Origin of the sequence: Streptomyces sp. NPDC088157 (assembly GCF_044741545.1) — a bacterium.
Lineage (GTDB): Bacteria > Actinomycetota > Actinomycetes > Streptomycetales > Streptomycetaceae > Streptomyces.
The window spans coordinates 894,494-1,355,866 of the sequence record NZ_JBIUSU010000001.1 but is presented as its reverse complement, the minus strand read 5'-3'; the positions used below and the strand labels follow the sequence as shown (position 1 = coordinate 1,355,866).

Annotated in this window: 363 protein-coding genes, 1 tRNA gene, 1 other RNA gene, 13 pseudogenes and 2 riboswitches (1 of these 380 running past the window's edge); of the genes and pseudogenes, 189 read left to right on the top strand and 189 right to left on the bottom strand. The window is 71.3% G+C overall.

The genetic code is table 11. The features are described 5' to 3' along the window. Window positions 1-246: 246 nt before the first annotated feature. A pseudogene (locus ACIPFH_RS05630) lies at window positions 247-462 on the bottom strand (ATP-binding protein); the annotation flags it as partial. Between the two features lie 125 nt (window positions 463-587). Next, a pseudogene (gene istA, locus ACIPFH_RS05625) lies at window positions 588-2,204 on the bottom strand (IS21 family transposase); the annotation flags it as partial. 232 nt (window positions 2,205-2,436) lie between these two features. Between istA and ACIPFH_RS05620 the strand changes: the two are divergent. Continuing rightward, complete coding sequence (locus tag ACIPFH_RS05620) at window positions 2,437-3,192, top strand: class I SAM-dependent methyltransferase (RefSeq protein WP_067023809.1); 756 nt, start codon at window positions 2,437-2,439, stop codon at window positions 3,190-3,192. 73 nt (window positions 3,193-3,265) lie between these two features. Here the strand turns inward: ACIPFH_RS05620 and ACIPFH_RS05615 are convergent, their stop codons facing one another. The 4 genes from ACIPFH_RS05615 to ACIPFH_RS05600 form a co-directional block, all read right to left on the bottom strand. Beyond that, window positions 3,266-3,589, bottom strand: coding sequence for a hypothetical protein (locus ACIPFH_RS05615; protein ID WP_401823348.1), 324 nt, complete (start codon window positions 3,587-3,589; stop codon window positions 3,266-3,268). Window positions 3,590-3,855: 266 nt separating this feature from the next. Continuing rightward, window positions 3,856-4,044, bottom strand: a complete 189-nt coding sequence (locus ACIPFH_RS05610) for a hypothetical protein (RefSeq protein WP_359129857.1) — start codon at window positions 4,042-4,044, stop codon at window positions 3,856-3,858. 265 nt (window positions 4,045-4,309) lie between these two features. Then, window positions 4,310-4,609, bottom strand: coding sequence for a hypothetical protein (locus ACIPFH_RS05605; protein WP_401823345.1), 300 nt, complete (start codon window positions 4,607-4,609; stop codon window positions 4,310-4,312). Window positions 4,610-4,765: 156 nt separating this feature from the next. Continuing rightward, window positions 4,766-4,990 (bottom strand): cold shock domain-containing protein, encoded by a 225-nt coding sequence (locus ACIPFH_RS05600; RefSeq protein ID WP_401823343.1) that lies wholly within the window; start codon window positions 4,988-4,990, stop codon window positions 4,766-4,768. A 531-nt stretch (window positions 4,991-5,521) separates the two neighbouring features. Here ACIPFH_RS05600 and ACIPFH_RS05595 point away from each other — a divergent pair. After that, entirely contained in the window at window positions 5,522-6,010 is a 489-nt protein-coding gene (locus tag ACIPFH_RS05595; RefSeq protein ID WP_401823341.1) for a hypothetical protein, read from the top strand. A gap of 268 nt (window positions 6,011-6,278) precedes the next feature. Here the strand turns inward: ACIPFH_RS05595 and ACIPFH_RS05590 are convergent, their stop codons facing one another. Both ACIPFH_RS05590 and ACIPFH_RS05585 read right to left on the bottom strand, forming a co-directional pair. Then, window positions 6,279-7,256: a hypothetical protein gene (locus tag ACIPFH_RS05590; RefSeq protein WP_401823339.1), complete on the bottom strand. Its 978-nt coding sequence runs from the start codon at window positions 7,254-7,256 to the stop codon at window positions 6,279-6,281. Between the two features lie 527 nt (window positions 7,257-7,783). Beyond that, a complete protein-coding gene (locus tag ACIPFH_RS05585; protein WP_401823338.1) occupies window positions 7,784-8,008 on the bottom strand; it encodes a hypothetical protein in 225 nt (74 codons plus the stop codon). Between the two features lie 734 nt (window positions 8,009-8,742). On the opposite strand from ACIPFH_RS05585, the gene ACIPFH_RS05580 reads away from it, so the two are divergent. Then, on the top strand, window positions 8,743-20,706 hold the full coding sequence (locus ACIPFH_RS05580; protein ID WP_401823336.1) for an amino acid adenylation domain-containing protein: 11,964 nt from the start codon (window positions 8,743-8,745) through the stop codon (window positions 20,704-20,706). Window positions 20,707-20,938: 232 nt separating this feature from the next. On the opposite strand, the gene ACIPFH_RS05575 is transcribed toward ACIPFH_RS05580, so the two are convergent. Then, window positions 20,939-21,826: a hypothetical protein gene (locus tag ACIPFH_RS05575; protein ID WP_401823335.1), complete on the bottom strand. Its 888-nt coding sequence runs from the start codon at window positions 21,824-21,826 to the stop codon at window positions 20,939-20,941. Window positions 21,827-22,294: 468 nt separating this feature from the next. On the opposite strand from ACIPFH_RS05575, the gene ACIPFH_RS05570 reads away from it, so the two are divergent. Beyond that, window positions 22,295-22,633 carry a thioredoxin family protein gene (locus tag ACIPFH_RS05570; protein WP_401823333.1) on the top strand — a complete coding sequence of 113 codons (339 nt, stop codon included), beginning with the start codon at window positions 22,295-22,297 and terminating at the stop codon, window positions 22,631-22,633. 192 nt (window positions 22,634-22,825) lie between these two features. Here the strand turns inward: ACIPFH_RS05570 and ACIPFH_RS05565 are convergent, their stop codons facing one another. Both ACIPFH_RS05565 and ACIPFH_RS05560 read right to left on the bottom strand, forming a co-directional pair. Further along, complete coding sequence (locus ACIPFH_RS05565; RefSeq protein WP_401823330.1) at window positions 22,826-23,350, bottom strand: cupin domain-containing protein; 525 nt, start codon at window positions 23,348-23,350, stop codon at window positions 22,826-22,828. A 382-nt stretch (window positions 23,351-23,732) separates the two neighbouring features. Beyond that, entirely contained in the window at window positions 23,733-24,470 is a 738-nt protein-coding gene (locus ACIPFH_RS05560; RefSeq protein ID WP_359129841.1) for a flavodoxin family protein, read from the bottom strand. 679 nt (window positions 24,471-25,149) lie between these two features. Here ACIPFH_RS05560 and ACIPFH_RS05555 point away from each other — a divergent pair. Beyond that, window positions 25,150-27,243 (top strand): trypsin-like serine peptidase, encoded by a 2,094-nt coding sequence (locus ACIPFH_RS05555; RefSeq protein ID WP_401823328.1) that lies wholly within the window; start codon window positions 25,150-25,152, stop codon window positions 27,241-27,243. After that, window positions 27,240-27,431: a hypothetical protein gene (locus ACIPFH_RS05550; RefSeq protein WP_401823790.1), complete on the top strand. Its 192-nt coding sequence runs from the start codon at window positions 27,240-27,242 to the stop codon at window positions 27,429-27,431. Before ACIPFH_RS05555 ends, ACIPFH_RS05550 begins: the two co-directional genes overlap by 4 nt. Before the next feature lie 91 nt (window positions 27,432-27,522). Here the strand turns inward: ACIPFH_RS05550 and ACIPFH_RS05545 are convergent. After that, a pseudogene (locus tag ACIPFH_RS05545) lies at window positions 27,523-27,703 on the bottom strand (PEP/pyruvate-binding domain-containing protein); the annotation flags it as partial. A 732-nt stretch (window positions 27,704-28,435) separates the two neighbouring features. On the opposite strand from ACIPFH_RS05545, the gene ACIPFH_RS05540 reads away from it, so the two are divergent. Both ACIPFH_RS05540 and infA read left to right on the top strand, forming a co-directional pair. Then, window positions 28,436-29,227, top strand: a complete 792-nt coding sequence (locus ACIPFH_RS05540; RefSeq protein WP_401823326.1) for a GNAT family N-acetyltransferase — start codon at window positions 28,436-28,438, stop codon at window positions 29,225-29,227. Further along, entirely contained in the window at window positions 29,224-29,448 is a 225-nt protein-coding gene (gene infA, locus ACIPFH_RS05535; protein ID WP_319771188.1) for a translation initiation factor IF-1, read from the top strand. The genes ACIPFH_RS05540 and infA overlap by 4 nt, the downstream gene beginning before the upstream one ends. A 101-nt stretch (window positions 29,449-29,549) precedes the next feature. Here infA and ACIPFH_RS05530 read toward each other — a convergent pair whose 3' ends face one another. After that, window positions 29,550-29,729, bottom strand: a complete 180-nt coding sequence (locus ACIPFH_RS05530; protein WP_401823324.1) for a hypothetical protein — start codon at window positions 29,727-29,729, stop codon at window positions 29,550-29,552. 101 nt (window positions 29,730-29,830) lie between these two features. Between ACIPFH_RS05530 and ACIPFH_RS05525 the strand changes: the two genes are divergently transcribed. After that, window positions 29,831-30,322, top strand: coding sequence for a DUF2975 domain-containing protein (locus ACIPFH_RS05525; protein ID WP_401823322.1), 492 nt, complete (start codon window positions 29,831-29,833; stop codon window positions 30,320-30,322). Next, a complete protein-coding gene (locus ACIPFH_RS05520) occupies window positions 30,322-30,543 on the top strand; it encodes a helix-turn-helix domain-containing protein (protein ID WP_401823321.1) in 222 nt (73 codons plus the stop codon). Before ACIPFH_RS05525 ends, ACIPFH_RS05520 begins: the two co-directional genes overlap by 1 nt. A gap of 30 nt (window positions 30,544-30,573) precedes the next feature. On the opposite strand, the gene ACIPFH_RS05515 is transcribed toward ACIPFH_RS05520, so the two are convergent. Beyond that, window positions 30,574-31,101 carry a hypothetical protein gene (locus ACIPFH_RS05515; protein WP_401823319.1) on the bottom strand — a complete coding sequence of 176 codons (528 nt, stop codon included), beginning with the start codon at window positions 31,099-31,101 and terminating at the stop codon, window positions 30,574-30,576. A 351-nt stretch (window positions 31,102-31,452) separates the two neighbouring features. Between ACIPFH_RS05515 and ACIPFH_RS05510 the strand changes: the two genes are divergently transcribed. Next, window positions 31,453-31,575, top strand: a complete 123-nt coding sequence (locus tag ACIPFH_RS05510; RefSeq protein WP_401823317.1) for a hypothetical protein — start codon at window positions 31,453-31,455, stop codon at window positions 31,573-31,575. Between the two features lie 153 nt (window positions 31,576-31,728). Here the strand turns inward: ACIPFH_RS05510 and ACIPFH_RS05505 are convergent, their stop codons facing one another. After that, window positions 31,729-31,875 (bottom strand): hypothetical protein, encoded by a 147-nt coding sequence (locus ACIPFH_RS05505; RefSeq protein WP_401823316.1) that lies wholly within the window; start codon window positions 31,873-31,875, stop codon window positions 31,729-31,731. A 52-nt stretch (window positions 31,876-31,927) separates the two neighbouring features. After that, the gene (locus ACIPFH_RS05500) at window positions 31,928-32,707 is read right to left on the bottom strand and encodes an inositol monophosphatase family protein (RefSeq protein WP_401823314.1); all 780 of its coding nucleotides are present in this window, start codon (window positions 32,705-32,707) and stop codon (window positions 31,928-31,930) included. Window positions 32,708-32,762: 55 nt separating this feature from the next. On the opposite strand from ACIPFH_RS05500, the gene ACIPFH_RS05495 reads away from it, so the two are divergent. Further along, the gene (locus tag ACIPFH_RS05495; RefSeq protein ID WP_401823312.1) at window positions 32,763-33,662 is read left to right on the top strand and encodes a LysR family transcriptional regulator; all 900 of its coding nucleotides are present in this window, start codon (window positions 32,763-32,765) and stop codon (window positions 33,660-33,662) included. Window positions 33,663-33,670: 8 nt separating this feature from the next. Here the strand turns inward: ACIPFH_RS05495 and ACIPFH_RS05490 are convergent, their stop codons facing one another. From ACIPFH_RS05490 to ACIPFH_RS05480, 3 genes are all read right to left on the bottom strand, one after another. Further along, on the bottom strand, window positions 33,671-34,279 hold the full coding sequence (locus ACIPFH_RS05490) for an NAD(P)-dependent oxidoreductase (RefSeq protein WP_401823311.1): 609 nt from the start codon (window positions 34,277-34,279) through the stop codon (window positions 33,671-33,673). A gap of 55 nt (window positions 34,280-34,334) precedes the next feature. Further along, window positions 34,335-34,646 carry a hypothetical protein gene (locus ACIPFH_RS05485; protein WP_401823308.1) on the bottom strand — a complete coding sequence of 104 codons (312 nt, stop codon included), beginning with the start codon at window positions 34,644-34,646 and terminating at the stop codon, window positions 34,335-34,337. 289 nt (window positions 34,647-34,935) lie between these two features. After that, a complete protein-coding gene (locus ACIPFH_RS05480; RefSeq protein WP_401823306.1) occupies window positions 34,936-35,310 on the bottom strand; it encodes a hypothetical protein in 375 nt (124 codons plus the stop codon). A 363-nt stretch (window positions 35,311-35,673) separates the two neighbouring features. Here ACIPFH_RS05480 and ACIPFH_RS05475 point away from each other — a divergent pair, with 363 nt between their 5' ends. The 6 genes and pseudogenes from ACIPFH_RS05475 to ACIPFH_RS05450 all read left to right on the top strand — a co-directional run bounded on the left by ACIPFH_RS05475 (window position 35,674) and on the right by ACIPFH_RS05450 (window position 40,307). Then, entirely contained in the window at window positions 35,674-36,291 is a 618-nt protein-coding gene (locus tag ACIPFH_RS05475; protein WP_401823303.1) for an RNA polymerase sigma factor, read from the top strand. Further along, complete coding sequence (locus tag ACIPFH_RS05470) at window positions 36,288-37,157, top strand: hypothetical protein (protein ID WP_401823300.1); 870 nt, start codon at window positions 36,288-36,290, stop codon at window positions 37,155-37,157. Before ACIPFH_RS05475 ends, ACIPFH_RS05470 begins: the two co-directional genes overlap by 4 nt. Before the next feature lie 99 nt (window positions 37,158-37,256). Beyond that, on the top strand, window positions 37,257-38,003 hold the full coding sequence (locus ACIPFH_RS05465; RefSeq protein WP_401823299.1) for a hypothetical protein: 747 nt from the start codon (window positions 37,257-37,259) through the stop codon (window positions 38,001-38,003). 144 nt (window positions 38,004-38,147) lie between these two features. Next, window positions 38,148-38,231: pseudogene (locus tag ACIPFH_RS05460) on the top strand (IS5/IS1182 family transposase); the annotation flags it as partial. Between the two features lie 737 nt (window positions 38,232-38,968). Next, window positions 38,969-39,415 (top strand): hypothetical protein, encoded by a 447-nt coding sequence (locus tag ACIPFH_RS05455; protein WP_327188072.1) that lies wholly within the window; start codon window positions 38,969-38,971, stop codon window positions 39,413-39,415. A 53-nt stretch (window positions 39,416-39,468) separates the two neighbouring features. Beyond that, window positions 39,469-40,307: pseudogene (locus tag ACIPFH_RS05450) on the top strand (transposase family protein). Between the two features lie 228 nt (window positions 40,308-40,535). On the opposite strand, the gene ACIPFH_RS05445 reads toward ACIPFH_RS05450, so the two are convergent. Next, entirely contained in the window at window positions 40,536-42,062 is a 1,527-nt protein-coding gene (locus ACIPFH_RS05445) for a hypothetical protein (RefSeq protein WP_401823297.1), read from the bottom strand. Window positions 42,063-42,190: 128 nt separating this feature from the next. Between ACIPFH_RS05445 and ACIPFH_RS05440 the strand changes: the two genes are divergently transcribed. Further along, the gene (locus ACIPFH_RS05440) at window positions 42,191-42,871 is read left to right on the top strand and encodes a response regulator transcription factor (RefSeq protein WP_327187359.1); all 681 of its coding nucleotides are present in this window, start codon (window positions 42,191-42,193) and stop codon (window positions 42,869-42,871) included. Then, window positions 42,858-44,327: a sensor histidine kinase gene (locus ACIPFH_RS05435; protein ID WP_401823295.1), complete on the top strand. Its 1,470-nt coding sequence runs from the start codon at window positions 42,858-42,860 to the stop codon at window positions 44,325-44,327. The genes ACIPFH_RS05440 and ACIPFH_RS05435 overlap by 14 nt, the downstream gene beginning before the upstream one ends. Before the next feature lie 845 nt (window positions 44,328-45,172). Here the strand turns inward: ACIPFH_RS05435 and ACIPFH_RS05430 are convergent. Then, entirely contained in the window at window positions 45,173-45,679 is a 507-nt protein-coding gene (locus ACIPFH_RS05430; RefSeq protein ID WP_401823293.1) for a phosphatase PAP2 family protein, read from the bottom strand. 795 nt (window positions 45,680-46,474) lie between these two features. Here ACIPFH_RS05430 and ACIPFH_RS05425 point away from each other — a divergent pair. The 5 genes from ACIPFH_RS05425 (at window position 46,475) to ACIPFH_RS05405 (ending at window position 50,089) form a co-directional block, all read left to right on the top strand. Next, a complete protein-coding gene (locus ACIPFH_RS05425) occupies window positions 46,475-46,933 on the top strand; it encodes a hypothetical protein (RefSeq protein ID WP_401823292.1) in 459 nt (152 codons plus the stop codon). Further along, on the top strand, window positions 46,930-48,159 hold the full coding sequence (locus tag ACIPFH_RS05420) for an NRAMP family divalent metal transporter (RefSeq protein WP_401823291.1): 1,230 nt from the start codon (window positions 46,930-46,932) through the stop codon (window positions 48,157-48,159). The genes ACIPFH_RS05425 and ACIPFH_RS05420 overlap by 4 nt, the downstream gene beginning before the upstream one ends. Beyond that, complete coding sequence (locus ACIPFH_RS05415) at window positions 48,159-48,584, top strand: hypothetical protein (RefSeq protein ID WP_401823289.1); 426 nt, start codon at window positions 48,159-48,161, stop codon at window positions 48,582-48,584. The genes ACIPFH_RS05420 and ACIPFH_RS05415 overlap by 1 nt, the downstream gene beginning before the upstream one ends. Then, window positions 48,571-48,948: a hypothetical protein gene (locus ACIPFH_RS05410; protein WP_401823288.1), complete on the top strand. Its 378-nt coding sequence runs from the start codon at window positions 48,571-48,573 to the stop codon at window positions 48,946-48,948. The genes ACIPFH_RS05415 and ACIPFH_RS05410 overlap by 14 nt, the downstream gene beginning before the upstream one ends. Before the next feature lie 403 nt (window positions 48,949-49,351). Beyond that, entirely contained in the window at window positions 49,352-50,089 is a 738-nt protein-coding gene (locus ACIPFH_RS05405; protein WP_401823286.1) for a PH domain-containing protein, read from the top strand. A 208-nt stretch (window positions 50,090-50,297) separates the two neighbouring features. Here the strand turns inward: ACIPFH_RS05405 and ACIPFH_RS05400 are convergent, their stop codons facing one another. The 4 genes from ACIPFH_RS05400 to ACIPFH_RS05385 all read right to left on the bottom strand — a co-directional run bounded on the left by ACIPFH_RS05400 (window position 50,298) and on the right by ACIPFH_RS05385 (window position 54,703). After that, the gene (locus tag ACIPFH_RS05400) at window positions 50,298-51,461 is read right to left on the bottom strand and encodes an oxygenase MpaB family protein (protein WP_401823285.1); all 1,164 of its coding nucleotides are present in this window, start codon (window positions 51,459-51,461) and stop codon (window positions 50,298-50,300) included. 29 nt (window positions 51,462-51,490) lie between these two features. Continuing rightward, window positions 51,491-52,543 (bottom strand): polyprenyl synthetase family protein, encoded by a 1,053-nt coding sequence (locus ACIPFH_RS05395; protein WP_401823283.1) that lies wholly within the window; start codon window positions 52,541-52,543, stop codon window positions 51,491-51,493. Beyond that, on the bottom strand, window positions 52,536-52,820 hold the full coding sequence (locus tag ACIPFH_RS05390; RefSeq protein WP_401823281.1) for a polyprenyl synthetase: 285 nt from the start codon (window positions 52,818-52,820) through the stop codon (window positions 52,536-52,538). The genes ACIPFH_RS05395 and ACIPFH_RS05390 overlap by 8 nt, the downstream gene beginning before the upstream one ends. Before the next feature lie 449 nt (window positions 52,821-53,269). Then, complete coding sequence (locus ACIPFH_RS05385) at window positions 53,270-54,703, bottom strand: glycoside hydrolase family 43 protein (RefSeq protein ID WP_401823279.1); 1,434 nt, start codon at window positions 54,701-54,703, stop codon at window positions 53,270-53,272. A 799-nt stretch (window positions 54,704-55,502) separates the two neighbouring features. Here ACIPFH_RS05385 and ACIPFH_RS05380 point away from each other — a divergent pair. Next, window positions 55,503-58,865 (top strand): discoidin domain-containing protein, encoded by a 3,363-nt coding sequence (locus ACIPFH_RS05380; RefSeq protein WP_401823276.1) that lies wholly within the window; start codon window positions 55,503-55,505, stop codon window positions 58,863-58,865. Window positions 58,866-59,260: 395 nt separating this feature from the next. On the opposite strand, the gene ACIPFH_RS05375 is transcribed toward ACIPFH_RS05380, so the two are convergent. Then, window positions 59,261-59,503: a DUF5302 domain-containing protein gene (locus ACIPFH_RS05375; protein WP_359129706.1), complete on the bottom strand. Its 243-nt coding sequence runs from the start codon at window positions 59,501-59,503 to the stop codon at window positions 59,261-59,263. A 1,207-nt stretch (window positions 59,504-60,710) separates the two neighbouring features. Between ACIPFH_RS05375 and ACIPFH_RS05370 the strand changes: the two genes are divergently transcribed. The 6 genes from ACIPFH_RS05370 to pqqE all read left to right on the top strand — a co-directional run bounded on the left by ACIPFH_RS05370 (window position 60,711) and on the right by pqqE (window position 64,956). Beyond that, window positions 60,711-61,682, top strand: coding sequence for a PQQ-dependent sugar dehydrogenase (locus ACIPFH_RS05370; protein WP_401823273.1), 972 nt, complete (start codon window positions 60,711-60,713; stop codon window positions 61,680-61,682). Window positions 61,683-61,746: 64 nt separating this feature from the next. Continuing rightward, window positions 61,747-61,887 carry a pyrroloquinoline quinone precursor peptide PqqA gene (gene pqqA / locus ACIPFH_RS05365; protein ID WP_401823271.1) on the top strand — a complete coding sequence of 47 codons (141 nt, stop codon included), beginning with the start codon at window positions 61,747-61,749 and terminating at the stop codon, window positions 61,885-61,887. 9 nt (window positions 61,888-61,896) lie between these two features. Next, window positions 61,897-62,811, top strand: a complete 915-nt coding sequence (gene pqqB / locus ACIPFH_RS05360) for a pyrroloquinoline quinone biosynthesis protein PqqB (RefSeq protein WP_401823268.1) — start codon at window positions 61,897-61,899, stop codon at window positions 62,809-62,811. Then, window positions 62,808-63,560, top strand: coding sequence for a pyrroloquinoline-quinone synthase PqqC (gene pqqC / locus ACIPFH_RS05355; protein ID WP_401823265.1), 753 nt, complete (start codon window positions 62,808-62,810; stop codon window positions 63,558-63,560). Before pqqB ends, pqqC begins: the two co-directional genes overlap by 4 nt. Beyond that, window positions 63,560-63,829, top strand: a complete 270-nt coding sequence (gene pqqD / locus ACIPFH_RS05350) for a pyrroloquinoline quinone biosynthesis peptide chaperone PqqD (protein WP_401823262.1) — start codon at window positions 63,560-63,562, stop codon at window positions 63,827-63,829. Before pqqC ends, pqqD begins: the two co-directional genes overlap by 1 nt. Beyond that, window positions 63,826-64,956, top strand: coding sequence for a pyrroloquinoline quinone biosynthesis protein PqqE (pqqE, locus tag ACIPFH_RS05345; protein ID WP_401823259.1), 1,131 nt, complete (start codon window positions 63,826-63,828; stop codon window positions 64,954-64,956). Before pqqD ends, pqqE begins: the two co-directional genes overlap by 4 nt. A gap of 235 nt (window positions 64,957-65,191) precedes the next feature. Here pqqE and ACIPFH_RS05340 read toward each other — a convergent pair whose 3' ends face one another. Both ACIPFH_RS05340 and rox read right to left on the bottom strand, forming a co-directional pair. Next, window positions 65,192-66,715: a flavin-containing monooxygenase gene (locus ACIPFH_RS05340; protein ID WP_401823257.1), complete on the bottom strand. Its 1,524-nt coding sequence runs from the start codon at window positions 66,713-66,715 to the stop codon at window positions 65,192-65,194. A gap of 545 nt (window positions 66,716-67,260) precedes the next feature. Further along, the gene (gene rox / locus ACIPFH_RS05335; protein WP_401823255.1) at window positions 67,261-68,808 is read right to left on the bottom strand and encodes a rifampin monooxygenase; all 1,548 of its coding nucleotides are present in this window, start codon (window positions 68,806-68,808) and stop codon (window positions 67,261-67,263) included. A 549-nt stretch (window positions 68,809-69,357) separates the two neighbouring features. Between rox and ACIPFH_RS05330 the strand changes: the two genes are divergently transcribed. From ACIPFH_RS05330 to ACIPFH_RS05320, 3 genes and pseudogenes are all read left to right on the top strand, one after another. Beyond that, a complete protein-coding gene (locus ACIPFH_RS05330; protein WP_401823253.1) occupies window positions 69,358-70,077 on the top strand; it encodes a DUF6333 family protein in 720 nt (239 codons plus the stop codon). A gap of 755 nt (window positions 70,078-70,832) precedes the next feature. Then, a complete protein-coding gene (locus ACIPFH_RS05325; RefSeq protein ID WP_401823251.1) occupies window positions 70,833-73,265 on the top strand; it encodes a hypothetical protein in 2,433 nt (810 codons plus the stop codon). Between the two features lie 137 nt (window positions 73,266-73,402). Next, window positions 73,403-73,507 (top strand): annotated as a pseudogene (locus tag ACIPFH_RS05320) (contact-dependent growth inhibition system immunity protein); the annotation flags it as partial. 411 nt (window positions 73,508-73,918) lie between these two features. Here the strand turns inward: ACIPFH_RS05320 and ACIPFH_RS05315 are convergent. From ACIPFH_RS05315 to ACIPFH_RS05300, 4 genes are all read right to left on the bottom strand, one after another. Continuing rightward, entirely contained in the window at window positions 73,919-74,779 is an 861-nt protein-coding gene (locus ACIPFH_RS05315; RefSeq protein WP_401823248.1) for a carbohydrate ABC transporter permease, read from the bottom strand. Between the two features lies 1 nt (window position 74,780). Continuing rightward, a complete protein-coding gene (locus ACIPFH_RS05310; RefSeq protein ID WP_401823246.1) occupies window positions 74,781-75,650 on the bottom strand; it encodes a carbohydrate ABC transporter permease in 870 nt (289 codons plus the stop codon). Window positions 75,651-75,876: 226 nt separating this feature from the next. Then, on the bottom strand, window positions 75,877-77,217 hold the full coding sequence (locus ACIPFH_RS05305) for an ABC transporter substrate-binding protein (protein WP_401823243.1): 1,341 nt from the start codon (window positions 77,215-77,217) through the stop codon (window positions 75,877-75,879). 85 nt (window positions 77,218-77,302) lie between these two features. Next, complete coding sequence (locus ACIPFH_RS05300) at window positions 77,303-78,325, bottom strand: LacI family DNA-binding transcriptional regulator (protein ID WP_401823240.1); 1,023 nt, start codon at window positions 78,323-78,325, stop codon at window positions 77,303-77,305. 180 nt (window positions 78,326-78,505) lie between these two features. On the opposite strand from ACIPFH_RS05300, the gene ACIPFH_RS05295 reads away from it, so the two are divergent. Continuing rightward, complete coding sequence (locus tag ACIPFH_RS05295; protein ID WP_401823237.1) at window positions 78,506-79,843, top strand: mucin-1; 1,338 nt, start codon at window positions 78,506-78,508, stop codon at window positions 79,841-79,843. Between the two features lie 124 nt (window positions 79,844-79,967). Here ACIPFH_RS05295 and ACIPFH_RS05290 read toward each other — a convergent pair whose 3' ends face one another. The 4 genes from ACIPFH_RS05290 to ACIPFH_RS05275 form a co-directional block, all read right to left on the bottom strand. After that, entirely contained in the window at window positions 79,968-80,714 is a 747-nt protein-coding gene (locus ACIPFH_RS05290) for an MBL fold metallo-hydrolase (RefSeq protein WP_401823235.1), read from the bottom strand. A 516-nt stretch (window positions 80,715-81,230) separates the two neighbouring features. Continuing rightward, window positions 81,231-81,974, bottom strand: coding sequence for an SOS response-associated peptidase (locus ACIPFH_RS05285; protein WP_401823232.1), 744 nt, complete (start codon window positions 81,972-81,974; stop codon window positions 81,231-81,233). Window positions 81,975-82,532: 558 nt separating this feature from the next. Further along, complete coding sequence (locus ACIPFH_RS05280) at window positions 82,533-83,390, bottom strand: hypothetical protein (protein ID WP_356256380.1); 858 nt, start codon at window positions 83,388-83,390, stop codon at window positions 82,533-82,535. A 458-nt stretch (window positions 83,391-83,848) separates the two neighbouring features. Next, window positions 83,849-85,528: a hypothetical protein gene (locus ACIPFH_RS05275; protein ID WP_401823230.1), complete on the bottom strand. Its 1,680-nt coding sequence runs from the start codon at window positions 85,526-85,528 to the stop codon at window positions 83,849-83,851. Between the two features lie 768 nt (window positions 85,529-86,296). On the opposite strand from ACIPFH_RS05275, the pseudogene ACIPFH_RS05270 reads away from it, so the two are divergent. Then, window positions 86,297-86,440: pseudogene (locus tag ACIPFH_RS05270) on the top strand (TetR family transcriptional regulator); the annotation flags it as partial. Between the two features lie 233 nt (window positions 86,441-86,673). On the opposite strand, the gene ACIPFH_RS05265 reads toward ACIPFH_RS05270, so the two are convergent. Beyond that, window positions 86,674-87,267 carry an MBL fold metallo-hydrolase gene (locus tag ACIPFH_RS05265; RefSeq protein WP_401823227.1) on the bottom strand — a complete coding sequence of 198 codons (594 nt, stop codon included), beginning with the start codon at window positions 87,265-87,267 and terminating at the stop codon, window positions 86,674-86,676. A 130-nt stretch (window positions 87,268-87,397) separates the two neighbouring features. Here ACIPFH_RS05265 and ACIPFH_RS05260 point away from each other — a divergent pair, with 130 nt between their 5' ends. Next, window positions 87,398-88,306 (top strand): GlxA family transcriptional regulator, encoded by a 909-nt coding sequence (locus ACIPFH_RS05260; RefSeq protein ID WP_401823773.1) that lies wholly within the window; start codon window positions 87,398-87,400, stop codon window positions 88,304-88,306. A 111-nt stretch (window positions 88,307-88,417) separates the two neighbouring features. On the opposite strand, the gene ACIPFH_RS05255 is transcribed toward ACIPFH_RS05260, so the two are convergent. The 12 genes and pseudogenes from ACIPFH_RS05255 to ACIPFH_RS05200 all read right to left on the bottom strand — a co-directional run bounded on the left by ACIPFH_RS05255 (window position 88,418) and on the right by ACIPFH_RS05200 (window position 137,827). Beyond that, window positions 88,418-90,346: a flavin-containing monooxygenase gene (locus ACIPFH_RS05255; RefSeq protein ID WP_401823224.1), complete on the bottom strand. Its 1,929-nt coding sequence runs from the start codon at window positions 90,344-90,346 to the stop codon at window positions 88,418-88,420. A 200-nt stretch (window positions 90,347-90,546) separates the two neighbouring features. Beyond that, the gene (locus ACIPFH_RS05250) at window positions 90,547-91,326 is read right to left on the bottom strand and encodes a thioesterase II family protein (RefSeq protein WP_401823221.1); all 780 of its coding nucleotides are present in this window, start codon (window positions 91,324-91,326) and stop codon (window positions 90,547-90,549) included. Between the two features lie 82 nt (window positions 91,327-91,408). Continuing rightward, window positions 91,409-91,864 carry a nuclear transport factor 2 family protein gene (locus ACIPFH_RS05245; RefSeq protein WP_401823218.1) on the bottom strand — a complete coding sequence of 152 codons (456 nt, stop codon included), beginning with the start codon at window positions 91,862-91,864 and terminating at the stop codon, window positions 91,409-91,411. A gap of 5 nt (window positions 91,865-91,869) precedes the next feature. After that, on the bottom strand, window positions 91,870-103,413 hold the full coding sequence (locus tag ACIPFH_RS05240) for a type I polyketide synthase (RefSeq protein WP_401823215.1): 11,544 nt from the start codon (window positions 103,411-103,413) through the stop codon (window positions 91,870-91,872). Continuing rightward, window positions 103,413-114,209 (bottom strand): SDR family NAD(P)-dependent oxidoreductase, encoded by a 10,797-nt coding sequence (locus tag ACIPFH_RS05235; RefSeq protein ID WP_401823770.1) that lies wholly within the window; start codon window positions 114,207-114,209, stop codon window positions 103,413-103,415. The genes ACIPFH_RS05240 and ACIPFH_RS05235 overlap by 1 nt, the downstream gene beginning before the upstream one ends. A gap of 105 nt (window positions 114,210-114,314) precedes the next feature. Then, the gene (locus ACIPFH_RS05230; protein ID WP_401823212.1) at window positions 114,315-131,276 is read right to left on the bottom strand and encodes an SDR family NAD(P)-dependent oxidoreductase; all 16,962 of its coding nucleotides are present in this window, start codon (window positions 131,274-131,276) and stop codon (window positions 114,315-114,317) included. A 448-nt stretch (window positions 131,277-131,724) separates the two neighbouring features. Continuing rightward, the gene (locus ACIPFH_RS05225) at window positions 131,725-132,207 is read right to left on the bottom strand and encodes a shikimate kinase (protein ID WP_401823768.1); all 483 of its coding nucleotides are present in this window, start codon (window positions 132,205-132,207) and stop codon (window positions 131,725-131,727) included. 32 nt (window positions 132,208-132,239) lie between these two features. Then, the gene (gene aroC, locus ACIPFH_RS05220) at window positions 132,240-133,433 is read right to left on the bottom strand and encodes a chorismate synthase (protein ID WP_401823209.1); all 1,194 of its coding nucleotides are present in this window, start codon (window positions 133,431-133,433) and stop codon (window positions 132,240-132,242) included. Continuing rightward, window positions 133,430-134,737, bottom strand: a complete 1,308-nt coding sequence (gene aroA, locus ACIPFH_RS05215; RefSeq protein ID WP_401823207.1) for a 3-phosphoshikimate 1-carboxyvinyltransferase — start codon at window positions 134,735-134,737, stop codon at window positions 133,430-133,432. The genes aroC and aroA overlap by 4 nt, the downstream gene beginning before the upstream one ends. Before the next feature lie 65 nt (window positions 134,738-134,802). Beyond that, complete coding sequence (locus ACIPFH_RS05210; protein WP_401823204.1) at window positions 134,803-136,005, bottom strand: prephenate dehydrogenase; 1,203 nt, start codon at window positions 136,003-136,005, stop codon at window positions 134,803-134,805. A 71-nt stretch (window positions 136,006-136,076) separates the two neighbouring features. Continuing rightward, window positions 136,077-136,436: pseudogene (gene aroH / locus ACIPFH_RS05205) on the bottom strand (chorismate mutase); the annotation flags it as partial. After that, the gene (locus tag ACIPFH_RS05200; protein ID WP_401823201.1) at window positions 136,433-137,827 is read right to left on the bottom strand and encodes a class II 3-deoxy-7-phosphoheptulonate synthase; all 1,395 of its coding nucleotides are present in this window, start codon (window positions 137,825-137,827) and stop codon (window positions 136,433-136,435) included. The pseudogene aroH and the gene ACIPFH_RS05200, both read right to left, overlap by 4 nt. Before the next feature lie 96 nt (window positions 137,828-137,923). On the opposite strand from ACIPFH_RS05200, the gene ACIPFH_RS05195 reads away from it, so the two are divergent. Beyond that, complete coding sequence (locus ACIPFH_RS05195) at window positions 137,924-137,980, top strand: trp operon leader peptide (protein WP_189312748.1); 57 nt, start codon at window positions 137,924-137,926, stop codon at window positions 137,978-137,980. Between the two features lie 122 nt (window positions 137,981-138,102). Next, window positions 138,103-139,995 carry an anthranilate synthase family protein gene (locus ACIPFH_RS05190; RefSeq protein WP_401823198.1) on the top strand — a complete coding sequence of 631 codons (1,893 nt, stop codon included), beginning with the start codon at window positions 138,103-138,105 and terminating at the stop codon, window positions 139,993-139,995. Between the two features lie 7 nt (window positions 139,996-140,002). On the opposite strand, the gene ACIPFH_RS05185 is transcribed toward ACIPFH_RS05190, so the two are convergent. The 4 genes from ACIPFH_RS05185 to ACIPFH_RS05170 form a co-directional block, all read right to left on the bottom strand. Continuing rightward, a complete protein-coding gene (locus tag ACIPFH_RS05185) occupies window positions 140,003-141,031 on the bottom strand; it encodes a 6-phosphofructokinase (protein WP_401823196.1) in 1,029 nt (342 codons plus the stop codon). 140 nt (window positions 141,032-141,171) lie between these two features. After that, a complete protein-coding gene (locus ACIPFH_RS05180; RefSeq protein WP_401823194.1) occupies window positions 141,172-141,855 on the bottom strand; it encodes a response regulator in 684 nt (227 codons plus the stop codon). Then, the gene (macS, locus tag ACIPFH_RS05175; protein ID WP_401823191.1) at window positions 141,852-143,078 is read right to left on the bottom strand and encodes a MacS family sensor histidine kinase; all 1,227 of its coding nucleotides are present in this window, start codon (window positions 143,076-143,078) and stop codon (window positions 141,852-141,854) included. The genes ACIPFH_RS05180 and macS overlap by 4 nt, the downstream gene beginning before the upstream one ends. A 39-nt stretch (window positions 143,079-143,117) precedes the next feature. After that, entirely contained in the window at window positions 143,118-143,876 is a 759-nt protein-coding gene (locus tag ACIPFH_RS05170; RefSeq protein WP_356256798.1) for a lysophospholipid acyltransferase family protein, read from the bottom strand. A gap of 159 nt (window positions 143,877-144,035) precedes the next feature. Here ACIPFH_RS05170 and ACIPFH_RS05165 point away from each other — a divergent pair, with 159 nt between their 5' ends. Both ACIPFH_RS05165 and ACIPFH_RS05160 read left to right on the top strand, forming a co-directional pair. Next, on the top strand, window positions 144,036-144,815 hold the full coding sequence (locus tag ACIPFH_RS05165) for an alpha/beta fold hydrolase (RefSeq protein WP_356256795.1): 780 nt from the start codon (window positions 144,036-144,038) through the stop codon (window positions 144,813-144,815). Further along, on the top strand, window positions 144,808-145,446 hold the full coding sequence (locus ACIPFH_RS05160) for a hypothetical protein (protein ID WP_401823188.1): 639 nt from the start codon (window positions 144,808-144,810) through the stop codon (window positions 145,444-145,446). Before ACIPFH_RS05165 ends, ACIPFH_RS05160 begins: the two co-directional genes overlap by 8 nt. Before the next feature lie 18 nt (window positions 145,447-145,464). On the opposite strand, the gene ACIPFH_RS05155 is transcribed toward ACIPFH_RS05160, so the two are convergent. The 6 genes from ACIPFH_RS05155 to ACIPFH_RS05130 form a co-directional block, all read right to left on the bottom strand. Continuing rightward, complete coding sequence (locus ACIPFH_RS05155; protein ID WP_401823185.1) at window positions 145,465-146,232, bottom strand: endonuclease/exonuclease/phosphatase family protein; 768 nt, start codon at window positions 146,230-146,232, stop codon at window positions 145,465-145,467. A gap of 103 nt (window positions 146,233-146,335) precedes the next feature. Then, window positions 146,336-147,289 carry an ROK family glucokinase gene (locus ACIPFH_RS05150; protein ID WP_356256786.1) on the bottom strand — a complete coding sequence of 318 codons (954 nt, stop codon included), beginning with the start codon at window positions 147,287-147,289 and terminating at the stop codon, window positions 146,336-146,338. Between the two features lie 67 nt (window positions 147,290-147,356). After that, a complete protein-coding gene (locus ACIPFH_RS05145; protein WP_401823182.1) occupies window positions 147,357-147,869 on the bottom strand; it encodes a DUF5304 domain-containing protein in 513 nt (170 codons plus the stop codon). A gap of 80 nt (window positions 147,870-147,949) precedes the next feature. Further along, the gene (locus ACIPFH_RS05140) at window positions 147,950-149,125 is read right to left on the bottom strand and encodes an ArsA family ATPase (protein WP_401823180.1); all 1,176 of its coding nucleotides are present in this window, start codon (window positions 149,123-149,125) and stop codon (window positions 147,950-147,952) included. A 301-nt stretch (window positions 149,126-149,426) separates the two neighbouring features. After that, on the bottom strand, window positions 149,427-149,891 hold the full coding sequence (locus ACIPFH_RS05135; protein ID WP_401823177.1) for an SRPBCC family protein: 465 nt from the start codon (window positions 149,889-149,891) through the stop codon (window positions 149,427-149,429). Window positions 149,892-150,043: 152 nt separating this feature from the next. Next, on the bottom strand, window positions 150,044-150,799 hold the full coding sequence (locus ACIPFH_RS05130; RefSeq protein ID WP_356256818.1) for a metallophosphoesterase: 756 nt from the start codon (window positions 150,797-150,799) through the stop codon (window positions 150,044-150,046). A 386-nt stretch (window positions 150,800-151,185) separates the two neighbouring features. On the opposite strand from ACIPFH_RS05130, the gene ACIPFH_RS05125 reads away from it, so the two are divergent. Next, window positions 151,186-152,982, top strand: coding sequence for an AMP-dependent synthetase/ligase (locus ACIPFH_RS05125; protein WP_401823176.1), 1,797 nt, complete (start codon window positions 151,186-151,188; stop codon window positions 152,980-152,982). A 64-nt stretch (window positions 152,983-153,046) separates the two neighbouring features. Here the strand turns inward: ACIPFH_RS05125 and ACIPFH_RS05120 are convergent, their stop codons facing one another. Together ACIPFH_RS05120 and ACIPFH_RS05115 are read right to left on the bottom strand one after the other, a co-directional pair. After that, entirely contained in the window at window positions 153,047-154,633 is a 1,587-nt protein-coding gene (locus ACIPFH_RS05120; RefSeq protein WP_401823173.1) for a GMC oxidoreductase, read from the bottom strand. Between the two features lie 118 nt (window positions 154,634-154,751). Continuing rightward, window positions 154,752-155,894: a glycosyltransferase family 4 protein gene (locus ACIPFH_RS05115; protein WP_401823170.1), complete on the bottom strand. Its 1,143-nt coding sequence runs from the start codon at window positions 155,892-155,894 to the stop codon at window positions 154,752-154,754. A 78-nt stretch (window positions 155,895-155,972) separates the two neighbouring features. On the opposite strand from ACIPFH_RS05115, the gene ACIPFH_RS05110 reads away from it, so the two are divergent. Then, window positions 155,973-157,208, top strand: a complete 1,236-nt coding sequence (locus tag ACIPFH_RS05110; protein WP_401823167.1) for a glycosyltransferase 87 family protein — start codon at window positions 155,973-155,975, stop codon at window positions 157,206-157,208. Here the strand turns inward: ACIPFH_RS05110 and ACIPFH_RS05105 are convergent. Continuing rightward, window positions 157,169-158,497 (bottom strand): MATE family efflux transporter, encoded by a 1,329-nt coding sequence (locus ACIPFH_RS05105; RefSeq protein WP_401823164.1) that lies wholly within the window; start codon window positions 158,495-158,497, stop codon window positions 157,169-157,171. The two genes, ACIPFH_RS05110 and ACIPFH_RS05105, sit on opposite strands and share 40 nt — an antisense overlap. A 101-nt stretch (window positions 158,498-158,598) precedes the next feature. Between ACIPFH_RS05105 and ACIPFH_RS05100 the strand changes: the two genes are divergently transcribed. Then, the gene (locus ACIPFH_RS05100; protein WP_401823162.1) at window positions 158,599-159,129 is read left to right on the top strand and encodes a PadR family transcriptional regulator; all 531 of its coding nucleotides are present in this window, start codon (window positions 158,599-158,601) and stop codon (window positions 159,127-159,129) included. On the opposite strand, the gene ACIPFH_RS05095 is transcribed toward ACIPFH_RS05100, so the two are convergent. The 5 genes from ACIPFH_RS05095 to ACIPFH_RS05075 form a co-directional block, all read right to left on the bottom strand. Then, window positions 159,117-160,331, bottom strand: coding sequence for a hypothetical protein (locus tag ACIPFH_RS05095; RefSeq protein WP_401823160.1), 1,215 nt, complete (start codon window positions 160,329-160,331; stop codon window positions 159,117-159,119). The two genes, ACIPFH_RS05100 and ACIPFH_RS05095, sit on opposite strands and share 13 nt — an antisense overlap. A gap of 39 nt (window positions 160,332-160,370) precedes the next feature. Beyond that, window positions 160,371-161,393: an NlpC/P60 family protein gene (locus ACIPFH_RS05090; RefSeq protein WP_401823157.1), complete on the bottom strand. Its 1,023-nt coding sequence runs from the start codon at window positions 161,391-161,393 to the stop codon at window positions 160,371-160,373. Window positions 161,394-161,592: 199 nt separating this feature from the next. Further along, window positions 161,593-162,633, bottom strand: a complete 1,041-nt coding sequence (locus tag ACIPFH_RS05085) for an NlpC/P60 family protein (RefSeq protein ID WP_359128470.1) — start codon at window positions 162,631-162,633, stop codon at window positions 161,593-161,595. A gap of 211 nt (window positions 162,634-162,844) precedes the next feature. Beyond that, complete coding sequence (locus ACIPFH_RS05080) at window positions 162,845-164,188, bottom strand: NYN domain-containing protein (protein ID WP_356262137.1); 1,344 nt, start codon at window positions 164,186-164,188, stop codon at window positions 162,845-162,847. Between the two features lie 69 nt (window positions 164,189-164,257). Continuing rightward, window positions 164,258-164,497, bottom strand: coding sequence for a hypothetical protein (locus tag ACIPFH_RS05075; RefSeq protein WP_359128436.1), 240 nt, complete (start codon window positions 164,495-164,497; stop codon window positions 164,258-164,260). A gap of 173 nt (window positions 164,498-164,670) precedes the next feature. On the opposite strand from ACIPFH_RS05075, the gene ACIPFH_RS05070 reads away from it, so the two are divergent. Together ACIPFH_RS05070 and ACIPFH_RS05065 are read left to right on the top strand one after the other, a co-directional pair. Beyond that, a complete protein-coding gene (locus ACIPFH_RS05070) occupies window positions 164,671-165,459 on the top strand; it encodes a rhomboid family intramembrane serine protease (protein WP_401823155.1) in 789 nt (262 codons plus the stop codon). Beyond that, complete coding sequence (locus tag ACIPFH_RS05065) at window positions 165,456-165,737, top strand: Lrp/AsnC family transcriptional regulator (RefSeq protein ID WP_020129992.1); 282 nt, start codon at window positions 165,456-165,458, stop codon at window positions 165,735-165,737. Before ACIPFH_RS05070 ends, ACIPFH_RS05065 begins: the two co-directional genes overlap by 4 nt. Before the next feature lie 32 nt (window positions 165,738-165,769). Here the strand turns inward: ACIPFH_RS05065 and ACIPFH_RS05060 are convergent, their stop codons facing one another. From ACIPFH_RS05060 to ACIPFH_RS05035, 6 genes are all read right to left on the bottom strand, one after another. Further along, window positions 165,770-167,131, bottom strand: coding sequence for an aminotransferase class V-fold PLP-dependent enzyme (locus ACIPFH_RS05060; protein ID WP_401823153.1), 1,362 nt, complete (start codon window positions 167,129-167,131; stop codon window positions 165,770-165,772). Between the two features lie 180 nt (window positions 167,132-167,311). Continuing rightward, a riboswitch (SAM riboswitch) is annotated at window positions 167,312-167,428 on the bottom strand. A 75-nt stretch (window positions 167,429-167,503) separates the two neighbouring features. After that, window positions 167,504-168,568, bottom strand: coding sequence for an anthranilate phosphoribosyltransferase (gene trpD / locus ACIPFH_RS05055; RefSeq protein ID WP_401823151.1), 1,065 nt, complete (start codon window positions 168,566-168,568; stop codon window positions 167,504-167,506). A gap of 149 nt (window positions 168,569-168,717) precedes the next feature. Next, window positions 168,718-170,364: a cytochrome bc complex cytochrome b subunit gene (locus tag ACIPFH_RS05050; RefSeq protein ID WP_401823148.1), complete on the bottom strand. Its 1,647-nt coding sequence runs from the start codon at window positions 170,362-170,364 to the stop codon at window positions 168,718-168,720. Next, window positions 170,361-171,434, bottom strand: coding sequence for a Rieske 2Fe-2S domain-containing protein (locus ACIPFH_RS05045; RefSeq protein WP_356262122.1), 1,074 nt, complete (start codon window positions 171,432-171,434; stop codon window positions 170,361-170,363). The genes ACIPFH_RS05050 and ACIPFH_RS05045 overlap by 4 nt, the downstream gene beginning before the upstream one ends. Then, a complete protein-coding gene (locus tag ACIPFH_RS05040; RefSeq protein WP_401823146.1) occupies window positions 171,431-172,243 on the bottom strand; it encodes a c-type cytochrome in 813 nt (270 codons plus the stop codon). Before ACIPFH_RS05040 ends, ACIPFH_RS05045 begins: the two co-directional genes overlap by 4 nt. Window positions 172,244-172,308: 65 nt before the next feature. Next, a complete protein-coding gene (locus ACIPFH_RS05035) occupies window positions 172,309-172,929 on the bottom strand; it encodes a heme-copper oxidase subunit III (protein WP_307162882.1) in 621 nt (206 codons plus the stop codon). A gap of 178 nt (window positions 172,930-173,107) precedes the next feature. Here ACIPFH_RS05035 and ACIPFH_RS05030 point away from each other — a divergent pair, with 178 nt between their 5' ends. Next, complete coding sequence (locus ACIPFH_RS05030; protein ID WP_401823143.1) at window positions 173,108-173,512, top strand: hypothetical protein; 405 nt, start codon at window positions 173,108-173,110, stop codon at window positions 173,510-173,512. Between the two features lie 42 nt (window positions 173,513-173,554). Here ACIPFH_RS05030 and ACIPFH_RS05025 read toward each other — a convergent pair whose 3' ends face one another. The 4 genes from ACIPFH_RS05025 to coxB all read right to left on the bottom strand — a co-directional run bounded on the left by ACIPFH_RS05025 (window position 173,555) and on the right by coxB (window position 178,027). Next, window positions 173,555-174,808: an Ig-like domain-containing protein gene (locus ACIPFH_RS05025; RefSeq protein WP_401823141.1), complete on the bottom strand. Its 1,254-nt coding sequence runs from the start codon at window positions 174,806-174,808 to the stop codon at window positions 173,555-173,557. A 131-nt stretch (window positions 174,809-174,939) separates the two neighbouring features. After that, complete coding sequence (locus tag ACIPFH_RS05020; RefSeq protein ID WP_356262110.1) at window positions 174,940-175,338, bottom strand: cytochrome c oxidase subunit 4; 399 nt, start codon at window positions 175,336-175,338, stop codon at window positions 174,940-174,942. Further along, a complete protein-coding gene (gene ctaD / locus ACIPFH_RS05015) occupies window positions 175,335-177,071 on the bottom strand; it encodes a cytochrome c oxidase subunit I (RefSeq protein ID WP_401823138.1) in 1,737 nt (578 codons plus the stop codon). The genes ACIPFH_RS05020 and ctaD overlap by 4 nt, the downstream gene beginning before the upstream one ends. Continuing rightward, window positions 177,068-178,027: a cytochrome c oxidase subunit II gene (coxB, locus tag ACIPFH_RS05010; protein WP_356250207.1), complete on the bottom strand. Its 960-nt coding sequence runs from the start codon at window positions 178,025-178,027 to the stop codon at window positions 177,068-177,070. Before coxB ends, ctaD begins: the two co-directional genes overlap by 4 nt. A gap of 331 nt (window positions 178,028-178,358) precedes the next feature. Between coxB and ACIPFH_RS05005 the strand changes: the two genes are divergently transcribed. Next, window positions 178,359-179,735 carry a cysteine desulfurase/sulfurtransferase TusA family protein gene (locus ACIPFH_RS05005; protein ID WP_401823136.1) on the top strand — a complete coding sequence of 459 codons (1,377 nt, stop codon included), beginning with the start codon at window positions 178,359-178,361 and terminating at the stop codon, window positions 179,733-179,735. A gap of 1 nt (window position 179,736) precedes the next feature. Here the strand turns inward: ACIPFH_RS05005 and ACIPFH_RS05000 are convergent, their stop codons facing one another. Further along, the gene (locus tag ACIPFH_RS05000) at window positions 179,737-180,711 is read right to left on the bottom strand and encodes a carbohydrate kinase family protein (protein WP_401823134.1); all 975 of its coding nucleotides are present in this window, start codon (window positions 180,709-180,711) and stop codon (window positions 179,737-179,739) included. A gap of 129 nt (window positions 180,712-180,840) precedes the next feature. On the opposite strand from ACIPFH_RS05000, the gene ACIPFH_RS04995 reads away from it, so the two are divergent. Together ACIPFH_RS04995 and ACIPFH_RS04990 are read left to right on the top strand one after the other, a co-directional pair. After that, window positions 180,841-181,050, top strand: a complete 210-nt coding sequence (locus ACIPFH_RS04995; RefSeq protein ID WP_401823131.1) for a hypothetical protein — start codon at window positions 180,841-180,843, stop codon at window positions 181,048-181,050. Window positions 181,051-181,213: 163 nt separating this feature from the next. Then, a complete protein-coding gene (locus ACIPFH_RS04990; RefSeq protein WP_401823129.1) occupies window positions 181,214-183,103 on the top strand; it encodes a hypothetical protein in 1,890 nt (629 codons plus the stop codon). Between the two features lie 113 nt (window positions 183,104-183,216). On the opposite strand, the gene ACIPFH_RS04985 is transcribed toward ACIPFH_RS04990, so the two are convergent. Further along, the gene (locus ACIPFH_RS04985) at window positions 183,217-183,573 is read right to left on the bottom strand and encodes an iron-sulfur cluster assembly accessory protein (protein WP_329874308.1); all 357 of its coding nucleotides are present in this window, start codon (window positions 183,571-183,573) and stop codon (window positions 183,217-183,219) included. A 278-nt stretch (window positions 183,574-183,851) separates the two neighbouring features. Here ACIPFH_RS04985 and nadA point away from each other — a divergent pair, with 278 nt between their 5' ends. Further along, complete coding sequence (gene nadA, locus ACIPFH_RS04980; protein ID WP_356250197.1) at window positions 183,852-185,036, top strand: quinolinate synthase NadA; 1,185 nt, start codon at window positions 183,852-183,854, stop codon at window positions 185,034-185,036. A gap of 21 nt (window positions 185,037-185,057) precedes the next feature. Here nadA and ACIPFH_RS04975 read toward each other — a convergent pair whose 3' ends face one another. The 5 genes from ACIPFH_RS04975 to ACIPFH_RS04955 form a co-directional block, all read right to left on the bottom strand. Then, window positions 185,058-187,286 (bottom strand): PQQ-binding-like beta-propeller repeat protein, encoded by a 2,229-nt coding sequence (locus tag ACIPFH_RS04975; protein ID WP_401823126.1) that lies wholly within the window; start codon window positions 187,284-187,286, stop codon window positions 185,058-185,060. 194 nt (window positions 187,287-187,480) lie between these two features. Next, window positions 187,481-188,164 carry a response regulator gene (locus ACIPFH_RS04970; RefSeq protein WP_401823123.1) on the bottom strand — a complete coding sequence of 228 codons (684 nt, stop codon included), beginning with the start codon at window positions 188,162-188,164 and terminating at the stop codon, window positions 187,481-187,483. Beyond that, window positions 188,161-189,384: a sensor histidine kinase gene (locus ACIPFH_RS04965; RefSeq protein ID WP_401823120.1), complete on the bottom strand. Its 1,224-nt coding sequence runs from the start codon at window positions 189,382-189,384 to the stop codon at window positions 188,161-188,163. The genes ACIPFH_RS04970 and ACIPFH_RS04965 overlap by 4 nt, the downstream gene beginning before the upstream one ends. A 147-nt stretch (window positions 189,385-189,531) precedes the next feature. Next, window positions 189,532-189,810, bottom strand: a complete 279-nt coding sequence (locus ACIPFH_RS04960; RefSeq protein WP_401823118.1) for a hypothetical protein — start codon at window positions 189,808-189,810, stop codon at window positions 189,532-189,534. Between the two features lie 34 nt (window positions 189,811-189,844). Further along, on the bottom strand, window positions 189,845-190,636 hold the full coding sequence (locus ACIPFH_RS04955; RefSeq protein WP_401823116.1) for a PspA/IM30 family protein: 792 nt from the start codon (window positions 190,634-190,636) through the stop codon (window positions 189,845-189,847). A gap of 297 nt (window positions 190,637-190,933) precedes the next feature. On the opposite strand from ACIPFH_RS04955, the gene ACIPFH_RS04950 reads away from it, so the two are divergent. Both ACIPFH_RS04950 and ACIPFH_RS04945 read left to right on the top strand, forming a co-directional pair. Then, complete coding sequence (locus tag ACIPFH_RS04950) at window positions 190,934-191,530, top strand: DUF3043 domain-containing protein (RefSeq protein ID WP_401823113.1); 597 nt, start codon at window positions 190,934-190,936, stop codon at window positions 191,528-191,530. Between the two features lie 83 nt (window positions 191,531-191,613). Next, the gene (locus tag ACIPFH_RS04945; protein ID WP_356250183.1) at window positions 191,614-192,324 is read left to right on the top strand and encodes a methyltransferase domain-containing protein; all 711 of its coding nucleotides are present in this window, start codon (window positions 191,614-191,616) and stop codon (window positions 192,322-192,324) included. A 91-nt stretch (window positions 192,325-192,415) separates the two neighbouring features. Here ACIPFH_RS04945 and ACIPFH_RS04940 read toward each other — a convergent pair whose 3' ends face one another. Then, window positions 192,416-192,628 carry a hypothetical protein gene (locus ACIPFH_RS04940; RefSeq protein ID WP_328482381.1) on the bottom strand — a complete coding sequence of 71 codons (213 nt, stop codon included), beginning with the start codon at window positions 192,626-192,628 and terminating at the stop codon, window positions 192,416-192,418. A gap of 114 nt (window positions 192,629-192,742) precedes the next feature. Here ACIPFH_RS04940 and ACIPFH_RS04935 point away from each other — a divergent pair, with 114 nt between their 5' ends. Continuing rightward, window positions 192,743-193,966: a bifunctional adenosylcobinamide kinase/adenosylcobinamide-phosphate guanylyltransferase gene (locus ACIPFH_RS04935; protein WP_401823110.1), complete on the top strand. Its 1,224-nt coding sequence runs from the start codon at window positions 192,743-192,745 to the stop codon at window positions 193,964-193,966. Window positions 193,967-194,376: 410 nt separating this feature from the next. Here ACIPFH_RS04935 and ACIPFH_RS04930 read toward each other — a convergent pair whose 3' ends face one another. Then, a complete protein-coding gene (locus ACIPFH_RS04930) occupies window positions 194,377-195,309 on the bottom strand; it encodes a class I SAM-dependent methyltransferase (protein ID WP_401823108.1) in 933 nt (310 codons plus the stop codon). Window positions 195,310-195,458: 149 nt separating this feature from the next. Here ACIPFH_RS04930 and cobT point away from each other — a divergent pair, with 149 nt between their 5' ends. The 3 genes from cobT (at window position 195,459) to ACIPFH_RS04915 (ending at window position 199,195) form a co-directional block, all read left to right on the top strand. Continuing rightward, window positions 195,459-196,649, top strand: a complete 1,191-nt coding sequence (gene cobT / locus ACIPFH_RS04925; protein ID WP_401823105.1) for a nicotinate-nucleotide--dimethylbenzimidazole phosphoribosyltransferase — start codon at window positions 195,459-195,461, stop codon at window positions 196,647-196,649. Window positions 196,650-196,721: 72 nt separating this feature from the next. After that, a complete protein-coding gene (locus ACIPFH_RS04920) occupies window positions 196,722-198,449 on the top strand; it encodes a phosphatidylglycerol lysyltransferase domain-containing protein (protein ID WP_401823104.1) in 1,728 nt (575 codons plus the stop codon). Then, window positions 198,446-199,195 (top strand): hypothetical protein, encoded by a 750-nt coding sequence (locus ACIPFH_RS04915; protein WP_401823102.1) that lies wholly within the window; start codon window positions 198,446-198,448, stop codon window positions 199,193-199,195. The genes ACIPFH_RS04920 and ACIPFH_RS04915 overlap by 4 nt, the downstream gene beginning before the upstream one ends. Window positions 199,196-199,522: 327 nt before the next feature. On the opposite strand, the gene ACIPFH_RS04910 is transcribed toward ACIPFH_RS04915, so the two are convergent. Then, a complete protein-coding gene (locus tag ACIPFH_RS04910) occupies window positions 199,523-200,287 on the bottom strand; it encodes a hypothetical protein (RefSeq protein WP_401823100.1) in 765 nt (254 codons plus the stop codon). Window positions 200,288-200,360: 73 nt separating this feature from the next. Between ACIPFH_RS04910 and ACIPFH_RS04905 the strand changes: the two genes are divergently transcribed. Further along, window positions 200,361-201,200: an adenosylcobinamide-GDP ribazoletransferase gene (locus ACIPFH_RS04905; RefSeq protein WP_359127065.1), complete on the top strand. Its 840-nt coding sequence runs from the start codon at window positions 200,361-200,363 to the stop codon at window positions 201,198-201,200. Here ACIPFH_RS04905 and ACIPFH_RS04900 read toward each other — a convergent pair. Beyond that, the gene (locus ACIPFH_RS04900) at window positions 201,175-202,062 is read right to left on the bottom strand and encodes an endo alpha-1,4 polygalactosaminidase (protein WP_401823098.1); all 888 of its coding nucleotides are present in this window, start codon (window positions 202,060-202,062) and stop codon (window positions 201,175-201,177) included. The genes ACIPFH_RS04905 and ACIPFH_RS04900 overlap by 26 nt on opposite strands. A gap of 355 nt (window positions 202,063-202,417) precedes the next feature. Between ACIPFH_RS04900 and ACIPFH_RS04895 the strand changes: the two genes are divergently transcribed. The 7 genes from ACIPFH_RS04895 (at window position 202,418) to ACIPFH_RS04865 (ending at window position 213,157) form a co-directional block, all read left to right on the top strand. Continuing rightward, entirely contained in the window at window positions 202,418-203,944 is a 1,527-nt protein-coding gene (locus ACIPFH_RS04895) for a leucyl aminopeptidase (protein WP_401823095.1), read from the top strand. 311 nt (window positions 203,945-204,255) lie between these two features. After that, window positions 204,256-205,644 carry a dihydrolipoyl dehydrogenase gene (lpdA, locus tag ACIPFH_RS04890; RefSeq protein WP_401823094.1) on the top strand — a complete coding sequence of 463 codons (1,389 nt, stop codon included), beginning with the start codon at window positions 204,256-204,258 and terminating at the stop codon, window positions 205,642-205,644. A gap of 68 nt (window positions 205,645-205,712) precedes the next feature. Continuing rightward, window positions 205,713-207,506 (top strand): 2-oxoglutarate dehydrogenase, E2 component, dihydrolipoamide succinyltransferase, encoded by a 1,794-nt coding sequence (sucB, locus tag ACIPFH_RS04885; RefSeq protein ID WP_401823093.1) that lies wholly within the window; start codon window positions 205,713-205,715, stop codon window positions 207,504-207,506. 256 nt (window positions 207,507-207,762) lie between these two features. Further along, a complete protein-coding gene (locus ACIPFH_RS04880; RefSeq protein WP_356250161.1) occupies window positions 207,763-208,386 on the top strand; it encodes a GntR family transcriptional regulator in 624 nt (207 codons plus the stop codon). Window positions 208,387-208,720: 334 nt separating this feature from the next. Then, window positions 208,721-211,426, top strand: a complete 2,706-nt coding sequence (gene aceE / locus ACIPFH_RS04875) for a pyruvate dehydrogenase (acetyl-transferring), homodimeric type (RefSeq protein WP_401823090.1) — start codon at window positions 208,721-208,723, stop codon at window positions 211,424-211,426. 77 nt (window positions 211,427-211,503) lie between these two features. Continuing rightward, window positions 211,504-212,568, top strand: coding sequence for a helix-turn-helix transcriptional regulator (locus ACIPFH_RS04870; protein ID WP_401823087.1), 1,065 nt, complete (start codon window positions 211,504-211,506; stop codon window positions 212,566-212,568). A 67-nt stretch (window positions 212,569-212,635) separates the two neighbouring features. Further along, window positions 212,636-213,157 (top strand): DUF4240 domain-containing protein, encoded by a 522-nt coding sequence (locus tag ACIPFH_RS04865; RefSeq protein ID WP_401823764.1) that lies wholly within the window; start codon window positions 212,636-212,638, stop codon window positions 213,155-213,157. A gap of 28 nt (window positions 213,158-213,185) precedes the next feature. Here ACIPFH_RS04865 and ACIPFH_RS04860 read toward each other — a convergent pair whose 3' ends face one another. Both ACIPFH_RS04860 and ACIPFH_RS04855 read right to left on the bottom strand, forming a co-directional pair. Then, window positions 213,186-213,488, bottom strand: coding sequence for a hypothetical protein (locus tag ACIPFH_RS04860; protein WP_401823789.1), 303 nt, complete (start codon window positions 213,486-213,488; stop codon window positions 213,186-213,188). 72 nt (window positions 213,489-213,560) lie between these two features. Further along, a complete protein-coding gene (locus tag ACIPFH_RS04855; RefSeq protein WP_401823761.1) occupies window positions 213,561-214,415 on the bottom strand; it encodes a peptidoglycan recognition protein in 855 nt (284 codons plus the stop codon). A 287-nt stretch (window positions 214,416-214,702) separates the two neighbouring features. Here ACIPFH_RS04855 and ACIPFH_RS04850 point away from each other — a divergent pair, with 287 nt between their 5' ends. After that, on the top strand, window positions 214,703-215,887 hold the full coding sequence (locus ACIPFH_RS04850) for a MarP family serine protease (RefSeq protein WP_401823086.1): 1,185 nt from the start codon (window positions 214,703-214,705) through the stop codon (window positions 215,885-215,887). A 12-nt stretch (window positions 215,888-215,899) separates the two neighbouring features. On the opposite strand, the gene ACIPFH_RS04845 is transcribed toward ACIPFH_RS04850, so the two are convergent. After that, window positions 215,900-216,397, bottom strand: a complete 498-nt coding sequence (locus tag ACIPFH_RS04845; RefSeq protein ID WP_401823083.1) for a GNAT family N-acetyltransferase — start codon at window positions 216,395-216,397, stop codon at window positions 215,900-215,902. 71 nt (window positions 216,398-216,468) lie between these two features. Here ACIPFH_RS04845 and ACIPFH_RS04840 point away from each other — a divergent pair, with 71 nt between their 5' ends. Beyond that, entirely contained in the window at window positions 216,469-217,362 is an 894-nt protein-coding gene (locus ACIPFH_RS04840) for a TIGR01777 family oxidoreductase (RefSeq protein ID WP_401823081.1), read from the top strand. 161 nt (window positions 217,363-217,523) lie between these two features. Continuing rightward, window positions 217,524-218,942, top strand: a complete 1,419-nt coding sequence (locus ACIPFH_RS04835) for an NAD(P)/FAD-dependent oxidoreductase (RefSeq protein ID WP_401823079.1) — start codon at window positions 217,524-217,526, stop codon at window positions 218,940-218,942. A 216-nt stretch (window positions 218,943-219,158) separates the two neighbouring features. Here the strand turns inward: ACIPFH_RS04835 and ACIPFH_RS04830 are convergent, their stop codons facing one another. After that, window positions 219,159-220,679: a regulator gene (locus tag ACIPFH_RS04830; RefSeq protein ID WP_401823077.1), complete on the bottom strand. Its 1,521-nt coding sequence runs from the start codon at window positions 220,677-220,679 to the stop codon at window positions 219,159-219,161. A 245-nt stretch (window positions 220,680-220,924) separates the two neighbouring features. Between ACIPFH_RS04830 and lipB the strand changes: the two genes are divergently transcribed. From lipB to ACIPFH_RS04810, 4 genes are all read left to right on the top strand, one after another. Beyond that, complete coding sequence (gene lipB / locus ACIPFH_RS04825; protein ID WP_401823075.1) at window positions 220,925-221,722, top strand: lipoyl(octanoyl) transferase LipB; 798 nt, start codon at window positions 220,925-220,927, stop codon at window positions 221,720-221,722. Between the two features lie 116 nt (window positions 221,723-221,838). After that, window positions 221,839-222,804, top strand: coding sequence for a lipoyl synthase (gene lipA, locus ACIPFH_RS04820; RefSeq protein WP_401823073.1), 966 nt, complete (start codon window positions 221,839-221,841; stop codon window positions 222,802-222,804). Window positions 222,805-223,083: 279 nt separating this feature from the next. After that, window positions 223,084-223,284: a hypothetical protein gene (locus tag ACIPFH_RS04815; protein WP_109006070.1), complete on the top strand. Its 201-nt coding sequence runs from the start codon at window positions 223,084-223,086 to the stop codon at window positions 223,282-223,284. Window positions 223,285-223,353: 69 nt separating this feature from the next. After that, on the top strand, window positions 223,354-224,055 hold the full coding sequence (locus tag ACIPFH_RS04810; protein WP_401823072.1) for a DUF4191 domain-containing protein: 702 nt from the start codon (window positions 223,354-223,356) through the stop codon (window positions 224,053-224,055). A 226-nt stretch (window positions 224,056-224,281) separates the two neighbouring features. Here the strand turns inward: ACIPFH_RS04810 and ACIPFH_RS04805 are convergent, their stop codons facing one another. Beyond that, window positions 224,282-224,749: an RDD family protein gene (locus tag ACIPFH_RS04805; protein ID WP_401823070.1), complete on the bottom strand. Its 468-nt coding sequence runs from the start codon at window positions 224,747-224,749 to the stop codon at window positions 224,282-224,284. A gap of 197 nt (window positions 224,750-224,946) precedes the next feature. On the opposite strand from ACIPFH_RS04805, the gene glnA reads away from it, so the two are divergent. Beyond that, entirely contained in the window at window positions 224,947-226,356 is a 1,410-nt protein-coding gene (gene glnA, locus ACIPFH_RS04800) for a type I glutamate--ammonia ligase (RefSeq protein ID WP_307162921.1), read from the top strand. 104 nt (window positions 226,357-226,460) lie between these two features. Here glnA and ACIPFH_RS04795 read toward each other — a convergent pair. Then, a pseudogene (locus ACIPFH_RS04795) lies at window positions 226,461-226,637 on the bottom strand (site-specific integrase); the annotation flags it as partial. A gap of 34 nt (window positions 226,638-226,671) precedes the next feature. On the opposite strand from ACIPFH_RS04795, the gene ACIPFH_RS04790 reads away from it, so the two are divergent. The 5 genes from ACIPFH_RS04790 (at window position 226,672) to ACIPFH_RS04770 (ending at window position 230,765) form a co-directional block, all read left to right on the top strand. Beyond that, complete coding sequence (locus tag ACIPFH_RS04790) at window positions 226,672-227,322, top strand: hypothetical protein (protein ID WP_401823067.1); 651 nt, start codon at window positions 226,672-226,674, stop codon at window positions 227,320-227,322. A gap of 801 nt (window positions 227,323-228,123) precedes the next feature. Next, complete coding sequence (locus ACIPFH_RS04785) at window positions 228,124-228,486, top strand: hypothetical protein (protein ID WP_401823064.1); 363 nt, start codon at window positions 228,124-228,126, stop codon at window positions 228,484-228,486. 325 nt (window positions 228,487-228,811) lie between these two features. After that, window positions 228,812-229,069, top strand: a complete 258-nt coding sequence (locus ACIPFH_RS04780) for a hypothetical protein (RefSeq protein WP_356260423.1) — start codon at window positions 228,812-228,814, stop codon at window positions 229,067-229,069. Window positions 229,070-229,236: 167 nt separating this feature from the next. Next, window positions 229,237-230,157, top strand: a complete 921-nt coding sequence (gene htpX / locus ACIPFH_RS04775) for a zinc metalloprotease HtpX (RefSeq protein ID WP_401823062.1) — start codon at window positions 229,237-229,239, stop codon at window positions 230,155-230,157. A gap of 2 nt (window positions 230,158-230,159) precedes the next feature. Continuing rightward, window positions 230,160-230,765 (top strand): hypothetical protein, encoded by a 606-nt coding sequence (locus ACIPFH_RS04770; protein WP_356260432.1) that lies wholly within the window; start codon window positions 230,160-230,162, stop codon window positions 230,763-230,765. Between the two features lie 18 nt (window positions 230,766-230,783). On the opposite strand, the gene ACIPFH_RS04765 is transcribed toward ACIPFH_RS04770, so the two are convergent. Then, window positions 230,784-231,074, bottom strand: a complete 291-nt coding sequence (locus ACIPFH_RS04765; protein ID WP_401823061.1) for a hypothetical protein — start codon at window positions 231,072-231,074, stop codon at window positions 230,784-230,786. A gap of 153 nt (window positions 231,075-231,227) precedes the next feature. Between ACIPFH_RS04765 and ACIPFH_RS04760 the strand changes: the two genes are divergently transcribed. Continuing rightward, a complete protein-coding gene (locus ACIPFH_RS04760) occupies window positions 231,228-231,974 on the top strand; it encodes an alpha/beta hydrolase (RefSeq protein ID WP_401823058.1) in 747 nt (248 codons plus the stop codon). Window positions 231,975-232,080: 106 nt separating this feature from the next. On the opposite strand, the gene ACIPFH_RS04755 is transcribed toward ACIPFH_RS04760, so the two are convergent. Beyond that, window positions 232,081-233,421 (bottom strand): DUF2252 domain-containing protein, encoded by a 1,341-nt coding sequence (locus tag ACIPFH_RS04755; protein ID WP_401823056.1) that lies wholly within the window; start codon window positions 233,419-233,421, stop codon window positions 232,081-232,083. A 266-nt stretch (window positions 233,422-233,687) separates the two neighbouring features. On the opposite strand from ACIPFH_RS04755, the gene ACIPFH_RS04750 reads away from it, so the two are divergent. Continuing rightward, window positions 233,688-234,872, top strand: a complete 1,185-nt coding sequence (locus ACIPFH_RS04750) for a winged helix DNA-binding domain-containing protein (RefSeq protein ID WP_401823054.1) — start codon at window positions 233,688-233,690, stop codon at window positions 234,870-234,872. Window positions 234,873-235,160: 288 nt separating this feature from the next. Here ACIPFH_RS04750 and ACIPFH_RS04745 read toward each other — a convergent pair whose 3' ends face one another. Beyond that, the gene (locus tag ACIPFH_RS04745) at window positions 235,161-235,475 is read right to left on the bottom strand and encodes a hypothetical protein (RefSeq protein WP_356260447.1); all 315 of its coding nucleotides are present in this window, start codon (window positions 235,473-235,475) and stop codon (window positions 235,161-235,163) included. Window positions 235,476-235,616: 141 nt separating this feature from the next. Here ACIPFH_RS04745 and ACIPFH_RS04740 point away from each other — a divergent pair, with 141 nt between their 5' ends. The 9 genes from ACIPFH_RS04740 (at window position 235,617) to ACIPFH_RS04700 (ending at window position 244,950) form a co-directional block, all read left to right on the top strand. After that, window positions 235,617-235,976 carry an arsenate reductase family protein gene (locus ACIPFH_RS04740; protein WP_356260450.1) on the top strand — a complete coding sequence of 120 codons (360 nt, stop codon included), beginning with the start codon at window positions 235,617-235,619 and terminating at the stop codon, window positions 235,974-235,976. A gap of 66 nt (window positions 235,977-236,042) precedes the next feature. Further along, window positions 236,043-236,831, top strand: a complete 789-nt coding sequence (locus ACIPFH_RS04735) for a hypothetical protein (protein WP_401823052.1) — start codon at window positions 236,043-236,045, stop codon at window positions 236,829-236,831. Between the two features lie 130 nt (window positions 236,832-236,961). Beyond that, entirely contained in the window at window positions 236,962-237,669 is a 708-nt protein-coding gene (locus ACIPFH_RS04730) for a hypothetical protein (RefSeq protein WP_401823051.1), read from the top strand. 372 nt (window positions 237,670-238,041) lie between these two features. Further along, on the top strand, window positions 238,042-239,073 hold the full coding sequence (gene glnII, locus ACIPFH_RS04725) for a glutamine synthetase (RefSeq protein ID WP_401823049.1): 1,032 nt from the start codon (window positions 238,042-238,044) through the stop codon (window positions 239,071-239,073). 415 nt (window positions 239,074-239,488) lie between these two features. After that, window positions 239,489-240,076 carry a winged helix-turn-helix domain-containing protein gene (locus ACIPFH_RS04720; RefSeq protein ID WP_356264922.1) on the top strand — a complete coding sequence of 196 codons (588 nt, stop codon included), beginning with the start codon at window positions 239,489-239,491 and terminating at the stop codon, window positions 240,074-240,076. A 92-nt stretch (window positions 240,077-240,168) separates the two neighbouring features. Beyond that, entirely contained in the window at window positions 240,169-241,206 is a 1,038-nt protein-coding gene (locus ACIPFH_RS04715; protein ID WP_401823047.1) for an NAD-dependent epimerase/dehydratase family protein, read from the top strand. Window positions 241,207-241,259: 53 nt separating this feature from the next. Further along, window positions 241,260-242,549, top strand: a complete 1,290-nt coding sequence (locus ACIPFH_RS04710; RefSeq protein WP_401823045.1) for a sensor histidine kinase — start codon at window positions 241,260-241,262, stop codon at window positions 242,547-242,549. Further along, the gene (locus ACIPFH_RS04705) at window positions 242,534-243,190 is read left to right on the top strand and encodes a LuxR C-terminal-related transcriptional regulator (protein ID WP_401823043.1); all 657 of its coding nucleotides are present in this window, start codon (window positions 242,534-242,536) and stop codon (window positions 243,188-243,190) included. Before ACIPFH_RS04710 ends, ACIPFH_RS04705 begins: the two co-directional genes overlap by 16 nt. A gap of 176 nt (window positions 243,191-243,366) precedes the next feature. After that, window positions 243,367-244,950, top strand: coding sequence for a DUF1996 domain-containing protein (locus ACIPFH_RS04700; RefSeq protein ID WP_401823041.1), 1,584 nt, complete (start codon window positions 243,367-243,369; stop codon window positions 244,948-244,950). A gap of 128 nt (window positions 244,951-245,078) precedes the next feature. Here ACIPFH_RS04700 and ACIPFH_RS04695 read toward each other — a convergent pair whose 3' ends face one another. Further along, a complete protein-coding gene (locus tag ACIPFH_RS04695; protein ID WP_401823040.1) occupies window positions 245,079-245,528 on the bottom strand; it encodes a hypothetical protein in 450 nt (149 codons plus the stop codon). Between the two features lie 189 nt (window positions 245,529-245,717). Here ACIPFH_RS04695 and ACIPFH_RS04690 point away from each other — a divergent pair, with 189 nt between their 5' ends. Beyond that, window positions 245,718-247,688, top strand: coding sequence for a hypothetical protein (locus ACIPFH_RS04690; RefSeq protein WP_401823038.1), 1,971 nt, complete (start codon window positions 245,718-245,720; stop codon window positions 247,686-247,688). A gap of 147 nt (window positions 247,689-247,835) precedes the next feature. Next, window positions 247,836-248,525, top strand: a complete 690-nt coding sequence (locus ACIPFH_RS04685; RefSeq protein WP_401823036.1) for a TetR/AcrR family transcriptional regulator — start codon at window positions 247,836-247,838, stop codon at window positions 248,523-248,525. A gap of 25 nt (window positions 248,526-248,550) precedes the next feature. Here the strand turns inward: ACIPFH_RS04685 and ACIPFH_RS04680 are convergent, their stop codons facing one another. From ACIPFH_RS04680 to ACIPFH_RS04645, 8 genes are all read right to left on the bottom strand, one after another. Continuing rightward, window positions 248,551-248,922 carry an isomerase gene (locus tag ACIPFH_RS04680; protein ID WP_356256224.1) on the bottom strand — a complete coding sequence of 124 codons (372 nt, stop codon included), beginning with the start codon at window positions 248,920-248,922 and terminating at the stop codon, window positions 248,551-248,553. 34 nt (window positions 248,923-248,956) lie between these two features. Further along, entirely contained in the window at window positions 248,957-250,579 is a 1,623-nt protein-coding gene (locus ACIPFH_RS04675) for a SpoIIE family protein phosphatase (protein WP_401823034.1), read from the bottom strand. Between the two features lie 105 nt (window positions 250,580-250,684). Then, window positions 250,685-256,132 (bottom strand): pullulanase-type alpha-1,6-glucosidase, encoded by a 5,448-nt coding sequence (gene pulA / locus ACIPFH_RS04670; protein WP_401823033.1) that lies wholly within the window; start codon window positions 256,130-256,132, stop codon window positions 250,685-250,687. 162 nt (window positions 256,133-256,294) lie between these two features. After that, entirely contained in the window at window positions 256,295-257,671 is a 1,377-nt protein-coding gene (locus tag ACIPFH_RS04665; protein ID WP_401823030.1) for an alpha-amylase family protein, read from the bottom strand. A 144-nt stretch (window positions 257,672-257,815) separates the two neighbouring features. Continuing rightward, window positions 257,816-259,555 (bottom strand): glycoside hydrolase family 13 protein, encoded by a 1,740-nt coding sequence (locus ACIPFH_RS04660; protein WP_401823029.1) that lies wholly within the window; start codon window positions 259,553-259,555, stop codon window positions 257,816-257,818. A 275-nt stretch (window positions 259,556-259,830) separates the two neighbouring features. Then, on the bottom strand, window positions 259,831-260,739 hold the full coding sequence (locus ACIPFH_RS04655; protein ID WP_401823026.1) for a sugar ABC transporter permease: 909 nt from the start codon (window positions 260,737-260,739) through the stop codon (window positions 259,831-259,833). 13 nt (window positions 260,740-260,752) lie between these two features. Then, complete coding sequence (locus tag ACIPFH_RS04650; RefSeq protein ID WP_401823023.1) at window positions 260,753-261,757, bottom strand: carbohydrate ABC transporter permease; 1,005 nt, start codon at window positions 261,755-261,757, stop codon at window positions 260,753-260,755. Window positions 261,758-261,878: 121 nt separating this feature from the next. Then, complete coding sequence (locus ACIPFH_RS04645) at window positions 261,879-263,153, bottom strand: extracellular solute-binding protein (RefSeq protein ID WP_401823020.1); 1,275 nt, start codon at window positions 263,151-263,153, stop codon at window positions 261,879-261,881. Between the two features lie 398 nt (window positions 263,154-263,551). Here ACIPFH_RS04645 and ACIPFH_RS04640 point away from each other — a divergent pair, with 398 nt between their 5' ends. Both ACIPFH_RS04640 and ACIPFH_RS04635 read left to right on the top strand, forming a co-directional pair. Further along, entirely contained in the window at window positions 263,552-264,586 is a 1,035-nt protein-coding gene (locus ACIPFH_RS04640) for a LacI family DNA-binding transcriptional regulator (RefSeq protein ID WP_356256247.1), read from the top strand. Window positions 264,587-264,716: 130 nt separating this feature from the next. Next, window positions 264,717-265,616, top strand: coding sequence for a phosphatase PAP2 family protein (locus ACIPFH_RS04635; protein WP_401823019.1), 900 nt, complete (start codon window positions 264,717-264,719; stop codon window positions 265,614-265,616). Window positions 265,617-265,782: 166 nt separating this feature from the next. On the opposite strand, the gene ACIPFH_RS04630 is transcribed toward ACIPFH_RS04635, so the two are convergent. Then, window positions 265,783-266,682 carry a LysR family transcriptional regulator gene (locus tag ACIPFH_RS04630; RefSeq protein WP_401823017.1) on the bottom strand — a complete coding sequence of 300 codons (900 nt, stop codon included), beginning with the start codon at window positions 266,680-266,682 and terminating at the stop codon, window positions 265,783-265,785. Between the two features lie 72 nt (window positions 266,683-266,754). Between ACIPFH_RS04630 and ACIPFH_RS04625 the strand changes: the two genes are divergently transcribed. After that, window positions 266,755-267,681 (top strand): DMT family transporter, encoded by a 927-nt coding sequence (locus ACIPFH_RS04625; protein WP_401823016.1) that lies wholly within the window; start codon window positions 266,755-266,757, stop codon window positions 267,679-267,681. Window positions 267,682-268,041: 360 nt separating this feature from the next. On the opposite strand, the gene ACIPFH_RS04620 is transcribed toward ACIPFH_RS04625, so the two are convergent. Beyond that, complete coding sequence (locus ACIPFH_RS04620; RefSeq protein WP_401823013.1) at window positions 268,042-271,038, bottom strand: bifunctional [glutamine synthetase] adenylyltransferase/[glutamine synthetase]-adenylyl-L-tyrosine phosphorylase; 2,997 nt, start codon at window positions 271,036-271,038, stop codon at window positions 268,042-268,044. 171 nt (window positions 271,039-271,209) lie between these two features. Between ACIPFH_RS04620 and ACIPFH_RS04615 the strand changes: the two genes are divergently transcribed. After that, the gene (locus ACIPFH_RS04615; RefSeq protein WP_356256262.1) at window positions 271,210-271,644 is read left to right on the top strand and encodes a VOC family protein; all 435 of its coding nucleotides are present in this window, start codon (window positions 271,210-271,212) and stop codon (window positions 271,642-271,644) included. A 104-nt stretch (window positions 271,645-271,748) separates the two neighbouring features. Here the strand turns inward: ACIPFH_RS04615 and ACIPFH_RS04610 are convergent, their stop codons facing one another. Beyond that, window positions 271,749-273,110: a glutamine synthetase family protein gene (locus tag ACIPFH_RS04610; protein WP_314224050.1), complete on the bottom strand. Its 1,362-nt coding sequence runs from the start codon at window positions 273,108-273,110 to the stop codon at window positions 271,749-271,751. Between the two features lie 332 nt (window positions 273,111-273,442). On the opposite strand from ACIPFH_RS04610, the gene ACIPFH_RS04605 reads away from it, so the two are divergent. Beyond that, window positions 273,443-274,672, top strand: a complete 1,230-nt coding sequence (locus ACIPFH_RS04605; RefSeq protein ID WP_401823010.1) for a globin domain-containing protein — start codon at window positions 273,443-273,445, stop codon at window positions 274,670-274,672. Window positions 274,673-274,819: 147 nt separating this feature from the next. Here ACIPFH_RS04605 and ACIPFH_RS04600 read toward each other — a convergent pair whose 3' ends face one another. From ACIPFH_RS04600 to ACIPFH_RS04590, 3 genes are all read right to left on the bottom strand, one after another. Beyond that, window positions 274,820-275,452, bottom strand: a complete 633-nt coding sequence (locus ACIPFH_RS04600; RefSeq protein WP_401823008.1) for a DUF4157 domain-containing protein — start codon at window positions 275,450-275,452, stop codon at window positions 274,820-274,822. 245 nt (window positions 275,453-275,697) lie between these two features. Beyond that, a complete protein-coding gene (locus ACIPFH_RS04595; RefSeq protein WP_401823007.1) occupies window positions 275,698-275,964 on the bottom strand; it encodes a DUF6959 family protein in 267 nt (88 codons plus the stop codon). A 163-nt stretch (window positions 275,965-276,127) separates the two neighbouring features. Further along, window positions 276,128-276,595, bottom strand: coding sequence for an RrF2 family transcriptional regulator (locus tag ACIPFH_RS04590; RefSeq protein WP_401823006.1), 468 nt, complete (start codon window positions 276,593-276,595; stop codon window positions 276,128-276,130). Window positions 276,596-276,841: 246 nt separating this feature from the next. On the opposite strand from ACIPFH_RS04590, the gene ACIPFH_RS04585 reads away from it, so the two are divergent. The 4 genes from ACIPFH_RS04585 (at window position 276,842) to ACIPFH_RS04570 (ending at window position 282,157) form a co-directional block, all read left to right on the top strand. Beyond that, window positions 276,842-277,510, top strand: coding sequence for a DUF3105 domain-containing protein (locus ACIPFH_RS04585; RefSeq protein ID WP_356260229.1), 669 nt, complete (start codon window positions 276,842-276,844; stop codon window positions 277,508-277,510). Between the two features lie 11 nt (window positions 277,511-277,521). Then, window positions 277,522-278,121, top strand: a complete 600-nt coding sequence (locus tag ACIPFH_RS04580; RefSeq protein ID WP_401823003.1) for a DUF305 domain-containing protein — start codon at window positions 277,522-277,524, stop codon at window positions 278,119-278,121. Window positions 278,122-278,329: 208 nt separating this feature from the next. Then, window positions 278,330-280,270, top strand: a complete 1,941-nt coding sequence (locus ACIPFH_RS04575) for a protease pro-enzyme activation domain-containing protein (protein WP_401823001.1) — start codon at window positions 278,330-278,332, stop codon at window positions 280,268-280,270. A gap of 132 nt (window positions 280,271-280,402) precedes the next feature. Next, window positions 280,403-282,157 carry an NAD+ synthase gene (locus ACIPFH_RS04570; RefSeq protein ID WP_356260238.1) on the top strand — a complete coding sequence of 585 codons (1,755 nt, stop codon included), beginning with the start codon at window positions 280,403-280,405 and terminating at the stop codon, window positions 282,155-282,157. A gap of 79 nt (window positions 282,158-282,236) precedes the next feature. On the opposite strand, the gene ACIPFH_RS04565 is transcribed toward ACIPFH_RS04570, so the two are convergent. The 6 genes from ACIPFH_RS04565 to ACIPFH_RS04540 form a co-directional block, all read right to left on the bottom strand. Further along, window positions 282,237-283,310: a chitinase gene (locus ACIPFH_RS04565; protein ID WP_401822999.1), complete on the bottom strand. Its 1,074-nt coding sequence runs from the start codon at window positions 283,308-283,310 to the stop codon at window positions 282,237-282,239. A gap of 198 nt (window positions 283,311-283,508) precedes the next feature. Further along, complete coding sequence (locus ACIPFH_RS04560) at window positions 283,509-284,117, bottom strand: DJ-1/PfpI family protein (protein WP_401822997.1); 609 nt, start codon at window positions 284,115-284,117, stop codon at window positions 283,509-283,511. Between the two features lie 182 nt (window positions 284,118-284,299). Next, entirely contained in the window at window positions 284,300-285,526 is a 1,227-nt protein-coding gene (locus ACIPFH_RS04555) for an MFS transporter (RefSeq protein ID WP_401822995.1), read from the bottom strand. 108 nt (window positions 285,527-285,634) lie between these two features. Next, window positions 285,635-286,696 carry an endonuclease/exonuclease/phosphatase family protein gene (locus ACIPFH_RS04550; protein ID WP_401822994.1) on the bottom strand — a complete coding sequence of 354 codons (1,062 nt, stop codon included), beginning with the start codon at window positions 286,694-286,696 and terminating at the stop codon, window positions 285,635-285,637. Between the two features lie 181 nt (window positions 286,697-286,877). Continuing rightward, entirely contained in the window at window positions 286,878-287,552 is a 675-nt protein-coding gene (locus tag ACIPFH_RS04545; RefSeq protein ID WP_401822993.1) for a TetR/AcrR family transcriptional regulator, read from the bottom strand. 142 nt (window positions 287,553-287,694) lie between these two features. After that, window positions 287,695-289,287, bottom strand: a complete 1,593-nt coding sequence (locus tag ACIPFH_RS04540) for an MFS transporter (RefSeq protein ID WP_401822990.1) — start codon at window positions 289,285-289,287, stop codon at window positions 287,695-287,697. Window positions 289,288-289,601: 314 nt separating this feature from the next. Here ACIPFH_RS04540 and panB point away from each other — a divergent pair, with 314 nt between their 5' ends. The 3 genes from panB to ACIPFH_RS04525 all read left to right on the top strand — a co-directional run bounded on the left by panB (window position 289,602) and on the right by ACIPFH_RS04525 (window position 292,534). After that, entirely contained in the window at window positions 289,602-290,468 is an 867-nt protein-coding gene (gene panB / locus ACIPFH_RS04535) for a 3-methyl-2-oxobutanoate hydroxymethyltransferase (RefSeq protein ID WP_401822988.1), read from the top strand. A gap of 225 nt (window positions 290,469-290,693) precedes the next feature. Then, on the top strand, window positions 290,694-291,719 hold the full coding sequence (locus ACIPFH_RS04530; protein WP_401822986.1) for an ATP-binding cassette domain-containing protein: 1,026 nt from the start codon (window positions 290,694-290,696) through the stop codon (window positions 291,717-291,719). Beyond that, window positions 291,716-292,534, top strand: a complete 819-nt coding sequence (locus tag ACIPFH_RS04525; protein ID WP_401822984.1) for an ABC transporter permease — start codon at window positions 291,716-291,718, stop codon at window positions 292,532-292,534. Before ACIPFH_RS04530 ends, ACIPFH_RS04525 begins: the two co-directional genes overlap by 4 nt. Window positions 292,535-292,567: 33 nt before the next feature. Here the strand turns inward: ACIPFH_RS04525 and ACIPFH_RS04520 are convergent, their stop codons facing one another. Further along, complete coding sequence (locus tag ACIPFH_RS04520; protein WP_401822982.1) at window positions 292,568-296,146, bottom strand: BTAD domain-containing putative transcriptional regulator; 3,579 nt, start codon at window positions 296,144-296,146, stop codon at window positions 292,568-292,570. Window positions 296,147-296,392: 246 nt separating this feature from the next. Here ACIPFH_RS04520 and ACIPFH_RS04515 point away from each other — a divergent pair, with 246 nt between their 5' ends. Next, window positions 296,393-297,193 carry a site-2 protease family protein gene (locus tag ACIPFH_RS04515; protein ID WP_401822981.1) on the top strand — a complete coding sequence of 267 codons (801 nt, stop codon included), beginning with the start codon at window positions 296,393-296,395 and terminating at the stop codon, window positions 297,191-297,193. Here the strand turns inward: ACIPFH_RS04515 and ACIPFH_RS04510 are convergent. Together ACIPFH_RS04510 and npdG are read right to left on the bottom strand one after the other, a co-directional pair. Continuing rightward, complete coding sequence (locus ACIPFH_RS04510; RefSeq protein WP_401822979.1) at window positions 297,183-297,401, bottom strand: hypothetical protein; 219 nt, start codon at window positions 297,399-297,401, stop codon at window positions 297,183-297,185. The two genes, ACIPFH_RS04515 and ACIPFH_RS04510, sit on opposite strands and share 11 nt — an antisense overlap. A 63-nt stretch (window positions 297,402-297,464) precedes the next feature. Beyond that, the gene (gene npdG / locus ACIPFH_RS04505) at window positions 297,465-298,193 is read right to left on the bottom strand and encodes an NADPH-dependent F420 reductase (protein ID WP_356262801.1); all 729 of its coding nucleotides are present in this window, start codon (window positions 298,191-298,193) and stop codon (window positions 297,465-297,467) included. A gap of 103 nt (window positions 298,194-298,296) precedes the next feature. Here npdG and ACIPFH_RS04500 point away from each other — a divergent pair, with 103 nt between their 5' ends. Both ACIPFH_RS04500 and ACIPFH_RS04495 read left to right on the top strand, forming a co-directional pair. Continuing rightward, window positions 298,297-298,893 carry a hypothetical protein gene (locus ACIPFH_RS04500; protein ID WP_356262798.1) on the top strand — a complete coding sequence of 199 codons (597 nt, stop codon included), beginning with the start codon at window positions 298,297-298,299 and terminating at the stop codon, window positions 298,891-298,893. Between the two features lie 53 nt (window positions 298,894-298,946). Next, window positions 298,947-300,272, top strand: coding sequence for an MFS transporter (locus ACIPFH_RS04495; protein ID WP_401822976.1), 1,326 nt, complete (start codon window positions 298,947-298,949; stop codon window positions 300,270-300,272). A gap of 80 nt (window positions 300,273-300,352) precedes the next feature. Here the strand turns inward: ACIPFH_RS04495 and ACIPFH_RS04490 are convergent, their stop codons facing one another. Further along, window positions 300,353-300,586, bottom strand: coding sequence for a hypothetical protein (locus tag ACIPFH_RS04490; protein ID WP_356253095.1), 234 nt, complete (start codon window positions 300,584-300,586; stop codon window positions 300,353-300,355). A gap of 57 nt (window positions 300,587-300,643) precedes the next feature. Here ACIPFH_RS04490 and map point away from each other — a divergent pair, with 57 nt between their 5' ends. Next, entirely contained in the window at window positions 300,644-301,501 is an 858-nt protein-coding gene (map, locus tag ACIPFH_RS04485; RefSeq protein WP_356253098.1) for a type I methionyl aminopeptidase, read from the top strand. 113 nt (window positions 301,502-301,614) lie between these two features. Beyond that, window positions 301,615-302,262, top strand: coding sequence for a heme oxygenase (biliverdin-producing) (locus ACIPFH_RS04480; RefSeq protein WP_401822973.1), 648 nt, complete (start codon window positions 301,615-301,617; stop codon window positions 302,260-302,262). Between the two features lie 63 nt (window positions 302,263-302,325). Here ACIPFH_RS04480 and ACIPFH_RS04475 read toward each other — a convergent pair whose 3' ends face one another. Continuing rightward, window positions 302,326-302,547 carry a hypothetical protein gene (locus tag ACIPFH_RS04475; RefSeq protein ID WP_356253101.1) on the bottom strand — a complete coding sequence of 74 codons (222 nt, stop codon included), beginning with the start codon at window positions 302,545-302,547 and terminating at the stop codon, window positions 302,326-302,328. Window positions 302,548-302,670: 123 nt separating this feature from the next. Further along, a complete protein-coding gene (locus tag ACIPFH_RS04470; protein ID WP_401822971.1) occupies window positions 302,671-303,354 on the bottom strand; it encodes a PhzF family phenazine biosynthesis protein in 684 nt (227 codons plus the stop codon). Between the two features lie 560 nt (window positions 303,355-303,914). Here ACIPFH_RS04470 and efeO point away from each other — a divergent pair. Genes efeO through ACIPFH_RS04450 form a run of 4 tightly spaced genes read left to right on the top strand, consistent with a single transcriptional unit; the run spans window position 303,915 to window position 308,193 of the window. After that, complete coding sequence (gene efeO / locus ACIPFH_RS04465) at window positions 303,915-305,054, top strand: iron uptake system protein EfeO (protein WP_401822970.1); 1,140 nt, start codon at window positions 303,915-303,917, stop codon at window positions 305,052-305,054. 15 nt (window positions 305,055-305,069) lie between these two features. After that, a complete protein-coding gene (efeB, locus tag ACIPFH_RS04460; protein WP_401822967.1) occupies window positions 305,070-306,326 on the top strand; it encodes an iron uptake transporter deferrochelatase/peroxidase subunit in 1,257 nt (418 codons plus the stop codon). A gap of 3 nt (window positions 306,327-306,329) precedes the next feature. Continuing rightward, complete coding sequence (efeU, locus tag ACIPFH_RS04455; RefSeq protein ID WP_401822965.1) at window positions 306,330-307,229, top strand: iron uptake transporter permease EfeU; 900 nt, start codon at window positions 306,330-306,332, stop codon at window positions 307,227-307,229. Next, complete coding sequence (locus ACIPFH_RS04450; protein WP_401822964.1) at window positions 307,162-308,193, top strand: hypothetical protein; 1,032 nt, start codon at window positions 307,162-307,164, stop codon at window positions 308,191-308,193. Before efeU ends, ACIPFH_RS04450 begins: the two co-directional genes overlap by 68 nt. A 143-nt stretch (window positions 308,194-308,336) precedes the next feature. On the opposite strand, the gene ACIPFH_RS04445 is transcribed toward ACIPFH_RS04450, so the two are convergent. The 3 genes from ACIPFH_RS04445 to ACIPFH_RS04435 form a co-directional block, all read right to left on the bottom strand. Continuing rightward, on the bottom strand, window positions 308,337-309,074 hold the full coding sequence (locus ACIPFH_RS04445) for a bifunctional DNA primase/polymerase (RefSeq protein ID WP_401822961.1): 738 nt from the start codon (window positions 309,072-309,074) through the stop codon (window positions 308,337-308,339). Window positions 309,075-309,213: 139 nt separating this feature from the next. Continuing rightward, the gene (locus ACIPFH_RS04440) at window positions 309,214-309,846 is read right to left on the bottom strand and encodes a TetR/AcrR family transcriptional regulator (RefSeq protein ID WP_401822960.1); all 633 of its coding nucleotides are present in this window, start codon (window positions 309,844-309,846) and stop codon (window positions 309,214-309,216) included. Between the two features lie 45 nt (window positions 309,847-309,891). Then, entirely contained in the window at window positions 309,892-310,893 is a 1,002-nt protein-coding gene (locus ACIPFH_RS04435) for a Gfo/Idh/MocA family protein (RefSeq protein ID WP_401822957.1), read from the bottom strand. Window positions 310,894-310,980: 87 nt separating this feature from the next. On the opposite strand from ACIPFH_RS04435, the gene ACIPFH_RS04430 reads away from it, so the two are divergent. From ACIPFH_RS04430 to ACIPFH_RS04420, 3 genes are read left to right on the top strand one after another with little or no spacing between them, the layout of a single operon-like run. Then, window positions 310,981-312,330, top strand: a complete 1,350-nt coding sequence (locus tag ACIPFH_RS04430) for a multidrug effflux MFS transporter (protein ID WP_401822955.1) — start codon at window positions 310,981-310,983, stop codon at window positions 312,328-312,330. Then, window positions 312,249-313,451: a serine hydrolase domain-containing protein gene (locus ACIPFH_RS04425; RefSeq protein WP_401822954.1), complete on the top strand. Its 1,203-nt coding sequence runs from the start codon at window positions 312,249-312,251 to the stop codon at window positions 313,449-313,451. Before ACIPFH_RS04430 ends, ACIPFH_RS04425 begins: the two co-directional genes overlap by 82 nt. A gap of 49 nt (window positions 313,452-313,500) precedes the next feature. Further along, window positions 313,501-314,487 carry a small ribosomal subunit Rsm22 family protein gene (locus tag ACIPFH_RS04420; RefSeq protein WP_401822951.1) on the top strand — a complete coding sequence of 329 codons (987 nt, stop codon included), beginning with the start codon at window positions 313,501-313,503 and terminating at the stop codon, window positions 314,485-314,487. Window positions 314,488-314,509: 22 nt separating this feature from the next. Here ACIPFH_RS04420 and ACIPFH_RS04415 read toward each other — a convergent pair whose 3' ends face one another. Beyond that, window positions 314,510-316,150: an alkaline phosphatase D family protein gene (locus ACIPFH_RS04415; RefSeq protein ID WP_401822949.1), complete on the bottom strand. Its 1,641-nt coding sequence runs from the start codon at window positions 316,148-316,150 to the stop codon at window positions 314,510-314,512. 159 nt (window positions 316,151-316,309) lie between these two features. Between ACIPFH_RS04415 and ACIPFH_RS04410 the strand changes: the two genes are divergently transcribed. Further along, window positions 316,310-317,116 carry an SDR family oxidoreductase gene (locus ACIPFH_RS04410; RefSeq protein ID WP_401822947.1) on the top strand — a complete coding sequence of 269 codons (807 nt, stop codon included), beginning with the start codon at window positions 316,310-316,312 and terminating at the stop codon, window positions 317,114-317,116. A gap of 277 nt (window positions 317,117-317,393) precedes the next feature. Here ACIPFH_RS04410 and ACIPFH_RS04405 read toward each other — a convergent pair whose 3' ends face one another. Further along, window positions 317,394-318,644: a D-alanyl-D-alanine carboxypeptidase family protein gene (locus ACIPFH_RS04405; RefSeq protein WP_401822945.1), complete on the bottom strand. Its 1,251-nt coding sequence runs from the start codon at window positions 318,642-318,644 to the stop codon at window positions 317,394-317,396. A gap of 224 nt (window positions 318,645-318,868) precedes the next feature. Between ACIPFH_RS04405 and ACIPFH_RS04400 the strand changes: the two genes are divergently transcribed. Further along, window positions 318,869-320,344: an ABC transporter permease gene (locus tag ACIPFH_RS04400; RefSeq protein ID WP_401822943.1), complete on the top strand. Its 1,476-nt coding sequence runs from the start codon at window positions 318,869-318,871 to the stop codon at window positions 320,342-320,344. A gap of 79 nt (window positions 320,345-320,423) precedes the next feature. Next, complete coding sequence (locus tag ACIPFH_RS04395) at window positions 320,424-321,116, top strand: ABC transporter ATP-binding protein (RefSeq protein WP_401822942.1); 693 nt, start codon at window positions 320,424-320,426, stop codon at window positions 321,114-321,116. Window positions 321,117-321,486: 370 nt separating this feature from the next. Here the strand turns inward: ACIPFH_RS04395 and ACIPFH_RS04390 are convergent, their stop codons facing one another. Then, window positions 321,487-321,813 (bottom strand): nuclear transport factor 2 family protein, encoded by a 327-nt coding sequence (locus tag ACIPFH_RS04390; protein ID WP_401822941.1) that lies wholly within the window; start codon window positions 321,811-321,813, stop codon window positions 321,487-321,489. A 169-nt stretch (window positions 321,814-321,982) separates the two neighbouring features. Here ACIPFH_RS04390 and ACIPFH_RS04385 point away from each other — a divergent pair, with 169 nt between their 5' ends. The 5 genes from ACIPFH_RS04385 (at window position 321,983) to ACIPFH_RS04365 (ending at window position 329,080) form a co-directional block, all read left to right on the top strand. Beyond that, window positions 321,983-322,528 (top strand): DoxX family membrane protein, encoded by a 546-nt coding sequence (locus ACIPFH_RS04385; protein ID WP_401822939.1) that lies wholly within the window; start codon window positions 321,983-321,985, stop codon window positions 322,526-322,528. A gap of 413 nt (window positions 322,529-322,941) precedes the next feature. Next, a complete protein-coding gene (locus ACIPFH_RS04380) occupies window positions 322,942-323,349 on the top strand; it encodes a MazG-like family protein (protein WP_401822937.1) in 408 nt (135 codons plus the stop codon). 294 nt (window positions 323,350-323,643) lie between these two features. Next, a complete protein-coding gene (locus ACIPFH_RS04375) occupies window positions 323,644-324,456 on the top strand; it encodes a hypothetical protein (protein ID WP_401822936.1) in 813 nt (270 codons plus the stop codon). Further along, complete coding sequence (locus ACIPFH_RS04370) at window positions 324,456-326,870, top strand: ABC transporter substrate-binding protein (RefSeq protein ID WP_401822934.1); 2,415 nt, start codon at window positions 324,456-324,458, stop codon at window positions 326,868-326,870. Before ACIPFH_RS04375 ends, ACIPFH_RS04370 begins: the two co-directional genes overlap by 1 nt. After that, window positions 326,870-329,080: a bifunctional serine/threonine-protein kinase/ABC transporter substrate-binding protein gene (locus tag ACIPFH_RS04365; protein WP_401822932.1), complete on the top strand. Its 2,211-nt coding sequence runs from the start codon at window positions 326,870-326,872 to the stop codon at window positions 329,078-329,080. Before ACIPFH_RS04370 ends, ACIPFH_RS04365 begins: the two co-directional genes overlap by 1 nt. Before the next feature lie 56 nt (window positions 329,081-329,136). Here the strand turns inward: ACIPFH_RS04365 and ACIPFH_RS04360 are convergent, their stop codons facing one another. Continuing rightward, a complete protein-coding gene (locus ACIPFH_RS04360; RefSeq protein WP_401822929.1) occupies window positions 329,137-330,606 on the bottom strand; it encodes an APC family permease in 1,470 nt (489 codons plus the stop codon). A gap of 23 nt (window positions 330,607-330,629) precedes the next feature. Beyond that, complete coding sequence (locus tag ACIPFH_RS04355) at window positions 330,630-331,328, bottom strand: FadR/GntR family transcriptional regulator (RefSeq protein WP_401822926.1); 699 nt, start codon at window positions 331,326-331,328, stop codon at window positions 330,630-330,632. Window positions 331,329-331,526: 198 nt separating this feature from the next. Between ACIPFH_RS04355 and ACIPFH_RS04350 the strand changes: the two genes are divergently transcribed. The 9 genes and pseudogenes from ACIPFH_RS04350 to ACIPFH_RS04310 all read left to right on the top strand — a co-directional run bounded on the left by ACIPFH_RS04350 (window position 331,527) and on the right by ACIPFH_RS04310 (window position 344,211). Continuing rightward, the gene (locus ACIPFH_RS04350; protein ID WP_401822925.1) at window positions 331,527-332,960 is read left to right on the top strand and encodes an amino acid permease; all 1,434 of its coding nucleotides are present in this window, start codon (window positions 331,527-331,529) and stop codon (window positions 332,958-332,960) included. Window positions 332,961-333,113: 153 nt separating this feature from the next. Further along, a complete protein-coding gene (locus ACIPFH_RS04345) occupies window positions 333,114-334,061 on the top strand; it encodes a hypothetical protein (protein WP_401822924.1) in 948 nt (315 codons plus the stop codon). A 465-nt stretch (window positions 334,062-334,526) separates the two neighbouring features. Then, window positions 334,527-334,877, top strand: a complete 351-nt coding sequence (locus ACIPFH_RS04340) for a type II toxin-antitoxin system Phd/YefM family antitoxin (RefSeq protein ID WP_401822923.1) — start codon at window positions 334,527-334,529, stop codon at window positions 334,875-334,877. A gap of 14 nt (window positions 334,878-334,891) precedes the next feature. Continuing rightward, window positions 334,892-335,212: pseudogene (locus ACIPFH_RS04335) on the top strand (Fic/DOC family protein); the annotation flags it as partial. A 52-nt stretch (window positions 335,213-335,264) separates the two neighbouring features. Then, window positions 335,265-335,447 carry a hypothetical protein gene (locus ACIPFH_RS04330; protein ID WP_401823788.1) on the top strand — a complete coding sequence of 61 codons (183 nt, stop codon included), beginning with the start codon at window positions 335,265-335,267 and terminating at the stop codon, window positions 335,445-335,447. Window positions 335,448-335,799: 352 nt separating this feature from the next. Next, window positions 335,800-339,480 (top strand): DEAD/DEAH box helicase family protein, encoded by a 3,681-nt coding sequence (locus ACIPFH_RS04325; protein ID WP_401822920.1) that lies wholly within the window; start codon window positions 335,800-335,802, stop codon window positions 339,478-339,480. Continuing rightward, entirely contained in the window at window positions 339,477-340,904 is a 1,428-nt protein-coding gene (locus ACIPFH_RS04320) for a restriction endonuclease subunit S (RefSeq protein ID WP_401822918.1), read from the top strand. The genes ACIPFH_RS04325 and ACIPFH_RS04320 overlap by 4 nt, the downstream gene beginning before the upstream one ends. Beyond that, window positions 340,901-342,514, top strand: coding sequence for an N-6 DNA methylase (locus ACIPFH_RS04315; RefSeq protein ID WP_401822916.1), 1,614 nt, complete (start codon window positions 340,901-340,903; stop codon window positions 342,512-342,514). Before ACIPFH_RS04320 ends, ACIPFH_RS04315 begins: the two co-directional genes overlap by 4 nt. Window positions 342,515-342,684: 170 nt before the next feature. Next, window positions 342,685-344,211, top strand: coding sequence for a class I SAM-dependent DNA methyltransferase (locus ACIPFH_RS04310; RefSeq protein ID WP_401822915.1), 1,527 nt, complete (start codon window positions 342,685-342,687; stop codon window positions 344,209-344,211). Window positions 344,212-344,275: 64 nt separating this feature from the next. Here ACIPFH_RS04310 and ACIPFH_RS04305 read toward each other — a convergent pair whose 3' ends face one another. Beyond that, window positions 344,276-344,869, bottom strand: coding sequence for a Uma2 family endonuclease (locus ACIPFH_RS04305; protein WP_401822914.1), 594 nt, complete (start codon window positions 344,867-344,869; stop codon window positions 344,276-344,278). A gap of 156 nt (window positions 344,870-345,025) precedes the next feature. Next, a complete protein-coding gene (locus ACIPFH_RS04300; RefSeq protein ID WP_401822911.1) occupies window positions 345,026-345,691 on the bottom strand; it encodes an ATP-binding protein in 666 nt (221 codons plus the stop codon). Between the two features lie 189 nt (window positions 345,692-345,880). Between ACIPFH_RS04300 and ACIPFH_RS04295 the strand changes: the two genes are divergently transcribed. After that, window positions 345,881-346,765 carry a helix-turn-helix domain-containing protein gene (locus ACIPFH_RS04295; protein WP_401822908.1) on the top strand — a complete coding sequence of 295 codons (885 nt, stop codon included), beginning with the start codon at window positions 345,881-345,883 and terminating at the stop codon, window positions 346,763-346,765. Beyond that, on the top strand, window positions 346,762-346,965 hold the full coding sequence (locus ACIPFH_RS04290) for a DUF397 domain-containing protein (RefSeq protein ID WP_401822906.1): 204 nt from the start codon (window positions 346,762-346,764) through the stop codon (window positions 346,963-346,965). Before ACIPFH_RS04295 ends, ACIPFH_RS04290 begins: the two co-directional genes overlap by 4 nt. Window positions 346,966-347,062: 97 nt before the next feature. On the opposite strand, the gene ACIPFH_RS04285 is transcribed toward ACIPFH_RS04290, so the two are convergent. Both ACIPFH_RS04285 and ACIPFH_RS04280 read right to left on the bottom strand, forming a co-directional pair. After that, window positions 347,063-349,201 (bottom strand): tetratricopeptide repeat protein, encoded by a 2,139-nt coding sequence (locus ACIPFH_RS04285; protein WP_401822903.1) that lies wholly within the window; start codon window positions 349,199-349,201, stop codon window positions 347,063-347,065. A gap of 8 nt (window positions 349,202-349,209) precedes the next feature. Then, entirely contained in the window at window positions 349,210-349,620 is a 411-nt protein-coding gene (locus ACIPFH_RS04280; RefSeq protein WP_401822901.1) for a hypothetical protein, read from the bottom strand. 240 nt (window positions 349,621-349,860) lie between these two features. On the opposite strand from ACIPFH_RS04280, the gene ACIPFH_RS04275 reads away from it, so the two are divergent. Further along, window positions 349,861-350,130 (top strand): hypothetical protein, encoded by a 270-nt coding sequence (locus ACIPFH_RS04275; RefSeq protein WP_401823758.1) that lies wholly within the window; start codon window positions 349,861-349,863, stop codon window positions 350,128-350,130. Then, window positions 350,123-350,734 (top strand): DUF6879 family protein, encoded by a 612-nt coding sequence (locus ACIPFH_RS04270; protein WP_401822898.1) that lies wholly within the window; start codon window positions 350,123-350,125, stop codon window positions 350,732-350,734. The genes ACIPFH_RS04275 and ACIPFH_RS04270 overlap by 8 nt, the downstream gene beginning before the upstream one ends. 147 nt (window positions 350,735-350,881) lie before the next feature. On the opposite strand, the gene ACIPFH_RS04265 is transcribed toward ACIPFH_RS04270, so the two are convergent. The 4 genes and pseudogenes from ACIPFH_RS04265 to ACIPFH_RS04250 all read right to left on the bottom strand — a co-directional run bounded on the left by ACIPFH_RS04265 (window position 350,882) and on the right by ACIPFH_RS04250 (window position 355,894). Beyond that, the gene (locus tag ACIPFH_RS04265; RefSeq protein WP_401822896.1) at window positions 350,882-353,044 is read right to left on the bottom strand and encodes an AIPR family protein; all 2,163 of its coding nucleotides are present in this window, start codon (window positions 353,042-353,044) and stop codon (window positions 350,882-350,884) included. A gap of 520 nt (window positions 353,045-353,564) precedes the next feature. Continuing rightward, window positions 353,565-353,968: RNase P RNA component class A (rnpB, locus tag ACIPFH_RS04260), an RNA gene on the bottom strand. Window positions 353,969-354,140: 172 nt separating this feature from the next. Further along, window positions 354,141-355,005 (bottom strand): annotated as a pseudogene (locus ACIPFH_RS04255) (DMT family transporter); the annotation flags it as partial. A 25-nt stretch (window positions 355,006-355,030) separates the two neighbouring features. Continuing rightward, window positions 355,031-355,894, bottom strand: coding sequence for a helix-turn-helix domain-containing protein (locus ACIPFH_RS04250; RefSeq protein ID WP_401823757.1), 864 nt, complete (start codon window positions 355,892-355,894; stop codon window positions 355,031-355,033). A 121-nt stretch (window positions 355,895-356,015) separates the two neighbouring features. Here ACIPFH_RS04250 and yaaA point away from each other — a divergent pair, with 121 nt between their 5' ends. Next, a complete protein-coding gene (gene yaaA / locus ACIPFH_RS04245) occupies window positions 356,016-356,807 on the top strand; it encodes a peroxide stress protein YaaA (protein ID WP_401822894.1) in 792 nt (263 codons plus the stop codon). Window positions 356,808-357,067: 260 nt separating this feature from the next. Further along, a complete protein-coding gene (eda, locus tag ACIPFH_RS04240; RefSeq protein ID WP_401822891.1) occupies window positions 357,068-357,730 on the top strand; it encodes a bifunctional 4-hydroxy-2-oxoglutarate aldolase/2-dehydro-3-deoxy-phosphogluconate aldolase in 663 nt (220 codons plus the stop codon). On the opposite strand, the gene ACIPFH_RS04235 is transcribed toward eda, so the two are convergent. The 3 genes from ACIPFH_RS04235 to ACIPFH_RS04225 all read right to left on the bottom strand — a co-directional run bounded on the left by ACIPFH_RS04235 (window position 357,702) and on the right by ACIPFH_RS04225 (window position 360,872). Next, window positions 357,702-359,141: a bifunctional RNase H/acid phosphatase gene (locus ACIPFH_RS04235; protein ID WP_401822889.1), complete on the bottom strand. Its 1,440-nt coding sequence runs from the start codon at window positions 359,139-359,141 to the stop codon at window positions 357,702-357,704. The two genes, eda and ACIPFH_RS04235, sit on opposite strands and share 29 nt — an antisense overlap. A 115-nt stretch (window positions 359,142-359,256) precedes the next feature. Further along, window positions 359,257-360,000: a C4-type zinc ribbon domain-containing protein gene (locus ACIPFH_RS04230; protein WP_356249792.1), complete on the bottom strand. Its 744-nt coding sequence runs from the start codon at window positions 359,998-360,000 to the stop codon at window positions 359,257-359,259. Next, on the bottom strand, window positions 359,997-360,872 hold the full coding sequence (locus ACIPFH_RS04225) for a Nif3-like dinuclear metal center hexameric protein (RefSeq protein WP_401822886.1): 876 nt from the start codon (window positions 360,870-360,872) through the stop codon (window positions 359,997-359,999). Before ACIPFH_RS04225 ends, ACIPFH_RS04230 begins: the two co-directional genes overlap by 4 nt. Before the next feature lie 228 nt (window positions 360,873-361,100). Here ACIPFH_RS04225 and ACIPFH_RS04220 point away from each other — a divergent pair, with 228 nt between their 5' ends. Both ACIPFH_RS04220 and ACIPFH_RS04215 read left to right on the top strand, forming a co-directional pair. After that, complete coding sequence (locus tag ACIPFH_RS04220) at window positions 361,101-362,516, top strand: hypothetical protein (protein WP_401823754.1); 1,416 nt, start codon at window positions 361,101-361,103, stop codon at window positions 362,514-362,516. Between the two features lie 97 nt (window positions 362,517-362,613). Next, a complete protein-coding gene (locus ACIPFH_RS04215; protein ID WP_401822884.1) occupies window positions 362,614-362,820 on the top strand; it encodes a hypothetical protein in 207 nt (68 codons plus the stop codon). A gap of 276 nt (window positions 362,821-363,096) precedes the next feature. Here ACIPFH_RS04215 and ACIPFH_RS04210 read toward each other — a convergent pair whose 3' ends face one another. The 3 genes from ACIPFH_RS04210 to ACIPFH_RS04200 all read right to left on the bottom strand — a co-directional run bounded on the left by ACIPFH_RS04210 (window position 363,097) and on the right by ACIPFH_RS04200 (window position 366,177). After that, window positions 363,097-364,044, bottom strand: coding sequence for a 3-oxoacyl-ACP reductase (locus tag ACIPFH_RS04210; protein WP_401822882.1), 948 nt, complete (start codon window positions 364,042-364,044; stop codon window positions 363,097-363,099). A gap of 13 nt (window positions 364,045-364,057) precedes the next feature. After that, window positions 364,058-365,134, bottom strand: coding sequence for a Zn-dependent alcohol dehydrogenase (locus tag ACIPFH_RS04205; RefSeq protein WP_401822880.1), 1,077 nt, complete (start codon window positions 365,132-365,134; stop codon window positions 364,058-364,060). A gap of 185 nt (window positions 365,135-365,319) precedes the next feature. Then, window positions 365,320-366,177 carry a MaoC/PaaZ C-terminal domain-containing protein gene (locus tag ACIPFH_RS04200; RefSeq protein WP_359124632.1) on the bottom strand — a complete coding sequence of 286 codons (858 nt, stop codon included), beginning with the start codon at window positions 366,175-366,177 and terminating at the stop codon, window positions 365,320-365,322. Window positions 366,178-366,497: 320 nt separating this feature from the next. On the opposite strand from ACIPFH_RS04200, the pseudogene ACIPFH_RS04195 reads away from it, so the two are divergent. The 3 genes and pseudogenes from ACIPFH_RS04195 to ACIPFH_RS04185 all read left to right on the top strand — a co-directional run. Next, window positions 366,498-367,790, top strand: a pseudogene (locus ACIPFH_RS04195) (sensor histidine kinase); the annotation flags it as partial. Between the two features lie 365 nt (window positions 367,791-368,155). After that, entirely contained in the window at window positions 368,156-368,788 is a 633-nt protein-coding gene (locus ACIPFH_RS04190; RefSeq protein ID WP_401823752.1) for a response regulator, read from the top strand. Between the two features lie 31 nt (window positions 368,789-368,819). Further along, complete coding sequence (locus tag ACIPFH_RS04185) at window positions 368,820-370,292, top strand: hypothetical protein (RefSeq protein ID WP_401822878.1); 1,473 nt, start codon at window positions 368,820-368,822, stop codon at window positions 370,290-370,292. Between the two features lie 103 nt (window positions 370,293-370,395). On the opposite strand, the gene ACIPFH_RS04180 is transcribed toward ACIPFH_RS04185, so the two are convergent. From ACIPFH_RS04180 to ACIPFH_RS04170, 3 genes are all read right to left on the bottom strand, one after another. Continuing rightward, window positions 370,396-371,046, bottom strand: coding sequence for a class I SAM-dependent methyltransferase (locus ACIPFH_RS04180; protein WP_401823749.1), 651 nt, complete (start codon window positions 371,044-371,046; stop codon window positions 370,396-370,398). Between the two features lie 153 nt (window positions 371,047-371,199). Next, window positions 371,200-372,942: an MFS transporter gene (locus ACIPFH_RS04175; protein ID WP_401822875.1), complete on the bottom strand. Its 1,743-nt coding sequence runs from the start codon at window positions 372,940-372,942 to the stop codon at window positions 371,200-371,202. A 196-nt stretch (window positions 372,943-373,138) separates the two neighbouring features. Continuing rightward, on the bottom strand, window positions 373,139-373,822 hold the full coding sequence (locus ACIPFH_RS04170; protein WP_401822872.1) for a TetR/AcrR family transcriptional regulator C-terminal domain-containing protein: 684 nt from the start codon (window positions 373,820-373,822) through the stop codon (window positions 373,139-373,141). A gap of 244 nt (window positions 373,823-374,066) precedes the next feature. Here ACIPFH_RS04170 and ACIPFH_RS04165 point away from each other — a divergent pair, with 244 nt between their 5' ends. From ACIPFH_RS04165 to ACIPFH_RS04140, 6 genes are all read left to right on the top strand, one after another. After that, entirely contained in the window at window positions 374,067-374,915 is an 849-nt protein-coding gene (locus ACIPFH_RS04165; RefSeq protein WP_356249728.1) for an NAD(P)H-binding protein, read from the top strand. A gap of 234 nt (window positions 374,916-375,149) precedes the next feature. Then, window positions 375,150-376,580 (top strand): MFS transporter, encoded by a 1,431-nt coding sequence (locus tag ACIPFH_RS04160; protein ID WP_401822869.1) that lies wholly within the window; start codon window positions 375,150-375,152, stop codon window positions 376,578-376,580. A 370-nt stretch (window positions 376,581-376,950) separates the two neighbouring features. After that, complete coding sequence (locus ACIPFH_RS04155) at window positions 376,951-377,931, top strand: N-acetylmuramoyl-L-alanine amidase (protein WP_401822866.1); 981 nt, start codon at window positions 376,951-376,953, stop codon at window positions 377,929-377,931. A 179-nt stretch (window positions 377,932-378,110) separates the two neighbouring features. Beyond that, window positions 378,111-378,911: a hypothetical protein gene (locus ACIPFH_RS04150; RefSeq protein WP_401822865.1), complete on the top strand. Its 801-nt coding sequence runs from the start codon at window positions 378,111-378,113 to the stop codon at window positions 378,909-378,911. Window positions 378,912-379,018: 107 nt separating this feature from the next. Continuing rightward, window positions 379,019-380,029: an LLM class F420-dependent oxidoreductase gene (locus tag ACIPFH_RS04145; protein ID WP_356249722.1), complete on the top strand. Its 1,011-nt coding sequence runs from the start codon at window positions 379,019-379,021 to the stop codon at window positions 380,027-380,029. A gap of 275 nt (window positions 380,030-380,304) precedes the next feature. Next, window positions 380,305-380,595, top strand: a complete 291-nt coding sequence (locus ACIPFH_RS04140) for a hypothetical protein (RefSeq protein ID WP_054238057.1) — start codon at window positions 380,305-380,307, stop codon at window positions 380,593-380,595. Between the two features lie 73 nt (window positions 380,596-380,668). Here the strand turns inward: ACIPFH_RS04140 and ACIPFH_RS04135 are convergent, their stop codons facing one another. The 3 genes from ACIPFH_RS04135 to ACIPFH_RS04125 are packed head-to-tail and all read right to left on the bottom strand — an operon-like array spanning window position 380,669 to window position 383,915. Next, the gene (locus ACIPFH_RS04135) at window positions 380,669-381,739 is read right to left on the bottom strand and encodes a prenyltransferase/squalene oxidase repeat-containing protein (protein WP_401822863.1); all 1,071 of its coding nucleotides are present in this window, start codon (window positions 381,737-381,739) and stop codon (window positions 380,669-380,671) included. Then, window positions 381,736-382,479, bottom strand: a complete 744-nt coding sequence (locus ACIPFH_RS04130) for a class I SAM-dependent methyltransferase (RefSeq protein WP_401822860.1) — start codon at window positions 382,477-382,479, stop codon at window positions 381,736-381,738. The genes ACIPFH_RS04135 and ACIPFH_RS04130 overlap by 4 nt, the downstream gene beginning before the upstream one ends. Beyond that, entirely contained in the window at window positions 382,473-383,915 is a 1,443-nt protein-coding gene (locus tag ACIPFH_RS04125; protein WP_401822859.1) for a glycosyltransferase family 4 protein, read from the bottom strand. The genes ACIPFH_RS04130 and ACIPFH_RS04125 overlap by 7 nt, the downstream gene beginning before the upstream one ends. Before the next feature lie 209 nt (window positions 383,916-384,124). Between ACIPFH_RS04125 and ACIPFH_RS04120 the strand changes: the two genes are divergently transcribed. Continuing rightward, window positions 384,125-384,808 carry a TetR family transcriptional regulator gene (locus ACIPFH_RS04120; RefSeq protein ID WP_401822857.1) on the top strand — a complete coding sequence of 228 codons (684 nt, stop codon included), beginning with the start codon at window positions 384,125-384,127 and terminating at the stop codon, window positions 384,806-384,808. A 283-nt stretch (window positions 384,809-385,091) separates the two neighbouring features. On the opposite strand, the gene ACIPFH_RS04115 is transcribed toward ACIPFH_RS04120, so the two are convergent. The 3 genes from ACIPFH_RS04115 to ACIPFH_RS04105 all read right to left on the bottom strand — a co-directional run bounded on the left by ACIPFH_RS04115 (window position 385,092) and on the right by ACIPFH_RS04105 (window position 387,938). Next, window positions 385,092-385,349: a ferredoxin gene (locus ACIPFH_RS04115; RefSeq protein WP_356249784.1), complete on the bottom strand. Its 258-nt coding sequence runs from the start codon at window positions 385,347-385,349 to the stop codon at window positions 385,092-385,094. A 50-nt stretch (window positions 385,350-385,399) separates the two neighbouring features. Then, the gene (locus ACIPFH_RS04110) at window positions 385,400-386,857 is read right to left on the bottom strand and encodes an aldehyde dehydrogenase (protein WP_401822855.1); all 1,458 of its coding nucleotides are present in this window, start codon (window positions 386,855-386,857) and stop codon (window positions 385,400-385,402) included. Window positions 386,858-387,209: 352 nt separating this feature from the next. Further along, window positions 387,210-387,938, bottom strand: a complete 729-nt coding sequence (locus ACIPFH_RS04105) for an SDR family oxidoreductase (protein WP_401822854.1) — start codon at window positions 387,936-387,938, stop codon at window positions 387,210-387,212. A gap of 74 nt (window positions 387,939-388,012) precedes the next feature. On the opposite strand from ACIPFH_RS04105, the gene ACIPFH_RS04100 reads away from it, so the two are divergent. Further along, window positions 388,013-388,390, top strand: coding sequence for a MerR family DNA-binding transcriptional regulator (locus tag ACIPFH_RS04100; protein WP_401822853.1), 378 nt, complete (start codon window positions 388,013-388,015; stop codon window positions 388,388-388,390). 113 nt (window positions 388,391-388,503) lie between these two features. On the opposite strand, the gene ACIPFH_RS04095 is transcribed toward ACIPFH_RS04100, so the two are convergent. Continuing rightward, on the bottom strand, window positions 388,504-389,247 hold the full coding sequence (locus ACIPFH_RS04095; protein WP_401822851.1) for an SDR family oxidoreductase: 744 nt from the start codon (window positions 389,245-389,247) through the stop codon (window positions 388,504-388,506). Window positions 389,248-389,351: 104 nt separating this feature from the next. Here ACIPFH_RS04095 and ACIPFH_RS04090 point away from each other — a divergent pair, with 104 nt between their 5' ends. Beyond that, on the top strand, window positions 389,352-390,200 hold the full coding sequence (locus tag ACIPFH_RS04090; protein WP_401822849.1) for a LysR family transcriptional regulator: 849 nt from the start codon (window positions 389,352-389,354) through the stop codon (window positions 390,198-390,200). A gap of 168 nt (window positions 390,201-390,368) precedes the next feature. On the opposite strand, the gene ACIPFH_RS04085 is transcribed toward ACIPFH_RS04090, so the two are convergent. Further along, complete coding sequence (locus tag ACIPFH_RS04085; RefSeq protein ID WP_401822847.1) at window positions 390,369-391,343, bottom strand: zinc ribbon domain-containing protein; 975 nt, start codon at window positions 391,341-391,343, stop codon at window positions 390,369-390,371. Between the two features lie 267 nt (window positions 391,344-391,610). Here ACIPFH_RS04085 and ACIPFH_RS04080 point away from each other — a divergent pair, with 267 nt between their 5' ends. The 3 genes from ACIPFH_RS04080 to ACIPFH_RS04070 all read left to right on the top strand — a co-directional run bounded on the left by ACIPFH_RS04080 (window position 391,611) and on the right by ACIPFH_RS04070 (window position 394,992). Further along, the gene (locus tag ACIPFH_RS04080; RefSeq protein WP_401822846.1) at window positions 391,611-392,660 is read left to right on the top strand and encodes an MBL fold metallo-hydrolase; all 1,050 of its coding nucleotides are present in this window, start codon (window positions 391,611-391,613) and stop codon (window positions 392,658-392,660) included. Between the two features lie 42 nt (window positions 392,661-392,702). Next, window positions 392,703-393,149 (top strand): nuclear transport factor 2 family protein, encoded by a 447-nt coding sequence (locus ACIPFH_RS04075; protein ID WP_401822843.1) that lies wholly within the window; start codon window positions 392,703-392,705, stop codon window positions 393,147-393,149. Between the two features lie 100 nt (window positions 393,150-393,249). Beyond that, a complete protein-coding gene (locus tag ACIPFH_RS04070; protein ID WP_401822842.1) occupies window positions 393,250-394,992 on the top strand; it encodes a serine/threonine-protein kinase in 1,743 nt (580 codons plus the stop codon). A gap of 12 nt (window positions 394,993-395,004) precedes the next feature. Here the strand turns inward: ACIPFH_RS04070 and ACIPFH_RS04065 are convergent, their stop codons facing one another. Beyond that, window positions 395,005-395,709, bottom strand: a complete 705-nt coding sequence (locus ACIPFH_RS04065; protein WP_401823747.1) for a phosphotransferase — start codon at window positions 395,707-395,709, stop codon at window positions 395,005-395,007. A 75-nt stretch (window positions 395,710-395,784) separates the two neighbouring features. After that, window positions 395,785-395,945: riboswitch (cobalamin riboswitch) on the top strand. Between the two features lie 81 nt (window positions 395,946-396,026). Between ACIPFH_RS04065 and ACIPFH_RS04060 the strand changes: the two genes are divergently transcribed. The 7 genes from ACIPFH_RS04060 to ACIPFH_RS04030 all read left to right on the top strand — a co-directional run bounded on the left by ACIPFH_RS04060 (window position 396,027) and on the right by ACIPFH_RS04030 (window position 403,328). Then, window positions 396,027-397,262 (top strand): prenyltransferase/squalene oxidase repeat-containing protein, encoded by a 1,236-nt coding sequence (locus tag ACIPFH_RS04060; protein ID WP_401823744.1) that lies wholly within the window; start codon window positions 396,027-396,029, stop codon window positions 397,260-397,262. Further along, window positions 397,259-397,948 carry an SCO2322 family protein gene (locus ACIPFH_RS04055; protein ID WP_401822839.1) on the top strand — a complete coding sequence of 230 codons (690 nt, stop codon included), beginning with the start codon at window positions 397,259-397,261 and terminating at the stop codon, window positions 397,946-397,948. Before ACIPFH_RS04060 ends, ACIPFH_RS04055 begins: the two co-directional genes overlap by 4 nt. After that, on the top strand, window positions 397,941-399,044 hold the full coding sequence (locus ACIPFH_RS04050; protein ID WP_401822838.1) for an energy-coupling factor transporter transmembrane component T: 1,104 nt from the start codon (window positions 397,941-397,943) through the stop codon (window positions 399,042-399,044). The genes ACIPFH_RS04055 and ACIPFH_RS04050 overlap by 8 nt, the downstream gene beginning before the upstream one ends. Then, entirely contained in the window at window positions 399,041-400,903 is a 1,863-nt protein-coding gene (locus ACIPFH_RS04045; protein ID WP_401822836.1) for an ABC transporter ATP-binding protein, read from the top strand. Before ACIPFH_RS04050 ends, ACIPFH_RS04045 begins: the two co-directional genes overlap by 4 nt. Then, window positions 400,900-401,736, top strand: coding sequence for an ECF transporter S component (locus ACIPFH_RS04040; protein ID WP_401822834.1), 837 nt, complete (start codon window positions 400,900-400,902; stop codon window positions 401,734-401,736). Before ACIPFH_RS04045 ends, ACIPFH_RS04040 begins: the two co-directional genes overlap by 4 nt. A 335-nt stretch (window positions 401,737-402,071) precedes the next feature. Then, window positions 402,072-402,485 (top strand): transglycosylase SLT domain-containing protein, encoded by a 414-nt coding sequence (locus tag ACIPFH_RS04035; protein ID WP_401822831.1) that lies wholly within the window; start codon window positions 402,072-402,074, stop codon window positions 402,483-402,485. 159 nt (window positions 402,486-402,644) lie between these two features. Beyond that, window positions 402,645-403,328 (top strand): YoaK family protein, encoded by a 684-nt coding sequence (locus ACIPFH_RS04030; RefSeq protein ID WP_401822829.1) that lies wholly within the window; start codon window positions 402,645-402,647, stop codon window positions 403,326-403,328. A 19-nt stretch (window positions 403,329-403,347) separates the two neighbouring features. Here ACIPFH_RS04030 and ACIPFH_RS04025 read toward each other — a convergent pair whose 3' ends face one another. Then, window positions 403,348-404,583, bottom strand: a complete 1,236-nt coding sequence (locus ACIPFH_RS04025; RefSeq protein WP_401822827.1) for a cytochrome P450 — start codon at window positions 404,581-404,583, stop codon at window positions 403,348-403,350. A 172-nt stretch (window positions 404,584-404,755) separates the two neighbouring features. Here ACIPFH_RS04025 and ACIPFH_RS04020 point away from each other — a divergent pair, with 172 nt between their 5' ends. Next, window positions 404,756-405,925 carry a steroid 3-ketoacyl-CoA thiolase gene (locus tag ACIPFH_RS04020; protein WP_401822824.1) on the top strand — a complete coding sequence of 390 codons (1,170 nt, stop codon included), beginning with the start codon at window positions 404,756-404,758 and terminating at the stop codon, window positions 405,923-405,925. Here ACIPFH_RS04020 and ACIPFH_RS04015 read toward each other — a convergent pair. Both ACIPFH_RS04015 and ACIPFH_RS04010 read right to left on the bottom strand, forming a co-directional pair. Further along, window positions 405,909-406,103, bottom strand: a complete 195-nt coding sequence (locus ACIPFH_RS04015) for a DUF397 domain-containing protein (protein WP_401822822.1) — start codon at window positions 406,101-406,103, stop codon at window positions 405,909-405,911. The two genes, ACIPFH_RS04020 and ACIPFH_RS04015, sit on opposite strands and share 17 nt — an antisense overlap. Then, a complete protein-coding gene (locus ACIPFH_RS04010) occupies window positions 406,084-406,911 on the bottom strand; it encodes a helix-turn-helix domain-containing protein (RefSeq protein WP_401822819.1) in 828 nt (275 codons plus the stop codon). Before ACIPFH_RS04010 ends, ACIPFH_RS04015 begins: the two co-directional genes overlap by 20 nt. Window positions 406,912-406,986: 75 nt before the next feature. Between ACIPFH_RS04010 and ACIPFH_RS04005 the strand changes: the two genes are divergently transcribed. After that, a complete protein-coding gene (locus ACIPFH_RS04005; protein ID WP_401822816.1) occupies window positions 406,987-407,436 on the top strand; it encodes an ATP-binding protein in 450 nt (149 codons plus the stop codon). On the opposite strand, the gene ACIPFH_RS04000 is transcribed toward ACIPFH_RS04005, so the two are convergent. After that, window positions 407,409-407,948: a hypothetical protein gene (locus ACIPFH_RS04000; RefSeq protein WP_401822813.1), complete on the bottom strand. Its 540-nt coding sequence runs from the start codon at window positions 407,946-407,948 to the stop codon at window positions 407,409-407,411. The two genes, ACIPFH_RS04005 and ACIPFH_RS04000, sit on opposite strands and share 28 nt — an antisense overlap. Before the next feature lie 111 nt (window positions 407,949-408,059). Here ACIPFH_RS04000 and ACIPFH_RS03995 point away from each other — a divergent pair, with 111 nt between their 5' ends. Further along, window positions 408,060-408,527, top strand: a complete 468-nt coding sequence (locus ACIPFH_RS03995) for a hypothetical protein (RefSeq protein WP_401822810.1) — start codon at window positions 408,060-408,062, stop codon at window positions 408,525-408,527. Beyond that, the gene (locus tag ACIPFH_RS03990; protein WP_401822808.1) at window positions 408,524-410,692 is read left to right on the top strand and encodes a hypothetical protein; all 2,169 of its coding nucleotides are present in this window, start codon (window positions 408,524-408,526) and stop codon (window positions 410,690-410,692) included. The genes ACIPFH_RS03995 and ACIPFH_RS03990 overlap by 4 nt, the downstream gene beginning before the upstream one ends. A gap of 34 nt (window positions 410,693-410,726) precedes the next feature. Here ACIPFH_RS03990 and ACIPFH_RS03985 read toward each other — a convergent pair whose 3' ends face one another. Then, window positions 410,727-412,853, bottom strand: a complete 2,127-nt coding sequence (locus ACIPFH_RS03985) for a bifunctional glycosyltransferase 87/phosphatase PAP2 family protein (RefSeq protein WP_401822805.1) — start codon at window positions 412,851-412,853, stop codon at window positions 410,727-410,729. 340 nt (window positions 412,854-413,193) lie between these two features. Here ACIPFH_RS03985 and ACIPFH_RS03980 point away from each other — a divergent pair, with 340 nt between their 5' ends. Beyond that, complete coding sequence (locus ACIPFH_RS03980) at window positions 413,194-414,849, top strand: DUF2330 domain-containing protein (RefSeq protein WP_401822802.1); 1,656 nt, start codon at window positions 413,194-413,196, stop codon at window positions 414,847-414,849. An 89-nt stretch (window positions 414,850-414,938) separates the two neighbouring features. Further along, window positions 414,939-415,610 carry an O-methyltransferase gene (locus ACIPFH_RS03975; RefSeq protein WP_401822799.1) on the top strand — a complete coding sequence of 224 codons (672 nt, stop codon included), beginning with the start codon at window positions 414,939-414,941 and terminating at the stop codon, window positions 415,608-415,610. Between the two features lie 63 nt (window positions 415,611-415,673). Here ACIPFH_RS03975 and ACIPFH_RS03970 read toward each other — a convergent pair whose 3' ends face one another. After that, window positions 415,674-416,066: a hypothetical protein gene (locus ACIPFH_RS03970; protein ID WP_356261415.1), complete on the bottom strand. Its 393-nt coding sequence runs from the start codon at window positions 416,064-416,066 to the stop codon at window positions 415,674-415,676. Between the two features lie 117 nt (window positions 416,067-416,183). On the opposite strand from ACIPFH_RS03970, the gene ACIPFH_RS03965 reads away from it, so the two are divergent. Beyond that, window positions 416,184-416,648 (top strand): DUF1992 domain-containing protein, encoded by a 465-nt coding sequence (locus tag ACIPFH_RS03965; protein ID WP_401822796.1) that lies wholly within the window; start codon window positions 416,184-416,186, stop codon window positions 416,646-416,648. 208 nt (window positions 416,649-416,856) lie between these two features. Here the strand turns inward: ACIPFH_RS03965 and ACIPFH_RS03960 are convergent, their stop codons facing one another. Continuing rightward, window positions 416,857-417,774: a hypothetical protein gene (locus tag ACIPFH_RS03960; RefSeq protein ID WP_401822794.1), complete on the bottom strand. Its 918-nt coding sequence runs from the start codon at window positions 417,772-417,774 to the stop codon at window positions 416,857-416,859. 5 nt (window positions 417,775-417,779) lie between these two features. Further along, complete coding sequence (locus ACIPFH_RS03955) at window positions 417,780-418,496, bottom strand: hypothetical protein (RefSeq protein ID WP_401822791.1); 717 nt, start codon at window positions 418,494-418,496, stop codon at window positions 417,780-417,782. A 139-nt stretch (window positions 418,497-418,635) separates the two neighbouring features. Between ACIPFH_RS03955 and ACIPFH_RS03950 the strand changes: the two genes are divergently transcribed. Further along, window positions 418,636-419,154 carry a GNAT family N-acetyltransferase gene (locus tag ACIPFH_RS03950; RefSeq protein ID WP_401822789.1) on the top strand — a complete coding sequence of 173 codons (519 nt, stop codon included), beginning with the start codon at window positions 418,636-418,638 and terminating at the stop codon, window positions 419,152-419,154. On the opposite strand, the gene ACIPFH_RS03945 is transcribed toward ACIPFH_RS03950, so the two are convergent. Then, a complete protein-coding gene (locus tag ACIPFH_RS03945) occupies window positions 419,147-421,192 on the bottom strand; it encodes an MFS transporter (RefSeq protein ID WP_356247575.1) in 2,046 nt (681 codons plus the stop codon). The genes ACIPFH_RS03950 and ACIPFH_RS03945 overlap by 8 nt on opposite strands. 171 nt (window positions 421,193-421,363) lie before the next feature. On the opposite strand from ACIPFH_RS03945, the gene ACIPFH_RS03940 reads away from it, so the two are divergent. Then, window positions 421,364-422,662, top strand: a complete 1,299-nt coding sequence (locus tag ACIPFH_RS03940) for a peptidoglycan-binding protein (protein ID WP_401822786.1) — start codon at window positions 421,364-421,366, stop codon at window positions 422,660-422,662. 206 nt (window positions 422,663-422,868) lie between these two features. On the opposite strand, the gene ACIPFH_RS03935 is transcribed toward ACIPFH_RS03940, so the two are convergent. Continuing rightward, complete coding sequence (locus ACIPFH_RS03935; RefSeq protein WP_401822784.1) at window positions 422,869-423,516, bottom strand: HAD-IA family hydrolase; 648 nt, start codon at window positions 423,514-423,516, stop codon at window positions 422,869-422,871. 152 nt (window positions 423,517-423,668) lie between these two features. After that, window positions 423,669-424,250, bottom strand: coding sequence for a TMEM165/GDT1 family protein (locus ACIPFH_RS03930; protein WP_401822782.1), 582 nt, complete (start codon window positions 424,248-424,250; stop codon window positions 423,669-423,671). Between the two features lie 390 nt (window positions 424,251-424,640). Here ACIPFH_RS03930 and ACIPFH_RS03925 point away from each other — a divergent pair, with 390 nt between their 5' ends. The 5 genes and pseudogenes from ACIPFH_RS03925 to ACIPFH_RS03905 all read left to right on the top strand — a co-directional run bounded on the left by ACIPFH_RS03925 (window position 424,641) and on the right by ACIPFH_RS03905 (window position 429,119). After that, on the top strand, window positions 424,641-425,285 hold the full coding sequence (locus tag ACIPFH_RS03925; RefSeq protein ID WP_401822779.1) for an HNH endonuclease family protein: 645 nt from the start codon (window positions 424,641-424,643) through the stop codon (window positions 425,283-425,285). A 78-nt stretch (window positions 425,286-425,363) separates the two neighbouring features. After that, window positions 425,364-427,013 carry an alkaline phosphatase D family protein gene (locus ACIPFH_RS03920; RefSeq protein WP_401822777.1) on the top strand — a complete coding sequence of 550 codons (1,650 nt, stop codon included), beginning with the start codon at window positions 425,364-425,366 and terminating at the stop codon, window positions 427,011-427,013. A gap of 107 nt (window positions 427,014-427,120) precedes the next feature. Beyond that, window positions 427,121-427,700, top strand: a pseudogene (locus ACIPFH_RS03915) (FAD-binding protein); the annotation flags it as partial. Window positions 427,701-427,806: 106 nt separating this feature from the next. Next, window positions 427,807-428,262, top strand: a complete 456-nt coding sequence (locus ACIPFH_RS03910; RefSeq protein WP_401822774.1) for a DoxX family protein — start codon at window positions 427,807-427,809, stop codon at window positions 428,260-428,262. A 242-nt stretch (window positions 428,263-428,504) separates the two neighbouring features. Next, the gene (locus ACIPFH_RS03905) at window positions 428,505-429,119 is read left to right on the top strand and encodes a VTT domain-containing protein (protein ID WP_356247589.1); all 615 of its coding nucleotides are present in this window, start codon (window positions 428,505-428,507) and stop codon (window positions 429,117-429,119) included. 210 nt (window positions 429,120-429,329) lie between these two features. On the opposite strand, the gene ACIPFH_RS03900 is transcribed toward ACIPFH_RS03905, so the two are convergent. Both ACIPFH_RS03900 and ACIPFH_RS03895 read right to left on the bottom strand, forming a co-directional pair. After that, window positions 429,330-429,560 carry a DUF2277 domain-containing protein gene (locus ACIPFH_RS03900; RefSeq protein ID WP_356247591.1) on the bottom strand — a complete coding sequence of 77 codons (231 nt, stop codon included), beginning with the start codon at window positions 429,558-429,560 and terminating at the stop codon, window positions 429,330-429,332. A 202-nt stretch (window positions 429,561-429,762) separates the two neighbouring features. Continuing rightward, a complete protein-coding gene (locus ACIPFH_RS03895; RefSeq protein ID WP_401823741.1) occupies window positions 429,763-430,302 on the bottom strand; it encodes a GNAT family N-acetyltransferase in 540 nt (179 codons plus the stop codon). Between the two features lie 304 nt (window positions 430,303-430,606). Here ACIPFH_RS03895 and ACIPFH_RS03890 point away from each other — a divergent pair, with 304 nt between their 5' ends. After that, the gene (locus ACIPFH_RS03890; protein ID WP_401822770.1) at window positions 430,607-431,017 is read left to right on the top strand and encodes a thiol-disulfide oxidoreductase DCC family protein; all 411 of its coding nucleotides are present in this window, start codon (window positions 430,607-430,609) and stop codon (window positions 431,015-431,017) included. 71 nt (window positions 431,018-431,088) lie between these two features. On the opposite strand, the gene ACIPFH_RS03885 is transcribed toward ACIPFH_RS03890, so the two are convergent. Then, a complete protein-coding gene (locus ACIPFH_RS03885; RefSeq protein WP_401822767.1) occupies window positions 431,089-431,703 on the bottom strand; it encodes a dihydrofolate reductase family protein in 615 nt (204 codons plus the stop codon). A gap of 162 nt (window positions 431,704-431,865) precedes the next feature. Here ACIPFH_RS03885 and ACIPFH_RS03880 point away from each other — a divergent pair, with 162 nt between their 5' ends. Then, window positions 431,866-432,213: a hypothetical protein gene (locus ACIPFH_RS03880; RefSeq protein ID WP_401822764.1), complete on the top strand. Its 348-nt coding sequence runs from the start codon at window positions 431,866-431,868 to the stop codon at window positions 432,211-432,213. 108 nt (window positions 432,214-432,321) lie between these two features. On the opposite strand, the gene ACIPFH_RS03875 is transcribed toward ACIPFH_RS03880, so the two are convergent. Then, window positions 432,322-432,396 (bottom strand) — tRNA-Val (locus ACIPFH_RS03875). Between the two features lie 157 nt (window positions 432,397-432,553). On the opposite strand from ACIPFH_RS03875, the gene ACIPFH_RS03870 reads away from it, so the two are divergent. The 3 genes from ACIPFH_RS03870 to ACIPFH_RS03860 all read left to right on the top strand — a co-directional run bounded on the left by ACIPFH_RS03870 (window position 432,554) and on the right by ACIPFH_RS03860 (window position 435,505). Then, complete coding sequence (locus ACIPFH_RS03870; RefSeq protein WP_401822762.1) at window positions 432,554-433,327, top strand: DUF4097 family beta strand repeat-containing protein; 774 nt, start codon at window positions 432,554-432,556, stop codon at window positions 433,325-433,327. A 74-nt stretch (window positions 433,328-433,401) separates the two neighbouring features. Continuing rightward, a complete protein-coding gene (locus ACIPFH_RS03865) occupies window positions 433,402-434,859 on the top strand; it encodes a hypothetical protein (RefSeq protein WP_401822759.1) in 1,458 nt (485 codons plus the stop codon). Between the two features lie 91 nt (window positions 434,860-434,950). Continuing rightward, window positions 434,951-435,505, top strand: coding sequence for a DUF4383 domain-containing protein (locus ACIPFH_RS03860; RefSeq protein WP_401822756.1), 555 nt, complete (start codon window positions 434,951-434,953; stop codon window positions 435,503-435,505). A 13-nt stretch (window positions 435,506-435,518) separates the two neighbouring features. Here the strand turns inward: ACIPFH_RS03860 and ACIPFH_RS03855 are convergent, their stop codons facing one another. The 3 genes from ACIPFH_RS03855 to ACIPFH_RS03845 form a co-directional block, all read right to left on the bottom strand. Beyond that, the gene (locus ACIPFH_RS03855; RefSeq protein WP_401822754.1) at window positions 435,519-436,691 is read right to left on the bottom strand and encodes an amidase domain-containing protein; all 1,173 of its coding nucleotides are present in this window, start codon (window positions 436,689-436,691) and stop codon (window positions 435,519-435,521) included. A gap of 100 nt (window positions 436,692-436,791) precedes the next feature. Continuing rightward, window positions 436,792-438,072: a hypothetical protein gene (locus tag ACIPFH_RS03850; protein ID WP_401822753.1), complete on the bottom strand. Its 1,281-nt coding sequence runs from the start codon at window positions 438,070-438,072 to the stop codon at window positions 436,792-436,794. Between the two features lie 50 nt (window positions 438,073-438,122). Next, a complete protein-coding gene (locus ACIPFH_RS03845) occupies window positions 438,123-440,381 on the bottom strand; it encodes a transglycosylase domain-containing protein (RefSeq protein ID WP_401822750.1) in 2,259 nt (752 codons plus the stop codon). A gap of 237 nt (window positions 440,382-440,618) precedes the next feature. On the opposite strand from ACIPFH_RS03845, the gene ACIPFH_RS03840 reads away from it, so the two are divergent. Then, window positions 440,619-440,834, top strand: coding sequence for a zinc ribbon domain-containing protein (locus ACIPFH_RS03840; RefSeq protein WP_328482177.1), 216 nt, complete (start codon window positions 440,619-440,621; stop codon window positions 440,832-440,834). Between the two features lie 19 nt (window positions 440,835-440,853). On the opposite strand, the gene ACIPFH_RS03835 is transcribed toward ACIPFH_RS03840, so the two are convergent. From ACIPFH_RS03835 to ACIPFH_RS03825, 3 genes are read right to left on the bottom strand one after another with little or no spacing between them, the layout of a single operon-like run. Next, entirely contained in the window at window positions 440,854-441,654 is an 801-nt protein-coding gene (locus tag ACIPFH_RS03835; RefSeq protein WP_359122559.1) for an HAD family hydrolase, read from the bottom strand. After that, window positions 441,654-444,290 carry a phosphoribosyltransferase domain-containing protein gene (locus ACIPFH_RS03830; RefSeq protein ID WP_401822747.1) on the bottom strand — a complete coding sequence of 879 codons (2,637 nt, stop codon included), beginning with the start codon at window positions 444,288-444,290 and terminating at the stop codon, window positions 441,654-441,656. The genes ACIPFH_RS03835 and ACIPFH_RS03830 overlap by 1 nt, the downstream gene beginning before the upstream one ends. Window positions 444,291-444,316: 26 nt before the next feature. Continuing rightward, window positions 444,317-445,492 carry an HpcH/HpaI aldolase/citrate lyase family protein gene (locus ACIPFH_RS03825; protein ID WP_401822746.1) on the bottom strand — a complete coding sequence of 392 codons (1,176 nt, stop codon included), beginning with the start codon at window positions 445,490-445,492 and terminating at the stop codon, window positions 444,317-444,319. Window positions 445,493-445,668: 176 nt separating this feature from the next. Here ACIPFH_RS03825 and ACIPFH_RS03820 point away from each other — a divergent pair, with 176 nt between their 5' ends. Next, window positions 445,669-446,415 (top strand): TerD family protein, encoded by a 747-nt coding sequence (locus ACIPFH_RS03820; protein ID WP_401822743.1) that lies wholly within the window; start codon window positions 445,669-445,671, stop codon window positions 446,413-446,415. Window positions 446,416-446,434: 19 nt separating this feature from the next. On the opposite strand, the gene ACIPFH_RS03815 is transcribed toward ACIPFH_RS03820, so the two are convergent. The 6 genes from ACIPFH_RS03815 to ACIPFH_RS03790 all read right to left on the bottom strand — a co-directional run bounded on the left by ACIPFH_RS03815 (window position 446,435) and on the right by ACIPFH_RS03790 (window position 450,931). Continuing rightward, window positions 446,435-447,172: a Tellurium resistance gene (locus ACIPFH_RS03815; protein ID WP_401822740.1), complete on the bottom strand. Its 738-nt coding sequence runs from the start codon at window positions 447,170-447,172 to the stop codon at window positions 446,435-446,437. Window positions 447,173-447,272: 100 nt separating this feature from the next. Then, a complete protein-coding gene (locus tag ACIPFH_RS03810) occupies window positions 447,273-448,421 on the bottom strand; it encodes a DUF475 domain-containing protein (protein WP_401822737.1) in 1,149 nt (382 codons plus the stop codon). 75 nt (window positions 448,422-448,496) lie between these two features. Then, window positions 448,497-449,072 carry a TerD family protein gene (locus tag ACIPFH_RS03805; protein ID WP_328482170.1) on the bottom strand — a complete coding sequence of 192 codons (576 nt, stop codon included), beginning with the start codon at window positions 449,070-449,072 and terminating at the stop codon, window positions 448,497-448,499. Between the two features lie 129 nt (window positions 449,073-449,201). Further along, window positions 449,202-449,777: a calcium homeostasis/redox stress adaptation protein gene (locus ACIPFH_RS03800; RefSeq protein ID WP_189917323.1), complete on the bottom strand. Its 576-nt coding sequence runs from the start codon at window positions 449,775-449,777 to the stop codon at window positions 449,202-449,204. Window positions 449,778-449,889: 112 nt separating this feature from the next. After that, the gene (locus ACIPFH_RS03795) at window positions 449,890-450,348 is read right to left on the bottom strand and encodes a peroxiredoxin (RefSeq protein WP_020126914.1); all 459 of its coding nucleotides are present in this window, start codon (window positions 450,346-450,348) and stop codon (window positions 449,890-449,892) included. Between the two features lie 145 nt (window positions 450,349-450,493). Further along, window positions 450,494-450,931, bottom strand: coding sequence for a DUF3052 domain-containing protein (locus ACIPFH_RS03790; RefSeq protein ID WP_020126915.1), 438 nt, complete (start codon window positions 450,929-450,931; stop codon window positions 450,494-450,496). A gap of 404 nt (window positions 450,932-451,335) precedes the next feature. Here ACIPFH_RS03790 and aceE (ACIPFH_RS03785) point away from each other — a divergent pair, with 404 nt between their 5' ends. Beyond that, a complete protein-coding gene (aceE, locus tag ACIPFH_RS03785) occupies window positions 451,336-454,083 on the top strand; it encodes a pyruvate dehydrogenase (acetyl-transferring), homodimeric type (RefSeq protein WP_401822735.1) in 2,748 nt (915 codons plus the stop codon). A gap of 70 nt (window positions 454,084-454,153) precedes the next feature. After that, window positions 454,154-454,960: a potassium channel family protein gene (locus ACIPFH_RS03780; RefSeq protein ID WP_401822734.1), complete on the top strand. Its 807-nt coding sequence runs from the start codon at window positions 454,154-454,156 to the stop codon at window positions 454,958-454,960. Between the two features lie 21 nt (window positions 454,961-454,981). Here the strand turns inward: ACIPFH_RS03780 and ACIPFH_RS03775 are convergent, their stop codons facing one another. Then, complete coding sequence (locus ACIPFH_RS03775) at window positions 454,982-455,287, bottom strand: small hydrophobic protein (RefSeq protein WP_307163084.1); 306 nt, start codon at window positions 455,285-455,287, stop codon at window positions 454,982-454,984. Window positions 455,288-455,633: 346 nt separating this feature from the next. Further along, complete coding sequence (locus ACIPFH_RS03770; RefSeq protein ID WP_401822731.1) at window positions 455,634-457,253, bottom strand: MFS transporter; 1,620 nt, start codon at window positions 457,251-457,253, stop codon at window positions 455,634-455,636. A gap of 67 nt (window positions 457,254-457,320) precedes the next feature. Here ACIPFH_RS03770 and ACIPFH_RS03765 point away from each other — a divergent pair, with 67 nt between their 5' ends. The 3 genes from ACIPFH_RS03765 to ACIPFH_RS03755 all read left to right on the top strand — a co-directional run bounded on the left by ACIPFH_RS03765 (window position 457,321) and on the right by ACIPFH_RS03755 (window position 460,197). Beyond that, a complete protein-coding gene (locus ACIPFH_RS03765; protein ID WP_401822729.1) occupies window positions 457,321-457,947 on the top strand; it encodes a TetR family transcriptional regulator in 627 nt (208 codons plus the stop codon). A 119-nt stretch (window positions 457,948-458,066) separates the two neighbouring features. Continuing rightward, the gene (locus ACIPFH_RS03760) at window positions 458,067-459,284 is read left to right on the top strand and encodes an alpha/beta hydrolase (RefSeq protein ID WP_401822727.1); all 1,218 of its coding nucleotides are present in this window, start codon (window positions 458,067-458,069) and stop codon (window positions 459,282-459,284) included. 58 nt (window positions 459,285-459,342) lie between these two features. Further along, window positions 459,343-460,197 (top strand): DUF4429 domain-containing protein, encoded by an 855-nt coding sequence (locus tag ACIPFH_RS03755; protein WP_401823739.1) that lies wholly within the window; start codon window positions 459,343-459,345, stop codon window positions 460,195-460,197. An 18-nt stretch (window positions 460,198-460,215) separates the two neighbouring features. Here the strand turns inward: ACIPFH_RS03755 and ACIPFH_RS03750 are convergent, their stop codons facing one another. Both ACIPFH_RS03750 and ACIPFH_RS03745 read right to left on the bottom strand, forming a co-directional pair. Then, window positions 460,216-461,232 (bottom strand): aldo/keto reductase, encoded by a 1,017-nt coding sequence (locus ACIPFH_RS03750; protein ID WP_401822725.1) that lies wholly within the window; start codon window positions 461,230-461,232, stop codon window positions 460,216-460,218. Next, on the bottom strand, window positions 461,229-461,373 hold the 3' portion of the coding sequence (locus tag ACIPFH_RS03745) for a MerR family transcriptional regulator (protein ID WP_356247637.1). It continues 350 nt past the right edge of the window; the window shows 145 of its 495 coding nt (coding positions 351-495); its start codon lies beyond the right edge, outside the window — the gene reads right to left on this strand; it ends in the stop codon at window positions 461,229-461,231. Before ACIPFH_RS03745 ends, ACIPFH_RS03750 begins: the two co-directional genes overlap by 4 nt.

Below are 461,373 nucleotides of genomic sequence, written 5' to 3'. Positions count from 1 at the left end.
ACCGCTTCAGGAGTTCGATCCGCGACCGTCCGTACTGCGGCCAGCACCAAGTAGGCCGAAGTCCGCTGTTGTTGATGTCAGGTGTGGATGTCAGCCGTCCATCAGATCCGGGTAGGGACAGAGTTCCAACGGGGCGGTCGGACGATCGGCCCACTTCCACCAGAGGGGTCGGTTGGAGCAGCCCCAGACCACACGGCAGGTTCGGCGGTCGTCCTCCTCGCGGTGACAAAGCGCCATCGCACCGGCCTTCCGGGGGCACTGGGCGGCCTTGATCCGGCGTTCGGAGCGGCGCCTGGCGCGGTCGTCGCACTCGGCCAGCAGCAGTTCGGCCAGGAACACCAGGTAGGACATCTGGTCGTTGCCGGCCTTGGCCGCCAGGTCGGGAAACTGGTTGCGGATTGTGGGCAGTCGCAGGACCCGGCATGCCTGGTCGACGGCGGCTTGGGCGGCTTGTTCACTCATCCGGCGGCTTGGGCGGCTTGTTCACTCATCCGGCGGCGAGGGCTCATGGCGGCGGCTTCTTCCTGCTCGGCTTCTGAGTAGGTCTCGGGGGCCGGCGCGCGCCCAGCGGCGGCCACGGCGGCTCGCCGGCTGGGAAGCAGCTGGTCGTAGATCGACACGTCAGGCATGGGGCGGGTGTCTTTGGGCAGTTGCGCCAGGGGCCGCTGGGTCAGCGAGGTGACGGTCGCTGCGACGGCCCGGTCTGCCTCGGTAGTGGCTCGGCGTCGTGGCTTGGCCGAGGTCGGTTCGTCGTTGTCGGCGATGCGGCGGGCTTCCAGCGCGGCCGCGTCCGCGGTGAGCGCTCCGACCTGCAGCGCGGCGGCCAGGCCGGCGACGACGTGGTCGTGCTGCATGTGCCGGTGCAGCAGCAGAACCTCGATCAGAGCGCGGGTGCCGACGGTGTCGCTGTGGGCGTTGCAGGCGGCTGTCCACCAGGCTTCGTGGATCGGGTGAACTGGCCTGCGGCCCGGGCCTGTTCGAGGACGGTGGCGCCGGGCAGCGCGCCCGGTTTGCGCAGCAGCGCTTCGAGATAGTGATCGAGCTCGAGCCGTGATCCGCTCTTGGTCAGCAGCCGTTCGTGCTGGGCGATCTCGGTGCGGCCGTCGAACACCACGAGCTCGGAGGCGTGCAGCAAGACCCGGACCTGGCGGCCGATGAACCGGGTCGGGACCGAGTAACGGTGGGTGCGGACGGTGATCTGGGAGAACCGGTCGACCCGTGGGGTGAACCAGCGGCCGGTCTCGAACGTCTCGACGGGCAACGGCTTCAACAACGGCCGTTCGACGGCGAACAGCTCGCCGATCGTGCGGGGACGGGTCCCGATCCGCCGGGCCTCGTCGGCCAGATCCCACTCGTCGATCAGCATGTTCAAGTGCGCCAGCGAGTCGATCTCGGGGACGGGAACGAAGTGGTTGCGGCGAAACCAGCCGATCTGGCCCTCGACGCCGCCTTTCTCGTGGGCGCCCCCGATTCCCGGCGTGCAGTAGAACGGCTCGATGCCGTAGTGGGACCGAAATGCGGTCCACCGGTCGGTCTCGAGCCGGCGCCGCGTGAAGCCGAGCACCGACGCGACCGCGGCCTTCAGGTTGTCATACCGGATCTTGCCGAACGGCACGCCGCCCAGCACTCTGAATGCGTGCTCGTGGCCCTCGAAGAACGCCTCCTGACCGCCGGAGGCGAACACCCGGTGCACCGCCTTCCCGGAGAACGACAACCGCAGGCAGAACAAATGGCACTTCACCAGCTCGCCCCGCAAACGGACCGCGACCTCGCCGAAGTCGACCTCGGCTTCGGCGCCGGCCAGGTGCGACTGCTCGATGAACACCTGCGCCGGGCCACGGCCGGCCTCGACCCGAATCTCCGGCTTCCGCTTGGCGACGTGTGCGCACGACCTGGTAGGACACGTCGTCCATCGCGTGCTCGTTGATCAACCGGCGATAGATCCGGACCACCGTGTGACGCTGCTTCCTCGGCGCATCCAGATCAGCCAGCAGCATCTGGTCGATCACCGGCTTGAACGGATCCAGCTTGGAACGGCGAGGCGCGTACGGTTCCCGAGGTTGCGGCCACGCCGAACTCAGCGCCTTCTGAACAGTCCGCCAGCCCACCCGGTACTTGCGCTCCAGTGCCCGGTTCGACATGCCCTCGCGAGCGTCACGCCGCAGCGCGGCATACAACTCGACCTTCGACTGACCAGGCGGCATCGGCGGTGCTCCTTCACTGAGCACATTCACCTTGCCACCGCAACGCCGCGAGTGCCACTACTTCTCACGAACAACTTCCCAGCTAACCAGCCGGTGAAATCCACTCAGACGGACAACTGACAACCCACAAACACCGTCAGAGCCATCCTTGCGAAAACCATTGGTGCCCGGCTTGCTCCGCTGATGGACTGGCGTCCTACCGTGAGTCTGCCGCGTGACGGAGGTAGTGGTTGTGACAGGCTATGACGTGCTTGCCGAGGTGTACGAATGGCTCATCTCGGATGCAAAGTTGCCTCCAGCCGAGTTCGCTGCGTCGTTCGACGACGTCCTCAATCTCCTGCCGTCGAACGCTCACGTCCTCGACTGTTCGTGCGGAACCGGACAGTTGGCGGTTGGCCTCGCCGGTCGTGGCATGCAGGTTGTCGCAACTGACGCCAGCGAGGCGATGGTTCGTCGGACTGCAGAGTTGTCCGAGGAGTTCGGGGCATCCGTCCGGGCCGTACGGGCGAACTGGGAAGAGTTGCCCGACCATTTCCAGGACAACACGTTCGACATGGTGTTCTGCGTTGGCAACTCGCTTCACCATGCCGCGGGCGCGACAGGCAGGGGTGCTGCTCTGGAGTCGATGTCACGGCTTCTGCGCCCCGGCGGGCGCTTGGTACTCACATCCCGCACTTGGGAACTCGTGAGGGCCAGAGGTTCCCGGCTGGAGATCAGTGACCGACTCGTCCGCCGGAACGGTCGCGATGCCGTCGTGGTCTACCGCTGGGAGATTGCGCCGCATTGGGAGGAGGAGCACCACATCGAGATTGCGATCGCGCAAGTTGATGCGACCGGGTTGGTTCTTGTCCGCTCGGAACTGCTGTCCTGCTGGCCCTACCGGTACGAGGAACTCGAAGTCGAGCTGCACCGGGTCGGACTCCAAACGGAACTGAGCACGTTCGATCTTGAGGCCGAGAACTACATGGTGGTCGCGAGCAAGGTATAAACACCGACTCTCAGTCCCTGGCCGGACCGCGCGGTTGCTCGCAGGACGCTTGCGCCCTCTCATCGGTGCGGGTTCAAGTGGTCAACGCAACGCCTCGGACGAGGAGTGCTCGTCGATCAGACAGCGGTAGATCCGGGGTGACGGTGTGGCGCTGTTTCCTGGTCGCGTCCAGATCAATGAGCAGGATCTCGTCGATCAGCAGCGTGAACGGATCCAGCTTCGACGGCCGCGCCGAAGCGGTTGTCGTGCGTGGCTGCGGCCAAGCCGAGGTCAGGGCCTTGTTGACCGTGCTCCAGGTGACGCCGTACTTGCACTGCAACGCCCGGTTCGACATGCCATCACGGGAGTCGCGCGGCAGCGCGGCGTACAACTCGACCTTCGACTGGCCAGGCAGCATCGGGGGTGCTCCTTTACTGAGCACATCCAGCTTGACACCGCAACCCCGATGGTGACGTCAGAATTCGCGAACATCTTTCTGGGACATCACCTGGTGCCGTCAGCTTTCACGAACAACTGACGTCACCAACTACCGACAGAACCACGGGTGAATGCCTGCGGTGCGGCCTCGTCGGACCCGACTGCTTTCTCCGTGGTTCCCCGCTCTTCCCGCCCGATCTGGTGCGGCTGTGGTGCGCGTCCTGGTCGTCGAGCCCTCACGGGCGCCTACCGCTTCTGCGCTCGGTACCGCTTCATCAGCGCAGTGATCCGCGCTTGGTCCGCCTGACCATTGAGCTCGGCCAGGAGATCGTCAGGGCACAACTCGTAGAGGTCGCCCCACCATCGGCGTCCTCGGTTGTCCCAGACTCGGTAGCCACCCGGCACGCCCCTGGCGACGTAGCGTCTCCTGCTCACCGTCCCCCTGCTCCCGGCACCGCTGGGCCGTCACCCAGCCTCATCCCCGCCTGACCATACGCAGGGTGCGGCTGGCCTGCGAGGCGTTATGCAACAGCGCCGGCCCGCACGCCTTCCCACCGTGGCGGGCGTTGCGCAGGGGCGCTCCCGGGTTCATGGGCGGCTGGACTTCGGCGCTGAGACGGCTTCGGTTCTCGTCTGCACGGCCATGAGCAGCACTGAGCGAGACGGACGTTGGCGTCCAGCCGGTGCGGGTGTCGTCGGACTAGAGGCCGCGAAGTGCCTCGTACAGGTCGCCGTAGGCGCTCCAGCACGTGACGCTTCCGTCGTCATTCAGACTGCCCATGTACCAGTCCTCATCGTTGACGGCTTTCACCAGACAGAGCCCGTGGAATCCCAAGACGATCTCGGAGTGGAGCCGCTCGCCTTGTGCCGGCCAGCCTGTCACGACTCGATCGGTGTCGAGAGATGCGGCCTCCCAGTCGCCGGAGACCTTACGAATCTTCTCCAGGGTCCAACCTGCCGGGAACTGCCTGCCATCCCATGATGATGCCAGCCACCGCACGCTCCGAGTGCGGCAAGGCTTCTCAGAACACCGCTTCAGGAGTTCGTTCAACGGGGCTTCAGGAGCTTCGAATGCCTGGTGCATGACCGTCAGGGCCGCTCGTAGCTGCGGCTGTCTGCCGTTGTTGATGTCGGATGTGGATGTCGGATGTGGATGTCAGGCCGGCCGAGGCACTATCTTCACTGCCCGGTAGTCGTAGCCGTCTTGCTTGAAGCCAGGGGCTTCCCATTGGAGATCTACACGTTGCCCCGGCGACAGCGTATGGAAGCCCTTCGTCTGGATTTCGGCGTAGTGGCCCCAACAACCGCCGGGTGTCTCGGGAGAGTCGAGTACCCCCCACCCTTCCTCGTCGTGCCACTCACGGACAGTCGCAGTCACCATGCAGCGACTATACGAGTGCCGGCCGCGCCGACGTATCGAGGGGCCTCAGCTTGGGAAGCCGCGATCCTTCGCGGCCGGTTTGGGCGCTGACCTGGTCGGACGACGCGGTCGCGGTCTCGTTCGGCTCGGCTCGCGCTCGGCCAGGGTGATGAAGCCGCAGCAGGGACAGCGGTACGGTCCATCCGCGTCAGCGCCCTGAACATTGAACAAGGTCACGGCTGAGACAATGCCTGGTGCGCCGGGAACCAAGCACCAGAGTTTTCGGGCCGGCCGATCGTTTCGTTTCCGCTCCCTCGTACTCGAATTGAGCCGGCGGGTTGCTCGTCCAGGGCTCTTTCATCCGTCCCTGGACGGCAGGAACTCACGAGTGGGACGGCCCGGGCGAAGGGACGATTTCACATCGCCGAGGTGTGGGTGACAGCAACAGCGCGACCACCAGCAGGCGATCGTGCCGACCTGGCGAGCCGTGCTGAGGACGCTCGGGAATTATCCAGGTGTGGGCCGGCACGAGTAGATGCCAGAGTCACCGTCGTGACCTTGATGAACGTGCTCGTCGACTTCGCCCGGACCGGCCGTATCGGCCCGCTTCACTGCGGCATGCCGCTGACCGAGGCCGAGGATCTCCTGGGTCCAGGACGCCCACACCCCGCTATTCGGATGATACCGGACATTGACGGCTACCCCCACGCTTGGGACAGCCTGGAGCTGGTCATCACCCAACGCCTTGTCAGCGGAATCGGGATCAGCCTCCGGCCAGGCCCGACGACCAGGTTGCCGCCGCTGGTCCTGCCCGACGCGGAGTCCTATCCGTCCACAGTGCTCCGAGAAGACCTGATCGCCCGCCTTGATGCAGTCGACTGCCGCCACGACGTCAACGACCGCCTCACGTTCGGACAGCAATCCAGCATCCTCACCCAACCCGCCAACGTCTGCGCGGTGTTCTTCACCCCTGGCCGTGACGACCGCATGTCCCTTCGTGAACGCCACTATCTCGGCGTGATCCACAAGCGCACCGATTGACTTCTTTGCCCGCAATGAACCCGGCCAGTGAGCATCCGCAGGGCCGCCGGCATCCGGTGGCGCCGCCCGCTTTCTGGCCGGCAACATGCCCCAGAGGTTCCTGCGCCCTCGGGGTCGTTTGCGCGGGTCGGCGTCCGGTAGCCGCAGCGTCGTGCCCGACTCGCCCCAGCTGAGCGGCTGGACCTGCTCCCCTGCACGTCGCGCATGCCGAGGAGATGGCCGCGGTGCTTCCCCATCCACCCCTCACGGGCATCCCGTGAGGTGGTCGTCAGTCAACCTCCGCCCCTGCGACCAGCGCATCGAGCGCCGTACGCAGCGCGGCCAGTTCGGCCGGGGTGGGATCGGCCGTTTCGTGCGGCACCAGCGCAGCGGGGGTCACCACGGGGGTGGTGCCCCCAGGACCGGGCACAGCCGTGGCGCGGGCAAGGAACGCGCCGTTGTCGGGCGGCGGGGCGCTGAGACCGTCGCCGAGCCTGCGCAGCGCTGCCACGAGCGGGGGCTGGGGGAACGGGAAGTCCGCGGAGAGCAGCCCGGCCTGTTGGGTGTGGTCGTCGCCGCGGAAGTCCAGGACCCAGTTCTCCCAGCCCGACAACGGCCAGTTGTGGATGCCGGCCACGGTCTGCACCGCCCAGAGCGAGACGGCGCGGGCCTGCGGCTCGAAATGGACGCCTCCGTACGGCATGTCTGTGAGCGGAGGGGTGGCAGACGACGCAACGAGCAGGTCGATCAGGCCGGGGCCGTCGGCGACGTGCTCGATGGGCTCCCGACCGCTGCCCCACGCGCGAACGCTTCCGTCGGGCAGGCGCAGGGAGACGACGGACCAGGGCTCGCTGTTCTCGGTGTCCGCGAACCAGGAAGGTTCGAAGGTCTCGAACCAGCCCGGCGGTCGGGTCAGGTCCCTGCCGAGGCCCAGGTGGTGGGTCAGATCGCCCATGCCGTCGTGCGCGAAGCGGACATCCCAGCCGGGCCATGTCCGGGCCAGTACGGCGCGAGCGGCGAGGTGGTCGGACCAGCTGTCCGCGAAGGCAAACCAGAGCAGGATCCGGCGGTCGTGATCGACGAGTGCGGCGCCCTCGCACCACACGTCGTCGAGCCATTCGTCGAGCTCCCGGTTGGCGCGAAAGCAGCGTGTCGCCGCGGCCGGGCCCGGCAGCAGATCGTCAACTACCCGGTTGGCGGCCCAGTGCGAGTAGTACCGCTGCCAGGCGCCGTTCTCGACCACCACGTACTGCGCTCGTGCTCCCATGACCGGCGAGGCTAGCGCCGCGGGACGACGGGCGACGAACGCTTTTCAGGCGACCAGGTCGGGCGGGTCACCGGCGCCCAGGGTGAGCGCCTTGCGGGTCAGGCCGGAAACCGCCGTGGGCCCGCGCCGGGTGAGGACGCGCTGGAGTGGACGCGCATGACGCGGGCGAGTTTCGGCCGGCTCCATCCCCGTGACCCCCGGCCATGTGCGGGGCGGGCTGGGACTCCGGCTGCGCACGCACCGGCGGGCAGTCCGTGAGCAGAGCCGCAACGACATGGCAGCACTACGACCTGGGGCACGGCTACTCCTCCCAGGCGGCCCGCGGCATCCCGACCGCCAGCCGGCCTCGCTTCGCGGCCGTGTCGTTCACGTCGTTGTGGGACGTCGCTCTCGTCGGCTACGAAGGCGTCGGCGTCCCATGCCTTGTAGAGGCTCTCGAGGACGGCAGGGTATTGCGTCACCACAACACCAACTCGCGCGGCGTTCTCCACGTCCCCGACCCCTGGAACCGGCGTTGCCGGTGCCCGTCAGCCTTGCCGCCGACGCCGCCGCAGAACACCAACGGTGCCGCTAAGGGCCACAAACAGAGAGCCTCCCACCAGCCAGGACAGGTTCGAGGTGACGGATTCCGCGGGGTGACGCTCGAAGACCGTCCGTGACATTGCTTCCCCGAGCAGCCCGCCGGTCAACGTGATACCCCAGAACATCAGAAGGATCGTCCAGCCGTTCCGGGCACGCATCCAGTCATTCACGCGGTCATCATGCGCCCGGCGTCCCATCGGTCACAAGCCAGCCGCTGTAAGGCTATGCCCGCCGGTACCAAGATCACGACGCCCCACCCGCAATCGAGCACAACCTGCTGAGCACTCACGGCGCCTGGAAGTGCTTCGACTGCTCTGATCAGGCCATGCCCGCCGCGCCGTGTGCCGCCTCCGGTCGGCTTCCGTCCGACAGGAGACCGGTTTCCCGGCGCCGCTGCCCACAAAGGCCTCCGCGGCGGCCTCCGCCACAGGTGGACAGACGTCACCCGGCGGCGTCCGCACCGGTCAGCGGCGAACGAATCACAGCGACGTACGAAGTGCCGCATGCCCAGCTCGCGTTCGAGGCGCTGGACACGCCGGATACGTGGGGCCCGAGGCGGCTGCGCCATGCCCGGCCTGGACTCGGCCCGGCCGAGGTACGACATCTCGGCCACCGCCAGGAAGCACCCCCATGCGCCGTATCAGAGATGCGAGCGGCGATGATATACGTGTGCAAGGGATCTTGATTCTTTGCCGCTCCATGACATGAGCGGTCGGGAGCGGGTCCGCTCCAGGGACAAGCGATCGGCAGGCTGAGGACAAGATCGCTGAATCATCGTAAGACGGCTCACGGTCCGAGCCCCTTCCATCCGGCCCTGCCGCACGGCTCGGCTCCTCCGCGTGGACCCGCGGGCGGAGCGCGGCCCCGTGGCACGGTCTCCTTCGACTTGGTGCGAGCAGACGACTTGAGCGACGAGACCCTGTGGAACGTTTTGCTGGACGCCGCTCGGGAGGCCCCCGAGCAGGTGACGGTGCATGTGCGCGGCGATGGCACCGAGCTGGCCGTGACCTACCGTCAGCTGCAGGCAGGCGCCGTGCGGGTCGCCGGAGGGCTGCTGGCGGCCGGGATGGCGCCCGGCACCTGTGTTCCGCTGGTCGCCGACCGCAGCGAGGACTTCCAGGTGATGTTCTGGGGGCTGATAGGTGCCGGTCTGGTCCCGGTGCCGCTCGCTGCGGACGCCCGCCGAGTGGTGCCCGTCTGGGAGCACCTGGGCCGGCCACCCCTGTTCGTGGACGCGGCCGGCGCAGAGGTGGTACGGGACCTGCCGGGCGAGGCGACCGTTCTGCGGGTGGACGGGCTGCCGGACGGTGACGCGCTGGACGTGGCCGTGCCGTGCGCGCCGGGCGGTCTGGCGTTCGTGCAGTTCTCCTCGGGCAGCACCGGGCAGCCCAAGGGCGTCGAACTCACCCACGCGGCGGTGACGGCCAACCTGCGTCAGATCGTGGCCGTGTCCGATCTGGGCGAGGCCGACGTGATGGTCAGCTGGATGCCGTACTTCCACGACATGGGTCTGATCGGCACGCACCTCGCGCCGCTCGCCGCCCGTGCCAAGCAGGTCAAGATCGGGCCTCTGGCGTTCGCCCGGCGGCCGGGGGTCTGGTTCGAGACGGCCACTGCGCACCGCGCCACCCATCTGTCGGCCGCCAACTTCGCGCTCGCGCTGGCCGTCCGACGGATACCGGACGCGGACATGGCCCGCTTCGACCTCCGAAGCGTCCGGCGGGTGGTCGTCGGGGCCGAACCGATCTCCGCGTCCGTCTGGCGGGACTTCATCCGCCGTACGCGGCTCACGGGACTGGCGGCACACGCCCTCCAGCCGGTGTACGGGCTGGCCGAGGCGACCCTCGCAGTGACGTTCCCGCCGCCTGGTGAGGTCGCGGTGCCGCTGGTGGTCGAGCGGGGTGCGCTCGGCCGCGGACGGGTGGTCGATGCCCTCGGTGCGGACGGTGACGCTGTCGAACTCATGGACCTCGGCCACCCGGTGCCCGGCTGCTCCGTGCGGATCGTCGGCGACGGTGGCGAGGTGCTCGGCGAGCGGCTCGTGGGACACATCGAGGTGCGCGGGCCCCAACTCGCCCGCGGCTACCGGGGACTGCCCGACGACACCGCCGCCGCCTTTACCACCGAGGGCTGGCTGCGCACCGGCGACCTGGGCTTCCTTCGGGCGGGGCGGTTGTGCGTCAGCGGCCGGCACAAGGACGTGCTCTTCCTGAACGGGCTGAAGTACCACGCCTGCGACCTGGAGGAGGTCGCCGCCGGCACGCCTGGGCTGCCGCCCGGACCGGCCGCGGTGGTCGGCTCCACCGACCCCGCCACCGGCCGCGAGCGCGTGGTGGTGTGCGTCGCCTGGGCCCGTCCGCCGCGCTCGGCCGACGAGGTGCTGCGACGCGTCGCGGACAGGGTGGGTGAGGCCCTCTTCCATGACGACGTACGGGTCGTCGCCCTGCCGCCCGGTCAGTTCCCCCGCACCACCAGCGGCAAGATACGCCGCCATGTGCTGCGGGACCGGTTCGAGGCGGGCCGCTACGTCCGCGTCGTCACGCGCGCCCTCGGTGACGCAGCGGCCGCCCCCGCCGGGCTCGGGTCGGGCGGGGACGGTGTGCCCCGGTCACGCGCGGCGGCCGAGCGGGCGGTGCGCGAGGTGTGGGCCGGGGTGCTGGGGCGGCCTGTGGAGCGAATAGGCGCCCATACGTCGTTCCGGGCGCTCGGCGGGACCTCGCTGAAGGCGATGGAGGTGCTGGCCGCGCTGGAGGACGTCTTCGGCCGGCGGCTGGAGGTGTCGTCGCTGCGCGCCGGGGCGGATTCGGTGGCCGGGATCGTCGATCACCTGCTCGACGGAACACGGGCGCAGCTCGAGTCGGAGTCGACGGAGAGCGGCAAGGGGGCGGGACGCTCCGACGGGTCCGGCCCGCAGGCGGACGGCACGCTCACCGTCGTCGGCCTCGCCTGCCGATTTCCCGGCGCCGACAGCCCCGAGGAGTACTGGCGGCTGCTCGCCGAAGGGCGGGACCTCGTCACGCCGGTGTTGCCGCACCGGTGGGACGGCGAGGAGATACCCGAGGCCCGGTGGGGAGCGTTCCTGAAGGACCCGGCGGGCTTCGACGCCGCTCGGTTCGGGATCGGCGACGCCGAGGCCCGCGCCCTCGACCCGCAGGCCCGGCTGCTGCTGGAGCTGGCGCACGAGGCCCTGGAGCGGGCCGGATACGCCGGTCCGCGCCGCCGTGCCCACCGCATCGGCGTCTTCACGACGGCCGGGGACAGCGGCTACCGGGAACTGCTGGAGCGGGCGGCACGTGCGGACGGCACGGAACTGCCGCCCGCCGCGCTGACCGGGAACCTGCCCAACCTCCTCGCCGCGCGGATCGCGCACAGCTTCGACCTGGACGGTCCGGCCCTGGCCGTGGACACCGCCTGCTCCTCCGCCCTGGTCGCCCTGCACCTGGCCCGCCGCAGCCTCGCGGACGGCGAGTGCGACATCGCCCTGGTCGGCGGCGTCAACCTGCATCTCACCCCGACCGCGCATCGGATGCTGCACGCCGCGCAGGCCCTGTCGCCGACCGGCCGCAGCCGCGCGTTCGGGGCCGGCGCGGACGGCTTCGTGCCCGGTGAGGGCGGTGCGGTGCTCGTCCTGCGGCGGACGGCGGACGCCCGGCGAGCCGGTGACGACCTGCTCGCCGTGGTACGCGGCACCGCGGTCAACAACGACGGCACCTCGCTGAGCCTGATGGCGCCCAACCCCGCCCGCCAGCGCGAGGTCATCACCGCCGCCCACGCCGCCGCGGCCGTCGACCCGGCCGAGGTGACATACATCGAGGCGCACGGCACCGGCACGGCCCTCGGCGACCCGGTCGAGCTGGCGTCGCTCGCCAGCGCCTTCCCGCCGCTGCCCGGCGGACGTCCCCGGTTGCTGGGCTCGGCCAAGACCAACATCGGCCACCTGCTGAACGCCGCCGCTCTGCCCGGTCTGGTGAAGGTGGTGCTGGCACTGCGGCACGGTCAGGTGCCGCCCTCGCTGCACGCCGATCCGCCCGCCACGCCGGTCGCCGGGTCGGGGTTCCAGGTACCCGGCCGGCTCGTCCCGTGGCCCGCCCCGCCCTCGGGCGGACCGCTCGTCGCGGGCATCAACGCCTTCGGCTTCGGCGGCACCAACGCGCACGCCGTACTGGAACGGGCTCCCGTACCCGCCGGTCGTACGACCCGCGCGGAGCGGCAGGCGGGCGGGCCCCACCTCCTCGCGCTCTCCGCCGCCACAGCGCCCGCACTGCGCGCCCTGGTCCGTGAGCTGTCCGGCCACCTGGCAGCCCACCCGGAGATCACCGAGGCCGACCTGTGCCTGACCGTGGGGACGGCCCGTGACGCCGACCGCCACCGCCTCGCCCTGGTCTGCGACGGCGACGTACGCGCACAGCTGGCCGCCCTCGCCGCGGCGGGCGACACCGCGGACCACCCGCCCGCGGCGGCACCGAACGAGGTCACAGGCCATACGCCCGCGGCGTCGGACGTGTCCTCCGACACCGTCCGGGCGCGCCCCCGTCTCGTCTTCCTCTTCCCCGGCCAGGGCACCCAGCGCCCGGGCATGGCGGCGGGTCTCCATGCCACCGCGCCCATGTTCCGGGAGACCCTCGACGAGGCGTCCGCGCACCTCGGCCCGCTGTTCGGCCGCACCCTGACCGACTGGTGCACCGACCCCGGCGTCGATCCGGCCGAACTGGCACGCACCGAGATCACCCAGCCCGTCCTGGTCGCCTTCGCCGTCGCGCTCACCCGGCAGTTGAGCGCCTGGGGCGTCGTACCGGACGCCGTCACCGGCCACAGCGTCGGGGAACTGGCCGCCGCCTGCGCAGCCGGCCTGCTGCCGCTGTCCGACACCGTCCGCTTCGCCGCCGAACGCGGTCGGCTCATCGCCGAGCTGACCGAGCGGGGCGCGATGGCCGCCGTACGTGGGGCGCAGGACGCCGTGGATGCCCTGGTCGACGCGTCGGACGGCGCGCTCGCCGTCGCGGTACGCAACGCCCCCGGTCGGCTGGTGCTGTCCGGGACCGAGCGCGCGGTCGACGACGCGGTGGCCGAACTCACCGGGCGGGGCGTGGCCGCGCGCCGGCTCCAGGTCACGCGTGCCTTCCACTCACCGCTGATGGAACCGGCCGCGCGGGCGCTGTACGACGCCGCCCGCGCCATGTCGCCGGGGACTGCCCGGGTACCGCTGCTGAGCACCCTCACGGGCGACTGGGCGCCGGCCCCCGACGCCTCCCACTGGCGGGAACACGCGCTGCGGCCGGTGGAGTTCGGGGCCGCGGCTCGGCGGCTGGTCGAGGACGGTTTCGACACGTTCGTCGAGATCGGTCCCGCCACCGATCTGCCGGGGGCCGTGCGCCTGGCCGCCGCCGACTTCTCCGGCCCGGCACCGGTCACACTCTCCGCCTTGCCGGCCACGCGGTGGGAGGACGGCCGGGGCCGGGACGCGCTGCTGCGTACCGTCGCCCGGCTGTGGACCCGCGGTACTGCCGTCGACCACGCCGCGCTCGCACCGACGGGACGCCGCGTGCCACTGCCCACCTACCCCTTCCAGCGGCGGCCCTACTGGCCGGGCCCCGACGCCGCCCGGCTGCTGCACCGCGTCACCTGGACGCCCGCTCCCCTGCCGGACCTCCTGGGTCCGGTTCCGGTGACGCTGGTCGCCGGGCCCGAGGGCGAGGCGGTGCGGGAGCTGTCCGCGCGGCTGGCCGAGCGCGGGGTGCCGGTGGCCGAGGCGGGCGCGGAGTCCGCGCACATCGTCGTCCACCTCTCGGGGCGGGCGGCCGACTCGGCCGGCCCGGCCGCCGCGGCCGCTTTCCGGGACACGCTGCGGCAGTTCGACCGGGCCGGGGCGAAGCGTCTGCTGCTGCTCACCGAGGACGCCCACCGCACCGGCGCGGAGGGCGAGGCGGTGCCGTGTCCCGGGCAGGCCCTGCTCACCGCTCTCGCGCTCGCGTTCCCGGAGGAGACCGAGGGCGCGACGCTGGTCTGTGCCGACCTGTCCTCCGAGGACACTGCCGAGCAGCGACTCGCCAGTGTGGTATCCGAGTTGTCCGCGTCGGGTGACGAGGTGTCCGTGGCCGCCTGGCGCGGCGGTGAGCGGCTGCGCCGGGGGGTCGAGCCCTTGCCCCGTGACGCCGCGGCGGACCTGGCGGACCCGCTGCCCGCGGACGGCGTCTACCTGATCACCGGCGGCGCGGGCGGCCTCGGCGCCGCGCTCGCCCGGGACCTCGCCGGACGCGGCCGCCCCACCCTCCTGCTCACCGGCCGTTCCCCGCGGCCCCCGGCCGCGCTGCTCGCGGAACTCGGCGAACTCGGCGCCGACGCCCGCTACCAACGGGCCGACGTCACCGACGAACGGCAGCTCGACGCCCTGCTCGCCGAGGCTCCGGCGCCTGACGTCGTGTTCCATCTGGCCGGGGTGGCCGTTCCCGGCTCGTTGCGCGGCACCGGAAGGGAGGACACCAGCCGTTCACTGGCCGCCAAGACCCTCGGCACCCGGTTGCTGGCCCGCGCCCTGCACCGCCACGGGCACCGCCCCGCGCTGTGCGTGGCCTTCTCCTCGGTGACCTCCGTGCTCCCCGGTGCCGCGGGCGCACTCGGCGACTACGCCGCCGCCAACGCGTACCTCGACGCCTTCGCGGCGGCCGAGCGAGCCGCCGGCCGCCGCTGGCTGGCACTGAATCTCGGCGCCGTCGCCCGCACAGGGCTCGCCGCCACGGCGGCGGAGCATACGCCTCTGCGCGCCGGAGGCACGCCCCTCGCTCCGGCCGAAGCGCTGCGTGCCCTGCGCGCGGCCTGCGCCGTCGACACCGCGCAGTTGGTGCTCGCCGATCTCGGCGTCACCGCCGCACCCGTACTCCTTGCTCCAGACCCGGCCCCCGCTCCCGCTCCGGCTGCCGCGTCCGACGGCACGTCCGACACCCGCACCCTGGTGCGCGCCCTGCTGGCCGAGGCGCTCCACCTGCCCGCCGAGGCGGTCGACGAGGACGCCGCCTTCCTCTCGCTCGGCCTGGACTCGCTCTCCGCGGTCGACCTGGTCCGGCGGCTGGAACACGCCCTGGGCCGGGAACTGGCGACCACACTGTTCTTCGAGTACCGGACGGTGCGCGAGCTCGCCGAACACCTCGACACCGCCACGTCCACCGAGGCCGGGAACACCGGCCCGGAGGAGGCCGTCGCGGAGAGCCCCGTCGCCGAGGGCACACCGTTCGCCCTCACCCCCGTCCAACTGGCCCTGCACACCAGCAGCGTGCTGTATCCCCGCACTCCCGCACGCGGCTGGGTGCGCCAGACCGTTCGCGGGCCCCTCGACCCCGGTCTGCTGCGGCGCTCCCTCACCGCGCTCGCCGAGCGGCACGGCATGCTGCGCGTGCGGATCGGGCCGGACGACGCCCGCGGCCTGACACCGCACCAGACGGTGACGGCGGGCGACGACGTCACCGTGTGGTTCGAGACCCGGCCGTGCCCCGAGGGCCAGGAGGCCCTCGAAGCACTGGAGACGGAGCTTGCCAACCGGCCGCTGGACCTCACCGCCGAGCCTCCCCTGCGGGCGCTGCTGCTGACCGGGGACGCCGGAGTGGCCCACCTGGTTCTGTCCGTGCACCACGTCGCCGCCGACGGCTACAGCCTCAACGTCCTCTGCACGGAACTGTGGACGCTCTACACCGACCTCGCCCTGGGCCGCGTCCCGGCCCCGCTGCCACCCGCTGCGGACTTCGCCGCTCACGCCACCGGCGGGCGGCCCACCGTCCGCGCCGAGGACACCGCGTACTGGACGGCCCGCCTGGCGAACCGCTCCCCCATGCCCCTGCCCTACGACGGCCGTCCCGACCCCGACGAGGGCCCCGGACCACTCGTCGCCGAGCACTGCATGCTGGACGAGGACCTCGTCGCCGTACTGCGCGAACGGGCCGCCCGATGGAACGTCTCCCTCTTCCACCTCCTGCTCGCCGCCTACGTCCGCTGCCTGGCCCGGTGGAGCGGACAGCGCGACATCGTGGTCAACGTCGCCCGCGCGGGCCGCGACGCCCGGCTGCCCGGGCTCGACCGGCTGGTCGGGCCCCTCGCCGACACCCTGCCGCTGCTGCTGGAGGCGGACCCGGACGAGCCGCTCCACCGGCTCGCCGAACGCGTGCGGCTTTCCTGGCTTGACAGCGAACGACATGCCACGGTCAGCAGCCTCGACCTCGCCCGGCTGCTGCCCAGCGACGTCCCGGGGCCGCGGACGACGAGCCCCGCGAGCTTCAGCTTCGCCCGCTTCCCCGCGCCCCTGGACCCGGACTGCCCGGTCGGAGTACGGCCCACCGCGGCGGGCACCGGCTCAGCCGCCACCCGGCTGAACCTGCTGTGCTGGGAGGACGGGACCGCGCTGCGACTGTCGTGGAACTTCCCCGAGCGTCTCTTCACCCCGGCGACGGTCGCCCGTCTGGCCACCGCCTTCGAGCGGGAGTTGCGCTCCCCTGACACCGGTCCCTCGCCAGAAGGGGCGGGCGGGAGCCGGTCGACCGTCGCCGGCCGGCTGCGGGACGGGTTCCGCAAGGCTCCCGACGCGGTCGCCGTCGACGACGGCCGGGTCGCCCTCACGTACCGGGAGCTGGACGCGGCCACCGGTGCCCTGGCCCGGCGGCTGCGGGAGAACGGCGTACGGCGGGGCGATCTGGTGGGCATGCTCACCACGCCTGGCCCCGGCACCGTGATCGCCGTCGCCGGCATCCTGCGGGCGGGCGCCGGATGGGTGCCGCTGGACGCCGAACACCCGACGGCCCGGCTGGCAGAGCAGACCGGACGGTGCGGAGTGCGCGTGGTCGTGCACGACGACCGCACCCGGGCCACCGCGCGGGAGCTCACCGCGCTGACTGCCGTGCCCGTCACCCGCCCGGACGACGGGACGGGCACCGGGCCGGCCGAGGACGGCCCCGGTGAGACGGCCGACGCGGACGCGACGGCGTACGTCATCTTCACTTCCGGCTCCACGGGCCGTCCCAAGGCCGTGCCCATCACCTTCCGCTCCATGGAGAACTACCTCGACTGGGCAGAGGAAGCCTTCGCCTACGGCCCCGGCGACCGGCTCGCCAACACCTCCTCGCCCTGCTTCGACGCCTCCGTACGGCAGTTGCTGGCGCCGCTGCTGACCGGTTCCACCGTGGTGACCGCCGACCGCGACCTGGTACGCGACCCGGAACTGCTGCTGCACCACATGGCGCGGACGCGGATCACCGTGTGGAGTTCGGTGCCGTCGCTGTGGGAACGGCTGCTGACTGCCGCCGAAAACCTCGTCCGGCGCGGCGAACCGCTGCCGGACCTGTCCGCGCTGCGCCTCGTCCAGGTCGGCGGGGAGGTGCTGTGGGCGGACTGGGTACGCCGCTGGTACGACCTGTTCGGGCCGGGACAGACGATCGTCAACCTGTACGGGCCGACCGAGACCACCATCAACGCGACCTTCCACGCCGTCACCGAGCGCCCGGGTGATGAGATCGCGGCCCTGCCCATCGGCCGTGCCGTCACCGGGACCGAGCTGCTCGTGGTCGGATCCGACGGCGCCTCGCCGGGTCCGGGCGGCACCGGCGAACTGCTGATCGGGGGCGTCGGGCTGTCCGCCGGTTACCTCGGCGAACCGCAGTTGACCCGGGCCGCGTTCACCGAGCGGGACGGGCGTCGCTGGTACCGCAGCGGCGACCGGGTGGAGGTGCTGGCCGACGGCGTGCTGCGGTTTGTCGGCCGCCTCGACGAGCAGGTGAAGATACGGGGCCACCGGGTCGAGCCGGGTGAGGTGGAGGCCGTGCTGCGCGCCCGTGCGGACGTCGCCCAGGCGGTCGTACTGGCCGGCGAGGGGCGGCTGTCCGCGTTCGTCGTGCTCAGGGACGCTGAGGCCGGCGCGGGCGTGGACGCGGTCGCCCTGCGGCGGCATCTGGCGGCGTCGCTGCCGCCGTACATGGTGCCCGCCCGCATCACCCTCCTGGACGCCCTGCCGCTGACCGGGACCGGCAAGGTCGACCGGCGGGCACTGCCGGCGGCCCGGGCCGAGGCCCTGACGGCGGACGTACCGCCGTCCACCACCGGTGACACCGAGGAGCGGCTGGGACGCGTTTGGTGCGAGCTGCTCGGCGTCGACCGGGTCGCGCCGGACGACGACTTCTTCGAGCTGGGCGGCGACTCGCTGCTGGCGCTCCAGGTGTTCGACCGGCTCGCCCGGCACGGCGGCGGCCCGCTGCCCAGGCCCACCGTCGTGTACCGGCACCGCACGCTGGCTGCGCTGGCCGCGGCCCTGGACCGGGCGGCACAGGAAGAACCGGATGCCACCGGGCAGCCCGCCTCGGACGACGGTCCGGCGGGCCCGGGGGGACCGGCCAGGCCTGCGGACCCGGCCGTCCCGGCGGCCTTTCCCGTCACCCCCAGCCAGCGCGGATTCCTTCTCTCCGAGGCCCTCGCACCCGGCACCGGGGTCACCTGGCTGGCCCGGCTGCGGCTGGCCGGCCCGCTCGACCGAGAACTGTTCCAGCGGGCCGTGGACATCCTGGTGGCCCGGCATCCGATGCTGCGCACGGTCTTCCCGGCGGGGGCACGGCCACCGGTGCAACAGGAGCTGCCCGCGTCGCTACGACTGCCGGTCGGCTTCGCGGCCGTGTCCGGGCCGGAAGAACTCGCTGAACAGGTCGAGAACGAGCGACGCCGCCGCTTCGAACCGTGGGCCTGGCCGCTGCTGCGGTTGCGGGTGCTCACCCTGGCCCCGCATGAGCATGTACTCGTCGTGCACGCCCACCACCTGATCGGCGACGGCTACAGCGCCGCCCTGCTGCTCGGTGAACTCACCGCCGTGCACGACGCCCTGAGCAACGGTGCGGCACCCGCCCTGCCCGAACTGCGCGGCACCTTCCGTGAATTCGCGCAGCGCTTCGAAGAGCGGGCCGCGCCTCCGCGGGCAGAGGACGAGGGCGCCCGAGCGCGGCGGGCGGCGCTGTCCGCGCCCTACGCCAAGCCGGCGCTGCGCGTCGCCGACCGGGAAGGGACGGTGCCGTCGTCACCGGAGTTCCATTCCCACGGCTTCGTGCTGGACGCCACCGCCACAGGGGCGCTCCGCAAGATCGCCGCCGACGCGGGCGCCACCCTGTACGCCCCGCTCCTCGCCGCCTACCACGGAGCGCTCGCCGCCCGCACCGGCCAGGAAGACCTGATCATCGGCGTGGCCGTGTCCGGACGTGACCACCCCCTGCCCGACATCCACCGCGTCTTCGGGCCGTTCGCCACCGCCGTCGCCGTCCGCCCCTTCGGGCCCGGCGCCGAGGCCACATCCGGGAACTTCACGCGTCGGGTGCGCCGGGTGGTCGAGGAGACGGTCGCCGCCCGCGTCCACGAGGACGTCGTACCGCGTGACGCCGGCGGGCTGCCGCTGACGTCGCAGTTCTTCTTCACCTTCCTCGACTTCGGCGCGCTCGGCCCGCAGGGAGGGGACGTCCTGGCCGTGCGCTGGGACGAGGAGGAGGACAGCGACTTCAGGCCGCCCTCGGCCGGGACGGACGTGTTCCTCGCGGTGCGGCCCGACGGCGACCTGCTGCGGGTCACCGTGCGCGGCGCGGCGGCGGCGTTCGACACGGCCGCGCTGGCCGCGTTCGCCGACGGGCTGCGCGACCGCCTCGTCCGTACGGTGCCGGCCACCGGCCGCCGGCCCCTGGTCCCACGGCCCGTACGACACATCCCGCGCTCCGCAGGGCAGGACTTGGACGCCGCGCTCGTCGGCTATCTGCCCGCTCCCGCCCAACTGGCCCGGCTCGCGAGGTTGCCGGACACCCCCTCGGCCCGTGAGGACATCCGCCGCCTGCTGTTCCCGGGCGGCGAGCCCCGGCTGCTGGAGACGACCTCCACGCCGCTGGGCCGCTCTGGCTTCGTCGCACTGCCGCTGTTCGCCGACGAACTCGCCGACGACCGGGCCCTGGCCGGTCACACGGCGCGAGCCGTGCGAACGGCCGCTGCACTCGGCGCACGCTGTGTCTCACTGGCCGGCATGATCCCCTCACTGACCGGCTACGGCTTCGACGTACTGCGCGCCGACCGGGCCGCGGAGGGGTCCGTCACCACCGGACACGCGGCCACCGTCGTCTCCGTGGTGCGCACGGTGCGAGCCGCACTGCCCGCGACCGGCCGCGACCTGGCCGACCTGGAGGTGGCCGTCATCGGGCTCGGCTCGATCGGCGCGTCGTCGCTGGAGCTGCTGCTCACTCTGGCCGAACGGCCGCCCGCCCGGCTCGTGCTGTGCGACGTGCCCGGCAGTGGTCCGCGCCTCAGGGAGCTGGCCCGGACGCTGCGGGAACGAGGGCTGGCCACAGAGGTCGCTGTCAGCGCCTCCGACCCGGATCTGCCCGACGCCGTGTACGGGGCCGGGCTGGTCGTCGCGGCGGTCAGTGGGTCCCGCACCCTCATCGACGTGGAACGACTGCGGCCCGGTACCGTCGTCGTGGACGACAGTTTCCCGCACTGCTTCGACACCGGCCGCGCGCTCGCCCGGATGCGGGAGCGCGGGGACGTCCTCGTCGTCGGTGGAGGACTGCTGACGGTGGGCGACACCCGGCGCACCCTGGCGGACGGGCTGGCCGACGCCGCCGCCGAGGCCGCCGCCTCGTACGGGATCGCCGGCACGCTGGCGTCCTGCCGCGCCGAATCCCTGCTGTACGCCTCCGGCGCGAACGTGCCCCTGGTACGGGGCCTCGTCGACGCTCCCACGGCCCTGGCCTACTGGCGGGCCGTGGAAGGGGCCGGGGTCACCGCTGGGCCGCTTCATCTGCTCGGCCACGTCCTGGAGCCCCCTGCGGTGATCCCACCCGGTCTGGTGACCCCCGACACGGAGGGAGCGACGTGACCGGGCGCATGCCGGGCCTACGGTCGACCTCGACCTACGCCACTCTGTTGGCGCTGCGGCCGGAAAGCGGCGTCAGCTGTGTGACAGCACCGCGGCAATGTCCTCACGCACGGCCGGCAGGCCGCAGGTCGCCGTTGATAGGCACCCGCCACCGCTACGAGAACATCCACCGTCGGCACCGATCGATCGAGACGGACCCGCCGTCGAGGATTGCCGACCTCGCGCGCTTCTCTCATGCGCTCTCTTCGCTGAGGCGGTCGACTGCCCACGGCAGGAGCTCCTTGGCCACCGCAAGGCTGAACGGCCTCGTCAGCGAACGGAGTTCGGCGCAGGCGGCAGGACCGAGCGTGAGGTAGGGGAGGGCGGCCAGCCTGTCGGTGGTGTGCTCGATCTCCGCCCTGCGCCGCGCACCGTCCTCGGTCAGAGCCAGGTGGGGTCCGTCGTCGAGCCATCCACGCTCACGCAGGTTCTGCACGGCCTGTTCCCACTGCTCCGGCGTCCACGCACGCGAGTCGCGCAGCACCCCTGCGTCGATGTCGCCTGTGGCGGCGTGCGTGACGAGAGCCTCGATCCCGCTCAGTCCGGCAGTCAGCAGTGCCGCCACGTGACCGTCACCACGGAACTCCCGCAGCAGAGTCTGCGCGTGCCAGAGGACGAGATGCGGTGCGCTCGGCCACGGCAGTGCGGCGTGCGCGGCGAAGAGGGGGCGGCCTTGTGGATGGCGCACGGTCACTTCAGCCGCGGTACGGGCCAGTTCCGCCGCGCGGACCAGCTCCGGTGAGGAGACGTCGGCGCCGAGGATGCGGCGGAGCGTGGTATCGATCCCGGTGAGCCGGGCGGCGGCGAACCGCTGCGGCGTGGCGGCTTCCCATGCCGCGGGTATGGCCCGGCGCACCAGTTGGGGATTGAAGTTGTAGAACGTGGCGATGACCAGATCCGCCGGAGCGGCGCCGAGCGCGGCGGAGCGGGACGCGAAGTACCCCGTCCTGACGTCCACGCCCAACTCGGCGTACTGGCCTGCGGCTTCGGGCGAGAAGTAGACAGCCCCGTGGTAAGGCTCGAGAGTTCTCCACGTCTTGCGCGCGAAGGCCAGGCTGTCGCGGTCCATGTGGTGCGTCATGAGCGGCTCTCCGTCCTGTGGCGGATGAAAGATTGCTGTTCATCGAGCACGCGACGGCGCGCGGAGCCACCCAGCCGTACCATCTGGTCGGTACGCTATCGGAGAGCAGCTCCGTCGACCACTGCCTTGCAACCAGTTCTCGGTACCAGTTCTCGGTACCAGTTCGCGATGACTACGCACCCAACTCTCCTACGAGAAGGCCCGAGCAGTCTCGCACCCCCGATGTCGATGCCAACTGTCCAGCAGCCCTCGGGCACCCGGCCGAACAGCTCCTATCCGTAGCGCACGGCTGTCTCATGGCTGAGAAGAGTCGGAGACCACGCAGCCAGGAACCACGCGTGGGCCCCGGCCCTCCCTTCCGACAGGTCAGCCGGACGACCGACGGGCCTGCCGCACCGCACCGCACCGCACCGCACCGCACGGGGGATGATGGGGATGGAATGACGGAACGCGAGGTCAGGAGCTTCCATGGCGAAGCGGGTTCACCAACCCCGTGAGGACGCGGAGTTCGATTTCATCCTCGGGATGAGCCGAGTCCCGGTCCTCGCATACTTCACCGGGACATGGCCCAAGGCAATCGAGCCCTGCCGGGCGATGGACCTCGTCGTGGGTGGCATCGCCGACGAGTACACGGGCCGCCTGACGGCCGTCCGCACCGACATCACGCGCTGTCCGTCCGCAACCGAGCGATACGGGATCACCGGAGCCCCGTCGTACGTCCTGCTGAAGGAGGGAGAGGCGGTCGCGCACGGCACGGGGCCCATGACCGTCGCCGAGGTACGGAAGTTCCTGGACGGCCACCTCTGAGCGGCCGCCGCCCGGGCTGGGCGGAGGGCCGGTCGGCACCGGCGTGGCTGAGACCGACGCCGAGGCGCAGCGCCCATAGCTGCCCCCGACCTGTCGGATCGGGCGAACCCTGCACATCGCACGGGCTGGGAGCGCTCCTGCACACCGGTGCCCGGGACCGCCGGTCAGGGTCAGCGACTCAGGGTCAGCGGCTCAGGGTTGTCCCGTTCCAGGCGGCGGATTGAGCCCGAAACGCTCGATGATGCCCGGTAGCCATGCCGGCCGGCCGAACTCCAGGCCGTAGTTCCCGGCAAGCTCGGCGACCGCGTCGGGCTCCGGTGGCCCGGCGGACACCAGTTCGGCCAGTTCACGGAAGAAGTGCTCGAAGCCTGCGGGAGTGATGATCTCGATCATGCGGGCCGGGACCGGTCCGGCGTTCCACATCGTGTGCAGCTCGCCGCGCGGCTTCGTGATGTACCCGCCGGGGCCGAGGACCGCCTCGCGGTCGCCGGAGCGGAAGCCGATCTCACCCTCAGTGACGATCGAGTACTCGTCTTCCCGCGTGTGCATGTGTGGCGGCACGAGCGCCCCCACAGGAAACGGGTGTTCCACGACCGACAGCGCGCCATCGGTGTCGGCGCCCCAGAGTTTGAAGACCACACCGATGGGTCCGACGTCGACCTCGGCACCCTCCCCAGGCCGTACGACGGTAAGCGGCGGAGCTTGCGGCTCTGCCATGGCGATCACTCCTCGACGCGAACGTTTCGCATTTTGAGTCACACCAATGCACCTCGAATGAGTGTCCAACGCCCAACGTGGAGCCGCAACAATTGAGCGGACGCCACGCCGCAGGTAGGGCGCGCAGGGCCCGGGGCTGCGCGGGGTGGCCTGGTCGGGACCTCGCGCAGCACCTCGCATGCGGCGTCCGGCGGGATCCGGTGGACCGTGAGGCGGGAGGCGGCGCTCCAGGATCTCCACCCAGTGGTGCAGGACGACAGATCCCGTGATGTCTGCCTGCGCCCGTGGCGCTCTACACGACACAAGGCCGTCGACACGCTCGCCGCGCGAACCGATGGGGGCTGGGGTCGATCCGGCAGGTTCTCCACGTTCCCGGTCTGGCTCAGCGGTGCTCTGGATTGTCCGCCCCCGGCCGGCAGCCGGCGTCCCACTCCGCACGCTGGTTGCCGACGGCGGGGATGCCTCCGGCACGTTTGAGCAGGGCCGCCAGGTGCATCAGGTTCCAGGTCATGAAGCTGGTGTTGCGGTTGGTGAAGTCGTTCTCCGGACCTCCGGAGCCGGGGTCCAGGTATGAGGGACCGGGCCCGGCGGCACCGATCCACCCCGCGTCGGCCTGCGGCGGGATCGTGTAGCCGAGGTGCTGCAGGCTGTAGAGGACGTTCATGGCGCAGTGCTTCACGCCGTCCTCGTTGCCGGTGATCAGACACCCGCCGACTCGTCCGTAATAGGCGTACTGTCCCTGGGAGTTGAGCAGGCTGGAGCAGCTGTAGAGGCGTTCGATGATCTGCTTGGTGACGGAGCTGTTGTCGCCCAGCCAGATGGGTCCGGCCAGTACCAGGATGTCTGCGGCCATCACCTGCTCGAAGAGCGAGGGCCAGGCGTCCGTGGCGAACCCGTGTTCGGTCATGTCCGGGTAGACGCCGGGCGCGATGTCCTGGTCGACCGCGCGGACGAGATCCGTGGCCACCCCCTGTGCGTTCATGATCGCCCGGCTCTTGTCGATGAGTCCCTGGGTGTGGCTGAGCTGAGGGGACGGCTTGAGCGTGCAGTTGATGAACAGCGCGCGCAGGTCGTCGAAGCGGTAACCGTCCTCGGCGGACGGGGCGGGGGATGCTGCCATGGCGGACTCCGGGGAGGGAAGCGGACAGGGTCGAGGGCGGTGCCAGCGGCAGCGTCTCGTGGAAGACTCCCGCTGCCCTGCTGCGACGCACCGCCACACGGGGGGTTCCAGGAGCGAGCGCCCAGACAACCGGTTGTGCGCCTGCCTCCCGTCTCGAGTCCTGGCGCATCAGCCGGGCCCCGGATCCCTGCCGTCGAGGACAGGGCAGCAACGCCATGCCGATCGACGTGTCCGCGGACGGCCCGATCCCGCTCTCGCGCGAGCAGATCGGCAGACGTCCGTGGCCAGGCAACGCCATCGGTCGTCTGCGGGTTACGACGGGGCACGTCTGCCGCCCCGGCCGGCCGGTGCCGCAGACGAAGAGGCGGGTGGTGAAGGGCGGTCGCCTCCGCGCCGAAACGGTCTGCAGGGCTTCTGACGAACGATCGTCCACCGAGACCCGCCGGGCCGGCACGGGCAGACGCGCCCGTGCCCGCGCCCGCCGGGGGCCCCACCCGCTCGGCCCAGAGTCCCGGAACCTTCTGCCGTGGGACATCGGCCCAGGGAGCGGCGGTGGCGTATGCCACCCCGCCCTTGCCTCGGGCGTCGTGGCCGCGCTGTCTGTTGTTGCGACATCGACCTACATGTCGGCCTCCTGGAAAGAGGTCCGCACCCCCGCCAGTACAGAACGGTGACCGACATGCCAGCGACGGATGAAACCCGGGACTTGCAGGAACAGCAGGCCGCGGCGGCGGCGAAGAGGTATCGCGACGCGACCGCGGCGAGGGAAGTGATCGAGGACAAGCTGGCGGCAGGGGTGAAGTACCCCGATAGCCCGCAGGCGATCGCCAACCGGGCCAAACGGCTTCTCGACCAGGGTGGGGTCCCGCCCGCGGCAGTGGTGGAGAGCATCCGCGCGGAGGCGCTGGACGGGCCCGAGACCCTGGAGCGGGTCATCGGACTCACCATGGACCTCCAGCCGTGGAGCTTCCTGCCGCGGGGCGTACGCGCGGGCGCCACCGTCGCCCGGATCTCGATCCTGCGTAACGGCCTGGAGCGACCGCACGCCACCGGCTTCCTGGTCTCGCCCCGGCTGCTGCTCACCAACCACCACGTGTTTCCGAACGCGGAGACCGCGCGGCTCTGCTTCCTGGAGTTCAACGCACAGGTCACCATCGACAATGCGCGCGACGCCCCGATCCGGTACGAACTCGACCCCGACACGTTCTTCACGGCGGACGAGCGCCTCGACTACGCGCTGGTCGCGGTCAAGCCCGCCGTCGACGGCCGCCTCCCGGGTGAGATCTTCGGGTGGAACCGGCTCATCATCGATCAGGGCAAGATCGTCGTGAACGACCCGGTGAACGTGATCGGCCACCCGATGGGCCGCCTCAAGGAGATCGCCGTCCGGGACAACGCCCTGGTGCAGAGGCTGGACGACTTCCTCCATTACCGGACCGACACCGAGCCCGGCAATTCCGGATCTCCGGTCTACAACGACCAGTGGGAGGTCGTGGCACTACACCACCAGGGCGTGCCGAACACGGACAGCCAGGGCCGCATCCTGCGCAAGGACGGTCAGCCCTGGCGGAAGGGCATCGACAGTGACGACACCGTCGACTACGTCTCGAACGAGGGCACCCGCACCAGCTCGATCCTCAAACACCTCGCCGCACTGCGACTGGACCCCGCGCGGCGTGCGCTGCTGACCGAGATGGGACCCGAATCCGGCCTCCGGCAGGACATCGCGGCGGGCCCGGTGGAGACCCCGGTCGCGCCGGCCGGTGCGCCGCGGGAGGCCACCGCGGTCGTCGCCCCTCCGCGCCCGGCGGCCGTCGGCGCCGTCCGCGAGTCCACCGCGCCCCACATCGGTCTGAGAGCCCCGAAGGACGCCTTCGGCGGTCGGCGGCACCTGGTCTTCCTGCACGGCCGGAAGCAACAGGGGAAGGACCCCGTGGACCTCCGCCGCGGCTGGACCGGCGGACTCAACCACGGACTCACCCGCGCCGGACTCCCCACCATCGACCCCGAGAACGTCTGGTTCCCGTTCTACGGCGACCGGATCCTCGCAGCCATCGGGCAGCACGAGGCCATTCCCTCCTCCTACACCGACGCGCCGGCCGTGACGGCGGCGGAGGCGTACGCCGTGGAGTCCGCGAACGGTACCTATGAGCGGCTCGTCGTGGAAGCGGCGGTGCTGGACGGCATGCCGCAGAACGGCTGGGCGGCCAGTGAGAACCTCGGAAGCACGCTGGTCGGATCCCTCCAGGGTGCCCTGACCTGGCTGGCGGCCAGAACCGACGTGGACGCCTTGACCATCGCAACCATCTTCCGTGACGTGGACGCGTACCTCCGCGACGACGACATCCGTAAGGCCGTCCTGGACTGCGTGGCCGAGACGCTTCAGACGCTCCCGCCCGACGGCGAGCTCGTCCTGGTCACCCACAGCCTCGGCACGGTGGTCGGCATGGATCTCATCGCCAACCGACTCCCCAAGGAGATGAGGGTCACCCTGCTCGTCACCGCCGGCAGCCCCCTGGGGATGGACTCGGTCTACAACCGGTTGATCCCGCCGGGCACCCAGCGCCCCGACACCGTCAAGCACTGGGTCAACGCCTGGTGTCCGACCGACGCGGTGGCCATCGGCTGTCCGCTGGAGCGCCGCTGGGGCAAGCTGACGGAGGAACACAACGTGGTGAACGCGAGCGACCGAGCCCACAACATCGAGGAATACCTCGCCCACCCGGAAGTCGCGACTGCGATCGACAAATACCTGAGGCAATCGGCTCCGTGACCGTGCGTCGGCCGGGGCGGGTGCGACGCGCCCGCCCCGGCGTATGGGTGGCGAAGGCCACGTGGGCGGCGACGGTGCGGTGGCCGGTGCTCGCCGAACACGAGAAGACGCGGACGTACCCCGGGGCGGTCACCCAGGCCCACCTCGACTTCGCCGCCGTGCAACAGCGCGACCACAGCCGCGAGTAGTCACACGGTGCTGCACACCACCGTCGGAAGCTACGGAAGGGGCTTCTCGGTGTGGTGGGTCAAGGCAGGATCTCGACGTACCCGTCGGTTTCGTCGCGCTGGATCGGACGGCGTAGGCGGCTTGGCTCGCCGAGCCCGGCGAGCGCGTGGGTGATCGCCGCCGCGAGATAGCCCGGAATGGCAACCCCTTCGATGGTCCGGCGAATCTGCGCGCTGAGCGTGCGGATCGCCTCCCGGTCGTCCGGGTTGAGGCGCGACAATGGCCCGCAGCGCCTGACGCGGCCCGCCACCGCCAATGACCACGGACAGGTCAGGGTCCGCCGATCAGGCCGGCGGACCTTGGCTTGGCTCCGTCGGGGATCTTGGATGGTCGGCTGGCCTTCCGCCACACCTAACTCGTCCAGCCGCTGGTCCAGTTCGGCGAACAAGGAGGCGAACTCGCGCATGAGCGCCGTCGCCTCGCGAGGCCAAGGCCGCTCCCGGCGAGTGAAGTGCGCCCATCCCGGGTCGCGGCCGCCCCGATGCCCAGGTTGCGCCGAGGCGGGCGGTGGGCGGCCGGTCGAAGCCACTCTCCACGGTCCGGGTGCGCCCTGCGGCTGGGGCCGGGGCGTCCGTCCGATCGTGACCACTGAGTCGCCGGGTCGGTCGAGTCTGAAGCACGACGGGGCTCCGAGCCCTGCTCAACCGGCTCGAACGACTCGCGGTCCGCTGGGAACGACGTATCGAACTCCACGACTCCTTCCTCTCGTTGGCCTGCCGCCTCATCTGCTGGAGGCGCCTCGAGAAGACCGGATCATGATCGCGTCGCGCGCTCGCAGGAAAGAGTTTGAGCAAAGCGGCGCCCCGCTGCTACTTTCGTCGTGGACCGTGAAATCGTCGTATGGAGGTGAGCCCCGTGAACACAGTTACCCATGGGTGCTCCCTCAACCCGTCACGGTCCGGCGGCTGACGTTCGGTGTCGCCAGGAGCGCCTGAGATCGAGGCACTCCTGGAGGGAGACTCCGATGGACAAGAAGCCTTTCACATCCGGCCTGAGCGAAAACGCGGTGACGGTCACGCGCGTCGCGGACCGGCAATGGCATGCACTGGATGACGACCTGGTGGTCGGCCGCGGGCATGCGGAACACCGGTCCGACGGACGCTTGTTCGTCAGCATCGACGCCTGGCACGACGCCGGCTTCGACCGGCTCGCCGAGGCGATGCTGGCGGAACTGCCGGCGCCGCTGTACACGGTGGTCGACGAAGCCGACGCCGAGCTGACGGCCGGCTGGCGGCGGGCCGGTTTCACGATCCGGCGCCGCGAGTGGGAGTACGTCGTGCCGACCGACCCACGGGCCACGGGGCTCCAAGCAGTTCTGCCGCCTTCGGGCGTGACGATCGTGCCCGCCGGCCAGGCGGACGAGAGTCTGCTGCGGGCGGTGGACCGCGCGATGCGTGACGAAGTCGAGGCGACCGTCGGGTGGCAGTCGATGCCCGCGGAGGTGATTGCCCGCCCCGAAGGCGACACCATCGTCGACCCGTCGAAGTACGCGGTGGCCGCGACACCGGGCCGCTACCTGGGTCTGATCCGGGTGGTGACGGTGAACCGGCCGCGCATCGGACTGGTCGCGGTCCGGGCCGGCGAGCAGCGCCGAGGCATCGCGCGGGCGCTGCTGGCCCACGCACTGGGGACGCTGCACCGCTCCGGGTTCGCCGCGGCCTGGAGCGAAGTCCAGGAGTCCAACCAAGCAGCCTCGGCGCTGTTCGAGGGCATCGGCGCCCGTCCGATGAGCAGCAACCTGGAGCTGGTGCGATGACGAAGAACAAGAACGTCATCGAAGTCGAGGGCAAGGTCGTCGAGTGCCTGCGCAGCGCCATGTTCACCGTGGAGCTCGAGAACGGCCACCAGGTGCTCGCGCACATCAGCGGGAAGATCCGCAAGAACTACATCAAGATCCTGCTGGAGGACCGGGTGCTGGTGGAACTCCCGCCGTACGACCTGACGCGCGGCCGGATCGTGTTCCGGTACCGGAACTAGCGGCGGTCGGCACCTTCCGCGACAGCTGATCCTGGGGCCCCGGTCACGGTTCCGTGACCGGGGCCCCGATGATGGCTCGCAGGACCGCGGCGGCCACCGCTTCAGCCGCCGCCAGCAGGTCCGGCCCGAGCCGAACCACAGCACCGGGGCAGCAGCTGCCAGACGATGTCGTCGCGCAGCACGTACAGGATGCCCTGCGGGCACAGCCGGTCCGGCACCGGCCGCAGGCGCCAGGAGCCCTCTCGGACCAGGGCGGCAGCAGCGAAGCGATCAGCACCCACAGGTCATCATCCACCGTCCACGGCCGCCACCCTTCCCACAGCGTTGCTCTACCTATCGAAGTTCGATAGATTCCCATCGTAACTCGATGGAAGGGTGGGAGATGGGAAAGCTGACAGTGCGTGCGCTACGCGCCGTGCTCGCGCTGGTGCTCGCCGGCACCGTGTTCGTACAGGCATTGATGGTGTGGACGTTGGTCAGCGGGAATGACCCGGAGGACGGGGCGCTCCCGCTGACCCCGCTGCGCGTGATCACGATCCTGGGCATGGTGTCGGCCCAGGTCGCCATGATCTGCGTATGGCGGCTGGTGACCATGGTGCGACGCGGAACCGTGTTCTCCCACGCCGCCTTCCGGTACGTGGACGGCATGATCGGCGCGATCGTCGCGGCTTCCCTCGTGTGGTTCGCGGTCACGGCCGTCAATGCGCCGGGCCAGCGGGACGACCCGGGCGTCACCGTCATCATGGGCGGGGTTGGCGTGGCCATCCTGGGAGTCGCGCTCATCGTTCTCGTGCTGCGGATGCTGCTCACCCAGGCCGTCACGCGCGACATCGAAGCGGCGCGGATGCAGGCCGAGTTGGACAAGGTGATCTGATGCCGATCGCCGTCGACATCGACGTGATGCTGGCCAGGCGGAAGATGTCCGTGGGCGAGCTCGCGGACCGCGTCGGGATCACGCCCGCCAACCTGGCGGTACTCAAGAACGGCCGCGCCAAGGCGGTGCGCTTCGCGACGCTCGCCGCGCTCTGCGAGGTCCTCAAGTGCCAGCCGGGCGACCTGCTGCGCTGGGAGGCCGAGGACACCGCGAGCGGATGACGCACCCCCTCGGTGCTGAGCGGGCGAGAGCTACTCCCTGACTCGGCCCCACGGCTTGAAGACCGAGAGCACCATCGCGAAACAGAGCAACACCATGGCGGTGGTGGCAAGGAACGCGACGAACCAGATGTCCCGCAACGGTTGTTCGCCCGAGGCGAGTTCGGTGATCGGGCCCAGGAACACCAGCAGCATCACGCAGGCGATGACGTTGAGGACCAGCTTCACCGCGACCCACCGGTAGCGAACGAGTCCCCACTTGGTCGCCAGCCCCAGCAGGACACCGGTGACAAGGCAAACCAGTCCCGCTACCAGAGCCGACAGCAGTAAGGGAACGACGAAGAAGTCCGCCAGTGCCCGGTATACGGCGGTGCGGTCGTCGCCCGCGCGTACCCAGCCGATCACCACCAGAACGGTGGAGATGACATCTATGCCGATCCAGGCTCCCGCCGACACGACATGCGTGACCAGGATGCTCTTGCGCAGCCGAGCCGGAATGCGCCAGCGGACTCGGTTCCCCCGCGCCGGCGGGGTGGTTCGGGGTGTGGTGAGGGTACTCATGGTCGTCCTTGTCTGCGGAGTGCGTGGGGTACGCGTGAGGTGCTGGTCGATCAATCGCGGGAGACCTCTGGAAGTGGCCTAGGACGGTCCGGTGGCCACCACGCCGTGCTGGGCGCGGCGACCCGCCGCGCGGCCCGGGGCCGGCCGGGCGCCCGGTCCCGCACAGCCGCCCCTCGCTGGGTCAGTACGCCAAGCGTTCGGGGGCGATCGGCTCACTGGAAGCCGCGGCAGACACGTGCGGTGCATTTCAGCGGGAGCTGCGACGAGGAATGGGTGCCGTCTGAGTCGACGGTCAGCGCCGCTTGGGCGAACAGTTGGAGGGTGCTGTTTCGGCGGAGGAGCGATGGCTGGTTGATCAGCGGTTCGTTGCCACGGACCCAGCTCTCGGCGACCCCGGCCGGCGACCAGCACTGGTGGCTCCAGCAGCACGCGGCCGGACCGGCATCCAACGCCGCCTTCAACGCACGCGGCTGACCGGCATCAAGTTTGCAGCGGGCGCCGGACGGGGTCCGGCAGCAAGGGCGTCACCGTCCCGATGCCGTAGTCCCGGAGCACCGGAGGCTGACCGCAGGCCCGCGAAGGCCGGGGCCTGTGAACAGCCCGAAGTCAGGGCCCGACGCCGACGGTTCACGGACACCGAGCCCGCTTCGAGCCGACGTGCAACGAGCCGAGGCCCAACGCCTCCCGCACGGACGTCGACGCGCCGGTCGCGAAGTCGGCATAAGCCATGATCTCGGTCAGCTCCGCCAGGCCGGGCGGCACGGTGGCCGTCATTGGTGATTCTCCCGTTCGTGGCGGTGATGAGGAGGACGGATCCGGACTCCCCTCAGTCGCTGAGGACTTCCAGCGCGGCGGCGTGCACACCCGGCGCGGCGGCGAGGTAGCTCTCGCTGGCCAGTTCCCACGGCTTGCCCTCCAAGTCGGTCACGACGCCTCCGGCCTCCTGGACCAGCAGCACACCTGCGGCGTGGGAGCGGACGTTGTCGAACTGCCAGTGCAAGTCCATGCGCCCTGCGGCGACCTGGGCGAGCTGGTGGGTCACCGGTACGGAGACCCGCACATAGAGGGCGGAGTTCGACATCGCGGCGAAGGCGGAGCCCATGCGCTTCGCGAGCTCGGGGTCATGCCCCGGCTTGGCCTGACCGGTCCCGGCCAGTGCGCCGTCCAACGACGTCTTGGCCGAAACCCGCAGCCGTACCTCGTTGAGGAGCGCCCCGCCGCCCTCGGTCGCGGTGAACATCTCGTCGAGGACCGGGAAGTAGACCACTGCCAGCACCGGACGGCCGTCGCGGACGAGGCTCACGCCGATGTTCCAGTCGGGCATGCCGTGCACGGCGTTGACGTTGCCACCGACCGGGTCGATGAGCCACCACTCGCCCGTGGCCAGCGGTCCCGAACCGTGTTCGTCATTGAGCCAGCCCGCGCTCGGCAGCGTCTCGGTCAACGCTGGGCGCAGCGTGTCGACAACGGCCGCGTCATTGGCCTGGAGGTTCGCGAGCAGTTCGGGGAGCCCGGCCTGACGGGACTCGGTGGAGTAGCGCGTCATCATCCGGGCGCCGGCGTGGCGGACGGCGGCGACGGTGGCGGCCAGCAGTTCCTGGTTCATGGGATGCTCCTGAAGTTGACTGAAGTGGAACTATGCCTTGCTAAGATTTACTCTTATGCAACTGGACTTGAATCTGCTGACCGTGCTGGACGCGCTGCTCGAGGAGGGCAGCGTGATGGGCGCAGCCGAGCGGCTGCACCTGTCCTCGCCCGCGGTCAGCCGCACCCTCGGCCGACTTCGCGCCGTCACCGGGGACGACATCCTGGTGCGCACCGGCCACTCGATGACTCCCACCCCGTACGCGCTGTCGGTGCGGGAGGACGTGCACCGGCTGGTCAGGCAAGCGCACGAAGTGCTCTCACCGATCCGTGAGCTGGACCTGGCCGAGCTGGATCGCACCTTCACGATCCAGTGTCACGACGCGGTGGCCGCGTCACTGGTACCGGTACTGGTCGGAAGAATCCAGCAGCGGGCTTCCGGGGTGCAGTTGCGGGTGCTGGCGGAGAACTCCGTCGACACCGACGACCTGCGACACGGCCGCGTGGATCTGGAACTCGGTGGCGGCAGGCCCGGTCTGCCCGAGTTCCGGTCCGAGCCACTCGGCGACGACCGGCTCGTCGTGGCGATGCGCGCGGACCACCCGTGTGCCGGCGGACTCGACCTGGCTTCCTACGCGGCGCAGCCGCATGTGGTGATCTCCCGGCGTGGCCGCCTCACCGCGCCGATCGACGACGTGCTGGCCGCGGAGGGCCTGCGGCGCCGGGTGGTCGCGGCGGTGGCGACGGTGTCCACCGCCCTGCAGATCGCCGCCCGTGGCGACGCGCTGGTCACCTGCACGGCGATTCACGGCCGCCCTCTCATCGAGGCGTTCGGGCTCCTCGCCCAGCCGCTGCCGATCGAGTCCCCGGCGGCGACGATCAACTGCAACTGGCACCAGCGCTACGATTCCGACCCCGCCCACGCCTGGCTCCGCGAGCAGGTCCGGGCGTCGATCGAGGAGATCACCGCCTGCTGACCACTCCCCTACTCCGCCAATGGCAGCGCCACGGCCCCGGGAAAACCAGGCGCCTCGGCTTCGTCGAGCATCGCCGCGGCGACCGTCTCCCGGCTGACCTGCGCACCGAGGTCGAAGGGAGGCGCGGCCTCCAGGCCGACCGTGCGCCGACGGGGGCTTTCCGGCCCGTCAGCGAGCATCCCAGCGTGGAAGACGGTGCCCCCGGCCGCGAGAACGGCGTTGTCTGCTTCGACCTTGTCCGCGAGCCGGTCGCCCAGAACCTTGGCGAGCACGCCCGCGCCCTCCCCCGCCACTTCGGCCGACTTCCCCGTGCCGTAGGCACCGAGCCAGATGACGCGCCGTGGACCGGCGGCGACGACGGCCCGAGCGCCGGTCAGGAGAATCCCGGCCCGGTCGGTGCCGAGCGCGGAAAGGACCACGGAATCCCCGTCCACAACGGCGGCGATACTGGCCGCGTCATTCACGTCGCCCGCCACTTTCCGCAGGTTCGGGGATTCGGGCAGGGCGATGCGCTCGGGATCACGCGCGATGGCGGTCACGGTGTGACCGCGTCGCAGCGCCTGTCGGGTGAGGGCGATTCCGGTCTGGCCGGAGGCCGCGAGGACGGTGAGGTTCATGCCGGGAACGTTATGGACCTTGGCACTTAACATCAAGTGCAAGTAACTGACTTGATCAGTTACTCAAACGCAATCGCCGCGCGGGAAGGGCGGGGCGCGGTGCGTGGGAGCCTGTGTGGCGTTCGGGATGAACACCGATACCTGCCACCGATACCAGCCAGTTCACGCCGCCCAGCGGCATGTCGTGATGACGGCAGACATCGAACAGCAGCCGCACCACCGACGCCTGAACAAGCCCAAGGCCGACAACAACCGCCTGCGAGGCGCCGACCGAGAGCTGGCCGAGCAACTCGACTTCGCCATCCCGCGATTCAGCGGCCCTGTCCGCCGCCCGCGGGGTGACGGTCGAGCGAGTCCTGACCGACAACGGCTCGGCCTACCACTCCCGGCGCTGGAACCGGGCCTGCGACGAGCTCGCCGTCACCCCGGACAACACCGGCCCTACCGTGCCCCAGACGAACGGCACGGCCGAAGGTTTCCACCGCACCCTGGCCGACGGCTGGGCCCCGGGACGCTTCTACGCCGGCGGCGAATCAGCCCGCCGCACAGCCTGCCGACCTGGACCCTCCACTACCCTCACCACCGCCCCCACACCGCGACCGGCGGTGAACCGCGCGTCACCAGGTTGACCAACGTCCCCGAGCGGTACATCCAGCTCAGTGGGCGGCGATCCAGCGCCGGACGGCGTCGTTGACGGTGTCGTCGAGGGCGCTCAGCGCTTCCACGGCGTGCAGGTCTCCTGGCTCGGGCGCGACTCCCGCCCGGATGAGTGCCGCGTGCAGCTCCAGACGGCGCCGGTCTGCCGGAGCCATCACCGCGGGGAGCCGCCGGCCCGAGTCGGGAGCAGGCCACGGCGCCCCCTCCTCGACCGCCCGCGCCTGCGGCGGCACCCGCCAGTCCTCGTCCCCCCACTGCTCTGCGGACTCCGCCCCGCCCAGAGCCGTCTGCGCGTCGAAACCGCAGCGGTAGGGGTCCAGGATCAGCTCAGGCGTCGTCGTCACAGCGGTCGGTGAGCACTGCCAGTCCCGCATACAACCTCCAGCATCCGGCGTTCACTTGGTAACCAGGAGGCCACCTGCCCGGTCGGCAGTTGCAGCACCGGCAACCAACCACCCGAATGCCCCCAAACCCATCTCGTCACACCACTGCGCCATCCGCCACAACCCCCAGGTCTCACGCCGTCACCTGCGCGAGGGCACCGGCCGGCGAATCCTCAATGACCTGTCAGTTGCACGACCGACGAGGTCACGGCTACTCGCCTCGCGCGAGGTTCGGCATCCGGCCCCGCTGGGTTCTCCGAGTTCGCTCACCAGCGGCGCAGCAGAACGTCCCCCGTCGGGAAACAGATGTGACATGAGCGGGAACCGATCCGGCTCTGGCGGTGTACCCATTTCGTGAGAACGCGGGAGGGGGGCAGCATCGTCGATGAGGCCGCGGTGATCGCACGCGTACGCGCCGGAGAGCCGGAGGCGTATGCGGAGCTGGTGCGTGCCCACACGGGCATCGCACTGCGGGCGGCCCGGGCACTCGGCGCCGGTGCGGACGCGGAGGATGTCGTGCAGCAGGCCTTCTTCAAGGCGTACTGCTCACTGAGCCGCTTCCGGGACGGCGCCGCGTTCCGGCCGTGGTTGCTGTCGATTGTGGCCAACGAGACGAGGAACACGGTGCGGACAGCAGGGCGCCAGCGGTCCCTGGCCGACCGCGAGGCGGCCTTCGTCGAGGCCGAGCCGCTGATACCGCCCTCGGCCGACCCGGCGATAGCCGCGCTGGCATTGGAGCGTCGCGTCGCGCTCCAGGGCGCCCTGGAGAAGCTGAGCAAGGAACACCGACTTGTCGTCACCTACCGCTACCTGCTGGAGATGAACGAGCCGGAGACAGCGGCGGCCCTGGGCTGGCCAAGAGGCACGGTGAAGTCCCGCCTGAGCCGAGCGCTGCGCAAGCTGGGCCGTCTGCTGCCGGAGTTCGAGCCGTGCCAGGCCCTTGGGAAGGCGAACGGAGGTGAGGGGGGATGAGTGAGCCGGACGGACGGGACGGGAACGACGAGCGGGATCGGAGCGGCAAGATCACGGAGGGTGAGGGGCGTGACGTCCGGTTGCGAGAGGAGTTGCGAGCGCTCGGGCGGGCGCTGGACCGGCCAGGGGCGGACGGGGACGAGACCATGGTCGAGCGGGTCCTGCAGCAGATACTCGCCGAGCGGGTGCCGACCCCGGTGACCGAACGGTCGGGTGCCGGCGAGCGGCTGCGGGTGGTGCGCCGATGGGCCGTGCTCCGTCGGCGCGCGTTGACGGCCGCGCTGTGCGGGCTGCTCACCGCGCTCGTCCTGACCCCTCCGGTGCGGGCGGCGGTGGCCGACTGGTTCAACTTCGGCGGGGTCGAGGTGCGGTACGACCCGTCGGCGACGCCTTCGCCCAGCGCGGGAGTGCCCGGCTGCCCGGACCCGGTCCCGCTCGCCGAGGCCGGGCGGCGGGCCGGGTTCGCTCCGCTCGTGCCGGGTGCGCTGGGCACCCCGGACGCGGTGTCCGTGACGCGCGCGCCGAAGGACCGCTTCGTGATCACCCTCTGCTGGGACGAACGGGGTCACACCGTCCGGCTCGACGAGTACGCGGCCCGGCTGGCACCCGAGTACGGCAAGACCGTGGCGAGTGAGCAGGCCGTCGAGTGGGTCGAGCTGGGCGGGGGGACGCACAACGCGTTGTGGTTCCCGGAGCCGCACCTCCTGCGCTTCTGGATGACCTCCGAGGACGGCTCCCGCTTCACCCGCTCCGAGCGCACGGCGGGGCCCACCCTGCTCTGGGTCCACGACGACGGGTTCACGCTGCGGCTGGAGGGTGTGGCGTCGAAGGCAAGGGCGCGGGAGATCGCCGAGTCAACGGACTGATCGGCCCCGTCAAGGTGGGAACCCCGGCGGTTCGAGCGGTGTACCAGGAGTGACACCGCGTGTGCGGACGGGCCGCAGCGGGACGATCGGGGGTGTCGGATGCGTGGTCTGCGGCAACTGGCGGCGACGGTGGGCGCGTTGATGACCGCTTTGGCCCTGCTCCTCCTGGGGGCACCGCCCTCGGCGGCGGGCGGGCCGACCAGCGTGCTACTGGTCTCACCAACCAGCCAGCGGACAGGGTCGCTGTACGGCACAGAGAAGGAGTACGAGCTCCTGCAGAGGCTCCTCGCACGGGCGGGCTCCGAGTTCGACGGGAGTCGGGAGGAGGCTCCGGACTGGGGAGCGGAGGACACCTGGGGAGAGCAAGTCAGGGACATGGTCACGGTGACGTGGATGCTTCCTGACGCGAAACCCTGGCGGACGGACCAGCTGTATACGGCCGCGCCCGACACCAAGGACATCTGGGTCCACACGACGCTGAACCTCGAGGAGGACACCGCCGCTTCGAGCGCCGGGGCCTGGCACAAGGCGAAGCAATCTGAGGAGCTACGCACACTGCTGCACGGACTCGGAGTCCTGGGCCCGGCCTCCGCCAGACCGCAGGAGGCCACACCCTCGGTCGACGCGCTCTCGGAGGCCGGGGTCGGGCCCGGCGAGACGGCCACCGACGCTCGGGCCACGGCAGACACACCCGATCTGACCGACCGGGCCCGCTGGGCGATACCCGCCTTGGCCCTGGGCCTGTTCCTCGGCTCCGGTGGCGCCACGCTGCTGCTGCGCCGTGCGGCGGCGCAGCACGGGTCCGGTCCGCCGCCGGAGCGCCGTCAAGAGCTGCTGGATGCCTGACCGGCTGCGCTGGGGGATCAGCCGAGGTCGTCACCGCCGCAACCCGCAACCCCCTCCCCGCAGCCCGCCATGCGGAACATGACACCGGACAGAGCGCCGAAACTCCCCCGCGCAGTCGCCCGGCCTGATATCGCCCACGGTTAGGGCCTGGGCAATGCACGCTGGGTGGTCGAGCGCGCCTTCGCCTGGCTCCACCAGTTCAAACGCCCGCGTATTCGCCACGAGCGGTGAGCCGTCCGGTGTTGGGCAGGTCCAGCAACCGTTGCACGCCGGTGAAGATGCCCGTGAGTTGGGCTCACAAGCGGTTGACGGTGCGACAGCCGGTCGCCCTCCAGAGGCGGCCGCAAGACGAGCGCCGGGCGGGTCTCAGGAGAGTGGCCAATTGCGTCACGGAGGCGGCGCTTCCGCTGCTGCGCAAGTCCGCGAACCCAACCGTGGTCAGCGTTTCCAGCAGTGCGCGGGGTGGTGGGATCGGCGGCGCGTTCGATGACGGCGCCGGAACCGTTGATGGTGACGGGCTCGGTGATCACCGGCAGACCGTTCGGTCCGCTGCCGCCGATGGCAGCGGCGACCGTGTCGAGGGTGTACACGCAGTTCGGGCCAGGCCGATGGCACCGCCGCCCGCCTGATTGGCGGCGTCGACGGCGGCCACGAGGGCCGCTTCGTCGCAGGCGATCGGTGCGGCGTGGGCCGGGGCGGGAAAGGGTGGCGAGTCCGAGGGCCAGTGTCATCGCGGAGAGTGCGCCACCCCCTCTGAGCGGTGTGCATCGTGAAGTCGCAGGTCACGGGTCTGGTGTGAATGGCGAGTTGGGTACTCGTGCCGGTCGGCGGCCGATGACCATGGCGTAGATCATCGGGCGGGTCCGGCTCCGGCAGGATGCCGGGTTCGGCTGCGCCCACGACCGGCCCCCGCCTACGATCCGTCAGCAGGTCGACACGCTGTGAGAGCGCGGGAGGGAGCGGGGATGCAGGAGCGGCAGTGGATCACGGCCCGCCGGAGCGAACTGGACGCTCTCGCCGAGGAGTTGGCCAAGCAGCTTCAGGAGGTCCAGGTCGAGCGGGATGAACTGGCGATCGCGGAGCGGGTGTTGAACCGCCTGGCCGAGCAGGCCCAGGCCGATGCCGGGGCTGTCGCTCCGGTGTCGGTGAAGGTGGCCGGGCGGGCGGTCCTGCTCATCCCGCACCGCAGCGACGCGGCCGACGAGAGCGCGCTGCCCGGCGACTACCGCAAGATCCTGGCGATCGTGCGGGAGGCCGACGGCCCGGTGCAGGTCAGGGCGGTCGGCGAGCGGCTGGGCCTGGACGCCTCGGTGCGCGGCAAGCTGGAGCCTCTGCGGGCAAAGATGACCAAGCTCGCCGACCGCGGCTGGCTGCACAAACGCCCTGACGGGCAGTTCACCGCACGCCCATAACTGTGCGGGGCGGGGGCGTAACTGACGGCTCTTCGACGGCAGTTGAGTTTGGTGTGAAGAAAAACAACAGTTCCGTCGAGGGCCCTGACGGCCTCGTCTACACTGCCCGCCTGCCGCTGTCGAGTGCCACTCTGAACTGGCTCGCCGACCTGATACGCGGCCACCTCAAGAAGATCGGCTCCAGGTGGCGCGCCCTGCCCGCAGGGAAGATCGCCACCATCGTGCTGGCAGTGCTGCGCTGTGACCAGCGGCCCGGCGACCTGGCCGGCGGCAACGGAGTACACCGCACCACCGTTACCCGGTGGGTCCGCGAGGTCATCGGCTTGCTCGCCGCCCGCGCCCCACGCCTGGACCGGCCCTGAAGAAGATCGCCCGAATGGGTGGCGGCATGGTACTGCTGGACGGATCGGTGGTCCGCACCCGGCGCAGAACCGGGAAGGAGAACCGGAAGAACTACTCCGGCAAGAACAAGTGCCACGGCCTGCTCGTGATCGCCCTCACCGACGACCGGGGCCGGCTGCTGTGGATCTCGGCGGCCCGCCCAGGGCGCACCTCGGAGATCACCGCCTGCCGGCACGACCAGCTCACCCGGAAACTGCGGGAAGTCGGGCTCGGCGCCATCGCCGACCCGGGATTCGTCGGCCTCGACGACGGCGGCCCCGACGCCGAACCGGCGGTGATCACCGGCTACAAGGCCGCCCGGAACCGGCCCCTGACGCGAGGCCAGAAGCTGTCCAACACGGCACTGGCGGCCGTCCGGGCACCCGTCGAGCACGGCTTTGCCCACCTCAAGAACTGGCGCGTCCTCGGCAAGGTGCGCACCGACCCCTCCTGGGCGACCTCCCTGGTCAGGGCCTTGCTGGTCCTCACGAACCGCGAAGTCGCCCGATGACCGACGATCTTCACCAAAGTCACCTGCCAGCGACCAGCACGAGCATCCCGATGCCCACGCACACCAGCCCTGTGACCAGCAACTTCAGCTTGCGCACCTCCCAGTTGGGCAGCGGCGGAGAACAGCCGCAGCCTCCCACGGCAGCAGCGATCGGCAAGCCGAGGTCTATGGCTTCCGGGTCGGGACAGCGTGACGGCGGTGGTGCTGGCCGGCCGGCACCAGTCGCGGTCACCTCATCACCCCACCGCTCCCTCTCGGGCTGTTGGACCCAGGACCGGCCTTCCGAGACGGGTCGTGGTCTCGGACATAGACGGTGACTCGCGCCCCGTTGACGTGGGTTGTTCCGTACGCGCGGAAGTGGCGCCGCAGGGTGCTTGTTTTCGCTTCCTCCTGCGGGTTGGTCGAGTGCGTACCCGCCGCGCGGACCACGACGATCCGGTCGAATTCCAGCATGCGTGCCGCAATTTCCTGGGCGGGAAACTCGACACCTGCAAGTGTGTTCGACGAAACGGGGTCCTGTGCCAGGGCGAGATCTGTCAGGAAACGGGTGTCCTCGGGGTTGGCCGCAGTCAAGATCCGGTGCTGGCCGGAGAGATAGAGCAGCCCGTCGCCGGGACAGCCTTCCTTGCGTACGGTGGCGCCGATGGCGGTGACGTCATTGCTCCGGCTCTGGGGCGTCCTCAGCGAAAGGCTCGGCTGGACGAGCGCGGCCAGTACGGCAACCGCCGCGATCCACACGTAGCGGGAAGACCGCTGCCGCCGGAGGAAGTAATCCATCCAGGCACCCAGCAGCAAGGCGACTCCGATATTGCTGTAGAGCACATACCGGTCGACGAAAAGGGGCTTGACCAGTGAGGCGATCAGCAGCAGAAGGCCCGGAAGCGCAAGAATCGGCACAGCCAGCGCGGAAAGCCGCACAGGCCCCCTCACCCTCAGGGGCGCCAGGGCACACGCCACGCCCACGACCGCCACCACCAGGAAATAACCGGGCCGCACCGGTCCGCCGATCCAGGACACCTGCTCCGACTGCCCCGCACTGCAGATTGCCAGCGGCAACAGCCCGGCCACAACGCCCGCGGCAGCCACACTCCACGCCCTCAGCACCGGTCGTGGAACACGGGACACGACCAGTGTGACGCCGTGTGCAACCAGGGCGAGGACCGCGAACTCATGGAGCAGACAGGCCAGCAGCATGGTGGAGCCATAGACCGCCCACCGCCACCGGGCGCGATGCGGGACGCTGACCACGAGCGCATAGGTGGCCCAAGTGAGCAGGGCACAGACCATGGCATACGAGCGGCCTTCCTGCGCGTACTTCTGTACCTGGGGAAGGAGCGGGAACACCAGCCCGGCCACCAGCCCGGCACGGGGTCCCGCCAGGCGTAGCGCCAGAAGCCCGACTCCGCTCGCCGCCACGGACATCGCCAGCACGGACGGCAGCCGCAACGTCAGCAGCCCTCCGCCGAAGAGACCGAAGATCTCGTGCATCACGGCGTAGTAGAGGGCATGAACCAGATCAACATGCTGGGCGGTGAGCCATATCTGCGAAAGATCGCGGTGCGCGAGCTGATAGGTGACGGACTCGTCCCCCCACATGGTGTTCTTCCTGCGGATACCCCAGAGCCCCAGAGCGATGGTCAGTGCCAAGGGCGCGAGGACGACAACGGCCTTGGCCGGGCCCGGTGTTTGTCGACGGGCGGGCACAGGAGGGGAAACCGTCTGGGCCGCGACGGGGACACGTTCATCAACGGACATCGGCGACAGGGCCTTTCAGCAGTGGCGAAGAAACTCCGCCAGCGTGCCCGGACCTCGTTGACCGGAGGCTGACCCAACCTGACCAGCCGATCAGGAAGGCGGGCCGGCGCTGTGCGAGGCTGCACCGCATGCGCATCCTGGTGGTCGAAGACGAGGTGGACCTTGCCCACACCCTGCACACCGGTCTGACCGCCGAGGGCTACAGCGTCGACCTCGCCCATGACGGCCGGCAGGGACTGTGGATGGCCCGGACCGGCGAATACGCCCTTGTCGTACTGGACTTGATGCTGCCCGGACTCAACGGCTACAAGGTCTGCGCCCAGTTACGCCGGGAGGGCAACGCGACCCCCATCCTGGTACTCACCGCCAAGGACGGGGAGTGGGATCAGGCAGAGGCCCTGGACACGGGGGCCGACGACTACCTGGCCAAACCCTTCTCCTACGTGGTGCTCGTCGCACGGCTGCGAGCGCTGGTCAGACGGGCCGCCACGGTCGCCCCGCCCGTCCTTGCTGTGGGCGACCTCTCGTTGGATGTCGCCGGCCGGGTCTGCCGCCGGGCCGGGGCCCGGGTGGAACTCACGCCCAGGGAGTTCGCCGTGCTGGAGCTGCTGGCCCGCCGGGCGGGTCAGGCGGTCTCCAAATCGGATCTGCTCTATCACGCGTGGCCCGAGGAAGCCCTGGATCCCAACCTGGTGGAGGCACGCGTCAGCGCACTGCGCAAGAAGGTGGACTCCGCGTTCGGCCGACGGTCCCTGCAGACCGTACGGGGTACCGGTTACCGGCTGGTGGACGACCGTGAACGCGACTGAGCCGCGGCGCCGTTGGTGGCCGCGTTCGGTACGGGCCCGCGCGGCCCTGGCCGCTGCCTCGGCCGCCGCCGTCATCCTGGTCGGCATCGGCTGGTGGCTGCACCACGACGTCTACCGCCAGAGCACGCAGATCGCCGAAGACCAAGCCAAGGAACAACTCTGGTCTCTCTGCGACAAGTTGCAACAGGGTGTCATTCCTGACTCCATAAGCACTGTGCCGTACGAGGTCGTCGCGACCGGTCGGCGCACCGCTGTCGCCTACGGCGGAGGCATGGACGACTTCGCTCCCGGCACCCACCACGTGATGCCCGCCCCGCCGAAAGCCTTGAGGGCCGAGCTCATTACTACCGTTCGCCTGCCTGCGAACCCCGACTACGACCCCCATGACAAATCCTCTGTGGCCGGCGGGACCAATCAGGTCATCACGGCCAATATCCCGGCCGATGTTCTGGGCGATGACAAAGCCGCTGCTCTGGGCGTCACCGCCGACGCCAACCTGCGGGTATATGTGGTGGTGCTCCCGCACACAGCCGAGGCAATCACCGAGACCACCGACCTCCTGCTGCTGCGGGCCGGGCTCGTGAGCCTCGTACTGATCGCCGCCGCCGCCTACTTCGCCGTCCGAATCGCGCTGCGGCCGGTCGAAGCCATCCGCGTCCTCACCGCCTCTGTCACCGCGAGCGACCCCCGCGAACGCGTCACCGTCCCCGCCACGGGACACGAGATCACCGCCCTGGCCACCACCATCAACAGCACCCTCCAGCGCCTCGACGACGCCGCCGCCCAGCAACGCCGCTTCGTCGCGGACGCCGCCCACGAACTACGCAGCCCCCTCACCACACTGCTGGCCAGCCTGGAAGTCGCGCTCGCCTACCCGGAACGCACCGACTGGCCCGCCGCGGCCACCACCGCCGCACGACAGACCCGCCGCCTCCAGGCCCTCGCCGAAGACCTGCTGCTCCTGGCCCGCCTCGACACCCGCACCCTCATAGCCGGCCCCGAAACCGTCGACCTGACAGCCCTCGCCTCCCGGCTGACCGAGCAATACCCCCTCACCGAACGGCCGTTGACCCTCACCTGCGACAGCACCGCCCCCGCACACGCACGCGGAAACCCAGACGAATACGAACGACTGCTGCGCAACCTCATCGACAACGCCGCCCGCCACGCCGCACACCGCATCCGGATCACCATCCGAAACCAGGACGCCTGGGTCGTCCTCACGGTGCACGACGACGGACCGGGCGTGCCCACCGAGGACGCCGAGCGCATCTTCGAACGCTTCGTCCGGCTCGACGACGCCCGCTCCCGCGACCACGGCGGCACCGGCCTGGGCCTCGCCATCGCCCGCGACCTGGCCCACCGTCACCGAGGCACCCTCACCCTCACCCCCCGGCCCCTCGGAGCATGCTTCCAGCTACGCCTTCCCCGAGCCTCCACCCCGGCCGAGGAATGACGCGCTTCACCGCGGCAGCCCTTCGGAACCGGAAGACCACCAGATGACCACGCCCAAGAAGCTCCCGCCCGCGAAGAAGCAGGTCAACCAGCTGATCGCCGCAGAACGAGCCGTCTGCGAACACGCCTTCGCACACCTGAAGAACCAATCCCTTTTCAAGGGCAACCCGGCTCGTCCGCGCGCTGATGGTCGTCAACTGGCACGAGATCGCCCGCTGACCGACGATCTTCACCGCAGACAACCGCCGCCGACCAGCACGAGCATGACCTCACCCACCCATGCCACCCCCGTGACCTGCACGTTCAAGATGAACACAACTCTCTGGGTGCGAAAGGCAAGGACGACTCCTTACGGCGGTGAGAGCGCCCGGCGAAATACCCGGACGGACCGGGCGAATGATCCCCCGGCTCCTGAACGGCAGGGGAACCGTCCGCCAGGAGCCCGCCGCACTGGTCCGAGCGGTGAACGGCTGCCTCCGTCCCCGGCACCAGGGCAGGGCGGCCCGGCAAGTGGCGGCGCTCGACCGCGAGACCTGCAAGCAGCGCATCACCATCGAGCAGCGCATCACCGTCGAGCAGCGCATCACCGTCGAGCGGTGCAGCAACCGACTGAAGCAGTGGCGCAGGGCATGGAGCCCTTCAAGGCTGAGGGCCGGCCGGGCAGCGGGACGGGGCGTGGCCGGGACTGCGCGGGGGATCGTGGGGATCGTCGTAGAGGCCACCGGTTCTCCGCGCGCCGAGCACGTAGGGAAGCCGCAACCCGACAACCGCGACCGCGAAGCCGACCGCCACCGGCCACGCAGGTCGTTCTCGGGCATCTGGCTGTGGTGGGTCTGGGGGTGCTTGTCACCGCAGCAGTCGCCCGACCAGGCGAGGACCGCGACGTACCAGGGCGGCGGCGACCAGGCCGATCGCGGCGCCGACAGCGACGTCGGAGGGGTAGTGGGCACCCGTGTGCACGCGTTCGAGGGCGACCAGGACAGCCGGCACGGCACACACCGCGCCCGCCCAGGGCCACACCGACGCTACCGCGGCACTGAACCCCACCCCTGCGGCGGTGTGCCCGGAAGGGAAGGACGAGGAGGCAGGGCGGTCATGAACCTCCTCATGAGAGATCCATTCCTTCGGCGGCCGAGGTCGATGCCACACCTGCTTGAGGACACAGCTCGAGGCCAGCTCCGCCACGGCCATGCCCGCCAGTCCGGCGATCGCGGCCCTGCGGCCCCGCCATCCTGCGGCGGACAGCGCCACTGCGGCGCCCCACCACAGCTTGGTGTGCTCGGCGGTCTCCTCCACCGCCGGCAGGAGCCGCCTGACGCAGTTCGACCGCCATGACGCCATCCACCGCGTCATGCGGTGATCACCCTCACGAAGATCGGACACCACTCCCATGACCTGCGACTTCCCGATCTGGACAGCGTCTAACGCCGTGCCCCTGACGGTCTCCGGCCCTGCACCGCCCGCCCAGCCAACGCCGCCCTCGAGAGCCACAGCTATGGCGACGCGTGCCGGCAGCGGGCAATGCAGCACCGGACGTGGGCCATTCGCACTACGAGAGGTTCGAGTCGCCGCACCGCCGGGCCGCCCGCGGCCCACATGAGGAGCAACTGCCCATCGGTGTCACCGTGTCCGCTCCGAAGGGCCGCCGATGTCGAGGCCACCAGCCTGTCCGCGGCCTGGTACGTCGCCCCGCACAGGGCGCTGATCAGCAACGGCTAGGTCGCAGGGTCCGTCGCCGAGGCGGGTGGCCGGCGTCGATCCGACCGTGCCGCTGAGATTGGTGTACTCCCCTCATGAGCGGCCGGTGACCGTTTCACCCAGGCCGAGCCGGCCGCGCTCCGGCAGGCGGGCAGTGCGTGGCCGGTGGCCGGCCTGACACCGGAACACCGTAGTGCTGGACGCTCCGGAACGTCTCCACGCCACGGCCAGGAAGCGCGAGCACGGCTGACGTCGTCGGCCTGCGCGTGAGCGAGGGTGTGCCGGGAGCGCCCGGCGCAGGTGTGGCGGACGCCGGCGAGGGAACCAGTTGTCCATCGGTTCGCCGGGTGGAGCGGGGTGACGCATGGATCAAGGTCTGGTACTCCTGGCCGCGTGGGGCCAGCTGGTCGTACTGCTGGCCGTCGGCGTCTACTTCGTGACGAGGGGCCGATGATCCGCCGCCGGAAAGCGGTCTGCTGGCTGAGCGCTCTGATCGCCGCCACGTTGACGGCCGGGTGCGCCGGATCGTCGCGTACGGACGAGGACTACCGGAGCAAGGCCGCCAACACCGCGGAGGCTGCCGCGTCCGCCGTGAACACGGCTCTGATCGGCGTGCACGCCGCGGGTCGGGGCCGGGTCACCGGCCCCTACGTGTCCACTCTGCTGGGCGAGGCGGAGTCCGACCTCCTCGCGGCCCAGGACACCTTCGAGTCCCGGCAGCCGCCGAGCGAGCGGGCGGACGCCGTCAGGGAGCGGCTGGGCACGGTTCTGCAGGACGCGGCCGATGCGCTGGCGGACCTGCGGATCGCGGCCCGCCGGGGCGGGGTACGGGATCTGCCCCAGAAGGCAGGGACGCTGCCCGGTGTGGCCGAGCGACTGGACCGGCTGGAGACGGAGCTGTCCTCGTGAAGCGCCTCTTCGCCGTGACCCTCGGCATCCTCACCGCCATCGGGGGCTTCGTCGACATCGGGGACCTGGTGGCCTCCTCGCTCGTGGGGGCCCGTTTCGGGTTCTCCCTCGTCTGGGTGCTGGTGCTGGGTGTGGTCGGCATCTGCGTGTACGCGGAGATGGCCGGGCGTGTGGCCGCGGTGGCGGGTCGCCCCACCTTCGACCTGGTGCGGGAGCGGCTCGGTCCCCGGGTGGCGCTGGCCAATCTGGCCGGCTCGCTGCTGGTGACCGTGCTGACACTGGCGGCGGAGCTGGCCGGCGTGGCGCTGGCCATGGAACTGATCAGCTCCGTCGCCCATCTGCTGTGGGTGCCGGTCGTCGGGCTGGCGGTGTGGCTGGTCATCTGGCGCACCAAGTTCGAGACGATGGAGCGGGTGTTCGGCTTCGCCGGGCTGGCTCTGATCGTCTTCGTGGTCGCCGTCCTGCGGCTCGATCCGTCCTGGGGAAGCGTGCTGCGCCGTGTCACTCACCCGGACGTTCCCGGGGGCGAGGGGCTGCCCACGTATTGCTATTACGGCATCGCCCTGTTCGCCAGTGCGATGACCCCGTACGAGGTGTTCTTCTTCTCGTCCGGGGGTATCGAGGAGCGCTGGCGTCGCAAGGACCTGATCACCGCGCGGCTGAACGTGTTCATCGGCTTCCCACTGGGCGGGCTGCTGGCGCTGTCCATCATGGCCGCCGCCGCGCTGTTGCTGCATCCGGCCGGGATCGCGGTCGAGCACTTGTCGCAGGTGGTCCTGCCGGTGGCGTACTCGCTGGGAAAGGTCGGCCTCGGGCTTGCCCTGCTCGGCGTGTTCGCGGCGACGTTCGGCGCAGCACTGGAGACGGCCCTCTCCTCGGGCTACACGGTGGCTCAGTACTTCGGCTGGACCTGGGGCAAGACGGCCGCCCCGCGTACCGCGTCCCGGTTCCACGCGGTGGTGATCGTGGCGCTGGTCGCCGGGATGATGCTGATCCTCACGGGGGTGGACCCGATCAAGGTGACGGAGTACTCGCTGGTTTTCGCCGCCGTCGCGCTGCCGCTGACGTATCTGCCCATTCTCGTGGTGGCCAACGACCCTGAGTACATGGGCGAGTCGGTCAACGGCCGGTTCGCCAACATCATGGGCGGAATCTATCTGGTCGTCGTGCTGGTCGCCTCGGCGGCCGCCATTCCCTTGATGATCGCCACGAAAGCAGGTCTGTGATGACTGGCCAAGAGGATGCGAAGGGGAACGCGCGTCGTGTGGGCCGCGCCTACAGCGCCCACTTCCACCTGCTCGACCGGCAGGTCGTGGACCCGGACGGCCGACCGGTGTGCAAGGTCGACGACCTGGAGCTCGCCATCGACGAACACGGGCGACCCTATGTGACCGCCATTCTGGTCGGCCCGGCGGCCCTCGCCCCCCGGCTGGACGGCAAGCTCGCCCGGTGGCTCACCGCCGTCCAGCAACGGCTGAAGCTCCGCAGGCAGGAAGGGCCCGCCCGGCTCGACTTCACGTGTGTCACCGGCATCGGCGCGGCCGTCACCATCACCGCGCCGACCGGCGGTGCCCCGGTCCACGCGCTGGAGGACTGGATGCGTGACAACGTCATCGGACGGCTTCCAGGAGCCGGTCATGCGGCTGGTTGACCTCATCGGGGCCCGCGTCACCGACCCGGCAGGCAAGGAGATCGGTCACGTCAGCGACGTACGCCTGGTCGAGGAGTCGTATGCCGGCGGTACACCGGGCACGCGTCTGCGCGTCGACGGCGTCGTCGTGGCTGTGCGGCGGCGCGGTCGCCTGCTGGCCTACGACCACCGGCCCGTCGAGGGCCCTTGGCCGCTGGCGTGGCTGACCCGCCGAGCCGTCCGCCTGGCGCACTGGGCGCCTTGGGACTGTGTCGCCGCCCATCAGCCGCCGTCCGCCACAGGGGAAAGCGGCACAGTGCGTCTGACCAGGACGGTCGATCAGCTGACACCTCTCGCCCAGGCCCATGCCGACTGGATGCGGTGAGGCAAGCCCCCACAGCAGGCGCACCGGTCGCGTACCCGCTCATCTCGTCCGGACCCGTACCGGACTTTCCCGAGCAGAAGCAGGATCCCCCGGGCTGGAGGCGGACCTGCGAGACCGGCTTCCGGGCGGCGGTGGACAGCCCACACCACGGCACCATGAGCATTCGAGCCACGCGTTCTCCAGAGCCTTGATCACGTGATCCAGTTCCTCTGGCATGACCGCGATCAGGACCTTCCCGTCGGACGACTCGCACGATGAAAGCGGCGGGGTGTTCGGACAGGTGAAACGTACTTCCCCTCAGCACGCGATGCGGCACCGCAGGCTCGCGTTCACAGAGACCGGCTATAAGATCCCTTCGCTCTCATGCCTGTGCCGTGCGGGCCTTGTGAACGGGGGAGTTCCGATGCGCGACGGGATCGAGCGGGAGTACCGCAGAGTGCGAGGAGTACCGCCCGCGCTCCTCATCATGTTGATCGCGGCGGTACTGGTCACCGCCAACGCGCTGCACGCGATGGCGACGCTCGGGCCGTCGGGCTGGGATGTGCTGGCTGTGGCTGCCTGGCTGACGGCCGCCGGCCGGGTGGCGCTGGAGCAGTGGCGGGCGCGTACGTTCGTCACAGCCGACGGGGTCACCGTTCGAGGGCCGATACGCACGCGCAGCTGGGCCTGGTCCGACATCTACGGCATACGGGTCGAGGAGAACAGGGGGAGCACCCCTCGCTTGTTGGGGTATCTCTACTCCACCGACGGGCACCGCGTCCGCCTCCCCCATTTCGACGAGTATCAGCTCACCGACCCGATCGCCGAGGTCGCCGACCTGTGCGCCACCGCCCTGCGGCTCGGACTCACGTCCCTGGAGACGCGGCCGGAGGCGGAGGAGCGCATCGCCCGAGGGACGCGACGGCGCAAGGCGTGGCAGCGGGCGGCCATCGCAAGTCTGGTCGTCGCGGCCGTCATGTTCGTCTACGACCTCTGGTCGGTCTTCGACGACCGACCGACGCACACGCTCGGGCTGATCGGGGGCGTCCCGCTGCTCTGTCTTCCCGTCTTCTTCCTCGTCCTGGACCGCGTCGGCGAAAGTCAGAACCGCCGCCTCACCGACCCAGCGACTCGAACCTCTCCCGATGCACCGCCTGACTGACCAACTACCTTTCAGTTCGCGGCAGTCGGGCGACCACTTCTCGTCGCGGCCCGCGCCCCCACCGCGTGATGGCCAGCACCTGGTCCTGCGACGTCACCGCCGCCGGTGCTCCTCGCCCGTTCCAGGCCCGTCTCCGCGGGCCGACGGCGTGGCAGCACAGCCCGCACGGAAACCGTCCGCCCCGCGCTGCCCTTGAAGGTTGTTGTCGCTACGGGCTGACGGTTGCCGGCGGCGGGGTCCAGCGGCTTTTGGGCGGGACGGTGCTGCTGACCCCGAAGTCGTTCTTGAGCTGTTCGGGGATGGCGTAGTGCATGATGCGGCCACGGGTGAGGGAGGACAGTTCGAAGGCGCTGGTCAGGTGGCCGAGTCGGTCCAGAGCCCAGCCCGCCAGGGGTGAGCTGTCCTCAACGGCTTCCAGCAGCCCCAGCAGGGCTGGAGCACTCTTGACGACGGTGTCCCAGGAGGTGCGGGGAACTTGCAGCCAGTCGGCGCAGGTGTCACCGATCAGATAGCGGATGAGGGCGGAGACGATCGGGTCGAAGAAGGTGCCGGGCACGACTTCTTCGTAGAGGTCGATGAGCTGGCGGGTGAGCTGGGCGCCTTCCTCGGATGGTCCCATGTGGCGGATCATGTACAGGTCGGAGAACTCGCGGGCTGCCTGCAGGTCGTTGGGGACATGATTCTGGTCGATGCCGAGGATGGCGCCGACGACCCGCCAGGCATAGTGATAGGCCTCGGCGCCTTCACTGCTCATGTGAATGCCCAGGCGGTGCAGGGCGTCGAGGACCTGGATGGAGAACATCATCTGCCCGCCGATCATGTCCTCCTGACAGATCGGCGTGCCCAGGGTGGCGGTGTCCCAGCGGTCCTCCCGCTTGAGGTGATGGCGGATGGAGGCATGCAGCAGTCGTACCTTCTGGGCTGCGGGGATGAATCGGCTGCCGGCTTCGAACGCGCCGGGCTGCATGAGGTAGACGGTGAACTGGCCCGTCTCGGCCATCCGCTTGGAGGGGTACTTCAGCGAATGGGTGGACGACAGCAGCTTGGCCACGTGGGGCAGGACATAGCAGGCGGGCATCGATGCGAACGAGAGAGCGGTGGCGATGTGCACGTTGTTGTCGATGAAGAACAGCCGTGCCTTCTCCATCTCATCCCAGTCGACCCAGGCGGGGGGAGTGCTGGTGGCGTGCAGGTACTCGCGGGCGACGTCGGGCAGTCCCTCGGGAAGGTCTTGCCCGACGGTGGAGACGTAGCGCATGAGTGTGTTGAACTTGGCGACCTCTCCGCGCTCGAACAGTGTCGCCACGGTCGTGTCAGCGAGTTCGTCCCCTTGCGCGCGCAGGGCGTCCATGGACGCTTGGGTGTAGGTCATGGTGCTCCTCCGGTGAGTTGGCAGGGAGGTCAGTGAGTGCGGGCGGCTGAGACGGTCGCCAGGGCCGAAAGTGCGCGGCGGGCCTCGGTGGTCAGATCGGCGTCGGCCAGGGCGTCCTGTGCTTCCCGCAGCCGGACGGTGATCATGTCTTCGACGCGGGCGACCGCGCCGGTGCGGTGAGCGATCTCCCGGGCCCGATTCACCTGCCGCTCGCTGAGGTTCGCCTGCCCGAGCAGGTGGTGCAGCTCGCCGTGTTCCGCCTTGGTGGCGGACGTGAGCGCGTGGGCCATCAGAGCGGTGGGTCGGTTCCCGGCCAGGTCATCCGTCGGGTCTTTGCCGGTCCGCTCAGGATCGCCGAACAGGCCCAGCAGGTCATCGCGCAGCTGGAATGCCTCGCCCAGTGGCAAGCCGTAGTCGCTGTACGCCTGCAGCAGCCCCGGTGGGGCGCCGGCCAGGAGGCCGCCGAGCTGCAAGGGGTGTTCGACGGTGTATTTGGCGGTCTTGTAGCGGATCACCTTCACCGATGCGTCTGGGTCAGGCTGGGCTCCGGTCCGCAAGACCTCCAGGCACTCGCCGGCCACCAGTTCGCGCGCCAGGACCGCCCACAGAGGCCGGGCCCTGCTCAAGAAGGCGCCGGGCAGGCCAGAGGTGGTGAACAACTGCCCCGCCATCGACATCAGCAGATCACCCACCAGCATCGCCAGAGCCCGGGCGCCGGCCTTCGGCCGCTCATGATCGGTCAGGGCCTCGCGCAGGGCGATGTGTCCGGTGGGCCGGCCGTGCCGGGTGCGGCTGTGGTCGATCAGGTCGTCGTGGACGACGGCGGCCGCGTGGACCAGTTCGATCGCGCCGGCGGCGCGGACCAGCGCCTCGCTGTCGGGCTGGCCTGCCCCGCGCCAGCCCCAGTAGCAGAACGCCGCCCTGATCCGCTTGCCGTGCCCGGTCGCGGCATGAAGCTGCTCTGCGACCGGCGCCAGACAGGCATCGATGTCGGCCAGGGCCTGTGCTTCGGCGGTGACGAATTCGCTGAGGACTTGGTCGATGCGCTTCTTGAGCAGGACGTGCTCTTCCCGTTCACTCACAGCCGCTCTCCGCCCGGGTGCGGGCGATGACGGTGCGGGCGAGGACCTCCAGGTGAGCCGGCGCCGCGGCCCCATGCCGGTCCAGGAGCAGGCGGCCACGCGCCTTGGTCTCCTCCTTGCCGTCAGTCACGAGGTCCCCGAGATCGGCGCGGCGCAGTAGGCTGCTGACGCCGCCCACTGCGCTGCTCAACCCGCAGACAGCCAGATCGGCGAGGCCGGCCACCAGGGCCACCGTGTCTTCGGTCAGGCCCGGCTTGCGGCCGTCATGATGTGTCACATGTCCCCCTGTGGCAAGGCCCGCCCATCCCCCGGCCGGTCGGCACAGAGCAGCGAGTAGCGGTGTTCGGCACCACACGATTCGATTCTGGCCACCGAACACACCCCAGGCAGCGCTTATGCACCATCGAGTGATCTTCTTCAAAGATCCCCGCATGCAGGAAGCGGCACCTGTTACGGGACAAGGACCCGATCGCTGCCGGTGTTCCGTTCGCAGGGCTCACACTGTGGTGGGCCCGCCGGTTGCGGCTCGGCATCGCGGGCTGTCCTCTCGCCGCGAAGCCGCCGACTGGCGCGCCGCCACGACGGCCGGTGGATCTGCCGCCGAGTCGGACACACCTCGGGCCCCGGGGTCGGACATGACCCACGGCACCGGATGCCGCCCGCCTTCGCGCTGGAGGGCGGGCGGCAGGCGCGAGCTCTCCTGAGGCGGGCGGCATCCCTGTGCGGTCAGCTCGTCACGCGGAAGGTGGCGTCGCTGCGTCCCGTGGCGGTGGTGATCGGGTCGAGTTTCAGTTGGAAGGCGTAGTGCCGGATGTAGCGGTCGGGATGGTTGTAGGACTGGAACGACGACCAGGACGAGTCGGCGAGCCCGGCGAGCTGTCGGAAGGTGGCGTCCTGAGCGAACGCGCTGGTGCCATCGTTGTAGACAAGCTGGAAGTCCGAGCCGTCCTGCCGCAGGAAGTAGCCGGGGAAGTTCACCGACTCGAAGGACACGGTGCCGGAGCCCGCCAGGCCGGTCCTCAGTCGGAACTGGGCGTCCTGACCAGGGCTGACGTTCGGGTCGATGCGCACGTCGAAGTTGGTGTGCCGGACGTACCGGTCCTGGAAGTTGAACGACTGAAGCCGGCTGATCGCGGTGTTGGCGTAGCGTGCCTGCACACGGCTCTCCTCGGCGGCCGTCAGGGTCAGGATCTCACCGTGCCGCTTCTTGGTCCCGCCCATGGCATAGCTTCCCGACGCCGGAAGTCGGTAGCTGCCGGCCGTGGTCGGGTCGGTGGACAGGACCGGCATGTACCCCTTTCCGGAGGCGTACTGGTCGAGGTAGAGCGCCCACTCGTTGCGATCACGGAACTTCATCCACATCGGGCCCTCGACCTGGGAGCCGGTGAGGCCGATGCCGGAGAGGTTGCCGATGGTGGTCCACGTACCCAGGATCGAGTTGCTGCCTTCGAGGGTGATCTGGCCGTCGCCGGAGGCCCGCACGTAGCGGTAGTGGCCTACGCCGGACGGCATCTCGACGATCTGGGTGTCGATGATGCCTTGTGTGCCGGGGCGGTCGATGTAGAGCTGCGGGGCGGTGACGGCGTGGAAGTCGGTGGTGCGGGCGTAGTAGATGCGGTGCTTCAGTACGCCGTTGAGGGTGGCGTTGGTCGCCCAGTACAGGACGTAGTCGTTGGTCTCGGCGTCCCAGATCGCTTCCGGCGCCCAGGCGTTGCGCCCGTCGGGAATCGCGCCGGCCACGTTGAGCAGCCACGGTCGCGACCAGGTGACCAGGTCGGACGACTCCCACACCACGAGGTTGCGGCTGCCGTTGTTCGTGGAGTCGCTCCACGACTGCCCGCAGTCGATGCACAGGTCGGTCGCGATGATCCAGTACCGGCTCCCGTCGGGAGAACGGACCAGGGCGGGGTCGCGCACTCCACGCGTGCCGACCGTGGAGCGCAGGACCATCCCCCCGCCGTTGAGGTCGTTCCATTGCAGGCCGTCGGTGCTGTGCGAGAAGTAGATCTGCTGGCCGGTCGAGCCCTCCCCGATGAAGTGCGCCAACAGGTAGCCCGGCTCGGCGGCGGCGGCCCGCTGGGGTGTGGTCATCACTTGGGCCGTGAGGAGCAGGCAGGCGGCGACCACCATCGCCGCCAGCCGGGAGAGAACCAAGCGCATGTACGTCTCCTGTCGTTCTGCGAGTGCCAAGATCGGGTGAAGTGAGCGTGCGGCCCGGCATCCGTGACGTTGTGGCAGGGCCCACTACCCCGCGACGTGGGACGTCGCGCCATGCCGGTCAGCGGCCGAGGGGCGGCGGTTTTCGCCGGAGCGTTGCAGCGACCGGAGACCCCGCAGTGGCGGGCCGGGTGACGAAGGCTGCGGAGGGGGCCGGCAGGGTTGTTTCAGGAGCCAGCCCGTGGCGCGTGCGGAACACGGGCTGTCCCCTTTGACGGCCATGGTTCGAAAAATCGAACACTGTTCGCAAGTTCGAGCAGAAGATAGGCGTCCGCCGAGAACACGTCAATGGAACTGGCCGGTTCGATCGTAATTCCGGCACAGCTCTCGGCTTCGAGGGCGAGTCGGCCTTGACGGTCGACCCGCCTGAAGACCGGCCGAGTCCTGGCGCACCGGCCGGCAAGCGACCCGGGCTTTCCAGTGCGCTTGGGGTTCGTTGCGGTGCGCCGCCGGCGGAGGTGAGCAGAATCCCGGCCGCGAGGTAACCGCCCTCCGCGCCCAGCGGCGGAATCGGAGCGCACGGTTCCGTGATCGGCCCGGCGCCCGGACGGGCCTCCCCGCACAGCTGGTGCTTATGAAGGCAGCTGTTGCAGGAGCATTGACACGGCGTTGCGGCCAGACGAAGATCTCGCCTGCAAACATGTGGTTGAAACGTTTCAAACCCTCCCGGCCTCCCCGTGCCCTCTCCTCAGACATCCCGGCCCGTTTGCCGCCCAGCCACACGTCAACCGTAGGAGCCCCGATGCACCATGTATCGCGCCGAAATGTTCTGCGCTCGGCCATAGCCGTGGCCCTGGCCCCCACCCTGGGTTCCGTCATGCTCCCCGGGCTGGCGCCCACGGCGTCCGCGGCGGTCTCGTGGACTGCCAAGTGGATCTGGGCGCCGTCCAGCGCCACGAATCAGTGGGTGGCCTTCCGTAGATCGTTCACCCTGGGGTCCGCGCCGTCGACGGCGGTGACGCAGATCGCGGCCGACTCCAAGTACTGGCTGTGGGTGAACGGCACGCTCGTGATCTTCGAGGGCGGGCTCAAGCGGGGCCCGAACCGTACGGACACCTACTACGACGAGATCGACCTCGCCCCGTATCTCACGAGCGGCACCAACACGGTCGCGCTGCTGGTGCGGTACTTCGGCAAGGAGGGCTTCTCGCACAGCAGCAGCGGCAAGGGGGGCCTGCTGTTCCAGTCCGACATCACGACCGGTTCCACCACCACCCGGCTGATCAGCAACACCGGCTGGAAGCACACCGTCCACCCGGGCTACTCGAACAACACCAGCGGCACCCAGGTCAACTTCCGGCTGCCCGAGTCCAATGTCTACTACGACGCCCGCAACGCCACCGCCATGGCCGACTGGCAGTCCTCCGGCTTCGACGACAGCGCATGGAGCGCGCCCACCGACTTCGGCGCCGCGGGCACCGCCCCCTGGAACGGCCTCGTCGAGCGGCCGATCCCGCAGTTCCGCTACTCCGGCCTGAAGTCCTACACCAACGCCGCCTCGCTCCCGGCCACCGGCCAAGGCTCCACCGCCGTCTCGGCCACCCTGCCGTCCAACATCCAGGTCACGCCGTATCTGAAGGTCGACGCCCCGGCCGGAGCCGTGATCGGTATCCAGACCGACCACTACGACGACGGCCGGGGTCTGGTGGGCATCGACCCGGCCACCGTCTTCAACGTCCGCGCCACCTACGTCTGCGCAGGAGGGGTCCAGGAGTTCGAGGCTCTGGGCTGGATGAGCGGCACCGCCGTGCGGTACACCATCCCGGCGGGCGTGACCATCGTCGATCTCCAGTACCGCGAGAGCGGGTACGACACGGACTTCGACGGGTCGTTCACCAGCAACGACGCCTTCTTCGACACGGTGTGGACCAAGGCCGCCCGCACCATGTACGTCAACATGCGGGACAACTACATGGACTGCCCCACCCGCGAACGCGCCCAGTGGTGGGGCGACGTGGTCAACCAGCTGAAGGAAGGCTTCTACACCTTCGACACCAACTCCCACGCCCTGGGCAAGAAGGCCATCTCGCAGCTGGCCTCCTGGCAGGAGTCCGGCGGCGTGCTGTACTCCCCGATGCCCTCGACCATCTGGACCGCCGAGCTGCCCAACCAGATGCTCGCCTCGGTGTGGTCGTTCTGGACGTTCCACCTCTACACCGGCGACACGAGCACGGTCACCGCCGCCTACCCGGCGGTGAAGAAGTATCTGGACCTGTGGAGCCTGGGCAGCGACGGCCTGGTGGCCCACCGCGCCGGGGACTGGGACTGGCAGGACTGGGGCACCAACATCGACGCCCGGGTCCTGAACAACTGCTGGTACTACCTGGCCCTGGACACCGCCGCCAAGCTCGCCGCCCTCAGCGGCAACAGCGGTGACGTCGCCGGATGGCAGGCCCAGCGCGACAGCATCAAGTCCAACTTCGACAGCCTGCTGTGGAACTCTACGAAGAACGAGTACCGCTCACCCGGCTACAACGGCGACACCGACGACCGGGCCAACGCCCTCGCCGTGGTCGCGGGCCTGGCCACGCCCAGCCACTACCCGGCGATCACCAACGTGCTGCGCACCCACCTCAACGCCAGCCCCTACACGGAGTTCTACGTCCTGGAGGCGCTGTACCTGATGGGCGCGGCCACCGTCGCCGAGGAGCGGATGCGCAACCGCTACGCCGCCCAGGTCGCCGACCCCTCCTGCCACACCCTGTGGGAGGTGTGGGTCAAGGCGGAAGGCACGGACAACCACGCCTGGAACGGCGGCCCGCTGTACGCCCTGTCCGCCTACGCCGCGGGCGTCCGCCCCACCACGGCCGGCTGGGAGACCTACGAGGTCATCCCGCAGTCCGGCACCCTCACGAAGATCAGCACCGTGACGCCGACCGTCGAGGGCGACATCCGCTTCGGCCTCACCCGCGACGGAACCCAGGTCACCCTGACGCTCACCTCGCCGAGCGGAACGACCGCGCGGGTGGGCGTGCCCACGTACGGCGGTTCCCAGCCCGTCGTCAAGGCGAACGGCACCACGGTCTTCAGTGGTGGTTCTCCCACGGGCAGCGTGGGCGGTCTGAGCTATGACGGCAAGGACTCCTCGTACGTCTACTTCAAGGTGCAACCGGGCACGTGGACGTTCGCGGCGACGGGCACCGGCCGCCTCGACAACCTGGCCCTGGGCCGACCGGTCACCAGTAACAACAGCCTGGAGAACAGCAGTTGGGGCGCGAACCGGCTCACCGACGGCAAGCTCACCAGCGTGAGCGGCGCCAGAGGCTACACCAGCAACGAGTTCACCTCCGCCGATGTCGGCGCGAACCCGGTGTGGGTGGAGATCGATCTCGGAGCCGACACCGACCTCGACGCCGTACGCCTCTTCCCCCGCACCGACACTCCCGCGGCCGGGGGTGGGACCGCGGGCTTCCCCGTCGACTTCACGATCCAGACCCGTCTCAACGGATCCAGCACCTACACCACCGTCCGCACCGTCACCGGCCAGCCGAGCCCCAACGGACTGGTACAGACGTACGGCTTCAAGACCACCACCGCCCGCTACGTCCGCCTGCAGGCCACCAGGCTCGGCGCCCCGGCATCCGACGAGACGACCAAGTTCCGCCTCCAGCTCGCCGAACTCACCGTCCCTACCACCGCGACGACCGTCACGGCCAACTGCACGCTGGAGAACAGCGACTGGGGCAAGACCCGGATCCTGGACGGAACCACCACCAGCGCGACCGGCGCCAAGGGCTTCACCAGCATCGACTTCCCCTCCGCCGACGTCGGTGCCACGCCCGTGTGGATCGAAGTCGACCTCGGCGCCGACCGGCCCATCGGCACCGTCACCCTGCATCCGCGCACCGACACCGGTGGAGCGGGCGGCGGCTCGGCAAACTTCCCCGTCGACTTCACGGTGCAGGCCCGCGCCGACGGATCCAGCACCTACACCACCGTCCGCACCGTCACGGGACAGGCCAACCCGAACGGGGCGGCCCAGACCTACACCCTCACCTCCACCACGGGCCGCTACCTACGCCTGAGCACAACCAGACTCGGCAACCCGGCGTCCGACGAGAGCACCAAGTACCGCCTGCAACTGGCCGAGATCGTCATCAAGTAACACGCAACGACCCACAGCGCCCCGCCCCCGCACGCACCCGCGTGCCGGGGCGGGCAGCCCTGGCGAGCAGCCCTGGCGAGCAGCCCTGGCGAGCAGCAAGCCTCAACACAGCGGTGCCGTAGCGCTGCTCCGAGCCGCGGGGTGTTCCTCTTCCACGCTGCAGCAGGACTCCCACGACGCGCGAGTGTGCCCGGTTTCCCACGGTGATCCCTGCACACCCCCGTACGGACGACGAACCCCGCCTTGGGCGTGGTGATCCAGCGGGATGAGCAGCCGGTCGGTGGGGCGAGCCTGTCGCCGCGGGTGACTGTCGTCGGAGCCCCGCGGAGTTCGGCCTCGTCCCGCCGGCCATCGCCTGAGCCTGCTCGAGTCCCGTCCGGAGACCGTTCCAGGACTCAGCCGCCGCTCTTTCGACGGAACGACCGCTGACTCGCGGCCGGGCCGTGCGTGCCGTGGACCTTCGACGTGGCGGTGTTCGCGGCGAGGTCGGCGGCGTCCGCCTGCGTACCCCGCTTTCGTGCCAGAGCTTCCCGAAACTTGCGCTTCAATTCGTTCTGGGCGTCGTCGTCGGGCGAGAGGGGGCTGCTCTCGCCGTCAACCGGCTCGGAACCTTCAGGCGATGGAGACTCTGCAGTCATGGTGACCTCCTGGGACTGTGCGGTGGAAAGCACAGCTTGTCATGGCGGGCACCGTTCCATGGACTGAGTCGGGAGTGAGTCCTGGTGCCAGGGATCGTGCTCAGCCGAACGCCCCGTACGGTGTTGGGCGTTCCGGTGCCCGCGTTCGCTCCGCAAGCCGGTGGCCCGCATCCTGTGCGTGGTCCGGAAGCACGGAGGCCGGGCCCGTCATTCCAGGGGTTCGTGGTCCGGCCTGGACGATCCGATGCCCCTGCACCTCGCTCCGGTGTGCAGGGCGCGGTGTCGTCCGTCGCCGGATCGGGCGCCCTTGGGCGCGTCGTCCTATCGCCACTGCGACAGCGCGGCCGGCACGCGGAGCGCCTTCATCGAGCTCACCACCGGCGGCCCGCGGCCATGCCTCAGCCGGTGCGGGGAGGGCGGGGAGGCGACGACCTGCGCCGGCGCCGGCACGGGCCGCACCCAACAGGCCGTTCCGGCTGCCGCCGGGACGCAACGCGGTGAGTGCAGTCCGGCGGGGTACCGATCCTCACCGAAGCATCCGCTGACCGGGCCGGTGCCAGCCCCGGCACTTCTCACTTCGCATGGCCGTTCGCTCGGCTGGGTCCAAATGCCTCGGCGTTCGCCATTGTGGTGAGCGACGTCGACCCGGCTGTGGTCAGCGGGCGCCGACCGTGTCCCACAACCGGTCTCCGACGACTCGCGTCCAGCCGTCTGCCGAGGCGAGGAGGACATGGCGGACCGGCCGGCCGAGCGCCCCTCCCCGGGAGCCGCGATCACCACGCGGCAGGTCGGCCTCCCACGCTGAAGCCGGTTCCGTCAGCAGGATGGAGGAATCCAGGTGGCCTGTGCGGAATTCATGACTCAATACTCCTTGAGGAGTCATCGCCACGGCCCTCGCCCCTTTTCTCTTTCCGAGAGTGCATCACCACGCGGCGCAGGAACGGGCACCTCGGTATCGGATTCGGCGGCGAATTCCTTTTCGAATTCGGCCCGTCGTCCTCCACGACAGGAAAGGCATCACATGTCACGCTTGGCGCATTCGGCGCTGCATCGGGTCCGTCCGGGCAGAGCCGCGATCGCTGCCGTCACCGCTCTTGTCGGCGTCTGCGTCCTGCAGCCGGCGTCGGCGACCGCGGTAGCGGAGAACACCGCATCCAAAGCAGCGGTCGGGACAGGTACCCGGGCCGACAGCAGTGCCCCGTCCGGTGTGTCCGTCCTCTCCGACAAGTGGACGAGGCCCTGGGCCATCTCCTTCCTGCCCGACGGGAAGAAGGCACTGGTGACCGAGCGCCGTAGCGCCACGGTGTGGGTTCAGCACAGTGACGGGTCCAAGAAGAAGGTGGGCGCGGTACCGAACACGGTGGTCCCCTCGCCTGCCCTCCGGGTCGGAAGCGGCGGACTGCTGGGTGTGGCCCCCTCGCCGACCTGGAACGGCACCACGGACAGGGACGTCTTCTTCGTCCACACGGCCGCCGCCGACATCCGGGTCGCGAAGATGCACTTCGACGGCACCTCCCTCAGCGACTACAGCGTCGTGCTCGGCGGAATCACCCGGGGCGGGGACCACAACGGCGGCAAGCTGGCCTTCGGTCCCGACGGCTACCTGTACGTCAGCGTCGGCGATGCCCTGCAGGGGTCTCTCGCGCAGAACAAGAACTCGCTCAACGGGAAGATCCTGCGCATCACCAAAAGCGGTGCCGCGGCCCCCGGCAACCCGTTCGGCAACCGCGTGTACAGCCTGGGCCACCGCAATCCCCAAGGCCTCGCCTGGGACGCCCGGGGCAGGTTGTGGGAAACCGAGATCGGCGAGTCCACGTGGGACGAACTCAACCTGATCAGTCCGGGCGCGAACTACGGCTGGCCCACCTGCGAGGGGTCCTGCTCCAAGGCGGGCATGACCAACCCCAAGAAGGTCTGGAATCCGGACCAGGGAGGCGTGCCCGCCCAGATCGCGATCAAGCGCGACGTCATCTACGTCTCCACGCTTCTCGGCCAGCGCCTGTGGGCGTTGCCGATCGACAGCACCGGCAAGGACGTCGGAACGGCGAAGTCGTACTACAACGGCGCCTACGGCCGGCTGCGGGCCATCGCCAAGGTCCCCGGTGCCGACCAGCTCTGGCTCGCCACGACCGACCGCGGGGACGACAAGGACCGCATCCTCAAGATCAGCATCAAGTGACCTCCCCTCGATCGGCTCCTCACGCAGGAGTGAATTCACCACCCCCGAAAGGAAGGTACGCACCATGACGGACACCATCGAGCAGCCGGAGCAGCCGGCCGGCACCACCACGGAGCAGGCCGACACCGCGCCCTGGCAGACGCCCGGTTACACGGTCGTCGACACCGCACTGGAAGTCACCGCCTACTCCCTCTCCACCCGCTAGTCCGCCGCCATGCTGCTGCAGGTGCTCGGCACCGCGGCCGGCGGCGGCGTCCCCCAGTGGAACTGCGCGTGCCCCGGGTGCTCCGGGGCACGCGCGCATCCCGAGCGCCGCCGCCGTCACGCCTCGCTCGCGGTCCGCACGGACGAGGGCCGCTGGTACCTCGTCAACGCCACCCCCGACATCGGCGACCAGATCGAAGCCCACCTTGCGCTTCACCCGGGGCCCGGTCCCCGGCAGACACCGATCGCCGGGGTCGTCCTCACCGACGCCGAACTCGACCACACCCTGGGCATCGCGCGGCTGCGCGAGGCCGAGGGACTGGAGATCCTCGCCACGGCCCCGGTCCGCCAGGCGCTGGACGACCGCCTGCGCCTCGGCGAGGTACTGGGCCCTTACACCGTGCTGACCTGGCGCGAGCTGCCCTGCCACAGCGCGCAGCCGCTGAGCGGCGACGCATCCGGCCCGTCCGGCGACGGTGTGCGGATCAGCGCCGTCCCCGTGTCCACCAAGCGCCCCCGCTACGCCGCCGACGCCCCCGAGCACGACGCCTGGGTGGTGGCCCTGCGCCTGTACGACCCGCTCACCGGCAGGTCGGCGGTCTACGCACCGGCCGTGGCCGCGTGGTCCGACGCGCTGCACCAGGTCGCCGCCGAGGCCGACTGCGTCATCGTCGACGGCACCTTCTGGGACGACGAAGAGCCCCGCCGCACCGGTATCTCCTCCCGCACCGCCACCGGCATGGGGCATCTGCCCATCGACGGACCGGGCGGCACCGCCGGCATCCTCGCCTCGCTGTCCGCCCGTTGCCTGTACACGCACCTCAACAACACCAACCCCCTCGTCGATCCCACCGCGGCGCAGCACAAGCGGCTCGCGGGACTGGGCATCGAGGTGGCCGACGACGAGATGGTGATCGAGCTGTGACCACGGCACTCGCCGCCCTGACGGAGCCCTGGAGCCCCGCCGAGTTCGAAGCCCGCCTGCGTGCGGTGGGCCAGGAGCGGTACCACGACCGCCACCCCTTCAACATCCGCATGCACGAAGGCGACCTCAGCCCGGCGGAGGTGCGCCGCTGGATCGCCAACCGCTTCCACTACCAGCGCCACATCCCCGTCAAGGACGCGCTGATCACCGCGAAGCTGGACTCCCCGCGGCTGCGGCGCATGTGGCTGCGGCGGATCGAGGATCACGACGGCCGCCGGGACGGCGAGGGGGGTATCGAGCGCTGGCTGCGGCTCGGCGAGGCGGCCGGCCTGGACCGCGAGAACCTGCGGGCGGGTGAGTCCGTACTGCCGGGTGTGCGGCTGGCGGTGGCGGGCTACGTCGACTTCTGTCGGCTGCGCCCCCCGCTGGAGGCCGTCGCGGCCTCGCTCACCGAGCTGACGGCTCCTGACCTCATGCGCCTGCGCATCGACGCCTTCGAGCGTCATTACACCTGGATCGAGCCGTCCGGGCTCGACTACTTCCGCACCCGGGTCGACCAGGGGCGGCGCGACAGCGGCGAGGCCCTCGCACTCGTCCTGGAGTGGGCCCGCACCCGCGAGGACCAGCAGCGGGCCGTTGCCGCGCTGACCTTCAAGTGCGACGTGCTGTGGGCCCTGCTCGACGCCGTGCAGCAGGCCGGGCAGCAGGACCAGGGCGATCAGCCGGCCGGTCGACGGGGGCAGAGGTGATGCCGGCGTCCGAGAGTCCATGGCGCCCGGCTCTCGCCCCCGCACTGATGCTGCGGCACGACAGCGTGCGCGACACCGACCTGCTGCTCCTGCCCGAACGCGTCGTCGTCCTCGAGGGACACGCCGGCCAGGTCGTCGGCCTGTGCGACGGCACGCGGACGGTGCGCGGGATCGTCGACGTACTGGCCGAGCGCTACCCGGGCGCCCCGGTGGCCACCGAGGTGCCCTCCTTCCTCGACCGCCTGCACCAGGAGGGTTGGCTCAGGTGACCATTGACCAGGCTTCCACGGACACCGCAGACCGGGCCCGCCCCTGGGCCCTGCTCGCCGAACTCACCCACGCCTGCCCCCTCCACTGCCCGTACTGCTCCAACCCGCTGGAACTGGCCCGCCGCTCGGGCGAACTCAGCACCGGGGAGTGGACGGACCTGATGGGCCAAGCGGGCGCGCTGGGCGTCGTACAGACTCATCTCTCCGGTGGTGAGCCGCTGTTGCGTCCCGATCTGGAGGAGATCGTCGCCGCCGCCGGATCCGCCGGGATCTACACCCAGTTGGTCACGAGTGGTACCGGCCTGGACGAGGCCCGGCTGAGCGCGCTGTGCGCGGCGGGGCTGCGCAGTGTCCAGCTCTCCGTCCAGCACGCCGATCCCGTGGCGAACGACCGGATCGCCGGACGCCCGTCCTCCTTCGCCGCCAAGGAGCGGGCCGCGGCACTCGTTCGCCGGGCCGGGCTTCCCCTCGGCCTCAATGTGGTGCTGCACCGTGACAATCTCGACGCCGTCGACGACCTCGTCGAGTTGGGCGTGGCCTGGGGCGCGGACCGCATCGAGCTGGCCAACGCCCAGTTCTACGGCTGGGGCCTGCTCAACCGGGCCGCGCTGCTGCCCGCACACGACCAGCTGGTCCGTGCCCGCGAAGCCGTCGAACGCCGCCGTGAGCAGCTCGCCGGCCGCATCGACCTGGTCTGGGTCGTCCCCGACTACTTCGACGGCGTCGCCAAGCCCTGCATGGGCGGGTGGGGGGCGGTCTCGCTCACGGTCGCACCCGACGGCACCGTCCTGCCGTGCCCGGCCGCCGCCGTCCTGCCGGACCTCGACGCGCCCAACATCCGTGACCGTTCGCTGGCCTGGATCTGGGACCACTCCCCCGCCTTCAACCGCTTCCGCGGCACCGACTGGATGACCGGCCCCTGCGGCGGCTGTCCCCGCCGGGAGGAGGACTTCGGCGGCTGCCGCTGCCAGGCGTACGCCCTCACCGGTGACGCCGCCCGCACCGACCCGGCGTGCGGGCTGTCCCCCGACCACCACCTCGTTCGCACACTCGTCGGCCACGGCCCCTCCCAGGAACCGCCCCCGTACGTCTACCGCCGCCCCGGAGCGGTACCGCAAGCTCACTGAGGCCGCCCCCGCACGGCGGTCACCCTCGGGGGCGTCGGCCGGGCGGCGCGGTCTGGCACGGGCCTGCGGACGAGCGGCGCGGTCTGGCACGGGCCTGCGGACGAGCGGGCGTTCGGAGAGCCGCTTCACCAAGGCCCGTGCCGCGGGCAGCACGATCGGCGCGCTGCCCGCTCCCGCCGGGCCCGGCCATCCGTGGACAGGGCGGTCGTTCTTCCGTCGGACCGCGCCATCCGCGTCATGGCCGCTCTGCGTTCGCGGCTGCCGTGCGGTCTCCGGGCTGTGGCCTCGCCTGCGCGGGGAGGCCAAGGGGGCGGGCCGGTGTGTCGAAGGTGTAGGCGTCGGCGTCGAAATGGCGCAGGCGGCGCACGAGCCGTCCGGTGGACCACGGCCAGGCGAAGGTGTTCTGCCCGGTGGCGGTGAAGTAGTAGCTGGTGCAGCCGCCCGTGTTGTAGACCGTGGTGGCGAGCGCCTCCTGGACGGCGCTGTTGTGCGCGGCCTGTGCGGCCGGCCGGACGTGCAGGCTGCGGTGACCGCCTTGGCGGAGGTAGGCCAGCGCCGCGACGAGGTAGGTCAGCTGGGCTTCCAGGACCGTGATCGCGGAGGTGGAGCCTCCGAGCAGGTTGGGGCCCAGAAGCAGGAAGAGGTTGGGGAAGCCGCTCACGGTGGTGCCCAGGTACGCCTGCGGTTCACCGCCCCAGGCTTGGTCGAGTGTCTGGCCGTTCGCGCCGTGCAGGGCTGTGGCCAGCGGCAGATCACCGACGCGGAAGCCCGTGGCTTCGATGAGTACGTCGGTGCGGACGGTGGTGCCGTCGGCGCCGACGACCTCGTTGCCGCGCACGGCGCTCACGGCGGTGGGACGCAGGCGCACATGCGGCTGGGACAGGGCCCGGTAGAAGGTGCTCGACGTCAGAAGACGCTTGCAGCCCAGCCGGTAATCCGGTGTCAGTTGCCGGCGTAACCGTCCGTCGCGGACCGCGAGGCGTAGGTGTGCGCGGGCGCCCGCCTCGAGGAGGCGGGCGGCCTGCGGGTGGCGGAAGGCGTGGCCGAAGCCCTCCTGCAGGGTGTACTGGCCGGCGCGCAGGACACCACGCGCGCCGGGGACGCAGTCCACCAGCCGGTTGAGCGCCGTGGGAACCGGCAGGTCGGGCTTGGGCAGCACCCACTGAGGGGTGCGCTGGAAGAGGTCCACGGCCGTAGCCTGTGCCTCGATGGCCGGGACGATCTGGACGGCGGAGGCACCGCCGCCCACCACGGTCACCCGCCGCCCGGTCAGGTCGACGCTGTGGTCCCACCCGGCGGTATGGAACACGGGACCGTCGAAGTCCTCGATCCCGGGAACCTCCAGGCGGCGCGGGACGTGCCACGGGCCGGTGGCCAGGACCAGAATCGCGGCACTGTAGGGCCCGTCGCTGGTCTCCAGCAGCCAGCGGCCGGCCTCCCCGGCCCACCGGGCCCCCAGCACCCGCACACCGCAGCGCAGCACGTCACCGAGCCGGTACCGCTCGGCTGTCGACCGCAGATAGTCGAGGATCTCCCGCTGGCCGGCGAAGACCCTGCTCCAGGCTGCGTCCGGTGTGAAGGAGTAGCTGTAGAGCGTCGAGGGCACATCACAGGCGCAGCCCGGGTAGGTGTTCTCCCTCCAGGTGCCGCCGAGTTGCGTCCCTTTCTCCAGGACGAGGACGTCGTCGAACCCTGCCTCGCGAAGCCGTACGGCGGCCCCGATTCCGGAGAACCCCGCTCCGACGACCACGGCCCGCACGTCCCTGACAGTCCGCTCACTCTGCGCCGGGATCACAGCGACGCTCCAGCCGGCCGGCCGACGCACAGGGCCCGGCCCGCACGCAGCTCTCCCCCAGCCGTTCGGCAGGCGGACCCGGACAACTGCCTCTGCGACGTGGCGGTTTGGGCGGCAACGTGGGACAGCGAGTAAGTCGGGGACGGGACTCGCCCGAGTAGTGTGATCACCTACCGCCAACGATCACGACGCCACAACGTCACAGTCAGAGACCCTGGTGGTCCCCCACCCGCTCGGTTGACGTCCGCCTGACAGGCGCGGACCAGGTGGGCCTGGCACCTCTGCGAGGCAGTCGGCGTCCCCCGCTGCCCACCCACGGTGGGCAGAACCCGAGCCAGACACTCGTCTGACATGGGATCGCTCAACTGACGGGAGATGCTTACCCTCCTCGCAAGCCGACCCTGGCGCCGGAGCACACCACGGCTGATGCTTCCTTCAGCCTTGCGGTGGTCGGGCACCACGGGCCGTTCCGATCCTCCATACAGGCCTATTGGGTTGCTCGGGCGAGATCAGTTGGCGGGCTTGCCGAACCAGCGGGAGAGGTGGTCGTCCAGGTCCTGCTGATCGTCGCCGATCCAGGCGACGTGGCCGTCGGGGCGTAGCAGGACGCACGGAGCATCAAGTACCGCCGTGGGGTCCGCGAGGTAGTCGACCCGGTCTGACCAGCCGCCGACGGTCAGGCGTTCGGTGCGGTCCAGCAGCAGGCCGCGGCCGCGATGCAGCAGACCGTAGAGGCGGCCCTGTTCCAGGTCGATGTCGCGCAGGCGGCGGCCGAGCAGGTCGGGGCCTTCGCCGAAGTCGTAGCGGATTCCGATCGCGGTGATCTTCTCGATCAGATAGCGGTTCACCTCGTCGAAGTCCATCAGTTCGGTGAGCAGCCTGCGCACGGCCTGCGGGCCCGGTTCGGGGGAGTGCAGTTCCATCTGGGCGCGGGTGTTGTCCAGCACGTCCTCGGCGACCGGCCGGCGTTCGGCCTGGTAGGTGTCCAGCAGTGTTTCTGGCGCCCAGCCGCGGATCTGCGCGGCCAGTTTCCAGCCGAGGTTGAATGCGTCCTGAACGCCCAGGTTGAGGCCCTGTCCGCCGGTGGGCGGATGGATGTGTGCCGCATCGCCGGCCAGCAGCACCCGCCCGACCCGATAGCGTTCGGCCAGCCGGGTGGCGTCCCCGAAGCGGGACAGCCAGCGCGGGGAGTGCACGCCGAAGTCGGTTCCGGCGATGGTGCGCAGCTGCTGTTTGAAGTCCTCGAGGGTGGGTGGTTCCGCGCGATCGGTGACTCCCGCGGCGGGGGCTACGACGCTGTATGCCCCTTGGCCGATGGGCCTGAGCCAGAACCGCTTATTGGTCTCGCCGATTTCGGTCACCTTGGCGGCGATCTCCTCCTGCGGCACACCCACTTCCATCTCGCCCATCAGCGTCTCGGTCCGCGAGGGCTCGCCGGGGAAGCCGACGCCGAGCAGTTTGCGCACGGTACTGCGCCCGCCGTCACAGCCGACGAGATAGCGCGAACGCAGCTGTTCGCCGTCGGCCAGCTCGACGGTCACACCCTGGTCGTCCTGCGCGAAATCGGCCACCGTGCAACCGCGCCGGATCTGCACACCCAGTTGGATCGCATGCTCTTCGAGCAGGTGAACGATGACCGGCTGCGGAATGCCCAGCAGATATGCGTGCGCGGAATCCAGGCCCCGGGGCGCCGGTTTGTTGATGGCCGCGAAGAATCCGCCGGCCGGACGCTGTCTTCCGTGTTCGCGAATGCGATCCAGCAGTCCGCGCATTGCCATCAGCTCAAGACTGCGAATGTGCAGACCGACGATGCGCACGAACGAAACGGGCTCGGCTTCCTTCTCCAGGACGAGTACCCGCACATCGTGCAGCCGTAGTTCGGCGGCCAGCATCGCGCCAGTCGGCCCGCACCCGGCAATGATCACGTCGAACATGAGGGGCGCTCGATCGGCGCCGGAGGCCGACGAACAGAGAACTCCGGGGGCGTCGCCCACGGTGAAGTCGGGCTCCACCGCGTCGTTCGACGACGACTCGGTGGTGAACCGCGGAGATTGCATAGGTATTGCCTTTCGGGAGTGCCTTGTTGGAGAGGCGCTCCCGGCGACACCTACGTCAGTCGCCGGCCGTGACGGGAAGGGGGAGCACCCACGTCGATACAGCGTTCATGGGTCTCACCTCCTTGGGTGGTGTCGCGGTCACCTGCAAGCTACAAGCCCGGGCTTCACCCAGTCCAATCCTTTCCCCGCCGTTCTCGACCAGCTGAAGGTCGACGGATGGCGCCTCTTCGCCGCCACCCCCACCGGTTGGGGCCGGGCGCCTGCCCTGCCGGTGAAGTCGGCGCAGCACCCTGACCGAGGAGCACCACTGGCCGGCTGCGTAGGTGAAGCCGAAGAGCGCTTGTTGGTGAAAGCCGGCAGCATCCGGGGCTGGGGTGCCCCGAGTTTCGATGAGAAGCAGCAGGGGCTCTGGCACCCGGGAATGCTGCAACTGCCGCTGGGAATGCAGTGATCGGCGAACCCGAGTTCGTCCGCGTCCCATGGGCTGGCGACAGGGCGAGGCCAGGGTGCCGGCACGTTGGCGGTGTCGACGCCGCTACGGTGACCCGCATGACCGACAACAGCTTCTGGACCCTCCCGCCCGACCGCACGGTGCGCGGCTCCATGGGCCACTGCAACATCACTGTTCTCCTCCCCCCGTTCGACGTCGACGCTCGCGCGCTTCCCACCAACGACCCTGTACGAGCGGCGGAGTTCGCCGCGTCATTGGGAACTGTGGACGAGGTCCTCGAAGAGATCGGGCCTCGGTCCGTCCTTCAGGTGCCCTACCCGGACAAGCGGGCGGACCTGGACATCATTCAGGCCGCCTCATGGGGACATGTCCTCGGTGTCAGCGACCCTGCGCTGGCCGACAACGGCAACGACACCCCCCTCCTGAGCGAGGCCCGTACGCTGCGCGAGCGCTACCCGGATGCCCGTATCGTCGGCCGTGTCCATTTCCACGGCGGGGCGCCCCACACCGAGGACATCGTCTGGCTGCCCGACGGGGCCATGTTCCACGCCGCCGGCTGGCCCGGGGACGAGCCGTTCGAGGTGAGCGGCGACCCGGGCGCCATCGCCTCCGCCCTCGGCGTCACCGCCGAGGCGCTGGAGGATCTCGGCCTGGACGAGGAGGACCCGGCCGACGTCGAATGGGCCGGTTTCGCCGCGCTGGCCCTGGGCAGCGCCGACCCCTGGGGATGGGAGCAGATCCAGACCACGGCCTTCCGCGTGCGGCACACCGAGTTCGCCACGTCCACGATGGAGGAGCTGTACTTCACCGGCGGCTGAGAAGTCGTCTCGGTCGGGTGGGTGAAGCGGTGTTCTGGCAGCCCGCGGTCCTGCGGTGCATCAGCGTTCGGTGACGTGTCCAGGAACTCCCGGGCCGACGGCGGTCGTATCCGAGCGAGACCGCCCGGCCCAACCAGGTGCCGTCCCGGGTGCTTCCTCGTACCGGGCCGGCTCCCGGTTCGTGGCGGTCCGAGCGAGACCGCCCGGCCCAACCGGGTGCAGTCCCGGGTGCTTCCTCGTACCGGGCCGGCTCCCGTGCGTGGCGGGGCCCAGTGGTCAGCGGGCGATGGAGACGGCGAAGAGCTTGAAGCCGTGTCGGCGCACGATGTGGGCCCGACAGATCGTGGCCTCAGCGCCAACGAGTTGCGGAAGCAGCCAGCCGTGATCGGCGTCGAATCCTCGGCGGGGATCGGCCGGCACCGCTGGGCGGCCGAGCCGCCCAGCGGTACGACTGAAAGGCTTCCGCCACCTGCGCCGTCGCCACGAACCACGAGCCGACCACTTCCCCGGCTACGCCGGTATGGCACGGCGTTTCGCTGCTGCGAACGGCTCGCCCGTCCCACCACGCAGGACACCGTCCGAGGCGAACTGCTCATCGGCCGACGGCGGCTGACGACTCGTCGACACTTCCCCAATACGTTTGATGCGCCGACATCGGGGTCTATGGTGGGCGCTGGCGCGTACACGTCACGGGGGCCTCGCGCGCCACCCGAACCCCTCAACGACGCCCCCCACAACGAGGGACAGACGCCGTTTTGAACAGAGCATTCCACATACCCACACGGTGGCGGCTCACCGCGCGCCTCACGGCTGCCGCGGGACTGGCCGCCGCCGTCACCCTGACCGGCCTGCCCGGTATGCCCGTCGACACCGCCTCTGCCGGTCCGGCGGTCTCGGCCAAACTCAAGCCCAACACCGGCAAGCGCTGCGATGTCCGCAACGGGCTGCCATCCGCCTCGAGGACTCCGGCGAACTCCGGGTTTCCCAACGATCCGATCAGCAACTTCCAGAAAGCGGACGACCTTCCGAGGAACTTCGAGTTCGACCTTCCCGGCCAGGCGTACGACGGGCTCGAGTCCCCCACGGCGGATGAGGAGAGGAAGGCGCTCTCCAAGGTCCCGGGCGACACGGAGGCGAACTACAAGGCCTGGCGGAAGGTTGCCGACGCTTCCGGCAAGCCCGCCGACCGGGCGATGGAGATCTACGCCCGCTGGCTGAACACCGGCAAGACCAAGCCCTTCAAGCAGTGGTTCGACAAGATCTACATCCGCAACCAGACCAATCTGAACAAGGGCGCCGGGTACGAAGCCCAGCTCGTGAGGGACTACAAGCTCATCGGCCCCGACTGGCTGTGTGAGGTCTACGTCGAACTCTTCGACGCCGAGGGCAACAAGGTCGGCGAACGACGCTACGACGCCTACAACAAGCGCACCAAAGAGTTCAACGAGTTCAAGTCCAACTCCCGCCCCGAGAAGCCACAACTCGAGAAGGACCGGGTCGTCGCCCGCTCCATGAAGGACCACACCTTCCGCTACACCGGCGCGAAGAAGTTCACCGCCGGCCAGCAGAAGCTGATCGACGACTTCAACCGCGACGTCTCGGCAGAGCGCGGCAAGCCCAACCAGGTACGTGGCAACCAGCGCCTCTACAACCCCGTCGGCAAGACCACGCCCATCAGGGGCTACTCCGACTACCAGCGCTGGTTCGCCCCCGGCTGCCAGACCGGCGGCACCCAGGCGATGGCCGCCTCCACCTGCGGCACCCGCGGCCCGGCCAACCAGCGAGCCCTGAGCTCCGGCCGCACGCTGGAGGAGGCCAAGCAGTTCCAGGCCGAAGCCCGCCGCCTGGACACCCGCGGCACCCTTCCCAGGGGCGGCCCCGGCGGGATCGACTTCACCACCCTCGAACTGCGGTACGTCGGCGGCCTGGACAAGGGCAAGGGCATGCAGTACAGCATGCAGGCCGACCAGATGCCCGACCCGGACAGCGAACCCGGCTGGGGCGGCGAGGCGAAGATGCAGCTCGCCTCCGACGCGATGTTCACGTGGCTGGCGCTGACGCCGGACAAGTTCTGGGTGAACCTGAACCCGGACGAGCCCGACCGCATCATGGACTCCAAGTTCGCCTCCACCGACGCCGGCCGCATCCTGCTCGAAGCCGATCTTCAGATGAAGCACGACTTCTACAAGGCCATGGACCCCAAGACCGATCTCGGCAAGCGGTACTGGGCGGCCCTGCCCAAGCAGAACGGCTACCCGTGCATGCCCGGCCTGCGGAACTGGATCGAGCCAAAGCCCGCGCAGGTACGTGAGCAGGACGGCGGCATCTACATCCTCGACGCCCCGCTGGCTCTGAAGTCGACCGCGCAGAAGACCATCACGCAGGGTCCGGGCGAGCCGATCTGCGACCCCAGCGAGACGGAGATCAAGGCCGCCCAGGCGATCATTGACTCCATGATCGTGCCCGCGGTCGAGAAGACCATCAACACCGCCCCGCAGTACGCCGACCTGCGCCGCGTCTACACCTCCCGGGTCGCCGCCGAGTACATCCGGCAGCAGGACGCGAAGAAGCCGACCGACTTTCGGCCGATCATCAACAGCGACGACGTGAAGGCATGGCCGCTGCGCGCCCCCAACCAGAACTGGGACAAGAACGAACTCTTCCAGAAGTACCGGAAGATCTACACCGAGGGCGAGTTCACCTACGACGTGGACACCGCCCACGGCGTCCAGGTGTACATCGTCGGCGGCGTCGACTTCTCCAAGCAGCCCAAGCAGAACATCTCCCAGACCCGTTTCGTCACGGAGAACCGGGACCTGGACCACACCACGACCAACTCCCGCAAGTCCGATGACACCTCCTACCGGGACACCGACACCCTCTACCTGGGTGGCGGCAGGACGTCCGCCGGTGACGGTGACGTCCCCTCCCCCTCCCCCACCCCGACGCCGACGCCGACGGGGACCGACAAGCCCGACCCGACCCCGACCGGCAAGCCCACCAACACCCCTGGCAAGCCGGACCCGGGCGGGGCCGGCAACCAGCCGACCGATCCCCCGGGCGGAGACCTCGCCGACACCGGATCCGACACCCCCGTCGGCCTGATCGCCTGGATCTCGGCGGCCCTGGCCGCTGCGGGTGGTGGCCTGGTGTGGTGGATGCGACGGCGTAGGACCGCGGCCGGGTAACCGCCCCCGCCCGTAAGGCACGACGTCCCCTCCGGACGATCCACGCTGTGGGCGAATGCTGGGGCTCGTAGCCTCAACACCCGGCAAGTGGGAGCAGGAAAGGGGGCCAGTCCGCGGACTTGCCCCCTTTCTCGTGCGTGGTCAGCCGGCCGGTCGGGACTCTGACCGTTGAGGACCTGCGCCTGCTGATCCGGCAGGACATTGGGCTGGCGGTGCTTCTTCCGCTCGCGGTGGAGGTGCTTCGTGACAACCCGCGCACGGGCAAGCCACCGATGCGCGGTCACCCAGGCGACCGTCCGCTCAACGGCCCAGCGCTTGGGCTGCACCTGAAATCCTCGCCGGCCAGGCGCTTTACGGACGATCTCCAGATCGCGGCCGAGGATCGAAGCGCTCCAGTCGACCAGCCTGCCGGCGAAGCCCTGGCCCGCCCAGACCCAGATCGTCCGGGGGCAGGAGACGTCGAGGTCCTGCCAGCCGTATCGCGGGCCGGCCTGCCTGGGGTGCTTTTCGACCGGACGGGCATCACGCCGCGCCAGATGTGGAGCGACCGGGTACTGGACGAAGCACGGCACACCGCCGATCCCGTTCAACTGGTGCACCTGTTCGGCATGTCACCGCGTAACTCGTCTCGCCCTTTCCGTCGGCGACCAAGCTCAGCCCTTGACGGCGGAGCTTGCGACGCCCTGGACGAACCAGCTTTGGAAGAAGGCGAAGACGATCAGCACGGGCAGGACCAGGAGGACACCGAAGGCGAGGATCTGCCCCCAGTCCGGGGGAAGTTGGCTCTGGAAGACGCTCATTTCCAGCGGGAGCGGGCGTACCGACGGGTCGGAGACCATCAGCACCGGCCACAGGAACGAGCCCCACTGGGTGAGGAAGGTGAGGATCGCGACCGAGGCGAAAGCCGGCTTCGACATCGGCACGATGATCGCGAAGAAGGTGCGCCAGGGGCCCGCGCCGTCGATGCGGGCCGCTTCCTCGATGCTCGGCGGGATCGAGCGGAAGAACGTGTGGAACTGGTAGACCGAGAAAGCGTTGGCGATGAACGGGATCGCCTGGATGAAGAGGGTGTTGCGCTGCCCGTTGAACAGGTAGAAGAGCGGCACCGCCACCGACTCGAACGGGACCAGCATCAGCAGCAGGACTAGGGTGAAGACGGCGTTGTGGCCGCGCCATTTCAGACGGGACAGTCCGTACGCCGCCATCGAGTTGACGAACAGACCACCGGTGACGACCACGAAAGCCAGCAGCAGCGAGACGCCCATGAAGCGCCAGAAGTAGCCGGTGCTGTCAGAGTTGAGGCTGTCCAGGACGGCCGTGTAGTTGTCGAGGGACAGATGGGTGGGCAGGAAGCCGGACAAGCCGTTCAGCACTTCGTCGGACGGCTTGAGGCTGCCGAGGAACAGGTAGATCACGGGCAGCGCGAAGACGAACGCCAGCACGCTCAGGACGGCGTAGTCGAGGAAGCGGCGCAGTGGCCTGCGGATCACGCCCGGGCTCGTGCTCGTAGTCATGTCAGTCCTCGTTTCCGGGGCGGACAACGCGGCGCTGGACGAGGGTCAGCACCACGACGATCAGGAAGAAGACGACGGTGATCGCGGATGCCTGGCCGATGTTGTTCTGGTCGAAGGCGGTGGTGACGGCCTGGTACATCACGGTGCGGGTGGCGTCCTCGTTGAGGCCGCCGCCCTTGACGAGGACGTAGACCTGGTCGAAGACCCGGAAGGAGAGCACCGAGGTGAGCATCGCGACGAAGACGAGGGTGGCGCGGATTCCGGGCAGGGTGACGTGCCTGAACTGCTGCCACCGGGTGGCCCGGTCGAGTTCGGCGGCCTCGTAGAGCTCGCCCGGGATCTGCTGGAGGCCGGCCAGCAGGATGACCATCTGGAAGCCGACGCCCTGCCAGACGGACAGCACGATGATCGAGGCCATCGCGGTGGCACTGTCGCCGAGCCAGTCGAAGGCGCCCCAGTTGCCGAAACTCACGGCGTGCAAGGCGGAGTTGAGCATGCCCTGGTCGCTGCGGGCAAGGATGAGACGCCAGATCACGGCGACCAGCGCCATCGGGAAGACGACCGGCATGAAGAACAGGGAGCGGAACAGCCCGATCGCCTTGAGCTTCCGGTTGAGCAGAATCGCCAGTCCGAGCGCGAGGCCCGTCTGCAGGGGTACGACGACCACGGCGAAGGTCAGGTTGTTCAGCAGCCCCCGCAGGAACGGGCCGGACAGGTCAGGATCGGTGAACAGCCTTCGGTACTGCTCCAGGCCGAAGAAGGACGGCGCCAGCGGAGAGCCGAGGCGCACGTTGTAGAAGGAGAGCACCACGGCGTAGCCGAAGGGGACGCCGACAAAGGCGATGAGCCCGCCGACGGCCGGGGCGGACATGAGCAGGCCGTGCGGCCGGTCGCGGTTCCCGCGGCCCGGCCGTGCCGATCGCGTCGATGGCGTCGATGGCGTCGATGGCGTCGATGGCGCGAGTTTCACGGTTGTCGCGGACGAGGCCTGCTCCGGGCCGGGTGGCGCTGCGTGCGCGGGTTCCACGGATGTCACGGGAGGGTCCTGTTCCCGGCGGGGCGGGCGCGGCAGCCGCGTCCGCCCCGGCCGATGGGTCCTACGGGATCTTGTAGCCGGCGTTGTCGGAGAAGTCCTGGTCGATGGCGCGGGCGGCCTTTTCCAGGGCGCTCTTCGGGTCGGTGCCGCCGTAGACGGAGTTCAGGGCGTCGCTGAACTTCGCCGTGACCGTGGGGTATCCGGCAGTGATCGGGCGGGTGACGGCGACGCAGGACTTGGTGATGTCGCTGTCGCCGCAGGGCTCGGCGAGCTGGTCGGCGAAGAGCTGGAGGGGGCCGCCCCGCTTGTAGAGCGGGCTCTGGGCGAGTGCCGTCCTGGTGGCGGGCGGGGCACCGTTGGCGGTCGTCATGGCGGTGACGTTGGTGTCGTTGAGGAGGTAGTCCATGAAGCTGCCGGCGGCCTTGGCGTTCTTGGTGTCGGCGCCGATGCCCCAGGCCCAGGAGCCCTGACCGGTCTTGGGGCCGTTGCCGAAGTCGGGCAGCGGCAGCACGACGAGGTCGTCACCGAGGGCCTTGCTGTAGGCGGGATACATCCAGTGGCCGACCCAGCTGAGTGCGACTCGGCCCTTGGCGAAGGCGTTGCCGTCGGTGTTGGGGTCGACGTAGGTCTTCCAGGACTGGAAGGTCTTCAGCGCCGAGACCACGGCCGGGGTGTCGAGGGCGCCCTCCGCCTTGCCGTCCTTGAGAAGGGAGCCGCCGGCGGACCAGACGATGGGGGCGAAGCCGTAAGTGCCCCACTCGTTGGCGTAGCCGCCGGTCTCCTGGAGGTCGAGGGTCTTGCCGTCGGAGTCCTTGGCCTTCAGCGCCTTGAGCGCGGCGGTGAACTGCTCGGCCGTCCAGTCGTCGGACAGGCCGGTCGGGTACTTCACGCCGGCCGCGTCCAGCATCTTCTTGTCGGCGTAGATCCCCAGGCCCGAGTCGTACATGCCCAGGCCGTAGTGCCGGCCGCCGATCTCGCCTTCGGACTTGTTGGCGTCGGTGGCGTTGGCCATCGTCTGGGAGGAGACGTAGTCGTCGATCGGGGCGAGCTTCTTGTTGTAGACGAAGTTCGCCATGGTCGGGCCGTCGAACTCCATGACGTCCGGCAGCTTGGAGGCGTCGGTGGCGGTGATGGTCTTGGTGTAGTCGTTGCCGGGTATCAGCTTCAGGTCGACCTTGATGGCGCTCTGCGAGGAGTTGAAGGACTTCACCGCGCTCTGCAGCGCGGTGTCCTCGCTCTTCTGGCCCTGGTGGGCCCAGACGCTGATGGTGCCCTTGCCGCTGCCACCCTCCGCGGAAGCGTCGGCGCCGCCCCCGCCGCAGGCGGCCAGTGCCGCCAGGGGCAGGGCGAGAGCCAGACCCGTACAGGCTGTGCGGCGGTACTTTCTGCTGGTCGAGCGCATGGTTGTGCCTCCGTGCTGTGGCGGGGGTTCTGGGTGCGGGAGTGCTTTTCGAGGCGTGGGGGTGTGGGGCTCAACGAGGTGGGGGTTACTGCGGTCCGCGCGGGCGGGGCGGGGCAGTGGTCTCACGCAGGACGAGGCGGATGGCCATCTGCACCTGTTCGGCGGGGGGTTGGCCGTTGGGCTCGTCCAGTTGCCCCAGCAGCAGCCGCGCAGCCTCGGCGCCCTGGTCGGCGACCGGCTGCGCGACGGTCGTCAGACCGACCACGTCCGCGAGTTCATGGTCGTCGAAGCCGACGACGGACACGTCCTCGGGAACCCTGAGGCGATGGCGGCGCAGGGCGCGCAGCGCGCCCATCGCCATCTCGTCGGACTGCGCGAACACCGCCGTCGGCGGCCGGGAGACGGCCAGCAGCTCGGTCATGGCGCGCTCGCCGCCCTCGACTGTGTAGTCGCCGTCCGCCTCCAGGGCCGGGTCGTGCTCGATTCCCGCGTCGGCCAGGACGTCCAGGTAGGCGTTGCGCCGCTCGATCGGAGTGGTCCAGTGCAGCGGCCCGCTGGACCCGCTGATCATTCCGATCCGGCGGTGGCCGAGGTTCACCAGATGCCGTACGGCGCTCTCGGTACCGGCCCGGTCGTCGATGCCGACGACGGTGAAGCCGGGCCGGATGCCACCGACCGTGGTGGCCAGCGGCACCCCCAGTGAGCGCAGCGCGGCCGACTCCTCATCGTCAGGGATGAGCAGCGACAGCACCGCGTCCACTCGCTTGCGGACCGGCAGCCTGGTGAAGAAGCGCTTGCGTGTCTCCGGCGAGCCCAGGTTGTACAGCAGCACGTCGTAGCCGGCGGCGCTGAACACCTGCTCAGCCGCGTCCAGGACGGTGCCGAAGAACCAGCGGCCCACGTAGGGGACCAGGACGCCGATGGTGTAGGTACGGCCGCTGGCCAGGCTGGAGGCGGAGCGGGACGCGGTGTAGCCGAGCTGGGCGGCTACGGCCGCGATCCGGTCCCGCACCTCGTCGGAGACGCCCGGCCGGCCGCGCAGGGCGCGGGACACGGTGGACGCGGAGACGCCGACCGCCTGTGCGACGTCGTTGATGCTGGCCGTCACGGCGCAATACCTCCTTGATTTCACGTCGGTGTGATCGGTGAGTGACGTGACCGTAAACCCGACCACCTTGTTGCGCAAGCGTTTGCGTTCATATTTACTTGGGCCGACTTCCGAAAGAGTCTGATTTCACCGATGGTCAGCGCACGCGTTTGGGCGCTGTGGAGCCGACAGGAACTGTGCATGCGATACGCCCCGCCCGGCCTCTGCGTGAACGACTTCGCCCTGCTGCGGGACGAGGACGGCACGTACGCGGTGCTGCATCTGCAGGGGCCCTGGACGGCGGAGTTCGACCATCTGCGGATGGAGACCTCGTACGGCCGGGCCTCCTCCACCGACCTGGTCGACTGGCAGCCGCAGGGCACTGCCTTCGGGGTCGGGCTGCCGGGCCGGTTCGACCAGCAGGCGGTGTGGACCATGCACCCGTTCCGGCACGGCGACGGAATGGCGATGTTCTACACGGGCGTGAGCGGGCTGACGGCAGACGGCTGGCCGCTCCAGTCCGTCGGGCTGGCGTACTCCGACCGCACCGACGGCACGGCCTGGCGGCGCCACGGGACCGGGCCGGTCGTCGAGGCGGACCCGCGGTGGTACCGCACCGGTGAACGCATGGGCTGGCGCGACCCGTTCGTCGTACGGGACGACGAGTCGGACGGTTGGGTGATGGCCGTCTGCGCCAGCGACCTCTCCCTCCCGGTGGAGGTCAGTGGCTGCGTCGCCTGGGCCACCTCCGACGACCTGGAGCACTGGACCGTCCAGCCGCCGCTCATCTCACCGGGTGACGTGGACGAGTTGGAGTGCCCCGTACTGGAACGCCTCGACGACGGCTCCTGGTTGCTGATCGGTTCCATCGGTGCGACCCGCGGCTTCGAGTCGTGGACCGCGCCGAGCCTGAGGGGTCCCTGGACCCGCCGTGGCCCGCTGGGACCGACCGGGTCCTACGCCCCTCGGATCATCGCCGCACCCGACGGCAGCCGCGTCGTTCTGCACACCACGCCCCGCCAGGTCGGCCTCACGGACACCGGAGAGCGCTGCCGCGGCATGCTCGCCCAGCCCAAATCCCTTGTCGCGCAAGGCGATTCCGCGCCCCGCCTGGAATGGTGGCACGGCCTGGACACCTGGCTCGGCGAGGAAAGCGACCGCCCCGCCCTGCACGCGGTCGCCGACATCGTCATAGCCGGACCCGTCGAGATCACCCTGCGCACCGACACCCAGGACAGCACTCGCTCCGCCCTTGCCGTCGGCTGCGACGGCAAGAACCTCTGGGTCACCGGCCCCGACGGCACCCGCCTCGGCGAGACGATCCTGACCGAACCCGCCGCCACTCTGCGCATTCTGACCATCGGCGAGTACGTCGAGATCTACGCCGACAATGTCTTCGCCCTCACGACCCTGTGCTACTCCGGCCACCCCGGCCCCTGGACGGCCGTCAGCGAGGGACGTGCACGCGTCATCCCCGTCCGCCCGATCCGGCTGCCCGACCCCCATCGCGACGACGCCTCGGCCATCTGGCCAGGATGACTGGGCCGAAGCCCGGGTCCGCCGAACGACACCCCGCACGACTCCGGTCCCGGCGGGACCGCCTTCGAGCCGACCAGCTTGGTCAGGGTGTCGATCCGGCCGACCCGTCAGGGACCCCCGGGCCCTACCGCCCTCGGGCCTGCTCCAGGTTCGACCGGTGGGGGTCGAAAAGCCAGTCCGCATGCGGACCCAGGCGTGCGTCGACCGGTTCCTCTCCTCGCCGGAGCGCGTCGATGTAGGCATGATCGGCGGCGAGGCGGGCCGCCACCTCGGGACCTTCGGCAACGGCACCGTGGCCGGGGACCACGACATCGACGTGCCCGGCGGCCTCACCCAGCCGGTCGAGCGCGGCCTCGTAGGCTCCCGCCTGATCGTCCTGGCGAAAGTCGAAGAGCGGGATCAGGACGTCGGAGAGCATGTCTCCGGCGAGCAGCACACCACGGTCGGCGAGGAGGACCGCGGCGTGGCCGACAGCGTGCGCCCGATGCTCGATGATCTCGCCCGGCACCGGTCTGCCGTCCGCGGGCAGCGGGGTGACCAGCGCGACCAGGTCGAGAGGGATGCCGGACGCGCTCTCCGACGCCATCGCCTGTGCCCGCTCCCGGGCTTGACCGGCAACGTGGGCGGCGGCGGGGGTGGCGTAGCGCGGCACGTCGCCGAACCGGGGATGCCAGAGCAGGTGGTCCCAGTGGGGATGGGTGGAGAACCCGGCGACCACCGGAATGCCGAGCCGGTCCACGTCATCGGCGAGTTGGTTCAACTCGCAGCCGTCGATGCCGGGATCGATCAGGATCAACCCGTCCTCCCCGCGCACCACGATGGAATTGGTCCAGACCCACTCGCTCTGCCGGACCCAGACGCCGTCGGCCACCTGATTCAGCTTGCCCATCTCCGCTCCCATCGGTTGGTCACAGTGCTGAGACTGCGATCCGCAGCCGAATTCATCGCTTTCAGCGCCCGCTGGGCACGATGTCGTGGTTGAGGTGAGAGACGTTGTCGCCGACGTGCGGGTCATCCGCTGATCGGCCGCCGCAGGACGAGTTGCCCCGAATCTTGCCTCACGGTGACCGTCCCGGCCAGGAGGCATTCCCGACGGCGGCGCCGCGCGGCGGCCCCGGCCGACGCGCGAGGGGCCCCGTGGCGCCTGATTCCCTCGCCCGCCGCCCGGGACCTGTCCCACCCGCCCACGGTTTGCATCGCCCTGCGTATCGAAGCCCTGCGCCCCGACGACCAGGCCACCCGTCAGCTCACCCTCGGCCACGGCGACGACAAGCCCCTCGCGATCGAAGCCGTCGCCGACCGCGCCGGTCCTGGTACGGACACAACGTCCTCTACTCCGCGGCCCTCGCGGTCGACGCATCTGGCCTGCGGGGTTCAAGGAACGTGCCTAGGTGGCGACCTTGTCGAGGAGGTGAGGGTTGTTGTTGCGGACGTTGTTGACCATGGTGGAGACGGGGCGTGCGTCGAGGTGACCGCCCGCGGGCGGTCCGAGGAGGGCGCGCAGGTCGTCGGGGTCCTGGTGGGTGGGGTCGAGCCAGGCGTCGTAGTGGTCAGGGGTGAGGGCGAGGGGCATGCGGGGGTGGACGCGGCCGGCCGCGTCGGTGGCCTGAGTGGTGATGATGGTGCAGGTCATGAGCCAGGCCTCCGGGTCGTCGTCGTGTCTGACCGCCGGGTCGCGCCAGTATTCGTACAGTCCGGCGAGAGCCATCACCTGGTCGTCCTCGGAGTGGATGAAGTACGGCTGCTTGCGGGTCTTTCCGGTGTCGGGCTCCTTGACCTGTTCCCATTCGTAGAAGCCGTCGGCGGGCAGCAGGCAGCGGCGGCGGGTGAACGCGCGGCGGTAGGCGGGCTTCTCGTGCACGGTCTCCACCCGTGCGTTGATCATCCGGGAGCCGATCTTCACGTCCTTGGCCCAGGACGGCACCAGCCCCCAGCGCAGCGACCGCAGCTCCCGCAGGACTCCAGTGCCGTTGTCGCTGTCGCGGGGCGCCCGCTCGAGGACGGCCCACACCGTGTCGGTGGGGGCGACGTTCCAGTTCGGTGCGAGCGTCTCCTCGGGAGGCGGGTCGGAGACGTGGAACAGCGGGGCGAGGTCCTGGGGGCTGCGGGTGGATACATATCGGCCGCACATGCCGCCACTGTGCCATCCGCGGCCGGGGGTCGTCACCGACCATTCGTGTCCGGCACCGCGTGCGTCCGTAGCTGAAACAGCGACACCAGGGACGAGACGGCTCCGCCGGAGGGCGACCAGCGTCGCTCGAGGCACGGTCCCCACCCGTACGCTCCTCCCGGCGGGCGCCGACTCCTTGTCGCTCGGGTGACCGCGGTCGACTCGGGGAAGTCCGACTGCGGCCACCCGGGCGCTGGGGTGCGGCGAGCACGCCACATCTCCCGGCGCGATGTCCGACTTCCCCGCCGTACCGACCACACACTGCTCCGTACGGGTGGCGATCGCACTGAACGAAGACCGAGCTGGTCGACACGAGGGCGGCGTCCCACCTGAAGCGCATGGGGCGTTCCCTGCCGCTCTCATGCGGTCATGCGGCTGCCCACCGCGCGGGTGAGGGGACAACCCCTATGACCTTGGCGCGCCGGCCTCCGATCACGCGGCACAGCCCTCCCGCGAGATGGAGGCGTGCGTCATGGCTGCCGGGAGCCGGAGAGCCGGAGCACTGTGGGCTCGGTCGGCTCAGGAGCTGATCGGCAGGTCCGTCCGTGCTTGTTCAAGGTCGGTCGCCCAGATCCACAGCCGGTGCTGTGAAGGCACCTGGTGGTAGCCGTAGAGGCCGACCTCGGTCAGGGTCCGCAGGTCCACGCACACCCGCTGATAGGCCTGGCCGATCGCCTCTGCCGGATCGGTCAGTTCCCTGACGCCGAGCTTGACGCAGGCCCGGTACTCGTATCCCAGCAGCAGGTCCTTCCCGAACTCGTCCCACGCGCCGCGCTGTTGGGTCCAGGCGGTCTCGGCGTCCTCCAGCAGCAGGTTGAGGTCCGTGGCGGGCGGGATGGAGGGGTAGATGAGGAAGGTGGCCGCCCAGCCGAGCGCCACCATGTCGAGGTTGAACGTGCGCCGGCGGGGGTCCTCGCGGGGCGGCAGAGGATCGGAGGCACTGCCGGTGAACCAGGGGGCGGTGTAGGCCAGAAGACGTCCGTTGCCCTCGACGAGCTCGCCGGTGGCGATGACGGCCATCTTGCGCTGGGAACCGTCGGGGCGGGTCAGGCGGTCGGCCACCAGGGCGGTGTGGGCTTCGGCCGCCGCTTGGCCGGCGGCCTGATGCCGTTGCGCGGCGTCGGGAGTGATCCGGGAGACGAGATAGTCCCGCAGGTCGTGCGGGAGCGCATCGTAGGTGCCGTCCAGCAGGCGCGTCCTGGTGCGTTCCAGAGCGGCCTGGGCAGTGGCGGGGGCGCCTCCGTAGTGGCTTTCCGGGGTGTCGATGGAGACCATGCGGATCGCCATGGCGATGTTGGGGGTGTCGCCGTCCGTGACGCTCAGAAGGCGGTAGTCGTTGGCGGGCCGGCTGGGGCCCACGAAGCCGAGGTCGACCACAGTTGCTCTCCCGAAGATCTGGCCCGAGGGGCGTGGCAGTCGGTCGCCCGGCACACAGCGCGGCTGATCGGGGGCTCTGGGGCGGGCCGACTGCCGGTGCCCTAGCGATTCCTTGCTCCGGCCTCCGCCAAACCCTGCGCGCAGAAGGCTCACCCGGCGGCGGACGGCGATGCGAGCGTCGGCGGCGTCGGTCATCCCCGTCACGGTGGGCCCGGGCCTTGAGGTGCGGGCGGCATCTCGGCCGCGCAGCCGAAACCGGGGTTCGTGACCCCTCGGCGATGGGCACCAGGCCGTACGCCTGGCGGCATGAGCGGCTTGGCGGCGACGGTGGGGATCAGCGCCGGAAGGTCCTCGGCAAGCGGATGGCGGGACCCACGGTTACGAGAACCCGCCGGTGACCGCGGAAGACCTCGGTCGGTCCGTCTCCGCGGGGCGTGCCCGGCAGAGACGGAAAGCCCTCACCCCGCCAGCCAGCAGCCACGTTCGTCGACAGGCCCTGCGGCGTAGCCGGAGGTCAGCTTGTACACGCCCGCCCGGGACACGGTCACCCGGGTCCACGGGCCATCCGCGCTGACGCACGCCCCCTCGGCCCGCAACCACGGCGAAAACGCGATCCGCACGGTGCTCGTCCCGGCGCGAGGCATCCTCAGCGTCAGCTCCGCCTCTCCCGCGTGTTGCAGCACGGCCGGGGCGGAGACCAGCGGCAGAGTGTCGCGGACCCGATAGATCTTCCAGTAGCGGTCGTGCCAGACCGGCTCCAGCCAGTGCTGCCCCTCCTTGATCAGAGCGGTCTCGCGCTCCGCGGACCGATCGGGCGTGCCGTCGTGCATGACGACGTAGCCCACCGCCCAGTGACGCAGCCAGGCGTGGTAGCGCGGCCCGTCGAGGTCGCCCTCGTAGAACAGGCGTGCCCGTTCTACGTCCAACTGCTGATTCCAGCCCCGCATCAGTTCGACGTGCGGGCCGAGGAGGGTGGCCCCGCGATGGTCGAAATCCGTCGGCAGCTCGACCCGGCCGCGGTCCGCGCCCAGCCGGGCGAGCGCGGCGAGCACTCCGTCGGTGTGTGTGACCCAGCCCGGTACAGGGTCCGGGCTCCGCAGATGCGTCAGTGACGTCACACAGAGATAGGAAACGGAGAGAGCAGCCACCAGTGCCATCACGCGCATACGGGTTCGGCATACGTCGTTCGGGGTGGCTCCGGAGCGGCGGTGCAGCGCGGCCGCCAGCAACACCGCGGGGGCGAAGAGGAGGGCGAGCCGCTCCACGTTGTTACCGATCGGCGAGGGGACCACCCAGGTCAGGACGACCCCGGCGGCATACAGGGCGCTGCCTGCCCGCACTGCCCGCCACTCCCGCGGGGAAGCCCACACCACGGCGGCGGACAGCAGCACAGGAAGGATCATGCGGCCCGCGGCCATCGGCTGTTCGCCCTGGAAGGGGAACAGCAGGGTCGTCGAAGCGACAACGGCGACAGGCGGGAGAGACAGGGCGAGACACTTGCCGTACTGCCGGGCGACCAGATATCCGGCAGCCGCCACCAGCAGGAAGAGCCCGGCCACCGGGCTGCCCATGGTCGCGAACAGCGCCCCGAACACCGCCGCGGCAAGCCGGGCGGGACGGGGCGCACGGTCGGCCACGGCGAGCAGGCCCGCGAGAGCGAAGGCCAGGCCGAGGGCGAACGTGGTGCGGCCGAGCACGACGTTGTACCAGAGGCCCAGCGCACCGACCAGCGCGGGCCACAGCGACACACGCGGAACGGTGCGCTCCAGCAGCATGGCAAGCATCCAGGTGGCACTGATCCCGGACAGCACGGAGACAGCACGGACACCGAGCAGTGCCATCAAGTGCGGTGATATGACGCTGTAGTTGACGGTGTGGGTCCCGCCGAACCAGAAAAGTCCGTAGGGCGTGTCCGGATGCCTGCCCACGAACCCCGCCCACGCGTACTGCGCGGCGAGGTCACCGCCGCCCGTCGCAAGAACGGCGTCCCACCCCCAGTAAAGGGGGAGGACGGCGGCGATGGCGAGCAGCGGGACGCGGTACCTCGACGATCCGGGCGATCGGCGTTCCCGGCGCAGTATCGGTGACGGTGGTTGCAGTGAGGCGGGGACGGACAGGATGAAGAACTGTACGGGCATATTGGCTTTCCCGGTGCGGTACGGACGCTGTACAAGCCCGCCGAGGAATCCGTGGCCCTGAGGGCTCGTGGATCTCGCGGACCTGCGCAGGCGTCACGACCGGGCCTCTCCCGTCCGTCGCACCCACTCGCGTATCGCGCACGACGTCAGCTCCCCGGCCCATCGGCCGGCTCTCGCGCGTGCCACCACCGAATGCCGGGGCCGATCGGTCGAGGCACCGATGCCGTCGCGCCGCCCAGTGACGAGGGGTGCCGGGAGCGGCACCACCCGCATCTCGCCGGAAGGCCGGTTCTTCAGGCCAGGTCCGTCACGCAGCAGGCCCGTATCGGCTCGCCCCCCACCCGCTGCGGCAGCGTGAGGGTTGAACCACGCTGCGCGTACCGCGCAACTTGCTGACAGCGCCAGCACCAGGAGGCCGACATCATGCACTGAACCGCTCCGAAATCGGTGGAGGATCCGGACTGGGGCCTCCTACCCAAGCGGACTACGGACATCAGCCGGCTCGCGCCTCCGACCATGATCCGGACCATTCCCGGGCCGGCAACCCTCCACCGGCTTTGACAGAGGCTATTTGCACAGGTCAGCCACATGCAAGGCATGTACCACCCACCAGCAGACGATAGAACCGTCTGGTGTCGTATTCGCCGGGGAAGCTGGGCTGCTTCTACAGGCACGAAAATAGGCGCCTGCCCTGGGCTTTGCCCGTCAGGCGCCTTCCTCTCGACCCGTCCGGGGCAAGGACCGACCGGCGCCTGCCACCTTGACGGCATGGCCAGGATCAGTGCGCAAGAGAGACGCGAAAGCGTCGTTCGCGCAGCGATCGCCGAGTTCGCACTCAAGGGCTACTACGGCACCTCCACCGAGGCGATCGCCAAACGCGTCGGCGTCACGCAGCCGGGCATGGCCGAACTGGGCCACCCCGCCCCCTCGCGCGCCGACCGCGCCGCGAACTACGGCCCCGACGGCATGCTCTTCGTCGGCGGCCCCGACGAGGAAGGCCTCCGGTCGGCCGGTGCCCGAGACAGTCGTCGGACCGGTGCAGACCCACCAGGCGCGGCCAGAACGCCTCGGCGTCCGACGACGGACGATTCGCGTCGCCGAAGCTCGTCCGGACGGCATTCCGCAGCCCGCACCGGACAGAGCGGCTAGCGTGGCGTGTTGACGTCGGCCTTGAACGGGCCGCCGTGGCCGGGCACGATCAGGTCCGCGGCGGTCAGCACCCGGAGCCGGGAGGCGCGCAACACCTCGCGGTCGGGAGCTACCGGATCGTCCGCCGGGCCCTCCGCGTGCCACCACAGGTCACCGGCGAAGGCGACCACGCCCGACTCCGTGCCCGCCAGCAGTGTGATGTCCTCGGCGCTGTGGCCCGGGGTGCGGATCAGCCGTAGCGACGGGGTGAGTTGGTAGCCCTCCGCGTCCCGGTTCCTCCACTGGTCGCCGAGGTACTCCACCTTGTGGTCGTGGACCCGGGCACGTCCGAACAGGCCCACGTTCATGGTGTTGTCCGGGTGGTGATGGCTGAGTACCACGTCGGTGACGTCGTCGGGGCCGAGCCCCAACTCCTCGAGCGGGGCGAGGATGCGGTCGCGACTCGCCACCATGCCCGGGTCGAAGATCACATGTCTGTCGGCATCGGACACGTAGGAGACGGTGGCGGCGACTCCGGGCCCGGTGGAGCCGACGTATCCGGTGGTCAGGATCGTGTACACGGCGCTGCGGCCGAGCGGTGCGTCTGTCATGGCCTCAATCCTTGCGGCCCGTCGGGTCGTTCACGAGTGGCACAGTTGCCGCTGATCGCAGGATTGCTGCCACACTGAACGCGTGCCTCCCTTCGTGACCGTCGCCGCGTACACCCCACCCGGAGTCGGCATGCTCGCCGTCGGCATCGTCACAGAGGTCTTCGGTCCGCACGGGGAGACACTGCCCGGCTTCGACTTCGCCCTGTGCACCGACCGGCCCGGGCCGGTCCCCACCGACGTCGGCGTGCCGCTCACCATCACGCACGGCCTGGACCGGCTCGCCTCCGCCGATCTGGTGATCGCCCTGCCGTGGGCCGGCTTCCGCACAGCACCCGCACCCGCCGTGCTCGATGCGCTGTCGGCCGCACACGAGCGCGGCTCACTGGTCGCGGCCCACTGCGTCGGCGCATTCGCCCTCGCCGCCGCCGGACTCCTCGACGGCCGACGGGCCACCACCCATTGGCGATTCGCCGAACTGCTCGCCCGCCGCCACCCGAACGTCATCGTCGAACCGGACGCCCTCTACATCGACGAAGGACGCATCATCACCGGCGCGGGAGCCGCCGCGGGCTTCGATCTCTGCCTGCACCTGCTGAGGCGGGAGCACGGAGCCGCGATGGCCAACGCCGTTGCCCGGGACGTGGTGCTGCCCTCCCACCGCGACGGCGGGCAGGCGCAGTACCTGGCCACCCCCGTCCCCCAGGACTGTCGCGACGAGCGTCTCGCCGAGGTACTCGCGTGGGCCCGCGAAAACCTCCACCAGCCGCTTCCCGTCGCGGAACTGGCCCGGCGTGCCGTGATGAGCAAACGCTCCTTCGCCCGCCGTTTCACCGCCGCGACCGGCACCACCCCCCACGCCTGGCTGCGGAGCCTGCGGCTGAGCAGCGCCGAGGAGTTCCTGGAGACCACGGACCTGCCGGTCGAGGAGATCGCCCGCCGCGTCGGATACGGAAGCGCGGCCGTCCTGCGCGAACAATTCGTGCGCCGACGGGGGGTCCCGCCGCGCTCCTACCGCCGCGCCTTCACGAACACGCCGTAACGACCGTCGCAGGCCGCCCGGGGCAACGCGGGGGGCGTGTGTCGGCGTCGATGACGACCGAACGGCATCACGATCGATGCGCCACCGCAGTCGCCGCGAGTGGCAAGGGACTCAGCGGATCTCGAGGTCTGCGAAGTCCGGATGGCGCAGGAAGCGCCACACCTCCGCACTCGAGAAGGGGCACTGGGTCGCCGTGCGGCCCCGCTCGGTCCAGTAGTAGTTGCGCGCGCGGGGATCACTCCAGGTCTTGCTGAGGTTGCGCCGGTCGACCTCTTCGTTGAACCGCCAGTACGGCTCTTCCTTCACCGTGATCGCCTTCTTGCCGTCGAGGACCAGCCGCTCGATGCATTCGAGGGCATGGACGGTTGTGAGTTCGTGGTACGTGGGGATGTTGAGCATGCCGCTGGTGTTCGGGCCGTAAATGGTCCACAGGTTGGGGAAGCCCGGCATCATGCAGCCCTTGTAGGCCCGCGCTCCGCCCTCGCTCCACAGCTCTTCCAGCGTGAGCCCGCCGCGACCGGTGATCTTCATCGGGAACAGGTAGTCCCTGGCGCGGAAGCCGGTCGCGTAGACGATCGCGTCCAGGTCGTGCTGTGTGCCGTCGCTCGCCTCGATCCCCATGCGGTTGATCCGGCGGATGCCGTCGGTGACGAGCGTGACGCTGTCCCGCTGGATGGCGTCGAGGACGCTGTACTCGGAATCCACCATGACCGGTCGCGCCGCGAGCACGGGATGCGGAGGTGTCATCCTCTTCACGAGTTCGGGGTCGGAGAGTTTGCGTTCGAGGAAGGCTATGGCGTTGTCCCGAGCCGCCTTGTTCACGGCGCTCAGGGCGTGCGGATCGTCGAAGTCGGGATCTATCTCGGTCGTCCTCGTCAACGCGTTGGTCGCGTACGTCGATCGGAACCGCATGAAGTTGGTGTGGTACGGCATGTTCCGGTCCAGCCAGGTGACCTGCTCGGGGAAGGGCGAGCGGTAGCCGGGCACTTCGAACAGCCACTGCGGCGTGCGCTGGAAGACGGTGACGTGCCCGGCTGCCAGTGCCAGCTCCGGGACGAGCTGGTAGCCCGTGCAGCCCGTTCCGATGACCGCCACCCGCTTGCCGGCCAGGTCGACCTCGCCCGGCCACCGGGCGGTGTGCCAGGACGGGCCGTCGAACTCCTCGGCCCCCTCGATCCGCGGAACACTCGGCCGGTTGAGAAAGCCGACGGCGGAGATGACCGCGTTCGAGCGGACCGTGCGCTCCCCTTGCGGGCCCGCGACGTGGATCGCCCACGTCCCTGCGCCCTCGTCCCACTCCATCGCGCTCACCTCGGTGTTGAACACGATGTCGGTGCGGACGTCGAACTCGTCGGCGACCCAGTCGAAGTACTCGGCGTTGTTCTCCGCCGGGCAGAAGGGGTACGGGTAGCCGAAGTCGACGCCGTACAGGTGCGTGTACGCGCGGCTCGGGGAGTCGACGCGGCAGCCCGGGTAGCGGTTCTCCCACCACGTGCCGCCGACACCGGCGTTCTTCTCGATGACCGTGTACGCGATGCCCGCCCGCTTCAGCTGGACAGCAGCATTGAGGCCTCCCATGCCCGCACCGATGACCGTGACGTGGAAGTCGTCCAGCCGGTTGCGGGACGGCGCGGCCTGCCACTGCAGGGCGCGTGCCCACGGGTTCAGGGCGAGGTCCTCCAGCCACAGCCCCATGTCCCCTTCGGGTATCTCCTGGCCCGCCGCCAGCATCAGGCTGACCGGCAGGCGCTCGGCCGGACCGGGCTCGATGTCACCGGCTCCCGCATCCCGGTATGTGGTCAGGAAATGCGCCGCCTTGTGCTGCAGCAGCGCGATGTCCTCGTCGCAGGACGGGACCTGCATTTCCAGAACGCCTGCCGAAAGGGTCTTCACCTTCGTCGCCGCAACCTCCTCGTCGCCGGTCAACTGGTACAGCAGACCCCGCAGCACCATCGGGTCGGCATACCGGACGGCTTCCTCGATGGTCTCGGCGCTCGCGTCGAGCAACTCCTTGCGGGGCTCGCCTTCAAGCGTCGCCATGGATCGTTCCTTTCGGCATGGGGTCATAGGGGTCATGGGGTTCATAGGCTTCATGCGGTGGTCGAAGCGCACTTCGCCGTGCCGGGTCGTACGGGGGATGTGCCGGTGTCCTCGGACGACCGCGCGACGGAGCGGACCGGCTCGGACATGCGTCGGGGGGGGGACGAAGTGCTCCCGTGCGGACGACGCCGTGCCCGCGCTCATGCCTCACCGGTCCCGCAGCGGGGGATCCGGAGATTCCTCAGGTGGGTGGCAACCACCTCTGTCACGGCCGTGGCGTGCGTGTTGAGATAGAAGTGCCCGCCGGGAAAGCTGCGCAGCTCGAACGCCCCGGTGGTGTGCTCGCGCCAGGCCCCTGCCTCGTCACACGTCACCTGCGGGTCCTGGTCACCGGTGAGCACCACGACGGGGCAGACGAGGGCCGGCCCCGACTCGTACCGGTAGGTCTCCACGGCCTGGTAGTCGCTGCGCAACGGAGGCAGCACGAGGTCGCGGACCTCGGGCTCGTCGAGGAGCCGGAGGTCGTCGTTGTTCAGCTTCCTGACCGCCGTGACCAGCTCGTCGTCGGAGCGCAGATGGAGATCTCCGTAACGTGTGAGGCGGGGCGCGCGACGGCCCGAGACGAAGAGCGCGGACAACGTGACCCTCTCGTGCTCCAGTCGGCGGGCGACCTCGAAGCTCAGGAGGGCGCCCATGCTGTGGCCGAAGAACGCCAGCGGACGGTCGGCCCAGGGGCGTATCTCCTCGAGGACCAGGTCGGCGAGCTTGGCCAGGTCGCCGACGCAGGGCTCGCCCCGCCGCTCCTGCCGTCCGGGGTACTGGAGGGCGAGCACGTCCACCTCGGCGGAGAGCGTCCTCGACATGGGGTGGTAGTAGCTTGCCGAGCCTCCCGCGTGGGGGAAGCACACCAGTCGGACGGGGGCGTCCGACGGATGGAACCGGCGGATCCACGCCCCGGTGTCCCGGCGCGTATCTGTCATGGTCCTTCGCCTTTCTCCCATGGCCCCACGGCGGGGCCGACGCCCTGCGTCCGAGCGCGGAGACACCCGGACGCAGGGGTCGTCAGCGGTCCCTGCGTGTTCCGTCGGCCGCCAGCGGCGACCACCACTGGTCGTAGTTGGTCGCCCCGTCGCCGAAGAAGCCCGCGCGCCCTTCGACGATCAGGCCGTCCTCCCAGCGGAACACCTGGACGCCCAGGGCATCGAGGACGTCGTAGGGCGAGGTGCTCCCCTCCGGGGCGTCCGGCCGTACCGCGTGGACCTTGACCACGTCCATGCACTCGTTGCCGTCGATCATCGAGGTGACCATTTCGACCTCGAACTTTCCTCCCGCCGTGTCCGTCAACGCACGCCGGAACGCGAGGAGTTCATCGAGCCCGACGTGCCAGCCGGCCTGGACGTGACGTCCGGGAACGCTGAACCTGACGTCCTCCGACCAGTACTTGGCCGCTTCCTCGCGATCGCAGGAGACCAGGGCCACATATGCCTTCTCGATCAACTCGGGGGTGATCGCGGTCATTTCGTTCACTCCTTTTCATGGGATGCCATCCGGCGGTCGAGCCAGTCATGGACGGCCTGTGCGGTGGAACCGGCGTGCTCCTCGAGCATCGAGAAGTGGTCGCCGGGGGTCTCCTGGACGGTGCCTGCCGTCGCTGCGGCGCGGGGCACCGCCGTGGCGCCCGGCAGGGATTCCGCGGCGCCAAGGAAGAGGGTGGGAGTCGCGAGGCCGTCCGACCGCCACCCCTCGAACACCCTCAGGTAGGCGCCCATCGCGGTCAGGGAGTGGTCGTCCGCGGCCGACACCTCACCGTGCCGGGCGAACAGCCCCTCGGTCAGCGCGGTGGCCATGCGGTCGGTCGTCTCGTCCTGGAGGTAGGTGTCGAGCAACACCACCGCCCGGGGCGCCCGGCCCGCGCGCTCCAGCGCGGCGGCGACGGCGTGGGCGATCCACCCGCCGGACGAGTAGCCGACGAGGGCAATCGGCGCGCCCTCGGCGTACCGGTGCACCGCCTCGGTCTGTGCCGCGACGACGGCGCCGAGGTCGGCGGGCAGCCGCTCGCCCGGCAGGAAGCCGGGCTGCGGGAGGGCCAGCACGTCGCGCCGCCCGCGCAACGCCGCGGCGAACCGGGCGTACTGGTGCGGCCCGGAGAGCGCGACCACGGCGGGGAAGCAGATCAGCGCCGGCCGTGCCGGGCCGCCGGCCAGCCGTACCGGCCGCGGGCGCTCCTCCCCCAGTTCGTCGGTCTCGGCGAACGACGGCAGGAACCGGGAGGCCATCCGCAGCAGTTCGATCCCTTCCATCGTCCGACCCGCCGACCGCGCCCGCCGGAACAGCGCGCCGACCCCGTCCGCGGCCGCAACCGGTGCCTCGGGCCCCGGCGTTCGGCCGGGAGCCGCGGCGTCGAGTTCTGTCCGCAGGTGCCGGAGCAGGGTCGCGAACGTCGGGTGGTCGAAGGCGACGGTGGCCGACAGCCGCAGACCGGTGATCGCGTCCAGCCGGTTGCGCAGCTCCACCGCGGTGAGCGAGTCGATGCCCAGCTCGGGGAAGGAGGTGTCCTCGTCGATCGCGTCGGACGAGGGGAAGCCAAGCACTCCGGCGACGGCGGCACGGACGAGCGAAGGCAGGTCGGACTTCCCCTCGCCCTCGGGGAGTCCGGCGGCGGGTTCGGTGTGTCGGGGGGCGGTGACAGGCGTGGTGGGAGTGGCCGCGCCCGGCGACAGGCTCCGCAGCAGGCGGGGCAGGGACGGGCCGTCGGAGGCCGCGCGTAGTCGGGCGGGCTCCGTGGGCAACGGTACGAGAAGGGCGTCGTCCTCCCCGGCCGTGGAATGGGCCACCGCCGCGTCGAAGAGCTCAAGACCTCGCTCCGGCGTGAGCGCCACGACGCCCCCGTCCGCCGTACGGCGCAGTTCCGCGGCTCCGGCCATTCCGGTTCCGGGCCCGTCCTGCAGCGCCCAGGGTCCCCAGGCCAGCGACAGGCCGGCGAGCCCGCGGGCCCTGCGGTGCCGGGCCAGCGCGTCGAGGAATGTGTTGGCGGCGGCGTAGTTGGCCTGGCCCGGTGCGCCCAGAACTCCCGCTGCGGAGGAGAAGAGCACAAAGGCCGACAGATCAAGGTGCGCGGTGAGCTCGTGCAGATGCCATGCCGCATCGGCCTTGGCGCGCAGGACGCGGGCGAGCCGCTCCGGGCTCAGGGAGGTCACCACTCCGTCGTCCAGCAGACCGGCGCAGTGCACGACGGCGGTGAGCGGGTGGGCATCCGGGACAGCGGCGATCACGGCGGCCAGTGCGGCGCGGTCGCCGACGTCGCACCCGGCGGTCGTCGCCGTTGCGCCCAGCCGCTCGATTCCGGCGACCAGGTCCGTCAGGCGCGGGTCGTGGGCGGTGCGGCCGACGAGCAGCACGCGCCGTACGCCGTGCTCGGCGACCAGGTGCCGGGCGGTCAAACCGCCGAGCGCGCCTGCCGCGCCGGTGATCAGCACGGTCCCCTCGGGGCGGAACACCGCGCCCGGGCCGGGGACAGGGATGGCGGCGGACCGCCCGGCGGGGGCCAGCCGGGGCACCAGCACCTCGCCCTTTCTGACGGCCGTCTGCTCCTCGTTCGAGGCGATCGCCTCCGGCAGCGACCGCCAGGAGGCGTCCTCGCCGTCCACGTCCACCAGGGCGAACCGGCCGGGGTGCTCGGAGATCGCCGACCTCAGCAGGCCCCACAGCGGCGCCCGTGCCGGATCCGGCACGTCCTCGCCCGGGGACGCGGCCACCGCACCGCTCGTCACGACGATCAGCCGCGACGTGTCGTACCGCGGATCACCGATCCACGAGCGCACCAGGGCGAGGGCCTCCCGGGCGGCGCGGACAGCGGCCCCGGGGACATCGCCCGTGCTCCGCCCCAGGAAGGGCGCGAGCACCTGATGAGGGATGGACTCGCCCTCGGAATGGGAAAGTCCGGAGAGGACCACGACCCGTCCGCCCCGCGCACGCAGGGCTTCGGCCAAAGGCGAGTCCGTGGAGCCGAGTACGGTCCAGGCCGTGTCCACCGCCGACTCGGGGTGTTCCGCAGCGGCGTGCCGCGGCCAGTCGACGCGCAGCAGGGAGCGGTTCCGGGCGGCCGGCAGGGGCCGCAGGGCCAGGGAGGCCGCGGAGGCCACGGGAGCTCCGTCGGAATCGGCCAGGTCCAGGGCGACCGCGCCGTCGGCGAGGGAACGTATCCGTACGCGCAGGCTCCGCGCACGGGCGCCGACGCCGGTGCCGGCGCCGTGGAGCCTGATGTCGCTCCAGGAGAAGGGCAGTTCGGGGCGGTCGAGCTGTCGCGGCCCGCCGTGCGCGAGGGCGTGCAGAGCCGCGTCGAGCAGGGCAGGGTGGAGGCGGTAGCGGTGCTCAGCAGCCTCCGGTTCGGGCAGTGCCGCCTCGGCGAAGATCTCCCCGTCCCGACGCCAGAGCGCACGCAGTCCGCGGAACGCCGGCCCGTAGGCGAGTCCGGCCTCCGCCAGCCGCTCGTACCCGTGCGCGAGGTCCACCGGCAGCGCCGCCGCCGGGGGCCAGGCGGCAGCCCAGGCGGTGTCGCCGGGACCGACGTCCTTGCCCGGGCCGGCCGCGGTGAGGGTGCCAGTGGCGTGCCGAGTCCATTCCTCCCCGGACAGAGCCTCCGAGGGCCGGGCGAACACGCTGAACGTCCGCCGTCCGGCCGTGTCCTGCTCCCGCACGGAAAGCCTGAGGAGGACCCGGCCCCGGTCCGGTACGGGGAGCGGCGACTCCAGGACGAGGTCGGCCACGACCGGGAGCCCCAGCTCCGCGCCCGCGCTCAGGGCCAGCTCCACGAACACGGAACCCGGCAGGATGGCGGCGCCGCCGACCCGGTGCTCGGTGAGCCACGGAAGCGCGCGGGCGTCCAGCTCGCCGGTGAACACCGCGCCTTCCAGGTCCGGCGCGGAGACCGGCGGGGCCAGCAGCGGGTGCTCCTGCGGCCGGCCCCGCGGTGCGGGCGCTGCGGCGTCGAGCCAGTACCGGCGGCGCTGGAAGGCGTAGGTCGGCAGCTCCACCGGGCGGGTGGATACGGCCCGGAGCCCTGCCGCCCAGTCCACCGCCACCCCGCGGACATGGAGTTCCGCGACACCGCAGACGTACGCTTCCGGCTCGGGCCTGCCGGGCCGCAACAGGGGGACGACGGCGCGGTCGCGGTCCGCGAGGCAGTCCTGCGCGAGCGCCGTGAGGGTGGCGTCCGGGCCGAGTTCGACGAAGGTGGTCACGCCGTCGCTCTCCAGCCGGGCGACGGCGTCCTGGAACCGCACCGCGTGGCGGAGCTGGCGGGTCCAGTACTCCGGCGAGCAGAGCTCACCGGGCGCCGTCGGCCCGCCGGTGAGCGTCGAGACGACGGGTATCCGCGGCTCGTGGAAGGCCAGTCCTTCGGCGACCCGCCGGAACGCGTCGAGCATGGGATCCATGTGCGGCGAGTGGAAGGCGTGGCCGACCCGCAGCCGCCGGGCCCGGTGACCGTCCGTCGCGAGACGCGCGATCAGGACGTCGACGGCGTCCACGTCGCCGGAGACGACGACCGACGCCGGCCCGTTCACGGCGGCGAGGACGACCCCGTCCGTGAGCCGGGACAGGACCTCCTCCTGCGGGGCCCGTACGGCAGCCATCACCCCGCCCGGGGGCAGTTCCTGCATCAGACGGCCGCGCGCCGCCACGAGCGCGGCCGCGTCGGCGAGGTCGAGGACACCCGCGGCGTGGGCCGCCGCGAGCTCCCCGACGGAGTGACCGGCCAGGACGTCGGGGCGCACGCCCCACTCCCCCAGCCGGTTCAGCAGCGCCACCTGGAAGGCGAACAGCGCGGGTTGGGTGTACGCGGTGCGGTCGAGAAACGCCGCGTCGGCGGTCCCGGGCTCGGCGAGGATCACCTCCATCAGCGGCCGGCCGAGCAGCGGGTCGAAGGGGGCGCAGGACTGGGCCAGCGCCTGCGCGAACGCGCTGTCGGCGGCGACCAGTTCGCGGCCCATGCCGGCCCGCTGACTGCCCTGCCCGCTGAACAGGAAGGCGACCTTGCCCGCGCTGGCGCGCCCGGCCGGACCGTCGAAGGGGGCGTCAGTGGTGCTCTGCGCGAGGCGGGCCAGGCGGCTCACGAGGCCTTCGCGGTCGTCGGCCACGAGGGCCGCGCGGTGGGGGAACGAGGGACGGGTGGTGGCCAGGCTCCACGCGATGTCCTCGGCCGCGGTGTCCGGCCGTTCCCGTACGTGGTCGAGGAGGCGGCGGGCCTGGGCCCGCAGCGCTTCAGGGGTCTTGGCGGACAGCAGCCATGCCGCGGGCAGGCCGCCGGGTTCGGCCGACGCGGCAGCGGGCGACTGGGCGGCAGCGGGCGCGAGGGCGGCCTTCACCGACGCGGCAGGCTGGTCCGGGGCCTGCTCGACGATGACGTGCGCGTTGGTCCCGCTGATGCCGAACGAGGACACCCCGGCCCGCCGCGGTGCGCCGGTGACCGGCCACGGGACGGGCTCGGTCAGCAGCCGTACCGCGCCCGCCGACCAGTCGACGTGCGGTGAGGGACTGTCCACGTGCAGGGTCCGGGGCAGGACTCCGTGCCGCATGGCCTGCACCATCTTGATGACGCCGCCGACCCCTGCCGCCGCCTGGGCGTGCCCGATGTTCGACTTCAGCGAGCCGAGCCACAGCGGGCGGTCCTCCGCGCGCTCCTGACCGTAGGTGGCCAGCAGGGCCTGCGCCTCGATCGGATCACCCAGCGTGGTGCCGGTGCCGTGCGCCTCGACGGCGTCGATCTGGGCGGCCGTCAGTCCGGCACCGCCGAGCGCCTGCCGGATCACGCGCTGCTGTGCGGGACCGCTGGGGGCGGTCAGCCCGTTGCTGGCCCCGTCCTGGTTGATCGCGCTGCCCCGCACCACGGCCAGAACGGGATGGCCGTTGCGGCGCGCGTCCGAAAGCCGCTCGACCAGGAGCACGCCCACGCCCTCGCCCCAGCCGGTGCCGTCGGCGCCTGCCGCGAACGACTTGCACCGCCCGTCGGGAGACAGCCCGCGCTGTCGGCTGAACTCGACGAACGGCCCAGGGGTGGACATCACGGTCGCCCCGCCGGCCAGGGCCAGCGAGCACTCCCCCGAGCGGAGGGCCTGGGCGGCGAGGTGCAGCGCCACCAGTGACGACGAGCAGGCGGTGTCGACGGTCACCGCGGGGCCTTCGAGCCCCAGGGCGTAGGCCACCCGGCCGGAGGCGACACTGCCCGCCGTGCCCGCGCCGAGATAGCCCTCGACGTCCTCGGGGGCGTCCTTCGCCCACGAACCGTAGTCGTGGTACATCACGCCGGCGAACACCCCGGTCTCGCTGCCGCGCATCGACACCGGATCGATCCCGGCCCGTTCGAACGCCTCCCACGACACCTCGAGGAGCAGCCGCTGCTGCGGGTCCATCGCCAGGGCCTCGCGCGGGCTGATCCCGAAGAATCCCGGGTCGAAGCCTGCGGCGTCCTCGAGGAATCCGCCGTGCCGGGTGTAGAACGTCCCGCGCCCGGCGCCCTCGGGGTCGTACAGGCCGTTGATGTCCCAGCCCCGGTCGCGGGGCATCTCGGTGATGGCGTCGCGGCCCGAACGGACCAGCTCCCAGAGGTCGTCGGGCGAGGTGACGCCGCCGGGATAGCGGCAGGCCATGGCGACGATGGCGAAGGGCTCGTCGGCGGTGCCGGCGTCCCGTACGGGCGGCTGCGCCGGGGTGGCGGTGTCGCTGAGCAGCGCACGCAGCCGCCCGGCGAGTTCGGCCGGCGTCGGATGGTCGAACACCAGGGTGGTCGGCAGCCGCAGGCCGAGGGCGGCCCCCAGGCGGTTGCGCAGTTCGATCGCCGCGAGCGAGTCGAAGCCGAGCTGGGAGAAGGAGTGGTCGTGGGGGACGTCCCCGGCGTCGCGGTGTCCCAGGATCGCGGCGGCCTCGTCCCGTACCAGCGTCGTGAGTTCCCGCAGCTGTTCGGCCTCCGGGAGCGCGGCCATCCTCTGGGCGGGCGAAAGCGGGCCTGTCGCGGTGCGGGACTCGGCGCGGCGTCGCCGCCGTGCGGGCGGCACGAGACCGCGCAGCAGGGCCGGTGCGGTGTCGCCGCGGAGCCGGCGCGGGTCGAGGTGGAGAGGCGCCGTCACGGGCTCGGTCCGGGCGATCGCGGCGTCGAGGAGGGCCAGGCCCTCGTCGGCCGGGATCGGCCGCATGCCGAGGGCGGCCAGTCGGCGCTGGGCGGGTCCGTCGACTCCCGCGACCATGCCCGACGTCCCTTCCCACAGGCCCCAGGCCAGTGAGTGGGCGGGCAGTCCGCGGTGGCGGCGGTGTGCGGCCAGGGCGTCCAGGAACCCGTTCGCCGCGGCGTAGTTGGCCTGGCCGGGGGCGCCGAGGAGTCCGGCCGCCGAGGAGAACAGGACGAAGGCGGACAGGTCGAGGTGAGCGGTGAGCTCGTGCAGATGCCATGCCGCGTCGGACTTCGGCCGCATCACCCGGTCCAGGCGTTCGGGGGTGAGCGCGTCGAGGACGCCGTCGTCCAGGACGCCCGCCGCGTGGACGACGGCCGTCAGCGGCCGCCCGGCCGGAACGGAGTCGAGGAGACGTTCCAGGGCGGCCCGGTCCGCCACGTCACAGGCGACCAGGTCGACCTGCGCGCCCGAGGCGCGGAGCCCTTCGGCAAGTTCGCGGGCCCCCTCGGCCTCGGGACCGCGGCGGCCGGCCAGCAGCAGACCACGCACTCCGTGGCGCTCGACCAGGTGCCGCGCGAGGAGCGCGCCGAGCGCGCCGGTTCCACCGGTGATCAGCACGGTGCCCTCGGCGTCGAACAGGGGGGCGCCCGACGGCTCGGTCACGCCGTCCGCGGTGTCGGTCCGCCGGGCCGGTACATCGGTACGGGCCAGGCGCGGCACCAGCAGTCGGCCCCCGCGCAGCGCGATGTCGGGCTCCCCGCATCGCAGAACAGCGGGCAGGTGGGTCGCCCAGGTGTCGGGGTCGTCGGTGTCGACGAGGGTGATCCGCCCCGGGTGTTCGGACTGCGCCGTGCGCAGCAGCCCCCGGACGGCGGCGCGTGGCAGGTCGCCGAGGTCCTCGTCCGGTCCGGTGGCCGCCGCGGCATGCGTGACCACGACGAGGTGGGCGGCGGCGAACGTGTCGTCGGACAGCCAGTTCCGTACGAGCCGCAGGGCTTGGGCTGTGGAGTGCCGGGCCGCGGCACCTACGTCCTGCCCGCTCTCCCCGTCCGGGTCGAGGAGCGGGACGACCACGACCTCGGGTGCTGCCGCGCCGTCGGCGACCGCGGCGGCGAGGGCCGCCATGTCCGGGTGGCCGCCGGGGCCGTTCCCGCCGAGCACCACGGGCGGCGCGATGCCGAGCGGCGTGGCCGCCTCGGCGTCCGCCGGTTCCCTCCATACGAGGTGGAGCAGTGGCTCCTTGGGCGCGTCCGCCGCCGCGAGCTGTCCGGCGGGCCGCAGCAGCAGCGCGTCCACGAAGCCGACCGGCCGGCCCGCTCCGTCCGCGAGTTCGAGGGCCACTGTGTCCGGCCCGGCGGGCGCCAGCCGTACACGCAGCATCGTCGCACCCGAGGCGTACAGCGACACACCGTGCCAGGCGAAGGGCAGACTCGGGGCACCGGTGGTGTCGGGTATGCCGAGGCCGAGGGTGTGCAGGGCGGCGTCCAGCAGAGCCGGGTGCAGTCCGAACGACCGTGCGGCGACGTGCTGTTCACCATCCAGGGCGACCTCGGCGAAGAGTTCGTCGCCGCGCCGCCAAGCGGCTCGCAGGCCCTGGAAGGCCGGACCGTACCGCAGTCCGGCGGCGCTGAGCCGGTCGTACACACCGTCCGGGTCGAGGGGGCGCGCGTCGGCCGGCGGCCAGGAGGCGAGGGCACCGGTCGGGGCCGGCGCGGGTGCCGCGGTGGACACCGTCCCGGTGGCGTGCCGCACCCATGGCTGTCCGGGGAGGGCGTCCTCGGGCCGCGCGTGGATCTCGACCGGCCGGTGTCCGTCGGCGTCCGGCGCTCCCACCCTGATCTGGAGCACCACTGCGCCGTCGGCGGGTAGCGTCAGCGGCGCTGTGAGGGTGAGTTCTTCGAGGTGCTCGCATCCGGCCTGCTCACCGGCGCGCAGGGCCAGTTCGAGGAAGGCCGTGCCGGGCAGCAGGACGGACCGGCCGACGGCGTGGTCGGCCAGCCACGGATGGGTGGCGAGCGACAGCCGTCCGGTGAACAGGAACTCCTCGGAGTCCGCGAGAAGGACGCTCGCTCCGAGCAGCGGATGGTCGGGGAAGCCGAGACCGGCGGGCGAGACGTCCAGGGGACCTTGGGCGGGGGCCTCCAGCCAGTGGCGCCGCTTCTGGAAGGCGTAGTGCGGGAGCCCGACGCGCGCCGCGCCCGTGCCCCGGAAGAACGCCGCCCAGTCGACGGGCACACCGCGCGCGTGAAGCCCGGCGACGGCCGCCGTGACGGCGTCCGGCTCGGGCCGTCCCGCACGCTGGGCCGCGAGCGCGGCCGAGGTGCCGGGGTTGACGTTCTCCTCGGCGAGGGCGGCGAGCACCGCGTCCGGGCCGATTTCGAGGAAGGTGCGGACTCCTTCGGACTCCAGCCGCCGTATCGCGTCGGCGAACAGGACCGGTCGGCGGGCGTTGCGCACCCAGTACTCGGGTGAGCAGAGCTCCGTCTCGTCGGCGGGCTTCCCGGTGACCGTGGAGAGGAATCCGATGCGCGGCGGTCGGAGTTCCAGGCCGGCCGCGACCTTACGGAGCTCGTCGAGCATGGGGTCCACGTGGGCCGAGTGGGAGGCGTAACCGACCTGCAGCCGACGGGTCTTGGCGCCCTTCGCGGCGAAGTGCCCGGCGAGGGCGAGCACGGCCGCCTCGTCGCCGGAGAGGACGACGGCGGCGGGGCCGTTGACGGCCGCGATCTCGACCCCCTGAGTGAGCAGCGGCAGCACCTCGTCCGCCGGGGCGGCGACCGCCACCATCGCCCCACCGTCCGGGAGTTCCTGGGTCAGCCGTCCGCGCGCGGCAACGAGTGCGCAGGCGTCGGCGAGCGAGAGCACGCCGGCGGCATGGGCGGCCGCCAGTTCGCCGCCCGAGTGGCCCAGGACGTAGTCGGGGGTGACTCCCCAGGAGGCGAACAGGCGGTAGAGCGCGACCTCGACGGCGAACAGGGCGGGCTGGGCGAGCGCCTGCCCGGAAAGCGGGTCGGCGTCGTGCGCGTCGACGGCTACGTCGCCGGGCCGGCCCCGCTCGCCGAAGAGCACCGGCAGCAGGGGACGCTCGAGGTGGCGGTCCAGTTCGGCGCAGACGGCGTCGAGGGCCTCCGCGAAGGCGGGGTGGACGGCGTACAGATCCTTGCCCAAAGGGCGTTGGCTGCCTCCGCCGGTGAACATCACCGCGAGTGCGCCGGGGGCCGCCCGGCCGCGCAGCAGCCCGGCCGGGGCGCCGCCGCCCGCGAAAGTGTCCAGGTCGCGCACCATCGTCCGCCGGTCGTTCCCCAGCAGCACGGCCCGGTGCTCCAGGGCGGTGCGGGTGGTGAGCAGGGAGTATCCGACGTCGACGAGGCCGGGTGCCGGGTCGCGGCGCAGTTGCGCCGCGAGGGCCCCGGCCTGCGCGCGCAGCGCCTCCTGCGAGGTGCCTGTCAGCGCCCACAGCGCCGGTACGCCGTCGGCCGGCGCGACGGGGCGGTCCTGAGTCTCCTTCTCGTCCAAGGGCGGTTCCTCGATGACGGCGTGCGCGTTGGTGCCGCTGAATCCGAACGAGGAGATCCCGGCGCGCCGGGGTGTGTCGCCGCGTTGCCACGGCCGTGGCCGGGCGAGCAGTTCGACGGCCCCGGCGGACCAGTCGACGTGTGGGGTGGGCCGGTCGACATGGAGGGTGCGCGGAAGCACGCCGTGCCGCATGGCCAGCACCATCTTCATGACGCCGCCGACGCCGGCCGCGGCCTGGGTGTGTCCGGTGTTCGACTTGAGCGAGCCGAGCCACAGTGGGCGGTCCTGCGCGCGACCCCGGCCGTAGGTGGCGAGCAGCGCCTGGGCCTCGATCGGATCGCCCAGGGTGGTGCCCGTGCCGTGGGCCTCGACCGCGTCGACCTCGTCCGGGCGCAGGCCCGCGTCCGCCAGAGCCTGGTGGATCACCCGCTGCTGCGAGGGCCCGTTGGGAGCGGTCAGTCCGTTGCTGGCGCCGTCGGAGTTCACCGCCGAGCCGCGCAGGACGGCGAGCACCGTGTGGCCGTTGCGGCGGGCGTCGGAGAGCCGTTCGAGCAGCAGCATGCCGGCGCCCTCGGCCCAGCCGGTGCCGTCGGCGGCGCCGGAGAAGGACTTGCACCGGCCGTCCGGTGCCAGTCCCTCCTGTCGGCTGAAGTCCACGAACGGCAGTGGGGACGCCATGACGGTGGCTCCGCCCGCGAGGGCGAGCGTGCACTCCTGCCCGCGCAGCGCCCCGGCGGCCAGATGCAGGGCGACCAGGGAGGAGGAGCAGGCGGTGTCGATGGTGACCGCCGGACCCTCCAGGCCGAAGGTGTAGGCCACCCGGCCGGAGGCGATGCTGCCCGAGTTGCCGGTGCCGAGGTAGCCCATGACCTCCTCGGGCAACTCGCGCAGCCGGGCGGCGTAGTCGTGGTACATGATCCCCGCGTACACGCCGGTCCTGGTGCCGCGCAGGGTCGCCGGGTCGATGCCCGCGTCCTCGAAGGCCTCCCAGGCCGTCTCCAGGAGGAGACGCTGCTGGGGGTCCATCGCGGTGGCCTCACGGGGGCTGATGCCGAACGGGCCCGGATCGAAGTCGGCCACGTCGTGGAGGAATCCGCCCTCGTGCGTGCTGCTGGTTCTCGAGGCGTCGGCGTTCGGCCCGAGCAGTGCCGCCATGTCCCAGCCTCGGTCGGTCGGGAAGTCGGAGACGGCGTCGCGGCCGGTGGCGACGAGCTGCCAGAGATCGTCGGGGGTGCGCACCCCGCCGGGGTAGCGGCAGGCCATGCCGATGATCGCGACGGGTTCGTGGGCCGCGTCCTCGGTCTCCTGCAACCGTTTGCGGGTCTGTCGAAGCTCGGCGGTGAGCCGCTTGAGGGAGGTGAGTATCTTCTCGTCGGTGCCCGTCATCAGGCGTTCCCCAGTTCCTCGTCGATGATGGCGAGCAGTTCGCCGATGTCGGCGGAGTCAAGTGCGTCGGTCTCGCCGTCTCCCGGCTCCTGCGCCGCGCCGGCCGGCTCGCCGGCCCCCGCCGTCCGCCCGGTCGCGGTGCTGTCGAGGGCGCCGAGCAGTTCGCGCAGCCGCAACCGCAGCCGGCCTGCGGTGTCCGGGTCGTCGGCCAGCTCGGGCAGGGCGTCCTGCAGCCGGTCGAGTTCCGCCAGTACGGTCCGGCCCACCGGCGGCCTCGCCGGCAGGAGGCGGCCTTTGAGGTGCGCGGCGAGCGCGGCCGGCGTGGGATGGTCGAAGACCAGCGTGGCCGGCAGGCGCATCCCGGTGGCGCTGTCGAGCCGTCCCCTGATCTCGACCGCGGCGAGCGAGTCGAGTCCGGACTCGGTGAAGGCCCGGTCCGGGGCGATGGCGTGCGGCGAGCTGTGCCCGAGCACGGTGGCGGCCTGGGCGCGGACCAGGTCGAGCAGGATCCGGTCCCGCTCGGCGTCGTCCAGGGGCAGCAGGCGGTCCGCCAGCGGGCGTGCGGGGCCTGCCGGGGTGGTCGCCGGGGTGCCGGCCGACTCGATGTCCGTCCGGCCGGGGGCAGGCGTCGGCAGGGACGCGACCAGGCCGCGCAGGACCGGTGGAAAGCCCGGGTCCGCTCCGCGCGGTTGGAGGACGGCGAGATCGAAGCGGGCGGGTACGAGCAACGGTTCCGGCCGGTTCAGCGCGGCGTCGAGCAGGGCCAGACCGGCGTCCGCCTCGATCGCCCCGAACCCGGCGCGGACGATACGGGCGCGTTCGGCCTCGGTCAGGCCGCCCGCCATGCCCTTCTCGTCCTGGCTCCACAGGCCCCACGCCAGCGACGTCGCGGGCAGTCCGGCCGCCGCGCGGTGCTGGGCCAGGCCGTCGAGGAAGCTGTTGGCGGCGGCATAGGCGGCCTGGCCCGCGGAGCCGAGCACCCCCGAGGCGGAGGAGAACAGGACGAAGGCCGCCAGATCCTGCCCCTGGGTCAGTTCGTGCAGGTGCCAGGCCGCGGTGGCCTTGGGGCCGAGGACGCCCGCCAGCCGCTCGGGCGACAGGGTCCCCAGCACGCCGTCGTCGAGCACGCCCGCGGCATGGACGACGGCGGTGAGAGGGCGGTCCTTCGGGACGGTCGCGAGGAGTCGGCCGAGCGCGGCCCGGTCCGCGACGTCGCAGGCGGCCACCTCCACCCGGGCGCCGAGCCCGCGGAGTTCGGCCGCCAGCTCCTTCGCTCCGGGAGCCGAGCGGCCGCCGCGGCTGGTCAGCAGCAGGCTCCGCACGCCGTGCCGCACGACGAGATGGCGCGCGACGAGCGCGCCGAGAGCACCCGTACCGCCGGTGATCAGGACGGTCCCCTCCGGATCGAACCCACGGACGGCGGCAGCCTCCCCGCCCGAATCGGGTGTGCCGGACGAGGCGGGCAGGCCGGACGAGCCGTGCTCGGCGGCCGACGACCGGTCGTCGTCGACACGGGCCAGCCGGGGCACGGCGGCCAGGCCGTCGCGGAGGGCCAGTTGGGACTCGCCCGTGGCGAGGGCCGCGGGCAGGGCACGCCAGGACGCGTCGCCTCCGTCCACGTCGGCCAGCACGATCCGCCCGGGGTACTCGGCCTGGGCGGCGCGCCCGATGCCCCACACAGCGGACTGTGCCGGGTTGGGCAGCTCCTCGCCCAGGGAGCAGGCCACGGCCCGGCTGGTCACGAGGACCAGGCGGGCGTTCCCCTCCCCGGCGGGGTCCCGGGCGAGCCATTCCCGCACCGCCGCCAGCACCCGTGTCGTCGCGGTCAGGGCGGCGTCGGGGGCCGGCATCCCGTCGACCCGTACGGGTACGAGTACGAACGCGGCGTCGTTCTTGTCCGTGGCCCGCGTGGCCGCCCCGGCGAGCTCGGCCGGAGCCGTCGCCTCACCGTGCCAGCGCGTCACGGGCGGCTGCCCGTCGAGGCGCACAGGCAGAGCTGTCCAGTCGAGCCGGTACAGAGCGGCCTGCCCGCCGGGCCGGGAGAGTTCGAGGTCGCGCGCGGTGGCACGACGGGCCATCAGGCGCCCTACGGTGGCCACCGGGTCGCCGCTGCCGTCGGCCACGTCCATCGTGACGGCGTTCTCACCGGCGGGTGCTGTCCGTACCCGCAGCACCGTGGCCGCCGCCGCGTGGACGCGGACCCCGGTCCAGGAGAACGGCACCGCCGCGGCCGCCCCGGAGGCCAGTCCGTCCATCGCCGCCGGGTGCTGGGCCGCATCCCACAGCGCCGGGTGCACCGCGAACCCGGCCGTGTCCGTGCCTTCGGGCAGCGCGACCTCGGCGTGGAGCACCTCGCCGTCACGCCACACACCGCGTACGCCCCGGAAGAGGGCTCCGTAGCGGACGCCGGTCGCGGCGAACCTCTCGTACAGGTCCTCGACCGGGACGGGACGCGCGTCGGGCGGGGGCCAGGCGCTCAGGTCGTGGCCGGGCTCCCGGATGTCCTCGCCCAGCTCGCCGCTCGCGTACCTGGTCCAGGGGGCCTCGTGCGTACTGTCGTGCGGGCGCCCGTACAGGTGCAGGATCCGGTCTCCGGACGGGCCGGGCTCGCCGACGAGGAGCTGGAGTTCCACCTCGTCGTCGGTGGTCAGGGCCAGCGGCGCGTGCAGGGTCAGCTCCCGGACCACAGGGCTGCCGACGGCTGCGGCAGCCTGCACGGCCAGCTCCAGGAAGAGGCTGCCGGGGACGACCGTCGCGCCGAACACCTCGTGCTCGACGAGCCACGGCAGCGCCGCCAGGGAGAGCCGGCCGGCGAGGAGGTGCCGGTCGCTGTCCCCCAGCCGTACGACGGGCCCCAGCACGGGGTGGGCGCCGAACACTCCTCCGGGGTGGGCGCCGGGACGCGGCAGACGCTGGGCGACGGCGCGCCGCGGCCAGTAGCGGCGTCGCTGGAAGGCGTACGTCGGCAGGTCCACACCACGCGCGCCACGTCCCGCGAACAGGGCGCGCCAGTCGACCGCGACGCCGTGGACGTGCAGGGCGGCGACGGTGTGCAGGGCGGTCGCCGTCTGCGGACGGCTCTTGCGCTGGGCCGCCACGAAGAGCCCTTCGCCGGTCAGGCAGTCGGCGGCCATCGGGCTCAGCGCACCGAGGGGGCCGACTTCGACGAAGACGTCGGCTCCCGCCTCGCCGAGGTGCCGGACCGCGTCCTCGAAGAGGACGGTGCCGCGGGCGTGCCGTACCCAGTGCCCGGGAGAGCACAGCTCCTCGGGCGTCGCCGTGCGCCCGGTGAGGGTGGAGACGAGCGGGACGCGCGGTGGGTGGTAGGTGAGTTTTTCGGCGAGCCGCTCGAACTCGGCCAGCATCGGGTCCATCAGGGGTGAGTGGAAGGCATGGCTGACGCGCAGCCAGGATGTGCGCCTGCCACGCTCCCCGAGCCGCTCCACGATCGCGGCCACGGCCTCCCGGTCTCCGGACAGGACGATCGCCCGCGGCCCGTTGACCGCGGCGACACCGACCCGCCCCGCGCCGTCGGCCTCGTCCGCCACGTCGGCCAGGAGCCCGGAGACCTCCTCGGCGTCGGCCTCGACCGCGGCCATCGCCCCTCCGTCGGGCAGAGCCTGCATCAACCTGCCCCGGGCGGAGACCAGTTCGGCTGCGTCGGCCAGCGAGAGCACACCGGCGACGTGAGCCGCCGCGATCTCCCCCACCGAGTGGCCTACGAGGAAGTCCGGCGTGATCCCCCAGGATGCGAGCAGCCGGTGCAGCGCCACCTCGAAGGCGAACAGCGCGGGCTGCGCGTATCCCGTCCGGTCAAGGGCGGCGGTCGTCTCCTCTGCGTCCTCGGCGAAGACGAGGGTGCGCAGCGGTCGGTCCAGATGTGGGTCGAGTGCGCTACAGGCGGCGTCGAAGGCTTCGGCGAATGCCGGGAAGACCGCGTGCAGTTCGCGCCCCATGCCGACTGCCTGGCTGCCCTGGCCCGCGAAGAGGAACGCCGTCCTGTGCCCTTCGCGCGCCTCCCCCCGGATCAGACCGGGAGCGTCCTCGCCTGCGGCGAGGGCGGTCAGCGCGGCGAGCGCCTCCGAGTGGTTCGCGCCCGTCACCACCGCACGGTGCCGCAGCGCGGCGCGCCTCGTGGCCAGCGACCATCCGACGTCCAGCGGCCGCGCGTCCGGCTCGGCCGCCAGGTGGTCGGCCAGTCGTGCCGCCTGCCCGCGCAGCGCGTCGGGGCTCTTGGCGGAGATCGGCAAGAGGACGGCGTCGGCGCCGTCCCGCTCTTCGCGCGTCGCGGGTACCGGCTCCGGCCCGGTGGCGGGGGGCTCTTCGACGACGATGTGCGCGTTGGTGCCGCTGATGCCGAACGAGGAGACGCCGCAGCGGCGCGGGCGGCCGCCGCGTGGCCACGGCCGGGACTCGGCAAGCAGCCGGACCGAGCCGTCGGCCCAGTCCACGTGTGGGCTCGGTTCGGTGAGGTGGAGGGTGCGGGGCAGCCTCTCGTGGCGCATCGCCTCGACCAGTTTGATGATGCCCGCGACTCCCGACGCGGCCTGGGTGTGACCGATGTTGGACTTGAGCGAGCCCAGCCACAGCGGGTCGGCGGGGGTGTGCCGGGCGCCGTAGGTGGCGAGCAGTGCCTGGGCCTCGATCGGGTCGCCCAGTCTGGTCCCCGTGCCGTGCGCCTCCACCGCGTCCACGTCGGCGGCGGTCAGCCCGGCATCGGCGAGGGCGTGCCGGATGACCTGCTCCTGGGCGGGACCGTTGGGAGCGGTCAGGCCGTTGCTGGCGCCGTCGGAGTTGATGGCCGAGCCGCGGACCAGCGCGAGGACGCGGTGCCGGTTGCGTCGGGCGTCGGACAGCCGCTCGACGAGCAGCACACCGACGCCCTCGCTCCAGCTGGTGCCGTCGGCGTCGGCGGAGAAGGAACGGCACCGGCCGCCCGGGGAGAGCACGCCCTGCCGGTTGAACTCGGTGAACAGCAACGGACTGGTCATCAGTGTGACGCCGCCGACGAGCGCCAGCGAGCAGTCGCCTCGGCGCAGCGCCTGGGCCGCCCAGTGCAGCGCCACCAGGGACGAGGAGCAGGCCGTGTCGACGGTCACGGCGGGGCCCCCGAGACCGAACGCGTACGCCAGCCGTCCGGAGAGCACACTGGCGGTGTTGCCCGTCCCGATGTACCCCTCCAGGTCGTCCTTGCCGGTGGCGAGCACCCGCGGGTAGTCCTGGCCGTTGGTGCCGACGAAGACGCCGATCCGGCCGTCGCCCGCCGACTCCGGGTCGACGCCGCCACGTTCGAACGCCTCCCAGGCGGTCTCCAGGAGCAGTCGCTGTTGCGGGTCCATCGCCAGGGCCTCGCGCGGGGAGATGCCGAAGAAGTCCGCGTCGAAGCCGGCGATGTCGTCGATGAAGCCGCCCTGGCGGGCGTAGGTCGTGCCGGGGCGGTCCCGGTCGGGGTGGAAGAGCTCCGCGAAGTTCCAGCCGCGGTCGGTGGGGAAGTCCGCGATGGCGTCGGTCTCGGAGTCGACCAGCTGCCAGAGCTGCTCAGGTGACCGTACGCCGCCGGGAAAGCGGCAGCTCATGGCGACGATGGCCAGCGGTTCGGCCGGGTCGTCACCGCCCGTCCGTGCGGGTCGGCCGGCACGGTCGCCGCCCGGCGACCGGGAGGCGTCGGCGGTGCGTGCCATGAGGTGGGTCGCGACGGCCCGGGGCGTGGGGTGGTCGAAGACGAGCGTCGTCGGCAGACGCATCCCGGTCGCGGTGTTCAGCCGGTTGCGCAGCTGTACGGCGGTGAGGGAGTCGAGGCCGAGGGCCTGGAACCGCTCGTCGGATCCGACGCTGCGGGCGTCGTCGTGGCCGAGGACCGCGGCGACCTGCGTCCGGACGAGATCGAGCACGAACTCCGGGCGTGCGGAGGGGCCGAGCTCCCTCGGCCGGGCCGCCGTCGTGGTGTCGGGGGCGGGATCGATCAGGCGGTTCGCGGCCAGCAGCCCGTCGGGCGAGGCGAGCGCGCGGTCCAGGAGGCCGGGGATCTCGCGGGGCGCGCCGTCCCACAGGACCGACACGCCTGGCAGACCGGCGGCGTTCCTGTCGCGGGCCAGGGCGGCGACGAAGGCCCCGGTGGCGGCGTCTCGGGCGTTCGGGCAGAGCGTCACGAAGACGGCCAGGTCCCGGTCGCGGGTCGCCCGGTCCAGGTGAAGGGCCGCGGCCGCCCCGTGAGGGGAGTCGGCGGTACCGGTGTGGATCACGGCGGTCAGCGGGTGGTCCGCGGTGAGGGAGTCGAGCAGCCGGGCGAGGGCCTCCGGTTCGGTGGGGTCCCAGTCGGCGAGGGTGACCGACGTACCGAGCGCGGCCAGCTCGTCGCGCAGCGTCGTGAGCTCTTCACAGGCCCCGTCCTGCGCGCCTGTCGCGTCGGCGACGAGCAGCAGGTGGCGTAGGCCGTACCGGGTGGCCAGGTGCCGGGCCGCGGCCGCGCCGACGGTGCTCGTCCCCCCGGTGATGAGCGCGGTGCCGTCGGGTGCCGGTCCGGAGGACATCCTGAGCACCGCCTGGCCGGCGTGGCGGGCGCGGGCGAGGAAGGCCAGCGCCTCGTGGGCGCGGCGGTGGTGCCAGGCGGGGGCGGACAGGGGCGGGAGCGTGCCGTCGGCGAACAGCGGGGCGAGTTCGGCCAGGGCGGCACGGATCCGGTCGGGCCCGGCGTCGGCGAGATCGGCCACCCGGTAGTGGACTCCGGGATGGTCGGCCGCGAGGCGGGCCGGGTCGGGGGGATCAGCCCGGCCGGTCTCCACGAACCGGCCGCCGCCCGTCAGCAGGCGCAGTGAGGCGTCGATGGACTCCCCCGCCAGGCAGTTGAGTACGACGTCGACGCCGCGGCCACCGGTGGCGTCGAACAGTTCGGCCGCGAACCCGGGTGAGGCCGAGGAGGCCAGGTCTCGTTCGGGAAGGCCGAGCGCCTGCAGGGCCCGCCAGTGGTCGGGGGTGTCGGTGGCGAGGATCCTCGCTCCCCGGTGACGGGCGAGGTGGACGGCGGCCAGGCCGGTGGATCCGCTCGCCGCGTGGACCAGCACGCTCTCACGGTCCTTCAACCCGCCTGCCACGAACAAGGCATGATGTGCCGTCAGATAACCGAGCGGCGTGGTCGCGGCCTCCGCGTGGGACCAGCCGACGGGCACGGGCAGGGCCATACGGCTGTCGGTGACCGCGACCGGACCGGCGGCGCCGTCCGGGAACACGCCCATCACCGCGTCGCCCACGGCGAAGCCGGTGGCCCGCGGCCCGGCCTCCAGGACCACCCCGGACGCCTCGATGCCGAGTGGGGTGCCCTCCGCACCGTGCGGGCCGAGACCGAGGCCGACGAGGGCGTCCGCGAAGTGGAGGCCCGTGGCCCGTACCGCCACCCGGATCTCGGCCGGGCCGAGCGTGCGCGACGCGGCGGGCGCGGGCACCACCGCGAGGGTGCTCAGGTCGCCGCGCTCGGTCACCGCGAGCCGCCAGGTCTCCGCGGCGGCTGCCGGGAGCGGGCCTGCGGTGTCCGCCAGAGGCGGGCGCGGGGCGAGGACCTTGCCGTCCCGTACGGCGAACCGGTCCACTCCGTCCGCCACGGCCGCGGCCACGAGGGCCGGTGCCCCCGCCGTGCCGTCGGTGTCCGCCAGGGCCAGCCGTCCGGGATGCCGTGCCTGTACGGAGGCGAGGGCGCCCCACACCGCCGCCGCTGCCGGGTCCGGCACCCGCTCGCCGCTCCAGGTGCTCACCGCGCCCCTGGTGACGACGACGAGGCGGTGGTCGGCGAACCTCTCGTCCTCCAGATGTTCTTCGACCTCGGCCAGGGTCCGTGCCACGCGTTCGAGTGCCTCGCCCGCGGGGCCGTCCCCGTCCTGCCGGGCGTCCGCCAGCACCGTCTGTCGGTCCTCGGCTCCCGGCGGCGGGTCCGGGAGGCGCCCCATCGGCTGCCAGTCGAGCGTGTACACCGCGAGCCAGTCGTCCGCGTGGGCGTGGCGAGCGAGCCCTGCCGGACCGGTCGGAGTGGCTGCCGGGGGCCCCGCGCTCTCCTCGTCCGCCGACAGCCAGTAGCGGGTGCGCTGGAAGGCATAGGTGGGCAGGGCGACGCGCCGTGCGTCGCCGAAGTACGTGTCCGCGTCCAGGCGTGCCCCGGCGGCGAGGGCTTCGGCCAGGGAGAGGGACAGGCGGCGTGGTGTCCCCTCGCCGCGGTGGAGCGAGCCGACGACGGCGGACTCGGCTCCGGCGTCCTCGATGGTCTCCTGGAGTGCCTGGGCGAGGACCGGGTGGGGGGTGCACTCGATGAACAGGTCGTATCCGTCCGCCAGCATGGCGCGGGTGGCCTCTTCGAAGCGCACCGGGTCGCGCAGGCTGCGGTACCAGAAGTCGCCCGACAGGAGCGTCGGCTCGACGAGGGCGCCGGTGGCCGACGAGTAGCAGGGAAGTCGGCCCGGTCCGGGTACCACGGGCGCCAGGGAGTCGGCGAGTTCCTCGCGCACGGCCTCGACCTGGGGCGAGTGGGAGGCGTAGTCGAGCGGCACCCGGCGCGCCCACACCCCGTCGGCGTCGAGGCGGGTCCGGAGGTCCTCAAGCGCCTCCAGAGGGCCGGCGACGACCACCGAGCGGGGGCCGTTGACCGCGGCGACCACCAGTGAGCCGTCCCAGGGTTCGAGCCGTTCGCGGGCCTCGGCGGCCGGCAGGGAGAGGGACAGCAGGCCACCCCGGCCGGCGATCGCCGCGAGTGCCCGGCCGCGCAGGGCGACCACGCGCGCCGCGTCCGGCAGGGAGAGCGCGCCGCAGACGGCCGCCGCGGCGATCTCGCCCTGCGAGTGGCCGACGACTCCGGAGATCTCGACTCCGAAGGACTCCCATACGGCAGCCAGCGCGACCATGACCGCCCACAGAGCCGGCTGGACGACGTCGGTGCGCCGGAGCGCGGGGGCGCACGGCACCCCGCGCAGCACCTCGGTCAGGGACCAGTCCACGAAGGGGGCGAGCGCTGCTGCGCACTCCTCGATCCGCCGGGCGAACACCGGGGAGGTGTCGAGCAGTTCGGTGGCCATCCCCGCCCACTGGGAGCCCGTACCCGGGAAGACGAGCGCCGCCTTGCCCGTTCCGGCGGTCCCCCGCACCAGCTGAGGTGCGGATGCGCCGGCCGCCAGCGCCTCGACACCGGCGAGAAGTTCAGTCGTGTCCTGGCCTACGACGACCGCACGATGGGCGAAGGCGGTACGTGTACGGGCCAGGGACCAGGCGACGTCCACGGGGTCCTGCCCGGGACGGCTCCGCAGGTGGCGGGAGAGGCGATCGGCCTGCCCGCCCAGGGCCTCGGGGCTCTTCGCGGACAGCAGCCACAGCGGGAGACCCGGGTGCGCGGGGCGTGGCCCTTCGGTGGCCCCGGGACGCACCGGTTCCGGTTCGGGTGTCTCCTCGGGGAGCTCGGGCGCCTCCTCGAGGAGTACGTGGGCGTTGGTTCCGCTGATTCCGAACGCCGACACCCCGGCCCGGCGCGGCTCGCCGGTGGAGGGCCAGGGCCGTGACTCGGTGAGCAGGCGCAGAGGGCCGGCCGCCCAGTCGACGTGCGGGCCGGCGGTCTCGGCGTGCAGGGTCGCGGGCAGTGTGGCGTGGCGCATCGCCATCACCGTCTTGATCACGCCGGCGACGCCGGCCGCGGCCTGGGTGTGGCCGATGTTGGACTTCAACGAGCCGAGCCACAGGGGCCGTCCGGCCGGCCTGCCCTCTCCGTACGCGGCCGCGAGCGCCTGTGCCTCGATGGGGTCACCGAGGCGGGTGCCGGTCCCGTGCGCCTCCACGGCATCGATCTGGCCGGGCATCAGACGGGCACTTTCCAGGGCCTGCGCGATGACATGGCGCTGGGCGGGGCCGTTGGGTGCGGTCAGGGCACTGCTGGCGCCGTCCTGGTTGACGGCGCTGCCGCGGACGACGGCCAGCACCGGATGCCCGTTGGCCCGGGCGGTGGAGAGCCGTTCCAGGAGGAGCAGCCCGGCCCCTTCGGACCAGCCGGTGCCGTCCGCCCCGGCGCCGAACGCCTTGCACCGTCCGTCGGGGGCAAGGCCCCGCTGACGGCTGAACGCGACGAAGGTGGCCGGGGTGGCCATCACCGACACGCCGCCCGCCAAGGCCAATTCGCAGTCTCCCTGGCGCAGCGCCTGAACCGCGAGATGCAGCGCGACCAGAGAGGAGGAGCAGGCGGTGTCGAGGGTGACCGCCGGACCTTCGAGACCGAAGGTGTATGCGAGACGTCCCGAGGCGATGCTGCCCGCGCTTCCGGTGCCGAGGTATCCCTCGGTGTCCTCGGAGGCGCGTCGGATGCGGCTGCCGTAGTCGTGGTACATGACTCCGGCGAAGACTCCGGTCCGGCTGCCGCGGATACGCTCGGCGGGAATCCCGGCCCTTTCGAAGGCCTCCCAGGCCACCTCGAGCAGCAGCCGCTGCTGCGGATCCATCGCCAGTGCCTCGCGCGGGCTGATCCCGAAGAAGGCCGGATCGAAGTCGGCGGCGTCTTCGAGGAATCCGCCGTGGCGGGTGTACGAGGTGCCCGCCCGGTCGGGGTCGGGGTCGTACAGAGCCTCGAGGTCCCAGCCGCGGTCGGTGGGGAACGTGGTGATGGCGTCCCGTCCCTCGGAGACCAGCCGCCAGAGGTCCTCCGGCGTCCGGATGCCCCCGGGCAGGCGGCAGCTCATCGCGACGACGGCGACGGGCTCGTGGGCGGTCTCCTCCACGTCGTTCAGGCGCCGGCGGGTTTCCTGCAGATCGGCTGTCATCCACCGGAGGTAGTCGACCAGCTTCTCGTCCTCGGCCATCGGGAACCAAACCCTCATTCGTTGTCGGACGCTTGACGGTGTACGTAGGGAGCGGGCGCACGGGGCGGCAGATCGGGACCGGCCTCCTCAGGGCCTTCTGAGGTTCTTGTCGATGAAGGCGAGGAGTTCGTCGGAGGTGGCTGCGGTGAGGTCGGCGGGAGTGTCGTCCGGGTGTCCGGAGAGGGCCGGTCCTTTTCCGTCGGCCTGTGTGGTCCACCGCGCCAGCAGCGCGGTCAGCCGGGGCCGCAGGCGTGCGCCGAGGTCGCCGTCGGGGGGTGCGGCGGCCAGGGCGCGTTCGAGCCCGTCGAGTGCGGCGAGCGCGTCGTCGGCCCCGGGTTCGAGCGTCCGCCGGAACTCCTCCTCCAGGTGCCGGGCCAGTCGTTCGGACGTGGGGTGGTCGAAGACCAGAGTGGTGGGCAGGTCGAGCCCGCAGATTCCGGCGAGCCGGTTGCGCAGTTCGACGGCGGTCAGGGAGTCGAAGCCCAGGTCGAGAAGGCCGGTCTGGGGGTCGATGGCCGAGGCGGAGGGCTGTCCGAGCACGCGGGCGGACTCGCGGCGCACCAGGTCGAGCAGCAAGTGCGCGCGGTGTTCGGGGGCCGCCCGGGTCAGGCGCGTGCGCCACGCGTCCGGTGCGATGGCAACGGCGGCCGCGGGCTTTCGGGTAGCCGGTGTGCCCGCGGTGCCGATCGTCTCGGACAGCAGGGGAGCGAGTGCGCCCTGGGCGGCCAGGGCACGCAGGGCGGCGAGGTCCAGCCGGACGGGGGCGAGGAGCGCCGTGTCGGATCCGAGGGCTGTGTCGAAGAGGACCAGCGCGTCAGCCGTGTTCAGGGCGGCGATGCCCGACCTGGCCATCCGGACCCGCGCGGCCTCGTCGAGTTCGCCGGCCATTCCGCGCGGGTTCTCCCACCAGCCCCAGGCCAGCGCGGTGGCGGGCAGCCCCGCGGCGCGCCGGTGTTCGGCGAGGGCGTCCAGGAAGGCGTTGGCGGCGGCGTAGTTGCCCTGCCCGGCCGGTCCCAGGAGGCCGGCGACGGAGGAGAACAGCACGAACGCCGTCAGGTTCCGGTCCCTGGTCAGTTCGTGCAGGTGCCACGCGGCGTCCGCCTTGGGACCCAGGACCCGTTCGACGCGCTCGGGGGTGAGGGATTCCAGGACGCCGTCGTCCAGGACTCCGGCGCAGTGCACGACCCCGGTCAGGGGCCGCTTCGTGGGGAGGGAGTCGAGCAGGGCCTCCAGAGCGGCGCGGTCGGCGACGTCGCACGCGACGATCCGTGCCTCGGCACCGTGCCGGGTGAGTTCGTCGCGCAGGGCCGCGGCGCCCGGTGCGGCTTCGCCGTGCCGTGCGGCGAGCATGAGGTGCCGTACGCCGTGTGCGACGACGAGGTGCCGGGCGACGAGCGCGCCCAGCGCGCCGGTGCCGCCGGTGACCAGGACGGTGCCGGTGGGGTCGAATGCGCGTGCCTGCGGGCCGACGGGGGCGGAGGTGCGCGGGGCGGTGAGCCGGGGGACGCTCACCGCCCCGGCGCGCAGGGCCAGTTGGGGTTCGTCCGAGCGGATCGCCGCCCGCAGCGCCCGGGCCGACTCCGGCGTCCCGTCGGTGTCCACGAGCAGGATCCGGCCGGGGTGTTCGGCCTGTGCGGACCGGGCCAGGCCCCATGCGGCGCTTGCGGCGAGGTCGCGTACCCGCTCGCCCGGCGCAGTGGTGGCGGCCCCCCGGCCGATCAGTACGAGTCGGCTCGCCTTGAGTCGTCGCTGCGCCGTCCAGGCGCGCAGCAGCTCCGCGGTGCGGTCCACCGCGGCCCGGGTCCGGGCGGGCAGGTCGCCGGCCCCTGCGTCGGCGGGACCCGTGGGCGACACCAGCGCGGCGTCGGGTACGGGCGCGCCTCGGTCGAGTGCGGCGAGGAGGGCGTTCAGGTCGGCGTACGGCGTGACCTGCGGGCCGAACGCGGCCTCGGTCGCGGGGTCCATCGGCCCGATCGACGCCCAGGTACCGGCGGGCTCCTGCGACGGCGCCGGGCGGGAAACCGGTATGGGCCGCCAGTGGACCTCGTACAGCGACCGGTGCGGGGCGCCGGCCTCCTCCAGCGAGGGGGCGGGGCGCAGGAGGAGCGAGTCAACGGCGGCGACCGGCCGCCCTTGCTGGTCCGAGAGCTCGATCGCGAGCCTGTCGGCGCCGCGCGGGGTCAGTCGTACGCGCAGGGCCCGCGCGCCTTCGGCGTACAGGGTGACTCCGTTCCAGGCGAAGGGCAGCCGGGGCGCGGGCGGGTCGCCGGGGTCCGGAGACGCGGCCGCGTGGAGCGCCGCGTCGAGCAGCGCGGGGTGGAGGCCGTACCGGTCGGCCTCGCGCGCCACGGGGTCGGGCAGGACCACGTCGGCGAGCAGCTGCTCGCCGAGGCGCCATGCGGCGCGCAGGCCCCGGAACGCGGGACCGTACGCGACGCCGGAGGCGGCCAGACGCTCGTACAGTCCGTCGACGGGGAGCGATATGGCGCCGGCCGGCGGCCATGCGCCGGTGGCAGTCTCGGGTGCCGGGGTGTCGGGTGCGAGCAGGCCGGTGGCGTGTTCGGTCCACTGCTCGCCGTCGGCGGCGTGCTCGGGGCGGGCGTGCACCGTCAGCGGGCGTCGTCCGTCGGCGTCGCCGGGGCCGACCTTCACCCGCAGATGGACAGCGCCGCCGTCCTCGGGAAGGAGCAGCGGGCTGCTCAGGGTGAGTTCGGCCACCCGGCCGCAGCCGAGTCGGGACCCGGCGTGGAGGGCGAGCTCCACGAACGCGGAGCCCGGCATCAGGATGTTCCCGCGAACCCGGTGGTCGGCCGACCAGCCGTGCGGGTTCCCGGCGAGCCTCCCGGTGAACAACAGGCCATCGGAGTCCGGCAGGTCGAGCAGGGCGCCGAGCAGTGGATGCCCCGGCACATGCAGGCCCGCGGCCATCACGGCGGCGTCGGCGGCGGGGGTCTTCCCGGCCGCTTCGCCCGTCGGTCCCTCGGGGTCCAGCCAGTGGCGTGCGCGCTGGAAGGCGTAGGTCGGCAGATCCACCCGGCGGGCACCCGATCCGGCGAAGTACGTGCCCCAGTCGACGGCCGCGCCCCGGACGTGCAGTCGGCCCACCGCGTCCGCCAGGGCGTCCGGCTCGGTCCGGTCCCGGCGCATCGTGGCCACGGCCGCGACGGCCGGATCCCCGTGTGCCGCGACGACGGTGCTGAGCGAGCCGTCGGGGCCGATGTCCACCAGGGTCCGTGCGCCGTCCCCGGTCAGCCGCAGCACGGCGTCATGGAACCGTACGGGCATGCGGACCTGCTCCGCCCAGTAGTCGGGCGAGCCCAGTTCCTCGGCCGTCGCGGGGCGTCCGGTGACCGTCGAGATGATCGGGACGGTCGGCTCTCGGAAGGTCAAGCCGGCTGCCACGTCACGGAGTTGGCCCAGCATGGGATCCATCAGCGGGGAGTGGAAGGCGTGGCTGACCCGCAACCGGGTCGTCCGTCGTCCCAGAGAGCTCAGGTGCGCGGCAGCGGCAAGGACCGCCTCGGTCCGGCCCGAGAGCACCACGGCCGCGGGACCGTTGACCGCTGCGAGGAACACCCCTTCGGTCAGCAGAGGGGCGACCTGGCTCTCGGACGCCTGGACCGCCACCATCGCACCACCGGACGGCAGGGACTGCATCAATCGGCCCCGCGCGGTCACCAGTTCCGCCGCGTCGGAGAGCGAGAGCACGCCGGCCGCATGGGCGGCCGCGATCTCGCCGACCGAGTGACCGGCCAGCGCGTCGGGCCGGACTCCCCAGTGCTCCAGGAGCCGGAAGAGGGCCACCTCGACCGCGAACAGGGCGGGCTGGGTGTATTCGGTCCGCGCGAGCAGCCCGACCGCTTCCTCGTCGGCTTGCTCGTTCTCGTCCGCGTCGATCACTTCGCGCAGCGGTCGCGCCAGACGGCTGTCGAGCTCCCGCAGGACCTCGTCGTACGCCTCGGCGAACACCGGATGCGCGAGGGCGAGTTGGCGGCCCATGCCGGCTCGCTGGCTGCCTTGTCCGGCGAACAGGTAGGCGACCCGTCCGCCGGTGGCGCGGCCCGTCGCTCCCCCGGTGGCCCCGCTGCCGGAGACGATCTCGTCGAGCCTGTCGAGGAAGTCCTCGCGCGTCGCCGCCACGAGGGCGGCCCGGTGCTCGAAGGCCGTACGGGTCGTGGCCAGGGAGTGTCCGATGTCGAGCGGCCGCAGGTCGGGCCGTGCGTCGAGGCGCTGACGCAGTCGCGCGGCCTGGGAGCGGAGCGCGTCGGCCGAACGGGCGGACAGCAGCCAGGGCACGGCGCGGCCGTCGGGGCGGCCGGTGGCGCCGGGGGCCGCGGCGGCGCGGTCCGGCTGTTCGGCCGGGGCCTGTTCGAGGACGACATGGGCGTTGGTGCCGCTGATGCCGAAGGAGGAGACGCCGGCCCGCCGCGGGCGGCCGGTCACCGGCCACGGCGCGCTCTCGGTGAGCAGGGACACCGCGCCCGCCGACCAGTCCACGTGCGGTGTCGGCTCGTCGATGTGCAGGCTTCTGGGCAGCGCGCCGTGCCGCATCGCCATCACCATCTTGATCACGCCGGCGACGCCCGCCGCAGCCTGCGTATGGCCGATGTTGGACTTGACCGATCCGACCAGCAGAGGACGGTCGGGCTCCCGCTCCTGCCCGTACGCGGCGAGCAGGGCGGTCGCCTCGATCGGGTCGCCCAGCGAGGTGCCTGTGCCGTGGGCCTCCACGGCGTCGACGTCCGCGGGCTCGAGCGCGGCCGCGGCCAGGGCCTGGCGGATCACCCGTTCCTGGGAAGGGCCGTTGGGCGCGGTCAGGCCGTTGCTGGCACCGTCCTGGTTGACGGCGGAGCCGCGCAGGAGCGCGAGGACCGGATGGTTGTTGCGCCGCGCGTCCGAGAGCCGCTCCAGGAGCAGGACGCCGACGCCCTCGCCCCAGCCGGTGCCGTCGGCCGCCGCCGCGAAGGGCTTGCAGCGTCCGTCGGCAGCGAGGCCGCGTCGGCGGGAGAACTCGACGAACGGCGTAGGGGTCGACATGACCGTCACGCCGCCGGCGAGGGCCAGGTCGCTCTCCCCCGCCCGCAGCGACTGGGCGGCCAGGTGCAGCGACACCAGGGACGAGGAGCAGGCGGTGTCCACGGACACGGCGGGGCCCTCGAGGCCCATCGTGTACGCCACCCGGCCCGAGGCGACACTGCCCGCTGTGCCGGCGCCGAGATAGCCCTCGACCTCCTCGGGGAGCGTGCGCGACCACGAACCGTAGTCGTGGTACATCACGCCCGCGAAGACGCCGGTCCTGCTGCCGCGCAGTGCGGCGGGGTCGATGCCCGCCCGCTCGACGGCCTCCCAGGAGGTCTCCAGGAGAAGCCGTTGCTGCGGGTCCATCGCCACCGCCTCGCGCGGTGAGATCCCGAAGAACCCGGCGTCGAACTCGGCCGCCGTGTCGAGGAAGGCGCCGTGCCGGGTGTAGCTCCTGCCCGGCCGGCCGGGCTCGGGGTCGTACAGCCCTTCGAGGTCCCAGCCCCGGTCGCGCGGCATGTCGCCCACGGCGTCGGAGCCGCTCGCGACCAGGGACCACAGGTCGCCGGGGTCCATGACCCCTCCGGGATAGCGGCAGGCCATGGCGACGATCGCGATGGGATCGTCCGGCGTGGCCGCCGTGCGGTCTTTCTCCCGTGCCGTCCTGTCCCGCTCCCCTGCCCCGGAGCCCGTGAGTCCGGCCTCCAGGTAGGCGGCGACGTGCTGTGGTGTCGGATGGTCGAAGACGAGCCCGGCGGGAAGCGTCAGTCCGGTGAGCCTGCCGAGCCTGGTGCGCAGTTCGAGGGCGGTGAGGGAGTCCATGCCCAGTTCGGAGAAGGCGCGCTGGTCCTGTGCGGCGTCGAGGTGGTCCTCGTCGTCGAGGCCCAGCACGGCCGCGGTCTCCTCGCGGACGAGTGCGGCGAGCAGCCGGCGGCGCTCCGCCTCGCCCATGGTCCGTACCCGCCGGGCGAGATCGCCCTCGGGGCCCGCTGAGGGCGCGGGGGCGAATGTTCGGGGGGTGGGGCGGGGGCGTACGAGGCCGCGCAGCAGTACCGACCCGGTGCCGGGCAGAGTGAGGTCGAGGCGTACGGGAGCCAGGTTCGGCTCGTCGGTCGCGAGAGCCGCGTCCAGCAGAGCGAGTCCGGTGTCGGTGGGCAGCGGTCGGACACCGGTCCGCGCGAGCCGGGCCAGGTCGGTGGCGTCGAGACCTGCCGTCAGGGCGCTGCGCTCCTCCCAAAGCCCCCAGGCCAGTGCGGTGCCGGGCAGTCCCTCGGCGCGGCGCCGGGCGGCGAGGGCGTCGAGGAAGGCGTTGGCGGCGGCGTAGTTGCCCTGTCCCGCGGATCCGAGGAGCCCGGCGGCTGAGGAGAACAACACGAAAGCCGACAGGTCCAGATGCCGGGTGAGTTCGTGCAACTGCCAGGCCGCGTCGGCCTTGGGCCGCATCACCCGGTCGAGCCGCTCGGGGGTCAGAGAGCCGATGGCCCCGTCGTCCAGCACGCCGGCCGCGTGCACGACGGCCGTCAGCGGGTGCTCGGCGGGGATGGCGTCCAGCAGCCCCGCGAGGGCGGCACGGTCGGCCACGTCGCAGGCGACGACGGTGACGGCCTCGGCCCCCGCGGCGGTCAGCGTGTCCCGCAGCTCGCGCGTGCCATCGGCCTCGGGGCCCCGGCGGCCGGCCAGCACCAGTCGGCGCACCCCGTGCGCCTCCACGAGATGCCGGGCGACCAGGCGTCCGAGCAGCCCGGTGCCGCCGGTGACGAGGACCGTCCCGTCGGGGTCGAGCGCGCGGCGGCTCCGGCGCGGAGAGGTGGATGATGCGCGTTCGAGCCGGGGCGCGTGAACAGCCCCGGCTCGCAGGGCCAGTTGGGGCTCATCGCCGGCTGCCGCGACGGCCACCGTGGACAGGGCCGGCAGGAGGGAATCGGTGACGGCGAGGTCCGCGAGGACGAAGCGTCCGGGGTGCTCGGTCTGGGCGGACCGCAACAGGCCCCAGACGGCCGCTGCGGCGGGGTCGGGTGACTCTCCGGGAGTCACGGCAACGGCGGAGCGGGTCACCAGGACCAGCCGGGAAGGCTCCCAGCGCTGGTCCGCCAGCCACTCCTGGAGCAGGGTGAGGGCCCACTCGGCCGTCGCCCCGGCTCGATCGCGCGGCGTGGCTCCGGCGACGGGTTCCGGGGCGGCCACGGCGCAGACCAGGTCCGGCACGGGCGCGCCCGCGTCCAAGGCCCGGCGCAGCGCCGCGAGGTCGGCGTACCACGTCGGCGAGCCCGCATGGAGACCCTCGGGCGACGAGATGTCCGCGAACTCGGAGTCCGCACCGATCAGTGCCCAGCTCGGCGAGTCCGCCGGGGGCGCCTTCGGCGCGGGATCGGCGGAGTGCCAGGCGACGCGGTAGAGGTCCTGGCCCGCCGTCAGGTCCCGGGGGACCGGGCGCAGGACGACGGACCCGACGGCGGCCACCTGCCGCCCCGCCTCGTCGTACGCGGTGAGCCCGGCCTGCGCGGGACCGGCCATGGTCAGCCGCACGCGCAGGCGCTGGGCCTCGCCGCCGGTGAGCGTGACGTCCTGCCATGCGAAGGGCAGGACGGCCGGCGTCTTGTCGGTGGCGTCTGCCGCGAGGCCGATGGTGTGCAGGGCCGCGTCGAGCAGGGCGGGGTGCAGACCGTAGCGGCCGGCCGCGACGTGTTCGACCTCCCCGAGAGCGACTTCGGCCCAGACGTCCGTGCCGTGCCGCCAGGCGCGGGTCAGTCCCCGGAACGAGGGACCGTAGCCGTAGCCCCGGCGGGCCAGCCGTTCGTACAGATCGCTCACGTCAAGGGGCGAGGCCCCGCGCGGGGGCCACTCGGCCGGTCCGTCGGGAGCCCGGCCAGATCCGTCACCGGGCTCCACGGACTCCGCGGCGAGCAGACCGGTGGCGTGATGCGTCCACGGGGCGTCGGTGTCCGTCCCGTCGTCGGCGGCGCGCGAGAAGACGCGCATCTCCCGTCGGCCCTCCTCGTCCACCGGTCCGACCGCCACCTGGAGCGTGGTGTCGCCGTGCGCGGGCGTGACGAGCGGAGCGGTCACGCCCAGCTCGACGAGGACGGGACGGCCGACCTGTTCCCCGGCGCACCGTGCGAGTTCGACGAACGCGGTGCCGGGCAGCAGTGCCGCGCCCGCCACCAGGTGATCGCCGAGCCAGGGCTGGGCTTCGTGGGAGAGCCGGCCGGTGAGGACGTACTCGTCGGTCCCGGCGCGGTGCAGGCACGTGGAGAGCAGGGGGTGGTCGAGCGGCCGTCCTCCCGGCGCGGTCGGTGTGGTCGTTCCGGCGCGCGACGCGGGCGGTGTCAGCCAGTACCGCTTGCGCTGAAAGGGGTAGGTGGGCAGGTCCACGGGAACGGCGGACACACCGGCGAAGAGGGTCGCCCAGTCCACCTCGGCGCCCTGGACGAAGTCGTCGGCGACAGAGGTGGCGAGGCCGAGCGCTGCACCGGACGCGGAGCCGTGCACGACGCCTTCGGCGCCCTCGGCGACCGCGGCGAGTCCCGCGACGAACTCGTCCCGGCCGGAGCCGACGATCACGGCGCGGTGCTCGAACACCGCACGGGTCGTGGCCAGGGCCCGCCCGAGGGCGGCGAGGCCGGCCGGATCGTGCGGCGCGTCCTCGGCAAGGGCCGCGGACAGCCGTTCGGCCTGCGCCCGGAGACCTTCGGCGGTACGGGCGGACAGCATCCAGGGCACCGTCCCGTCGCCGAACGCCCCGACGGAGGCCGGCCCGGCCTCGACGTCCCGGACCGCCTGACAGGCCTCTTCGGCCTCTTCGAGGATGACGTGCGCGTTGGTGCCGCTGATCCCGAAGGAGGACACCCCGGCCCGACGGGGACCGTCACCCCGTTCCCAGGGCACCTCGCGGGTAAGCAGGGACACGGCGCCGGTCGACCAGTCGACCTGCGGCGACGGCTCGTCCACGTGCAGCGTCCTGGGCAGAACGCCCTGGCGCATCGCCATCACCATCTTGATCACCCCGGCCACACCCGCGGCGGCCTGGGAATGCCCGATGTTGGACTTCAACGACCCGAGGCGGAGCGGACGGTCGGGGGAACGCCCCTGACCGTAGGTCGCGAGCAGCGCCCGCGCCTCGATCGGGTCACCGAGGCGTGTGCCGGTCCCGTGCGCCTCGACCGCGTCCACATCGGCGGGCTCGAGGCCCGCACCGGCCAGGGCCTGGCGGATCACGCGTTCCTGGGAGGGACCGTGAGGCGCGGTCAGGCCGTTGCTGGCGCCGTCCTGGTTGACGGCCGAGCCCCGCACCACCGCCAGCACCCGACGGCCGTTGCGGCGCGCGTCCGACAGCCGCTCCAGGACCAGGACACCGACGCCCTCCGCCCAGCCGGTGCCGTCGGCCGCCGCCGCGAACGCCTTGCACCGCCCGTCGGCCGAAAGACCGCGTCGGCGCGAGAACTCGACGAAGACCCCGGGGCTCGACATGACCGTGACACCGCCGGCCAGCGCCAGGGAGCACTCCCCCTGCCGCAGCGACTGCGCCGCCAGATGCAGCGCCACCAACGACGACGAACACGCCGTGTCCACACTCACCGCCGGACCCTCCAGGCCGAAGGTGTAGGCGACCCGCCCGGAGACGACGCTCGCCGCACTTCCGGTCAGGACATAGCCGTCGGCCGTGCCGGCGGGTTCCGAGAGCCGGGGTCCGTACTCACCGGCCGAGGCGCCGACATACACGCCCGTGTCGGTGGAGCGCAGAGCACCGGGGTCGATGCCCGCCCGCTCGACGGCCTCCCAGGAGGTCTCCAGCAGAAGCCGCTGCTGCGGATCCATCGCCAGCGCCTCACGTGGGGAGATCCCGAAGAACCCCGCGTCGAATTCGGCCGCGTCGTAGAGGAATCCGCCGTGCCGGGTGTACGAGGCGCCCGCGCGGCCCGGCTCGGGGTGGAAGAGGTTCCCCACGTCCCAGCCCCGGTCGGGCGGCATCTCACCGATCGCGTCACCGCCTGCGGCGACGAGGTCCCACAGGGCCTCCGGCGAGGTGGCGCCGCCCGGGTAGCGGCAGGCCATCCCCACGATCGCGATCGGCTCGTCGGCCCGGTCCGTGGATCCGAGAGCATGGCGGGTGCTCGGTCCGGCTTCTTCCTCTCCGGTAACGCGTTCGAGGACGAACCGGGCCAGGCGGCGCGGAGTGGGGTGGTCGAAGGTCAGGGTGGCCGGCAGCCGCAATCCGGTCGTCGCGTTGAGGCGGTTGCGCAGATCGACCGCGCTCAGCGAGGTGAGCCCGAGTTCCGAGAACACCCGGTCCGCGCGGACCTGTTGAGCGGACCTGAAGCCGAGTACGGCGGCGACGGCGCTGCGCACCACGTCCAGCACGACCGGTTCGCGCGCCTGCGCGCCGAGCCTCGCCAGACGCTCCGCGAGATGCCCGGCGGACGCCTCCCTGATGCCGGCCCCGCTCTCCGGTGCGCGCCGGGCCTCGGGCAGCGCGTCGAAGAGAAGGCGCGGGCGCGTCACCGCGTGGGCCGCCGTCGCGAATCGCTCCCAGTCGACGCGCGCCACCGTGACACAGACGTCGTCGGCCACGAGGGCCTGTTCCAGGGCCGCGAGTCCGGTCGCGGGATCGAGGCCGTCCATGCCGACGCGGGCGAAGCCGCCCGCCACGTCCGCGTCCGCGGCCATACCGGCCCCGTCCCAGGCGCCCCAGGCGATCGAGGTGGCCGCGAGGCCCTCTGCCCGGCGCCGCTCGGCGAGGGCGTCCAGATGGGCGTTGCCGGGTGCGTAGCCGCCCTGCCCCGGCAGACCCCAGGTGGCCGCCACGGAGGAGAAGAGGACGAACGCCGACAGATCCCAGCGCCTGGTCAACTCGTCCAGGTTGTCCGCGGCTGTCGCCTTGGCCCGCAGGGCACGGTCGAGCTGATGGGGTGCCAGCGTCGTGATCAGGGCGTCGTCGAGCTGTCCTGCCGCGTGTACGACGGTGGTCAGCGGCAGGGCTTCGGGCACCGTTTCGAGTACGGCGGCCAGCGCGGCGCGGTCGCCCGCGTCACAGGCGGCGAGGGTGACGCGGGCGCCGAGCCCGGTCAGCTCGGTACGCAACTCCATTGCTCCTGGGGCCTGTTCGCCCCGGCGACTGACCAGCAGCAGATGCTCGGCTCCGGCGGCCGCGAGCCATCGCGCCACATGGGCGCCCAGCGCCCCGGTGCCACCGACGACCAGGGCCGTGCCGCTCGTGCGCCAGGATCCCGGCCTCTGCCGCGCGCCCTCGTGCGGCGCCCTCGCCGCCCGCTCCAGGCGCCGGGCGTACACCCCGGACGGCCGCACGGCGAGCTGGTCCTCCTCGCCCGGAGTGGTCAGCACGGCCGCGAGTCGCTCGGCCGACGCCTCGTCCGGCCGGTGCGGCAGGTCGATCAGCCCGCCCGGTCGCTCCGGGTGCTCCAGGGCGGCGATCCGCACCAGGCCCCACACCTGTGCCTGTTCCGGGCGAGGAGCCGGATCATCGGCGCCGGTCGACGCGGGACCCGTACTCACGGCTTCGGTCGTGGCGTACCAGACCGGGGCCTCGGACTCCAGGTCGCCGAGCGCCTGGGTGAGGGCCAGCGAGGACGCCAACCCCAGCGGTACGGAGGCGTGTTCCGGAAGATGGCCTTCGGCGAGGGTGAGCAGGGACAGGATGGCGGCCGGCCCGTGGTCGTCGAGGGCGGCGCGCAGCATCTCGGTGAGTGCCGCCCGGTCGGCCGTCGGGTCCACGTCGACCCGGTGGATCCGTGCTCCTCGTGCGGTCAGGGCGCGTGCCGCCGCGTCGGCCCACGGGCCCGCCGAGGTTCCCGCCGCCCCAGCGGGGACGGCCACCATCCACGTACCGGAAGCCGGAAGGGTTCGTTCGGTGACGACCTCGTGCCAGCCGACCCGGTAGCGCAGGGCTCCCAGGGCGGCGTCGGCGCGGTGTCGGCCACGCCATGCGGACAGGGCCGGGAGGGCGGTGGCCAAGGCCTCGGCGGGAAGGCCGTCGGCGGCGTCGAGGCCCATTTCCTCGGCGAGCGCGCCGGCGTCTCCGTGTTCCACCGCCGCCCAGAAGCGCTGCTCCGCGGCGTCGGGACCGGTCGTCGGGCCGCTCTCGCGCACCCTCCGAGGCACGTCGAGCCAGTACCGCTCCTTGCGGAAGGCATAGGTGGGCAGTTCCACCCGGCGTGCGCCCGTACCGCCGAACAGGAGCTGCCAGTCCACGGCTACGCCCTGGACGAAGTCCTCGGCGACGGAGGTGGCGAGACCGTGCGCCGCACCGGTCGTGAACCCGTTCACGACGCCTTCGGCGCCCTCGGCGACCGCGGCGAGACCGGCGACGAATCCGTCCCGGCCGGAGCCGACGATCACGGCGCGGTGCTCGAACACCGCACGGGTGACGGCAAGCGTGTACGCCACGTCGACGTCACGTACCTCCTGCCCGGCCTCCCGCAGGTGCGCGGCGAGGCGCAGCGCCTGTTCACGCAGCGCCTCGGGATTCTTCGCGGACAGCACCCAGGCGAGCCCGGCGTCCGCGCGCTCACCGGCCTGGACGGACGCGGACGTGGGAGCGGGCTCCGCGTCGTCGGCCTCTTCGAGGATGACGTGCGCGTTGGTGCCACTGATCCCGAAGGAGGACACTCCGGCCCGGCGGAGAGCTCCGCCCGGCTCCCAGGGCACCTCGCGGGTAAGCAGGGACACGGCGCCGGTCGACCAGTCGACGTGCGGCGACGGCTCGTCCACATGCAGCGTCCTGGGCAGGACGCCGTGGCGCATCGCCATCACCATCTTGATCACGCCGGCCACACCGGCGGCCGCCTGCGAGTGACCGAGGTTCGACTTGACCGATCCCAGCCGGAGCGGACGGTCGGGGGAACGCCCCTGGCCGTAGGTCGCGAGCAGCGCCTGCGCCTCGATCGGGTCGCCCAGGCGCGTGCCGGTGCCGTGCGCCTCGACCGCGTCCACGTCCGCCGCGGTCAGTCCCGCCGCCATGAGCGCCTGCCGGATCACCCGTTCCTGCGCCGGTCCGCTGGGCGCGGTCAGGCCGTTGCTGGCGCCGTCCTGGTTGACGGCCGATCCCCGCACCACCGCCAGCACCCGATGACCGTTGCGGCGCGCGTCCGACAGCCGCTCGAGCAGCAGGACACCGACGCCCTCCGCCCAGCCGGTGCCGTCGGCCGCCGCCGCGAACGCCTTGCACCGCCCGTCGGCGGCGAGACCGCGCTGGCGCGAGAACTCGGTGAAGGTTCCGGGGCTCGACATGACCGTGACACCGCCGGCCAGCGCCAGGGAGCACTCCCCCTGCCGCAGCGACTGCGCCGCCAGATGCAGCGCCACCAACGACGACGAACACGCCGTGTCCACACTCACCGCCGGACCCTCCAGGCCGAAGGTGTAGGCGATCCGCCCGGAGGCCACGCTCGCCGCGCTGCCGGTGAGCCGGTGGCCCTCCGTGCCGTCACCGGCCTCGTGCGGGCGCGGTCCGTAGTCCGGTGCCATCAGGCCGGTGAAGACGCCGGTGGGGCTGCCCCGCAGCGCCTCCGGGTCGATCCCCGCCCGTTCCAGCGCCTCCCAGGCCGTCTCCAGGAGCAGCCGCTGCTGGGGATCGGTCGCCAGTGCCTCACGCGGGGAGATCCCGAAGAAGTCGGCGTCGAAGCGGTCGGCGTCGTGCAGGAATCCCCCGTGCCGGGTGTACGAGGTCCCCGGCGTCGGCGCGTCCGGGTCGTAGAGGGAGTCAAGGTCCCAGCCGCGGTTGTCCGGGAACCCGGAGATGGCGTCCCGGCCGTCGGCGACCAGGCGCCACAGATCCTCGGGGCCGGTCACTCCACCGGGGAAGCGGCACGCCATGCCCACGATCGCGATCGGCTCGTCCGCCCCGGCAACGGGGGCGGTGGCGGTGGCGGCCCTCGGTTCCGGACGCTCGGCCCGGTCGCCACCGAGGAGTTCGGCCAGCAGGTACGCAGCCAGGGCCCGGGGCGTGGGACGGGCATAGACCGTGGTCGTGGGCAGGCGCAGTCCGGTCGCGGTGGTGAGGCGGTTGCGCAGTTCGACCGCGCCGAGGGAGTCGAAGCCGAGTGCCTTGAAGTCGCGGGCGGCGTCGACCGTGGCGGCGGAGGAGTGGCCCAGGACGGCGGCGGCCTCTGTGCGGACCAGGTCCAGGACCAGAGCGTGCCGGTCGTGTTCGGGTACGGCGGCCAGTCTCTCGGCCAAGGGCCTCGGTGCACTGCGGGCGGTCTCCAGGACGTCCGGGGACGGGGCGGAGGAGGAGGTAGCAGGGCTGGAGGGCAGCCAGTACGCCCGGCGTTGGAAGGCGTAGGTGGGCAGGTCCACGGGCCGCGCTCCGCGGAGGGCCGGACTCCAGTCCACCTCCGCTCCGGCTACCTGCGCCTGCGCCAGTGAGGTCAGCAGCCGAGCGGTGTCGCCCTGGTTGCGCCGTAGCGTCCCGACGACCGCCGCCAGGTCGTCGTCGGTGGTGAAGAGGTCGATGGTCTCCTGGACGCCCACGGCGAGGACCGGATGCGGGCTGGACTCGACGAACAGCCGGTGCCCGTCCGCGAGCAGGGCACGAACGGTCTCCTCGAACCGGACGGTCTGCCGCAGGTTGCGGAACCAGTAGGCGGCGTCCAGTCCCGTCGTGTCGGCGACCGGTGCCGCGGTCACCGTCGAGTAGAAGGCGATGTCCGTGGCCGCCCGCGGGGTGACGTCGGCCAGGGCGGTGAGCAGTTCGTCCCGTACGGCCTCCATTCCGGGCGAGTGGGAGGCGTAGTCGACGTCGATACGCCGGGCCCGTACGTCCTCCCCCTGGTAGGCCGCGAGCAGTCGGTCCAGGACGGCCGTCTCCCCGGCGAGCACGGTGGAGGCCGGCCCGTTGACGGCGGCCACAGCGACGCGGCCCTCCCAGGGGGCGATCCGGTCGGCGACCTCCGCGACGGGCAGGGGTACGGAGATCATGCCGCCGGTACCGGCCAGCCGGACCAGGGCCCGCGAGCGCAGGGCGACGATCTTCGCGGCGTCGCGTAACGAGAGCGCCCCCGCCACCTGCGCGGCGGCGACCTCGCCCTGCGAGTGGCCGACCACGGCGTCCGGTACGACTCCGTGGGCCTTCCACACCTGCGCGAGCGAGACCATGACCGCCCACAGAGCGGGCTGCACCACGTCGACCCGGTCCAGCGACGGCGCTTCCGGGGCTGCGCGCAGCACGTCGGTCAGGGACCAGTCGACGAACTCGCCGAGGGCCCGTTCGCAGGACGCGAGGTGGGCGGCGAAGGCGTCGTTCTCCGCCAGGAGCGCCCGTCCCATCGCCTGCCATTGCGAGCCCTGTCCAGGGAACACCAGGACGGTCCGACCCGCCGTGGTCCGCCCCGTTCCGACCACCGCGTTCTTGACGGACCGGCCGTCGGACACGGCGGCGAGGCCCGCGAGGAGGTCCTCGCGACCGGTTCCGACGACGACCGCGCGGTGCTCGAACAACGAGCGGGTGGTCGCCAGGGAGTGGCCGACTTCCGCGACCTCGAGTGCGTCCCGGTCCTTCACGAAGGCGGCCAGCCTGGCGGCCTGTGCGCGCAGTGCCTCGGCCGTCCGGGCCGAAAGCGTCCACGGCACCGCCCTCTCGGGCCGCGTCCGCGGCACTTCGGCAGCCGCGACCGCACCCGTCGGCAGTTCAGGCGCCGGCGACTCGCGGCGCAGTGGCTCGCCCACCCGCAGTGGCTCGGACAGCACCACATGGCAGTTGGTACCGCCCATCCCGAAGGAGCTGACGCCCGCGACGAGTTCCCGCCGGTCGTCGGGCCAGGGTGACAGCGCGGTGTGGACGTGGAGTCTCAGCGCATCCAGCGGGATCCGCGGGTTGGGCGTCTCGTGGTGCAGGCTCGGCGGCAGCCGCCGGTGCCGAATACTCAGGGCGACCTTGAGGAGCCCGGCGATACCGGCGGCGCCCTCCAGGTGGCCGATGTTGGTCTTGACGGAACCTACGTGCAGCGGAGGCGTCCCCGCGGAACGGGCACGGCCGAGCGCGGCACCCAGGGCGGCGGCCTCGACAGGGTCGCCGGCCGGGGTCCCCGTCCCGTGGAGTTCGACGTACTGCACCTCGTCGGGGCGGGTCCCGGCGCGCTCGTGGGCCCGACGGACGACCTCCTCCTGCGCACGGGCGCTCGGTGCGGTGAACCCGTCGCCGCCGCCGTCGTTGTTCATGGCGCTGCCGCGGATCACGCAGTGGACGGGGTCGCCGTCGGCGAGCGCCCGGTCAAGGGGTTTGAGGACCACGAATCCGCCGCCCTCTCCCCGTACATAGCCGTCGGCGCGGGCATCGAAGGCGTGGATCCGACCCCGCGAGGACTGGCCGCCCATCTTGGCCGCGGTGACTGCGTTCTCGGGCGCGAGGATCAGGTTCACCCCGCCCGCGAGCGCCAGCTCGCTCTCCCCACGCCGCAGGCTCTCGCACGCCAGGTGCACCGCGACGAGGGACGACGACTGCGCCGAGTCGACGGTCAGACTGGGCCCGCGCAGCCCAAGGCAGTAGGAGACCCGGTTGGCGATGACACCCCGCTGCAGACCGGTCAGCCAGTGGCGGGTGACGGCTTCGGTGCCGGTCCTCCTCAGCAGCGTCGCGTAGTCGTCCCAGATGGCGCCGACGAACACCCCGGTGCGGCTGCCCGCGATCCGTTCGGGAACGATCCGGGCGTCCTGCAGGGCCTCCCAGCCGAGCTCCAGCATCAACCGCTGCTGGGGGTCCATGGCCAGTGCTTCGCGGGGGCCGATTCCGAAGAACTCGGCATCGAACCCGGTGACCGTGGACCAGTCCAGGAACCCTCCGTGCCGGACGTCGGCACGGCCCGGCGCCGCCAGATCCCCGTCGCCGTACAGCGCCTCGGCGTCCCAGCGCTCGGCGGGGGCCGGACCGACGGCGTCCAGGCCGGCGCGCAGAAGGTTCCAGTACTCCTGCGGCGAGGACGCCCCGGGCAGCCGACAGGACACGCCGACGACCGCGATGGGAACGTCCTCCTGTCGCCGGTCCGTCCGTGCGCCGGTGCTGTCCTGTACGGGGTTCATGGAGCCCTTCCTGGGTTGCTGCCGTTCCGTCACACCGTCCGTCTCGCCGTTGCGGGCGTCGCCCTCCGCCCCGCTGGGCCGTTCACGGGACCGGCACCGCGCGGCCGAGGCTCTGTCGCTGTTCCCGCGGGTCGTGGGCGCGTGGGCGAGCGGCACACGGGCGTGGATCGCCGGGCGAACGGCGCCGTCCGTCACCATGCGGACGCGACTCTGGACCGCCTCCTCGGCCGGCGCGGGCCGATGCTGGAGGACCGTGGGCATACCCGAAGCCCATGACCTGCCGCATGCCGAGGAGGTCGGGCACGCGGATGTCGGATGCCGTGCGTCGCGCCCGATCCGCCGAAGGAGCCCACGGTCCGCGGGGGCAGGCAACCGGACGTCGTCGAGGAGCCGCCTGCCGCCGATGCCCGAGGACTGCCACCGACCCGTGTCCGGGTGACTGCCACGCTCATACTGCCTTCAACTCCAAAGCGCGCAGGACGCCTTGGGTGACCTCTTCGGGCATCCGGCCGTCCGTGGACACCACGGCCGTGGCGATCGACTCGTACAGGTGCCGCCGCGCCTCCATCAGCTCGCGCCACTGCTTGCGCGGGTTGACGGCCAGCAGCGGGCGGGCCGCGTTGAGGCCGATGCGCTTGACCGCCTCCTCGACGTTCGTCGAGAGGCAGACGACGCGCTGCCCGTCGAGCAGGGCGCGGGTGTCCGGGTCCAGGACCGCTCCGCCGCCCAGCGCAAGGACGCCGTCGTGCTCGGCGAGCGCCTGGTGCACTGCCCGCTTCTCGACCGCGCGGAAGGCCGCCTCACCCTCGTCGACGAAGATCTCGGCGATACTCCGGCCCTGCCCGGCCACGATGTCCTCGTCCGTGTCCCGGTAACCCACCCCGAGCCGCTCGGCGAGCAGTCGGCCGACAGTGGACTTGCCCACCCCCATCGGACCCACCAGCACGACCAGGGGCACAGCACTCACCGGACCACCAGATGGTCCAGGTAGGACCGCACATTGCGCCGGGTCTCGGGCACCGAGTCGCCGCCGAACTTCTCCGTCACCGCGTCCGCCAGGACCAGCGCCACCATCGCCTCGGCAACGATGCCGGCGGCCGGCACCGCACACACGTCCGAGCGCTGGTGATGGGCCGCCGTCGCCTCCCCGGTGACCACATCCACCGTGTTCAAAGCCCGCGGCACCGTCGCGATCGGTTTCATCGCCGCACGCACCCGCAACAGCTCACCCGTGCTCAGACCACCCTCGGTGCCGCCGGAACGGCCGGTGACCCGGCTGATGCCCTCGCCGGTGGAGACGATCTCGTCGTGCGCCCTCGAGCCGGCCACGCGCGCGAGGCCGAAGCCGTCACCGACCTCGACACCCTTGATCGCCTGGATGCCCATGAGGGCGGCGGCCAGCCGCGCGTCCAGACGCCGGTCCCAGTGCACGTGCGAGCCGAGGCCCACCGGTACGCCGTACGCCAGCACCTCGACCACACCGCCCAGGGTGTCGCCGTCCCTGTGAGCCTGATCGATCTCCGCGACCATCGCCTTCGACGCGTCCGCGTCCAGGCAGCGCACCGGATCCGCGTCCAGCCTTCCCACATCCGCCGGGACCGGGTGCAGACCGTACGGTGCCCTGGCGGCCGCCAGCTCCACGACGTGGCTGACGATCTCGACGCCGGCCGTCTCCTTCAGGTACGACCGGGCCACCGCGCCCAGCGCCACCCGGGCGGCCGTCTCCCGCGCCGAGGCACGCTCCAGGATCGGCCGGGCCTCCTCGAAGCCGTACTTCTGCATCCCGGCCAGGTCGGCGTGGCCGGGGCGCGGGCGGGTCAGCGGCGCGTTGCGGGCCAGACCGGCCAGGATCTCCGGGTCGACCGGGTCGGCCGCCATGACCTGCTCCCACTTGGGCCACTCGGTGTTGCCCACCATGACCGCGACCGGGGAGCCGAGGGTGAGGCCGTGCCGGACGCCGCCGAGGAAGGTGACCTCGTCACGCTCGAACTTCATGCGCGCACCGCGCCCATGGCCGAGCCGGCGCCGGGCCAGGTGGTCCGCCACCATGTCCGTGGTGATCGGCACGCCGGCGGGAAGGCCCTCCAGCGTCGCGACGAGTGCGGGGCCGTGGGACTCCCCCGCGGTCAGCCAGCGCAACCTGCTCGCGGGGCTCATCGATCCTCCTCGGTCGTCTCGCCCACCGCGTAGGGATACCCGTACGCGGGAAAGAGCCGTCGCATCTCCTCGTGGAAGTCCGGGAACGTCTTCGCGACGCACTGCGGATCGTCCAGGGTGATCGTTCCGGGCGCGGCAAGGCCGAGCACGGAAAACGCCATAGCGATGCGGTGGTCACGGTGACAGGCGATGCGCGCCGGGCGGGGCTCGCCCGGGTGGACGGTGATCCAGTCGTCGCCCTGGTCCGTCTCGATCCCGCAGGCCCGCAGGTTCTGCGCGACCACGGCGATCCGGTCGGACTCCTTCAGCCGTGCATGTGCGATGCCGTGGATCGTGATGGGCGCGTCCGCCAGCGGGGCTATCGCGGCGAGCGTCATGAACGTGTCAGAGATGTCGCCCATGTGGACGGCGAAGCCCCCGCGCAACCGCGCGGTGCCTGTCACGCTCGTCGCCGTGGCCCCCACGGTCACCCGGGCTCCGGTCTTTTCCAGCACGTCGACGAACCGCAGGTCGCCCTGCGGGCTGCCGGCGGCGAGACCCGGAACGGTCACCGTGCACCCCGTGACCGCCGCGGCCGCGAAGACGTACGAGGCGGTGGAGGCGTCCGGCTCGATCACCACGTCGGTGGCGGTGTACCCGCCCGGCTCGACGCGGAGTCCGCCGTCCGGCCGCACGTCGACGCGGGCCCCGAAGCGGCGCATCAGCGTCACCGTCATGTCGACGTAGGGGCTGCTGACCAGTGCCTCGGCCCGGACCAGCAGCCCGTGTTCCATGAGCGGTGCCGCCATGAGCAGGCCGCTGAGGTACTGGCTGCTCAGCGACGAGTCGACGGTGAGTTCGCCTCCGGTCAAGCCGTCGGCGCGGACCAGCAGCGGGAGTCCGTCCCCGGGCCTCGTCTCGATATCGGCACCGAGGCGGCGCAGCGCTTCCAGCAGCGGTCGCTGGGGGCGGCTGCGCAGCTGTGAGGAGCCGTTGACGAGGAACGTGCCCCTGCCGGTGGCGACGTACGGCGGCAGGAAACGGGCCGCAGTACCCGCGTCCGCACACCACAGACGCGCCTGGCCGACCGGTCCGCGGCCGGTTCCGGTGACTTCCCAGAACTCGGACAGGGGGCTGCTCTCCACGCGGATACCGCATCCCGTCAGCGCGTCGCGAAAAGCGATCGTGTCGTCGCTCACGAGCGGCGCCCGTACCCGGCTGGCGCCGCGGGCCCCGGCGGCGATCAGTACCGCCCGGTTGGTCAGGCTCTTCGATCCGGGTATCCGGGCGTTCAGCACCGGGCCGGACACATCGGCTGCGGTCATCGTCGGTTCCCCTCGGTTCTCGCGACACGCGTCTCATGGCATGCCGGTCGTACGACATGCGGGTCCTACGGCACGCCGGGCAGGGAGGCCACCCGTGCCTCCCGTGCGACCTCCTCGTCCCATGGGCGGTCGACGCGGGGCGGCGGCTGCGGGTGCCGTCGCGGTGGAGCGGACGTGTCCTCTGCCTGCCAGCCACGCTCCGTGAGCTGGCGCTGCAACTGCTGGGCGGAGCGGGACGGGGCGGCGAACTCGACCGTCATCCGGTCCAGTTCCGCGTCGATGCGCGTGATGACGTCATCGAGGCCGACGCCGTGCTCGGCGACGGTGTCGAGCAGCCTGCCCAGTTCTCCGGGCTTCTCGTCGATGGGCACCCGGAACGGGCGCTGGTGGGCGGACCGCCGGGCGGGTGCGGGTCGGATGCCGCGCAGGCCCGCGACTCCGCGCTCCAGCAGGTTCAGCAGGTCCGTCATGGGGCGCGTGCCCGGTTTCGGGGGCCCACTGTCCTCGGCCAGCTCTTCCAGCGCGATCAGCAGCGCCGCCAGGTCCTTCTCGACCTCGCGCAGCACCTGGGCGACGGGCTGGGCGTTGCTGCGCAGGATGTCGGCCCAGAGGTGGGCGTCGCCGCCGGCGATCCTGGTGGCGTCACGCAGCCCCTGGCCGACAAGCCGGAAGGCGTCCTGCGGGCTGTCTTCGAGCCGGGCGGCCATCAGACTCGCCACCACGTGCGGCGCATGCGAGGTCAGCGCGACGGCCCGGTCGTGCCCTTCGCAGTCCATGACCAGTGGAACGGCACCGCACTGGGCGACCAGTTCGAGCGCGTGGTTCAGCGCTGTCTGCGTGATCTGCGGCGAGGGAGTGAGGGCCCACGGGCGGCCCTCGAAGAGATCGGCCCGCGCCGCCAGTGGCCCGGACCGCTCCCGACCGGCCATGGGGTGGCCGCCCACGTAGCACGAGGCGTCGGGGATGCTGCCGCTGACCTCCCGGGCCGGGAGCGCCTTCACGCTCGCCACGTCGGTGTAGCTGCGGGCCAGACCCCTGGCGCACTGCTGCGCCAGAACGCCGGCCACCGCGCCGGGCGGTACGGCGATCACCGCCAGGTCGACCGGTCCGGCCGGGGCGGCGGTGATTCCCGCCCCGAGTGCCGCCGCCGTTCGGGCCGCCGACGTGTCCCGGTCCATCAGGTGAACGGTCGTGCCGTGACGGCTCATCGCGAGCCCGATCGACGTCCCGATCAGCCCCGTCCCCACGATGGCCAGGGTGCGGATCACCGGCTCCCCCTCTCCGTCGCGCCCAGGAGCCCCGGGGCCGGGTCACCGGCCGCGGCGGAGCCGACGGTCCGCTGCGGCAGGTCCCGGCGCAGTACCGCGGCACCGGCGAGATAGACGTGCCGGACGTCGGCGCGCCGCCGGCTCGTGTCGACGTGCGCCAGGATCCGCACCGTGCGCGGCAGGCCGCCCTGCACGTCCAGTTCCCGGGCGCACATCAGGGGGACGTCGACCAGGCCGAGATCCCGCGCGGCTTCGGCAGGGAACGCGCTGACCAGGTCGGACGTCGCGGTGAAGACCATGCTGATCAGGTCCTCGGGGACAAGGTCGTTCTGCGCCATGAGTTCCTTGACCAGCAGCCCGACCTGGCTGCGCAGCACTCCCGGTTCGTCCCGCTCCACCTGGATGGCGCCGCGGATCGCCCGTACCGTCATGTTCGCCCCCCGGATTGCCCGGGCACCCTGCGCGGTGCTGTCGGTCCGAAACCCATCTCGGCGACGAGGAAGGCCAGGTCGAGGGACTGGCTGCGGTTCAGACGCGGGTCGCAGGCCGTCTCGTAACGCTGGTGGAGGTCGTCGACGAAGATCTCGTCGCCGCCGCCCACGCACTCGGTGACATCGTCACCGGTCAGCTCCACATGGATGCCGCCCGGATGGGTGCCGAGGCCCTTGTGGACCTCGAAGAAGCCCTTGACCTCGTCGAGCACGTCGTCGAAGCGGCGGGTCTTGTGACCCGAGGCCGCCTCGTAGGTGTTGCCGTGCATCGGGTCGGTGATCCAGGCCACGGTCGCGCCCGAGGCGCTCACCTTCTCGACCAGCTCGGGCAGCTTGTCGCGGACCTTGTCGGCACCCATGCGGACGATGAAGGTCAGCCGGCCCGGCTCGCGGTCGGGGTCGAGGCGCTCGATGTACTTCAGCGCCTCCTCGGCCGTGGTCGTCGGACCGAGCTTGATGCCGATCGGGTTGCGGATCCTCGAGGCGAACTCGATGTGCGCGTGATCCAGCTGCCGGGTGCGCTCACCGATCCACACCATGTGCGCCGAGACGTCGTACAGCCGCCCGGTGCGCGAGTCCACGCGAGTGAGCGCCGACTCGTAGTCGAGCAGCAGCGCCTCGTGCGAGGAGAAGAACTCGACCGTCTTGAACTCCTCCGGGTCCACCCCGCAGGCGTGCATGAAGTTCAGCGCCTGGTCGATCTCCCGGGCGAGCTGCTCGTAGCGCTGACCGGACGGCGACGACTTCACGAAGTCCTGGTTCCAGGCGTGCACCTGACGCAGGTCGGCGTAGCCGCCGGTGGTGAAGGCACGCACCAGGTTCAGCGTCGAGGCGGACGCGTTGTACATCCGCTTCAGCCGCTCGGGGTCCGGGACACGGGACGCCTCGTCGAAGTCGAAGCCGTTGACCGAGTCGCCCCGGTACGTCGGCAGGGTCACCCCGTCACGGGTCTCGGTGCCCTTGGAGCGCGGCTTGGAGTACTGGCCCGCGATCCGCCCCACCTTGACGACCGGCACCGAGGCCGCGTACGTCAGCACCGCGCCCATCTGCAGCAGCGTCTTGAGCTTGTTGCGGATGTGATCGGCGGACACCCCGTCGAAGGCCTCGGCGCAGTCGCCGCCCTGGAGCAGGAACGCCTCTCCCTTGGCGACGGCCGCCATCCGGGCGCGCAGCTGGTCGCACTCGCCCGCGAAGACGAGCGGCGGATACGACTCGAGGTCCGCGATCACTGCGCGCAGAGCCTCGGTGTCGGGGTACTCGGGCTGCTGCGCCGCGGGCAGGTCTCGCCAGGTGTTGCCAGCGCTCGCGCTGGTCTTAGCGTTCACGGTCACGCCCTCCACATTACGGGGTCGTGCCGAGTCGTTTTCGCCCGGCTCGACAGGTGAGACGCCCTCCTGCTCAGGTGCGCGTGGGGTAGGGTGCGTCGCATGTTCGCGCTTTCGAACCAGAACTGGTGGTGGACCGCTCATCCGGCGGCCCACTGACTGCGCGTACGCAAGACTTCGCGAAGGCCGCCCGAGGGGCGGCCTTCGGCGTTTTCGGGGCCGTTCCTCACCGATACCGATACCGACATCGCGTCGGTCGACATCGACGGAAGAGGAACCCCATGGACCTGGCACGGCTGCTCGACGACGAACGCCCCTTCGCCCTGCTCCGCCGCCGCACCCCCGGCCATGACGCGGACTCGGTGGAGGTGCTCCTCGGTCCGGTCGGCACGTACGACCGGCTCGCCGAGCTTCCCGAGGAGGGCCTGGCGCTCGTCCCCTTCCGGCAGATCCGCGAGCGCGGCTTCGACGTCCGCGACGACGGCACCCCGCTGACGGCGCTGGTTCCCGAGGAGCGTCACGTCCTGCCCCTGGCGGAGGTCCTCGACCGTCTCCCGGCCCGGGACGTGCGGGTCGAGGACGGCGGCTTCGACGTGGCCGACGAGGCGTACGCGGAGATCGTCGGGCGGGTGCTGCGGGAGGAGATCGGGCGGGGCGAGGGCGCGAACTTCGTGATCCGGCGGACGTACGAGGGGCGGATCCCGGGGTTCGGCCGGGCCGACGCGCTGGCCCTCTTCCGCCGGCTGCTCGAGGGCGAGCGGGGCGCCTACTGGACGTTCGTGGTGCACACCGGGGACCGGACCCTGGTGGGGGCCAGCCCGGAGGTGCATGTGCGGATGTCCGGCGGCACGGTCGTGATGAACCCGATCAGCGGGACGTACCGGTATCCGGCCGAGGGTCCGACACCCGAGCGGCTGCTGGACTTCCTCGCCGACGGCAAGGAGATCGAGGAGCTGTCGATGGTCGTCGACGAGGAGCTCAAGATGATGTGCACCGTCGGTGACATGGGCGGGGTGGTGATCGGGCCCCGGCTGAAGGAGATGGCGCATCTCGCGCACACCGAGTACGAGCTGCGCGGCAGGTCGTCGCTGGACGTGCGGGAGGTGCTGCGGGAGACCATGTTCGCGGCGACCGTCACCGGCTCGCCCGTGCAGAACGCGTGCCGGGTCATCGAGCGCCACGAGGTCGGCGGGCGCGGCTACTACGCCGGCGCGCTGGCGCTGCTGGGCCGGGACTCGGGCGGCGCGCAGACCCTCGACTCCCCCATCCTCATCCGCACCGCCGACATCGACGCGGCCGGACGGCTGCGGGTGCCGGTCGGCGCGACCCTCGTCCGCGGTTCGGATCCGGCGGGCGAGGTCGCGGAGACCCACGCGAAGGCGGCGGGCGTGCTGGCCGCGCTGGGTGTACGGCCGGGCAGGCCACGGACGGAGGGCACGCGGCCCCGGCTGGCCGACGACCCCCGGGTGCGGGCGGCGCTGGACGGGCGGCGGGCGTCGCTGGCGCCGTTCTGGCTGCGGATGCAGGAGCGGACGCGGGAGCTGACCGGGCACGCGCTCGTCGTCGACGGCGAGGACACCTTCACCGCGATGCTCGCGCACGTGCTGCGGTCGATCGGTCTCGAGGTGAGCGTGCGGCGGTACGACGAACCAGGACTGACGGCGGCGGTGCTCGCGCACGAGGGACCCGTCGTGCTGGGCCCCGGCCCCGGCGACCCGTCCGACCTGACCGATCCGAAGATGCGCCTGCTGCGGGAGCTGACCGCGCGGGTGGTCCGGGAGCACCGGCACGGGGTCCTCGGCGTCTGTCTGGGGCACGAGCTGATCGCGGCGGAGCTGGGGCTGGACATCGTACGGAAGGAGGTGCCGTATCAGGGGGCGCAGACGACCGTGGACCTGTTCGGGCGGGAGGAGACCGTCGGGTTCTACAACAGCTTCGTGGCGCGGTGCGACGACGAGGCGCTGCGGGAGCTGGCCGCGCACGGGGTGGAGGTGAGCCGGGCCGCGAACGGCGAAGTGCACGCGCTGCGCGGGCCGCGTCGTGCCGAAGGCGCGCCCATGAACGCGATCGCCGGGGTCCAGTTCCATCCCGAGTCGGTGCTGACGCTGAACGGGCCGTCCGTGGTGCGGGAGTTGGTGGCCCGGGTGTGCGCCGAGCCGCGGCCGGCCCGTTAGGGGTCCGTCAGCCGAAGAACACGCCGACCTCCGTGTACAGCTTCGGGTCCACCGTCTTCAGTTTCGCGGTGGCCTCGGCGATCGGTACGCGGACGATGTCCGTGCCGCGCAGGGCGACCATGGTGCCGTAGTCGCCCTCGTGGACGGCGTCGATGGCGTGCAGGCCGAAGCGGGTGGCGAGCCAGCGGTCGAAGGCGCTCGGCGTGCCGCCGCGCTGGACGTGGCCGAGGACCGTCGTACGGGCCTCCTTCCCCGTCCGCCGCTCGATCTCCTTGGCGAGCCACTCGCCGACACCGGACAGCCGGACGTGTCCGAAGGAGTCCAGCGACCCGTCCTTCAGCACCACGTCACCGTCCCTGGGCATCGCGCCCTCGGCGACCACCACGATCGGGGCGTACGACGCCCGGAACCGGGAGGTCACCCAGGCGCAGACCTGCTCGATGTCGAAGCGCTGCTCGGGGATGAGGATGACGTTGGCGCCGCCGGCCAGCCCCGAGTGCAGGGCGATCCAGCCGGCGTGACGTCCCATCACCTCGACGACCAGGACCCGCATATGGGACTCGGCGGTGGTGTGCAGCCGGTCGATGGCCTCGGTGGCGATGCCCACGGCGGTGTCGAAGCCGAAGGTGTAGTCGGTGGCGGACAGGTCGTTGTCTATGGTCTTCGGGACTCCGACGCAGGGCACCTGGTACTCGTCGGAGAGGCGGGCGGCGACCCCGAGGGTGTCCTCGCCGCCGATGGTGATGAGGGCGTCGACCCGCTGCCGGGCGAGGGTGTCCTTGATGCGGCGGATGCCGTCCTCCTCCTTGAGGGGGTTGGTCCGCGAGGAGCCGAGGATCGTGCCGCCGCGGGGCAGGATGCCGCGCACGGCAGGGATGTCGAGGCGGATCGACCTCCCTTCCAATGGGCCCCGCCAGCCGTCCCGGAAACCCACGAAGTCATGGCCGTACTCCTGGACGCCCTTGCGGACGACCGCCCGGATGACGGCGTTGAGGCCGGGGCAGTCCCCGCCTCCGGTCAGTACTCCGACGCGCATGGAAGTGTCCCTTCGCCGCGGTTGGCCGACGAAGGTCACGGTAATGGTGATACAGGTCACACAGATATGCCCCGGCAGGTGCAATTCCCGTGAATCACCGGGGGATTGGCCGCCGCGTCACTCGGGGGACGGGCTCCGCGTCACTCGTCGTCGAGGCCGCGCTCTATCGCGTACCGCACCAGCTCCACCCTGTTGTGCAGCTGGAGCTTGCCGAGGGTGTTCTGGACGTGGTTCTGGACCGTGCGGTGAGAGATGACGAGGCGTTCGGCGATCTGCTTGTAGCTCAGGCCCTTGGCGACCAGCCGCAACACCTCGGTCTCCCGGTCGGTCAGCCGGGGCGCGTTCGGTTCGTCGCCGCCGCCGCCGGCGGCGGGGCCGGGGTCGGAGGCCAGCCGGCGGTACTCGCCGAGGACCAGGCCGGCCAGGCCGGGCGTGAACACCGGGTCGCCGACGGCCGTGGAACGCACCGCGTCCAGCAACTCCTCCGTGGACGCCGACTTCAGCAGGTAGCCGGTCGCGCCGGACTTCACGGCCTCCAGCACGTCGGCGTGCTCACCGCTCGCCGACAGCACCAGGACCCGCAGGGCCGGGTTCGCGGCGACGACCTCCTTGCAGACCTGGACGCCGGGCTTGGCCGGCAGGTTCAGGTCCAGCACCAGCACGTCGGGCGTGGTGGCCTTGGCCCGGCGCACGGCCTGCTCGCCGTCGCCCGCGGTGGCGACCACGTCGAGACCGGCCTCGGCCAGGTCCCGGGCGACCGCGTCCCGCCACATGGGGTGGTCGTCCACCACCATGACCCTGATCGGATCCTGCTGCCTGCTCATCGCTGTCCCGCCTTCCCCCGCCGCACGTTCTGCTCCTTCGGCACCGTCAGTTCGACCTCCGTGCCCTGCCCCGGGGTGGAGATCAGCTCGGCGCTGCCGCCGAGGTCCCGCAGCCGGCCCCGGATCGACTGGGCGACCCCGAGCCGTCCCTCGCCCTCGGCCTGCGCGAGCCGCCCCTCGGGGATGCCGGGCCCGTCGTCCCGCACGGTGACGACGACCTCGCCGGGCTCGTCCTCGACCAGGATCCAGGCCCGGGCGTCCGCTCCGGCGTGCCGGTGCACGTTGTCCAGGGCGGCCCCGACCGCCGCGGCCAGCTCCTTCGCGGCGGGCGCGGGCAGCAGCACCGGTGCGCCCGGCTCGGCGAGGTTGACCCGGGCTGCGGCGAAGGGGGCGAGCAGCGAGCGCAGGTCGAGCGGGCCGGTCCGCTCCGCCGGCTCCTCGACCACCCGCACGACGGCACCCTCGGCCGCGTCCTGCGACACCCGGGAGACGGGCACGAGGCCGCCGGCGACCAGGGTGCGCAGCGCGACCTCCTGCTCGCCGGCCATCCGGCCCAGTTCGGCCGCCTCGCCGCCGATGACCGCGCCGCGCCGCTGCACCATGGCCAGCACCTGGAGCACGCCGTCGTGGATGTCGCGGGCGAGCCGCTCCCGCTCCCGGGTGGTGGCCTCGATCTCCAGCGCGCGGGCGAGGGTGCGCTCGGAGGCGCGGGCGACCTCGACGACATAGCCGATGGCGATGGAGGCGACCCAGACGAGGATCACGTTGTGGATGGTGTCCCGGGCCGGGGTACCGCGCTCGACCAGGTTGGCGACCGCGACGGCCGTGGAGGCGAAGGCCGCCCAGCGCCAGCCGCCCTTGATGGCGAACGCCAGGACCGAGCCGGCGGTCCATATCGACGGCAGCGTCGGGCCGCCCGACTGGATGCGTTCGTGGGTGTCCGCGACGGTGGTGAGCATGATGCCGGTGAGCGCGACGGTGAGGTCGGCGGCGAGGAACCGCTTGGTGCAGCTCGCCGCGTTCGCGACCTTGGGCAGGGTGGCCACGGTCCAGACGAACAGGACGCAGTAGTAGGCGACCGCGACCCAGGGACGGACGAACCCGTCATAGGCGGTGGCGAAGAAACCCACCGCGTACAGCATGGTGAGCACCCGGTATCCGGCGAGCGCGCGCCACAGCGGCAGCTCGACCGACATTCTCATGACTCTCTCGCGCCTGGCCATCCGTCCCCCGCCCCCGGGCCCCGCCCACCGGCCCCCCGACTACTGCTCTTTGTCCTTCTTGGCCTGGTCCTTCTCGGCCTGCGCGAGCGCCGCCTTCGCGGACCTCTCCGCTTCCTTCTCGGCCTTCGCCGCCTCCGCGATCTGCCGCTTGGCGGCGGTCGCGTACATGTCGACGTACTCCTGGCCGGAGAGCTTCATGATCTCGTACATGACCTCGTCGGTCAGGGCGCGCAGCACGAAGCGGTCGTGCTCCATGCCCTGGTAACGGGCGAAGTCCAGCGGTTCGCCGATGCGGATGCCGGGCCGCATGATCTTCGGCAGGACCTTCCCCGGCGGCTGGATCTTCTCGGTGTCGATCATCGCGACCGGGATCACGGGCGCGCCGCTGGCGAGCGCCACGCGCGCGAGGCCACCCGGTTTGCCGCGGTAGAGCCGGCCGTCGGGCGAGCGCGTGCCCTCCGGGTAGATGCCGAACAGCTCGCCCCGCTCCAGCACCTCGATGCCGCTGCGGACCGCGGCCTCGCCGGCCCCGCGACCGCCGGAGCGGTCCACCGGGAGCTGGCCGACGCCCTTGAAGAAGGCCGCCGTCAGCCGGCCCTTCACGCCGGGCGTGGTGAAGTACTCGGCCTTCGCGATGAAGGTGACCTTGCGGTCGAGGACCGCGGGCAGGAAGAACGAGTCCGAGAAGGACAGGTGGTTGCTCGCCAGGATCGCGGGGCCCTCGGCGGGGATGTTCTCGAGGCCTTCCACCCAGGGCCTGAAGGTGACCTTCAGCGGTCCCCCGATAGCGACCTTCATCGCGCCGTACAACAAGCGAGTGCCTCCTGTTTGTGTCGCACAGACCTTAACCCGGAGTGGCCGCAAAGGATCCGACGACCCTGGTCGGTGTCAGTGCGGTCGCGTACGGTGAAGCACACGTCCCTCCCATGAAGAACAGACGAAGACGGGAGACCGAAGGTGCCGGTCCTTCCTGGAGCACAGCCGTACCGCCACGAGGGCGGAGAGGTCGGGGTCCTCCTCTGTCACGGCTTCACCGGTTCCCCGCAGTCGCTGCGCCCCTGGGCGCGGTACCTGGCGGGCCAGGGTCTGACCGTCTCCCTTCCGCTGCTGCCGGGACACGGCACGCGCTGGGAGGACATGGCTCTGACGGGCTGGCCCGACTGGTACGCGGAGGTGGACCGCGAGCTGCGCGCGCTGCGGGACCGTTGCGCACGGGTGTTCGTGGCCGGGCTGTCCATGGGCGGCGCGCTGGCCCTGCGGCTCGCCGCGAAGCACGGTGAGGGGGTGGAGGGCGTCATCGTCGTCAACCCGGCGAACAAGGTGCACGGCCTGTCCGCGTACGCCCTTCCGGTGGCCCGTCACCTCGTCCGGACGACGAAGGGGATCACCAGCGACATCGCGAAGGCGGGCGTGCTGGAGAGCGGGTACGACCGGGTGCCGCTGCACTCGGCGCACTCCCTGCGGACCTTCCTTCGGCTGGTGGACGGCGAGCTGCCGCAGGTCACCCAGCCGCTGCTGCTGCTGCGCAGCCTCCAGGACCATGTCGTGCCGTCGGCCGACCCGGCCCGGATCCTCGGCCGGGTGTCGTCGACGGACGTGACCGAGATCCTGCTGGAACAGAGCTACCACGTGGCAACGTTGGACCACGATGCGGACCGGATCTTCGAGGAGAGCTACGCGTTCATCGCCCGGATCGCGCCCAGTGTCGGCAAGGAAGGGACGGCCGTAGGTGGCTGAGCACGACTCCGACCGTGAGGACCGGGAGAACCGGGACGAGCGGGAGGGCCCGGGGGGCCGGGACGGCCGCGAGCCGGAGGAGCAGAGCGTGCCCTTCGACGAGGACGCCGCGTGGGCGGCGATCGTCGCGGGGTACGGCGAGGAGCCGGCGGACCCGCCGGGCGCCAAGCCGTTCAAGTCGGTCGAGGACCTGGCGCTGCTCGAGGTGGAGCCGAACGACGACGGGTCCGGGACGGAATCCGCGAAGGAGCCCGCGAAGGACCCGGGCGAGGAGAAGAAACCGGCCAAGCCGCTGGGCAGCTCGGTCGCCTTCGCGCCCGGTGTCGGCCCCCGCGACCACACGGCGCCCGAGCCGACGGAGGAGGACTTCGACGCGGACGACGAGGGTCACTTCGTCCCGCCGGAGCCGCCGCCGCTGCCCGACGCCGACACCACGTCCAAGTTCGCCTGGCTCGGGGTGATCGGCGGGCCGTTGCTGCTCCTGATCGCGGTGCTGCTGGGCTGGGAGATGACGTGGTGGCTGTCGACCGTCGGCATCGGCGGCTTCCTCGGCGGTTTCGCCACGCTCGTGATGCGGATGCGCACCGACGACGAGGAGGACGGGGACCCGGGGCGGGGAGCGGTCGTGTAGGACAGGTTCAGGACACGTCTATGACCTGTCCTGACCGGCGGGGATTTTGAGGGCGGCGAGGACCGGAAGGTGGTCCGTGGCCGCCCTCAGGTCGCTCCCGGTGACTCCGGGGAGCCCGATCGGCACCCCGCAGCCCAGTACCTCCACGCCCTTCGTCACGAAGATGCCGTCGATGCGGCGGTCCGGATTGCTGGACGGGAAGGTCTCCTCGGCGCCCCAGGGGGCGGTGGCGCGGCAGTCCTGGAGGACGGAGGTCAGCCGGCCGAAGGTGCGTCCGTCGGGGCTCTCGTTGATGTCGCCGCCCGCGATCGCGTGCGTGACACCCATCCCGGCGAGGCGGTCGAGCAGCATGCCCGCCTGCTCGTAGCGCTCGGCGGCGGTCAGACCGAGGTGACAGGCGGCCACACCGAGCCGGGCACCCGCGAAGCGGACCACCGCCGTCGCCAGGCCCCGGCGGTACTGACCGGGGGTGCGCGGCAGCAGGACGTCCTCGGTGCGTTCGACGGTCGCCCGCAACGAGCACAGGACGGCGGGGCCGGCCGCAGTGCCCCCGCCGGTGAGGATCACCTGGCCGGAGGCGGCCGCGAGACGGGCGAGCTTCTTGCGCCAGCGGAAGAAGAGCGGGGCTTCCTGGACCAGGACCAGGTCGGGGGCGCAGGCCGTGATGACCCGGGCGAGGGCGTCGGTGTCGTCCCGCATGGAGCGGATGTTGTAGCTGAGGACCCGGACTACGGCCGAACCGTCGGGCTCGGTGCGGGAGTCGGGAAGCGGCGAGGTCGTCGGCATAGCGATCAAGATACGCCGCCGCGTCCCGTACGTCCGGAAAAGCGAACGGGGGCCGCGAGCAGCCCCCGTGTTGACGCGATGTGCGGTACGACAGGCGGTACGACTACATGATCGGGTCGGGCTCTCTCGCCAGGTCCGCCGCCCCCACCAGGCCCGCCTTGTTGCCCAGCTGCGCCGCGATGACGTCGGCCACCGGGCGCCAGTTGCCGCCGACCAGCCAGCGCTTGTAGGACTTGCGGATCGGGTCGAGGACCAGCTCGCCCTCGTCGGAGAGGCCGCCGCCGACGATGAAGGCGGAGGGGTCGAAGAGGGAGGCGAGGTCGGCGAGGCCCGCGCCGGCCCAGCGGGCCAGCTCGCGGTAGGAGTCGACGGCGACCGGGTCGCCCTGGCGGGCGGCCATGGAGATGTGCTTGCCCTCGATGCCGTCGGGGCTGCCGTCGCCCAGGCCGAGCAGGACCTCGGCGTTCTCCGGAGTGGCGTTGGCGCGCTGCTTGGCGTAGCGCACCAGGGCGCGGCCGGAGGCGTACTGCTCCCAGCAGCCCTGCGAGCCGCAGCCGCACAGCAGGCCGTCCGGCACCATGCGGATGTGCCCGAACTCGGCGGCGACGCCGAAGTGACCCCGGCGCAGCTTGTTGCCGATGATGATGCCGCCGCCGAGGCCGGTGCCGAGGGTGATGCAGATGACGTTGCGGTGGCCCTTGCCCGCGCCGAACTTGTACTCGCCCCACGCGGCGGCATTGGCGTCGTTCTCCACCACGACCGGGAGACCCACGCGGGCCTCGACCTCGGCCTTCAGCGGCTCCTGGCGCCAGTCGATGTTGGGCGCGAAGTACACCGTCGAGCGCTGACGGTTGACGTAGCCGGCGGCGCCGATGCCCACACCGACGATGTCGTGCCCCACGCGCGCGCCGTCGACGGCGGCGGCGATGGCGTCCACGATGCCCTCGGGCGTGCCCGGGGTGGGCACCTGGTGGGTCGACAGGATGTTGCCTTCCTCATCGACCACGCCGGCCGCGATCTTCGTGCCGCCGATGTCGACGCCGATGGTGAGTCCCATGAATCCCTCAGTTTCGGTCGAGCCCCGCTACGGCCAACCGTACCCGAGGCCCTGGCCCCGGAGGGCTTCAGTCCAAGTCGATGCGCTGGCCGGGACCGGTGTCGTCGCCGTCCCGGCCTTGATCGCGAGGCGTGGCCCGCGGGTCGTTCGCGCCGGTCGTCCAGCGTTGTTCCTGGGTCTGGACGGCGGAGCGGTAGGCGGCGAGAAGTTCGGTGCCGGCTGCCGCGAGGTGGTCGAAGACGTCCGGGTTGCGCTCGATGACGGGCTCCACGGCGGCCTTGGCCTGCTGGACGACCTGCCGGACCACCTGCTGGGCGGCGGGTCCGGCGACCGCCCCGAGCAGCGGGGACTGGATCGAGGACAGCTTGTCGCCGACGGCGTCGACGAGCCTGCGCAGTTCCTCGGCGGCCGAGCCCGGGGGCCGGTCGTCCTGGGCCCGGCGGCGGGCCTTCTCCGCCGCCAGGTCCTCCGCGGCGGCGGTGGCCCAGGCGTCGGCGTCGGTCGCGCGGGGCTGCTCGTCGAAGCCTGCCTGCCCGGCGGGCTCCCCGGCGGCGTCGGGCGTGGGGCGCTCTTCGCTCATGGCGACTCCTGATGACTCCTGGTCGACGACGCCTGATGACGGCTCGTCCCTACGACGTTACCCGAACGGCGGAACGTCGTTCAGGGGGTCCGCGGCCAGAGCCCGGGATCCGGCGCGAACCGCACGCACAGCTCGCCGTCGCGCAGGGCGGCGCCGTCGACGGTGCAGCGGCGCAGGACGGAGGGCAGCGCGACGATGCGGCGGAACGGCCCGGCGGTGACCACGAGTTCGTCGCCGCGCCGGACGAGGTCGAGTTCGTCGCGTATGGCGCCGGGCAGCGGGAGGCGCCAGACGAGCACGCCGTCCTGCGCGAGCCGGTCGGTGACGGGCCACTCGACCGGGGAGGCCGCCGGGTTGACGGCGGGCACGGCGAGGGTGTCGAGGTCGTCGGCGCCACGGGGGTCGTGTCCGAGGTGGGCGACGGGTCGGGCCGCCTCGCCCCACTCCCCCAGGGCCTTTCGCTGCTGGGTGACGAGCCGGCCGAGCGGGCCGTCGTCGACGGCCCGCTCCGGCAGGACGCGGTTGGCGACGAGCGTCTCGACGGGCAGGGCGCGCAGGGCGAGGCCGAGGCGGGCGTCGCGGACGGCGTCGGCGCCGGCCGGTCCCGGCTCGGCGACCAGGCGCACGGCGGTGCCGGGGTCGGCGAGGACGGCCTCGACGGCGGCCAGCTCCAGGTCCCAGCGGGCGGTCGTCTCGTAGAGCCACTCGGCGGGCATCGGCACTCCGGCGAGACGGCCGAGCAGGGGGCGCAGGGCGCGGGCGGCCTGCCGTTCCGGCGGGAGCAGCCGGCGCAGGTAGCGGCGCAGCTCCTCCGGGAGGGCCAGCAGGGCGAGGGCCTGCGGGACGGGCGGCAGGTCGACGACGAGGAGTTCGTGCAGCTCACCGCCGTCGGCGAGGGCGGCGTCCCGCAGCGCGCGCAGCAGGGTCAGCTCCTCGGCGCCGGGCAGGGGGGTTACCTCCTCCGGGTCCAGCCGGGAGGCGCCGAGGAGGTCGAGGACGGTGGAGGCGCGGTCCTGGAACCCGGCGAGGTCGTCCCGGAAGCCGGCGGTGGCGTCGGGACGCCAGGCGGTGAGGTTCGGGGCGACGGTGACGGGGCTCGCCCCGGTCCGCGTTCCGAGCGCCGCGCCGAGGCTGTCGCTGCGGTCGGCACTGAGGACGAGGGTGCGGGTGCCTTCCGCTGCCGCGCGCTGTGCGGTGGCGGCCGCGACGGTCGTGCGTCCGCTGCCGCCAGGGCCGGTGATCAGGATGGTGCGCATGAGGGTGAACCGTAACGGAGGCCGGACCAGGTCCCCGACCCACCGACCCCGGCACCCGGCCCACCATCGGTCGCCCGCCGCCCCGACTCCACACCCCGGCCCCCGCCGCCGGTCGCCCGCCTCCCCCACTCCGTTGCCCGGGCCCGGGTCCGGGTCCGGTCCGGGGCCGGGGATCCCACGAGCCGGGGCCGAGGCTCCTGCCGCCGTGCCGAGGCCCGGGTCGGGGGGTGGGCCGGGCCTCCGGCCCATGGGGGCCGGCGCTCGGGTCGGGGGCTCGGGGCTGGTTCCGCCCCGGGCCGGTTTACTTCTCGGTCGTTCCGGGGCCGGCTTCGCCCGACTCCACGCGCTTCTTCAGCCCTGCCAGCGCGCGGTCGATGATGACCTTCTCCGCCTTGCGCTTGATCATGCCCAGCATGGGGATCTTGACGTCCACGGTCAGCTGGTAGGTCACCTCGGTCGCGCCCGCGCCGGCCGACTTGAGGAGGTAGGAGCCGTCGAGCTGACGCAGCATCTGGGACTTCACCAGCGTCCAGGACACCTCGTGCTCGCCGCTCCAGGTATAGCCGAGGACCTGGTCGTCCTTGATGGCGCCGGCGTCCATGACCAGGCGGACCTGCTCGGCACGGCCCTGTCCGTCCGTCCCGAGTACCTCCGCCTGCTTCACCTCTCCGGTCCAGTCCGGGTAGCGGGCGAAGTCGGCGATCACCGCCATGACCTCGTCCGGTGCCGCCTCGATCGTGATGCTCGAGCTGGTGTGTTCCGCCATCGACGTGGCTCCTCCAGATGCGGGCCGGTAAAGGTAGAGAAGAGGACACCGTGCGCCAGCCGCCGCGCACACGCGTGTGCAGCGTGAAGGCTACCGCGCGCCCGACCTGCCGCCTTCACCCGGAGTCAGGACACCGGCCGGACGGCGTCGGGTCACCACTCCAGCGCCCACGGCTTCCCGCTCCCCGCGAAGTGCCCCACGTTCACGCACTCGGTCGCGCCCAGCCGCATCCGCGGAGCGAGCGGCTGGTGGACGTGCCCGAAGAGCGAGTAGCGGGGCCGGGTGCGGCGGATGGCGTCCAGCAGCGCCCGGCTGCCCCGCTCGAAGCGGCGGGCCACGGTGTCGTAGACGAGCTCGGGCACCTCCGGCGGGATGTGGGTGCACAGCACGTCCACCTCGCCCACGGCCTCGATCTTCGCCGCGTACTCCTCGTCGCTGATCTCGTACGGCGTGCGCATGGGCGTCCTCAGGCCGCCGCCCACGAAGCCGAAGACCCGGCCTCCGATCTCCACCCGCTCCCCGTCCAGCACGGTCGTGCCGGGTCCGGCGAACTCGGGCCACAGCTGCGGCATGTCGACGTTGCCGTAGGTCGCGTACGTCGGGGTCGGGAACGCCGGGAACAGCTCGGCGTACTGCTTGCGGACCGCCTGCTCGATCAGCGCCGCCCGGTCGCCGCCGATGCCGCCCCACAGCCGGGCGCCCAGCTCACGGGCCTCCTCGAAGCGGCGGGCGGTGCGCAGTTCGACGATGAGGTCGGCGTTCTCCTCGCCGAAGAGGTCGGGGAAGATGCCGCGGGAGTGGTCGGCGTAGTCCAGGAACAGGACGAGGTCGCCCAGACAGATCAGCGCGTCCGCGCCCTCTCCGGCCCGGGCCAGATCGCGCGCGTTGCCGTGCACGTCGCTGACCACGTGGATGCGTGTCCTGCGGTTTCCGGGCGGTGTGGATGACATGTCGATCAAGGGTAGGCGTGTGCGGCATATGTGAACAGTGGCGGCGGGGATACCGGTTACTGGCCAGTCAGTAAAGCGGTGGACTACTGTCAGCCGGGAAACACCAATCTGTGTGACGCAGCGAACATCTCGCCGGACCCCCCTGTCGAAGAAGCCATACCGGCGGGTAACGTCCGGGCAGTCCAGTCGTACTCAGGATTTCAACCACCGAGATCACCGGTACCCGCCGAGATCATCGGTACCCACCGGGATCCACCAGGATTCCTGAGTGCAGCCCGAGCCTTGGACCGCACCGTCGCATCGCACAACGTCGTGGCGCCGGCGCCCTATGAGGAGCAGCAGTCTTGCGCGAGTTCAGCCTTCCGGCTTTGTACGAGGTCCCTGCGGACGGCAATCTGACCGACATCGTCCGCAGAAACGCCGCGCAGCATCCCGACGTCGCCGTCATCGCCCGCAAGGTGGGCGGCGCCTGGCAGGACGTGACGGCCACGGCCTTCCTGGCCGAGGTGCACACGGCCGCCAAGGGCCTCATCGCCTCCGGCGTCCAGCCCGGCGACCGGGTCGGCCTGATGTCGCGCACCCGCTACGAGTGGACGCTGCTCGACTTCGCGATCTGGTGCGCGGGCGCCGTCACCGTCCCGGTGTACGAGACCAGCTCCCCGGAGCAGGTGCAGTGGATCCTCTCCGACTCGGGCGCGACCGCCGTCGTCGTCGAGCTGGACGGCCACGCGGCGGCCGTGGAGTCGGTGCGTGACTCGCTGCCGACGCTGAAGCACGTCTGGCAGATCGAGGCCGGGGGTCTCGAGGAGCTCGGGCGGCTCGGCAAGGACGTCTCCGACCAGGTCGTCGAGGAGCGCAGTTCGCAGGCCAGGGCCGACGACCCGGCGACCATCGTGTACACCTCCGGTACGACCGGCCGGCCCAAGGGCTGCGTGCTCACCCACCGCAGCTTCTTCGCCGAATGCGGGAACGTCGTGGAGCGGCTGCGGCCGCTGTTCCGCACCGGCGAGTGCAGCGTCCTGCTCTTCCTCCCGCTCGCGCACGTCTTCGGCCGCCTGGTGCAGATCGCCCCGATGATGGCGCCGATCAAGCTGGGCACGGTCCCGGACATCAAGAACCTCACCGACGAGCTGGCTTCCTTCCGCCCGACGCTGATCCTGGGCGTGCCGCGGGTCTTCGAGAAGGTCTACAACTCGGCGCGCGCCAAGGCGCAGGCGGACGGCAAGGGCGCGATCTTCGACAAGGCGGCGGACACCGCGATCGCCTACAGCAAGGCGCTGGAGCTCCCGGCGGGCCCGCCGCTCGGTCTGAAGATCAAGCACAAGGTCTTCGACAGGCTGGTCTACAGCAAGCTGCGCGCGGTCCTCGGCGGCAAGGGCGAGTACGCCATCTCCGGCGGCGCCCCGCTGGGCGAGCGCCTGGGCCACTTCTTCCGCGGGATCGGCTTCACCGTCCTGGAGGGCTACGGCCTGACGGAGTCCTGTGCCGCCACCGCGTTCAACCCCTGGGACCGGCAGAAGATCGGCACGGTCGGACAGCCGCTGCCCGGCTCGGTCGTGCGGATCGCGGACGACGGCGAGGTGCTGCTGCACGGCGAGCACCTCTTCAAGGAGTACTGGAACAACCCCGGCGCGACCGCCGAGGCGCTGGCCGACGGCTGGTTCCACACCGGTGACATCGGCACCCTCGACGAGGACGGCTACCTCCGGATCACCGGGCGCAAGAAGGAGATCATCGTCACCGCGGGCGGCAAGAACGTCGCGCCGGCCGTGATCGAGGACCGGATCCGGGCGCACGCGCTGGTCGCGGAGTGCATGGTGGTGGGCGACGGGCGGCCGTTCGTGGGCGCGCTGGTCACCATCGACGAGGAGTTCCTGGGCCGTTGGGCTTCCGACCACGGCAAGCCGGCGGGCTCGACCGCGGCGTCGCTGCGCGGGGACGCCGACCTTCAGGCTGCCATCCAGTCGGCGATCGACGACGGCAACGCCGCGGTCTCGAAGGCGGAATCGGTGCGGAAGTTCCGCATTCTCTCCTCCCAGTTCACGGAGGACTCGGGCCACCTCACGCCGTCGCTGAAGCTCAAGCGCAATGTCGTGGCGAAGGACTACGCGGGCGAGATCGAGGCGATCTACGCCAAGTAGCGGCCGGGGTGGCCGCTGTGGTGACACCGGTGGCAGCGGCTGTGCCGGGCCTCCTGACGGAGCGTCATGGCGCGGTGTCCTCCACGAGGACCCGCGCCATCGTGCGTTCGGCGAGCGCGGTGATGGTGACGAACGGGTTCACCCCGATGTTGCCCGGCACCAGCGAGCCGTCGGTGACGTAGAGCTTGGAATACCCCTTCACCCGGCCGTAGTCGTCGGTCGCCTTCCCCAACACGCAGCCACCGAGCGGGTGGTACGTGAAGTCGTCGGCGAAGACCTTGTTGGACGAACCGAAGAGGTCGTAGCGGTAGATGGTGGAGTTCGCCGCGTTGATCCGGTCGAACAGCTTCTTGGCCATGCCCGAGGAGACGGCGCTCTGCGCGGCGCTCCAGCCGAGCTTCACCCCGCCCGAGGCGGTGTCGTACGTGAACGAGGCCCGCTGCGGGTTCTTGGTGATCGCCAGGTAGAGGCTGACCCAGTGCTCGAGCCCCATGGGCAGCGGGGCGATCTCCGCGAAGACGGGGTTGGCGGTGTTGGCCCAGTCGTCGATGCCCATGACCGGCATGGTCGACTGGTTGGCGCCGACGGTGTCCCACAGGTGGTTGGCCCGCCCGAGCATCACGTTCCCGTTGTTGCCCCAGCCGGCCCCGACGGATCCGTCCAGCGCGGGCAGTGTGCCGGTCTCCCTGGCCCGGACGAGGAGTTCGCTGGTCCCCAGGCTGCCGCCGCCGAGGAACAGGTACGTACAGCCGTACTGCTTGGTCTCGACGACCTTGCCGGTGGCGTCGATGCGGTCGGCGGTCAGAAGGTAGGTCCCGTCGTTCGCCCGGCTGATCCCGCGCACCTTCTCCATGGTGTGGATCGTGACGTTCCCGGTGCCCAGGGCTGACGCCAGATAGGTCTTGTCGAGGCTCTTCTTGCCGTGGTTGTTGCCGTAGATGACCTCCTGACCGAGGGCGGATCTGGTGGCGGTGCCCGCGGCCTCGCGCTGCATGTGGTCGAAGTCGTAGACGCTGGGCACGAAGGTGGTCCTCAGGCCGGTGTTCACCGCGTGCTTCCGTGAGACGCGCGTGAACCTGTACCACTCGGTCGACTCGAACCAGGCCGGGTCGACGGTGTTGACGCCGAGCATGGAGCGGGCGCGCGGGAAGTACGTGGAGTACATCTCCGTCGCGTCGACGGTGGGGAACTGCTCGGCGAAGTAGGACTGGAGCGGGGTGACCGCCATGGAGCCGTTGACCAGGGAGCCGCCGCCGACCCCGCGTCCCACGAAGACGGACATGTTGTCGAAGTGCACGCGGTCCAGGACGCCCGGGTAGAGGCTGATGTCCTTGTTGACGAGGTCCAGCCACAGGAAGGTGGCCAGCGGCGCCTCGGTGCGGGTGCGGAACCACATGGACCGCTGGTCGGGGTTGGCGGTGTTGCAGAAGACCTTGCCGTCGGCGCCGGCCGTGTTCCACAGCCGGCCCATCTCGAGGACGAGCGTGCGGATGCCCGCCTGGCCGAGGCGCAGGGCGGCGACGGCGGCGCCGTAGCCGGAGCCGACGACGATGGCGGGGGCGGATTCGACCGCCGCGGGCTCCGCCGCGCGGGCCGACTGGAGGCCGACGCGGGTGAAGCCGAGCGTGGCAGCCGTCTGGAGGGCGGCCATGCCCAGGATTTGACGTCTTGTCAGCTGACTTCCCGTCAGCTGACGCTGTATCAGTTTTGCTGTCATGTGCGCAGCATCGGCGGATTATCCGCCTCCGCCTAGGGCGTGGGGGGAAAAGCTAGAGCAACGTCTTCAACTTCTCCGCCAGCAGGTCCCACCGCCACTGCTCCTCCACCCAGGCGCGCCCCCGCTCGCCCATCCGGCGGCGCAGCTCCGCGTCCCCGAGGAGGACGACGATGCGCTCGGCCGCGTCGGCCGGGGACCCGCCGCGCACGACCCAGCCCGTCTCCCCGTCGAGCACCGCGTCGGGCGCCCCGCCGGAGTCCCCGGCGACGACGGGCAGCCCGGTCGCCGAGGCCTCCAGGTAGACGATCCCGAGCCCTTCGACGTCGAGTCCGCCCCGCCGCGTCCGGCACGGCATCGCGAAGACGTCCCCGGCGCCGTAGTGGGCGGGCAGCTCCGACCAGGGCACCGACCCGGTGAAGCGCACCGCGTGCGCCACCCCGCGCTCGTGGGCGAGCCTGCGCAGGTACTTCTCGTAAGGCCCGCCGCCGACGATCAGCAGGACCGCCTCCGGTTCGGCCGCCAGGATCCGAGGCATGGCGAGGATCAGCGTGTCCTGGCCCTTGCGCGGCACGAGCCGTGAGACGCACACCACCACCGGCCGGTCGGTCAGCCCGAGCCGCGCCCGGACCTCCTCGCCGCCCGATCCGGGGTGGAAGGTCTTCTCGTCGACGCCGGGCGGCAACTGCACCATTCGCCCGGCCGCGTCGGCGCTCAGCGCGCTCGCGACGCGCGAACGGGTGTACTCGCCGAGGTAGGTGATCGTGTCCGTGGTCTCGCCGATCCGGGCGAGCAGCTGCCGGGCGGCGGGCAGCTGTGCCCACCCGGCCTCGTGCCCGTGGGTGGTGGCCACCAGCCGCTCGGCGCCCGCCCTGCGCAGCGCCGGCGCCATGAGCCCGAGCGGCGCGGCCGCCCCGAACCACACCGACGTACAGCCGTGCTCCCGAAGCAGCCCGACGGCCCGGCGGGTCGCCCCCGGCGTCGGCAGCAGCATCGTCGTGGAGTCCCGTACGACGGTGAAGGGCTGCTCGGCGTCGAAGGCGGCCGTCGCCTCGACGCCCTCGCGGGAACGCTTCCAGGTGGACGCGTGGACGACGAGCCGGTCGGGGTCGAGCCGGAGCGCCATGTTGTGCAGGAACGCCTGGATGCCGCCCGGGCGGGGTGGGAAGTCGTTCGTCACGATCAGGGTCTTGTGCATCGCAGCCGACCTTATCCAAACGCCGTTCACAGCCGCGCCCGCCCGCGCCTCACAGGCCGACGGGAGATCATGTGCGTCATGGAGACGACGGCCGTGCGACGGCCCCTGACCTGCCTGCTGACGACCTGGGGCGTGACCCGGCTCGCGCTGCTGCTCTTCGTCTTCAAGGTGTTGCTCTTCCCCGGCCCCGACGTCACCAGCGACGTCTCCGTCACCTACCGGGGCTGGTACGAGGTGCTGAGCACCGGCACGTTCCCCGCCGCCGACGTCACCTGGCAGTACCCGCCCGCCGCCGCCCTCGCGATCCTCTCCCCCGGGCTGCTGCCCTTCCTCGACTACGCGTCGGCCTTCTTCGTCCTGGCCTTCCTCGCCGACCTGGCCGTCCTCATGCTGCTGCTGAACACCGGCCTGCGCCCCGGCCGGTCGCTGCGCGGCGCCCGGATGTGGGTGGCGGGTCTGCCCCTGCTCGGTCCCACCGTCTACTCCCGCTACGACGTGATGGTGACGGCGGTCGCGGTCGCCGCGCTGGTCGCCGGCGCCCGGCACCCCCGGGTGATGGGCGCGCTGACGGGCTTCGCGGTGCTGCTGAAGGTGTGGCCCGCGCTGCTGCTGGCGGGCGCGGTGCGCAGGCGGGCCTGGGCCGCGGCGGCGGTGACCGTCGGCGCCCTGGCCGGGGTCTTCGCCCTCGCCGTGCCCGGCGCCTTCGCCTTCCTCACCTTTCAGCGCGACCGGGGCACCGAGGTGGAGTCGCTGGGCGCCCTCGCCCTCCATGTGGCCCGGCGGTTCGGCTGGCGGGGCGAGGTGCTGCTCAACTACGGCTCGCTGGAGTTCCTCGGCCCGTACGTCGGCGTGGTGAGCGACGTGGCCCTGGGTCTGACGGCGGTCGCGTTCGGCTGGCTGCTGCTGTGGCGGCTGGCCGCGAGGCGTTTCGCGCCGCAGACGCTCGCGGAGGCGGCGTTCACGGCGGTCCTGCTGTTCACCGTCACCAGCCGGGTGATCAGCCCGCAGTACCTCGTGTGGCTGATCGGCCTCGCGGCGGTCTGCCTGTGCTTCCGGGCCGGCCGCATGACGCTGCCCGCCGTCCTGGTCCTGGCCGCGTCCTTCGTGACGGTGCTGGAGTTCCCGGTGTTCTTCGCGGACGTCGTCACGAGCGGCCTGCTCGGCGTCACGCTCCTGTTCCTGCGCAACGGTCTGCTGGTGGCCGCCGCGCTCACCGCGGCCGTACGGCTGTGGCGCTCCACGGTGCCGCGGCCCGACCGCGCTCCCCTGTCCGGTCAGGCCGCCCGCGTCAACGAGCCCGCGGTCTCTCCCTGACGCCGGGGCCAGGCCCGCCTCAGCGCCACTCCCACCGCCACGCACTGGACGCCCATCGCGAGCGCCAGCGCCAGACAGACCCCCGGCAGCCCGAGTCCCGACAGCGCGTACGCCAGCGGCAGCTGGACGGCCGTGCCGAGCACGGTCACCCGCAGCAGCACAGGCGCACCCCCGCTCCCCTCGAAGACCCCGCCCAGGGCGATGAACCCGGCCATGAGCAGCAGGTACGGCCCGACGCAGCGCAGGAACAGCACGCCCTGGCGGGCCACGGCGGGCCCGGCGCCGAAGGCGGCCATGATCCAGGGGGCCGCCGCGCACAGCAGCAGGGCGGCCACCAGGCCGACGGTCCCGGAGACGAGCACGGCCTGCCGTCCGACCGCCCGGCGCTCCTCCCGGCCCTGGCCGCGGGTGTGCGCGGTGTGGATGGAGGCGGCCTGGCGGACGGCGTAGAAGGCCATGGTCGCCACGTACATGACCTTGTAGGCGATCGCATAGGCGGCCACCGCCGTCACTCCGAGCCGCGCCACGACGGCGACCAGGGCGAGCGCCCCGCCCTGGCGCAGCGTGAAGTCGGCGGACATCGGCAGTCCGGTCGTCAGCGTGCGCCGCAGGGAGGTGCCGGTGGAGAGCGTGGGCGCCACCCGGGCGGCCGTCCGCAGCACGGCGTCGCGCCGCAGGGCCAGCAGCCCGGCCCCGAGCGCCACGCACCGGCACAGCACCGTGGAGACGGCGGCGCCCCGGACGCCGTATCGGTGGATGAACAGCGGGTCGCAGACCAGGATCAGGCCGTTGGCGAGGAGGGCCAGACGCATCGGGGTCCTGGTGTCCCCGGCGCCCTTGAGGATGCCGTCGACGAGCTGCTGGGCGAAGAACACCGCGATGCCCGGCATCGAGATCGCGAAGTACGCGACGGCGAGAGGCTCGGCGGGGCCGCCGTGTCCGCCGAGGACCAGCCGGGCCAGGGGCTCGCGCAGCAGGAAGCCCCCGGCCGCGACCACCGGCGTGACCACCGCGCACAATGCCCAGCCGCCCCGCACGGCCGCGCGCACGGCCCCCGGATCCCGGGCCCCCCTGGCGTGCGCGACCAGCACGGTCGTCCCGGAGGCGAAGACCAGCGCGACGCCGAGCAGCACGTTCTCCGCGTTGGTGGCGACCGCGACGGCGGCCACCGCGGGCCCGCCGAGCCGGGACACCCAGACCGTGTTGATGATCCCGGCGGCCACGGAGGCGAGGAGCGAGAAGTAGACGGGGCGGGCGAGCGACACGAGCTGTTCGCGATGGCTGTCCACGACTTGCCCCCTCGAAACGAGCTATCTCTTATCGAGCTACCTCTAAACGAGGTAGCTCGTTAAGAGGTAGCATGTCTTCGTCGTGTCCGCAAGGGAGGGCCATGCTCGAGCTGTCGATCCTCGGATTCCTGGCCGAAGGGCCTTTGCACGGCTATCAGTTGAAGGAGCGGATCAAGGCGCTCACCGGCCATGTCCGGCCGGTCAGCGACGGCGCGCTCTACCCCGCGATCACCCGGCTGGTCACCGCGGGCAAGCTCGACCAGCACCGGGAGGAAGGCGCGAGCGCGGCCCCCCGCCGGGTGCTCTCGCTCACCGACGAGGGCCGCGCGGACCTCCTGGAGCGGCTCCGTCACCCGGGGCAGGCGGAGATCACGGACCACGTCCGCTTCAACACCGTCCTCGCGTTCCTGCGGCACCTGCCCGACCGCCGGGAACAGGCGGCCGTCCTGCGCCGCCGCCTGGACTTCCTCGAGACGCCCACGAGCTTCTTCTACGCCGAGGGCAGGCCCGTACGGGCGGAGGACACCGAGGACCTGTTCCGAGAGGGCATGCTGCGGGTCGCCCGGGCGACGGGCGAGGCGGAGCGGGCCTGGCTGCACGAGGCGATCGAGCGGCTGACTCAGCCGAACTGAGTCCTCAGGTAGGTCTGCCAGTCCCCAGTGAACTCCGCGAGGGAGGTGCCCAGCACGCTCTTCAGCGCGCCCTCCACCGCCCCCGCCCGCTTCTCGTGCGCCCCGACGGCCCGGTAGAACGCGTCGAGCTTCACCTCGCCCCACCGCTCGGCGATCATCCGGCAGGCCAGCCAGCCGCCCTCGTACGCCTTGGCCAGCCGGTCGGCCTCGCCGGAGAAGCCGAAGTCGCCGTCGTCGGGCAGCGCCTCCGGGACGGTTCCGCCCGCGACGGCGTGCTGGAGTTCCGGGGCCGCCTCGGCGGGCGTGCGGCCGGTGTCGCGGTAGCCGACCCAGTCGGCGTACCCCTCGGACAGCCACAGCGGGGTGGCCGCGCCGGTGTGGGCGCGGGTGGCGACATGGGTGGTCTCGTGGGTGAGGACCACCTGCCGGCCGACCCGGCCGAGCATGCCGTACGCGTCCGGGTTGACGATGATCCGGTCCGCGGGCGCCCTGGCCCCGCCGCCCGTCTCCCCCGTGGTGACCGCGGCGATCCCCCGGTAGGAGGAGGCGGGCGAGCCGAGCAGCCCCGCCATACCCGCCAGCGACTTCGGCACGAGGACGACGACGTGCCCCGCCCAGTCGGTGCCCCAGGCCGCCGAGACCGCCGGGACGGCGTCGTCGGCCAGCTCGGCGAAGGACCGCAGCCGTTCGCCGGACTGACCGACCCCCAGCACGAGACTGTGCCCGCCCCGCACGACGCTCACGGTGCCCTGGTCCCAGAGCTGCTCGCCGGTCTTCCTCGCGGGCCTGTCCGAGGTCACCGACCACCGCCCGGACCCGTCCCGGACCAGGCGCAGGGTGCGGGCCGCGGTCACCGGCGCCCCGTCGTAGCCCTCGACCCGGTAGCTCAGTTCGGCGTCGGCGGTGGCGGTGTCCCCGCTGCGGCGCACGGCCGTCACCCGGTACGACCAGGCGGCCCACGGAACGGCCCGTACGGCGGCGTACCCGGCGGCGGCGCCGGTGGCCGCGTAGGCGCCCGGGTCATGGCCGAGGACCGCGGCGGCCCGCCGGTCCAGGACCCGCTGCACATCGGCCTTCGCGAGGTCCGCGGCGGAGCGCCCGCCGCAGCCGACCAGCCCGACGAGCAGGGACACGATCAGGGAGACGCGCAGCAGACAGGGCCCCAGGACCCCGGGTCCGCGCGCCCGCCCTCGACCAGCCATCGTCCCGATCGTACGGCGGCGGCCCCGCACCGGCTCCGGTCAGGGCCTGGTGACCGACGACACCGGCATCATCCCGACCGGGTCGTAGCGCACCGGCGCGCCCGGGTAAGGGGCGTGGACGACCTGCCCGTTGCCGACGTACATGCCGACATGGCTGGCGTCGGAGCGGTAGGTGACGATGTCGCCGGGCTGCGCCTGGGAGAGCGGGACCCGCCGGCCGGCGTGCGCCTGGGCCTGCGAGGTGCGCGGCAGCGAGACCCCGGCCTGTGCGTACGACCACTGCATCAGGCCCGAACAGTCGAAGCCGGTGGGCCCGTTGGCCCCCCAGACGTACGGCTTGCCGAGCGCGGAGCGCACGGCTGCGACGGCGGCGCCCGCACGGCCGGAGGCCGGGACGGCGCCCGAGAGGTCGGGCATGTCGTCGCGGCCGGAGCGGGAGGCCCGGTCGAACGCGGCGCGTTCGGCGGACGGCAGGGCGTTGAGCAGCTGCCGCGCCTTGGCGAGCTTCTGCTCCACGGTCCGCTTGTGGCTCACCACGGCCTTGCGGCTCTTCTCCAGCTCGGCGAGCTTGGCCGCGGCCTCGGCCCGCTCCTGGGTGAGTTCACGCATGGCGCCCTGGAGTTCCCTCAGCTCGCCCGCCTGATGCGCGGTGATCCGGTCGAGGACGGACGCCTTGGCGAGGTAGTCCTCCGGGTCGTCGGAGAACAGCAGCGCCAGGGACGGGTCGAGGCCGCCCGAGCGGTACTGGGCGCCGGCCAGCGAACCGAGCCGCTCCCGCAGACCGTTGATGCGCTCCTGCTGCCGGGCGATGTGGTCCTGGGCGGCACCGACCTGCCCCCGCAGGGTGTCGGCGCGCTCGTCGGCCGTGTTGTAGGCCTCGGTGGCCTTCTCGGCCTCCTCGTAGAGACGGTCCACCTCGGCGCGGGTGTCGTCGTGCGGAGCGGCCGTGGCCGGTACGGCGGACACGGCGCCGAGTGCGGCGGCCGCGACGGACAGCACGCTCAGGGCGCTGCAGGCGCCCCGGTCGAACCCGGACTGTGCAAGGCGGCGATGGGACCCCACGGGAAGCCGCGCTCCTTCCACTGGCGGACGGGGAAACGCGGCAGACAGTAGCCCCGCTGTGGGGGGTGGGCCAAAGACCTCGGCGGCGACACAGAGTGACGCCCCGCCGCTGACGCAGGTCACCGGCGGGGCGTGGGGTCACTTCTCGTGGTCGTGATTCGCCCGTTCGGGCGGCGTGGTGTCCCGATCTCGAGACTGATCAGATCCGGACGCCGAACATGAACGGGCCGCCGATCGTGCTCATCGACTCGTAGCGGACGACGGTGCCGGTGCGCGGGGCGTGGATGATCTGACCGTTGCCCGCGTAGAGGCCGACGTGGTGCAGGTCGTTGAAGAAGAACACCAGGTCGCCGACCTTGAGGCCACTCTGGGAGTAGATGCGGGTCCCGTCGTTGGCCTGCGCCTCGGAGGTCCGCGAGATGCCGACACCGGCCTGCGCGTAGGCCCAGGAGGTCAGACCCGAGCAGTCGTACGTGGCGGTGCCGGTGGCGCCGTACTGGTAGGGCTTGCCCAGCTGGCTCTGCGCGGCCTGGAAGGCGGCCATGGCGCGGCCGGAGCCGGTGGGGGCGTCGCCGAGGTCGACACGCTCACCGGAGTCCCGGCTGGCGCGGGCGTCGGCGGCCGAGAGGGCGGCCCGCTCCTTGGCCGTCAGCGTGTTGAGGAGCTGGCGCGCCTCGGCGAGCTTGGCCTGGACTTCCTTCTTCTTCTTGCCCAGTTCGGTACGGGTGGTGGCGAGGTCCTTGAGCTTGCCGGATGCCTCGGCGCGCTCCTGTGCGAGCTCGCGCTGCTTCTCCTGGATCTTCTTGAGCGCCTCGACCTGCTGGGCGCTCAACTGGTCGGCGGCGGACGCCTTGTCCAGGAAGTCGTCCGGGTTCGAGGAGAGAAGGAGCTGCAGGGAGGAGTCTATGGACCCGGTGCGGTACTGGGCGGCGGCCGCCAGGCCCATGGAGTCGCGCAGCTCGTTGAGGTCCGCCTGCCCCCGGGCCACGTTGTCCTGGATGGTGGAGATCTCCTTCTGGAGCTTCTCCTGCTTCTCCTTGGCCCCCGTGTACTTCTCGGTGGCCTGCTCCGCCTCTTCGTAGAGCTTGTCGACCTTGGTCTTGACCTCGTCCTTCGTGAGCTTCTCGCTGGGGGCCGCGTTCGCGGCCTGCGAGCTCAGTACGACGGCAGCGGCGGCTGCGGTGGTCAGCACGGTCACGCGCGCGCGACTGGGCTGCTTCGGTCGACGGTGGGACGCCACGAAGACGGGCTCCTTCTTCTGAGTGATCACCCGTTTGGAGATTCGAGCCCTGACCTTAGTGACCTCGCCGTGATCAGTTCAAATCCTCAGGAGAAAAAAACCCCTCACGCAACGCAGTTTTTTCACACAACTCACGTGCAGTCATGCTCGATTGACGCTACGTTGCGTGACGATCCCGCCAATTCGGTCATTAAACGTGGAACTTCGACGTTCAGGACAGTCGCTTCAGAAGTACCGCGGAAGCCACCGGTCGGGCACCCGCCTTGGCGATCCCGTCGGCCACCTCGCGGTCGGTCGAGGCGACGATGACCGGCCGGCCGGGCGGCTCGGCCCGCACCAGCTGACGGATCACCTCGTCGGCCGTGACACCCGGCTTGGAGAACAGCACCCGCACCCCGCGCGGCGGCGCGAGCAGCACCGGAGCGGCCAGTTCGGCCCCGTCGAAGACACAGGTGACCTCCGCGCCGGTCTGCGCGGCGAGTTGCGAGAGCTGCCCGAGCAGCCTGAGCCGCTGCTTCTCCAACGGCATCTGCGGATAGCCGGTCTTGGTGACGTTGTAGCCGTCCACCACGAGATGGGCCTGGGGCAGCGCGAGCAGTTGGTCGAGAATGGCCGGATCGTTCTCCGACAGGGCGCGCGTGGCGATGTCCTTCGGGGTCATCCGCCCCGGTTCGACCGCGTCGACGGTCTCCGCGGGACGCACCGACACCGGCGGCAACGCCAGTTCCCGGCGCAGCCCTTGGGCCGCGTCGAGCACCGTGTCCAGCAGCAGCCGCACCCGCATGTCCTCGACGCTGCGGCCCTCGCGCGCCGCCCGCCGGGTGGCCTCCAGCGCCGCCTCCACCTCGCCGAGCCGCCCCTTCAGCCGCCGGGACTCGCTCTCCGCGGCGGACACCTGGGTCTGCCCCTCGGCACGCACGGACTCCAGCTCGGCCCGCACCTTGCGCAGCGCGGCCTCGCCCCGCTTGACGTCACTGAGGGCCGAACGCAGCTTGCGGTGCAGCGACTCGGCCTCCTTCTTCGCCGCGTCCAGTTCGGTGCGCAGCCACGCGGTGTCCGCCCGGGTCTGCTCACGGGCCCGGTCGAGCTCCTCGCGCAACCGCTCCAGTTCGGCCCGGCTCTCCTCGCCGGCGCGCTCGGCGTCCGCCCGCTGGGCCTCCTCGCCGGCCGCGGTGACCAGCTTCACCCAGCCGACGGGCCGCAGCACGTAGGCCGCGGCCGCCACCTCGTGCGGGTCCGCGGCCGGGGTCGGCGAGCCGGAGTCCAGAGCGCCGGCCAGTTCCGGCTGGGCCTCTCTGAACTTCTCGGCGATGCGCTGTCTGAACAGCGGATCGGTCTCCAGCGCGGCCGCCATGGCGTTGCCCGCGAACTTCGCCCGCCGGTTCGGTGCGAACCGGGCGTACTGGCGCAACTGGACGGGCAGCTCGCCGACGGTCAGCCCGCCGAAGCCGTCGGAGACGATCTGTACGACCCTGCGCCGCACGCCGTCCGGCAGCGGACGGTCGAGCATCTCGGCGGCGCCGTCGCCCGGCCCCCCGCCTGCGCTCTCCACCATCCGTCACACCCCAATACTGTGCGGGGCCTCCCCACTCTCGACTGCGCTCGAGCGGGGGGACCCCCATCGTCAGGAACCGGCGCCCGGCCGATCCACGAGTTCCACCTGGTCCACCGCGTTGCACCAGCGGCACCGCACCGACTCGACGGTCTCGGCGACCACCTCGCGCTCCTCGACCTTCGGCTCACCCGCGAGGTCGAGGTGCACGTACTCGACGACCTTCGACGAGCGCGTCACGTCGAACCGCGTGAGGTTGCCGCAGAGCGTGCAGCGCCACCGCGTCGTGGCGGTCGGCAGGGGAACCGTCATCGTGACTTTCCGCTTCCTTCTAGTGTCGTGCTCGCTGTCGCCGGGGTCGGGCCGGAGGCTCCCCCGCGTGTGTGGCTCGTAACCCTACGGCCTGGCGGGTACTCGCCGCCCATCCGTCCACGGCGGCGAGGCGGTCCGGGGTGGTGCGTCCTGTTACGTCATGCTCTGTACTCATGATCGGCAACTGGAACGGGACGGTCGCCAGGACGGTCCGGAACACCTCGGCACCGGTGACCTACGCACTGATCGCCCTGTGCTGCCTGATCTTCCTGATCGGCCCCGCCTCGGGCTTCAACGCGGCGGTGTACGGCGCCGGAGACGAACTGCTGGCCGCGCAGCGCGCCTACTTCCGGCGCTGGGGCGTGGTGCCCGGCGAGCTCTTCGAAGGCGCGCCACGGGCCGTGCTGACCCCGGCCACGGCCCTCTTCGTGCACGGCAGCTGGGTGCACCTGCTGGGCAACATGCTCTTCCTCTACGTCTTCGGGACGATGACCGAGGACCGGATGGGCCGCGTCGAGTTCACGCTCTTCTACATCGGCTGCGGCTACCTGGCCCTGCTGGGCTACGCCGCCGCCAACGCCGAGTCGTCGCAGTCCCTGGTCGGCGCCTCCGGGGCGATCTCCGCGGTCCTCGGCGCTTTTCTGTACCTGTTCCCCCGAGCGCGGGTGACCAGTCTCCTGCCCTTCCTGTTCTTTCTGCCGCTGCGCTTCCCGGCGTGGGTCGTGCTGCCCTTCTGGGCGGCCCTTCAGTGGGTGGCGGCGGGCCGGGCCGCCCAGGGGCCGGGGGTGGCGTATCTGGCGCACCTGGTGGGTTTCGGCCTGGGGCTCGTGTACGCGTGGGCCCGTTTCGGCCACGGGAAGGGCCCGAAGGAGGGCCTCGAAAGGGCGCCGGTGGGGGACGGGCGGGCGCGTAGAGTGAAGGCCGCCCCAGCTCCGGCCCCCGAGGGAGAGAACCAGCCGTGATCACCGCGATCGTCCTCATCAAGACCAGCGTGGACCGGATCCCCGAGATCGCGGAGCGGATCGCTTCGCTGGACTCCGTGAGCGAGGTCTTCTCGGTCACCGGGACGTACGACCTGATCGCCATGGTGCGGGTGAAGGAGCACGAGGACCTGGCGGAGGTCATCCCGGGCAGCATCAGCAAGATCCCGGGGGTCGAGGGGACCGACACCCACGTGGCGTTCCGTACCTACTCGCAGCACGACCTGGAGGCGGCGTTCGCGATCGGGCTGGACTCCTGACCGGCTGAGCACCGCCTCCGGCGGCCCGTCGCTCACACGGCGGGCACGCAGCGGCCGTCCTCCGTCCGGTACTGCCACCGAGCACCCTCGCTCACCAGCTCCCGCACCGCGTTCACGAAGCGCTCCACGTGCTCGTCCGGGGTTCCCGCGCCGAAGCTCACCCGGATCGCGTTGAGGGACTTCTCGCCGGGCGCCGCCTCGGGGGCGCCGCACTCGCCCTGGGTCTGGGGGTCGCCGCCCAGCAGGGTGCGGACCAGGGGGTGGGCGCAGAAGAGGCCGTCGCGGACACCGATGCCGTACTCGGCCGACAGGGCAGCGGCGAAGTGGGAGCTGTTCCAGCCCTCGACGACGAAGGAGATCACGCCGACCCGCGGGGCGTCGTCGCCGAACAGGGACAGCACCTTCACCTGCGGGACCTCGGCCAGGCCGTCCCGCACCTTCGCGATCAGGTACTCCTCCCGCGCGACCAGGCTGTCGAAGCCGGCCTCGGTGAGGGCCTTGCAGGCCGAGGCGATGGAGTAGGCGCCGATCACGTTCGGGGACCCGGCCTCGTGGCGGGCGGCGCTCTCGTGCCACTCCACGTCCACTCCCCCGTCCTCGCGCCGCGTGACCTTGCGGCTGGCGCCGCCGCCCGCGAGGTACGGGTCGGCCGCGACCAGCCAGTCGGCGCGGCCGGCCAGGACGCCGGCGCCGAAGGGCGCGTACAGCTTGTGGCCGGAGAAGGCGATCCAGTCGACGTCCAGGTCACGGACGGAGACCGGGTGGTGCGGGGCCAGCTGGGCCGCGTCCAGGACGATACGGGCGCCGTGCGCGTGCGCGGCCGCCGCCAGCTCGCGAACCGGCCACAGCTCGCCGGTGACGTTCGAGGCGCCGGTGACGCAGACCAGGGCCGGGCCGTGGGGGTCGCGGTCGGCGAGGGCCCGCTCGAGCGTCTCGACGGCCTGGCGCGGGGTGCGCGGGGCGTCGAGGTAGGTGACCCGGGCGTTCTTCCAGGGCAGCAGCGAGGCGTGGTGCTCGGTCTCGAAGACGAAGACCTGGCAGTCGGCGGGGAGGGCCCGCGCCAGCAGGTTGAGGGAGTCCGTCGTCGACCGGGTGAAGATCAGCTGGTCGTCGGGGCGGCAGTCGAGGAACTCGGTGACGGTGCGGCGGGCGTTCTCGAAGAGGTCCGTGGAGAGCTGGGAGAGGTAGCCCGCGCCGCGGTGGACGCTGCCGTAGTACGGGGCGTAGGCCGCCACGTCGTCCCAGACGCGCTGGAGGGCGGGGGCGCTGGCCGCGTAGTCGAGCGCCGCGTAGGTGACCTCGCCACCCGTCACGAGCGGGACGGTGACATCCCGGCCGAGAACGGGCAACTGCGCACAAACGGTACGGGTGGCGGCAGCGGTGGAGACAGACATGGCGAACTCCCGTGAGAGGCAAGGCGGAACCGCCGTGCGAGCGGGCATGGCTCGAGCACGGAGGAAGGTGAAAGGGGTGTACGGAGGCGGGGCTCTACGCCCTATCGCATTCGCTTGCTCACGGAAGGCTCCCTCGAACGACCAGGACCCCTGGCGGTGCTCACTCGAAAGAGTGCGAGGGGTCCGCGCTTGCCGTAGACCTCGCTGCCTACGACCTGGTCTTCACCCGGGGCACCCCGCCACGGACGGAGGGTTGCCGGACAGTCGGCCGGGGCCTCATGACTGTCACTCATGACCTGATACAGGAACGTACGTGAAGTGATCACCGTCCCGCAACCCGTGTCCGGATCGCGGGACGGCCACCGAGGGGCGTTACGCGTTGCTGGCGGCCACCCAGCGCTCCAGGGCCCGCTTGGCCGCGCCCGAGTCGATCGACTCCGTAGCCCTGCCCATCCCGGCCCGGAGCTGCTCCGCCAGCGTCCCGGTGCCCGGTTCCAGCGCCACGAGCGCCGCCGCCGAGTTCAGCAGCACGGCGTCCCGCACCGGGCCCGTCTCGCCCTCCAGGAGACGGCGGGCGACCTCCGCGTTGTACGACGGGTCCCCGCCCCGCAGGGCCTCGACCGGCACCAGCTCCAGGCCGACGTCACGCGGGTCGAAGGTCTCCTCGGTGACCTTGCCGTCGCGGACGACCCACACATGGGACGTGGCCGTCGTGGTCAGCTCGTCGAGGCCGTCGTCGCCCCGGAAGACCAGGGACGAGTTGCCGCGCTCCGCGAAGACGCCTGCGACGACCGGCGCCATGCGCGGGTCCGCGACCCCGACCGCCTGAGCCCGCACCCGGGCGGGGTTGGTCAGCGGGCCGAGCACGTTGAACACCGTGCGGATGCCCAACTGGCCGCGCGCGGCGCCCACATGACGCAGCGCCGGATGGAACTTGATCGCGAAGCAGAAGGTGATCCCGGCCTCGTGCGCCACCTCGGCCACCCGCTTCGGGGTCAGCTCCAGATTGACGCCGAGCTTCTCCAGGACGTCCGAGGCGCCGGACGCGGAGGACGCGGCCCGGTTGCCGTGCTTGACGACCGTGGCACCCGCGCCGGCCACGACGATCGCCGACATGGTGGAGATGTTGACCGTCCTGGCTCCGTCGCCGCCCGTGCCGACGATGTCGACGGTCGGCCCCGGCACCTCGATCAGGTTGGCGTGCTCGTACATCGCCCGGACGAGCCCGTTGATCTCCGCGACGGTCTCGCCCTTGGCCCGCAGCGCCACCACGAACCCGGCGATCTGCGCGTCGGTCGCCTCGCCGCGCATGATCCGGTCCAGCGCCCAGAACGTGGCGTCCGCGTCCTGGTCGCGGCCGTACAGCAGACCGTTCAGCACCTCGGGCCAGGAACGGCCCGCCGCGGTGTCGCCTCCAGCGGGGGTCACAGCGCTCATAGCCGCTCCTGCGTGTGTCGTCGTGTGTCGTGTGACGTGTGTCGTGGAACAAGGTGAACCCCACCCTATCCAGCCCGTGGGCACGGCAAAGGGCCCCGTCCGCAGACCGGACGGGGCCCTTTGCCTGTGGCGTGGCGACGCCTCAGCGATCAGTGATGGCCGTGGCCGCTCGTGATCTCCTTGTACTCCTCCACAGAGGGCTTCGGAATCTGCTGGTCCTCACCGAAGTAGGCCTCGCTGATCTTGGCGCGAAGCTTCTCCTTGCCCTTCACCTTGCGCTCGACACCGTTCTCGTCGACGGCTGCGCCGATCGCGGCCGGCTCGTACTGCTCGTGCGCCGTGAGGGTGTGCAGCTGCTCCTGGCTGAGCGGCTCGTGGATCTCGATGAACTCACCGTGCGGCAGGCGCTTGATGGTGCCGGTCTCGCGACCGTGCAGCACCTTGTCCCGGTCCCGGCGCTGGAGGCCGAGGCAGATCCGCTTGGTGACGATGTACGCGATGACCGGTCCGACGAAGAAGAAGATCCGGACGAACCAGGTGATCGAGTTGATCGACAGGTGGAAGTGCGTGGCCCACAGGTCGTTGCCGCCGCCCACCAGCGTGATCATGTACATCGTGACCCAGGCGACGCCCAGGGCCGTACGGGTGGGCGCGTTGCGCGGACGGTCCAGGATGTGGTGCTCGCGCTTGTCGCCGGTGACCCAGGACTCGATGAACGGGTACAGCGCCAGCGCCGCGAGGACGACACCGAAGAGCACCAGCGGGATGAACACGCCCAGCACGAGCGTGTGACCCCAGAGGTTGATCTCCCAGCCCGGCATGAAGCGGATCAGACCCTCGGCGAAGCCCATGTACCAGTCGGGCTGGGCGCCGGTGGACACCTGGTCCGGCCGGTAGGGGCCCATGGCCCAGATCGGGTTGATCTGCGCGATGGCCGCGATGACCGCGATCACACCGAAGACCAGGAAGAAGAAGCCTCCGGCCTTGGCCATGTACACCGGCAGCAGCGGCATGCCGACGACGTTCTTGTTGCTCTTTCCGGGGCCCGCGAACTGCGTGTGCTTGTGGTAGAAGACCAGGATCAGGTGGCCGACCACCAGGCCGAGCATGATGCCCGGCAGCAGCAGGATGTGGATCGAGTAGAACCGCGCCACGAAGTCGTGGCCCGGGAACTCCCCGCCGAACAGGAACATCGAGATGTACGTGCCGACGATCGGCATCGACAGGATGGCGCCCTGGGTGAAGCGGACACCGGTGCCGGAGAGCAGGTCGTCCGGGAGCGAGTAACCGGTGAATCCGGTGAACATGCCCAGGACGAACAGCAGGAAGCCGAACAGCCAGTTGATCTCACGCGGCTTGCGGAACGCGCCCGTGAAGAACACGCGCATCATGTGCACGAACATGCCGGCGAGGAAGATCAGCGCCGCCCAGTGGTGGATCTGCCGGATGAGCAGACCGCCGCGCACGTCGAAGGAGATGTGCAGGGTCGAGCTGAACGCCTCCGACATCAGCTGTCCCTGCAGCGGGACGTAGCTGCCGTGGTACTCCACCTCGTTCATCGACGGGTGGAAGAACAGCGTCAGGTACACACCCGTGAGGATGATGATGATGAAGCTGTAGAGGCAGACCTCACCCAGCATGAACGACCAGTGGTCGGGGAAGATCTTGCGCATGTTGGCCTTGGCCAGGGAGTAGATCCCCAGCCGGCCGTCGGCCCAGTCGGCGATCCGCTCGCCGGCCGGCGCCTTCCCGCGTTCGCGGGCCGCGTTGCTCTCGTGGTTCTCTGTGGTGCTCATCCGCGCTCCCAGAATGCAGGACCGACGGGCTCCTCGAAGTCGCCGAGCGCCTCGAGGTAGCCCTCGTCGTTCACGCCGATGCGCAGCTGCGGCAGGGCGTGACCGGCGGGACCGAAGATCACTCGGGCACCGTCGGAGAGGTCGAAGGTGGACTGGTGGCAGGGGCACAGCACGTGGTGCGTCTGCTGCTCGTACAGCGAGATCGGGCAACCCACGTGGGTGCAGATCTTCGAGTACGCCACGATGCCCTGGTAGGACCAGTCGAGTTCCTGCTTGTCCTTGATGTTGTCCGGCTGGAGCCGGACGATCATCAGGGCCGCCTTGGCGATCTCGTTCTGGAACTCCTCGTCGTGCTCCTCCAGGCCCTCGGGCTTGGCGAAGGTGAGCGAACCGACGGCGACGTCCGACGGACGCAGCGGCTCGTTCGTGTTCATGTTGACGAGCAGCTTGCCCTTGGCCCACAGCGTGTGACGCAGCTTGTCCTCGGGCAGCGGGCCGAGGTCGCGCAGCAGCACGACACCGGACAGCGGCACCAGGGCCATCGCGCCGAACATCGTGTTGCGGATCAGCTTGCGACGGCCGAGCGCGGACTCCTTGGCGCCCTCCTTGAAGTCCGCGTGGACCTTCGCGCGGACCTCGGGGTCCGCGGCGATCGGGTGCCGGTCGTCGGCGACCTCCACGTCGGACATCAGGGTGCGGGCCCAGTGGACCGCGCCGGCGCCGATGGTGAACAGCGCCGTGCCCAGCGTCAGGCCCAGCGCGAAGTTCAGCGCGCTGAGGTGGCCGATCGGGAACACGAAGATCGACCTGTCGGCGGGGATCGCCACGTACGAGGCGATGAAGCCGACCGTGGCGAGCATCGACAGCGTGAACAGGAAGGCGACCGCACGCTCGGACCGCTTGGCGGCCCGCTCGTCGATGTCCTGGACGCGGTGCTCGTGCGGCGGCAGACCGGGGTCCGCGAACGGGTTCCGCTCGTCCGCCACGCCCACCGCACCGTGACCGTGCTCGTTGTGTCCTGCGGACTGCTCAGCAGGCAGGTTCTCTTCTGGAATGTCTTGGCTACTCATGACTTCTTGGCCTTTGCGGTCCGAGCGGCGACCCAGACGGCGACCGCGATCAGGGCACCGAGACCGAAGATCCAGGAGAACAGGCCTTCGCTGACCGGCCCGAGGCCGCCCAGCTCCAGACCACCGGGGTTGTTGGTCTCGTCGCTGTTGACCGCGTGCAGGTACGCGATGATGTCCTTCTTGTTCTGCTCCGACAGGGTGGTGTCGGGGAAGGAGGGCATGTTCTGCGGGCCGGTCTGCATGGCCTCGTAGATGTGCTTCGGGTCCACGTCCTCGAGGGTCGGAGCGTACTTGCCCTTGGTCAGGGCGCCGCCCTTGCCGGTGAAGTTGTGGCACTGCGCGCAGTTGGTGCGGAACAGCTCACCACCCTTGGCGATGTCCGCGCCCTCCGGGCCGTACTCGGCGTCGGTCGGGACGGACGGGCCGGCGCCCAGGGAGGAGATGAACGCGGCGAGCTGGTCGATCTCGGCCTGCGTGTAGATGACCTTCTTCGCGGGCACCTGGGCGCCCTGCGAGGTGGCCGCGGGCATGCGCCCGGTGCCGACCTGGAAGTCGACGGCCGCGGCGCCCACGCCGACCAGGCTCGGACCGTCGGAGGTCCCCTGACCGCCGGCGCCGTGGCAGCTTGCGCAACCAACGGCGTAGAGCTTCTTGCCCTCTTCGATGGTGAGGGACTGGGCGGTGTCGTCTGCCTGCGCCTCGCTCGCGGGCGCGAACGCGGCGTACAGCCCCCCAGTGGCCGCCAGCGCGAGGAGTAGGACGACGAGCGCCGCCAGGGGATGGCGTCGTCGTGCGGAGAGCTTTTTCACGGATTACCCCGGTGTCAGGATCTTCTGCGTCGATGCTTGGGATGTGCGGGAGCGAGCGTGCCCGGCTACTTGATCATGTAGATCGTGGCGAAGAGGCCGATCCAGACGACATCGACGAAGTGCCAGTAGTAGGACACGACGATGGCCGCGGTCGCCTGCTCGTGGGTGAACCTCTTGGCCGCGTAGGTGCGTCCGAGGACGAACAGGAAGGCGATGAGGCCGCCCGTCACGTGCATGCCGTGGAAGCCGGTGGTCAGGTAGAACACCGAGCCGTACGGGTCGGAGGAGAGCGAGAGCCCGTCCTTCTTCACCAGCTCCGTGTACTCGAAGATCTGACCGCCGATGAAGATCGCACCCATGATGAAGGTGACGATGAACCACATTCTGAGCTTCTTCACGTCACCGCGTTCGGCTGCGAAGACGCCGAGCTGGCAGGTGAGGGAGGAGAGCACCAGGATCGTGGTGTTGGTGGCCGAGAACGGGAAGTTCAGGGCCTCGGCCATTTCCTTCCAGTGATCAGGACCCGTCACCGATCGCAGGGTGAAGTACATCGCGAAGAGGGCCGCGAAGAACATCAGCTCGGAGCTCAGCCAGATGATGGTTCCGACGCTGGTGAGGTTCGGCCGATTGACCGACGGGTGCGCGTGCCCGGTATCTACTGTCGTTGCTGTCGCCACGACCGACATTATGTCGGTCCCTTATCCCGCCCTCACTCCGGGGGGTGCCGTTCGGAGTGTTCGCACCCTGTGTAGTGCCCGTATGGCCCATCGAAGTGGTGTTCCAAGCGGTGTTGACGGCGTGTGCGAAGGAGTAGCATCCGCGGCATCGGTTCTGTCCGTACGACGCTGATGTCACGGAGGAAGCATGCAGGTGACCGCCACGGTGCTGGTCTACAGCGACGACTCCAACACCCGCGAGCAGGTACGCCTCGCGACCGGGCGCAGGCCCGCGCCGGACGTCCCGGTGGTGGAGTTCCTGGAGTGCGCGACGCAGCAGGCGGTACTGCGGGAGCTGGACAAGGGCGGCATCGACGTCGTCGTCCTGGACGGCGAGGCCGTGCCCATGGGCGGCATGGGGCTGTGCCGACAGCTCAAGGACGAGGTGTTCCGGTGCCCGCCGGTGCTTCTTCTCATCGGGCGGCCCCAGGACGCCTGGCTCGCCACCTGGAGCCGCGCCGACGCGGCTGTGACGTTGCCCGTGGAGCCCGTGGAGTTCGCCTCCGCGCTGGCTTCCCTGCTGCGCCGCGCGAGCCTTCAGCAGAGCGCCTAGCCGCGGACGAGGGGCGTGGGGTTCCCCGCGCCTCCGGCCGTACTACACCGTCGCCGGACGCAGTCTCGACGTGTCCTGCTCCGTCTTCTGCTTGCCGCCCGTCAGCGAGCTGCCCTTGGTCCACTTCTCCCAGTCCAGGTTCCAGTCGCCGAAGCCGTTGCCGAAGGTCTCCATCGTGTTGCCGTAGCTGTTGACGACCTGGACGACGTCGCCCTGGCGGACATGGTCGAAGAACCACTCGGCGTTCGACGTGCTCATGCCGGTGCAGCCGTGGCTGACGTTCGCGTACCCCTGGGAGCCCACGGACCAGGGGGCGGCGTGGACGTACTCGCCGCTCCAGGTGACGCGGGTGGCGTAGTACACGGGCAGGTCGTAGGACTCCGACGAGCCTTCCGCGATGCCGACGCTGGTGCCGCGCATCCGTACGTAGTACTCCTTGCCCAGGACGACCTTGACACCGTTGCGGGTCTCGAAGCCGGGCTTTCCGGTGGTGACGGGGATCTGGTTGATCTCCTCGTTGTTCTCGAAGACCGTCATGGAGTGCGACGCCGCGTCCGTGACGGCGATGACCCGGTCGCCGATCGTGAGCTTGAGTTCCTTCGTGGGACCGCCCCACAGCCGGTCGCTGATCTTGATGCCGTCCAGGTTGCTGTGCACCCGGAGGGTGGCGTGGGCGGGCCAGTACTCCTTGGGGCGGTAGTGGAGTTCCTTGTCGTCCACCCAGTGCCAGCCGCCCTGCACGGAGGGCGTGGAGTCGACCTTGAGGGCACGTTCGACGACGGCCCGCTGGGCGGGGTCCTTGATGGGCTGGTCCAGCTTCGCGGTGACGGGCTGGCCGACGCCGTACTCGCCCGCGTCGGGTCCGAACTCGACCGCCAGACGCTTCTTCGAGGAGGGCTTGCCGGTGTCGAAGCCGAGGACCCGGCGGCCGGGGGCGCCGTCGTCGTCCTCGGTGCTCACGCGGACCGTGTAGTGGGCGTTCGCGGCCAGCGGCTCGGTGCTGTGCCAGCGACTGCCGTCGGCGGCGAGTTCGCCCGCCACATAGCGGCCTGTGGCGTCCACGGCGGTGACGTCCGTGATGCGGTCGTCGTCCTCCGCGGTGACCTCCAGGGGCTTGTCCGGGTCGGTCTTCTTCCCGTCGCCGGCGAGGTTGTTGAAGGAGATCTGGTCCGTCGCGTCGTAGGGACGCGCGGAGAGCGGGTTGCCGTCCGAGCCGCAGGCGCTTGCGACCGCGCCCAGGGCGATCACCAGCAGGGTGCAGCCCGCGACGGTGCGAGGGCGGGGTTCGTGGCTCATGGCTTCACGCTAGGGAGCGGCGTCAACGGCGGCGCGCTGAGTGACACGGACGGCGGACCGTCGTTACGGCAAAAGAGTGAGCCCGGACGCTCCTGACGGAGTGTCCGGGCTCGACCCGCGTTCAGCGCGTGTTACTGGGTGCGGCTCTCACCGCGGTAGTACTCGAAGACCCAGCCCCAGAGACCGATGAGCAGCAGCGGGACGGAGAAGTAGAGCAGCCACCAGCCGACGGCCACCCCCAGGAAGGCCAGGGCGCCGCCGACGCCCAGCGACAGCGGCTGCCAGCTGTGCGGGCTGAAGAAGCCCAGCTCGCCGGCGTCGTCCGCGACGTCCGCCTCCTTGTTGTCCTGCGCGCCCGCGTCGACCCGCCGGGCGGTGAAGCCCAGGTAGAAGCCGATCATGATGCACAGGCCGAAGGCCAGGAAGAGGGCCGTGGTACCGGCCGGCTCCTTCGACCACACGCCATAGACGATCGCCATGACGAGGACGAAGACGCTCAGCCAGACGAACATCTTGCCCTGGATCTTCACTTGCCGGCCTCCTTGCTGCCCGAGATGGCGCTGGCACCGTGGCCGGCGTGCTCCAGCTGCTCGAGCGCGGCGATCTCGGGGTGGTGCAGGTCGAACGCCGGGGATTCACTGCGGATCCGCGGCAGGGTGAGGAAGTTGTGGCGCGGCGGCGGGCAGGAGGTGGCCCACTCCAGGGAGCGGCCGTAGCCCCACGGGTCGTCGACGCCTACCGGCTTGCCGTACTTGGCGGTCTTCCACACGTTGTAGAAGAACGGCAGGACGGACAGACCGAGGACGAACGAGCTGATCGTCGAGATCGTGTTCAGGGCGGTGAAGCCGTCGGCGTTCAGGTAGTCCGCGTACCGGCGCGGCATGCCCTCGGCGCCCAGCCAGTGCTGGACCAGGAAGGTGCCGTGGAAGCCGACGAACAGCGTCCAGAAGGTGATCTTGCCGAGCCGCTCGTCGAGCATCTTGCCGGTGAACTTCGGCCACCAGAAGTGGAAGCCGGAGAACATCGCGAAGACCACCGTGCCGAAGACGACGTAGTGGAAGTGGGCCACCACGAAGTACGAGTCGGACACGTGGAAGTCCATCGGCGGCGAGGCCAGGATGACGCCGGTCAGACCACCGAAGGTGAAGGTGATGAGGAAGCCCGTCGCCCACAGCATCGGTGTCTCGAAGGACAGTGAGCCCTTCCACATCGTGCCGATCCAGTTGAAGAACTTCACGCCGGTCGGGACGGCGATGAGGAACGTCATGAAGGAGAAGAACGGCAGCAGCACGCCACCCGTGACGTACATGTGGTGCGCCCACACCGTCACGGACAGACCGGCGATCGAGATGGTCGCGGCGATCAGGCCCATGTAGCCGAACATCGGCTTGCGGGAGAACACCGGGATCACTTCGGAAATGATCCCGAAGAAGGGCAAAGCGATGATGTACACCTCTGGATGGCCGAAGAACCAGAAGAGGTGTTGCCACAGCAACGCGCCGCCGTTGGCCGCGTCGAAGACATGGGCACCGAACTTGCGGTCCGCCTCCAGGGCGAACAGCGCGGCCGCCAGGACCGGGAAGGCCAGCAGGACCAGGACACCGGTCAGCAGGACGTTCCAGGTGAAGATCGGCATGCGGAACATCGTCATGCCGGGCGCGCGCATGCAGATGATCGTGGTGATGAAGTTGACCGAGCCGAGGATCGTACCGAAGCCGGAGAAGGCCAGGCCCATGATCCACATGTCGGCGCCGATGCCCGGGCTGCGGACCGCGTCCGACAGCGGGGCGTAGGCGAACCAGCCGAAGTCGGCCGCACCCTGCGGGGTGAGGAAGCCGGCCACCGCGATCAGCGAGCCGAACAGGTACAGCCAGTAGGCGAACATGTTCAGCCGCGGGAACGCGACGTCCGGGGCACCGATCTGGAGCGGCATGATCCAGTTGGTGAAGCCGGCGAACAGCGGCGTCGCGAACATCAGCAGCATGATCGTGCCGTGCATCGTGAACGCCTGGTTGAACTGCTCGTTCGACATGATCTGCAGGCCCGGCCGGGCGAGCTCGGCGCGCATGAGGAGGGCCATGACGCCGCCGATGCAGAAGAACGCGAACGACGTGACCAGGTACAACGTACCGATGGTCTTGTGGTCGGTGGTCGTCAGCCACTTCACCACGGCATTGCCGGGCTGCTTGCGCCGGACCGGCAGCTCATTCTCGTAGGAGCCTTCAGCTGCCGCGGCACCCTGGGGTTCGTTGAGGATGCTCACAGGTTGTTCGTCTCCCGGTTCTTCTCGTGGCTCGTCTGCTCGATGCCCGCGGGAACGTAACCGGTCTGCCCCTTCTTCACGAGGTCCTTGAGGTGCTGCTCGTAGCGCTCCTGGGAGACGACCTTCACGTTGAAGAGCATCCGGGAGTGGTCGACGCCGCAGAGCTCGGCGCACTTGCCCAGGAAGGTGCCCTCCTTGTTGGGGGTCACCTGGAAGGAGTTGGTGTGGCCCGGGATGACGTCCTGCTTCATCAGGAACGGCACCACCCAGAAGGAGTGGATGACGTCACGCGAGGTGAGGACGAAGCGGACCGTCTTGCCCTCGGGGAGCCAGAGGGTCGGGCCGGGGTTGTTGGTCTGCGGGTTCCGCTCACCGGGAGTGCCGCAGGTGTAGACGCCGCCGGCGTTGTCGGGGAAGTCCGTCTTGAACCGGTCCGGGATCGCTGCCAGGTTCTTGTCGGTCTTCGCGTTCCCGTCGGAACCGTCGACGCTCTCGATGTAGTTGAAGCACCAGCTCCACTGGAAGCCGACTACGTTCACCGTGACGTCGGGCTTCTTCTCCAGGCTCAGCAGCTTCGACTCGTCACGGGCCGTGAAGTAGAAGAGGACCGAGACGATGATGATCGGCACGACCGTGTACAGCGCCTCGATCGGCATGTTGTACCGGGTCTGCGGAGGAACTTCGACCTTTGTGCGGCTGCGCCGGTGGAAGAAAGCACTCCACAGGATCAGGCCCCACACCAGCACGCCGGTGGCCAGCGCGGCTGCCCACGAGCCCTGCCACAGGGAGAGGATCCGCGGAGCCTCTTCTGTGACCGGGGTGGGCATACCAAGGCGGGGGAAGTCCTTGTATGTGCAACCGGTGGCGGTCGCCAGGACCAGGCCCGCGGTCATTGCCTGCAGCAGCTTCCGCCGCATCGGGCGCCGCGGCGAGCGGTCGGAGCCGTTGGGACTCACGTAGCGCCTTCCCGAGAGTCTCGCCCGCGCGGTTGGCTGCGGCCTGACTTCTCGCTGGTCGGTCGCCGCCCTGCGTCGGGCAGGGGTTTGGATGTTTATGCGGACCAAACCCTAGCCGACGCCCTCCGGGGGGTCGCGGGGAGGGTGGCATACGCGCCGCGGGTCACCCCGAAGGGGTGTTGACGGGTGCCTGATAGCGCCTAATAGCTCGTCAATGCGGCTTGTACGGGGGCCGCGGGTCCGCCGCGGCCCGCCGCGCGCCACGCGGCGCGGCCGCAGACGAAACAGTCCCGCGCCCCTTCACCTCTTCCACAAGTTTTACCGTTGACCTGTGTCCTACTTCGATGCCGCCTCCGCCGCTCCCCTGCATTCCGTCGCCCGTCAGGCCCTGTTGGCCTCGATCGACGAGGGGTGGGCCGACCCTGCTCGGCTGTACAGGGAGGGGCGGCGGGCGCGGATGCTGCTGGACGCGGCGCGGGAGGCGGCGGCCGAGGCGGTGGGCTGCCGGCCGGACGAGCTGGTCTTCACGTCCTCCGGGACCCGGGCCGTGCACTCCGGGGTCGCCGGCGCGACGGCGGGGCGTCGGAGGGTCGGACGTCACCTGATCGTGTCAGCCGTCGAACACTCCTCGGTACTCCATTCGGCCGAGGTGTTCGAGGCGGAGGGCGGGGCGGTGACCCGGGTGCCGGTGACCCGGACCGGTGCGGTCACCGTCGAGTCGTACGCCGACGCCCTGCGGTCCGACAGCGCGCTCGCCTGTCTGCAGTCGGCCAACCACGAGGTGGGGACCGAGCAGCCGGTGGCGGCCGTGGGCGAGCTGTGCCGGGAGGCGGGAGTGCCGTTGCTGGTGGACGCGGCGCAGTCGCTGGGGTGGGGGGCCGTGGAGGGCCCCTGGTCGTTGTTGGCGGCCAGCGCGCACAAATGGGGCGGGCCGTCGGGTGTCGGTCTGCTCGTGGTGCGCAAGGGGGTGCGGTTCGTCGCCCAAGGGCCGGTGGACGAGCGGGAGTCGGGACGGGCGGCCGGGTTCGAGAACATTCCGGCGATCGTGGCCGCGGCGGCCTCGCTGCGGGCGGTTCGGGCGGAGGCGGCGGCCGAGGCGGTACGACTGCGGGAGCTGACGGCGCGGATCCGGTCGCGGGTGGGGGCCCTCGTACCGGATGTGGAGGTCGTCGGGGATCCGCAGCGGCGGCTGCCGGGGATCGTCACCTTCTCCTGTCTCTACGTCGACGGGGAGGCGCTGCTGCACGAGTTGGACCGGGAGGGGTTCTCCGTCTCCTCCGGGTCGTCCTGCACCAGCAGCACGCTGACGCCCAGCCATGTGCTGAAGGCGATGGGGGTGCTGAGTGAGGGAAACGTGCGGGTTTCGCTGCCGATGGGAGCCGCCGAGGAGGATGTGCAGAGGTTTCTCGCGGCGCTGCCGGGGGCGGTGGCGGGGGTGCGGGAGAAGCTCGGGGCACCCGCGCCGGTGGCGGACGTGCGCGGCGACGTGCTCGTCGTGGACGCGCTGGGCAAGCGGTGTCCGATCCCCGTCATCGAGCTGGCGAAGGTCATCGGGGACGTGCCGGTCGGGGGCACGGTACGGGTGCTGTCCGACGACGAGGCGGCCCGCCTGGACATCCCCGCGTGGTGCGAGATGCGGGAGCAGGAGTACGTGGGTGAGGAGCCGGCGGACCGAGGCTCGGCCTATGTGGTCCGCCGGCTGTCCTGAGTCACGCCAGGTGCTTGCGGACCTCGGTGGCGGCCTCGTCGCCGTACGCCTTGGTGAAGCGGTCCATGAAGTGGGCGCGGCGCAGCTGGTACTCCTGGGTGCCGACCGTCTCGATCACGAGGGTGGCGAGCATGCAGCCGATCTGGGCGGCGCGCTCGTGTGAGACGCCCCACGCCAGGCCCGAGAGGAAGCCGGCGCGGAAGGCGTCGCCGACGCCGGTGGGCTCGACCTTGGCCTCCTCCTCCGGGCAGCCGACCTCGATCGGGTCCTCGCCCGCGCGCTCGATGCGGACGCCGCGGGAGCCGAGGGTGGTGACGCGGTGGCCGACCCTGGAGAGGATCTCGGCGTCGTTCCAGCCCGTCTTGGACTCGATGAGGCCCTTCTCGTACTCGTTGGAGAAGAGGTAGGTCGCGCCCTCCAGCAGTATCCGGATCTCGTCGCCGTTCATACGGGCGATCTGCTGGGAGAAGTCGGCCGCGAAGGGAATCGAGCGGGAGCGGCACTCCTCGGTGTGGCGGAGCATCGCCTCCGGGTCGTCGGCGCCGATCAGGACCAGGTCCAGGCCGCCCACGCGGTCGGCGACGGTCTTGAGCTCGATGAGGCGGGCCTCGCTCATCGCGCCGGTGTAGAAGGAGCCGATCTGGTTGTGGTCGGCGTCGGTGGTGCACACGAAGCGGGCCGTGTGCAGGGTCTCCGAGATGCGGACGGACCCGGTGTCGACTCCGTGCCGGTCCAGCCAGGCCCGGTACTCGTCGAAGTCCGCGCCCGCGGCGCCGACCAGGATCGGCCGGGTGCCCAGCTGACCCATCCCGAAGGCGATGTTCGCGCCCACGCCGCCCCGGCGCACGTCCAGGTTGTCGACCAGGAAGGAGAGGGAGACCGTGTGCAGCTGGTCGGCGACGAGCTGGTCGGCGAAGCGGCCGGGGAACGTCATGAGGTGGTCGGTTGCGATGGAGCCGGTGACTGCGATGCGCACGGCGTGGACTCTCCTGAGGGGAGGGGGATTGACAGTTCACGCTACCCGGTCGACCCGTGCCACTGAAGCAACCGAAACTACCCGATAGTAGATCTTTCTTCGCGGGACCCGTGTGCTTACGGTTCGGTTATGACGAACCTCAAGGTCAACGCCCCCATTCCGGTCGACCTCGACGGCGACCTCGCGTCGTTGCGTGGCGACGGCGCCCGGATGGCCCGGCACTGGGCGGCCCCGGAGAAGATCGCTTCCCGTCCGGTCTCCCCGTCACTCATCCACGGCGTGACCGTTCCGGCGACGTCCGCGCGACTTCTGGAGGCGATGCCGGACTACGGCAACTAGCCGTATCGCGGATCAACGCGGACTACGACCACTGAGGGTAATCCCTCGATTTCTTCGGTACGGCGCTCGGAAGGGAACCGTGCGCTCCCCCGTCGCGTCCCATCGCCGTCCCCCGTGAAGGGGATGCGGGGTACGACAGCAGGGCAGCCGAAGGAGCGATGCGGTGAACACCGAGCGACCCGAGAACGACGACGCCGCGCGCGAGCCGGAAGAGACGGGTTCCGAGCAGGCCACGGCCGAAGAGGCCGAGGCCCCGGAGGCGCGGGCCGATGAGGCACGGGCCGGGGCGGAGAAGCCGCGGGCCGTGGAGACGGCGCGGGCCGTGGAGACGGCGCGGGCCGGGAAGGCCGAGGAGGCCGACGTACCGGAGGACGCCGACCGTTCCGGGACTCCCGCCGCCTCCGATTCGGAGCCCGTCCCGGATGCCGATGCCGGGAAACCCGCCGTCCCGGATGCCGGGGCTGCCGCCGATTCCGCCGCCGGGAAGCCCGCCGATTCCGCCGCCGACGCCGATCAGAGGCGCCCCGCCTCCGGCTCCGGCTCCGGCTCCGGCTCCGACGATGTGCCCGCTGTCGCCGTCTCCGAGACGGACGAGCCCGTCGTCGGGCCCGCGGTCGACGGCGAGCCCGCTGTCGGCCCCCGGCGCCGCTCCCCCGTGCTCATCGCCTCCGTCGCGGCCGCCGTGCTGCTGGTGGGAGGCGGCGGGGCCTATCTGACCTCCAGCGCGGCCGGCGGCTCCGGCGGAGGTGCCGGCTCGGGGTCGCCGTCCGGGAACGGCACGCCCTCGGCGCTCCTCCTGGACGACTACTCCGGGGGTACGGGTACCTCCCAGGGCCGTACGAACGGCATCGCGCCCGGTGAGCCCAACCCCTACGGGGTGACCTACCGGGCCGACGGCACGCTTCCCGACGGTCCCGCCTCCGCGCCCGTGTACTGGGCGAAGGGCGAGGTCACGAAGGACGGGGTGGCCCGGCTGGCCGAGGCGCTGGGGGCCGAGGGGACGCCGGTGGTCGACGGCGAGGCCTGGAAGGTCGGCGCCGGGAACGACGGCTCGGGGCCGGTGCTGCGGGTGAACCGGCAGGCGCCGGGGATGTGGACGTTCAGCCGCTACGCACCCGGCACCGACAACTGCACGGGCGCCACCGACAAGTGCGCCGGGACCTCCGTGCCCCCGACCGGCGACCCGGTGAGCGAGGAGACCGCCAAGAAGGCGGCGGCACCGGTCCTCGAGGCGGTCGGGCAGGACGGCGCCGAGGTGGACGCGAGCCAGGTCATGGGGACCCAGCGGATCGTGAACGCCGACCCGGTGATCGGATCCCTGCCCACCTACGGCTGGACGACCGGGATCAGCGTCAACGCCCAGGGCGAGGTGGTCGGCGGCAACGGACAGCTTGAAGCCCCGTCGAAGGGGGACACGTACCCGCTGCTGAGCGCGCGGGAGGCGCTGGACGCGTTGAACGCGGCGCCGGGGACCGACCACCGGATGGGCATCGGCGGCTGTGCGAGTCCGGTGCCGCTGAAGGACCGGCTGGAGAGCCCGTGCGGTTCGTCGACGGGCGCTCCGAAGGGGGAGACGGCGACGGTCGAGGACGCGGTGCTCGGGCTCGCCCCGCACACCTCGGGCGGGCGGCAGGTACTCGTACCGTCCTGGCTGTTCGAGGTGAAGGCGTCGGGGGCCGCGGACGGCTACACGGTGACGCAGCCGGCCGTCGAGCCGGCCTATCTGAAGTCCGCCACGACGCCCACGCCCACCGCCTCCTCCTCGTCGAAGACGCGTGACGTGCAGGTGGACGGTTACACCGTCGAGGGCAAGGAGCTGACCGTCAGCTTCACCGGTGGGGTGTGCGCCGACTACAAGGCCAAGGCGGCCGAGAGCGGCGACGAGATCAAGGTCACCGTGACCGAGACGCCCTGGCCGGACAAGATCTGCATCCTGATCGCCAAGGAGTACCACCAGATGGTGCGGCTGGACGAGGCGCCGGGCGACCGGAAGGTGGTCGGGGCGGACGGCCGGGCGATCCCGCTGGAGAAGGCGGGGGCGCGGCTCCCGTAGGCGCGGTGACGCCCGGCTCGGCTGTTCGAGTGACGCGAAAGGCGGCGGCCCCTTGGAGGGGGCCGCCGCCTTCGTGTCGTTCAGCGGTGCGAACGGACCGTACGGAGCCTGTCCTAGCTGAAGGAGTCGCCGCAGGCGCAGGAGCCCGTCGCGTTCGGGTTGTCGATCGTGAAGCCCTGCTTCTCGATGGTGTCGACGAAGTCGATGGAGGCGCCGCCCAGGTACGGGGCGCTCATGCGGTCGGTGACGACCTTGACACCGCCGAAGTCCTTCACCACGTCACCGTCGAGCGCACGCTCGTCGAAGAAGAGCTGGTACCGCAGGCCGGAGCAGCCGCCGGGCTGAACGGCGACCCGCAGGGCCAGGTCTTCGCGGCCTTCCTGGTCGAGCAGGGCCTTGACCTTCGCCGCGGCGGCGTCGGACAGGAGGATGCCGTCGCTGACAGTGGTCTTCTCGTCCGATACGGACATCTACATCTCTCCCGGGTTGTACGGAGACTGCTTGCCGACGTTTCCAACCGTCGGGGCCGCGGATTCATTCCGGGCCGAGGATTCGTGTCTCCACTTCTTTCCTCTTCTTGCCTTTCATGCTCGCACACGTGGGATGCGGCGGACAGCGACCTGCTGACCGGAGGCGGTCCGGACTTGGGGATTCACGTCACATCGACGCGATGACCGTCGTCAAAGTGACATGAAGCGGGTTATGATAGATAACGTCAGATCGACGAAAAGTAGAAAGGGTGCGTGTCGTGACCACCGCCCAGACCACGGAGCTCGACGTACAGCCGACTCCGCTCGCCCTGTTGCTGCTCGGCCGCGAGGCCGACCCGAAGAGCGAGCGGGGCGTCGAGTGCCCCGGCGACCTGCCCTCGCCCTCGGACCCGGACCTGGTGGAGCGTGCCCGCGCCGCCAAGGAGAAGCTCGGTGACAAGGTCTTCGTGCTCGGCCACCACTACCAGCGCGACGAGGTCATCCAGTTCGCCGACGTCACGGGCGACTCGTTCAAGCTGGCCAAGGACGCGGCCGCCCGCCCGGAGGCCGAGTACATCGTGTTCTGCGGTGTGCACTTCATGGCCGAGTCGGCGGACATCCTGACGTCCGACGACCAGAAGGTGGTCCTCCCCGACCTCGCCGCCGGGTGCTCGATGGCCGACATGGCCACCGCCGAGCAGGTCGCCGAATGCTGGGACGTGCTGACCGAGGCAGGCATAGCCGAGCAGGTCGTGCCCGTCTCGTACATGAACTCGTCCGCGGACATCAAGGCGTTCACGGGCAGGCACGGCGGCACGATCTGCACCTCCTCCAACGCCCAGCGGGCCCTGGAGTGGGCCTTCGAGCAGGGCGAGAAGGTCCTCTTCCTGCCCGACCAGCACCTCGGCCGGAACACGGCCGTGCGGGACATGGGCATGTCCCTGGAGGACTGCGTCCTCTACAACCCGCACAAGCCGAACGGCGGGCTGACCGCCGAGCAGCTGCGCGACGCGAAGATGATCCTGTGGCGGGGCCACTGCTCGGTGCACGGCCGCTTCAGCCTGGAGTCGGTCGAGGACGTCCGCGCCCGGATCCCCGGCGTGAACGTGCTCGTGCACCCCGAGTGCCGGCACGAGGTCGTGGCCGCGGCGGACTACGTCGGCTCGACCGAGTACATCATCAAGGCGCTGGAGGCGGCCCCGGCCGGCTCGAAGTGGGCCATCGGCACGGAGCTGAACCTGGTGCGCCGGCTGGCGAACCGTTTCGCGCCCGAGGGCAAGGAGATCGTCTTCCTCGACAAGACGGTCTGCTTCTGCTCGACGATGAACCGGATCGACCTCCCCCATCTGGTCTGGACCCTGGAGTCCCTCGCCGAGGGCAAGCTGGTCAACCGGATCGAGGTCGACCAGGAGACCGAGGCGTTCGCGAAGCTGGCGCTGGAGCGGATGCTGGCGCTGCCGTAACCGTTCCCCGCGGGTCCCGGATCACCCCGACAGCGGTTCCCGGTCGGGGTGGCCCGGGTCCAGCGTGAAGACGGTCCCGTCGGGGCTGAGCACCACCAGGGCGCCCTCGTCGAGGAACACCCGTGCCGCGGAATAGCCGGCCCCGACGACCTGCTCGGCCCGCGCGGGGGACTCCCACCGCAGGCTGCCCGTCTCGATGTCGAGGGCGGCGACCCGTCCGGAGGCGCTGGCCGTGAACACCGCCTGCCCCTGCCCGTCGGCGACGGGCGTGCCGGGCTGCTGAAGGGTCGTCGAGGTCCGCCACAGCCGCTCGCCCGTCTCGGGCGAGTGGGCGACCAGCTGTCCCGCGGAGGAGGCGAAGCAGAGCACTCCGCCCACCAGCGCCACCTCGCCGCGCGGGTCGCCCGCCAGCTTCCTCTTGCGTACGGCGCCGGTGCCCGGGTCGATCAGCAGGACCTCGCCGTACGTCGACTCCGCGGAACTCTGGGCGTCCCGTGGGGTGAACATCACGAAGGCCAGATCGCCGCCGACAGCGCCGACGTGGACGCCGTCGCCGTCAGGCACGCTCACCTTCCGGGTCGAGCCGTCGGCCGGGTCGACGGCGTAGAACACGGTGCGCGACGGTGTCCCCGCGTCGGTGCAGCCGGCGTACGGGACGCTGTCGACGTCGTAGAACTGGCAGCCGTAGCTGGCCGCGACGGGCAGGGCGGCCGTCCAGCGCGTGGTGCCGTCGCGCAGTTCGCGGGCGGTCACGCGGTAGCCGTCCGCGGTCATCAGCAGATCGCCCACGACCGCGGGGTCGACAGGGCCCGTCCGGTTCAGCGCGCGCGACCAGAGCCGCTTGCCGGTGGCGGAGTCGAGGGCCACGGCGGTGCTGCTCTGGTCGGTGCCCGCGCTGTTCTGGACCGACTGGGACACCAGCAGCACGCCGTCGCGCACCCCGAGGACCGCGCTGCCGTATGCCTCCTGCGCCACGCCCGAGGGCACAGAGTCGGCCCGCCAGGCGAGCCGGCCCGTCGTCCCGTCGACACGGACCGGGAGGGTGCCGTTGCCGCCGCAGTACAGGGCGCCCTCGCCCATGGCGCAGGACAGAGAGGTGTTGGTGTCCGAGGCCCCGCCGCCCAGCGGCTTCGTCACCCCGCTCGCGGCGGTCCCGAACACCGTGGTCCGCCAGGGTTCCCAGCCGTTGGGCAGGGGATCCCAGCTGGGGAACTCGGCGCCGGTGCCGTCCGACTCCGCCGCCTTGTCGTTCCCCTGGAAGGGGTCGAACAGGAGGTAGCCGGTGAGCGACAAGGCCAGGAGGCCCGCCACCCCGGCGAGGACCGGCCACCGGCGCAGCCGGGAGCGGCGGCCCGTGCGGGGCGGGGCCGCGGCCGGTCCTGGCTCCTCACCCGGCGCGGGCGGCAGACGCAGGGTCACCGTCTCCATGTCGCCCGCCGCGGGTTCGGGCAGTGCCTGCGCGAACTCCTCGGCCAGCTCGTCGAGTCCCGGCCGGTCGGCGGTGTCCTTGGCCAGGCAGCGGGACAGGACCGCGCGCAACGGCTCGGCCACCGCGTCCACCGCCGGTTCCTCGTGCATCACCCGCCACGCCGTCAGGTAGGGGCTGTCGGCGTCGAAGGGCCCGCGTCCGGTCGCGGCGAACACCAGCAGCGCGCCGAGGGAGAAGACGTCCGAGGCGGGGCCGACCGACCGGGCGTCCTTGAACTGCTCCGGGGACATGAACGGCGGGGTGCCGATCGCGTGGCCGGTCTCGGTGAGGGTCTGGTTCTCGGTGGCGCGGGAGATGCCGAAGTCGATGACCCGGGGACCGTCCTCGGCCATCAGGACGTTGGAGGGCTTCAGGTCACGGTGCACGACCCCGGCCCGGTGGATGTCCCGCAGCGCCTCCACCAGCCCCAGGACGAGCCGTCGCAGCTCCGCCCCCTTGAGCGGGCCGGCACCGCGGATCCGGGCGGACAGCGCGGGCCCGGGCACGTACTGGGTGGCCATCCAGGGCCGGACGGCCTCCGGATCGGCGTCCACGACCGGGGCGGTGAAGGCCCCGCTCACCCTGCGGACGGCCTCGATCTCCTGCCGGAAGCGGGCCCGGAAGACCGTGTCCTCGGCGTACTGGGCGTGCACCACCTTGACGGCGACCTCCCGCCCGGAACGGGACCGGCCCAGGTAGACGACGCCCATGCCCCCGGATCCGATCCGGTCCACGATCCGGTATCCACCGAGCGCTTTCGGGTCGTCCTTGTGCAGCGCCAACGCCCCGGTCCCCTTCCCCCGCCGAGCAGTTCGAGTTCACAGGATAGGGAACCCCTACGAGGGAAACGGCATCGGCGCCGCGGGGTCGGCCTCCGGCCGGTTGCGGGGTCTTCCCGGGCGGTCCGGGCTGCCGCTTCGCGGCGCGCTTCCCCGCCCGGCGCTCCTGCTCCGGGCGCGGCACGGGAGGGTCCGGCTCACTCCGCCCTCGGACGTACCAGCCCCGACTCGTACGCGATCACCACGAGCTGGGCCCGGTCGCGGGCGCCCAGCTTGGCCATGGCCCGGTTGACGTGCGTCTTCACGGTCAGCGGGCTGACTTCGAGGCGTTCGGCGATCTCGTCGTTGGGGTGGCCGCCGGCCACCTGTACGAGGACCTCGCGCTCGCGCACGGTGAGCGCCTCCAGCCGGGCGGAGCGGGCCGGATCGTGCTCGTCGTCCGCCGCGCCGCCCTGGGCCAGGAAGCGGGCGATCAGGCCCTTGGTGGCGGTCGGCGAGAGCAGGGCCTCCCCGCCGGCGGCGACCCGGATGGCGTTCAGGAGCTCCTCCGGCTCGCTGCCCTTGCCGAGGAAGCCGGAAGCACCGGCCCGCAGCGACTGCACCACGTAGTCGTCGACCTCGAAGGTCGTCAGGATGACGACCCTGACCTGCGCGAGGGAGGGATCGGCGCTGATCAGCCGGGTCGCGGCGAGACCGTCCGTGCCGGGCATGCGGATGTCCATCAGGACGACGTCGGCGCGCTGCTCCTTGGCCAGCCGGACCGCCTCCGCGCCGTCGGACGCCTCGCCGACCACCTCCATGTCGGGCTCCGAGTCGACGAGCACGCGGAACGCGCTGCGCAGGAGCGCCTGGTCGTCGGCGAGCAGGACGCGGATGGTCATGCGCTCTCCCCCGTGGTGGCCGTGCGGGTCTTGACCGGCAGGATCGCATGGACGCGGAAGCCGCCTCCGTAGCGGGGACCGGTGGTGAGGGTGCCGCGCAGGGCGCTGACCCGCTCGCGCATGCCGAGCAGACCGTGGCCGCCGCCTGCCGCCGGGGACCCGTCGTCCGCGGGACGTCCGTCGTCGAGGACGGTGACCTCGATGTTCGGCCCCACGCGTACGACGCTGACCTCGGCCTTCGCCTCGGATCCCGCGTGTTTCTGGACGTTGGTGAGGGCTTCCTGGATGACGCGGTAGGCGGCCAGGCCGACGGCGGCCGGCAGGGTGGTCTCGTGGTCGGCGCGGGCCACCTCGACCTGGAGGCCGGCGTTGCGGAAGGTGTCGGCGAGTTCGTCGAGCCGGTCCAGGCCGGGGGCGGGTTCGGTGGGGGCCTCGGGGTCGCCGGACTGGCGCAGCAGGCCGACGGTGGCCCGCAGTTCGTTGAGCGCGGAGCGGCTGGCCTCGCGCACGTGCGCGAGGGCCTCCTTGGCCTGGTCGGGCCGCTTGTCCATGACGTGCGCGGCGACTCCGGCCTGGACGTTGACCAGGGCGATGTGGTGGGCGACGACGTCGTGCAGGTCGCGGGCGATGCGCAGGCGTTCCTCGGCGACCCGGCGGCGGGCCTCCTCCTCCCGGGTGCGTTCCGCGCGCTCGGCGCGGTCCCGGATGGCCTGGACGACGGCCCGGCGGCTGCGGACCGCGTCGCCCGCGGTGGCGCCGATGCCGGTCCAGGCGAGGATCCCCAGGTTCTCCTGGGCGTACCAGGGCAGCGGTCCGGCGAGCATGGCCGCGCCGGTCAGGACCGTCATGGTGAGCAGGCCGGCGCGCAGGGTGGTGGCGCGGTCACTGCCGGCCGCGACGGTGAAGAGCGCGATCACGGCGGACATGGCGACGGGGGCGCGGGGGTCGCCGGTGACGGACTCGATCACGGAGGCGGTGCCGGTGAGAACGAGGACCGTCATGGGGGCTCTGCGGCGGAAGACGAGGGCGACGGCGCCCAGGGTCATCAGCAGCAGGCTGAGCGGATCCGGGCTGCGGATGCTCCAGCTGACGCTGTGCTCTCCGTGCGGGTCGACGAAGGAGCCGGCCAGCATGCAGAGCAGTACGCCTGCGGCGAGGGCGGCGTCCAGAGCCAGGGGGTGGGCCTGGAGCCTGCACTCGGCCCGGGAAAGGAGGGTCACTTCCTAGGTACCGTCGCTTTCCTTGCCGTAGCTGGGGGCTGCCGCCTCCCGGGCTCCCGCCGTCGGCCCCGAACGGGCCTGGTCCTCAGCCTCCCGCGGAGGGGGCGCCCGCGGACGGGCGGCGGTCGCCGTGACCTGCGCTGAGGGTCAGCCCGGGATCAGCCCGTCGTCGCTCAGCATCTCCCGGACCTCTTCCAGGCTCGCGTCCGGGGCCGGGAGGATCAGTTCCGAGGGTTCCAGGGCGTCGTCCGGCAAAGGTTCGCCGAGGCGGCGGACTGCGTCCAGGAGGGCGCCGAGGGTGCGGTGGAAACCGTCCTCGTCGCCGCTCTCCATCTCCGCCAGCAGCTCGTCGTCCAGCTTGTTCAGTTCGACGAGATGGGAGTCGGCCAGCGTCCACTGGCCCTCCCCCATGATCCGAACGATCATGTCGCCCTCCTCGGCTCCGGTCCCCGGCGCCGGGCTACTTCTTGTCGAAGCGCGGGGTGTCCTGCGGCTGCTGCTGGGACTGCGACTGGCTCGTGCCGCCTTCGATGGCCTGCTGAGGGGCACCGCCGGCGAGCTCGGCCTTCATGCGCTGCAGTTCCAGCTCTACATCCGTACCACCGGAGAGGCGGTCCAGCTCGGCCTGGAGGTCGTCCTTCGCGATGCCCGTCGGGTCGTCCAGGGCGCCGGAGGCCATCAGCTCGTCGAGGGCGCCGGCCCGGGCCTGGAGCTGGGCGGTCTTGTCCTCGGCGCGCTGGATGGCCAGGCCCACGTCGCCCATCTCCTCGGAGATGCCGGAGAAGGCCTCACCGATGCGGGTCTGCGCCTGGGCGGCGGTGTAGGTGGCCTTGATGGTCTCCTTCTTCGTACGGAAGGCGTCCACCTTGGCCTGGAGGCGCTGGGCCGCGAGGGTGAGCTTCTCCTCCTCGCCCTGGAGCGTGGAGTGCTGCGTCTCGAGGTCGGTGACCTGCTGCTGGAGGGCCGCGCGGCGGGAGAGCGCCTCGCGGGCGAGGTCCTCGCGGCCGAGGGCGAGCGCCTTGCGGCCCTGGTCCTCCAGCTTCGAGGACTGCGACTGCAACTGGTTCAGCTGGAGTTCCAGGCGCTTGCGCGAGGTCGCGACGTCGGCGACGCCGCGGCGGACCTTCTGGAGGAGCTCCAACTGCTTCTGGTACGAGTAATCGAGGGTTTCGCGCGGGTCCTCGGCCCGGTCAAGGGCCTTGTTCGCCTTCGCGCGGAAGATCATCCCCATACGCTTCATGACACCGCTCATGGGCTTCGCGCGCCCCCTTCTGACGTCCAGCTCCAGCTCTGCGACAGAACCCACAGTACGGGCCCTGCATCCATTGACGCACTGTTCGGGGACGGATGCGCTCATCCCCAAGGACGACTGACCAAGAGCTTGCTCCGGCGTAGGGAGTAGGTGACCTTCAGGGTGAGCGATAGGTCACCCTGCGCCCCCTCTTCCCCGTCCCTGTCCCGGTCTGTCCCTTCTACAGACGACTGGTGTTGCCGGATCGTTCCCCTCCGGGCTGGGGTCCATGCCCGCGAGCGCTTACCCTTGGGTTTTGTGTTCCGAAGCCGTGCCAAGGAAGAGAAGGCCCCCGCCGACAAGGCCGTGGTGACCGACTCCATGCAGCCCCGTGACCCGCAGGCCAAGAAGGGCAGGCCCACGCCCAAGCGCAATGAGGCCCAGTCCCAGCGCCGCAGCGTCGCCAACACGTCGACGTCCCGCAAGGACGCCGCCAAGCGTCAGCGCAGTGAGCGCCGCGCCCAGCTGGACAGGCAGCGCCAGGCGCTGGCCGGCGGGGACGAGCGTTACCTGCCGGTCCGCGACAAGGGACCCGTCCGCAAGTTCGCGCGCGAGTTCATCGACTCCCGGTTCAACGTGGCGGAGTTCTTCCTGCCCATGGCCGTGGTCATCCTCGTGCTGAGCATGGTGCGGGTGGGCTCGCTGCAGACCATCGCGCTGCTGCTGTGGCTGGTCGTGATCGTGCTGATCGTGCTGGACTCGTTCGTCACGGCCTTCCGGCTGCGCAAGCAGCTCGCCGAGCGCTTCCCCGACCAGAACCGGCGGGGCGCGGTGGCCTACGCGCTGATGCGCTCGCTCCAGATGCGTCGGCTGCGGCTGCCCAAGCCGCAGGTCAAGCGTGGAGCGCGGCCCTGAGCACTGCGGCTTTCTCCGGGGGGGCGGCCGAGGCCTGGTTGAACAGGCTGGGTGGGCTGCGTGATGTCGTACGACAGGAGCTGGTGGCCCGGCAGCTCGACGAGCAGATAGTGGGGCGCTACCCGGTGGGGCAGCGGCTGCGCGTCCTCGACGTGGGCATGGGCCAGGGCACGCAGGCGCTGCGGCTGGCCCGGCTCGGGCACCAGGTGACCGGGCTGGAGCGGGACGCGACGATGATCGCCGCGGCCCGTGAGGCCCTGAGCGGCGAGCCCGAGGGCATCCGGGAGCGGATGCGGATCATCGAGGGCGACGGCCGGGACACCGGGGTGCACTTCCTGCCCGGCAGTTTCGACGTGGTGCTGTGCCACGGCGTACTCATGTACGTCGAGGAGCCGGACGCGCTGCTCGCGGGGCTCGCGCGGATGCTGGCCCCGGGCGGGCTGCTGTCGCTGCTGGTGCGCAACGCCGACGCGCTGGCCATGCGGCCGGGGCTGTCCGGCGACTGGGCGGCCGCTCTGGGCGCCTTCGACACCGTCTCCTACCGCAACCGGCTGGGACTCGACGTGAGGGCGGACCGGCTGACGACGCTGACCGGCACGCTCGCCGGGATCGGGGCTCCGCTCCAGGCCTGGTACGGCGTGCGGGTCTTCACGGACACGGCGGCGGACGGGACGGAGCTCCCGCGGGACCCGCAGGAGAGGGAGAGTCTGCTGTCCGCCGAGGAGCGGGCCGGGCGGACCGACCCCTACCGGCAGGTGGCGGCGCTGCTGCACCTGTGCGGGGTGCGCGGCTGAGCCGGTGCGGGGCTGGGCCGGGCCTGCGTTCTTCACTCGTTCGGGTGAGCGGTGGCCGGGGTGGCCGTGCGGCGACCACCCCGACGGAGGGCTACGCCTCGTTCGCGTGCAGGCTCATCGGGCCGTAGATCTCGGTGGAGTCCTCGAAGAGCCGCACCTGGTCCGCGCCGCCTTCGAGGAGGTCCTTCCAGGCTTCCCCGATCCAGGACTCGGCGTCCCCCTGCGTGGTGAACTCCTCGGGCTCCACCGCGGGTTGGACCTCCGTCCCGTCGGCCTTCTCGAACCGCCACGTCCATGCCGCCATGTACGCCTCCCAGCTGTGACCACGTGCAGAGCAGAAGCCGGATCTTGGTCCGGCTTCTGCTGTGCAGCCTAGTCGGATGCGCAAGACCTGGTCAGACACGCGAAAATCAGCTTCGTGGAAGTCACTCTGCTCGGTACCGGTGCCCCCGCGGGACTGCCCCGCCCCGACTGTCCCTGCGCCGTGTGCGCGACCTCGCTCGGGGCGCACGCACGGGCGGCGACCGCGCTGCTCGTCGACGGGGCCCTGCTGCTCGATCTGACGCCGGGTGCGGCGTTCGCTGCCGCGCGGGCGGGTCATTCGCTGGGCGGGGTCCGGCAGGTGCTGCTGACGCATCCGCACGACGGGCCCCCGGTGGAGGTGCCGGCCGGGTTGCCGCAGCCCGGCCGGGTGCCCGACGGGCGGGAGTTGACTCTGCTGACGGGGCATCGGGTGCGGGCGGTGGCGATGGACGCGCCCGGCACCGGGTACGCGGTGGCCGGCCCGGACGGGCAGCGGCTGCTGTATCTGCCGCCCGGGGGCGCGCCGGCCGGACTCGAGGAGGGGTCCGGGACCGCCGAGCGGTACGACATGGTCCTGGCGGACCTCGTGGGGCGGCCGGACGCGCTGGCGAAGCTGCGGGCGGTGGGTGCGGTGGGGCCGACGACCGACGTGGTCGCCGTCCACCTGGACCATGACGTGCCGCCGGGCCCGGAGTTGCGGCGGCGGCTCGCGGCGGCCGGGGCGCGGGCGGTGCCGGACGGGTCGACTCTGACGGTGGGGGTGTACGAGGACGTGCCGGACGTGTCGCGGCGGACGCTGGTGCTGGGCGGCGCCCGGTCGGGGAAGTCGGTGGAGGCCGAGCGGCGGCTGGAGTCCTTCCCGGGCGTGCTGTACGTCGCCACCGGGGGGACCAGGGGCGGCGACACCGAGTGGGCGTCCCGGGTCGCCACGCACCGCGACCGGCGGCCGGGGTCGTGGCGGACCGTGGAGACCTGCGACCTCGTGCCGCTGCTGGCCGAGGACGGCGCGCCGCTGCTGATCGACTGTCTGTCGCTGTGGCTGACGGACGTCATGGACTCCGTCGGGGCGTGGGACGACGCGCAGTGGGCGGACGGTGGCGAGCGGGCGCTGCGCTCGCGGGTGGTGGAACTGGCACAGGCCGTGCGCTCGGCCCGGCGGACCGTCGTGCTGGTCTCCAACGAGGTGGGTTCGGGGATCGTCCCGGCCACGGCGTCGGGGCGCCGGTACCGGGACGAGCTGGGACGACTGAACGCAGCCGTCGCCGCCGAGTGCGAGGAAGTGGTCCTGGTGGTGGCGGGCCAGGCGCTGGTACTGCGAGGACCGGCGGCCGGCGCCTGACGGCCGGCCCCTGCGCGCGAACAACCGGCACGCGAGGGGCCCACGCCTGACGGCCAGTCCACGCGCACGAACAACCGGCACGCGTCGGCCCGCGCTTGACGGCCAGTCCCCACGCACAGACGACCGACCCGCGACGGGCCGCGCCTAACGGTCACTTCCCGCGCACGAACAACCGGCACGCGACGGCCGCGCCTGACGGACAGTCCGCGCGCACGAACAACCGGCACGCGGTGGCCGGCGCCTGACGGCCGGCCCCGCGGGCGAACACCCGACGCACGACGGCCCGCGCCTGACGGCCAGTCCCCACGCACAGACGACCGACCCGCGACGGGCCGCGCCTGACGGTCACTTCCCGCGCACGAACAACCGGCACGCGCCGGCCGCGCCTGACGGTCGCTTCCTGCGCGCGATCAACCCGACGCGCAGGGGTCGGTGCCTGGGGGCTGCCTCCTGCGCGCGATGACCCGGTACGCGTTCGAGAAGCGGGTGCGGCTCAGGGCGGGGGCCAGGAGGTGGTCGAGGGCGGCGGCCAGGACGGTCAGGGGCCCGGCCGCCCGGCGCAGGCGGGTCCGGTTCAGGTAGAGGGAGGCGGCCGCCGCCAGGTCGTGGGGGCTGTGCGGCGTACGGCGGTCCGTCACGACGATCTCGCAGCCCTGCGCCTCGAGTTCGGCCCGGAGGTTGGCCAGCGGGATCAGGTGGAGATGCCGGGGCTGGTCGTAGGTGTGCCACCACTTGCCCAGCACGACCGCGGACGCGCTGGCCGGGTCCGGGAGGTCCAGGAGGAGATGGCCGCCGGGACGCAGGGCCGTCAGCGCCGCCGCGAGTTCCCCCCTCGGGTCCCGGGTGTGTTCCAGGTGGTGGAGCATGCTGACCACGTCGTAGCGGCCGCGCAGACGGGACAGGACCTCTGGAGCCGTCAGCCCGCCCACGTGGGCTTCGTCGAGCCGGCCCGCCGCTCGCGCCCGCTCCACCCTCGGGGTCGGGTCCACCCCGTCGAACGCGGTGTAGGCGAACAGCTCCTTCGCCGCCTCGGGGAAGAAGGCGTCCCCCGTGCCCACGTCGAGCCAGCTCTCCGGCTCGGGGAAGGGCAGCATCGCCCGGGCCGTCGCCCTGAGGTGGGGACGGTCGGCCCCTTCGTCGCCCTCGACGTCGTACAGCGCCAGCCCTTCGGCGGTCAGCCGCGGGTTCTGGAAGGCGTGCGCGCAGTCCCGGCACTCGTCGACCACGAAGGTGCCCGGTCTGCGGTGGCGCAGATCCGGTGCCCGCACCCGCGTGCGCAGGCGCTTCGAGCCGCACCAGGGGCAGTCGTCTCTGCGCGGCTCGTGGACGGGCCTGGGGGGCATGAGCGGCTCCGGGGAGGACATCGAGAGCGGACGACAATTAGCGGCAAAACGGAACGTATGGGATACCGATCCGGGGCGCAATGACGTCACGCGGGTGTGGTGGCGATGTGGCGCGGAACTGTTCGATCGGTGCCGGTACTGTTCGGCGAATGAGCTCGCTTAATCTCGACGACTTCACGGATCTGATCGAGCGCCCCGACGGCGGAGTGCGCCGCGACGCGGAGGCGCGTCGGGAACGTCAGATCGTGCCGCCCGGATCACTGGGCCGCCTGGACGACCTGGGTGAGTGGCTGGCCGCGGCGCAGGGCTCGGCACCCGTGCGACCGGTCGAGCGGCCGCGGGTGGTGCTGTTCGCCGGCGACCACGGCATCGCCGAGCTCGGCGTCTCCGCCCGGCCCGCGGGCAGCGCCTCGGAGTTGGTGCGTGAGGTCATCGAGGGCGGCCGTCCGGTCTCCGTGCTCGCCCGCCGCCTCGGCGTGCCCGTGCGGGTCGTGGACATGGCGCTGGACTGCGACCCGGACACGTTCCCGCCGGACGTCGTGCGGCACCGGGTTCGACGCGGCAGCGGCCGTATCGACATCGAGGACGCGCTGACGCTCGAGGAGGCCGAGGCGGCCTTCCTGGCGGGCGTGGCCGTCGCGGACGAGGAGGCCGACTCCGGTACGGATCTCGTCGTGCTCGGCGACATCAGCGTCGGCGGGACGACGGCCGCGGGGGTGCTGGTGGCCGCGCTGTGCGGGACCGACGCGTCCGTGGTGACCGGGCGGGGCGGGGAGGCGATCGACGACCTGGCGTGGATGCGCAAGTGCGCCGCCGTCCGGGACGCGCTCAGGCGGGCGCGGCCGGTGCTCGGGGAGCAGTTGCAACTGCTGGCGACGGTGGGCGGGGCCGACCTCGCCGCCATGACGGGCTTTCTGCTCCAGTGCGCGGTACGGAAGTTGCCGGTCGTCCTGGACGGCGTCGTGGCGGCCGCCTGCGCGCTCGTCGGGCAGCGCGTCGCGTTCCGGGCGCCGGACTGGTGGCTGGCCGCGCACAAGAGCGGTGAACCGGGGCAGGCGAAGGCACTCGACCGGATGGCCCTGGAACCGCTGCTCGACCAGGGCGTGAAGGTCGGAGAGGGCGCCGGGGCCCTGCTCGCGCTCCCCCTGGTGCAGGCGGCGGCCGCACTGGCGGCGGAGCTTCCCGAGAAGCCCGAAGTACCGGAAGCGCCCGAAGCACCGGACGAGAAGCCGGAAGAGGAGCCCGCGCGGGAGCCGGAAGCGGAGCAAGCGGGCGACCTGGAGGAGAAGCAGGAAGCGAAGGATGAGGAGAAGCAGGGGGAGAAGCAGGAAACGGAGTAGCCGAGCGGCTCAAAGGGACAGACGGCGCCAAAAGAGCGGTTTCCCTGAAGTGCACCCATATGATCACCACTCATGGGCAACACCCGGGGCGCCGCCGCCTTCGCCGTCTGGTACCTGCGTGCCGTCGCCTTCGTCAACTTCCTCAGTGCGGTGTGGGTCTCCCTGGGGCAGGACGTGCGGCGGCACAACCAGGAGAACCTCTTCACGCCGTACCTGCTGACGGCCGGCTTCGCCTCCGGTGTCTTCACCGCGTTCCTGGCCATCACGATACGGCGGCGCAAACGGGCCGCGTGGATCCTCAACCTCGGCCTGAGCGGGGCGTTCCTGGGGCTGTTGGCGCTGGCCATGGCGTTCCCGGAGGTCCGGCGGTACCCGCAGAACTGGGTCTCGCTCGCGCTGACCGCCGCCTTCGTCGTGGCGTTGCTCGCCGGGCGGCGGGAGTTCTACGCGAAGGGCGACCGGTCCAACCCGAGACTCGCCGCGGCCGTCGGCGCGGGCGGGCTGCTGGGCGCTTCGCTGCTGGCCGCGCTGCTGGTGACGGTCACCGACCGGGCGTCCACCCCCTCCACCTTCCTCGACCGCTGGCGCTACGGCACCCTGCGGCTGGTCTCCGTCGCCGCCGACGACCACCGCGTCCCCGGGATCGCCCCGCCCACCTGGGTCGACGTCGCCGTCAACGTGCTGAGCACGGCGCTCGTCCTCGCCGTGCTGTACGCCGCCTTCCGTTCCCGGCGGGCCGTCGACCCGCTCACCGAGGACGACGAGAAACGGCTGCGGGAGCTTCTCGACCGGCACGGTGAGCGGGACTCGCTCGGCTACTTCGCGCTGCGGCGGGAGAAGAGCGTGTGCTGGTCGCCGACCGGGAAGGCCGCCGTCGCCTACCGCGTCCTCGGCGGGGTGTCGCTGGCCTCGGGGGACCCGCTCGGGGATCCGGAGGCGTGGCCGGGGGCGATCGGGCCATGGCTGGCCGAGGCGCGGGCGCACGGGTGGATCCCGGCGGTGATGGGCGCGAGCGAGGAGGCCGGGACCGTCTACGCCCGGCACGGCCTGGACGCGCTGGAGCTCGGGGACGAGGCCCTGGTCGAGGTCGCCGAGTTCACCCTCGAGGGACGGGCCATGCGGACCGTCCGGCAGGCGTACAACCGGGTCCGGCGGGCCGGGTACACGGTGCGGGTACGACGGCACGAGGACATCCCGGCCGACGAGATGGCGTATCTGCTCCGGCGCGCCGACGACTGGCGCGACGGGGCCACCGAGCGCGGGTTCAGCATGGCGCTGGGGCGGCTCGGGGACCCCGAGGACGGGCGCTGCGTGATGCTGGAGTGCGCCGACGCCCTCGGTGAGCTGCGGGCCCTGCTCTCCTTCGTGCCGTGGGGTCCGCACGGGCTGTCCCTCGACCTGATGCGACGGGATCGCGACTGCGACAACGGGCTGATGGAGTTCATGGTCATCGAGCTGCTCCGGCGTGCCCGGGAGGCCGGTGAGCTCCGCGTCACCCAGGTCTCGCTGAACTTCGCCGTGTTCCGCTCGGTCTTCGAGAGGGGTGCGCGGCTCGGCGCCGGGCCGGTGCTGAGGCTGTGGCGGTCGCTGCTCAGCTTCTTCTCCCGCTGGTGGCAGATCGAGTCGCTGTACCGCGCCAACGCCAAGTACCGGCCCATCTGGGAGCCCCGTTTCCTGCTCTTCGAGAAGAGCGCGGACCTGCCCCGCATCGGTCTCGCGTCGGCGCGGGCGGAGGGGTTCCTGGAGGCGCCCGGGCTGCCGAGACGGCTGCACCGCAGGCACCTGGAGACCCACCGGTGAACACGGGCGCCCGCCGGGCCCGCGCCGAATGGGGACCGCTGTACGAGGCCGTACGCGCCTCCTCGACGAAGCGGCGGTGGCGGGCGGTCCCGCTGACGTTGGCAGCGGTGTGCCTGACCTCGGTGACCCAGGTCGTGCAGAACCAGACGTGGGGCTATCGGCCGGTCCAGGACGCCGGAGCGGTACGGGCCGAGGACCCCCTGTGGCTCGCCCTGCTGCGCACCCCGCTGTCCCTGTTCGTGCCCGCGCTGGATTTGCCGGTCTGGGGCGCCCTCGCCCAGATCCTGCTGGTGTTCGGGATCGCGGAGCTCTGTCTGGGCTGGTGGCGGACCCTCGGAATCGCCTACGCCGCCACGCTCGCCGGCACCCTGTACGCGCGCGTCGGCATCGCCCTGGGCCCCGGCAGCCCGGTCGGCCTGCCCGCCGCGGACGCCCGGATCGTGGACACCGGCCCCTCGGCGGCCGTGGTCGGCCTCGCGGTGTTCCTGGGCTGGCGCTACCGCGCGCACGTGACGGCGGTCGCGGTGATCGTCGCGATAGTGGCGGAGGTCCTGCTGAAGAACAACCTGGCGGGCAAGGAGCACCTCGCGGCGATCGCGGCGGTACTGGCGCTGTGCGTGGTGGCGGAAACCCGCGGCCGCGGATGTGACCGCGGTCCACGAGCTCCCGTCCGGCCGGCCCGCAGGACGCGGCGCACTACCGCCTCACGACTCCGCCGACGAACCCGGAGCCACACCGGCTCATAGCCCCACCGACCGGCCCGGAGCGACACCCGCTCATGGCTCCGCCGACGAACCCGGAGCCACACCGGCTCATAGCCCCACCGACGGGCGCGAGACGGCAGCGCCTCGCGGCTCCGTCGCGGGACACCGGGCGACACCGGTGCACGGCTGCGCCGAAGGACCCGGGACGACGCCGGTTAACGGCTTCGCCGGAAGGCGCTGACCGCTACCGGCTCGTGGCTCCGTCGGCGGGCACGGGGCGGTGCCGGGTCGGCTCGGACCGGAGGGGTGAACGGTCATGCAGGCCCGCGCCCGCCGCGCGGTGCGCGGGACCGTTCGGGGGCGGGGTCCTCACCTGTGCTCGGCGGACTCGGCGAGTTCCGCGGTGGTCTTGCCGCCCAGCCAGTCCCCCACCATCCGCCGGGGCCCCGCCCAGCGGCGGTCGTGGTGGTAGGCGCGCAGCACCGCCTTCGCCCGGGCTCGCGGCCGCCGCCGGTAGAACCGGCGGGCCCACGGCGAACCCGGCCGGGCCACCCGTACCAGGCCCACCAGCCCCAGGAACGGGATGAAGACGCTGAACACGGCCATCTTGGCCTTGCCCTTGCTCAGTACGGCCAGGGAGAACAGGAAGTTGAACACGACGGTCGAGATGACACCCCCCCGGTCCTGCAGTTCGTCCTGGCTCATGTCGTTGACGCCGAACGGCGCGAAGCCCACGAGCAGCAGTCCGACCAGCGCCGCCGTCAGGACCACCGCCTCCACGCTCTTGCGGCCCGCCTCCGTCCAGTACACGTCGTCGAGGTGCAGGATCAGCGCGAACTCGTCGAGGACGAGGCCCGTGCCGATGCCGAAGACCACCGCGAAGGCGACTGCCCCGAGGCCCTGCCGGCCGCTCGCCACCGCGCCGAAGCCGCCCGCGATGGTCAGGACCACGCCGGGGACCACGTGGTGGATGTGCACCCCGCCGGAGCTGATGTTGCCGAAGGGCCCCTTGCCCGCCCGGATGAGGCGGGTGATGACCCGGGTGATCAGGAAGGTGAGCACGAACGCGGTCAGGGCGACGAGCAGCGGGACCTTGCCCGGTTCGACGATGTTGCGCTGCACCCACTGGCCCATGCCGCCAGTCTCCCGGCGTGCGGGGTCGGCTGCCTCGTGGGCGCGGCGTCCGGGCTACTCTGCCGCCGTGTCCATGACCTCGCCCTTCGACGGCCTCCGCTTCGCCTTCGGCACCCTCACCGTGCTCCCGGTCAGGGTGACCCGCTGGGACCGGGAGGCCGCGCGCGGGGGCATGCTGAGCGCCCCCGTGGCCGGGCTGGTCGTCGGTGGCTGCGCGGCCGGGCTCGGTCTGCTGCTGCTGTACCTGGGCGCGAGCCCGCTGCTCGCCGCCGTCGCCTCCGCCGCCGTGCCCGCCGCCCTCACCCGCGGTCTGCACCTCGACGGGCTGGCCGACACCGCGGACGGTCTCGGCAGCGGCAAGCCCGCCGAGGACGCGCTGCGGATCATGAAGCAGTCCGACATCGGCCCGTTCGGTGTGCTCACGCTGGTCCTCGTGCTGCTCGCTCAGGTCGCCGCGCTGACGCAGCTCTACGGCACCTCGTGGGCGCTGGGCGCGGTGGCCGCCGTGGTCTCGGCGGTCACCGCCCGGCTCGCGCTGACCCTGGCGGCCCGCGCCGGGGTACCGGCCGCGCGGCCGGAGGGGCTGGGGGCGGCGGTCGCCGGTGTGGTCCCGGTGCGGGGCGCGGTGCTCACCGCCGCCGCCGTCACGCTGGGCGCGGCGGTCGCGGGAGCGTGGTGCGGACCGTACGAGGGCGGCGTCGTCGTCCTGATCGGGCACGTCGAGCCGGGGGCCCTGTTCGAGCCGTACGACGCCGTCCAGCCGGCGCTCGCGGTCCTCGCCGGCCTCGCCGCCGCCGAACTCCTGCTCCGGCACTGCGCGCGGCGCTTCGGCGGGGTCACCGGGGACGTCTTCGGCGGCCTGGCGGAGACGGCGGCCACCACCGCGCTCATGGTGTTCTGCCTGGGGCGTTAGACGGCCGGCAGGCCTCCCTCCACACCCCCAGCTCGTACTTCTTCAGCAGTGAACTCAGCTTCAGGCGGCGGGAGTCGGCGCAGAAGTCGCTCGTGGGGAGTTCGTACTCCACGTGGAAGACGGCCTTGCCCGCCTTGATGAAGGGGGTCAGGTCCTCGCACTCGTCGTACTGGGCGCACTGTTCGTTGACCGCGAAGTCGAAGTCGTTGACGAGTTCCGGGATCTGGTCGAGGTCGTTCTTCAGGCCGACCGACATGCCCCGGTCGTGGGCGAGTCCGGCGATGAGACGGTTGTAGCGGAGCTGGTCGGCGGCCTCGACCGGGAAGCCCGTTGTGTTCTTGTAGCCGTCCATGTTGTCCGGTTCGACCGCGTCGAACCCCTTCTCACGGCACATGTCGAGGCGGGCCGCCATCAGGGGTTCCAGGACGTCCGTCCGGCGGATGTCCAGCCAGCGTTCGCCCTTCCAGCCGTTGCCCTCGCCGATCACCGACCTGGGGAACTTCGCCGCGTCCGGGCGCCACTCCTCCCAGGCGCCGGTGGAGAGGTAGCAGATGGCCTTGCGGCCGTATCGGTGCAGCTTCGCGACCGTGGCCGCGGTGTGGTCGAAGCCGTCGATGTCGTAGACCGGCACGTCGACGGTGGTGTCCAGACGGCCGCTCAGCTGCCACTGCCATTCGGTGCCGGGCGTCGGCTGCCAGCGCTTCCCGGCCGACGGGTCGTCACCCGTGCTCCGGTCGGGTGTCCTGTCCGGTGCCGTCCTCGATGCCGTGTCCGCCGTGCCGTCCGGTGTGACGTCCGATGCGGAGGCGCAGCCCGCCAGCGGCAGGGCGAGGAGGGACAGCAGCAGGATCGGGCGTCTCACCGGGCGGGCTCCAGGATGTGCGGCGACGTACCCGACGATGATCTCCCATGGCGCCTCGCCGGGTCCCCGCACCCCGTCTCCGAACCCGACCCGAGGGGTGTGACCCGGTTCGTGGAGTGCGAGGATCGGGAGGTGGCTACGACGCCACCGACAGGTGAACACTCGCGTGCATGAGCGAACGCACACGCACGCGTACGCTCGTTCCGGGATTCGCCACGCCGGTCCGCCGCGCCGGTGAGGCACACCCCCGGATACGACCGCACCCACGACCCGGTTCTAGGGTCGGCAGTCGGGCCCGGTCGACCCACACGTTCCGGCCACTGCAACTCCACATCGGAAGCGAGATTTCACCACCGTGACTGCTCTCACTCTCAGCACCGCCGCGGCGCCCGGCCTCCGGGCCGACGCGATCGTGATCGGTGTCGCCAAGGGCGCGAAAGGCCCGATCGTTGCCCCAGGCGCCGAAGCCGTCGACAAGGCCTACGACGGCCGTCTCGCCGGCATTCTGGACACCCTCGGCGCCTCCGGGGCCGAGGGCGAGGTGACCAAGCTGCCCGCCCCGGCCGGTTTCAAGGCACCGCTCGTGCTCGCGGTGGGGCTCGGCACGGAGCCCGAGCAGGACGCCGGCTTCGACCCCGAGGCGCTGCGCAAGGCGGCGGGCGCGGCCGCCCGGACCCTCACCGGCTCCAAGAAGGCCGTCTTCGCCCTGCCGGTGACCGACGCCTCGGACGTCGGCGCGATCGGCGAGGGCGTGGTACTCGGCGCGTACTCCTTCGACGCGTACAAGCGCAACGGCGACGATGCCAAGGCCAGGAACGGCAAGGCGCCGCTCGCCGAGGCCGCCCTGCTCGGCGGGAAGCCGCGCGACGCCGCCCACAAGGCCGCGCTGCTGCGTGCCGCCGCCGTCGCCGAGGAGCTCAACCGCGCCCGCGACCTGATCAACATGCCGCCGAACGACCTCGACCCCGAGGCGTTCGCCGCTCTCGCCCAGACGGCGGCCAAGGAGCACGGCATCAAGGTGCAGGTGCTCGACGAGAAGGCCCTCACCAAGGGCGGCTACGGCGGCATCCTGGGCGTCGGCGCCGGTTCGGCCTCCGCCCCGCGTCTGGTGAAGCTGTCGTACACCTCCGCCAAGGCGCAGAAGACCCTCGCCTTCGTCGGCAAGGGCATCACCTACGACTCGGGCGGCATCTCGCTGAAGCCGGCCGGGCACAACGAGACGATGAAGTGCGACATGAGCGGTGCGGCGGCGGTCTTCGCCGCGGTCGTCGCCGCCGCGCGGCTCGGGCTCGAGGTGAACGTCACCGGCTGGCTGGCGCTCGCCGAGAACATGCCGTCCGGCTCCGCCACCCGCCCGGGTGACGTGCTGCGCATGTACAGCGGCAAGACCGTCGAGGTCCTCAACACGGACGCCGAGGGCCGGCTGGTCCTCGCGGACGCGCTGTGGGCGGCCTCGGCGGAGAAGCCGGACGCGATCGTCGACGTGGCGACCCTGACCGGCGCGATGATGCTGGCGCTGGGCAGCCGGACCTTCGGCATCATGGCGAACGACGACGCCTTCCGCTCCACCCTGCACGAGGCCGCCGAGGAGGTCGGTGAGCCGGCGTGGCCGATGCCGCTGCCGGAGCACCTGCGCAAGGGCATGGACTCCGCGGTCGCCGACATCGCGAACATGGGTGAGCGGATGGGCGGCGGACTGGTGGCCGGTCTCTTCCTGAGCGAGTTCGTGGGCGAGGGGATCACCTGGGCGCACCTGGACATCGCCGGGCCGGCGTTCAACGAGGGCGGCCCGTTCGGCTACACGCCGAAGGGCGGTACCGGCACCGCCGTGCGCACGCTCGTGCGGCTCGCGGAACTGACCGCCGCGGGCGACCTGGGCTGACGTCCCCTTTCCAGTGAGCGGGGACTGTGCGCCTGATCACTCGGGTCCATCCGTCGTACGGCGGGTGCGGGCCGTATGTGGCTGGTCGCGCAGTTCCCCGCGCCCCGGGGGTACGCCCCCTCACGTCCGTCACAGGTGAGCGTGGGGTGTCTCACACCCCGGCCCCGCGTCTCGTTCGTCTCCCGCAGGTGCGAAGATGGGCCTCGGCAGGACAGGGCCCCCACCACAGGGCCGAAGAAAGAGCGGCCGGACACCAGCCGCCGGCGGTCAGCGACGACCGGCGCACGGCGCACATGCATGGAGGACGTGACGTGGCGAACGACGCCAGCACCGTTTTCGACCTAGTGATCCTCGGCGGTGGTAGTGGCGGTTACGCCGCGGCCCTGCGCGGGGCGCAGCTGGGACTGGACGTCGCCCTGATCGAGAAGGACAAGGTCGGCGGCACCTGCCTGCACCGGGGTTGCATCCCCACCAAGGCCCTGCTGCACGCGGGCGAGATCGCCGACCAGGCCCGCGAGAGCGAGCAGTTCGGCGTCAAGGCCACCTTCGAGGGCATCGACGTCCCCGCCGTCCACAAGTACAAGGACGGTGTCGTCTCCGGTCTGTACAAGGGCCTTCAGGGGCTGATCGCCTCCCGCAAGGTGACGTACATCGAGGGTGAGGGCCGTCTGTCCTCCCCGACCTCCGTCGACGTGGGCGGACAGCGCGTCCAGGGCCGCCACGTGCTGCTCGCGACCGGCTCCGTGCCGAAGTCGCTGCCGGGCCTGGAGATCGACGGCAACCGGATCATCTCCTCGGACCACGCCCTCGTGCTGGACCGCGTGCCGAAGTCCGCGATCATCCTGGGCGGCGGCGTCATCGGCGTCGAGTTCGCCTCGGCGTGGAAGTCCTTCGGCTCCGACGTCACGATCATCGAGGGCCTCAAGCACCTCGCTCCTCTTGAGGACGAGAACTCCTCCAAGCTTCTTGAGCGCGCGTTCCGCAAGCGCGGCATCAAGTTCAACCTGGGCACCTTCTTCTCCAAGGCCGAGTACACCGCCGACGGCGTCAAGGTCACGCTGGCCGACGGCAAGGAGTTCGAGGCCGAGCTCCTGCTGGTCGCGGTGGGCCGCGGACCCGTCTCCGCCGGTCTCGGCTACGAGGAGCAGGGCGTCGCCATGGACCGCGGCTACGTCCTGGTCGACGAGTACATGCGCACCAACGTCCCGACCATCTCCGCCGTCGGCGACCTGGTCCCGACCCTCCAGCTCGCGCACGTCGGCTTCGCCGAGGGCATGCTGGTCGCGGAGCGCCTGTCCGGTCAGAAGGTCGTCCCGATCGACTACGACGGTGTCCCGCGGGTGACGTACTGCCACCCCGAGGTCGCCTCCGTGGGTATCACCGAGGCCAAGGCCAAGGAGATCTACGGCGCGGACAAGGTCGTCGCTCTGAAGTACAACCTCGCGGGCAACGGCAAGAGCAAGATCCTCAACACCGCGGGCGAGATCAAGCTCGTCCAGGTGAAGGACGGTGCCGTGGTCGGCGTCCACATGGTCGGCGACCGCATGGGCGAGCAGGTCGGCGAAGCCCAGCTGATCTACAACTGGGAGGCGCTGCCCGCCGAGGTCGCGCAGCTCATCCACGCCCACCCGACGCAGAACGAGGCGCTCGGCGAGGCCCACCTGGCCCTGGCGGGCAAGCCGCTGCACTCGCACGACTGACCCCTCGGTCGACGAAGCGACTCCGCGACGACACAGACTTCCGCAATTCGTAAGGAGCAACCGAAACCATGGCGGTTTCCGTAACCCTTCCGGCGCTCGGCGAGAGCGTCACCGAGGGCACTGTCACCCGCTGGCTGAAGGCCGAGGGTGAGCGCGTCGAGGCCGACGAGCCCCTGCTCGAGGTCTCGACCGACAAGGTCGACACCGAGATCCCCTCCCCCGCCGCCGGCATCCTGGCCTCCATCAAGGTCGCCGAGGACGAGACGGTCGAGGTCGGCGCCGAGCTCGCCGTCATCGACGACGGCACCGGCGCTCCCGCCGCCGCTCCGGCTCCGGCCGTCGAGGAGGTCGCGCCGCCGGCCCCCGAGCCGGCCCCGGCCGCCCAGCCCTCCACCGAGCAGGCGGCCCCGGCCCCGGCTCCCACCGCCGAGGCCGCCACCGGCGGCGGCTCCGCCGAGGGCACGGACGTCGTCCTGCCCGCGCTCGGCGAGTCCGTCACCGAGGGCACCGTCACCCGCTGGCTGAAGCAGGTCGGCGAGGAGGTCACGGAGGACGAGCCGCTGCTCGAGGTCTCGACCGACAAGGTCGACACCGAGATCCCGGCGCCCGTCTCCGGTGTGCTGCTCGAGATCACGGTCGGCGAGGACGAGACCGCCGAGGTCGGCGCCAAGCTCGCCGTCATCGGCGCCCCGGGCGCGGCTCCGGCCGCCGCCCCCGCCGCTCCGGCGCCCGCCCCGGCCGCCGCCGCTCCGGCCCCGGCCGCCCCGGCTCCGGCCGCTCCGGCCCCCGCGCCGGCCGCCCCCGCTCCGGCCCCGGCCGCCCCGGCTCCGGCGCCCGCCCCGGTCGCCGCCGCTCCGGCTCCCGCGCCGGCCGCCCCCGCTCCGGCTCCGGTCGCCCCGGCCGCCCCCGCGCCCGCCGCCCCCGCGGGTGACGACGGCGCCTACGTGACCCCCCTGGTGCGCAAGCTCGCCGCCGAGAACGGCGTCGACCTGGCCGCCGTCAAGGGCACCGGCGTCGGTGGCCGTATCCGCAAGCAGGACGTCGTCGCCGCCGCCGAGGCCGCGAAGGCCGCCGCCGCCGCTCCGGCCCCGGCCGCCGCTGCACCGGCCGCCAAGAAGGCGCCGACCCTGGAGGCCTCCCCGCTCCGCGGCCAGACCGTCAAGATGCCCCGCATCCGCAAGGTCATCGGCGACAACATGGTCAAGGCGCTGCACGAGCAGGCGCAGCTGTCCTCGGTCGTCGAGGTCGACATCACCCGGCTGATGAAGCTCCGCGCGCAGGCGAAGGACTCCTTCGCGGCCCGCGAGGGCGTCAAGCTGTCCCCGATGCCGTTCTTCGTGAAGGCCGCGGCCCAGGCGCTGAAGGCCCACCCGGCCGTCAACGCCCGGATCAACGTGGACGAGGGCACCATCACCTACTTCGACACCGAGAGCATCGGTATCGCGGTGGACTCCGAGAAGGGCCTGATGACCCCGGTCATCAAGCACGCGGGCGACCTGAACATCGCCGGCATCGCGAAGGCCACGGCCGACCTGGCGGGCAAGGTCCGCGCGAACAAGATCACCCCGGACGAGCTGTCCGGCGCGACCTTCACCATCAGCAACACCGGCTCGCGCGGCGCGCTGTTCGACACGATCATCGTGCCGCCGAACCAGGTCGCGATCCTCGGCATCGGCGCCACGGTCAAGCGTCCGGCCGTCATCGAGACGGAGGAGGGCACGGTCATCGGCGTCCGCGACATGACGTACCTGACCCTGTCCTACGACCACCGTCTGGTCGACGGCGCCGACGCGGCCCGTTACCTGACCGCGGTCAAGGCGATCCTGGAGGCCGGTGAGTTCGAGGTCGAGCTCGGCCTCTGATCTCCCGGGAACCTCCCAGGGCTGTGCGACGGGTGCCCCCGTCCGGAATTCCTCCGGGCGGGGGCACCCGTGTGTCGGTCCGACGGTGCCCTGTCCGGTACTGGTCTTTACAGGCAAGGTCCGGTGTGAACGTGTAAGTCTCGTCTCACCTGCTGAAAGCGCCCCCGTGCGCCTCTCCTGCGCGGGCCCCCGGCCGTATTGTCTAAACGTCAAACGCCCCCGGAGGCCCGTGCGGCCCCTCCTCGAAGGAGCCCTCATGACCGCGCCCGTCGTCCACTCGCTGCGCGAACAGATCCGCGAGCACATCGTGGAGGGGATCGTCAGCGGGCGCTGGAAGCCGGGCGAGCGGATCGTGGAGCGGCGCATCGCGACCGAGCTGGAGGTCAGCCAGACGCCGGTGCGGGAGGCGCTGCGCGAGCTGGAGTCGCTTCGGTTGATCGAGTCCGCGCCGAACAAGGGCGTGCGGGTGCGCAACCTCACGGCCGCTGACCTGGAGGAGAGCTACCCCGTCCGGGCCGGCCTGGAGGCGATCGCCGCGGAGCTGGCCGCACAGCGGCTCGCCGAGGACTGCTCGGCCCTGGAACCGCATGTCGCCGCCCTGTACGAGGCGGACCGTGACGCGGACGGCACGGCCCAGGTGCGGCACACCGTCGGCTTCCACCGCGAGCTGGTCCGGGCGGCCGGCAACTCGGTGCTGCTGCACACCTGGGAGGGCCTCGGCATCGAGGTGTTCACGGCGCTGTCGATCCGCTGGCTGGGGACCGTGCAGCAGTCGTACGCGGAGGAGCACGAGGAGCTCGTCCAGGCGTTCCGGCGGCAGGACCCGAGGATCGCCGAGCTGGTGAAGGCGCACGTCCTCGGGTGCGCTCCCCGGCCGTAGGACCTGTCCGGCAGATCGGCCGCAGCCGCGCGAGCCCTGGTTCAGTGGAGCGTACACGCGCTCATCCGTGGGCTCCGACCTGCGAAAACCCTCCACCGACGCGGCACCGGGTGCCTGCCCGAAAGGCACCCGGTGCCTACTTTCTCGCAATCGAGAGGTTTTGCCCTTCAACCCTTTGATCGATCATCGATCAGGGAGTTACAGTCACCGACGGGCCGCGGCCGAAGCCACCCATGGCATCGCGCCGTAGCCCATGCCCTGTCCTGCCAAAGACCAAGGGCACCTCCCGAAACACCCTCACAGGGAACCCCCTTCGACTGAGGAAGGCGGCGACATGACCGACCCCCAGGCCATCCAGCCGAGCGCGCTCGACCAGCTCCCCGACCGTGACCCGGAGGAGACCGCCGAATGGCAGGCCTCACTGGACGCGGTCGCCAAGGCGGCCGGGCCGCACCGTGCCGCATACCTGATGCGCCGCACGCTGGAGCGTGCCGAGGGCAACGGCATCGCGCTGCCCAAGCTGCTCGAGACGGACTACGTCAACACCATCCCCACCGCCGCCGAGCCGTCCGCGCCCGGTGACGAGGAGATGGAGCGGAAGATCACCGCGTGGAACCGCTGGAACGCGGCCGCGATGGTCACCCGGGGCGCGAAACACGGCGTCGGCGGTCACATCGCCACCTTCGCCTCCGCCGCCTGGCTCTACGAGACCGGCTTCAACCACTTCTTCAAGGGCAAGGAGACCGACGGCTCGGGCGACCAGCTCTACATCCAGGGCCACGCCTCCCCCGGCATCTACGCCCGCGCCTTCCTCGACGGCCGGCTGGGCGAGCAGCAGCTCGACAACTTCCGTCAGGAGGCGGGCGGCGACGGCCTCCCGTCGTACCCGCACCCGCGGCGGCTGCCCTGGCTGTGGGAGTTCCCGACGGTGTCGATGGGTCTCGGCCCGCTCTCCGCCATCTATCAGGCGCGCTTCAACCGCTATCTCACCAACCGCGGCATCAAGGACGTCTCCGCGTCCCACGTGTGGGCGTTCCTCGGCGACGGCGAGATGGACGAGCCCGAGTCGACGGCGGCACTCGCACTCGCCTCCCGCGAGGGTCTCGACAACCTGACCTTCGTCATCAACTGCAACCTCCAGCGCCTCGACGGCCCGGTCCGCGCGAACTTCAAGATCGTGCAGGAGCTGGAGGCCCAGTTCCGCGGCGCCGGCTGGAACGTGATCAAGTCGCTGTGGGGCTCCGCCTGGGACGAGCTGTTCCAGCTGGACACCACGGGCGCGCTGGTACGCCGGCTGCGCGAGGTACCGGACGCCCAGGTGCAGACGTACCAGACGCGTGGCGCCGCCTACATCCGCCAGGACTTCTTCGGCAAGGACCCGGCGCTCGCCGAGCTGGCGAAGCTGCTGAGCGACGACAAGATCCTCGAGTGTTTCCACCTCTCCCGCGGTGGTCACGAGGCGCGCAAGGTGTTCGCGGCCTACAAGGCGGCCGTGGAGTTCAAGGGCGCCCCGACGGTCATCCTGGCCCAGACGGTCAAGGGCCACACCCTCGGCGAGGGCTTCGCGTCGAAGAACGCCAACCACCAGATGAAGAAGCTCTCGGTGGACGAGTTCAAGACGATGCGCGACCTGCTGGAGCTGCCGATCTCGGACAGCCGGTTCGTCGACGGCGTGGTCCCCTACGGCCACCCGGGCGCCGACTCCCCCGAGGTCCGCTACCTCCAGGAGCGCCGCGCGGCCCTCGGCGGCCCGGCCCCGGCCCGCCGTACGCACGCCCTGGCCCCGCTGCCGGCCCCCGCCGACAAGGCGTTCGCCTCCTTCGACAAGGGCTCCGGCTCCCAGAACGTGGCGACCACCATGGCCTTCGTCCGCCTGGTCAAGGACCTGGTCCGCGACAAGGAGACCGGTAAGCGCTGGGTGCCCATCGTCCCGGACGAGGCGCGCACCTTCGGCATGGAGAGCCTGTTCCCGTCGCTCGGGATCTACTCGCCCAAGGGCCAGACGTACGAGCCGGTCGACCGCGACCAGCTGATGTACTACAAGGAGGCCAAGAACGGCCAGATCCTCAACGAGGGGATCACCGAGGCCGGTTCGATGGCCGACTTCATCGCCGCGTCCACCGCGTACTCCACGCACGGTGAGGCGATGATCCCGTTCTACATCTTCTACTCGATGTTCGGCTGGCAGCGCACGGCCGACCAGATGTGGCAGCTCGGCGACCAGCTCGGCCGCGGTTTCCTGGTCGGCGCCACGGCCGGCCGTACGACCCTGACGGGCGAGGGCCTCCAGCACGCCGACGGCCACTCCCCGGTCATCGCCGCGACCAACCCGGCCGCCCTCAGCTACGACCCGGCGTTCGCGTACGAGATCGCGACGATCGTCAAGGACGGTCTGCGTCGGATGTACGGCGAGGCGGCCCCCGGTGAGGACTCGAACGTCTTCTACTACCTCACCGTCTACAACGAGCCGATGCCGCAGCCGGCCAAGCCGTCCGGCCCCGGCGTCGACGAGGGCATCCTCAAGGGCCTGTACCGCTTCAACACGGCGGAGTCCGCGGGCGTGGAGGTGGCGGCGGCCAACGCCCCGCGCATCCAGCTGCTGAGCTCCGGCACGGCGATCCACTGGGCCCTGAAGGCGCAGCGGCTGCTCGCCGAGGAGTGGGGGGTGGCCTCCGACGTGTGGTCCGCGACCTCCTGGACCGAGCTGCGCCGCGACGCGCTGGAGGCCGACGCGGCCCTCCTGCGCGGTGAGGAGCGCCAGCCGTACGTCCGTCAGGCCCTGCAGGGTGCCGAGGGCCCGGTCCTCGCGGTCTCCGACTACATGCGCCAGGTCCCGGACCAGATCGCGCAGTGGGTGGAGCAGGACTGGTCCTCGTTGGGCGCGGACGGCTTCGGCCTCTCCGACACCCGCGAGGCGGCCCGCCGCCACTTCGGCGTCGACGCCGAGTCGATCGTCGTCGCGGCCCTGGCCCAGCTCGCCCGCCGCGGTGAGGTCAAGGCGGCCTCGGTGAAGGAAGCGCGGGAGCGGTACGGCCTGTAGGTCACGGTTCGACGAAGGGGGGTACGGCGATCGCCGTACCCCCCTTCGCTGTCGGTGGGCCCCGGCATCATGTCCCCATGCGCGCTGCCCGCCTCATCAAGATGGTGCTCCTTCTCCAGTCCCGGCCCACCATGACCGGGTCCGAGCTGGCGCGGGAACTGGAGGTGTCGGAGCGGACCGTCACCCGGGACGCGCAGGCGCTCTCCGAAGCGGGTGTGCCGGTGTACGCGGAGCGGGGACGGGCGGGGGGTTACCGGCTCGTCGGGGGATACCGGACACGTCTGACGGGGCTGGGGCGCGGTGAGGCCGAGGCCCTGTTCCTGAGCGGGGTGCCGGGGGCGCTGCGCGAGATGGGTCTGGAGGACATCGCGTCGGCCGCGCGGCTGAAGGTGTCGGCGGCCCTGCTGCCCTCCCTGCGGGACGCCCCGCGTACGGCGGCGCAGCGGTTCCATCTGGACGCGCCGGCCTGGTTCCGGGAGCCGGCGGCGCCGGCCCTGCTGCCGGTGGTCGCGGACGCGGTGTGGGACGACCGGTGCGTGAGTGCCCGCTACCGGCGCGGGGAGAGCGAGGTGGTGCGGGAGCTGGAGCCGTACGGGCTCGTGCTCAAGGCCGGCGTCTGGTACCTGTGCGCCCGGGTCGGTGCGGCGGGGGCCGGGGCGGGCGCGGGAACGGGGACAGGGACGGGGGCAGGGACGGGCACCGGGAGGGGAGCCTTCCGGACCTACCGCATCGACCGGTTCGTCGGTGCCGACGTTCTGAAGGATCGTTTCATCAGGGACGAGGGCTTCGATCTGCCCGGGTTCTGGGGCGAGCAGGCCGAGCGGTTCGCGCGGTCGATCCTGCGGTCCGAGGTGGTCCTGCGGCTTTCACGGGCGGGGGTGCGCGGCCTGCCGCACGCGGTGGATCCGGTGGCCGCCCGGGACGCGCTGGCCGGCGTCGCGGAGCCGGACGCTCAGGGCTGGGTCACGGTCACCCTGCGCGTCGAGTCGGAAGAGGTGGCGCACACGCAGCTGAGGGGACTGGGGACCGAGGCCGAGGTGCTCTCCCCGGCCGCGCTGAGGGAGCGGTTCGCCGCGGAGGCGGTGCGGCTGACAGCGCTCTACGGGTCTCGGCAAGGGGTCCATGAGGCTCGCGAAACGTGAGGATCCCGCTGGAATCCCCGGCACTCCGGGTGCGTGGCGTACTTCGAGGCACGATGCTGGACGCGTGATGGACGAGACGGAGTTCTGGGAGCTGGTGGACGCCTCCCGCGAGGCCGCCGAGGGAGATCCGGAGGAGCAGGCCGACCTGCTCGTCGAGCGGCTGGTCCGGCTGGATCCGGAGTCCGTCCTCGACTTCGCCCGGCACTTCGAGTCCCGCTTCAACCGCGCCTATCGCTGGGATCTGTGGGGTGCCGCCTGGCTGCTGCTGGACGGGGCCAGCGACGACGCCTTCGACTTCTTCAGGTGCTGGCTGATCGGGCAGGGCCGCGAGGTCTTCGAGGGCGCCCTGCACAACGACCCGGACTCGCTCGCCGACCTGCTGGAGGACTTCGACGAGGAGATCGACGGGGACGGCGAGGAACTCGGCTACGCGGCCGACGAGGCCTACGAGCAGCTCACCGGGACCGTCGCCCCGGACCTGGGCATTCCGCCCGCGCCCGCCGAACCCGAGGGCACGCCCGTCGACTTCGAGAACGAGGGGGCGCTCGCCGAGCGGTATCCCCGGCTCTGGCAGCGCTTCAAGGAGTGACCCTCGCCCGGGTGAGCCTCGTCCGGGGTCACGCCGCGAGCCTGCGGCGGGTGCTGTCCGTCGGGATGTACGCCTGCGCCCCGTCGACCCGCACCGCGTGGTGCATCGGCGCCTTGTTGGCCTGCTCCAGGGCGGACGCGGTCGTCGCGGCCGGGCCCAGAACGACCGCGGCGACGGCGCAGAGCACGGTCCAGGGGCTGCGCGCGGCCCTGCCCCAAACCGGGCTGCGCTCGGTGGTCGCCGAGTCGCCCGCGTTGCCCCTGCTCCCCGTGCTTCCCGCGTTACCCGCGTTCTCCGGGGTTCCCGTGGGTCGGATACGACTGCTGTTCATGATCCCCACCTCCAGTCGGTTCGTCTTGTGCATGACCGTAGGACGCGGGAATGGGAGAACCCTGAACGCCGCCTAAGGCCTTCCTGTGAGAGTCCCCGCGGCCGTTCCGCCCTTGCCGCCCTGTCCCCCCTGTCCGCCCTGTCCGCCCTGTCTGCCCTGTCTGCCCTGTCCGCCTTGTCCGCCCTGTCTGCCCTGGAGCCGGGCCGCCGTCTCGCGGATCTCCGGGAGGCGGGCGATGAGGGCGGCGCCGGGGCAGCTGGTCATGTAGCCGTCCCTGTGACCGGCCAGGGCGGGGAGGGTGGCGGTGGTGCCGGACGCGTACCGGCTGCGGCTGTTGCTGGAGGTGAGCCGGACGTCCGCACGCGGATCCACGCCGGACAGCCCGAGTTTCCACGCGGTCAGGGCGGCGATCGAGTCGACCATCGCCTGCGGCACCGGTACCCCGGCCGTGAAGGTGCCGAGTGCCGCGATGCCGGCCGTGCGGTGGTTGAAGCCCTGGGTGTGGGCACCTGTGACGGGCCGGTCGACCCCGCCCGCGCGGCCCTCGTAGATGGTGCCGCAGCGGTCGACGAGGAAGTTGTAGCCGATGTCGTCCCAGTCCCGGGCGCCGGTCTGGCCCGCGTACAGGTAGCGGATGATGCGGGGCGCGTCGGCGCAGGCGTAGCCGTTGGGCGAGTCGGTGTGGTGCACGAAGACGGCGACGACCTTGTCGTCGTAGCGCGGGGGCGGCTGCGCGTGCCGGGCGAGGTCGTCCAGCCAGACGGCGCGGGGCACGACGGGCGGCCGGGCCGCTCGGTGGGCGGCGGCCGGCCGGGCGGCGGGCGGACGGCCCGCGCCCAGCGCGGCCGTGGCGGCGTGGTCGACGTCGCCCGCGCACAGCCCCAGGGCGGCGACGGCTGCGAGCCCGGGCAGGCAGCCGAGGAGCACGAGGAGCGGGCCCGGTATCCGCGCCGGGCGCCCGCCTCGCGTTCCCCGGGCGCCGCGGGCGGCCGGTCGGAGGGCACACATGGACCCACTGTCGGCCTGTTCCGCTCCGCCCGCGATGTGTGCTGTGCCACCTGGTGGAACCATCCTCCCGGTCCACGACGTTTTTCGGGGTACACGCGTGCGTGGCCGGTTCGCGACGTCACGCGCGCGTGATCGATGGGTAGCTGATCACTGGACCCTTTCCGCACGTACTCACCGACTAGGGGTTCCAAGAGAAAGGCGGCCGTGTGGACCTGCTCGACATCCTGCTGGTGCTGGTGATCCTGGCCTACGCCGGCTCCGGCTACCGGCGCGGGCTGGTGGCCGGCTGTGTCTCGCTGGCCGGGTTCGTGGGCGGCGCGGTGATCGGCGTGTGGGTCCTGCCGTGGCTGATGGACCTGGTGACACCGGGGACCACGGAGGCGACGGTGACGGCGGTGTTCACGGTTCTCGTCCCCGCGGTGGTCGGGCACGAGCTGGCGGGGCGCCTGGCGCTGCGGTTGCGGCGGGAGCTGGACAGCGGGCCGCTCAGGGTGGCCGACGGGGTCGGCGGGGCGGCGGCGAACGCGGTAGCGGTGCTGATCGTGGCATGGGTGGCGGCGAGCGTGCTGGGCGCTTCCTCGTCGCCGGTGGTCACCTCGTCCATAAGGGACTCGCGGCTGCTGGGGGCGGTGCAGGACGCCATGCCGGACACCACGCCCACCTGGTTCTCGCGGGCCACGTCGGCGCTGGCCCAGGCGGGCTTCCCGCAGGTCTTCAACCCCTTCGAGAACGAGTCGACGGCCGCGGTGGCCAGACCCACCGGGGACAGCGTCACGCCGAGCGCGACCGAAGCGGCCAAGCGGAGCACCGTGAAGATCGAGGGTGTCTCGGGCAACCAGGGCCGTGAGGGCAGCGGCTTCGTGTACGCGAGCGAGCACGTGATGACCAACGCGCACGTGGTGGCGGGCATCGACGACCCGACCGTACGGATCGGCGGCGTGGGCCGGTCGTACGACGCGCGCGTGGTGCTCTTCGACCCGGACAAGGACGTGGCGGTGCTGTACGTGCCGGACCTGAAGGCCCCGGTGCTCGGTTTCGACGACGACGCCTCGCGCGGGGACTCGGCGGTCGTCGCCGGCTATCCGCAGGACGGCGACCTGAATCTCCAGGCGGCGACGGTGGCGAACCGGGTGAAGGCGACCGGCCGGAACATCTACAACGACGAGATCGTCACCCGCGAGATCTACTCGATCCGCTCCACCGTCCGCCCCGGCAACTCCGGCGGCCCGCTGCTGACCACCGCCGGCCGGGTCTTCGGCGTCGTCTTCGCCCGCTCCACCTCGGACGACGAGACGGGGTACGTGTTGACGGCGGCCGAGGTCTCCGACGACGCCGAGCGGGCGGCGAGGGCCACACGGCCGGTCGACACGGGCAGGCTGACGACCTTGTGAGGCGCGTCAGGACTACAGCGGGCGCCCCATGAACACGTCGTCCACATACTCCCCGCCCAGCAGGAACTCCTCCGGCAGCACGCCCTCCACCACGAACCCCTCGGACTCGTAGAGCTTGCGGGCGGGGGCGTTGTGGCCGAGGACGCGCAGGGTGATGCGGCGGGCGCCCTGCCTGCGGGCCTCGTCGAGGGCCGCCCGGATCAGCGCCCGTCCGACGCCCCGGCCGCGCCCCTCGTCGAGGACGGCGAGGCCCTGTATCTGTCGGACGTGCGCGTTGCAGGCGAGCGGCGTGGGCAGCCCCAGGCGGACATAGCCGATGACCCGGCCGTCCAGTTCGGCGACCAGGTGGTCCTCGGGGATGTGGCGCTCGTCGAAGAAGGGGTTGTAGGGCGGCTCCGGTTCGGGCGTGACCGCGTGCACGTGGGACCAGGTCAGACGGTCGACGAGGGCCAGCGCCTCGGCGTCGGCGGACCGTGCGGTGCGGATGCGGGGTGCGGAAGGTTCGGGCATGACCCTCACCCTATGGCGGGGCGGCGGCGACCCGACCGGGGTTTTATCCGGTGACCGGGCAGGATGGCCGCATGGAACGTGAGCGAATCGCGGTGGCCGGCGCGTCCGGACTGATCGGCAGCGCCCTGGTGCGGTCACTGACCGCGGACGGACACGAGGTGGTACGTCTCGTGCGCCATGCGCCCAGGGGCTCGGACGAGGTGCGCTGGGATCCCGAGCGGGGGCAGGTGGACACGGCGGGGCTCGCCGGGTGCGACGCCGTGGTCAATCTGGCCGGGGCCGGGGTCGGCGACCGGCGCTGGAGCGAGGCGTACAAGAGGCGGATCCACGACAGCCGGGTGCACGGTACGGCGGCGCTGGCGAAGGCCGTCGCCTCGCTCGACGAACGGCCCCGCGTGTTCGTGAACGGCAGCGCGATGGGTCTGTACGGCGAGACGGGCGAGCGGGTCGTGGACGAGAGCTCGCCCGCCGGGAGCGGCTTCCTGCCGGAGCTGTGCGTGGAGTGGGAGGCGGCCGCGGGTCCCGCCCAGGAAGCGGGCGTCCGTACGGTCTTCACCCGGACCGGGCTGGTCGTGGCGCGGGGCGGCGGGGCCTGGGCCAAGCTGTTCCCTCTCTTCACGGCCGGGCTCGGGGGGCGGATGGGCGACGGCCGGCAGTACTGGTCGTACATCGCGCTGCACGACGAGGTGGCGGCGATCCGGCATCTGCTCGACCGGGGTGACCTGTCCGGGCCGTTCAACCTGACCGCGCCCGAGCCGCTGACGAACCGTGAGATCACCGAGTCGATGGGGCGGGTGCTGCGCCGGCCGACGCTCTTCGCGGTGCCGGCGCCGGTGCTTCGGACGGTGCTGGGCGAGATGGCCGGGGATGTGCTGGGCAGCGCGCGGGTGGTGCCGAAGCGACTGCTGGAGTCCGGGTTCACCTTCGCGTTCCCGGGGATCGAGGACGCCATCCGAGCAGCCTGATCCTCCATGTGACCGTATGCGACCGCCGTGCGACCGTGCCCTGTTCATGCGCGACTGTTCCTGACCGATCACGGCCCTAACCTCGATCCGAACTCGGGTATCCGGGACGGCTGTTGGGGGCATGACGTCTCCACCGGCCGCGCAACCTCGAGGAGGGGCACGTGCTTGAGCCCGCGTACCAGGCAGATGTCGTCGTGGTGGGAGCCGGAGTCGCCGGACTCTCCGCCGCGCACCGGCTGGCCAGCGCAGGAGTAACGACCGCAGTCCTGGAGGCCGCTCCCTGGGTGGGCGGCCGCATGTCGACGGAGAAGGTCGACGGGTTCCGGCTCGACCGCATCGGACAGCTGCTGTCCACGGCGTATCCCGAACTGGACCGGACACCGGGGCTGGACGCGCTCGTCCTGCGTCCGTTCGCGCCGGGGGTGCTGCTGCACAGCGACGGGCGCCATCACCGCGCGGGCGCACAGACGGGCGCGGGGAGCGCAAGGGGCGCACTGCACGCCGTACGCGCCCTGGCGAGCGCTCCCCGGCCGGGTGTGTTGCCCAGGCCCCGCGCCGGCGGCTCCCTGTCCACACAGGTTCGGCCGACGGCCCCGCCGAGGAGCCGGGCGGGGGCACCCCTGGGCAGCGCCGTGGACCAGGCCCGGCTGGGCGCCGCGCTCACCCGGATCGCGGTCACCCCCGCCGACCGGCTGATGCGTCGACCGGAACTGCCCGCCGCCCGGGCGCTCGCGGCCCGTGGACTGCCCGCCCGCACGATCGAGGGCTTCCTGCGTCCGCTGCTCGCCGCGCTGCTCTGCGACCCCGACCTCACCACCTCGAGCCGCTGCGCGGACCTCGCGCTGCGCGCCTTCGCGGCGGGCCGGCTGTCGTTGCCGGAGGGCGGGGCGGAGGTGCTGCCCGAACTGCTCGCGCGGACGCTGCCGCCGGGCACCGTGCACACCGGCGTGCGGGTCACCTCGGTCTCCACGACCTCGGTGACGACCGCCGAACACGGTGAGTTCCGGTGCCGCGCCGTACTGGTGGCCACCGACGCGCGCACCGCGGCGGAGCTGCTGCCCGGACTGCGGGTGCCCGACTTCCACCCGGTGACGGTCGTCCACCACACGACGGACGAACCGCCCGCGACCGGCGCGTCGCTGCTTCTCGACGCCGACCGGGGCGGGCCGGTCGCGCACACGTCGGTGGTCAGCCGGGTCGATCCGAGCCGCGCGCCGGCGGGACGCGCGCTGATCTCGTCCACGGTCCTCGGTACTCCGCCGCCGGGCGTCGACACCGCCGTACGCATGCATCTGTCCCGGCTGTACGGCACCTCGACCGCGCGCTGGGAGACCCTGGCCGTCCATCACACCTCCGAGGCCGTGCCGGCGATGCGGGCGCCGCACGATCTGCGGCGGCCGGTGCGGTTGCTGGCGGGCCTGTACGTGTGCGGCGACCACCGGGACACCAGCACCGTGCAGGGCGCGCTGCACTCGGCGCACCGGGCCGCCTCGGCGATCGTCTCCGATCTGCGCGCCGCCGGTTCACTGCACGGCGCCGAACCCTTGCCGACGGCCCGTCAGGAGCAGGCAGCGGCCTGACCGCCCCTACTCCCTGTCCCCGTCCCGGGGGGGGCCGTCCTGGGGGGCCGTCCCGGGGGCCGTCCCCAGACCCCCGGCCCATGCCCACCCGCCACCCTCTCGGTCAGTTGAAGGGCCAGGTCAGCCTCTGTCGGCCCGTCCGGCGACTGAGGACGAGGCCCGTTCAGGGCCGAAGCGGGTGTCCGGGAACGGCGTTCCCCGGGGGCGGTGGGTCGGTCACCCCAGCGCCGACACCTTGTCGCGGTAGTTGCGGGCCGGGGTCGCGTCCTTGTACGGCTCCAGTCTGCGCTCGAAGTCCCGCACGTACTCCAGCGCGCGCACGGACCGCATCTCCGCCGCCTGCCCCGCGGCCTCGGCGGCCAGCTGGCAGGCCTGGTCGAGCTCGCCGAGGCCGAGACGGGCGGAGGCGAGGACGACGCGGCAGAACACCCGGCTGCGGGCGTGCGCGGCGGGCCGCAGCTGGAGCGAGCGTTCGGCGTGCTGGGCGGCCGCCCGGAACTGCTGGAGGTCCCGGTGGCAGTGCCCGAACTCGTCGGCCAGCTGCGCCTCGTCGAAGAAGCGCGCCCAGTGCGGCACCTCGTCGCCGGACTTGGCCGCCTCCAGCGCCCGTTCGGCGCGGACGAGGGCGGCGGTGGAGGCACGCACCTCGCCGAGCACGCCGTGCCCGCGCGCCTCCGCCGAGTGCAGCAGCGCCTGCACGATGGGCGGGGCGCCCGTGCCGACCCCCTGCTGGGCCACCCGCGCGAGCTGCACGGCCTCGCGCCCGTGGCCGAGGTAGACGGCCTGGCGGCTCATGGTGACGAGGACGAAGGAGCCGTACGCCCGGTCCCCGGCCGCCTGGGAGAGGCGCAGGGCCTGGACGAAGTAGCGCTGGGCCAGCCCGTGCGCGGCGATGTCGAAGGAGGTCCAGCCCGCGAGCCGGGTCAGGTCGGCGGCCGCGCCGAACAGACGGCGGCCGGTCTGCTCGCCGTAGGCGCCGCGCAGCATCGGCTCGCACTCGTGCTCCAGATAGCGCACGAGGGCCTGGCGGGCGTGCCCGCCGCCGTACCGGTCGTCGAGGGTGCGGAAGAGCTCTCCGACCGAGCGGAGCGCGGAGATGTCGCCGCCGGTGACCCGCTGCCCGAGGCCCCGTTCGCTGCCCTGGCCACGCTGCCGGGGCACGGCCGAGGGACCGGGCGTCACCGGGGCGGGCGCGGGCCCGGGATGCGCGGACGGGGGCTGCGCGGGAGCGGTGGGCCGCAGGACCGGGCGGCCCTGGACGGGCACCCGGGCGGCCGGCTCGCTGCGGCCGACCTTCTCGTCGGCCCGCCCGATCAGCCAGTCACGGCTCGGCACGACGAGTCCGGCGGGCGTGAAGGCGATCTTGCGGAGCTCGGCGTGGCTGCCGGAGTCCTTGCGCCAGAGCCCGCCGACGATGTCGATGGCCTCCTCGGGCGTGCCGGCGAACTCCAGGCCCGCGTAGACGGGGGCGCAGGCGTCCAGCCCGAGGTCCTGGGCGGTGAGGCGACGGCCCAGGCGCCGGGTGAAGACCTCGGCGATGAGCGCGGGGGTGGTGCCCCGGGGCTGCTGCCCACGCAGCCACCGGGTGACGGACGTCTTGTCGTATCTGAGGTCCAGCCCGTGTTCGAGGCCGAGCTGATCGACGCGACGGGCCAGTCCCGCGTTGGAGAAGCCCGCTTCTGCGATGAGCGCGGCGAGCTGGCGGTTGGGAGTGCGCTGCGCGGGTCGTTCCGTCATCTGCGGTGCGGTCTCCTGCCTGCCGGGCCTTTGACGTGCCCGGATGAAGTGCCCTGCTGCTGTGAGCAGCCCGTTTGGCCTCGTGAACGGCGCGAATGTAGCTGAGCGTGAGCAGGTGGTCGCAGATCTCGACGTTCATTCATCCGATCGTGTGAGGATTGCCCCCGGGGCTGACGCGGAGCGCGCGGACGTACAGTGGCTTGGGCGCGTTACGTGCCTGACGACTTTCCAGGGAGGCGCTTGCCGTGAGCGAGCTGCGGTTCGTCCGGATGGGGTTCGGCGGGGACGCCGTCGAGTACCAGGAGGCGTGGGACGAACAACGCCGCGTGCACGCGGCGCGGTTCACCGACGAGGCGCCGGACACCGTGCTGCTCCTGGAGCACCCCCCGGTGTACACGGCGGGCCGGCGCACCGCCGACGACGAGCGCCCCCTGGACGGCACCCCGGTCGTGGACGTGGACCGCGGCGGCAAGATCACCTGGCACGGGCCGGGGCAGCTGGTGGGCTACCCGATCCTGAAGCTGCCGCGGCCGGTGGACGTCGTCGCTCACGTGCGGCGCCTCGAGGACGCGCTGATCCGGGTGTGCGCGGAGTTCGGCCTCGAGACGTCCCGGGTCGAGGGCCGGAGCGGGGTGTGGGTGCTCGGCGATCCGGTGGAGCGGCGCCCCTCGCTCGGCGGACTGTCGCTGGACTTCGACCCCAGGCTCACCGACGAGGAGTTCGATCCGCGGCTGAACGGCCCGGAGTACGCCCCGTCCAACGCGGGTCAACGGCGCGAGGACCGCAAGATCGCGGCGATCGGGATCAGGGTCGCCAAGGGCGTCACGATGCACGGCTTCGCGCTCAACGTGAACCCGGACAACAAGTGGTTCGACCGGATCATCCCGTGCGGGATCCGGGACGCGGGCGTCGCCTCGCTGGCGAACGAGCTGGGCCGGGACGTCACGATCGACGAGGTGCTGCCGGTGGTGGAGCGGCATCTGAACGACGTCCTCGAGAACGCGGAACCCAAGCCGCGGGAGATCGAGAAGGCGGCCGTCTGAGGGGGAATGGTCCCCTCGGCTCTGAGGTTGGCCTCACAGCAGGGCTCGGTAAACACGGGCGTACCCTGGTGTACGCCGAAGAATCGAAAGTCTAAGCAGACAGGCAGGGAGCCGACGTGTCCGCAGTCGCACCCGACGGACGCAAGATGCTGCGCCTGGAGGTCCGCAACAGCCAGACCCCCATCGAGCGCAAGCCCGAGTGGATCAAGACCCGGGCGAAAATGGGTCCCGAGTACACCAAGATGCAGAACCTCGTGAAGAGCGAGGGATTGCACACCGTGTGCCAGGAAGCGGGCTGTCCCAACATCTACGAGTGCTGGGAAGACCGCGAGGCCACCTTCCTGATCGGCGGCGACCAGTGCACCCGGCGCTGTGACTTCTGCCAGATCGACACCGGCAAGCCCGAGGCACTGGACCGGGACGAGCCGCGGCGCGTCGGCGAGTCCGTCGTCACGATGGACCTGAACTACGCCACCATCACCGGCGTCGCCCGCGACGACCTGGCGGACGGCGGGGCGTGGCTCTACGCCGAGACCGTCCGGCAGATCCACGCGCAGACCGCCGAGCGGGAGGCCGGGCGCACGAAGGTGGAGCTGCTCGCCCCCGACTTCAACGCCGTCCCGGAGCAGCTCGAAGAGGTCTTCTCCTCGCGGCCCGAGGTGTTCGCGCACAACGTCGAGACGGTTCCGCGGATCTTCAAGCGGATCCGGCCCGGCTTCCGTTACGAGCGTTCGCTGGCCGTCATCACGGCGGCCCGCGACTACGGGCTCGTCACCAAGTCGAACCTGATCCTCGGCATGGGCGAGACCCGCGAGGAGGTCGGCGAGGCGCTTCGGCAGCTGCACGACGCCGGCTGCGAGCTGGTGACCATCACGCAGTACCTGCGGCCCTCCGTGCGCCACCACCCGGTGGAGCGATGGGTCAAGCCGCACGAGTTCGTGGAGCTCAAGGAGGAGGCCGAGCAGATCGGCTTCTCCGGCGTGATGTCGGGCCCGCTGGTACGGTCCTCCTACCGTGCCGGGCGCCTGTACCAGATGGCCGTCGAGAAGCGTGGGGCGTTCATCGCCTCGCAGGCCGTCTGACGCGACGTCAGCTTCCTTGCGCCGTACGGACGCAGGCCGAGTGTGTGAATTCACGCACAAGCTGCTACTCGCCAGTAGTGACCGATTCGACGCGGCTCCGGCCGTCCTCGCAGATGAGGGCGTACGCCGGGGCCGCGTCAGCGTTTCGGCCCTGCGCATCAAGGATTCATTCGTGTTTGACCGCTCGGTCACGCCCTGGTAACACCAAACAGTGACGCTGGTATCACGTCACGTAGAACCCAGCCCCGTACCCGAAGCCGTCCGAGGGGGACACCCGTCATGCAGGCCGCGCCCGTTCGCGCCACCGCGATCCCGACCTTCAGCACCGCACTGCGCGCCGTCGAGTCGCTGCTCATGAGCAGCGGCCAGCGCACCGCCCGTCGCAACGCCTGGACCTCCGTGCTGGAGGACCGCCGTCGCGCCAAGGACCGGGTCGAGGCGCAGCGCGTCCTCGAGGCGGTCACCTCCGTCCGCCCCTGACCCCACCCCCTCCCCACACCTCCCCTCCTGCCGTCGTAGGCGCTCCCGGGGCCACGTAGACTTCGTGGCATGGCGAGAAGTGACAGCGCGGCGGACGCCGCTAACCCCGGGCGACTGAAGCAGATCGCCCTGACGTTCAAGATGACCCACAAGGCCGACAAGACGATCGGTTTCGTCCTCGCGGGTGTCTTCCTCATCACGTTCGGCGTCTTTCTCGCGATCGGTTTCCTGATCGACCACCCGGTCTACCTGGGGATCCTGGGCTTCCTGCTCGCCTTCCTCGCGACGGCGATCGTGTTCGGACGCCGGGCGGAGCGGGCCGCCTTCGGTCAGATGGAGGGCCAGCCGGGCGCGGCCGCGGCCGTCCTGGACAACATCGGCCGGGGCTGGACGACCACCCCCGCCGTGGCGATGAACCGCAGCCAGGACGTGGTGCACCGGGCCGTCGGCAAGGCCGGCATCGTCCTGGTCGCCGAGGGCAACCCGAACCGGGTGAAGAGCCTGCTGGCCGCCGAGAAGAAGAAGATGAACCGCGTCGTGGCGGACGTGCCGGTGCACGACGTGATCGTCGGCACGGGCGAGGGCCAGGTCGCGCTGAAGAAGCTGCGCACCACCCTGCTGAAGTACCCGCGGGTCCTGGCCGGCCCGCAGGTGACCGCCACGAACGACCGGCTGCGCGCCATGGGCGACCTGATGAGCAACATGCCGCTGCCGAAGGGGCCGATGCCGAAGGGCATGCGCCTGCCGAAGGGCGGCGGCAAGGCCCGCTGAGCCGCTCTTCACCCCACCGTCACGAAGGGGCGCCCGGATCACTCCGGGCGCCCCTTCGTCGTACCGCCGGCGCGTACCGTCGGCGCGTGTGACCACGGCGGGCGTGCGGCCGACGCACGTATGGCCGCGGCGGGCGTGCGGCCGACGCACGTATGACCGCGGCGGGCGTGCGGCCGACTCGCGTATGACCGCGGCGGGCGTGCGGCCGACTCGCGTGTGCCGGGTCTCAGATCCGCACTTCCACCGTCCGGGCCAGCCGGTCGTGCAGGCCGCGGCCGTCGCGGTCCCAGACCAGGGCCGGGACGGCCAGGCAGAGCAGGACCGTGCGCACCGCGGAGCGCAGGGGGCTGACGGTGCCGGTCTCGACGGAGACCACGCGCAGGCCGAAGAGGCGCTTGCCCGGGGTGAAGCCGACCGTGCCGACCGTCAGGAGACTCATCACGAGGAAGACCAGCAGGGCCCAGTTGCTGGTGGCGGGCCGGTAGCCGTCGGTGATCAAGCTGTATGCGATCAGGACGCCGAGGCCCCAGTCCACCGCCAGGGCGCCGAGCCGCCTGCCGGGGCGGGCGATCGAGCCCGGTCCCTCCTCCGGCAGACCGAGCTGCTCGCCCCGGTGTCCGAAGTCGACACCGGCTTCCTCAGCGGCCGCGCGGGGGCCCGAGAGCCACGAGCCGATTGCATCCCTGTTGTCCACCCGTCCACGGTACTGCGCCCGTTTCGCGATACGGACAGGTGGGGTACACCGGGCAGGGTCCGGTTAACTTGTGCGAAACAAATGGGTCACGCCCGAGAAATCACCCGTCCCTAGGGTCGACGACAGCGTGTGCCACCGCACTGGCCGCACGAACGAACTACCACCCCGGCTCGACGGCCGGGAGTAGGAGGAGCTGGATGTTCCAGAACGCCGACGAGGCCAAGAAGTTCATCGCGGACGAGGACGTCAAGTTCGTCGACGTCCGCTTCTGCGACCTGCCGGGCGTCATGCAGCACTTCACGCTGCCGGTCGAGGCGTTCGACCCGGACGAGGAGCTGGCCTTCGACGGCTCGTCGATCCGCGGTTTCCAGGCCATCCACGAGTCCGACATGGCACTGCGCGCCGACCTGTCGACCTCGCGCGTGGACCCGTTCCGCCGCGACAAGACGCTGAACATCAACTTCTTCATCCACGACCCGATCACGGGCGAGCAGTACTCCCGTGACCCGCGCAACGTGGCGAAGAAGGCGGAGGCGTACCTGGCGTCGACCGGTATCGCCGACACCGCGTACTTCGGCCCCGAGGCCGAGTTCTACGTCTTCGACAGCGTGCGCTTCCAGACCTCGGCGAACGAGTCCTTCTACCACATCGACTCCGAGGCCGGCGCCTGGAACACCGGTGCGCTCGAGGACAACCGCGGTTACAAGGTCCGCTACAAGGGCGGCTACTTCCCGACCCCGCCGGTCGACCACTTCGCCGACCTGCGTGCGGAGATCTCCCTGGAGCTGGCCGCGTCCGGCCTCCAGGTCGAGCGCCAGCACCACGAGGTGGGCACCGCCGGCCAGGCCGAGATCAACTACAAGTTCAACACGCTGCTCGCCGCGGCCGACGACCTCCAGCTCTTCAAGTACATCGTGAAGAACGTCGCCTGGCGCAACGGCAAGACCGCGACCTTCATGCCGAAGCCGATCTTCGGCGACAACGGCTCGGGCATGCACGTCCACCAGTCCCTGTGGACCGGCGGCTCCCCGCTGTTCTACGACGAGGCCGGTTACGCGGGCCTGTCCGACATGGCGCGCTACTACATCGGCGGCATCCTCAAGCACGCCCCGTCGCTGCTGGCCTTCACCAACCCGACGGTGAACTCCTACCACCGTCTGGTCCCCGGCTTCGAGGCCCCGGTCAACCTGGTGTACTCGCAGCGCAACCGCTCCGCCGCGATGCGTATCCCGATCACGGGCTCGAACCCGAAGGCCAAGCGCGTCGAGTTCCGCGCGCCCGACTCCTCCGGCAACCCGTACCTGGCGTTCTCCGCCCTGCTGCTCGCGGGCCTGGACGGCATCAAGAACAAGATCGAGCCGGCCGAGCCGATCGACAAGGACCTCTACGAGCTGGCCCCCGAGGAGCACGCGGGCGTCGCGCAGGTCCCGACCTCGCTCCCGGCCGTCCTGGACCGCCTCGAGGCGGACCACGAGTTCCTGCTCGCCGGCGACGTCTTCACGTCCGACCTGATCGAGACGTGGATCGACTACAAGCGCACCAACGAGATCGCCCCGCTCCAGCTGCGTCCGCACCCGCACGAGTTCGAGCTGTACTTCGACGTGTGATATCGCCCCAGGTCAGAGCGGCTATCCGTTCCCCTGGGCCGTCTGTGGGCCGTCGGCCGTGCTCTTCCCACTCTGGGACGGGCACGGCCGGCGGCCTTTTGCGCTCAAGGTCCGGGAGACACTCCCTTGCCGAACACTGAGTCGATGGCCCGGCGCGCCCGGTCCCTGCTGTTCGGCATCAGGTGCGTGTACGTCCGCAGCGTGAACCCTGGGTCTGAGTGACCGAGGTACTCGGCCAGGGCCTTGATGTTCTCTCCCGAGTCCAGCAGGACCGACGCGTGGCAGAGTGACGTCGATTGAGGGCCGGCGGGTGATGTGCGCGGCAAGCGCATCCTTGCCGACTCGGAAACCTCGCTCACGGCCGGCCTGGCGCAGGCCCTCGAAGGGGTGGCAGCTCTGCACCCTGAATGCGACCTCAGCAATCCCGGAACACCCTCGGCGACGGTTGCGATCTTGCGGCAGCGAGAGGGGCAGCTAGACCACCTGGTCTTGGCGGACTCCCCCATCGTGCTCGATTGCCATCAAGGCTATTCCGTGATCACTGACCTGCGAGTGGGCCAGATCCTTCCCGAGTTGAAAGCCGAAGTCGCTCGGCACGAGACCCATACGGCAGGGCACAAAGAAGCGCTGCGGAACTTGGTGTTCGCACAGAGGGAGACCCGCAACACGGCCACTGGATATTGGGTCGCGGCCGCTGGCCCCGAAGCCGCGGAACACGCACTGACCGGCAGCGTTCCCACCGATGACGTACGCGCCGCCGCCCTGCTGTCCGACGGCGCGGCCTGTCTCGTGACGGACTACGCCATGTCGTCCTGGCCCGAAGTCTTCGCGACCCTTCGGGCCGGGGGGCCGCGAGAGTTGATCGACACCGTTCGGAGAGTGGAGGCCACGGATCCCAAGGGCCAACGGTGGCCACGCTACAAGTCAGGCGATGACGCTTCCGTCGCCTTCTGCCAGTGCGAATAGGGTCTGGTCGGCACTGGTAGTCACGCTCCGGGCGGATGTACGGGCATGAACGAGGTCGAACGGCTGCGGATCATGCTCTGACCAGCCCGAACAGACCTCGAAAGCGAGTACGGAAGCCTGTCTACCTCGGCCAGACCTTTGCCTCATCAAGCCCCGGCTGCGCTCCGCTCCGCCGGGCGCGCTCCCGGCTCCGCTGCGGGCGCCGCTCCTGCCTTCGGCCCGCTCCGCCCGCACTGCGCCAACGCGCGCCCACAGCGGGTAGGACCGTGGCCATGGGGTGATCACCGCAGAGCAGGCAGTGCCTCCGGCGGGGGCGCTCAGACTCCGAGATGGCCAGGGGACCGTACGCGAGTGCCGGCGGAGTAGTGGTGTACGCGGGGTGCTCCCAGGCCGTCAAGGTCGTTCGTACAGTGGCGCCCTCCACCTTGACGCCCTGAACCACGCCCGCTCCACGGTGCGTGGGTCGACGGCAGACGGGATGGGAGCTGGGTGAGTGGTGGGTTGAAAAATGGTCGGCCACTCCAGACGACAATGCTTGCGCCAACTAGGCCGCATTGAAGTGGATTTCGATTGCGCATAGCTCGAATGGCGTACTACCCGGCCGATCGCTAGTCTTGAAGGGAGGGGGATGCGGATGTGGGAGTGCGGGTCATTAGGAGCCACCCCCGTCGAATCCGGACCCGACGGGGTTTAGGGAAATCGTTCCGAGCACGCCCATGCGTCCTTCTATCTCCGTACTCACACGGCACGATATTGCCCGAGGCAATAAGGCAGTTGCACCGTAATGGACAGGAGATTCCCATGAGCAAGACATACGAAGATGTTGCGGCACAGGCGATGTACGCGCCGACCGAGGCCGTACAAGCAGAAGAACGGGTCGCATCGGAGGAAAGCCTGGCGCGCATAGCACTGGTGGTGGGCGGAACAGGGCATGGGCAATTCTGGTTCCCAGTCACGCACCCAGCGATCAACCGTAACAGCGTCGTTGTCGCATCGATCACTGAGCTCGGGTTCGACGGTTCGGGAGCATTCCCCCACCCGGGACTTGCTCGAATGCAAATAAGCAACGTCGTACCTCGAGCTTTCGGCGGGCAGGTCGATTTCTGGCTGAACATTGATTGGCCAAACGATCTGGCGTTTAGGGTCAACTTCCAGGTCGAGTGAGCTTTCAGGACTCGGAGTGGTGACGGCATCGCAGTACAGCAGCGAAGTACAGCAACGCCACCGACCTGAGCCGCACATTCATGCCTCTCGTGGACCGGTTGGCCGGCACAGCAGACCTCAGTGGCCTCCCCGCCCGTAGTTCGCATCGATCCTTCACTTCTTCGACGTGTGATCGGCCCCGGGCCGGCAGGCCCCTGAGCCATCGGCCCTCCGGGCCGTGCCGACGCCCCCGTTCCTGTTTCTCAGGGCGGGGGCGTCGTCGTATGGTTTCTGGCACTGCTGTTCGACGAGGAGCCTCGACAGAGGTGACGGGGGAGACACGGGGATGCCCGAACAGGACGACGCGGAGCGGGAGTTCGACCTCAAGTGGGCGGACGGCGCGGCGCACAAGGAACCGTCGGCGCGGGCCAGGATGCTGGCCGCCCGGTGGAAGGAGAACCCACCCGAGCCGGTCCCGTTCCGCGGCGACCCGGACCGGGTGGCATCGCCCCGGTCCTCATGGCTGTCGACGGCGCTCGTGCTGGGCTGCGTGGCCGCGGTGATCCTCCTGCTGGGGTACGCGCGGTTCCGGGCGCCGTACTAGGGAGGGCGCGGGACCGGGGGCGGGCTGCCGCCCCCGGTCCCGCCGGTGCTCGTGCCGGTCGCACCCGGGGAGCCTTTGCTCCACCCAGGACCGTTCGGGGACCGTTCATGGGGGTGGGGCGGTGCACACTGGCAGTGGGGCGAGTGCCTGACTGCGGGGTGATGCAGATGCAGAGCCGTTTCCGGAGCGACCGGCGGTTGACCGTGCGGATGACGGTCACGTTGTTCCTGCTCGGACTGTTGTACGTGGCCTTCGTCGCCGCGTTGGTCGTGTTGCTGAAGTCGTGGGTGCTGGTCGCGGTCGTCGCGGCGGCCATGCTGGGCGCGCAGTACTGGTTCTCCGACCGGGTCGCGCTGTTCGCGATGCGCGGGCGGGTCGTGGAGCGGGAGGAGTATCCCGAGCTGCATGCCGTGATCGACCGGCTGTGCGCGATCGCGGACATGCCGAAACCGGTGGTCGCCGTCTCGGAGATGGGCATGCCGAACGCGTTCGCGACGGGCCGGAACCCCGATCACGCGGTGGTGTGTGTGACGACGGGGCTGCTGAGGCGGCTGGAGCCGGCCGAGCTGGAGGGTGTGCTCGCGCACGAGCTGTCGCACGTGGCGCACAAGGACGTGGCGGTGATCACCGTCGCGTCGTTCCTGGGCGTGATCGCGGGGCTGATCGTGCGGTTCGCGTTCTACTCGCAGGTGTTCGGCGGCGCGCGCCGGGACCAGAACGCCGCCGTCGTGTTCGCCGCCGTGATGGGCGTCTCGGCTGCCGTGTACGCGATCAGTTTCCTCCTCATCCGGGCACTGTCCCGGTACCGGGAGCTGGCGGCGGACCGGGCGGCGGCGCAGCTGACCGGCCGGCCCTCGGCGCTGGCCTCCGCGCTGACGAAGGTCTCCGGCGACCTGGCCCGTATCCCGACGAAGGACCTGCGGACGGTCCAGGCCTTCAACGCCTTCTACTTCACTCCGGCGCTGGGCGCCGAGCCCGGCGTGGCGGGGCTGTTCTCGACCCACCCGAGCCTGGAGCAGCGGCTCGAGCAGCTGGGGCGGATCTCCGCCGAGCTGGGCGAGGCCGCCACTCCGGGGGAGGCGGGCTGATCATGGGGCTGCTGGACATCCTGCTCGGCCGCACCAAGCCGGTCGTGCCCGACCTGGACCAGCTGTTCGCGCTGCCTTCGGCGGCGGTGACGCTGGAGGCGGCGGCCGGGCTCACCCCGACCGGGCAGGGTGCCGTGTGTTTCGCGACCGTCGAGGGTTCGGCCTTCGAGCAGACGCACCGCGAGGTTCAGGCGCTCCTCGACGCGGACACCGAGCGGACCGGTCCCCCGGTGCGGCTCGTGCGGGACGACTACGGCTACTCCTGGCTGGTCTCGGAGCGCGCTCCCGACCAACTGCCGCTGCTGGTCAATGATCTGCACGCGGTGAACAGCGCGATGGAGGTCAACGGTTTCGGTCCCCAACTGCTGTGCTCGCTCGCCGGATTCGAGGAACAGCGGGCGGCGACGGAGGCGGCGGGCGGGCGGCGGCTGGCGCTCGTGTACCTGTACAAACGGGGTTCGTACTACCCGTTCGCGCCGCTGCCCGGTCCGGGGCAGCGGCGCGACAGCGCACTGGAGTTGCAGGTGCGGGCCGCCCTCGCGAGCGACCTGCGGATCGAGCAGGACCTGAGCCGCTGGTTCCCGGTGTGGGGAGCCCCCGGCCTGTAGGCGGATCGGCCGGGCGCCCTACTTGGTGCGCTCGCGCTCCTGACGGCGGGACTCCAGAGGGCGCTCGCGACGGTAGCGGCGCTCCCACTTGGCCTGCTTGTCACGGCGGTCGCGGTACGCCCTGTACGACGTCGGCGCGGCTCCCGCGCTCGGGGCGGGGCCGGGCGTGGACCCGGCGGACGGCGCGGACGAGTCGAGTCCGTACCGCACGTACAGGAACAGCACGCCGGCCGCGGCGAGCCAGTAGAGCGGGTTTCCGAATCCCAGGACCACCAGGACGACGGCCCCGGAGAGAACGACGGTACCCATGGTGTGCCTCCTTTCCTGGGCAGGGACGACTACTGTGCGTTGTGTTGGGGGTGGGTCGGCGTCTTCAGGGTACGGAATCCGTCACTCACCGTGCATCTCCTTTTCCGCGGGCCCGGAGCCGGGCGGATCGGGCTCCGTGAGTGAATGGAGCGCATGAGCGATCTGTCTCCTTTCACGCACGAGTTCGACGGTGAACGGCTCAGCGGGGTGCACGGCGGCGGCGGTCCCGGAACGGTCACCGCCGTCGTGCTGCACGGAGCCGGCAACGGCAGCAAGGAGCGACTGCTGCCGCTGGCCCGGGAGTTCACCGCCCACGGCTGCCGCGCCCTGGCCCTGGACTTCTCCGGACACGGCGAAAGCAGCGGCGCACTGCGGGAGTTGAGCCTGCGCCGACGCTTCGAGCAGGCGGTCTCCGTGATCGACGCCCATGTACCGGCGGACGGGCCGCTGGCGCTCGTCGGGTTCAGCATGAGCGGGCAGACGGTGGCCGACCTGGCCGCGTTCTACCGCGACCGCGTCACGGCCCTGGGACTGTGCGCCCCCGCGGTGTACGCGGCCCGGGCGTGGGATGTTCCGTTCGGGGAGGGGGACGGGGAGTTCAGCGCGATCATCCGTAGCCCAGGGAGCTGGCGGGAGGCGCCCGCACTCGACGTGCTGCGGGGCTACGAGGGCCGTGCGGTGCTCGCCGTGCCGGGCACCGACACGGTGATCCCGCCGCAGGTGACCGAGGCGGTACAGGACGCGCTCGCCACCCGCGCCCGGTACACGAGGCTCGAACTGCTCGACGCGGGGCACCAGTTGGGCCTGTGGTTCCGCGACCACGCGGACGACCGGCGTGAGTTCGTCACCGCCGTGCTGACCGGCCGGGGCGAGCGTGGGCGGACGGCGACGCACTCCTGACCGGCCGCGGCGCGAGCGTCGGCGGACGACGACGCACTCCCGACCGCCGGGCGCGAGCGTCGGCGGACAGCGACGCACTCCCGACCGGCCGGGCGGCCGCCGGTGGTCAGACGCCCGGCGTCGCGCGGACCACGCCTGCCGCGACCGCCGCGCCCAGGGCCGCGTGGTCCGCGGTGGTCCGGTCGGCGTAGGCGAGGGCGAAGTCGGCGACGGCGCGTTCGAAGGTGTCGGCGCCACCGAGGTAGGCGGCGATGGCGATACGGTCGCCGGAACGGGCATGGGCGCGGGCCAGGGCGGTGCCGCACAGCCGGGCGTACGCCGTGAGCTCGGCCGGGGACATCCCGGCGACGCCGCCGGTCCCCTTCAGATCGCGCAACTGACGCCAGTAGAAGGCGCGGCCCTGCGGCCCGGTCATCCAGCCGAGGAAGACGTCACCGGCGGCCTGGAGCAGCCGCTGCCCGGCGACGACCCGGTGACCGGGGTGGACGTACGGGCCGTTCGGCAGGTGCTCCTCCAGGACGGACGCGCGGGCCTCCTTGATCTGGAGGAACAGCGGATCGTCGGTGTCGCGCCCGGCGAGCAGAACGATGAAGCAGCGGGTGCCGACGCTGCCGACGCCGACGACCTTGCGGGCGGCGTCGACGAAGCGGTAGCGGTCCAGGAGCAGGCGGGGCTCCCCGGTGAGGGTGGAGCGGTAGTCGCAGAAGATCTTGCGCAGGGCGGCGCCGTCGGAGGCGCCCGCGGGTTCGATCAGCGGTGGGTCGTGGATGATGCGGCGGCGCCCGTCGACGACCTCCGTGAGTTTGTGGAGGGCCTGCAGGCCGGTGCGGCGGCGGGCCCGGGTGAGGCTGGCCTCGGCACGTCCGCGATGCCGGGCGGAACGCAGCAGGGGCAGCAGCCGCTCGGCGTCGATGCGCTCGTACCAGACGGCGAGCTCGTCGAGCCGGGACAGCCGTCGCACGGCGGTGCGGTAGGCGGCCACGGCCTCCAGGGCGGCGCGGCGCACCCTCGGCTCGGGGTGGCCGTTCTCTCGGGCGGCCACGGCGACGGACGCGGCGAGCCGTTTTACGTCCCACTCGAAGGGGCCTGGGAACGTCTCGTCGAAGTCGTTGAGGTCGAAGAGCAGCGCCCGCTCCGGGGAGGCGTACAGGCCGAAGTTGAGCAGGTGGGCGTCGCCGCACAGCTGCACGGTCAGCCCGGTGTGCGGCTGCGACGCCAGATCGGCGGCCATGACGGCGGCCGAGCCGCGCAGGAACGCGAAGGGTGAGGCGGCCATCCGCCCGTACCTGATCGGCAGCAGCTCGGGGAGCCGGTCCCGGCCCTGCCGCTCCAGCACGGCGACGGGATCGGGCCGGTCGACGGACGGGACCCAGACGGCGTGGGCGGAACGGGGGACGCGCTTACGGGCGGTCCTGCCGCGTCGGGCACGCTCCTCGGGGGTGGTCATGGGCGTCGTCTCCGCACCACATCGCCTCCCGGCTCTCGGCACTTCCGCGGCGCTTACCGGCCTTGTTCGCAGTGAAGGTCGGGAAGGGGGCGACCGCATGCCAGGTACGCCGAACGGGTGATACCAGGAGGCTTCGACCGCCCTGGGTGGATGCGGGCGTCATCGGGTGTCACGGGAGGCGGGTCCGGTTGTCAGTGGTGTCGGGGAGGATGCGGACAGGGACGGTTGCCGGACGGCGGCAGGGCGACGACGGGTGGAGGCCGGTAATGGGTGACGGGCTGCGGTACATCGGTGTGGCGGAGCGGCGGGCGCGGCTGGCCCTGCGGCACCGGCTGGCTCCACGGGCGCGGGTCGCGACCCCCGAGGCGGTGGCCGACGCGCTGCTCGCCCTGCACGGCTCGGACCCGGCGACGGTGTACCTGGCGGTCGGCGCCCGCCTCGCCGACCCGGCGGCGACGGTGCCGGAGACCGACCGGGCGTTGTACGCGGACCGCTCCCTCGTGCGGATGCACGGTATGCGGCACACCGTGTTCGTGTTCCCGACGGAGTCCACGGCGGTCGTCCACGCCTCGACCGGTCTCGCGGTCGCCGCGCGGGAGCGGGCCACCCTGCTGAAGGACATGGCGAAGGCCGGCGCACCGGACGCGGCCTGGCTGAAGGAGGTCGAGGAGTCGGCGCTGACCGCGCTGGCCCGGCTCGGCCAGGCGACCGCGGCCGAGCTGGCCCGTGAGGAACCGCGTCTGCGGGAGCAGTTCGTGTACGCGGCGGGGAAGCCCTACGAGGGCGTCCACACCGTCGTGACACGGCTGTTGAGGGTGCTGGGGGTGGAGGGCAAGGTGGTCAGAGGACGCCCCCTGGGCTCGTGGACGTCGAGCCAGTTCCGCTGGGCCCTCGCCCCCGAGCACGCCGAACTGCCGGTGGCGCAGGCCCAGTCGGACCTTCTTCGGCACTGGCTGGCGGCGTGCGGGCCGGCCACGGAGGCCGACCTGAAGTGGTGGACGGGCTGGCGGGTGACGGACGTCCGCCGGGCGCTGACGGCGATCGGGGCGCGGGCGGTGACGCTGGACGAGGGGACGGGGTACGTCGTCGAGGACGACGTGGACGCCGTGCCGGCCCCCGCGGAGCCGTGGGCCGCCCTGCTGCCCGGCCTCGACCCGACGGCGATGGGCTGGCAGGGCCGGGACTGGTATCTGGCCCCGGAGCTGCGCCCGGGCCTGTTCGACTACAGCGGGAACGTGGGCCCGACGGTGTGGTGGAACGGGCGGGTGGTTGGGGGTTGGGCCCAGCGGGCCGACGGCGAGATCGTGTGGCGGATCCTGGACGACGAGGGTGTGGGCGGCGAGGCGGAGGCGGCGATCGAGACGGAGGCGGAGCGGCTGGGGGCGTGGCTGGGGGCGACCCGGGTGACCCCCAGGTTCCGGACGCCGGTGGAGAAGGAACTGGTGAAGTGAGCCGAGGCGAGGTGCGGTGAGCCAAGGTCCGTTGGTGGGCCGAGGTCCGGTGCGGTGGGCCGAGGTCCGGTGCGGTGGGCCGAGGTCCGGTGAGCCGAGGCGAGGTGACTCCCCGGACCGGCCGCCAGACGTGGGCGCCGGCCGCCGGCCACCGGCCACCGAACGCCGGCGCCAGGCGCCGGGAACCAGGCCCCAGGCACCGGACAAGGCGCCGGTCATCGACACCGGACATCGACACCGGACGTCAGCGCCGGACACCGTCACCTGTGACGGCGCCCGGCGCCCGGTTCACCGTGAGTACCGCAGCAGCGCCCGCACCATGTGGCACGTCGTGTCCGACGGCGCGTGAACGCCGATCAGCTCCGCCGTGCTGCGGATCTTCTCGTTGCGGGCCTGGTTCGGCATATACACGCCCAGGTCGAGCAGGGCGATCGCCAGGCGCATGGCCTTGAGGCGACGGTTGTGCATGACGTACCAGTCTCGCGGCCGTCCGGGCGGCAACGGCCGCTTCTCGACGGGTACATAGGGCAGATCGAGCTGGACGGAACGCTTCGCTGTGGACTGGGTCGGCAACGGCTTCGGCTTCAGTGCGGCAGCGGGCACAGGCATCCTCCTGTCGCGGTCAGGGCCCGGTCCGGAACCTCCGGCGAACCCTCGAACACTGCTTCTATTCTACCGCCCACCACTGACAAACGCCCCTGATCACAGGGGCTTTCGGCGCCTCCGGCCGCTACCGTGTGCGGCATGGAGATCTGGATCAACCCCGCCTGTTCCAAGTGCCGCAGCGCCCTCACGCTCCTCGACGCCGAGGGTGCCGACTACACCGTCCGCCGCTACCTGGAGGACGCGCCCGATGAGGACGAGATCAGGACCGTACTCGAACGTCTCGGCCTGGAACCCTGGGACATCACCCGCACCCAGGAGGCGGCGGCCGGGGAGCTCGGCCTCAAGGAGTGGGCGCGGGACGCGAGCACACGTGACCGCTGGATCACCGCGCTCGCCACGCACCCCCGGCTCATCCAGCGCCCCATCATCACGGCGGACGACGGAACCGCGCTGGTGGCCCGCACGGACGAGGCCGTACGGGACGCTTTGTCCCGTTAGCCGGGGAGCCAACGATTCGTCCGGCGGCGGGAGTCGGGGCGCCACACGCTGCTACCCTCCGCCGCCATGACCTTCGGTGATCAAGGACTCGGGTTCCCTTCCGAGCAGGAGCACATACGACGGCGTCGGCGGACCCGGCGCACGGTGACCGTGGGGAGCGGTGCGGCCCTCGTCGCCGCCATCGCCGTCGGCACCATGATCGCGGACGGCGACGACGCAGACCGGCCGGCATCCGCTCCCCGGGGCACGGCGGCCACGACCGCCTCGGGCCTCGCGGCCGTCCCGTCCGTGGACGCGAGACTCCCCTCCGACGCCCCCGGCGCGCTCCCCTCGTTGCTCGCCCGCCCCGTCATCCGGCCGGAGCAGGCGTTCCCCTCGACGAACGTCCGCCTGAAGAACGGCTCCCGGTACGCCCGCGTCGACCTGGCCACCACCACCGACTGCGCCGGCGGCATGTCGCCCGAACTCGCCCAGTTGATCGAACAGGGCGAGGACTGCTCCCGGTTGACGGCCGCCCTGTTCACGGACGCCGAGCGGCGCTCGCAGGTGACGGTCACCGTGCTGAGCTTCGAGCGGGTCGAGGACGCCTCGCGCGTGTTCATGATGAGCTCGATGGACCCCGTCACGTATCAGGTGGTCTCGCTGGATCCACCCCCTCAGGCCGGCCTGCCGACGGTGCCGCCCGGTTCGGCCGGAGTCTTCCGGCGGACGATGACCGTCCGGTCGGTGGTGTTCGCGAACGGGCAGTGGGGTGACGGCGCGGAAACGGGAGAGGCCGAACTCACCGCCCAGACAGAGGGGTTGCTCCAGCGCGTCAACGACACCGTGGTGGCGTACGAGGACGGGAAGAGCTGACTCGGCCGCCGCCCGCCGCCGACTCCGCTGTGACGCACGCCACTTCGATTGGCTCCGGCAACCGATGAGCAGCTTCGTTCGGTATCTCGTACATAGCGGCGTACGCTCCCCTACCCCTCAGGAGGCGCGCATGTCGCGCAGGAGAACTCTCGGCACGAAGAAGAAGATCGCGCTGCTCGTCAGCGCCGCGGCGGTGGCGGGCGCCGGGGCCTTCGCGCTGGCGTCCACCTCGAACGCCTCGCAGAGCCCGCAGAACGCCAGGACGCTGTCCGCCGGCGACTCGACCGTCTGCGGGGGGCTGGCCACGGCCCTCGGCAACAACCAGAAGTTCATCGAGGGCCAGAAGGCGAACCCGGACGCGCAGTCCACGGCCCGGATCGCCAACCGTGAGGCGGTCATCGCGCAGATCAAGGTCCAGCAGCAGGCGTCCGGGTGCGTCGTTGGGGAGTCGGCTCAGGACTCCCAGGCGACACAGCCCTCGCAGGCCGCTTCCGCTCCGGCGGCCTCCGCGCCCGCCGCTTCCGCCCCGGCCGCTTCCGCTCCGGCCGGCAACACGGGTAACGCGGGAAACGGCGGTGGTGCCGCCTCCGGCCGGCAGGTCTGCAACGGTTCCACGGTCACGCTCTCCGGCGAGGGCGGTGCCCCGGCCGCGTCGAGTAACCAGTTCCCGGCGGGGACCAAGCTGAAGGTCACCAACCTGGACAACAACAAGTCCACGACCGTCGAGGTGACCTCCGTCTCCGGCAGTTGCGCCCTGCTCAACAACGCGGCCTTCGAACTGGTCCGTGAGCCCGGCAAGTTCCTGATCCGCCGGGCCCTGATCGAGAAGGTGGGGTGAGTCCCGGCCGCCGAGCTCCTCGCTGAGCGGGCGGCCCCGCGGAGCACCCCGTACGAGTCATCGGTCCTGCTGTTCGCGGCCACGAGCAGCAGGACCGACGCGTTCAGGTTCCGCGGAACCCCATCGCATACGAGCCGCCGCTCGCCCCGGTCCGCACCTCCGTGCGCGCCCGGGAACGGCGACTTCCGGGCCGGGCCGACGCCCTCACACCGTGAGCCGCACCACAGAACCACCAGGTAACACGGGGTTCACATTCGAGCAATGACCGGGAAATCGCCTGTTGACAAGCTGCCGGGCAAACAGGCGGCGCCCCAGTGCCGCAGCGCCGCAGCACCCGCAAGTGCGTCAGACACACCCCGAAGGAAGTGGCCCGTGACCTTCAAGGCTGAGTACATCTGGATCGACGGCACCCAGCCGACGGCGAAGCTCCGTTCCAAGACGAAGATCATCGCGGGCGAGCCCGCCGGTCTCGAGTCGCTGGGGATCTGGGGCTTCGACGGGTCGTCCACGAACCAGGCCGAGGGGCACTCCTCGGACCGTGTCCTCAAGCCGGTCTTCACCTGCCCCGACCCGATCCGCGGCGGCGACGACATCCTCGTCCTGTGCGAGGTCCTCAACATCGACATGACGCCGCACGAGTCCAACACCCGTGCCGCGCTGGTCGAGGTCGAGGCCGAGTTCGCCTCCCAGGAGCCGATCTTCGGCATCGAGCAGGAGTACACGTTCTTCCAGGACGGTTACCCGCTCGGCTTCCCCAAGGGTGGCTTCCCGGCCCCGCAGGGCGGCTACTACTGCGGTGTCGGCGCGGACGAGATCTTCGGCCGTGAGGTCGTCGAGGCGCACCTGGACAACTGTCTGGCCGCCGGTCTCGCGATCTCCGGCATCAACGCCGAGGTCATGCCCGGCCAGTGGGAGTTCCAGGTCGGACCGGTCTCCCCGCTGGAGGTCTCCGACCACCTGTGGGTGGCCCGCTGGCTGCTCTACCGCACCGCCGAGGACTTCGGCATCGCCGCCACCCTCGACCCGAAGCCGGTCAAGGGCGACTGGAACGGCGCCGGCGCGCACACCAACTTCTCCACGAAGGCGATGCGCGAGGGCTACGACGCCATCATCACCGCGTGCGAGTCGCTCGGCGAGGGCTCCAAGCCGCTCGACCACGTCAAGCACTACGGCGCCGGCATCGACGACCGTCTGACGGGTCTGCACGAGACCGCCCCGTGGAACGAGTACTCCTACGGTGTCTCCAACCGTGGCGCCTCTGTCCGTATCCCGTGGCAGGTCGAGAAGGACGGCAAGGGCTACATCGAGGACCGCCGTCCGAACGCCAACGTCGACCCGTACCTGGTGACGCGTCTGATCGTCGACACCTGCTGCTCGGCCCTGGAGAAGGCCGGCCAGATCTGATCCCCCGGTTCTTCCCGGAAGGGGCGCCCGCCGACTCGGCGGGCGCCCCTTCCGCATCCGCGCTGCCTGGAAAGCGACCACCCGGGCCGTGGACCGACGTCGACTTCGCGTCAGGAAGCGTCCAAGCAGTGAGAGGAGGCTCCTGTAACGGGCGGGTGTCTGCTTCAATGGGGCCATGGCCAGTTTCCAGAAGTGCACCGCGACGGGTCGCCACGACCTCGAGCCCTTCTGGCCTTCCCGTCAGCACCATGACTTCGACCGGGTGTGTTGCCGCGCGATGAACGCGCCGGCCCTCTAAAGCCGTACACCCCGGCCTTCGGCCAGCGCGCACGACGTACGTCCTCGACGAGCCCGACCACGAATCGCGGCCGTCGTCCTCCCCGACGAACTCCTCGCGCGAAAGAGCTGACCTCTCATGGCGACCACTCGTTCCCTCTCCTCCGCTCCCAGCCTCAGCCCCTCGTCCGCCCCGGCCCGGCACCGTCTGCGCGCCGTGGACCGGGACGAGGTGGTCGACGTCGCGGACTTCCTGCCGCCGGGCGCGACCTGGCTGCCCGCTCCCCCGCACACCCTGCCCACCCTGCCGGGCCAGCCGCCGATGATCGGCTACCTGGTGCTCGTCCCGGCCGACCAGCAGCCGCCGTTCCTGCCGGTGGCGGTCCCGGACCGGCCAGCGGCCGACGAGGCCGCCGAGGCGGAGGGCGCCGGGCGCCCGCTCGTGCGGATCGACCCCGTGCAGCGCACCGCCGCGGTGGACGGACAGGCACTCGACCTCACCTACCTCGAGTTCGAGCTGCTCGCGCACCTCGTCGCGTTCCCGAACCGGGTGCACACCCGCGACCAACTCGTCACCACGGTGTGGGGCTACGGCCACGTGGGCGACGGCCGCACGGTCGACGTCCACATCGCCCGGCTGCGCCGCAAGCTGGGCGCACAGCACCGCCAGTCGATCCAGACGGTGCGCCGGGTCGGCTACAAGTACATCCCGCCGACGGGCCACTGACCCGCTCCACCGGCCCGCTCCACCCGCCCGCCTCGTCTGCCGACGGCAGAGCGCGGTTCCCTGCCGCGTCCGGACGGGGCACAGTCACCGGTATGAGACTTCTGGTGCTGGGTGGTACGGAGTTCGCGGGACGGGCCGTCGTCGAGGCGGCCCTCGGGCGCGGCTGGGACGTGACGGTTCTCAACCGGGGGCGGCACACACCCGCCCCCGGCACCCGGTCGCTGACCGGTGACCGCACCGCGCCCGGGGGACTCGACGCCTTGGCCGAGGGCGACTGGGACGCCGTCGTGGACACCTGGTCGGCGGCGCCCCGCGCGGTGCACGAGGCGGCGCGGCTGCTGCGGGGCCGCGCCCGCCGGTACGTGTACGTGTCGAGTTGCTCGGTGTACACCTGGGCCCCGCCCGCCGGGTACGCCGAGGACGCGCCCGTCGTCGAGGGCGCCGGACCCGAGGCCGGGCAGACCGACTACGCCCGGGACAAGCGCGGCGGCGAGCTGGCCGCGCTCGACGCCTTCGGCGAGGAGGGTGCCGTCCTCGTACGGGCCGGGCTGATACTCGGCCCGTACGAGAACGTCGGGCGGCTGCCCTGGTGGCTGACCCGGATCGCCCGCGGCGGCCCGGTCCTGGCCCCCGGCCCGCGCGATCTGCCCCTGCAGTACGTGGACGTCCGCGATCTCGCCGAGTGGATCCTCGGCGCGGTCGAGCGGGAGCTGAGCGGGCCGTACAACCTGATGAGCCCGCAGGGCCACGCGACGATGGGCGAGCTGCTGGAGGCGTGCGTGCGGGCCACCGGCTCGGACGCCGAACTGCGGTGGACCGCACCGGAGATCGTTCTCGACGCGGGCATCGAGCCGTGGACCGAGCTGCCCGTGTGGGTACCGCCGGGCAGCGACATGCACGACGCCCTGCACGCGGCCGACGTCTCACGGGCGGTGGCGACGGGGCTGTCCTGCCGTCCGGTCGAGGAGACCGTCGCCGACACCTGGGGCTGGCTGACGTCGATCGGCGGTACGGCACCCCAGCGTCCGGACCGCACCCGCAAGGGCCTGGACCCGGAGGTGGAGGCGAAGGTGCTCGCGGCGGCCACCGGTGGAACGGAGCCCGGGGGTGTACCTGACACCACCCCCTGACCGGGGGCGTCGGCCCCGTGACCGCCGGTCCGCGGCTCGGCGAGACTGACGGCATGAACACCAACACGAAGAGCGGCGACGGCGGTTCCAGGGCACGGGGGATGGTGCTCGCCGCCGGTCGGGGGCTCGCGCTGGCGGTCGTAGCGCTGCCGGCGGCCGTCCTGGGACTCTGTCTCTCCCTCGTGTCCATGGCCCTGATACCGATCGGGGTCGGGGCCCTCACCACGCCCTATGTGGTGCGGGGGGTGCGTGCCTACGCCGACCGGCGGCGGGCGCTCGCCGAGCGGTGGGGCGGGGTGCGCGTCCCGTCGGCGTACCGGCCGGTCCCGGAGACCGCCAACCCCTTCAGGCGCACCTACGCGCTGCTGCGCGACCCGGCGACCTGGCGGGACCTGCGGTGGCTCCCGGTGGACATGACGGCGGGCTTCCTGACCGCCCTGCTGCCGGCCGTCCTGGTCCTCTATCCGCTGGAGGGGTTCGCGCTGGCGGCCGGGCTGTGGCGGACCATGACCGGAGGGCCCTACGGCGCGTACGGACCGTACTGGTACGGCTTCGTACCGGTCAGCGATCAGGCGACCGCGTTCGGCGCCGCCGCCCTGGGGGCCGTCCTCCTCGTGGTCGCCCACCGGTACGCCGTCAGCGCGTTCCAGGTCCACTTCCGACTCACCGAGGCCATGCTCTCCCCCAGCCAGGCCGAACTGGCCGAGCGGGTGAGGGTGTTGACGGAGACCCGACGGGACGCCGTGGACACCTCCGCCGCCGAGCTGCGGCGCATCGAGCGGGACCTGCACGACGGCGCCCAGGCGCGGCTGGTGGCGATGGGCATGGACCTCGGCACCGTCGAGATGCTCGTCGACAAGAACCCGGAGAAGGCGAAGGAGCTGCTGGCGCAGGCCCGTCAGTCGTCCGCCGAGGCGCTCTCCGAGCTGCGCGACCTGGTGCGCGGCATCCATCCGCCGGTGCTGGCCGAGCGCGGACTCGGCGACGCCGTACGGGCGTTGGCGCTGCGGCTGCCGGTCGCCACCGAGGTGAACGTCGATCTCGGCGGCGGCCGCGCGGACGCGCCCGTGGAGTCGGCGGCCTACTTCGCGGTGAGCGAGCTGCTCACCAACGCGGTCAAGCACTCCGGCGCCGACCGGATCTGGGTGGACCTCCACCACGGGGCGGGTCAGCTGCGGATCTCGGTCACCGACAACGGCGGGGGCGGCGCGGCCACGGGGGCCGGCTCGGGTCTGGTCGGTGTCGAGCGGCGGCTGGGTACATTCGACGGCGTCCTGGCCGTCAGCTCTCCCGCCGGCGGTCCCACCATGGTGACCATGGAGATCCCTTGCGTGTTGTCCTAGCCGAGGACCTCTTCCTGCTGCGGGACGGTCTCGTCCGGCTGCTGGAGGCCTACGACTTCGAGATCGCCGCCGCCGTCGAGAGCGGGCCCGAACTGGAGCGGGCGCTCGCCGAACTGGAGCCGGACGTCGCCGTGGTCGACGTGCGGCTCCCGCCCACGCACACGGACGAGGGTCTGCAGTGCGCGCTCCGGGCCCGCGCCAGGAGGCCCGGGCTTCCGGTGCTCGTCCTGTCGCAGCACGTCGAGCAGCTGTACGCGCGCGAGTTGCTCGCCGACGGCACCGGCGGGATCGGCTATCTGCTGAAGGACCGGGTGTTCGACGCGGAGCAGTTCGTGGACGCCGTACGGCGGGTCGCGGCCGGCGGTACGGCGATGGACCCGCAGGTGATCCAGCAGCTGCTGGCCCGGCGCTCGGGTGACGGCCGGGAGCCCGTGGACCGGCTCACCCCGCGCGAGCGGGAAGTGATGGAGCTGATGGCGCAGGGCCGCTCGAACGCGGCGATCGCGGCCAAACTGGTCGTCACCGAGCGGGCCGTCGCCAAACACACCGCGAACATTTTCGTGAAGCTGGGCTTGGAGGTCTCGGACGACGACAACCGCAGGGTGCTGGCGGTTCTGGCCTATCTGGACCGGGATCGCTGAGGCGCCAACTGCTGCGTCATGTGAGGGTTTTGGGATTGTTTGGTCGTACGGAACTCTCATCAATTTCTGAGCGGGCTGAACACCTGTGAGGCGTGGTGCGTAAAGGAGGGGGCAGCTTCAGCTTCACTCCTGTCGGGCGCCTCGATGCTGCCCCGCAAGGAAGTCAGAGGAGTTCCATGGGACGCAACATACGTAAACGCCGTTCGTCGATGGCCACGAAGGCCGTGGCAGCATCGGCGGCCCTAGCGCTCGGCGGGGGCGGGCTGATCTGGGCGAACTTCTACGCTTCGGCGCACGAATCGAACTCGGGCCAGAACCAGACCAAGGCCGACACCGCGGCCGCGCAGGTCGCCACCATCTCCTGCCCGGATGTGGGGCAGAAGCTGACGAACGTGCCCAGTGGGGCGAAACAGGGCGTCGCGACCGAGCTGGCCAACCTGGACAAGCAGATCACCGAGGCCTACGCCCGGCTCGCCTCCACGCGTCAGGCCCAGGCGGGCGACGCCAGCTTCGTCCAGAACGCGATCACCGGTCCCCTCAAGGAGAAGCGGGCCGCCACGATCGACCGGATCCGCATCAACATCCAGCGTTCCGGTGGCCAGTTCAACAGCTCGCTGAGCCAGCTGGCGGCCTGCACCACGCAGGCGACGAACAACACCAACGCCGGCCAGGCGGGCGGCGGCCAGCAGCAGAACGGCGGCCAGCAGCAGAACGGTGGCCAGCAGAACAACAACGGCGGCCAGCAGCAGAACGGCGGCCAGAACAACAACGGCGGCCAGCAGCAGAACGGCGGCAACGCCGGCCAGGCGCAGAACGGCCAGGGCGGCAACGGCCCGGCCGCCGCGGACTTCGTGGACATCACCAAGGTCCAGGCGAACGCGCAGCTGGGCGTGGGCGCGAACGGTCTCCCGGCGAACGGCAACAGCGGTTCGCGGGGCACCTTCACCTCGAACTGCGGCACCAACGGGAACGACAACCACAACACGGACAACGTGATCGTGGCCCCCGGTGTCGCCAACGGCGCCCACCACCTGCACGACTACGTCGGCAACCAGAACAACGACGCCTTCGCGAGCGACCAGGAGCTGGCCGGCGCCGGCACCAGCTGCCAGAACCAGGGCGACAAGTCCTCGTACTTCTGGCCGGTGCTGCGTGTCCAGGACGGCAGCCAGGACTTCGACCAGAACAACGACGGCGGTGGCAAGGAAGGCAACGTCGGCAAGATCCTGCAGCCCGCCCAGGCGCAGATCAAGTTCGTCGGCAACAAGAAGGGCAAGGTCGTCGCGATGCCGACGGCCCTGCGCATCATCACCGGTGACGCCAAGGCCTTCGTCAACGGCAACGCCAACGCCAACGTGAACTGGAGCTGCACCGGCTTCGAGAACAAGGTGCAGCTGGAAGCCCAGTACCCGATCTGCCCGCAGGGCAGCCAGGTGGTGCGGACGACCAACTTCCAGAGCTGCTGGGACGGCAAGAACATCGACAGCGCCAACCACCGCACGCACGTGGCGTTCGCCCAGGCCGACGGCACCTGCGCCAACGGTTTCAAGGCGATCCCGCAGCTCCAGGTCCGGCTGGTCTACAACGTCCCGGCCCCCAAGCTCCAGAACGGGACGGTCGTGCAGCCGTACGCGGTGGACAGCTTCCCGGAGAACCTGCACAAGCCGATCACCGACCACAACGACTTCATCAACTTCTTCTCGACGAACCTGATGAACAAGATGGTCAACTGCATCAACACCGGCAAGAAGTGCAAGTGACCCGCTGAGCGGGACCACCTGAAAGCCGACTGAGAAGGCCGGCGGTGAGGACTCCTCACCGCCGGCCTTCTTGTGTGCCGGGCCCGGCCCGTGTGATCGGGGCCCCGGCCGGTGAACCGGGGCCCCGGTCAGTGACCGGAGTGCGACGCGCTGCCGGAGGGCTCGCCCGACACGTGCGCGGAGTGGTCGGTGCCCTCCTCGATGTCACCGCCGAGTGTCTTGCGCAGCGCCGTCACGGTGCTGGTCTCCTCACCCACGGCCACCCACTTGCGGCCGACCAGGTAGTGACCGCCGTAGTCCTTGGCCCCGTTGATCCACTCGCGCTGACCGCGGTCGGTGGCGAAGGTCAGGAGGATGAACTTGCCGTCGGCGTTCTTGCAGAGCGCCTGGCGGAGTTCGTCGGCGTCGGTCTGCATGTCGGGCGTGCACTTCACCTCGGCGGCCAGGTGCTCCAGGCTGCCGGTCGCCGTCACCGGGATCGTCACCTCGGCCTTCCCGGAGCCTCCGGATCCGCATCCCGTCAGCACCAGCGCCGCCGCGGCGGCGGCCGCCGCGAGCATCGGTCGGGTCACCTTCATCTGTTCCTCCCTGCAAGAGCCTCGTCCTGGATACGGCTCTCGCGCGCGGTGCGCTCAAAATACCGGTGTCCGGCGGGGGCAGCGCCCGCGTGCCGCACTACCAGCGGTCGTGGCCCAGTGCGCGAAGGCGCTCCGTCGGGACTGGGCCACCCGGGGTGACCATCCCCCGTTTCGCTCGTTCTGCTGGACGTGCAGTCACAGGATGTCGCCCCGCGCCCAGCACCCGGATCCGCCGCCGACCGGATCGTCGATGTCGAGCAGGCCGAGGCCGCGCTCGTCGAGCACTACCCGCGGCTCGTCCGGCTCGCCTATCTGGTGCTGCCTCCCGGCCTCGGCCGTGGTCGGCGGGTCCTGACCGCCCACGCCCTCGCCCAGCGCGCCCTGCCCCGCGGCCGCGCCTCGGCGCCCGTCATCCCGGCCCAGAACGGGGGCGCTTCCGCTCGAGGCCATGCGAGAGGGGGGGACGGCAGCGACGGCGATCCCGGGTACGCGTACATCCGCCTTCAGGTGGTGCGTACGGCCCTGGCGGCGGGGCTGCCGCTACGGCTCCGAGCCCGCCGGCCCAGCCGCGGACACCTCCCGGCGCTGCTCCCCCAGGTGTGGGGCCTGCGCCTCTTCCCCCGCTCCGGCGGCGCCGACGAGCTCGCCCTGGAACAGCGCCTGGCCACGCTGACGGGCCCCGCCCGGGCCGCCTGCGTACTGCGTGGCCTGGAGGAACTCTCCGACGGCGACATCCGCGAGGTGCTCACCGGGTGCGGCGTACGGGACGTGGACGTGACGGCGGCGCTGCGCGAGGCCGCCAAGGTCCCCGCCGCGCAGTACGCGCTCCTCGACTCCCCCGAGTTCGACGCCTGCTCGCTCCAGGCCCGCCCCACCGATCTGAGGCGCCGCCGCCAGCACACCAGGGCCGCGCTCGCCGCCGCGGCCGCGCTCGCCGTGTGCGGCGCCCTGGTCGCGCTGCCCGGCGGTGGCTGGGGCCCGGACGGCGCGGCCGCCCCGCTGTACGCGCAGAACCCGGCCGCCGAGGCCGCCCTCGACCCCGGGCGGCTGGTGAAGGTGACCCCCGCCGCCTGGAAGACCTCCGCGCGCACGGACTTCTCCGTCTGGCCGGCGCGCGGCCCCCTCACCGGCGACACCGCGCTCCTGCGCCGCGCCCTCGCCGTCTGGGCCCGCCCCGGCGAGAGCGTGCACGTCTCCGCCACCCCGGAGACCCCCTTCGGGGGCCCCGCCGGACCGCCGCAGCTCCTCTACGCGGGTGAGGTCGACAACGCGCGCGTGGTGATCCTCCACGACGGTCTGCGCATCGCCCGCTACGCCGAGCCGAAGGACGGCACGGCCGGGGCGGCCCTCGACTTCGCGCGGGTCGACGGCGCGACCGGCACCGAGGCGAGCGCGCTGGTGCTGGGCCGGGCCGACGGCAACGTCCGCTATCTGACGGCCCCCTGGGTGACGAAGGCCGGCGAGCGCGACCTGTCGAAGCCGGGTGCCGGGCTGATGGATCTGTCACTGACCGACGGGATCACCTCGCCGCTTTCCAGCCCGGCCACCCACACCGGCACGTGCACGACGTGGAACGTCCTCCAGCTGACCGACGCCTCGGGCACCCACCTCCTCAGCGACCTCGGCGAGCTCGTCCCCGCCCGGCTCACCGCGGGGCGCCCCACCGCTCCCAAGGAGGTGAGCGGTGCGCGGGCGCTGCGGACCTGGGCGCCGTTCGCCTGCTCGCTGGAAGACGCGCGCGGGCAGGGCGTACGGACGGTCAACGCCTGGGGCTACACCCGGCAGCAGCTGCCCGACGCGAGCGGAACGGCGGCCTGGGCGTGTACCCGGGCCGAGACCTGGCGGGGCGACGGGAGCCGCGTGCTGGCCCAGTTCCACACGCCGGGCGGGCTGTTCGGGGCGGCCGTGGCGAAGGCCGGCGACGTACCGGCGTGCGGGCCGCGCGATCCGCATGTGCTGGCCGGGGTGCTGTGGAAGTCGAAGGGCGGCGGCTGGTACCTCCTCGCGGCCGGCGACCGTGCGACGGCGTCAGTCCGGGCGACCGGCGGGGTGACCGGGTCCGGGCGGGGCAACCTGCTGGCGGTGCCGACGAAGCAGGGCGCACAGGCCGGCCTGGAGGGCACGCTCGAGGACGGGCGGTCGATCAGCGGGCTGCGCTGACGAGTTGGCCTCGGTGTTCGGTTCGGCGGCCGGCTCGAAGGGTGACTGACATGTGACCGGACAAGTGGCCGGATAAGTGATGGACCGGGTGAACGTCTGCGTCGGTCCGGTCCGTTCGGGGCCGGATCCGATCGGTAAGGTGTTCGCATGACTACCGGGGTTCGTCGCAGAATGGGAGTCGAGGAGCGTCGGCAGCAGTTGATCGGCGTCGCCCTCGAACTGTTCGCCCAGCGTTCGCCCGACGAGGTCTCCATCGACGAGATAGCCGCGGCCGCGGGCATCTCGCGCCCCCTCGTCTACCACTACTTCCCCGGCAAACTCAGCCTGTACGAAGCCGCGTTGAAGCGGGCCTCGGAGGATCTCGCGGGCCGGTTCGCCGAGCCGCACGAAGGGCCGTTGGGCGCCCGGCTGCTGCGCGTGATGCGCCGCTACTTCGACTTCGTCGACGCGCACGGCCCGGGGTTCTCCGCCCTCATGCGCGGCGGCCCGGCGGTCGGCTCGTCGACCACGAACGCCCTGATCGACTCCGTACGCCAGAACGCCTACGAGCAGATCCTGTCGCATCTGGGGATCACCGACGCGCCTCCTCGCCTGGAACTGACCGTCCGCTCCTGGATCTCGCTCGCCGAGTCGACCGCGCTGATCTGGCTGGACGGGCGGCGCATCCCGCGCGAGGAGCTGGAGGTCCAGCTCGTGCACGACTTCGCCGCGCTCACCGCGGTCAGCGCGGCCTACGACGACGAGTTGCGCACGCTGCTGCGCCCCGTGCTCGGCGGCGAGCCGGCCGACGGCCCCTTCGGCGACCTGGTCACCCGGCTCATCGCCCTGGTCTCCTGAGTTCCGAAGCCGCCCGGGATCCGTCCTATCCCTCGTACTTGCGGTACGACGGGTCGAGATCGCGCACCTCGGCGGAGGCGTGCACCGCCGAGACCCCGTCGGTCGGCTCGATGTGCTTGCGCAGCAGTTCCAGTACGGCTTCGGTGAGCTTGGCCTTGGTCTCGTCGGAGCGGCCGGCGAGCAGGGCGAGCGTGACGTGCACGATGGCCGGCCCGCTCGGCTCCGTCCCTCCCACCGCGTCTCCCACCACGTCTTCCTCGGTCCGGACGACCCGCGTCTTGCACGCCTCGAGCCGCGCGGCCGCTATCTCGACGACCAGCGGGTGCAGCGCGAGCGCGAACGCGTTCCAGTCGACGTGATCGAACCCCGAGGAGCGTTCGACGGTGATCTGCGGCATGGGCACTCCCGTTCTACGGCAAACAAGGCTCAGCCTAGTTCGTCAGCCCCAGGGCCAGCATCGCGATGTCGTCCTCCCGGTCGTGGCCGAAGCTGGTGAGGAGGGTGTCGCACAGGGCGTCCAGGCCCGGCATGGCGCCGATGGCCGCCGCGCGAAGGTGCTCCATGGAGACGGCGAGGTCGGTGCCCCGGGTCTCGATCAGACCGTCGGTGACCATGAGGAGCCGGTCGGTGGGTTCGAGGAACAGCTCGGTGGGCGGCGGATGGGGCAGGCCCGGGCCGAGCAGCGGGCCGGCCGCCTTGGCGTAGTCGGCGCTGCGGGTGTCCCGGACGATCAGCGGCGGGATGTGGCCCGCGTTGGCGATGCGGGTGCGCCCGGTGCCGGGGTCTATCAGGGCCAGGCAGACGGTCGCCGTGACCCCGGGGTGGTAGAGCCGGAGCATCCGGTCGAGGCGCTCGACCAGCACGGCCGGGTCGCTCTCGTCGACGCAGTAGGCGCGCAGGGCGTGCCGGATCTCGACCATGACGGTGGCCGCCTCGAGCGAGTGCCCGACGACGTCGCCGACCGCGGCCAGCACCCCTTCCCCGGTGCGCAGGGCGGCGTAGAAGTCGCCGCCGATCTCCGTCTCCCGGGAGGCGGGCACATAGCGGACCGCGACGTCGACGCCCGGCAGCTCGGGCAGCCGGTGCGGCCGGGGCAGGAAACTGTGCTGGAGGGTGAGCGCGACGTGCCGCTCGACCTGGTACATCAGCAGCGGCTCGGCGGCGAGCACGGTGGCCTGGGCGAGCCGGGCCAGCAGGGACTCGGTCTCGGGGTCCACCCGGCGGACCTCGCGGGTCGGGGTGGCCAGACACACCGAGGACCTGCCGTCCTGGGTGGGGATCAACACCAGCCGGGCGTCGTGCGACACACCGGGCCGGAAGAACCCGGCGGGCCACAGCGGCGCGGGCACCGAGGTGATCCGCACCCCTGCCTGGCCGTGCGCGAGCCGCCGCAGCAGGGCGACGACGGCCCTGTGGGCGTCCTGGTCCGGCAGTGCGAGCGAGGTGCGGTTCCTGGAGGTGCCGCGGTGCAGCGCGTCGTCCGGGCCGAGGACGAAGACGGCGGCGGGAGAGCCGGTGAGCCGCGCGGTGCCTTCGGCGGCGGCGTCGGCGAGCTCCTGCGGGGAGCGTGCCGCCTGGATGCCGACGATCGCCTCCGACAGCTGCGACAGCCGCCGTGCCGCCGCCTGGTCGTCGGCCCGCAGCCGTGCGGCCCGCACCGCGGCCCGGACGACCGCGTCGATCTCCTCGGGCTCGGCGGGCATCGCCAGGTGGGCCTCGGCGCCCGCTTCCAGTCCCTGCCCGCGGTCGCCGGGGGCCACCTCACCGGCCGAGAAGTGCACGACGGGAAGCCCGGCCATGTGCGGCCGGGCCTTGAGCCGACGGCACAGCTCGAAGCCGCTCATGTCCGGCAGCTCGACGTCGACGAGGGCCACGTCCGGCAGGGCGCCCTTGCGCAGCCGTACGTCCAGTTCGGCGAGGGCCTCGTGGCCGGTGCCGACCGCGACGACCTGGTGGCCGGCGCGGCGCAGCACGACCCCCAGGGCGAACCGGCCGGCCGCCGTACGGTCCACGACCAGCACGGTCGTGTCTGTCCGCCTGCCGTTGACGCTCATCTGTCAACCCTCGGACTCCCCGGTGGAGCAGACCGAATTCAAGGCCTGCTCCACCAAGGTAATGCCCCTGTCCAGGGCGTCCAGAGCGGCTGTCCGGCGCGGTGCCTAGGGCGTCGTCCGGGAGAACACCGCGACGGTGCGGCCCGGGACGGTGAACGTGCCGGATCCCGTCACGTAGGACGCGGCCTTGACGGTGGGGTCGTCTCCCGCCGCCTGCACCGGGTGCAGGCGGTATCCCGTCCCGGCGAGCGCGTCGACCGTCTGCTTCGCCGGGGTCGGCGTCGCGTTGAACACGACGACCAGGTCACCGAGTTCCATGGTGATCACCCCGGGTGTCTCGTCCTTCCCGGACAGCGGGAAGGAGAGCGCCGACTGCACCCGCGTGGCCGTGCCGAGGGAGAACGCCTTCTCCGTGGTCCGGATGCTCAGCAGATCCCGGTAGGCGGCGGAGGTCGCGGTGATCTGCGGGCAGCCCACCCCGACCGTGCTCAACAGGGGCCTCGCGTAGGGCCACTTGGAGGCGTTGTCGGCGGCCGGCGGCAGGCCCCGCCCGAAGCCGTTGCCGGCGGCGCAGTTCCAGTGGATCGCGTTGAACCAGTCGCCGCTGTCGTAGGAGTTGCGGTCCAGCGACTTGGAGCGCAGCAGGTCGGTGCCGGCCTGGGACAGGGCCGGGCCCTGGGAGAGCGCGGCGGTGGCCATGGCGAGGACCTGCATGCGGGAGCGGTCGGCCGCCGAGGTGTCCCCCGGCAGTTTGTACGTCAGCGCGTCGAACAGCGACTCGTTGTCGTGCGCGTCGACATAGGCGAGGGCGTCGCCGGGCGCGTCCGCGTAGCCGGCCGGGGCGCCGTTGTAGTCGACCTGCGCGCCGGTGACCTCCTTGCCGTCGGTGTCGGTGAAGCGGTAGGCGGCGAGGTTGCCGGACAGACCGACCTTGATGAGGTCCTGGTAGTGCAGCAGGCGGGCCTTCTGTTCGGCCGAAGTACCGTTGCCGGTGGATGAGTTGGGGTCGGTGTAGAGCCCGGACGCGAAGCCCTGGACGCCGGGGTCCCCGTCGAACGGCCCGCCGCCGCGCACGGCGTCGCGCGCCCGGTCGGAGAAGGTCGCGACGCCCGTGCCCGCCATGTTCTTCTGGGTGGCCTGCACGAACCGGGCGTCGTCGGCGACCTCGCCGAAGTTCCAGCCCTCGCCGTAGAGGATGATCTTCTTGCCGTCGACGCCGTCCCTGGCGGGGGTCAGCGCGTCCAGCGCCTCGCGCACCGCCAGGATGTTGGCCTTCGGGTGGTGCCCCATGAGGTCGAAGCGGAACCCGTCGACCTTGTACTGCTTGGCCCAGGTGACGATCGAGTCGACGACCAGCTTGCCCATCATCGCGTTCTCGGTCGCGGTGTTCGCACAGCAGGTGCTGTCGGCGACCGAGCCGTCGGCGAGCAGCCGCTGGTAGTAGCCGGGGACGATCCGGTCGAGGACGCTGGTCGCCGCCTGGCCGCTCGCCGCCGTGTGGTTGTAGACCACGTCCATGACGACCCTGAGGCCCTCCTGGTTCAGCGACTTCACCATCCGGCGGAACTCGACGGTACGGGCGGTCCCGTCCGGGTCGCCCGCGTAGGAACCCTCGGGGACCGTGTAGTGGTAGGGGTCGTACCCCCAGTTGTAGGCGTCCTTCGCGGCGGTCGCGGCCACGCACTCCTGCTGCTTGTCGGAGTCGGCCGGATAGGAGGCCAGGTCGCAGTCGGGGGTCGACTGTGCGGCCTTGTCCTCGGCGATGGTCGCGATGTCGAAGACGGGCAGCAGATGGACGTACGACGTGCCCGCCGCCGCCAGCTCCCGCAGATGCTTCGAGCCGTCGCTGTCCCGGTCCGTGAACGCCAGGTAGGTGCCCCGGTCCTGGGCGGGGACGGTCGTGTCCGCGACGGAGAAGTCCCGGACGTGCAGCTCCTGGATCTGGGCGTCCTTGAGCGGGACGGCCTTCGGCTTGGTGAGCGAGGACCAGCCGCCGGGGGCGAGGGCCTTGTCGTCGAGGTCGACGACGAGACTGCGCCCGGAGTCGGTGGTGAGGGCCACCGAGTAGGGGTCGGTGACCTTGTTGGTGACGACCTTGCCGACGCTGGGCGCCCACACCTTCACGACGTACCGGTAGGGCTTGTTCCTCCAGGACCTGGGCCCGGTCACGGACCAGACGCCGGTGGTGTCGTTCCGCTTCATCCGTACGGTGGAGCCGTCGAGTTCGAGCGACACCTGCTGTGCCGTCGGGGCCCAGACGGACAGGGTGGGCCGGCCGTCGCGGAAGGTCGGCCCGAGCCGCGCCTTGGTCGCGCCGGTGTACAGGTCGTCCAGCACGCCCGCGATCTGTACGCCCGTCGCCGCCAGCACCGCCCCTCCCCCAGAGCCGAAAGCCTGGGAGGTGCCCCCGACGGCCCGTTGGGAGGCGACGACCTGACCGCTCAGTGCCTCACGCACCCGGTCCCGGTCGCGCGGGTCGACGGACCAGGCGGTGTAGGCCTTGAGGTGCGGGTACGCGGCCTTCTGCGCGTCGGTGAGGGTGGTCTTCGTCAGCCGCAGCCACTTGGCCGCCCCGGTGAGCGTGCCGTTCCCGACGGCGATCGAGCCGTCCCGGCTGTACAGCAACTGGGTCGAGGCAGCGGCCTCGGAGCCGTTCCAGGCGACGGTGTTCCGGTCGATCCAGACCGCCTTGGAGGTGGTCGGGTCGAGGGCCGCCGCGGTCCCGGCCGGCTGCGGGAGCAGGTACTTCTCCTGCCCGTTCAGCAGCCACACCTCATGGCCGTTCGCGGTGAGGTCCAGCGACTGGTCGGACGGGAGGTCCTTCTCGTCCCCCTTGTGGAGGATGTAACTCAGGCTGGTGGCGCCGGCGGTGAGCGGCACTTCGTAGACCGCGCCGTACGCGTCGGTCCGGCTCGGCTTCAGCGGGTTCGACCACTCGGTGGGGGACGCCGCGCCCGTCCAGGTGTGCACACCCCAGCCGTCGTAGTTCCCGTCGGCGCGGTGGTAGTGCAGCACGGCCTTGGCGGTGTCCTGCGCGGGGCCGTCGGGCTTCTGTGCGACGACGCCGTCCTTGCCCTGCTCGATCCAGACCTCGCCGGTCTTCGTGACGTCGATCGTGCGGTCGGCGGAGACGTCCTTGTCGCCGTCCTTGTCGATGACGAGGAAGCCCACGGACGAGGCGCCGGGCTCGAGCTTGACGTAGGCGAAGGCGCCGTAGGCGTCGCGGCCGACGAACGGGTGGCTGTCCGGCCAGGTGGTCGACTCGCCGTCGGCGAGGTCGCCCCAGGCGTACAGGCCCCAGTCGGCGTAGTCGCCGTCGGTGCGCTTGTAGTGGACGATCGCGTAGTCACGGGAGGAGGCGGTGGGGGGCTCCTCGGCGGGCGGGGCGCCGGTGACGGAGGCCGCGGTGGCACTCGCCGTGCGCCCGGCCGAGTCGACGACGACCGCCTTGTAGCGCAGGGCCGTTCCCGCGGGTACGTCCGCGCCGATGGTCTGGGTGACCCGGTAGGGGGCGTGGTCGGCGGAGCCGAGGGTCCGCCACTTGCCGTTGCCGGTCTGGGCGGCGAAGACGACCCGGTTGAGCTGACCGCCGTCCACGTCGGCGCTCAGCTCGACGGTGCCGGTGGCGCCGGCGGCCGGGGCGTGCAGGGCGAGGGTCGGCCCGGTGTCCGGGACGGGCGGCCTGCGGGTGGCCTTGAGGACGACGGCCGAGCCCGCCGGAACGGTCAGGGTGATCTTCCTGTCGGCGCCGACGGCAACCGTCTTCGCGGTGCCGTAGATCCCGCGGAACCCGGTGTTCGCGGTACCGGTGGCGAAGGTCGCCGACCGTGCTTCGTCCGCGTTGTTGAAGGCGACCACGTACTCGGTCGTGTCCTTGCCGGTGCCGTTGCGGGAGAAGGCGTAGACGCCGGCGCCGTCGGCCGCGTAGCGCTCGGTCTGGACGCCGTCGGTGAGGGCGGGGTTGGCCTCGCGGAGCTTGGCGAGAGCGGAGATCCGCCGGTACAGCGGGGCGCTCGTGTCGTACGCGTCGCTCGCGTGGGTGCGGTCGGTGCCGATCTCGTCGTCGTCGAGGTAGTCGGCGGTCTTCGAGGCGAACATGGTCTGGCGGGCGTCCTTGTCGCCGCCGGCGCCGGTGAAGCCCTGCTCGTCGCCGTAGTAGACGACCGGGTTGCCGCGGCTGAGGAACATCAGCTCGTTCGCGAGCCTGTCCTTGGCGAGGAGTTCGGCGTCGCCGGCCTCCGGGTTGTCCTGGTTCAGGAAGTACCCGATGCGGCCCATGTCGTGGTTGCCGAGGAAGGTGACCTGCTCGTAGGCGTTGGCCTTGTCGGTCGTGTACTTGTAGTCGTCGGCGAAGACCGAGGCGAGCTTTCGCGCGCTGCCGCCCTGGGAGGCGTACTGGCGGGCCGCCTCCTGGAAGGGGAAGTCGAGCGTGGCGTCGAGGCGGCCCTGGGTGACGTAGGGGGACGTGATCGACGTGTCGGCGGAGTAGACCTCGCCGAACATGAAGAAGTCGTCACGCCCCTGCTTGGCCGCGTAGGCGTCGAGGGCCGTCGCCCACTGGGTCCAGAACTCCATGTTCACGTGCTTCACGGTGTCGATCCGGAAGCCGTCGATGTCGAAGTCCCGCACCCAGCGCTGGTAGATCCGCTCCATCCCGCTGACGACCTCGGGACGCTCGGTCCACAGGTCGTCGAGACCGGAGAAGTCTCCGTACGTGGTCGACTCACCGGCGTACGTCGAGTCGCCGCGGTTGTGGTACATCGTGGGGTCGTTGAGCCAGGACGGGACCTTGGCGGACTTCTGCGCGGCGGTGACCGTCGGCGTGCGCGGGAAGGAGTCGGCGTCGACGGCGGGGAACTTCGAGTCGCCGTCCGCGTAATCGGCGTCGTCGAAGGGCTCGCCGTCCTTCGTCAGGTACGGGAACGCGCCCTTGGACAGGTAGCCGTAGGACTTCTCCGCATAGTCGACCACGTCGGCGGTGTGGTTGGTGATGACGTCGAAGAAGACCTTCATGCCCTTGGCGTGCGCCTTGGAGATGAGGGTCTCCAGGTCCTTGTTGGTGCCGAAGTGCGGGTCGACCTGTGTGAAGTCGGTGATCCAGTAGCCGTGGTAGCCGGCCGACGCGTTGCTGCCGGTCCCCTGCACGGGCTGGTTCTTGAAGATCGGCGCCATCCAGATGGAGGTGGTGCCGAGACCCTTGATGTAGTCGAGCCGCCGGGTCAGGCCCTTGAGGTCGCCGCCCTGGTAGAAGCCCTTGTCGGCGGGGTCGTAACCGGTGGTGAGGCGTGAGCCGGTCAGTCCGCCCTGGTCGTTGGCGGTGCTGCCGTTGGCGAAACGGTCGGGCATGACGAAGTAGAACTGCTCACGGGTGTCGTCGTGGCGGGCGGGCGCGGCGGCCAGCTTCGCGTCGGACGGCGGTGGCGGCGGGCTGTCCGCGTGGGCCGCGAGGGGCTGCACGAGGGCTGCGGCCAGCGCGGCCACGGCGACGGCCGCGACCCGTCGGGCTGGTGGCGCGGTGCGGCGCGTCGGGGGCGCCGGCCATCTCGGTATCACAGGCGGGAACTCCTTGCGATTACGGCTCTCTTGGGTCCGACCCGACGCCGCGGGAGGGCTTCGTCGCCGGGCGCCCGCGCGACGCTATCGCCGATGCAAGCTTTACAGCAAGGGTCGTGAAAGAATGAGAAAGAACTTTCACGACCCTTGCCACCGACCGGCTCAGCAGCTGGACTTGCCCACGTAGATCGCGAAGGCCGTGTTGGCCCCCAGCGTCGCCGTGAACTGTCCCGAGGAGTTCACCGTGACGGTCGTGTTGTTCTGCACGTTGCAGTAGGCGCCCGCGGCCAACCCGGTCTGGAAGGTCCGGCTCAGGGAGCCGCTCTCGTGGTTGATGGCCACGTATCCCTTCGCGCCGCGCCCGAAGGCGATCGCGTCACCGCCGTTGTCCCACCAGTTGCCGACCGACTCGCCCCGCGTGGCGTTGCGGAAGGCGACCATGCGCATGATCTCCGGCCAGGCGTGCTGGCACTTCCAGCCGTTCTGCCAGCAGGCGCCCACCGCACCGCCGTCGGGCGGCCCGGCGTCCGCGTCCGACCACTCGTAACCGGAGTCGACGTCCGGAGCGCCGTACGGGTACGCGAGCATGAAGACGTTGGCGAGCGTGTAGTTCGCGCCGTCCTTGTAGGTGAGGGTGGATCCGTTGCGCTCGGTGTCGTGGTTGTCGACGAAGACGCCCGCGACCGAGCTGCTCAGGTATCCCCAGCCCTCGCCGTAGTTCTTCAGGTAGGCGAGGTTCTCGTTGTTGAAGACCCGCTTGAGGTCGTAGGCGTAACGGAACTCCTGGACATCCCCGTTGCCGGTGTACTCGGTCGGCTGGACGGCCTCTCCGCTGCCGTAGATGACCTCCTGCTTCCAGTACACGCCCGGGTTCGTCAGCCGTGACTTGATGTTGGCCAGGTCGGCGGTGTCGATGTGCTTGGCCGCGTCGATGCGGAAGCCGTCGACTCCGAGGGTGAGCAGGTCGTTCAGGTACCCGGCGACGGTCTTGCGGACGTACTCCTCGCCGGTGTCCAGGTCCGCGAGGCCCACGAGCTCGCAGTGCTGCACGTTCCAGCGGTCGCCGTAGTTGGTGATCTGCGAGGTGCAGTCGTCGAAGTCGTAGGAGGAGTACAGGCCCGGGTAGTTGTACTTCGTGTACGACGATCCGCCGGTGCCGGTGCCGCTGCCGGCGGACATGTGGTTGACGACGCTGTCCACGACGACCTTCACGCCCGCCGCGTGGCAGGTGTTCACCATGTCCCGGAAGGCCGTGCGGTCGCCCAGGCGGCCCGCGATCTTGTAGCTCACCGGCTGGTACGACGTCCACCACTGCGAGCCCTGTATGTGCTCGGCGGGCGGGGAGACCTGCACGTAGCCGTAGCCGGCGGGGCCGAGGGCGTTGGTGCACTCCCTGGCGACCGAGGCGAAGTTCCACTCGAAGAGGACGGCGGTGACGTCCTTGGTGCCGGGCGGGGTGGCGGACGCGGCGGTGGGGGCCATGACGGCGGCCGCGGCGGCCAGGGCGAGGGCGCCCGAAAGCGGTCTGCTGCTTGCCATGTGGGGATGTCCTTCTCCGTTGAAGGCGCTTGCTGAAATATTTCAGCAATCTTGCGGTGACGGAGATGTTAAAGGCCCGCTGCCTGAAAAGGCAGCGGGCCGTGTGAAGTTGATGCAAGAACTTCCAGACTCCCCGGGAGGCCGTCAGGCCGTCGTGAACCAGGCCGTGGTGTCCGCCGGCAGCTTCGTCTCGCCGCCGTCCGTCTCGCTCACCTCACCGCTCGCGAGCAGCACCCGCCCGTAAGCGGGGGTCGTCACCGACTCCCCCGTCGTGTTCGCCACGCACACGAACTCGCCGCGTCGGAAGGCCAGTACGCCGGCCGGGGCCTTCAGCCACTCCACCGAGTCGCCCGCGCCCAGGTCGGGCCGCGAGCGGCGGATGCCGAGGGCCGAGCGGTACAGCTCCAGCGTCGAACCGGCCACCCCTTCCTGGGCCTGCACGCTCAACTCGCCCCAGCCGGACGGCTGGGGCAGCCAGCTGCCGCCGTCGCCGAAGCCGTACGACGAGCCCTCGCGCGTCCACGGGATCGGGACGCGGCAGCCGTCGCGGAAGCCGTCCTGGCCCGCGCCGCGGAAGTAGGCCGGGTCCTGGCGGACCTCGTCCGGCAGGTCGACCACGTCCGGGAGGCCGAGTTCCTCGCCCTGGTAGACGTAGGCCGAGCCGGGGAGCGCCAGCATCAGCAGCGTGGCCGCCCTCGCCCGCCGCAGGCCGACCTCACGATCGCCCGCCGTACGGATCTGGGTGCCGAGGCCGGGCGGGTTGGCGAACCGGGTGGCGTGCCGCGTCACGTCGTGGTTGGACAGCACCCAGGTGGAGGGGGCGCCGACCGGGCGCATCGCCTCCAGGGTGCGGTCGACGACCTCACGCAGCTGTTCCGCGTCCCACTCGGTGGCCAGGTACTGGAAGTTGAAGGCCTGGTGGAGTTCGTCGGGGCGTACGTAGTTCGCGGTGCGCTCGACGGTCGGGGTCCAGGCCTCGGCGACGAAGATCCGCTCACCCGTCTCCCTCCCCCGCCCTTCCGACGAAGGCCCTTCGGGCCCCTTCCTCCCCGAGTACTCGTCGAGGATCAGCCGCCACTGGCGGTAGATCTCGTGGACGCCGTCCTGGTCGAAGAACGGCATGACATCGTTGCCCAGCAGCTTGAGTTGGTCGTGCGCGCCGAGGTCCGGCAGACCCGCCGCCTTGACCAGACCGTGGGCCACGTCGATGCGGAAGCCGTCGACGCCCATGTCCAGCCAGAAGCGCAGGACGGAACGGAACTCGTCGCCCACCGCCGGGTGTTCCCAGTTGAAGTCGGGCTGCTCGGGCGCGAAGAGGTGGAGGTACCACTCGCCGGGGGTGCCGTCCGGCTCCGTGACCCGCGTCCAGGCCGGGCCGCCGAAGATGGACTCCCAGTCGTTGGGCGGGAGTTCGCCGCCGGCACCCTTGCCGGACCGGAAGTGGTAGCGGTCCCGCAGGGCCGAGCCGGGGCCTTCCCGCAACGCCCGCTTGAACCACTCGTGCTGGTCGGAGGAGTGGTTCGGGACCAGGTCGACGATGATCCTCAGGCCCAGTTCACCCGCGTCCCGGATGAGCGCGTCGGCGTCCAGGAGGTTGCCGAACATGGGGTCGACCGCGCGGTAGTCGGCGACGTCGTAACCGGCGTCGGCCTGCGGGGAGGCGTAGAAGGGGCTGAGCCACACGGCGTCCACGCCGAGGTCGCGCAGATACGGGAGGCGGGAGCGTACGCCTTCCAGGTCGCCCATGCCGTCGCCGTTGCTGTCGGCGAAACTGCGCGGGTACACCTGGTAGATCACCGCGTCCCGCCACCAGTCACGGCGCTTGGCGACGATGGCGACAGCCGAGGTGGGGGTGGGGGCCGGGGCTGCGGGCTGCTGGCTCATGGCGTCCTTGGGGCGATGGGGGTCCCCCCGCTCGAGCGCGTTCGAGAGCGGGGGAGGGGCTGTTGCATGGAGAGTTGGGGCTCGGCTTCGCAGTCGAGGGCGAGTGGTCTCGAGACGGGTGGATGAGGCGGGTGGATGAGGCGGGTGGATGAGGCGGGTGGATGAGGCGGCCGCGGTGCCGGCGGGGTCTGGTGGTCCCCCCCGGCCGGAGGCTGGGGGAGGACACCGCGGCCGCCACCCGCGCGTCTTTCGGCGCGCGGGAGTCTCGTAGGGGCTCAGCCCTTGGTGCCGCCCGCGGTGAGGCCGGTCACCAGGTTCTTCTGCACGAGATAGAAGAACACGGCGGCGGGTATCGCGATCAGCACCGCCGTGGCGGCCATCAGGTTGCGCTGGGCGTCGTGCTCGCTGACGAAGGACTGAAGGCCCACGGCAAGGGTGTACTTGTCGTCGCTGAGCATGAACGTCGACGCGAAGGCGACCTCGCTGAAGGCGGTCAGGAAGTTGTAGAAGGCGGCCACCGCGAGACCGGGCTTGGCGAGCGGCAGGATCAGCCGGAAGAAGGTGCCGAACGGGGTGAGCCCGTCCACGCGTCCCGCCTCGTCGATCTCGAAGGGGATGGTGTCGAAGTACCCCTTGAGCAGCCAGGCGCTGTACGGGATGACCGTCGTGCAGTAGACGAGGATCAGGCCGAGGTAGTTGTCGATGAGCTGGAGGTCCGAGAGGATCTGGTACATCGGCACCATCAGCACCGCGACCGGGAACATCTGGGTGACCAGCAGCACCCACATGAACTTCTTGTAGCCGGGGAAGCGCATGCGGGAGACGGCGTAGCCGGTGGTGGCGGCGATGAGCACGCCGATCGCCGTGGTGCCCAGCGTGACGATGAGCGAGCTCTTCAGCCAGTCGAAGAACTGGGTGTGCTGGAGGACGAACGTGTAGTTGTCGAACGTCATCTTGTCCCAGATGCCGCCCGGGTGCAGATAGTCGTCCGTGTCCGGGCCGAGGGACAGATAGACCAGCCACGCGATCGGGAAGAGCGCGATGACGCTCGCGACGATCAGGACGCCGTGGGAGACGAGGGAGCCGGCGAGGCCGTTCTCGCCGCGGCGGCGGACCCGGCGGGGGGTCTTCGCGGGGTGCTGCTCGCTCACGCGGGCGGAGGTCTCGGCTGTGGTGCTACTCATGGGAACTCCTGCCTCAGATCGCGAGCTGCTGCTCGTTGCGGTTCAGCCAGCGGCGGTAGAACGAGGTGAAGACGATCAGGATGGCCAGCAGCAGGATGCCGTAGGCGGCGGACTGGGCGAAGTCACGCGGCTGCTGTCCGAAGCCGAGGTAGTACGCCCAGGTGACGAGGATCTGCGCGTCGGGTGCGGTGTTGCCGAACAGCAGGAAGATCACGGCGAACTGGTTGAAGGTCCAGATGATGCCCAGCAGGACGACGGTGGAGCTGACGGACCGCAGCCCCGGCAGGGTGACGAAGCGGAAACGCTGCCAGGCGCTCGCGCCGTCCATCTCGGCGGCCTCGTAGAGGGAGGCGTCGATGGCCTGGAGGCCACCGAGCAGCGAGATCATCATGAACGGCACACCGCACCAGGTGTTGACCATGATCGCGGCGAACCGCTGCCAGAAGGTGTCCTCGAGCCACAGCGGCGAGGGCAGGTGCAGGAAGTCCAGCGCCGAGTTGATGACGCCGCCGTCGGCGAGCATGAACCGCCAGCCGAAGACGGTGACGAAGGTGGGCACCGCCCACGGCAGCACCAGGATCAACCGGTACAGGGTCCGCCCGCGCAGCTTCTGGTTGAGGAGCAGGGCGAGGCCGAGTCCGATGCCGTAGTGCAGGGCGACACAGGTCGCCGTCCACACGATCGTCCAGATGAAGTGCGACCAGAAGCGGTCGTAGGCCGTCGGGCCCCACAGGATGTCGGCGTAGTTGTCGAGGCCGATGAACTTGTAGGTGGCGTCGATGTGGTTGACGCCGATCGTGCGGGCCGTGTTCAGGCTGTTGGCGTCGGTCAGCGTCAGGTACAGGCCGTACACCAGGGGATACAGCACGAGCACGCCGAGGACGACCGCCACCGGGGCGATCATCACGTACGCGTACCAGTGCTTCTGGTAGCCGCGCCTCAGGCGCCCTGCCGGCCCTGGCCTCGGCTCACGGTCACCGCGGCGCTTGCCGGTCGCGCGGTCGATGGCGACTGTCATGGTTCGACACCTTCTGGATCTTCACGCTGGATCGTCGACGGGGGGTACTGCTCACGGCTCACAGGCCGGTGGCCGCCGGATCTCTCCCCCCATGTGTGGAAGATCCGACGGCCACTCGGGCTCACTTGCTGAAGTCCGGCACCAGCTTGGCGATGGCGAGTTCAGCGTTGCTCAGGCCCTTGTCGAGGGTTTCCTTGCCGCCCGCGATCTTGGGCAGTTCGGTGTCGAGCGGACCCCAGAGCGAGCTGTACTCCGGCAGCGCCGGGCGCGGCTGGGCGGCGGACAGGACCGTCTGGTAGCCGGCGATGCCCGGGTCGGCCTTGACCGCGGCGGTGTAGGCGTCGTCACGCGTCGGAAGCGTGGAGTTCTTCTGGGCCACCGTGGCCTGGGAGGTCGCGGAGGTCATGAAGTTGACGAACTTCAGCGCGGCGGCCTGGTGGGCCTTGTCCGAGCCGGCGTAGACCGAGAGGTTGTGGCCGCCGGTCGGGGCGCCCGCCTTGCCGGTGGAACCGGCCGGGACGGTGGCGATGCCGAGGTTGGCCTTGTCCGTGAAGGCGCTGCCCTTGTAGAAGTTCGTGATCTCCCACGGCCCCTGGACGATCGCGGCGACCTTGCCGTTGACGAACGCGTCCTGGATGTGGGCGTAGGCGTCGGCGGTGGTGTCGGCCTTGTGCAGGCCCTTGCCGTCGAAGAGGCCCAGCCAGGTGCCGTACGCCTTCTTCGCGGCCGCCGAGTCGACCGTGATCTTCTTGGCGTCCGCGTCGACGGTGTCGGTGCCCTCGCCGTAGAGGAAGGACTGGGCGTAGTAGGCCTGGGTGGAGCCCCAGTAGCCGTCGACGCCGGTCTTGGCCTTGACGGTGGCGGCGGCGGTCTTCAGGTCGTCCCAGGTCTTGGGGGCCTCGGTGATGCCGGCCTTCGCGAAGAGCTGCTTGTTGTAGACCAGCGCGAGGGTGTCGGTGACGATCGGCACGCCGTACGTCTTGCCCTCGTACTTGGCCTGCTCGATCAGGTTCGACTTGAACTTGGCCTGGTCCTTGAGGGCCTCGGTGCCGTCCAGCGGCAGGAAGAAGCCCTTCTTGGCGAATGCCGGGGTCCAGCCGACCTCGGAGCGCAGCACGTCCGGGGCACCGGAGGCGCCGGCGGCCGTGTCGAACTTGTTCTGCGCCTGGTCGAAGGGCACGTTGACGTACTTGACCTTGACGTCCTTGTTGGCGGCCTCGAACTGCTTGACCAGGGCCTGGTACGTCGGCGCCTCATTGGTGGCGTTGGAGGTGTCCCACCAGGTGATGGTGACCGGCCCGGACGAGTTGTCGCTGCCGCTGTCGTCTCCGCCGCAGGCCGTCGCCGCGAGGGCGAAGGACGCCACCAGCGCGGTGGCCGCTATGCCACGCCGCATGAGTTTCTCCTTGAGGGTGAGAGCCCGTTTAGCTACAGGAAGCGGTCCCGTCCGCTGTCCTGCCGACTCCGACCGCGCCGTTGCTGCCGTCGGGCGACGTGAACGTAACAGCGTTGTAAGCGGCACGAAAGACCTTGCAGCAAAAAAGTGCAAGACATCTCCGAAGTTATTCGCACGTGACCCCTGCGTGATCTCCGCTCGACCGACGGGAGACCGTAGTTGTCGCGGTTGAGAGCCCTCATAGCGGGACACGGGGCCGCTGTGCAAGACTCTGCAAGCTCTTGCCATCACTTTCACGAGGGAGCGCGATGACGCAGCAGCCCGCGGGCCGTTCAACAGGTCGCCCACGGCGTTCGGTCGGTGTGCAAGTCAGCACTCGACCGGTACAGTCCACCCCTGTGACCACACGGCTTGCCGACATCGCTGCGCAGGCGGGGGTGAGCGAAGCGACCGTCAGCCGCGTTCTCAACGGCAAGCCCGGTGTCGCCGCCACCACCCGTCAGTCCGTGCTCGCCGCTCTGGACGTCCTGGGCTACGAGCGCCCGGTCCGGTTGCGCCAGCGCAGCGCGGGTCTGGTCGGCCTCATCACACCGGAGCTGGAGAACCCGATATTCCCGGCCCTGGCCCAGGTCATCGGTCAGGCGCTGACCCGCCAGGGCTACACCCCGGTCCTCGCCACCCAGACCCCGGGCGGCTCCACGGAGGACGAACTCACCGAGATGCTGGTCGACCGCGGCGTCGCCGGCATCATCTACGTCTCGGGGCTGCACGCGGACACCACGGCCGACATGCAGCGCTACGAGCAGCTGCGCGCGCAGGGCGTCCCCTTCGTACTGGTGGACGGGTTCTCGCCGAAGGTGCAGGCGCCGTTCATCTCCCCCGACGACCGGGCGGCCATGACCCTGGCGGTCACCCATCTCGTCTCGCTCGGCCACACCCGGGTGGGCCTGGCCCTGGGTCCCAAGCGCTTCGTGCCGGTCCAGCGCAAGATCGAGGGCTTCGTCCGGGCGGTCCAGGAACAACTGCGTCTCAGCCCCGAGACGATCGAGACCGACCTGGTCCAGCACTCCCTCTACACCCTGGAGGGCGGCCAGGCGGCGACCAACGCCCTGATCGACCGTGGCTGCACGGCGATCGTCTGCGCCAGCGACATGATGGCGCTGGGCGCGATACGGGCGGCCCGGCAGCGCGGTCTGGCGGTTCCCCAGGACGTCTCGGTGGTCGGCTTCGACGACTCCCCCCTGATCGCCTTCACGGACCCGCCGCTCACGACCGTCCGCAAGCCGGTCCCCGCGATGGGCCAGGCCGCCGTCCGCACGCTCCTGGAGGAGATCGGCGGGACTCCGGCACCGCACAGCGAGTTCGTGTTCATGCCGGAGCTGGTGGTGCGCGGTTCGACCGCTTCGGCACCCGGGGACCGGAATCGTCCGTAAGGCGGAGACGTCCGGGTTCTTCCGGTGCGCCGGCCGTAGACGAAGGGGTCCTCCCGCCGTAGAAAGTGCGGGCCGAACCCGACCGGGGGATGATCGGGCCAAGAGGTCTTTTCTGGCAGACTTTATGTCCATGGGTGAATCGACTGTGACGCCACTGGAAGGCCGTGACCAGGCTCTTCCGAACCCCGTCACGGCCGCACCCCGACAGCGCCGCCTCGACCGGCTGCGCACCCCCCGTCACCCCCGCTTCTGGTTCGAGATCCTCCTCATCGCGGTGAGTTACTGGACCTACTCCCTGGTGCGCAACGCGGTCCCGGAACAGCGGGCCGAGGCACTGCGCAACACGGACTGGATCTGGCGCGCGGAGCACGGTCTCGGCATCGCCGTGGAGGAGTCGGTCAACCACGCGATCAACTCGGTGACCTGGCTCATCGTGGGCATGAACTACTACTACGCGACCCTGCACTTCGTCATCACGCTGGCCGTCCTGGTCTGGCTCTACCGCAGCCACCCGGGCCGGTACGCGGCGACGCGTCTGGTGCTCTTCGCCACCACGGCCGTGGCCCTGGTCGGCTACTACCTGTATCCCCTCGCGCCCCCGCGGCTCGTGCCGGGCGGCGATTTCGTCGACACGGTGATGGTCCACCAGACCTGGGGCTCGATGGCGTCCGGCGACCTCAAACACATGTCGAACCAGTACGCGGCGATGCCGTCCATGCACATCGGCTGGTCCCTGTGGTGCGGCCTGACGATCTTCGCGCTGGCCAGGCTGCCCTGGGTCCGCATCCTGGGCCTGCTCTACCCGGTGGCGACCCTGGTGGTCATCGTCGCGACGGCCAACCACTTCTGGCTGGACGCCGTGGGCGGCATGCTCTGCCTGGCCTTCGGCTTCACCGTGGCCCGCGTCTGGTACGGGACCCTGCCGTACACCCTGCCGAGACGGGTGCCGGCGAAGGGACAGGGCGGCCCCCCTGCTGCCCACCCGGGCATGACGCTCCCCGCCAGGGCATGGCGCGCCCGATCGAGGTAGGGCGCCGCCCGTCAAGGCATGACGTGCCCGGTCAAGGCGTGACCTTCCCGATCGAGGAGGAACGCGACGGCGCGTAGGTGGGGCGCGCGGAACCGTCCGCCCGTCCGGCCACGGAGGCCCGTTCGGCCCGGCGGGTTCGGACCGGCCGGAGCGGCGGCGCAGCCGCTTACCCCGCTCCCGCGGCGGCCCCCTTCAGCGCGTCGATGAACGCGTCCAGCGCGGGCTGCGCCGGCGCCGTCTCCCGGACCACCGCCTGAATGGCGCGCACCGGCACCGGATCGCGTACCTCCCGTACGACGACGCCCGGATGCCGGCTGCCGAGCCCCAGCCGGGGCACCAGACTCACGCCCAGCCCGGCGGCCACGAACCCCTGGGCGGTCACGTAGTCCTCGCTCTGCACCGCGAACCGGGGCCGGAACCCGACCGCCGCACACGCGTCGAGCTGGGCGTCGAGACAGGGGCCCGGCCACTCGCTCCCGACGAACGCCTCGTCCGTCAGCTCCTCCAGCCGCACACTCCGCCGCCCGGCCAGCCGGTGCCCGCGCGGCAGGACGACGAGGTAGGGATCGTCGAGCAGGTGCATCAGCCGTACGCCACCGCTCTGCCGCCCCTCGCTCCACACCAGCAACGCCAGATCGGCCCGTCCCTCCCGTACCTCAGCCACCGGGTCCACGGGATCGACCGTCAGCTTCAGATCGATCCGGACGCCGGGATGCGCCGCACGCAACCGCGCCACGGCCGGCGCCACCAGCCCGGCCCCCGCGGTGGCGAAGTACCGCACCGCCAGCTGCCCCGTCCGTCCGGCGAGCAGGTCGGCGAGTGCCGTCTCGGCCTCGGCGACCTGCCGTCCGATGGCATCCGCGTACTCGGTGAGCAGCAGGCCGGCAGCCGTGGGCCGCACGCCCCGCCCGACCCGCTCCAGCAGGGCGGCCCCCGCCTCCTTCTCCAGCGCGGCGATCTGCTGACTGATGGCGGACGGCGTGTACCCCAGCACGGCCGCGGCACCGGTCACCGACCCGCTCCCCACGACCGCCCGCAACACCTGCATCCGCCGCACATCAATCATGCAGCCCACCTTAACGAACCATCCAGAACATTTCACTTGTCCTCACAGGTCGGGCGGACGACCGTAGGGAGCATGCCCCTCGCCTCCACTCTCCGCATGGCCGCGCTCGCCCTCTTCTGGGGCTCCGGCTTCCTCTGGATCAAACTGGCCCTGACCCACGGCCTGACCCCCGCGCAGATCACCATCGCCCGGTGCGCCCTCGGCACGGCCGTCCTGCTGCTCCTGGCCCGCCGGGCGGGCCAGCGCCTCCCCCGGTCCCGGACCACCTGGCGTCACCTCGCCGTGGCCGCACTGTTCTGCAACGCGCTGCCCTTCGCCCTCTTCGCCCTGGGCGAGCAGCACGTCGACTCCGGTATAGCGGGCGTCCTCAACGCCACGACCCCGCTCTGGTCCCTCCTCATCGGCATCGGCCTGGGTACGGACCGGACCCTGCGCCCGGTGCGCCTGAGCGGCCTCGTCCTGGGCTTCGCCGGCACCGTCCTGATCTTCGCCCCCTGGCACCAGGAGGGTCTCCTCAGCCGGCCCGCCCTGTACCTCCTGGGCGCGGCGGCGAGCTACGCGGTGGCCTTCGCCTACATGGCCCGGCATCTGACGGCCTCGGACACCCCCATGGCGATGTCGGCGGCCCAGCTCCTCACCGCCACGGCCTGGAGCACCCTCGCCCTCCCCGCGGCCGGCCCCCTCCACCCGGACGTCACCGCGCTGCTCGCCGTCACCGCGCTGGGCGTCCTCGGCACGGGTGTGACGTTCTACCTCAACTACCGGCTGATAGCGGACGAGGGCCCCACCACAGCGGCGACGGTCGGCTATCTGCTCCCGGTCGTGTCGGTCGCGCTGGGCGCGGTGATCCTGGACGAGCACATCGGCGCACGCGTGCTCGCCGGCATGGCGGTGGTACTGCTGGGCGTGGGGCTGACCCGGAGGAAGACGGCGGAACGCGGCCTCGGGTCGGCGGGTACGCGGGGCGACGTCAAGGATGCGACGCAACGCGTCGCCTAGCTCCTTCACACACCCCACAGCGCTCACGGCCCCCACAGCACCACGGCCCCGCAGCCTCACAACCTCGCGGGCTCACAGTCCGGCGGCCCTCGCGGCCCCACGGCCTCACGGCCCGGGCCCCGCAGCCTCACAACCTCGCGGGCTCACAGTCCCGCAGCCCTCGCGGCCCCACGGCCTCGCGGCCTCGCGACCCCACAACCTCGCGACCGCACAGCCCCACAGCCCCGCAGCCCCACGGCCTCACAGCCCCGCGGCCCCGCGGCCCCGCGGCCCGAAGCTCTCACAGCCCTCGGCGCCGAACCGGCGCCATGGCCGGACGGCCCACCCGCCTCCCGTCCGACCGTTCACCCGTCTACCCGTCTACCCGCCGTAGAACAGCTCGTCCACCACGCCCCGAGCGCGGCGTGCGGTGCGCCGGTAGTCGTCGAGCATGTCGCCCACCCGGCCGGGGCCGTACCCCAAGTACCGCCCCACCGCGACCAGTTCGCGCGCGTCGGAGGGGAAGGTGTCCCCGGCGCGCCCGCGCACCAGCATCACCGCGTTGCGTACACGAGTCGCCAGCACCCACGCCTCGTCCAGCGTCGCCGTGTCCTCGCCCGGGAGGAGCCCGGCGTCGCGCGCTGCGGCGAGAGCCTCACGGGTGCGCGTGGTCCGCAGCCCCGGATGCGTCGAACCATGGCGCATCTGGATCAGCTGCACGGTCCACTCGACGTCCGACAGCCCTCCCGGCCCGAGCTTGGTGTGCAGCTTCGGATCGGCGCCCCGGGGCAACCGCTCCGACTCCATACGGGCCTTGAGCCGCCGGATCTCCCGTACGGCCTCCTCGCCGAGCCCGTCCGCCGGATAGCGCAGCGGGTTGATCAGCTCGATGAACCGCTGCCCCAATTCCTCGTCTCCGGCGACGACTTCGGCCCGCAGCAGTGCCTGCGACTCCCAACCCAGCGACCAGCGCCGGTAGTAGGCCTCGTACGACTTCAACGTGCGTACCAGAGGACCGGACTTGCCCTCCGGACGCAGGTCGGCGTCGATGAGCAGCGGCGGATCCGCGCTGGGGATCTGGAGCAGTCGGCGCATCTCGGAGACGATCTTGTTCGCGGCCTCCGCGGCCTCGCGCTCGTCGACGCCGTCCCGGGGTTCGTGCACGAACAGGACGTCGGCGTCGGATCCGTAGCCCAGTTCATGACCTCCGAAGCGGCCCATGCCGATGACGGCGAAACGGGTGGGAAGCGAGTCGCCCCAGCCGTCCCGCACGACCGCGCACAACGTGCCGGCCAGCGTGGCGGCCGTGAGGTCGGACACCGCCCCGCCCACCAGGTCCACGAGGGCGCCCCGATCGGCCTCGACCGGCTGCGCCTCGGTCCCGTAGGAGGCGACGATGTCCGCGGCGGACGTACGGAACAGCTCACGCCGACGGACCCCGCGAGCCGCGGTGACGGCCTGCACCACCCCGTCGGCCCGGCGCACCGCGGCGAGTATCTCCTGCTCCAACTGCGCCCGCCCGCGCGGCTCGAGACCCCCGCCGTCCCCGTCGCCGAGCAACGCCACCGCCTCCGGCGCCCGCAGCAGCAGGTCAGGGGCGAGCCGCCCGGCGGACAGCACACGGGCGAGGTTCTCCGCCGCGGCGCCCTCGTCCCGCAGCAGCCGCAGGTACCAGGGCGTCTTGCCGAGCGCGTCCGACACCTTGCGGAAGTTGAGCAGGCCCGCGTCCGGGTCGGCGGAGTCCGCGAACCAGCCCAACAGCACGGGCAGCAGGGTGCGTTGGATGGCAGCCTTGCGCGAGACACCGGAGGCCAGCGCCTCCAGGTGACGCAACGCGGACGCGGGGTCGGCGTAGCCCAGCGCGACCAGCCGCTCCCGGGCCGCCTTCGGACTCAACCGGGTCTCCCCGGGCGCGAGTTGGGCGACGGCGTCGAGCAGCGGGCGGTAGAACAGCTTCTCGTGCAGCCGTCGCACCACGGCGGCGTGCCGCTTCCACTCCTGGCTCAGCCCGACGACCGGGTCGGTCCGCAGTCCCAGTGAGCGGCCCAGCCGGCGAAGGTCTTCCTCGGCCTCGGGCACGAGATGGGTCCGCCGCAGCCGGTAGAGCTGGATCCGGTGTTCCATGGACCGCAGGAACCGGTACGCGAGGTCCAGCTGCTCGGCGTCGGCGCGCCCGACGTAGCCCCCCGCGGCGAGGGCCTGGAGGGCGTCGAGCGTGGTGCCGCTGCGCAAGGACGCGTCGGCCCGCCCGTGCACCAGCTGCAACAGCTGTACGGCGAACTCGACGTCCCGCAACCCCCCGGGCCCGAGCTTCAGTTCACGCTCCACCTCGGCGACCGGGATGTTCTCGACGACCCGTCGCCGCATCCTCTGCACGTCGACGACGAAGTTCTCCCGCTCGGCGGCCTGCCACACCATGGGCTCGACGGCGGCGACGTACTCGGCCCCGAGCGCGAGATCGCCGGCCACCGGCCTCGCCTTCAACAGGGCCTGGAACTCCCAGGTCTTGGCCCACCGCTGGTAGTAGGCGAGATGACTGGACAGCGTCCGCACCAGCGGCCCGTTGCGCCCCTCGGGCCGCAGGTTGGCGTCGACGGGCCAGATGGACCCCTCCACGGTGGTCTCGGAACAGATCCGCATCAGGTGCGAGGCCAGCTTGGTGGCGGCCCGCAGCGCCTTGCCCTCGTCGGCCCCGTCGGCGGCCTCCCCCACGAAGATCACGTCGACGTCGGAGACGTAGTTCAGCTCGTGTCCGCCGCACTTGCCCATCGCGATGACGGCGAGCCGGCACAACGCGGCGTCGTCGGGCGCGGCGGCCCGGGCGAGGCCCAGGGCGGCCCGCAGCGTGGCGGTGGCGAGATCGGCGAGCTCGGCGGCGGTCTCGGCGACATCGGTCGTCCCGCACACATCCCGTGCCGCGATGGACAGCAGGCACCGCCGGTAGGCGACGCGCAGCGACACGGGATCCGTGGCCCCGGCCAGTCCCCGCTCGAACTCCTCCACCCCGGGATGCAGGTCCCGCGGCTCGTAGGTGACCAGCGCCTCCCAGTCCCGCGGATGCCGGGCGAGGTGGTCGGCGAGGGCGGCGGACGCCCCCAGCACCCCCAGCAGCCGGTCGCGCAGCGGCTTGGCCGCTATCAGCGTGTCGAGCAGCTCCCGACGGGCGGTGTGCCCGGGCTGCGCCTCCAGCAGCCGGACGAGACCGTGCAGGGCGAGATCGGGATCGGCGGTGCCGCCGAGGGCCTCGAGCAGGAAGGGGTCGTTGCGCACCGGGGACAGCTCGGGCCCGTCCAGCAGCCGTTCGGCGGCGGAGGGGTCGGTGAAGCCGTGCCGCAACAGCCGTGTGAAGGTGCTGCTCCTGCGCCCCGGCACCATCATCCCTGGCCCTCCCTCGGATCAAGGTCGTACGCCCCTGAGCGTAACCCGCACCTCACGGTGGCGCCCCGGACCGGTTTCCGGTTCTGTGGAACTTCGACCGCTGTGGGACCGGGGGCTCTGTGAGACTTCGGGTTCTGTGCACAGCGACGGCCGCGACGAGGGAGTCAAGCCATGGACATGACCCTAGAAGTGATCCTGTTGCCGGTGTCCGACGTGGACCGGGCCAAGGAGTTCTACCGCGACAAGGTCGGCTTCCACGTCGACCTCGACGGCGAGGTCATGGAGGGCGTGCGCATCGTCCAGCTCACCCCACCCGGCTCGGGCTGCTCGATCGCCCTGGTGGACGGCCTCCAGGTACCCACGGGGACCCCGCAGCCGGGCACGTACCACGGTATGCAGCTCTGTGTGACGGACGCGAAGGCCGCGTACGAGGAACTGACCGCCCGCGGCCTGGACGTCACCGAACCCCAGCAGTTCGCACCGCAGGACGGAGCGACGTTCATGTACTTCAAGGACCCGGACGGCAACGGCTGGGCGATCCAGGAGTACCGCCGCCGGGAGACGGAGCCCCTCCACCAGGTACTGGCGAAACTGTCTGCCCAGTAGGGCGCCGGCACGGCCGCGGGGCGGGATCGGGAACGCGAGGGGCCGACGGTCCACGACCGTCGGCCCCTCGTGTCGTCGTAGCGGGAAACCCGCCCCGACCTGCCCTACAGCACCGGCAGGTTCTTCCGCAGCTCGAAGGCCGTGACCTCGGAGCGGTACTCCTCCCACTCCTGGCGCTTGTTGCGCAGGAAGAAGTCGAAGACGTGCTCGCCGAGGGTTTCGGCGACGAGGTCGCTGCGCTCCATCAGGCTCAGCGCCTCGCCGAGGTTCTGCGGGAGCGGCTCGATGCCCATGGCCCGGCGCTCGGCGTCGGACAGCGCCCAGACGTCGTCCTCGGCGCCCGGCGGGAGCTCGTAGCCCTCCTCGACGCCCTTGAGGCCGGCGGCGAGCAGCATGGCGTACGCCAGGTACGGGTTGGTGCCGGAGTCGAGGGAGCGGACCTCGATGCGCGCGGAGCCCGTCTTGCCGGGCTTGTACATCGGCACGCGGACCAGCGCGGAGCGGTTGTTGTGGCCCCAGCAGATGTACGACGGCGCCTCGCCGCCCGCACCGGCCGTGCGCTCGGAGCCGCCCCAGATGCGCTTGTAGGAGTTCACCCACTGGTTGGTGACGGCGGCGATCTCGGCGGCGTGCTTCAGCAGGCCGGCGATGAAGGACCGGCCGACCTTGGAGAGCTGGTACTCCGCGCCCGACTCGTAGAACGCGTTGCGGTCGCCCTCGAAGAGGGAGAGGTGCGTGTGCATGCCGCTGCCGGGGTGCTCGGAGAACGGCTTCGGCATGAAGGTCGCCTGGACCCCCTGCTCCAGGGCGACCTGCTTCATGACCAGGCGGAACGTCATGATGTTGTCGGCCGTGGAGAGGGCGTCGGCGTAGCGCAGGTCGATCTCCTGCTGGCCGGGGGCGCCCTCGTGGTGGGAGAACTCGACCGAGATGCCCATCGACTCGAGCATGGTGATCGCCTGGCGGCGGAAGTCCATGCCCACGTTCTGCGGGGTGTGGTCGAAGTAGCCGGAGTTGTCGGCCGGGGTCGGACGGGAGCCGTCGGTCGGCTTGTTCTTCAGCAGGAAGAACTCGATCTCGGGGTGGGTGTAGAAGGTGAAGCCCAGGTCGGAGGCGCGGGCCAGGGCGCGCTTCAGCACGTACCTCGGGTCGGCGAAGGACGGGGAGCCGTCCGGCATGAGGATGTCGCAGAACATGCGGGCGGTACCGGGGGCCTCCGCCCGCCAGGGCAGAACCTGGAAGGTGGACGGATCCGGCTTGGCGATCATGTCGGACTCGTAGACCCGGGCGAAGCCCTCGATCGCGGAGCCGTCGAAGCCGATGCCCTCGTCGAATGCCTGTTCGAGCTCGGCCGGGGCCACGGCGACGGACTTGAGGAAGCCCAGCACGTCCGTGAACCACAGCCGTACGAACCGGATGTCGCGCTCCTCCAACGTCCGGAGCACGAACTCCTGCTGCTTGTCCATCTTGCGCTTCCCCATCCTTGCTGGTCAGGCCGCCTGTTTCCCGTCCCACTGAGAGGCGGTCGGGCACCCGAGCATCACACCACAACACCATTTCATGCGCGTTGCCGACCATGATCGCCTGAGCGACCCGGGCCTGAACGCCTTCCGTCCGGCAGATGTATTACCTCACGTCCGGCAGGTGTACTGCTCTGCCGCCCATCTTGCCTGCTCGGACCGACATCCGTAATGCCCGACCTCCTCCATCTCCCCTCCCCCGCTTAATTTGCATCTCAGATGCAAGTTTAACTAGCGTGCCGGACAGCAGATCGCCGAGTGATCCTTGAGGAGCCCCGATGCTGTCCGAACAGTCCGCAGCCACCGTCCGCGCCACCCTCCCCGCCGTGGGCGCGGCCATCGGCGAGATCACCGAGCGCTTCTACGCCGGCCTCTTCGCGGCGCATCCGGCCCTCCTCCGGGACCTGTTCAACCGCGGCAACCAGGCGGCGGGCACCCAGCGCCAGGCTCTGGCCGGATCCATAGCCGCCTTCGCCACGCGCCTCGTCGCGCACACGCCGGAGCACCCGGGGAACGGCCTTCAGGACCGTCCCCAGGACCGCCCCGACGCGATGCTCACCCGCATCGCCCACAAACACGCCTCACTCGGCATCGCGCCCGAGCAGTACGAAGTCGTCCACGAGCACCTGTTCGCCGCCATCGCCGACGTTCTGGGCGAGGCGGTCACGCCCGAGGTCGCCGCGGCCTGGGACGAGGTCTACTGGCTGATGGCGAACGCGCTGATCGCGATCGAGCGCCGCCTGTACGAGGAGAGCGGGAGGGCTCCCGGCTCCTGGCGGGAGTGGGAGGTCGTGGAACGCGTCCCGGAGACCGCGGACGTCGTCACCTTCTCGCTGCGTCCGCGCGACGGCGCCCAGGTACGGGACTTCCGCGCGGGCCAGTACGTGTCCGTCCGCACGCGACTGCCCGACGGCGCCCGCCAGATACGGCAGTACAGCCTCTCCGGCGCACCCGGGTCGGACGTACGCCGGATCAGCGTCAAGCGCGTGACGGGCGACGCGGTGACACCGGAGGGCGAGGTCTCCAACCACCTCCACGCGCGCGTGGAGGAGGGCGCCGTGCTGGAGCTCTCCGAGCCGTACGGCGACCTGGTCCTCGACGGCGCCGGGGGCGCCCCTCTGCTCCTCGCCTCGGCCGGCATCGGCGTCACCCCGATCGTCGCGATGCTGGCCCACCTCGCGGCCGCCGGCCACGGCACGCCGGTGACGGTCGTCCACGCCGACCGCTCCCCCGCCGACCACGCCCTGCGCGCGGACCACGAGGCGTACGCGGCGAAGCTGCCGGACGCGTCCGTTCACCTCTGGTACGAGCGGGAGGCCCCGGCGCACGCCCGGACGGGCCTGGCCGACCTCACGGACGTACCCGTCGCGCCCGGCACGCGCGCGTACCTGTGCGGTCCGCTGCCGTTCATGCGGGCGGTCCGGGCGCAGCTGATCGAGAAGGGGGTCGCTCCGGCGGACGTGCACTACGAGGTGTTCGGCCCGGACCTGTGGCTGGCGCGGGCCTGAGCCGGCCGACCGACCGGCCGTCCCGGCAGCGGCCTCGACGGTCCTCTCGACGTTCCTGATGCCGCGCCCGCGCCCCGAAGCGCCGGCCCGGCAGCGGCCTCACCGGTCCTGCTCCCGCGCGCCGGTGCCGCGGACCCGTGAGCGGCCTCACCGGTCCTGCTCCCGCGCCCCGGTGTCCGGTGCCGGGCCGGCGAGCACCCGGTGGGCGTTCTCCTCCGCGGCCCGCTCGAAGCGGTCGGAGGGGTCACTGACGCTCAGCCCGTCCGCGGTGGCGGTGCCCGCGACCGGCCCCTGCCGCTGCTGGATGACGTGCGTCAGCTCATGGGCGAGCGTGTGCCTGTCGCCGCCGTCGGGACCGATCACGACGTGGCTGCCGGAGGTGTAGGCACGGGCCCCGATGCCGACGGCGGAGGCACGGGCGGCCGCGTCGTCGTGGATCCGGACGTCGGAGAAGTCCGCGCCCAGACGCGCCTCCATCTCCGTCCGGACCGGCTCCGCGAGCGGCCGTCCGGCTCCGCCCAGGACACCGTGCACGGCCGAGCGCTGGACGGCCGCCACCTCGTCGGCGCAGCTACCGCCCGCCGTATCGTGCCGGTGCCCGGTGTGGTCGGCCTCGCGGAGCAGCTGCACCACCGCGGAGTTGCCGGCCAGGCGCTGCAGCGCGAGCAGCGCGCCCGGGCCGGCGGTCGCGGCGGAGGCCCGCCGCGCGGGGAGGACCGCCGGCGGCCGACGGGCCCCGGTGTGCTCGGACTGTGCACCGACGGTGTCTCGGGCGTGCATACGGGAGCTCCCAGGGCGACGGCGGTCTCGACACTCCCTGCATACGCGTCCGTCCTCGCCCCCGCCAGGTACGCACGGGCAGAACCCCGGTGCACGAAGCGGTGCCCGAAGGCGCACGTACGCCATCCGCCGCGCCCGCGCCGTGCCGACCGCGCGTCCAGGACGCGTCGAGCGGAAAAGGGCCGGGGCAGGGCCGGGGCCACGTGCGGGAGCGCCATGCGGGGGCGCGGCACGGGCGGCCGCGCTCAGTACGGCCGCGGGATCTCGTGCTCGTCCAGCGCGGTCGTGTAGCGCTCCAGCAGGGTGTCGAGGCCGGACAGGAGGAGCCCGGCGGCGTCGCGGGCGTCGCTCAGGTCACCGCGCTCGCAGGCCTCCATCAGCTCGGCCACGTCGGTGCGGAGGATGTGCAGGGAGTCGCCCTGAACCAGGACCCCGGGGAACCGTCGGCCGGGCAGGCGGACTACGGCGTTGTTGCCGCCGGCGGTGAACAGCTCTGCTTCGATGCGTTCCATCGGGCCATCCAATCCGGCCCGGCGACGCGCCTTCAACCGCATGGGGAGGGGGGAATCGTGAAATCGGCTCTCCCTGCCCCGCCACCGGCCCGTTCCGCGTCGGCGGTCCGCATCACGTGGGTGGTCCGCATCACGTGGGCGATCCGCAGTCCGTTGCACGTCTTCATTCGGTCGGGCGTCGGCCGGGCCGGGCGGAACTCGAGATCCCCAGCAGCAGCGGCCCCGTCGGTTCCGCCACGATGTCCGCGACCGTGATCGGGTCGAGGGAGGCGAAGAACGCCTCCTGGGCCCGGCGCAGGGCGCCGCGCAGGCGGCAGGCCGACTTCAGCGGGCAGGGAGTGGGGCCCTCGCAGTCGACGACGTCGCCGTCGCCCTCGAAGGCGCGGACGACCGTCCCGACGGACGCCGTGCGGCCCCGGCCGGTGAGGGCCAGGCCGCCGCCCCTGCCTCGACGGGCCTCCAACAGGCCCATGTGCTGGAGCTCGGCCACGACCTTGGCCGCGTGGGTGTAGGGAACCTCCATCGCGGCCGCCACGTCACGGGTCGTGGGGGTGGCCTCGGGGGTGTCGCCCGCCACAGCCAGCCTCATGAGGACGCGCAGTGCCAGGTCGGTGGATCGCAACAGCCGCATGGAAGGAAGCGTAGATAATGCGCATCTCCCGTTCAAATTAACCGGCCCGGCCGCCCGTGCGCCCGGCCGCCCCGCATCCCACCCCCGCCCCCCCCCGACGCCCTCCTTCAGCGCCCTTCGCAGGCCTCCGCCCGCTGTCACCCGCCTCTTGGCTGTGACCTGTCTACGACTTTCCCCCACTGCCCCATTACGATCAGCGGACTCGCACACCCCGTCCCGCCCCTTTTCCCCAGAAGGACAGGCCTCATGGGTTCCGCCGACAAGACCAGCAGTCCGGCGCGCAAGGCGCGTATAGAGGAGATGCGGCGGGCCGATCAGGCTCGTGAGCGCCGCAACCGGGTGCTCGCGATCGGGGGCAGCGTCGTCGCCGTGGTCGCGCTGGTCGCCGGTGGGGTGTTCGTCGTGAAGTCGCAGTCGGGCGACGACAAGGACACTGCCGCCGACGGCAAGGCGGCCTCGGGGCACTTCGTCACCGGTTCGGACGGGGTCAGGACGTGGAAGGGGACGCTCGGGCGCACCCACGTCGCCAAGACCGTGAAGTACCCGACCGAGCCCCCCGTCGGAGGGGACCACAACCAGGTCTGGATGAACTGCAACGGAGACGTCTACACCAAGGCGCTCAACAACATGAACGCCGTGCACTCGCTCGAGCACGGCGCGGTCTGGGTGACGTACAACAGCAAGGCGAGCAAGGCGGACGTCGAGGCGCTCGCCGCCAAGGTCAAGAAGACGCCCTACACGCTCATGAGCCCGGACGACGCCCAGCCCGACCCGATCATGCTCACCGCGTGGGCGAACCAGCGCACGGTGACGAGTGCGAGCGACCCGAACCTGGACAAGTTCTTCGAGAAGTTCGTGCAGGGCGAGCAGACGCCCGAGCCCGGCGCGGCCTGCTCGGGCGGTCTGCCGAAGTGAGGTACGCGGGAGTGGCGGTCGCCGTGGCCGGAGTGCTCGTCGCCGCCGGGGCCATCACCTACTCCGTCGCCGAGGACGGCGGGGCGAAGGGCACAGCGCCCGCCGCGGACTCGGCCGACGCCGGGTTCGCCCGGGACATGGCGGTGCATCACCAGCAGGCCGTCGAGATGTCGTACATCGTGCGGGACCGGACGGCCGACGAGGACGTACGGCGGCTCGCCTACGACATCGCGCAGACGCAGGCCAACCAGCGCGGCATGCTGATCGGCTGGCTGGACCTCTGGGGGCTGCCCAAGGTGTCGTCCGACGCGCCCATGTCGTGGATGGGCATGGGCGGGATGAGCGACGGCGAGGACGGCGCGCTCATGCCGGGCATGGCCACCGACACCGAGCTGAGGAAGCTGGGCACGCTGAACGGCAGACAGGCCGAGGTCCTCTTCCTCCAGCTCATGACGGATCATCACAAGGGCGGCATCCACATGGCCGAGGGGTGTGTCGCCAAGTGCACGGTCGGGGTGGAGAAGCGGCTCGCCCGGGGCATGGTCGAGGCGCAGCGGTCGGAGATCGACCTGATGACGGACATGCTCGAGGCGCGAGGGGCCAAGCCGTGACGGCGGCCTCGAGCGCGGTCCCTGGCGCACCTGTCGGCGCCCCATAGGGTTTTCCCTCGATTTCACGGACGTTTCCGTCAAATCAGCCCAGCAAGCGGTGACTTGGGCGCTTCTTGGTTTTCGCATTCCCCTGGCATGAAGCGTTCGTCGCAAGAGTGGCCCGCACGTCGAGTGATCTACTCGCGTCGAACCACATACAGGGGGTCCTATGAGATCCAACCGCGCCGCGCTGCGCGCCGGAGCGAGCATGGCAGCGACACTGCCCATGATCGCCGGCGCGCTGGCGCTCGGTATACCCGCCGCGCACGCCGCGGACGGCCCGGCCCGTGACACGCTGGCCGGGACCAAGCCCGCGTGGGCCACGACCAAGGCGGACAAGGGCTCGACCGCGGACAGCGCCCAGGTCACCGCCCGGGTCTACCTCGCCGGGCGTGACGCCGCCGGCCTCGCCGCGTACGCGAAGGCCGTGTCCGACCCCGCCTCGCCCGCCTACGGCAAGTACCTCTCCGCCCAGCAGGCCGACGCCCGCTTCGGCGCGACCAAGGCCCAGGTGGCCGCGGTCAGGTCGTGGCTGACGGCGGCCGGTCTGAAGGTCACGGGCACGACCCGGCACTACGTGTCGGTCAGCGGTGAAGTCGCCGCCGTCGAGAAGGCGTTCGGCACGCAGCTGCACAACTACACCAAGGGCAGCAGGACTTACCGGGCGCCGTCGAAGACGGCCTCGGCCCCGGCCGACCTGGATGGCGCCGTCCTGACCGTCACCGGCCTGGACAACGCGCCGCACAAGGCCGCCTCCAAGGATCAGCTCCCGCCTCCGGACGCGGTGTTCAAGAACTCCGGGCCGTTCTCCTCGTACTACGGCTCCAACACCGCGAGCGCCCTCCCGTCGGCGTACGGCAAGAAGATCCCGTACGCCGTGCAGGGGTACACCGGCAAGCAGCTGCGTGCCGCGTACGGGGCCGGGAGGTACACCGGCAAGCATGTCCGCATCGCCATCACCGACGCGTACGCCTCGCCGACGATCGCCCTCGACGCGGCCACCTACGCGAAGGCGCACGGCGACAAGTTCTGGAAGACGGGTCAGCTGACCCAGGTGCTGCCCTCGGACTACACCAAGACCGAGGAGTGCGGGGCGGCCGGCTGGTACGGCGAGGAGACCCTCGACGTGGAGGCCGTGCACGCGGTCGCGCCGGCCGCGGACGTCACCTACGTGGGCGCCGCGTCCTGCTACGACGACGACCTGCTCGACTCGCTCAGCAAGGTCGTCGACAACCACCTGGCCGACATCGTCTCCAACTCCTGGGGCGACATCGAGGCCAACCAGACGCCGGACCTCGCGGCCGCCTACGACCAGGTCTTCCAGTTCGGCGCGGTCGAGGGCATCGGTTTCTACTTCTCCTCCGGCGACAACGGTGACGAGGTCGCCAACACCGGCACCAAGCAGGTCGACACCCCGGCCAACTCCGCGTGGGTGACGGCGGTCGGCGGTACCTCGCTGGCGGTCGGCAAGGGCGACAAGTACCTGTGGGAGACCGGCTGGGGCACCGACAAGGCCTCGCTGTCGGCCGACGGCAAGAGCTGGACGGACTTCCCGGGCGCCTACACCTCGGGTGCGGGCGGCGGCACGAGCAGGACCGTCGCCGAGCCGTACTACCAGAAGGGTGTCGTCCCGAAGTCGCTCGCCACGGCCAACAGCGCCGCGGGCAACCGCGTCGTCCCGGACATCTCGGCGATCGCCGACCCGAACACCGGCTTCAAGGTCGGCCAGACCCAGACCTTCCCGGACGGGACCGAGCAGTACAGCGAGTACCGCATCGGCGGCACCTCACTGGCCGCTCCGGTCATCGCGGCCGTGCAGGCCCTGGCCCAGGAGGCGCGCGGCGGCGGCGCGATCGGCTTCGCCAACCCGTCGATCTACTCCAAGTACGGCTCGCGGGTCTACCACGACGTCACGGACAACCCGACCGGGTCCGGGCTCGCGGTCGCGCGCGTCGACTTCGCCAACAGCTACGACGCGACGGACGGGCTGCTGACCTCCGTCCGCAGCCTCGGCAAGGACAGCTCGCTGTCCGCCGTGAAGGGCTACGACGACGTCACCGGCGTGGGCTCGCCCACGAACGGCTACGTGGAGTCGTACCGCCGGCGCTGAGCCGTCGGACCCGTGTCCGCGCACGTCGTACGCGTGTCGTGCGTACGTCGTGCGCGGAGCGGGCGTGGGGGCGTGAGGTGTCCGACACCCCGCGCCCCCCATCGCGTCGCATTGACGATTACACTGGTACGCGTGCCTCAACTTCGTCTCGCCCTGAACCAGATCGACTCGCGCGTCGGCGACCTCGTCGGCAACACCGAAACGATCCTCCGCTGGACCCGGCACTCCGCCGAGCAGGGAGCCCATCTCGTGGCGTTCCCGGAGATGGCGCTGACCGGGTATCCCGTCGAGGACCTCGCCCTGCGCTCCTCGTTCGTCGAGGCCTCCCGCACGGCCCTGCGCGCGCTCGCCGCCCGCCTCGCCGACGAGGGCTTCGGCGAACTGCCGGTGGTCGTGGGCTACCTCGACCGGTCCGAGGCCGGCCGCCCGAAGTTCGGCCGCCCGGCCGGCTCGCCGCGCAACGCGGCGGCGGTGCTGTACGGCGGTGAGGTGGTCCTCTCCTTCGCCAAGCACCACCTGCCCAACTACGGCGTCTTCGACGAGTTCCGCTACTTCGTGCCCGGCGACACCATGCCGGTGCTGCGGGTGCACGGCGTCGACGTGGCCCTCGCCATCTGCGAGGACCTCTGGCAGGACGGCGGCCGGGTGCCCGCGGCGCGCTCCGCCGAGGCCGGGCTGCTGCTCTCCATCAACGCCTCCCCCTACGAGCGGGACAAGGACGACACCCGTCTGGAGCTGGTCCGCAAGCGGGCCCAGGAAGCCGGCTGCACCACCGCCTACCTCGCGATGATCGGCGGGCAGGACGAGCTGGTCTTCGACGGCGACTCGATCGTCGTCGACCGCGACGGCGAGGTCGTGGCGCGGGCGCCGCAGTTCTCGGAAGGGTGCGTGGTCCTGGACCTCGACCTGCCCGCCGCCTCGGCCGACGCGCCGACGGGTGTCGTGGACGACGGTCTGCGCATCGACCGGGTGGTGCTGTCCGAGGAGCCGCTCCCCTCCTACGAGCCCGAGCTGAGCGGCGGCTACGCGGAGCGGCTGGACGACGCCGAGGAGATCTACTCGGCGCTGGTCGTGGGCCTGCGCGCATACGTGGCGAAGAACGGTTTCCGGTCGGTGCTCATCGGGCTGTCGGGCGGTATCGACTCGGCGCTCGTCGCGGCGATCGCGTGCGACGCGCTGGGCGCGCAGAACGTGTACGGCGTGTCGATGCCGTCGAAGTACTCCTCCGAGCACTCGAAGGGCGACGCGGCGGAGCTGGCGCGCCGGACGGGCCTGAACCTCCGCACGGTGCCGATCGAGCCGATGTTCGACGCGTACATGGGCTCGCTGGGTCTGACGGGTCTGGCGGAGGAGAACCTCCAGTCCCGCTTGCGCGGAACCCTGTTGATGGCCGTCTCCAACCAGGAGGGCCACATCGTCCTCGCTCCCGGCAACAAGTCGGAACTGGCGGTGGGGTACTCGACGCTGTACGGCGACTCGGTCGGCGCGTACGGACCCATCAAGGACGTCTACAAGACGTGGATCTTCCGGCTCGCGGAGTGGCGCAACCGCGCCGCGGCGGAGCGTGGCCAGACCCCGCCGATCCCGGAGAACTCGATCACCAAGCCGCCGAGCGCGGAACTGCGCCCGGGCCAGGTGGACACCGACTCGCTCCCGGACTACCCGGTCCTGGACGCGATCCTCGAGCTGTACGTGGACCGGGACCAGGGCGCGGACGCGATCGTCGCGGCGGGCTACGACCGTGAGCTGGTCGTCAAGACCCTGCGCATGGTGGACACCGCCGAGTACAAGCGGCGCCAGTACCCGCCGGGCACGAAGATCTCGGCGAAGGGCTTCGGAAAGGACCGTCGTCTGCCCATCACGAACGGCTGGCGCGAGTCCGTCTGACGGCTCGGTCCCCGTACCCCGTACCGCGGTCGGGCCCGGTCGCGTGGTGCGACCGGGCCTGCGTGTCCGCGGGCGTGTCCTACCGGTGGCCGCCGTTCGTGAACGGTTCGAAGGCGTGGCTGAAGGCCCAGGTGTCCTGGGCGATCCCGGAGCACGAGTCGGAGCCGCCGGTGCCCGGGCAGCCGCCGTTGTCGCGCTGGAGCGCCCAGAAGGAGAGTGTGTTGATCTCCTTGGCCTCGGCCCACTTCGCCACGGTGACCGCGTCCTTCGTGGTGAAGGTCTCCTCGGGGCCGTAGTCGTCGATGCCGGGCATCTCGATGACGCCGATCATGCTCCACAGCTTCGCGGCGCTCTTCATCGGGTGCAGCGCGGCCAGTTGGTCGTGCAGTCCCTGCGCGGCCGTCTCGGTGTCCGCCGCCATGTCGTGGGCGGCGCCGTCGTAGTAGTCGAAGGTCATGAGGTTGACGACGTCCACCCGCGCGCCGTTGGCGACGGCGTTCTTCAGCAGGGCCAGCCCGTTGGCTTCGAGGCCGGTGGTGGAGGTCGGCAGGGTGTAGGAGAACTGCACCTCGCGGCCGGTGCGTCGGGCCCAGCGCTGGACCTGGGCGATCGCCTTGTTGCGGCGGTCGATCCCGGCGGCGTTGTCGATGGAGTCGCCTTCGACGTCGAGGTCGATCCGGGTGATGCCGTACGTGGTGACGAGGCTTTCGTACACCTTGGCGATGGCGTCGACGCTGGTGCAGCTGTCCGCCAGTTCGGTGCCGGTGGTGTCCGCGGACCAGCCGCCGAAGGACGCAACGACGTTGCCGCCGCGTGCCTGGATCGTGGCGATGTCGCGGCCGAAGGTCGCCCGGGAGACCGGCTGGTCGGCCTCGCCGTTCCAGTACGCGGTGCACGAGCCCGCCGTGGCTGTCTGGAGGAAGGCCAGGGTGAGGTACTTGTTGCCGGAGGCGGCGGCGAGCGCGGCCGGGCTCTCGCCGGTCCACGCCTCGAAGTAGGGAGCCGCCACGTGGCTCGGCATGGGCTTGCCGGGGGTCTGCGGCGGGTGCGGCGCGGCGAGCGCGCTTCCTCCCCCGAGGGCGAGGAGCCCGGTGGACAGAGCGCCGGCGCTCAGACAGGACAGCAGTGCGCGAAGGTGACGAGGTCGTCTCACTGACGCTCCCATGGGAAAAGGGCATGCGGGATCAGCGGAAGGACTGAACCGCGGGGGCGAGCAGTGACCATGCTTGGACTAGACCACTTAACTGTCAAGGTTCTTTACAGTTAACTGACCGTAGCCCGGTCAGCCCGGGCAGACCGGTCGGCACGGGAGCTCACGCACCCTCAGGACCGGTCGCGGGGCGGCGGGGCGTCAGCGCAGGGCGGCCTCGCCCGCCCGGACGGCCCGCAGGGCGCGCTGGACGGTCTCCTCGTTCTCGCCGACCGGGGCCACGTAGTCGAGCACGTCGCGCGCCGCGTCCTCACCGAGCGTTCGGGTGATCACCCACGTGGCGAGATACTGCGACGCCAGGCAGCCGCCCGCCGTGGCGATGTTCCCCTCGGCGTGGAACGGCACGTCCAGCACGGTCACGCCAACGGCTTCGACGAAGGGCCGGCTCTTGGCGTCCGTGCAGGCGGGCATGGAGTCCAGCAGGCCGAGCCGGGCGAGCACCAGCGCGCCGGAGCACTGCGCGCCGACCAGCTGCCGCGAAGGGTCGAGCGGCAGCCTGGAGATCAGCCGGTCGTCGGCGACCACGTCGCGCGTCCGCACCCCGCTGCCGATCAGCACGACGTCGGCCTCGGTCACGAACTCCATCGGGCGCTGACCGGTCACCTCGACGCCGTTCATCGACGTGACCACGGGCGTCGGCGTCGTGACGAACGCCTCCAGGCCGTCCTTGCGGCACCGGTTGATCAGTGCGGAGGCGATGAAGCTGTCGAGTTCGTTGAACCCGTCGAAGGTGACCACGGCTACGTGCATCTCAACTCCTCGGACACGGTGACGAATCGCCAGTCTCCAGGGTGCGCCGTTCCCGGTCGAGAGCCGATCGGCGGCCGGTGGCATGCATGCCGCCGCTCTCGATCCCGAAGGACACCCGACCCCTGCTGGAGGGGAAGGCCTTCCGGCAGGGGTGACCTCGGCATCCGGCCGATGGAGCCACGTCAGTGACGGGCTCCCGCCTCCGCGGCGGTGCGCGGCAGGTGGGTCGCGACGACGCGGTCACGGCCGCCCGCCTGCGGGGCCCTGCGGGCGTCGACGGCGTAGGCCACGCCGGCCACGATCAGGCCCAGGACCGCCAGGACCGCGCCCGCCAGCGCGGGCGAGGTGGCGCCGAAGCCGGCCGCGAGGGCCAGGCCGCCGATCCAGGCGCCGCCGGCGTTGGCCATATTGAACGCCGCCTGGTTGGCGGAGGAGGCCAGGGAGGGGCCCGCGGTCGCCTTCTCCATCACCATCAGGTTCAGCGGCGAACCCGCCACGAACGCCGCCACACCCAGCAGGACCACGGCCAGCGCGCCGCCCCACGCCGTCGTCATCAGCAGCGGGAACAGGGCCAGCACCACGGCCAGTGACGTCAGGCCGGCGAACAGGGTCGGGCGCATGGCGTGGTCGGCGAGCCGGCCGCCGAGCAGGTTGCCGATCGTCGCGCCGACGCCGAACAGCGCGAGCAGCAGCGTGACGCTGGAGTCGGCGTAGCCGGCGGAGTCCGTCAGCATCGGGGTGATGTAGCTGTACGCGGAGAACAGGGCGCCGAAGCCGGCCACCGTCGTGCCGAGCGCCAGCCACACCGGCAGCGAGCGCAGGGCCGCCAGCTCACGGCGCAGGCCGACGGCGGGCGCCTGGCCGTGGTCGCGCGGGATGAGCAGGGCCAGGGAGGCTATCGCCGCCAGGCCGATCACGCCGACGCCGAGGAAGGTCGCCCGCCAGCCGAGGTGCTGGCCCATCAGGGTGGCGACGGGGACGCCCGCGATGTTGGCGACGGTCAGACCGAGGAACATGAGCGACACCGAGCGGGCCTTGCGCTCCGGGGCCACCATGTTGGTGGCCACCACCGCGCCGACGCCGAAGAAGGCGCCGTGCGGGAGACCGCTGAGGAAGCGGGCGGCCAGCAGGGAGTCGTAGCCGGGGGCGAAGGCCGACAGGGTGTTGCCCACGACGAACAGGCCCATCAGGGAGATCAGGACGGTCCGGCGGGACATCCGCGCCGTGACCGCGGCCAGCAGCGGCGCGCCGATGACGACGCCGAGCGCGTACGACGAGACCAGGTGTCCGGCCGTCGGGATCGAGACATGCAGGTCGTCCGCGACATCGGGCAGCAGGCCCATCATCACGAACTCCGTGGTGCCGATTCCGAAGGCACCCACGGCCAGGGCGAGCAGGGCCAGGGGCATGGAGATCTTGCCTTTCAGGGAGAGTGGGTTCCGTCCATCATACGTTTCGTATGTTCAAGTACGGAACAAAGTCTCTCCGGCCCGCTATTCCAGCGGGTGACCCCTTGGTCAAGGTGTGGTGACCTTCACACGCGCCGCCACCGGCAGATGGTCGCTGCTCGTCTGCGGCAGCGTCCAGGAGGTGACCGGCTCCACGCCCTTCACCATGATCTGGTCGATCCGGGCCATCGGGAACGACGCGGGCCAGCTGAAGCCGAAGCCGCTGCCGGCCGCGCCCTGCGTCGAACGCATCTGGGAGGTCACGGCGTTGAGCGAGCGGTCGTTCATGGTGCCGTTGAGGTCGCCGAGCAGGACCACCCGGGTCAGCCTCTCGTCGGCGATCGCCTCACCCAGCGCGTCCGCGCTCTTGTCCCGCTGCCGGGCGGTGAACCCGGCCTGGAGCTTCACCCGCACCGAGGGCAGATGCGCGACGTAGACGGCGACCTGCCCCTCGGGCGTCGCGACCGTGGCCCGCATCGCGCGGATCCAGCCCAGCTTGATGTCGACGGGCCTCACACCGCTCAGCGGGTACCGGCTCCACAGGCCGACCGTGCCCTGCACCGAGTGGTACTTGTACGTCGCCGCCAGCGCCTTCTCGTACACCGGCACCGCCGTGGCGGTCAGTTCCTCCAGGGCCAGCACATCGGCCTCGGACGCGGCCACGTCACGGGCGGTGCCCGCGGGGTCCGGGTTGTCGGCGTTGACGTTGTGGGTGGCGACGGTCAGGTCGCCGCCGCTGCCGGTCCGGTCGACGAGAAGTCCGCCGAAGAGGTTCAGCCAGACCACGGCCGGAAGAACGACGGCGATCAGCGCGGTCGCCGACTTGCGCACCAGCGCCAGCACCAGCAGCACCGGCACGAACAGACCGATCCAGGGCAGGAACGTCTCCGTGAGACTGCCGAGGTTGCCGTAGCGGTTGGGGATACGGGAATGCAGCCCCATCACCAGGGAGAAAGCCAGCGCGAACCCGGTGAGGACCAGACCCCGCCGCCAGATGCGCGGATCACCTCGCCAGCCCGCGCCGATCCGGCCGAACAGGGTGCCGATCAGGCGCCGGAGCCGGACTCCCCGAGGCTCGGGACCCGAGCCTCCGTTGTCGTCCGTCTCCGTCATGTACGCCTGCTGCGCCATACCGTCGCCTCACTGCCTGCCTTGCATACCGTCCGTCCCCCGGGTACGACCCTAGGGGATGATCGGCTTTGATCTCGCCGTCCCGTGACGGCCGTACGGGCACCAGGACGACCGGGGCCGTCTCAGGGGTTCCGGACCTGGGGCGGGTGGCCCGGTCTGTGACGAAACGCGCACATTCGCGCTACGTGGTGGGGGAACTGACGGGGCGTAGCCCGGCCAGCAGCGCGTCGACGATGCGCTCCGGAAGTTCTTCGGAGAGGTCGGCTTCGGGGCGCAGGATCGCGCGCACGAGCATGGGTCCGACGAACATGTCGTTCACCAGTTCCAGATCCAGATCGGCGCGCAGTTCACCGTTCTCCTGCCCTCGGCGCAGGACCTCGACGCCCATCCGGCGCCGGGGCTCTATCGCCGTGTTGTGGTACGCCGCCCAGATCTTCGGGCTGCTCTTCATCTGGGCGTGGACGTTGTGCAGGATCGCCGAGGAACGGTTGGCGAGGCCCCGCCGCCGCAGCGCCTCCAGCAGCACGATCAGGTCGTCGCGCATGGATGTGCCGGGGAGTTCGGGGTCCTGGGGATCGGCGGCGCGCAGCACGTCGACGAAGAGTTCCTCCTTGCCGCTCCACCGGCGGTAGATGGCGGCCTTGCCGACGCCGGCGGTACGGGCGATGCGCTCGATGGAGATCTCGGCGAGCGGGACGCCGTCCTCCAACAGCTTCATCGTGCCCTCGATGATGGCGCGTTCCACGGCCTCGCTCCGGGGCCGCCCCCGCACGGGCGGCTCCACGGCGGTCCCGCCGCCGGCGGTTCCGCTGCCGGTGGCCCGCCCGTCGGCGGTCCCCCTGTCGGCGAGGCTCACGTTCATCGGTCCTTTCGTCGCGCTGGGGGCATTGTCGCCCGACGGAGTCCTGCGACGGCCCGGCGGGTGGGCGGAGGCGGCAACTCCCGGCCACCCCCGCCCACCCCCCGCCGCGGCCGGCGACCGCCGCGGCCACCGTCCGCTACGGCTTCGCCCGCGCCAACTCCTCCTCCGTCACGTCCTCCGGTACGGGCTTCGGCCGGCCCGGCAGGAACACGGCCACCACGATCGCGCCCACGACCGCCACCCCGGCTCCGCACAGGGCGGTGACGTGCATGGCGTGCAGGAAGGCGTCGTTGGCGGGGGTCACCAGCACCTTGCCCCGGTCGCCGAGTTTCGCGGCGACCCCGAGCGTCGCCTCGATGGACTCGCCCGCCGTGTCTCGCAGGGCCACCGGCAGCGTGCCGAGGTGGCCCTCGATGCCGTTGCGGTACGACGCCGACAGCACCGAGCCGAGCACGGCGATGCCGAGCGCGCCGCCGAGCTGGCGGAAGGTGTTGCTGAGCGCGGAGGCGGAGCCGGCCTTCTCGCGGGGCAGAGCCTGCATGATGACCACGCTGGTGGGGGTCATGACATGGGCCATTCCGGTGCCCATGAAGAAGAAGACGATCTCCAGGAGCCAGATCGGGGTGTCGGCGTCCAGCGTGGCGAAGGCGACCAGGGTCGCCGCGAGGACGACCATCGCCGCGGTGGTCGTGGCCCGGACCCCGAAGCGGTCGACGACCAGCCGGGCGCGCGGCGCGAAGATCAGCTGGGCGGCGGCCAGCGGCAGCAGGAGCAGACCGGACTGCAGCGGGGAGTAGCCGCGCACGCTCTGCGTGTAGAAGACCGAGAAGAAGGTGACGCCCATCAGCGCGAAGAAGACCAGCGTGATGACGGCCATCGCGGCCGAGAACACCCTGTTCTTGAAGTAGTCCATGTCGACGGACGGATGGTCGCTGCGCTTCTCGAACACCACGAACGCGACGAGGACGACCAGGCCGGCCGCTATGGTCGCCAGCACGGTCGGGTCCGTGAAGTCGGCCAGTTCACCGCCCTTGATGATGCCGTAGACCAGCAGGACCAGGCCGACGACCGACAGGGCGACGCCGACGAGGTCGATGCGGCCGGGGTTCGGGTCGCGCGACTCGGGCACCAGCCACAGCATCAGCCCGAACGCGAGCAGCACGATCGGCACGTTGATGAGGAAGACCGAGCCCCACCAGAAGTGGTCGAGGAGCAGACCGCCGGTGATGGGTCCGATCGCGATGGCGAGTCCGACGCCGCCCGCCCAGATGCCGATCGCCTTGGGCTGCTCCTCGCGCTCGAAGACGTTCATCAGGACGGCCAGGGTCGCGGGCATCACGAAGGCGGCGCCGAGGGCCATCAGCGCGCGGAAGGCGATGAGCTGCGCGGGCGAGCCGGATTCCGCGGCGAGCGCGGAGCCGATGCCGAAGACGGCGAGCCCGCCGAGCAGGACCTTCTTGCGGCCGAGCCGGTCACCGAGGAGACCGGCGGAGAACAGCAGTCCCGCGAAGACGAGCGTGTAGGAGTTGATCGCCCACTCCAGCTCGCTCTGGGTGGCACCGAGGCCGGTGGGGGCGGGCGTCGAGATCGTCTTGATCGCGACGTTCAGGATCGAGTTGTCGAGCACCACGATCAGCAGGCTCAGCATCAGGACACCGAGGATCGCCCAACGACGCCGGTGCACCGCTTCCGGTATACGCGGAGCGGCGGGGACGGCAGGAGTAGTCATGGCGACGAGCCTAGGACATTTTCGATACGAGACCGTCTCGTATCGATTCCTCTGCCTCTTTTCTTACTGAGCCTTTACCCGGGGCCACGAGGGTGCCGGGCAGGACGAAGGCCTTGCCCCGAGGGCTCGACCGGCCTCCCCCCTGGTGCCGACGGGGCCCTGCGCCAGGCGCCGGCTGAGGCTCCGGCCCGCAGGGCCGACTGAGGCTTTGCCCACAGGGGGTGCTCTGGCTCTCGTTGGCACGAGGTGCCACCATGGGTGGTGGTCCGGGGACGCCGTGAGGGCGCCTCGAGATGACGTAAGGAGCCGTTGCAATGACGCAGCTTTCGGCTGCCCACTCGAAGACCTCCGACGGCAGCAAAGCGCTGTACGGAGGCAAGGGCACACGCCGCATCACCGTCCGCGACCTCGCCCTCGCCAAGGAGCGCGGCGAGAAGTGGCCCATGCTCACCGCCTACGACGCGATGACCGCGTCCGTCTTCGACGAGGCCGGTATCCCGGTCATGCTGGTGGGCGACTCGGCGGGCAACTGCCATCTGGGGTACGAGACGACCGTACCCGTCACCCTCGACGAGATGACCATGCTGTCGGCGGCGGTCGTTCGGGGCACCAGCCGTGCGCTGATCGTCGGCGACCTCCCCTTCGGCTCCTACCAGGAGGGGCCGGTGCAGGCGCTGCGCTCGGCGACCCGTCTGGTGAAGGAGGCCGGGGTCGGGGCCGTGAAGCTGGAGGGCGGCGAGCGCTCGCACCGGCAGATCGAGCTCCTGGTGGAGTCCGGTATCCCGGTGATGGCCCACATCGGCCTGACCCCGCAGTCCGTGAACGCGATGGGTTACCGCGTGCAGGGGCGCGGCGAGGAGGCTGCCCAGCAGCTGCTGCGGGACGCGAAGGCCGTGCAGGACGCGGGCGCGTTCGCGGTGGTGCTGGAGTTGGTCCCGGCGGAGCTGGCGGCCGAGGTCACCCGGGTGCTGCACATCCCGACCGTCGGCATCGGCGCCGGGCCGGAGACGGACGCCCAGGTACTGGTGTGGACCGACATGCTCGGGCTGACCGGGGGCCGGGTGCCGAAGTTCGTCAAGCAGTACGCGAACCTGCGTGAGGTCATGGGCAACGCGGCGAAGGCGTTCGCCGAGGACGTCGTAGGCGGAACGTTCCCCCTGGACGAGCACTCCGTCCACTAGAACCCCTCCGCACCGAGCCGACACCGCACGGAGCAGCCCGCCGGCCTTCCCCCGTCGGCGGGCTGCCGCGCGTGCGGGCCGCGGAGGGGGTGGGCTGCGGAGGGGCGGGCCGCGGAGGGGCGGATTTGGGTGCTGCCGCCGGGCTGTCGGTGGGCCGTGGGCGCCGCCGATGGTCTGTCGGCGGCATGTCGGTGGTTTGTCGGTGGGGGTTGCCACTCTTCTGGCATGACGCGAATCGACAAGAACCCCAGTGGCGCGGAGAGCGCTGTGACCGTTCGGGGGTTGGTCAAGCACTACGGCGAGACCAAGGCACTGGACGGAGTCGACCTGGATGTGCGGGAGGGCACCGTCATGGGGGTGCTCGGGCCGAACGGCGCCGGGAAGACCACCCTCGTACGGATCCTCTCCACCCTGCTCGCACCCGACAGCGGGCACGCCACCGTCGTCGGCTACGACGTCGTACGCCAGCCCCGGCAGCTGCGCCGGGTGATCGGGCTGACCGGGCAGTACGCCTCGGTGGACGAGAAGCTCCCCGGGTGGGAGAACCTCTACCTCATCGGGCGGCTGCTCGACCTGTCCCGCAAGGACGCGCGGACCCGGGCCGACGAACTGCTGGAGCGGTTCTCGCTGACCGACGCCGCCAAGCGGCCGGCGAGCACCTACTCCGGCGGTATGCGGCGGCGGCTCGACCTGGCCGCGTCGATGATCGGCCGTCCGCACGTGCTGTTCCTCGACGAGCCGACCACCGGCCTCGACCCGCGCACCCGCAACGAGGTGTGGGCCGAGGTCAAGGCGATGGTCGGGGACGGGGTCACCGTGCTGCTGACCACCCAGTACATGGAGGAGGCCGAGCAGCTCGCCTCCGAGCTGACCGTCGTGGACCGGGGCAAGGTCATCGCGAACGGCGCCATCGAGGAGCTGAAGGCGAAGGTCGGCGGCCGTGCGCTGCGGGTCCGACCGGCCGATCCGGCACACCTGCTGTCGCTCGCCGGCTGGATCGACGAGCTGGGCATCACCGGGCTCGCCACCACGACCGTGGACGCCGAGCGCGGCTCCGTCCTGGTGCCGGTCCTCAGCGACGAGCAGCTGACCGCCGTGGTCGGCGCGGTCACCGCGCGTGGCATCACGCTGACCTCCATCACCACCGAACTGCCCAGCCTGGACGAGGTGTTCCTGTCCCTCACCGGCCACCGCGCGAGTGCCCCGCAGGACGCCCGGCCCACCGAGACCCGCGAGGAGGTCGCCGTATGAGCGCGGCCACGATCGACATCGATACGACAACCGACGCGCGCATCCCGTTGCGCGGTCATCTGCGCCACACCGGCGCGCTGATCCGCCGCAACCTGCTGTGGATTCGGCAGGACCCGGAGTCGATGTTCGACGCGGTCCTCTTCCCGGTGATCTTCACCCTGCTGTTCGTGTACGTCTTCGGCGGCTCGATCGGGCAGTCGCTGGGCGGCGGGCAGGAGGCGTACGTGCAGTACGTCATTCCCGGGCTGCTGGCCATGATGGGGATGAACATGGCGCAGGGCGTGGGCACCGGCTTCAACACGGACTTCAACTCCGGGGTCATGGACCGCTTCCGGTCGCTGCCCATCGGACGGGGCTCGGTGCTCTTCGCCAAGATCGCCGTGGAGCTGATGCGCATGCTGGTCGCCTGCGTGATCCTCATGGTGGTGGCCGTGCTGGTGGGCTTCGACATCACCCACTGGCCCGGTCTCTTCGCCGCCGTGGGACTGGCCACGGTGTTCGGCTCGGCGCTGATGTGGGTGTTCCTCACCCTCGGCGTGATGATGAAGAGCGCGCAGTCCGTGCAGGCGATGGGCTTCCTGGTGCTGATGCCTCTTCAGTTCGGCTCGTCGATCTTCGCACCGACCCGGTCGATGCCGGGCTGGCTCCAGAACTTCACCGAGTACAACCCGCTGTCCTCGCTCGCCGACGCGGCGCGCGGACTGATGGTGGGCGGACCGGTCGCGCACGGGCTGTGGGTGACGCTGGCCTGGTCGATAGGGCTCACCGCGGTGATGGCGCCGGTCGCGATCCACAAGTTCCGCACGAAGACCTGAGCCGGAGCGCCGGCCGCGTCACGGCCGGACGAGTCACACCAGGGCGGTGGCCTCCTCGTAGGAGAGGCCACCGCCCTCGGCGTACGCGCTCGCGAACTCCGCGTCGCCGAGGGCGGCGCGCGTCGCGGTCATGGCCAGGTCACGGGCCTCCCGCTCCACCCGTGGGGGTACGTGGCACGGCGGCAGCAGGGTGTCGGCGGCGCCCAGACAGCGGGCGGCGTCAGCGGCGCGGCCGCCGCCGTCCACGCCGGACAGGGCGGTGGCGGCGATGAAGAGATAGAAGGAGCGCATCTGCGGGGCGATGGCCACGGACAGCGGATCCGTGGCCCGTTCCAGGGCGGTCCGGATGCCGGTCAGGGCCTGCGCGTACCGGCCGTCGAACGCGTCCAGCCAGGCCTCGGCGCCCAGAATGAAGGAGTCGAAGACCGCGAAGTGGCCCAAGTCGAACTGCTCGCGCAGCAGGCGTAGTTGCTCGCGGGCCTCGGTGCGGCGCCCGGTGGCGCCGAGCCAGCCGGCCAGGAAGAGCCGGGCGATGTGCATGGCCTCGTTGACCGCGCGCTCCTCGCCGGCGATCACCTCGCGCAGCACGCGCTCGCCCCGCTCCTCGTCGCCTCCCTCCAGCAGCGCGCTGCCCAGCCGGGCGGCGAGGACCGCCGACTGGGAGCGGGCGCCGAGCCGTTCGGCGTGTTCGATGGCGTCCTCGTAGTCGGCGGCGGCCTCGCGGTAGGCGCCCAGGCGTTCATGGGCCTCGGCGCGGGCGGAGAGGGCCTCGGCGGTGCCCCAGGCGTCGCCCAGCCGCCGGAAGATCTCCAGGGCCTCGGCCGCGTCACGGAACGCGCTCTCGGCCCAGTCGGCGCGGTTGGCGAGGATGTTGGCGCGCATCTGCAGGCAGGAGGCCAGCTCCCACTCGTAGCCGGGCGTACGACGGCAGGTGTCGACGTTGGCGTCGATGATGGCGCGCATGCGGTGCGGGTCACCGGTCATCATCACGGCGAAGAACCAGAACAGGCCGGGTGCGCGGCAGGTCTGCGGCAGGCCGGGCTCGTAGGCCGCGGCGATCAGGCGCAGCTTGGCCTGCGAGGTCGCGGCCTGCCAGGCCTCCATCTCGGTGTCCATACAGGCCAGATGGGCCAGGTGGACACCGCGCCGGGCCTCCGCGAGGATCTCGCCGGTCATCGGCGGCGGGGCGTCGATGCAGGACTTCCACACCGGCGCGGCCGGGCGCAGGGGTTCGGCGAACGGGTCGGGGCCCAGGGCCATGACCTCCACGCACCAGGTACGGGCCTCGATGCGCAGGTCGCGCATCTGCCAGTACCAGGCGAGGGACAGGGTCAGGCAGAGCGCCTCCTGCTCGTCACGCGCCGCGACGGCGCGGCCGAGCGCGGTGCGCAGGTTCTCGTACTCCAGCTGGAAGTGGTCGATGGCGTCCCGCTGCCCGGGGCCGCGCAGCAACGGCTCGGTGGTGCGGGCGAGTTCGCGGTAGTACGTCAGGTGCGCGCGCTCGGCGGCCGCCCGCCGCCCCGACTCGTCCAGCCGCTCGCCCGCGTACTCGGCGACGGTCTCCAGGAGCCGGTAGCGCATGTCACCACGGTGGTCCGGGGCGGCGACGACGAGCGACTTGTCGACGAGCGAGGCGAGCAGGTCGAGCGAAGTGAGGGAGTCGCGGCCCGCGCGGGAACCAGGGGTGGCCGGGCCGCACACCGCTTCGACGGCGGCGAGGTCGCAGCCGCGGGCGAAGACCGACAGCCGGGCCAGGACGTCGCGTTCGTCCTCGTCGAGCAGGTCCCAGGACCAGTCGACGACGGCCCGCAGGGTCTGCTGGCGGGGCAGGACCGTTCGGCTGCCGGAGGTCAGGAGCCGGAACCGGTCGTCGAGCCGGTCGACGATCTGACGAGGCGTCAACATCCGTAGCCTGGCGGCGGCCAGCTCGATGGCGAGCGGCAGGCCGTCGAGACGACGGCAGATCTCCGCGCAGGCCGCCGCCGTCTCGTCGTCGGCGTCGGTCCGGAAGCCGGGACGGGCGGCCGCGCCCCGGTCGGCGAGCAGCCGCAGCGCGACCGGCTCCGGCAGCGGATCCAGCGGGCGCAGCACCTCTCCGGGCACACCGAGGGGCTCACGGCTGGTGGCCAGCACGGTCACCTCCGGGCAGCGCGCGAGCAGTTCCTCGACGAGTCGGGCGGCTGCCTCGACCACATGCTCGCAGTTGTCGAGAACGATCAGCATGCGGCGTCGGGCGCAGTGCTCGATCAAACGCTCCATGGGGTCGCCGTGGCGCTCGGCGGCGACCCGCATCTCCTCGGCGCCGGCGCCGTACAGCACCGTCTCGCGGGCTCCCACGGCGGTGAGGACGGCCTGCGGCACGGCGTCCGGGTCGGCGACGGGCGCGAGCTCGGCCAGCCAGACACCGTCACGCGCGGCATCCCGGACACCATCGCGTGCGGCGTCCCGGCCGCCGCCTCGCACCGCGCCCCGGCCGCCATCGTGCGCGGCATCCCGGCCGCCATCGCCCGCGGTACCCCGCGCGCCGCGGGGTTCGGTGCTCCCGGCACCGTCGCGCACCCCGCCCCCGGCACCCTCGCGCGCGGTACTCCCGACACGGTCGCGCACCCCGCCCCCGGCACCGTCGCGCGAGGCGTCGCGCACGGCTTCGGCGGCCTCCTGGGAAAGGCGGGTCTTGCCGGCTCCGCCCGGGCCGAGCAGCGTGACGAGTCGCGCGTTCGCGAGGTCCCCCCGGATGGCCGCGATCTCGTTCTCCCGGCCTACGAAGGAGGTGAGGCGGGCCCGGAGGTTGCCGAGGAGCGGGGGCGGTGGGGCGGGGAAGGCCGGGGAGGACGCCCGGCCTGGGCCCATGGGCCCGACGCGAGGGGACGGCGCCCAGGAGCTCCCCGGATCGCCGTGGCCGAGGAACTCGGCGTGCAGGGCGCGCAGTTCGGGGCCGGGGTCGGTGCCGAGGCGGTCCGACAGCAGCCGGCGGACCTCGTCGTACGCGGCCAGCGCCTGAGCGGTGCGGCCCGCCTCCCGCAGGGCGCGCAGGCGCAGGGCCTGAAGGGGCTCGTCCAGTGGGTGCGCGTCGCACAGGGCGGTGAGTTCGGGCAGCGACCGCTCGGCCTGGCCGAGGGCGATCGCCGCGGTGTGCCGGGCGCGCACGGCGTCGAGGCGGCGGGCTTCCCGGCGGGCCGCCTCGGCGGCGCGGTCGGGCAGGTCGGCGAGGGCCGGGCCCTGCCACAGGGCGAGGGCGTCGTCGAGGACGACGGCCGCCTTGGCGGGGTCGCCGTCGGTGAGGGCGCGGATGCCGTCGGCGGTCAGCCGTTCGAACCGGTGCAGGTCGACGTCGTCCGGTACGGCGGCCAGCCGGTAGCCGCCCTCGGCGGAGTCGATCGCGTCGGCTCCGAGGGCCCGGCGCAGCCGGCCGACGAGCGCCTGGAGCGCGCCCTGCGCGTCGGCGGGCGGGTCCCCGGCCCACACCTCCTCCACCAGCAGCCCCGCGGGAACGCTCCGGCCGGCCCGCAACGCGAGCACGGCCAGCAGGGCACGCAGCCGCGCTCCGCCGACGGCGACGGGGATGCCGTCCGGACGGATCGCCTGGGTGGTGCCGAGGATGCGATAGCGCACGGGGTCATTCTCTCCGGTGGGGTCGCGGACGGTCACGGGGTTCCGGCGGGGTGGCGCGAGCCCGATTCCCTCGTCCCCCGCCCGTCCCCGGCTTGCCTCCCGTCCCGTTTTCGTGGGAAAGCCCGTCCTTTCCGGCAAACCCCGCCTTCATAGGAACCGTGGGACGGCCGCGAGACGTTTTCCCGGTACGCCCGGGCCGGGTACGGTCGGGCAGTTCCACACGCGCGTACGAACTCAGGGGGCCCCATGACCACCGCCACCACCCGTAGTGCCGAACGGAGGATCAGTCCCGTCTTCCTCGGCATCCTGGCCGTCACGGCGGTCACCGGCTGGGCCACCTGGACGGGCTTCGCCGAGCAGCCGGGCGTGGCGGTGTTCCTGTTCGTGACGGCCGCCTGGATCGTGTCTCTGTGTCTCCATGAGTACGCACACGCCCGTACCGCGCTGCACTCAGGGGACATCACCGTTGGAGCCAAGGGCTACTTGAGCCTTAATCCTCTCGCCTACACGCACGCCCTGCTGAGCATCATTCTGCCGGTGCTGTTCGTGATCATGGGCGGGATCGGTCTGCCGGGCGGTGCCGTGTTCATCGAGCGCGGGCGGATCAGGGGCCGGTGGCGGCACAGTCTGATCTCGGCGGCCGGTCCGCTGACGAACGTGCTGTTCGCGGTGGTGTGCACGGCGCCGTTCTGGCTGGACGCGCTGGACGGCGTGCCGGCCGACTTCCGGTTCGCGCTCGCCTTCCTCGCCCTGCTCCAGGTCACGGCGGCGATCCTGAACTTCCTTCCGGTGCCCGGCCTGGACGGCTACGGGGTCATCGAGCCCTGGCTGTCGTACGGCGTCAAGCGGCAGGTGGAGCCGTTCGCGCCGTTCGGGCTGCTGTTCGTGTTCGCGCTGCTGTGGGTGCCGTCGGTCAACGGCGTGTTCTTCGACATGGTCGACGCGGTGCTGCGCGGCCTCGGGATCGGCGACCTCGAGACCTACTGCGGTCAGACGCTGTACCGCTTCTGGGAGGGCGCGAACGAGTACTGCGCGGTCAGCCGGTGACGTCGGCCCCGGCGGCCCTGCGCAGCTTCTCCCGCTTCAGGTAGTACCAGGTCATGTTGGACGACAGGCCCGCGAGCAGCACCCACACGACGCCCAGGAGGCTGCCCTGGACGAAGGAGACGACCGCCGCGGCCACGGCGAGGACGCAGACGACGAGGGTGTAGAGGGCGAGCCGCCGGGTCGGGCTGGGCGGGGGCAGGGGGGACATGGGTCCGGTTCTCCTGTCGGGGGGACACTGCTGGGCTGGCTCCGACCAGTGTCCCCCATGCGCTCATACGTCCGTGACGCGCAGCCCGGCGTGGGCCTTGTAGCGGCGGTTGACGGAGATCAGGTTGGCGACCAGGGACTCCACCTGGTGGGCGTTGCGCAGCCGTCCGGCGAAGACTCCGCGCATGCCGGGGATACGGCCGGCCAGGGCCTGCACGATCTCGACGTCCGCCCGCTCCTCGCCCAGCACCATCACGTCGGTGTCGATCTCGTCGATCTCCGGGTCCTGGAGGAGGACCGCCGAGAGGTGGTGGAAGGCGGCGGCGACGCGCGAGTCCGGCAGCAGGGCGGCGGCCTGCTCGGCGGCGCTGCCCTCCTCCGGCTTCAGCGCGTAGGCGCCCTTCTTGTCGAAGCCGAGCGGGTTCACGCAGTCGACGACCAGCTTGCCGGCCAGTTCCTCGCGCAGGGACTCCAGGGTCTTGCCGTGGCCGTCCCACGGCACGGCGACGATCACGATGTCGCTGCGGCGCGCGGTCTCGGCGTTGTCGGCGCCCTCGACACCGTGTCCGAGCTCGTCGGCGGCGGCCTGGGCGCGGTCGGCGGCACGCGAGCCGATGATCACCTTCTGGCCGGCCTGGGCGAGCCGGTAGGCGAGACCCTTGCCCTGCGGGCCGGTCCCGCCGAGCACGCCGACGACCAGTCCGGAGACGTCGGGGAGGTCCCACGGGTCCTTGGCGGGGGCCTTCGCCGGGGCGGCCGAGGGAGCGTTCTGTGCACTGTCGGTAGAGGTCATGGGCCGACTTTACGTGGGCGTGCGCAGCGGTCCTTCGTCATGTCGGGTGAACGCGGGCCGAACCCAGGACGGGTGGTGTCCGGTTGCGGCACGATGCGGCCGCATGGACGCCGTACGGGTCGCGCTGTTGCGTGAGGTGCTCGCCGGGACCGAGTGGCTGGGGGCCACGCGAAGGTTCGCCGGGCTGCTGCGGGGGTCGGTCGTGTCGCACGGGGGCGGGCTGCTGCTGGTGGGCACGGCCGCCTACGAGCCCTGGCATCTCGCGGCGCATCTGGTGGACGAGGCCGCCTGGTCGGGTACGCCGGAGCTGGCGCCGACCCTCGTCCGGCATGACGCGCGTCCTGGCGACCCGGCGCATCTGGCGGTCGGCCTGGGCCGGATCGAGGCGGCCCGGCGGGGCGAGACGCTGCTGGTGGCGTCGCCGTCGCAGGACGCGCCGCTCCTCGAGCGCGTGTCGGACGCCCGGCGGGCCGGGGTCCTGATCCTGTCCCTCGGTCCCGGTGAGGGGGAGCTGACGGCCCTGGCCCACGAGACGCTGGCCGTGCCGGACGGCTCCGAGCTGGACCTGGACACCGTGCAGCACCTGGTGAGCGCGGCGGCCGGCGAGACGCTGCCGCCGACGCGACGGCGCCGGCGCTTCGGCGACCGCCTGGCTCACCTCGCGGAACGGCTCACCGCACCGCCCCCACCCCCGTGGTGACCCTCCGAAAAACGGTTGCCCCGCGCTCCGTGACCGTCCGAGCATGACCCCTCGTGACCGACAAGGATGTCCCCGCCACCGCCTCTCCCGCCCCCTCCGGGCTGCGTGCCCTGCTACCCGATCTCGCGCCCTGGCGGGCCTCGCGGGACTTCCGGCGGCTCTGGGTCTCGGGGACGGTGTCGAACTTCGGCAGTTTCCTGACCTTCGTGGCGCTGCCGGTGCAGCTGAAGGAGCTGACCGGGTCGGCGGCGGCGGTGGGGGCGATCGGGGCCGTGGAGCTGGTGCCGCTCGTGGTGTTCGGGCTGTACGGCGGGGCGCTCGCGGACGCGTGGGACAAGCGCGGGCTCATCGTGTGGACGGAGGCCGGGCAGGGGCTGCTCAGCGCGGTGCTGCTGGTCAACGCCCTGCTGCCGGAACCGGCGGTCTGGCCGCTGTATCTCGTCGCCGCTCTTTCGTCCGCCCTGGTCTCCGTTCAGCGGCCCGCGCTGGACTCGCTGTGGCCACGGATCGTCGCCCACGAGCACCTGCCGGCGGCGAGCGCTCTGAACGCCCTGCGGTGGACCGTGGGCGGGGTCGCGGGGCCGGCCGTCGCCGGTCTCGTCGTCGCGTACGCGGGCCTCGGCTGGGCCTACGCGGCCGACCTCCTCACCTTCGTCGTGTCGGTCGTCCTCGTCGTCCGCATCGCCGCCTCCCCCGCCGCGTACGAGGCGGCGAAGCCGTCCCTCAAGGCCATCGCCGAGGGCGCCCGGTACGCCTGGGGCCGCAAGGAGCTGCTCGGTACGTACGCGGTCGACCTGGCCGCGATGTTCCTCGCGATGCCGTTGGCCGTGCTGCCGTTCCTGGCCGACGAACTCGACGCCGAGTGGTCGCTGGGTCTGATGTACGCGGCCGTGCCGGCCGGGGCGCTGGTGGTGAGCCTGACCAGCGGCTGGACCTCACGGGTGCACCGGCACGGGCGGATGGTGGTGCTGTCGGCCGCGCTCTGGGGCGGGGCGATAGCCGCCGCCGGCCTGGCCGGGAACGTCTGGCTGGTGCTGCTCTGCCTCGCCCTCGCGGGCGCCTTCGACATGGTCAGCGGCATCTTCCGCGGGGTGATGTGGAATCAGACGATCCCGGACGAGCTGCGCGGACGGCTCGCCGGGATCGAGTTGCTGTCCTACTCCGTGGGGCCGACGGTCGGCCAGGTGCGCAGCGGCGGCCTGGCGGCCTGGCTGGGGGTGCGGACGTCCGTCTGGTCGGGCGGGGTGCTGTGCGTGGGCGCGGTGGGTCTGCTGGCGCTGTGCCTGCCGGGACTGATGACGTACGACGTGCGCACCAACGAGCACGCGGCGCGGCTGCGCGCACAGCGGTCGGCAGCCGCGCCGGTCGTGGACGTGTGATCAGACCACCTGGTCGGTCCTGCGGTCGGTCCTGCGGTCGGCCCTGTGGGCGGCCCTCGGGCCTGTGGTCGGGCCGGTGATCAGTCGTCGTCCGTGGCGCTGCCCGCCGGGGCGTCGTGCCACTTGGGGTCGTTCTCCCACTGCAGGTTGCGCTCGCGGGCGGTCTGCATGGCGTGCTCGGCCTCCGCGCGGGTGGTGTACGGACCGAAGCGGTCCTTGGCCGGGCACTCCGGCCCCTCCTCGACCTTCTTGTGCTCCAGGCAGTAGTACCACTCACCGGCTTTGCCGACGGTCCGCTTCTTGAACAGGGGCATGACGGCTCCTCTCGCCATCGACATGTTCCCCCATGGCCGCTCGTTAGACTCACTGGCATGTCTGGCCAGTCGCTGCTCGTCCCAGGGGAGCTCTCCCCCATCCGTTCGGTGCCCGGAAACATCCGCCGCCCCGAGTACGTCGGCAAGCCCGCGCCGACGCCGTACACCGGGCCGGAGGTGCAGACGCCCGAGACGATCGAGGCGATGCGCCGGGCCGGCCGGATCGCCGCACAGGCGATGGCGGAGGCCGCGAAGCTGATCTCGCCGGGGGTCACCACCGACGAACTGGACAAGGTGGCGCACGAGTACATGTGCGACCACGGCGCCTACCCGTCGACGCTGGGCTACCGGGGCTTCCCGAAGTCCCTGTGCACGAGCGTCAACGAGGTCATCTGCCACGGCATCCCGGACTCGACCGTCCTGCGCGACGGCGACATCGTCAACCTCGACGTCACGGCGTACATCGGCGGGGTGCACGGCGACAACAACGCCACGTATCTGGTCGGGGACGTCGACGAGGAGTCGCGGCTGCTGGTCGAGCGGACCCGGGAGTCCCTCGACCGGGCGATCAAGGCGGTCAGGCCCGGCCGGCAGATCAACATCATCGGGCGGGTCATCGAGTCGTACGCGAAGCGGTTCGGGTACGGGGTGGTCCGGGACTTCACGGGCCACGGGATCAACTCGTCGTTCCACTCGGGGCTGATCATCCCGCACTACGACAGTCCGCACGCGACGACCGTCATCCAGCCCGGGATGACGTTCACGATCGAGCCGATGCTGACGCTCGGCACGCACGAGTACGACATGTGGGACGACGGCTGGACGGTGCTGACCAAGGACCGAAAGCGGACGGCCCAGTTCGAGCACACGCTGGTGGTGACCGAGACGGGGACGGAGATCCTCACGCTGCCGTAACCGCGACGAAGGCCCGTTCCCTGCTGGGGACGGGTCTTTTCTTGTACGCTTTTACCGACAAGGCGTCGGCAAACCCATTGACTTAGGTAAGCCTTACCTTGGAGGATGCGGGCATGGACTCGTTCTCGACACTCATCCGCACGGCGTCCCACGAGCAGCACATGGAGGCCGAGACCTCGACGTTCATGAGTGACCTTCTCGGCGGCAGGCTCGGAGTCGAGGCGTACGCGCGCTACACCGAGCAGCTGTGGTTCGTGTACGAGGCACTGGAGGCCGGTGCCGAGCGGCTGGCCTCGGATCCGGCGGCCGGGCCCTTCATCCGGCCCGAGCTGTTCCGGCTGCCGGCGCTGGAGCGGGACCTGACCCATCTCCGCGGCCCCGGATGGCGGTCGGGGGTGTCGGCCCTGCCGGCGACCGAGGCGTACGCGGCGCGGGTGCGGGAGTGTGCCGAGCGGTGGCCGGCCGGGTACATCGCCCACCACTACACGCGTTACCTGGGCGATCTCTCCGGCGGGCAGATCATCCGCGACAGGGCGGAGCGGACCTGGGGCTTCGCGCGCAAGGGCGACGGTGTCCGCTTCTACGTCTTCGAGGAGATCGGCAACCCGGCGGCGTTCAAGCGGGGTTACCGGGAACTGCTGGACGGGGTGCGCGCGGACGACCTGGAGAAGCAGCGGATCGTGAGCGAGTGCAAGCGCGCCTTCGCGCTGAACACGGCCGTCTTCCGGGCGCTGGGCGCGGAGTTCCCGCTCTCGGCGTGAGCCCGTCTCGCGGGCGGACGGACCGGGCCCCCTCGCTTCACCGCGAGGGGGCCCGGCGCCGGATCAGAACCGGTCGCAGTGCTTGCCGGCCCAGAAGATGTCGGCGGAGACCGTGTCGATCGCGCCGATGTACGGGCTGCAGACACCCTCGTCCCCGCCGAAGTGGTGCTCGCCAGAACCCTCGTGGTGCTGGCGGGGACCTTCGTCGGCGGTGGCGGTCGTCGCGCCGGTGGCCGCGAGGGCGATACCCAGGACGGTCGCGGCCAGAACTGAACGGATACGCATGGCGTTCCTCTCACGGGGCTCAGTGGTCACGCCCAGAGGTCCCCGCTCACCTCATCCCGCACACGCCAGACCACCCGTACGGCCGCGCAGAAGTCCGCGAACGCCCGCGATCGGCCGTAGGGTTCAGCGCTCCAGGAACACCCGGCCACCGATCTCCACCCACCCGTACGGCTGCGGGGCGGTGAGGATCTGGGAGCCCGCGCCCTGGGTGATGTTCAGGGCGCGGCCGAGCCGCTCGGTGAGCAGGAGCGCCGCCGCGCCCGTCGCCTCGTCCTCGTCGAGACCGTCGCCGCGGGCGGGGAAGCCGCGGGCGCGGATCCGGCCGGCCGGCTCGTCCTCCCAGGCCCAGGCGTAGACGGTCCCCCGGGCCTCGTCCGTCGGGACGCCCGCCACGCCTCCCCCGCCGGGCGGCGGCACGGGCAGGTCGTCCACCTCGGCGGCGGTGGCGTACTGGCGGAACGTGCACGGCGGGGCCCACTCCGCGCGTGCCTCGATCCAGGTGAACTCCCCGTCCAGACGGGTGCCCACGGCGCCTGCCGGTGTGACGAGCTCGGGCACGTCGAGCAGCCAGGCGACGCCCACGCACGAGTGGTCCGCGAACGGCAGGCGCACGGTGGGCGTGTAGACGTCGATGATCCCGCGCTCGGGGTCGTCGACGAACACCGTCTCGCCGAAGCCGAGTTTGGCCGCGAGGTCCTGCCGGTCCTCTCGGTCCGGCAGCACCGAGCCTTCGCGGACCACGCCCAGTTCGTTGCCGTAGCCGCCGTTCGGCGCGCAGAAGACGCGGAGCACGTCGTATTCAGTCACCGGGGAATTGAAGCACCGTCGGAGGCCAGGCCAGTCCTTCCTCGGGCGGCGGTGCTCTCCTTCCCGTTCACCGTGGCGGAGGTCGTCCGACCCGAAACGCCAGGAGCCGGTGTCGCGGGCGCGGCGGGAAGGGGCGCCCGAGGAGAACGCGGTGGGCGTCGTCCCGCACGATCCGGGGCTCGACGCCGTCCACGCGCACCGGGTCGTCCGCGCACCGGGTCGCGATCCTGTGCGCCGGGCGGGTCGCGGCGGGCGGTCCGCCGGGTGGGGCGTTCACCGAGCGGCCGCCCTCGGCCGTCCACGACCAGCCGGCCGAGGTGCTTCCGCACCCTGAGCGGAGCCGTCCTGGTGACCCCGAAGCGGAATCTTTGAATCTCCTTTGACCATCCCTTGGGGTCCGGTTTGAGTCACCGTGATCGTCTCGTGCTCTTACGGCGTCCATGAGAGGTGAATCACTGCACGGGCGGGTATTACGCAGGTAAGCCTTGGATAAGTTAGGCGAGGCTCACCAACCCTGTGAGCCGGGTCACGCCAATATTCAGCCATCGCTGGGAGCCCGAATGCGAGCCGCCAGACTGTCCGTCGTCACCGCCGTCACCGCCGTGACCGCACTGACCGCCGTCACCGGCTGCACCTCGAAGAGCGACGCGAAGGACGGCGACCGTGTCATCAGCGTGACCGCCACCGACGCCAAGTGCGAGACCTCCAAGAAGGAGATCTCCGCCGGACACGTCGAGCTCGCCATCGAGAACAAGGGCTCGAAGGTCACCGAGGTCTACATCCTCTTCCCGGACGACCGGATCGTCAGCGAGCGGGAGAACATCGGCCCCGGCACCAAGCAGCGGGTGACCGCCGAGGTGAAGGCCGGCGACTACCGGATCGCCTGCAAGCCCGGCATGAAGGGCACCGGCATCCGCCAGGACCTCAAGGTCACCGGCGGCTCGGTCGCCAAGCGTGACCCGCGCCTGGACAAGGCCGTCGCCGCCTACCGCGAGTACGCGCAGGAGCAGGCCGACGCCACGCTGCCGCTCGTCGCGACCTTCGTGAAGGCCGTCAAGGCGGGCGACCTCGAGGCGGCCAAGGCGGCCTACGCGCCCTCCCGCATCGGCTGGGAGCGCACCGAGCCGGTCGCGGAGTCCTTCGGCGACATCGACCCGAAGGTCGACGTCCGCGCGGACGGCCTGGAGGCCGGGCAGACCTGGACCGGCTGGCACCGGCTGGAGAAGGCCCTCTGGCAGGACAAGAAGATCACCGCCGCCGAGAAGACCCTCGCCGACCAGCTCACCACCGACCTGACCGACTGGCAGAAGCGGGTCGGCAAGGCCGAGATCACCCCGACCTCCATGGCCAACGGCGCCAAGGAGCTCCTCGACGAGGTCGCCACCGGCAAGGTCACCGGCGAGGAGGAGCGCTACTCGCACACCGACCTCGTCGACTTCAAGGCCAACGTCGAGGGCGCCCAGAAGTCCTACGAGCTGCTCAAGCCGGTCGCGAGTGAGAACGACGCGGCCCTGGTCACCGAGCTGGACAAGCAGTTCGCCGCGCTGAACACGCTCCTGGACAAGTACCGCCCGAACACGACGTCGTACGTGTTCACCTCGTACGAGAAGGTCGGCGCCGCCCAGCGCAAGGAACTGTCCGACGCGGTCAACGCGCTCGCCGAGCCGCTGTCCAAGCTCGCCGCCGCCGTGGCGAAGTAACCGGAGGACCAGGACATGACGGAGACCCAGGGCAGTGTGCCGTCCCGGCGGTCGCTGATCGGCTGGGGCGGTGCCGGCCTCGCGCTCGGCGCCGCCGCGGCCGGTGGCGCGGTGGCGATGACCCGGGCCGGCGAGGACGTCGAACCGGCGGCCGCCGACGCGGGCGCCGCGGTCGGCTTCCACGGCGCCCACCAGGCGGGCATCGCCACGCCCGTGCAGGACCGGCTGCACTTCGCCGCGTTCGACGTGACGACCACGGACCGCGCGGAGTTCGTCCGGCTGCTCAAGGACTGGACGGAGGCGGCCCGGCGGATGACGGCCGGGAAGGCGGTCGGCGAAGGCGCGTTCGGCGGTCTCGCCGAGGCGCCGCCGGACGACACCGGCGAGGCACTGGGGCTCAAGCCCTCCCGGCTGACCCTGACGGTCGGCTTCGGGCCGTCCCTGTTCAAGAAGTTCGACCTCGCCGACCGACGGCCCGACGCGCTCGTCGACCTGCCCGCCTTCGCCGGGGACGCGCTCGACGCGGCCCGCAGCAACGGCGACCTGTGCGTCCAGGCCTGCGCGGACGATCCGCAGGTCGCCGTGCACGCGATCCGCAACCTGGCCCGGATCGGCATGGGCAAGGTCGTCATCCGCTGGTCGCAGCTCGGCTTCGGCAAGACCTCGTCCACGACGCCCGACGCGCAGACCCCGCGCAACCTGATGGGCTTCAAGGACGGCACCCGCAACATCGCGGGCACCGAGACCGACCGGCTCAAGAAGTTCGTGTGGGTCGGCGAGAAGGACGTCGACGCCGACGCGGCCTGGATGGTGGGCGGCTCCTACCTCGTCGCCCGCCGGATCCGTATGCACATCGAGACCTGGGACCGCACCTCGCTCCAGGAGCAGGAGGACATCTTCGGCCGCGACAAGGGCGAGGGCGCTCCGGTGGGCAAGGCGAAGGAGCGCGACGAGCCGTTCCTGAAGGCGATGAAGCCCGACGCGCACGTACGGCTCGCGCACCCGGACTCCAACCACGGGTCGACGATCCTGCGCCGCGGCTACTCCTTCACCGACGGCACCGACGGCCTGGGACGGCTGGAGGCGGGGCTGTTCTTCCTCGCCTACCAGCGTGACGTGCGCGAGGGGTTCATCCGCGTGCAGCGCAATCTCGCGACCGACGCACTCAACGAGTACATCCAGCACGTGGGTTCGGCCGTCTTCGCCGTCCCGCCGGGCGTCCGCGACAAGGACGACTGGTGGGGCCGGACACTGTTCTCCAAGGAGGCGTAGCCCGTGTTCTCCAACTACCTGATCGGACTGCGCGAGGGCCTGGAGGCCAGCCTCGTCGTCTGCATCCTCATCGCCTACCTCGTGAAGACGGACCGCAGGGACGCGCTGAAGCCGGTGTGGGCCGGTATCGCCATCGCGGTGCTCATCGCGATGGGTTTCGGCTGTGTCCTCGAATTCGGCTCCCAGGAACTGACGTTCCAGGCGCAGGAGGCGCTCGGCGGCTCCCTGTCGATCCTCGCGGTCGGTCTGGTGACCTGGATGGTGTTCTGGATGCGGCGCACCGCCCGGCACCTGAAGTCGGAACTGCACGGCAAACTGGACGCGGCGCTCGCGATGGGCACCGGCGCGCTGGTGGCCACGGCGTTCCTCGCCGTCGGCCGGGAAGGCCTGGAGACGGCCCTGTTCGTGTGGGCGTCGGTGCACGCGGCCGGCGACGGCACCCCGCGCCCGCTGGTCGGCGTGGCCCTGGGCCTGGCCACGGCCGTCCTGCTGGGCTGGCTGTTCTACCGCGGGGCGCTGAAAATCAACCTGGCGAAGTTCTTCACCTGGACGGGCGGCATGCTCGTCGTGGTGGCCGCGGGCGTGCTCGCGTACGGCGTCCACGACCTCCAGGAGGCCGATCTGATCCCGGGTCTGAACAGCCTGGCCTTCGACATCAGCGGCACGATCCCGCCGGACAGCTGGTACGGCACGCTGCTGAAGGGCGTGTTCAACTTCCAACCCGATCCGACGGTCCTCCAGGTCACGGTGTGGCTGCTGTACCTGGTCCCGACGATCGCGCTGTTCCTCGCCCCGGTAGGGTTCGCCTCCGGGAAGGGGAAGGTGAAGTCACCTGATGAGCAGGGAACGCGAACGCAGCCTGACGACCGGAGTTCCGCGCAGTCGAAGGCTCCGCGGGCGTGACCGGTACACACTCGTAGCGGCGTCGCTCACCGCCGTCTCGCTCACGGCGAGCGGCTGCATGGTGGTCCACGGCGAGCTCGAGGTGCTCCCGGCGGCCACGAAGGCGGAAGCGGTGAAGGCGGTCGAGCAGTTCACGTCCGCGTACAACAAGGCCGACGCCGCGTACGACAGTTCCCTGGACGCCGACCGCACCACCGGCGCACTCGGGATCATCGACGAGGCGCGGCTGAAGGCGGGCCGCGTCAACAACCCGGACGGCAACCCGGATCACACACCGCTGGTGTTGTCGGACGTGAAGTACACGATCGTCGAGAAGGCGGGCTGGCCCCGCTGGTTCGTCGCCGACGCGAAGGGCAACAAGGGCGGCGACTCGCGCTGGTTGATGGCCTTCACCCGGGGCGGGCCGTCGGAGCCGTGGCAGGCGACGTATCTGACGCTGGTGGCGCCGGGCTCGGTGCCGGAGTTCGAGCAGGGGGGCGAGGAGGGCCTGGTCGAGGCCGTGCCGGCCGACTCCGCCGAACTGGCCATCGCTCCCAAGGACTTGAGCAAGGACTACGCGGCGTACCTGCGGAGCGGCCAGGGTGCCTTCGCGGACGGCGCGTACACCAACACACTGCGCTCCACCCGGACGAAGAACGCCACGAAGCCGGGCCTGGCCACGCAGTACATCGACGAGCCGCTGACCGGCGGCGACTACGCGCCGCTGGCGTTGCGCACCGCGGACGGCGGGGCGCTGGTGTTCTTCACCACCCACCACTACATGAAGCAGACGGCCGCGGCGGGCGCCTCCGTGCCCACCCCGAACAAGAACGTGGCCGCGCTGACGACCGGTGAGATCAAGCAGTCCCTGACGATGGAGTTCGTCGCCAACGAGCTGGCCCTCGCCCCGCCGAAGGGCACGGGAAGCGGCAAGGTGTCGATGCTCAGCCGGCTGGAGGGCCTGACGACGGCGAAGGGCGCGTAGCGCTCCGCTGGGTGTGCCGTTCTTCCACGGCCCGTTCTCGTGCGGCGGGCCGGTGGGGTCGGCCGCGCAATTCCCCGGCGCCCCTCGCGGTCCGCGTTCGCGTACCGGGCGTCGCCCGCCCGGCGGGAACGGCCGGACGCGGCCTAGTGGCGCGAGGGCCAGGCCGTGCTCGCGTGGTCGGACTCCTGGCCGGCGTGGCGGGCGCAGGCGTCCGTGAGCGTTTCCAGGAGGGTCAGCGGGTCCGGCAGCGGGTGCTCGGGTCCGCGCAGCCAGTGCACGGCACGGCCGTCGTCGCCGGGCAGCCGGGCGGGCGGCACCAGGACGTAGGAGCCACGGCAGTGCCAGCGCAGGCCGGGGTGCTCGTCCATGGTCTCCGGGTGGCAGTCCAGCTCGCACGGCCACCACTCGTCCTCGACCTCGGGGGTGCCGCGGGTGAGGGTGAAGAAGAGCATGCGGCCCTCGTCGCTCTCGGCGACCGGGCCGACCTCGACGCCGGCGTCGAGCAGCCGCTCCAGGGCCTGCCGGCCGGCCTCCAGCGGCACGTCGAGGACGTCGTGCGTCATGCCGGTGGCGGTGATGAAGTTGGCCTGCGGCTGGTGGCGGGCCCAGCGTTCGATCTGCGCGCGGTCGGTGGTGGACTGCGTCTGCCAGGCGAAGGACACCGGGTGCCGGGCGGGGGTCGGACAGCCGACCCGGTCGCAGGAGCAGCCGTAGCCCGGGGCCGGGTGCGCGGCGGGCGCGAGCGGGAGTCCCGCTCCGGCGGCGGCCAGCAGCAGGGCCTCACGGCCGCCTTCGTCGGCGGCTTCCGTCGGGCCGCTCGCGCGCAGCCACTCCGAGAGTTTGCCCCACAGGCCGGTCCGGCCGCCGAACTCCGCGCTCATCTGTCCCCTCGCCTCGCTGTGGTGCGGACAGCATGCCTCATGGTCCCACCATCCTGCGCATCGGGGGGCCGTAGCCGTGAATCGGGGCAGGTGGGACGGGTGGGATGAGTGGGGCCAGAGTGACCCATGTGTGGCGCGTTCACCTTGGTGCGAGACCGTGCAGGGCGTAGTCGACGAGGGTGTCGGTGTACTCGTAGGAGATCGGGCCCGTGTGCTGGAGCCAGCGCTGGGCGAGCGGCGAGATGAAGAACTCGAGGGCGATGCGCGGGTCGAGGTCGGCGCGGACCTGGCCGGCCTCCTGGGCGGAGCGCAGCCGGTCGACGTACAGCTGGATGGACGGTTCCATCAGTTTGGCGGTGAACTCGCGGCCGACCTGTTCGTCGACCACGCCCTCGGCGGCCAGCGCCCGGGAGGGCGCCTCGAACCGGGGGTCGGTGAGCTGGTCGACGGTGGCCCGCAGGACGGCCTTGATGTCGGCGGCCAGGTCGCCGGTGTCGGGGATGGCGTACGGCTCCTCGTCGGACGCCCCCGCGTCCCGCGCCGCCTGCTCGCTCAGGTCCAGGAACGCCTCGAGCAGGACGTCGGCCTTCGACCCCCACCACCGGTAGATGGTCTGCTTGCCGACGCCCGCGCGGGCGGCGATGCCCTCGATCGTGGTCTTCGGGTAGCCGGCCTCCACGACGAGGGCGAGGGCGGCGTCGTAGATGGCGCGCCGGGACCGCTCGCTGCGGCGGGTGGTGTCGGGGGCCGGCTTTCCGGACTGGGTGACCATGGGTCGACGGTACCAAGCGGGTGAGACGGGACGTCTCGCGAACGGTTACGCGTCCTCGCCGGGGTAGCGCACCCCGATCCGCTCCCGGACCCCGTCGAGGGTCCGCATGACCGCGAGGGTGCCGTCGAGCGGGACCAGCGGGGACTCGGTCTCGCCGGCCCGCAGCGCGCGCATGACCTCGCGGGCCTCGTGCCGCATCGTCGTACGGGGTCCGTCGGCCGGGTCGGCGGCGAACTCCTCCGGGTCACGGCCGGCGCGGTGCAGGACGAGGCGGTCGGGGTGGAAGAAGGCGGACGGGATGTCGATCCGGCCGCGCGAGCCGGTGATGGAGGCGGTGGTGCCCGTACCGCCGACGACGGAGCAGTGCAGGGTGGCGAGCGCGCCGGAGTCCCAGGACAGCGCCAGCGCCGTCTGGAGGTCGACGCCCTCGGCGGAGAGGACGGCCTGCGCGGCGATGCCCGAGGGCTCGCCGAGCAGCAGGTGGGCGAAGGAGACCGGGTAGACGCCGAGGTCGAGGAGGGCGCCGCCGCCCTGGGCGGGGTCGCGCAGCCGGTGCGAGGGCGGGAAGGGTCCTTCGAGGCCGAAGTCGGCCTGCACGGTGCGGACCTCGCCGATCGCGCCGTCGTCGACGAGGGCCTTGAGGCGGCGTACGACCGGGTTGCAGTACATCCACATGGCCTCCATGAGGAAGCGGTCGTGGTCCCGGGCCAGTGCGACCAGTTCCTCGGCCTCGCGCAGGTTCAGCGTGAACGCCTTCTCGCACAACACGTTCCGCCCGGCCTCCAGACAGAGTCCGGCGGCGGCGCGGTGGGCTGCGTGCGGGGTGGCGACGTAGACGACATCGATGTCCTCGTCGGCGGCGAGCGCGGCCCAGTCGCCGTAGGCCCGGGGTATGCCGAACCGGTCGGCGAACGCCTTCGCCGGGGCCTCGGAACGCGAGGCGACCGCCACGACCTCCGCGTCGGGCAGGTCGATCAGATCCGCCGTGAACGTCGCGGCGATCCCGCCGGTCGCCAGGATCCCCCACCGCACCGTGTCCGTCGTCATACCCTGTCCCGCCCTCGTGCCGTCCCAGCAGTGTGTTCGAGCTGAGAGCATAGGTCGCACAGATGTCGGAGAGGGAGGGGCGGCCGGATGCCGGAGGGCGGGGCCATACCTGACGCGGCGCGGCGGGCCGTGACGGATCAGGACACGAGCACGGGCGGCGGAGCGGGCCCCGGTCTGCCCGCCCGGCGCCGGGCGGGACTGCTCGTCACCCTCGTTCTGGGCGGCCTGACCGCCACTCCCCCGCTGTCGATGGACATGTACCTCCCCGCGCTGCCGGAGGTGACCCGCTCGCTGCACGCGCCCGCCGCGACCGTGCAGCTCACGCTGACCGCGTGCCTGGCGGGTATGGCGCTGGGGCAGTTGATGGTCGGCCCGATGAGCGACCGGTGGGGGCGCAGGCGGCCGCTGCTCGCCGGACTCGTCGTCTACGTCGCGGCGACCGCCCTGTGCGCCCTCGCGCCCACCGTCGAGCTGCTGGTCGCCTGCCGGCTGGTGCAGGGGCTCGCGGGCGCGGCCGGGATCGTGATCGCGCGGGCCGTCGTACGGGATCTGTACGACGGCGTGGCGATGGCCCGGTTCTTCTCCACCCTGATGCTGATCTCCGGGGTCGCTCCGGTCGTGGCACCGCTGATCGGCGCGCAGATCCTGCGGGCGACGGACTGGCGGGGCGTGTTCCTGCTCCTCACGGGGGTGGGGCTGCTGCTGGCCGTGGTGGTGTGGACGAGGCTCCCGGAGACGCTGCCCGCCGCCGAGCGCCACGCGGGCGGGGTGGGCGAGGCGCTGCGCTCGATGCGCCGGCTGCTGGCCGATCCGCCCTTCACCGGCTACATGCTCACGGGCGGATTCGCGTTCGCCGCGCTGTTCGCGTACATCAGCGCCTCGCCGTTCGTGGTGCAGGAGATCTACGGCGCCTCCCCGCAGACGTTCGGTCTGCTGTTCGGCGCCAACTCGATCGGGCTGGTGCTGATCGGCCAGGTCAACGGCAGGGTGCTGGTGGGCCGCGTCCGGCTGGACCGGGTCCTGGCCGTCGGTCTCGCGGTGGTCGTGCTGGCCGCGACCGCCCTGCTGCTCATGACGACGGGCGTGTTCGGCGAGGTCGGGCTCGCTCCGGTGGCCGCCGCGCTGTTCGTCCTGATGTCCGCGATGGGCGTCACCCTGCCCAACGCGCAGACGCTCGCCCTGATGCGGGTCCGGCACTCCGCCGGTTCCGCCTCCGCGCTCCTCGGGACGTCCTCCTTCCTCATCGGCGCGATCGCCTCGCCGCTCGTCGGGATCGCCGGCGAGCACACCGCCGTCCCGATGGCCGTCGTCCAGTTGGCTGCCGCACTGGTGGCACTGGCCTGCTTCATGGGAATGTGCCGTCCCTGGACGAAAGCGGGCGCGGAGATTGGGGGTCCCCCAGCTCGAGCGCAGACGAGAGCGGGGGAAGAGAGCTGAGCGCACCGAGACTGCGCGTCGACACACCGGAACGGGCCGGGCTCGACCCCGAGGAGACGCGGCTCCTCGTCCGCGACGTCGTGGACCTCACCACCGGCGACCGGCCCTGGGCGGCGGGCGCCGTCGTGGTCGCCGGGCGCGGCCCGGTGATCGCCGTACTGGAGGCGGCGGGCTGGGCGGTGCGGTACTCGGCGTACGACCCGGCGGCCGACGCGGGGGTGGAGCTCCCGGCGGGGGCGCGGATCCCGATGACCGTCGACACCCCCTTCGACCTGGCGTCCCTCACCAAGCTGTTCACGTCGGTCGCGGCGGTGCAGCAGATCGAGCGCGGCACTCTCGGCATCGACGCGCGGGTGGGCGCCTATCTGCCCGACTTCCACGCGGCCGCCGCCCACGACATCACGGTCCGCCAGCTCCTCACCCACACTTCCGGGCTGCGCCCCGAGCTGCCCCTGTACGACTGCGCGGACGACACCCAGCGGTGGGACCTGCTGCGGGCGGAGGCGCCGGTGGGCGCACCGGGCACGTACGTGTACTCGGACCTGAACCTGCTGCTGCTCCAGCGGCTCCTGGAGCGGTTGAGCGGGCGCGCGCTGGACGTCCTGGTGCGGGAGGGGATCACCCGTCCGCTGGGCATGACCTCGACCGACTTCGGGCCGTGCCCCGGCGCGGCGGCGACCGAGGACCAGCGGCGGCCGTGGGCGAGGGCGGACCGGGGCATGCTGCGGGGGGTCGTGCACGACGAGAACGCCTGGGCGCTGGGCGGGGTGGCCGGTCACGCGGGCCTGTTCTCCACGGGCCGCGACCTCGCGGTGTTCTGCCGCACCCTGCTGGCGGGCGGCTCGTACGGTCCCGCCCGCATCCTCGGCCCCGACTTCGTGGAACTGCTGCTGACCCCGCCGGGGCTGGGCTTCGCGGTGGACCAGTCGTGGTTCATGGGCGAGCTGGCGGGCGAGGGCGCGGCGGGGCACACGGGGTTCACCGGGACCTCACTGGTGCTCGATCCGGCGACGGACACGTTCGTGGTACTGCTGGCGAACACGGTGCACCCGAGAAGACGCGTGCCGGACAGCGGGCCCCGGGCTCTGCTGGGGACGCGGATGGCGATGGCGGTGCGCTGAGGTCCGGGTCCGGGCACGGTCCGGGTCCGGGACCTGAGAAAATCGCGGGGTGAACCTCTCCGTATCCGCCGCCGAGACCCTCCGTACCGCCCTCGGAGAGCTCCTCGACGGGCTGCCGCCCAAGCAGGCCGCGCAGGCCGTCGAGCGGCTCATCGCCAACTACCGGGGCACCACCCCTACGGACGCGCCCATCCTGCGCGACCGCGCGGACGTGGCCGCCTACGCCGCGTACCGGATGCCGGCGACCTTCGAGGCGGTGTGCTCGGCGCTGGAGGCGCTCGCGGAGGCGGCCCCGGAGTGGACGCCGGGCGGCCACGTGGACGTGGGCGGCGGGACGGGCGCGGCGACCTGGGCGGTGACTTCCACCTGGGCCGGGACCCGCCCGGTGACCGTGCTCGACTGGGCGGAGCCCGCCCTCGCCCTCGGCCGTGAGATCGCCGCCGCGAACCCGGCACTGGTGGACGCCCGCTGGCAGCGCGCCCGCATCGGCTCGGCGCTCACGCTGGAGGCCGCCGACCTCGTCACCGTCTCCTACGTCCTCAACGAGCTCGCCGCGCCCGACCGGGCCGCCCTCGTGGACGCCGCCGCTTCCGCCGCGCAGGCCGTGGTGATCGTCGAGCCGGGCACCCCCGACGGATACGCCCGGGTGATCGAGGCCCGCGACCGGCTGATCGCCGCCGGTTTCCGGGTCGCCGCGCCCTGTCCGCACAGCGCGGCCTGTCCGATCGTGCCCGGCACCGACTGGTGCCACTTCTCGGCGCGGGTCAGCCGTTCCTCGCTGCACCGGCAGGTCAAGGGCGGTTCGCTGCCGTACGAGGACGAGAAGTTCAGCTATGTCGCGGCCGCCCGCTTCCCCGTCTCGCCCGCCTCCTCCCGGGTGGTCCGCCGGCCGCAGATCCGCAAGGGCCAGGTGCTCCTCGACCTGTGCGAGGCCGAGGAGCGGCTGAGCCGTACGACGGTGACGAAGCGCCACGGCGACCTGTACAGGGCGGCGCGGGACGCGGACTGGGGCGACCTCTGGCCGCCGGCCCCGTGAGCCTCGTGGCCCCGGGCGCGTCCTAGGCGGGCTTGAGCCCCTGGTCGCCGACCTCCGTGACGAAGGAGGCGGCCGTGGTGAGAGGCGCGCCCTGCTTGTTGACGTAGGGGACGGTCTTGAAGTCGGCACGGGCGAGGTCACGGCCGAGGGAGACGGTCGTGTAGCCGCGCAGGCCGTTGTAGAACTTCAGGTGCGGGTTGGCGGCCATGAAGGTGGCCCAGTTGGCGGGCTTCTGCGAGCCGTTGCCGCCGCTGGAGACCGACGAGGTGACGATCTCCGTGCCGAGCGTCCTGGACGCCTGGTCCGCGAAGTCGCGCTTGATGTCGAAGCCGTAGTGCACGTGGACGTCGCCGGTGAGGACCATCAGGTTCTCGACGCGGGCGGCCTGCGCGCCCGCCAGGATCCGCTCTCGGGAGGCCGGGTAGCCGTCCCAGGAGTCCATGGAGACCTGGGAGGGCACGGCGGTGGAGTTGTACCGCCGGGCGAAGGTGACCTGCTGCGGGACGACGTTCCACCGGGCGCGCGAGCGGTGCCAGCCGTCGATCAGCCACCGCTCCTGGGCGGCGCCGGTGAGGGTGCGGGCCGGGTCCTCGGAGTCGGGACCGGGGAACTGCCAGCCGTCGCCGTACGCCTGGTCGGACCGGTACTGACGGGTGTCGAGGACGTCGAGCTGGGCGAGCCGGCCCCAGTGCAGCCGCCGGTAGAGGCGGAGGTCGGGACCGTCGGGGAGCTGCGGGCGGCGCAGCGGCTGGTTCTCCCAGTAGGCGCGGTAGGCGGCGGCCCGGCGGATGAGGAACTCCTCGGCGGGGTCGTCGTTCTCGGAGACGGCGCCCGCGTAGTTGTTCTCGGTCTCGTGATCGTCCCAGGTGACGACGAACGGGTGGGCGGCGTGCGCGGCCAGCAGGTCGGGGTCGGACTTGTACAGCGCGTACTTGAGCCGGTAGTCGTCCAGGCTCACCATCTCGTGGTTGAAGACGGCGGGCACGGTCCCTGCCGGGTAGGCGCGGGCGCCGCCGACGCCGCTGACGGCGTACTCGTAGAGGTAGTCGCCGAGGTGCAGGACGACGTCCACGTCGTCCTCGGCGAGGTGCTTGTACGCGGTGAAGTAGCCCTGGTCGTAGCGCTGGCAGGAGACCACGCCGAGGGTGAGGGCGGCCGGGGCGGCGCCGTGGCCGGGGGCGGTGCGGGTGCGGCCGGTGCGGCTGATCCAGGTGCCCGCCCTGAAGCGGTAGTAGTACTCGCGGTCGTTCTCGAGGCCGTCGACCTGCACGTGCACGCTGTGGCCGAACTCCGGGTGCGCGAGCGTGGTGCCGCGTCTGACGGGCCGGCGGAACCTCTCGTCGCGGGCCAGCTCCCAGCGGACGGTGACGCGCTCGGCGGGCAGTCCGCCGTCCGCCTGGTACGGGGCGGGCGCGAGGCGGGTCCAGAGGAGGACCGAGCCGGGCTGGGGGTCGCCGGAGGCGACGCCGAGGGTGAAGGGGTCGTCGGTGAGCCGTGCCGGGTCGAGTTCGGCGGCGGCCGCGGTGCCGGCGGCGGGCAGGTTCACCGCGAAGGCGAGCGCGGCGGCGGCCGCGGTGCCGGTCAGGAACCGACGTCGCCCCAAGTGGCGTGCGATGGCTCGGAGTTCGGGGGTGTGCGGGGACGGGCGTGCTGCGGGTGTCATTCCGGTCCTCCCCTGGGAAATGGGTGCACCAGGCATTGGAGTGGTCGCGGACGACCCAGGGGAGTCAACGACTTGGCACGTGCACAACAGTCGGGTGGCGGACGCGCGCGTTCCGCATGCCGGACGCGAAGGATCCGTGCCCACGTACGCTGCGGGCCCATGAATGCGGAGCACACCGAGAAGACCGACAAGACCGAGAACGCCGGCCGGACCGCCGGCCGCACGAAGATCGCGATCGTCACCGGCGCCGGTTCCGGGATCGGGCGCGCGGTGTCCGTGGAACTGCTGCGCGCGGGCTGGTCGGTGGCGCTGGCGGGGCGGCGCACCGAGACCCTCGAGGCGACGGCCGCGCTGGCGCCCGGGACCCCGAGTCTCGCCGTACGGACGGACGTCTCACGCCCGGAGGACGTGACGGCCCTCTTCGACGCCGTGCGCGAGCGCTTCGGGCGGCTGGACCTGCTGTTCAACAACGCGGGCACGTTCGGGCCGGGTGGCGTGCCGTTCGAGGAACTCCCCTACGACGCCTGGCGGCACGTGGTGGACACCAACCTCAACGGGGCGTTCCTGTGCGCTCAGGGGGCGTACCGCCAGATGAAGGAGCAGGATCCCCGGGGCGGCCGGATCATCAACAACGGGTCCGTCTCGGCGCACACGCCCCGCCCGCTCTCGGCGCCCTACACCGCGACCAAGCACGCCCTCACCGGCCTGACCAAGTCCCTTTCGCTGGACGGCCGGGCCCACGGCATCGCGGTCGGACAGATCGACGTCGGCAACGCGGCCACCGACATGACGGCGCGGATGCAGACGGGCGCACTGCAGGCCAACGGGGAGACCGCACCGGAGCCGGTGATGGACGTCGCCGACGTGGCGCGCACGGTGCGGCAAATGGCGGAGCTGCCCCTGGAGGCGAACGTGCAGTTCGCGACGGTGCTGGCGACGGCGATGCCGTACGTGGGGCGGGGCTGAGGCGGAAGCCGCGGGCGGCGCACCGGCGGCCGACAGACAGTCAACTCCTCAACCTGCACAAGCGGAGTTTAATCATCCGCACCATTGCGGCCGATGGCGGACCTATGCTCAACTCTTCCACACAAGAACTTCACACTTGAACCACGACAGTTCCGCACGGGACTGCCACGAGCCACACCGACGGGGGGAGGGGCAGCCGTCCCAGGGCGCCGGGTGGGGGTGGACCTCGCCGGGACCGCGAGGTACGCACCGGCGCCGTGGGACGGCTGCCCCACCATCAACCGGCGGACGGCGCTCCACCTGTGGAGGGCGGCGCCTCACCGGTCGCCGGCGGCACCGCACCGGATCGGTGCCTGCGCCGCAGCGCGTACACCCCGCCCGCAACCAGCGCCACCGCACCCGCGGCCCCGCCGAGCACGCCCCAGCCGTCCGGACCGCCACCCACGGACGAGGCCTCCGCCCCGGCACGCGGCACCGTCCCGGCGGACGACCCGCTCGACCCTCCCGAGGCGCTCGCCCTGGTCCCGCCCTCGCTCAACGCCTCGACCAGCGTTCCCACCGCCCGCATCGAACCACTTTGCGCGAAGCCCCAGTCGAGCAGCGCCGCCGTCTCCTCGTAGACGGCGTTGTGACCGCTCTTCGGATGCAGCACGGTCACGACGAGGGTGCGCCCGGCGCGGGTCGCGGCGCCGGTGAAGGTGTTGCCGGCGTTGCTGGTGAAGCCGTTCTTCACGCCGATCAGGCCCGGGTACGGAGTCACCCCGTACGTGCCCGACAGCAGCCGGTCGGTGTTCTCGATCCGGAAGGTCTTCCCGCCCCCGGCCGGAAAGCTGACGGCCCTGGTGCCGCAGTAGGCGCGGAAGTCGGCGTCGCGCAGGCCGTGCCGGGCGAAGAGGGCGAGGTCGTAGGCGGAGGACAGCTGGCCCTTGCGGTCGTAACCGTCGGGGCTGACGACGTGGGTGTCGAGCGCCTGGAGGTCGACCGCCCTCGCCTGCATCTCGGCGACCGTCTTGGCGACCCCGCCGTTCATCCGGGCGAGCACCTGCACGGCGTCGTTGCCCGAGCGCAGGAACACGCCCTGCCACAACTGCTCGACGGTGTACGTGATCCCGGCCTTCACGCCGACGAGGCTGGAGCCGGACGGAATGCCGGCCAGGTCCGCGTCGGTCACCGAGTAGCGCTCGGTGCGCTCGAACCGGTCCAGCAGGGTGTCCGCGAACAGCATCTTCAGCGTGGAGGCGGGCGCGAGCCGCAGATGCGCGCGGTAGGAGGCGAGCACCTCGCCACTGTCGTGGTCGGCGAGCAGCCAGGCCCGGGCGGTCAGCCTCTTCGGCGGGGCGGTGCCCCCGTTCACCTGGACGCCGTCGGCGACGAGCCGCGCGCCGCCGACCACCACGTCGGACGCGGCGGCCGCCGGGCCCGCGGCGAGCGGTGCGGCGGTCAGTGGCGCGGCGGCCGCGAGGGCCAGCAGGGAGCGCCGGGAGAGGCGCGGCGACGGGCCCGAGGACGGGCTGCGGAATGCGTGCACTGCGGGACCGTACAAGGGGTTTCGAGGAAAAAGGAAATCCCCACCCAACCCCTGTCACCTGGGAAAAGCCCCTCCACAGCCTAGGAATCAGCTGTCTCAAGGAATTCTGATCCGGCCGCCCGCATTCTCAGTCCTTACACATCTTTTACTCAGGACGACTCAATGGTTTCTCCCTAGGTTGTGGCCGCGCCCACAGCGGGCGCCAAGAACCTCAGAGGAACGGGATGTTTGGCATCTATCTCAAGCGTGAACTGGGCCGGCGCAAGAAGGCCGCCCTGGTCATCGCCCTGGGTCTGGCGCTCGGAATCGCGCTGGTCATCACCGTCAACTCGGTGTCGGCCGGCATGACGCAGGCACAGGACAAGGTCCTGCAGTCGCTGTACGGCCTCGGCACCGACATGACCGTCACCAAAGCCCGCACGGCTCCCACGGGCAACAGTTCCGGGGGCCCCAGATTCGAGTTCGACGCCTCGTCCGAGGACGACGACGACGCCGAGCAGAGCTCCGACCGGGTGATGACGCAGGGGGGCCAGGCCCTGAAGGCCGCGCTCGTCAAGCAGGTCGCCGACCAGAAGGGCGTGGCGGCCGCGGTCGGCGCGCTCACCCTGAACGTCACCAAGGTCGACGGCTCCTTCACCCAGGGCAAGGCACAGAGCTCCACCGGTGGAACCAGCGGCAACGGCGGCCAGGGCGGCCCCGGCGGCGGCAACGGCGGGTCCACCGCGGCCCCGCAGGTCCAGGGCGGCGGCGCCTCCTTCGACGTCAACTCGTACTCCGTGGCCGGTGTCGACGTCACCGACCAGGACCTCGGCCCGCTGGCGACCTCCAAGATCTCCTCGGGCGTGACGTTCACGTCGGCGCAGACCAACGCCAAGGTCGCCGTCGTCAGCAAGTCGTACGCCAAGGAGAACTCGTACAAGGTCGGATCGACGCTGAAGATCTCCGGCACCAAGTACAAGATCATCGGCATTGCCACGCCCGACAGCAGCGACTCCACCACGGACGTCTACCTGCCGCTCAAGCAGGCGCAGACCCTCGCCGACGCGGCGAACCAGGTCACCACGATCTACGTCAAGGCGACCGACTCCAAGCAGATCGACACCGTCAAGGCGACGATCCAGAAGAACATCTCCGGTACGACGGTCACCACCTCCGCCGACCTGGCCGAGACGGTCTCCGGCTCCCTCTCCACCGCTTCCGACCTGGCGACCAGCGTCGGCAAGTGGCTGTCGATCGCCGTCCTCGTCGCCGCGTTCCTGGTGGCCGCGCTGCTCACCTCCTCCGCCGTGTCCCGCCGGGTGCGCGAGTTCGGCACCCTCAAGGCGCTCGGCTGGCCGAGCCGCCGGGTGACCCGGCAGGTCGTCGGCGAGTCCATGGTCAACGGCCTCCTCGGCGGCGCCCTCGGCATCGCCCTGGGCCTGGCCGCCGCGTACACGGTGACCGCGATCAGCCCGAAACTGACCGCCGAGCTCGGCAACACCGGCGGCGGTGGCGGCATGGGCGGCGGCCCGGGCGGCGGCGGTCCCGGTCAGCAGTCGGCGTCGAACACGATGGAGATCGCCCTCTCGGCCCCGGTCTCCGTCACGACGATCGCGCTCGCGGTGGGCCTCGCGATCGCCGGCGGCCTGATCGCCGGCGCGATGGGCGGCTGGCGCGCCTCCCGGATGCGCCCGGCGGACGCCCTGCGCAGCGTCTCCTGACCCGCGCCCCGACCAGCCGTCACATCCCCCCGTCACCTCCCTCGCGGAGGACGGAGAACACGGAGAACCCGGAGACCCCATGTACAACCTCACCGGCGTCACCAAGCGCTACACGCGCGCCAAGGAGACGGTCGAGGCGCTGAGCGGCATCGACCTCACGATCGCGGACGGCGACCAGCTCGTCATCCAGGGCCCCACGGGCGGCGGGAAGTCGACGCTGCTCCAGATGATCGGCGGCCTCGACCGCCCGACCGAGGGCAGCGTCGAGCTGGACGGCGTCGACCTCGCGCGCGTCAGCGAGGCGAAGCTGACCCGGCTGCGCGCCGAGAAGATCGGCATCATCTTCCAGTCGTTCAACCTCATCCCGACGCTGACCGCGCAGGAGAACGTCGAGACGGCGCTCGTCCCGCTCGGGGTGAAGCCCGCGGAGCGGCGCGAGCGCGCGGCGGAGGCCCTGCGCTCGGTCGGCCTGGGCGAGCGGCGCACGCACGCCCCGGCGGAACTCTCCGGCGGTCAGCAGCAGCGCGTCGCGATCGCCCGCGCGCTCGTCAAGAAGCCGAAGGTGCTGCTCGCCGACGAGCCCACCGGCAACCTCGACGAGGGCATGCGCGACGAGATCATGGAGGTCCTCGAAGGGCTGTGGCACGAGTACGGGCTGACGTTCGTCATGGTCACCCACGACTCGTCGATCGCCCGCCGGGCCCCCCGCCTGGCCACCATCAAGGCAGGCCTGCTCACACTGACGGAACAGGCGGCCGTCCGCTCCGGGTAAGCGACCTCCACGGGCCGACCGGCCCGGCCCGGCCCGCAGGGGCCGTTCACCGCCTCGAAGGGCGGAGGACGGCCCCTGCGGCCGTCCTCGCCGACACCTCTCCTCGCCGACACGGGAGGCGGCGGGGCCGTCCCGCCCGGAGCCGTCCCGCCCGAGGCAGTTCGGTCAGGGGCCGTCCCGCCCGGGGCCGTTCGGTCAGGGGCCGTCCCGCCGCGGGCCGTTCGGTCAGGGGCCGTTCGGTCAGGGGCCGTTCGGTCAGGGGGCGTTCGGTCAGGGGCCGACCCGCCGCGGGCCGTTCGGTCAGGGGCCGTTCGGTCAGGGGGCGTTCGGTCAGGGGGCGTTCGGTCAGGGGGCGTTCGGTCAGGCGGCGTTAGGCCTGCCCGGTCTCGAAGCGGGAGATCCGGCCGTCGTCCTCGACGACGAAGCTCCACCTGGTGCGCATCTCGCCCCAGGTGTCGTTGCGGTAGTCGGCGATGAGGGCGCGCCCGCCGTCCGACTCCTTGGTGACGTCCATGTGACCGTGGGAGGAGAAGATCTCCCGGTCGATCCACTGGGAGAGGTCACGGTCGGAGCCGTCGTCCGCCATGGTCGCGTCGGGGGTGAGCAGGCTGCGGAACGCCTCCTCGTCATGGGAGTTGACGGCGGCGACGAAGGCGCGGACGGCCGGGTCGCTGAGTCTGTCGATCTGGATCGCCATACGGGTCACCCTCACACCGCTGTCCGGGCCCCGCCACCCGAACGGCGTCCAGGACGGGCCGGACGGGTGTGAGTGGTGCGACGGTGGAAACGCGGAGGGGGTTGTTCCTGTCTGTTTCTGTTCTGTTCCCGTTCCTCTACGTCCGCGCCTTTCTGCTCAGGGAGTCACCGTGACCTGTTACGACCGTCGTGATCTGGGACTGCTGCTGCTCCGGCTGGGCACCGGCGGAGTGCTGGCGGCGCACGGCGCGCAAAAGCTGTTCGGCTGGTTCGGCGGGCACGGTCTGGAAGGAACCGGCCAGTTCATGGAGTCCGTCGGCTACGCGCCCGGCAAGGCCAGCGCGACGGCGGCCGGCCTGGCGGAGGCGGGCGGCGGCACGCTGCTGGCGCTCGGCCTGGCCACCCCGGCGGCGGGCGCGGCCGCGGCCGGCGCGATGGCGGGCGCCTCCGCGGTCCACCTCCCCAACGGCTTCTTCGCACAGAGCGGCGGCTACGAGCACGCGGCCTCCCTGGGCCTGGCCGCCGCGGGCCTCGCCGTCACGGGCCCGGGCCGCCTCTCCCTCGACCACGCCCTCGGCCACCTGGTCGACCGCGGCTGGATGGTCCCGGCGGCGCTGGGCGCGACGGCGGCGGCCACGGCGGCGGTCATCGGCATGCGCGCCAAGCGGCTGCGCAGGCGGGAGCAGGGGGAACAGGAGGTGCTGTTCGAGGAGTAACCGGACCCGCGCAGCCCAGGCCGGCCGGCAGCCCCACCCGGCCCACGCAGCCGACACGCGGGACTCCGACCCGCCCCGCGCTGCCCGGGACGCGGGGCCGTGGCCCGGTCCGCGCTGCCTCGGACCCGGGGGCCGTGGCCCCCGGATGCAGCAGTTCGTCCTTCGGCCTTCGGCCCGGCCCGGCCCGGGAAGCGGAACTGCGCGGCCTGGAGAGGGGACTGCGGCCTGCGGAGCGGGACAGCGGTCCCCGGACGCGGGGCTGTGGCCCGGCCCGCGCCCCCCGGACTCGGGGCTGTGCCCCCCGGACGGCGGGGCCCGTGACCCCCTGACTCGGGGCCCGTGACCCCCGGACTCGGGGCCCGTGACCCCCGGACTCGGGATCTGCGGGCCAGCAGGCCTGACACGCTTCGGCCATGAGCATCCAGCCGCAGCCCTCGCAGTCCGTGCCCACCGGATCCGACGCCCCTGTGGGACCCGCCGGTCTCTGGGCCACCGTCGACGCCCTGTCGAGGTGGCTCGACGCCGACCAGGCGCACGGCGGCAGGGAGGGCCTGCTGCTGCGGGTGCTGAAGCTGTCGGAGGAGGTCGGTGAGGTCGCGCAGGCCGTGATCGGGGTGACCGGCCAGAACCCCCGCAAGGGCGTCAGCCACACCTGGGACGACGTGCAGAGCGAGCTGTGTGACGTGGTCATCACGGCACTGGTGGCGCTGCGGACGCTCACCCCGGAGGCGGAGGCGGTCTTCGCGGGGCATCTGGCACGGGTGGCGGAGCGGTCCCTGGAGGGCGCGGGCGATCCGCCGGCGCAGGCACCAGCGCCCTGACCGTCAGAAAGCCGGTCAGACGAGAGCCCCGCCGCGGCCGCGAGGACGGCATCGTCGTTCCTCTCGGCGGAGCCGGTCGCGAGACGCGGCACGGCGCATGGCCATGGTCCGCCGGGTCCGCCGGGTCCGGGCCGCACTGAAGACCGAACTCCGTTCACGGAACCGTCCGTCCACTTCTCGCGTACCTCTGTACGATCACCGCACGCGAAGCGGGGGCGCCGAGGCGGAGGGGCGGGCATGGGCGACAACACAGGCAGACGCAGGACGACTTGGCCCTTGAGAACGACGTGGCCCTTGAGGGCCGCGACGTCGGCGGCCGCGGCAGCCGTGCTGCTGGGCGGCTGCGGCGCCGGGGACGACAAGGCGGCAGAGCCGAGCCCTTCGGCGTCCGCACGGTCCGCGGCGCCGTCCGCGTCCGGCGCGGCCTCCTCGTCCGCCTCCTCGCCGGGCGGGGGCACCGCGTCGCTTTCGCCGTTCGAGGCGGACCCCGCCGAGGTGCCCCGGACGGGGCGTCAGGCCGAGCGACTGGCGCAGGCGGTCGCGTTGCAGCCACAGGCCTGGGGCTCGCGCTTCCGGGCCCAGCAGCCCGCCGCGAGTGCCCCCGGCACCGTCGCCGTGCTCGACGCGCAGTGCCGCTGGCAGCGCCGGCCCCTTCCGAGAACCGTCCTGGCCTCGCTGTCCCGTTACAGCGAGCTGCCGGGCGCCGGCGGTAAGGGAACGCTGAAGGTGACCGCGGCGGTCACCGTGCACGCCACGGTCCGCGACGCGGACCAGCAGTTGTCCACCACCCTGGAAGAGCCGCTGCGCTGCCAGCTGCAGCAGGTCCGCACCGACGAGCAGATAGCCGGGCTCATGTCGACCGCCAGTCCCTACGGCCAGGGCGGCAACACCTACGCCGACGACACGGTGGTCGAAATAGGTTCCTACCTCACGGGGACGAGCGCGCAGGCGTACCGCTGGTTCGTCGCTCGGCTCGGCACGGTGACCGTGGCGGTGTCGGTGATGGGCGCCGAGGGCTACAAGCCCAACGATCTGGTGCCGTTCGCGTCGCAGGGCATCACGACGATGCTCAGCCGCATCGAGTCCGAGCTCGGAGGGAAGAGCTGATGGAACCGCTGCGTTCTTCCGACCCCGCGCACATCGCGGACCACCGTCTGCTCGGCCGGCTCGGGGCCGGCGGCATGGGCGTCGTCTACCTGGCGCGCACCCCGAACGGCGCCCTGGTGGCGCTGAAGGTGCTGCTGGCCGAGTACGCCGAGGAGCCGGGCTTCAAGGAGCGGTTCCGCCGCGAGGTCGAGGTGGCCCGGCAGGTCCACAGCCCGTGGGCGGTGCCGCTGGTGGACGCCGACGCGGACGCCGAGGCGCCCTGGCTGGCGACGGCGTACGTGCCCGGCCCGTCGCTGGGCGAGGCGGTGGCCGGGTACGGGCCGCTGCCGGAGCCCGGGGTGCGGCTGCTCGGGGCCCGGCTGGCCGAGGCGCTGGGCGAGGTGCACCGGGCCGGGCTGGTCCACCGGGACCTGAAGCCGGGCAATGTGCTGATCGCCCACGACGGTCCGCGGCTCATCGACTTCGGCATCGCCCGGGCGCCGGAGGACACGGCGCTCACCGCTACCGGCATGGTGGTCGGCACCCCCGGCTATCTCTCGCCCGAGCAGGCCACGGGACCCGGTGGCGACGACATCGGGCCGGCGAGCGACGTGTTCTCCCTCGGCTGCGTCCTGGCGTTCGCGGCGACCGGCCGTGCACCGTTCGGCGGCGGAGCGGTCGACGCCCTGCTGTACCGGGCGGCGCACGATCCGGCGGACCTGGACGGGATCCCGGCGGCGCTGCGCGAAGTGGTGGAAGCCTGCCTGGAGAAGGACCCGGCCCGGCGTCCGGACGCCGCGGAGCTGGTGCGGCGGTTGACGGCCGAGGGCGGGCCGCAGGCCGGGCCGCAGGCCGGGCCGCTGGGCGACCCGCGGGACGAATCCGACAGCGACCCGCAGGACGGACCCCGGAGCGACCCGCGGATCACACTGCAGAGGGCGCCGCAGGGAGAGCAGAAGGCCGAGCCGCAGGACGAGCGGGCGTCGGGATGGCTGCCCGAGCCGGTCACCCGGCTGATTGCCGAGCGGTCCGCCGCCGCTCTCGCGCTGCCGGACATCGAGCACACCCAGGTCACGGCCGCCTCCCCGGAACGGTCCGGCTCGGGATCGGAAAGCCCGCCGGACGCCGCTTCCGACGTGCGGGACACACACCCCGACCAGGTCTCCGACGCGCAGGCGGCCGAGCCGGCCGAGCCCCAGGACGCCCGCCCGGCCGGCCGGCGCAGCTTCCTGCTGCTCGCCGGCGGGGCCGTGGCCGTCGCGGCGGGTGTGGGCGGCACGGCCTGGTGGGCGTCGACCCGGGACGATGGCGCGAAGGGCGCCACGCCCGCCGCCGCACGGCGGCCCGTGCACACCCTCGCGCTGCACGGCGACCTCAGCGGCCCGCAGCGGGAGACGGGCCGTGCGCAGGAGCGCGGACTGCAGCTGGCCGTCGCGGAGTTCAACGCGCGCGGCGACGCCCCGTTCACCGTGAAGGTCAGAGCGGTCGACGACAAGAGCGATCCGGCGGCCTCGGCCCGGCTCGCCGCGGAACTCGCGGGCGACCCGGCGGTCCTCGCCGTGGTCGGCCCGACCACCGACGCCACGGCGCAGGCGGCGCTCGGGAAGTACGCCGCCCGGGGGCTGCCTGCCGTCGCCGTGTCCCCCGGCAGCATGAGCCTCCTCATCCAGGGTTTCAGCTCGTTCCTGCTCGGTCGGCTGCCCGACTCGGTGCTCGCCATATACATCAGCAACTACCTCCGCAGCACCGGTCGTTCGCGCAAGGTCGGCCTCGTCGTCGACCGTCCGGCCGGCAACTACGGGACGGACCTCGCCACCTCCCTCAGCACGCAGCTCACCAACGCGCGGCAGCCCGCCGTGCCGGAGGTGGTCAGCGCGATGCGCGACGACTTCGGCAACGTGGTGGACGCGGTGCTCTCGGCGGGCGCCGACTCCGTGTTCTTCGCCGGACTGCCCGACCGTGGCGCTCTGATCGCCGCGGCCTTGGGGCAACGGTCCTTCCAGGGTGCGCGGGTGTCAGGACCGGCACTGCTCGATTCCCGCTTCCTGACCGCTGCTCAGCAGTCCGCCGAGGGCTGGGCGATGGTGGCTCCGGTCATCGACGCGACCCGCAAGCCCGAGGCCAAGAAGTTCGCGGCCGCGTACCGCGAGCGCTTCAAGGAGGCGCCGCCCCGGTACGCGGCGGAGTCCTACGACGTGAGCGGGATGCTGCTGAAGGCCCTGTCCGGGTTGCCGGCGAAGAGCCGCACCCGGGAAAACCTCCATGCAGCCGTGCTGACGGGGAGGTACGAGGGCATCACCAAGCAGTTCGCCTTCGATCTGACCACCCAGATGGCCAGGTCCGGTCTGATGGCCATCGACGGCACCGGCGGCTTCCTCTGGCGGGTCGAGAAGGGCGCCTTCGTGTACGGCGGCCCCGCGCCGCTCACCGTCTGATGGAGCCGCTGCGCGCCGGCGATCCGTCCCGGCTCGGTCGCTACCGTCTGCTGCGACGGCTGGGCGCCGGCGGGATGGGCGTCGTCTTCCTGGCCCGTGCGCCGGGCGGGGCGATCGCCGCGGTCAAGACGGTCCGTGCCGCGTACGCGGAGGAACCGGGTTTCCGGGCCCGGTTCCGCCGCGAGGCGCAGGCCGCCCGGCAGGTGCAGAGCCCCTGGGTGGTGCCGCTGCTGGACGCCGACGCCGACGCGGAGACGCCGTGGCTGGCGACGTCGTACGTGCCGGGCCCGTCGCTCTCCGAGACGGTGGAGCTTTTCGGGCCGCTGTCGGTCACCTCCGTGCGGGTGCTCGGAATCCGGCTCGCGGAAGCCCTTGAAGCGGTCCACGCGGCGGGGCTGGTGCACCGCGACGTGAAGCCGGGCAATGTGCTGCTGGCCCCGGACGGGCCACGGCTCATCGACTTCGGCATCGCCCGCGCCCCGGAGGCCACGGCGCTCACCTCCAGCGGCGTCATCGTGGGCTCGCCCGGCTTCCTCTCGCCCGAGCAGGCGCGGGCGCGCGGCGGGGAGATCGGCCCGCCCAGCGACGTGTTCTCGCTGGCGTGCGTGCTCGCGTTCGCCGCGACCGGGGTACGGCCCTTCGGCGCCGGCGGGGCGGCGGGCGTGCTGCTGCGCACGGTCTACGAGGAGCCGGACCCGGCCGCGTTCCCCGACGCCCTGGCGCCCCTGCTGACATCCTGCCTGCACAAGGACCCGGCCGCCCGCCCCACCCTCGCCCGCCTGCGAGCGGAGCTCGAGACGAGCGTCGGCCCCGGCCCGGGCGGCACGGCGGGTTGGCTTCCGGAGCCGGTCACCCGCCTGATCAGCGACCGGTCCGCGGCCGTGCTCGCCCTCGACGCCGTCGAGCCGACCCAGGTGTCCACGCCGGCGAGCACGGTGTCCCCGGACGCCGCGACGATGACAGCCGTCACGGCCACGCCACCCGTCGCACCCGGAATCCGCCGTCGCAGCTTCCTGCGCCTCGGATCGACGGCCGGGGTCCTGGCGGCCGGTGGCGGCGGAGCCTGGTGGTGGAGCACCCGCCGCGGTACGCCGACGACGACCCCGCCCGTGGTGAGCGCGCGTCCCCAACTGGTCGTCGCGTTCCAGGGTGACCTGACCGGGCCCGCGAAGGACAGCGGCAACGCCCAGCTCAACGGGGCCCGGCTGGCCGTCGAACAGGTCAACGCCCAGAGCGGCCGTCCCCTTCGCCTGAAGCTGGTCCCGTACGACGACGGCGGCGACCCGGCCCGGGCCGCGAGCCTGGCCGGGCGGCTGGTGAAGGACGCCGGCGTCCTCGCGGTGCTGGGGCCCACCGGCGACGCGTGCTTCCTGAGCACCGAGGCCGCGTACACCAAGGCGACGATGCCGGAGGTCACCGTCTCGGTGGACGTCAGTCTCGACGGCAGGTCGTTCGGCTACGACCAGTTCCGCTCCCACGCGGCGCTGCACGTCGAGAGGACGCTTCTCGCCGCTCCGTGCGTCCGCTACCTCAGCAACCACGTCGATGCGCGCAAGGTGTTCCTGGTGGACGACCGGGCGCAGGGCGACACCGCCTGGAAGCTGTGCGACCTGGCCCAGAAGGGACTGCGGAGTGCAGGCCGACAGGCGACGCTGACCAGCGTCCCCGCCGGGAGGATCGACTACAAGGCGCTGGCCGCGTCGGTGCTGTCCGCGGGCGCGGACGCGGTCGTGTGCACGGGGGACGGGGCACGGACCGCCGGTCTGGCATCCGCCCTCAAGGCCGCCGGATTCACCGGCACCTGCATGGCCACGGAACAGGCCTTCGGCGCCGGATTCCTCACCGCCGCAGGGGCCGCCGCGACCGGCTGGGTCTTCGCGACCTCGTTCACCGACCCGACGGTCCGCCCGTCCGCCCGCGCCTTCTCCGCCGCTTACCGCACCCGGTTCGGCTCCGCCCCCGGCTGGTACGCGGCCGAGGCCTACGACGCCGTGATGTTCCTGGCGGCGGTCTGCGCGCAGGACGGCACGGCCTTGCGGGAGCGTGTCGCGATCGCCCACCGGCTGCAAGAGGTCAAGCACACCGGGATCACCCGTACCGTCGCGTACCGCCCGTCGCACGGCTACAACGACGACGCGATGTTCCTCTACGAGGTCACCGACGGCGCGTTCCACTACCTCGGCCAGTACATGGAGGCGGCGGTGTCGTGAACCGGCGACCCTCACCCCCCGCTGGGCGGGACGAGCCGCGGCCGTCACCGCCGCGTTCACTCCGCGTCGGCGACGACCGAACCGACCCGGTCGGCCAGGCCCGGGTCGCGTCGGACCAGGAGCGCCGCGTAGCAGACGGCCGCGAGGAGGGTGGCCAGAGCCGCGTACGGGAACCAGCTGTACGGAGCGGGCTGCCCTGGCTTGGCGAGGTAGTACAGCGGGATCAGGACGGCGAGGGCCCCGACCGCCGGCAGCACCAGGTGCCGCAGGAGCCGGAACTCCTGCGGACGGTACCTGCGGTAGTACAGCGGCAGCGCGATGTTGGACGCGAGATAGACCAGCAGGATCAGGATCGCGCCCAGACTGGAGGACTCGGCGAAGAAGACCACCGGGTTCATCTGACCGCCGTCCCCGAGCACATGCCCCAGGCCCCAGCCCGCGATGATCAGCAGCGCGGTGGCGGTGAAGGTGACGATCGCGTTGTTCGGCGTACGGCGCGTGGGGTGCACGTAGCCGAAGAAGGACGGCAGCAGCCCCTCGCGTCCGGCGTTGAACACCAGCCTCGCCTGGGAGTTGATGCCCGCGATCAGCACCCCGAGGGTGGAGGTCAGGCCGCCGACGTAGGCGAGGATCGCCAGCGCCCCCAGGGTGTGCTGGGCGACGTCGACGAAGGGGATCCGGGAGTCGCCGAGCCGCTGCACGTCGTAGCCGAAGCCGGTCACCGTGGCGTAGGAGAAGAGGATGTAGCTCACCGTCATGATCGCGACGGACGAGAACACGGCGCGGCCGACGTTGCGCCGTGGGTTCTCCGTCTCCTCGGCCAGTGCCGCCGAGTTCTCCCAGCCGATGAACAGGTACACCGCCAGCGGGAAGCCCGCCGCGAGGCCCTTGATGCCGTGGGTGAGGTGGGAGGGCAGGAACGGAGCGACCGAGAGGTCACCGCGGTGCTCGACGATCGCCGCGACCGAGACCACGACCAGTACGAGCATCTCCACGCCGAAGAAGTAGCCGGCCCACTTGGTGGACACCACGATCCCGCGCAGCATCAGCACCACCGACAGCCCGGTCAGCAGCAGCGTCCAGACGATCCACGGCAGGTCGACGCCGGTGTAGTGGTGCAGGGTGATCTGCATGAACCCGCCGGAGATCGCGATGACGGAGGCCATCGCGATGATGTAGCCGAGTCCGGCGAGCAGAGCCGTGGTCACCGCGCTGACCGGCCCGAAGGTCTTGCCCACGAAGGTCGTGAAGCTGCCCGCCGAGGGGTGCGCCCGGGAGAACTCGGCCAGCGTGTTGCCGAACAGCGCGACCGCCACCCCGGCCGCCACGATGGTCAGCGGGGACGCGACGCCGGCGGTGGTGGCCAGGAAGGCGAAGCCGAAGAAGAAGCTCATGGCCGGGCCGACGTTGGCCATCGTGGCGGCGGCGATGTCCGCCATGCCGAGGGCGCCGCCGCGCAGCCGCTGGGGGGTGCCGTCGGCGGGGCCCGACGTCGACGACGGTCCGACGGGTCCGGACTCAGCCATGGCGACAACTCCCTTCTGAGAGGTCAGTTCGGTTCGGCGTGCCGGTGTGCCTTCACCGCTCGTACCGCCCGGTCCATCGCGCCACGGCCGAGTTCGTCGAGCAGATCGGCGTGGCAGCGGTTGCGGGCCTGTACGACCGCGGGGTCCGGCGCGGGCCGCAGCAGGCACTGCTTGCCGAGCAGGTCGGCGGCGAACTCCCTGATCCCGGCGCCGCCGAGGGTCTCCGCGAGGTCGAGGTGGAAGCGGGTCTCCAGTTCGAGCAGCCGTGCCGGGTCGTCGGCCGAGTCCATCTCCTCGACCAGCGCCCGCAGCCCGTCGAGCCGGCCGTCCGGCAGCTCGCCCGCGGTGTGCGCCACGAGCCCGCACTCGAGCAGCAGATGGAAGGACTCCAGCGCGGCCGCCTCGTCGGCGTCGTACATCACGGCGACGACCGCGCCCCAGTCCGCCGCGACGAAGGTCCCGCCCGCCCGGCCCCGACGGCGGTCGAGCAGGCCGTCCTGGCACATGGCCTCCAGCGCGCGGCGCACGGTGATCTCACTGATCCCGAGCTCCTCGGCAAGGACCCCCGCGTCCGGCAGCCGGTCTCCGGGCGACACGGACCGCAGACGCACCCGCAGGGCGATCCGGGAGCGGACGAGCTCCGCTCCCGTGGGGCCCCGGCCGGCCAGGACGCGCGTGTCCCAGCCGCTGTAGGGGCCGAACTTGCCCGGTGCATTCACCACGGCGCCACCTTAACGGCCTGGCGAGCGGGGTCACGGTGTGGTCCACAGGGGGCTCCCGGAAGAGAGGGTTCCGCGCTGCACGAAAAATAGAGCAAGGTGAACAGTTAAACAAGTCTTGTTCTTTTGGATCGTACTGAACTAATTTCCAGACGCCCCCCTGGTCCGTACTCCCTGTCCGCACTCCCCCTGGATGTCGAGATGACCACAACCCTCCCCGAAAGCCCGCCCACGGAAGAGTCCGGCGGCCTGCAGGCCGGACTGAAGAGCCGTCATCTGTCGATGATCGCGATCGGCGGTGTCATCGGCGCCGGCCTGTTCGTCGGCTCCGGCTCCGGCATCGCCGCCGCCGGCCCCGGCATCCTCGTCTCGTACGCGCTCGTCGGCGTCCTCGTCGTCCTCGTGATGCGCATGCTCGGCGAGATGGCCGCGGCCAACCCCACCTCCGGTTCGTTCTCGGCCTACGCGGACCGCGCGCTCGGCCGCTGGGCCGGCTTCACCATCGGCTGGCTGTACTGGTTCTTCTGGGTCGTGGTGCTCGCCGTCGAGGCGACCGCCGGGGCCAAGATCCTGGCCGGCTGGATCCCCGCGGTGCCCCAGTGGGGCTGGGCCCTGATCGTCATGATCGTCCTCACCGCCACCAACCTGGTCTCGGTCAGCTCCTACGGCGAGTTCGAGTTCTGGTTCGCCGGCATCAAGGTCGTCGCCATCGCCGCGTTCATCGTGCTCGGCGGCCTCGCGCTCTTCGGGCTGCTGCCCGGCTCCGACCACCCGGCGAGCGGCTTCTCCAACCTCACCGCTCACGGCGGCTTCCTGCCGAACGGACCAGGCGCGATCCTCACCGGCGTCCTGATGGTCGTCTTCTCCTTCATGGGCAGCGAGATCGTCACCCTGGCGGCGGGCGAGACCGCCGACCCGCGGGCCGCCGTCACGAAGGCCACCAACAGCGTGATCTGGCGGATCGCGGTGTTCTACCTGGGCTCGATCCTGGTCGTGGTGTCGCTGCTGCGCTGGGACGACCCGGCGATCCTGAAGGACGGCTCGTACGTCGCCGCCCTGAGCTCCATCGGCATCCCGCACGCCGCGCAGATCATGAACGCCATCGTGCTGACCTCGGTGCTGTCCTGCCTCAACTCCGGCCTGTACACCGCCTCGCGCATGGCCTTCTCGCTCGGCCGGCGCAGCGACGCCCCGGCCGCCTTCGGCCGGACGACGGGCAGCGGCGTACCGCGCGCGGCCATCCTGGCCTCGGTCGTCTTCGGCTTCGTCGCGGTCGCCTTCAACTACCTCTGGCCCGACACGGTCTTCCAGTTCCTGCTCAACGCCTCCGGCGCGATCGCCCTGTTCGTCTGGCTGGTGATCTGCTTCTCCCAGCTGCGTATGCGCAAGATCATCCAGCGGGAGTCGCCGGAGAAGCTGGTCGTCCGGATGTGGCTCTACCCCTACCTGACCTGGGCGACCATCGCCCTCATCACCTTCGTCCTGGGCTACATGCTGACCGACACGGCCGACGGCGGAGGCCGCGACCAGGTGATCCTGTCCACCCTGGTCGCCGCCGCCGTGGTGGCCTTCGCGGTGCTCCGCCAGCGGCTGTCCGGCAGGAACAGGGCGCAGGACACGGTTCCCCTGCCCTGACGATTTCGGGCGGGACGGCCCGGACCGACGACGGTCCGGGCCGTCCCGCGTGAAAACTGCGGTAAGCCCGCCAGGAAATCCGCTGTCAACCACACGGCGTGCACGGGCAACTCTTGCGCAGACGGAGCTCTGCCCCCTTCCCCCGGAACTGCCATGCTGCGACGCCGAACCCCCGTACTCACAGGCCCTGAGCTCGACGACCGCCAACTACGCCGAACCCTCACCGAGCTGCGCCCCTCGCAGCAGCTGCACGGCCTCGGGGCCGGGGCGACCCGCCCGCTGTGGATGCCGGCGGCCGAACTGCTGCACGCGACGGGCCGCGACTGGGACCGACGGGTGCACCGGATCTCCGTACTGGCACGCACCCTGCCACCGGTCGTCACGGACCGATGGATGAAGGACCGTCCCCGGGACCCCGATGCCCTGCTCCTCAGGGCCTGCACACGGGTCGCCCAGGTGCAGGGGAGGACCGGCTGGTCGAACGACGCGTGGGACGCGTGGGGCGACTGCGGACGAGCGGCGGAGGCCGTCCCGGAGGATCCCACCCCCTGGCTGGCCATGCTGTGGCTGATGTACGCCTGCGGATCCCCGGCGCACGCGGCCGTCCCGGTGTGGACCGAGGCGGTCACCCGCGACCCGTGGAACCGGGCCGCCCATCACCAGATGCTGCGCCACCTGTCCCCACGCGGCCACGGAACGCTCATGCAGATGCTCGACTTCGCGGAGCGGTGCACGAGCCAGGCGCCCCACGGATCACCCGTGGCCCTGCTGTCCCTCGCAGCCCGGGTCGAACTCGTCGCCCACCGGACGGCCAACGACTCCACCGGCTCCTTCGCGGCCGACGGCCACTGGTACGAACCACAGGCGGCTGTCGATGCGGACACGGCGCTGACCAGGTGGTTCCACGCGGATACCCCGCCGCACGCCGAGGCCCTCGTCGACCTCAACCTGCTCGCGTTCGCCCTGACCCGCATGAAACGCACCAAGGACGCGACCTCGGTGTTCCACCGCATCGGCCGCCACATGACCCCCCACCCCTGGGACCTCGTCCCCGATGCCGCCAGGACCTTCCGGTACTGGCAGGAACGGGCGCGGGACTGAATCGGCGCAGGTCAGAGGCGTGCCCTGGGGCAGCAAGGCTACGGATGGGGGGCAGACGAGTCGGGCTGTACGCCGGGGAGAATCACTGCAACGCTATGACCTGCACAAACGTGCAGGGAGGGCGTTTCCGTGGCTACCTTGATGGCTACGTAAGGAGGCGCCCGCGCCGGAGCGGTCCAGACGGGGGCTTCGTCGTTCTCGGAGAGGCCGGTTCTGGTGGTCACCGAGGCGGACGACATCACCTCCGGCATGGGGATCACCGAACTCAACCGGCGCGATGTGCCGGTGATCGGCGAGAACCTCGCGGTCTCGGCTCGGTTCGCACCTGCCCGCCCCCCTGTGGCGCCACCGGCCCGTTGTCCAGCTCCGCTTCCAGGACGGCGAACCCGCCCGGGACGGGACACTCACCGGAATCCGTACTAGAATCTGTACAGAATCAAGCCTCTATATGGGTACGGTGACAGCATGGAGATCCCTGAGGTCGTGACCGTCAGCGACGCGCGCGCGGGACTGTCGCGGATCCTGGCTGACCTGTCTGAGTCCGGCGCGGATGCCGACCCGGTCCTGATCGGCGCCCACCGCAAGCCCCAGGGCGTCCTCCTGTCCGTCGAGGCCTTCGAGGCGCTGAGCGGCCGAGCGGCACGACGTGCAGCCGTCGCCTCGGCCACCGGCTCCATCGAGGCCGAGGGGCTCCAGGCCTCCAATGCCTCAGACCGCGACACCGAGGCATACGTGAAGGGCGACCTCGACGTGGACACCCTTGTCGCCCGCGCGATCGCCCGCCACCGACAGACTTCGGAGCGGCGGGCAGGGTGAACGATCCGTACGCCATGCCCAACGGCGTGCTGCGCAACAAGCTCGGTATCACCGACCATCAGCTGCTCGCGGCAGCGGAGGCGGACATCACCCGGGCGCGCCTCGTCATGCTCGCCGAACGCCCCCTACCCGGCGCGTACGACCTCGGCCATCTCCAAGCGTTCCATGCCGCGATCTTCGGTGACATCTATCCGTGGGCAGGCGAGTTACGCACCGTGAACATCGCCAAGCGCACACCGTTCTGTCCGGCGAGAAACCTGCTGCCCTACGCCGGAGAGGTATTCGGCCGTCTCGCCTCATCCGGCCGGCTGCAGAGTCTCCCTCGGCAGGAATTCGTCATCCAACTGGCCACGTTGTACGGCGACCTGAACGTCCTCCACCCGTTCCGTGAGGGCAAACGGCCGCGCCCAGCGGGCGTTCCTGGCCCAGCTGAGCGCCGACGCGGGCTACACCCTGAACTGGTCGGGCATAGACCCTCAACGCAACGAGGACGCCTCGGTGAAGAGCTTCTACGGCGACAACAGCCTGTTGGAGTGGGTACTCGACGAGCTCATCACCACCACGGGGTGACGCCTCCGTCTCCCGACCGGCAGGCGCGGCGCCTGGCGCGTGCCAGGCCGAAATGGAGTGCGCCGGTTCCCTGACCACGCCGGGTCCCGGTCTCCAGCCGGTAGACAATCTTCCCGGCAAACTCGGCGAAGCCGAGCTACCAGTAGACGGAGCGGCATCTGGAACCAGCCTGGCCACGGCAGAGGCGAGGCCTTGCTGCGACAAGGTCCGGGCTCTCCGGTCAGTCACCCGCGACGGCGAAACTCCTGGCGCCCGAACACCCCCCGGCGCTAGGCTCAATGATCCCTTCAGTGCACGTACAGCCCGTGTACCCCACGTCGTACAGCAGCCCAGGAAGAGCGGTACCCCTCTGATGAGCGCAGGTGGCGCGGCACAGACGCCGGACCCCAGACTCGCCGAACTCGCCCGCACATCACGCAACTTCGGTTTCCTGTACGACCATCTTCCGCTGCTTGTCGCCTACGGCTCGGGCGCCGAGGCCAACGTCTTCACCGACCCGAACACGTCACTCATCAAGTCCCGGCAGTTCGGTGAGGCCCTCGCTTCCGATCTGGTGCGCCGGGGTCGCGTCCAGTTCACTGGGAGCAAGCAGATCGAGCGCCTGGCCGCACTCGACCGGGAGGGCTATCTGCACGGCAACGTGGGGCCGGCCTTCCACGAGGTCCGCGTGCTCGGCAACAAGGCCAACCACGACGACTACGACGACCCGGACGAAGCCTTCCGGGCCCTGCGGACCTGTCACCGGCTCGGCGTCTGGTACCACCGTCTGATCACCGGCTCCCGGGAACAGCGGACCTTCGTTCCGCCGGACCCGGCCCGGACCCCTGCCGCCCAGAACTTGGCCCTGCGCGCGCAGGTGGAAGAGACTCGGCGGGCGCTGCAGGGGGCCCGTCTCACTTACGAGGGCAAGGCATCCCAGGCACAGGCGGAGCAGGCCGCTCGCCTCGCGGCGGAACAGGAGCTCGCCGACGCCGCGGCCGAGCGCGAGGAACTGGCCCGCCAGGTGGCCGCCATGCAGGACCAGCTCGCGACGCTGCAACAGGCCCAGTCCGCCGCCGATGCCCGGCTGCTGCGCTACCAGGTCACGAGCCCCGCCGCCGCGTCCGAGGCCGTGGCCGAGCGCGCCCGTCTCCTGGAGAACGCCGAGCAGGCGGCCCGCGAGCCCCTCACCGAGGCTCAGGTGCGTACCCGCCTCGACCAAATGCTCGCCGAGGCGGGCTGGAGCGTCCAGGACGCAGGCGGCAGCCTCAACCTGTACGTTCAGGGCGACCGGCGCGGCAGCGGTGTCGCCGTCCGCGAGACGACCACCGCCACGGGCCGCGCCGACTACGCCCTGTATGTAGAGCGCAAGCTCGTGGGCGTGATCGAGGCCAAACGCGAGGGCGCCGACCTGACGGCCGCCGAGGCGCAGGCCGACCGGTACGCCGACCACCCCACCGAGGCACAGCAGCGCCTGATCGCCTGGCGTACCCCGCTGCCGTTCCGCTATGTGTCGGACGGCGGCGAGACCCGGTTCCGCAACACCTTGGACCCCGACTCGCGCAGTAGGCGGATCTTCTCCTTCCACCAGCCCCGCACCTTGTCCCGCTGGATCCGCCAGGCCGAGCAGGACCCACAGGCACCCTCCTACCGTGCCCGGCTGCGCCTGCGCATGCCCGAGCTGGACGAGCAGCCCCTTCGCCCCGCCCAGATCACGGCGGTGCAGGGCGTGGAGAACTCGGTGGCACTGGGCAAGGGCCAGCAGGGCACGGGCCAGTCCCGCTCCCTCGTCCAGATGGCGACCGGCGCCGGCAAGACGTACACGGCGGTGACGTTCTCGTACCGGATGCTCAAGTACGCCCAGGCCGAGCGCGTCCTGTTCCTGGTGGACCGCAACAACCTGGGCGCCCAGGCGCAGAACGAGTTCGAGAACTTCACAACGCCTGACACCAACCGCACCTTCGCCGACCTGTTCAACGTGCAGCGCCTGGGTTCCGAGGGCATGAACCCCTCCGCGAAGGTCGTCGTCTCCACGGTGCAGCGCCTGTACATGGAACTGACGGGCGCGACCGTCCCCGCCACGCAGGGCGCGGACGGCGAGGAGGAGTACTCGTACGACACACCGGGCGACATCTCCGTCGGCTACAACCCCGGCATCCCGCCCGAGTCCTTCGACCTGATCGTGGTCGACGAGTGCCACCGCTCCATCTACGGCAAGTGGCGTTCCGTGCTGGAGTACTTCGACGCACCCGTCGTGGGCCTCACCGCGACACCCGTCGCCCAGACCTTCGGCTACTTCAACGGCAACCTGGTCAGCGAGTACACCTACCCGGAGGCGGTCGCCGACGGCGTCAACGTCGACTTCCAGGTGTACGAGATCGTGACACGTATAACGGGCGAGGGCGGAGTCATCGCGCGGGGCGTCATCCCGGTCCGCGACCGCCGCACCCGACGCCAGCGCTACGAGGACTTCGACGAGGAAGTCTCCTACGGCGCAACGGAAGTCGGCGTCGGCGTGATCAGCAAGGACCAGCTGCGCACGGTCGTCCACACCTTCCGCAACCGACTGTTCACCGAGATCTTCCCCGAGCGCGCCAAGCGCGACAAAGAGACCGGCGAACTGCTGTGGGACGAGATGTACGTCCCCAAGACCCTCGTCTTCGCCAAGAACGACAACCACGCCGAGGAGATCGTCGAGGTCATCCGCGACGTCTTTGGCAAGGGCAACGACTTCTGCGCGAAGATCACGCACGCGGCGAAGAAACCGGCGGAACGGCTTTCCGACTTCCGCAACCTGCCGCAACTGCGTATCGCGGTCACGGTGGACATGATCGCGACCGGCACCGACGTCAAGCCCCTCGAATGCCTCCTCTTCCTGCGGGACGTCAAGAGCTGGGCCTACTTCGAGCAGATGAAGGGCCGCGGCGCCCGCACCCTGTCGCTTACCGAGTTCGAGCGGGTCACCCCCGGCGTCGGCCCCAAGACCCACTTCGTGATCGTCGACGCGGTGGGGGTGACCCGGAAGCCGAAGGTGGACGCCGGTCCGCTGGAGCAGCACACGGAGAAGGACCTCAACCTTGAGAGGCTCCTCCGCCTCACTGCCCGTGGCGTCGCGGAGGACACCCACATCTCCACCCTCGCCTCACGTCTGGCCAAGCTCGACATCCAGATGACCGACGACGAGCGCGCCGAGATCGAGGGCCTCACCGGCGGCGTCCCGCTGAAGCACATCGTGCACAAGATGGTCGACGCCGTCTCGATCGACGAGCAGGGCAAGACCCGCGAGGCCGCCGAACGCCTCGGCCTCGACCCTGACCGAGCGCTCAAGGACGTGACCGAACGGGCCCTACGCCCGTTGGCCTCCAACCCCGAGTTGCGCACCCGGCTGCTGGAGATGCGCCGCGCGAAGGACATCCTGTACGACGAGACGAGCCGCGACGCCCTCGTGTCGGCCGGCGCCGTCCCGGAGGACGAGTCGACGGCACGCGAGACCGTCCGCGACTGGCAGGCGTACGTCAAGGAGCACCGGGACGAGATCGCGGCGCTCGCTCTTGCCTTCTCGGCCGATTCGCCGGTACCGCCCCGCGATGCCCTGCGACGCCTCAAGGACCTGGCACGGGCCGTGGCCCGCCCACCGCGCGCCTGGACAGCGGAGAAGCTGTGGCGGTCATACGAGCAGGTGGGCGAGGCTGTGGCAACGAACCGTTCCGCCGCCCGTACGGCGGCCGACCTGCTGGCCCTGATGCGGTACGAACTGGCAGGCGGCGCGGAGGAGGGCGTCACACCGCCCCGCCCGCACGCAGAGGCGGTACAGGAGCGGTACGCGGCCTGGCTGACCAGCCAGGAACAGGCAGGCGTGACCTTCACCGACACCGAACGCTGGTGGCTCGACCACATCGCCGGTGCCACGATCGAGCGTGTACGCTTCGACACCGCCGACCTCGATTACGCCCCGTTCACTAAGATGAACGGCACGGACGGATTTCTCGCCGAATTCGGCGAGGCGAGGGCGGAAGAGATCCTCGACGAACTGGACAGGGAGCTGGGCGCGTGACTCTGGGGCTGGGGGGGGATTCCGGGGGCGTTCGGGATGGGCTTCCGGGCGGGGCTGGCGGGGAGCTGCCCCGGGGGTGGGCCCGGGCGACGCTGCAAGAACTGTGCGAGGTTAACCCCCGCACCTTCGATAACGAGCCCGAAGACGACGAGGACATCTCCCAGGTTCCTATGGCTTTCGTCGAGGCCGAATCTGGGCGTATCGATGCGTCCACCCGTGTGCGATACGGCGACTTGAAGAACAAGTCCCTTACGCGCTTCCAGGAGAACGACGTTCTCTTCGCAAAGATCACACCTTGTATGGAGAATGGCAAGATCGCGGTAGCCCGAGGGCTGCTGGGCGGTCGCGCCCTTGGTAGCACCGAGTTCCACGTGTTTCGCAGCTACGGGGCCATACTCTCTGAATACTTGATGCACTATTTGCTGCAGCGCGACGTGCGCATCAATGCAGAACAGAACATGTCTGGCGCAGTCGGCCAGCGACGCGTGCCGCGGCCCTATCTGGAATCTCTTGAGATTCCTGTGCCGCCGCTCACGGAACAGCGGCGCATCGTTGCCGAGATTGAGCAGCAGATCAGCCATATCGAGGCTGGTGAAGAGACACTGAAGGTCGGGCTCCAGAAGATTGACGAGTTCCGCAAGTCAGTCATCTGTTCAGCAATTCCGAACCCCCTCCCCGATGACTGGTATGAAGTAACCGTCGAGGAAGCGGGGAAGATCGATCTAGGCCGCCAGCGACACCCATCTTGGCATTCTGGACCAGAGATGCGACCTTACCTGCGCGTTGCCAATGTCTTCGAAGATCACATCGACATCTCCGATGTCAAAGAGATGGATTTCTCCGGCACGGGAGACAGATACAACCTGAAGGACGGCGACGTACTCCTCAACGAAGGACAGAGCCCGCACCTCCTGGGGCGCCCTGCGATCTACCGTGGCGTCCCCGAGGGCGCAGCTTTCCAGAACACTCTTCTACGATTCCGGCCGAATCCTCGGATAACTTCCGAGTGGGCGCTACTCGTTTTTCGTCGACACATGCACACGGGACGATTCGCGAAAGAATCACGCATTACGACCAATATTGCACATCTCTCAGCCGCCCGCTTGAAGACTGTCGAGTTTCCGTTTCCTCCCGTCGACAAGCAAGAGGTGATCGTCAAGGAAGTCCGCCGACAGTTGGAAGAGGCCGACCGGATGGAAGCCGAGCTGCGAAGTGTGACTGCAGGGTCAGCTGACCTCCGCGCCGCCCTTCTGCACGCCGCCTTCACCGGCGCCCTCGTGTCCCAGGACCCCGCCGACGAGCCCGCCTCGGTCCTGCTCGACCGGATCCGTGCCGAACGCGCGACCGCCAAGAAGGCGCCCCGCAAGCGGGCCCCCCGCAAGCCACGCTTCGCCCCGCCCGGTCAGGAAGAGCTGCCCCAATGAGCACCACCCCCGCCCTCATGAACAGTGCCACCACCCCAGGCCCCCGCCGCTCCGCCGGGGAGACGACCTCGACGCTCGTCAACCGGCTCTGGTCGTACTGCGAGCTGCTGCGCCACTCCGGCGTCTCGACCCTCGACTACGTCGAGCAGCTGACGTATCTCCTCTTCCTGAAGATGGCCGACGAGCGCGCCAACCGGCCGGCGAAGTTCCGCAAGAACCTGCCGGAGGAGCCGCTCGTCCCGCCCGGCCTGGACTGGCAGAGCCTCACCAGCCGGTCGGCCGAGGATCTCCTGGACCACTACGAGCACGTCCTGCGCCAGCTGGGCCGCAACGGCGGCACGATGCTCGGCGAGGTGTTCACGAAGGCACAGAACAAGATCCACGAGCCCGCCGTCCTGGAACGCCTCATCAAGGACCTGATCGACCCCTACACCTGGACCCGCGAGAACCAGGACCTCAAGGGCGACGCCTACGAAGGCCTGCTTCAGCGCGGCGCCGAGGACCGCAAGACGGGTGCGGGCCAGTACTTCACACCCCGCCCGCTCATCGACGCCATGGTCGACTGCCTGCAGCCACGCCCCGGCGAGTCGATCACCGACCCCGCCTGCGGCACGGGCGGCTTCCTCATCGCCGCACACGCCCACATCGTCGAGCGCTACGAGGAACAGCTGTACGGCGACGAGGCGCGCAAGCTCCAGACGGGCGCGATCACCGGCTACGAACTGGTCCGGGAGACAGCCCGTCTGGCCCTGATGAACATGCTGTTGCACGGCATCGGCACGTCCGAGGCCCGTCCGCTGATCACCATCCAGGACTCCCTGGCGAAGTCGCCGCACAAGTTCTACGACATCGTGCTCGCCAACCCGCCCTTCGGTGTGGGCTCGGTCACCGGTGAGGCGTACACCTCCCGCAAGGACTTCTGGACGCAGACCACGAACAAGCAGCTCAACTTCGTCCAACACATCTACACCCTGCTGAAGACGAACGGCCGGGCTGCCCTGGTGCTGCCCGACAACGTGCTGTTCGAGGGCGGCGCGGGCGCCGAGATCCGCCGCCGCCTGCTGGACCTCACCGATGTCCACACCCTGCTGCGCCTGCCCACTGGCATCTTCTACGCCAACGGCGTCAAGGCGAACGTCCTGTTCTTCGACAAGCGCCCGCCCCGCCCCGGCGGCAAGCCCGCGACCAAGCAGCTCTGGGTCTACGACTTCCGCACTGACCAGCGCTTCACGCTCAAGCAGCGCGCCCTGCGCCGCGAACACCTCGACGAGTTCGTCGCCGCGTTCCACTCCGGCGGCAGTGACCACTCCGCCCGAAAGCCAAGTGAGTGCTTCCGTGCATACGAGTACGATGAACTGATCGCACGCGACAAGGTCAACCTCGACTTGACGGTGCTTCAGTCTGCCTCCGCCTCCTCCGCCTTGCTCGCGCCTCCGGACGTGATCGCGCAGGAGATCGTGGAGGACCTGGAAACAGCACTGGCCGAATTCACCGCCGTAGCACAGGCGTTGAAGAAGACCGCGGGCACCAGGGCGGCCGACGGCTCGACTGGCAGGACCGATACTTCCGAGGACGACAACACGCACGACGGCACAACCCAGGAGCGGTAGCCCGGTCTCCCCCCTCCCTCCCCGCCAGGCCCCGCATGGGCTCCGGAGGTCCCGAGGGCCCGCCGGACCCCGCTCCGGGAACGGGACGGCGGGTCGTCCCTGTGTCCGTACACACAGTACGGACACAGGCGGCCTGCCAGGGACTGAACAGGGACTGGGTGACAGACAGCATGTCCAATGGGCTCGGCCGACGCAACGGCGCGGCGGCGGCAAGCATACGACCTGAGAAGTTCTGGAACGGCGACGCGATAGCGGACCGTTTCTGGAAGTTCTGGGGCGAGGAAACGAGCACCCGCGCCATCACCCGCCTCCAGTTCGTGGAGCACGTCGGCTACCTGCTGTTCCTCAAACTGGACCACGAGCGCGCCCAGCGCTCGACACGGTTCGCGCACCGACCCGTCGCGCCGGTCGACGCCTGGCGGGACCTGGTCCTGCTCAGCGGTGACGCCCTGCACACCGGACTGACCAAGCTCATGGACGCTCTCGGCGACCAGGACCTCGCCGGACGTCCCGACCGCCAGACCGCGAGCGTCGTCTTCCGTGACGCCCAGCCCTGGGACCTCGACCGCATGGCCGAGCTCAACAAGCTGATCGTCGAGCAGATCGACCCCTACCAGTGGCTGGCGGTTCGCCAGGCCGAGTTGGGCCGCGCCTTCTCACGGATGCTGCGCGACTGCCGCGACGACATCGACCTCAAGATCGAGACCGGTCAGACCCTCACGCCCCTGCCTATCCTGAACGCCATCACCAAGGTGCTCGACGTCGGCCCCGAAGACATCGTGATCGATCCGGCGTGCGGTACGGGCACGACGCTCATCGCCGCCTACAACGCGATGCTCTCCGCGAACCGTCAACTGGCCCCGTCCGCCCTCGCGGGCGCCGACCTCGACGCACAGATGTGCCGGCTGGCCATGCTGAACATCCTGCTGCACACCGGCCGCCCGTTCGCCGACCCCGCTCCCGTCCAGCTCGCGGACACGCTCAAGCGCAAGAGCCCGGTGGTCCGCGCCGTGTCCGGTGTCGTGCCCACCGTGGCGATCTGCAACCCGCCGTTCAAGAGCAACGGCGTCCAGCCCGACGCCACCATGCGCGACGACTTCTGGGCATATGGGGACTTCCCTACGAACTTCCTCCAGCACCTGGCGATCACGCTGCCCCAGGGCGCGCGGGCAGCCGTGTTCGTCCCGGACGGAGTCCTCTTCGGCGGCGGCGCGGCGGCCACCGTACGTCAGAACCTGCTGAGGAACTGCGACGTGCACACGCTGCTGCGGCTGCCCACCGGGCTGTTCCACCGCAAGGGCGTGAAGTCGAACATCCTCTTCTTCACAAAGTCCTCGCCCAAGCCGAGCGGTGAGCCCGCCACCCAGGACCTGTGGGTGTACGACGCCCGAACGGGCAACCACCACACCGACACCGGCAACCCGGTCGACGAGGCCGACTTCGACGACTTCGTCGCCTCCTGCCTCCCTGAAGGAGGCTTCACCGCACGGGCGGAGTCGACGTCGAAACGTTTCCGTCGTTACCCGGTGGCGGAACTGCTGGCCCGCCCCAAGACGAGTCTGGACCTCAAGGCCCATCTGGCCCCGGAACTGGGCGACTTCGGCTCCCCCAAGGAGATCGCCTTCGAAGTGGCGGACCGGCTCGACGAGGCGGCGGCCCACTTCCGCCAGGTCGCGGAGGCGCTGCCGGGGCAGTGAACCGGCAAAGGGCTGATCACTCCGGCGTGCCCTCCGCGCCTTCCGCACGGAGGGCACGCTGCGGTCAGCGGCCCGGTCGCGTGCCGTACAGGCCGAGGCCGGCCGTGGACAGATCGCCACCGATTTCAGCGGGCAACGGCACCTCTTCTCCGTATTTGCCATGGACGACGCTCCTGTACTCGCCTTCCCTGGGCCGGCCGAACAGCGACCATGTGCCCGTCCGCGGGTCGACCTGCAGAAGACGAGTCACGCCTGCGGCGCCGTACCAAGCGGTCTTCTCGTTGATGCCCTTGAGCCGCTCGGTCGGAGAGATGACCTCCACGGCCAGTTCGACCGCGTCAGCGTCCAGGAGCCAGCCGTCGTCATCCTTGAACGCACGTGGGCCGATGGTCAGATCCGGGGTCGCGTAGTCGTCCGGGTCATCAGGCATCGGGACGGACACGTTCTCGAACGCCTCGTACGGAGACGAAAGCCCAGGGCGAATGGCATCGCGCAGGTCGATGATGATTCCGGCGTGCCTGCCGCTCGGGCCTGGGGACAGCACGAGTGTTCCTCCGATGATCTCAACACTCATGCCTGTGGCCTGCTCAATGCTCTCCGCGGCTTCGCGCAGGTGCCCACGACGGACGGGAATGGGGTGATGAGCCGGGGTGCTCACGGTGCCACCTCTCTCCTCGCCTGGCTGGAGCTCCCGCAGGGAGCGTCTCAACACTCGCGCGACATGGTTTTCACTGTACGGAAGGGAATGAGGACAGCGTTTCCAGAGATCGACGGACGGCTCACAGAAGTACCGGGCCGCCGCCGATCCTGCGCCTCACCGCTCAGGGTGGCCGCACCCGGTGATCACAGCATCCCCACCGTCCCGTACAACCAGTGGCTCCGCCACGGGCACCCGTAGCTCCGGGCCGTCGTCCAGTCCGAGCACGACGGCGAGACCGCCAGCCGCGTAGGGCTCAGTGCGCACCGCGCGGACGCCGTGCCACTCCCCCCACACCCTCACGTGCTGCCCAGGCCGCACGACGGCGGCCGCGACCTCCCTCCCGACGGGCTCGCCCACGATGTCCGGTGCCTTCAGCTCGGCCCACACCGTCTTCCCGATCCCGCCCGCGCGCTGCTCGACGCCCCAGCGGTGAGCCAACGCCTCCACCAGCAGCAGCCCACGCCCGCCGGTCTCCTCGTCACTGGGCGCCCGCACTTCGGGCCTGCCCGGGCCCGCGTCGCTGACCTCCAACCGCAGCAGCCCGTCCGCCGGCGATCGTGCGATCCTGACACCCACCTGCCGGTCGCTCGGTACGCGCACGCGCAGCGCATTGGTCACCAGCTCGGAGAGCACCAACTCCGCTGCCTCCAGGGCGTCTTGACTCACGCCCCATTCACCGAGCACGGCCTGCAGCATGGCGCGCGCCCGAGGGACGCTGGCGCGACTCCGAGGGAGTCGGCAAGTGATCTCGTGGGTGGATGTGCTGGCCTGCTTGGTCATAGCGGCCCCCAAGGGTTCGGCGACATTGGCGAAGTCCCCGCATTGCAGTCCTGGTTGGAGCTGTGTGCCTCATCAGACTGACCAACCGAAGACGCAACTCGCAACGTTGACAGAGTCTTCCGAGTCTTTTTTCATCCTTCCGAGTGGGAGTACGGAGTAAGAGGACCCGTCTCTGCTAAAAGGGAGCTCATGAACATGCGCGGTACGACCGACCGGCCTTCCACCGTTCTAGGGCGCCAGCTTGGCGACGAGTTGCGCAGGCACCGAGAAGCCGCAGGCATGTCCACCACCGAGGCCGCCGGCGCGCTCGACTGCACCAAGGGCAAGATCAGCCGAATGGAGAACGGCCGCGTCCTGGTGCGCACACCAGACGTAGTGGCACTACTTCGCGCATACGGAATTGACGACCTCGAAACACACGAACGCCTCACCGTTCTCACCCGAGCGGCCAACCGCCGACGCCGCCAAGGCTGGTGGCACCAATACGGCTCCGTGCTCGGTGAGGCCTATCGCGACCAGATCGAGATGGAGTCCATCTGCGACAGCATTCGGACGTACCAAGTCCAGCTGATTCCCGGGCTCTTGCAGACCGCAGAGTACGGACGCGCGGTGACGGTCGCCTCAAGAGCCTGGCAGACACCCGAGGAGATCGACCAATTCGTTCGAGTACGGCTTGCCCGACAGGAACGGCTCACGGGCGAGGACCCCTTGGAGCTGTGGGCAGTGCTCGCCGAGGGTGTTCTGCATCAGCGGGTCGGAGGGCCAGGTGTGATGCGCGACCAGCTCGACCACCTGGCACGCATGGCCGAGCAGCCCAATATCACCGTTCAGGTACTGCCGTTCTCTCGCGGAGCGCACTCAGGTATGTTCGGCCCGTACCTGCTGCTGAGCTTTCCGCAAATGGCATCGCTCGACCTGGTTCTGACGGAGACGCCGACCGGCAACATGTGGATGGAGCAGGAGCCTGAAGTCGCTCGCTACCGCGCGCTCTTCGACGACGCACGGACGGGGTCACTGCCACCAGCGGAATCGCTCACGCTGATCCAACGTGCCGCCAAGGAGTATCAGTCATGAGCCATGAGCCCGGTATATCGCCGAGCACGCCGGAAGCCGTGTGGCGGACCAGCAGCTACAGCGGTGGTCAGGGCGACTGCGTCGAGGTCGCCGACAACCTCTCCACCCACATCCCCGTCCGCGACAGCAAGCGCCCCACCGGCCCCGCCCTCGCCTTCTCCCTCAACGCATGGACCGCCTTTGTCGATCACCTGCGCTGAGCAGAGCCTCATGCGGTGAAGGTGAAGGTTGGGGCCCACCCGTGGGTCGCGCCCACCCCCACCCATGCCGCGCCCACCGCGCGCGGACGCACGCCCATCACGCCTCCGCCGCGGGTGGGCTCCACTGCCCCGAAGCGAAAGCGCTCAACAGCTCCCGGCCGGCCACCGTGAACGGGTGGTCGGAACCCAGGCTATGTTCCCGTCTGGCCACGACATCTGTCATCAGCTCTGTCGCCGCGTCCACATGACCGAGCGCGGCCTGGGTGCGGGAGAGAAGCTGCTGGGCCGAGAGCGCGATCGAGTAGTCGGGGCCGAAGCGTCGCCGGTAGGCCTCGGTGACCAGCCGTATCTCCTGGTCGGCCTCCTCGAAGCGGCCCAACGAGTAGAGCGCCCAAGCGCGGTTGTGGTGGGCTCCCAAGGCCACCGTGTGGTCCGGGCCGAGAAGCCGGTCGCATTCCGAGGGCAGGTGAAGAAGCGCGCCGTCTTCTTCAGTGACGACCTCGGAGGCGGACAGCAGGACCAGCAGGCTTGAGCGCGAGCGCAAGGTCAAAGGGTGCGCGGGGCCCAGCGCCATGCGCCGGCCGGCGACCGTGGACCGGAGGAGCGAGAGGGCCTCGTCCCTTCTGCCGAGATTTCCCAGCACGAGCTGAAGGCCATGGCCGGTGTCCAGGGTGTCGGGATCGTTGGCCTCGAACAGACGGTCCTGAGCGGTGCGGACGCGCTCGAGCAGCGACTCGGCCTCGGCGTACCTACCCAGCCGGAACAGCGCGCGGCCTGCCCTGGAGCGGGCGGCCAGTACGGACCGGTGCTCCGCGCCGAGTTGCCGCTCTCCGAAGTTCGCTGCGGCTCGGGCGGTCTCCCAGGCGGAGACGTAGTCTCCGGTGCGGTGCAGAGCGACGGCCAACCGGGTCACCACGGCCAGAGCATCCGCCGACGTCGCCAGGTCGTCGATGCGTCGCAGCAAGGCGAGCGCATGAGGAACGAGCAGCCGGAGCAGCGGATCGTGCGGACCCGCGTCGGGGAGACCGGGAACGGCCGCGTCAAGCAGTCGGACGGCCGTCGTGTCGAGAACCGGAACCGTCTCCGCCGGAGTCGCCGCCGCGACGCTGTCGAGCAGCACCCCGTGGCTCTGCGCGCACCGCGCGCCGACATCGACCAGTTCCGTCAACGACTGGTCGAGCAGCGCTCTCAGCGCGGTTTCGCAGCTCGCGCGAGGAAGAACAGCGTCGATCTCGGGTCGGTTGAGCAGAGACAGCGGCAACGGTTCGGGAGCGAAGCGAGCCAGCAGCCTCAGCAGCGCGGTCGCTTCGGGCAGCCCTCGTGCCTCGAACGCGTCAAGTGTCAGTTGCCACGTCAGCCCCACCATGTGCCGTGGGTCCTCTTGGGACAAGACATCGGCTCCTTGGTCGATGAGCGCGACTCGTTGCCCTTCGTCGAGATGGCGCCCGTAGGTCTCCATCGTCCAGGGATCGAGCACTTGTTGGGAGAGGAAGCCGCCTGCCAGTGTGAGGGCGAGCGGCAACCGGCCGAGTCGTTCCGCGATCTGCGCCGCCTCCTCCTGCGTGCCGCTGTGCGGGGCGAGGTCGCGCAGTACCCACGCGGCGTCCTCACGCGGTAGTACCCCGATGTGCTGCAGCTCTGCCCCGGGCCACCAGCGGGCGGCCGACCGGCGTGTGGTCACCAGGACCGTGCCGCGGGGACTGGTGCGCAGCCAGCTGCCGTCACGGAGGATCTCGGGCTGGTCGGCGTTGTCGAGTACCAGCAGCCAGGGCTCGGCAGAGCGGTCGAGATAGTGCCAGACGAGATCGGCGGCGGCACGGAGTCCGTTGCGGGCAGCCAGCAGTTCGCCGTCGCCCGCACCTCGGTCGGCTGCGACCGCGAGCATGCCGGCGCGCAGGCTCGCGCGGTCGGATGCGCTGACCCACAAGCCAACCCTGCCGCACTCGTTGATGGCCAGCTGGAAGAACGTGTAGGCGACCGCGGTCTTGCCGCAGCCACCCATGCCGTACAGCACATAGGCTTCACCGCCACGCCCCGCACGCACGCCTGCTCGCAGACGTTCCAGCACTTCGGCGCGATCCCGCAGCACGACCGGAGGCCGACCGACTGCCGGACGGCGAACCGAGTCGGGGCCAGCTGGCGTGGCCGCTTCATCGCCGTAGTGGTGGTGTTCGCTGATGTGCTGGTCGCCCGACGCCTGGTAGACACGGCCACGATCCTCGGCATGGCCGTCCATCGCACCTGTCATCGCTGCGCGTTGTGCTGGTCTCGTCCCGCCTGATAGATCCGGGCCCGGCCGGACGCGCTGGCGTGCTGGGTGACCGCAGCGCCGGTCGAGCCCCTCGGCTCGAGTTCGTCGAGGAGCGCGCGCAGTTCCACTGCAGCGCCGGGCTGGACGGCGAGGAGCCGCCGGAGCCGTCCCTGCCACTCCAGGTGCAGCTCGCCGAGAGTCTCCTGGTCGTCGGCCTCGCCGGCCGCCAGGGCGTCCTCGCGGGTGGCTTCCAGCTCCGCGACGACAGCCTCCGCGCGGTGCGGCTGCGTTCGACGCCACAGTTGCGTGATCCCTTCCCGGATGCGATGCCAGGCGTCAGTTGTCATCAAGGTGACCAGCGTGACTCCCGCGCTCTGCGCGAGTAAGGCTGTCTCCGGGTCCACAGTTCCCCCTGAGTAAAAATTCCAAATCTTACGACTATATGTCAATTATTCGAATCTTCAGCATCTGCCTTACTTTGATACCTTGCCGTTTCGTGACCACTTATCGTCGCACTCTCGGGCCGGATGGAACAGCATGGGGCCGCCCGCGCCATCATCAGCGAGTCCGGTTTGGGCATGGTCAAGCCGATTCGTCGAGTGCTAAGTTAATGAAACTTTGGCCCAATCGAGGGGACGATGGCCATGAGTAGACCTTGGGAAGCCGATCCGACCACAACATTCAAGCGGCGCCTGGGAAAGTCACCCCAGGAACTGGGAAACACAACCGACAACCCCGACTGCCCCGACATCTGGGAGCTCGAGAACGGAGACATCGCCGTCATCGGCCGAGACCTCACGGAGTCACTCGGCGGGAAACTGCCGACGGGCGTCTCAGTAGGGTCCGACGAGCGACTCGTTGTCATCCCAAGGAACATGTTGGTTGCGGCGAAACCGGATATCCCCAGTGTTTGATTCCTTCCCAAGCGGCACTTCCGAACGCATGGATCGCTCCACATATCACGCGGATTTCCGTCGAATTCACGGCAGTGGCGTTCGCTGCCTGAACAAGCTCGAACGGGGGCAGAACTTCAAGGAACGAGGGTTTGCCAGCTGGGAGGCCTTCGCCGCCGGAGATTGGGAAAGAGCACTGTCTCTCGTCGAGGAGAAGCGGGATGTCTACACACGCCAGTTTCGCGAGGCGGCACGGCTGAACATCCTGGAACGCCGCCTTCGCGTGGTGGAGTTCCCTGTCACCCCATACGTCCAATGGGAGATGTTCGTTCTACGCTTGCGCGTGGAGCTGGGCGACAACATCAAGGTGCTCGATGCCCGCAAGATCGCGGACATCGAGATGGACCGCCCTGTTCCGGAGGTGGTGATCCTCGGAGACGTCGTCATGTACGAGGTGTGCTACGACGATGACGGAAACGCAGCGGGAGCCAACCGCTTCGCCGACCGAGCACTGATCTGGGAAACGTTGGCCGGATTCGATGCGCTGTACGAGCGCGGGGAAGACTTCCACAGCTTCTTCGACAGGGAGATCGCTCCTCTCGCCCCACCCACAGCCGCCTACTGAGCTGAGCGCCGGGCTCCCCATGTTCGGGGGCGCCGCTCCGGCGGTCTCGGACGTCGGCACAGAGCGCGGCCACCAGACCGTCGGGGGTGGCAGGCGGCCGACGCGGTGCCCTGGCCGCAGCTCATGGCGGGCAGACCGTCCCGGACGCTACGCCGGGCTCTCCTCCCCCGGCTCACCCTCGTCCGCGATCTCCCGCCAGAGCCGCTCGGCGATCTCCACCAGCGTCCCGTCACCCGGAATCTTCCACTGCTTCGGGCCCTGGACCGCGCTCCACTGCTCCTTCCAGTCGGCCGCGTTCCACATCTGGGAGACCAGTCCGGTCGGGGAGTACCGCTTGCCGTCGGCCTCCCAGAGGATGGGGGCCTTCCGATCGTTCACCCAAGTCGCCCTGCGGCGCCGAGGGTCCTCGTCGAGCCAGGCCCCGATGGCCAGTTCCTCCACGGTGCTGGGGGCGTAGACGAGAGGCGTGCCGTCGCTGATGGCGTCGTGGTCGACGAGCAGGCGAACCGTCTGGGGCCGCCGCTGCCGCTTCTCCGCGGTGTTCTCCATGAGGGCCTTGAGGTTCATGGGCGAGTCCGGACCGGTGCCGCGTTCGAGCACCCCCAGGACCGCGGCAACCAGTCGCGCGCAGCGCTCCTCGTTGGCGAAGGTGCTCGTGACGTAACTCTTCTTCGTGAAAAGGGTGTCGACCATGGTGATGAGGCAGAGGAGCACGGCGCTGACCTGCCCCGACACGTCGGTGAGCATCGCGGCCCACTCGTCGTCCGAATCGTCGAACCGGTCCCTGCCGATGCGCTGGAACACCAGATGGACCACCAGCAGAGCCCCGCTGTCCACCACCGCGGCCGGTCGTCCGGTGAACTTGGCTCGCAGTTCGGTCAGCTGGTCCCGCACCAGCCTGAACACCTGTACCGCGCGCCAGATCTGCTGGGCGGTCGGCTGCTGACCGAACAACTTGGTGTAGGCACCTCCCGGGCCCTCCTCCCACAGCGCGTTCGTGGAACCCTTGACTCGCACGGCGAGCGACGAGTCCCGGTGCATACAGGCCAGGGCCGTGGCCGCTTCCGTGACCGAGCAGCCCGACTCGGGGGCCGGGTCCAGTTCGCCCCGCCGGAAGACGTACTCCTTGTCGAGCGAGAGACTGAAGTCCTTCTGGATCTCACTCTGGACGGTATCGATGGCGATGAAGTCCCGGCGCTCCATGTGGTTCTGCGTGTTGGTGGCCTTCGTGATGGAGTGTCCGAAGCCCTGCGGCGCCCCTTCCAGGGAGATGATCCGCACCAGGACATAGGCCTCCGCGACGACCTCCGGGTTTCTCTCGTATGCCCGGAAGGAGGAGGACACCGTCTGTGCGCCGTTGACCACGCTGGCGTTGTGCAGGGTGAGGGTGGTGGGCTGGCCGACCGCTCTCTTGGCGTGGTACTCCTGCTCGATCCTGTCGCACTGCACGGTGATGCCGTTGTGGCGGTAGAGGAAACCCTCCGGATCCCCCAGCATCGACTCCACCATGGTCTGGTTGACCCCGGTGAGTCCGAGCGACTTGCGGACGTTGCGGTCGTAGAGACGCTCGCCGTGCCCCTTGTCGTGGCCCTCGTCATCGCTCTTGCCGCCGTACCAACGGGCCAGTTGATCGGCGCTGACCTCACCGATCACAGCCTTGTACGGGGTCTCGCGGCTGTACCACTCCCGGTCCATGGTCGCCTTGAGAGTGATCGGCTGCGGCTCCAGATCCTCCCGGATCGCCCGGTGGAAGTCCCTCTGGTCCAAGACCCGGTACTCCACGCTCCTTCCGCGTCCACCGAACTCGTTGGCCGCCTCGTCCAGGATGTTGCGGGTCTCGGGAGAGAGACGGCCGTCCCCCATGAGCGCGACGACCAGGTTCACCTTGCACGTGGGCAGCCGAAGGACGCCGTGCACACGATCCGCGAGCAGCTGCAACCGCTCGTTGAAGTGGTCGAGATCCCGGTTGTCGAGTTTCTTCAGCCCATGTACCAGCTTGAGTGCCGCCTCCGTGTCGAAGCCGGCCGTCCCCTTGTCCTTCCACTTGGCCTGGATAAGCCAGAGTTCTGATCCCGAGGCGGAGAACGCGACGCAGTCGATGCCGAAGTCGTCCCGGCCGTCGATCACCCACGCCGCCGCCTCGTCCGAGGTGCAGTCCGCGAGGATGCGGGCGGCTTTCGCGGACACGGCCCTCGACAGCAGGGCTGTCTCTCGCTCCTTGGGGTCCTTCTTCTCGAAGTCGTCCATGGAGATCCGGTCCTGGAACTCCCGCAGCAGTGCCCTCTTGATGTGCTGAACCTCAAGAGGCATGTCCTGCGCGCCCTTGCCCATCCGTGCTCCCCGCGACCGCTCTCGACAGAACTGTTCAGACTATCGAAGCGACGTACAACGTGCCCCAGCCCAGCGTCAGCATATGCACCTGATCCGATTGTTCTAGACCGGTTTTGGCCAGCGGCTGGCTAGAGTCCAGCTCGTGTCCGCTGCCCGTAGCGCATGGGTGACTCATGCGTTCGTCAGCATCGGTGAGGGGGAATCGGTACCGGCCGAGGACGGGCAACCTCGCCCGACGTGCCACGATCCTCCGCCTTCTCCCAGAAGCGGCCAGCGGGAGCAGCGACGCGGGGGCCCGGCCCTCATCGGCTTCACCCGACTCACCAGCACCAAACCTCGCGGCGAGCATGTGCCCCATGAACGAACGCCGGTGTTGCTCGTGTGAATGGCGATGATTCGACGGTGATGGCGTCGGTGAAACCAGGCACCAGCAAGATCGACCCGGACAAAATATGCTAATTCTCGCTAATGCACCATGACCTGCATAAAAACAAAAAGGCAGACGAGTCGGGCTGTACGCCGGGTTCTGTCGCCCGGTCGCCTCGCGGCGGCCGGGGAGACGGCCATCCATCTAGGGCCGGCGTTGCCGCCGGCCTCGTGCGGTCTACCCGCGGACTCGGGCGGGCAGCCCTCGATCGTCCGCGCAGAGCGCTTTTTACGGCGCTCCTTTTGACCTTGCTCCAGGTGGGGTTTACCTAGCTGCCCAGGTCACCCTGGGCACTGGTGGTCTCTTACACCACCGTTTCACCCTTACCCGGTGCCGAAGCGCCGGGCGGTCTGTTTTCTGTGGCACTGTCCCGCGGGTCACCCCGGGTGGCCGTTAGCCACCACCTTGCCCTGTGGAGCCCGGACGTTCCTCGGGAAGCCCCGTAAGGGACTCCACGCGGCCGTCCGCCCGGCTCGTCTGCCGTGTCGACCATGGTACCGGGCGCGCGTCACGCTTCGGGCCCGAGGCCGCGTCACGCTTCTGGCGTGGCCGCCTCGCGCTTCGGACTCGTGGCCGCGTCACGCTTCGGGCCAGAGACCTCCTCGCGCTTCGGGCCCGAGACCGCCTCGATCTTCTGGCCCACTGTCGAGACGCGCTTCGGGCCCGTGGCCGTGGCCAGGACGGAGCCCGCCAGGATCAGGGTGAAGGCCGCCAGGATGCCGGCCGTCAGGGATTCGTCCAGGAACAGGGCGCCTGCTGCCACCGCGACCGCCGGGTTCACGTAGGTGATGACCGTCGAGCGGGTGGGGCCTATCTCCCTGATCAGTTCCAGGAAGGCGACGAAGGCCACGGCCGTGCAGAGGACGCCCAGGCCCGCGAGCGCCGCCAGGACGGACGTGGACGGGAGTTCCGCCGGCCAGGTGGCGGCCGCGGCCGGGGCGTAGACCAGCGCCGCCAGGGTCAGGCAGGGGACGATCAGCTGGAGCGTGGGGACGTCCTTCAGACGCCGGGCCGCGATCAGGGGGGCCGTGGCGTAGCCCAGCACCGTCAGCAGGACCTCGCCGAGTGAGCGGGCGTCTCCTCCCGTCAGGTGCGGGACGGTGAGGACCCCTACTCCGGCCAGGCCCAGGGCGAGGCCCGCGACACGGCGTACGCCCAGCACCTCCGCGTCGCCGAGGAAGCGGGCGGCCAGGACGCCGACGATCGGGACGCCCGCGATCAGCAGGCCGGCGGTGGAGCTCGACAGGTGGCGCTCGGCATCCGTCAGGGTGAACCACGGGCCGATGATCTCGATGCACGCGAAGGCCAGCATGGGCGCCCAGTGCGCCCGCACGGCGCGGATCAGACCGCCCTGGCGGAGGGCGAAGGGGAGCAGGAGGAGGGCGCCGAGCGCACAGCGCACGAACACCACCATGGACGGGGAGAGGTCCTCCACCGCGATCTTGATCAACAGATAGGGGATGCCCCAGATCACTCCCATCAGGGAGAACAGGAACCAGCCGCGTGCAGTCATACGGGGAGTGTGGGCCCCGCCGCGGTCAGGTGTCTTGAACGCTGTTGCGGTACGCCGCCGGAGTCACGCCCAGGACCCGGCGGAACCAGCGGGTGAGGTGGGCCTGGTCCGCGAAGCCCACCAGGCCGGCCACCTCGGCGGGACGCAGCCCGGACTCCAGCAGGCCACGGGCCCGGGCCACCCGGTACTGGGCCAGCCAGGCATAGGGCGGCATGCCGGTCGTCGTACGGAAGGCGCGCAGGAGCTGGTAGCGGGACAGGCCCAGGTCCGCCGCGAGGTCGGCCAGCGAGGGCGGGTCGAGGAGTTCGTCGGCGAGGCGGGTGCGGACGGCGTGCGTGAGGTGCTCGGCGCCGGGGACCGTGTCGCACACCGGACGGGCCGTGGAGTGGCGTCGGGCGAGGGCCGTCAGCAGCCAGGGGAAGCGGGACTCGGCCTCCAGTGGATCGGGGCAGGCGGCCAGTTCGGTGTGCGCCCGGCGCAGGGCGGTGGCCAGTTCGGGGTCGTCGAGGAGGGGTTCGCGGAAGTGCGGCACGCCGCCGAGGATGCCCTCGGTGAGGAGGGCGGGGCCGGCGTACAGGGCGCGGTAGGCGTAGCCGTCGGTGTCGTTGCCCGGCCCGCCGGTGTGCGTCTCGCCGGGGGCCAGGACGACGATGGACCCCGGACCGGTGCGGATGTGGCCGCCGCGGTAGGCGATGATCTCCGAGCCGCCCACACAGACACCGACGGTGAACTCCTCATGGGCGTGCGGGGCGTAGACGTGCCGGTCGAAGCGCGCGGTGAGGAGGTCCAGCGGCGGGCCGCAGCGCCCCAGCCTGGCTCTGGTCCACAACGCCTGTTCACGGCTCACTCGCCACCCCCATGTCTGCTTCCAGGAGTGCAACGCCTTCATGCCCCGGTTCATGCCGCCGGACGGGAGCCGACAGGCGGCCGGACGCTCACGGACCTCGGCCGGGCCGTCTCGTTGCACGCCGTACGCTGTCGCAGCAGAGCTCGATCGAAGGAGATGTCCCGTGCTTGTCCTGCTGCCTCCCTCCGAAGGCAAGGCGTCCTTCGGACGTGGCGCCCCGCTCAAGTCGGAGGCCCTCTCCCTGCCGGGGCTCGGCGCCGCCCGCGAGGCCGTCCTCGACGAGCTGGTCGAGCTGTGCGCGGCCGACGAGGACAAGGCGCGCGAGGTGCTCGGACTGAGCGAGGGGCTGCGCGGAGAGATCGCGAAGAACACGGAGCTGCGCACGGCGCCGGCCCGTCCCGCCGGGGAGATCTACACGGGCGTCTTGTACGACGCTCTCGGCCTGGCCTCCCTCGACGCGGCCGCGAAGAGGCGCGCGGCCAGGTCGCTTCTCGTCTTCTCGGGGCTGTGGGGTGCCGTCCGGGTGACGGACCGGATCCCGTCATACCGCTGTTCGATGGGCGTGAGGCTGCCCGGCCTCGGGGCGCTGGGCGCGTACTGGCGTACGCCGATGGCGTCCGTGCTGCCCGAGGCGGCCGGACACGGGCTGGTGCTGGACCTGCGGTCGGCGGCGTACGCGGCCGCGTGGAGACCCACGGGCGAGGTCGCGGGGCGGACGGCGAGCGTGCGGGTGTTGCACGCGCCGACGCGGAAGGTCGTCAGCCACTTCAACAAGGCGACGAAGGGGCGGATCGTGCGGAGCCTGCTGACGGCGGGGATCGCTCCCGCGGGGCCCGCCGAGCTGGTGGAGGCGCTGCGGGACCTCGGATACACGGTGGAGGAGCAGGCGCCGGCGAGGGCGAAGGCCGGGGCGGCGCCCTGGACTCTGGACGTGCTCGTGGACGAGGTGCACTGAGGGCGCGGGGGGATCGAGGGGCGCGGGGGCATCGGAGGGCGCGGGGGCATCGGAGGGCGGGGGGCATCGGAGCGCTGACGGCGCTGGCGGCGCTGGCAATACTTGCGGCGCCGAGGGGCGCTTACCGCACGCACGGCGCAGTGCGCGCTGCCCGTGCTCACGGCACTGAAGCGGTCAGGCACTGAACCGCAGCTCGCATGCCATTGCAACATGCGCAATGACCTTTGCGCGTGCTGCACACCGGGGGCAGGATGAGGCGCATGACCTCACCCCTGCCCTCCCCTTCGGCTGCCTCGGTACTGGATCTGGCCCCGGTCATGCCCGTAGTGGTCATCGAGGACGCCGCCGACGCCGTACCGCTGGCACGGGCGCTGGTGGCGGGAGGGCTGCCCGTGATCGAGGTGACCCTGCGGACGCCGGCCGCGCTCGACGCGATCCGGGAGATCTCCGGGTCGGTGCCGGAGGCGGTCGTCGGGGCCGGGACGGTGATCACGCCGGAGCAGGTGACGGCGTGCGGAGAGGCCGGGGCGCGGTTCCTGGTGAGCCCGGGCTGGACGGACGTCCTGCTGACGGCGATGCGGGCGTCCGGGCTGCCCTTCCTGCCCGGGGTGTCGACCACGTCGGAGGTCGTGGCGCTGCTGGAGCGGGGGGTGCGGGAGATGAAGTTCTTCCCGGCGCAGGCCGCGGGCGGTACGGCCTACCTCAGGTCACTGGCCGGGCCACTTCCCCAGGCCCGGTTCTGCCCGACCGGCGGGATCGGCCCGGACAACGCGCCGGACTATTTGTCCCTGCCCAACGTCGGCTGCGTGGGCGGGAGTTGGATGATCCCGGCGGACGCGGTCGCGGCGCGGGACTGGCAGCGGATCGAGGGGCTCGCGCGGGCCGCCTCGAGTCTCAGGGCCGCAGGTGGGACGTGTCGTTGAGCAGGCGGACGCTGGCGTTGCCGTCCGCGTAGTAGGCCACCACGGACACCGAGGCCGCCGACAGCTCCATGCGGAACAGCGACTCGGGCGGGGCGCCGAGGGCGAGCCGTACGAACGTCTTGATCGGGGTCACGTGGGTGACCAGCAGGACCGTGCGGCCCGCGTAGGCCGCGACCAGTCGGTCCCGGGTGGCCGCGATGCGGGTGGCGGTCGCCGCGAAGCTCTCGCCGCCACCGGTCGGCTCGGCCTCCGGGTCGGCCAGCCAGGCGTTCAGATCGTCGGGGTGGCGCTCACGGACCTCGCCGAAGGTGAGCCCTTCCCAGGCGCCGAAGTCGGTCTCGATCAACCCGTCATCGACGATGACCTCCAGACCGAGGCGCGCGGCGACGGCACCGGCGGTCTGACGGGTGCGGGCGAGCGGGGAGGCGAGGATGTGCTGGATGGTCCCGCGCCGGACGAACGCGGCGGCGGCCCGCTCGGCCTGCTCCCTGCCGACGTCGGAGAGTGAGGGATCGGTTCCGCCACTGCCGGAGAACCGCTTCTGCGGCGTGAGCGGCGTCTCGCCGTGCCGCAGTAGTACGAAGGTGGCCGGCGCCCCGAGATCGGGAGCCGTCCCCCAGCCGACGGAGGGGGTGACGGCGGGCGTGACGGCGGCGGCAGAGGCTGAGACAGGGGCCGGGGCCGGGGTGGCGACGGCGCGGGAGGCGCGCAGGTCGGCGCCCGTCTTGGTCGCCTCCCCCTCGGCGTCGGTCTTGGTCGCCTTCCCCTCGGCGCCCGTCTTGGTCGCCTTCCCCTCGGCGCCGGTGTTCGTCGCCTTCGTTTCGGCGGTGTCCGCGGTCGGGGTGGTGGACGGGGACGGGCGGGACCGGGTCAGCGCCTCGCGGGCCTTTGCCGCACCCGCCGTGGCGTCGCCGGGCGATCCGGAGGGGTCGGGAGCGGTCGAGGCCACGGAGGCACGGGCGCCGAGTTCGGCCCGCGACGCCCCGGCGTCCCACCGCTCGCCCCGCTTGCCCGCGTCCATCGCCTCGTTCGCCAGGCGGTCGGCGTGCTTGTTCCGCTCCCGCGGCATCCACTCGTAGGTGACCTGCCCGGGCGGGAGGATCCGGGCCGCCTCGGCGGCCAGCGGCTTCATGTCGGGGTGCTTGATCTTCCAGCGGCCCGACATCTGCTCCACGACCAGCTTGGAGTCCATGCGCACCCGCACCGTGGCCGACGGGTCGAGTTCGTGGGCGGCGCGCAGGCCGGCCACCAGCCCCCGGTACTCGGCCACGTTGTTGGTGGCGACGCCGATGTACTCGGCGCGCTCGACGAGCGTCTCCCCCGTCGCCGCGTCGATCACCACGCTGCCGTAGCCCGCGGGCCCCGGGTTGCCCCGCGACCCGCCGTCGGCCTCGACGATGAACTCCCGCACGACGTACGCCCCTTACGGATTACCGACCGACTGACGGACTAACGAGTGCCGGCTACCGGCCACCGAGTGCCGGCCACCGAGTGCCGAATCGCGGCTACCGGCGACCGGCTACCGACTACAGACCGGACTCGGACGTGCGCACGAGGATGCGACGGCAGTTCTCGCACCGTACGACCGTGTCGGACGGCGCCTTGCGGATCTCGGCCAGCTCGGTGATGGCGAGCTCCTGGCGGCAGCCCTGGCAGGTGCGCTGGTAGAGCTTGGCCGCGCCGACGCCACCCTGCTGCTCGCGCAGCTTCTCGTAGAGCTTGAGCAGATCGGCGGGCACGGAGGCCGCGATGACCTCGCGCTCCTTGGTGACGGTCGCGGCCTCGCTGTCGAACCCCTCCAGGGCCGCGTCCCGGCGGGCGACGGCGTCGTCGATCTTCCCCTGGACGGAGCCGACCCGCTCGGTCAGCTCGGCGGCCCGCTCCTGCGCGCTCTCGCGGCGCTCCATGACCTCCAGGACGATGTCCTCGAGGTCGCCCTGGCGCTTGGCGAGGGAGACGATCTCCCGCTGGAGGTTCTCCAGGTCCTTCGGGGAGGTGACGGCCCCGGAGTCGAGCCGCTGCTGGTCGCGGGCGGCGCGCTGACGGACCTGGTCGACGTCCTGCTCGGCCTTGGTCTGCTCGCGGGCGGTGTCGCTCTCCTCGGTCTGCGCCGCGACGAGGAGGTCGCGCAGCTGCGTGAGGTCCTTGTTCAGCGACTCGATCTCGGCGTGCTCGGGCAGGGAACGCCGCTTGTGCGCGAGCTGCTGGAGACGGGCGTCGAGGGATTGGACGTCGAGGAGTCGGATCTGGTCGGCGGGCGCGGCGTTCAGTTGGGGGCTCCCATTGAGCTAGAGGTGGTGTTGGACGCCGCGTGGGCCGTCCAGGGGTCGGTGACCGTACCGGAGACATGGACCCTGAGGTCCCATCCCTGCCGGTCGGAGATCTCGTCGAGCTGGGCGGCCGCCAGCTCGCACCAGGGCCACTCGGTGGCCCAGTGCGCCGCGTCGAGCAGCGCGAGAGGTGGGTGAGCGCCGTGGGCGCGGTCCGCGATGAACTCCGACGCCGGGTGGTGACGCAGGTCCGCGGTGAGGAAGGCGTCGACGCCGGCCGCACGAACGTGGTCGAAGAGGCTGTCACCGGAGCCGCCGCTGACGGCGACGGTCCGCACGAGCGCCTCCGGGTCCCCCGCCGCCCGGATGCCCTGCGCGGTGGCGGGCAGCCGCTCGGCGGCGCGGGCGGCGAACTCGCGGACGGTGAGCGGGTGGTCGAGCTCGCAGACACGGCCGAGGCCGCGCCGCCCCTCGGGGTCGCTCGGATCCGGCACGAGAGGCCGTACGACCCGCAGGTCGAGCGCACCGGCGAGGGCGTCGCTCACGCCCGGATCGGCGGTGTCGGCGTTGGTGTGAGCGACGTGCAGGGCGATGTCGTTCTTGATCAGGGTGTGCACGACACGGCCCTTGAAGGTGGAGGCCGCGACGGTCGTCGTCCCGCGCAGATACAGCGGATGGTGGGTGACGAGCAGATCGGCGCCGAGCCGCACGGCTTCCTCGACGATCTCCTGGACGGGATCGATGGCGAACAGTACCCGGGAGACCTCCTGCTCGGGGTCGCCCACGACCGTGCCGACCGCGTCCCAGGACTCGGCACGCTCGGCGGGCCACAGGTTCTCCAGCGCGGCGATGACTTCAGACAGACGGGGCACGGGGAAAGGCTACCTGGCCGTCTCACGAGCACCTACCGGTGCCGTCGATGCCGCCGGAGCCGGCAGGGCCACCGCCCGGGATCGATGTGAGATCGATGCACAGCCCTCCCGCCACCCTCAGGCGAATCGCTTCTGCACCACTCTTATGAGGGAAGAAGGCCGCCCGGCGGTCCCACGTCCGTGCATACGAAAACTAGCTTCGTCGCCGGAGGTGACCGAACGATGACGATGCCGGCCTGTGCGATCGAGCCCACCGCGGCGGACGGGGAGGGCCCCGCGGCCCCCGAGGGCGGCGCCGCCGAGCCCACGCCGCAGGCGGCTGAGCACGCGGACCCGGGGGACGACGCGGACCACACGATCACGCCGGATCACGTGTCCCCGGCGGACCGCGCGAACGCGACGGGTTTCGTACGCGCTGCGGACCACGTGGTCGCCGCGCGCTACGGGGTCACGCCGACCCGCCGGTTCACCGTGGACCCGGCGATCGCGGCGGGCCGCGTGGTCGCGGCGGACCTCAGGAGCAAGGCCGGCTGCGTGATCGCGGCCGGGGGTGCGTACGCCGCTCGCCTCGCTCGGGACGGGGACTGCTGGTTTCCCGAGCGCTGGACCCTGGACGGTCCCGAGCCGTACGCCGTACCGCTGCCGGGCAACCAACCGGAGGAGCCCGGCACGGAGGTCCAGCCGATGGCCGACGGCCGGGTCCTGATCCGGCGGCCGATCGGCGGACGGCACGCCTTCTCGCTGCTGTACCCGACCGGCCCCGACACGGGCGAGCTGCCACTGGGCGCCGTCGAGTGCCCGGACGAGGGCACCCGGCTGCACCTGCTCCCACCGGCCCCTTGCGGCGAACGCGCGTACGCCCTCGCCGTCGGGCGCCACACGACGGCCGTGTGGCTGGTCGCGGGCGGCACCTTCGGCCCCGAACACCTCGCCGAGATCCCCGGCCGCTGCTCGGGCGGGGTCTGGCTGGACCGTACGGGCCGCATGCTCGCGCTGGACCAGGAGGTCGGCGGCCGCACCAAGGCGGTCGTGGTGGACCTGGAGCGCGGCGGCGAGATGTCGCCCCTGTTGCAGATCGCCGCCGGCAGCGACGACCGCCTGCTGCTCGCCGACCCCGACAGCGGTCTGCTGCTCATCAGCTCGGACGCGCCCTCACCCGGTGAGGCGCGCCTGGGCTGGGGGGTCCTCGGCAGCACGCTGCCGGTCCGCTTCCCGGAGTCCCTGCACCCGCCGGACCTCACGCTCACCCCCTTCGCGAGCCAGCCGGGACAGGCGCTCCTCCCGGAAGCCTGCGCCGTGGCGCTCCGTATCGACGGCGCCTTCGGCACCTGGGTGGGCGTATGGCGTCCGGCCGACCGTCAGTTGCACCAACTCGTCCCGCCCGAGGGGTGGTTGGCGGGCAGCGGACTGTGGACGCCGGAGGGCGTGCTGCGTCTGCCGTACGCCACGGAGGCGGAGCCCTGTGGGGTGGCGCCACTGACAGCACCGATCGCCACCCCACCCACGCTGCTGCCCTCGCGGTCCCCCTCGTCGTCGCCGTCCGGAGGGGCCGCGCCGCCCGAAGGATCGCCGAAGCCGGTGCCGGCCGCCGCCCGCCCGGTCCCCCTCCAACAAGCCCCACTCGGGCGACTTGTAACGAAGTAGCTGCGGTTGGCGTGGCCGCCTGGATCATCCCCTCGGTGTGCTGGATAAAATCACCCGGCTGTAAAGAAAGATCATGTTGACGGGGTGAAATCTTCCGATGAGCGACGCAAGCACCTGGCATCCGCTGTCCGCCGACTCCCAGGAGGCGGCCGGACCCGGCCGCCACCGGGGCCCGGTCTCGTCCCAGGACGGTGACTCGGCCCCACACGGCCGGCACCGCAAGCCGGCCGAGAACAGGACCGACGACCGGGCCGACCACAGGGCCGACTACCGGGTCGAGGACATGGCCGAGGCGACTGCCTGACGGCACGCCGTACACCGAAGGGGCTCCGGCCGTCCGTGGACGACCGGAGCCCCTTCGCATGCCTTGAGGCCGGGAACAGGGCACGGGCGCGGGCCCGGCACCTGTCGCCACTCCACCCCTGCCCCGCTCTGCGTCAGCTCCTGTCCGTGTCCGTGTCCGTGTCCGTGCCCGTGTCCCTGCTCTGCCTCAACACCTGTTCCGGCCCCTATCGCTGCCCCTGCTCTGCCTCAGCTCCTGTCCCTGTCCCTGTCCCTGTCCCTGTCCCTGCTTCCGCTTCTACTCCTGGCCCCGTCGCAGCCCCAGCACCTCCGCCGCCGCGAACGTCTCGCCCTGGGGCCGGTCCGTGAAGTGCGCGCCGAGGACGTCGTCCAGCTCCTCGTAGCTGAAGACGTCCTCCTTGCTGTCGAACTTCGCCCGCACCCTGGGCCGTTCGACGACGGCGACCATGCCGCCGTGGGCGACGAGCAGCTGTCCGTTGATCCGCGCGGCGGCCGGTGAGGCCAAGTAGCCGACCAGCGGGGCGACATGTTCGGGCGCGAGAGCGTCGAGGCCACCCTCGTCCGGCTGCGCGAACCCGGCGAAGACGTCCTCCGTCATCCGGGTGCGGGCGCGCGGGCAGATGGCGTTGGCCGTCACCCCGTACTTGGCGAGCGCGAGCGCCGTGGACGTCGTCAGACCGACGATTCCGCCCTTGGCCGCCGCGTAGTTGGGCTGCCCGGCCGAGCCCGCGAGGAACGCCTCCGAGGAGGTGTTCACGATCCGCCCGTACACCGGAGCGCCGGCCGCCTTGGACCGCTCACGCCAGTGGGCGGCGGCGAATCGGGTCGTGTTGAAGTGTCCCTTGAGATGGACCCGGACGACCGCGTCCCACTCGTCCTCGGCCATCGAGAAGACCATGCGGTCGCGCAGGATGCCCGCGTTGTTGACGAGGATGTCCAGTTTGCCGAACTCCCGGATCGCCAACTCGACGAGTGTGCGGGCTTGTTGGAAGTCGGCGACGTCCCCGGTGTGGGCGAGCGCGGTGCCGCCGGCCGACCGGATCTGCCGAGCCACGTCCTCGGCGGGGCCGGCCGACGCCTCGCCCGAACCGTCGCGGCCGGACTGACCGTAGTCGTTGACGACGACGGCCGCGCCGAGCCTGGCCAGTTCCAGCGCCTCGACCCGGCCGAGTCCGCGCCCCGCCCCGGTGACGATCGCGGCCAGCCCCTCAAGTGGCAGTGCCATCCGCATGGCCCCCTCAGATCTCGATGCACGTACGGAGTGCCGCCCCGGTACGCATCTGGTCCAGCGCCTCGTTGATCTCGGTGAGCGGCACGCGGTGGGTGATCAGGCCCGAGAGGTCGATCCGGCCGGCCCGCCACAGGGCGATCGTCCGCTCGTAGGAGCGCAGGACATCCCCGCCGCCGTACATCGAGGGCAGGATCCGCTTCTCGTCGAAGAACAGCTCGAACATGTTGAGCTGGAGATAGTCGTCCAGGGCGCCCGCGCCGACGACGACGAGGGTGCCGCCGCGCCGGGTGTTCTCGTAGGCGGTCCGGGCGGTGGCGGAGCGGCCGACGACCTCGAAGACGTAGTCGAACCCCTCACCACCGGTGACCAGTTGTTTTGTCCCAGGCAGCTCCTCGGGCGAAACGGCTTTCGTGGCACCGAACTTGAGGGCGGCTTCCCGGCGTGAGGCGACCGGGTCGACGGCGACGATCTCGGCGGCGCCCTTGAGCCGCGCACCCTGGATCGCGGAGATGCCGACGCCACCGCAGCCGATGACGGCGACCGACGAACCGGCCTCCACGTCGGCCGTGTTGAGCGCGGCGCCCAGGCCCGTGGTCACTCCGCACCCGATGAGCGCGGCGATGTCGAAGGGGACGTCGTCGGGGATCGGGACCGCGCAGCCCGCGTCGACGACGACCTCCTCGGCGAAGGTTCCGGTGCCGGCGAAGCCGAAGACATCGCCGCCGGGGCGGCGGAAGTTGGGCGTGCCCGCGTTCATGAACCCGGCCAGGCAGAGTTCGGTCTGGCCGCGCTTGCAGGCGGGACACGCCCCGCAGGCCGGCAGCCAGCAGACGACGACCCGGTCACCGGGCTTCACCCGGGTGACGCCCTCCCCCACCTCCAGGATCTCGCCCGCTCCCTCGTGACCGGGCACGAACGGAGCGGGCTGCGGCAGCACACCGGCCATCGCGGACAGGTCCGAGTGGCACAGGCCCGTGGCCCGTACCCGGATCCTGACCCGACCGGGGCCGAAACCCACCGCGTCGACGTCGTCGAGCACCTCCAGCTTGTCCTGGCCGATCTCGTGCAGTACGGCTGCGCGCATGGTGCGGCTCCCCTCGGGTCCCCTCGGATGCTGGGTGGTTCTGGAGGTGGTGCAGGCGATTCGGAAGGTGATGCACGTGGGTTGGTAGGTGGTGCAGGCGGTTCAGGACGTGGTGCACGTGGTCCAGGAGTGATGCGGGCGGTTCGGGGGACGGTTCACGTGCCCTGGGAAGTGGCGCAGGCGGTTCAGGAGTGTTCGACGAGCGTGTCGGCGAGGACGGGCGCGTCGTCCCTCTGTACGGCGCTCACGGCCACCCGCACCGTCCCTTCGCCGCGCCACATACGGATGCGCAGGGTCTCGCCCGGGAACACCACCCCGGCGAACCGCGTGGCGTAGCCGCGCACCCGGCTCACGTCCCCGTCGAGCAACGTGTCGACGACCGCCTTGAGCGTGATGCCGTAGGTGCACAGGCCGTGCAGGATGGGCCGGTCGAACCCGGCGAGCTTCGCGAACTCCGGGTCGGCGTGCAGCGGGTTGTAGTCACCGGAGAGGCGGTAGAGGAGGGCCTGGTCCTCGCGGACGGCCCGCTCGACCACCTTGTCGGGCTCGCCGACGGGCGGGTCGAGCCGGGCGGAGGGGCCCCGGTCGCCGCCCCAGCCGCCTTCCCCCCGGACGAAGATCTGGGCGTCGTTGGTCCACAGCGGCCCGTCCTCGTCGGCGACCTCGGTGCGCATGACGAGGACGGCCGCCTTGCCCTTGTCGTACACGGCGGCGATGCGTCCGGTGGCGGTCGCCCGGCCGGTCACCGGGATGGGGCGGTGGATCTCCAGGTGCTGGCCGCCGTGCAGGACGCGGGCGAGGTCGACCTCGACGCCGGGCATGGAGAGCCCGCTGATCACGCCGGGCGAGCCGGAGCCGGCGACGGTGGCGAAGCTCGGCAGGACGTGCAGCCGGGACTCCAGGGTGTAGCGCAGTTCGTCGGGGTCGGTGGCCGGGACACCCGCCCCGACGCCGAGGTGGTACAGCTGGACGTCCCGGCGGTCCCAGGTGATCTCACCGGTCCGGGGCTCGGCGGCGAGCGCCTTGGCTGCGTCGATGGGCATGGAGCTCCTGATCGCTCGGATCGATCGGATCGATCGCATCGTTCAGAGACCTCGGCACGGCCGTCCGCACCGATCGGCCGCACCGAGGCCGTCACGGGGCCGCGGAACCCGCCCGACCCAGAACGGATCTAGAACGCGTTCCAGTGCGGCGACCCCCTGTATAGCCCAGGCCCCGGAAGTTGTGAAGACACCTGACGGCATGTCAGAAACGGGTGTCGGTGACATTTGTACTGCCCGACCGCATACATCCGGCACTGCCGCGAGCGGGCGCCGGAACGTAGCGTCGAAGACAGGCAGAAGCGGAGACGGGGGACAGACACATGACCGGACACACCACCGGGTCACTCGCGAGGTGGCGGCGATCGGCGGCCTGCCGTCGGAACGCCTGGCGCTCGGCGTTCCACGAGGCACGGGACAACCAGCGGCACTGGAAAGAGAACAAGAACCGTCTCAAGGCCGAGCCCCGGGGCGCTTGCAGGGCCGGGCAGGTTCCCGAGGACCCGGGCCCGCCGGCCAACGGCTTCTCCCTGCTGCCGTGGCTGCTGATGGGGATGGGCGCGTTCTCCAACCTCTTCCAGGGCGAGGCGGCGAACCCGTGGATCGGCGGCCTGGGCCTGCTGACGTTCAACTCGCTCTACATCTACGTCGCCTTCCGCGCCTTCGTGAGGGAGGCCCGCGAGGCGACCTCCACGCGGGTGGCACTGGTGCTGATGGGCCTTGTGACCTGCGGGCTCGCCCTCGGCTACGGCGGCAGCTGGCTGCTCTTCTTCCCGCTGCTCGGCCTCGCGACGGGCGCGGTCGTGCGCGGCCCCCAGCTGCGCTCCCTCGGTACCGCCGTCGCCGTTCTGGCGGGCGCGGTCTCCTGTGCCCGCGACGGCTGGGGCGGCCTCACCATCGCCTACGCCACCTGGATCTCGACGATGGTGACGGCCGCCATCCTCTCCCTCTCCGAAGCCGTGCGGGATCTGCGCGCCGCCCGCGAGGAACTCGCCCGCCGTGCGGTGGAGGAGGAGCGGCTGCGCTTCTCCCGCGATCTGCACGACCTGCTCGGCCACACCCTGTCGGTGATCGTGGTGAAGTCGGAGGCGGCCCGGCGGCTGGCACCGCGCGACATGGACGCGGCCCTCTCCCAGGTCACCGACATCGAGGCGGTGGGCCGTCAAGCGCTGACCGAGATCCGCGAGGCGGTCACCGGCTACCGCGAGGGCAGCCTGGCCGGCGAACTGGACCGGGCCCGCTCGGCCCTGACGGCGGCGGGCATCGCACCGTCGGTGAGCCGGTCGGGTCCTCCGCCGGACCCGAAGACCTCGGCCCTGCTGGGCTGGGTGGTGCGTGAGGCGGTCACCAACGTCGTCCGGCACAGCGCCGCGAGCCACTGCGGGATAACGGTGTCCGGCGCACCGGAACGGGTCCGGCTGACGGTGACGGACGACGGCGGCAGCGCCGACAGCGGCTGCGGCTGCGGTGGCACGGGCGCCGACGCCTGCTGCGCGCCGGGCGGCGGCACCGGACTGACCGGTCTGCGCGAGCGCCTCGCGGCGGCGGGCGGCACCTTGACCGCGGGCCCGGGACCGCGCGGCGGGTTCACGGTCACGGCGGAACTGCCGGCGGAACTCCCGATGCCGTACGCAGCAGGCCCCGGCGCCGGGGCCGACGCCGGTATCGAGGCCACCACGGGCACCCGCACCCGGTCCGGCACCGAGGCAACCACCACCGGCACCCGGACCGAGACCCGAACCGGCGCTGACACCGGCACCGGCACCCGGACCGAGTCCCCAACCGGCGCTGACACCCGCACCGGTAGCGGCCCAGGCACCGGCACCGGCACCGGCACCGGACCTGGACCTGGACGTGCAGGGTCCCCCGCGGCATCGCAGCCCTCGGCAGCACGGTCCGCGTCCGCGGACACCGCGCCGTCCGTGACCACCGGCCCTAATCTGGGCCCGTGACCGAGATGCCGGGTTGGCCAGTGAACGAGATGCCCCGTGACCACCGCCCCGCCAAGTCCGTCAGGGTGCTGCTCGCGGAGGACCAGGGCATGATGCGCGGGGCGCTGGCCCTGCTGCTGGGGCTGGAGGCCGACATCGAGGTCGTCGCGCAGGTGGGCACCGGGGACGCGATCGTGGACGCGGCGCTCCTCCACCGTCCGGACGTCGCGCTCCTCGACATCGAACTCCCCGGCATCAGCGGGCTGGACGCCGCCGTCGAGCTGCGCGAGCAGGCGCCCGGTTGCCGCGTGCTGATCCTGACCACGTTCGGCCGGCCCGGCTATCTGCGCCGGGCCATGGAGGCCGGTGCCTCGGGGTTCCTGGTCAAGGACGGCCCCGTGGAGGAGCTGGCGGCGGCGATCCGCCGGGTGCTGGCCGGCGAGACCGTCGTCGACCCCGCGCTGGCCACGGCAGCGCTGAGCGCCGGCCCGAACCCGCTCACCGCCCGCGAGTGCGATGTCCTGAAGGCCTCCGTCGACGGCGCGACGGTCGCCGACATCTCCGCCAGGCTGCACCTCTCGGAGTCCACGGTCCGCAACTACCTGTCCTCCGCGATCGGCAAGACGGGCACCCGCAACCGCATGGAGGCGATGCGGGAGGCCCGGCAGCAGGGCTGGCTGTAGACGTCCGGACCGCCGCTGGCATAGTGCCCGCATGTCCTTACCGATACGGATCCTGAGGCGTCCGGCCGCGCTGGCGGCGAGTGTCGCGGCACTGTTCGCCACGGTGGTGTCCCCTGCCGCGGCCGACGGCTCCGGGCAGGTCGTGATGCGGTTCGAGACCGCGGAGACCTACGTCATGTACAACGCCGACGAGGGGGCCAAGGCGGCGAACGACGACTTCGTCGTCCCCGTCTTCGTCGAGCCGAGCAAGGGCGGGGAACCGGCCCTCAACGTCCGGGTGGTCGTGGACGCGTCGGGCCTGGAAGGCGTCGCCCGGCTCGGTGACACGGAAACGTGCGACAACGAGGGCCCGGTCTACACGTGCGTCTACGGCGACTTGCAGAACGGCGACGGCGAGAGCTACACGCCCCTCTCCCTCCTCGGCGTGGACGGCGTCGAACCGGGTGACAGCGGGACGGTGACGTACACCGCGACCGCCGACAACGCGCCCACCGTCACCGGCACCACCCGGATGACCGTCGGCGGTCCGACGCTGTCCGCGCCCGGGCAGGAGAAGGGCGTGAGCGGGCTGGCGCCGGGGAAGTCGGCGGGCGTGACCGCACGGTTGGCCAACAACACCCGCTTCCCCGCTAAGCAGGGCGTCACCCTCCAGGTCAACGTGTCGGAAGGGGTGACACTGACCGCCCTGCACAGCAACTGCTTCTACGCGGGCCCCGCGCCCACCTCCGCCTGGTGCACCTTCCCCACCAGGGCCGCGGCGGGCGCCGCCTACCGCACCGGCGCGCCGCTGGTCTACACGGTCACGCCGCCCGGGAAGCTGACCGGCGAGGTGACCTACACCTGGTCGTCGTCGCCCCCGGCCCGCCCGGCCGGCCACACCGTGCGCGGCACCGGCTCGCCGCTCACCCTGGTCCCGACGGCGGCCCAGGAGTTCGGCGACAGTCACGGCAGGCTCGCGATCACCACCACCGTGCAGGACGACTACCGCCCGGTCACCGCGACCGTGCGAGGGCGGGTCGGCGACACGGTCAAGGTGCGGCTCGGCCTGGAGGACCTCGGCCCCGGCCGGATGCAGGGCGACGAGGAGATGGGCCGCTTCGAGGTGGTCCCACCGGAGGGCACCACGGTCACGTCCATCCCCTACCGTTTCGAGGAGGACGGCGGGAAGTGGGCCTGCGAGCGGCCGGAGGAGCCCGGCGGGGCGTTCGTCTGCGAGATCGGCTACGACCGGTTCTACGAGGTGCGGCACGAAGGGGGCACGACCGCGATCGACTTCCACATCCGCATCGACCGGCAGGTCCCGGGGGCGAAGGGCACCATCCGCGCGTACAACCCGTTCGACCGCACCCCGGCCAACGACGTCGCCGTCATCCCGCTCGACGCCTCGCCCGCCCCGCTCTACCGGCCCTTCCAGCACCCCTGGGTGTGGGGCGCGGGCGCCCTGGTCGTCGTACTCCTGGCAGCGGTGTACCTCCGTCGCCGCCGGAAGGCGACACCGTCCTGAAGCCGTCGTGAAGCGGCCTGAAGCCCTCTCGAAGCCGTCGTGAAGCCGTCGTGAAGCCGTCTCGGACGGGTCCTGAAGCCGTCCCGGATCCCCGCGCCGTGTCCTAGACGCCCGTGCCCGTCCGCCGCAGCACCCGCAGCGAGCCGGTGTCGGAGACCTCCGTGAAGGCGCCGGAGCCCAGGGCGCGCAGGTAGACGCGGTAGGGGGCCTGGCCGGTGAACTCGTCGACCGGGTCGGGGAACACGTCGTGGATGACGAGGAGCCCGCCCTCGGCGACGTGCGGCGCCCAGCCCTCGTAGTCGGAGGTGGCGTGCTCGTCGGTGTGGCCACCGTCGACGAAGACGAGGCCGAGGGGTGAGTTCCAGAACGCGGCGATCCGCGGCGAGCGCCCGACCAGCGCGACCACGTGCTCCTCCAGGCCGGCCCGGTGCAGGGTCCGGCGGAAGGTGGGCAGGGTGTCCATCAGGCCGACCTCGGGGTCGACGGTCTCCGGGTCGTGGTACTCCCAGCCCGGCTGCTGCTCCTCGCTGCCCCGGTGGTGGTCGAGCGTGAGCGCGCTGACCCCGGCCCGGCGGGCCGCGTCCGCGAGCAGGATCGTGGAGCGCCCGCAGTAGGTGCCGACCTCGAGCAGCGGCAGCCCGAGCGCACCCGCCTCGACGGCGGCCGCGTACAGCGCGAGTCCCTCGTCGACCGGCATGAACCCCTTCGCCGCCTCGAACGCGGCCAGGATCTCGGGCTTGGGTGCCGCGGGCATGGGGGTCCTCCGGTGATACGTGCGGGTGAGCGAGGTGCCGGTGAGCACCCGGTGCGTGTGGCCGCCCATGCTGCCGCACCCCCTGTCACCGAGGCGACAGGGGGTGCGGGAAGGGATGGCGAGGGGCGCCACAGGTTCCGGGCGCCGACTGGGTCAGGCGTTGACCGTCTCGCTCGGCAGGGACAGGTCGAGGTCCACCGGGCGTTCGTCGCCCGTGTGGGTCGCGGAGCTGGCCAGCGGACCGTGGCCGGTGGCCTTGGCGGCGAGGACGTAGGCGCCCCGGGCCGGGACGGGGAGCGCGTAGCTGCCGTCCTCCTGGGACAGGGTGGCGCCCGCCTGGCGGCCGCGGCGGTCGATGAGCGTGACCTTGGCGCGGGCGACCGGGATGCCGTCGGCGTCCAGGACCCGGCCGCGGAAGCCCCGCAGGGCCTCCTCGGCGCGCATCAGGTTGGCGTCCTCCTCGCTGCTGGCGCGCAGCTGCGGCACGGCCGACGGGCGCTGCTGCCTGGGCAGGAAGAGGGCGAGGACCAGGCCGATCGCGACGGCGGCCGTGGCGATCAGGAAGGAGACGCGGAAGCCGTGCATGGTCGGCACGGCGACGCCGCCGACGTTGTTCGCGGTGTTGGCCAGCACCATGCCGATGACTGCGCTCGACACCGACGTGCCGATGGACCGCATCAGGGTGTTGAGGCCGTTGGCGGCGCCGGTCTCCGAGGCCGGGACGGCGCCGACGATCAGCGCGGGCAGCGAGGAGTACGCGAGGCCGATGCCCGCGCCCAGGACGACGGCGATGACGAGGCTCTGCCAGGCGGCGCTCATCAGTCCGAGGCCGGCGCCGTAGCCGATCGCGATGATCAGCATGCCGAGGATCAGGGTGAACTTGGGGCCGTACTTGGCGGACAGCTTGGCGTAGACGGGCGCGGTGAACATCATCGTCAGGCCGAGCGGCGCGACGAGCAGACCCGCGGTGACCATCGACTGGCCGAGGCCGTAGCCGGTGGCCTTCGGCAGCTGGAGCAGCTGCGGCAGGACCAGGGAGACGACGTAGAAGGAGACTCCGACCATGATCGAGGCGAGGTTGGTGAAGAGGACGGCGGGGCGGGCCGTGGTGCGCAGGTCGACGAGCGGGGCCTTGAGCCGCAGTTCCATCACACCCCACAGGCCGAGGACCACGGCGGCGGCGGCGAAGAGGCCGAGGGTGGTGCCGGAGGTCCAGCCCCAGTCGCTGCCCTTGGTGATCGGCAGCAGGAAGAGCACCAGGCCGGTGGACAGGCCGATCGCGCCCAGCACGTCGAAGGTGCCCTCGGCGCGCGCCGGGGTCTCGGGGACGACGAGGAGGGTGAGCGCGATGGCGAGGGCGCCGAGGCCGGCGGCGCCGTAGAAGAGGGCGTGCCAGTCGGCGTGCTGGGCGATCAGGGCCGCGAGCGGCAGGGCGAGGCCGCCGCCGACACCGATCGAGGAGCTCATCAGGGCCATCGCCGAGCCGAGCTTCTCGCGCGGCAGCATGTCCCGCATGAGGCCGATGCCCAGCGGGATCGCGCCCATGGCGAAGCCCTGGAGGGTGCGGCCGGCGATCATCGTGATCAGGTCACTGGTGAGCGCGCTGACCAGTGCGCCGACGACCATCACCGCGAGGCTGGCTATCAGCATGCGCCGCTTGCCGTACAAGTCGCCGAGGCGGCCCATGATCGGAGTGGCCACGGCACCCGACAGCAGCGTCGAGGTCAGGACCCAGGTGGCGTTGCTGGGCTCGGTGCCCAGCAGCTGGGGCAGATCCTTGATCACCGGGACGAGCAGGGTCTGCATCACCGCGACCACGATGCCCGCGAAGGCGAGGACCGGGACGACGGCTCCGCTCGCTTCGCGGGTGGGCCGGTCGGTCGTCGTGTGCGTCATGAGGTGGGGCCTCCGGGGGCGGTGCGTCAGGGATACATGGAGACCGAACCTGTATGCATGGGCAACTATTCCGATGCTTCGGCGTACTAACGATTTCTTTATCTTCTCTTGACGGTTCCCCCGACCCCTGGAGGTTCTCCCGCGGAAGCGCGGAAGCGCGGAAGCGCGGAAGCGACGGCCGGAGGGCGGCCGTGTCTCAGCGGGCGGGAGTCCGGAGGATGCCGCTGAGAAGCACGTCCAGAGCCCAGGTGTCGCGGTCGCCGGGCGAGAACAGGGCCGGCCGCAGCGCGGTGATCATCGGATAGCGGTCGGCGGGCAGGGCCGCGTAACGGCGGTCGGCGTCCGCCACGACGCCCTCTTCGTCACCCCCCTTGGTGTTGTAGGCGCTCTGCTCGGCGGCGGCCGCGACGATGTACAGGTGGAGCAGGTCCACGGCCCAGGCGGCGGTGATGTCGTCGAGCCCGCCCTCCTTGAGCAGTGCGAGCATGCGGTCGAGGACGAGCAGGGCGTTGGCGCCGGTGGGAATCGCGCCCAGGGCGACGGCGGCCAGCCCCTCGTGACGACTCATGGCCTCGACGGTCGCGGCGGCCAGGGCGTGCAGCCGCTCCCGCCAGGTGCCCTCCGCCGCGAGCGGGACCCGGGCGAGCGCCTCGTCCAGCATCGCGGCCATCAGGTCGTCACGGTTGGCGACATAGACGTAGAGCGAGGCCGGCCCGGTATCGAGCTCCTTGGCGACGCGGCGCATCGTCAGGGCGTCGAGACCGTCGCGGTCGAGGATGGCCAACCCGGTGCGCACGATCGCCTCGCGACTGAGGGGGGCCTTGGCGGGCCGCGCGCGGCGGCTGATCGGCTCGGGGGGCACGGGAATCGCGGAGGTCACGGGTTGAGCGTAGCGGGCACGAACACCGGTCGGCACGAACATCGATCGCAGCGAACGTTGTTTGACACGAACAGCGTTCGTTCTCTACGGTCAGGCTCCGGGTCAACGAACGCCGTTCGCCACGAACATCGTTCGCCACGCGTTGCAGACCGCAGACCACAGACCGCAGACCGCAGACCGCAGACCACAGACCACAGACCGCACGCACACCACAGACCACAGGCCACAGACCAAAGGAACCGCCATGATCCTGATCACCGGAGGCCGCGGCGCGGTCGCCACCCACCTGCTCGCCCTTCTGCACGCCGACGGCACGCCCGTGCGGGTCGGCTCCACCAGTCCCGCCGGCCTCGCCCCACCACCCGGCGTCGAGACGGTCGCCCTCGACCTCACCGACCCGGCGACCTTCCCGGCCGCTCTGGCCGGCATCACCTCCGTCTTCCTCTACGCGACGCCCGACCACATCACCGAATTCGTCGACCACGCCCACCGGGCAGGCGTCACCCATGTGGTGGTGCTGTCCAGCTCCGGCGTCCTGGGCCTGCTCGGTCCCGAGCCGAAGGAAGACGCCCTCGCCGGATCCCACCTGGTCGTGGAGCGGGCGCTGCTCGCCTCGCCGATCGCCACCACCATCCTGCGACCGGGTTCCTTCGCCTCCAACGCCTCGTCCTGGGCCTGGTCGGTCAAGGCCGGACTGCCCGTCAGCCTGCCCTTCCCCGGCGCCCACACCGACCCCCTCCACGAGAAGGACCTGGCCGAGGCCGCCCACGCCGTCCTCACCGACCCCCGGCACCGCGGCGGCCGGTTCACCCTCACCGGACCCGAGTCGCTGACGTTCGCCGAACAGATCGACCGGCTCGCCGCCGTCATCGGCCGCGCCGTCACGGTCAAGCACGTCACCGCCGAGGAGTGGAAGGAGGAGATGGCCGAGTACCTTCCCCCGGTGTACGCCGACGCCCTCCTCGCCTGGTGGGAGTCCACGGACGGCAGGCCCGTCGCCCTCACCCGCACCGTCGAGGAACTCACCGGCCACCCCGCCCGTCCCTTCACCACCTGGGCCACCGACCACACCGCCGACTTCACCGCTCCCTGATCCGCCGGCGGACCGAGGAGACCTCGAGCCCTGGGGTCTTTCGCCTGGATCAGGGCGGATCAGGAAGCGGGGTCCGGTGCCGTGCGTCGCGAGGCGGAGGAGGGAGTCGGGGCGGAGCCCTGGCGACCGACGACAACGCGGCGAGGTGCGGTGTCGGGCTCGCGAGCCCTGCCTGATCCGAACGAGAGGCCTAGGTCCAAATCCCGATGCAAGGGGTGCAACCCGGTTGAGAGCATGACGCCCATGCTGGAAACCGCCGACACCACCCGCGCCCGGACATCCCGCCGTACCGCCGCCCCCGCCTGGCTGCTCGTGGCACTCGCCTGCGCGGGCCAGTTCCTCGTCGTGCTCGACGTGTCCGTGGTGAACGTGGCGCTGCCGTCGATGCGCGCGGATCTCGAGATGAGCGCCTCGGGACTGCAATGGGTGGTAAACGCCTACTCGATCGCCTTCGCCGGGTTCATGCTGCTCGGCGGCCGGGCGGGCGACCTGTACGGCCGTAAGCGGATGTTCCTCACCGGCCTCGCCCTGTTCACGCTCGCCTCGCTGGCCGGCGGCCTGGCGCAGGAAGGCTGGCAACTGCTGCTCGCCCGGGCCGTACAGGGGCTGGGCGCGGCGGTCCTGGCTCCCTCGACGCTGACGATCGTCACCTCCGCCGTGCCGGAGGGCGCCGCGCGGGCGCGGGCCATCGCCACGTGGACGGCGGTCGGCGCGGGCGGCGGTGCCGCGGGAGGGCTCGTCGGCGGGGCGCTCGTGGACCTCATGTCCTGGCGCTGGGTCCTGCTGATCAACGTCCCCGTCGGCGTGCTGGTGCTGACCGGCTCGCTGTGGTGGCTGGCCGAGAGCCGGGCCGGGGACGGCCGCCGCCTGGACCTGCCCGGCGCACTGCTGGTCACGTCCGGCCTCGCCACGCTCGCGTACGGCATCTCCCAGACGGAGGCCGAGGGCTGGACGGCGTCGGCCACCCTCGTCCCGCTGGCCGCCGGGCTCGCGTTGACCGGGCTGTTCCTCACCGTCGAGGCCCGGACGGCGGCCCCGCTGATGCCGCTCGGACTGTTCCGGCTGCGGGCGGTGTCGTCGGCGAACGCCGCGATGTTCGTGAACGGCTCGGCCCTGTTCTCCATGTGGTTCTTCTTGACGCTGTACTCGCAGAACGTCCTGGGCTACACCCCGTTGGAGGCGGGCCTGGCGCTGATGCCGAGCTCGCTGGCCATCGTCCTCGCCGCGAAGCTCGCACCGCGCTTCATGCGCACGTCCGGCGCACGCACCGTGGCCACACTGGGCACGGTGATGGCGACGGCCGGGTGCGCCTGGCAGTCGACGATGACCGCGGACGGCGGATACGTCACCGGGATCATGCTGCCGGGCATCCTGATGATGCTCGGCGCGGGCCTGGCCTCGCCCCCGCTGGCCTCGCTGGCCACCTCGGGCGCGGCGCCGGGCGAGGCGGGTCTGGTGTCCGGGCTGGTCAACACCTCCCGCACGATGGGCGGCGCGCTGGGTCTGGCGGTGCTGTCGACCATCGCCGCCGCACGCACGGCGGGGCGCGGCACACCGGAGGCCCTGACAGAGGGGTACGCGCTGGCGTTCCGCACCGGCGCGGGCGTACTGCTGGCGGGGGCGGTACTGATGCTGGTGTGGCTCCCGCGAAAGCCCGCCCGCTGAGAGCCGGAAGAGGACGACCGGGACGGGACCAGCGGGACCAGCACGACCAGCAGGACCAGCAGGACCAGCGGGACGGACCAGCGGGACGGACCCAGCGCGACGGGATCAGCGCGACGGGATCAGCGGGGGTGAACGGCCGGGACGGAAGCAGCGGGACGGGACGAGCGACAGTGAATGGCCGCAACGGTCCGCCCTCCGCCCGGATCCCCTGTCCGGCCGGGGCCGAGGGTGACCCACCGGGGCCTGCCGCCCCCACCCCGCCCGTAGTCCTCCCGGTCTTCCGCCCCCACCCCGCCCGTCCTCCCGCCCGTCATCCGTCCGGACGCCGTGCCGCTGAGGTCGCGCCGGGGTGGCCGTTAGGGTGGCAGGCGTGTCGTACGCAGGCTCGAACCCCGACCCCTCCGACCCCTTCGGTCCCCCGCGGCCGCGCCGCTCTCCGCTGCGCCGCCCGCTGACCGTGGCGCTCGCCGCGCTCGTGCCCGGGGCGCTGCTGGGCTGGCTGGCGTACGAGGCGGTGGGCGGGGCCGGCAGCGGCGGGACGGACGGGCCCGGCTCGAGAACGGGAGCGGCGCCGAGTGTCCTGAGCTCCCCCGCGGGCGGCACGGGCGGCACGGTCGGTGACGGCAAGGCGGGCGTCGGCACGGCCACCGCCTCCGCGTCGGCCGGTTCCGGCGCGGCATCCCTCAAGGGCAAGGTCGTCGTCATCGACCCCGGCCACAACCTCACCAACTTCCAGCACACCGCCGACATCAACCGCAAGGTGGACATCGGTACCAACTGGAAGGAGTGCGACACGACGGGGACGTCCACGAACTCCGGTTACAGCGAGGCGAAGTTCACGCTGGACGTGGCGCACCGGCTGCGCACGCTGCTGCAGAAGCAGGGCGCCACGGTGCGGCTGACGCAGGACGGGGACCGGCCGTTCGGCCCGTGCGTCGACGAGCGCGCCCGGATCGGGAACGCGGCGCACGCCGACGCGGTCGTCTCGATCCACGCCGACGGCGCCGGGGCCGGGCAGCGCGGCTTCCATGTGATCCTGCCGGGCTCGGTGCACGACGGCGCCGCCGACAACCGTGCCATCGTCGCCCCGTCGAAGGACCTCGGGAAGCTGATCGCGGGCGACTTCGCCCGCACGACGGGCACTTCGCCCTCCAACTACGTCGGCGACGGTACCGGTCTCGTCACGCGTGAGGACCTGGGCGGTCTCAATCTGTCAACGGTTCCCAAGGTGTTCATCGAGTGCGGCAACATGCGCGATACGAAGGACGCGGCGCTGCTGACCAGTGGCGCCTGGCGGCAGAACGCGGCGGAGGGAATCTCTGAGGGAATCGTGAGTTTCCTGCGCGGGTAGTGATCAGGGCACAGATCCGGGCGGACAGCGCAATCAAGGTGACGATAGTGTCGTCCCTACGATTGAGGGGCCACCCCCGCGCTTCACACCGGGGCCTGACGGCGACATGGTGACAGCGACGCCTCTACCGATACGTGTATGCGTGTACCGATGACGAGACGACTGACGAAGGACCTGAAGTGAATATCCGCTCCCTCACTCGAGGCGACGGCGTGGTGATCGGAGCAGCGGTATTGCTGTTCATCGCGTCGTTCCTGGACACGTTCGACGGCTCCGGCAGTGACGTCCCGAACGCCTGGGACAACCTCGGCCTCGTAATGAGCATGTACCTCGGCGGAATCATCGGTGCCGCCCTGATCATCGTCGCCCACGCGCTTCCGCAGCCGCGCAAGGTGGCCGGCATCGAACTGGGGCAGTTCGGTGTCGCGCTGACGGTCTTCGCCGCGTGGACGGCGTTCTGGACGATCGTCGACCCGCTCGGCGCGTTCAGCGACACCTTCGGCAGCACGGAGATCGACACCGGCTCCGGTCTCATCCTGGGCCTGATCGCCGCGCTGCTGCTGGCCGCGGGCGCCGTCGCCACCCCGCTGGTCCCCGCTCTCCAGGCCGCTCTCATCCCGGCACCCAAGCCGGCGGCCCCGCAGCCGTACGGCGCGCAGCCGCCCGCCGGCTACGGCTACCCGGGCGCGCCGCAGCAGTCCGCGTTCGGCGGTCCGCAGCAGGGTCAGCCGGGCCAGCCGCCGTTCGGTGGTCAGCCGGGTCCGGCGCAGCCGGCCGCCGGGGACTTCTCGCCGTTCTGGTTCGCCGTGCCGGTGCCTCGTCCGCTGTACGCGGAGGACGGCGCGCCGATGCCGATCGCCGAACTGGCGCCCGGCACCTGGTACCTGGCGGTGGAGCAGGGCTCCCAGGGTCTGGTCGCCCAGACCCAGGACGGACGCCGCGGCGTCCTGCGGGACGCCTCCGGCATCCAGCGCGGCTGAGTCCCCGCCCGCACAGCGTCACGCGCGGCCCCTCGCCCTTCCGGGCGGGGGGCCGTTGTCGTACAGTCGCAGCCTTCCATTGTCTGACACACCGTCAGGAGGCGGCCATGCGGCTCGGTCTGGCGCTCGGCTACTGGGGCCGCGGCCCCTCCCCCGACCATGTGGAGCTGGCGCGCGAGGCGGAACGGCTCGGCTACGACTCCGTGTGGACGGCGGAGTCCTGGGGCTCGGACGCCTTCACCCCCCTCACCTGGATCGCGGCGCAGACGTCGACGATCAGACTGGGCACCGCGGTCGCGCAGATGGCGGCCCGCTCCCCCACCACGACCGCCATGCACGCCCTCACCCTGGACCATCTCTCCGGCGGCCGGATGATGCTCGGGCTCGGCCTGTCGGGCCCCCAGGTGGTGGAGGGCTGGTACGGCCGGCCGTTCCCGAAGTCACCTCTGACCGCGACCCGGGAGTACGTGGACGTCGTACGGCAGGTGCTGCGCCGGGAGGCGCCGGTGGAACTGGACGGCCGCTTCCACTCCCACCCCTACCGGGCCCCGGACGCGACGGGTCTCGGCAGACCGCTCAGGTCCATCACCCACCCCCTGCGCCCGGATCTGCCGGTGTTGCTGGGCGCGGAGGGGCCGCGGAACGTCGCCCAGACGATCCGCATCGCCGACGGCTGGCTGCCGCTGTACTGGTCCCCGAACCGGCCGGAGGCGTACGGCCCGGCGGTGGCGGAGCTGCCCGAGGGGTTCCGGGTCGCGCCCCTCGCCCAGGCCCGGATCTGTGACGACGTCGCCGAGGGTCTGCTGCCCGTGAAGACCATGCTCGGCTTCTACATCGGCGGCATGGGCCACGCCACCCGCAACTTCCACGCCGATCTGATGGCGCGCATGGGCTACGAGGAGGAGGCCCGGCACATCCAGGAACTGTTCCTGGCCGGGCGGCGCGAGGAGGCGGTGCTGGCCGTGCCCGACGCCTTCGCCGACGAGATCTCCCTCGTCGGTCCGCGTGAACGCGTCGCCGAGCGGCTGGAGTCCTGGCGCAAGGGGCCGGTGACGGACCTGCTGGTCGTCGCCCCGGACCGGACGACCCTGCGGGTGCTGGCGGAACTCAACGCGTAGCCAGGCGCCACCACACCCATAGCCCCGGTCCCCAGCTCATGGCGGCGGGTCATGGCCCCAGCTCATGGCCGCGGTCATGGCCGGGGCCAACGGCCGCCGGTCACGGCCGGGGCCAACGGCCGCCGGTCATGGCCGGGGCCAACGGCCGCCGGTCACGGCCGCGGGTAACGGCCGCCGGTAACGGCCATGCGCCCCCAGCCGCCGGTCACGGCCGCGGGCGGCCGGGGTGCGAACACCCCACGTTTCAACCGGGGATCCGGGGCCAGACGGAGAACATGTCTCGATATCGCAGTGGTTCCAACTCCGCCGGAACGGTCATAGCGGTCGTCGCGGACGTCATGGCCGTCATCCTCGGGCTGTGGATCCTCATGTACCTGCTGGACGCCAACCGGGGCAACGACCTCGTCCAGTTCGTCCATGACGCGGCCAACTGGCTGGCCGGCTGGTCCCGTGACCTGTTCACGTTCGACGAGGCGTGGGCGCGGGTGGTCGCCGGGTACGGCCTGGCAGCGGTCGTCTACCTGTTCATCGGTCACGCGATCGCCAACCGGGTCCACCGCCACTAGACCGAGCCCCGGGGCGGGGCCCGGGACGGCTCATGGACCTCGCCCCGGTTCATTGACCCCGCCCCGGGAACGGTCAGGCGCAGCAGTCCACTTCGAGCCCGGACGGCAGCTGCTCCCCGCCGAACACCTCGCAGGTGGCGTCATGACCACCGAGGGCCGCGACGGCGAGCAGCAGCGACCCCGCGGTCCACGTCGTCAGCTCACGGGGCCAGATCGCCTCGTCCTCGAACACGAACCCGGTCCAGTACAGACCCGACTCCGGGTCACGCAGATGCTGGATCGACTGAAGGATCTCCAACGCCCGGTCGGACTCGCCCATCGCCCACAGCGCGAGGGCGAGTTCGGCCGACTCGCCGCCGGTCACCCACGGGTTGGGGACGACGCACCGTACTCCCAGCCCCGGCACCACGAACCGCTCCCAGTCGGCCTCGATACGGGACTTGGCCTCCGTGCCGGTCAACGCGCCGCCCAGCACCGGGTAGTACCAGTCCATCGAATAGCGGTCCTTGTCGAGGAACCGTTCGGGGTGACGTCGAATCGCGTGCCGCAGCGTGCCCGCCGCCAACTCCCAGTCGGGCTGGGCCTCTTCGCGCTGCTCGGCGATGGCCAGCGCACAGCGCAGCGCCTGGTGGATGGAGGAGGAGCCGGTGAGCAGCGCGTCGGCGGTGGGCGTGCCGTCGTCGTCCCGCCGCCAGCCGATCTGACCACCGGGCTGCTGGAGCCGCAGCACGTACTCGACCGCCGCGTAGACGGCCGGCCACATGCGGTCCAGGAAGGTGTCGTCGCCGGTGGACAGGTAGTGGTGCCAGACGCCCACGGCTATGTAGGCGACGAAGTTCGTCTCCCGCCCGCGGTCGGTGACGTCGTCGAACGCGCCGTCCGCGTACGCCGCGTACCAGGAGCCGTCGTCGTTCTGGTGCCGGGCCAGCCAGGTGTACGCCCGCTCGGCGGCCTCGTGTTCGCCCGCCGCGTCCAGCGCCATCGCGGCCTCGGTGTGGTCCCACGGGTCGAGGTGGTGACCGCGGAACCAGGGGATCGCGCCGTCCTCCCGCTGCGCGGCGAGGATGCCGGCGACGGTCTCGGCGGCCTGCTCGGCGGTGAGGACCCCGGGCAGGACGAGGTGTTCTGTCCGGGGAGTGGTCACCGGCCGGCCGCCTCGGAGAGACGGGGGAGGTGCGGCTTGGTGGCGTACGCCACGAAGCTCTTGCCGATGACCGGGTTCAGCGTCTGCTCGGCGAGCCGGGTGGCCAGGGGCTTCTTCATGATGTCCCAGACCAGAAGCTTGTGGTACGCCCGCACCGGCAGCGCCTTGTCGTTGTCGACGCCGAACGCGCACTTCAGCCACCAGTACGGCGAGTGCAGCGCGTGGGCGTGGTGGGTGCCGTACGGCTTCAGGCCGGCCTCGCGGATCTTCGCGAGCAGTTCGTCCGCCTTGTAGATGCGGATGTGGCCGCCCTCGACCTCGTGGTAGGCGTCGGAGAGGGTCCAGCAGACCTTCTCGGGGCCGTAGCGCGGGACGGTGATGGCGATGCGCCCGCCCGGCTTGAGCACCCGCACCATCTCCGCGAGGACGCCCTTGTCGTCCGGGATGTGCTCCATGACCTCGGAGATGATGACGACGTCGAAGGACTCGTCGGGGAAGGGCAGGGCGAGGGCGTCGCCCTCCATGGCGGTCGCGGTGGCGCCCTCGGGGGCCTCGCCGGCCTCCTTCATCGCCGCGAACCACTTGGCGACCTCTCGGATCTCCTCGGCGTTCTGGTCGAGGGCCACGACCTGCGCGCCTCGCCGATAGCACTCGAAGGCGTGCCGGCCGGCACCGCAGCCGAGGTCCAGGACCCGGTCGCCCGGGGCGAGCGGGAACCGGGAGAAGTCGACGGTCAGCACGTGGCCCTGCTTTCGCGATCGCGATCGTTTGCTTCGGATACGGCGTCCGTGCCGGCGCCGGCCCCGGCACCGAAGGACTCGACGGCTTCGGGGGCGGCGGAAACCGCGGGAGCCTCGGCGACGCGTGGGCGACCGCCGTCGGCTATCGCCTCGCGGTACCGGGCCACGGTCCCCTCGGCGGCCCGTGCCCAGGTGAACCGCTCGAGCACCCGTTGCCGTCCGGCAGTGCCGAGCCGGGCGCGCAGCTCGGGGTCGCCCAGCAGCCGTCCCAGACCCGTGGCCAGCGCACCGGAGTCGCCCGGAGGAACCGCCAGGCAGGTCTCCCCGTCGCGTCCCGCCACCTCGGGGATCGCCCCGCCGGTCGTGGCGAGCAGCGGGGTGCCCGTGGCCATGGCCTCGGCGGCCGGCAGGGAGAAGCCCTCGTAGAGCGACGGCACGCAGGCGACCTCCGCGGAGCGCACCAGGTCGACCAGTTCGGCGTCGGATATGCCCTTGACGAACTCGACGGCGCCTTCGAGGCCGTACCGCTCGATCGCCCGGGCGACCGGCCCCTCCTGCGGGCGCTTGCCGACGACGACGAGGTGGGCGTGGGGGTGCTCGGTGCGCACCTTGGCCAGCGCCTCGACGAGGAAGACCAGGCCCTTGAGCGGGACGTCCGCGCTGGACGTCGTCACGATCCGGCCCGGTACGACGGCCACGGCCGGATCCGGCGAGAACAGGTCGGTGTCGGCGCCGATGTGGACGACGTGGACGCGGTCGTCGCGGACGCCGAGGTGGTCGACGATCTCCTGGCGGGAGGTGCCGGAGACGGTGAGCACGGACGGCAGGCGGCGCGCGACCCGCTTCTGCATCCGGGTGAACGCGTACCAGCGGCGCACGGAGTACCGGCGCCGCCATCCGTCGGCAGCGTCCAGCTCCAACTGCCGGTCCACCGTGATGGGGTGGTGGATGGTGGTGACGAGGGGCGCACCGACGTCCCCCAACAGCCCGTACCCCAGGGTCTGGTTGTCGTGCACGACGTCGAACTCGCCGCTCCGGGCGCGGAGATGGTGGCGGGCACGCAGCGAGAACGTCAGCGGCTCGGGAAAGCCGCCGGTCCACATCGTGGCCACTTCGAGGGCGTCGATCCAGTCGCGGTACTCGCCGCGCCCGGGGGTGCGGAAGGGATCCGGCTGGCGGTAGAGGTCGAGGCTGGGCAGCTCGGTGAGGGAGAGGCGGTCGCCGTGGCCCGGATCGAGTACCGGATAGGGCTGGGAGCCGATCACCTCGACGCGGTGACCGAGGCGGACCAGCTCACGCGAGAGGTGCCGTACGTAGACACCCTGGCCCCCGCAGAACGGGTTCCCCTTATAGGTGAGGAGCGCGATGCTGAGCGGTCGCCCGCCGTCGGCGGCGAGGTCGTGCCGGGGCCCTGCCTGACTGGCCTCAGCGGTCACTCCGGGCCCCCTTCTGCCTGCATTGTCCCGCGAGACTACGACGGGACGCTAATCTAGAACAAGTTTCAGACTTGATCGTTCGGGAGGCTCTGAATCTACCGGCAGGTAGGTGAGCTGTGAGCAGTGGATCAGGTGATTCACGCCACGGCCGACCGCCCCGTCGAGCTGTGTGCCCACTGAGCCTCACCGACTGTCACGGAACGGGACCCATGTCTGCGGAAGCCAGCTCCCAGCGCCCCTCCCCCCACCTCGGCTCCGCTCGACCGGGGGGACCACCCACGTCCCCGCTCACCGAGCGGCAGGAGGCGCGCCGCCGCCGCATCCTGCACGCGAGCGCCCAGTTGGCCAGCCGGGGCGGTTTCGACGCGGTGCAGATGCGAGAGGTCGCGGAGTCCTCGCAGGTCGCCCTGGGCACGCTCTACCGCTACTTCCCCTCCAAGGTGCACCTGCTGGTCGCCACGATGCAGGACCAGCTGGAGCACATGCACGGCACGCTGAGGAAGAAGCCGCCGACGGGCGAGCGGGCGGCGGAGCGCGTCGCGGAGACCCTGATGCGCGCGTTCCGCGCACTCCAGCGCGAGCCGCACCTGGCGGACGCGATGGTCCGCGCCCTGACCTTCGCCGACCGCAGCGTCTCGCCGGAGGTCGATCAGGTCTCCCGTCAGACGACGGCGATCATCCTCGACTCGATGGGTCTGACCGACCCCACCCCCGAGCAGCTCTCCGCGGTCCGCGTCATCGAGCACACCTGGCACTCGGCGCTCATCACCTGGCTGTCGGGCCGCGCGTCCATCGCCCAGGTGCGGATAGACATCGAGACGGTGTGCCGCCTGATCGACGTCACGGACCCCCACGCCCCCGCGCCCACCCGGACGCCCCGGACACACGAGTAGGACCCCGGACGCACGAACAGGGCCCCGGACACACGAACGGGACCCCGGACGCACGAACAGGGCCCCGACACACGAACGGGACCTACGAGACGACGGGGGCTCACCTTCGGATCCTGTCCCGCGATCCTCAGGTCACTCAGTCCGTCCGTCGACGTCGGCCTCAGCGGATGCCTTCGCGTCTCGCAGAAGTCGGCTACTCCGGTCGGACTCCCTCTTCGCCTCGTAGGCCACTACCAGGATAAAACGCCGCAAACCTGACGCAATACCCTGGAGGGAAAACTTTTCATTCCTCCGGCGGGAACACCACCTCTCCGGTGCCCGCCAGCGTGATCATGATCGCCTCCACCGGGCAGCTCTCCGCCGCCGTCAGCACCCGCTCGTTCGCGTCCGTGTCCGGGTCGACCGGATGGGACTGGCGCGCGGTGTCCAGCCGGAAGCCGTCGGGCGCGTGATGGATGCACTGGGCGGAGCCGATGCACAGGGACCGGTCGACCTCGACGTGCCACCGGTCCCCCGCGCCCGCCCCGGCCCCCGCGCTCACCTGCGCTTGGGCCTGCACCTGGGCCTGGGCCGGAGGTACATCCACCCTGCTCACCCCTCCCATCCCGCCGGCAGGTGGATCATCTTGTGCTCCAGGTACTCGCCGAAGCCCTCGGGCCCGAACTCCCGCCCCAGCCCGGAGTTCTTGTAGCCGCCGAACGGACCGAGCATGTCCAGGCTGAAGGTGTTCACCGAGTACGTCCCGGTGCGGACCTGCCGCGCGACCTCGATGCCGTGCTCGACGTCGGCCGTCCACACGCTGCCGCTGAGCCCGAAGTCGGAGTCGTTCGCGATCTTCAGCGCCTCGGACTCGTCGCCGTAGGGCAGGAGGCAGATCACCGGACCGAAGATCTCCTCGCGGGCGATCCGCATCGAGTTGTCGACGTCTCCGAACAGGGTCGGCTCCACGTACCAGCCGCGCTCCAGACCCGCCGGGCGCGCGCCGCCCGTGAGGATCTTCGCGCCCTCCTCCTGCCCGATCCGGATGTAGTCGAGGTTCCTGCGCTGCTGCCGCCGCGCCACCAGCGGGCCGACCTGGGTCGCCGGGTCCAGCGGGTCGCCGACGATCAGCGCGGCCGCCGCGGCGGCGAAGGCGTCCGCGAACTCGTCGTAGCGCGAGCGCGGAAGGAGGATGCGGGTCTGGGCCACGCAGGCCTGCCCGTTGTTCATGAAGGCGGCCGCGACGATCCCGGGGACGGCCGTGGTGATGTCCGCGTCCGGCAGGACGACCGCCGCCGACTTGCCGCCGAGCTCCAGGGTCACCCGCGTCAGGTTCCTCGACGCCACCTCCATGACCCGCTTGCCGGCCGCGACCGAGCCGGTGAACGAGACCTTGTCGACGCCCGGGTGCCCGACCAGGTACTCGCTGACCTCGCGGTCCGCCGGAAGGACCGACAGCACGCCCTCCGGCAGCCCGGCCTCCCGCGCGATCTCGGCCAGCAGATACGCGTCCAGCGGCGACTCCGGCGACGGCTTCAGCACCACCGTGCAGCCGGTGAGCAGCGCGGGCGCGAGCTTGGCGGCGGCGACGAACTGCGGGACGTTCCACGGGGCGACGGCCGCGACCACCCCCACGGGCTCGCGCCGCACGAGGATCTTCCCGAGCACGCCGTCCCGCCGCTCCTCGTAGGTGAAGCCGCGCGCGACGGTGATCGCCGCGTCCCACACCATCATCGCGCCGAGGGCCTGCGCGAGGACGCTCCAGGAGTACGGGGAGCCGTTCTCGGACGAGATCACCCGGGCGATCTCCTCGTGGCGCAGCGCGATGCCGTCCTTGATCCGGGTCACGACGGCGATCCGCTCGTCGAGCGACAGCCGGGGCCAGGGCCCCTCGTCGAAGGCCCGCCGCGCCACGGCGACCGCCCGGTCCACGTCGGCCGTCGACGCGTGCGGCACCCGCCCGATGACCTCCTCGGTGTGCGGCGAGACCACTTCGATGACGTCCTTGCCCAGCGGGTCGGTCAATTCCCCGCCGATGAACAGCTGTCCGTGTTCCACGAGCTCGGCCATGGCCACTGCCTTCGTCGTCGTCTACGTTTCTGACGGTGTTTCAGGAACTGATACCAGTTCTGGTCAAAGTAGTCCACGGACGGGACGAGAATGCCCCTGACCAGCGGTTTCCCGATGATCAGGGGCGAGGGCGAAACCCGTGGGCCGTCAGGGGGCCGTCGGGGCCCGGTGGGCCGTGCGGTACATCGCGTTCAACGGCGTTCCGCGCACGCGCCTCGCTGCTCGGCATGAGACGGGTACAGGTGCGAAGCGTGAACCCGGCGTCGGAGGAGACCGAGTTCGACGTAGAGGTGACCGGCGTCGTCTGCGCTCAGAAGCAACCGACCGAAGTCAGTGCGGCCGGAGGGGCCCCTCATGCCGCCGTCAGCGCCGCCAGGGCGCGGTCCATCGCGTCGTTGAATTCTTCCGGCGTCAGCGGCAGCCGGGACTTGACGTCCCGACTCCACTGGTCGGCGAGGACCTCGGCGGAGCCCGCCTCGACACCGTCGAGCGCCGCGTCGGCCAGGTCCGACGGCGCGATCTTGGCCACGGGCCAGCCCGCGGCCATGTCGGTGTCGGCCAGGCCGAGGTGCACCGCTGTCACGAGCGTGCCCTGCTCGGCGAGTTCCAGGCGGACGCCGTTGGTCATGGCCCAGGCGGCGGCCTTGGTCAGGTGGTAGGCATTGGCGCCCTTGCCCCCGAACCATGACATGGCGGAGAGGACGTTGACGATCGCGCCCCCGCCGTTCCTGGCGAGCGCCGGCGCGAACTCCCGGATCATTCCCAAGTGGCCGAACACGTTGGTCTCCAGCTCGTGCCGTACCGCGTCCAGCGAACCGTTCACCAGGTCGGTCCCCGTCTGGATCCCCGCGTTGTTGATGAGCAGCGAGACGTCCGGGGCGGCCTCGGCTGCGGCCCTCACGGATGCGGGATCGGCGATGTCGAGGGGCAGCACGTCGACCCCGGGCAGGTCCACGGTCTCGGGCCGGCGAGCCGTCGCGTAGACCTTGCGGGCACCCCGTTCGAGCAGGCGCTGGGCGAAGGCGCGGCCCAGGCCGCGGTTGGCTCCGGTGACAAGGGCAACTGAGTTGTTGATGTCCATGCCCGGTACGCTAAAACCTGACGTTAACGTCAGAGGCAAGTGCTGGTCATCAGGGCCGGGGGAGAGGAATCACCATGACCGTCACAGAGGCCGCGGCCGAGCGGCTGATCCGCATCGGCGAGGTGGCGCGGGGTGCCGGCGTCTCGGTACGCGCCGTGCGCTACTACGAGCAGCAGGGGCTGCTCATCGCGGAGCGCAGCCCATCCGGCCAGCGCCTCTACCGGCAGGACGCCGTCCCCATGGTCCGTTTCTTCCAGCAGATGTTCGCCGCCGGCCTGACCAGCCGAAGGATCACGGAACTCCTTCCGTGCTGGGACGCCGGGCACACCGACGCCGAGCAACGAGCCATGCTGCGCGCCGAGCGGGACCGCATCCAGGACAAGATCGACGACTTGCAGGTTGCCCTGGAACGCCTCGACGAGGTCATCGCGATCACGGACACGCACCCGTAGGCGCGGTCGGTCGGACGTCGCGCCAGCGATCTACGGCTGGAGTAGTAGCTGATCGAACAGCCCCGTACATCGGCTGATCTCCTCGGTATGGTCCAGCCGGCAACGAGGCTTCGTCACCAGGGCACCTCTCCCTCGTCGTCGAAGAAGCGGCCTGTCGGCCCGTCGGCCGATACGGTGGCCAGCCGGATCGCGGCGGCTGCGCCCTGCTGGGGGGTGCGCACTCCCCGGAAGCCGTTGAGGTCGGTCGCCGTGTAGCCGGGGCAGACGGCGTTGATCAGGATGTGGGTGTCGGCCAGTTCCTTGGCGTACTGCACGGTGACGGCGTTGAGGAACGTCTTCGACGGAGCGTAGGCGATGGCGATGGGGCCCGTCTCGGCGCCGGGCGTGGTCTGGAGTGTGAGGGAGCCGACGCTGCTGGAGACGTTCACAATCCGCGGCGACGGCGAGCGGCGCAGCAGAGGCAGCAGGGCGTTGGTGACGCGGATGACGCCGATCACGTTGGTCTCCACGGCCGCCCGTACCCGGTTCACGTCGACCGTGGTGGGCTCCTGCGGTCCGCCGCCGGTGATCCCCGCATTGTTGACGAGCGCGTCGAGCCGCCCGGCCCGTTCCTCCATCAGCCGGGCCGCCGCTGTCACGCTGGCGTCGTCGGTCACATCCAGCGGCACGCCGAACGCGTCGGCTCCCGCCGCGCGCAGCTCATCCACAGCGGCCTCGCGCCGCTCCTCGTTCCGCGCGCCGATTCCGACGGACCAGCCGAGGGCGCCGAGCCCGGCGGCGATCTCGTACCCGATGCCCTTGTTGGCCCCGGTCACCAGCGCGACCTTGTGGTGGTTCACGGTGTTCGTCTCACTCATGACATCGATACTTCTCCCCCGCCGGGCAGGGCGTCCAAGACCGACTCGGTGGACGGCGATACCGCCCGGGTATCGCTCCTGGCCGTCCCGGTTAGGCTGGCGGGGTGGAGACACGTGAGCTGCGGTACTTCGTCGCGGTCGCCGAAGAGCTGCACTTCGGCCGGGCCGCGCAGCGGCTCGGGATCGCCCAACCCCCGCTGTCGCGGGCGATCGGCGGGCTCGAACGGCGCCTGGGCACCCTCCTGCTGGAGCGCCGCAGCCGGGGTGTCGCCCTGACCGGGGCAGGGGCGGTGCTGCTGCGGGAGGCGCGGGCGGCGCTGGACGCCGTCGAGGCCGCCGAACGGCGCACCCGCCGGGCCGCCCTCGCGGCGACCGGCCGCCCCGCCGTGGTCCTGGCCGCGAAGGCGGGCGCCTCCGGTGAACTGCTGGCGAAACTCCTCGACGCCTACGCCGCCGAGCCCGGCGCCGTCGCCGTGGACGTCGTGCTGTGCGGGCCGGGCGAGCAGACACGGTTGCTGCACGACGGCCGGGCCGACGTAGCCCTGCTGCATCGGCCATTCGACGACACGGCCGGCTTCGACACCGAGGTCCTGCACTCCGAGGGTCAGGTCGCGATCCTCCCGGCGGGCCACTCTCTCAGCGCCCGCCCCCACGTGCGGCTCGCCGAGGTCACCGACCTTCCCGATCTGCCCCTGCCCCGCTGGCCTCGCCCTGACGGCACCTTCCCGGACGGCCCCGGACCGCAGGTGCGCGACCACACGCAACTCACCCAGCTCATCGCCCTCGGCCGCGCCTGCGCGGTCGTGCCGGAGTCGGGCCGCACCGGCCTGCGCGAGGACCTCACCGCCGTACCGGTCCCCGACGCACCCCACGTCACCACGGTCATCGCCTGGCCCCCACACAGCCGCTCAACGGCGGTCGCGGGGCTGGTCCGCGCCGCCACCACCCTGTGACCGACGGCGGTGCACGCCGGGACACCGTGCTGGATTTCGGGGACAGCGTCCGGTCTGCCATCAGCTCCCGACACATCGTGCGGTACGAGGTGACTGGCCTGCACCGGCGTTGCCGGAACCGTGCCCCTGGCACAGCCAGGCTCCGACGCGAAGTGACAACAAGCGTCTCTAGAACTCTGTGTGTGCCTGTGGTTTCCAGGCTTTTCGGGCGCGGCGTGGCCGTGTGCGGTCGCTGTCCGGTGGTCCGAACCTCGGGGTGAGGGAGTGGACGTCGGTGGCGTGCAGGTGGTGGAAGCCGGTCCGCTCGGCGGCGTGGGTGCGTCGTCGACAGGTTCTGCGTGAGAGCCGCACCCGGCCGGATCGGGGAAGGTCTTCCTCGATCCGGTGGGGGGCAGGTACTCCATGACCTGGCACCGGCCCGGATACGGGGGCTGGTGTCGTGGTGTCATGCCCCGCCGGACGCTGGACTGCCCCCGGGGTAGGGGTGGTGGCGGGGACCGTACGCACATCGGGCATACGGCGGGAAGTCGTGGGGCCAGGGCCGGGGCCTGCGGCGGTACGCCGGGGGCCGATGGGCCTGGCAGAGGTGGGGTGCCCTTTGCCTTTGGTGGTCTTCGGGCCGGCCGGGCGGGGCGGGGCCGTCTGCGCGTGGCGTTCGCGGCGCAGGCGGCGGGTGGTCTTCTTCGGACGCCGGGCCAGGGCCACGGTGCCCTCGATGGTGGTGCGGATGGTCCGGGTGTGGGTGGCGCGGTCGGTGGTGGTGTGGGTCTGGGCGAGCAGGCCGCGGGAGAGGATGCGGCGGGCAGCGGCGTGATCACGGTCCATGGACAGCCCGCACCCGCTGCAATGGGCCCATTTCCAGCCCCGCTCGTGCAGCCGGTCGGGGGCGGGGTGGTGGGTGAGCGCGCCCAGACAGCCGGGACACAGTCTGGAAGTGCCCCGGGCCGGGACGGTGAGCACCGCGATCCCGGCCTTCGCTCCCAGGTGCCGCATCGCCTCGGCGAGAGTGCCGCGCACCTGCCCGGACAGGCGGGCGTTGCCCCGCCGGTGGCCGCGGGCTTCCAGGGTGGCGAGATCTTCGAGGTAGATGACGCTCGCACAAGAGGCAGCGTGTCTGAGGCCGGTGGGAGTGCGGCGACGCATAGGTGCGCCTGGTCGGTTGGCCGGCCCGGCGTCGTGGCTGGTGTCGTCGGCTGAGGGCACGCGGGTGCCTTCGAGGGGACCCACCAGCAGCCGAGCGAGCGCTGGGCCGTCTCCGGGCCGTCCGGCAGTGACCAACGTCGACAGGCGGCGACAGGTGGCGCGCACATCGGCGCAGGTCAGCCGAACTCCCCAGCGCATCAGTCGACTTGGGCACCCATTGGAACCAGTTCTAGTTATAGTGGGCAATGGCCGCGTGACGGAGGGCAGATGAAGAGCAGTCCGACCGAACCCACCACGTACGACCACGGCGGCGGTGTGCGCTCCCTGCGGGTGCCCATCCCGGACAACCCGCTGGGCCACACCCTGGTGTACGTCGTCGACACCGACAGCGGGCCGGTCCTGATCGACACCGGCTGGGACGACCCGGAGTCCTGGGAAGCCCTGACCGCCGGGCTGGCCGCGTGCGGCACGTCGGTCACGGAACTGCACGGAGTCGTGATCACCCACCACCACCCCGACCACCACGGTCTGTCCGGCCAGGTGCGGGAGGCCTCCGGGGCGTGGGTGGCGATGCACGCGGCGGACGCCTCGATCGTGCGGCGGACCCGTGAGACGCGCCCCGAACGCTGGTTCACTTACATGGCGGCCAAGCTCACGGCGGCCGGCGCCCCGGAGGAGCACATCGCACCGCTCCGCAGGCCCCCCGTCCACCGGCGCCCCCTCCCCGGCCTTGCGCCCGCCCGCCCCGACCGCGAGATCGTCCCCGGCGAGTTCCTCGACCTCCCGGGCCGCCGCCTGCGCGCGATCTGGACCCCGGGACACACTCCCGGCCACGTCTGCCTTCACCTGGAGGAGGAGCATCCCTCGCAACTCCCGGGCCACGGACGCCTGTTCTCAGGAGACCACCTGCTGCCGGAGATCACCCCGCACATCGGCCTGTACGAGGATCCCGACGACGCCACCGTCACCGACCCGCTCGGCGACTACCTCGACTCCCTCGAACGCGTCGGCAGGCTCGCCCCCGCCGAGATCCTCCCGGCCCACCAGCACGCCTTCACCGACGCGCCGTCCCGGGTGCGGGAGTTGCTCACCCACCACGAGGACCGTCTCACCGGCCTCCTCGCCCTCATCGCCGCCCCGCTCACCCCCTGGCAACTCGCGGAACGCATGGAGTGGAACCGGCCGTGGGAGCAGATCGCCCTCGGCTCAAGGAACATCGCGGTCTCGGAGGCCGAGGCCCATCTACGGCGACTGGTGAAGCAGGGCCGGGCGGAGGCGGTGACCGGCAGCGAGCCGGTGACGTACGTGGCGGTGTAAATCGCTCGCGGCGGACGAGGGCTCCTTGATACCAACGCCCTCATGGACCCCCTGCAGCGGCTGCTCGCCGAACGCGCCTGCGAGCGCCTCGTCGTCGACTTCGTCCACCGGCTGGATCTCGGCGAACCCGGCTCGGTGGCCGAGCTGTTCAGCGAGGACGGCACCTGGGAGTGGCCGGAGGGCGGGCGGCTGGTCAAGGGGCGGTCGGCGCTGCGGGAGTACTTCGGTTCGCGCCCCGCCAACCGCCTTTCGCGCCGCCTCATGTCGAACATCCTGGTCACCGTGACCGCACCGGACACCGCGCTGGCCGCCTCGTACTTCTCGACGTACCGGGTCGACGGCTACGAGGGCGGCGTCGTCCCCGCCGGACCACCCGTCCAGGTCGGGCACTATCAGGACGCGTTCCGCCAGGTCGACGGGGTGTGGCTGCTGGAGGCCCGGGTGCTGTTCCTCCCCTTCGGCGGGCCGACACCCCGCGTAGGCTGCTGACTTGATCGGATCGTTGGATCGTCGGACCACGGGGACCGGGGGCCGGGGGCCGGGGGGCCAGGGTCATCAGGGGCCGGGGTCATTAGGGGGATGAGGGCCGATGAATCACGCGACTGAGGTGTTCCAGCCACTCCAGGCGGACGATCCGCCCCTGGTGGCCGGTTACCGTCTCGCCGCGCGGCTCGGGGCGGGCGGCATGGGACGGGTCTACCTGTCGCACACGCAGGGTGGCCGGCCGCTGGCGATCAAGGTGGTACGTCCGGAGCTGGCCGACGACCCCGCCTTCCGGCGGCGGTTCCGCCGGGAGATCAAAGCCGCCCGGCGGGTCCGCGGCGCGTACACCGCCGAACTGATCGACGCCGACGCGGACGGCGTACCCCCGTGGCTGGCCACGCTGTACGTGCCCGGGCCCTCGCTGGCGGAGGCCGTCGCCCGGCGCGGGCCGCTGCCGGTGCCCGCGGTGCTGTGGCTGATGGCGGGGGTGGCGGAGGCGCTCCAGGCCATCCACGGTGCGGGAATCGTGCACCGGGACCTGAAGCCGTCGAACGTGCTGCTGGCCGCCGACGGTCCGCGCGTGATCGACTTCGGCATCTCGCTGGCCTCCGACATCACCTCGAACACCGCCACCGGTCTCGCCGTCGGCACACCGCAGTACATGGCTCCCGAGCAGGCGACCGCGAGTGAGGTCACCGCGGCGACCGACGTGTTCGCGCTCGGCCAGACGGCGGCGTTCGCGGCCCTGGGCGAGCCGCTGTACGGGGACGGCCCTTCGGTCAGCGTCCTGTACCGGATCGTGCACTCGGAACCCGACCTGTCCCTGCTGCCCGAACCGCTCCGTCCGCTGATCGCCCGCTGCCTGGCCGCCGATCCGGCGGAGCGGGTCACCCCGGCGGAGATCGTCGAGTGGTGCAGGCGACGTCTGGACGGAGACGCGGACAACGGCGCCGGGCCGGCCGTCTGGCGGGAGGTCACCGGGCCCGAGGTGACGGTTCCGTCTCCGGTGCCCGATCCCACCCCGGTGCACACGCTGCCCTCGATCCCGCAGCCCTCGCACGAGACGCCACAGCACGAGACGCTCCAGCACGCTGTGCCCACGAACACTATGGCCTCGAACGCGATGGCCTCGAAGGGGATGCCTCACCCCGCGATGCCCTTGATCGCGCCGGTGCAGTCGCAGCTCACGCGGCCGGACGAGCGGCCGGCCCGCCGTCGGCGCACCGCGTTGGTCACGGCCGCCGCCGTGACCGCGGGCGTGCTGGTGCTGACCGGCCTTACGTGGACGGTCATGGAGGCGGCGGACCGGCTCCGCCACCGGGACACGGCCGGGGCGTCCTCGACGCCCGGCCCGTCCGGGTCCGCACGGTCGCCGGCGTCCTCGTCGGCGTCCTCGTCGACAGCCGCGCCGGACTCGGTTGCCGGTGACCGGACATCGGGGGGTGCGGGACCCTCCTCGGCCGTGCCCGAGACACCGCAAGCCACCGCGTATCCCCTCCAGTGGCTGGACGCGAAGACCTCACTGGACGTCAAGGAGCCGGTCCGGCGCGAGGACAGCAAGGGTGACATCCGCTTCACCTGCGAGCAGACCGGCTGCGCGCTGGAGAGCGACACCAGCGTGTTCAACATGCTGTTCGGCGATCCCGGTGGCTCTCTCGACTCGTGCCGCATCGTCCTCACCGGCGCCAAGAGCCACCGGCTTCCCCTCGCCGCGGCTGCGGCCGGCAGCGAGATATGCGTCAAGCACCCCTCCGGGGACATCGCGCTGCTCGTGGTCCAGGTGAAGTCGACCGCGCTGCCGGACATCGCCTTCCTGACCGCGGACATGACGGTCTGGCGGGCGGCCTAGTCGCAGCCCTGGTCAGCAGTCCGCCGCCGCCCGCCTGATCAACTCAGCGGCCGGCACGAGGAGTTCCGTCTCCTCGCGGCTCATCGTCGGGTTGGCCGCCCGCCTCCGCAGGGCCTCCGCCAGGCCCTCCTCGGTGAGGTCGCGGGGGTCGGCGAGCAGCGCGGTCAGCATCGCCCGGGCCGGAGCGGCGATTTGCTGGGGAGAGACGGCCACCTGGGCGAGGATCACCGCGGACATGCCCCAGTCGAGCCCGGGGTCGCCCTCCTCCGCGTCGGCCCAGTCGATGACCCGGGGGCCGTCGGGCGTGAGGATCACGTTGTCCGGGTGGAGGTCGAGGTGCAGGATCCGGGCGCCGGCCGAGACCCGTCCCGGAACGGCGTGCAGCTCGCGCAGCAGCCGGGCGAGGACGGCCCCCGCCTCCTCGGCGTCCAGCGTGCCCGCCGCGAACGCGTGGAGCATCGTCGGCCCGTCCAGCCGCTCCATCACCAGGTCGGTGCGTGAGCCGGAGGGCCGTACGGCGGGCGCGGGGTAGCCGTGTTCGCGTACGTGCGCCATCACCGCCCCGAGGGCGGCCGAGTCGTCCCAGCCCTCCCGGTCGCGGCGCAGCACCCACGCCTCGTCGATCTCGTACACGTCGGCCGTGCGCCCCGAGCCGAGCAGTCGGCCCGGCAGCCCGCCCCGCAGCCCGCCCGGCAGCCCGCCCGGCGCCCTCCCCATATGGGTCATGGTCACAACATATCGGGGGCTCACGCCCTGTCCGGGGCGCTTTCACAGCCGCCCCTCGGACGCCCGGCTACCTGCCGGTAGAGTGGCCGCGTCGTCATCACGCCCGTACAGGGGGAAGCCGGTGCAATTCCGGCGCTGACCCGCAACCGTGAGAGCCGGATCGCCCGGTACGGGACCGTGACCGGCTCACGTGCGTCGGCAGGCCCGCCGTCGCATGGCACCGTCGAGGTATACGGAGCCGAGCCGCCGGGATGTCCCGTGCTGCCCGGCCGCGTGACCTCACCGACCGGGAGAGGCACCCGCCGATCATGAACATCCGCCGCAGCGCCGCGACCCTGGCCGCCGCCACCGTCGTGCTGGGTGCCGCCGTCCCCGCCGTCGCGGCCACCCCGTCCCCCACCCCGTCGGTGGCGATACCCGACGGGCTGTACGGCACCGCCGACCCGACGTACGACGGCGTCTGGCGCCAGTCGCTGGCCCTGCTCGCGCAGCACGCCACGGACGTCACCCCCGCAGACCGGGCCGTGGCCTGGCTGACCGGGCAGCAGTGCGCGACCGGCGCCTTCGCAGCCTTCCGCGCGGACACCGCCAAGGCGTGCGACGCCAAACTGATGGTGGACACCAACAGCACGGCCGCGGCCGTCCAGGCGCTGGCCGCGCTGGGCGGCCACGAGGCCGCGACGCGGAAGGCGGTCGGCTGGCTGAAGTCCGTTCAGAACGCCGACGGCGGCTGGGGATACACGCCCGGCGGTGCCAGCGACGCCAACTCGACGTCCGTGGTGGCGGGGGCGATGGCGGCGGCCGGGGAAAGGCCCTCGGAGGTGAAGAAGGGCGGCAAGTCGTCGTACGACGCGCTCGTCAAGCTCTCCATCGCCTGCGACCGGGCGGGCGACGGCGCGTTCGCGTACCAGCCGGACAAGAAGGGCGGCCTCGCGGCCAACGCGGACGCGACGGCGGCGGGGGTGCTCGGCGTCCTCGGCAAGGGGTTCGTGACGACGGCGGGCAAGGTACGGGAGGAGGTCTTCACCTGTGCCGGCTCCGCCTCCCCGCTCACCCCGGACGAACTCGCCCGCAACGGCGCGGTCTACCTCGCCGACGCCATCGGCGAGGACGGCCATCTGGACTCCGCCCTCCCCGGCGCCGAGGACCAGCCCGACTACGGCAACACCGCCGACGCCGTCGTCGCCCTCGCGGCGCAGGGTGCGATCGAGCAGGCGAAGAAGCCCCTCGGCTGGCTCGAGCAGAACTCCGCGGGCTGGGCGAAGCAGAGCGGCCCCGCCGCCTACGCCCAACTCGTCTTCGCCGCGCACGCCATGGGCGCCGACCCCCGCCATTTCGGCGGCGCCGACCTCGTCGCGCAGCTCAACGCGACGGGACCGGCCCCGCAGGCCACGACGAAGGCCACCGATCAGGCCGCCGAGGCCGACAAGAAGGAGGACTCGGATTCCGGTTACGGCGTCTGGTGGATCGTCGGCGTCTTCCTCGTCGCCGGTATCGGCATCGGCTTCCTGATCAGCGGCCGTGGCAGGAAGCGGCAGCCGTGACGCGCCGGTGCGCCGCCCTCGTCCTCGCAGCGCTGCTGCTGTCGCTGACCGGCGCGGTCCAGTCGGCCCAGGCCGCCGGGTACCGGTACTGGTCCTTCTGGGACCGCACCGGCGACGGCTGGACGTACGCCACCCAGGGCCCCTCGACCGCCCGCCCGGTCGACGGCGACGTCCAGGGCTTCCGGTTCGCGGTGAGCGCGGACTCCCAGGACGCGGCGCGGCCGCGCGGCGCGGCCTCCTTCGCCGCGATCTGCGCGAAGACGCCCGCGCGGGACGGCACCAAGCGGGTGGCCCTGGTCATCGACTTCGGCACGGCGGCGGACGCCCCGGGCGGCGAAGCCCCGCCGTCGCCCACGCCGCGCACGGCCTGCGCCCGGGTCTCCCCCGACGCGACGACGGCCGAGGCCCTGGCCGCGGTCGCCAAACCCCTGCGCTACGACGCGAACGCCCTGTTGTGCGCGATCGCGGGATACCCGGCGAGGGGCTGCGGTGAGCAGGTCTCCGGACAGGCGTCCGAGCCCGCGTCCGGGCCGGCGTCGGGCACTCGGAAGCCGACGTCCGCCGAGCAGCCGGAGAAGGACGGCGGGCCGTCCGTGGGCCTGTACGCCGGCGCGGGCGCCGTGGCGGTGCTGGGCGCGGCGGCGGTCCGGCAGGCCCGACGGCGAGGATCCCGCAGGGATGGCTGACGGCCGCCCCCGAACCCGGCGCGACCCGCTCCACCCCGCCGCCTGGTGGCTGTGGGCCCTCGGCCTCGGCACCGCCGCCACCCGTACCACCAACCCGCTCCTCCTCGGGCTCTTCCTCACCGTCTCCGCCTACGTCGTCACCACGTGCCGCCCCGACACCCCCTGGTCCCGCTCCTACTCCGCGTTCCTCAAGCTCGCCCTCGCCGTCCTCCTCGTGCGCCTCCTCTTCGTCGTGGCCCTGGGTTCCCCGATCCCCGGCACGCACGTGCTCGTCACACTCCCCGAAGTCCCGCTGCCCCACTGGGCGCAGGGCATCCGGCTCGGCGGCGCGGTCACGGCCGAGGGCCTGCTCTTCGCCTTCTACGACGGCCTGAAACTGGCCACCCTGCTGGTCTGCGTGGGCGCCGCCAACGCCCTGGCCAGCCCGTCCCGCCTCCTCAAGACGCTCCCGGGCGCCCTGTACGAGACCGGCGTGGCGGTGGTCGTGGCCCTCACCTTCGCCCCGAACCTGATCGCGGACGTCCACCGTCTGCGCGCCGCCCGCCGCCTCCGGGGCCGCCCCGACACCGGCCTGCGCGGTCTCCTCCAGGTGGGCCTGCCGGTCCTGGAGGGCGCCCTGGAACGCTCCGTCGCCCTCGCCGCCGCGATGGACGCCCGCGGCTACGGCCGTACCGCCGCCGTCCCCGCGCCGGTCCGCCGGACGACCGCCGCCCTCACGCTCGGCGGTCTGCTGGGCGTCTGTGCGGGAACGTACGGTCTGCTCACCGCGGCGGGCGGGACGTACGGCATCCCGGTGCTGTTCGCCGGGGTCGTCGCGGCCCTCGCCGGTCTGCGGCTGGGCGGCCGCCGCTCTCCGCGCACCCGCTACCGCCCGGACCGCTGGAGCCCGCGGGCCTGTCTGGTCGCCGCCTCCGGCATCGCGGTCGCGGCCCTCCTCACCGTCGCCGCCTCCGCCGACCCGGCGGCCCTGCACCCCGGTGTGGTCCCACTGACCGCCCCGGCCCTCCCGCTCTGGCCGGCGGCGGCCGTACTCCTCGGCCTGCTGCCCGCCTTCCTCGTCCCCGAAAGCCCCGCCTCTCCCGAGGAGCCGTCGTGATCCGCTTCGAGAACGTCTCCGTGACGTACGACGGCGCCGCCGAACCCACCATCCGGGGCGTCGACTTGACCATCCCGGAGGGCGAACTCGTGCTGCTCGCGGGCCCGTCCGGCGTCGGCAAGTCGACGCTTCTGGGCACGGTGTCCGGCCTCGTTCCGCACTTCACCGGCGGCACCCTGCGCGGCCGCGTCACGGTGGCCGGCCGCGACACCCGCACCCACAAGCCGCGTGAACTGGCCGACGTGGTGGGCACGGTGGGGCAGGATCCGCTCTCGCACTTCGTGACGGACACGGTCGAGGAGGAACTCGCCTACGGCATGGAGTCGTTGGGCCTGCCGCCGGAGGTGATGCGGCGCCGCGTCGAGGAGACCCTCGACCTGCTCGGCCTGGCCGCCCTCCGCGACCGCCCCATCGCCACCCTGTCCGGCGGCCAGCAGCAGCGGGTGGCGATCGGCTCGGTCCTCACCCCGCACCCGCGTGTCCTCGTCCTGGACGAGCCGACCTCCGCGCTCGACCCGGCGGCCGCCGAGGAGGTCCTCGCCGTCCTCCTGCGTCTCGTCCACGACCTCGGCACGACGGTGCTGCTGGCGGAACACCGCCTGGAACGGGTCCTGCAGTACGCCGACCGGATCGCGCTGCTGCCCTCCCCGGGAGCGGCCCCGCTGCTGGGCACCCCGGCGGACGTCATGACCGTCTCCCCGGTCTTCCCACCGGTGGTGGACCTGGGCCGGCTGGCGGGCTGGTCGCCCCTGCCGCTGACCGTGCGCGACGCCCGCCGCCGCGCCGGTGACCTGCGGGAACAGCTGGCCGCACGGGTCGCGGGGAGAGCGGGCGGCCCCGGGCTTCCGGCGCCCGTCGCACCCCTGCCCGGACAGGACGCCCGACCGCGGGACGCGGCCGCGCCCGACGCCCCGGCCACCCGCGAGGCAGCCCCGGCGTCCCTGCCCGTGCCGGGCGCCCGGCACCATCCCGCCGGGCCGGCGCCGGACCACTCGGATCGCCTCCTTCCACCGGCTCCCGAGCCGCCCCGACAGCGCTTCGCCGGCCGGCGCAGGCACCGACGCCCGTCCGCACCCGCGACCGGCGCGACCCCGCCCTCCCCCGCCGAGGCCCGCTCCCTCTCCGTCCGCCGGGCCCGCGTCCAGGCACTGCGCGATGTGGACCTCACCGTCGGGCCCGGCGAGACCATCGCCCTCATGGGCCGCAACGGCGCCGGGAAGTCGACGCTCCTCAACACCTTCGTAGGGCTCGTCGAGCCGTCGGCGGGAACGGTCCGCGTGAGCGGTCTGGTGCCGCATCGCACCCCGCCCGGGGACCTGGTCCGCCGCGTCGGTCTGGTCCCGCAGGAACCGCGCGACCTGCTGTACGCCGACACGGTCGCCGCCGAGTGCGCGGCCGCCGACCGGGACGCGGGAGCCGCCGCCGGCACCTGCCGCGCCCTGGTCTCGGACCTCCTCCCCGGCATCACGGACGACATCCACCCCCGCGACCTCTCCGAGGGCCAGCGGCTGACCCTCGCGCTGGCGGTCGTCCTCACCGCCCGCCCACCGCTCCTCCTCCTGGACGAGCCGACCCGGGGCCTGGACTACGCGGCGAAGGCACGTCTGGTCGCCGTCCTGCGCGGGCTGGCCGCGGCCGGGCACGCGATCGTCCTGGCCACCCACGATGTGGAACTGGCCGCGGAACTGGCCCACCGGGTGGTGCTGCTCGCCGAGGGCGAGGTGATCGCCGACGGCCCGACGGCGGAGGTCGTGGTCTCCTCCCCGTCCTTCGCCCCGCAGGTGACGAAGATCCTGGCCCCGCAGGAGTGGCTCACGGTCGCGCAGGTGCGCGAGGCGTTGCGGGAGGCGCTGCGATGACGATGCCCCGGCGGCGCCCGGTTCACCTGGGCCCCCGTTCCCTCGCCGCGTTGGCGCTGGTCAGCACGGTCGGCGTGATCGCGTTCGGCTGGCCCTTCCTGGCCCCGCCGGCCTCCGCCCTGAACGCGCACGCCCAGGACGCCCCCTGGCTCTTCGCGGGCCTGCTGGTGCTGCTGGTCGCGGTCGTGACGGCGACGATCTCGGAGTCGGGGCTCGGCGCGAAGGCGGTGGCGATGCTGGGCGTGCTGGCGGCGACGGGCGCGGCCCTGCGTCCGATCGGCGCGGGCACGGCGGGCATCGAGCCGATGTTCTTCCTGATGGTGTTGAGCGGCCGGGTCCTCGGCCCTGGCTTCGGCTTCGTCCTCGGCTCGGTCACGATGTTCGCGTCCGCGCTGCTCACGGGCGGGGTGGGTCCGTGGATGCCGTTCCAGATGCTGGCGATGGGCTGGTTCACGATGGGCGCGGGCCTGCTGCCCGGCGCCGACCGGCTCCGTGGCCGTACCGAACTGGCCGTGCTCGCCGCCTACGGCTTCGTGGCGGCCTTCGCCTACGGCACGGCGATGAACATGGCCGGGTGGCCCTTCATGGGCGCGCTGGCCTCGGGGGTCGCCTTCGACCCGGACGGGACGGTGCCCGCGAACCTGGCCCGCTTCGCCGCGTACTGCGTGGCGACCTCGCTGGGCTGGGACCTGGGCAGGGCGGTGGTCACGGTCCTGCTGACCCTCACCCTCGGCCCGGCGGTGCTCAAGGCGCTACGCAGAGCCACCCGGCGCGCGGCCTTCGAGACCGCGGTCACATTCGAGGGCCCGCAGCAGGCTCCGAAGGGCCGTTGATCGGTGAACCACCCCACATGACCCACATCACCTACTATCTGACCTAGTCGGGCAAAACGGACGCCATGCCCATGCCATAACGGCCTCTGACCTGGGCATTGAGAGCCAGCTCACACGGGGCGCCGACTCGCCAAATACGACCACAACTAGCAAAAGGGGTCTTTGCGGACGGCGCTCGATCCTGTTTCTCTGGATGACGTCGCAGGGTGCCGACGAGCCCACGGGCCTCGGCACCACGGCATGCAGCCACCCACCGCAACCACACGGTGCGGCCACGCACCGCGTGACTCCGGCATGCAAGCGACCGCAATCGTCCCCGAAGGAAAAGGTTCCTCGTGTCCGTCTCCGTCATCCGTCGCATCGCTTCCCCGAAGAAGGCCCTCACCGGCATCGCCGTGGCCGCCGCCACCGCAGGCATGGCGCTGTCCGCAGCCCCCGCCCACGCGGCGACCTCCTCCGCCTCCCAGGCCCAGGCGATCGCGCACAAGATGATCCCGAACGCGGCGCAGTACAAGGCCTTCTCCAACATCGTGAAGCACGAGAGCGGCTGGAACATGAAGGCCACCAACGCCTCCTCCGGCGCCTACGGCCTCGTCCAGGCCCTGCCCGGCTCCAAGATGGCCTCGGCCGGTTCCGACTGGAAGAGCAACGCCAAGACCCAGATCAAATGGGGTCTGGACTACATGAACTCCCGCTACGGCAGCCCGGTCGGCGCCTGGAACTTCTGGCAGGCCAACGGCTGGTACTGAGCCACGCCACCGCGCTCCACAAGCGCGCCCCGTACCGCCGAAGGCGGCGGCCCCCGATCCCCGGGGCCGCCGCCTTCGGCGCTTCTCACCCTCGGCGCTTCTCACCGTCGACGTTTCTCACCGTCGACGTTTCTCACCGTCGCGTGATCCACTGACCCGATGACCACCGAGCCCACGAAGGACGCCGAGGCGCGGGGCGTCCCCCTGGTTCCCGTCCTCCTCACCCTGACCGTGGTGAGCGGTCTGATCGACGCGGTCAGCTATCTGGGTCTCGGCCACGTCTTCACGGCCAACATGACCGGCAACGTCGTCGTACTGGGCTTCGCGGCGGCCGGCGCTCCCGGGTTCTCGATCCCCCACACAGCCACCTCGCTGGGCTGCTTCCTGGTGGGCGCGGTCGTCGGCGGACGTGTGTCCCTCGGCCTCGGGGCCGGCTCACGCCGCAGATGGACAAGGACGACGCTCGCGGCAGAGGCGGTTCTGGTGGGCGTCTCGGCCGCGGTGGCCTTCGCCGCCCCGGACGACGCCCCCGTCACGATCTACTCGGTGATCGCCCTGACCGCCTTCGCGATGGGCCTGCGCAACGCCACCGTACGCAAACTCGGCGTGGCCGACCTCACGACCACCGTCCTGACGATGACCCTCACCGGCCTGGCCTCCGACTCCCGGGCGGCCGGCGGCGCGGGCCCCCACTCCCCACGGCGCACGGCATCGGTGATCGCCATGGTCGTCGGCGCGGCACTCGGCGCCTGGCTGGTGCTCCGCTACGGCATCGCCGTCCCGCTGCTGGTGGGGGCGGTGGTCGTGGGAGCACTGGCGATGACGGCGTCCGGCCGGGAGTGAGACGGCTCCCGGCCGTACGTCACCCCGCGCTGACTCTCAACTCCTTCACCCCGTTGATCCAGGCGGACCGCAACCGACGGGGATCCCCCACGAGCCTCAGGTCGGGCAGGGCATCGGCGATGGCGTTGAAGATGAGGTTGATCTCCAGCACGGCGAGTGACTTGCCGAGGCAGAAGTGCGGCCCACCGCCGCCGAAGCCGAGGTGCGGGTTGGGATCCCGGGTGACGTCGAACTCGTCGGGCCGCTCGAACACCTCGGGGTCACGGTTGGCGGAGGCGTAGAAGATCCCGACCCGGTCCCCCTTCCTGATCAGCTTCCCGCCGAGCTCGGTGTCCTGGGTGGCGGTCCGCTGGAAGGCGATGACGGGCGTGGCCCACCGCACGATCTCCTCGGCGGCGGTGGCAGGCCTCTCCCGCTTGTACAGCTCCCACTGCTCGGGGTGGGTGAGGAAGGCGTGCATCCCGTGCGTCGTGGCGTTCCGGGTCGTCTCGTTCCCGGCCACGGCGAGCATCAGCACGAAGAACCCGAACTCGTCGGAGTTGAGGTTGCCCTCGTCCTCGGCGGCCACGAGCGTCGAGACGATGTCGTGAGCGGGGCACTGCTTCCGCTCGGCGGCCATGTTCATGGCGTACGCGAGGATCTCGGCGGCGGACTGCTGCCCGACCTCCGCGGTGACGGCGAACTCGGGATCGTCGTACGCGATCATCTTGTTGGACCAGTCGAAGATCTTGGAACGGTCCTCCTGGGGCACGCCGATCAGCTCGGCGATGGCCTGCAGGGGAAGCTCCGACGCTATGGAAGTGACGAAGTCGAAGGAACCGTCCTGCGCGAGGGCGCCGTCGACGATCGCCGTGGCCCGGTTGCGCAGCCGCTCCTCCAGCGCCCGGATGGCCCGGGGCGTGAACCCGCGCTGCACGATCTGCCGCACGCGCGTGTGCTCGGGCGGATCCATGTTCAGCAGGATGAACCGCTGGGCGTCGATCGAAGCCCGTTCGATGCGCTCGTTGAACCGGATGATCGCGGTGTTGAGGTAGGAGGAGAAGATCTCGGGGTGGGTGGAAACGTACTTCACGTCCGCGTGGCGGGTCACCGCCCAGTACCCCTCGTCCTGGAAGCCGGCGACATTGCCCGACTGAGGGATCCAGCGGACCGGTTCGGCTACCCGCAACTCGGCGAACTCCGGCAGTGGCACATGGTGTTGCAGCAGGTCGGGATCGGTGAAGTCGAACCCGTCGGGAAGCGCTGGGCAGGGCATCGGCGGCTCCAGCCATCTGACGATGCTATCTGACGGTTCATCAGAAACAGATTGCCGAGAAGGTAGTTCAGGACCCTCGAGGCTGCAAGACCCTTGCGGTGACGCACATCACGTAAGCAGACTGCACACAGCAGAACTAGAACACGTACTAGTTCCGAAGGGATCCGCACCCATGGCCGCCGAACCCGTGATCGTGGAAGCAGTCCGCACCCCCATCGGCAAGCGCGGCGGCGCGCTGGCCAACTTGCACCCCGCCTACCTCCTGGGCGAGACCTACCGCGAACTACTCGGCCGCACCGGCATCCCCGCCGACGCCGTGGAACAGATAGTCGGCGGCACGGTGACCCACGCCGGCGAACAGTCCATGAACCCGGCGAGAACAGCATGGCTGACGATGGGCCTCCCGTACGAGACCGCGGCGACGACGGTCGACTGCCAGTGCGGCTCCTCGCAGCAGGCGAGCCACATGGCGGCGAACATGATCGCGGCGGGCGTGATCGACGTCGGCATCAGCTGCGGAGTGGAGGCGATGTCCCGCGTCCCCCTCGGCTCGGGCTCCAAGCACGGCCCCGGGAAGCCGTTCCCGGAGGAGTGGAACGTTGACCTCCCGAACCAGTTCGAGGCGGCGGAACGCATCGCGCGCCACCGGGGCCTGACGAGGGAGCAAGTGGACGGGCTCGGCCTGCTGTCCCAGGAAAGAGCCGCGACAGCCTGGTCCGAGGAACGCTTCAAGCGCGAGACGTTCGCCGTCCAGGTCCCGACGACGGAGGAGGAACAGGCAACCGGCCAGGGCATGTGGCGCCTGGTCGACCGCGACGAGGGCCTGCGGGACACCTCCCCGGAGGCCCTGTCCCGCCTGAAGCCGGTCATGCCGACGGCGATCCACACGGCCGGCAACTCGTCGCAGATATCGGACGGCGCGGCGGCGATCATGTGGGCGTCGAAGCGGATGGCCCGCGCCCTGAAGCTGAAGCCGAGGGCGCGCATCGTCGCCCAGGCGCTGGTGGGCGCGGACCCGCACTTCCACCTCGACGGCCCGATCGACGCAACCCGCGCCGTCCTCGGCAAGGCGGGCATGTCCCTGAAGGACATCGACCTCGTCGAGATCAACGAGGCCTTCGCGTCGGTGGTGTTGAGCTGGGCGAAGGTCTTCGAGGCGGACCTGTCCAAGGTCAACGTCAACGGAGGCGCGATCGCCCTCGGCCACCCGGTCGGCGCGACGGGAGCCCGCCTCATCACCACGGCGCTGCACGAACTGGAGCGCACCGACAAGGAGTTCGCCCTGATCACCATGTGCGCGGGCGGCGCACTGGCGACGGGGACGATCATTCAGCGGCTGTAACGCCACCGCCGGTCCAGGCGAGGAACGTCGAGAACGCGGCGGGTTCGACGGTGAGGATCGGGCCCGCCGGGGTCTTGGAGTCACGGATGGCGATGGTTGCGGTGGGGGTGTCGGCAATCTCGACGCACTGACCGCCCTGGTCACCGCTGTAGCTGGACTTACGCCAGTGGTACTCCATAACGTTCCTCCATTACGCGCCGGATCAGATCCGCCGAGTCCCTGAGGGAGAGGGCAGCGGCCCGAAGGTGATCGTAACGGAGCGAGCAGTCTTTGACCGTGTCCGGGTTGGCGCTGGGATGCCCACTGCCGTACCCCTCGGTGTAGACAATGGTCGGGTCGCCGACGAAGCGGTAGATGTTGAACGAGCCTTGAAGTCCTACGTGCACTCCGGCCGTGAACGGCAGGATCTGGATGTTGACGCGGGCGTCGTCCTCGAAAGCCAACAGGTGCGCCAGTTGGCCGCGCATGGTGTCCCGGCCACCGATCTCCTGATGAAGCGCGCCCTCGCTGAGGACGGCCCAGAAGACCGGCGGTTCCTTCTTCTCGAAGATGCGCTGGCGGGCCATGCGCACTGCGGTGCGGTCATCGAGGTTGCTCCGGTCCAGCGCGCCTAGCACCGCACGCGCATACGCGCCGGTCTGGAGAAGGCCGAGGATCATATGAGTCTGGAAAGAGCAGATCTCGACGGCGCGCGCCTCCAACTCCCCCACCTGCTGAAACCAGGACGGAAGTTGAGAACGAAGCACGAGCTCCACAAGCCGTGAAAAGAGACCACCGGTCCCGAGAGCGGCATCCACCCGCTCACTGAACTCCGGGGTGGGCACCTTCCGGGCGGTCTCGACCTGCCCAACCAGCGAGCCCGTGTAATTGAGGATGTCCCCGAGCTGCCGCTGCGTGAGGTCAGCCGCCTCCCGCAACCGCCGCAGCTCGAACCCGTAGTAGTCGAGCGGCGAGGCGCCGGGATCCAGGACGTTGATATGGGTCACGCAGGACCTCCCACGGAACAACTGGTTGTATCCACCGGGTAGCCCAGAGTAGTTGACGCAGGTCACCCTCGTACCGTGAACGGATACTTCCCCTCGATCTACGCCTCCCCCGTCCCCACGCAGTACCGCATGACCCTCAGGGTCGGCGAACACTCGGCCCGCCACATCCGCCGAATCGCCCGCATGCACCTGGAGAACTGGGAGCTGCGACACCTGACGGACTCGGTAGAGCTGGCCCTGACGGAACTGATCGCCAACGTGGTCCGCCACGTCCCGGACAGCCGCTGCACGCTGCTGCTGCTGAAGCAGCCGACGGGGGTCAGAGCGGAGGTGACCGACGCCTACGGCGAACTCCTCCCGACCCCGGCGGAGTTGCAGCCGGAGTCGGAAGGCCGCCGGGGCCTGTTCCTGCTGGACGCGCTGGTCGACAAGTGGGGCGTGTCGCCGGCACCTGGGGACGGGAAGACGGTGTGGTTCGAGTGCGGAACCGTCATCCTTCATGGACGCGCAGAGTCCGACAGATGACGAACCCGTCGACGATCAACCGTCAGCAGCACCTTCCCAGCCATCCCCCCATGACCGCCCCTCCTCTTCCCTCTGACCACTACAGAGGTGCCGTCATGCCCCGCGACGCCGTTCGCGGTCAACTGTCGGTCCCTCCGCCTCCGCCAGAACCTCCGGACCCAGACGACCGTCGTGCAGACGGCTGCGAGCAGGCTGCCCACGGCTATGGCGGCGAAGAGGACGAGTGCGGGGTTGATCCAGGCCGGGACGAGGTCGTACGAGGCGTTGCACTTGTTGTGCAGCGGGAACGCCCGCGTCGGCTCGCGCCAGTGCTCCGCGCGGTAGGCGTAGTCGTACTTCTGACCCCTCAGAAGCGTGCAGGTCTCCGCCACGTCCAGGCCGCCGGACCACACTCCCCAGAACCACGTGATGAACAGCCCCACATACGACAGCCCCGAGAGCATCAGCCAGAACAGCGGCGTTCGCCGCACCAACCACACCCTCGCGTTCCTCACCCTCGTGTTCCCGACCATCCCGTGATTCTCCCCTCCCGGTGATCAGAACGCTCCATAACCCCCAACTGCCCTCTGTACCATGCGTTTTGTTCCGTGCGCGCACTCAGCGGGCCGGGGAGGGGACGGAACATGCTGAGCGAGGCGTTGACCGCGGCTGCGGCCGGTGGGGGGATGGCCGTCGTGCAGGCGGCCGGGGCGGACAGTTGGGCCTGGTTCCGGGTGCGGTGTGCCCGTCTCGTCGGGCGGGGGGACGCCGAAGCCGAGCGTGAGGCGCTCGCGCGGCTCGATCGGACCGCCGCCGTGCTGGACGCCGTCGACGAGGGTGACCGGGAACGGGTGCGGGCCGTGCACGCGGTCTTGTGGCAGGGGGAGTTCGCGTCCGTCTTCGAGTCCCTCGGGGGCCCGGAGCGGGAGCGGCTAGTCGAGCAACTCGTCGAGCTGACGAGGGAGTTCGGCAGCGGTGACGGTCAGCCTCGCGGGGGCGCCGTCAGCGGCAACACCTTCCACGGGCCCACCGCCGTCCAGACCGGCGATCACAACCGGCAGGAGAACCACTTCGGGTCCGGGTCCGGGTCCGGGTCCGGGTCCGGTAGATGACCGATCCCGGCAGCGCAGAGTCCGACCGTGGCGAGAGGGACTCCGCCTCCGGGAACTCCGTCTCGGGGAACCCGGTCTCCGGGAACTCCGTCTCGGGGAACTCCTTTCACGGGCCCACCGCCTTCCAGGCCGGGAATCACAACCTCCTGAACGTCCATCACCACATCACTCACACCGCCCCCGCCACCGAAGACCCCCTCGACGCCACCGCCGACGAGCTCGCCCGGGTCGTCGGCGCGCAGTGGCAGGAGGAGGCCGGGCTGCGGCGGCTGCTCGAGCCCGCGCCGCTGCCGGTGCGGTGGCGGATGAGTGAGCGGAAGGTGGCGGGGCGGGTCGGCGGGGCCACGGCGGAGGGGGCGGCCCGGGCGCGGTTCGGGCCCTTGCCGGGTCTCGGACCGGTCGGCCGGGCCCAGCTCCGCGACGGTGGCGGGCTGCCCGAACTGCACGCTGTCTATGGCGGGTTGGCCTCCGGGCGGCTGCTGGTCGTCGGGCCGCCGGCGGCGGGCAAGACCGCCGCCGCCGTGCTGCTGCTCCTCGACGCGCTCGCCCACCGGGCCGCGCAGGCCCTGCCCGCCGACCGGGCCCGCGTGCCCGTCCCCGTACTGCTCTCCCTCGACGGGTGGAATCCCGCCGAGGAGACCGCCACCGACTGGGCCGCCGACCGGCTCACCCGCGAGTACACCCTCTTCCATGGGAGCAACGGACGCGCCCGTGCCCGGCGGTTGCTCGAACAGGGACGTCTCTCCCTCTTCCTCGACGGCCTCGACGAGGTCACCGGCAAACTGCGCGGGGCCATGGTCAGCGCCCTGGAGACGGCGCCCTTCCGGCTGGTGCTGGTGTCCCGGGCCAGGGAAGCCGTGCTCACCGCGAAGAAGGCGCGGCTGGGCGGCGCTCTCGCCGTGGAGATCCAGCCGGTCCGCCCCGCCGACGCGGCCGGATATCTGCTGAACCGGCTGCCCTCCACTCCGTCCCCCGCCTGGCGGGAACTGACCGGGCGGCTCCTCACGGAGACCGGCCCGCTCGCCGCCGCCCTGGCCGGCCCGCTCGCCATCGCCCTGCTCCGTGACGTCTACGGCGACGACGACCCCGTCGACGAACTCCTCGACCCCACCCGCTTTCCCACTCCCTCCGCGGTCGAGAACCATCTCCTCGATCACGCGGTCGTCGCCGCCTACACCCGGCGCCCCGGACACCCCCGCCCGCGCTATTCCGTCAGAACGGCCGAACGCACGCTTAGGTACATCGCCTCCCGGCTGTCCCGGGAGGGCACGCGCGATCTGCGTTGGTGGCACGTTCCCGGCTGGACGGGCCACCGTCCCCGGATGATCGCCGTGTGCATCGTCTCCGCGGTGGTGTGCGGATCACCCGGCGTGATCATGGCCTGGAGCCTGAGCCCGACCCTCCTGACAGCGGTGAGCAGTCCCCTCGCGGCGATCGCGGGCGGCTACGGGATCGCCCGCCGGGTCGCGGAGATCAGCGTGCCGCAGCCGCTGTCGAGCGCGGGCCGACGCGACATATTCACCCGGGAGACGGTTCTGTCGGGCATCGGGCAGTGGCTTTTCGTGGGCACCGGGCTCTGCTGTTTGATCCCCCTGCTCTGCTGGATGGTCCCCCTGCTGAACGGCGAAGCCCCGCCGTTCTGGCTCTGGTACCTGGTCACGCTGCCGCTCGGCTTCAGCGAGGTGCTGGTCACGGGGCGGGGCTACGAGATCGTCTCCCGCGCTCCCTTCCTCTCGGTGGGCTCGGGGCGCTACGACAAGGTGCGTGAGGGGTGGGCCCGGCCTCCGGTGGTGGACACCCGGTCGGTGAGTCCACGTGAGGTGTGGCGGCACCACCTGGGGCTGCGTCTCTTCCTGGGCCTGCTGACCGGCGTCGCCCTCGGCCTGTACATCGGGCCCATCCTGGCCTGGACGCAGTCCCCGCTGCTGGGCGCGATGTTCGCCGTCACGGCTGTGCTGTGGACCGGCGCCGCCTCGGTCCTGGCCGGCAACCTCGCCGTCGCCACCGCCCTCACCGCCGTACAGCTCCACTACGAGGAGGGCACCCCCGTACGGCTCATGCACTTCCTGGAGGACGCCCGCCGCCGCAACCTGCTGCGGGCGACGGGTCCCGTCTACCAGTTCCGACACGCCCGGCTGCAGGAGCGACTGACCAGAAACGAATGATCGGCCGAGAGGTACGACCGAAGGAGAACGGTGGTCAACCGCTCCGTGTCGAATCCTTCTCGGCCCACCCCGGCCCCGACCCCGACCCCGACTTCGATCCCGACGCCGACTTCGATCCCTGCGCCGACCCCGGCTCGGCCACCGTCACCGCCGTCGCCGTCGCCGTCGCCGTCGTGAACCGTGCCCGCGGTCCCATGAACAGGTACGACAGGCCGAAGCCGCCGCCCACCACCGCCGCGCCGCCGACCGCGTCCAGCACCCAGTGGTTGCCGGTCGCCACGATCGCCGAGACCGTGAAGAGGGGGTGCAGCAGGCCCAGGGCCTTCATCCACCACTTCGGGGCGACGATCGCGATGACCAGCCCGCACCACAGCGACCAGCCGAAGTGCAGGGACGGCATCGCCGCGTACTGGTTGGTCAACGAGGTGAGCGTGCCGTAGTCCGGCTTGGAGAAGTCCTGGACGCCGTGCACGGTGTCCAGGACGCCCAGGTTCGGCATCAGGCGGGGCGGGGCCAGCGGGTAGAGCCAGAAACCGACCAGGGCCAGCAGGGTCGCGAAGCCCAGGGACGAGCGGGCCCAGCGGTAGTCGACCGGGCGGCGCCAGTAGAGGAGGGCCAGCACCGACAGCGGGACCACGAAGTGGAGGGACTCGTAATAGAAGTCGAAGAAGTTCCGTAGCCACTCGACCTTGACCACCGCGTGGTTGGTCCAGTGCTCGATGTCGATGTGCAGGAACCGCTCGATGTCCAGGATCTGTTGGCCGTGCTCCTCCGCCCGGGGGCGTCCGCCGGAGTTGGTACCGCCGGTCGCCGCCAGCCTGACCTGCTGGTACGCCGCGTACGTCACGCGGATCAGCAGCAGCTCGAGGAGGAGGTTCGGCCGGGTCGGGACCCGCTTCAGGAACGGGAGCAGCGGTACACGCTTCCAGCGGGTCGGTGCCGGCTGCGCGTACTGGGCCGGGACGGGCGTGCGGTAGTACGGGGACGTACGCGGCAGGAAGGGGAGGGCCGTGGCCGCGGCGACGGCCAACAGCAGCACCGCGTTGTCCCGCAGGGGGTACAGGACCGCCCTGTGCGGCAGCATCATCTGCGCCGGGAGGGTCATCACCAGGACCACCGCCACCGGCCACACATAGCGGTTGGACGCGCGTCTGCCGACCCGCCCCACCATCGCGGGCAGGACCCACAGCAGCTGGTGCTGCCAGGTCGTGGGCGAGACGACGATCGCCGCGCAGCCCGTGACGGCGACCGCCAGGAGCAGCTGGTCGTCGCGGGCGTAGCGGACGGCCCTGCGGACGCCCAGGGCGGCCACGGCGGCGCCCAGCGTCAGGGACAGGCCGATCTCCAGCGGGCCGGAGAGGCCGAAGCGGAGCAGGGCGCCGTGCAGGGACTGGTTGGCGAGCACGTCGGCCTCGCCGCCGAGACCGACGCCCGCCATGTGGTGCACCCAGTAGGTGTACGAGTCGTGCGGCATCGCCAGCCAGGCGAGCGCGGTGCCCGCGGCGAACGATGCGCCCGCGGCGGCCGCGGCGCGCCGGCGGCCGGCGAACCAGAGCAGCGCGGCGAAGAGCAGGACCGTGGGCTGGAGGGCGGCCGCCAGGCCGATCAGGACGCCGGCGGCCCGCCAGTCCCGTACGACGAAGCAGCCGAGCATGACCAGCAGCACCGGGATGATGCTGGTCTGGCCGAGCCAGAGGGCGTTGCGTATGGGCAGCGACAGCATCAGCAGACTGCTCGCGACCGGCGAGGCCAGCAGGGCCGTCCGTCTGTTCACCGGCTGGGGCAGGGCGCGGGCCAGGACGAGACCCAGGGCGGCGACCAGTATCAGGGTGCCGAAGGTCCAGCCCCAGCCGAGGGCCTGTTCGGCCGCCCGGGTGAAGGGCTTGAGGACGAGCCCGGTGAAGGGCGTGCCCGTGAAGCGCGTCGAGTCGTAGAGCGAACCGTTGACGTGCAGCACGCCGTTCGGTCCGACCCAGGTCTCCAGGTCCGTCAGCCGTTCTCCGCGCGGGGTACCCAGGACGACGGCCAGCTGGCGGACGGCGAGGACCGCCGCCACCAGCCAGAGGCCGAGGCGGGCAGCGCGCAGACGCGCCCTCGCCGTGTCGGCCGGCGTCGGCCCGAAAGCCTCCGCGGGGGGCCCGCTGTGCTCCGCATTCGCCACGCCTCGTCGGCCTCCAACCCTGTTGGTCCGTCGGTCCCGCGTGTCCGGCGCAAGGTCTCCCGCTCGCACTCCATGAAGCGCGGACAGCCCCAGGACACAGACGCAGGCCACCCGCTGCACCTGACGTCCGCTCTCCCTTTTGTCCGGAAGACGATAGTCGTCCCACGGCCCGGACGTTTCCACGGCGCGGCACTCCGGGCGGGCCGCGGCGCCGGACACCGGGCGCTCCACGAGCCCGAGGGGCGGGATTTGGATCAGGTCTCGAACGGAACGAGGCCTCCAGCCGTACCGTCGTAGCCACCACAATGCGCGCTGGCGGGTACGGAGAGTGCTGGAGGGGATGCGAGGCATGGTCGGTTTCCTGCGGGGACGGCAGGCGCGGCGGACGCGGTTACGCGGGCGGGTCACGGCGGTGCTGCTCGCTCTGCTGGCGATCCAGCTCGGCTCGCTCGTCGCGCCGGCCTACGCCTGCGGCTGCGGTGCGCTGCTGCCGGGCGACCTGCGGCAGGTCGCGGTCGGCCGGGAGGTCTCCGTCGTGCGCTGGGACGGCGCGCGGGAACAGATCGTGATGCGTCTGACGGTCGCCGGGGACGCCGAGCGGGCCGCCTGGATCATGCCCGTGCCGCACCGGGCGACGGTGGAGCTCGGCGATCCCGAGCTCTTCGACCAGCTGGCCACGGCCACGGCCCCCGTCCACCGCACCCGCCACCACTTCTGGCCGCAGGACGGGGACTGGCCGCTGACCACGGGCGGCGAGGCGGCGGGCCCGCCGCCTCCCGGGGCGGGGCTCGGCGTCGGCGTGATCGGACGCGAGCGGCTCGGCCCGTTCGAGGTGGCCCGGCTCACCGCCACCGACCCGTCCGCTCTGGACGACTGGCTGCGCACCAACGACTTCGCCCTTCCCGCCCGCCTCGAGACCGCGCTCCAGCCGTACGTCGACCGGCGCTGGGAGTACGTGGCGGTCCGGCTGGCCCCCGAGAACACCGGTACGGCGCTGCGCGGCGAGCTGGAACCGCTGCACCTCAGCTTTGCCGCCGACTCCCTCGTCTACCCGATGCGGCTGTCCCGGCTGGCGGCCACACCGCAGTCGCTCGGTCTGTACGTCCTGGCCGCCCACCGCATGGAACCGGTCTCGCGGATCGGCGGCGAGCGGCCCCGGGTGACGTTCGCGGGGCCGGTCGGCAGGGCGACGGGGCCGCTGGCCGCGCTGGCGGAGGGCACACCGTTCCTGACGGCCGTCGCACAGGAGTTCCCGCGACCTCCGGAGATCTCCGGGGACCACGAACTGCGCCGGGCGGCGGCGGACACCGCCTACCGGCAGGTGATCTACGAGGACCGGCTGCTCGCGCTGGCCGGGATCCCGGTGTGGCTGCTGACGATCGTCGGCGGACTGGCCGTCCTGAACACGGTCGCGGTCGTCCTGGGCGTGCGCTGGGGCCGCGCCCGCCGCGCGAGCCTGCCGAGACCTCGCCACGCATCGGGATTCCAGCCTGCGACCGCCACGGGAACGGGAGTGAGGGCGGAGGCGGGGACTTGGGCGGGGACTTGGGCGGAGGCGGGGACTTGGGCGGAGGCGGGGACTTGGGCTCCGCCGAGCCCGCTGAGCCCGCCGAACCCGCCGAAAGCGCCGGCTGCGGCCCCCGGGGCCCCGGCATCACCTGCGCCTCCCGTGCCTCCTGTGCCTGGTGTGCCCGCTGTGCCCTCTGCACCCGCTGTGCCCGCCGTGCCCGACACGCTCGGCGCGCCTCCCGTGCCGACACGGCCGCCGTTCGTGGGGCGCGTTCCGCCCCGGCCCGGGCGACCGCCCGCCTCCGCCGCTGCTCCTCCCGGGTCTTCCGTGTCCTCCGTTCCGCCGAAGCCGCCCGGGCCGCCCCGGACGCCGCCCATGCCTTCCGCACGCCCCACTCCCCCCACGCCCGCCGTTTCCCCTACGCCCCGCACCGCGCCTTCCGCACCGTTGGCGCCTCCCGCCGGGCCCTCTGCGCCGAACGGCTGAAAGCCTCGGCCAAAGACCCGTGCGGCTCGACTTAGCATTCCTAACCAGACAAGCCGCCGGAAATGTCAGGTTCACGAGAGGCAGAGCGCATGAGCGAGTCGCAGGCCTGGGACGCCGTCGACGCCTACTTCACCGACCATCTCGCCCCGGACGACGAGGTGACGACGGCCGCGCTGCGCGACAGCGAGGCCGCCGGGCTGCCACACATCAACGTCACGGCGAACCAGGGCAAGCTGCTCCAGCTGCTCGCCGAGATCCAGGGGGCCCGGACGATCCTGGAGATCGGCACGCTCGGCGGATACAGCACGATCTGGCTGGCCCGCGCCCTCCCGGCCGACGGCCGGCTCATCTCGCTGGAGTACGACCCCCGGTACGCGGAGGTCGCCAACCGCAACATCGCCCGCGCGGGCCTGGACAAGCTGGTCGAGGTGCGGATCGGGCCGGCCCTGGAGTCCCTGCCGCTGCTCGCCGACGAGAACCCGCCCCCGTTCGACCTCGTCTTCATCGACGCCGACAAGGTCAACAACGCCGGCTACCTGGAGTGGGCGCTGAAACTCACGAGCGTGGGCAGTCTGATCGTCGTCGACAACGTCGTGCGGGGCGGCCATGTCGTGGACTCGGACAGCGACACGGGGGACGTGCTCGGCACCCGCGCCGCGATCGAACTGATCGGCTCGCACCCACGGCTGAGCGGCACGGCCATCCAGACCGTGGGGGCGAAGGGCTACGACGGCTTCGCGCTGGCGCGCGTGCTGGCATAGCCGCACAGCCCTCCCCCGCCCCCCGGGGGCGACGTTGCACTCCCCCGGAGGCCCGGGAGGCTGTCACGCCTCGTGGTAGAAGCCCACGTTGACGCTGCGCGGCCCGGTGCGATCGAGGACGATGATCTCGCCGGAGCCGCCGCGCGCCAGCGGCATGGTCCCGCCGTACGCGAGCGGCTCCGTGTACGCGCCGGAGACCACCCGCACCTCGGAGGACGGCTCGTCCTGCGAGCCGCGCAGCCAGGAGACCTGCCAGGTGCCCTCGGGGCCGCACAGGAACTCCAGGTGCACCCGGGAGACGAACAGCCAGTCGTCGGGGGTCGCGAGGCGACACACGGACTTGTCACGGCCCACCCGAAGCACGGCACCCGGGTCGCTGGGCGAGTCGGCCATCAGCATGCCGGCCGTGGCGCCCTCTTCCGTCCCCGAGACGGTGGCCATGGTGAGTTCGAGCACGTGCGCTCCCCTTGAGGTGTCTTTGACATGCCTGTCGGCGTCCTGGGTCCTAAGTGTGCTTGTACAGCGGCCGCATGATAAATCGCCCGGCCCCACCGCGTCCGGCACAATGGACGCATGACCGAGCGAAAGCCACCGGGTGTCCCGTTCGAGTCCTGGGTCGACAAGCAGATCCGTGACGCGGAGCAGCGCGGGGAGTTCGCGCAACTCCCGGGCAAGGGAAGGCCGTTGCCGGAGATCACGGACACCGCGTACGACGAACTGTGGTGGATCAAACGGAAGATGGCCCGTGAGGGCCTCTCCGTGCTGCCACCGGCGCTCGCGCTGCGCAAGGAGGCGGAGGACGCGCTCGCGGCGGCGTACGCGGCGCCTTCGGAACGCCTTGTCCGGAAGATCGTCACGGACGTCAACGTCAAACTGCGCGACATGATGTTCAAGCCGCCGCCCGGCCCCCCGCTGGGCATGAAGCCGTACGACGTCGAAGCGGTCGTACGGGAGTGGCGGGAGCGCCGGGCGACGGCTGGAAAGCCCGATGGACCCAAAGGGACCGGTGGGTCCGAGGAGACCGGTGGTCGGAGGTGACCGCCGGTGGGTCCGAGGAGACCGGTGGTCGGAGGTGACCGCCGGTGGGTCCGAGGAGACCGGTGGTCGGAGGTGACCGCCGGTGGGTCTTGAGGTGACCGATGGGTCAGCGGTCGCCCCGGCCGGGCGCGCCGCGCTGCAGGGCGCGCCCTTCCGGGCCGAGGGCTCCCGAGGAGAGGTGACCGACGGGTCCGAGGGAGCCGGGACGTCAGAGGTGTAGCAGCCGCTCCGTCAGTTCGCGGTAGTCCCGCAGGGCCAGGCGGAGTTGCTCGGTGTCGACGGTCGTCGCGGCCGTCGTCGCCCGGTCCTTGCCGTCCTTGCCGTCCCTCGCGCCCTCCGACGAATGCCAGGACCCGCGCAGGGTGCGGCGCCGCCGGTCCACCGCGTCCGTGAAGCGTGCGGCGAGTTCCTCCAGCACTTGGTCGGCCTCCGCCACGGCGTCCCGCGGACCGTCGACGAACCCGACGACCGCGTGCCGCATGCGTGAGGCGATGCGGTCGCACTCGTCGACCGGCAGAAGGGACGTGCCGTGTCCGCCGGGCTCGGCGGCGGCTGTCGTCGGTACCCGGCCCGCGACGGTGTCGGTGTCGGCGGGCACCGGGTCCCGGTGCCGGAGCGGCGTCCCGACCTCGCCGGAAGCGGGGAGCCCGTCCCCGGCACTCCGTTCGGAACCGGCCCCGGAACCGCGCGTTGCCCGGTCGAAGCCCGCATCCGTACCCGCTCCGGACCGCGTCGGCCCACCCAGGGCTGTCGTACCGCGAGGCTCCGTCGACGACGTCCGGCCCTTCTCGCCCGGGAGGACGGCCTCACCGGAGGGGGCGGCTCCGTCCGGCGACACCCCGTCGCCGGACCGTGCGGCCCGATCGGTCGAGCCACCCGCGCCACGGAGCCCGGCGGCGTCGGACCGTCCGGCTCCACGGGTGGGTACGGCCTCGCCACGGACGTCGGTCTCACCGTGCCGGTCGGCCTCGCGGGACCGTGCGGCCTCTGCGGCGGACACGGTCTCGGCGCGCTTCGCGGCGCGGGCACGGTCGTCGTCCGGCCGGCGGTTCTCCGGGTCGGCGCCCGTGTGCGGTGTCGCCGGCGGTGTCACGTCGGGTGTCGTGTTCGGTGTCACGTCACGCATGGCGGTCAGCCCTCCTTCGCCTGGTGCCGGTGGAAGCCCCGCGGCAGGTGGTGGCCGGAGCGCGAACCGTCCTGGCTCACGCTCTGCCCGCGCTCCTGCGCGTGTCGGCGGCCGGGCTCGTGGTCGGCGTGGCCGAGGAGGTCGTCGAAGAGGGCGCGGGCCTCGACCATGGCGGAGCGCATGTCCTCCGTGCCGGGGGCGCGGCCGTCGCCCGTGCCGGACACGGCCGTGCCCGTGTCCCGCGTACCGTCGCCGGTGGCGCGGACGCGTGCGACGCGGTGGATGCGGCGGTAGCCGTGGACCTGGTTCGGGTGGTGGACGGAGAGGGCGCCGAGCTGCTCCTCGTACTGGCCGCCGTCCGGGAAGCCCCGGGCGCCCGCCACCTCGGCGAGCAGCTGGTCCGCCTCGACGACCGCTTCCCGGGGCGAGTCGACGAACCGCTCCTGGGCTGCCGTCCAGCGGGCCTCGAACCGCTCGCGCTCGGCGGGCTCCAGCGGGCGCTCGCGCAGCCCGCCGTGCCGCTCCACGAGGGTGTCGAGCTCCCGCTCGGCAGCCTTGACGTCCCCGTCGTGGCGGGCGACGGCACGGTCGTACTCGGGCCCGAAGCGGCGCTTCAGACCGTGTCCTCCGTGCGGGCCGCGGGCCCGCACGGCCAGGACGGCCGCGACGGCGATGACGGCCGCCACGACCACGATCAGAGCGATGATCACTCCTGTGGACATGCCTTGCCTTCCGGTGTGTCGGCCCCACGGGCCGGTTCCCGATGCGGGTTGCCCGGACGGCCCCGTCCAAACGGCCCGCGGTATTGTCCACCCTTATTCGGTTGCGCGCCCGCCGGGCCGCCTTCGGAGAATGCCGCCCATGACGACGTCGCCGATCTGGACCATCACCGCCGAACCCTTCGACGCCCCGGACGCTCGCGCGCTCTGGCGGGCGTACTACACCGAGGTCAGCGACCGCTACTACCTGCTGCACGAGGGACGCCGGACCGACCCGGTCGAGCTGGAGCGGCAGATCGCAGCCCACTCCGGCGCCGAACTCGCCCCGCCTCTCGGGCAGTTGCTCGTCGGGCGGTACGGGGGCGCGCCGGCCGGCACCGCCGGTGTCCGGCTGTTGGACGCCACGACGGCCGAGCTGACCCGGGTGTTCGTCCGGGAGGGGCTGCGCGGCAAGGGGGGCGCCGCGCTGCTCGTCCGGGGTGCCGAGGACGCCGCCCGCGCGCTCGGCGCCACCCGGATGGTCCTCGACACCCGCGGCGACCTGGTCGAGGCCCGCGCCCTGTACGCCGGGCTGGGCTACACGGAGACCGAACCGCACAACGACGACCCGTACGCCGACCACTGGTTCGGCAGGTCGCTCGACGGCCAGGACCTCAGCTGAGCCGGTGGTCGGGCACCACGCGCCCGCTGTGCGGCTGCTCCCGGTCCGAGCCGCACAGCTCGCTGTTCAGCTCCTTGACGAGCTGGATCAGGTCGGTGGGCCGGTCCGGGCCCCACCAGTCGCCGAGCAGCTCGGCCAGCGACTCCTCGCGTACCTCGGCGAGCCGTTCGACGACCTCGCGGCCCTGGTCGGTCAGCACCATGTCGAGGCCCTCGCGCGCGGCGAGCCCGCGTCCCTCGACCTGGCGGACGGCCTCGATGACCGCCGGCAGCGGGACGGTGCTGCGCTCGGCCAGCATCGCCGGCTCGACACTGCCGCAGCGCTTGATCCGCAGCAGCAGCCAGCTCGACGCCGGAAGGAGATCCTGGCCGGCCCGGGCGGTGATCTTCCGGTAGACCTCGCGGCGGCCCTCACGGGTACCGAGGACGGACAGCGCCCGGCACACCTCGTCGTACGAGGACCGTTCCACCGGGTTGCTGGCGAGGGTCTCCGTCACATCGGGCGCGGTGACCGAGCCGCGCAGCGGGTCCTCCTTGAGGAACCAGGCCAGGACGAAGCCGACGAGGGCGACGGGGGCCGCGTACAGGAAGACGTCGGTGATGGCGGACGCGTACGCGTGCAGGGCCTGTGGCCGCAGGGTGGACGACAACTCGGCGATGCCGCGCGGGTCGGACTCGAGACCGTCCACCGACACCCCGGACGGGAGGCTCACGCCTCGGAAGGCGTCCGTCAGCTTGTCGCCGAGGCGGCCCGAGAAGACCGTGCCGAAGATCGCGACGCCGAAGGAGGCCCCGATCGAGCGGAAGAAGGTCGCGCCGGAGGTGGCGACGCCGAGATCCTCGTACGCGACGGCGTTCTGCACGATCAGCACCAGCACCTGCATGACGAGGCCGAGACCGAGGCCGAAGACGAAGAAGCAGGCACTCATCACGCCCGTGGAGCTGTGCTCGTCGAGCTGGTGCAGGAGGAGCAGGCCGAGGGTGGTGACGCCGGTGCCGACGATCGGGAACACCTTCCAGCGGCCGGTCCGGCTGACGATCTGTCCGGAGACGGTGGACGACAGCAGCAGGCCCGCCACCATCGGCAGCATGTGCACGCCGGACAGGGTCGGCGAGACGCCCTGCACCACCTGGAGGAAGGTCGGGAGGTACGTCATCGCGCCGAACATCGCGAAGCCGACGATGAAGCTGATCACGGCGGAGAGGGTGAAGGTGCGGATGCGGAACAGCTTGAGGGGGAGCACGGGTTCGGCCGCCCGCCGCTCCACGGCCACGAACGCCACGGCCAGGAGCACGCCGAGCACCGCCAGGCCGACGATCTGCGGCGAGCCCCAGCCCCACGTGGTGCCGCCGAGGGAGGCCACCAGGACCAGACAGGTGGCGACGGCGGCGATGAGGACGGTGCCGAGGTAGTCGATGACGTGCTTCATGGACCTGCGCGGAATGTGCAGGACCGTCGCGATGACGGCGAGGGCGACGACGCCGACGGGCAGGTTGACGTAGAAGACCCAGCGCCAGCTCAGGTGCTCGGTGAACAGGCCGCCCAGCAGCGGGCCGAGGACACTCGTGGCGCCGAACACCGCGCCGAACAGGCCCTGGTAGCGGCCGCGGTCGCGGGGCGGGACGATGTCGCCGACGATCGCCATCGACAGCACCATCAGCCCGCCGCCGCCCAGTCCCTGGACCGCTCGGAAGGCGATCAGCTGTGGCATGTTTTGCGCCATTCCGCACAGCGCCGAACCGATCAGGAAGATGACGATCGCGGTCTGGAAGAGCCTCTTGCGCCCGTACTGGTCACCGAGTTTGCCCCACAGCGGGGTCGCGGCCGTCGACGCCAGCAGGTATGCGGTGACCACCCACGACAGGTGCTCCATACCACCGAGCTCGCTGACGATCGTGGGCAGGGCGGTCGACACGATCGTCTGGTCCAGGGCGGCGAGCAGCATGCCGAGCAGCAGGGCGCCGATCGAGACGAGGACGTTTCCGGACACGTGTTCGTCGCGCGGATCCGCCGCCCTGCTCTGCGCGTCCAAGACCATGGATGCCTCCTGAGGCTCTGGTGACCCTTTCCATCGTGATCGGTGTGACCGGTTATGGCCTCTTGAGTCCTCTTACGACCTGACGGAATCCGACATTCCGGGGGTCCCGGACGGCGGGGTGTGTGGAGGATCTGCATAATCTCTGGAGTTTGAATGGGGAGGGGCGAACACGTGATCGATCCGACGGGGCACCAGGGGCGCTCGGGGCAGCAGGGACTGCCGTGCCCGGAGTGCGGGGCGCTCCGCGCGCTCGACAACACCCCGTCCTGCGCCTGCGCCCGGCGTGCCTCCGAGAACCTGCGCGACACGCGCACGACGGAGGCGGCCGCCGCGGAGGACTTCGATCCGTTGCGGATACGGCCCTACGTCGAGTTCGGCAACGAGTCCGGAAGCGAGTTCGAGAGTGCGCCCGCGGACGGCTTCGGGGGCGTACCCGCGGACGGGTTCGGGAACAGGCCCGCGGACGGGTTCGGGGGCGTACCCGCGGACGGATTGGGGAACAGGCCCGCCTCCCAGTCCGGGAGCGGGCCCGCCGGTGAGTTCACCGGCCGGCCCGGGGGCGAGTTCACGGGCCCGCCCGGGGGCGAGGCACAGGGCTCCGCCGGTGCGGCCGACGTGACCATGCCGCTGCCGACCGTTCCGGCCGCTCCGTCCGTGGCGTCCGCGCCGTTCGTGCCTGCCGACGCGACCATGCCCCTGCGTGCCGTGGACCCCGCCGGCCCGACGCCGGACATGACGGTGGCGCTGCCCACTCCCCTGGCGCGGTCCGCCTCCGAGCCCAGCACCACCGACCTGAGCCTGTTCGAGGCGGCGGACGTCGACTCCGCGCACCCCGGCGACGAGGAACCGCACCGCCCGCGCCGTCGCCGCACGCTGCTGGTGGCGGCGGCGGCCGCCGCCGTGGCCGTGGTGGCGGCCGCCGGGTTCGCCTCCGGGCTGTTCTCCTACGAGAAGCCGACGCGCGACGGGGCCGCCCCCGAGGACGTGCGGGCGGCCGTGCCCGACGCCTCGACCAGCGCGCCCTCCACGTCCGCGTCGGCGAGCCGTTCCCCGTCCCCGTCGGCGTCCGAGGCCTCGCCGTCGCCGTCCGAGAGCGAGAGCCCGTCGCCCTCCGCGTCGGAGTCGAGCGCCTCGCCCTCGGCGTCCCCGTCGGCCGAGGCCGGGCGGACGGCCACGCCGACCGCCCGGGTGACCGGCTCCCTGGCGCCCGGGAACGGTGCCGACAACCAGGACGACTCCACCGAGCCGGTCGTCCTGCGACGCGGCGACAAGGGCGCCGAGGTGACCGAACTCCAGCTGCGCCTGCGCCAGTTGTTCCTCTACAACGGCGAGGCCAGCGGCACGTTCAGCGGCGAGGTCGAGGACGCGCTGCGCAACTACCAGTATTCCAGGGGGACTACGGACGACGGTCTGGGCGTGTACGGGCAACTGACCCGAACCCGCCTGGAGTCGGAGACGAAGGAACCGTAGACCCCGCGCCACCGCAAGCCACGCGGATCCCCGCTCCCAGCCCCCACACTCCGCCACCCCACGCGAGCCCGGCCGGGACCACAGCCCCGACCCCGCGCCTCACGCCACGCGGAGCCGCACCCCGGCCTGCGCACCCCGCCACCCGCCCCACCCGAACCGAACCGCCTCCCGGCCGTGAGACCACGAACCGCAGAGGCGTCGCCGAATCACGCCACGTGGATCCGCGCCCCGGACTCCGTCGTCTCCACCCGCACCTCACGCAGATCCCGGACCACCACGTCGGGGTCGTGGGCGGCTGCCCGCGGGCCGACGCCCACGACCCGCATTCCGGCGGCGCGGCCGGCCGCTATGCCCGCCCCCGAGTCCTCGAACACCACGCAATCGGCCGGGGCGACCCCCAGCTCGGCCGCGCCCTTCAGGAAGCCCTCCGGGTCCGGCTTGCTCGCGCCCACCGACTCCGCGGTGACGCGCACCTCGGGGAGCGCCAGTCCCGCCGCGGCCATCCGGGCGGTCGACAACGGGACGTCCGCCGAGGTGACCAGGGCGTGCGGGACGCCCCGCAGGGAGGCGAGGAACTCCGGGGCGCCGGGCACCGGCACGACACCGCCCACGTCGGCGGTCTCCTCCGCCAGCATCCGCGCGTTGTCGGCGTGATTCAGGTGCATCGGCCGGCCGGGCAGCAGTACGGCCATGGAGGCGTACCCCTGCCGTCCGTGGACGACCTTCATGACCTCGTCCCCGTCGAGCCCGTGCGAGTCGGCCCAGCGCCGCCAGATCCGCTCCACGACGGCGTCGGAGTTCACGAGGGTGCCGTCCATGTCGAGCAGGAGGGCGCGGGCGGTCAGGACCGGCATGAGCAGCTCCAGGTAGGAAGAGACAAGGCGGCCCCGCCCGCCGGTCAGGGAAAACGAGCGGGAGCCACTTTGTTTCTCCACGGTACAAAACAATGCGGGTCCGCCGCCACCCCGGCCGGAAGTCGCCGGGGAGCGTTCACCCGCCGTTCGGCTCAGCCGGTGATCGCCTCCCACAGGCTCCACACCCCGAGGGCCAGCATCAGCAGCGCCGCGATCCGCGTGATCAGCTTCAGCGGCACCCGCTTCATCAGCGCCTTTCCGCCGACGATGCCGAGTCCGGCCACCGCCCACAGCGCCAGCACCGCACCCAGCCCGACAGAGAGCGGATCGTCGTAGCGGGCGGCGAGGTTCGCCGTCATGATCTGCGTGAGATCGCCGAACTCGGCGACGAGGATGAGCATGAAGCCCGTGCCCGCGACCTTCCAGAAGGACTGGTTCTCCGGCCGCCGGACCTCCTCCTCGCCTTCGTCCTTCTTCAGCAGCAGCACCGCCGCGCCGCCCAGGAACAGGACACCGGTCAGCGCCTGCACGAGCTGCTGCGGGAGCAGGGTCAGGACACTGCCCGCCGCGACGGCCAGCGCGACATGCAGCGCGAAGGCGGCGGCGACCCCGGCGAAGACGTACGAGGCGCGGTAGCGGGTGCCGAGGACGAGGCCGGCGAGCGCGGTCTTGTCCGGCAGCTCGGCCAGGAAGACGACGCCGAAGACGAGCGCCGTCACGGTGATGCTGATCAAGGTTCCTCGATCGGTCGGGGCTGCCCCACCGAGAGTCCTGAAGCCTCAGGAAAGACGCTTCGGGAAAGAAGACACCTCGGCACGGCAGCACACATGTCATCCCTGCCGTGCGGCACGGATGTGCACTGCTTGCCGAAGGTCTCGCTGGCCGGCCCTGTGACGGGTCTGCCTCCGGGCGCCGGCTCAGGCGAGCTGAGCAGTATGTCGACGGTCCGGCGAAGAGCTACTCCCCTTCTGCGTTCCCCATTGTACGAGATCGTTCTGCCATAAACCTTGTCGTGTCATGTACCCGTCACTAACTTCTAACCGGGCGCACACCTCCCCGCAACGTGCGGCCGCGAGCATTCCCTCGCTCGCGCTCCAACACCCCGCTTCTCCCCTGGAGTTCGCATGTCGAAGTTCTACGCGCGTGGACGGCTGAGCATACTCGCCGCCCTCACCGGCCTCATAGCCTCGGTCGGGCTCCTCAACTCCCCGACCGCCTCCGCCGCCCTCCCCACCCCGGTCAGCGCGGCCACCGCCCGCACCTACCTCGCCTCGCTCACCGTGAAGACCGAGAACCGCACCGGCTACGACCGGGACCTCTTCCCCACCTGGATCACCATCAGCGGCACGTGCAACACACGTGAGTACATCCTCAAGCGGGACGGTACGAACATCGTCACCAACTCCGCCTGCACCGCCACCAGCGGCAGCTGGTACTCCCCGTACGACGGCGCCACCTGGACCGCCGCCTCCGACCTCGACATCGACCACCTGGTCCCGCTCGCCGAGGCCTGGGACTCCGGGGCCAGTGCCTGGACCACCGCCCAGCGTCAGGGCTTCGCCAACGACGTCACCCGCCCGCAGCTGATCGCCGTCACGGACAACGTGAACCAGTCCAAGAGCGACCAGGACCCGGCAGAGTGGATGCCGTCGCTCACCTCGTACCGCTGCACCTACGTCCGCGCCTGGGTGCAGGTGAAGTACTACTACGACCTGTCCGTCGACTCCGCCGAGAAGAGCGCGCTCACCAGCTACCTCTCGAGCTGCTGATCGACTCGCGCCCGCAGGGATCTCCCCACTCCCCTCCGTCGTTCCGTACCGTACGGGGCGACGGAGGAGGGTGATCGCGTGACCGAACTGCGGCTGGGGCCACTGCTGAGATACGCCGACGGCTCGACGGCGACCGTCTGGGTCGAGGCGAGCCGCCCGTGCACCGCCCGGGTGCGCTGCGCGGACGGCGCCGACGGCACCGCCCGCACCTTCCAGGTGGCGGGCCACCACTACGCCCTCGTCCCGGTGACGGGCCTGACGGCGGGCACGGCCACGGCGTACGAGGTGTTCCTCGACGGCACCCGCGTGTGGCCGCTGCCCGACTCCCGCTTCCCGCCCTCCGAGATCCGCACCCCCGCCGAGGTCGGCGCCGACGACGACGCCGGCGAAGTGGTCCGGGTGGCGTTCGGCTCCTGCCGCTGGGCGGCGCCACCGGCCGGCGGAAACGACCCGGTCGGCCCCGACGCCCTGGACAGCCTGGCCTCGCGCCTCGCCGCCGATCCGGCGGCCGAACGGCCGGACGTACTGCTCCTGCTGGGCGATCAGGTGTACGCCGACGAGGTGTCCGACGCGACCCGGAAACGGATCGCCACCCGCCGCGGCCTCGCCGACCCGCCGGGCGCCGGGGTCGCGGACTTCGAGGAGTACACCTGGCTCTACTACGAGTCCTGGCTCGACCCCGAGGTGCGCTGGCTGCTGTCCACCGTGCCCAGCTGCATGGTCTTCGACGACCATGACGTCATCGACGACTGGAACACCTCCGCCGCCTGGCTGGCCGACATGCGGGCCACACCCTGGTGGCGTGAGCGGCTGCTGAGCGGCCTGATGTCGTACTGGGTGCACCAGCATCTCGGGAATCTCTCCCCGGCCGAGCTGGCCGCCGACCCGCTCTACGCCGCCGTACGCGAGGCCCCCGACGGCACCGACGAACTGCGCGCCTTCGCCGCCCGCGCCGACGCGGACGCGGCGTCGGCGCGGTGGAGCTACCGGCGCGACTTCGGGCGGGTGCGGCTGCTGATGGTCGACAGCAGGGCGGCGCGGGTCCTCGACGAGGACGGGCGCTCGATGCTCGACCCCGGCGAGCGGGCCTGGCTGCGCGAACAGGTCCTGGACGGTCCCGGCTCCTACGACCACCTCCTGATCGGCACCTCGCTGCCCTGGCTGCTGCCGCATCTGGTGCACGACGCCGAGGCGTGGGACGCGGCCCTGTGCCGGGGCGAGCGCGGGGCGCGCTGGGCCCGCGTCGGGGAGAAGATACGGCGAGGGGCGGATCTGGAGCACTGGGCGGCCTTCCCGGAGTCCTTCTCCGCGCTGGCGGAGCTGATCGCCGAGACGGGGACGGGGGCGTCGGCACCGGCGAGCGTGCTCGTGCTCTCCGGGGACGTGCACCACGCGTACGTGGCCGAGCCGCGCTGGCACGAGGGCCCCGGCCCCGACGCGCGGGTGCTCCAGCTCACCTGCTCCCCCGTCCACAACTCCGTTCCCGTGTCGATCCGGGTGGGCTTCCGCTTCGGTTGGAGCGCCGTGGCCCGGGCACTCGGCCGCGGTCTCCGCCGGCACGGCCGCTGTCCCCGGCCGCCCGTCCACTGGCGGAAGAAGGGCGGACCGTGGTTCGGCAACCAGCTCATGTTCCTCACGCTGCGCGGGCGTTCGGCCCGGCTGCGGCTGGAGAAGGCGGGCGGCGACGGGGCGCTGACGAAGGTGGCGGAGTCCGACCTGACCTCCTGAGGAAGGGCCGGGACATGGCCGTGGGTGGCGAAGGAGGTGGAGACGGTCTCCTGCACGGCGCTGGTGCGGGCGTCGGCCCGGCCCACTCGCGCGAACAGCCCGGCCCGGACGGCTGGTACACCCCGCTCAACGGCTTCCTGTCCATCGGCCCGCCGCGCCGAGGAGCCGGCCGCTCCCGTGGCGGCGGGGGCCGTGGAGGTGCTCGGCCGCCGGCTCGAGGTGCGGGAGGAGGACGGGGCCTGGCGGGCGCACGCGCCGGGGGTGCCGGGCTCGGCCGTCCGTGTGACGACGCTCATCGAGGCGCGGCTCCCGGAACCGGACGTCCGCCGCACCACCGACGAACTGCCGGCCCGGCTGCGCAGGACCGGCCGGTGCCGCCTCCACACGGTGGACGGACACGTGACCGTGCGGACCGGACGTGACGCCGCGCCTCACGACCTGATGGGCAGTCAAGACCGGTCGCACGCACGGCGGTTCGCCTCCGAAGTGCCCACGGAAGACGTGCACCGGGTCACCGCTGCGGGCCCCCGGCCAGGAGTGGATTCGGTCACGCTTTCGGATGCGGACGCGGCCGCGAGAGCCGCTCCCCAAACGGCGATCAGGGAGGTCGAACCCCTTACGGAACCCCAAGCGGAACCCCCGGGGGAACCTCACCCGTGGCTAAAAGTTGAACTTGCAAGCATCGATCAGGTCCGCTTAACGTGTGTCGCTCATTCGGTACCGCCGCCCCCACCGACCGGTCCATCCCCCATCCGGGACCGGCCCGACCGAAACCGAAGGAGCACCCCCCACCATGTCCGCTCGCCTCAACGCCGCACAGCCGTACGCTGTCGGCCTCTTCCGCATCGTCGTGGGCCTTCTCTTCGCCTGCCACGGCGCGGCCTCCCTCTTCGGCGTCCTCGGCGGCGCCGCCGGCACCGACGGCGGCACGCTCGACGCCGGCGCCTGGCCGGGCTGGTACGCGGCCGTGATCCAGCTGGTCTGCGGCAGCCTGGTGCTGCTCGGCCTCGGCACCCGGGCCGCCGCGTTCCTGGCCTCGGGCTCCATGGCGTACGCCTACTTCGACGTGCACCAGCAGGGCGCCCTCTGGCCGATCCAGAACGGCGGCGAGGCCTCAGCGATGTTCTGCTGGGCCTTCCTGCTGCTGGTGTTCACCGGTTCCGGCGCCCTCGGCGTGGACCGTCTCTTCGCCGGCCGCACGGCCACCGAGCGGGAGCCCGCGGCGCGCAAGGCCACGGTCTCCGCCTGACCCACGGTCCGAACGGCACCGCGATCCGCGGTCACCCGGGCTCTCTCCGTGCCCGGGTGACGGCGGATCAGCACGTGGTGCCCGCCACGGGTGAACGTGTTGTACCGAACACATGAGCCCCCCGTGAATCTGCTGTCACACCCCGGGCGTACGCTGTATGGCTGTTCATTGGCCGCACCTGCCGCTCCCCCGCGACACAGCGGCACGGTCGGCCGTCACGGGGGAGACACGGGGAGTCAGCGGTGGTCGAAAGTGTGGGGGCTTTGCTCGGCAGCCCATGGATCTACGCGGTGGTGGGCCTGTCGGTCCTCCTCGACGTGTTCCTGCCGGTGCTGCCCAGCGGGGTGCTCGTGATCACCGCGGCCACGGCCGCGGCGGCGGGCTCGGGCGCGGCGACCGGCCAGGTCCCGCACGACGTACCGGACATCATGGTCCTGATCCTCTCCGCGACGACCGCCTCGGTGCTGGGCGACCTGGTGGCCTACCGGCTGGCGTGGCGCGGCGGTGAGCGCCTGGACCGGGCGATCTCCCGCTCCCGCCGGCTGACCACCGCGCAGGAACGTCTCGGCGACGCACTGGCCCGGGGCGGCGGCGCCCTGGTGGTGCTGGCCCGCTTCGCCCCCGCCGGCCGTTCCGTCGTCTCCCTCATCGCGGGCGCCGCCCATCGCCGCCCCCGTGAGTTCCTCCCCTGGTCCGCGCTGGCGGGCCTGTCCTGGGCGGGCTACAGCGCCGCCCTCGGCTACTTCGGCGCCCACTGGCTGGGTACGACCTGGCTGGCGACGGGGGTGTCGGTGCTCGCGCTGTTGGGCGCGGGGGCGGCCGCGGCGTACGTGATGCGACGGCAGCCGGCGGCGTAGGGCACGGCGGGCGGCGAAGGGCACGGCGGGCCTGGGCAGGGCCCGGCGGGCCTGGGCAGGGCCCGGCTCCTCTCCGACGGGCACGCCCGCGCCGCGGGTCCGGCAAGCCGATCCGCGCGCCGACGGGGCGCCGGGCCCTGCTCCGAGGGCCTGCCGGCACCGGACCCCCGCTCCGAGACCTGAGCGCCGGTCCGGGCCCTGTGCGCGCGCTCAGGCCGCCGTGCTCCGGCCGGCCCCGCGCACCTCCAGCCCGTCCAGCAACTCCGCCGTGGCCGCGGCGATGGCCTCGACCGCTCGCTCGAACACCTCCCGGTTGTGCTCGGCCGGCGCCCGGAAACCGGACACCTTACGGACGTACTGAAGGGCGGCGGCGCGCACCTCGTCCTCCGTCGCCTCCTCGGGCAGGGCGGGGGGACGCAGCGTCTTGATACTCCGGCACATGTCCTCCAGTCTGCCTCGGCACCCCGGCCCGGTGCCACGATCACCTCCGAGCCGGCCACCGCATCCGCGGGGCCGACCGTCCGTCCGCGCCCCGCAGGCCCTCCCCGCCCGCAGGTCCTCCGCACCCCGCCGACCGTCTCGCGCCGCCGGCCGTCTCGCCCCGCCGGACGAGACGGCCGCCCGGTGGGCGAGGACCGCGCCGCTACCCGCCGACGGCGTCGAGGCCGGTGCGCAGGTCGACGTACCAGTCGTTGGATCTGATCGGGTTCCCCTTCGGGTACTCGAAATCGGCCTGCCCGAGCAGTGTGAATCCGGCCTTGCGGCACACCCGGTTGGACGCGGCGTGCTCCACCTTCGGGAACGCGTGCAGAGCGGGGTGGCCGCCCTGGCCGGCCAGCTGCCGTACGACGCCGACGAGCGCCCGGGCCGCCGTCGCGGCGAGCCCTCTGCCCTGGAACTCGGGCAGGATCCCCCAGCCCGTCTCCCAGACCCGCTCACCCCGCCACTCGCGCTCCCAGTACCCGATCGAGCCGACGGTCTCGCCGGTGTCCGCGAGCGTGACCCGGTACATGCGCCCGGAGGACGGCTCGACATAGCGCCGATGCCGGTGGGCGAGCCTCTCCTCGCTCTCCGGGCCACCCAACTGATCCGTCATGGCGGGGCTGTTGGTCCGCTGCAGGAGCCAGAAGTCGCCCTCCGCCCAGGGCACCAGCCGCACCTGTTCCACGTCCCGTTCCTCCATGCGCGTCACCCCAAGGACTGTCCCGTCGTCCCCGGCGGGCGCACGACGACAGCCACGGCACCTCACCGCGTCGTCGGAACGCCCGAATACATCCAGTATGCGGACATGCCTCCGCCTCGCGACGCACCGCATGGTGAAGCCGCGCGCTGACCCACCAGGGCTTGCGGGACGACCCTTGGGCCGTGTCCGGCATCGGCGGTTCGCGGCAGCCGTGCGACGCTGCAGGGAGGAACAGTCAGCGCGGGGCCGGGGGCCCGGCCGTGCCTACGGCCCCCCACCGGGGGCGGGAAGTGGAGGGAAACCAGTGCCCAGCACCACTCCGCACAGTCCGGCCTCCGCACTCCCTGTTCTCGCCTACGACGGGGACTGCGGCTTCTGCCGGACGTCCGTCGACCGTATCCGCGACCTCGCCGCACCGGCCCTGGAAGCGGTTCCGTGGCAGTTCCTGCCCGGGGAGTCGATCGCGCCGCATCTCGAACGGCTGGACCGGGAAGTGCTGTTGCTGCGCGGCGGCACGGTCCTCGCGGGCGGGGCCGACGCGCTGGCCCGCTGGCTGGGCACCTCGCCGTCCGCCGCGTACCGCACCCTCGCCGCCGTCCTCCGGCTGCCCGGCGTGCGCACCCTGGCCCGCCCGGTCTACCGCTGGGTGTCGCGCAACCGCCACCGCCTGCCCGGCGCCACCCCCACGTGCGCGATCCCACCGCGCGCCGGGTGAGGACCCTCGCGGGTCACCACGGCACCCATGAGCGCCGTCGACTGCTCGATGGGGTTCCCGCGAAGGCGTCGTCAGAGGATGTCGTAGGTCAGGTGCGTCGCGGTCGACGTCGAGGTCACGCTCCGCTGCACGAGCGTGCGCGGTGCCGCGCCGGTGAACAGTGGCGTCCCGGCGCCCAGCACGACGGGTGCGAGGTGCAGCGTCAGCGCGTCGACCAGCCCGGCGGCGAGCGCCGAGCCGATGGTGGCGCCCCCGCCCATGAGGACGACGTCGAGGTCCTTGCCGCTGTCCGCCGACGCCGCCTCGGCCCGCTCGCGCGCGGCGGCGACGGCGTCGGCCAGGCCGGTGGTGACGAACGTCCAGTCGAGACCGCTGAGCCGCACCGACTTCGGCGGTGAGCTCGTCACGACGACGAACGCGGGCCTGCCGACCTCGGCGGCGCCGTAGCCGGTCCTGTCGTCCCATCCGTCGGGTCCGTCCACCACGTCGAAGAGCCGGCGGCCGAGGACGACGGCGCCCGAGCGGGCGGTCCCCTCACGCAGATGGCGGCGGTCGTCGGGGTCGTCGGAGAACGCCCACGTGTGCAGGGCCTCGCCGCCGGTGCCCAGACCGTTGCCCGGGCCGGGGTCGGGTCCGGTGACGAAGCCGTCGAGGGAGACCGAGATGTCAGCGATGATTCGAGTCATGTCAGGGCAGACCCGATCCGCCGCCCCGACTCATCGCTCGATCACGAACCGCTGCCGGACGCGCGGAGAGGGCGGATCCCTCCAGACGCAATCGAACGGACGTTCACACGAACACCCCCAAGGAGCTCGCCTCTCAAATTCGAACAGGCGTACCATTGCCGGGTGGCTACGACCTATGACTTTCCGAGCGACCTGCGCGCCGGTCAGGAGGAGCTGCATCAGGTCAGGGCCGAGTTGTCGGCCCTGCTGAAGCGGCTGCCCTGGTCGGTCGAGCCCCTGGACGGCTTCAGTGACAACACGGGCTGGCGCAAGACCGAGCGCCCCGCGTCCCCCGGCTGGACGGCCGACGAGCAGGCCGAGGTGGAGAAGCTCCGCCGACGGGAGCACGAGCTCGCGGTGTTCGTGACCTGCCACCGGTACTGGGCGGAGGTCGCGGCCCCGGACCGGGTGGAGGCACGCATGAGCCTGAAACACGCCCACGAGACCCCACCGGGGGTCGGCGGCGACTAGCACCCGTCCCAGCCCATCGGGACGCCCCGGCCCCGACCCCCATCGGGGCGTCCGCACCCGGACACGCGAGAGGGCCCCCGGATCTCTCCGGGGGCCCTCTCGCTCTCCTGGTGGGCGCGGACGGTTTCGAACCGCCGACATCCTGCTTGTAAGGCAGGCGCTCTACCCCTGAGCTACGCACCCAGGACGAGTCGACAGCCTACATTGCCCGGGGCCGTGCCCCGCAAACCCGTATCGGGGGTTAGCCCCACCCCGATACGGGAGCGGGCCGGATCGTCCGTTGGCCGATGGCTCCCTAGTGTCGTCAGGGCAACGCAAAGCAGCCCAGGGGGAGATCACCATGGCCCGTACGACTCGTTCCACCCGCGCGGTCCTCGTCACCGGGGTCGTCGTGGCCCTCGCCGCCGGCGCGACCGGCTGCGGCGCCTCCGCCGCCGACGACGAGGATCCCGATCACCGGTCCTTCGCCGTTCAGGGCCGCACGCTCACGATCGACTCCGACGACTCGGCGCTCGAGATCGTCGCGTCGGACACGGCGAAGGCGGGCACGGTCGACGTCACCCGCTGGTTCCAGGGGTCGGTCACCATCGGCAAGGAGCCGAAGGTGACCTGGTCGATGAAGGACGACCGGCTGACGCTGCGGATGCGCTGTTCCGGCGTGGTCGCCGACTGCGCCGCCAAGCACCGCGTCGAGGTGCCCCGGGGTCTCGCCGTGAAGGTCGAGAGCGACGACGGCAGCGTCCGGGCGCAGGGCTTCCGGGACGCGCTGAGCGTGCGCACCCAGGACGGCTCCGTGCACGTCACCGACTCCAGCGGACCGCTGGAGCTGCGCAGCGACGACGGTTCCGTCCGCGCCGAGGTCTCCTCGCGCACGGTGAACGCGCACACCGAGGACGGCTCGGTGCACCTCACCCTGAGCGCCGTACCGGACCGGGTGGAGTCGGTCAGCGACGACGGGTCCGTGACGATCGCGCTGCCCGAGGCGACCTACCGGGTGACCACCAGGACCGACGACGGCGGAGTGGACGTGTCCGTGCCGCGCGACGAGTCCAGCGCGCATGTCGTGAACGCCCGCAGCGCCGACGGCAAAGTCACCGTCAGGAACGCGAACTGACCGACCCGTGTGTTCGTCCTTAACCGGTGGGAGAATGACACCGGGCAGGGCGGATCACAGCACGGGAGAGGGATGTGACGGCGACACCAGCGCAGCCGTATTCGCCGTTGGTGCCGCGCGCACAGCGCCGCGCGCGCCGCCGTGCGTTCCCCCGACTTGGACCGCTCCGGCCGCTCCGTCCACTCCCGGCGCTCCGCGTGCTTCCGCCGTCGCGTGCGCTGCAGGACACCCTCACCCTCGTCGCCCTGCCCCTCGTGGCCGCCCTCGCGCTGCCCGCCGCGTTCGCCGGCGGTGGCACACGACGCTGGTTCGGCGGCCGGGCGGAGGGACAGCGGGCCGAGGCCCAGGCCGCGAAGGACGCGGCGGCGGCCGCGTTCTACGAACTGGACACCGCCCAGCGCGACCTGCGGATCTCGATCGAGACGATCACGGCCGTGGACGACTCGCCGGCGGCCCGGCGCGCGGTCTCCGACTTCGAGGCCGTCGGCCGGCGGATCGACGAGGCCAGCCACCAGTACATCGACGCCGTCGACGCCCACGACCTGGACCGGGACGACCTGGAGGCCTCGGCGGCCGCCCAGGCGCGCACCGAGCTGACCCGCGCCAAGGACGAGCTGGGCCGCGTCAAACAGGAGCTGGACCGGTTCGCCGACGGGCTGGGTCCGCTGCTCGGCAAGGCCGAGACCCAGCTGGCCCGCCTCGCGCCCGCCGTGGAGCGGGCCCGGCAGGCGCTGCTGGCCGCGTCGAACGCGCTGGACGCCGTACGGGAGAGCGGGCTGCGGGCGGACGACCTCGCGGCGCGGCTGGCGGCGCTCGCGCCCGAGCTGACGAAGCTGAACCAGGGCGCGGGACAGCACGGCGTGCCGCACACGCTCGAGCGGGCGGAGCGGGTGGCGCGGGAGGCGGAGGCGGTCCGGGCGGAGGCCGGGCGGCTGCCCGAGCGGGCCGCCGAGATCGACCACCGGCTCGTCTCGCTGCGTACCCGCGCACAGGCGCTGACGACCCGCTCGGGGCAGGTGGAGCCGATCCTGAGCGAGCTGCGGCGACGGTTCTCGGCGGCCTGCTGGCAGGACCTCCAGCACGTTCCCGACCAGGCCGGGGAGCATGTCCGGCAGGCCGAGGCGAAGCTCAGGGAGGCGCAGAACGCGCGGGACGCGCAGCGCTGGCCGGACGCCATCGCGCTGCTGTCGACGGCACGCGCGCTGCTGAACACCACGGACGAGGCGGTCTCGGCCGCCGGTGACCGGCTGACCAGGCTGAACGCAGTGCAGAAGGATCCGCAGGCGGAGATCGACCGGACCCGGTTCGCGATCCGGGACGCCCAGCGGCTGGCCATGGCGGGGCGCAACACCCCGGACCCCCGGCACGCGCGCCCGCTGGACGACTCGGTGGCCCGGCTGGAGCGGGCGATCGCCACGCTGGAGGGCCGGCACCCCGACTACTGGCACTTCCTGACCGAGACGGAGGCGGTCCGGCGGGCGGTGGCGGCCGTGGTGGCCGGGATCCGTGAGGAGCGCGGCACGGGGCACTGACACCGCCCCGACATTGCCGCCGAGGCCCGGCGGGCGGATATTGAAGGTACGTACGGCCTTCCAGCGGCGCATCCACCCCCAGGGAGCGGAGATGGCCACACACGCACTGCACGGCCGGTCCAGGCGGCGGATCAAGTTCAACGAGCATCTGCCGGTCGATCACCGTCTGAACCTGGTCTACCGGATCGGCGCCGGGCTGATGGGCCTGGGTCTGATCATCTTCGGGATCTTCGGCCTCATCGACAAGATCGGGTTCTTCGACACCGGCGGGGACGAGGTGTGGAGCCTCAACACCAACGGCGCGCTCAGCTGGCTGTCGGTCGCCGTCGGACTGCTGCTTCTGGTGGGCATGGTGATCGGCGGGAACTTCGCGTCCACGCTGAACATGACCCTCGGTGTCCTCTTCGTCCTCAGCGGCTTCGTGAACATGGCCCTGCTGGACACCGACTACAACTTCCTGGCCTTCGAGATCCAGAACTGCATGCTCAGCTTCGTGATCGGCATCCTGCTGCTCGTCTTCGGGATGTACGGCAGGGTCGGATCGGCCCTGCCGCACGACAACCCCTACTGGCGGGCCCGCCACCCCGAACTGGCGGAGGAGCGGGACCGTCAAGTGGAGCGGCGGCGGGAGGAGTTCCCGGCCTGAGTCACCGGACCGGTCAGGTGCGGTAGGCGTAGAAGTACGCGGTCGGGTACGACGAGACGAGGCTCGCCACCGACCGGCGCAGGGTGTTGTTCGAGTGGTACGTCACGTACGGCACGCCGTTGCTCTTGGCCGTGACGATCATCGTGTGGTCCTTGGACCCGTCCCGGTCGAAGTCCATCTGGAGGACGTCGCCGACCTCGAGCTGGTAGACGTTGGCGAGCGGGGTGGTCCGCTTGGAGTTCTGGGCGAACCAGGACCATTCGTTGACGCCGACGAACGAGTCCGACTGGATGTCGGCGTTGCCGAACCACTTGGTGTAGTCGTACACGTAGCCCGGGACGTGCTTCCAGCCGCCGGCCTTCAGGGACTGGCTGACGAAGTTGGTGCAGTCGCCGCCTGCCCCGTGGCCGTTGTAGTCCGGGTAGTCCTTGTTGTAGACGTTCCAGTACTTCTCGGCGTAGGTCGCCATCGCCTTGTAGTCGTAGGCGGTGCCGGTCTTCGGGACGGCGGCCGGGTTGCGGGTGGTCGCGGCGCGCGGCGCGTTCGGCATCGTGTCGTCCGCGGTGGTCACCTTCACGGACGGCGTCGGCTTGGAGAGCGTGTTCACCGCGAGGCCACCCTGGTCGGTGTCCTGGATCGTGGTGAGCTGCCAGTTGCCCTGCCGGTCGGCCTTGAACGTCAGCTCGTGCTTGGCCTGGAAACCGGTGGTCTTCGGCGCGTCACCGCGGGCCTGCGCGTAGGTCAGCGTCGTGGTCTCGGTGACGTCGGCCTTGGCGGTGCGGCCCGTCACGCGCGTGGCGTTGAGGGTGACGGTGGTGGTGGCCCTGCTGTACTTCTCGCCGGCCTTCGCCAGCTTGTCCTTGCGCTCGCCCAGGGAGGACAGGGTGGTGTCCTCGGTGCGGGCCGTGCCGGAGGACAGCTTGACGTCGCCGGAGAAGCCGTCGGTCAGCGGCTTCGTCCGGTCGCCCTGCTTGCCGGTGACCAGCGCGTCGGTGCGGTCGGTGAAGACCGCGTCCGCGAGCCGCTGGAAGGTGGCCTTGGTGCCTGAGTCCACCGTGGGGTCGTCGACGACCGCGGCTCCGGCGGACCAGTTGGGCAGCAGAGCCACTCCGGCGACGACCGAGGTGGCGGCTGCCCCGAGTATCGCGACTCGGCGGCGCGTCGCGCTCAATTTCCTTGACTTCACTGATGTTTCCCCTCTTGCCCCGGCGGAGGGATGCCGGGAGAGGCATCTTTGCATGTCATGTGCAGCTCGTGTGAAGAGGGTTACGGTTGAGGTTTGGTTACTACTTCACGACGGTCGCCCAGTCCGGATTCTGTGCCGGGTCCAGGGCGCGCAGCTGGTTCAGCGTCGCGGGCGTCTGCACGTCCATCCAGTCGGCCAGCTCCTTGAAGGACACGCACTTGACGTCCTTCTTGGTGCACACGTTCGCGATGACCTGGTCGACGGCCTTCATGTAGATGCCGCCGTTCCACTCCTCGAAGTGGTTGCCGATGAACAGGGGGGCCCGGCTGCCGTAGTACACGCGGTTGAAGCCGGCCATGTAGGCGTCGAGGGTCTCCTGCTGCCACTCGGAGTACTTGGCGGGGTCGCCGTCGGCCTGGCCGTCGGACTGGTTGGCCAGGAAGTTGAAGTCCATCGACAGGCCCTGGTACTTGCCGCCGTCGTACGGGAGCAGCTCGAGCGGGAAGTCCCACAGGCCGTTCTTCTTCGCCGGCCAGATCTGGAAGTCACCGGTGGAGCTGGCGTCGTAGCGCCAGCCGTAGCTCTTGGCGGCCTTCAGCAGGTTCGCCTGGCCCTCCAGGCAGGGCGCCCGGCCGCCGGTGACCTCCTTCTTGAAGTCGAAGGGCAGCGCCGGGATGTCCTTGTAGCCGGTGTTGGTCTTCCAGTTCTCCACGAACTTGTAGAACTGGTCTATCTCGCTCTTCCACTCGTCGACGCTCCAGAAGCCGCCGCCCTTGGCTCCGCAGAAGTGGCCGTTGAAGTGGGTGCCGATCTCGTTGCCCTCCTTCCACGCCTCTCCGAGCTGCTCCAGCGTGGTGCGGATGTGCTCGTCGGTGGGGAAGCTGATCGCCGCCGACCCCACGGGGTGCTGCGGCGGGGAGTACAGGTCCTTCTTGCTCTTGGGCAGCAGGTAGATGCCCGTGAGGAAGAAGGTCATGTTGGCGTTGTACTTCTCGCCCAGCTCCCGGTAGTGCTCGAAGAGCCTGTCGTCGCCCTGCAGCGCGCCGTCCCAGGAGAAGACCACGAACTGGGGCGGCTTCTCGCCGGGCTTGAGCGGGACCGGCTTCAACTGCCCCGTCTGCGGCCCGGTGTACGAGGTGGAGCCGTCCCCCAGCACGTGGGTCTTGCCGTCCCACTTCGGCTCCTTGGTGGCCGACGCCTTCTTGCTGTCCCCCGAGGAAGCGGTCGGCTGGGTGTTGGCGGTGCGGTTGAGCACCAGGTAGCCCGCCACCAGGGACGCGACGACGAGGAGCGCCGCGAGCGTCAGGAACCCCGGGTGCGTGGCGGCGGGGCGGCGCGTTGTTGCCGGGGCCTTGCGGCGGCGGCCCGACGGTGACTTCATGTGCGGATCTTTCTCCGGATTCTGGGGAGGCGGGTGCCCGGTTTCGGTGGTCAGCCGAGCGGGCGCATGGCACCTGACCAGATGCCGTACGGGACGCTGTCGTCGGTCGTGCCGGCGATGCCCTTCAGGGGAAGCGGTTCGAGGCTCTTGGTGAGGTCGATGCGGTAGACGACGACGGCCGTGGACACGGCCTTGGCCGTGCCGACGTACCAGGCGGCGGTGTCGTCCTGGGTGGTGCCGGCCTTCCCGGCCACCCGGCCGAGCGATCCGGCCCGGGCGGCCTCCCGCTGCGAGGCGGGTACGTCGTCCGGGTGGGCGGTGCTGAAGGAGTCCGCGAGCGCGGAGTTGACCTCCTCGGCCACGTCGGCGCCGAAGGCCCGGCTCGCGTCCGGGGTGTCCAGGACGACCTTGGTGCCGTTCCTGGTGATCAGGCGCACCGAGTAGGGCTCCGTGTGCTTGCCGCCCGCGGCGAAGGTGGAGTAGCCGCTCGCCATGCGGATCGCGCTGGGGGTGGAGCTGCCCGTGGACAGCGCGGGCACCTGCGCGCCGAAGCTGGAGGACAGCAGCCCGGACTTCTCGGCGGTGAGGCGCACCATGTCCAGTCCGGCGTCCATCCCGAGCTGCATGAACGGCGTGTTCACCGACAGTTCCAGGGCCCGGTGCAGGGAGATCTGCCCGTAGGACCTGCCTCCGTCGTTCTTGGCGGCCGCCTTGTTGCCGCTGCGGTCCCAGTACGGGCCCTCGGGGGTCGTCACCGGCACCAGGTTGTCGCCGTCGTAGAGCGTCTCCCCGGTGACCGTTTCGGTGTCCCCGTCGCGGGTCTTGTGGATGCCGTGCTCCAGGCCGGCCGCGTACACGAAGGGCTGGAAGGCCGAGCCTGCGGGCACGGTGGTGGCGTTGGACTCGTTGTAGCCCTGCGTACGGTGGTCGGGACCGCCGTAGACGGCGAGGATCCGCCCGTCGGAGGCCACCGAGGAGGCGCCGTAGTGCGCGGTCTTCGCGCCCTTCGGATCGTCCTTCAGGGCCTTCTTGCGGGCCTTGGTGACGGCGTCGGTGAGCTGGGCCTCACGCTTCTTGTCGAAGGTCGTGTAGATCTGGTAGCCGCCCAGGTCGAAGTCCTTGTCGGAGATGTTCCCGGCCTTCTTGGCGTACTGGGAGGCGAGCTCCACCAGGTAGTCGCTCTGCTCACCGGTGTCGTACAGCGGGTTGGACTTGAGCGGCTCGGGGAACTTCGTGTACTCGGCGCGCTCGGCCTTGGACAGTTTGCCGATGTCGACCATCCGGTCCAGGGTCCAGGACCAGCGCTCCACGGCCCGGGCGCGGTTGGCCTGGCTCAGGGTCGGGTCGTAGAGGCCGGCGCCCTTGAGGAGGGAGGCGAGGAAGGCCGCCTCGCTGGCGTTGAGCTCGCCGACGTCCTTGCCGTAGTAGGCCTGGGCGGCGCGCTGGATGCCGTAGGTGCCGCGGCCGAACCAGCTGGTGTTGAGGTAGCCCTCGAGGATGTCGTCCTTGCTCATCTGGTTGTCGAGCTTGAGGGAGATCATGGCCTCGGTGAACTTGCGGCTCACCGTCTGGTTCTGGTTCAGGTAGACGTTCTTGACGTACTGCTGGGTGATCGTGGAGCCGCCCTGGGTGTCTCCCTGGCCGATCGTGCGGAACAGGGCGCGGCTGATGCCCTTGAAGGAGATGCCGGGGTCGCTGTAGAAGCTCGCGTTCTCGGCGGCCAGCACCGCCCAGCGGACGTCCTCCGGGATGTCCTTCAGCGGCATCGCCTGCCGCTGCACCCAGCCGGTGCGGGCCATCGGCGTCCCGTCGGCCCAGAAGTACACGTTGTCCTGCTGGGTGGCGTACGAGTTGATGTTGTCCGGGACGTCGGTGGCCGCGTACGCGACGACCAGGAGCATGCCGCTCAGTCCTATGGACGAGAGGACACCGCCGAGGCACTGCCGCCAGGAGGGTATCCAGCGCCGCCAGTCGGTACGGCCCGGGCGCGGGTACTGCGGGCGCAGCTTGCGGGCGTAGGGCGTGACACGAGCCACATATGGAGCCAGCGAGGCGAGGACCGGGGCGAGCCGCGGGCCGAGAACCGAAGAAATCTTGACAAAAAGGGAAGGAGTAGGTGCTTTTCGCGGGTTTTTCGACGAACGCGGTCTTTCTCTACCCTTTTCCTCATCCTCGGGCATATCCGGCAACACCGGTATGTCCGATACCCGCAGTTGCATGGTCTCGTCCGCCTGGAAAGAGGCAGGGACCTTCAACTGCATGGTGGCATCCGGCTCCTGGGGCTCCTCCCCCTGCCCCGCCTGGGTCACGACGCGTCTCCCTCCGCACTCCGTATTGCTCGCAGGCAGACGTACAGACTTACGAGGGCCTGACATGGTTGCCGTTGACGCGGCCGCAAACCTTGAACCCTCCCGACCTTGGGGTTCAACACGGCGCTCTCAAATTACCAGCGCCCTTCGCAAATTCTCCACATAAGAAATCGACAGAAGCGAACAGAGGCGAAACTGCTGACACCATGCCCGAGCATAGGGGCTTACTCTGGCGCCATGCCTCGCTACGAGTACCGCTGCCGGACCTGCGGCGACACCTTCGAACTGAGCCGCCCGATGGCGCGGTCCGCCGACCCGGCCGACTGCCCCGCAGGCCACGACGACACAGTGAAGCTTCTCTCAACCGTGGCCGTGGGCGGCACGAAGTCCGCCCCCGCGCCCAAGGCGGGCGGCGGGGGCGGCGGATGCTGCGGCGGCGGCTGCTGCGGCTGACGGCCGCCACGGCGACTTCTCAGGAGTTCTTCAGGAACTCCCGCAGGATGCGCTCCCCGGCCAGCACGCCCCGCTCGGGCAGCGCGGTGATCTCCGGGGCCGTCCAGGCGGTCTCGGCCAGCTCACCGTGGCCGGGGCGCCAGCCCCGGTCGGCGACCAGCAGCAGGTCCGCGTCGAGCAGCGAGTCGCCCGCCGCCAGCGTCAGCTCGGCGCCGGTGCGGCGGGCCACCTCGCGCACGGCCGCGCTCTTGGTCAGCGGCTTCGGCACGGCGTAGATCTTGCGGCCCTGGAGCGACACGGTCCAGCCAAGGTTCTCCGCCCAGGCCGCGAGCTCCTTCACCCACTCCTCGGGCAGCAGCTCGCGCTCCACGACGAGGTAGGCGAACAGGTCCTCGGCCACCCGCTGCTTGCGCAGCCAGAACGGGTCCGCCGTCTTCGCCAGGTACTCCTGCACCTCCGCGAGCGGCGCGCACTCGTCGGCCAGCCGGGCCAGCACGCTCGCGTGCCAGTCCTGGTCGGTCGCCCCGTCGACCAGCAGATGGCCGCCGTTCGCGCAGATCGCGTACTTCGGCGCCGGGCCCGGCAGGTTGATGCGCTGGTACTGCTTGCGGGTCCGGGTGGTCGTCGGCACGAACACCGCCCGGTCGCCGAGGTCGCTCAGCAGCTGGGCCGACGTCTCCGTCATGAACGACAGCGGCCTCGCCTCGTGCACCTCCACGCACAGCAGCCGCGGCGCCCGCGCGTCCGGCATGGTCAGCGCCAGGGCGGCCGCCGAGTAGATGAGCGTACGGTCGAGATCGCTCGCCACCAGAACCGGCATCAGACCGTCACCGCCTTGCCGTCGGCACCGGTCGCGCCCCGGGTGAACTGCGGGTGGATCAGCCCCACACAGGTGTACGGCAGGTCGCCGACCTCCTCGACGGGCACCCCTCGCTGCCCGGCGAGCAGCCGTACGTGGTCCAGGTCGGCGCCGGCGCCGGCCCGCGCCAGGATCTTCCACGGCACCCGGCGCAGCAGCACCCGGGTGGTCTCGCCGACCCCGGGCTTGACCAGGTTCACATCGTGGATGCCGTACTCCTCGCTGATCCGCTCGACGGCCGCCCAGCCCTCCCAGCTCGGCGTACGGTCGCTGGCGAGCAGCTCCTTCACCGCGCCGCCGACGGCGTCCGCGACCTCGGGGAAGCGGGCGGCGACGGCGTCCAGGAAGGCCACCGAGACGTCCGTGCCGGCGAGCTCGCGGTAGAACTTGGCGCCGTGGAAGTCGTCCGGCCCGACCAGGTCGGCCCGCAGCACGGTCCGCGAGATGAGCCCCGAGACGGTCGAGTTCAGGCAGGCGGACGGGATCAGGAAGTCGTCGCGGGTGCCGTACGTCCGCACGCACGAACCCGGGTCGGCCAGCACCGCGATCTCCGCGTCGAAGCCGGCCGCGCCGCCGCCCGCCTCGAACTCCTCGATCGCCGCGGCCAGCTCCCTGGTGATCGCGCCCTTGCCGGTCCAGCCGTCGACGAAGACGACGTCACGCGGGTCGTGGTGGGCGGCCAGCCAGCGCAGCGCGTTGGCGTCGATGCCCCGGCCGCGCACGATCGACACGGCGTAGTGCGGCAGGTCGAGGCCGTGCCGGAACTGCGCCCAGCGGCGCATCAGCACACCGACGGGGGTGCCGGCCCGGGCGAGCGAGACGAGGACGGGCCGCGGGGAGCGCTCGGCGATCACGGTCTCCGTGACGACGCCCACGGCCTGCGCCAGGCGGGCCGCGGAGGTCTCGAGCGCCGCGTGGAACAGTTCCTGGTACTGCTCGCTGGGCTGGTACTCGACGGGCAGCGACTCGGCGTAGTGCGCGCCACCGCTCTGGATGGCCTCCTCGCGCTCCTCCGTCGGTGCCTCCAGCGTCACGTCCGAGAGATCCTGGAGCAGCCAGCCGACCTCTTCCGGTGGATACGAGGAGAAGGCGGGGCCGCGAAGGGGCTCGGGCAGCATGGAGGGTCTCTCTTCCGACAAGGCGGCTGCGTACAGCGGCTCGGGGACGTACGACGGCACGACCGCGAGGACGACGTGCGGGGTGTGCGCGGCGAGCTGGGACAGGAGGCCGTCGGGGGCGTGCAGTTCCCGGGTGTCGGCCACGGAGTCCACGACGGCGACGACGGCGTCGAAGCCACCGCCCGCGACGTTATAGGCATAGCGCTCGCCCGGGCCGTCCGCCGGGTCGTCGTGCGCGGGGAAAACGATTCGGCTGCGTATCGCGTAGCCGGGGTCGTCGACCGCGAGGACGGGCGAGCGGGTGGTGGTCGAGTAGCGCACCTCGGCGGCGACGACCTGCTCCAGCTCACGGGCGAGCCGGAGCGGGGCGTACATCAGCTCCTCGAAGCCGAGCACGAGGACGCTCCGCGCGTCCGCGGGTATCGCCTCCGCGAGGCGGGCCGTCATGGCGGGCAGCGCGCCCTCCAGCCGGTCCCGGTGTCTCGGCGTGAACCCGTGCCGGCCGCCGTCGGGGAGACCTCGGGGCCAGAACAGGTCCACGCGGGCCATGTGGCCGTGGGGCCGCGTCTGCCGCGTGCGGTCGTCCTCCGGGTGCGGGTCGTGGGGCGCTTGTCGCGCGGTTCCCCGCGCCCCTGTGGGTTCGCCCCCCGGGCCGGCTTCGGCGTCACCGTCCCGCTCTGGGGGCGCGGGGAACCGCGCGGCCGGCCCCGACGGCGCGGCGGACGACCGGTCACCGCTCGGGGCGCCCTCGGCCTCGTACCGCGCCACCAGCTCCTGGCCCTTCTCCAGCACCCCCTCGGGGAGCCGTACCGTGCCGGAGGCGGTGGTGATCAGGTCGACGCGGGCGCCGATCTCGCGGGCGAAGTCGTCCAGGCGGCCCGCGTCGGCCGCCGAGCGCATGTCGACGAGGGCGACGACGACATAGCGCCGCCTCGGATAGCGCTCGTGCAGGGTCCGGACGGTGTTCAGCACCGTGTTGCCGGTCGAGAACTCGTCGTCGACCAGTACCAGCGGCCCGCTCCCGACCAGCAGCGCCGGGTCCTCCGGCAGCAGCAGGTGCGAGGTCGCGTGCGAGTGGGACTCCTCGAAGCCGCCCGCCTGCGCGACCCCGGCGACCGGGCGGCGGGTGGAGTGCAGATAGGGGACGGTGCCGATGCCGTCGGCGACCGAGTGGCCGAGGCCGGTGGCGGTCTCCGCGTAGCCGAGGACGACCGCCTCGGCCGCCTCCTCGGGGCCGAGGAGCTCACGCACCCGGCGACCGAGGGCGAACCCGTGACCGTGCACCACGGAGGGAGACTGCGGGACGTGCTTGCCCAGCACGTTGGAGACCAGCAGATGCGCGCGCTTGGGGTTGCGGCGCAGGGCCAGCCCCAGCAGGCCCGTCAGCGTGCCGTCGCCCACGAGCTCGAGGCCGAGCCGCTCGGCGACCCAGGTCCCGGACCATATGCCGTCGTCCCCGTTGTTCACTGCGTTGTTCATGCGTCCCTTGTGAGTGAGGTGGTTCTTCAGCCGGGTATGCCGGCGGCGAGCAGGTCGACGAAGCTGACGTCCTCGTGCGCGACGCCGAAGACCTCGGCGCGGAGCGTGGTGCGCTCGGCCCAGGCGCGGTGCGGCTTCACCTCGTTCATCTTGTTCGTGTACTGCGACCGCAGCACACCCCCACCGCCGCGTTCCGGCCGCAGGATGTCCGCCGCGTCGCTGTACTCCTCGTGACTGACGACGGACAGCGCGTGAACCGCCGGCACGTGGGAGGGGTGGATACAGGTCTTGCCGAGCAGGCCGTTGGCGTGGTCCAGGGAGATCTCGCGCAGCAGCCCGTCCATCGCGTGCTCGATCAGTTTCTCGCGGAGCTCGACGGCCTGCCCCTCCAGGAAGGGACTGTGCCGCAACATCGGCTTGAACATGCGCTCGGGCACCCGGAAGTACTCCCAGACCGGCCCCGTCACCGTGAACCCGGTGCCGTCGGCCCGGCCCAGCATGTTCACCACGTCGGCGATCACGGAGGCGACGATCTGGACGTCGTAGGCGGTCATGTCGGGCGCTCTGCGCAGCCCGTACGAGGAACAGAAATCGGTCACGCCGAGGCGCAGTGCGAGGACCCTGCTGCGGTACTTCTCGACGGCGCGGGCGATGCCCTCCAGCGCGTCCACCCGCGACTCGCGGTACATCAGCTCGGGCGTCTCCAGGACGGGCATGCCGAACAGCCGCCGTCCGCTCGCCGTCTCGGCGCCCGCCAGCGCCTCCAGGAAGGGGATGCCCCGCTCCTCGGTGAACTTCGGGAACACGAACCCGCTGAGCAGCTCCGCGGTGGGCCCGAGACGCCGGACCAGGTCGGGGATCTGCTCGGGAGTGCGCACCCGGATGAAGAGCAGCGGTGGCTCCAGTCCCCCCGCGTCCCTGCGCCCCGCCAGGTCGGCGAACTGCCGGACCAGGTTCTCCTCACCGGCCTCGACGTCCTCGTCGCCGATGGAGTCCTCCAGGCACAGCACCATCGACACCACGCCGCGCCCGCTCTGTTTGACGATGTCGTCCGCCAGCCGGGGCCGCGTGGCCGGGCTGTACAGCGTGGCGCCCAGGGCCGCGGAGAGCAGCCTGGCCGGGGAGTCCGTGTCGAAGACGCACGGCTCCCGGTAGAAGAGGCGCTGCCGCACCTCAGGGGCGAGGTGCCCGAAATGACGCATAAATCTCCCCCGTGGTGCAAGGTAAGTCTGTGGATTCGGCATGAGGTGGCCGGTAATAGTACGTAGGGATCCATGTCAGAGGTTCCCACCCGGCATGAATTTCAGGTAACTCACCGGTGAGGGTTCCCGAGTACCCCGCGTTGTCGTGAGCAGGCCCGAGAAGGCAGGATGACCGCATGACGCACGCGATGCTGAAGGGGTCGAACGTCCCGCTGAAAGCCACCACGGTGCGCGCCGTGCTGCGCTGGACCCCCGGGCAGGGGGTCCCGGACGTCGATGCCTCGGCGCTGCTCCTGGGCCTCGACGGCCGTGTGCGCTCCGACGAGGACTTCGTCTTCTACAACCAGCCCCGGCATCCGTCCGGGAAGGTGTGGCGGCTCGGCAAGAAGCGCGTCGCCGAGGGCCTTACGGACACCATCCAGACAGATCTCGCCGGTGTCGAGTCCGGCGTCGGCCAGATTCTGCTGGTCGCTTCGGCGGACGGGGTGACGTTCGACCGCGTACGTTCCCTCACCATCGCGCTGTACGACGCGACGACCGACGGTGAGCCCTTGGCCACCTTCGACATCCGCCCGGAGACGGGTGAGGAGACGGCCCTGATCTGCGGCGAGCTGTACCGGCGCGGCGACGGCTGGAAGTTCCGCGCCCTGGGCGAGGGCTACTCCAACGGTCTCAAGGGCCTGGCCACCGACTTCGGTATCTCGGTGGACGAGTCGGAGGAGACGGCGGCCCCCGAGCCGACCCCCGCGCAGGCCCCACGGACGCCCAGCCTCTCCCAGCCCCTGCCTCCCGAGCAGCCGTCGTCGACCGTCCCGCAGCAGCCGGCGTACGGCTACCCGGCCAGCCTTCCGACCTACGGCCACGGCTACCCGGACGGCTCCTTCCGGCTGCCGCCGCAGGGCCCGCAGTTCGTGGGGCGGTGATCCGCCGGGGGCGCGGGCGCTACTTCTCGACCTTCGTCTTGTAGCCCCGGCCCCACTGCAGCCCCCACCCGTACAGGCGGTCCAGCTCGGCCTGGAACCCGTAGACGAACCGCACCTCACGCCGCACCATGAGTTCGCCCTTCACGTTCTCGATCATCACCACCGCGCAGGACCTGGCCTGCGGATGCCGTTCGTCGAGGCCTATCTCGATGCGCGGCCCGTTGCTCGGGTACAGCGTGACGATCGCGTGGGTCCGGTCGAACGCCGGCGTCTGGTCGTAGATGTAGACGAAGACGAGCAGCCGCTTGATCTCCTCCCGGTGGTCGAGGTTCACGTACATCGTCTCGCCGGACGCCGACCCGAACCGGTCGTCCCCGCTCAGCTTCACGTACGGCGCCCCGTTCACGTCCCCCAGCAGGCCGCCCAGCGGCTGGACGACCCCCTTCGTCCCGTCCGCCAGCTCGTAGAGGCAGCCGAGGTCGAGGTCGACGTTGACCATGCTCTGGCTGTGTCCGACGACCTCCGGGGGCCGCAGCGCCTTGAAGGGATGCCGCAGCAGACTCTCCCGCTGCGGTCCGCCGATGTCGGACGTCCGCATCCGCCAGGTCAGGTTGACGCGCAGGTTGCCGGTCGCGGCGCCCTGCTTGGTCAGGGAGACCTGATGGTGCCGCTTGGTCAGTTCGATCGCGTTGGTGGCCGCGTTGCCCGAGTCGAAGTCGGCGGCCCGACTCCCCAGGAGCCCGTCGAAGATGCCCATTCCCGCCCCCACGTCCACTGATGAAAACCGGCGGGGCGGCCGGTGGAGGACTCGTCCTCACCGGCCGCCCCGCTCAGAGCGTTCCTCGCTCGGAAGGTGATCACACCCCGGACGAGACCTCAGTCTTCTCGTCCGAGGCCGCCGCTTTTCCCTCGGCCGCTGCCAGGGCCTGGTTCCGGCGCACGGAGGACCAGAACGACCAGGCGATCAGGACCACGCCGACGAGGCCGGTGATGACCTCGTTGATCTGGTACTGGATGGTGACCATGAGGAGCACGGCGAGGGCGCCGATCGCGTAGTGGGCGCCGTGCTCGAGGTAGACGTAGTCGTCGAGGGTGCCCTGGCGGACCAGGTACACGGTGAGCGACCGGACGTACATGGCGCCGACGCCGAGGCCGAGGGCCATCAGGACGATGTCGTTGGTGATGGCGAAGGCGCCGATCACGCCGTCGAAGGAGAAGGACGCGTCCAGGACCTCGAGGTAGAGGAACATGAAGAACGCGGCCTGGCCGGCGAGGACGACCGCCGGGCGCTGCTTGCCGGTGCGCGCGGCCTCTTCCTCCTCCTCGTGCTCCCGCTCCTCCTCTTCCTCGAGCTTGTCCTCGAAGTAGCCGGAGAGGCCGCCGACGACCATGTACGTGATCAGGCCGGCGATGCCGGAGATCAGGACCGTCTGTGCCTTGTCGACGTGCGCCCCGCCGTGCTGGTGGGCGTGGGTGGCGAAGGTGAAGGAGGTGATCAGCAGGACGATCAGCGCGATGCAGACCGACAGCATGTCGACCTTGCCGAGCTTGGCGAGCGGGCGCTCGATCCAGCGCAGCCACTGGATGTCCCGGTCCTCGAAGATGAAGTCCAGGAAGATCATCAGCAGGAACATGCCACCGAAGGCGGCGATCGACGGGTGGGCGTCGGTGACGAGCTGCTGGTACTTGTCCTTGTCGTTGAGCGCGAGGTCGACCGCGTCGATCGGACCGATTTTCGCGCTGATGGCGACGATGACGACGGGAAACACCAGCCGCATGCCGAAGACGGCGATCAGCACGCCCACCGTGAGGAAGATCTTCTGCCAGAAGGCACTCATCTTCTTCAGGATTCCGGCGTTGACCACCGCGTTGTCGAACGAAAGCGAGATTTCCAGGACGCAGAGGATCGCCACGATGCCGAGAGCCTCCCACCCCCCGTAGAAGACCGCTGCGACCAGGCCGAGCGCGGTGATCGCGAACGACCAGCCGAAGGTTTTCAGAAGCACTGGCTACCCAATCGTGTATTGGGGGTCCCCCCAGACGGAGTCTGGGGGCGGGTTTCCCCCGCGCCGTACTCGGCTTTACGAAACGTTGACTCCGAAGTCTAGAGCGATGCCCCGCAGTCCCGACGCGTACCCCTGCCCCACGGCCCTGAACTTCCATTCACCCTGGTACCGGTAGAGCTCGCCGAAGATCATCGCGGTCTCCGTGCTCGCGTCCTCGCTCAGGTCGTAGCGGGCGAGTTCCTGGCCGTCGGCCTGGTTGACGACGCGGATGAAGGCGTTGGCGACCTGGCCGAAGGTCTGGCCCCGCTCGTCGGCCATGTGGATGGAGACCGGAAAGACGATCTTGTCGCACTGAAGCGGCACCTTGGAGAGGTCCACCAGCAGCGATTCGTCGTCGCCCTCGCCCTCTCCGGTGAGGTTGTCACCGGTGTGCTCCACCGAGCCGTCCGGGCTCTTGAGCTGGTTGTAGAAGACGAACCACTCGTCCCCCATCACGCGTCCGCTGTTGCACAGCAGCGCGCTGGCGTCCAGGTCGAAGGGGGCTCCGGTGGTGGAGCGCGCGTCCCAGCCGAGTCCGACCATCACCTGAGTGAGGTTCGGCGCGGCCTTGGACAGGGAGACGTTGCCTCCCTTGGCGAGCGTGACACCCATGTTTGCTGGTCCTCCCCTAGGTGGTGCTCAGGTGGTGCCTCTTCGGTTGTCCTGCACGTCCGGCGCCGACCGTAAACGGTGCGGCGCCGGACGGTCAGACGTTCAGGTGGCTCGGGCCCTGCGGGTGACTCAGACGTTGACGCCGAAGTCCTGCGCGATACCGCGCAGGCCCGACGCGTAGCCCTGGCCGATGGCCCGGAACTTCCACTCCGCACCGTGCCGGTACAGCTCACCGAAGACCATCGCGGTCTCGGTCGACGCGTCCTCGCTCAGGTCGTAACGGGCGATCTCGGCGCCGCCGGCCTGGTTCACGACGCGGATGAACGCGTTGCGCACCTGCCCGAAGGACTGCTGCCGGTTCTCCGCGTCGTAGATCGACACCGGGAAGACGATCTTCTCGATGTCGGCCGGGACCGCGGCGAGGTTGACCTTGATCGCCTCGTCGTCGCCCTCGCCCTCACCGGTGGTGTTGTCACCGGTGTGCTCGACGGAGCCGTCGGGGCTCTTGAGGTTGTTGAAGAAGACGAAGTTCGCGTCGCTGCCGACCTTGCCGGAGCTGTCCAGCAGCAGCGCGCTGGCGTCAAGGTCGAAGTCGGTGCCGGTCGTGGTGCGGACGTCCCACCCCAGACCGACGATGACCGCGGTCAGGCCCGGGGCCTCCTTGGTCAGCGATACGTTGCCGCCCTTGCTGAGGCTGACTCCCACGAGTCCTCCATTGGTGTCCCGGGGCGGGGAGCCCCTAGTGCGTTGGATATCGGATCAACGAGTCGATCCTAGTGACGGGTTCCCGACCCACGCAGGCCCTGGAGCCGAAGAATCACAGGGTGTCGAGCGCGGCGACGTACTCACCGAGGTCACGGGCGTCCGGCAGCGCGTTGACGACCGTCCAGCGCACCAGGCCCTCCTTGTCGATGACGAAGGTGCCGCGCACCGCGCAGCCCTTGTCCTCGGCGAAGACGCCGTAGGCGCGGCTGACCTCGCCGTGCGGCCAGAAGTCGCTCAGCAGCGGGTACTCCAGGCCCTCCTGCTCGGCGAAGACGCGCAGGGTGTGGATGGAGTCGTTGGAGACGGCGAGCACCTGGGTGTCGCGGTCGGCGAACTTCGGCAGGTTGTCGCGCACCTCGCACAGCTCACCGGTGCACACGCCGGTGAAGGCGAAGGGGTAGAAGAGCAGGACGACGTTCTTGCTCCCGCGGAAGTCGGAGAGCTTCACGGCCCGGCCGTGGTTGTCCTTGAGCTCGAAGTCGGGGGCCTTGTCGCCGACCTGGATCGCCATCGCGTGGATGTCCCTTCGGTGGGGCTGTCTGGGTGAGACCACCCTACGCAGCGTTCGCCGAAGGCCGACGGACGGACCGACCACGAGGGCCGGCCCGTCCGGCGTCACAGCTTCACATCACTTCTCGGACGTCACTCCCTGGACGTCACTTCTTGGACTTCGCGGCCTTGGGCGTCACCAGCCGGCTGCCACTCCAGTCCTTGCCGACGCTGACGCTCTTGCTGGCCGACAGACCCGCAGTCGTCGAGGCTTCGGAGATGTCGCTCGGCTCCACGTATCCCGTCCGGCCGGTCTTCGGCGTCAGGAGGAGGATCGACCCGCCTTCTTCGATGTACGTGGTGGCGTCCACCAGCGCATCCGTCAGGTCTCCGTCATCGTCGCGGAACCAGAGCACCACGGCGTCGGCGACGTCGTCGTAGTCCTCGTCCACCAGATCGCTGCCGATGACTTCCTCAATGGACTCGCGGAGCTCCTGGTCGACGTCGTCGTCGTAGCCGATCTCCTGGACCACCTGCTCGGGCTGGAAACCCAGCCTGACGGCAGGGCTGGTCCGCTCCTCCGCGTGGTCCGCGGTCGCGCTCACGGGTTGCCTCCTGATCATGATTCGGGAATAACTCAGCCACGCGCGTGCGCGAAGCATTGGCCGTAGTCCACACGGGCGGGACGGATCGCGCAAGTACCCGGCGGTTCGGACCGCCGAAACGGTGACGATCCTGGCCGTGTCGACGCAACTCCAGGCACGCGATTCGGACGGATGGTGACGTACACCACACCTATCTGCCCTGTTTGCGTATTTGAGAACCATCCAAGGGTACGAGATTCGAACGGGTGCCGGTTACCTCGGGGTAGAGATGACGTTTGCGGCCCCTAGGTACACGATGGGGGCGGTGCAGGCACTGGAGAGTCAGCGAGAAACCCCGCGAGGCACCCGCGAGGCGCGCACGAGAAAAACAGTCCCACACAGCCCTCTGACAGGTAAGGAACAGCGTGGCTTCCGGATCCGATCGCAACCCGATCATCATTGGCGGCCTTCCGAGTCAGGTTCCTGACTTCGATCCCGAGGAAACCCAGGAGTGGCTCGACTCCCTCGACGCCGCGATCGACGAGCGCGGCCGGGAGCGGGCCCGCTATCTGATGCTCCGGCTGATCGAACGGGCCCGCGAGAAGCGCGTGGCCGTGCCCGAGATGCGCAGCACGGACTACGTCAACACCATCCCCACCAGGGCCGAGCCCTTCTTCCCGGGCAACGAGGAGATCGAGCGCCGGATCCTCAACGCGACCCGCTGGAACGCGGCCGTGATGGTCTCCAGGGCGCAGCGGCCGGGCATCGGCGTGGGGGGCCACATCGCCACCTTCGCCTCCTCCGCGTCCCTCTACGACGTCGGCTTCAACCACTTCTTCCGCGGCAAGGACGAGGGCGACGGCGGCGACCAGGTCTTCTTCCAGGGGCACGCCTCCCCGGGCATCTACGCGCGCGCGTTCCTGCTCGACCGGCTGAGCGAGCAGAACCTGGACGCGTTCCGCCAGGAGAAGTCGAAGGCGCCGGACGGGCTGTCCTCGTACCCGCACCCGCGCCTGATGCCGGACTTCTGGGAGTTCCCGACCGTGTCGATGGGTCTCGGCCCGATCGGCGCGATCTACCAGGCGCGGATGAACCGCTACATGCACGCGCGCGGGATCGCCGACACGTCGAAGTCGCATGTGTGGGCGTTCCTCGGCGACGGCGAGATGGACGAGCCGGAGTCGCTCGGCCAGCTGACCATCGCCGCCCGTGAGGGCCTGGACAACCTGACCTTCGTCGTCAACTGCAACCTCCAGCGCCTCGACGGCCCGGTGCGCGGCAACGGCAAGGTCATCCAGGAGCTGGAGTCGGTCTTCCGGGGCGCCGGCTGGAACGTGATCAAGCTGATCTGGGACCGCTCCTGGGACCCGCTGCTCGCCCAGGACCGCGACGGCACCCTCGTCAACCGGATGAACACGACGCCCGACGGCCAGTTCCAGACCTACGCCACCGAGTCCGGCTCGTACATCCGCGACCACTTCTTCGGCGACGACCAACGGCTGCGCGCGATGGTCGAGGGCATGACCGACGACCAGATCCTGCACCTGGGCCGCGGCGGTCACGACCACCGGAAGATCTACGCGGCGTTCAAGGCGGCCGTGGAGCACACCGGCCAGCCGACGGTCATCCTCGCCAAGACGGTCAAGGGCTGGACGCTGGGGCCGAACTTCGAGGGCCGCAACGCCACGCACCAGATGAAGAAGCTGACGGTCTCCGACCTCAAGGGCTTCCGCGACCGGCTGCACCTGCCGATCTCCGACAAGGAGCTGGAGGGCGGCCTCCCGCCGTACTTCCACCCCGGCCGGAACTCGGAGGAGATCCAGTACATGCACGACCGCCGCAAGGGCCTCGGGGGTTATGTCCCTACCCGCGTCGTACGGTCGAAGCCGCTCGCACTGCCCGACGAGAAGACGTACGCGAGTGTGAAGAAGGGCTCGGGTCAGCAGTCCATCGCGACGACCATGGCCTTTGTGCGGCTCCTGAAGGACCTCATGCGGGACAAGGAGCTCGGCAAGCGCTTCGTACTGATCGCGCCGGACGAGTACCGCACGTTCGGCATGGACTCCTTCTTCCCGAGTGCGAAGATCTATAACCCGTTGGGTCAGCAGTACGAAGCGGTGGACCGGGACCTGCTGCTCGCCTACAAGGAGTCGCCGACCGGGCAGATGCTGCACGACGGCATCTCGGAGGCCGGCTGTACGGCCTCCCTGATCGCGGCGGGTTCCGCCTACGCCACCCACGGCGAGCCGCTGATCCCGGTCTACGTCTTTTACTCGATGTTCGGTTTCCAGCGCACCGGCGACCAGTTCTGGCAGATGTCGGACCAGCTGGCGCGAGGTTTCGTACTGGGCGCGACCGCCGGGCGCACGACTCTCACCGGTGAGGGACTCCAGCACGCGGACGGCCACTCGCAGCTGCTCGCCTCGACGAACCCGGGCTGTGTCGCCTACGACCCGGCGTTCGGTTTCGAGATCGCGCACATCGTGCGGGACGGTCTGCGGAGGATGTACGGCAGTTCCGCCGAGCACCCGCACGGTGAGGACGTCTTCTACTACCTGACCGTCTACAACGAGCCGATCCAGCACCCGGCCGAGCCGGACGACGTGGACGCCGAGGGCATCCTCAAGGGCGTCTACCGCTTCAGCGAGGGCGTCTCGGGGTCGATCCCGGCGCAGATCCTGGCGTCCGGTGTGGCCGTCCCCTGGGCGGTCGAGGCGCAGAAGATCCTCGCCGAGGACTGGAACGTCAAGGCCGACGTCTGGTCGGCGACCTCCTGGAACGAGCTGCGGCGCGAAGCCGTCGAGGTCGAGCGGCACAACCTGCTGCACCCGGAGGAGGAGCAGCGGGTGCCGTACGTGACACGGAAGCTGACCGGGGCCGAGGGGCCGTTCGTGGCGGTCTCGGACTGGATGCGGTCGGTGCCGGACCAGATCGCCCGCTGGGTGCCGGGCACGTACCAGTCGCTGGGCGCGGACGGCTTCGGCTTCGCGGACACCCGGGGAGCGGCTCGCCGCTTCTTCCACATCGACGCCCAGTCGATCGTCGTGGGGGTGCTGACCGAGCTCGCGAAGGAGGGCAAGGTCGACCGCTCGCTGCTGAAGCAGGCCATCGACCGGTACCAGCTGCTGGACGTGTCGGCGGCCGACCCGGGGGCGGCCGGCGGCGACGCGTAGCGCCGGGCGCATTCAGGGGTGGTGGAGCTGTGGCTCCACCACCCCTTACTCGTTCTTTACGATTGCGGGCATGCAAGAACAGACGGCGCAGGGCCGGTGGGAGTTGTGGACTCAACGGCCGTTGCTGGCCCTCGCCGTGGTGTTCGCCGTCGCCTACGCCGTCCCGATCGTGGACACCTCGGCCGACCACGCCCTGACCGCCGCCTGCACCGTGGTCGAGTGGGTGGTGTGGGGGGCCTTCGCCGTGGACTACGTGGTCCGTCTGGCGCTGACGCGCGACCGTCGGCGGTTCGTCCGCACCCACTGGCTGGACCTGTGCGCGGTGCTGCTGCCGCTGGCGCAGCAGCTCAAGCTGCTGCGGCTGGTCTCGACGCTGCTGCTGGTGGGGCGGCGGGCGCGGATGGCCTCGCAGATCCGGATGACGACCTATGTGGTGGGGGCGGTCGTCGGGCTGCTGATGTTCGGATCGCTCGCCGTGCTGTCGGTGGAGCGGGAGTCGCCGGACGGGAACATCCGCACGCTGGGTGACGCGCTGTGGTGGTCGTTCACGACGATGACGACGGTGGGGTACGGGGACCACGCGCCGACCACCGGGCTGGGGCGCATCATCGCCGTCGGGCTGATGCTGTCCGGGATCGCGCTGCTGGGTGTCGTGACGGCGAACATCGCGGCCTGGTTCATCGCCCGGTTCGACAAGGACGACGTCGAGGAGCGGGCCCAGACGGAGGCGATCCGCGCGCTGACGGAGGAGGTGCGGGCGCTGCGGGCGGAGGTGGCGGCCCTGCGGGACAGGTCCGAAGGGGCACTGCGGGACGGGCCGGACGGGGCGCTGCGCCCCGGGGCCCCGCCCGTGCCGACCCACCACCGGTCCCGGTAGACGGGAGGGCGAAGGCCGCCGCTAGAGCAGCCCGTTGCCCGTTCCCGTCGCTCCCGCCAGCCAGATGATCGCCAGCAGGGTGTCGATCGCGCCGAGGGCGACGGCGACCAGGGCCGGTACCGGGCGGGAGCCCGCCCAACTGCGGCCCATGGCCAGCCATCCGCAGACGATCGCCGCGGGACCGAGGATGATCCCCAATGCGAAGAATCCGGCGACCGCGCACACGAGGCCGACGATGCCGAGCGTCGCGCGATCCGGCCCGGTCCGTGACCCCATGCGGCCACGTGAGCGGGGGTACCTGCGCGTGCCGTTTCCGAAGCCGGCCATCGAACAACTCCCTGGATTCCGGGGATGTGTTGATGGTCGGGTACCCGCGACACGCAGAACATTCCCCGAAGTTGCCGGGCAGTCGGCGCGCTGTCCCCCTCCGGCAGCGCGCCGCGGCCCCGACCGCCCTCCCGTCAGGAGGACTTGACCCACTTCGAACCCTCCCCCGGCCGAACCGGGGGATTCCTGGCTCACGCCGCTCGGCCGCTCGGCGAGCGAGTCCTACGCGATCAGCACCAGCCGGGTCGGCACCCGCCCGGTTGATCCACTGTGGCCTGCGGCGCGCTCCGGAGGCGAGGAACCTTTAGCGTTGTCACCCTGATAGGGGAAACTTGTTGAAGTTCCGTCAGATGTGACCGACGCCCGCGCCCGCCTCCGCGTTCTCGCCCCGCTTGGTGAGCAGCGCGACGAAGACGGCGACGACCGCCACCCCGGCGGCGACCAGGGAGGCGAGGCTCATGCCGGAGATGAACGTGTCATGGGCGACGTCCGCGATCTTCGCGGCGACCTCCGGAGGAGTGCCCTTCGCCACCGGCGCCACACCGACCTGGACCGCCTCGGAGGCCTGGTCCAGCTGAGCCGGGGTGAGCTCGGGCAGGCCCGCGCCCTTCCAGTTGGCGGGCAGGTCGCCGTCGACCTTGGAGGCCATCACGGCGCCCAGTACGGCCGTGCCGAGGCTGCCGCCGATCTGCATGGCCGCCTGCTGAAGACCGCCCGCCACGCCCGAGAGCTCCATGGGGGCGTTGCCGACGATGACCTCCGTCGCGCCGACCATGACCGGCGCGAGGCCGAAGCCCAGCAGGGCGAACCAGATCGACATGAGACCGCTGCCGGTGTCCGTCTCCAGCGTGGACATGCCGTACATGGCGATCGCGGTGGCGGCCATACCGCCCGCCAGCGGGATGCGCGGGCCCAGCTTGGTGATCGCGGCGCCCGCGAGCGGGGAGCCGACGATCATCATGCCGGTCAGCGGGAGGAGGTGCAGGCCCGCGTCGATCGGGCTCATGCCGTGCACGTTCTGGAGGTAGAACGTCACGAAGAACAGGCCACCCATGAAGGCGATCGCCATCAGGACCATGAGGACCACACCCGCCGACAGCGGGACGGACCGGAACAGCGCCAGCGGGATGAGCGGCTCCTCGACCTTCGTCTCCCAGAAGGCGAAGGCCGCGAAGAGCACGGCGGAGCCGATCAGGAACGCCCAGGTCAGGCTGTCGGCCCAGCCCCAGGTCGGAGCCTTGATCAGGGCCCAGACCAGGCAGAACATCGCGCCCGAGAGGAAGGCGATGCCGAGGAGGTCGAAGGAGCGCGGGGCGTTCTCGGCCCGGTGGTCCAGGAGGATCACCACGCCCAGGACGAGGGCGAGGGCGCCGACCGGCACGTTGATGAAGAACACCGACTGCCAGTTGACGTGCTCGACGAGGACACCGCCGAGGATCGGGCCGCCGGCGGTGGACGCGCCGATGACCATGCCCCACAGGCCGATGGCCATGTTGAGCTTCTCGGCCGGGAAGGTCGCGCGCAGCAGCCCGAGCGCGGCCGGCATCAGCAGGGCGCCGAACAGGCCCTGGAGCGCCCGGAAGGCGACCACGGCGCCGATGCTGCTGGACAGACCGATCGCGCCGGAGGCGGCGGCGAAGCCGACGACGCCTATCAGGAACGTCTGGCGGTGGCCGAAGCGGTCACCGAGTTTGCCCGCGGTGATCAGGGAGACCGCGAGGGCGAGGAAGTAGGCGTTGGTGATCCACTGGACCTGGGCGAAGGTGGCGCCCAGGTCGCTGGCGATGGCCGGGTTGGCGATGGCCACGATGGTGCCGTCGAGGGCCACCATCATGACGCCGACGGCGACGGTGATGAGGGTGAACCACGGGTGGCCGCGCAGCCCCTTGGCGGGCGGTCCGTCCGACGGGCCTGCCGGTGCCTTGCCGCCCGGCCCCGTCGTGTCGATGGTGGTCTGACTGGTCATGCGTTCGAGGTTAGTGACAGCCGCTGACAATTGACAAACGAGTTCATAAGTCGGTAACTGACACATCATGGAAACTCTGCGTGAGCGCAAGAAGCAGCGCACCCGGGACGCGCTGCTGCGCGCCGCCGTGGAGCTGTTCACCTCGCGGGGGTACGAGCGGACCACCGTCGACGAGATCGCCGCCGCCGTCGACGTCTCGCAGCGCACCTTCTTCCGCTACTTCGACGGCAAGGACGAGGCCGCGCTCGCCCTGGTGGAGATGACGGTGGCGCGGTTCGTCGAGGCGGTGCGCGAACGCCCGCCGCACGAGGCGCCGATGGAGGCGCTGCGCCAGGCGGTGCTGGACGGCTGGCACTCGATCAACGAGGTCGTGGAGTCCGTCGTACCCGTGGAGCTGTATCTGCGCATGTACCGGGTGGTCGAGTCGACCCCGGTGCTGCTCGCCGCGCATCTGCGGCGCTCGGTGGAGGTGGAGGAGGACCTCGCGCGGGTGATCGCCGAGCGTGAGGGGCTCGACGTGGACGCCGATCCGCGGCCCCGGCTGGCGGTGGCCGTGTTCAGCGGGGTGATGCGGGTGACGGAACGCCAGTGGTCCACGGGCGCGGACTTCAGCCTGGAGGGGATCCGCGCGCTGACGTCCCAGTACCTCGACGGGGTGGGACCCGCGCTGCTGGGAAACTGGCGCGAGGCCTGACGGCCCGCGACGGCCGTAGAGGCCTAGAGGGCTTTATGACCATTCCCACGCTCGATGAAACGTGATCCCCGTCACTTGGGTCACCCGAGACCCTCTCGTTCTCCTAGTGTGTCCTTTCAGTGACTTCCTTCGACACCTCCCCGCAACTCAGCGTCTGGCGCGCACTGGCCGCCCTGGCCGTGGTGTTCGTGATGCTGACGACCACCGGCTGGACCGCCCTGCGCCACCAGCGGGAGACCACCGCCCTGCAGACCTCGCGCGCCGCGTGGGAGCACGGCCGGCTGGACGGCCGCCGGCTGCCCGACCCCGGCTCCGCCCCGGCCCGGCTCGCCCGCTTCTTCGCCTCGCTGACCGCCCCGCAGCGCACCGCGCTCGCGCACGACTACGCGCTCGCGGTGGGCAACATGAACGGCGCCCCCGTCGAACTGCGCTACCGCGCCAACCGGGTCGCCCTGCACCAGCAGGTGCGGCTCGAGCGGACGCGTACGCACGACAAACGGCTCACGCCCTCGGGGCAGCAGCTGGCCGGTCGGCGCATGCAGCGCTACGAGTCGATGAGCACCGCCGACCGGCAGATCCTCGCTTTCGACCCGGAGGGTTCCGGCCGGGTCGCCGAGGTGTTCGGCAGCCTGGACAGGGCCGAGCGGATCTCCGTCGTCGTCCCCGGCGTCGACACCGACCTGCTCACCTTCCAGCGCACGAACCGCAAGTACTCGGCGCCCTACGGCATGGCCCGGGCCCTCTACGCGGCCGAGGGCGAGGCGAGCCCCTCGACGCGTACGGCCGTGATCGCCTGGGCCGATTACACCTCCCCCGACGGCCTCGGCATCGACTCGGCCACCGCGATGCGCGCCGAGAACGGCGCCGTCCGGCTGAACGCCCTGCTCACCGCGCTGCCGGGGGGCGCGCCCGTCTCGATGTTCTGCCACAGCTACGGCTCCGTGGTCTGCGGGGTCGCCGCGCACGCGATGCCGGACCGGGTGGCCGACATCGCGGTGGCCGGCAGCCCCGGGATGCGGGTGGAGAAGGCGGCCCAACTGGGCACCGACGCCAGGGTGTGGGCCATGCGGGACGCCGACGACTGGGTACAGGACGTGCCGCACCTGGAGGTCGGGGGCCTCGGGCACGGCGAGGACCCGATGGCGAAGGAGTTCGGCGCACGGGTGCTGTCCGCGCGGGAGGCCGAGGGCCACGGAGGCTACTTCCAACCGGGCACGGACAGCCTGCGCAACTTCGCCGAGATCGGCACTGGCGCGTACCACTCGGTGCGGTGCGCCCATGACGATGCCGCCTGCACGGCGGGTTTGTCCGATACGACAGAGGCCGGACGCGCGTAGAGACGCAGGAATTGCGGTGCGCGCGGGGAGGGGACGAAGAATGGGTGTCCCGCATACGATGAGCCGCATGGGTGACGTACTGGCCGGATTTCATGCCGCCTGGGAGTTCGAGTCCGATTCCGTCCTCATCCGCTACGAACGGGGGTTGCGCACGCCCAAGTTGCTGTCGGCACTGGGCGAGCGCCGGATTCCGCTGGCTGCCATCGGCCGGGTGACGCTGACCGCGGGCAAACGCGGGACGGTCGTGCTCCGGGCGGAGCCGCGGCCGGGAGCCGATCCGTTGATGGAGGCGGCCGAGGGACAGCTCAAGGAAGCGTGCGACCCCTACCGGCTGGTGCTGCCCGCCGAACAGGAGACGCTCGCCGAGTACTACGCCGAGGAGCTGCGGGCGCGGTTGACCGGGTCCGGCCCGGCGGAACGTTTCCTGGTGGACGCTCCCGAAGTGCCGCTGTCGTTCAAGGCGTACGACGGCAAGGCCTCGTTCGACGGGCGCACGGTGCGCTTCCGGTGGTTCTGGACAGGGGCTTCGTCGGCGAAGTGGAAGGCCGGCGACCAGAGTTTCGCCGTGTCCGAACTGAGCGGCGTCGAGTGGCGGTCGCCCGAGGTGTTCGAGGGGCATCTGCGGCTGCTGAACGGCGAGGCCGCTCCGGCCCAGGCCGACCAGGACCCGGCGTCCGTCGTCTTCGGCCTGGGGTACGGGCCGGTGCACGAGTCGCTGCCGTTCGCGGCGGCGGTCCTCGCGGCGGTCCGCGGGCGCGGAGCCGCGGCGGCGGTCCCGGCCACGACCGCGCCGCGCCGGGACCCCGCCGACATCGCCGAGCGGATTCGGCATCTCGGGGAGCTGCATCGGGCCGGGTTGGTCACCGACGAGGAGTTCTCCGTGAAGAAGGCCGAGTTGCTGGCCGAACTGTAGGCCGAAGGACGGAGGCCTTCACTCACGTCCCGCGGAAGTGAACCTCATGTCGGCGTAGCGGTCGCCCGCCACCTTGCCCGCTATCGGTTCCAGCAGGGCGAGTTCGTCCTCCGTCAGCCGGATGGCCGTCGCCGCCGTGTTCTCCTCCACCCGGCCCGGCTTGCGGGTGCCCGGGATCGGGACCACCGACAGGCCGTGCACCTGGGACTGCTGCTGGACCCAGGCCAGGGCGATCTGGCCGGGCGTCGCCGAGTGTGCCTCGGCGATCGCGCGGATCGGGTCCAGGAGGGTCCCGTTGACGGCGGCGTTGTCACCGGTGAAGCGGGGCTGCTGACGGCGGAAGTCGTCGGCGGTGAGGTCCTGGTCGGCGTCGGCGAAGGAGCCGGTGAGGAAGCCCCGGCCGAGCGGCGAGTACGCGACCAGGGTCACGCCCAGTTCGCGGGCCGCCGGGACCACCTGGGCCTCGATGTCGCGGCTGAACAGCGACCACTCCGACTGCACCGCGGCGATGGGGTGGACGTCCTGCGCCGTGCGCAGTTCGGCGGCCGTCACCTCGCTCAGGCCCAGCTGCTTGACCTTGCCCTCGCGCACCAGCTCGGCCATCACCCCGACGGTGTCCTCGATCGGCACGTTCACATCGCGCCGGTGCATGTAGTAGAGGTCGATGACGTCGACGTCCAGCCGCTTCAGGCTCGCCTCGACGGCCTGGCGGATGTACGGCGCGTCGTTGCGGATGATCCGCCGGGTCGGGTCGTCCGGCGGTATCGCCAGCGCGAACTTGGTCGCGATCACGACCTCGTCGCGGTGGGCCCTGAAGAAGGGGGAGAGGAACTTCTCGTTCTCCCCCGCGCCGTAGGCGTCCGCCGTGTCGTACATCGTGACGCCCAGCTCCAGGGCGCGCTCAAGGGTGGCCCGGGAACCCTCCGCGTCCGTGGGCCCGTACGCGAAGCTCATGCCCATACAGCCGAGGCCCTGGACGCCTGTCTCGGGGCCGTTCCCGCCGAGTCGGGCCGTCGGGATCCTGTGGTCGGTCATCGGGCGGTCCCTTCCGCTTCCTGGTACCGGACGCCGGTGGCGTCCGCGTAGAACGTGATCTTCCGGTCGAGTACGGCCAGGGTGCCCTGGAGTTCGGCGATCCGGGCCCGGACGTCCCGCCGGGTCGCCTCCAGGAGTTCG

Excerpts from the sequence above, each read along its gene's own strand:
- ACIPFH_RS05155 (WP_401823185.1), bottom strand. The coding sequence starts at position 146,232 with ATGCCGACGACCTCGCCGCTTCCCGACTCCCGCACCGAGCCCGACGGT.
- ACIPFH_RS04880 (WP_356250161.1), top strand. The coding sequence starts at position 207,763 with ATGACCGCGCCCGTCGTCCACTCGCTGCGCGAACAGATCCGCGAGCAC.
- ACIPFH_RS05470 (WP_401823300.1), top strand. The coding sequence starts at position 36,288 with ATGAGTGAGCCGGACGGACGGGACGGGAACGACGAGCGGGATCGGAGC.
- ACIPFH_RS04730 (WP_401823051.1), top strand. The coding sequence starts at position 236,962 with ATGTCGCGCAGGAGAACTCTCGGCACGAAGAAGAAGATCGCGCTGCTC.
- pqqB (WP_401823268.1), top strand. The coding sequence starts at position 61,897 with ATGCTGCTGCAGGTGCTCGGCACCGCGGCCGGCGGCGGCGTCCCCCAG.
- npdG (WP_356262801.1), bottom strand. The coding sequence starts at position 298,193 with ATGACCTCTACCGACAGTGCACAGAACGCTCCCTCGGCCGCCCCGGCG.
- efeO (WP_401822970.1), top strand. The coding sequence starts at position 303,915 with ATGCGAGCCGCCAGACTGTCCGTCGTCACCGCCGTCACCGCCGTGACC.
- ACIPFH_RS03805 (WP_328482170.1), bottom strand. The coding sequence starts at position 449,072 with ATGGGTGTCACGCTCGCCAAGGGAGGCAACGTCTCCCTGTCCAAGGCC.
- ACIPFH_RS03960 (WP_401822794.1), bottom strand. The coding sequence starts at position 417,774 with ATGCGTGACGTGACACCGAACACGACACCCGACGTGACACCGCCGGCG.
- ACIPFH_RS04760 (WP_401823058.1), top strand. The coding sequence starts at position 231,228 with ATGAGCGATCTGTCTCCTTTCACGCACGAGTTCGACGGTGAACGGCTC.
- ACIPFH_RS05060 (WP_401823153.1), bottom strand. The coding sequence starts at position 167,131 with ATGTCTGTCTCCACCGCTGCCGCCACCCGTACCGTTTGTGCGCAGTTG.
- ACIPFH_RS04210 (WP_401822882.1), bottom strand. The coding sequence starts at position 364,044 with ATGGCACTGCCACTTGAGGGGCTGGCCGCGATCGTCACCGGGGCGGGG.
- ACIPFH_RS04050 (WP_401822838.1), top strand. The coding sequence starts at position 397,941 with ATGGCTGACGGCCGCCCCCGAACCCGGCGCGACCCGCTCCACCCCGCC.
- ACIPFH_RS04550 (WP_401822994.1), bottom strand. The coding sequence starts at position 286,696 with ATGGCGCAGCAGGCGTACATGACGGAGACGGACGACAACGGAGGCTCG.
- ACIPFH_RS05575 (WP_401823335.1), bottom strand. The coding sequence starts at position 21,826 with ATGACGCACCACATGGACCGCGACAGCCTGGCCTTCGCGCGCAAGACG.
- ACIPFH_RS04605 (WP_401823010.1), top strand. The coding sequence starts at position 273,443 with ATGCTGTCCGAACAGTCCGCAGCCACCGTCCGCGCCACCCTCCCCGCC.
- ACIPFH_RS04290 (WP_401822906.1), top strand. The coding sequence starts at position 346,762 with ATGAGCCATGAGCCCGGTATATCGCCGAGCACGCCGGAAGCCGTGTGG.
- sucB (WP_401823093.1), top strand. The coding sequence starts at position 205,713 with ATGGCGGTTTCCGTAACCCTTCCGGCGCTCGGCGAGAGCGTCACCGAG.
- ACIPFH_RS03965 (WP_401822796.1), top strand. The coding sequence starts at position 416,184 with ATGACCGAGCGAAAGCCACCGGGTGTCCCGTTCGAGTCCTGGGTCGAC.
- ACIPFH_RS03950 (WP_401822789.1), top strand. The coding sequence starts at position 418,636 with ATGACGACGTCGCCGATCTGGACCATCACCGCCGAACCCTTCGACGCC.
- ACIPFH_RS04365 (WP_401822932.1), top strand. The coding sequence starts at position 326,870 with ATGGAGCCGCTGCGCGCCGGCGATCCGTCCCGGCTCGGTCGCTACCGT.
- ACIPFH_RS03990 (WP_401822808.1), top strand. The coding sequence starts at position 408,524 with ATGACCGATCCCGGCAGCGCAGAGTCCGACCGTGGCGAGAGGGACTCC.
- ACIPFH_RS04345 (WP_401822924.1), top strand. The coding sequence starts at position 333,114 with ATGCTGCGACGCCGAACCCCCGTACTCACAGGCCCTGAGCTCGACGAC.
- ACIPFH_RS04160 (WP_401822869.1), top strand. The coding sequence starts at position 375,150 with ATGACGCCCATGCTGGAAACCGCCGACACCACCCGCGCCCGGACATCC.
- ACIPFH_RS05250 (WP_401823221.1), bottom strand. The coding sequence starts at position 91,326 with ATGACAGATACGCGCCGGGACACCGGGGCGTGGATCCGCCGGTTCCAT.
- ACIPFH_RS05555 (WP_401823328.1), top strand. The coding sequence starts at position 25,150 with ATGCCAGCGACGGATGAAACCCGGGACTTGCAGGAACAGCAGGCCGCG.
- ACIPFH_RS04480 (WP_401822973.1), top strand. The coding sequence starts at position 301,615 with ATGGACTCGTTCTCGACACTCATCCGCACGGCGTCCCACGAGCAGCAC.
- ACIPFH_RS04040 (WP_401822834.1), top strand. The coding sequence starts at position 400,900 with ATGACGATGCCCCGGCGGCGCCCGGTTCACCTGGGCCCCCGTTCCCTC.
- ACIPFH_RS04910 (WP_401823100.1), bottom strand. The coding sequence starts at position 200,287 with ATGGGCCAGTGGGTGCAGCGCAACATCGTCGAACCGGGCAAGGTCCCG.
- ACIPFH_RS03995 (WP_401822810.1), top strand. The coding sequence starts at position 408,060 with ATGCTGAGCGAGGCGTTGACCGCGGCTGCGGCCGGTGGGGGGATGGCC.
- ACIPFH_RS04390 (WP_401822941.1), bottom strand. The coding sequence starts at position 321,813 with ATGGCGATCCAGATCGACAGACTCAGCGACCCGGCCGTCCGCGCCTTC.
- ACIPFH_RS04675 (WP_401823034.1), bottom strand. The coding sequence starts at position 250,579 with ATGAGCGTCAACGGCAGGCGGACAGACACGACCGTGCTGGTCGTGGAC.
- ACIPFH_RS05275 (WP_401823230.1), bottom strand. The coding sequence starts at position 85,528 with ATGCCCGTACAGTTCTTCATCCTGTCCGTCCCCGCCTCACTGCAACCA.
- ACIPFH_RS05080 (WP_356262137.1), bottom strand. The coding sequence starts at position 164,188 with ATGGTGGAGAGCGCAGGCGGGGGGCCGGGCGACGGCGCCGCCGAGATG.
- ACIPFH_RS04015 (WP_401822822.1), bottom strand. The coding sequence starts at position 406,103 with ATGGAGTACCACTGGCGTAAGTCCAGCTACAGCGGTGACCAGGGCGGT.
- ACIPFH_RS04630 (WP_401823017.1), bottom strand. The coding sequence starts at position 266,682 with ATGATTGATGTGCGGCGGATGCAGGTGTTGCGGGCGGTCGTGGGGAGC.
- ACIPFH_RS05305 (WP_401823243.1), bottom strand. The coding sequence starts at position 77,217 with ATGCGCTCGACCAGCAGAAAGTACCGCCGCACAGCCTGTACGGGTCTG.
- ACIPFH_RS04295 (WP_401822908.1), top strand. The coding sequence starts at position 345,881 with ATGAACATGCGCGGTACGACCGACCGGCCTTCCACCGTTCTAGGGCGC.
- ACIPFH_RS04960 (WP_401823118.1), bottom strand. The coding sequence starts at position 189,810 with ATGATCGTTCGGATCATGGGGGAGGGCCAGTGGACGCTGGCCGACTCC.
- ACIPFH_RS04940 (WP_328482381.1), bottom strand. The coding sequence starts at position 192,628 with ATGGCGGCATGGACGTGGCGGTTCGAGAAGGCCGACGGGACGGAGGTC.
- ACIPFH_RS04765 (WP_401823061.1), bottom strand. The coding sequence starts at position 231,074 with ATGGGTACCGTCGTTCTCTCCGGGGCCGTCGTCCTGGTGGTCCTGGGA.
- ACIPFH_RS04395 (WP_401822942.1), top strand. The coding sequence starts at position 320,424 with ATGTACAACCTCACCGGCGTCACCAAGCGCTACACGCGCGCCAAGGAG.
- ACIPFH_RS04955 (WP_401823116.1), bottom strand. The coding sequence starts at position 190,636 with ATGAGCGGTGTCATGAAGCGTATGGGGATGATCTTCCGCGCGAAGGCG.
- ACIPFH_RS04685 (WP_401823036.1), top strand. The coding sequence starts at position 247,836 with ATGACTACCGGGGTTCGTCGCAGAATGGGAGTCGAGGAGCGTCGGCAG.
- ACIPFH_RS05490 (WP_401823311.1), bottom strand. The coding sequence starts at position 34,279 with ATGAACCTCACCGTCCTCGCGGCCTCCGGCCAGACCGGAATCGCCCTC.
- ACIPFH_RS05260 (WP_401823773.1), top strand. The coding sequence starts at position 87,398 with ATGCTCGCCGTCGGCATCGTCACAGAGGTCTTCGGTCCGCACGGGGAG.
- ACIPFH_RS03945 (WP_356247575.1), bottom strand. The coding sequence starts at position 421,192 with ATGGTCTTGGACGCGCAGAGCAGGGCGGCGGATCCGCGCGACGAACAC.
- ACIPFH_RS05405 (WP_401823286.1), top strand. The coding sequence starts at position 49,352 with ATGCGCGACGGGATCGAGCGGGAGTACCGCAGAGTGCGAGGAGTACCG.
- ACIPFH_RS04560 (WP_401822997.1), bottom strand. The coding sequence starts at position 284,117 with ATGCACGTAGCCGTGGTCACCTTCGACGGGTTCAACGAACTCGACAGC.
- aroC (WP_401823209.1), bottom strand. The coding sequence starts at position 133,433 with ATGAGCCCCGCGAGCAGGTTGCGCTGGCTGACCGCGGGGGAGTCCCAC.
- ACIPFH_RS04845 (WP_401823083.1), bottom strand. The coding sequence starts at position 216,397 with ATGCCCGAACCTTCCGCACCCCGCATCCGCACCGCACGGTCCGCCGAC.
- ACIPFH_RS04380 (WP_401822937.1), top strand. The coding sequence starts at position 322,942 with ATGAGCATCCAGCCGCAGCCCTCGCAGTCCGTGCCCACCGGATCCGAC.
- ACIPFH_RS03935 (WP_401822784.1), bottom strand. The coding sequence starts at position 423,516 with ATGCCGGTCCTGACCGCCCGCGCCCTCCTGCTCGACATGGACGGCACC.
- htpX (WP_401823062.1), top strand. The coding sequence starts at position 229,237 with ATGCAGAGCCGTTTCCGGAGCGACCGGCGGTTGACCGTGCGGATGACG.
- ACIPFH_RS04590 (WP_401823006.1), bottom strand. The coding sequence starts at position 276,595 with ATGCGGCTGTTGCGATCCACCGACCTGGCACTGCGCGTCCTCATGAGG.
- ACIPFH_RS05110 (WP_401823167.1), top strand. The coding sequence starts at position 155,973 with ATGGAGACGACGGCCGTGCGACGGCCCCTGACCTGCCTGCTGACGACC.
- ACIPFH_RS04180 (WP_401823749.1), bottom strand. The coding sequence starts at position 371,046 with ATGCCCGCGGCACCCAAGCCCGAGATCCTGGCCGCGTTCGAGGCGGCG.
- map (WP_356253098.1), top strand. The coding sequence starts at position 300,644 with ATGTCTGGCCAGTCGCTGCTCGTCCCAGGGGAGCTCTCCCCCATCCGT.
- ACIPFH_RS05425 (WP_401823292.1), top strand. The coding sequence starts at position 46,475 with ATGATCCGCCGCCGGAAAGCGGTCTGCTGGCTGAGCGCTCTGATCGCC.
- ACIPFH_RS03840 (WP_328482177.1), top strand. The coding sequence starts at position 440,619 with ATGCCTCGCTACGAGTACCGCTGCCGGACCTGCGGCGACACCTTCGAA.
- ACIPFH_RS05135 (WP_401823177.1), bottom strand. The coding sequence starts at position 149,891 with ATGGCGGAACACACCAGCTCGAGCATCACGATCGAGGCGGCACCGGAC.
- ACIPFH_RS05150 (WP_356256786.1), bottom strand. The coding sequence starts at position 147,289 with ATGGGACTCACCATCGGCGTCGACATCGGCGGCACGAAGATCGCGGCC.
- ACIPFH_RS05495 (WP_401823312.1), top strand. The coding sequence starts at position 32,763 with ATGCAACTGGACTTGAATCTGCTGACCGTGCTGGACGCGCTGCTCGAG.
- ACIPFH_RS04695 (WP_401823040.1), bottom strand. The coding sequence starts at position 245,528 with ATGAAGGTGACCCGACCGATGCTCGCGGCGGCCGCCGCCGCGGCGGCG.
- ACIPFH_RS04515 (WP_401822981.1), top strand. The coding sequence starts at position 296,393 with ATGACCACCGCCACCACCCGTAGTGCCGAACGGAGGATCAGTCCCGTC.
- ACIPFH_RS04250 (WP_401823757.1), bottom strand. The coding sequence starts at position 355,894 with ATGAAGGCGTTGCACTCCTGGAAGCAGACATGGGGGTGGCGAGTGAGC.
- ACIPFH_RS04020 (WP_401822824.1), top strand. The coding sequence starts at position 404,756 with ATGGCCGCCGAACCCGTGATCGTGGAAGCAGTCCGCACCCCCATCGGC.
- ACIPFH_RS05115 (WP_401823170.1), bottom strand. The coding sequence starts at position 155,894 with ATGCACAAGACCCTGATCGTGACGAACGACTTCCCACCCCGCCCGGGC.
- ACIPFH_RS05050 (WP_401823148.1), bottom strand. The coding sequence starts at position 170,364 with ATGAGCACCACAGAGAACCACGAGAGCAACGCGGCCCGCGAACGCGGG.
- ACIPFH_RS04540 (WP_401822990.1), bottom strand. The coding sequence starts at position 289,287 with ATGACTACTCCTGCCGTCCCCGCCGCTCCGCGTATACCGGAAGCGGTG.
- ACIPFH_RS05035 (WP_307162882.1), bottom strand. The coding sequence starts at position 172,929 with ATGTCGGTCGTGGCGACAGCAACGACAGTAGATACCGGGCACGCGCAC.
- ACIPFH_RS05525 (WP_401823322.1), top strand. The coding sequence starts at position 29,831 with ATGGGAAAGCTGACAGTGCGTGCGCTACGCGCCGTGCTCGCGCTGGTG.
- ACIPFH_RS05520 (WP_401823321.1), top strand. The coding sequence starts at position 30,322 with ATGCCGATCGCCGTCGACATCGACGTGATGCTGGCCAGGCGGAAGATG.
- ACIPFH_RS03895 (WP_401823741.1), bottom strand. The coding sequence starts at position 430,302 with ATGGAGGAACGGGACGTGGAACAGGTGCGGCTGGTGCCCTGGGCGGAG.
- ACIPFH_RS04430 (WP_401822955.1), top strand. The coding sequence starts at position 310,981 with ATGCCGGAGGGCGGGGCCATACCTGACGCGGCGCGGCGGGCCGTGACG.
- ACIPFH_RS04140 (WP_054238057.1), top strand. The coding sequence starts at position 380,305 with ATGTCTCGATATCGCAGTGGTTCCAACTCCGCCGGAACGGTCATAGCG.
- ACIPFH_RS04200 (WP_359124632.1), bottom strand. The coding sequence starts at position 366,177 with ATGCCCATCGACGCAGCCAAGGCGCTCGCCGCCGAGCCCCGGACCGGT.
- ACIPFH_RS04340 (WP_401822923.1), top strand. The coding sequence starts at position 334,527 with ATGGAGATCCCTGAGGTCGTGACCGTCAGCGACGCGCGCGCGGGACTG.
- pqqA (WP_401823271.1), top strand. The coding sequence starts at position 61,747 with ATGACGGACACCATCGAGCAGCCGGAGCAGCCGGCCGGCACCACCACG.
- ACIPFH_RS05540 (WP_401823326.1), top strand. The coding sequence starts at position 28,436 with ATGGACAAGAAGCCTTTCACATCCGGCCTGAGCGAAAACGCGGTGACG.
- ACIPFH_RS04665 (WP_401823030.1), bottom strand. The coding sequence starts at position 257,671 with ATGGCAAGCAGCAGACCGCTTTCGGGCGCCCTCGCCCTGGCCGCCGCG.
- ACIPFH_RS04325 (WP_401822920.1), top strand. The coding sequence starts at position 335,800 with ATGAGCGCAGGTGGCGCGGCACAGACGCCGGACCCCAGACTCGCCGAA.
- ACIPFH_RS03825 (WP_401822746.1), bottom strand. The coding sequence starts at position 445,492 with ATGCGTCATTTCGGGCACCTCGCCCCTGAGGTGCGGCAGCGCCTCTTC.
- ACIPFH_RS04060 (WP_401823744.1), top strand. The coding sequence starts at position 396,027 with ATGAACATCCGCCGCAGCGCCGCGACCCTGGCCGCCGCCACCGTCGTG.
- ACIPFH_RS03925 (WP_401822779.1), top strand. The coding sequence starts at position 424,641 with ATGTCGAAGTTCTACGCGCGTGGACGGCTGAGCATACTCGCCGCCCTC.
- ACIPFH_RS04905 (WP_359127065.1), top strand. The coding sequence starts at position 200,361 with ATGACCTCGCCCTTCGACGGCCTCCGCTTCGCCTTCGGCACCCTCACC.
- ACIPFH_RS05245 (WP_401823218.1), bottom strand. The coding sequence starts at position 91,864 with ATGACCGCGATCACCCCCGAGTTGATCGAGAAGGCATATGTGGCCCTG.
- ACIPFH_RS04410 (WP_401822947.1), top strand. The coding sequence starts at position 316,310 with ATGAATGCGGAGCACACCGAGAAGACCGACAAGACCGAGAACGCCGGC.
- ACIPFH_RS05430 (WP_401823293.1), bottom strand. The coding sequence starts at position 45,679 with ATGACGCGGTGGATGGCGTCATGGCGGTCGAACTGCGTCAGGCGGCTC.
- ACIPFH_RS04780 (WP_356260423.1), top strand. The coding sequence starts at position 228,812 with ATGCCCGAACAGGACGACGCGGAGCGGGAGTTCGACCTCAAGTGGGCG.
- ACIPFH_RS04300 (WP_401822911.1), bottom strand. The coding sequence starts at position 345,691 with ATGACCAAGCAGGCCAGCACATCCACCCACGAGATCACTTGCCGACTC.
- ACIPFH_RS04500 (WP_356262798.1), top strand. The coding sequence starts at position 298,297 with ATGGACGCCGTACGGGTCGCGCTGTTGCGTGAGGTGCTCGCCGGGACC.
- ACIPFH_RS04440 (WP_401822960.1), bottom strand. The coding sequence starts at position 309,846 with ATGGTCACCCAGTCCGGAAAGCCGGCCCCCGACACCACCCGCCGCAGC.
- ACIPFH_RS04415 (WP_401822949.1), bottom strand. The coding sequence starts at position 316,150 with ATGACACCCGCAGCACGCCCGTCCCCGCACACCCCCGAACTCCGAGCC.
- ACIPFH_RS05570 (WP_401823333.1), top strand. The coding sequence starts at position 22,295 with ATGGCGAAGCGGGTTCACCAACCCCGTGAGGACGCGGAGTTCGATTTC.
- ACIPFH_RS05145 (WP_401823182.1), bottom strand. The coding sequence starts at position 147,869 with ATGAGCGAAGAGCGCCCCACGCCCGACGCCGCCGGGGAGCCCGCCGGG.
- ACIPFH_RS05030 (WP_401823143.1), top strand. The coding sequence starts at position 173,108 with ATGCAGGTGACCGCCACGGTGCTGGTCTACAGCGACGACTCCAACACC.
- ACIPFH_RS05615 (WP_401823348.1), bottom strand. The coding sequence starts at position 3,589 with ATGCTGCCTGGCCAGTCGAAGGTCGAGTTGTACGCCGCGCTGCCGCGC.
- ACIPFH_RS04625 (WP_401823016.1), top strand. The coding sequence starts at position 266,755 with ATGCCCCTCGCCTCCACTCTCCGCATGGCCGCGCTCGCCCTCTTCTGG.
- ACIPFH_RS04105 (WP_401822854.1), bottom strand. The coding sequence starts at position 387,938 with ATGGACATCAACAACTCAGTTGCCCTTGTCACCGGAGCCAACCGCGGC.
- ACIPFH_RS04215 (WP_401822884.1), top strand. The coding sequence starts at position 362,614 with ATGAGCGACGCAAGCACCTGGCATCCGCTGTCCGCCGACTCCCAGGAG.
- ACIPFH_RS04815 (WP_109006070.1), top strand. The coding sequence starts at position 223,084 with ATGCAGGCCGCGCCCGTTCGCGCCACCGCGATCCCGACCTTCAGCACC.
- ACIPFH_RS04205 (WP_401822880.1), bottom strand. The coding sequence starts at position 365,134 with ATGCGCGCAGCCGTACTGCACGAGATCGGCCAGGACAAGCTGGAGGTG.
- ACIPFH_RS04785 (WP_401823064.1), top strand. The coding sequence starts at position 228,124 with ATGAGCAAGACATACGAAGATGTTGCGGCACAGGCGATGTACGCGCCG.
- ACIPFH_RS04715 (WP_401823047.1), top strand. The coding sequence starts at position 240,169 with ATGAGACTTCTGGTGCTGGGTGGTACGGAGTTCGCGGGACGGGCCGTC.
- ACIPFH_RS04475 (WP_356253101.1), bottom strand. The coding sequence starts at position 302,547 with ATGCGTATCCGTTCAGTTCTGGCCGCGACCGTCCTGGGTATCGCCCTC.
- ACIPFH_RS04075 (WP_401822843.1), top strand. The coding sequence starts at position 392,703 with ATGGACCCCCTGCAGCGGCTGCTCGCCGAACGCGCCTGCGAGCGCCTC.
- ACIPFH_RS04700 (WP_401823041.1), top strand. The coding sequence starts at position 243,367 with ATGGGACGCAACATACGTAAACGCCGTTCGTCGATGGCCACGAAGGCC.
- ACIPFH_RS04065 (WP_401823747.1), bottom strand. The coding sequence starts at position 395,709 with ATGGGGAGGGCGCCGGGCGGGCTGCCGGGCGGGCTGCGGGGCGGGCTG.
- ACIPFH_RS04175 (WP_401822875.1), bottom strand. The coding sequence starts at position 372,942 with ATGACGCACACGACGACCGACCGGCCCACCCGCGAAGCGAGCGGAGCC.
- ACIPFH_RS05380 (WP_401823276.1), top strand. The coding sequence starts at position 55,503 with ATGCACCATGTATCGCGCCGAAATGTTCTGCGCTCGGCCATAGCCGTG.
- ACIPFH_RS04185 (WP_401822878.1), top strand. The coding sequence starts at position 368,820 with ATGTCCTTACCGATACGGATCCTGAGGCGTCCGGCCGCGCTGGCGGCG.
- ACIPFH_RS05415 (WP_401823289.1), top strand. The coding sequence starts at position 48,159 with ATGACTGGCCAAGAGGATGCGAAGGGGAACGCGCGTCGTGTGGGCCGC.
- ACIPFH_RS04100 (WP_401822853.1), top strand. The coding sequence starts at position 388,013 with ATGACCGTCACAGAGGCCGCGGCCGAGCGGCTGATCCGCATCGGCGAG.
- pqqD (WP_401823262.1), top strand. The coding sequence starts at position 63,560 with ATGCCGGCGTCCGAGAGTCCATGGCGCCCGGCTCTCGCCCCCGCACTG.
- ACIPFH_RS04995 (WP_401823131.1), top strand. The coding sequence starts at position 180,841 with ATGACGAACCTCAAGGTCAACGCCCCCATTCCGGTCGACCTCGACGGC.
- ACIPFH_RS04190 (WP_401823752.1), top strand. The coding sequence starts at position 368,156 with ATGCCCCGTGACCACCGCCCCGCCAAGTCCGTCAGGGTGCTGCTCGCG.
- ACIPFH_RS04865 (WP_401823764.1), top strand. The coding sequence starts at position 212,636 with ATGGACGAGACGGAGTTCTGGGAGCTGGTGGACGCCTCCCGCGAGGCC.
- ACIPFH_RS04595 (WP_401823007.1), bottom strand. The coding sequence starts at position 275,964 with ATGGAACGCATCGAAGCAGAGCTGTTCACCGCCGGCGGCAACAACGCC.
- ACIPFH_RS05565 (WP_401823330.1), bottom strand. The coding sequence starts at position 23,350 with ATGGCAGAGCCGCAAGCTCCGCCGCTTACCGTCGTACGGCCTGGGGAG.
- ACIPFH_RS04810 (WP_401823072.1), top strand. The coding sequence starts at position 223,354 with ATGGCGAGAAGTGACAGCGCGGCGGACGCCGCTAACCCCGGGCGACTG.
- ACIPFH_RS04080 (WP_401822846.1), top strand. The coding sequence starts at position 391,611 with ATGAAGAGCAGTCCGACCGAACCCACCACGTACGACCACGGCGGCGGT.
- ACIPFH_RS05400 (WP_401823285.1), bottom strand. The coding sequence starts at position 51,461 with ATGACCTACACCCAAGCGTCCATGGACGCCCTGCGCGCGCAAGGGGAC.
- ACIPFH_RS03910 (WP_401822774.1), top strand. The coding sequence starts at position 427,807 with ATGTCCGCTCGCCTCAACGCCGCACAGCCGTACGCTGTCGGCCTCTTC.
- macS (WP_401823191.1), bottom strand. The coding sequence starts at position 143,078 with ATGGCCAGGCGCGAGAGAGTCATGAGAATGTCGGTCGAGCTGCCGCTG.
- ACIPFH_RS04085 (WP_401822847.1), bottom strand. The coding sequence starts at position 391,343 with ATGCGTCGCCGCACTCCCACCGGCCTCAGACACGCTGCCTCTTGTGCG.
- ACIPFH_RS05225 (WP_401823768.1), bottom strand. The coding sequence starts at position 132,207 with ATGGGGGTGGGCAAGTCCACTGTCGGCCGACTGCTCGCCGAGCGGCTC.
- ACIPFH_RS05600 (WP_401823343.1), bottom strand. The coding sequence starts at position 4,990 with ATGGTGACTGCGACTGTCCGTGAGTGGCACGACGAGGAAGGGTGGGGG.
- ACIPFH_RS03835 (WP_359122559.1), bottom strand. The coding sequence starts at position 441,654 with ATGCCGGTTCTGGTGGCGAGCGATCTCGACCGTACGCTCATCTACTCG.
- ACIPFH_RS04830 (WP_401823077.1), bottom strand. The coding sequence starts at position 220,679 with ATGACGGAACGACCCGCGCAGCGCACTCCCAACCGCCAGCTCGCCGCG.
- ACIPFH_RS03885 (WP_401822767.1), bottom strand. The coding sequence starts at position 431,703 with ATGACTCGAATCATCGCTGACATCTCGGTCTCCCTCGACGGCTTCGTC.
- ACIPFH_RS05255 (WP_401823224.1), bottom strand. The coding sequence starts at position 90,346 with ATGGCGACGCTTGAAGGCGAGCCCCGCAAGGAGTTGCTCGACGCGAGC.
- ACIPFH_RS03795 (WP_020126914.1), bottom strand. The coding sequence starts at position 450,348 with ATGGCGATCCAGGTCGGCGACAAGGCCCCCGACTTCGAGCTCAAGGAC.
- ACIPFH_RS03860 (WP_401822756.1), top strand. The coding sequence starts at position 434,951 with ATGGCCACACACGCACTGCACGGCCGGTCCAGGCGGCGGATCAAGTTC.
- efeB (WP_401822967.1), top strand. The coding sequence starts at position 305,070 with ATGACGGAGACCCAGGGCAGTGTGCCGTCCCGGCGGTCGCTGATCGGC.
- ACIPFH_RS04510 (WP_401822979.1), bottom strand. The coding sequence starts at position 297,401 with ATGTCCCCCCTGCCCCCGCCCAGCCCGACCCGGCGGCTCGCCCTCTAC.
- ACIPFH_RS04030 (WP_401822829.1), top strand. The coding sequence starts at position 402,645 with ATGACCACCGAGCCCACGAAGGACGCCGAGGCGCGGGGCGTCCCCCTG.
- ACIPFH_RS03955 (WP_401822791.1), bottom strand. The coding sequence starts at position 418,496 with ATGTCCACAGGAGTGATCATCGCTCTGATCGTGGTCGTGGCGGCCGTC.
- ACIPFH_RS04860 (WP_401823789.1), bottom strand. The coding sequence starts at position 213,488 with ATGAACAGCAGTCGTATCCGACCCACGGGAACCCCGGAGAACGCGGGT.
- infA (WP_319771188.1), top strand. The coding sequence starts at position 29,224 with ATGACGAAGAACAAGAACGTCATCGAAGTCGAGGGCAAGGTCGTCGAG.
- ACIPFH_RS03755 (WP_401823739.1), top strand. The coding sequence starts at position 459,343 with ATGAGCCGCATGGGTGACGTACTGGCCGGATTTCATGCCGCCTGGGAG.
- ACIPFH_RS04315 (WP_401822916.1), top strand. The coding sequence starts at position 340,901 with ATGAGCACCACCCCCGCCCTCATGAACAGTGCCACCACCCCAGGCCCC.
- ACIPFH_RS04275 (WP_401823758.1), top strand. The coding sequence starts at position 349,861 with ATGAGTAGACCTTGGGAAGCCGATCCGACCACAACATTCAAGCGGCGC.
- ACIPFH_RS04110 (WP_401822855.1), bottom strand. The coding sequence starts at position 386,857 with ATGGCCGAGCTCGTGGAACACGGACAGCTGTTCATCGGCGGGGAATTG.
- ACIPFH_RS05410 (WP_401823288.1), top strand. The coding sequence starts at position 48,571 with ATGCGGCTGGTTGACCTCATCGGGGCCCGCGTCACCGACCCGGCAGGC.
- ACIPFH_RS04920 (WP_401823104.1), top strand. The coding sequence starts at position 196,722 with ATGGGCAACACCCGGGGCGCCGCCGCCTTCGCCGTCTGGTACCTGCGT.
- ACIPFH_RS04310 (WP_401822915.1), top strand. The coding sequence starts at position 342,685 with ATGTCCAATGGGCTCGGCCGACGCAACGGCGCGGCGGCGGCAAGCATA.
- ACIPFH_RS04350 (WP_401822925.1), top strand. The coding sequence starts at position 331,527 with ATGACCACAACCCTCCCCGAAAGCCCGCCCACGGAAGAGTCCGGCGGC.
- ACIPFH_RS05385 (WP_401823279.1), bottom strand. The coding sequence starts at position 54,703 with ATGCGCTTGGTTCTCTCCCGGCTGGCGGCGATGGTGGTCGCCGCCTGC.
- ACIPFH_RS04400 (WP_401822943.1), top strand. The coding sequence starts at position 318,869 with ATGTTTGGCATCTATCTCAAGCGTGAACTGGGCCGGCGCAAGAAGGCC.
- ACIPFH_RS04220 (WP_401823754.1), top strand. The coding sequence starts at position 361,101 with ATGCCGGCCTGTGCGATCGAGCCCACCGCGGCGGACGGGGAGGGCCCC.
- ACIPFH_RS04660 (WP_401823029.1), bottom strand. The coding sequence starts at position 259,555 with ATGAGCCAGCAGCCCGCAGCCCCGGCCCCCACCCCCACCTCGGCTGTC.
- ACIPFH_RS05445 (WP_401823297.1), bottom strand. The coding sequence starts at position 42,062 with ATGTCCGTTGATGAACGTGTCCCCGTCGCGGCCCAGACGGTTTCCCCT.
- aroA (WP_401823207.1), bottom strand. The coding sequence starts at position 134,737 with ATGACCGCAGCCGATGTGTCCGGCCCGGTGCTGAACGCCCGGATACCC.
- ACIPFH_RS04870 (WP_401823087.1), top strand. The coding sequence starts at position 211,504 with ATGCGCGCTGCCCGCCTCATCAAGATGGTGCTCCTTCTCCAGTCCCGG.
- ACIPFH_RS05230 (WP_401823212.1), bottom strand. The coding sequence starts at position 131,276 with ATGAACCCCGTACAGGACAGCACCGGCGCACGGACGGACCGGCGACAG.
- ACIPFH_RS05465 (WP_401823299.1), top strand. The coding sequence starts at position 37,257 with ATGCGTGGTCTGCGGCAACTGGCGGCGACGGTGGGCGCGTTGATGACC.
- ACIPFH_RS04530 (WP_401822986.1), top strand. The coding sequence starts at position 290,694 with ATGACGCGAATCGACAAGAACCCCAGTGGCGCGGAGAGCGCTGTGACC.
- ACIPFH_RS03830 (WP_401822747.1), bottom strand. The coding sequence starts at position 444,290 with ATGAACAACGCAGTGAACAACGGGGACGACGGCATATGGTCCGGGACC.
- ACIPFH_RS03765 (WP_401822729.1), top strand. The coding sequence starts at position 457,321 with ATGGAAACTCTGCGTGAGCGCAAGAAGCAGCGCACCCGGGACGCGCTG.
- ACIPFH_RS05330 (WP_401823253.1), top strand. The coding sequence starts at position 69,358 with ATGACCGACAACAGCTTCTGGACCCTCCCGCCCGACCGCACGGTGCGC.
- ACIPFH_RS04165 (WP_356249728.1), top strand. The coding sequence starts at position 374,067 with ATGATCCTGATCACCGGAGGCCGCGGCGCGGTCGCCACCCACCTGCTC.
- ACIPFH_RS05070 (WP_401823155.1), top strand. The coding sequence starts at position 164,671 with ATGATCGGCAACTGGAACGGGACGGTCGCCAGGACGGTCCGGAACACC.
- ACIPFH_RS04265 (WP_401822896.1), bottom strand. The coding sequence starts at position 353,044 with ATGCCTCTTGAGGTTCAGCACATCAAGAGGGCACTGCTGCGGGAGTTC.
- cobT (WP_401823105.1), top strand. The coding sequence starts at position 195,459 with ATGAGCTCGCTTAATCTCGACGACTTCACGGATCTGATCGAGCGCCCC.
- ACIPFH_RS03975 (WP_401822799.1), top strand. The coding sequence starts at position 414,939 with ATGAGCGAGTCGCAGGCCTGGGACGCCGTCGACGCCTACTTCACCGAC.
- ACIPFH_RS04435 (WP_401822957.1), bottom strand. The coding sequence starts at position 310,893 with ATGACGACGGACACGGTGCGGTGGGGGATCCTGGCGACCGGCGGGATC.
- ACIPFH_RS04620 (WP_401823013.1), bottom strand. The coding sequence starts at position 271,038 with ATGATGGTGCCGGGGCGCAGGAGCAGCACCTTCACACGGCTGTTGCGG.
- ACIPFH_RS05310 (WP_401823246.1), bottom strand. The coding sequence starts at position 75,650 with ATGTCCGCCCCGGCCGTCGGCGGGCTCATCGCCTTTGTCGGCGTCCCC.
- ACIPFH_RS03815 (WP_401822740.1), bottom strand. The coding sequence starts at position 447,172 with ATGGGCATCTTCGACGGGCTCCTGGGGAGTCGGGCCGCCGACTTCGAC.
- ACIPFH_RS05480 (WP_401823306.1), bottom strand. The coding sequence starts at position 35,310 with ATGCGGGACTGGCAGTGCTCACCGACCGCTGTGACGACGACGCCTGAG.
- ACIPFH_RS05375 (WP_359129706.1), bottom strand. The coding sequence starts at position 59,503 with ATGACTGCAGAGTCTCCATCGCCTGAAGGTTCCGAGCCGGTTGACGGC.
- ACIPFH_RS05045 (WP_356262122.1), bottom strand. The coding sequence starts at position 171,434 with ATGAGTAGCCAAGACATTCCAGAAGAGAACCTGCCTGCTGAGCAGTCC.
- ACIPFH_RS04970 (WP_401823123.1), bottom strand. The coding sequence starts at position 188,164 with ATGACCATCCGCGTCCTGCTCGCCGACGACCAGGCGCTCCTGCGCAGC.
- ACIPFH_RS05180 (WP_401823194.1), bottom strand. The coding sequence starts at position 141,855 with ATGAGCAGGCAGCAGGATCCGATCAGGGTCATGGTGGTGGACGACCAC.
- ACIPFH_RS04360 (WP_401822929.1), bottom strand. The coding sequence starts at position 330,606 with ATGGCTGAGTCCGGACCCGTCGGACCGTCGTCGACGTCGGGCCCCGCC.
- ACIPFH_RS03780 (WP_401822734.1), top strand. The coding sequence starts at position 454,154 with ATGCAAGAACAGACGGCGCAGGGCCGGTGGGAGTTGTGGACTCAACGG.
- ACIPFH_RS04985 (WP_329874308.1), bottom strand. The coding sequence starts at position 183,573 with ATGTCCGTATCGGACGAGAAGACCACTGTCAGCGACGGCATCCTCCTG.
- ACIPFH_RS03775 (WP_307163084.1), bottom strand. The coding sequence starts at position 455,287 with ATGGCCGGCTTCGGAAACGGCACGCGCAGGTACCCCCGCTCACGTGGC.
- ACIPFH_RS04650 (WP_401823023.1), bottom strand. The coding sequence starts at position 261,757 with ATGACAGTCGCCATCGACCGCGCGACCGGCAAGCGCCGCGGTGACCGT.
- ACIPFH_RS04285 (WP_401822903.1), bottom strand. The coding sequence starts at position 349,201 with ATGGACGGCCATGCCGAGGATCGTGGCCGTGTCTACCAGGCGTCGGGC.
- ACIPFH_RS04145 (WP_356249722.1), top strand. The coding sequence starts at position 379,019 with ATGCGGCTCGGTCTGGCGCTCGGCTACTGGGGCCGCGGCCCCTCCCCC.
- ACIPFH_RS05590 (WP_401823339.1), bottom strand. The coding sequence starts at position 7,256 with ATGGGAGCACGAGCGCAGTACGTGGTGGTCGAGAACGGCGCCTGGCAG.
- eda (WP_401822891.1), top strand. The coding sequence starts at position 357,068 with ATGACCTCACCCCTGCCCTCCCCTTCGGCTGCCTCGGTACTGGATCTG.
- ACIPFH_RS05265 (WP_401823227.1), bottom strand. The coding sequence starts at position 87,267 with ATGACAGACGCACCGCTCGGCCGCAGCGCCGTGTACACGATCCTGACC.
- ACIPFH_RS05455 (WP_327188072.1), top strand. The coding sequence starts at position 38,969 with ATGCAGGAGCGGCAGTGGATCACGGCCCGCCGGAGCGAACTGGACGCT.
- aceE (WP_401823090.1), top strand. The coding sequence starts at position 208,721 with ATGACCGACCCCCAGGCCATCCAGCCGAGCGCGCTCGACCAGCTCCCC.
- ACIPFH_RS05560 (WP_359129841.1), bottom strand. The coding sequence starts at position 24,470 with ATGGCAGCATCCCCCGCCCCGTCCGCCGAGGACGGTTACCGCTTCGAC.
- ACIPFH_RS04000 (WP_401822813.1), bottom strand. The coding sequence starts at position 407,948 with ATGGTCGGGAACACGAGGGTGAGGAACGCGAGGGTGTGGTTGGTGCGG.
- ACIPFH_RS04770 (WP_356260432.1), top strand. The coding sequence starts at position 230,160 with ATGGGGCTGCTGGACATCCTGCTCGGCCGCACCAAGCCGGTCGTGCCC.
- ACIPFH_RS04635 (WP_401823019.1), top strand. The coding sequence starts at position 264,717 with ATGGGTGAATCGACTGTGACGCCACTGGAAGGCCGTGACCAGGCTCTT.
- ACIPFH_RS04930 (WP_401823108.1), bottom strand. The coding sequence starts at position 195,309 with ATGCCCCCCAGGCCCGTCCACGAGCCGCGCAGAGACGACTGCCCCTGG.
- ACIPFH_RS04680 (WP_356256224.1), bottom strand. The coding sequence starts at position 248,922 with ATGCCGCAGATCACCGTCGAACGCTCCTCGGGGTTCGATCACGTCGAC.
- ACIPFH_RS04555 (WP_401822995.1), bottom strand. The coding sequence starts at position 285,526 with ATGCCCCTGGCCCTGCTCGCCCTGGCCGTGGGTGCCTTCGGAATCGGC.
- ACIPFH_RS03900 (WP_356247591.1), bottom strand. The coding sequence starts at position 429,560 with ATGTGCCGGAGTATCAAGACGCTGCGTCCCCCCGCCCTGCCCGAGGAG.
- ACIPFH_RS04025 (WP_401822827.1), bottom strand. The coding sequence starts at position 404,583 with ATGCCCTGCCCAGCGCTTCCCGACGGGTTCGACTTCACCGATCCCGAC.
- ACIPFH_RS04450 (WP_401822964.1), top strand. The coding sequence starts at position 307,162 with ATGAGCAGGGAACGCGAACGCAGCCTGACGACCGGAGTTCCGCGCAGT.
- ACIPFH_RS05240 (WP_401823215.1), bottom strand. The coding sequence starts at position 103,413 with ATGACGGGCACCGACGAGAAGATACTCACCTCCCTCAAGCGGCTCACC.
- ACIPFH_RS03870 (WP_401822762.1), top strand. The coding sequence starts at position 432,554 with ATGGCCCGTACGACTCGTTCCACCCGCGCGGTCCTCGTCACCGGGGTC.
- ACIPFH_RS04120 (WP_401822857.1), top strand. The coding sequence starts at position 384,125 with ATGTCTGCGGAAGCCAGCTCCCAGCGCCCCTCCCCCCACCTCGGCTCC.
- ACIPFH_RS04600 (WP_401823008.1), bottom strand. The coding sequence starts at position 275,452 with ATGCACGCCCGAGACACCGTCGGTGCACAGTCCGAGCACACCGGGGCC.
- ACIPFH_RS05505 (WP_401823316.1), bottom strand. The coding sequence starts at position 31,875 with ATGACGGCCACCGTGCCGCCCGGCCTGGCGGAGCTGACCGAGATCATG.
- ACIPFH_RS03770 (WP_401822731.1), bottom strand. The coding sequence starts at position 457,253 with ATGACCAGTCAGACCACCATCGACACGACGGGGCCGGGCGGCAAGGCA.
- ACIPFH_RS05095 (WP_401823160.1), bottom strand. The coding sequence starts at position 160,331 with ATGGCTGGTCGAGGGCGGGCGCGCGGACCCGGGGTCCTGGGGCCCTGT.
- ACIPFH_RS03820 (WP_401822743.1), top strand. The coding sequence starts at position 445,669 with ATGACGCACGCGATGCTGAAGGGGTCGAACGTCCCGCTGAAAGCCACC.
- ACIPFH_RS04445 (WP_401822961.1), bottom strand. The coding sequence starts at position 309,074 with ATGAGCGCGGAGTTCGGCGGCCGGACCGGCCTGTGGGGCAAACTCTCG.
- ACIPFH_RS04585 (WP_356260229.1), top strand. The coding sequence starts at position 276,842 with ATGGGTTCCGCCGACAAGACCAGCAGTCCGGCGCGCAAGGCGCGTATA.
- ACIPFH_RS04490 (WP_356253095.1), bottom strand. The coding sequence starts at position 300,586 with ATGCCCCTGTTCAAGAAGCGGACCGTCGGCAAAGCCGGTGAGTGGTAC.
- ACIPFH_RS05515 (WP_401823319.1), bottom strand. The coding sequence starts at position 31,101 with ATGAGTACCCTCACCACACCCCGAACCACCCCGCCGGCGCGGGGGAAC.
- trpD (WP_401823151.1), bottom strand. The coding sequence starts at position 168,568 with ATGAGCGCTGTGACCCCCGCTGGAGGCGACACCGCGGCGGGCCGTTCC.
- ACIPFH_RS04095 (WP_401822851.1), bottom strand. The coding sequence starts at position 389,247 with ATGAGTGAGACGAACACCGTGAACCACCACAAGGTCGCGCTGGTGACC.
- glnA (WP_307162921.1), top strand. The coding sequence starts at position 224,947 with ATGTTCCAGAACGCCGACGAGGCCAAGAAGTTCATCGCGGACGAGGAC.
- ACIPFH_RS05285 (WP_401823232.1), bottom strand. The coding sequence starts at position 81,974 with ATGTGCGGCCGATATGTATCCACCCGCAGCCCCCAGGACCTCGCCCCG.
- ACIPFH_RS03850 (WP_401822753.1), bottom strand. The coding sequence starts at position 438,072 with ATGAAGTCACCGTCGGGCCGCCGCCGCAAGGCCCCGGCAACAACGCGC.
- ACIPFH_RS04740 (WP_356260450.1), top strand. The coding sequence starts at position 235,617 with ATGGAGATCTGGATCAACCCCGCCTGTTCCAAGTGCCGCAGCGCCCTC.
- ACIPFH_RS05185 (WP_401823196.1), bottom strand. The coding sequence starts at position 141,031 with ATGCGCGTCGGAGTACTGACCGGAGGCGGGGACTGCCCCGGCCTCAAC.
- ACIPFH_RS04615 (WP_356256262.1), top strand. The coding sequence starts at position 271,210 with ATGGACATGACCCTAGAAGTGATCCTGTTGCCGGTGTCCGACGTGGAC.
- ACIPFH_RS05025 (WP_401823141.1), bottom strand. The coding sequence starts at position 174,808 with ATGAGCCACGAACCCCGCCCTCGCACCGTCGCGGGCTGCACCCTGCTG.
- ACIPFH_RS05440 (WP_327187359.1), top strand. The coding sequence starts at position 42,191 with ATGCGCATCCTGGTGGTCGAAGACGAGGTGGACCTTGCCCACACCCTG.
- ACIPFH_RS04645 (WP_401823020.1), bottom strand. The coding sequence starts at position 263,153 with ATGCGGCGTGGCATAGCGGCCACCGCGCTGGTGGCGTCCTTCGCCCTC.
- ACIPFH_RS04710 (WP_401823045.1), top strand. The coding sequence starts at position 241,260 with ATGAACACCAACACGAAGAGCGGCGACGGCGGTTCCAGGGCACGGGGG.
- ACIPFH_RS04720 (WP_356264922.1), top strand. The coding sequence starts at position 239,489 with ATGGCGACCACTCGTTCCCTCTCCTCCGCTCCCAGCCTCAGCCCCTCG.
- ACIPFH_RS05500 (WP_401823314.1), bottom strand. The coding sequence starts at position 32,707 with ATGAACCAGGAACTGCTGGCCGCCACCGTCGCCGCCGTCCGCCACGCC.
- rox (WP_401823255.1), bottom strand. The coding sequence starts at position 68,808 with ATGCAATCTCCGCGGTTCACCACCGAGTCGTCGTCGAACGACGCGGTG.
- ACIPFH_RS05075 (WP_359128436.1), bottom strand. The coding sequence starts at position 164,497 with ATGACGGTTCCCCTGCCGACCGCCACGACGCGGTGGCGCTGCACGCTC.
- ACIPFH_RS04575 (WP_401823001.1), top strand. The coding sequence starts at position 278,330 with ATGAGATCCAACCGCGCCGCGCTGCGCGCCGGAGCGAGCATGGCAGCG.
- ACIPFH_RS03980 (WP_401822802.1), top strand. The coding sequence starts at position 413,194 with ATGCGAGGCATGGTCGGTTTCCTGCGGGGACGGCAGGCGCGGCGGACG.
- ACIPFH_RS04735 (WP_401823052.1), top strand. The coding sequence starts at position 236,043 with ATGACCTTCGGTGATCAAGGACTCGGGTTCCCTTCCGAGCAGGAGCAC.
- ACIPFH_RS05120 (WP_401823173.1), bottom strand. The coding sequence starts at position 154,633 with ATGGCCGCCCTCCAGACGGCTGCCACGCTCGGCTTCACCCGCGTCGGC.
- ACIPFH_RS04755 (WP_401823056.1), bottom strand. The coding sequence starts at position 233,421 with ATGACCACCCCCGAGGAGCGTGCCCGACGCGGCAGGACCGCCCGTAAG.
- ACIPFH_RS05315 (WP_401823248.1), bottom strand. The coding sequence starts at position 74,779 with ATGACTACGAGCACGAGCCCGGGCGTGATCCGCAGGCCACTGCGCCGC.
- ACIPFH_RS04070 (WP_401822842.1), top strand. The coding sequence starts at position 393,250 with ATGAATCACGCGACTGAGGTGTTCCAGCCACTCCAGGCGGACGATCCG.
- ACIPFH_RS04610 (WP_314224050.1), bottom strand. The coding sequence starts at position 273,110 with ATGGACAAGCAGCAGGAGTTCGTGCTCCGGACGTTGGAGGAGCGCGAC.
- ACIPFH_RS04655 (WP_401823026.1), bottom strand. The coding sequence starts at position 260,739 with ATGAGTAGCACCACAGCCGAGACCTCCGCCCGCGTGAGCGAGCAGCAC.
- panB (WP_401822988.1), top strand. The coding sequence starts at position 289,602 with ATGACGCAGCTTTCGGCTGCCCACTCGAAGACCTCCGACGGCAGCAAA.
- ACIPFH_RS04525 (WP_401822984.1), top strand. The coding sequence starts at position 291,716 with ATGAGCGCGGCCACGATCGACATCGATACGACAACCGACGCGCGCATC.
- ACIPFH_RS05190 (WP_401823198.1), top strand. The coding sequence starts at position 138,103 with ATGGACCTGGCACGGCTGCTCGACGACGAACGCCCCTTCGCCCTGCTC.
- ACIPFH_RS05100 (WP_401823162.1), top strand. The coding sequence starts at position 158,599 with ATGCTCGAGCTGTCGATCCTCGGATTCCTGGCCGAAGGGCCTTTGCAC.
- ACIPFH_RS03750 (WP_401822725.1), bottom strand. The coding sequence starts at position 461,232 with ATGACCGACCACAGGATCCCGACGGCCCGACTCGGCGGGAACGGCCCC.
- ACIPFH_RS04840 (WP_401823081.1), top strand. The coding sequence starts at position 216,469 with ATGGAACGTGAGCGAATCGCGGTGGCCGGCGCGTCCGGACTGATCGGC.
- ACIPFH_RS05295 (WP_401823237.1), top strand. The coding sequence starts at position 78,506 with ATGCGATACGCCCCGCCCGGCCTCTGCGTGAACGACTTCGCCCTGCTG.
- ACIPFH_RS05140 (WP_401823180.1), bottom strand. The coding sequence starts at position 149,125 with ATGCGCACCATCCTGATCACCGGCCCTGGCGGCAGCGGACGCACGACC.
- ACIPFH_RS04370 (WP_401822934.1), top strand. The coding sequence starts at position 324,456 with ATGGAACCGCTGCGTTCTTCCGACCCCGCGCACATCGCGGACCACCGT.
- ACIPFH_RS04750 (WP_401823054.1), top strand. The coding sequence starts at position 233,688 with ATGGGTGACGGGCTGCGGTACATCGGTGTGGCGGAGCGGCGGGCGCGG.
- ACIPFH_RS05170 (WP_356256798.1), bottom strand. The coding sequence starts at position 143,876 with ATGAAGGTCGCTATCGGGGGACCGCTGAAGGTCACCTTCAGGCCCTGG.